The following is a 461373-nucleotide window of genomic DNA, read 5'->3' on the forward strand; positions in this document are numbered from 1 at the left end:
AAAATCAACATCGAGTAAAGACCCTTGAGCACCTTCTGCCAACACAGACTTTCCTTGTGTCAGCATCTCATTTAGCAGGTATTCCGTATTTCTGATCTGCAAACCAGCCATCACTTCGACGTACTTCCAGAATTCTTCTTCCGCATCGGTCAAATCATACTCAAAACCATACTGCTCGAGAATTCGGATATGTCTCTCCCTGATTTTCTCATATCTGGCCTTAAAGTCTTTTTCGAGCAAATCTCCAACTCGTAATCCCACTCTGGCCATCTTATCCTGGTAAGTCGGGCCAATGCCTCGAAGTGTCGATCCAATTTTCGATTTCCCTTTGGCTTTTTCATAAGCCTGATCGAGTAATCTATGTGTTGGTAAAATAACCTGAGCTTTAGTGGATAGAATCAATTGATTCTGAATATCGATATTGAATGGCTCCAGTTTTTCAAGCTCTTTACCAAATGTGATTGGATCCAAAACCACTCCGTTTCCGACCACATTCAGAATTTGCTCATGAAAAATTCCAGATGGAATTTGATGAAGTACATGTTTGTGCCCGTCAAACTCTAAGGTATGTCCCGCATTCGGACCTCCCTGGAATCGTGCGACTACTTCATACTTTGGTGCCAAGTAGTCCACCACTTTCCCTTTTCCTTCGTCACCCCACTGGAGGCCTAGAAGGATATCAACAGCGCTCATTTATGATTATTGATTGACGATCTTGGTAATGACCTCTTCTTCTGAATCCGCAATATTGAAGATTGCCTGAAGCTTCGTGATGATCAATAGTTTCTTTACGTGCTCAGACGGATTGATCAAATAGAGTTCTCCACCTTTGTTTCGGAACTTTGTCAGTATGGTAATTAACACACCGATCCCACTTGAATTGATGTACCTCACGTCAGTAATATTAACCAGACAAAATCTTGCCTGGTCTTTGCCAAGTACATCATTGACTATCTCTACCAATTCGGGGCCTTTATTTTCTCCGATCAGGTCGCCTGAAAACTCCAACCTGAATATGTTGTCTTTTATCGTATGTGTGTAATTCATTTGATATTAGGTGGCTATCAATAAGTTCCAATTCACTGCTCGAATTATTGTCAGTGATCTTGATTCTTGCTCAAAGTTAAGGTTTAATAAGATATGCCACTAGCCTTTTGTCCTTTTGGCTCATTGGCTTTTTGTCTTGTTCGCAAATTGGCTATTTAGCGAGCAACAATACTTTGTCCGAATGATTCAGATCAGTTTCCTGATAATAGGGATTGATACTTATCCTCATCGTTAAGCACTTCAACCGCAGCCAGTATATCTCTGTCTTTTTCGAAGGTTGACTCGATAATTCCTTTCTGCAATTCGTATCTACCAGCAATTTCCTGCTCAATCAAGGTCCTAATCTCGCTTTGGAATGTCATCAGATCCTGCTCTTTGTTATGAAGGGTGGCATTTTGCAACTCTTCTATCTGGCTTTTAATTTCATCAAAGTATTTCTCTTCTTTTGCTGTCTTGACCAATGCATCAATTGTACGTTCGACCTTGGTTGTGTAGTCATAATCTTTGCCTTTTAACCAAGTTACAAATCCATTGTATTCTTCATCGGTTAAGCGATATACTTTGGCCTCAAATGGGTCTTCTAGCTTTCCGTGTACAAATTCCGTGACAAAATTGAAAATATGGTCTTTGCGTAGCAGACTGTAAGTGATTGGCGCATATTTGGTGCGGTCAACGGAAATATCCGGATCCAACCCTCCTCCATCAAAAACTAATCGCCCACTTTTCGTTTTGAACTCAACCTTTAAGGAATCAGGCAACTTTCCAACACTTCCATCTGGATTTCTATGACTGTAATCTATCGCCTGGATACAACGACCGCTAGGAATGTAATACTTTGCTGTGGTCACCTTTAGCTGAGAATTGTAAGCCAGTGGTCTGGTTTGCTGAACCAAGCCTTTCCCGAAAGTGCGTCGACCAATCAGCACTCCCCGGTCATAATCCTGAATAACACCTGCAACAATTTCGGAAGCTGACGCTGATCCATTATCCGTAAGTACGGCCACAGGGATTTCGGTATCAATCGGATTATTAAGTGACCTGTAAGTTTTAGTCCAGGCATCTAGTTTTCCTTTGGTACTTACCACTTCAACACCTCTCGGAACAAATACATTTGAAACGTTAATCGCCTCTTCCAACAACCCACCAGGGTTTCCTCGTAGGTCGAGGATCACTTTTTTCGCCCCCGCAGATTTTAGTTCTTTTAAAGCGTTTGCTACTTCTGCCCCTGCTTTTGTGGTAAAGTCCGTTAGTCGAATGTAGGCAATATCTTCATTGACCATTCCCGAAAATGGAACGTTATTAACAGTGATCTTTTCTCTTTTTAGCTCTACTTCAAAAGTTTCTGGTTGCTTGTATCTTTTGATGGTGAGTTTGATCCCTGAGCTTGACTGCCCTTTCAAGAGCTTTGAAATTTGGTCAGAGGGTTTATCCGCTAAATCAACGTCATTTATTTTCAGGATCTGGTCTCCAATTTTCAATCCTGCACGGTGTGCAGCATAACCTTCATACGGAAGTACTATGGTATTGACTCCATCCTTTTTATCTACCACTGCTCCAATCCCACCGTATTCACCAGTTGTCACTGTAAGGTAATCTTCTATGTCATCCTCTCCTATGTAAGTGGTATATGGGTCTAAATTGGATAACATGGCCTCAATCCCTGTCTTCATTAAAGTGTTGGGATTAACCTCATCAACGTAGTAGGCATTGACCTCTTTGAATAGGGTAGCGAAGATGTCGAGGTTTTTGACAATCTGGAAATAGCGATCATTGGAAGGGTTTGCAAAGGCTAAAGTGATAGTTGCTACCACTGTTAGTATAATGACGTATTTCGCTCCTCTTTTCATAATATCAATTCTTCACCTTAAGACAATCTCTGTTCTAAACGTTGCATCAAGGTAATTAGTTTTTCCTGAATTTCGTGAAAGGAAAGTGTATCAGCACTCAGAAAAAGAAAGGCAAGGTGAATGTGTTGTTTGTCTGACGCCAGTTTGTGTTTGTTCTGACGGTAAGCCTCCCTGATGCGCCTTTTGAGCAGATTCCTGGCAACCGCCTTTTTATGATGCTTTTTCGGAACTACTACTAAAACCTTGTTCTCGCCAGGTTCGTCATGAATGACGTATTTCAATAAAATCGGCTTAACGAAAAAAGAGGAACTCTTCTTGAAAAGCTCCTCTATCTCTTTTTTGCTCTTAAGCCTTTCTTTGGCTTTGAGCGAATAATTTGGCCGGACCTCAGAAGTCATGGCCTACATGTATTATCGTTTGTGCTTGCTTTCGCTGGACACACTTAATTTCTTTCTGCCTTTTGATCTTCTTCTGGCAAGTACCCCTCTACCACCGACAGATTCCATTCTTGATCTGAAACCATGTTTGTTCTTTCTTTTTCTATTTGAGGGTTGAAATGTTCTTTTCATTTCTTGCTTGTTTTAAAAACGGAGGGCAAAGATAGAATTTTCTTTATTAATTTCAATTTATGTGGCAGGAATATGTACTAAAATATTAGCATCCCTCTCCTAGCCCCTTCCTGGAGGGAAATTTGCAGTCCATTTTCTATCTATTAAATAAAATATCCCTCAGTCTTCAACCACCCCCCATTGACAAAGGGGGACTTTTGTGTCCGGTTCGGGAGGTTTCGATTAGTGTAGGTTCTTAAGCACTTCCTGGGTTTGAGCTAATTCTAGTCTCGGGCCGAATTGGGAAACTACTTTGGAAGATGCCATGCTTGCGAGTTTTCCAGCTTGGGCAAAGCTGTGACCTTGCGTGATCGCGTAGAGGAAAGCTCCTGAGAACATGTCACCTGCTCCAGTGGTATCTACTGCTTCAACTGGATAAGGCTCAATGTCGATGTAGGTATCTCCATCCCAAATGATGGCTCCGTTTTCACCTTGTGTAATCGCAAAGAATTTCGCCACTTTCTTTAATTCTTCTCGTGCTTCTTTGATGTCTTCTTTACCGGTGAACAAAGAAGCTTCTTCCTCATTGCAGAAAAGCAGATCGAAACCATCTTCCATCAATTCTTTCATTTGATCTCCAAAGTACTTCACCATCGCAGGATCGGAGAAAGTAATGCTGGTTTTTACCCCATTGGCTTTTGCCAATTCTTTGGCTTCTCTCATCGCTACTCGTCCTGTATCGGAGGAAATCAAGTAACCTTCGATGAACAAGTACTCCGATTGAGCAAGTGCTTCTTGATTGATCTCACTCACAGAAATGTCTGTGGTAATGCCCAGGTAGGTATTCATTGTCCGGTTGGCATCCGGCGTGATCATCACAAGGCACTTACCGGTTGTGCCTGCTTCCAACGCTTCAAATTTCAAGTTGGACTCAATTCCATTCTGTTTAAGATCCTCGATAAAAAATGCACCATCTTCATCGTTGGCTACTTTGCAGGAATAGAACCCCTTGCCTCCGAACTGTGCCATGGAAACGATAGAATTAGCTGCAGAACCTCCGGCCTGCTTCTTGGTGATGTGATCACCCATCGCTTCACGAAGGACACGTTGCCGGTCTTCATCAACTAAGGTCATCAATCCTTTTTCTACCTCTTGCGTCCGTAGAAATTCATCATCTATCTGAATTTCATAGTCGATTACTGCATTGCCAATGGCGTATACATCGAATTTGCTCATGTGAATTCTATTTTTAAGCTGCTTAAATGCTCTATTCCCGAATCGGCGGCAAAGATGTGAAAGAAATGGCTTTCGACAAGTCAAAGTTTCGACAAGTTCAACTTGACAATTCTTTGAAGCTAAAAGGTGTTAGAAAATTCCCTACCCTTTCGGGCAAGTCTTTAAAAAGATGGGATGACAATGAAGTTGTCAACTTATTTTCGAACACAAAATCCCCACCCTTCCTTGCGGCGGGCTTTCAGGCACCACTTTATAAAGAGGGATTTGGGAAAAGTTATCAAACTCACTTTAGACCAACACACCCCTGACCCCCGCTTCCACGGATGGTCTCCAGAGGGGAATTACAGTTCTTTAACCCGGTCGGGGTAATCAGTGATGATGCCATCTACTCCCCAAGTGATGAGTTCTTTCATTTCTTCTACCTCGTTGATAGTCCAGGGGATTACTTTGATCCCAGCCTCATGCAGTTCCTCCACTATTTCTTTTGTGAGGAATTTGTAATAACAGCTGTATACTTCTGGTTTGAATCCAAGTGTCTCAACATTTTCCTGCCAGGTGAGTTCATTTTCGATCAACTGAGATAAGCGAACATTCGGATACTGTTTTCGGAAGTATTGTAAAATCCGAAAATCAAATGACTGGATTGTGATACGATCCCACGCTATCCCTGAATTTTGATCAATTAAATCATAAACGAGATCAGAAAATTCCGCCGGCTCCGGTTGATACAGGTTGTCATTTTCTTCCAGACTTTTTAATTCTATGTTGTAATTCTGCTGAGGCAGGTTATTGAGTCGGGTATATTGTTCAATGCGCCTGAACACATCATTCAACAATGGCTTGACGACTTTGACTTTTCCCTGAGAAGGAAACCTCGGATGCATCAAGCTACCGCAATCATACTGCAGCACCTCCTCATAATTCATTTCATAGATATTGAGCATTTTAGCTTCTTCTTCCGATATCATGCTACGGTTTTCATCCAAACAGATTTCAGAAGAAAAGAAAGGCTCGTGGCTAACAACAATCTGTTTGTCCTTGGTCACACAAAGGTCCATTTCCAGGGTATTTACTCCCAAATCGACGGCATGCAGGAATCCTCGAATGGAATTTTCGGGAAGCAATCCCCGGGCGCCCCTGTGCCCCTGAATGTCAATCGATGATAAATCCATATTTTCTTGCTTGTTGCTGGCACTTTGACAACCTATCAATAAAATGATAAGCAGAAAGCCACTCCATATTTGCTTCATGGGTGCGATATCTATTAGCTTAAGAACTTGATCCGCGTAAAAATATAGTCCAATGGCTCTTCATTGATCACCATTCGGTAGAAATCTGATTCTCCGAGCCGTTCAGGAGCGTATCCGGTCTGTTTGAGGTACTTTTTGGATAATTTCTTGTCAAACCAATGGACGAGTCGTATTTGCTTGTCATCGATCTCCAGACAAGTCATGCCGCGCTTCCCTATTACTGTTCCGGAATTGAAAAGACATGGGATATGGAAAATATCATGATAGATCATGTTCAGCACATTAAGACCTTCATTTTCCTTGTGATACTTTTTCAACTCGTTCTTATAGGCAATGATGCTTTCTTCGATAGAAGCTCGGTCTCCTTTCTTCTCGGTGTGTTCCCGGCATAATTGATCAATCTTATATTTCATCCTATCCATCTTATCCATCGATTCAAAAAGGGGTCGATGTGTATGCCCTATGACGGATATGATATTTCGTTTGGAAGAATAGTGATAAAGCTTTTTCTCAATCTTGAATTGCTTGACGGAAGAATGTGAGACGCTATAATTCTTTATTCCCAGAGGGTTTGCAAAATATTTTAGCGTAAAACCTACCAGTTCATTGTGCTGCTGATATTTCTTCGAAGCCTGATGCCCATGAAACAGGAAAATGTCATCTTCCCGATGGCCTAAACGATACCCTTCGTGGATTTTCAAGCCATGGGGCTGTTCTTCGAGTGTTGCCAGCTCCAAATCGTGATTCCCTATCGTTTTAACAAGCCGATCTGTTTTTGCAAATTCAGCGAAGAGCTCGTAAACGTGTGTCCAATGCCTTACGATCTTTTTTAAGGGGTATCTCTGTAATTCTTCAACATCTCCGTTCAGAAAGAGCTTATAATTTTTATCAAAGTAATGATCCTGAAGGGCGCTGACGAATAACTCGGAATTGGTTCTGAAATCATCGGTAGAACCTCCATCTCCCATATGAAGGTCGCTAAAGATGACCCACCTTTTTTCTGAATCAAGTGGTTCTCGAGGGGAATCCTTGAATAGTTGATCCAGGTTTTTGTAAACGATCTTGTTGGTGATCTTCACGGCACTCAAAAATCAACTTAAAATTGTTATTTCAAAAGGGGGTAACAATTTGATAAAGTGAGGTGGGTATTGATTTAATGTATAAATGCTATTTAGGGATATTAGATGCTGCAGAAATTCTTAAAAGTAATCCCCCGGTCTTCGACCACCCCCTTTTAAGGGGGACTTGGAATCTATACCCAAACATTAGCGTCCGTAAACAAGAAAAGAATACTTATGCTACTAAGAATGCAGCGCCGAAAACTCCTGCGGAATCGCCGAGGGTGGGTTTCAGGAAAACGGTATCTAGTCTTGAGTTGAAGAGGTATTTTTTGACTTCTTCTACACCTTCGGTGTAAAGCAAGTCGATATTACCTACTCCGCCTCCAAGGATAATAACATCCGGATCCAGAATGTTGATTACGTTGGCAATTCCTTTTCCGAAGAAATGAATCAATCTATTGATCAGCATGGATGCTTGTTCATCTCCTCCGGCCAAATGTGCCTTGTACAGGTCTTTTAATTTCCTGTCCTGACCGGTTTGTGCTTTGAAATATTGCTCGAGGTTCCGTCCTGAGATGACTTTTTCGACACAACCTACCCGACCGCAATAGCAATCACCCCCTGACTCATCGAGGAAGTTATGGCCCCATTCTCCGGCAATTCCTTGCCGGCCATTGAGCACTTGCCCATTGACAACAATACCTCCGCCGACACCAGACCCCATGATTACTCCAAAACATACCTCGGCTTCTGGCATGTGTTCTTTTACGGAACCCATTCTTGCTTCTGCCAGTGCAAAACAGTTTGCATCGTTGGCCATTTTAACTGGTACGCCAAGTTTGCTCTCCAAATCGACATTGAAAGGCTTGCCATTTAAAGCGGTCGTATTGCTATTCTTCATGGTTTTGGTGATCGGGTCTAAAGCCCCAGGTGTTCCAAACCCAATCTTTTCAGGTTTAAATCCAGACTCCTCAGTCATATTATCGATTAGCAATTTGATACGATTAAGTATGTGCTCATATCCATGATGTGCTTCCGTATCTAATCGCGTCCTGAGAAGTACTTCGGGATCATTTTTATCTTTTAAAATGACCCCTTCGATCTTAGTCCCTCCCAGGTCAATTCCCCAAATCGCCATATCAATTGGTTTTCTTGATTTTGTACATGATCCCTTCCCAGGGTTGTAATACGATGATCCCGCTATCTACTTCATTGGATTGTCGATAGTTTGATACGATCCGGATCAATTCTGCCTTTGCGATTTCCTGCTCCAATGCAAAGGATTGATCCTGAGAAGAGAAATTTAATACGATGAGCATGTGATACTCCTCATCCTGACGGTAATAGGCAAAAATGGACGGGTCTTCTTCATTGATGATCTTGAAATCTCCATATACCAACACCGGGTAGGTCTTACGAATCGTGATCATTTTACGATAGAAATGAAGCACTGATCGTGGATTCATCTCCTGACTTTTCGCATTGACGGACTCGTAATTGGGATTCACCTTGATCCAGGGTTCTCCTGAAGAAAATCCCGCATTTGCGCTGTTATCCCATTGTACTGGTGTTCTGGCATTATCACGACCTTGCCAATGGATGGCTTTCATCAATTCATCCAAGTCACCAGCATTCTCTTCTGTTTCTTTCCAAACGTTAAGCGTCTCAACATCACGATAATCATCGATGGTATCAAAGGCTACGTTGGTCATCCCAAACTCATCTCCCTGATAGATATAGGGTGTTCCTCGCATGCTCAGGAGCATCAAGGCAAGCAATTTTGAAGCTTCCTCCCAATATTCCTTGTCATTGGCGAATCGCGACACAATCCTCGGAAAGTCATGATTTCCCAGAAAAATACTATTCCAACCGGAAGTGCCAAGTTTTTTATCCCAATCGCCGAACACCTTTTTGAAATGAATAAAATCTACAGGCACTGTGTCGAATTTACCTTGCGGACCATGATCAATGAACATGTGGTCGAAATGGAAGATCATGTTCAATTCCTCTCGATCATCCCCAACATAATTCAGGCCATTTTCTAATGTAATTCCTGGTCCTTCGCCGACGGTCATCACATCGTTCGGTGCCAGTACCTGCTGATTCATTTCCTTCAAAAACTCATGAATGCGAGGACCATTTGCATAAACTTCTGCGATGGTCTCATTGAATTCTGTGTGTGGCGTATCCTCGTAATTCCTCTTAGAAATCAATGAGATCACATCCAATCGAAATCCATCCACTCCTTTTTCCAGCCAAAAATTCATTTGATCAAAAATCTCAGAACGAACTTTCGGGTTTTCCCAATTTAAATCGGGTTGTTTTGTCGTGAATAGGTGCAGGTAATATTCATCTGTTTTTTCATCGTATTGCCAGGCTTTTCCACCGAAGAAAGACATCCAATTGTTTGGCTCAGACTCATCTTTTCCTGGCTTCCAAATGTAATAATCACGTTTAGGATTGTCTTTTGATGACCTGGATTCTTCAAACCAAGCATGTTCATCTGAGGTGTGATTCGCCACTACATCCATGATCAATTTCATTCCCCGATCATGCACTCCTTTAAGCAGGTTGTCAAAATCATCCATGGTCCCGAATTCAGGGTGAATAGCTCGATAGTTACTGATATCGTAACCGTTATCATCATTCGGCGATTCATAAACCGGACACAACCAAATGATGTCCACGCCGAGGCTCTTGATGTAGTCTAATTGTGATATGACCCCTGGAATATCTCCTATTCCATCGCCATTGCTGTCTTTAAAGCTCCTGGGGTATACTTGATAAATTATGCTCTCTTTCCACCAAGTTTTCTTCATCATCGATTTTATACTCTTGTGGGTTTTTACTCTTTTCTAATTGTTGTTCTGAGATCCAGTGGAATTGATAGGGTTTCAATCGGATCTGATCATAAGGTGTTCCTACTTTGTCACCGGTCATTTGATCTTTGATGCCTGAACCAACATCTATTCCCTGTTCTTTAAGGATATCAAGAGGAATCCATTCTTCATGATCGTTGAGATTGAAGATACATACCACTTTCCCTTCGGAATTGTACCGGATAAACCCTAATACATGTTGATTTCCGAAATCTATCAAGTAGGTATTATTCTGATCCCGGAACTGTGAAATCTGTTTTCGCACCTGAATCATGTGCTGAATATCCAGATAAATCCTCCCTTCTACGGAATGATTGTTACTTCTATTAGATGCTTTCTCCCAATTCATTTTCGGACGATGCATCCATCGATTATCAGCTACTTTAGCAGGGTCGAGTTCATAGGTGTAATCATTCAATAGTCCTAATTCATCACCCATGTACAACATTGGTATTCCACCGTAGGACAGGACGATGGCATGTAGCATCAGAATCCTACTAATTGCCAGGTCCACTAAATGATCGTCTCCTTGCTCCAATGCCTTTTCCAGCCCCGCTAAGGAAGCCAGACTTCCCGAGATTCTTGCATCCCCCTTCTCGGGATCTTCCATGAACCTTCGGCCTCGGGCAAAAGACCAATCGATGCTACCGGTAAGGAAGTTGATGATAAAATGACGATGGCCATGGGCATCGTATCCGGCCCATCTGGCATGTTCGTCTTCATAGCCCAATCCGATATCATCATGACACCTCAGGTAAGTGATCCAGGAGGTTCCAAATGGCTTTTGAGGCACATTTTGAATGGAAACTGAGGTCAGGCGATTGTTTTTGGTCGCAACGCTTTCCCACAACAAGGTCATGAGGGTTGCATTGTAGGCCAAATCACATTCGTTCGTTACCGTATCGGTTTCACCAAAATATTTGATGATCTCTTGCGGTGCAACAATGGCTTCTGCGAGAAAAATGGTCCCCGGACAAGTTATCTGCATACAGGCTTTGAAGGTCCTGATGATCTGGTGCGCTTCGTCAAGGTTTTGGGATGTCGTTCCTAACTTCTTCCACATGAAGGCTAATGCATCTAAACGCAGTACATCGGCGCCTTCGTTGGACAGGTACAGCAGGTTGCTGAGCATCTCGACAAAAACCTGTGGATTGGTATAATTCAAATCCCACTGATAGGTATTGAAAACGGACATGACCCACTGATCAACTTCCGGGATGAACGTGAAATTCCCCGGCGAAGAATCCGGAAATACTTCGGGCATGCTCTGCTCGTACTGATCCGGCCAGTAACGGTCCTTAAAAAAGTAATAGTAATCCTGATACTTCGGATCACCCTGCTTCGCCTTTATTGCCCATTCGTGCTCGTCGGATGTGTGATTGATCACGATATCGAGCATTAGGTAAATCCCGCGCTTGCGGAATGCTTTACTGACTTTTCTAAAGTCAGCCTTTGTCCCGAATTTGGAATCAATCTGGCGGTAATCCGAAACCGCATAACCACCATCATTATGATCCTTAGGCACTTTTAATACAGGCATCAGGTGAATAAAATTCACGCCGAGTTCTTCGAAATAATCAATCTTCTCGATGAGTCCTTTCAAATCATCATTGAAAAGGTCTACATAAAGCATCATGCCCACGATCTTTTCACTCAGGAACCAACCGGGGTTTTGCTCTCTTAAGCAATCTGTTTGTTTGCGTTCCACTGATCGTTGCTGATGAAAACTGATCAGTGTTTCGGTGATTTGCTGTAGTATTTGAGGTAAGTCTTCACGATCACCATACAAAGCCCTGAGGTGGTTGCGCACTACGGAAAAGTTCGCAAATAGTCTCGCTTTGAACTGGTCGTCGGATACCTCCTCTTTTTTAAGGATTTCCTGTAATAATATGTGCGCCTTAGGATCGTACACTATTGAAATTCACTAGAAATTTTAATGGCGTGATCTAACGAATCACTTTCTTCTTTAAGCCTATCTGTACTCCACGCAAAGAATTGAGACATCACTTGCTGTACGCCTGCTCTGGTTCGATTTATAGAGCCGATGTTGAAATAAAGTCTTCCGGTTCGTCTTTCGTAGAAATCGAGTAAGGTAAATGTGGATTCACTTTCCAGACAGAAATTCAATTCCGATAAAACCAGATTTGTCTCGGGATCATGCTCACTTTGCATGGAACGAATGATCTCTGAAGTTTGACGGCCATAATTACTTACCAGGTATTCGGCATAAGTCTCCAAAGAAGGATCTTTCTTAGCCAGTTCTTCAGCAACCTTCTTCTGGTATTTGTTTACGTCTTTCGTTCCTGCAAAAACGCCACCGACCAATACCGCATTTTCGGTCTGGCAAGGCTTCAAGTCTTCACCATGTTCGACTTTCAACTTTTCTGCCAGTCGATCGAGAATACGCTCAGCCATCTTACGATAACCCGTGAGTTTGCCTCCTGCAATAGATAGCAATCCCGTTTCCGATTCGAAAATCTCGTCTTTTCGCGACAGCTCTGAAGCCGACTTGCCTTCCTCCTCAATCAAAGGACGCAATCCCGCCCAGGTAGATTCTATGTCTTCTACTTTTAGGTCAACTGATGGAAAAATATGATTGACACCATCAACGAGATATTGCACATCTTCAAGGTCTGCTCGTACATCATCCAGATCTCCATGATAATCGGTATCAGTAGTACCTATATAAGTCGTCCGATCTCTCGGAACAGCGAAAATCATACGCCCATCAGGCACATCGAAATAAAGCGAATGCTTTACAGGAAACCGCTCTCGTGGCACCACTATATGTACTCCTTTTGTCGGATGCAGGTATTTCCCCTCGAGAGATTGATTTTTCTTTCGAAGCTGATCAACCCATGGACCTGCGGCACTGATGGTATAGCGGGCCTTTAGCTGATGCTCTTCTCCGGTTAAATGATCTTTCCAAGAAAGGCCGGAGATTTTATTCTCGGTGTAAATGAATTCAGTGGCCTCCGCGTAATTGATCACATCTGCTCCGAATTGAACCGCCGTTTTCATGATCTCCATGGTCAGCCTAGCATCGTCCGTTCTGTATTCTGCGTAAATACCCCCTCCTTCTAATAAATCTTCTCTTAAGGCAGGCTCGAGTTCCAGGGTCTCTTCTTTGGACAACATCTTGCGTTGGTCCTCTTTCTCCACACCTGCTAACACGTCATAGACCATCAAACCAAATGAAGTGAGCATTTTGCCAAATGAGCCATCCTTGATCAGGGGAAGGACCATTTTTTCATTTTTCACTAAATGAGGCGCAAGGTTATGAACGACTGCTCTCTCACGTCCTACTTCACGTACCAAAGCAATCTCAAATTGCTTGAGATAGCGCAATCCTCCGTGAATCAGTTTCGTGGATTTGCTACTTGTCCCTGAAGCAAAATCTTTTTTCTCCACTAACACGGTCTTCAAACCACGTGTAGCAGCATCAAGGGCAATCCCAGCCCCTGTTATTCCTCCGCCTATTACCACCAGGTCATAAGCTTCCTCGCTAATTTTATCAACTAGCTTTGATCGATTTCCGGATGCTAGTAAGTTCATCAGTCCTTGGCCCAGCTAAAGGTTCTTTCAACGGCTTTGTTCCAGGTCTTATAAAGCTTCTCTTTGTCTTCGCCTGACATTTTAGGCTGGAAAAGTTTTTCAGTTTTCCGCACTTTCTTCAGATCTCCAGGCTCCCAAACGCCTGCTTTTAATCCTGCCAGATAAGCTGCCCCCAGTGCCGTTGATTCCGTAATTTGAGGACGGTCCACCGTCAAGCCCAGAATATCGGACTGGAATTGCATCAGATAATCGTTGGCAGTAGCACCTCCATCAACATTTAGACTATTGATCTTGATCCCTGAATCTTTTTCCATAGCATCCAGCACATCGCGCGTCTGGAACGCGATGGATTCCAGTGCCGCTTTGATCAGGTGATTTTTTCCTGTATCCCGGGTAAGTCCAAATACGGCTCCTCTTGAAAACTGATCCCAATAAGGTGCTCCCAATCCAGCAAAAGCAGGTACGAGCACCACTTCATGACCGTCCACCTTGCTCGCATAATATTCAGAGTCAGAGGCACTATCAATCATCTTCATGGCATCTCGCAACCATTGAATCGCCGCTCCGGCAATGAAGATGCTCCCTTCTAGTGCATACGCCGGGGAACCGTCCAAACTACAGGCCATGGTTGTCAAAAGCCCACTGTTTGATGGAGTAGGTTCCGTTCCCATGTACATCAACATGAAGCAGCCTGTTCCGTATGTGTTTTTAGCATCTCCTGATTCCACACAAGCCTGTCCAAACAAAGCAGCTTGCTGGTCTCCAGCTACACCCTGAATCGGAACCTCAACTCCGTCCAAAGTAAAGGAACCAAAATCAGAACTGGAGCCCTGAACGGTTGGCAACATGGAACCTGGTACGCCCAAGATTTCCAATAACTCATCGTCCCATTTCAGGTCACGAATGTTGTACATCAAGGTTCTTGATGCATTCGAATAGTCGGTGACATGACTGGCTCCTTTGGTCATCTTCCAGATCAACCAGGTATCGATAGTCCCGAATCTCAATTTGCCCGCTTCCGCTAATTCCTTCGCTCCCTTTACATTCGCTAACATCCAATTGACCTTGGTGCCCGAGAAGTAAGAATCAATGACTAAGCCCGTTTTTTCCCGCACTGAATCGGAGAGGCCTTTTTCTTTTAAAGACTCGCAAAAGTCCGAAGTTCGTTTGTCCTGCCAGACAATGGCATTGTGTATGGGCTCTCCTGTTTCTGCATGCCAAACGACCGCCGTTTCCCGCTGATTGGTGATCCCAATGCTTGCAATTTCAGATGCATTTACACCCGTATCTTTTAGCACTCCCTTGAGCACTTCCAATTGTGTGGACCAAATTTCTTCTGCGTCGTGTTCTACCCAGCCAGATTGGGGGAAAATCTGGGTAAACTCTTTTTGTCGAACTCCTTCAATTTCTCCTTTGGAATTGAACAGGATGGCACGAGAACTAGTAGTTCCCTGATCGATTGCCAGTACGTACTTTTTACTCATATTAACTCATCAATGTTGTTAAAGAACCTCTCGAAACGGATTAGGATTTTGCCCTTCTTCGAGATCGCCAATACTTTAAAAATCACTATACCTCGACGGTGAATACCTTCAAAGTGGCGATGATATTAGTAAGAAAAATCCAATTAGACACTACAATCAACAGCGGTCTAATTGAATTGCCAAATCCAAACGTTTGTATTTGAAAATTGGAAATTTAAATCCGTTGCGGAACTGAAAATCTTCAGATTACGGTAAAAATATTAAACCCTTTTTAGATTAGTAGCATACTATAGCACAGTATTGAAATATTAATATTTCGGGTCGTCAGAAAGCAAGCCCAAAACTACCCCGTTGGTCCAGCCAAAGCCATCCTGATTGGGGTATTCGCCACCACCTGCTAAAAGTGTGGTATCGGCCACATTGTACTTCTCCATCATCTTTCCGGTATTGCGGAATACCTTTTCGTTGATGCGAAGCCATCTGGAACTGATGTCATCGGCGAGTGTTTGTTCATTATAGTGTTCCAATCCTCTGACGGTCAGCCATTGCAGCGGTGCCCATCCGTTGGGGGCATCCCATTGCTGTCCGGAGGCTATAGGAGTAGTGGCAATACCGCCATCGTACAGAAGCTGCTCTTTGATGGTTTTAGCCTGTGCTGCGGCTAACTCTTCCTTTGCTGCTTTGAAATAGAGAGGGGTAACAGCCGCTGCGGTTACTCTCCCGGTATGGACAGTGGATTCTTTTTCGGTCCAAATGACATCTTCGTAGGATTGATCTGTTTCATTCCAGAAAAACTGATTGATGGACTTCCTCCTCACCTCGTACTTTTTCTGATAGTGCTGTGATTTGGCAATGTCTCCTTCTGCTTCATACATGACACTCAGGGCAATTTCCATCGCATACACCAGACAATTGAGGTCAACAGGCAATAGATCAGTCGTTCGGATGGTTGAAAATTCTTCGCCTTCAAACCAACGGCTGCTGAAGTCCCAACCAGACTCTGCCGCAGCTCTCAGGTTTCGATACAACTTCCCTCGCTCGGCTTCAGGGAGTTCCTCAGCCAATTCTATGTCTTCTCGATAAGACTCTGGTCTAGGGGTATCGAAATTGTCCCAATACCTGTTTAGGATAAATCCCTGATACAAAATCACTCGTTTACCTTCCGGGTTATTGGGCGTGAGGTTCTCAGCTCCATCCATCCAGAAGTCATATTCCGCCTGTACCGCCGGCAAATATTTCAAGGCTTGCTCTACGGACGTATGCTGAATGTACGTATTGACCATCGACGAGAAATAGGGTGGTTGGCTTCTGCCCATATAATAGGATCGGTTACCATTTGGAATGAAACCGATGGTATCGATCAGGAAGGCGAAATTATCGAGCATTGACTCCATTAGGTCAATTCGTCCGGAAGCCCCAAGTCCTACCATGGTAAAGTAGCTGTCCCAATAGTATACTTCGCGGAACCTACCCCCAGGAACCACGTAATTCTTCGGCAAAGGGATTAAGGTCGTATAGTCTGGTTGTTCTTCGGTTGATCGGGTCAGATAGTCCCAGTGTGAGGCCAGGTGATCTTTTATGGGTTTATCGGTATCAATTTCTCCCGAGGTTGGATTGGCGGGCATGTTGAAATTCTTTTCAACGAAAGTCTTCAGGTCAAAGCCTGACACATCTTTCTCCACATTGTAAGCAGCCAAAATGGTCGCCGGATCTGACTTGGGAGTACAGTCAACGAATGTTTTGCTGTCCGGGAAAATATGAGCCATCTGCACATCGTGGAAAAGCTCTCCCAGGTCTTCCCAGGGCTGATAGAAGGTCTTTTCAACGGAATTTGAGGCTTTTTCTTCTGTTGGAGAACAGGCACTGAAAATAAAAACAGCTACTAGAATTCCGAGAAACTTCTTCATGGGTTGGGTTTTTAGATGACTTATGGGATTAAAGTTAAATCCCCAGGCCTACGGCCACCCCCTTAGAAAGGGGACTAGCCACCGTAACTTAAATTTATTTTACTATTCGAATCATCATTGATTAGATGCTTCGGTTGATTTTCTTGTTTGGAGTTTAGCCACCACATGCTTTCCTACTTCTTCTCCCTGGGTTACGCCATTATCAATGGCCATCATGTAGTGGATGCCACCATAAAGCCTGCTGATTGCCGCTTCTTCTGAAGCATGTAGAAATGAATCAAACTTTCTTTCTGTTAGTCCATATTCTACTTCCGTCGTATCATTGAATGCAAAGCCATCACCATAATAATCCGTAAGCGTGATCGCAGCTGCCCGAGATATGACGCTATGCCCGCTGGTGTATTCCGGGAATGGTGGTGTTTGTAACAACGGTAACCAATCTTCATCCAGGTACTGGTTGATGACCGTCTCGGGACGCACCACAATGCTGCGCCATTTCTCATCCCAACAGCTGATAAAGCCATCGAAAAGTGCAACGGAAGTTCTTGCGTAAACTTCTATGGTCTCGTCGAAGCTGTTCTGCGCCTGTCGCGTTGCGATAGCAACAATGCCCATCCAGTGGCCACCTGGAGTGATCTTTTTGGTTGCAAACATGGCGTGTCCGCGGTGATGGGACACATAAGGATTACAATCCCAGAACTCCGCGATTTCTTTTTGATCCTTGTCGAGGTTTTTTCCTACCTCGTACACTTCAATTAACTGTCGATAAAACTCCGTTCCTTCTTCCAGACTGAACGCTTCCGGATCGATGGGTTCAAACTGCTCGGCTGAATCGATGACCATGGGTCTGATCTCTCTCCAGTGTGGCTCAATGCCTTCCATATAATCCGGAGGTGTTGGTTTCCATTTGGCATCCACGTCCTGGATCGTATACTTCGGAAAAGTCCGTGTCTGCTTGTACATGTCTTTATCTGCCCAGGTCAGGATGTGATTGGCTACGGTCTCCCCATATGCAAGCGAGTTTTCTTTCAAACTTGAAGGTAAACCATGGTCCGAGAGCCTTTGATAAAGTCGTTCGCGATACTCATCAATCTTGGCTTCAGAAAAAATCAATGCTTTTCCAACTTGTAGAAAAGCGTGTAAGCTTGCCAGATTTAGATCAATTTCTCCAGTAGGTGCAGGCGCCTCGGTGAAATCTGTCAATTGGCCACCCATTGATACATATTTGTTAGGGTCCAGGTATCGGATCACTTCGTAAGCTGCAATATTGGGGTACACATAAACCCTTGAGGCGACCGGAGGTGAGAAAATATCGTAGACAATAACATCTGTCAGTTTCTTCATGGAGGCCTGATAGGTCTCCGGATCTGTCAAAATTTGTTTGTATGATTCATCCTTTTCGCAACTGAAAGAAAAAACAGCAATCGCCAATATCAATAAAGCCTTCTTCATCTTAGGTCTTCTTAAAAAATCTTCAACCAAACACAAAGATGAGGGATTGTGGGGAATTTAAAAGTCGAATCCAGCCTACGACAATAAGAATACAGCGGTAAATTGGGAATCTTACGCTTGCAAACGTTACCAACCTCTACTGAACTACTTTCCGCTTCTATCAGGAATTGGCGATTATTTTGATTTAATCATTTTGGCCAATCGAGAATTGTGTAACTGACTTATCGGTAATTCTTTTAAATCATTCCTAAAAGTCTCTTCATCGATGACGAAGATTAACGCCACTGAACGATTTTCAGCATTTTTTTCACGCATGACCTCACCTCTCAGAATTGAAATGTTCGCTTTTAATCCCTGGTCATCTCTTTCGAAAGTATCCGTGAAAAACTGCTGTAAATACCGAGCACGCATATCGGGTAGATCCGAATTATAGAAATAGAGATCTTCGACCACCGTGCCTCCCGGAAGCTCCCTTAACATATGTATTTTCTCCACATATTGATCCAAAAAGTCATCATTGGTTTGCTCAAATGCATTGAGAGGTTCATAAATTGAAAAGTCCTGAAAAACGTCCAGATCCAAATTGAGGCAGTTGTATGTTGAGAATCTTCCTTCAAAGGATCTCCTGTTTGCCTCTCCTTTTAAAATCAAATGAAACCCTCTACCATTCCAGGTCATTTCATTTAAGGCGCTTATTACTTCTGCTAATATTGAAATGCTTTGTTGCAGCGCGTCTCGATTTTGTTTCTCACAAACTTCGAAATGACCTGGGGCAAATTCAATCAGGTCCCCATCATTGAACTGAATCATAAATTGTTTTGAACTGATATGTCCCTGATGATGCTGATCTTCGAAATTCAGTTCTAGAAATCGGATTCCACGGTCTTTGATCGGCGACTGGTTTTCAAATATCGTGTTGGTCATCTGTACTATTGAGTCCTTCGCACTCAAGCACTTAAGAAAGTCGTAATATCTCGATCGGTTCAAGACATTGTTTACTTCTTTACCGATATCAAATATTTTGAAATCCTCAATATATCGGGAAGTCAACAAATTGTATCGGGCAATATCCGACCGTTTGATCTCTTCAAGTGTCAAAAGTTTTTCTTGCAAGTCGTATACCACGTTACAAGAGTTTTCATCCTCCGGCAGATACCCCGGACTTTGAGCTACCATTGACCTTAGTAAAACATAGTCCAGCAGAACCAATGCCTGGCAGCTATTTTTTTCCAGTTTGAATTCATTTGATACTGGGGAGTTGATATCCAGATATTCCAAAACCGCCTCAAAATCTGCGACCTCTGAATTTTGTGCTTCACGAAAAATGCGGACAAGTTCATCGACATTATCATCTATTCTTTGATAAGAATGGGGGCCCTCAAAAAAGTGCGATGACCTTAAATGGCTGTGCAATGCTTTCATCGTCGCCAAATCCTGCTGTAACTGGCCGTAGACAACCGTCGACAGACAAGCCATGATGATCACGAGATAACTTTTGATTTTAAGCATTTCCTAAACTTGTTTTTACAAATCTAATATTAATCACATTCCGCCATACATCACGATCAATCAATGATTTGTTGTTTAAAAATTATTGCTCATTGCATCGTCAACTATTTTCCAATTCTCTTGCAAACGTTGCCAATTAAGGAACGGTGCAATTCTTTTAAATTGGAGGTCATTCTTCGTTGTAACCCCATCATCACAGATGAAATTACTCGGTATAGATTTGGGAAGTTCCTCCATCAAAGTCGCGGTTGTTGATAGCGAATCCGGTAAGTGCCTTGGTAATGAACAATATCCTAAAACAGAAATGGCGATCCAATCGCCTCAACCAGGTTGGGCCGAGCAAGACCCTGAAAATTGGTGGCAAGTATTGAAGGATGCATTGCTATTGTTGAAAAAGCGTGTGGACCTATCCGATATTGGGGCCATTGGCATCGCTTATCAGATGCATGGTTTAGTAGCGATAGATGCAGATCAGCATCTGGTTCGGCCTTCTATCATCTGGTGTGATTCTCGTGCAGTAAACCAGGGAGATGCGGCCTTTGCCAAAATCGGGTCGAACAAAGCATTAAGTACACTACTTAATTCACCTGGTAATTTCACAGCTTCCAAACTGGGCTGGGTGAAGCATCACGAGCCTGAAAAGTTCGAGCAGATCAAACACATCATGCTACCAGGTGACTATCTGGCAATGAAGCTTTCGGGAGCAGTGCAAACTACGGCCTCAGGACTATCTGAAGGTATCTTCTGGGATTTCCAGTCACGCTCTTTATCAGAGGATGTTATAGACAGTTTTGGATTCGAAGCCGCGCTTATTCCTGAACTGGTTCCGAATATAGGAATCCAATGTCAGGTATCTTCGTCTGCTGCGGATGAGCTTGGAATTCCCGCGGGAATTCCTATTGCTTATCGTGCCGGTGATCAGCCCAATAATGCACTTTCCCTCAATGTGTTTGAACCCGGAGAAGTAGCTACTACTGCCGGAACTTCTGCTGTCATTTATGCAGTGGATGATCAAAACCGATTCGACCCCACCCAGCGTGTAAATTCTTTCTTACATGTAATTGATACTCTGGAAAATCCCAGAAACGGGGTATTGCTTTGCGTGAATGGATGTGGCATTTTATATAGCTGGCTGAGACAAGTATTAAGTACCTCCGCTCCATTGATGGGTTACGATCAGATGAATCAGGAAGCTGCCAAGGCTTCCATTGGATCGGAAGGCCTGCAATTTTTCCCATTCGGCAATGGTGCAGAACGATTATTGGGAAATCAGAATGTGTTTGCCCATTTGCATCAATTAGATCTAAATCGACACGACCGGCCGCATCTAATTCGAGCAGCTCAGGAAGGCATTGTATTCGCGATGAACTACGGATTAGAAGTTTTTCAGGAAATGGGAATTGATGTCATGGTGATGAAGGCAGGCATGGCCAATCTTTTCCAAAGTGACCTTTTCCAATCAGTTTTTGTGAATACAACTGGGGTACCACTACAATTGTTGGAAACAGACGGTGCCGAAGGGGCAGCTCGGGCTGCAGGCGTGGGTATTGGTAATTGGAGCCGAAAAGAAGCGTTCGACAACCTCAAAGAAATTAAAACCATTGAACCCAATGCGGTAGATCAGTCGGCTTACACTGATGCTTACCAAGATTGGAAAAATAATTTAGCTCACTTCATTAAACACTAACCACACTTTAGTCATGGCAATCATCGGAGCACAAGAATTTTTCCCCGGAATCGGAGATATTCCGTTTGAGGGACCAGGATCAGATAATCCTTTTGCTTATCAATATTACAACTCGGAGCAAGAGGTTCTGGGAAAGAAAATGAAGGATCACTTCAAATTTGCCATCGCTTACTGGCACTCCTTCTGCAACACGGGTGGCGATCCCTTTGGTCCAGGGACCATTGAATTTCCATGGGACAAAAAGTCCGATGCGGTAGCGCGAGCCAAAGACAAAATGGATGCTGCCTTTGAGTTTATTTCGAAGCTTGGCCTGGAATACTTTTGCTTTCACGATGTGGATCTGGTGGATGAAGGCCCCACATTGAAGGAATTTGAGCAACGTCTCGATGCCATTGTGAATTATGGCATTGAAAAGAAAAAGGGGAATAACATTAAGGTACTCTGGGGAACTGCCAATTTATTCAGCAATCCACGCTACATGAATGGCGCTTCCACCAATCCTGATTTCAACACACTGGCTTACGCAGGTGCCCAACTGAAAAATGCGATCGATGCTACCATTGCCCTTGGTGGTGAGAATTATGTGTTTTGGGGTGGTCGTGAGGGCTACATGAGCTTACTGAATACGGACATGAAGCGTGAGTTGGATCATATGGGCCAATTTCTGACCATGGCCCGGGACTATGCACGGGGACAAGGATTCAATGGCACATTCTTTATCGAACCAAAACCAGCTGAACCTAGCAAGCACCAATATGATTTTGACAGTGCCACCGTGGTTGGATTCCTTAATCAATACGGATTACAGGATGACTTTAAGATCAACATCGAAGTGAATCATGCAACACTTGCCGGTCATACCTTCCAACACGAGTTGCAAGTAGCCGCCAATGCGAACATGCTGGGCAGCATTGATGCGAATCGTGGTGACTATCAAAATGGCTGGGATACGGATCAGTTTCCGATCAACTTAACAGAATTGGTGGAAAGCATGCTGGTCATTGTTAAATCCGATGGATTGCAGGGAGGTGGCGTCAACTTCGATGCGAAACGTCGAAGGAATTCCACAGACCTGGAGGACTTATTCCATGCTCATATTGGTGGTATCGATGCGTTTGCAAGAGCACTACTGATCACTGAGAAATTACTTAACGATACAGATTATGATGCTCGAGTAAAAGGGCGATATGCTTCTTATGATACGGGGCTGGGCAAAGCTTATGAAGAGGGGAATCTCTCATTGTCAGACCTACATGCTTTCGCTCATGAAAATGGCGAGCCCGCACAGATCAGCGGCAAACAGGAGTATTTAGAGAATCTGATTAACCGGTGTATTTAGGGTATCGACAGGTTCAATCTTACATTCGACAGGCTCAGGGACAATTCTATACCATTAAGCTAAGGTCACTCCCCGGGGAGTCTTTGCTCGAAAAGGTATGTTCATTACGATTTTCAAAGATTCCATAAATGGAATGACTTCTGTACATTAAAATTTCGGCCTTAGCTCTCTGGCTTTGGGGGACACCTGGCCAGCCGTACCTAGTCAACCTGACATTCGTCATGCCTGTGTTCATATAAGCCGGCTTTACCTAGCATTGAGGACTGAAAAGTACTGATTCTAAGATTAAACCGCCATCTAACTATCTAGATCGAAAAAAGGCACCCTCGGGTGCCTTTTTTAATATTCCATTCTACAGAGAACTTGACAATTAAGCAGACAAAGAATCCCCCTCTTGCTGCCTCCTGATCGCTAAATCATCTCTGGTATTCTTTTGTACTGCCACTGCTCCGAAAGTTGCCAGGATAAAGGCAAAAGCATAAAATCCCTTCTCGCTTGGGAGCATATCTGCATTCCATAGTCCAATCACCAATAAGATGATGGAGAGGATCGTTGAAAACCAGGAGAGACCATAATACAGATCAGTGACCTGTAACCCCTCTAACCTGTCTCGAACACTTTTTTGCACTGATATCACAGAAAAAAGTCCGAACATGAGAATAGCGAAGTAATAACCCTTTTCACTGAGTGCGATCTCGGCGCGCCAGAGGCCTACCAAATACCCAATCATTCCTACCAACAAGGCGACCCAGGAGGCCGCAATAAACGCGTTTGAAGTTTTTTGAATCATTGCCATTTCATTTAGAAGTGAAAATTCGATGGATCAAACGAGGGTTAGTGGTCTGCAGGTTTGTACATTCGTGTACAGAACAAATCGAAATTCATGGAAAAAACAGTAGATAACCGGCTCAAATGGATAAAAACGGGTTATCAACTATTCGGGGAAATTGGCCTTGAGGCGCTCAATGTTGAAAAGCTATCAAATCTGATGGGGCTTAATAGGTCCAGCTTTTATCATTATTTCAAGGACTTAATGGGCTATGAGGAAGCACTTTTCTCGTACCATGATACCCGATATCAATCGATCGCACAAGTGATCAAGGATTACCAACAATTTGAACAGCTTTTCAATAAGGAGGTATTTGAACATAAAGATGCGCTGGCTTTCCAGCGTCAATTGTTGATCAATCAATCGGTGAAAAGGTACAAGGAATGTTCTGAAGCAGTTCGTCACCATACTGAAGAAAAGACCTTCGCTTTGTGGACTGCTGCTAACAGTAATGCTGAGACTAGTGAAAAACAGTGGGCCATGTTCAAAGCCATGCGTGATTTCTATTTTGTCCATCATGGACAATCCAACGGATTAGATAATCCTAAAGAATTCATGTTGCTTTTGAACCAGTATGTCAACCAACAACTTGGGAGTTAGTCCCAATATCAATAAACGCCAAAGCACTTAAACAAAAAAGCTGCCCCTTTCGAGACAGCTTCTTTTTCAATTCAATCAGAATGATTGATTATTTCTTGGTGTCGACGGTCATGTCTTCAACTACATCACCTTTAGCGTCGAGCTCAACCATGTCGTAACCTAGTTTTCTAAGCTTTTCACGGTTGCTGGCGCCATCTCCTACCACCAAAATATAGAACTGGTCATCGTCCAGGTATTTCTTGGCAAGATCGTTGATCTCTTCCTTGGTAATGGTGTTGATGATCTTAGTTTGCTCATCTACATAAGAACGATCCAGGTCATAATGTACGATCCTTCTCAGGAAGCTCGCCTTTTGACCAGGAGTTTCATAGCTTCTGGCATCACGCTGACCAATGGACTTTCTCATGAAAGCCAATTCATCATCGGTTATACCTCGCTCCCTGTATTCGCTGATCTCTTTCATGAATTCTACCACAGAGCTATCCGTCGCTGTTCCCAGCACACCTGCCAGCGCAGTAAACGATCCCTCATCCTCAGAAGAAGAAAAGAAGCCTCTTGCCCCGTAGGTCCAGCCTTTGTCTTCTCTTAGGTTCAGGTTAATTCTACTATTAAATGCTCCACCTAATGGATAATTCATCAAGAAGGACTTAAAATATTCGCCGGTAGCATCGTATTCCATTCCTGTCATGTAGCCAATTCTGATCTGAGACTGAGGTGCATCTACTTTGTCCACCAGGTACAATTTGGTCTTATCCGCAGGCTTCGCTTTTGGCATTTCCGGAATTTTTACATTCTTATTCTCCCAGTTTTTCAAAAACGCTAACTCGGGAAGGACCTCATCTCGATCAACATCACCTACGATCACTAGTTCGCCCAGATTCGGCGAATAGTAACTCGCGTAAAAAGCTTTCACATCATCCAGCGTAATGTTTTTCACGGTTCCTTCTATCCCTCCTGCTGGTGAGGAGAAGATGTGATTATCGCCGTACAATAACTTGTTGTACACCTGCGACGCAATGGATCCCGGATCTTTTTGACTCGCAATGATGCTTTCCATTTGCTGCTTGATCACTCGATCAAAATCGGCTTGGGCAAATCCGGGACGCAATAGTTTTTCTTCCACCAGCTCCATGGTACGTGCCAGGTTTTTCTTCAAGGTGTTGACACTGACCGTGGTAGAGCTACGTCCTCCTGAAATATTGATAGAACTTCCGATCTTACGAAGCTCTTCCTGCATCTCTTCCGCCGTGTAGTTCTCGGTAGATTCGTTGAGTAATCCAGCTGTAATTTGCGCCAGGCCACTTTTTGAAGGGTCATTCGCGTCGAACTTATGTCCTCCATTCAGGGTCAATCGAACGGCCACCGTAGGGATCTCATCACTTTTTGTTCCAATGACTTTGATGCCATTGTCAAATTCTGTTTCCCAGAATTCAGGCACCTTTACCAAAGGACTGGCACCTGGTGTTGGCTGCTTGCTTCGATCGAAAGATTCATTGGTGGGCTTGTTGTAAGTAAGTCCGGTATAATCTGTTGTAGGAAATGGATTGTTTCCACTTGTTGGCTTCTCAAAATTATCTTCTGCCACAGGAGCAGTTTCTTCATTCGGTAAGTAGCTCAGGATCACCCCATTTTTTCCATAGATGTATTTATTGAACACTCTCATTACATCTTCGGCGGTGATGTCCAGGTAACGCTGCAAATCAGTGTTGATCATATTCGGGTTTTCAAACATGTACTGATATCGGGCCAATCTTGAAAGTTTACCGCTCACACTGGCCAGGCCATTGATTACACTAGATTCTCTACTGGCTTTGAACTTTTCCAGGTCTGCTTGAGAAACTCCATTTTCTGCAAATTCATCCAGAATGTTTCTCATCTCTTCTGCAAACTGAGTCAGTGTTTGTCCCGGGTATGGCAAAACAAACATGGTAAACTCACCGGACAGCTCTGAGGTAGGGTGGAATACTGAAGCCTGAATCGCTTTTTGTGTCAATACAAACTTCTTGAAAAAGTAAGAGCTTTGGCCCACACCTAATATCTCGGAAAGGCAATCTAATGCCGCTTCATCCGGGTGCATCGCGGGAACAGAAGGATAAGTGAACATGACCGCCGGGAATCGAATGTTCCGATCGATATGTGAAATGTATCGGTCTTCCCCTACGGAAACCAGGTCAAGCTCCATTTTCTCTACCTCTGGTCCAGCAGGAATAGAGCCAAAATATTTCTCAACCAGTTTGATCACCTCTTGCGGGTTAACATCTCCACCTACGGAAACAGCAGCATTATTTGGGCCATACCAACGCATGAAGAAATTCTTCAGGTCATCCAGATTTGCACTATCCAAATCTTTCAACAAACCAATCGTTAACCAGGAATATGGGTGTCCATAAGGATATAGGGCTTCCATGGTTTTTTCACTCCACAGTCCGTAAGGTCTGTTGAGGTAGTTCTGTCCTTTCTCGTTTTTTACGGTGGCTCTTTGAACTTCGAATTTTTCAGGAGTTACGGCATCCAGGAGAAAGCCCATGCGATCTGCTTCCAACCAAAGCATGGTTTCCAGCTGATTACTTGGTACCGTCTCAAAGTAATTAGTCCTGTCGCGATTGGTCGTTCCATTTAGCGTCCCTCCGGATTCTGTGACAATTTTGAAATGTTCTTCGTCGGCCACATTGTCCGAACCCTGGAACATCATGTGCTCAAAGAAGTGAGCAAAACCCGATCTTTGAAGTTCTTCTCTGGCCGAACCAACATGGTAAGTAACATCTACATGAACCAGTGGGTCAGAGTGATCTTCATGAATGATCAGCGTAAGGCCATTGTCCAGTTGATATTTTTCATAGGGAATCACAAGATCGTCCCCAGTCTTCTCGACCTTCTCGATCAGTTTGGTTTGCCCGTGAAGCATCAATACAGATATCAATGCTGTACAGCAGGCGATCAATTTTCTCATTTTGTTTTAGGATTTGTTTCCTCAATGTTACGGAGAAAATCCTACTTGAGATGTCTCAGATCAAACTATCCGTCGTTCTGTCTGAAAAAGTGAAAGACTCTGTAAACCAGTGGACCTAATTTGGACAACTGTTAGCGGGAAAAGGATATTTAAAGCAGTGTAATATGATACGAACATTTACTTTAAAGAGGATGTCTCCTCGAAAGTCGTCTTTCCCCAAGGTAATTTCGAAATGGGGATTGCACCACAACCCTGGGTAAATTCCTATCACACCTTCAATTCCCGGGTCTTTCCGGACAGTTCCTCGACGATAGACTGGACCCTCCGGATGTTTTCGTGATTGGCTTCTATGGATTGCACAACCGATTCGGAGGTAGCATTCACCTGCTGTGCACCGGCCGCTGTTTCTTCCGAGATCACAATTACTTGCTCCGTTGCTACGATTACTTCTTTGATGTCATCATTCTGTTGCTGAGTAGACATCACAATCTTGTTAGATAATGTCTTGGTACCTTGATAGGATTCCACAATTTCCTGAAAGCTATCCGTTGCATTATGGGTGGTCTGCTCCCCTTCTTCGACCACCTGAGTGATGTCTTCAATCAATTTTGAAGTGGTATTTGCGGAACTCTGGATGTTGCTAACAAGGTCTTCAATCTCTTTGGATGATTGCTTGGATTGCTCCGCTAACAACCTGATTTGTGAAGCAATAATGGCAAACCCGCGACCCGCCTCTCCGGCCTGAGCCGCCTCAATGGCTGCGTTTAACGCCAAAAGGTTAGTTTGTGCAGCGATCTCCTGAATGATGGTAATGATTGCATTGATCTGACGAGATTGATCTTTCAGTTCTTTGATCACATCATTTCCAACCTGGAACTGACTCAGTATCCTGGACATGTTTCCACTGATCTCCTGAACCAGCTGCAATCCATGTTCACTCTGGTCTGCTCCTGTGTTGGACATGTCCTCAATGGATTTGGCCAACGTATGCATGTCCTCTGAAGATTGCATGATGTTCTCGATCAATGAAAAGGCATGATTGACTTGTTCAACCTGTCTGGACGCGCCAGTTTGTATTTCGGAAATGGAAGTTCGAATCCCTTCCACTTCTTCGCCCATGTTTTGACTGTGATTCGTACTCTCCTGAGCAATGCTTTGAATGGCCTCGGATTTCACCATGAGTTCGGACAAATGTCCTGAGATCCTTGCCAAGGCATCATTCAAATTCAGGCTTATGCGAAACCAATCCCCTTTTACGTCTGCATCAAACCTTGTAGATAGATTGCCTTGTGACATCTGCTCCGTTACATGATTGATCTCATTGAAAGGGACTAACAAGGATTCCAACAAATTATTGGTCGACTCTTGCAAAACCTTATAATCCTCGGACTTGGTATCCATGTTCATGCGCTGGTTGTAATCTCCCGATTCCAGGATCTGATTGATCAGCTGTTGCATTTGGTTGATGGCTCCGGTGAGGTTTCGCTGCTCTACCTGCAAATTTTTGGCATTTTCATCTGCCAGATACTTCTGCCTGGTCAATTCATCTTGCTTGGATACAATGTCATTTTCATAGCTGATATTGATATAAACCAGCAAATAGAGTTCGAACAAAATAAGTATCGTAACCGTCAGTAAGATCGTCTTGAAGGATTTCAAACTCGTATCTTCGTAGGGCATGTCATAAATCGGCAGTCCCAGGATGTCCTGGATCGGCTCAAAGAATACGAAACAGAAAAAGATGGTGATCACCACCATGTTGAATAGCCACTTTTCTCGTCGAAAATCAAAAATAATGGTAGCTCCAACAATGATCGGCAAAAAATACAGGCGCGCATTCTGAACTCGAATAATCCCCTTATCTACCTCATTGGCAATGGCTTCCAGATTGAAGATATAAAACGAAATGATCAGAAATCCTACTGATCCCAAAAGCAAAGTAACCCTCCCTGCTTGATGGCTAATAAAGCGATTGAGTAAAAGCGATATGATCGGTATAGGAAGAAAATACAAGCCTTCACCCGCAGCCCCTTTTAAACCAACAGACGACTGATAGAGTGTCTGTAAAGAAATCAGGGTAAATATGAAAAGGCTCAAGCCATTGGTGAATATCAGCCTGCTTTTAACAATATTGGGCATGGCTGGGTCGACACCAGCCTCTAAAAGATTTTTCCTAAACCAATTCATTCAATGAGATTCTGATTGGAAGTTAAGACTTTCATAACTATCACTCCAAAATCATTGTTCGGAAAAATGACATTTAATGTGTCAGATGGGAATTCTTTAGGTTGTTTTGGATTTAACCCAGGAAAATCAAACTAACTCGGCATGTGTACGCAGCACTTGTGGGATCACTAATTGGGACTCGTCATTGGTAATGATCGTTTGAGCAATTGCTGCTTTTTGCTCTTCGGAAAGTTGTCTTTCAATGATGGCTTGTACATCCTTTGCGTTGCGGTGTGGATCTCGCTTTAATACTCGCTGTGTTCTGATGTCCACGGGTGCCGAAACCAATATAAGGTAGTCCAGGGATTTGTATGAGCCTGTTTCCACCAACAATGCTGCTTCTTTCAAAACGTAACTAAAGGATTGTTCCTGGGCCCAATTTGCAAAATCTTCTGCTACAGCCGGATGGACTACCGCATTCAATTGTTCTAAGCGTTTAGGCTGATGGAATGCAATCTTGCCGATATGTTCGCGATTAAGTACTCCCTGATCATAACTCTCTGCCCCAAACAGTTCAATTACTTGCTCTCTGATCGCCTCATGTTCGTTCATGAGTCTTTTTGCTCTGCTATCTGCATCATAGACAGGAGCACCCAATGTTTGGAATATCCGACTCACGATGCTCTTTCCCGCACCGATACCTCCGGTTATACCTACGGTCTTCAATTGGGTTGGGGATAAACGACCCGAATGGTGTCAGGCATCATGTCTATCTCGATAGCCTCTTCCGGGAAATAGATCATGATTGGAAAAATGCTAGAATCACTTTCATCCAACAGGTTGAAATCCACAGTGATGCCAAAATCGGAAGCTTCATAATCCCTACTTTGTGAACGGGGAACAGTGAAATTCACCTCAATCTGATCAATGTTGGGCAAGGCCGAAGAATCTTCCGGAAAGTTGAGTATATCAAAAGGAACTGCCACCGATAAACGGTCGAAGCGCTCTACCTCGAAAAGTACCTGGACCTCCTCTGGTATGGCTTCAATGACATCTTCATCGGCAAGTGGGATCTCAATGTTTTCATCGAAATCATCATCGATATTGGATTCGGTAATCCTGACAATAAAAGGACTTTCCAGGCTATCGATAAAACTCTTCGGACCAATAAATTCAACTGAGTCTAGTGAAGTGGTCAATGGGGAGATGATCCGATAATCATCTCGCATCTGTATTGCCGATGAATCGATCTGAACAGCTACTTTCTTGGACAGTTTTTCCTCTATGTGCAAATAGAGTGTATCTGTCATCAGGTAGTTCACCTGAAGTTCACTCAGTTGATCCCGGACCACCGGAAGTAAAGAAGATCTGGAATAAAACCGGATCAGTGTCGGATTGTCGAGTTCAATGGTGAGTGGGGTGGGATTGAATAGGATGAACGTCCTTCTGAGCAGGTTCCAACCTCCACCGGACACATCTACTTTGATGGATTCTGGCAAGGGTTGCATGATCACGACATTTTCCCGTTCGAAATTGAACTTGAGGGGATAGATCAATCGTGTGGTGTACTCTTTGTTGAGTTCATTAAAAAACCAAAAGGTAGTGGCTCCTAACAATGAGAGCAACACTACCTTCCAGCTATTGAGACTATTAAAAAACCCCTTTCCTGCCATTTATCGCATTTGCATCAAGATTTTGCGTCGTAGCGTTTAGAAGCATCCAATGAAATGGAGGATTTCTCCACCACCAGCTTATTGCCTCGATCTACGTCCAAGGTCACGGTGGACTCATCCACGGAAGCCACCTTACCATGAATACCTCCCATGGTCACGACTTTGTCGCCTTTGTTGATCGCTTCAATGAACTTCTTGGATTCTTTTTGCTTCTTCTGCTGAGGACGAATGAAAAACAGATAGAATACTGCTACCATTCCTCCCAGCATGATAAACTGGCCATAATTGCCACCAATTCCTGCTTGCATTAATAGGGTTTGAATCATCTTATGAAATTAAGACGGCTGGTCTCCTTTGATCACGTTCGCTTTGATTTTCAAGCGGCTGATCTTAGGATACGTGTTTGCCGTAATCGTTACAGTTTTATTCTGGATACCAGGTTTTTTGCGGCTGTTGAACTGCACTTTGATCTCGCCAGTACCTCCTACCGGGATAGGCTCTCTTGGCCACTGTGGCACAGTACATCCACAAGAAGCAGTTGCACTAGAGATGATCAAAGGCGCGTCGCCATTGTTTGCAAATGTAAATACATGATCTACGATATCGCCTTCGTTGATGGTTCCGAAATCGTGATCTACTTCGGTGAACTCAAAAGAAGGCAGTGGTCCGTCAGGCTTCACCTCTGGTTGAGCAGGAGCGGTGGTATTTCCAGGAGTAAAAGGAGCTGTTTTTGCAGTTCCGTTCTTTGCTTCCAGCTCGGCTACTTTGCCTTCTAGTTTGGCAATTCGAGCTTCAGTTTCTTTGTTTGAGCAGCTTGCCACAAGTGCCCCTACAAAAAGGATTAACAATGCTTTTTTCATTCGAATATTATTTGATTAAATCGTGCCTTTCCGTGGCCTACTAATTCTTACAACCGTAAAACTATCGAAAAGTTAGTCTCTAACTTTTACTGAAATCCTAATGATGTGTTAAATCCGACAAATCAGATCAGCTTTTCTTGATCTGATCCATCAATCCATTCACATCATCCAGTAATTTTTCGGCCTTTTCTTTGGCACCACTGATGATCTTTTCGCCTTCGGCTTTGGCCTCACTTTGTACTTTGGTCTTGCCTTCCAGTAATTCTTCCAAGATCTCTTCAGACTTTTTCTTGTATTTGTCCAGCAAGAAAGAAAGCTTGTCTCTTGTGTGCGAACCCTTCTCAGGCGCATATAGCAATCCCAGGATACCACCGGCGATTAGGCCAATAAGAAAGGTTAAAAATGAAGTTCCTGATCCTCTGCTCATGATAAAATGTGTCTTTACTTATTGTCAATTAGTCCTCGCCCGCTCTTCTTTATCGTTCCATCCGAAGTTAGCTCGTTTGCCAAAACATCCAAAATACCATTTATAAATTGTTTGCTTTTGGGCGTGCTGTATTGCTTGGAGATTTCAATGAATTCATTGATTGTCACTTTCACCGGAATGCTTGGGAAATTGATCATTTCCGTCAGGGCCAGTTTCAATATCATCTTATCCAGCGTCGCTACTCGAGACATGTCCCAGTTTTTGGTTTTCCCGGCCAACAATGCTTCAAAGTCATGCTCCTTCTTGATGGTCTCATCAAACAGGATCCGGAAGTATTTGAAATCATCTGTTTCGTTCAAGCTCAGAGATTTCAATTCGAAAGATTCTTCCAGATTCGGCTCAAAGCTCTGCACCGTTTTTGTCACCATACTCCGTACGATAGACTTATTTTCACTCCAATGAAGATCCTGGGCGGCCATGAACTCGTCAATCACCTCTTCTTTGAAGATCAACTGCTTGGTCAGCAGTTTGGCCGCAGTGATGTGCTCTTCCTCAGAAGGTTCTTTTAATGCCTGGTAATCCAGAAACGCTTCGTTTTTGCTCCAGATATCTTTGTACCAACCACGCAAGTCATTCCTTTCTGCGTCCCAGCTGATCTTTTTGTCGATCGTTTCCTTCAGCAGTGGCTGGAATGTGCTCAACGCTTTGACCAACGGGTTGTTGATGTAGTGATAACCAAAGCCACCCTCCTGATTCGTTAGACTTTTGGCTTTGCGATCCTTCTCCTGGGTCTCAATGAAAGCCACTTCTGAAGGCACCAACAACAACTTTAGGTAGAGGTGATAAATGTTCTGGATCTCCTCTTCCATTCGCTTGCGACCAGCACGATGCTCATCGACGATGCGCTGGTCCAAAATACGCATGTGGTCTTTGACCAGGGCTGCCGTCTCTTCATCTTCGATGGCAGGATCCAGTCCTTTGAGCGTATCAAAGAAATGCTTCTTGGCAATTCTTTGCTGCTGCTCATGATGCTTTTTATCCAGCGAATCGTGGATCGCCGGATCCCACTTGAAATGGTCTGCCAGCTCCTCGGCCGCAATTTCGCGTAGCGATTCGATGGCTAAATGGTAGCCATACAATGCTTGCATTGCTTTGACCCTAAGAATCCGCCTGTTCAGCATCTTAATTTATTACCTGGTTGATTGATGAATGATTTAGTAAGCAAGTTTTACTTTTCCGATTTGCTCAATTCTTTTCAAGGCCAAATCTAATGCGGCTTTGTGAGTAGTCACGTCATTTTTTTCAGCGTACTCGATAACTTCAAGGCAAACGTCATAGATTCTCTCGGTCTGAGACATGACCCGCTCAAGGTTGTGATTGCCCTGCATTTCGTAATATACATTGGTGATCCCCCCACTATTGATCAGAAAATCAGGAGCGTAAAGGATGCCTTGTTCTTTGAGTTGATTTCCGTGACGGACTTCATCATCCAACTGATTATTCGCACCACCAGCCACGATGGTACAGTTCAATTTCCCGATGGTATCGTCATTTAGGGTAGCCCCCAATGCGCAAGGTGCATAAATGTCCATTTCGGTGGTGTAAACCTGATCAGGATCTACGACGGTCACCTGATGGTTTTTGGTCACTGCAGCAAGCTTGTCTTCAAAAATATCGCTCACCATCACCTGAGCACCTTCTTTATTCAGATATTCGATCAAATAGGTCCCGACATGCCCGGCACCTTGCACCATTACTTTCTTTCCTTCCAGGCTATCTGAGCCATAAACTTTTTTGGCAGATGCTTTCATTCCCATGTACACACCAAAAGCAGTCACCGGACTTGGATCACCTGAGCCACCCATGCTCACAGGAATACCTGCGACATACTGGGTTTCCATACGGACGTATTCCATATCACGTGTGCCCATGTTCACGTCTTCGGCCGTCCAGTATCTACCACCAATGCTATCTACAAATCTTCCGAAGCGACGCATGAATGCTTCGTTTTTTAGTTTTCGTGCATCTCCAATGATCACCGCTTTTCCTCCTCCAATGTTCAATCCGGCGATCGCATTTTTGAATGTCATCCCCCGAGATAAGCGAAGTACGTCTTTTACAGCTTCCTCCTCTGAGGTGTAATTCCACATGCGAGTCCCTCCCATGCCTGGACCGAGTACCGTATTGTGTAAGGCAATAATCGCCTTTAGGCCTGTTGCTTCATCATTGCAAAATACCAACTGTTCGTGTTCCATGTCGCTCATCTGCTCGAACACTGAAGGGGTATCAGTTTGGTGTTTGGTTTCGATCATTTCGAAAGAATTTAGAGTTATGCAATTTACCTTTGAATCAATTCTCCTGTGGAGGTGTTTATATTCGTGGGTTAATCTGAAAATGACGCCAAAATTAGCTGTTTTTAAAGAAATAAACATTTGATGGACTAATGTTGTCTTCCTTATGTGCTGTCTTTGGAACGCATCAAAAAAATATTTGACCACAAAGAATTTCGGGCTTTAAAACGAACCGAAAATAATATTCTGTGAAAGATCTTTCTGTCCTAAATAAGTACCTGCTCAAATACAAGTTTCATCTTTTGTTGGGCACCCTGTTTATTATCATTTCAAATTTCTTTTCGATCATTCCAGCCTGGGCAGTTCGGCATGCTTTTGACTTGTTAGAAAATAGTTTCGACATCTATGCTTTGTTTAATGGCAGTGAGCTACAAGGAGAAACCTACAGCCTTTTCGCTGCTAGTATTCTGATCCTGGGTGTACTGATTTTGATTTCGGCCCTATTGAAAGGAATCTTTATGTTTTTCATGCGCCAGACCATCATTGTGATGTCGCGCCACATCGAATATGATCAAAAGAATGAGATCTATCAGCACTACCAAACCCTGCCGCTGAGCTTTTACAGAAAGAACAACACCGGAGACCTCATGGCCCGGATCTCAGAGGATGTGAGCAAAGTACGGATGTACATCGGGCCGGCAATCATGTACGGCATCAACCTATTTACACTTTTCCTGATGGTGATCCCGTTCATGATCTCAATCAATCCGACTTTGACTGCCTATTCGCTGTTGCCGTTGCCACTGTTGTCCATCAGCATCTATTTCGTCAACAACATCATCAACAAGCGATCCGAGGAAATCCAACGCAGTTTGTCCAACCTGTCTACTTTTGTTCAAGAAGCATTTTCTGGCATTCGGGTGATCAAAGCTTATGTTCGTGAAGACAACATTGCCGGAGATTTTGAAACGGAGAGTGATGATTACAAAACCAAATCCTTGCGACTGGCTTTTGTCAATGCCTTGTTTTTACCTTTGATCATGGGGTTGATCGGCTTAAGTGTGATCCTTACGGTATACATCGGTGGGGTTGAAGTTTTCAAAGGCCAGATCACGACAGGAAATATTGCCGAATTCATCATCTACGTAAACATGCTGACCTGGCCGGTGACTTCTCTGGGATGGATTACCAGTATCATTCAGCGGGCAGCTGCTTCTCAGAAAAGGATCAATGAGTTTTTAGATACCAAAAACGACATCATTTCTCAGAAAGACCTTGAGAAGGAACTTGAGGGGCATTTAGTTTTCGATCAAGTCAGTTTTACCTATCCTGATTCGGGTATAGAGGCCCTTAAGGAAGTGTCTTTCGAAGTGTTTCCCGGGGAATCTTTGGCCATCGTTGGTACGACAGGTTCGGGAAAAAGCACCATTGCCAACCTGATCTGCCGCATGTATGATATTGATGAAGGAAACATTGCAGTAGATGAAAACAACATCAAAGATTACAACTTGTCCAGCCTGCGCAGCCAGATCGGATTTGTTCCACAGGATGTCTTCCTTTTCTCCGAGACCATTCGTAACAACATTGCATTTGGTAAACCAGACATGAGCGAATCCGATATTATTCAGGCAGCAAAGGATGCAGACCTGTTAGAAAATATAGAGCGATTCCCAGAAGGATTCGATACCAAGGTAGGTGAGCGTGGTATTACCTTATCCGGTGGTCAAAAACAGCGTGTCTCAATTGCTCGTGCGATCTCACGATCACCGCGCATTCTTATCCTGGATGATGCACTTTCTGCAGTAGACACTAAAACGGAGAACACCATCCTCAATTCCATGGCCAAGATCATGAAGGGAAGGACGTCCGTTGTAATCTCTCACCGGGTTTCTTCGGCCAAGTTAGCCGACAAGATCATCGTACTGCACGAAGGAAAAGTTGTGGAGCAGGGGACCAATGAAAGCCTGCTGGCAGCAAATGGTGTATTTAAGGAATTGTACGATAAACAGATGAAGGCCGACGAAGCACCGATAGCTTAGCACAAAAACACAAAAGAAATTATCGCTACTGCTTTTGAATGGTCGCGTTTTCGGAATCAATCACATAAACGTGTTTTTTTGATGAGCTGTAATCCATGATTGTATATTCTGTAATGGTTTCAGATACTTTCACCAGGTCATCAACGGTTAGATCGATGTAGCAGTTGTCAAACTCTGCTTGTGATTCATTTAGCAGAGCAAATGATTCATCAAAAACCAATGCCAGCTTTCCCGAAGTAGTAGCTCCACCACATCTACCCATATAGTTCAAGTTGGCATGATAGTTATAATGAAGCAGGATGTTTTTACCTCCATTGGCAATCGCCTCTATTTCGTAGTTTGTTCTGCCGGGCAAGGACAAATTTGACAAGTCAAAAAATTTACCATTGGGCAGCTTCAGGAATTGAACGGTCTTGAGGATTTCGCTACTTGAGCTGTTGAGCGATACCCAAAACTCCTTATCGTTATTCTTCCATTTCCCTTGAAGTCTGTACTCCTCAAAATCGAGATGAAACCTTTCCGTAATCACAGGTATGTTTTCGGCAAAAGACTCCAGTTCATAAATGTGATTGTCCAGATACTGAGTGCCTTCTTCTCTTTCATAGACCAGATTTTCTATTCCCTTCAAAAAATTGACATCTTCAGAAGCAAATAAATGTAATTGACCTCCAGTCCATATTCCCGCTAAGGGAATTGGAATTTCTACTTTATCATATTTGTACCAACCACCGACGGCATGTACATACCCTAAATTGTCCGAGTGACCTGCAACTTTCAGGTAGACGGTAATTGGATATTCATCATTAATATGTCCATGCAGGATCCTTTCATCTGAAGTAATAGCAATGACCTCATGGCTTTGACCAAACGAAGCAAATGATACGAGCAAGAACAGCAGAAAGTATAATTTCATCCTGTAAATTTTAACATCCTCTGGTATAGTACCAAATATTCAGATTGCCTTCTTCATCAATTACTTTGATCCATCCTTCTAGCTCATACTCCTCAATCACCTCTCCTTCACATCTTTCCTTATTCAACTTGATGACCTTGACCTGACTCCATTGACCTTGATGTACCCCCGTTAAACTGATTTCATGTAAGAAGGTAAGTGTCTCCAGTTTTTCATGTGAAGCCGAAGGGCCGCTTCTTAAATTGAGTGGATGCTCAATATAAAACCCTAGTACTTTCCCGGACATTTCAGCCATGAACTCCTGATAGCACAAACTCCTAAAACCTAACTTTTCAAGGTCTTCTTGTGATGCCCAAATAGAAGCCTGGTCTGGAAGTATTTTTATGTATCCATCCTGATACTGGTGGAAACTGATTGCCATCACCTCATATCCTACTTCTTTCAAGTCCCCCCAGAAATCTAGCTCCGTTGTGTCATTTTTCAGGTTGATGAAGACCAAAGTATACGGATCTTCATTTCCTGAGGAGTCCAGTCCTTTGCGCTGAAGCTGACCTACTTTCGAACCGTTTGGTCGATCATACAACGGAAGCTGTCCGGTCTTAGGAAAATAGACACAACAATCGTTCCCTTTGGAGCTTTTTTCCGGGTAAATAATTCCATACTGACCAAATTGTGCCTGCAGTACAATGGCAAAACAAGTGAACGAGGTTAATAGGATGAATCTCAACATGCTGAAAGTATTTTTCTACAATGATCAATGATAAACACTGAAATACATCATCTCGTAAGTGATGGAGAATAATTACCCTATCGGTGCTATCTCCTCGATCTTAGGGCTTTCTTCGTTAGAAGGATTATCCTTGGTATTCGTTGTATTATCAGGATTATTTCGTCCGTTCCGCCTGCCTGTATCTTCCATGAGGTACTGGTTGATTTCAGACCGTAGCTCTTTTGCCGTAAGGTTCTCCATGAAACTGCCTTGTTTGACAATAGAGATCTGACCGGTCTCCTCAGAAACGACGATGAGCAGGGTGTCGGTAATTTCAGACATGCCAATCGCTGCACGGTGCCTCAAACCAAATTGTGCCGGAATATCATCTCGTTCTGTAACCGGCAGAATACAACGTGCCGCCACGATTTTATTTCTATAGATGATCACTGCACCATCGTGAAGAGGACTGAATTTATTGAAAATGGAGAGCAGTAAACGTTTTGAGATCACGGCTTCCATCCGATCTCCGGAATCGGCGTAGAATTTCAGTTCAGAATTTCGGGAAAGCACAATCAATGCTCCGGTTTCACTGCCGCTAAGCACCTTGGCGGCATCTACAATAGAAGTCACATCAGACCTTATGGCGCGCTTATCCGGGGACCAGATCCCTTTGATGTTTTTCACCAATTGCCCATCATCCAGGGCCGTCGTTCTGCCCACTAATAGCAGGAATTTTCGAATCTCCTGCTGAAAAAGGATGATCACCGCCAAAACTCCCACACCCATGAATTGTCCAAGAATGGTGGTTACCAGCTCCATGCCAGCGGCATCTACTACCAGAAACAGCAGGTACAAAAAGATAAAACCGAGGAATACCCGAATGGCTAAGCTTCCGCGAATGAGTTTATAGGCCTGGGACAACAGGATGGTCACCAAGGTCACATCAATGATGTCAACGATGGTTATTTCCAGAAATCCTAATTTAAATCCCAGTATCACTCTTTTATCCTCCGCGTTAATTCCACAACCTCCTTAGCTTCCTTCACGTCATGGACCCTCAGGATGGATGCCCCATTCAAAATAGCTACTGTATTCAGTACTGAAGTACCATTGAGCGACTCTTCTGCGGTAATACCCAATGTCCGGTGGATCATGGATTTTCTGGAAACACCTACAAGTAGTGGTTTCTCGAGATTCTTAAAATACGCTAAAGATCGCAGCAATTGAAAGTTTTGGTCAATATTTTTAGCAAAGCCAAACCCAGGATCAATAATCACGTCCTTCACGTGGTATTTATAAGCCCTTTCCAGCATTTCGCCGAAATAAGACATCATCTCAGTAAGTAAATCGTCATATTCCGCTAAATGTTTCATGGTTTGCGGAGAACCTTTCATATGCATCCCGATAAATGGCACCTGCAAATCCCCAGCCACGGGAATGATTTCCGTATCCAGGCGCCCTCCTGAAATATCATTGATCATATGCGCCCCTGCCTCGATGGCTTCTCGCGCGACTCCCGATCGAAAGGTATCAATAGAAACAATGGCTTGCGGAAAGGCGTTGGTCACGGCTTTGATGGGTTCCAACACCCGTTGAAGTTCTTCTTTTTCGGGAATATCAACAGCACCCGGTCTTGAAGAATAACCTCCAATATCTAAAAAAGTGGCCCCTGCACTGATATGCGTTTCGGCCCTGGTCAAAATGCTTTCCATTTCTTGTACGCGACTTCCTGCATAGAAGGAATCTGGCGTTACATTGAGAATTCCCATAAGCCTGGGAATCCTGAAATCAAACAATTGTCCCTGAATATTGATTGAATCCACCTTTTACAAGTACTCTATAAGCGATGATATAGCTCTCGTTGCTATTGTCCGCAAAAGTCGTGTATTTTGGGCTAATAATTAGCTCTTCAGTCAAAGAGAACACATGAGAATTTTACAAGAATTAGCAAGATTCATGGTCGGCGGATTATTCATCTTCTCCGGCGCCATCAAAGTCAATGATCCCATCGGTACCGCGATTAAACTCGAAGAATATTTTGAGGTCTTCGCCTACGACATTGCCCCTTTCTTTGAAATTTTTGTTCCTGCCGCACTTTTCTTATCTGTGTTTCTCAGTGTGCTGGAAATTGTTCTGGGGATTGCGCTATTGATCGGATACCGGGTCAATCTCACCTCCTGGGTACTGCTTTTGATGATCGTGTTTTTCACCTTCCTCACCTTCTATTCTGCCTATTTCAATAAGGTGACTGACTGTGGGTGTTTTGGTGACGCCATCAAATTGACACCCTGGCAATCCTTTTACAAAGACATCATTTTACTTGTTCTGATCGTTTTCATCTTCCGATTCAGGAAAAAGATCCCCGCATTTCTTTCAGAAAAAGTGGGTATGATCACCGTAGCCGCATCTACCCTCATCTTTGTTGTCGTAGCAATCACTGCCATACGGCATCTACCTTTCATTGATTTCCGTACTTACGCCATCGGGAATAACATTCCAGAATTGATGCTGCCAAGCGGAGAACTGGAATATGCCTACATCATGGAAAAGGACGGCAAAGAGTATTCTTTCCCCACCTATCCTACGGATAAGTCATATAAGTTCATTTCACTGGATGTCCTGAATCCTGAAGTTCAACCCAAGATCACAGACTTGTCGGTTTGGAATGATGATGGTGAGTACACCGAAGAGTTGCTTTCTGGACAAAAGCTGGTCGCCATCATGTACAATACCGATAAAACGGATATCGACAATCTGGAAGACATGAAGACACTATTTCTATCTGTGAAAGGAGTGGAAACCTGGATACTTACTGCTTCTGGCCCAGAACAATTTGAAAGTTTCCGGCATGAGCATCAAATTGCTACCCCTTATTTCTTCGCAGACGCGACGGTGCTGAAAACGATCGTACGGTCCAATCCTGGCTTTATCCTATTGAATAATGGCATTGTGTTGGGAAAATGGCATCACAATGACACGCCTTCTGCCAGTGAGATCCATCGAATCATCCGCTAATGGACAGAAAGATCTTCCTGATAGGCATGCCTGGTGCGGGAAAAACAACATTAGGACGGTTGCTAGCCGATGCTTTGGAGTGGCGAGTGACCGATGTAGATCATGAATTGGAACGGATCGAAGGAAAATCTGTAACAGAAATCTTCAAGGAAGAAGGCGAAACCTATTTCCGATCTGCAGAACGAAATGTCTTACATTCTTTAGCACAAACACCCGGTGATCTGATCGTCGCCACAGGTGGAGGAGCACCTTGCTTTCATGGCAACATGAAATTCATGAACACCTTTGGGACCACCATCTTTCTTGATCCCCCGATGGATGTGCTTCTAAAAAGAATCGAACAAGAAGATCAAAGGCCATTATTTCACAATACATCAATCCGAGAAAAACTTGAACAGATGTATGCAGACCGCATCCTGTACTATCATCAAGCTAAGCTGAGGATCAAAATAGACAACCCGAATATCCGGGAGGTGATTAAGGAGTTGGGGTTGGGTGAAGGGAATCCTTAATCACACATGAAATAGTGTTCTGCAAACCTGCAGAATACAGAAACACGCGTGAAACAGCGTTCTACAAGGTTGCAGAAGCCAGAAACACAGGTGCGAGAGCATTTCTAATAAAACACTCTAGACTTAGCAAGGCGAAGACTTAATCCAAGCTCAACTATATGGTCTCAGCGAGACGCTTGGACCAGGTGAGGGAGTGGTTGGCCCCATTCAATTTAAGCGCTTTGCAACATTTGATCTGATGACATCTCTTCAATGATGGCATTCAATTCCTGATTGGCTCGGACGACTTCTCCAATGACGATGATGGCCGGGGAAGAAAGCCCAAGCCGCTCCACTTCATGTTGTATGGTGTCGATGGTGCCTACACCCATTTTTTGTTTTGAAGTCGTTCCGTGTTGAATGATAGCGATGGGTAAACTCCCTCTTTCTAATGATTGATAAGTTTCAATGATGCGTCCTAGCTTCTTCATACCCATCAAAATCACGATGGTCGCACTGGACCTGGCGGCCAAGGCTACATCTCCGGAGAGTTCCAGACTCTTAGTAGTCCCGGTAATTACCCAGAAGCTTTCGCTGTAACCTCTTTTGGTAATTGGGATATCAATGGCTGCAGGCACTGCGACACAGCTACTGATCCCGGGAACCATCTCGGTTTCCATCCCATGGACCTGGGCGTGATCCATTTCTTCATGACCTCTACCAAACACAAATGGATCTCCGCCTTTCAACCGAACGATTGCTTCATGCTTTTGACCATACGCCACGATCATCTCATTGATGTATACCTGCTGATGCGTATGCATCCCAGCTCGCTTGCCTACGTAGACTTTGATACAGTCTTCTTGACAATACTCCAACAACTCTTCCGACGCTAGCGCATCATACAAGACCACATCTGCCTTTTTAAGGGCCTTAATGGCTTTTACAGTAATTAGGTCCGGATCACCAGGTCCTGCTCCTACTAAGGTCAATTTCGACATGACTACTTAATTTATTTTTCAAAAGTACGTAATAGATATGCATACTTAAAATAATAATTACGTATTTTTACGTAAATTTTACTGAAATGAAGCGGATAATCGTTGTTGGAAATGGCATGGTAAGCCATAAGTTCTGTCTGAAACTACGTACAATCGCAGGTTCGGACACTTATGAAGTGGTGATTTATGGTGAAGAGACCTGGCCCGCTTATGATCGGGTTCATTTAAGTGAGTATTTCACCGAACAATCCGTGGACAAACTTCTCATGGCTCCTTCGGATTGGTATCAAGATCAAAACATCACTTTAAAAACTGGGCAACTGATCATTTCGATAGACCCACAACAGCGTACCGTCCTGACCCACGAAGGGAAAACGGATCACTATGATTATCTCGTTCTGGCGACAGGATCGCGTCCGTTTGTTCCGAAGATTGATGGGGTGGAAAAGCGAGGCGTATTCGTCTATCGCACCATTGAAGACCTGGATCAAATCATTTCCTATGCAAAAAACATTAAACGCGGGGCCGTTCTTGGCGGAGGGCTGTTAGGCCTTGAAGCGGCTAAAGCTTTACTGGACCTTAACCTGGATGCTCAAGTCATTGAGTTCGCTCCTCGACTGATGCCCAGACAGTTAGACGAAGCAGGCTCCAATACGCTGAAAAGCGAAATCGAATCCCTCGGAATTGAAATCCTACTCAATAAAAACACTTCCAAAGTAGCCGGAACGGACCAAATGGCCGGGTTGGAGTTTGCGGATGGATCTCAACTTGATACCGAAATGTTGGTGATCTCCTGCGGAATCATTTCAAGAGATGAACTAGCCGAATCAGCCGGTTTAGAAAAGGGAGCTCGGGGGGGCTTCAAAGTGAATGAGTACCTGCAAACCAATGATCCAAATATCTATGCTGTCGGTGAAGCGGCAGCATTCAACGATATGATCTACGGTCTGGTAGCTCCAGGTTATGATATGGCAGAGATCGCCGCTAATCACATTACCGATCAGGCCTCCAAAACCTTCACAGGGGCAGACATGTCGACGAAGTTGAAATTGATCGGAGTAGAAGTTGGGAGTTTTGGAGATGCCTTGGGCGATACACCTGGAAGCATTCCAATTTCATTTGAGGATAAGAACTCTGGCATATACAAACGCATCAATATTTCCAGCGATAAAAAACATTTGCTAGGAGGAATTCTTGTAGGTGACACTTCCGATTATGGCATGTTACTGCAAATCACTCAAAACAGTATGGCGATTCCTCCGAATCCTGAAGACCTGATCTTAGGGACCCGAGGTGGGCAAGCCAATGGGAATACCATTCTGGACCTACCAGATACTGCACAAATCTGCTCCTGCGAGAATGTAAGCAAAGGAGATCTTGTTGATGCCATCAAATCACAGAACATTACGGACCTCAAAGAGCTCAGGAACTGTACAGGTGCTGGAACTGGTTGCGGTGCATGCTCGCCGATGGTAGGAGATATTTTCAGCGCGCAACTTAAGGAAATGGGGCAAACCGTTCGCAAGACATTGTGCCCGCATTTCGACTATACGCGACAAGAACTTTATAGCCTCATCAAAGTCAAAGGAATTAAAACCTACAACGAATTACTTGACCAATATGGTGAAGGCGATGGCTGTGAAACTTGTAAACCTGCAGTTGCTTCCCTACTCGCAAGTATTTGGAATGATAAAATTCTGAAACAAGAAACCATTCAGGACACCAATGATCGTTTTTTGGCAAACATTCAAAAAGGAGGAAGTTACTCTGTAGTTCCGCGTGTACCAGGTGGTGAGATCACGCCAGAAAAATTGATAGCGATAGGAACCGTAGCCAAAAAGTATGATCTGTACACAAAAATTACCGGCGGCCAGCGCATCGATATGTTTGGGGCACGTTTGAATGATTTGCCCAAAATCTGGCGAGAACTGATAGATGCCGGATTTGAAAGTGGGCATGCGTACGGTAAATCATTGAGAACAGTAAAAAGCTGTGTTGGTTCTACCTGGTGTCGATACGGATTGCATGATTCTGTCTCCTACGCCATTGAAATTGAAGATCGTTACAAAGGCATTCGTTCTCCACACAAATTGAAAGGCGGTGTTTCCGGATGTAGACGTGAATGTGCTGAAGCACAGGCCAAAGATTTCGGACTGATTGCTACTGAATTAGGATACAATCTCTATGTGTGTGGTAATGGCGGAGCCAATCCTCAGCATGCCAAATTACTCGCCGGAGATATCGATGAGAAAACGGCCATCAAGTACCTGGATCGTTTCCTGATGTTTTATATCCAAACTGCCGAACCTCTGAACAGAACTGCGGTTTGGTTGAATAAACTGGATGGTGGGATCGACTATTTAAGAGAAGTAGTCGTCGAAGATTCATTAGGCATTGGGGAAGATCTGGAAAAGGACATGCAAGCATTGATTGCTGCCTATCACTGCGAATGGAAAGAAGCCATCAACGATGAAAAGATGATGAAAAGATTCAGCCACTTCGCCAATTCAGATGATTATGATCCTACTCAGCAGTTTTCGTCCATGCGCGAGATGAAAAAACCCGCAGGCTGGGAATCCATTTCAAAATAAGCCAACAACATGACAGAATTAACTACCTATAAAACCACCACGCCAGCGGAAGTTTCTAAATGGATTGCTACCCTTCCGGCAGATGAATTTCCTGAGAATGGAGGATTGAATGTGAAAGTTGAAGACCTTCAGATCGCAATATTCAATTTTACGCGTCGAAATGAGTGGTTCGCAACCCAAAATCTGTGCCCTCACAAGCAGCAAATGATCCTCTCACGTGGTATGATTGGTTCCGATGGAGATGAACCGAAAGTAGCCTGCCCTTTCCATAAGAAGACCTTTTCGTTAAAAACCGGAGAAAACCTCAACGGAGATGAATGCCCAATCGCTACGTATCCTGTTAAAGTAGAAGGAGGTACGGTATACGTAGGCATTGCCTAAAAACTACGTAGACACCAGATGGTTTATGTAATTTAGCGGCTCGAAAACATGAGAAAACCTCAGTTCAAGCGGCTCGAATACCTCTATTACGTAGCATTAGGGTGTATCGCTCTAAGTATTATCGTCAGCCAGTTCTTTATTCAAACGAGTATTGACCGACAGCAAGATGATGCGCGCGTGATCAATGTGGCCGGCCGGCAACGGATGTTGAGTCAGAAAATCAGCAAACTGGCCTTGAAGCTACAGCAAGAACACCCGCAGAAGGCCCAAAGTCAACAAGAGCTTGAAGAAGCCCTGAACTTATGGATCCAATCTCATGAAGGACTGCTAAATGGTGATAGTACCCTTGGCTTAGAAGGGCAAAATTCATTGGCCATCCTTTCCATGTTCGATGTGATCGAATCGCCCTTCCGGATCATGTCATCAAGCGCTTCTGTCCTGCTAGACTCCCAGGCTAGCGATTCAGTAAAAGCCCTGGCCTGTCAGGAGATTCTTGCTCACGAAGCTTCTTTTTTGAAGGGCATGAATGAAATCGTGTTTCGCTACGACAGTGAAGCACAAGCTAAGGTGAACGAATTGAAACAGAAAGAATACATCCTGTTTTTCATTTCGATCTTAATCATCAGCTTCGAGCTGGCTTTTGTTTTTCGACCCATAGCCAGAAACGTTCAAAAAACAGTAGTAGACCTCCAAAAGTCGGAAGAGGCTTCCAAACAGATGACTGCAGAACTGACTGACCTCTATGAAGAATTAGGCAAGAGTTATCAAGATCTGGAAGCGGTTAATTTCGAACCGGAATCTCCTTCCGTTTATGCGAAGATGGACTTTCAGGGCAATTTTAGTTTTCATAGTGCTTTGTTCCTGAAATTGATGGAATATGAAGCGGAACCGGCCTCAAACATCACAGAAATTCTGCAAAACAGCGGTTATGATCCCGTATTCATCAATGGCTTATTGGAATTACTATCCCAGAAGAAAAACTGGATCGGTGAATTGAAGTTGATCAATGAAGCCGGTGATTTCTGTTGGCTGGAAACCTTTCTGGTACCCGTTCCAGCAACCAACGAGATCAAAATGGTGGCCCGTGACCTGACCGAAAACAAAGAGGCCAAAATGCGGTCTCGGGAAATCAACAGAGAACGCATCGAAAAGTCCGTCAAAGAACACCAATTTCGTTCTTCATTGATTTTGCAAGGTCAGGAAGAAGAGCGCAAAAGAATTTCGCAGGAACTGCACGATGGCGTGGGTCAAATGATGTCGGCATTGAAAATGATGCTGGAATCGATCCTACCCACTTCCAGTCCCATGAAAAATCGCCTGAAAGACGCGAAGGGTTTAACGAAAAGCATCATCCAGGAAGTACGGCGTGTAAGCTTCAACCTCACTCCAAGTAGTCTCGATGATTTCGGACTGGTGCCGGCGGTTAGAAAATTTTGTGAAGAAATCAATGGTGTCACTGACTCGGAAATTACTTTCACCAATGAGACACGCTTTATCAATCGACTGGAGAGCTCCATTGAAACCAACTTGTACCGCATCGTACAGGAAGCGGTCAATAATGCCATCAAATACGCTCGTGCCAAGGAAATCAACGTGATTTTTCATCATAATTTGAATAGCTTACAAATTGCGATAGAAGATAATGGTCGTGGATTTGATGTCAATTCATTGGAGCAAAGCGGCCACTTCGAAAAAGCAGGTCACGGTATTTTTAATATGAAAGAAAGAACCGCTTATGTAGGTGGCAATTTTCAATTGGTAACCGAACCTGAAAAAGGAACAAAAATTTATATCACCCTAGCCCTAAATAGCAATGATTAATGTAGCCCTGGCAGATGATCATGAAATTGTAAGATCCGGAATCAAAACGGTCATAGAAGATGATCCGGATATTGCTGTGATCTGGGAAGCAGAAAATGGCAAAGAAACCCTCGAAAAGCTTGAAAATACGACACCTGATGTCCTTGTCCTTGATATTAGGATGCCTATTATGTCGGGTCTGGATGTCGCGCAACATCTCATGGGACAACAAAAAGACTTCCGCATCCTTATGCTTACAATGCATAATGACTCAGAATATATTCTCAAGTCTCTGCAATATCAGGCAGATGGGTATCTATTGAAAGACACGAGCAAAACGGAACTAAACAAAGCCATCAAAGTAGTGCACGGAGGGCACAAATATTTCAGTGGTGACATTTCTGACACCATCATTAATTCATTCGTGGCAAATCCCTCCGAACCCGTCACCGTTCCCACCAAATCCGAGCCCTCTCGAACATCAATAGAGGATTTTAACCTGACCAAAAGGGAAAAGCAAATCCTGGACCTCATCACCAAAGGCTTTCACAACAAAGACATTGCTGAAAACCTGGGCAAAAGCATCCGTACCGTAGAAACACATCGATTCAACATCATGAAAAAAATGAATGTAAACAATGTGACAGATCTACTGAATAAGGTGAAGTGATGTGTAACCCTCAATCGCTTTATCTCATTTCCTCACCTGGCAAAGATTTATGGATAAGAAATACACTTCAATTGAAGATCAAGTTAACTACGGATTAGACGCTATCGACCCGAACGATGAGGTAAGCATCAAGACCAGGGACTTGATAGAGATATTTAAGGTCTTTGGCGAACTGAATCGATTCTTCCATCAACCCTTGCACTATGAACAACTATCAGATGTCCTAGCATTCATGGGAAACAAAGATCGAGGTGGGTATCATTTAATTCATAAGATGTATTTCGAACTGATTAGAAAGTATATTCCTAAAGAGATTGATGAGAAATTCGGAGATGAAGATGATCCCTTTTGCAACCCCAACCTTCCATACTACTACCTGAATCACGCTGACAAAGAAATCGCAGACGGAACAGAGAACATCCAATCGAAAAGTGATTTCATTGAATTTCTTAAGCATTTCAGAATAAACACCGAAGACTGGGAGAACTGCAATTTGGATGACTTCCTTGAAGCACTTCAGGCCTACGCGGAAGACTTGAACGGCTACTATACAAATTTGGACTTCAAACGAACACCCGATGAAGCTTCCTGGAGAGTCCTTGCTCAACTTCTGAAAGGCGCATCTATCTACGAATAAGTAAGATGTAACAAGTCTACTATCACGGCTTCAACACATCTGAACTTGAAAACGTGGATACGACAAAAAACCTGAACTCAGGTTGATAGAGCTCCCCTAGTCGGGTAACCCAACCCAAAGGCCGGGATTACCCTTTTCTTTATTACTAAAACTCAAACGAAGGTCCAATATGATAGCCCTCGTATTTCTTTCCCGCAGCTTTGGGAAAAGGCGTAGCACACAGTTTTTCTGCACTTAGTGTCAAATCAAACATGATCCCAATGGTTAGTTTCAGCTGATCGGGATTTCCATTAAAAGTGACGTGCAGTCCGTTCAGCAAGGAAGCATATGAGGCATTGAACTCATCGACCTTCTTCCTTTCAAAACTTCCTGCAGGCAACATATGCGCTTTGGTATCCGGAAAAATGGGCCATACATTCTCAGGGTTAAAAGGAATGTCGGGACCTCTGAAAGCATAGCCATACTTGGCATCCTTGTCTGGCACCAGTCTTTTACCGCGGTACAACTCTTCAAACTTGTAGTAGTGCGCGATCTCGCCTTCAAAATCTACAGGTTTTTTCTCCGTCCCTTCACCTTGCTCAATGATGATATTAATCGCATTGATGGCATCCTGTTTGGTCAGAATGGGAAATAAAAGCTCCGAGGGGAAGAAACTAGAAATTACCTGATTATTCGGGCTGCCGGGCAATTTGTTAGGGGCTATTTCTTTGATCTTATTAGCGATCGCATCATAATATTCACCTATTGTTTTGAATTCATCTTCCGAGGCCTTCAATTTCGCACCTTCCAGCTTCAAAGGCTCTTCCGGTTCCTCAATTTCCATGAACACATCTTTCACCTGATCTTTCGAATATTTTGCCAGCGTGACCACCAAACTTCCTCCAATGCCCATTGGTAAATGTCCCGGATATTCGGGTACGAATTTTGGCTTATTGATAGCTGGACTACCGCCGATGGCATTCATAATATTGGCAGCAATGGTCATGTGCATCATTTCCTCAATCACAATGGAGTGAATGATCTCCCAGATCTCACGTTCGGCATTTGACTTTAAGGAAAACATCGCCGTGAGATAAGGAGGAATAGTTGCGTGTTCCAGCTCTATGGCATTTTGCACGTAGGGCTGCAGTTCCTCAAGGGTCTTTACCTGATTGATCCCCTGGACATGTTTAGCATCTAATTTGATCATGGTGCATTAAAATTTTAGGTTTTCAATCGCGTCGGCCACAATGATTTCGGCTTTTTTCGCCAGCACTGCCAACTTCAAGTTTTTCTGTTTTTCAGTTATTTCCTGACCGGCTGGTGCAGGGCTTTTAGCCACATGTTTTTTACCGGAGGCTGGCGAAGCAGCTACACCTTCTGTACCAATGATTGGATTTTCCAGCCATTTCAAAATAGTTTCCTTCTTTGCTGCTGATAGATCTCTGGTCACAGGCATGTACATGGAATCCGTGAGTTCTAATCCAAAAGCAAAATGCAACAACTCTTTGCGAGCAATTACCGCTTCCGGGTCACCCAGGTTTGCGATGAACTTACTCATGATCGGATACAGGTTGCCATACTGGATCATAATTTCAGCAATATCACTCCAAATCGGCTCATCAGGCACCTTAAAATAGTCGTACAAATGAATGGTGATGTATTCGTTGTTGAATGGCCCAATTGCAGGGTCTTCTCCTACCCCTCTAAGGGCATATTCAATCCAATAGATCTGGCCATCGATGTAGCCACGCGGATTATGAATGGCGTTGCCAGTTATGGGTAATATCCCGGAACCATTCGTGATCTCAATCGAAGCACTAAAACTCAGACCATCTACCGGATAATTGTTCCCTGGCACTTCTGATATCGGGCTATTCGGGCCTTTGGGAGTAACAGGCGTCGGCGGTTGCAGGTTAAGATCAACCGTACCTGCTGCTAATGGATTACCCCATTGATAGGCATAAAAATTGACACTAACTTGCTCATCGGTATCCAACCGAAGCACAAAATTATCCGCACGAACATTGTATCCTCCGATGGATTCTCTGGCCACCAATGCGTAATTCCCATTGTCTAATTCGGAAAGTAATACGACTTGATTACTGGCAAGCACTTGGGCTGTAGCCGCATCGATGTTCTTGAATTCAACAATACCTCCAGTTTGCGGAAGCCATTCCGCTCCGTTGGTATAATCAAGCTCCCCGATCGCATGGTAATTGGACGCAAAATCTTTCTTTTTAATAATTACCCTTGAAGCATTGACAGAATTGGTGAGGCTTTGTGTGGTTACCGCCACCAATAATTTCAGGTTGAGATTTACTTTACCTGTCGCATTAACGATAGGAAAGCTACTGCCAAAGTCCATCGTAAGACTGCTGGCTGCTGCATCAAATTGAAAGTTTGTATTACTAAAGTATGTTTGAAATCCTGTCGCAGATTTATTATGGGTACCATATAGCCTCCTGGCTGGGGCAAAGGTCTCGGGCTCACCTTCAAACCACGGACCAATGGCTCCTAACAAAAAACCGAGGGTATACCTGGGCTGGAGTTCCTCCGTAACCTTCCCTTTCTCGTCATATTGGTATCGGTTATAGAAATAACCAAAAGCATTGAGATTCAGGCTCAGTTTGTTTCCTTGCGTCGTATTTCTCAGTTCCTTGAAGAATCGATAATCGTTCGCTTTTTCCCCCCATTGAATATTGAAAAGCGTAGTGGTCCAGGAACCTCCAAGTGCCTGCCCGTTTTCAGTTTTTGCATCATTGGTCTGGCGCATCTGCAGGTCACGGAAAGAAACTGTCGTCAATTCGCCATCGAGGATCAGTTCATTGTCACTGGTGGTGATCCGTAGATGCACTGCCCAAAGCGCTGATACCCCCTGCTGTTGCGGGTCAAGATCGACCATTTTACCGGTAGTTCGACCTTCCGCTCCCTGGATCAATTGTCCGATCAACGGACTTTCCTTGGCTGAAATGGCTTCGGAACCATCCGCATAGGTCAATTTCTGAATGGTACAGTTTTGAAAATCAAATACGGCACCACCTTCAGGGTTCCACCAACCGTTGGCTGCACCTTGCCCCCATTCCTGGAAATTTGGCTCGAACGTAGCATTATTGTAATGGGCTGGGTCATTGTTTACCGTGGATACGTCGGACAAGAAGTCACCCGAAAACACCAGCCTCGGCGTATTTAAGTAGGACATACGAATTAAGAAAAGGTTAAAAATCTATGCTGATCATGAAGTCCGGGGAGACCCATTGATCTTGTTATTTGTAACTTAATTGCAATTCCTGATTTTAACAACCAACTATCGGAGATTTAACTGTTAGTTCAAACAAGCGTATGGCTGCTCTTCTAAGTAAGCCATAACTACGTATTTCCGTAATTCGACCACTTTTCTACCCACAGTCTCAAAAATCACCTCCTCGGTTCTTTCAACGAAATCAGGCTTCTTCCATGAATTCAGCAAATTCCTGACCTGGTTCACTACTTATTTTGAAAGTATTGTATTTCTACGTATTATTACGTATATATTTACGTATTTAGACTTATTCATACGTACTTTTGAATCATCTAATCTAAGTACAGAGTAAGTACTAGTCATATGAAAAAAGCAATTCCCTTAATAGCCTTCATGGTTATTCTCTCTGCGTTGACAGTCAATGCACAGTTTTCATTAACGGGAGAAATACGTCCCAGAACAGAACTCTACGACGGAAACAATACGTTATTAGCTCAGCCAGACAATGAGCCTGGTGTGGCCACACAACAACGAACCAGACTTTACTTTACTTATAAAGACACCACCGGGTTAAAGATCGTTTTCTCTCCTCAGGTGGTCACCTTCTGGGGACAGGATCCTCAATTCCTGGATCTTCTGGGGGATAATGCTCCAAACGGCGAAGCTGAAGGTATTTTTTCTGTGTTTGAAGCATACGCTGAATATGCGGCCTCTGACTGGTATACCCTTAAGGTAGGACGTCAAGCGATCAGTTACGGTGATCAACGTTGGTTCGGTGCACTTGGGTGGGCGGCCACAGGAAGAGCACACAATGCCTTTGTAAATAAGCTAACATTTGGAAAAACGAAGTTGGATATTGGTGTAGCTCTGAACCAGACAAAACACACCAACGATACTGAAACAGCTGCCATTGGCGCCATTAGAGCTGGCTACAAGAGCCTTCAATACCTATGGGCAACAATTCCTACCAGTAGCAAATTCAAAATCCAGGCCATGGTAACGAATGAAGTGCTGGTGAATAATTTAACCACCACAGAAGTTGGCTATGGAAACCGCACCACTTTTGGAATCCTACCTTCATTCACTTCGGGAGATATTGCCATCAATGCTTCCGGATATTGGCAAAATGGCCTTGGGGCAAATACCGGAGCTTCCTTATATGCCATAGACATCACCTACAAAGGCGCAGGTATTCCGATCACCTTAGGAGCTGATATTGTCTCTTCTGATGACCCTGATACGGACGATAAAAACGAAGCCTGGGCACAGCCATTTGGTACCAACCACAAATTCTATGGTTTCATGGATTTCTTCTACGTAGGACCCGGTGAAGCCGTAGGTCTCAATGACTTCTACGCAAAAGCAGTATTCAAAACTGGCAGCAAGTCAAAATTGATCTTCATGCCTCATATCCTAACCACCAATAAAGACCGCCTAAATCTTGACGGAGAATTAGAAGGTGGATCATACGGAACTGAGCTTGACTTTATCTACGACCTCAATGTGAGCAAGGGCTTCAATTTCAAATTGGGCTACTCTGTTCTTTCTGCAACAGATCTTCTCAAAGCATACAAAGGTGGCTCAGCTGCCGGCGATGCAGAATCTTTCAACCAGTGGGCATGGATGCAACTCACTTTCAAACCAAAATTCCTTTAAGCACTAGCAAAAAATTATTAAGATGAAAAAGCAAAAATTACTAACCTTTTTCGTGTGGATGATGATGGTCGTCATCTGCGTGATCAGTGGCTGTAGCGGTGAATCTTCTACCTCAAGTACGGCATCAGAGGAAACAGCAGAACCCTCACTGGACATTGAAAAACCACAGCTTACTTTCGGCTTCATCAAGTTGACGGATATGGCTCCTTTGGCCATTGCCAAAGAGCTAGGCTACTTCGAAGAAGAAGGGCTTTATGTAACGATTGAAGCACAAGCCAATTGGAAAAATGTATTGGATCGTGTGATTGACGGACAGTTGGATGGCTCTCACATGCTGGCGGGGCAGCCTATTGCAGCTCAGGCGGGATTCGGCCGACAAGCTTCCTTACAGACGCCTTTCTCTATGGACCTGAACGGAAACGGCATCACCGTATCTAACGAAGTATGGTCCATGATGAAGCCTAATGTAACGAAAGATGCCAACGGAAAGCCGGTTCACCCGATCAAAGCAGATGCTATCAAGCCTGTAGTTGAGTCATACAAAGCAGATGGTAAGCCATTCAAAATGGGCATGGTCTTTCCGGTATCTACACACAACTACGAAATCCGATACTGGCTGGCTGCTGCTGGCATTCATCCTGGGATGTATACCGCAGATAACATCCAGGGACAGGTGGATGCAGACGTATTGCTTTCTGTAACACCTCCACCACAGATGCCTGCGACTTTGGAAGCAGGAACAATTTACGGCTACTGCGTGGGTGAGCCATGGAATCAGCAGGCGGTTTTCAAAGGCATTGGCGTGCCTGTCACAACGAACTACGACGTTTGGAAGAACAATCCTGAGAAAGTATTTGTGATGACCAAACAGTTCATGGACGAGAACCCTAATACCGCCATTGCAGTCACTAAAGCTTTGATCAGAGCTGGAAAATGGCTGGACAATCCTGCTAACCGACCTGAAGCAGTAGGCATACTTTCCATGCCTGATTACGTAGGAGCAGACTCTGCAGTAATCGCGAATTCCATGACGGGAACTTTCGAGTTTGAGAAAGGTGACAAGCGAGAAATGCCTGATTTCAACGTATTCTACAAATACAATGCCACCTATCCATTCTATTCTGATGCCATTTGGTTCCTGACACAAATGAGAAGATGGGGACAGATCCCAGAAGCCAAGCCTGCATCCTGGTACCACGAAACTGCCAAGAATGTTTACCGACCTGATATCTGGAAACAAGCCGCTGAATTGCTGGTCGCCGAAGGTAAAATTCCTGCTTCGGACATCCCGGATACGGACGGCTATAAGCCAGCTACATCAGAATTCATCGATGGCAATGCTTTCGACGCAAAAGACCCTATCGCTTACATCAACAGCTTCAAGATCGGCAACAAAGATGTCGAAGCCACTGCTGGCATGTAGTGACAGGAAATAAACGCAAGTAATTGAAATCAAGGAGAGGTGGCACGTCCACCTTCTCTTGATTCCTTTAGAACCAAAGACTTTACACCCAAACCGCTTTAATTATGCTAAATATTTTAAAAACTACAGGGCTTAGTGTAGCTGCCATAGCTGCATTTCTACTGATCTGGACAGCAAGTTCACAGGCACTTTACAATAAAGCGGTCGATACGACGATTGAAAAGATCAGAACCACCCAATCTGAAGAAGCCGCACTCGAAACCCGAAAGCGCATTGAATCTGGAGATCCCAGCAGCCAGCCTAACAGCTTGCCCTCTCCGATATTTGTTTGGAAGACTGCTCAGCTCTTGGTAAAAGACGCAGCTCAGGTGAATCATGACAAAAGGGCCTTTCGAAAGAAAATGGCCAAAACCAATGCCAAACTAGAAGCTCAGGGCAAAAAACCTATCGTCTACACAGGCCGTCCCTCCTTCCTCGACCAGATATTTACCAGCTTAGAAAACATCCTCTGGGGTGTACTACTGGCCATGAGCATTTCGATCCCAATCGGAATCCTGACTGGTCTTAGCAAAAACTTTAAAATCGCCACGAACTGGTTCGTACAGATATTCAAGCCGATCTCACCGGTAGTTTGGTTCCTGCTCGTACAGATGATCGTCAACACGATCATGACTGATCCGGATGCCAACAATGCCTTTGTGATCACATTCATCAGTGTTGGACTCTGCGCCATGTGGGCAACACTGGTCAATACTTCGGTGGGGGTTTCTTCTGTTGATGAAAACTACCTGAACGTAGCGAAGGTGCTACGATTGAGCGTGGGTAAAAAGATCATGAAAGTGGTCCTTCCCGCAGCCGTCCCACTGATTTTTACTGGGCTAAGAATTACGGTATCTGTTTCCTGGATGGTATTGATCGCTGTAGAGTGGCTGAGCCAAAGTCCCGGACTCGGAGGATTCGTTCGTGAAGAATTCCAAAACGGATCCAGCAGCTCCAACGCAAAAATCATGGTCGCCATGTTCGTAATCGGGATCATCGGATTCCTGCTGGATAAACTCATGGCCACCATCCAGGGCATGGTAAGCTTTGAAGACAGACAAAAAGCATCGCCGATGATGATCGTTCGCAACCTATTTGTCAAAAACAAACAAGCAGCATAATCATGGCATTCCTGGAAATAAAAAACGTCAGTAAGTCTTACGGCTCAGGTAGCGAAAAGACAGAAGTACTGAAAAATATTAATCTATCCGTCGAAGAAGGGGAATTCATCTGCATCATCGGGTTTTCCGGCATGGGAAAAACCACGCTCATCAATTTGATTGAAGGCTTGATCTTTCCAGATGAAGGTGAAGTGCTATTGGAAGGGAAACCCATCACGGGCCCAGGCCCCGATCGCAGCATTGTTTTCCAAAACTACTCGCTGCTTCCCTGGCTGAATGTGAAGGAAAATGTGGGCATGGCTATCAAGGAGGTATTTCCCAAATGGACCAGGAAAAAGGTACAAGAGCACACGGAAGATTATGTAGAGAAAGTGAACCTGACTCCTGCGCTTGAGAAAAGGCCTGCAGAATTATCAGGGGGTATGCGGCAACGAGTATCTGTGGCTCGGGCACTTTCACTGGCACCAACTGTCATGTTACTGGATGAGCCATTAAGTGCCCTGGATGCTTTAACCAGAAGCAATCTTCAGGACGAGATCACCCAAATCTGGGGTGAAGACAAAAAAACCGTGGTAATGATCACCAACAGCGTGGATGAAGGGCTGATTTTGGCAGACCGGATCATTCCATTGACGATTGGGCCTGGGGCTACTTTGGGACCGGAGTTCAAAGTGAGCATCCCACGACCAAGGGATAAAAATTCACTCGATCAGAACCTTGAATATAAGAAACTGAGGACAGAAATCACGAAATACATGATCGAAATGAATGAGGAAATGAAGAGCAAATCCAATGCTGGAGCTTATGCCCTTCCTGACCTCAAGCCTAAATCCTTGAAACCTAAAAAAGTCGCTTAACCCAATAAATAGCTAAAAAATGGAAACTATAGTAGAAATAGCTGCCCCTGTTGATGTAATAGTAAAAGAAGAAGTGCAGGATGTAGCGACTGAAAAGCCGGTCATGCTGGACATTGTCAATCTGGCCAAAGTCTATCCTACTCCCAAAGGTCCCTATGTGGTTTTGGAAGGGCTTGACCTGAAAATCAGAGAAAGTGAATTCATCTGCATCATCGGGCATTCCGGATGTGGGAAATCCACGTTGCTGAGCATGATTGCCGGGCTTAATGAAATCTCCGATGGCACCATCACCTTGAATGGTAGTGAGATCGTTGGTCCCGGACCGGATCGAGGGGTCGTTTTTCAGGCACCCAGCTTATTTCCCTGGATGAGTACATTGGATAATGTTCTCCTCGGTGTAAAACAGGTTTTTCCTCATGGAAGTAAACAAGAACAGATCGACATTGCCAAGTATTATCTTGCCCGTGTAGGCCTGGAAGATGCTTTCCATAAAAAGGCTGCAGACCTTTCTCAAGGCATGCAACAGCGGGTTGGTATCGCCAGGGCTTTTGCCTTGAAGCCAAAGATCTTATTACTGGACGAGCCTTTTGGCATGTTAGATTCCCTCACCAAGAATGAATTGCAGCAGGTACTGATCGATGTGGTCCAACAAGAGCAGATCACTGCCATTATGGTCACGCACGATGTGGATGAGGCCATTTTCCTGGCGGATCGTGTGGTGATGATGACCAGCGGACCCTACGCTAAAATTGGCAAGGACCAGCCAATTGGTTTCCATCGCCCAAGAAACAAGGTAGAGGTGATGGAGGATCCCAACTATTACAAAGAACGAGATGTACTGATTGACTTTTTGAATCACTAGTTCATTCTAATCTACAAACAGGATATCCATAAGCATCATGTAACAATCACTTTTAACAGACCAAGCTATGAGAACCTTAACTTCAAAATACATTACCGTACTCGCCATTTTGACGATAGCCATCATGGCGAGTCAGCTATTCATGCAAAAAACGATCAATGACAGTAAAACGGACGCCCGGATCATCAACATTTCCGGAAGGCAAAGAATGCTGAGTCAAAAGATCACCAAAGCTTCCCTCAAACTGTCCTCTGCCCAAGATGTCAAAGAGTTTGAAAGCGCCAAATCTGAACTCACCAAGGCACTACAATTATGGTCCAGTAGTCACGAGAAATTGCAGTCCGGAAATGCCGAGCTAGATGTTAGTCAATTCAATGAATCAGTTCAACTTCGACGACTTTTTGCAGCCATCGAACCTCATTTTGATACCATTAGATTGGCAGCAATGTATCTGATCAACAGCGAATATGACCTTCAAACAGATGCAGCGACCCTTACAACCATTCAATCCAATCTGGACCAGATCACCGAAAATGAAGCTCCGTTCCTTGATTTAATGAATCAAATCACGTTTGAATACGATCGATTGGCTTCCAACAAGATCAGTTTCCTCTCTAAAATCGAATATGGATTACTGGGAATTACACTCTTGTTGATTGTGATCGAGGTGCTACTGGTATTTCTACCCATGTTCAAGTCATCCAAGGTGAAAGATCAAAAAATTGATGAGTTGAATTCTATACTGGACGAGGAAAAATCCTTTGCCACAGGACAGATCGATCAGGCCAATAAAATGATCCATAACCTTCGAAAAATCGCTAGAAAACTAAAGCTGGAACTGGATCAAAATCAGAAAAACCATGCACTCAGTGCAGGGGAACAATTGAAATTGTACCTGGATCTTAAAGAACAGAACACCCGATTAAAAGAAAATAATGACTTATTGAAAATGCAGTTCCGGGAGTTTTCAGGTAAGCATCTATCTAATAATTAAATCATTTGTGGAGGTACGAAATCGGCTAAAGAAAAATTCATATAAAACCACCTGTTCGTATTGCGGGGTTGGATGTGGCATTGTTGTTTCGAAAGATCGAAATGATCGTTTACACATTGAGGGGGACGAAGATCATCCGGTGAACCGGGGCATGCTTTGCTCGAAGGGAATGAACCTCCATTATACGGTCATGGACCAAAGTGATCGGCTGACACATCCAAAAATGCGATGGAGTCGCAATCATCCCATGCAGGAAGTCCCCTGGGACGCAGCGTTTAATCGAATGGCTGCCGTTTTCAAGACGTTCATTCAGCAACACGGGCCAGATAGTGTAGGTCTTTATGTTTCCGGGCAGTGCCTCACTGAAGAATACTACCTCGCCAACAAATTGGTGAAGGGATTTCTTGGAACGAATAACATTGACACCAACAGTAGACTTTGCATGAGCTCGGCTGTGGTGGCCTATAAAGAAACACTGGGTGACGATGCAGTTCCAATTAGCTACGAAGACATTGAGTTATCAGATTGCTTGTTCATTGCCGGAGCGAACCCTGCCTGGTGCCATCCTATATTGTTTCGCCGCATAGAAACGCACAAACAAACCCGACCAGACACCAAAATCATTGTGGTAGATCCAAGGGTGACAGAAAGTGCGGCCATGGCGGATCTGCACTTACAGGTTCATCCCGGGACAGATCAATACCTTTTTTATGCTATCGCTCGCTTCCTCATTGAGCAGGGCATGATCGACCAAAAATTCATTGAGGAGCATACGGATGGTTTTGATGCATTCGCCAAAGAGGTCAAAAAGAAAACGTTGAAGGAATACTCTTCCATCTGCAAGGTTCCTATCGACGATATCGTTACGGCCGCGCGATGGATCGGCAAATCCAAAGGCTTTCTCACCTTATGGGCCATGGGGCTTAACCAAAGCACATCAGGTGTCAATCAGAATCTGGCATTGATCAACCTGAACTTGATCACAGGAAAAATCGGAAAACCTGGAAATGGACCTTTTTCTCTCACTGGACAGCCCAATGCCATGGGAGGCCGGGAAGTGGGAGGTCTGGCCAACCTTTTAGCTGCTCACAAAAACCTCAATAATCCTGAGCATCGTCAAGAAGTCGCTGATTTCTGGGGGGTAAATGAAATCCAACCAAAACCCGGCCTGACCGCTACAGAAATGTTTGAGTCACTGAAGTCGGGAAAAATGAAAGCGATCTGGATCATTTGCACCAATCCCTCGGTCAGTATGCCTAATGCACGACTCGTAGATGAGGCCTTGAAAACCGCCAGCTTTGTGGTGGTTCAGGACATTTCAAAAAACAGCGATACGGTCCAATATGCTGACCTGATCTTGCCGGCAGCTTCCTGGCTGGAAAAGGAAGGTACTATGACTAATTCCGAACGGCGAATCACGTACTTGCCCAAAGTCGTAGATGCACCAGGGGTCGCGCTTCCGGATGCAGAGATCATCATGCGATTTGCAAGGAAAATGGGCTATCATGGCTTTGATTTTCCGAATACAGAATCCATTTATAACGAACATACAGCCCTCACGAAAGGCACACCGATCGACATTTCGGGGCTCACCTACGATAAACTGAAAGCCGCCCGATCCATTCAATGGCCTGTGCCCACAGCTGATCATCGAGGGACTCCCCGATTGTTTGAAGACGGACAATTCCTCACGCCAACCGGAAAAGCCAACATCCTTACCAATGGCCCCAGTAATCAGCATGAATCAACTAATGAGGAATTTCCTTTGATCCTGACCACTGGCAGGGTTCGGGATCAATGGCACACCATGACCAAAACCGGGAAGGTGGCCAAGCTCAGAAAACACATCGGTAAACCGCAGTTGGAGATCCATCCTTCAGATGCAGAATGTCGAGGGATCAAAGATTCAGACCCAGTGATCATCACAAGCGCTCGCGGTGAGGTGCAAGTCACAGCGAAACTGACCGATCGCATCAAAAAAGGGGTGGTTTTTCTGCCCATGCACTGGGGCAAAACCCTACAAAATGACCGGACACGTGCCAATAATCTGACCAACGATCAATACGATCCCAAGTCGAAGCAACCTGGCTACAAGTTCACCGCGGTACAGGTAAAGCCATTGAAAATTCCTAAAAGAAAGATCATTGTCGTCGGTGCGGGAGCGGCTTCTTTTCGATTTGTCAATACTTATCGTGACCACATTCGTGAAGATGAAATTCATGTCTTCTCCAAAGAAGCGTGGCCTTATTATAATCGGGTGTTGCTGCCAGATTATGTGAATGAAACCAAGGCCTGGGATGACCTGCTCAAATTCACCGAAGAAGAAATTGATGGATTGGACTTGCAGCTTTATCCCAGTAATCCTATTACCAGAGTCAATCGGGAAGCTAAAACCGTAATTGACCATGAGGGCACCACCCATCATTATGACGTACTGATTTTAGCCACTGGTAGCCGTGCATTTGTCCCGCCCAATTCCAACATTGAATTGCCGCAGGTATTTACCATGCGCGATCGGCAAAATGCGGATGACCTGAAAAAATCAATATCCCGAGATAGCCATGTATTGGTGATTGGTGGAGGACTCCTTGGATTGGAATTAGCAGCCGCTTTGGCTGAAATCGAGATCCCCACGACGATTGTACAGCTTGGATCCCGCTTGATGGAGCGTCAACTCGATCCGGTAGCTAGCGCCATGTTGAGAGAATATGTGGAAGAATTAGGCATTCGCATCTATACCAATGATCAAGTGATGGACATTCAGGAAGCGCAGGACCAAACGTTAACGGTCAGTTTGAAAAGTGGCAATCATGTCGAGGTAAATGCGGTGGTCTATGCCATTGGAACCCGACCAAATATTGAATTGGCGACTGAATCAGGACTGGATTGTGGACGTGGGGTGGTTGTGAATGAATACCTGCAAACCTCCGACCCGGATGTCTTTGCTTTAGGAGAAATTGCAGAGTATGACAAGAAACTTTGTGGTATTACCGCCGCTGCAGAACAACAAGCAGATACTTGTGCCAAGTTTTTATTAGGAGACCTTTCCAGCTACTATCAAGGCACCCAACCCATGAATATCCTGAAGTTTCCAAGTCTAGACTTGTGCTCAGTGGGCATTGCCGAAATCCCTCCCAATAGCCAGCATTATCATGAAATTACCTTCCTGGACCGGGAAGCCCTGTACTATAAGAAATGCATCATTCACAATGATAAGCTGGTCGGGACCATTCTGATGGGTGATAAATCCGAATTCGCAGAATTCAAGGAGATGATCGACAATGGGACAGAGTTATCCGAAAAAAGATTGAAACTGCTGCGATCCGGGAAACCCACCACGCCTTCCAAAGGGAAGCTGGTTTGCTCCTGTAACAATGTGGGTGTGGGCAACCTGACTGACGCGATCCATGCCGGGAATGAAGACTTGAACTCCGTCTGTGAAACCACTGGCGCAGGGCTTGGTTGTGGCAGCTGCAAGTCGGAGGTCAAGCGGATCATCGAACAAACTTTAGTCGCTGACCTATCTTAAAATTATTAGATTATGGGCAAAAAAAAGGAGGTGAAAGAGCTGGTCAGGGTTTTTGTGAAAGGGGGCATCATTTCTCCAGGAGATTTCCTGAAGGTTTTGATTGTGGCCGAAAAACTCGGTGCCGAATACATTCATTTCGGATCTCGGCAAGACATTTTATTGCCGGTGAAAGAACAGGATCAGGTATCTCTGGAGCAAACTTTCCAATCCATTCGAACCGAATACGAGATCAACACCTTCAATTACCAGAACATCTCCAGTTCCTATGTTTCACAGGACATATTGCCTTCGAAAGCATGGTTGGTTTCTCACATTTACCACTACGTTCTAGACAGCTTCGACTACCGGCCTCAATTACGGATCAATGTGGTAGACTCTTCTCAAAGTCTGGTTCCACTGTTCACCGGTCAAATCAATTTTGTCGCTTCTAATCAGGAGAATTTTTGGTATGTCTATCTGAGATTCAGGAACATTGAAGAAACGCCCTGGCAAATGCCCTTGCTCGTGTACACTGAGGACCTGGTCAAAGTGGCACAAACGGTAGAAAAACATTACCTGGATGGGTCGGTCGACAATTATCAGGACCTATTTCGACACGTTTCGGAAACGACCCAGATGAATACGCAGCCCGTAACGGAAGACCTGGTGTTACCCGAAACGCATTTTCCATATTACGAAGGAATGAACCGACTAAGGGACGATAAAAACTGGTTGGGTCTGTACTGGAGAAGTAATGAATATCGCATTTCTACTTTACAGGCCATCATGAAGCGGTGCATTGATACAGAGGTCGGAAAAGTCTCGCTTACACCGTGGAAGTCCTTCATCATTAAAGGCATCTCGGACAAAGACTTGATCGGATGGGAAAAACTGATGGGGAAATTCGGGATGAACCTACGCCATTCTGCCCTGGAGCTCAACTGGCATTTACCCGCTTTAGACCGGGAGGCACTCGAACTCAAATTTTATCTGGTTCGCGAATTGGACAAGCAGGACATCAGCACCTACGGATTGACCTTCACCATCAAGACCTCCGATGATATCACGTTATTTACGTCGATCGTTATAGAAAAGCATACGATTTCACCAGAAACAACTACCTACAACATCCTTTACAGCAAGAATTTCAATGCCAATGAGATCGAATATCGGACCTATGCGGCTGATGTTCCAAAGAGTGTGTTGACCTCTTTGATTGTGGAATTGAGTCAGATGTATTTCGATAATTTGGACGACAGTTCACCTGAGTCTCACAAGGTCAAGCAAATCAATGATCAGATCAGCGATCGCGTGTATCAGTGTTCCCATTGCCTGACACTCTATGATCCAACTTATGGCGATCCAAAAGCAAATATTTTATCCGGCACGCTATTCGGGGACTTACATAAAGATTATTGCTGCCCTACTTGCGGAGCGGATAAGAGTGCGTTTGCGTTGTTGAGATAGAAGCACTTTTTCGAAGGTCTCAATGTGCTTACTGCTCGGTGAACTTCGAACTTAGTTTCTTCAAAGAATGACTCTGAGTAGCTTAGAAAAAAGCTATTTCAGCTTGTTAATTTCTGACTTGTCTTTCAAGAAAATCTGTATCGTTTCCATACTATTCAAACCAAAATTACTCAAGCCAATATCCTTCCTCATTTCAAGAATTAATTTGTCAACACTTTGAAAAAGCTTCTTTCCATCTGATGGATATCCAGCTGCTATCTTCTCATATTCAATATGAGCTTTAATAACATTTGAAGAAGCCCTCAAGAGTAGATCTCTTCTATACTCTACCATGAAATCAATAAGATTTTGTTCGGTCGGCACTATAGTTGAAGTCAACTCATTACTTCCGGCTATTACCTCTACTAACTTTTTAATAAACTTATTGTATAACTCAATTTTAGACTCTCTGTGTGCCTCTTCAAGCTCACGAGTCTTAATTCTATTTTGAGAATAGATGGCCACAGATACTCCTACTAATATAGTAGCCGCTGCTGTGACTATCGCGGCTCCAAGCTTCGAGTCAGCTGTTTGTAGAAAAGTTAATAGTTCCTTCCCTCCAAGCCAAAGTAACCAAGCAAATCCTACTATTATGATCATAGCAAGAATCATTGAGAAAATTTGTTTCATTAATTCAATTTATCGTGGTTTAAATAATAGTCAATGCCATTAGCACTTCCTCAATCACCCTCAATGACTAATTTTATGATTTCGTTCATTGATGGAATTTAATATTAAATATATCTCAATAATATTAAAACCACTTTCTGCAAAGCTTCCTTATCAAGAATCCCAGAGCTATCAAGCTGGTAATTATTTCTGAGTATATTTTATTTAACCAACCTCAAATAAAAAAGTCCAGGCGAACACCTGGACTTGTATCAATTAACCCTTTTAGGATTTTATAATCTCTTTTAGAAAGTAAACCCGAAGGTCACCAATGCACTAGTAGTACTTTGTTCTACAGTCGCCACCGGTGTGTTCTCAGCAGTAAAGTAAGGGCTAAACAACGCGTCACTTCTGCTGTTAACAATCGCCAGGTCTACGAAATACCCGGAGCTGCGATATCCTAAGCCAACCGAGATGTTCTGAATACTTCTGTCAAAATCAGAGTCCTTGAAAGGGTCTGCCTGATATCCATAGCCACCACGGACACGCATTTGATCGAAGCGCAACTCTGCGCCTAATCGGTAATTGACCACCGCATCATACAAAGCAAGGATCTCCTGATTATCGGCTCTTTCCTGAAAATCATTGGTTCGGATCTCAGCATTCGAGTAATCTACAAACTCAACATCTGCGGATAAGAAACCTTGCTTGCCGAGGAAAACCGTCGCTCCTACGTTCAATTTCGAAGGGGTACGCAAATTATAATTCGAAGTGAAAATGTCACTCTGCTCAGAGATTAATCCTAATTGGATAGTATCATCTGGCAACTGGTAGGAATAGAACTCATTCCACAGTGTTGTAAAATCAAACGAATTCTCCTCTTCCAATGCGTAGTAAGTGGGAGAGGTATAATTCACACCCAGGGTCACAAAGTCGACAGGCCGTGCAATCAATCCTACGGACAAATTAACGCCTGCTCCGGTCACATTCAATTGATCCTCAATCGTGATACTGTTCAGGATATCATCCGGGTCCCCATTCTCAAAGGTGAATCCATCCTCTGAATAAGTTCTGGTTCTTCGAAAATCAACGGTAGCAATGCCCAGTCCTGCTCCAAAATAGAGCTTATCCATGTAGTTACCTCCCCAGGCAATATTGATCTGGTTTTGTCCGCCTCGCGTTCGGATGCTTTCTGTTTGACGTGGCAAGGAGCCATAGAAACTACCCACCAAAGACGTATATCCGTCGTAAGCAGGATCATCTTCTACCAGCGTCACCAGTCCATTATCAAAGACGCCAAATCCATCCGTTCTATCAATCAGAAAATGATTGTAGGCCACCGACTCGAATCCTCCCAGTCCTCCAGGATCGGAAATTCCTGCATTTTCCACGAAAGAATCTACAATGGAGTTATTGGGATTGATACCCTGGTATTCTACTTCATTTTGGAAGTTGTTGGTCCGATTAAAAGTAATCGCAAATGATCCTCCTCGAAACTTGTTCTCTGAAGTATTAGGTCTTCCATAGTTGATCACCACACCTAAATGTGCAAAATTGAAATTATTGCGAAATGAGGAAGTGTTATCATCCAGGTAAGAAGCATCCGCATTGTGAAAATTTAAACTGGGGGTAAACTCGAAGGTGCTTCGATTGTAGAAGCCCAATCCCGCAGGATTAGAACTTGCTGAACTTTGATCTCCTCCAAGAGAAACCTGTGCTCCCCCGAGGCCCTGAATCCTGGCCGTGCCTCCAAAAGTCGTTCTACTGAAGAGTAAAGCGTCATTGTAATAACCAAAGGGACCCTGGGCCGTGGCCGTACTCACAAGACATACCATGAGCAGGCCAAATATATTTAGCTTCAAATTTTTGAACATTTCTTTTTGAGTTTTGTGTACGACTACTAGTTTCCTGAATGACTAGTTTCTTCCGCCTCTTCCTCCTGAACTTCTGCTGCCACCACTGCTGCGGCTTCCTCCACTACTTCTGCTCCCGCCACTACTTCTTGATCCACCGGAGTAAGAAGAAGATCTTGAACTTCCGCTACTTCTGCTTGGAGAAATAGAGCGGCTACTTGATCTGCTGCTTGAGCCTGAGCTGTAAGACTTAGAAGAAGAACGGCTGCTAGAACCTGAGCTATACGATCTTGATCTGCTCGATCTGCTTGAGCTACCAGAAGAATAAGAACGATTAGAGCTACCAGAGCTTGGTCGAGTGCTATAGCTTCTGGATGATTGACTACCAGATCTACGGTTCGTGTTCGCGTAGTTTCTTGATCTGGACGTACTAGAGCTAGAGTAACTTCTTCCTGACGAAACCGCACTTCTTGAAGGCTGCGTTCTTCTTACCGTGCTTGAGCTACGATTACTTCTTGAAGTATTGACCTCTGCACTTCTGGCGTCTCTGGACCTTGCCACAGAGCTGCTTCTTGATCGATTAGACGAAGCGTAAGATCGGCTTGAACGTCCGGAATTGTAATCTTCTACCCTTCTCGGAGAGTATCTTGAGCTGGATCGGGCCGTCGTAGCACTTCTGGCTCGACTTCCACTTGACCTGGTAGCACTGCTTCTGTATCTTGTTCCACTGGTACTTCTGGCTACACGACCATTGCTTGCTGCACGACCATTCGCACTTGAAGCAACGCTTCCTCTGCTCCCTCTGGTCACCACGCTTCTGCTTCCTGCGGCACGGCTACCTCTCACTTGGCTGGCAAGAGACCCACCTCGGCTATTTCTGGCACCAACTACCACATTTCTTCTACCGGCAGCACGTCGCTCACCGACTACCACTACCCTGTTATAGGCTCCCGTGTAATATCCGTTGTAATATCCTGCCAGATAAGCATTGCCACGAGGAGCAAAGCCATATCCGAATCCTGGAGGACAGAAGAATGGATCATAGAAGCCTCCACCCCATCGGTTCCATCCATTGCCCCAGCCAAATCCAACATTCCAGCCTCTGTTCCAACCCCAGCCGACATTCCAGCCAAAGCCAGCATTCCAACCCCAGAAGGGATCGTTCCAACCCCAGAACGGATCATTCCAGCCAAAACCAGTATTCCAACCCCAGCCATTGTTCCAGCCCCATGGGTCATTGAACCGTGGATCGAATCGATAGGCAGAGCTACCGTAGTAATTATTGATTACCGTGGGCGTAGATGTGGGTACATCGTCAGGATAATATTCGATTACCTCGTCACCTTCATATCCATATTCCGGATTGATGGTGTCTGCCTCGGCATCTGCCTGATATCGAGCGATGTATTCCGGATTTACCCGGGTTGCCGAATAGTTATCGTCGTAGGTATCATTTCGAAAAGACTGATACGTCGTTCTTGATTCGGAGTTTGCATCGCTGACACCACTGAACCCTGGCTTCTTTTCAGCCAGTTTCAGGCTTTCTTTCTCTCTATCCTTGGAGGTATAGTAAAGATCATCGTATTCCTGAGCTGTCAATCCCTGCAGACCCACGATAAGTGTAAAAATCACTAACAAAAACGGGGTAAAAATCTTCGTCGCTTTCATGATACTACAATTTTAAGCATTTAAAACCATTAAATCGAGTTCCTGCCCAAGCATGATCGGCTTTATATTTGCGCCGCTTGCTCGATTTGATTAGAGTTATGCAATTACTATACCAAAAAAGAAAAATCTGAAAATGGGCAAAGGAATTCCGTCAAGATCGGAAGATTATTCGCTGTGGTACAACGAATTGGTCAAAAAAGCAGGGTTAGCAGAAAATTCACCCGTACGTGGTTGTATGGTGATCAAACCCTATGGATTTGCCATTTGGGAGAAAATGCAGCAAACGCTGGACCAAATGTTCAAGGATACAGGGCACTCAAATGCCTATTTCCCTTTGTTCATCCCAAAATCCCATCTCAGTCGCGAGGCTGACCATGTGGAAGGTTTTGCCAAAGAATGTGCAGTAGTCACCCACTATCGTTTGAAAACCAATGAAGAAGGAACGGGTGTAGAAGTAGATCCTGAGGCAAAATTGGAAGAAGAGTTGATCGTTCGACCTACGTCGGAAACGGTGATCTGGGATTCTTATAAGAACTGGATCCAGTCCTACAGAGATCTTCCATTGTTGTTGAACCAATGGGCCAATGTGGTCCGCTGGGAAATGCGAACACGCCTTTTTTTGAGAACTGCGGAATTCTTGTGGCAGGAAGGGCACACGGCTCATGCCACAAAACAGGAAGCTCAGGATGAGACGGTGCAAATGCTGAACGTATACGCGGAATTCGTGGAAAAATTCATGGGTGTTCCTGTCATCAAAGGGGTTAAAACCGAAAGTGAGCGTTTTGCAGGTGCAGAAGATACTTATTGTATTGAGGCCATGATGCAGGATGGCAAAGCCCTTCAGGCTGGAACGAGCCACTTCCTGGGTCAAAATTTTGCAAAAGCTTTTGATGTGAAGTTCGCTACCAAAGAAGGGAAAGAGGAATATGTATGGGGAAGCTCATGGGGTGTGAGTACCCGACTAATGGGTGCATTGATCATGGCGCATTCAGATGACGAGGGATTGGTATTGCCTCCGAATCTGGCTCCCATTCAAGTAGTGATCGTTCCTATCTATAAAGGTGAAGAGCAGCTTCAGAACATCAGAAATGTCGTCGATCCATTGGCGAAAGAACTAAAGTCACTGGGTGTTTCCGTAAAATTCGATGATCGGGACACGCACAAGCCAGGTTGGAAATTCGCTGAATATGAATTGAAAGGTGTACCTGTTAGAATTGCCATGGGTAATCGGGACCTGGAAAACGGAACGGTAGAAATTGCCCGAAGAGACACCAAAGAAAAGCAAACCATCGCTTTAGATGATTGTATCAGCCACATTCAAAACTTGCTAACAGAAATGCAGGAGAATGTCTATCAAAAAGCACTTACCTTCCAACAAGAAAACACGCATGAAGTAGATACTTATGAGGAATTCAAAGAGGTTTTGGAAAAAGAGGGTGGATTCATCTACGCTCATTGGGATGGTACAGCAGAAACGGAAGAAAAAGTAAAGGAGGAAACCAAGGCGACCATTCGCTGTATTCCTTTGGATCGTGAAATGACTCCTGGCACTTGCATGGTGACCGGGAAACCTTCGAAAGGAAAGGTATTGTTTGCTAAGGCTTATTAATCAAACGTAACATAATATTGCAGTCATAAAATTTAATCGTCATTCCTGCGCATGCAGGAATCTCAAGCTCATTTAGTACTTCTATGATTGAGATTCCCGCCTACGCGGGAATGACGGTAATGTATTATTGTAGGGGGATCATAACAGTAATTCGAGGAATCAGTTTGCGATTCTCAGAATCAAATCAAAAGCCCCGATTTATCCGTTACATCATAGAGCAGCTAAAAATGCCTTCGAAATTGTATCTTGCTTTTTTTAATTGACAATGTTGATATGGAACTTGTAACTGTCTTAGGGTTTATCCTTTTCGGCCTGATATTGATCATCGTTGAAGTGATCTTCGTACCAGGGACCACTTTCGTGGGAATTGCGGGATTCATTTTTGCTGGTTACGGCATCTATCTCAGCTTTGATTATTATGGGAATAGTGCTGGTTTTACCACACTCGGCTTATCCTTTATCATTGGTGTAGGTATCATGGTCTACGCCTTCAAGTACAAAGCCTGGGAAAGATTTGCTTCGAAAGGAACGATGAAAGGGACAGTCAATGATGAAAAAACCTTTGAACTTCATGTCGGAGACGAAGGGCTCACTATTTCTTCTCTGAAACCAATCGGTAAAGCCTCTTTCAATGACGAAGAACTGGAAGTTCGGTCTTTGGGAGAGTTCATCGAAGAACGGCAGGCGATTAAGATCATTGAAATCGACAACCAGAAGATCGTCGTTTCGAAAATCTAACTTGATACCTGTTTGATCGTACTATTCAATAATCGAAGTGAAGCGTCCGAAACCTTCCTTTTTCAATCCCCCACAAGACCCCCGCTTCCGCGGACGGCTTTAGAAGTTGGATTAGTGGCGTTTCGAAGCTTCACTATTTTAAATCCAAATCCTTAATTCCTACTTAAACCCTGTCAAATTGCATTTGACTTTACCAATAAATTATCTGATCTTCACCTTCTAACAATTTGCGTTTATAACTATGGCTAATTTCACTGTGATCATTCTGGTTTTCGCCGGAATCATCGGTTTTTTCATATTCCTTTATTTCGTTCCGGTTAATCTCTGGATCACGGCAATATTTTCGGGTGTTCGTGTAGGTTTGGCAGAATTGGTATTCATGCGAATTCGTAAGGTACCGCCTTCTATCATTGTCAACTCACTGATCACTGCAACCAAAGCAGGCCTGACCATATCGGAGGATGGATCAGAAGCGAGGCGGACCCTCAAGAGTTCGGACCTGGAAACCCACTACATGGCAGGGGGTAATGTTCCTCAGGTCATCAAGGCACTTATATCCGCAGATAAAGCCAACATCAACCTTTCTTTCCGTCAAGCTACAGCCATTGACCTGGCCGGAAGAGATGTATTTGAAGCAGTTCAGATTTCGGTGAATCCGAAAGTGATCAATACGCCATCCGTAGCTGCAGTTGCCGCTGATGGTATCCAGTTGGTCGCTAAAGCACGGGTAACCATTAGGGCCAACATCCAACAATTGGTCGGGGGAGCTGGGGAAGACACCATACTTGCTCGGGTCGGCGAAGGTATTGTGACCTCTGTGGGTTCTGCAGCCACTCACAAAGAAGTACTGGAGAATCCTGATAAAATCTCGAAACTGGTACTACAAAGAGGACTGGACGCTGGTACTGCGTTTGAAATCCTGTCAATCGATATTGCTGACGTAGACGTAGGGGCCAACATTGGCGCGAAACTTCAAACGGATCAGGCCTCCGCTGACTTGAAAGTAGCGGAAGCAAAAGCAGAAGAGCGACGAGCTATGGCGGTTGCAGAAGAGCAAGAAATGGTAGCAAAAGCGCAAGAAGCTCGTGCACAAGTGATCCTTGCGGAAGCAGAGGTTCCTAAAGCACTGGCAGATGCATTCAGATCCGGCAACCTTGGCGTGATGGATTACTACAAATTCCAGAACATCCAGGCGGATACGGAAATGAGAGAATCTATTGCCGGAACGGACAGTAAGAAAAAGAAAGACTAAGTCTTATTTAGAACATACAATAGAAGGCGATCCGAAGGGTCGCCTTTTTTGATGGCTGTCATTTAAGACAATCCATCTATTTTAGCGGAAATTTTTAGGAATCTTATGAAGTTACTGGAAGGAAAAAATGCATTAGTGACCGGAGCATCCAAAGGGATCGGACGGGCCGTGGCTTTGAAATTAGCGGAACACGGAGCTAATGTAGCCTTTACTTATTTGTCAAGTGTAGAAAAAGGAGAGGCACTGGTAAAAGAGTTGGAAGCTTTCGGCGTGAAAGCGGTGGGCTATCGATCTGATGCCTCAGATTTCACTGCGGCTCAAGAATTGATCGATGGCATGGTGAAAGAATTTGGCTCACTGGATGTATTGATCAACAATGCTGGGATCACCCGGGACAACCTGCTCATGAGAATGTCTGAAGAAAGCTGGGACGAAATCATGAATGTGAATTTAAAGTCTTGCTTCAATACCGTAAAAGCAGCTTCCAGAACTTTGATGAAACAACGATCCGGTTCAATCATCAACATGTCTTCTGTCGTGGGTGTGAAAGGAAACGCCGGCCAGGCCAATTATGCGGCTTCAAAAGGTGGGATCAATGCTTTCTCAAAATCTGTCGCTTTGGAATTCGGATCACGAGGTATTCGTTGTAATGCGATCGCTCCAGGATTCATTGAAACCGAGATGACTGAAACCCTGGATGAAAAAGTGGTCCAAGGCTGGAGAGATGCCATTCCTTTGAAAAGAGGAGGTCATCCCAATGATATCGCAGACTGCTGTGTCTTCCTGGCATCAGACATGTCTACTTATATCACCGGACAAGTGATCGAAGTAAATGGTGGGATGAACACCTGATCAGGTAACTATCTGACCGATCATCCGAAGAATTCAAATTTTGATCCGGGAAAATAAAACTGAAACGAAAGTGAGCCGTTTTACCATCATTGGTATGTAGCAAAACGGCTCCTTTACCTTTATATGGGGAATTCTTTTATTGTATTTGAACAGGCAAGTGGGTGGATCGCCCTGGGAGTGGTTATTGCGCTTGTATTGGCTATTGTCCCCTATTTCCGTGTCAGCTATCCCTGGTCAAAATCTATGTCCGTTTTCCTTGGTACCCTTAGGTTCCTTGGTATATTCCTCCTTTTCCTTTTATTGCTCAATCCTCTGCTTCGGCAACTGAAAAACAGAACGGAAGAACCAATCGTTGCTGTGCTTTACGATCATTCGGAATCCGTCAAAATGATGACCGACTCTGTGACATTGCAAGGGCTACGGACCGATCTTGAAGCACTCGGAACTTCGTTGCAAGGACAAAATATTAATGTTGATTTCTGGAATCTGAATCAACAATTGGCTTCTGCGGCAGAGCTTCAATCAAGCGTAGCTTCCACTTCCAACCTTTCAGGCGCGCTGAACGAATTAACTGAAACATATCAAGGCATCAATCTGGCAGCAGTGGTCATGGTGTCTGATGGTATCTATAATCGCGGCGTATCCCCTACCTACTATCAATTCTCCAAACCCGTCTTTAGCCTCGGACTTGGAGATACGATCCCTGTAAAAGATATATCAATCAAATCCATTAAATCCAATACCGTGGCTTATCAGGGCAATCAATTCCCGGTGGAAGTCATCGTAGAGCAAGAAGGATTTGAAAATCAAGAAAAAACCATCACGATCCGTAAAAACGGCAAAGCTTTACAGACCAAAAACTTTACCAATGAAGCACGTTTAGATTTCTTATTGGATGCAGATCAGGCAGGCTTAGCCAGATATTCTGTAGCCGTAACTCCATTGGAAGAAGAGACGTCCATCGCTAATAATTCTAGTGATTTCTATGTAGATGTAATCGAAGGCAAGGAACGCATCTTGATACTAACTGCTGCACCGCATCCGGATATCGCCGCTATCAGAAGGGCCCTGGATCAATCAGAAAATTTTGAGACGGAACTTTTCATCCCCGGACTGTCGAAACAAGAACCCAGTGGCGAATACGATGTGATCATCGAACATGGCGCCTTCAGCCGCAATTTCCCCAAAATCATCATAGAAGGCAATCCTTCTCGCTGGTACATCCTCAACAAAAGTTCACAATTGGATGTCGCACAAGAGGCCACTGGCTGGTCCATCGAAGCGCAGAGAGCACAACGAGATAATGTAAGAGCAGCTTTCAATCCGGTATTTTCTTCATTCGAACTGGATCAGGATGAAATAGATATCTTTTCTAGATTCACACCGATTTCTGTTCCTTTTGGCGAATACAGTGCAATCGGACCTGTCCAGACCTTGATCTATCAGCAAATTGGCAGCGTCATCACCAGTCGTCCTTTGTTGGCAGTTCAAAATGATGGCGCCAATAAATCGGCCGTATTGATGGGACCTGGCATCTGGCAATGGCGCATGCTGGAAAATACCGAAAATGGCACCAGTGAACATTTTGATGAGATCATCAACAAGCTGATCCAATTCCTTAGCGTAAAAGCGGACAAAAGAAAATTCCGTTACCAACCGACACGAAGCTCTTTTGATGAAAACGTCAATGTGCAGTTTCAGGCAGAGCTTTACAATGACATCTATGAGCGTGTCTACGGACAGAAAATTGACATCAGTCTGATTGACGAGTCTGGGAACTCCCAGCCATTTGAATACTATCCCAGCGAAGAAGATGGCGGCCTAAACATTGGTCCACTTCCTGTGGGTGTTTATCGTTTTGAAGCCCGATCCTCTTTTAACGGTAAGAATTATTCAGCCAGAGGTGAATTTTCGGTTAAGCAGATCAATCTGGAAAGCATTGAATTGACGGCTGATCACCAATTACTGCAAGAGATCTCTAAAAACACAGGTGGCAACTACTATCATGTCAATCAAAAAGAAGAGTTATTCAGTCAGCTAAGAAGCCTGGATCCTCCTGGCATTATCCGTACCTCTGAAAATTTCTTCCCGCTCATCGAAAGCATTTGGCTGCTTGTTTTTGCAGTGCTCTTTTTCACCACTGAGTGGATGTTGAGGAAATTTCTCGGTTCATATTAGCAGATTTCATCTTGTCCTTGATGAGACTTCATGTGTAAGTCTCTCACACAACGAGGCCTTGCTGTAGCTTTATCTAAAAATTAATTGCAACACATGAGCAGCATCCAGGCCCTGACCACCTTATACGAAAGAGACATTGATCGCCTTAAAAATGAAATAGCTTCCTACCAGCAAGAAACCAATCTCTGGCGAAAGGAAGGCACCATTGCCAATTCAGCCGGTAATCTATGCCTTCATCTCATTGGCAACCTCAAACACTTCATTGGTCTTCATATAGGCCAAGTGCCTTATGAAAGAGACCGTGATGGTGAGTTTTCAAATACGGATATTCCCCGAGATGATATGATCGCTGAAATTGAAGGCACCAAAGCAATTGTATCCAAAGCCCTAAACACTTTATCAGACCATGATCTTAACAAGGACTACCCGATCGAGTTTGGCGGCAACACACCAACAATCGCCTATATCCTGATTGCAATGCAATCTCATTTAGGGTATCACCTGGGACAGATCAATTATCATCGGAGGCTGTTGGACTTGTAGAGAACATGAATTCCCACCATTACTCCGAGATCGATAAGTATGTCTGTTTAAAGTTCCGGGACTGACATTTCTATCAGAATCAGCGACTGTGCCTTAAGGATTCCCGCTGTTTTGTAGTTTATTCATTGAACAAAGGTGTGTAGAGATGAGAGCAATGATCAAGTGGCTGGTGATTCTGTTAAGTTTTTGGATGCTGTCCTGTAGCAGCGGTGGAAGCGAAGATCCGGTTCCTATTAATGATCCCGGCCCAAGACCTACCACTACTTTCGAATGGACCATCCCACCGAATCAGGTATTTGACGGAGGAGTGGGAAGAGATGGTATTCCTTCCATTGATCAACCTCGCTTTGCCGTTGCTCGAGACATTGCAGATGTACCTGACTGGGAATTTGTTGTCGTGGTAAAAAGTGGGGATGAAATCAAAGCCTATCCGCACAATATTCTCAACTGGCATGAGATCGTGAATGATCGGATTGATGGTACCAATTTCGCTTTGACCTATTGCCCATTGACGGGTACTGCTATTGGATGGGAACGTGGATCCAGTACTTTCGGGGTTTCCGGCCTGTTATACAACAGTAACTTAATCCCTTACGATCGCATTTCTGGCAGCTACTGGAGTCAAATGCTCAACGAAAGTGTGCGAGGCGTACGTGCGGAAGAAAAAATTGAGCGCATTGCTGTGACTGAGTTGCGTTGGCAAAACTTCAAAGCAGCGTACCCTGATGCTCAAGTGCTCACCAGAAATACCGGCTTTGATCGAGACTATGACAGCTATCCTTACGGGGCTTACCGCGGATCGGCTGATCTACTATTTCCAATCTCCAGAAGAGACGATCGACTCTTTGAGAAGGAAAGGGTGCTTGGCGTTCAAATAAATGACATCAATCGAGTATATGACTTCAGTTCTTTCGAGGAACACTCTTTTGTCTACGATCAGTTCGATGCGGAAGAAATTGTGGTATTCGGTAACCGGGAAATGGGATTTATGGTTTCCTATCTCCTTCCACCCTTACGAGGAGAGGTTATTCAATTTACTGAAGTGGAAGATCCAACTTTACAGCACTTCCTGACGGACCAGTTTGGCAATCAATGGAATGTCTTCGGAGAAGTTGTAGCAGGGCCGAATGCAGGGGTGCAACTCACTGCTACACCCTCTTACATGGGATTTTTCTTTGCATGGGCCACATTTAACCCAACGTTGGAGATTTTTTAACGCGCAGAGGACAGTAACTGAACTTCCGGATTCAGCACGTGATTAAGCTCTTTATCAAAGTAAAGGACATGGTTTTCCTTCTTAACTCTGACTCGCGCTGAGTAGAAAAAGTCTGAGACCTTTGGCCCATCATACACATCCGTTTTCATGAATTCATCAATCTTAAATTTCTCGAATTGCTCGGTTAGAAATCCCGTTACCAAATCAGGCACTTCTTTCTCCGAATATTTAGTCCGAGCTTTTACCCTTCTCCCATTGGTCTTATAAGTGACCGCCAGGTTTCGGCCTTCAAACTGAAAATCCACAAACAAGCGTTCTTCACCATTCTTTTCCAACTTGGTCCATTGGTTTTCCTCCGCACCAGGATAGAAATTGTAATGCCAGGATAAAAAGGTAAATGGAAGGTCGTCTTCAGAAATAGTTTGGGCCTGAATTGTTGCAGTAGCAAATACTGTAAGAAACAAAAACGCTGAGATATTCTTCTTCATAATAGCTAGAGACAAATAGAGACTTCTTTAAAAGTAGCTCTAGCCATTGAAAATATTTCAAAGCAACGAAGTGAAAAGGGATATTTATGAATAGAATTGAAATATCACCGATAAACGATCAAGGGATTCTATTCCTTCCCTTTTGGTTGTCGGTATTTCTGGAAGGGTATGGCAAGCAGATTACTCAATCGTGTATTTTCTTCTGAAGCCATATGAGTATCTATACCATATTTCAAAGAAGATGTGTCATCAACGTAAGCATACGTTCCGAAAATACGGTCCCAGATGGAAAAGATATTCCCGTAATTGGTATCGGTCAATGGCTGCTCATAGTGATGATGCACCTTATGCATATTCGGAGTAACGAATAATAATGAAAGTGCCTTGTCTAATTTACCCGGCATGTTGATATTGGCATGGGTCAGGTGAGCAAACAGCACTGAAAGGGATTGATACAACATGATAATCCCCATTGGAGCACCAACGATCATCACCGCCATGATGGTGAACCCGATTCGAAAAACGGTTTCTCCGGGATGATGTCTTAGTCCTGTCGTGACATCCACGGTAGTATCACTGTGATGCACCACATGAAATTTCCACATCCACTTGACTTTATGCTCTACAAAATGGATCAGATAAGCACCGATGCAATCCAACAACAGCACGCCAACAACAATCTGTGCCCAAAGGGGTAAGTCCACGATGTACAATAAACCAATCTTATTGGATGCCACAAAATCAGAGGCAGTGAGCAATACACCCGCAAGTCCAAAACCAATAATTGCTGTCGTGAGGGTAAAAAAGAGATTGAGGCCTCCATGTCGGAATTTCCGATAATGAAAGGAAAACAGAGGAAGTATACCTTCTACAGCCCAAAAGATGACAATCCCTCCTATCAACAAACCTGCTCGAAACCAAGTGGGGACATGTTCGAAAAACTCAATCAACGCTTCCATATACTCTTTTTTCCTTTTGCCAATTTACAAACAAATCGGAGAGTGTATAGGTCTTGAGCTGCATCACCAGGCAGATTAGGGGAGTGATTCAGGCTAAGCTATTGTCAAAAAAAGATATTACTATAAAAATAGTTGTATAATTATAACTATAGTAATAGTTTTGAGGCGATGAAAGAATTGACTAAAGCAGAAGAGCAACTAATGAAGTACCTCTGGAAACTGGAACGCGCTTTTTTAAAAGATATCGTTGAGCAATATCCAGAGCCCAGACCCGCTTACACCACCATCTCTACGGTGGTCAATGTGCTGGTTAGGAAAAAGATGGTAAACTTCAAGACCTACGGAAAGTCCCGAGAATACTTTCCGCTACTGAGCCGACAACAATACCTTTCTAATTCCTATAAAGGGTTATTAAGTGGCTTTTTTGAAGGGTCTACGAAACAATTTGCCTCCTTTTTTACAAGCGATCAGGACCTGTCTCTTTCAGAATTGGAAGACATTCGGAAAATGATCGATGAAGAAATCAAAAAACAAAAAGAGCAGTCGTAACAGATGGAATGGTTCAGCTATCTGCTGAAAGTCATGGCATGCCAGGCATGTTTTCTTTTGGTCTATCAAGTATTGCTAAAACCTGCAGGAATGCACCGATGGAGTCGTATTTACCTGGGGGTTGTGATCCTTCTGTCTTTCATGATACCCCTATTGCATGTTCAAATTCAAACGGAAAATCCCTTGCCTATGTCTGTATTGGAAGAGGAATTTGTGATCCCGTTCGAACAGGCCTTTATAGGGGACAATCAATCACCAAATCCAGTCCAATCCGACCGGACCTGGGGTACTGTTCTTCTGTATGTAGCAATCGGTATTTATCTCCTGATCGCCACATTTCTATTGGTCAAATATTTTGTGAACCTCAAGGTCATTATTACTCAAATAAAAAAGCTCCCATATGATAAACTAAAAGGCATAAAATTCTACGAAACAGACGGACTTGGTCCATATTCATTTTTCGAATCGGTCTTTATTCCCAGGGATATAAAGTCCTCGCAAGGATATGCCCAAGTCGTCGAACACGAGCTTGCCCATGCCAGGCATTGGCACAGTCTCGATCGAATTATTATTGATTTCATCGTTGCTCTTCTGTGGTTCAATCCTTTCATCTATTGGTATAGAAATGCCTTGAAAGCAGTCCACGAATTCCAGGCAGATGAACAAGTGTTAAAGCGATTCCCTGACAAGATTGCTTATCAGGAGATCCTGTACCTACAATTGTTCAAGCCTGTGGTCGGATTAGCCAGTCATTTCAATGCCACCTTAATCAAAAAAAGAATTGTTATGATGAATCGAAAAAAAATAAATCTCTACCGTTGGTTACCTGTGCTTTCAATTCCTGCGATCTTATGCTTGTCGCTGGCTTTCTCACTGAAAGAAGTACATGAGCCCGTAGAATTAGCATTACAGCATCACCTCAATCTAGGGCCGGACACACATTTGAGTCCCCAAATTGAACTCCCCCAAAAGGAGGATATTCCTGACATATCACCGATCAAGGCTTCTGATCTGACAAGAATGTCTTCCGCTTTTGGTATGCGAAAAGACCCGCGAACAAAGGTGCGGAAACACCATAGAGGGGTAGATTTCTCCGCACCGATAGGAACCGATGTATATGCTACGGCAGATGGCGTCATAAAGACCGCACAATCAAGGAAAGGAGGCTATGGGATCATGGTTGAAATCACCCATGGAGATGAGGGCGAGTATACGACTCGTTATGCACACATGGACTCCTATCAGGTAGAAGTAGGTCAAGAGGTAAAGAAAGGCGAAATTATTGGTAAAGTAGGCAATAGCGGCCTGTCGTACGGCCCTCATTTACACTATGAGGTCCACGTTGACGGCAAACCTGTAGACCCTCAAAAATATATCACTGAAAAATAGAATTAATCAAGTAGAATGGTGACCCGGGTCATTGATTCGGGTTATTGTTTTTTATCTAGTCCTCTCATCCCACCAAAAGGATTCCTCATGCAGTATTAATCGCACGATATCTTCGATGAAAATGACCTCATGAGAGAATTCTCGTAGTTTTTTGATCTCAAGTGAATGGGTAACTCTTTCAATCTTTGTCCCGACCCCTTTTTCAAGTAAGAGTCTTTGCACCGATTCCAATTGTACCCGATGGCCACCGAACCAATGCAGACTATCGGATAAAGCTTTCGCCTCGCCTAATGGAATGCCAAGTAGGTTCTTTAGATGAATGATCCCCTTTGGAGGGTTGGCATCAAACCTTATGATCCAAACTTTAGTAGGATCTAAAGCATCGAGGTACATTTCTTCCCAGGTATTCGGATCTATCTGGGAATTCAGGGCTTTCACTTCCTTCGTTTCACGATAGATGGCCCAATACCCAAGTCCTGTACCATAATCCCGATACGTTCTTGGTTTTACCATCCAAAAGTGTGATCGCTCCGACAACTCCACGATAAAATCAGCATCCGGACGATCTGTTTCGTGAAGTGCTTCCTTTAGTATTTGTAAGGCTTCCTCCTGATCCAGCATAATCACAAGTTACGGCAGCTATTGATCACTTGAAATACTCCGCGTAGGTCTCTTTGATAGTAGCAATCAGATTCGTTGCTCTTTCATCATCTGCGTAAGCCAGGTCTTCGATCATGTCTACAATTGGTGAAATGTATCCAGAATACAGCGGATGGGTGCCCATGGCGAATGTATAGAGCAATTCGTAACCTTCATCGTACCCACAAAGAGCGAGAAAATAAGCGCCATCATAAGCTTCAAGCTCTTCATCGCTACTGGTAAACTGCAACAAGTAGTCCTTATCAAATGATTTAATTCCGGCCTTGATCAGGTATTCGATACTACCTAGAGGATATTGACAATTGATCGCATAGTCTACTATGATTTGCTCATCATATCGGCTGACCAGCTTCCTGAGCTCCGGATAAAACGAACCATCCATATCCGCGGCACCATCCATGTTGAGCATTGCGTGCTCCATGCGCTCAAATTCCTGCGCAAAACTTGCGAGCTGCTGTTCTTGATCATTCATAAGATGCTCAAAGAAAGCGCACTTTATACAGCTCTCAACAAAATGTTAGGGTTAAATCAATCCAAAGGTCTCTCTTTAGCCAGGAACAAGCCTTCAAAAATCAATACGTCGCTGTGTACTTCGGTGACCTCACCAGTCTGTGCATCTCTTACTCCTCTGGAATAGGTAATGTCTACCGAAATACGCCAGACACCACCAACCTCCTCACCAGAAATAGATCCGTCGGTAATTTCGAAGACGTCACTGGGCGCACAAAAACAGAACACATTGAAGGCTGTTGGCGAATTACTAAGATCTTCCCCTTCCAAAAGAAAGCTATCTCCCTCAGGCGAGACCTGAAAGAAGAACTGATCGCTGTATTCATCATCTGCAATTTGGGGATTGCCATCTCGTTCGAAAAACCGCTCAAAGACCAGGTCATTGCCTCCGACGATATAGGGATAGCTATTGCTTAGCAGAGCGTCCTGATAAAAATTGTATTCGGTAAGGTCAACCGAAGGAATTTCAGTTTCATCCGTACATGAAACGGTAATGATAGCTGTAATGACCAATAGTAATAGTGTTCTCATCGGATACGATTTTACGCAATCCAATCAAGAGTGATGCCAAAGAAGGGTAGATTGATGGAATTATTAGGGTATTTTAACGTATCCTGATAGCGGTCGATATCACAAGGCCTACTCAATTGAACAGCGTTGACCAAGCGCGAAAAAGAGATACCGGACATTTTTCGATTTCCTTCGGATTATAAATCGAAAAATTCCCTAACCGGGCGTCCGGCATGACGCGCTTGAAGAGAACTCACTCTACTTATAATCCTCCCGTGCGGGGGTGAAAACATCAATCACTTTGCAATCGGTAAGGGCTTTTCCCTCGTGTGGGACACTGCTGGTAATGGCAAATGTCTGGCCAGCGGTCATCACCCGGGTTTCTCCTCCTATGGTCATTTCCAACTCGCCCTCGATCATGTTGACCACTTGCTCATGCACATGATCGTGCAATGGCAGTATACTTCCTTCCTTGATCTCCCAATGGGCAATTGTCATTGTGGCTGTGTGAACAAATTTTCCTGCAAATCCGGGAAGTAGTTCCTTTCCCTCAATCTCATTTAAGTCTAGAAATCCCATGTTTTTTTACTATTTGATATACTTAGCTCCCTTCCCACTCCGACAGAGGGCGGGTGAAATCTCACCCTTCAAGGGTCTCCCTTCTAGAACCTCAGGATGACTTTCGAAGATTAAGGCTGCTTATAAAGTGCTTTTCCGGTTTCGTAATACTTATCTCCTTCTACCCAGAATGGACGGGCATCGCGATCAGCGATAAGCCTTCCTGCATAGACATATGACTTAAAGAACTTCACTAAATAGTCATAATCCAGCGTTTCAGGATTGTCTGTTTGCTGGTGATAGTATTTACCTATTTCTTCATCAAAAGCCGTGAATCCCATACTGAACGTTGGGGCCGGAACGCCTTTCTTCGCAAAATTGACATTGTCGGAGCGATCAAAAAGTCCTTGCTCAGGAGCAGGATCATCCACGGCTTTCAAACCATAGGCATCGCATGCTTTAATGATCTCCTGATCCGCAGTAGTTCTCGGCAAACCAATGATGGTCGCTAATGAAGTATCATTGTATCCACCATTGTCACTATTGAAACAATATACGACCTGGTCCAGTGGAATGATCGGATTGTCCGCGGCATACTGACTGCCGAGCAGGCCAATCTCTTCCGCGGTGAACAGCACAAAAAGTGAAGATCTTTTGGTCGGGTATTTCGCCAAATTTTCAGCCATTGCCAATACGGTCACACTACCCACGGCATTGTCACGCGAACCGTTATAGATCGAATCTCCTTCATCATTGGGTGCACCCACTCCTACATGATCATAATGTGCAGAGTACATCATGTATTCTTCCTTCAAATCCGGGTCCGTTCCAGGCACGATCCCTACCACATTTTTGGAATTAAATCGCTGTACTTTCATGCCATCCACTTTGATGGAAACAGTCGCTTTCTTTTGATCGAAAGTAGCCGCTCGTTCGTTGTTGGAATCATTCACCCAAAGGTGCAATACACCATCTCCTCCTTTATCCAAGACAGTGCGTTCCCCATGCAGGTACCGAACCAGCAGACTCCAAGGTACTTTCGTGGAATTGTAGAGTTCGATCAGGCCTGTGGCCCCATAGGTAGTTACTCGTTTCTTTTTCTCAGCAGACAGACGTGTCCAGCTTCGAGGATCCTGCTCGCCTTTGGAGCCACATAATGCCACGACGATCTTTCCTTCCACTTGCTTCTTTTTAAAATCCTCTTCGGTTCCATAGCCCACGTAGACCATGTCTTGATCCCAGGAGCCATTGGAGCCATCTAGCAGGAGCACATCATCTCCAACCGCCAACGTCAAATCTCCGGTGGTTACGACTCCCTGATTTGGCGGCGTTACTTTTTTAAAGGGGACATCCTGAAAATAACTACCATTAACTGGCTCCACGCCATATTCTCTAAATCTGGATGCGATGTATTCGGCGGCAATGTCTAGCTCCGGGGAACCAGTATCACGACCTCTCAATGCATCCGAAGCCAAAAAGTAAATATGACTTTTGATTTTACCCTCAGTGACAGTCTCGTCTACTTCGGCTATTTGGGCATAGCTCGTTAACACGGCCAACAAAAGGGCCTTGAGTAAGAATATTCGGTTTCGCATAGTGTTCAGTAAATAAGTCCAACAAGTTAACCAACACCAGGGAGATGGCTCCATAAATTTAGACGAACGGACATCACACATGCTTCTAAAATTCAAATAGGCAGCCCTTATGTATGCCTTTCAAACTGTTGTCTTCAGTTGTCATAAGAGTCCCTTTTGAATTATTCGATTTGTTCTATGTCAGATACTCGCGCTATTTTACAACCCAATTTGGTCCCAAAATCGAACCTATGAGAATTTCAATCCTTGCACTGAGTTTCCTCTTTCTTGCCGCCAATACACCCCAAATGGTCGATCGTGACTTGATCAGGGCAGACGTTGACTATCTGATTTCTCTTTATAAAAACATCCATCAGAATCCGGAATTATCTCTTCAAGAGAAAAACACTTCTGCCCTATTGGCGAAGGAATTGAGATCGGTGGGATTTGAAGTCACAGAAAATTTCGGAGGGTATGGCATTGTGGGTATCTTAAAAAACGGTGATGGGCCTCAAATCTTATATCGTACAGACATGGACGCACTCCCCATGTGGGAAAAGACAGACCTGGATTATATGAGCAAGGTAGAGGTGCCTTATCAGGGAGGGAAAGTAGGCACGATGCACTCCTGTGGGCATGACATGCACATGGCTACCTGGATAGGGACAGCAAGGGCCATGGCTGCAATGAAAGATCAATGGAGTGGAACTCTGATGATGATTGGACAGCCAGCTGAAGAAATCGGTATGGGGGCGAAAATGATGTTGGACGAAGGACTCTACCAAAAATTTGGGGTACCAGACTTTGGGATAGGATTACACAGCAGCCCTACGATCCCTGCGGGCGCAATTGGGGTCGGTGATGGACATACCATGGCCAATACAGAATCTATAGACATCCAAGTATATGGTGTAGGTGCACACGGTGCTTCTCCTCATATGTCTATTGATCCGGTCGTAACCGCGAGTATGATTGTAATGGATCTGCAAACCATTGTCAGTCGTAACCTGAAACCAATCGATGATGCCGTTGTTACCGTTGGTGCGATCAAAGGCGGAACGAAACATAATATCATTTCCGATGAAGTGAGTTTGCAGCTTACGGTAAGGACTTTTAAACCTGAAGTACGAGAACTGGTCCACCGACGCATTAAAGAAATTTCCCGGGGTGTAGGAATTGCCGCAGGATTACCCGAGGATAAGTTGCCTGAGGTGATCATCCCTGAAGTATACACGCCCGCCAATTATAACAACCCGGAATTGGCTGCTAAAATCCGATCTTCTGCAGCAAAAGTTATTGGAAAGTCGAATGTAGAAATTTCAGAACCTCAAATGGTAGGTGAAGATTTCGCTCGATATGGATCTACTGAGGAAAAAGTACCGACTGTATTATTTTGGTTAGGTACTGTACCGGATGCAAGGATGAAATCAGGGGACCTTCCCGGATTGCATTCGCCTTTTTACTTTCCGGAACCAGCCAAATCGCTGGAGACCGGCGTATCTGTGATGAGTCAGTCGCTGGTGGATCTTTTTAATGGATAAATAAACCAATTACATATGTCAGAACAACTTTATCCGGGTGTCTTTCTCAGAGTGAAAGCACTGGTCATCGATTCTATCATGCTGGTACTCATGATGGGTGCCGTTACTTTTTTGTTTTCTAAATTGGAAAGTGTTCCTGAGACCTTTAGAATCGTTGCATTTGTAGTCATTTTCGTTTTGTACGATCCCTTATTGACCAGCCTGGCGGGGGGAACCGTAGGGCATAAAGCCAATGGCATACGTGTAAAACGTGCTTCAAATCACGATAAGAATATCTTGTTGCCCATGGCAATACTCAGGTTCCTAATCAAGGCATTTCTTGGGATTATTTCCTTGGTGACCCTGTCCTTCAATGATGAAAGGAGAGGCATCCATGATCTTGCCTCAGGATCTGTAGTGCTGTACGATCAACAGCCGACTGCTTAGAACTCAAATGAACAAGAGGTCTCACTGGCATTTAATCTACCAAAGCGAGAGTCTGGCCAGTTGACTTTGATGATATTGGATTGGCCGGGAAACATCTCCATGAAATGCTTGTCTTCTACTTGCATTGATTTCCACTCTTCTTCCATGCTAAAGCCGAAACTGATCCAATAGCTCTCTCCTTCATCGGAAGCTGTATGGAATTGGAATGGAATTTCTTTTTCATTGATCACCAGTGTCAGTTTTTCGCTGAAATACTGATTAATCTCCTTTTGGTATTTACTGCAATAATGAACTACTGATGAATCGGGGACGATACCGGCATGACTTCTTATGGCATCTCTCAAGTCATCTGAAAAAACTTTGACACGAATCTGACTGGCTTCAATCTCCACCACAGAAATGTATACTGCATGGTTATCCTCCGAAGGATTGACAAGCACCAACAATAACGACAAGTAAGAAAAAAATAGCATGTTCTGAGTTTCGTTTTGGTGCTGGCAATTTACATGTTAATGCATTGTCATGCAATGATCATATTAAGGACGATCAGAGAATTTTGTTGGAGCGCTCACTGTTCCTGAGGCATTGACTGATCGTACTTCCAACGTAGCCAGCTCCTTTTCACTCAATTTTCCATGAAATTGGTTCCCGTGAACCCTCGATTGCAAGGCTCCACTGACAAACACATCATAACCAATCACCCAACTTCCATCATTCGAAGCTTTGGAATGATCCCATGATACAGTCATATGATCTACTTTTTTTTCAGCTTTGAAGTTAGCCGGAGCGATGGGTGCTTGCGTGACTGGTTCAGGTGTATCAGCCAGCATTAGGGCTTCAATTTCTTCTGCAATCAATTCCTTATCTCTATTTTTCTGGATGTAACCCTGCACCCCTCCTGCTTGCTCACTCCAGGCACAAACCCCTTTTTCCGATAGTGATATCTTACCATTTTTGACCGCTACATAATTGTTGGCTTCTCCTCGAATAGCATAGTGCAAGGCACACTGGTCGTTGCTATGGCGGCTGATGTCTTCCGCACCTCCTCGAAATTGAAAATGGAATTCATAGCTTTTCCGAATGATGTGATCTTCCGCAAGTCCTTTGAGCCCTTGCCCGGTTATGACATTGCCATATTCAGCATTATAATAATCTCCACAGCCCACTTCCCAACCTGAAGCAATAAATGGTGCCTGACAATTTTCAATAACGTACCTGCACATGGCATTTCGTTCTTCTTTCACGCAGGACCAATCAGTATAACTGCACAGTTCCTCTGCTCCTCCCCAATTGGTACGATCCAGTCCTTTTCCATCAATGAAATTACCTCCCATGGTTACAACTTCCGCTACTTTCTCTTTGACCAACTCTTTACCTGTAAGGGTGCTGTTTCGATCTGGACCGGATTGTAGTAAGCCATAGAAATTGTGCATGGTCCCGATGATCACGACCGTGATGCTTTTTTCTTTGGCCGCTGCTAATATCTCTCTGTAAAGAGACACACCATCCCTGGCCTCCTCCCAGGATTTAACTGGTGCCGGGTAATTTTTCGCGACCAATCCATCGTAAGTATCTCCAGGTGCGTCGATTTTTTCAGCATAACCTTTATAGTCCCCGACTGGGATAGCCCCTCTATTGAAGAAATGGTTAATGGCACTGATGGCGATCGGAGATTCCTTGTGATTGGTCGAATTGATGACCGCCAGGATGTAGCATTCGCCCTGATTGGCCATGGCATGTAACATGGCCATGCACCCGGCATCATCCGGATCGTAAGAAGGGTCGGTATCCAAAATCACTTTTTTCTGGGCATGGCTCAGCAACACAACCAAAACAAAGGAACAGGATAAAAAAAGTCGAATGAGCTCTTTCATAAAGAAAGGAATAAGCGGAAAAAAAGGTCCCTGAGCCTGATGACAGGTAAAAAGCCAGGATTGATTAAAAATCGTGAATTTCAAGCAGATATAAAAGTTGACTAAGATTCGGTTGTGATGTGTAGCACATGACCTAAACGCCATCTATCACATCCATCACCTGTACAACAAGTTGCACCTTGTCATGTGAATCAATACCACTATCTTCATCAACACATATACTACTTACTAGAATAAACTCGCTCAACACATGCGAAAAATCCTCCTAACCTCTGCCTTCAGCTTGTTGGCCTTGCTCACCATCGCACAAGATTATTTCTATGGTGGTAAGGGTCCATTCGATTCTAATATTCCATCACCGGAAGCTTTTCTTGGCTATCCTATTGGTGAGCACCATACTCGACATGATCGGATTGTCGCATATTTTGAAAAATTGGCCGAGCTTTCCCCGAAAGCCACGATCCATCAATATGGCATGACGCATGAGTATCGGCCATTGGTGATCCTGACCATCACTTCCGAAGCCAATCACAACAACCTTGAAGAACTAAAGCAAAAGCATCTGGACGTAGTGAATACGAATACAACTGTTGATGACTTTTCAGACATTCCGGCTTTCATAAACCTCGGCTACAATGTGCACGGAAATGAGCCTTCTAGCTCAGAAGCAGCGATGCTAACCGCCTATACACTTCTGGCTTCTCAGAGTGATGAAGTGAAGCAATTCCTGGATCAGGGCGTGATTATGATCGACCCAACAATCAATCCGGATGGCAGAGACCGCCACACGCACTGGGCCAACATGCACAAAGGCACACCAATGGTGGCAGACCCCAATGATGTAGAGCACAATGAATCCTGGCCAAGAGGAAGAACCAATCACTACTGGTTCGACCTAAACCGTGACTGGTGGTTGGCCATCAATCCTGAGAGCCGCGGGAAACTCAACTGGTATCATCAATGGTATCCCAATGTAGTGACTGACTTTCATGAAATGGGCACCAACAGCACGTACTTTTTCGAGCCGATGAAGGACAATGCGAGTAAGAATCCCATCATGCCAAAAGAGAACTACACCACCCTAAATGATCTCTTCGCCAAATACTATCAGGAAGACCTCAACAAGATTGGATCATTCTATTTCACCAAAGAAGTATTTGACGGCACCTACCCGGGTTATGGATCTTCCTATCCAGACTTACAAGGCGGATTGGCCTTGCTGTTCGAGCAAGCCAGCTCACGTGGACACAAGCAAAACACACCGACAGGTGAGATCACTTTTGCCTTTACGATCAGGAACCAGTATACCTCTTCAATGGCGACTGTTCGCGCCTCTGTCGAGAACAAAGACCTTCTTCATGATTACCAGCAGAGGTTCTTTAAGTCTGCCTTAAGCAATGCCAGAAGCTCCAGAACAAAGTCATATGTATTTACCGGAGGTGAAGATGCTGGCCGAACCAAAGCTTTCATCGATAAGCTATTGATCCATCGGGTTAAAGTCTACAAAACAAACAGTGATATTACTTCCGCCAGCAAATCCTTCAAACAAGGGCAGTCTTACATTGTACCAACCAACCAACCACAATACCGGATGGTACAAAGTGCTTTTGAAACGTATAAGGAGTTCAAAGACAGTGTGTACTACGACGCTTCGGCCTGGTCTATAGCCAACTTTTACAACATGACTTATGCGGCCATGACTACCGCCTCACTAGGTGAAGAAGTCACCAACAATACCATCTGGGATACCGTATCGGACTTCCCAAAATCCGACTATGCTTATCTTATTCCGTGGAAAGATTACAATGCGATGCCATTGCTCAATGATTTGCAGCAGCAAAAGATTGTGACCTTTTCAGGGTTTAAACCCTTTTCCATCAATACACATGATGGCAATCGCACTTTTGATTATGGCACCCTGATGATCCCTGTAAGTAAACAAAATGCTACCAGCGAAGATTTACACCGTAACCTCATCAATCTTGCCAATAAACACGGCGTTCAAATCTATGCTACTGACGGAGGCTACTCCTCTACCGGAATTGACTTGGGTAGCCGACACTTCCGACCTCTAAGACAGCCTAAGCCCCTGATGCTGATTGGCGATGGCATTTACTCCTATGAGGCTGGGGAAGTTTGGCACCTGCTCGATCAACGCATGGGCATGCCAATCACCAAAGTCCGTATGAACCGATTTGGCAGTATCAATTGGGACAACTACAATACGCTGGTATTAACCTCGGGATCTTACTCTCAATTGGATTCAGTAGATATTCAAAATATCAAAAACTGGATCAGTAAGGGGAATACATTGATCACCTTTCGAACGGCGACTCAATGGGCAATCAACAAAGGACTCGTGAATGAAAAATTGATCAAGGAAGAAAAGAAAGACAAGAATGGCGAAGTGAAAAGAATGCCTTACATCGATGCACCCGAAAACCGCGGAAAGAATTCCGTCGGTGGTGCCATCTTTGAAGTAAACCTGGATCTTACACATCCAGTTGCCTTTGGGTACAGCAAGGAAAATATCCCTGTATACAGAAACAGTACCGTATGGTTAGCACCAAGTAAAAATCCGTATGCCACAGTGGCAAAGTACACAACGAATCCTCATATCGATGGATTCGTCACCAAGAAAAACCTGGATCAATTCGTGAAACCGGGCGCTTCTATCGTGGTTAGCAACATTGGTGGCGGAAGAGCCATTCTGTTTGCCGAAAATCCTAACTTCAGAGGTTCATGGTATGGTACTAACAAGCTCTTCATGAATGCCATGTTCCTGGGTAATCATATCAGTGTTCCAAGGGAATAAATTACATTGGAAATTACAGCAATCTAAAAATTGGATCTTGAGCACATCTGAGTGAGAGATATTTTGAAGGCCAGTGGCCTGAATAATAAACAAAAAAAAGCGCACCATTCAAGATGCGCTTTTTTCATTGTTGTGGAGTTCGTTTTTTACTTCATGACCAATTTTAATTGATCGGCATATTCACCATTCAATCGGATGGAGATGTGATAGATACCTGGTTTGTAATCTTCCAGGTATAGGATTTTCAGGTTGTCAGGACCGCAGAAGGTGGAAGCAAAGAAGGAGACTTCCTTACCAGCCAGGTCATAGACGGTGAAGTCTACCTGATCCGTAGGACTCAATTGGTCCGGGAGCAAGACACGAATGATCTGATCATCAACTGGGTTGGGGTAAACCCGATACTGACTTCTCAAGGCTTGTATGGCAAGGATCGTTTCTTCACCTTCATTTTCCACGACGATGAACTGACCCATCATGCCGCCATCCTCATGGGGCAGTATGTGGCAGTGGTACATATACGGTACTTCCGGGTCAGCAAAATCTTCGAATTTGGTGATGAAACGAATGGTTTGTCCGCCTTCTACAAGCACAACATCCTTGAGTCCTTGCTCATTAGCTGGAGGTGCCTGACCGTCTTTGTCAAGTATATAGAACTGCACATCGTGGATGTGAAATGGATGTGCAATGTTGGTTGAATTGGTGATGGTCCAAATCTCAATATCATCGAGATAGACCGTTTCGCTAAAATTGTTCTCATCAAAGAGGTCATCATTAAGGGTAAAGGGATTGCCCATTCCACCACCATCCATAGAGATCGTTCGGGTGTTATTGGCCTCACTTTCGTCCCAGATGTCGTGGGTAGCCAATTGGGTGCTGATTTCAGTAATAGGATTGGCTGTCGCTGAGCTGACCCGGAACTCCATGAAGGTATGATCTTCACCATCTAGCTCACTGCCGGCGGGACTGCCGGGCCCAGGGCCTCCACCGGATCCTGGGATTCCCTGTCCTAGTTCAGAGGCGTAAGTCACCATTCTGGGAACAACATTTGTATCTCCCGAAAAATCCACAACGATCTCTGCTCGTTCTCCCGAGGCTAATCGCAACCGGTTCGTCGTAACCGGACTTGACAAGAGACCTCCATCAGATCCGATCTGCTGGAATTCCCGATCATCTTCAAAACCTAAATTGAGTACGCGCTCATTAGACCCATTGAGTACCCGAAACCTCACGATTTGTGCTGGGACTTCCAGATATGGATCGAGTGTGCCATTGACCATGATCAGGTTATCATCACTACCCATTACAACCAATTGGTTGTCGTCATCAAATTCTTTTCCCTGAATGATCAGGGGAAAATCATCCACGCCATATGTCCTGGGTAAGTCCAATGCGGCTTCGGCCTCAGATTTAATGATGATCATTCCTGCTGCACCTTTGGTAACGTGAAAGTTGGTGCGCTCATGTAAGTGAGGATGGTACCAGAAGGTAGTTGCCCTATCCAAAACCGTAAATGTGGGATTCCAGGTCGTTCCCGGGTCGATGATGGTGTGGGGTCCGCCATCATCTTCTGGTGAAACGTGCATGCCGTGCCAATGGACTGTGGTGGATTCATTTAATTCATTGTGTACTTCAATGTTCAGGTCATCTCCCTGATTGAAGATCAAGGTCGGTCCAAGAAAATCGCCATTAAAACCGATGGTTTCCGTGGCGGTCCCGTCATAATACTGACGAGTACTTGCGGCGATGGTCAATTCGAAATCAGTCCCTTCCAAGGTTGGTGGAATGATCAATTCATTGGTGAATTGACCGAAGACATGGATTGGGAGCAAAAGTAGAAGTAAAATTACCCGGGTCATAGGCTGTTAGTTCGATTGGTGTAGAGCGATTACGAACGAAGTTGTAAAATGGTGGCCTTTGACCTATAAAAAATAGAGGACAAAAAAGGTCGCAGTGGATTACCACAACCTTCCTGCCCTTTTTATTTTGTGAAATTATTTTAGAGCAAAGTTATACTCAATAGCACTGTTGTTGATCGTCAGTGTATTTCCATAAGGAATACCATTTGCACTAGCACCAGCGGTACTTTGACTAATGATGTTGAAGTCATATTCCTCTTGATGAGATCGAAAACGAATTTTAGGGCTCAAATTGGGTAACGCTGGAATGGTAAATTCCTTGGTTTTAAGAGCTGTCGGCCAGCCATCAGCTTCAAAAATCACATAAAATAGCATGTCTAATGAATTGTTGTTTTCATCTTTTAAAAGCCAGTCTACTTCAAACTCCTTGTTTCGATCTCTTCTCTTTAGTCGCATATACCTTCTGCCTCGATAGCGATTACAATTGTCCGATGCATAAATGTGATCTCCGCAAAATTCATCAATACCAGAACCATCGACAGGTGATTCAAGTGCAGCAGCCGGAACTTTATATATCTTCAAACTGATCTCGGATCTCCCAGGCCAAGCCTCCTTTAAGTCTTTGATCTTAATTTTGTTTAGCACCAGGTTTTGAGAGACAATCGATCCTCCGCCAGTGTTTCCCCCGCCAGTATTACCTCCTCCGGATTGGTCGCAATCCACAAATTCATCCAAAGCGTTTTGCTCACCAGTGGTATTACCACAATAGTCTAGTTCAATGACCATCAAGCTAGCATTCGATACCAGGTCTGGGGTCATTTCAGTAGTTAAAGGAACCATTTGAACTTCAAGGCCATTGTTAATCAACTCATATCCGGTAAACTTTTCTCCATTTTCATCCGCATCTTCCACCGCGACATAAAGCTGACCACCTTTTGTTCCTCGTTCATCAGGCTCAGGTTCAATCATAAATACCGTAGGATTCCAAACTTCACCTTCAACCCCCTTGAATGCGTCGAGAGAGGACAACAATTCGTCATATTGTTCAGCGTCTTCTGATACCCTGGCATTCGCGCGTTTCTGGTCCAGTAAATCCTCTATTAAATATGGTTTAGGTGTTTCAAACACGGATACCTTTTCCATACTAGAAATGATCTCTTTCTTGCTGCCAAGCCACTTTGCCAATTTTGTCAGATGGTGCCTTTTGTAAGCCAATTTTTGTTCCAGGGTCGCCTCTCCAATTTCAAACTTAGATAACAGAGAAATGTCCTCTATTTCCTGATCTATCATCTCCTCCTGACTGAAAGAGCAGGCAACAAGGAGAGTGAGTGAAATGCCAATTAATAAATACTTCATCATGTTAATTTTAATAAGGATGCCGTTCCTTGATTTCAGTCGTTTTCACGGCGTTCTTTAGATTTTTATAAGATCAAAATTATCCTATGACATCACCCTAAAACATCCCATGATTATGTGATTTTGTACTTAAAATGAGCAGTAGTTGATTTTAAAAAAAATTGTTAAATAGCTTTATTCACAAGTCGTGGAGCTATTTAACAGATAAGGGGCTGCCTTTCGACTGCCCCTTTATGATGAATACTATCGTGATGTTAAACGTTTTATTTACATCAGTATACCATTCGTCTAATAGCAATCTCCATAACTTAATAAGCTCTCCTCATAGAAAGTTGGCCTGCCTGCAAAACCATTAGGTGGAGTAAGTGTGACATTCCCTCCAAGTTCTTCAAACTCATCTTTAATATATTGTAGGAGTCTTTCTTCCATAACCGCATGTGAGGCCGTGCAGCCATTGGATTCATACCAAAGTTGAAAACTCTGAAAGGCTTCATGTAAAGAAGCAGCAGATTGTGTTCTTGTAAAGCCCGAATTATGATTATAGTTTCCATTTATTGGCAATTGGAAATACAATACTTGTCGCATGATGCCGTATTCCATTCCAACACACTCCCCATTGGCTACAAAGAATAGGTCTCTTACCCCAGAAACTGCCGCGGTTTGCCAGAAGGCTCCACCGACACGATAGTAATTAAAACTTTCGCAGCTTGGCCAGTAAAATACCCCGTCTTCACCATCGTTGATTCCTACGTCACCATTCCCTGGGCAATCTGGTTCTGATTCCGATCTACCCCAGGTGACACTACCGCTCTGACCGTCAGAACAAGACCAGCTTATTCCAAAAACTTCATCGGTTTCGCCATTGGACCAAGCCAGAATATTGCAATCGGCTTCGTCATCATCACCAGTTGAGGTAGTGTCATCTGTGTTTTCAAACTCTCCTCCGCCACTGCCCGTGTCCCCGTGGCTACTTCCACTATTTCCATCTGTATAGCCACCGCCACCGGTAGTTCCTGACCCTCCCTGGCTTCCGTCTTCACCTGAATTGCCATCACTTTGACCATCTCCCTCGCCATCATCACTATTGCTGTATTCTGCACATGGATCTGGTTCTACGTCTGTTTCGGAACGTCCGAATTTGGCAGAAATAGCATCAAGATAACTCTGAAAACTATCCATTGTGTATTCCGAAATCTTGCCTTTCATCTTACTAAAATCTCCAGTTCCATTTGCATAAACTTCTTCCATATTGTCAATGGTGTATTTAATGACAAATGGCTCAGTTTCCTGATTCTTTTCGTTTATTCCTACCACTAAATTGTACAACACGTTTGTCGGTTGGCCTGGCAATGAGAACTTGATAGAATACTTCGTTTGGTTTGTTTGATTCACTACTTTCACTATACTGGACTCATCTATCATCATGAGCTCTTGAGAATCATCTCTCCCGGATGCTGTTATGGCGTGAAGGTCCTGGATATTGTGTGATAAGTCGCCTGGCAGTTCATTAAACGTTATTTTTTCTGTTGATCGTTCCACTCGATCAAAACCTTGATTCAGGGTAAGTATGTCTTCATTCGTCTCGCATTGACTGAAGAACAATAAAATCCCAAGACATAGCATCTTGAGTCCATAAAGTTTATTTGGTTTTCTCATCTTTAAATTGATAATGATTACACATGAATAAAAACGGTATTTGAGTCTTTTTACTAAGGTTTTTTAGACGTGCTACCTTTATCAAAACTATGCTTTGAATAGACCCCAAACCATCCCATGATCATGTGATTTTAACAACCGAAAACAGACTGAATAGCAGCTAGCTCATTGTAATCATGAAACCCTACTTCTTAATACGAAAATAAGCCTCACTGAAATGATCAATGAGGCTTATAGGTTCAGCTAAGCTGATTCTTATGGAACAAAATTTGAGTCAGTACAAGGCTTTAATTATCGGGAGCCATTTGCGACTGTTTTAGAGAGGATACTTCTTCTTTCAATGACTTAATTTGCTTGTCTTGTTCAATCAAATACAAAGTAAGTTCTTCTATTTTCTGTAGAAGCTTTGCGCTCATGTCTCCCACTGCAATACCATTTTTTTCAACTGTAGCTGCAGATGGAATATGCTCAAGATGACCATGTTGAGAAATATATTTTTCTACATCTGTCAAATCTGTGAGCACATATTCCGCTTCAAAAACAAAGTCAGGCCATGGATTAGATTCAACCAACATTTCCTTGCTTCGAACTACGCCATTCACTTCAAGTTTCTCCTTCGGGTCAATTATTCCTATGCCTACATTTCCTTCTGCAGGAAATATGTTTTGAACACCTTTATTGTGAGGGATGTCTTCATCAACGACTTCATCAATTTGACCAAATGCCATGGAAGTCAGAAATAGTATAATCACTACGCACAGAGAGCTTCTTGAATTATTCATAATACTTGTTTAGTGTTTTAAAATGGTTTTATGGTAGGATACCCCTCTCGCTGATTGGATGTGGATGAAGTAAATTCCTGATTTCAGTGATGAAGTAGAAAATGAAAACTCTTTGGTTGAAGGAAAGACCTCCTGCCTCAATGTCTTACCGTCAGTGTTGATCAAATCGTATCCTATGACTTTCATGTCATCCGGCGCAATAATTTGAAGCACATCAACAACAGGATTGGGATAAAGCTTCAGCTGATTGTTTTTGTCTTCTTTAGACATACCAATATCATATACCACTTGACTTCTAGATCCTGTATTTCCATTTCCTCCGGTAGTCGTTCTGTGTTTATGTCTATAAGAGAGGAATTCATGAATATCATTCGTAACTGGTAGGATTCGTACTTTGCTAAAGCCCGCTTCAATCCGGATCCGGTCTGCATGGAGTTCGCCGGTGAAAATGGTTCCTTCATGACCCTCATCCATGGTTGACGTAATCAGGATTTCATCGGCACAATGTTCCACCAGGTGATGTGAATCATTTCTTCCATGAATGGTATTCCCGCATTGATAGTTAATATGATCCGGATCTTGTGCGACTGAACTTAAATAAATGAATAACTGCCCGATAACAACAAATAAAGACTTACGCATATGGCCACTCACTTTCATTTTTCAAAAGTAGTGGTTGCAGCTTTGTGATAATATCCCACGATTGTGGGATATTTGATAAGCCTAGCCAGTGTGATGAAGAGTTTTGGACCCTGTTGGGGAAGTAGCATCGTTATGCTAATCATCTTTTTGATTGGCACAAGACCTGCCAGTGCACAACTAATGCAGGAAGAAGGAACAGTGCCTAACGCTTACCATAAGCTCCGTTATACTTCTTTTGCAGCAGCGCAAAATGTCGCTACAAAATCACTGCTGTTTGCCCGTCAACAATCCGATAGTTTAAGCCTACTAAAATCCTATATCGATTTCATCGATTTCTTGTACTTGACAAGAGAAAATCAAGCAGCCCGTGATACGCTGGCCAGGTGTTTACCGATTGCCGCTCAAGTTGGTGACCCTTCTCTATTGGCTCAACTTTATAATTATCAGGGAGGGTTGGAAATGAGAGCATCCAACTATAATAAAGCATTGCAGCATTTTGAAGCGGCGCTTATTCAGGTCGAGGCATCAGATAATTATGAAGTGATCGGCTTGATCAAAAATAATTTGGTACGGCTGTATCTCAATCTGGATGATCGGAATCATGCCGTAGCCATGGTTGAGGAGAATTTAAAGGGCGCGTTACTATATCAGGATACCTTGACCATTGCAAATGCCTATAACATCAAGGGAATTCTTTTTGGCACCAGGAATTTTGATAGCGCTTTGGTGTCTTATGAAAAGGCGTTGTTGCTTACTGAAAAAAGTAAAAATGAATACCTGGAAAGCATTGTCACCTCCAACATAGGTTATTTATACTTGATCAAAGACCTTCCGAACCGATCATTTCCTTACCTGCTTCAGTCCAAAAAGCTCAGCGAACAAATTGGGGATAATGCCTCTCTATTCCACATTTACACCTCTCTGGGAATCTATTATGATTACAAAGACAACTATAAGAAATCCATCGAGCAATTCCGAATAGCATTGGATGAATACGGGCAGTATGTAGATATCGGTCAGATAAATGAGACGCTTTGGGAAATATCTGGCGTGTATGAACATGTCGGATACTTCGAGGAAGCAAATGAGGCCTTGAACCTGTACATAGCACAATACGACAGCATTGCTTCAACAGACAAGAAAAAGGAGTTTGAAAAAATACGTACAGAGTTTGATGTAAAGAGTAAAGACGATCAAATCTTGATCCTGGAGCAGGAAAATGAGCTGGAGACGAGCCGACGAAATGTCCTTATTACCAGTGTGGCTGGTTTGGTCATTTTATTGATTGTGTCAGGGTTTTTCTACCGTCATCGGTTAAAGTCTGAGAAGATCATTCAACAACACAACGCCAAAGTATTCGAAATGGAGAAAAACCAATTGATACAAGATCAGGAATTGAAGAAGATCCAGGGCATCATTGAAGGGAAAGAAAAGGAACAAAACCGCATTTCCCAGGAGCTTCATGATGGCATCATAGGCAAACTGATTGGCGTCAGACACCTGCTGGAAGGGAGTATGGATGCTTCTGATTCAGCAGTCAGTAAGGTCTACAATCACTTAACAGACGTATCGGCTGAACTGAGAGGCATCTCACACCAATTGAGTGTTCACCATATTAGGAACCAACCTTTTACAGCTTTGTTGGATGAGTTAAGAGAACAATATGAAATCCCTCAATTGGCGATGGAGATTTCCGTATTTCCGGAGCGCGCTTTAGATGCAATCCACTTTGAGCAAAAGCATGCCCTATACCGGATTTTACAAGAAGCTTTCAACAATATTGAGAAACATGCCAATGCTTCCGAAGTGAGTGTCGCTTTTACCAGACACGAGTCCTATTTATCGATCATGATCGAAGATGATGGCGTTGGTTTTAAGGTTGAAAAAAGTGAATCAGGCATTGGCCTGGCCAATATTCAGGAAAGAGTACGAACAATGAGTGGCAGCATAACCATTAACTCCAGCCCTGGCAAGGGTACCATAATTGAAGTTGAATTACCCATGAACTAAGTTGAATATGGAAACTACACCCATCCGAATTCTCTTAGTCGACGATCATGTCTTATTTACCCAGGGTCTTGCTTCTGCCCTCGGGTTAGATGAAAGTTTTGAGGTAGTCAACACTTTTTCAGATGCCCGTAGTGCGTTGGGTTTTATCTCACAAAATCCACCGGAGCTGATCGTCACGGACATTTCAATGCCGGATATGAACGGGTTGCTCTTTATCGACAAAGTCCATGCTTCCTATCCGGAGATCAAAATATTGATCATCAGTATGTTTGAGCCTTTTGATATCATGAAGAAGGCGCACGGCTACCTGAATAAGGATGCGACGGTTCAGGAAGTATCGCATGTGATCAAGGAAATTGTGTTGCATCAGAAGAAGTGCTTCCCGCCCAAATCCAATGAACTTAAGACCAGTGAACTGGCCGCTCATGGGCTCACCAAGAGAGAGCAACAAGTGGTTACACTTATTGCCGGAGAATACACGGTAGATCAAATCGCCGAAAAGTTATTCATCAGTCGTACAACCGTGGAATCTCACAAAAAGAACATTTTCCTAAAGCTCAAAGTAACCACCAATGCAGGTTTGGTTAGGAAGTCGATTCAGTTGGGGTATTTGTAGGCTCCAACCACCGTATTTGAAGAGTTTGAAGTAATTTGATCTTTCAGGAAATCGAGTCCAATGTGTTCTTTCTATGAAAAATAGCCTTTTGATCGTTGGATTTATTCTAATACTTATCGAGGTTATCACTGATCTTGAGGTAATCAGTATTTACGGCATATTCCCTCTTTGTCTTGGAATTGTCATGATTTTCATTCTACTATTTCTTGAAAGAAAACAGTTGGCTAGCTATTACGGTCAATCAAAAAAGAAAACAGATGATCATGATAGCATCATGTTATTGGCGACCAATATTAGGCCATTGGTTTCACTTTTTCTTTCTGGGATTATTATTGTTGTAATGGGGTTTAGTGCTTTTTTTAGGCATAGTGACTCGTTTTCAAAAGTCACAGAAGAACTAGAAAATAAGTACGATGATTACAACTTGGGATTTATTGTGACTGGGTCAACATTTAGAAGTGCTAAGAAAGGTAGTCCAAGCACGGCAAATTTCAACTTTTCAATTTTCACAAAAGATGATGGTAACCATCAGGTTGACGCGAAATTGATCAAACATGAAACAAAATGGGAATTACTTGAATTAACCTTTGAGCGCTAAAAAGGAATTGGAACACTTCCAGAGGTTAAGTGTTCCATTTGTTTTCTACTCATACTTCAACGTATTCGCTGGATTAAGCTTCGCGGTTTTAAACGTGTGAAAGCTCACCGTCAAAAAGGCAATCACTAATACAACCAACGTTGCTACAAAAAAGGACAGCAGGTTCACTGAGATATGATACGGGTAATTTTCCAGCCATTGATTAAGGAAATACCAGCTCAGTGGCCACGCGATCAGGTTAGCAATGCCAATCAGGATCAGGAAGTCCTTGAACATCAACTGGACGATACCTGAGGTGCTGGAGCCCAGTACTTTTCGGATACCAATTTCTTTCGTCTTCTGAACAGCTGTGTAGGAGGACAAGCCAAATAGACCCAGACATCCAATAAAAATCGCCAGGACCGCAAAGACTAAAAACAGGTTGCGGAAGCTCTGGTCGGCCTCATAGTAGCTGTTGAAGTATTCATCCAGGAAGAAATACTCGAAAGGATTGCCACGGAAACTTCGATTCCATTGTTCTTCTACTACAGCGATCGTGTTATCAAGATTGCCAGTTGCTACTTTGACCATCACATATTCGTGATTGACATTCTGTAAGAAAAAGGCCATAGGCTGCATGGATTCATGCAATGACTCGTTATGGATATTATTGATCACCCCGATGACCTGAGGCTTCCAATTGAATTGGTCTATGGAAATAAACTCACCAATAATTTCCTCAGGCGTGTATCCCAATGCCCTGGCGCCATATTCATTAATGATGATTGCCGTATCCGCATCATTGGCAAAATCCCGGGAGAAGTTCCGACCATGAAACAGCTCAATTTCCATGAGATCCATGAATTCATAGTCCATGCTGCTGACGGCAAATGAAGTGGCCAAAGAAGCATCCTGATTGAGGTTGCGCAGCTGCGTTTTGAAGCGCAATTTCTTTCCTGGCAGCATACCAGATCCTGCCACGCCAACCACCGCTGACTGGTTATTCAGCGCGTCTCTGAAAGACATATAATCATTGCGTGCCTGGGTGAATGACGTATCCCTTTTCGATGGACGTTCGACCACCATGATCTGTTCTGTAGAATACCCCAGATCCTGATTTTGCATGTAAGACATCTGCTCATAAACCATGAGCGTTCCAATGATCAAGGTAACAGAAGTGGCGAACTGGAAAACCACCAGCGCCCTTCGCAGCATGATCCCTTCGCTTTTACCTTTAAATTTCCCTTTCAGTACCTCAACAGGCTTAAAAGAAGAAAGCACCAATGCAGGATAGAAGCCAGTTGCTATAGAGCCAATGAACCAGAATGCCGCGCTACTCATCCAAAACCAGGACTGTTCCCAAATCTGATAAGAAGTGGGTGTGCCACCGACAGCATTGAAAAAGGGTGTGGCGATGATCAGTAATGCAAATCCAATCAAAATTGAGAACAAGAAAATGATCGAAGATTCAATGAGGAAGTGAAGAACGAGCTGTCCTTTCTGAGAGCCAACCACTTTTCGTAAACCGACTTCCTTGGCTCTTTCTACAGATTTGGCCGTACTTAGATTGACATAATTGATACAGGCAATCACGATGATGAACCAGGCAATTAATGACAAATACTTTACCGCTTCACCGTTTCCGTTGATTTCGGCTTCATCTGTGAGTCTTGAAGTCAAATGAATGTCTTTGACTGGTTGCAGTAGCAGGACATCTCTGCCATTTTGATCAGCTAGCTCTGGTTTGAATTTGCTGACTACTTCCGGGAATTTTTGTTCCAATTGTCTGGGATCGGTGCCTGGACGTAGTTGGACATAAGTATAATAATCCTTACGCCCCCACCCCGTTTTGTAACGCTGAATGGCGCCATCAAAGCGACCATAGATCGTAGGGAAGGAGATGAGTACATCGAACTTCAAGTGTGTATTGGTAGGTGCATCTTTGAATACTCCGGTTACCCGGCAAGGTTCATCATTAAAATCATCATCTTCCAGTCTTAGGATCTTTCCCATCGGATCTTCTTCACCAAAATATTTCTTTGCCATCGTTTCAGAAATAGCGATGGTAAAAGGCTCTTCTAATGCTGATGTAGGATCACCTTGCACCATTTCATAGGAGAACATATCCAAAATGGAGGCGTCTGCATACAAGAACTTTCTTTGCTTCAGCACGACGGGACCATTCGGGCCTTGCTCCCAGGTGATGATCACATTGTTTTTGGAACCCATGTTGTAGAACCTTCCGAATTCCAGTACCTCCGGGTATTCATCTTTCAATGCAGCCCCCGCTCCCGCATAGTTTTCGGAGCTTTTATAAACCAGTTCTCCATTGCGGTACACATCCAGCTGAACGCGATAGATGTCGTCGCCATTCGCCATGAAATTTTCATAGCTTCTTTCATAATTGACATAGTGGGTGATCAGCCAGAATGCGACCAGGCCGATGGAGAGCCCTAGCACATTGAGTGCGGTGAAAAAGCGTTGCTTTAGTAAATGCCTAAGCGAGGTGAGCAGGTAGTTTTTGACCATGATTGCATTAGATAGTTAGTGACCTTGATAGGGTATACTCTTGTTTTCCGAAGAAGTTACATGTTGATGATTCAAGTCTTCAAAACTATTTTCTTGTAATCTCCCTTCACCCTCTTTGAACAGAGGGATTGACTGTGTTATGAAGGTTTGAGGATCATGAGGGATAATTATGGAAGCTTTCTTACGAGCGGTTTTCAGGGACAAGCTCCAATCACTATCTTCGATTTCTAACCTTTACTTTATGAAGCACCTTTCAGCTCTCACTTTTTTGACATTACTGCTTTGTTCAAGCTTGCTGGCGCAAGACCTCAATGAATTGTTGAGTCCAGTAAAATATCGAAACATTGGCCCCTTTCGTGGCGGCCGTTCTGTCTGCGCTACCGGTGTGGTTGGCGACCAGTTGACGTATTACATGGGGACCACTGGTGGTGGCCTTTGGAAAACAGATGATGCCGGTCAGATCTGGGAGAACATTTCCGATGGCTTTTTCAAAACAGGGTCAGTAGGAGCCATTGCCGTTTCTGAAAGCGATCCTAATGTGGTCTACTGTGGCATGGGCGAGCATGCACCCAGAGGAGTAATGACTTCCTACGGTGATGGCGTTTACAAATCAACGGATGCAGGAAAAACCTGGAAACAGATTGGACTCACCGGAACGCAACACATTGCACGGATTGTGATCCATCCTAAGAACCCTGATATCCTTTGGGTTGCGGCGCAAGGACCTTTGCATGGCAATGGCGAGGATCGTGGTATCTATAAATCTACAGATGGAGGCGTCTCCTGGAAAAAAGTATTGTATGTGAACGACATGACGGGTTGCGCTGAACTGTCAATTGATTATAGCAACCCTGATGTGCTTTATGCGGCCATGTGGGAACACCAAAGAAAGCCCTGGATTGTGATCAGTGGCGGAGCAGGCAGTGGGTTGTACAAAAGCACTGATGGCGGAGAAACCTGGAATAAGATCCATAAAGGATTGCCGGAAGAAAAAGGAAAGATGGCCATTGCCGTTTCCAGATCCAATCCGGAGAAAGTATATGCGTTGATAGAAAGCGATTCGCAACAAGAAAAAGGAGGTTTATTTGTTTCTAATAATGCTGGTAAAAGCTGGTCTAAAGTCAGTGGTGACCACCGGCTGATCCAACGCGCATGGTATTACATCGAGTTGTTCATTGATCCAAAAGATGATCAGACCGTTTATGTTTTGAGCGCCCCTGCTTTGCGCTCTATTGATGGAGGCAAGAGTTGGGAACGCATCACCGGGACCCACGGCGACTTCCATGACCTTTGGATTAATCCTGACAATCCACGAAACATGGTAATTGCTAATGATGGCGGAGCAGCCATTTCATTCAATTACGGATCAACCTGGTCACGACAGGACAACATGCCAACGGCGCAGTATTATCGCGTGAGTGCGGACAACATGTTCCCTTACCGAATCTATGCAGGTCAGCAAGACAATACTTCTCTCCGAATCGAGAATACTGCCCTGGGAAGATATTCCATCACGCGCGAAAACTGGACTTACTCAGCGGGTGGAGAAAGTGCTTTCCTGGCTTATGACCCTGATGACCCAAGATATGTCCTGGGAGGAAGTTATTTAGGAACGATTAATGTCCTGGATCAGGAGGCTAAAGCCGGAACCAACATCATGGCTGCTCCGATCCAATATTTGGGGCGAGCAGCTTCAGACATGAAGTACCGCTTCAATTGGAATGCACCTATCATTCGTTCGCAGCACGAGGAAAATACTTTTTACCACGGTTCTCAGTTCCTGCTACGAACGAGAGACATGGGCCAGACCTGGGAAGAAGCTTCTCCGGATCTGACAAAAAATGATAAGTCCCGGCAGATCAAAGGCGGAGGCCCTTACACCGTAGAGGCCGTTGGTGCAGAGAATTATGGCACCCTTGCTTATGTGATCGAGTCGCCACATGAAGCTGGCGTGATCTGGACGGGTAGTGATGACGGTTTGGTTCAGTTGACACGGGACAATGGCGAAACGTGGACCAACGTGACACCAAAGGGACTGGAGGATTGCCTGGTAAATGCCATAGATGTCTCTCCACATGATCCGGCAACTGCCTATGTCGCCACAACCCGTTACAAATTCAACGACCATACACCGGCCATGTACAAGACCACCAATTACGGAAAGTCCTGGACCAATATTTCTACTGGTATTCCTTATGGTGCTTTCACCCGCGTGGTAAGAGAAGATGATGTAAAACAGGGCTTGTTGTATGCCGGAACAGAATTAGGTTTGTATGTATCCTTCAACGACGGAAAACAATGGCAGCCCTTGCAATTGAATTTGCCAGTGACGCCAATTACGGACCTGCTCGTTAAAGAAGGTGATTTAGTAGTTGCGACTTCCGGTCGTTCTTTTTGGATCCTGGATGATCTTAGCTTGATCAGGCAGTTCGATGCTTCCAGCAAAGCCACTAAGCTCTTCACTCCTCAAGATGCGATATTGGCCAATTGGGGTAGCCCGATGGATGGCAATCGATCTGATGGAACAGACAGATTTGAAGGGATCAATCCTGCAAGTGGGGTCGTGTTTTATTACCAACTGGGTGAAGTAGCTGAAGAAGAGGAAGTCACTTTGACCATCAATGACAATGCTGGAAATGAGGTTCGCGTCCTCAGTTCTAAGTCTGATCCTGATTATCGACGATATGCCGGAGGCCCTCCTTCTGAGCCTACCATTGGAGCAAGGAAAGGGATGAACCGATTTGTCTGGGACATGCGATATGCGAATATGCCAGGAGTACCTACTGCTTACATTGAAGGGAGCTATCGTCGACATAGGGTGATTCCTGGGACATATTCTGCTACCCTAAAGGCTGGGGCTGTAGAGCAGAAAGTGACGTTCAAAGTACTGGAGCATCCACTGTATGATGTTTCTGAGGCTACTTATCAGGAGTATCATGAGTCGATGAGCGAGATGGAGGACAACCTCACGGCGATGCACAACATGATCAATGACCTGAAAAAGAAACAAGATCAGATTGCTGCGGTAGTAGCAGATTTAGGAGCAGATAAAAAAGCGTTAAAGGACGAGGGGCAGGCATTGATCGATCAGTTAAAGGCCTGGGATGAGGACATGGTTCAAAGGAAGTCCAAGGCGTATGATGACGTAGAGAACTATGAAAATAAATTCACTGCGAACTATATTTTTCTGATCAACCAAACCGCAAGCGCGATCCCGAGAGTGACACAGGCGTCCAAGGATCGAAGAGCGGAATTGGAGCAGATCTGGGCACCCTTGAAAGAACGAGGAGAGAAACTCCAAAATGAATCTGTTCCTGCTTATAATCAAGCACTTTGGAAGGCTGGGATTGGTGCCATCAAGTGATCAGGTGACCTGACGATTGTTTCAAAAAGGCAATTGACCTTTTCAAAATGAAACAGTCCTTAATAGATGGAAATTTACTAAGTGGCTCTTAATGAGCCACTTGCATTATGGCACGTCGCTTGGTAAAGCATATTCAAATTTTTTGGCACTATGCTTCGATACCTTTTCAAATTCACAATTAGGGGACTGATTCGCAACCGGACTTTTACAGCGATCAATATCATTGGCCTGTCTCTTGGACTTACGGCATTCATGCTGATCCATAACTATACCGCTTTTGAGAAAAGCTACGAAGCACATGTTCCAGATCATGAAAATATCTATCGGGTAACGCGACTTTACGAAAGTGATAATTCCGCTCAATATGCAAACAACTTTGCGGCATTGGGTCCGGACGTGACACTGGAATTGCCACAAGTGGAAAATCATGCGCGCCTGATCCTTACTGATAAGATCTATTCCAATTTCGCGCTTTCTTATTTTGGAAAAGGCGTCAATGCCATCACGTTTAACCACGACAAAGCCTTTTTTGCTGATCAGGGAGTAATTGATCTTTTCCTGCATGATTGGATTAGCGGTGATCGGGCCAATGCCCTCAATGCGCCCAATCAGGTGGTACTTTCCAGGTCAGAAGCAGCTAAATATTTTGGGGAGGGAGAAGCGATTGGTAAGACACTGAAACTCAATGGGGGTCAAAGCCTGAAGGTAAGTGGGGTTTTTGAGGACCAGCCTCAGAACTCACATTTGAACCTCAAAGTGCTGTGTTCCATGAAAAGCCTGCCTGAAAACTGGAACCTGGACCATGAATGGGGTTGGGGTAATTTCCATACCTACCTCAAGGTTTCCAATACCCAGGGATTGGCGGAAAGCATCCATGAGATAGCAAGTAGACACTTGCAGCAAGGTGAGGGCTTGCCTTCACATTTTCCATTGCAGCCATTGGCCAGTATCCATTTGGAATCTGAAGCACTGCACGAAATCCAGTCCAATGGCAGCGCCCAATCGGTTCGATTCCTGGACATCATAGCGTGGGTCATTCTTTTTATCGCAACCATCAATTTTATCAACCTTTTCACTGCGCGTTCTATTGAACGAATTAAAGAAGTAAGCCTGAAAAAAGTCATCGGTTCTTCACAGCTTCAAATGCTGGCGCAGTTCATGATGGAAGTTTTGGTGGTCAGTGTCATTGCTTGTACGGTTGCCTTTACTGCCACACAATTTCTGGTGCACCCACTACACAATTTATTGGGCATTAAGTTCTCCGCTGATTGGACCATGCAGTTGATCAATGCAGGCTTATTCATTCTTTTGCTGTCAGCAGTCGCCTTTTATCCTTCGCTATGGCTGTCTAGAAAAGGTTCTTTTGGCATGGTACGCAAAGTTGCTTCTCCCGTTCGAGGCATTAGTGTGAGACACGTTCTTGTTACCACGCAATTTGCTTTGACTTCTTTATTGCTTATAGGAACCTCGATCATATATGATCAGAAACAATACATGATCGAAAAGCCCAGTGGTTTCAACAAGGATCAAATGTTGGTGGTGAGCTTGCCTTCTACAATCACAGACAACAGGGAGTATGAATCTGCCAGGTTCATCAATGTGTTGGATCAGGATACACGATTTGGGACCATAGGCAGGGTGGCACATCTGCCGGGGTACGAAGTGACTCGAATGCGTTGGATCTATCGGCAGGGTCAGCCAGCCAATGACGGGACGTATCCAAAAGTCATTGCGGCAGACGAAGGCTTCTTCAAAAGCCTAAACCACCAACTACTGGCAGGTAGATTCTTTAGCAAAGATTTTGTAGAGGACTCTTCGATCGTGCTCAATGAGAAGGCCATTACTGACTTAGGTTTTCAAAGCCCTGAAGAGGCAGTGGGAACGAATATATTCTATGAAAACCGGTTGCACAAAGTGATTGGTGTGGTGGCCAATTATCACCAGCAGTCGTTGAAATCTGATTTCAATCCCATTGTATTTCTACCCATGCCGTGGTTGTTTCAGTATTATACGGTGCCTCTGAAAGGGGGTCAGCTGGAAGAAAGTATCAACGTGGCCAGACAACAATATGCGGAGTTGTATCCCAACGATCACTTTGAATTTTTCTTCCTGGATACCTATTTCAATCTGCAATATCAGCAGGACATTCGGTTTGGTCAGATCACAGCCATATTCTCAGGCCTGGCGATTTTCATTGCATTATTTGGGCTTTCCGGTCTAACCTTATTTGCGGTAGATCAACGCATCAAAGAGATCAGTGTTCGTAAGGTATTGGGTGCCAGCTTTCAACAGTTGCTTTGGCTCTTCAACTCCTCATTTACCAAACTGATCCTGATCGCTTTTGTCTTAAGTGCTCCGTTGGCCTATTACCTGATGAACGACTGGCTGACGACTTATTCGTATCGGATCAGCTTGCAGTGGACACACTTTATGATTCCGCTATCCATGGTTTTGGGGTTAGCGTTGGCGATTACTGCAGCAGTGGTGGTCCGTTTTGCCAATGTGAACCCAGCGGAAACTTTGCGTAACGACTAAGTTTTCAATTCAACTAAAAAGAATCACAAAATGCTAAATTTCCTATTCAAAGTAAGTTGGAGAGGGCTTCGTCGTAATTGGCTTTTTTCAGCCATCAATGTGATTGGCTTGTCGCTCGGAATGATGGCTTTCATGTTGATCATGGCCTATGTAAAGTATGAAAACAGCTACGATAAACATGTGCCTGATTTTGAGTCGATTTATCGAATCATCCAGATAGCTGGTGAGGAACGGCCAAGACCTTTTGCGATCACTGACCCTGCTTTAGGCCCTGCTGTTAACCAGGCACTACCAGAAGTGAGCAAGTTTGGGAGATTGATTCCGACGGATAAACTACTCTCAAATTATTCGCTTTCCTATTTTCAAGAGGGGAATTCCACCATCACTTTCAACTACAATGATGCTTATTTCGCAGATCCAGGTATTGTGGAATTGTTTCTTCATGATTGGGTTGCCGGGGATCGTGATGAAGCATTAATCGGACCCAATGAGATCATTTTAGCTGCATCAGAAGCCAGGAGGTTTTTTGGAGCGTCAAATCCTATTGGTAAAATACTGATGAGAAATGGCAAAGAGCAGCTGACTGTTGTGGGTGTTTTCCAAGATACACCCAATAACACGCACTTATCCTTGAAAGTGTTGGTCTCTATGAAGACCCTCCCGGAACGTTTGAACCTGAATCAGGATTGGGACTGGCGTAACTATATGACTTACATCAAGAGCGATACCGATATTGGGTTACAAGAAAAGATAGAACAGATCGTTCACGAGCAAAAAGGTCGGGAAATGACCATGCCACTTCAACGCCTTGCAGACATCCACTTGGAATCGAAGGCCGAGATGGACATCAGTACTAATGGTAATGGCGATTCTATTCGATTTCTTGAAATGATCGCCTGGGTGATCATCCTCATCGCGGCCATCAATTTCTTTAATTTTTTTACGGCAAGGGCGATAGATAGGATCAAGGAAGTGAGCTTGAAAAAAGTGATTGGTTCCAATTATTGGCAAATGGTTGCTCAATTTCAGATCGAGGTTTTTTTAGTGAGTCTGGTAGCTTGTATGTTGGCTGCGACATGTGTCCAATTGATTTCTCCTCTTTTTATGGAGGTACTTGATGTCACATTCATTTACTCATGGAAAACTCAGTTAGTACAAAGCTTATCTTTCATTGGAGCCATGCTTTTATTCAGCTTTTATCCAGCATTTTGGCTCTCAAAAAGGGGTTCATTGGACATGCTTCGAAGGGTTAGCTCCCGTTTGGGCGGTGTATGGATCCGAAAAATATTGGTGATTTTGCAGTTTGCATTCACCACTATTTTACTGATTGGAACTATCGTAATCGACGATCAAAAATCATTCATGATTTCGAAACCAAAAGGCTTTGATAAAGATCAATTACTGGCCATAAAGTTTCCCGCTATTATGAAAGGAAATCGGGAACAGGTATCAGATCGTTTTATTGCTGCACTCAAGAACTACCCGGAGTTTGGAGAAGTAGGCCGAGCCGCACATCTACCGGGTTATGAAGTTACACGTGGAAGAGTCGTCACTCGAGTGGATTCTGTAAGAGATTGGAGTGGACCCAGGGTGATTGGAGCGGATGAAGGTTACTTTACTTCCTTGAATCATCAGTTATTGGCCGGCCGACTATTTGATGACGCATTTAACGATGATCGATCCATCATCTTGAACGAAAAGGCCATTCAAGATCTGGAATTCCATCATATCGAAAAAGCGATCGGCACCACAGTCATGTTTGAAGAAAAGCAATATCAACTAATTGGTATCGTATCAAATTATCATCAAACATCCTTAAGGACTCCTTATCCGGCAGTCGCTTTTGTTAAGCACCCTTGGCTTTATCAATACTTCACTATCAAAATCCAGGGATGGGCTTTGGAAGAGAGTGTCACCCTGGCACGTACGCTATACAGCGAGTTGTATCCAGATGATTATTTTGAGTATTTCTTTCTGGACGAGTACTTCAATGAACAATTTATAGAGGACATCAAATTCGGAAAGATTACAACCCTTTTCTCCGGTTTGGCCATTTTCATTGCCCTTTTTGGTTTATCAGGGCTTACCTTATTTGCTGCCAATCAACGGATCAAAGAAATCAGTGTCCGAAAGGTACTTGGTGCCGGATTTCGGCATCTATTGTGGCTTTTCAATTCCTCTTTTTCAAAATTGATTCTGATTGCATTTGTGGTGAGTGCGCCACTTGCGTATTACCTCATGAGCGACTGGCTGACGAATTTCTCCTATCAAATCAGCTTACATTGGGGACATTTCCTGGTTCCGTTGATCATGGTTTTGGCCATGGCATTGGTCATCACAGCAGCAATTGTGGTACGCATTGCTCAAGTAAACCCGGCCGAGACTTTGAGAAGTGAATGACTTCAATAGGTTAGAATTGAAAGGATAAAGCCGATTTAAGAAAGAATGGAGACCCTGGTGTGTAGTGTAATTCTTCCACTGCATTAGGTTCATCCCGAAGCCTGGAATTCGTCGCGAATTGTGCTTCGTTCCAATCAACATTGAACAGGTTCTGAATCTCAATACTTACCCCAATCCCTTTGGTTTCATAGCGACATTTGGCGGAGGTGATCCCATAACCCAACGCGGTGATGGAATTATCCTCAATTGCTGGTCGATCGGACATTCCGGAATAGGTAACTCCAAATTGGAAGCCTGAACGATGATGATAGTCCAGCGCGAAGGTTCCGCTCCATCTGGGTGCAAGCGGTACATGATTACTTCCACCTTCAAGATCGGAGAATCGGGAGTGAGCAAAATTGATATCTGCATGAAGAAATAGCCCAGCGTAAGGCTCCACCTTCACTCCTAGTTCGAGACCTTTTCGGATACTTCTACCAGAAGGCTCGACAATGCCTTCGTCACCGACATAGACCAATTCTTGGTGTAAGAAGAGGTGGTAACCGACCAAATTGAAGTATACATTTTCCACAGGCTGCCAATTGAATTCCAGGTCCGTGCCATAAGCTGCAGGAAGTGTTTTGAGCGAGTCTGATTGCGTAACCACCCTGGCATCATTGCTATGAAAACCTCGAGCGAGTTTTAATCTGATTTGTAGGTCGTCTGATAGGCTTCTACTGATAGAAATCTTGGGGCTTAAGAAGCCCTGAGTGGCTGTGCTGATTGTCCCGGACAATTGATCTTGATAGGAAAATTTCAGGAAATCATATCTGATCCCAGCCATGAGATGCCATGTCTTGAATTGTGCTTCGATACCAGCCAGTCCATGCATATTGTCCTCTTCTATAGAACCGAATTGCCTTCTTTCAAGGTTTTCTGTTCGATTTCGGGTCTGAGTCAGCTCACTTTCAGCAACTCGATCACTTCGATTTCCCAGGCCTGCATTCCATATGATCAGGTTGCCTAAGAGGTTAAAATCAGACTCATATCTCGTTAACCCCTGCCAGATAGTTCGACTTTCGGCTTGCCGGATTTGGTCTCCATTGATGGGATCATTGAGAAAAAATGTGAAGTTGGAGTACAGCTCAAAATCATATCTAATCCAGTCCAATTGCGAATAAAATGATCCTTTCGAAAGGGCAGATTTGAAGTCAGTAGATAAACTCATCCGACTGGTAGTACCTCCTTCGGTATCATCAACAGCTCCGAATCGTGAAAGCCTTCCATTGCGTACCAGACGATCGGGAATTTGTCCTGAAGCAGTCCATGAGTTACTGAATCCCATCATCTTAAATCCCAACCATTGATTGGAACGCAATCGCCATTGCTCTTTCAACAGCAGGTTGTATTTTCTTAACCCTTGCGGACTATCAAAGGGACCTTCTGTGAAGTGGGCTTCTGCTGCTATATAGGATTGATGACGCTTGTTATTTAACAGATTAATCGACCCAAAGAGCCGACGCGTACCGAACTGACCCCAAGCCGCCTGAACCTGATTTTCCATGCGCGTTTTCGTTTGAAAGCTGACGTTTCCTGCCACATTGAAATTTCCCTGATCAGGATCGTAGGGTCCTTTTTCAAAATGGAGGTGTTGGACAGTTTCGGGGATCAAAAAATGTAAATCAGCATACCCCTGACCGTGCGCATGAGAGACCATATTGACGGGCATGCCATCTACATGAATGGCAATATCTGTTCCATGATCTAAATCAAAACCTCGAAGAAAAAGTTGCTCTGCTTTTCCTCCACCCGCGTGTTGACCAATAAAAAGCCCAGGTACGAGTTTGAGCAGCTCTTGAGAAGAGTTGAGGACTTTGGTTTCTAATGCCGCCTGAATCATTTGAAAAGAAGGGTCATAGCCTGGAGTAACGACGATGTTTTCAAATGAAACCACTTTCTCCTTCAGCACGAAGGTCACTTCGTCTTGTGAATTCCTAACCAACAAGGTGTCTGTAAAAAAAGCAACATGTGATACAATCAGTGTATCTTTTTGCGATAGTTGATTGAATCGGAAAAAGCCGGTTTCATCTGTGCGGGTGATATGATCCGAGTGGGAAGCCAGGACGTGTGCGCCAAAAACTGGCTGGCGGCTGGCATCCAGCACTTGTCCGGAAACCTGGGCATTTGCAAAACAAAGAGGTAACAAGCTTAGTACCGCGATAAGTGCGAAACCGCAAAATCGAAATTCCATATGATCTGGCGACTAATTGAAACGGGAGAAGAAATTTTAGTAGGGACTGGTATGGTAAGCCATGTTAACGATGGAGTCTGGAACCATCCATGCACTTACCAACCATTTCCAGTGTCCCCTAACCACTATTTATCAAGTATTTACAGATGTGACCACCTCCCATGTGAACGCCAAGGGAGACTATTCCAAACTATCGATTGAATTATGAAAAGAATTGTTGTAAATACTTTCATGTCTGGATATACGACTAATATCACTACCAGAGATTTATGAGTTGGAATAATTATTTGTTGTCCTTAATTTGAACCGATTGACTTGTTCGCCAAGCTTTGTTGAAACGTCACCCAAAGTGATAAATCGTTGGTTAAATTCTGTCATTCCTGCGCTTAGCTCAGCGGCAGAAGCAGCCACCTGATCGGTTCCTGTAGCGGTTTCTTCTGCGATGACCACCACCCCCTCGATCGCATCGGCGACTGATCTCATGAATGCTAGTTGTGATTGCGTATTCGATTGAATGACTTCCGAATGCTTCAAAGATTCCTGTGAAAGTTCCGCCATTTCCTTGAAGGTTCCAGAAGCCTGGAAAACGGCAGTTGCACTCTGGTTGCCAATGTATTCAATGGACCGAATATGCTTCATGGCGTTTTCTGTATCATCCATCGTTGATGTGATGAGCCCTTCGATCTCTGAGGCGGAAGCTTTCGCATGAGCGGCTAACTGACGAATTTGATTGGCAACTACAGAGAACCCTCGGCCTGAGTCACCTGCTTTTGCCGCCTCAATAGAAGCGTTCAAGGACAGCAGATTGGTTTGCTGAGAAATGTTTTGAATCATAAGGACGATCCCGGATATTTTCCTTGATCGGTCATAAAATGAGTCCAGTACGGCTACGGCATTTTTTGCCTCCTTCAGCAAATGATTCATCGCATCAACGGCATCTTCCATGTTCTCGATCCCATCGTTACCCTTTTTTACTCCCGTTTCTACCATGCGAAAGATCTCCTGACTTTGATGACTGATTTCTTCTGATAGACCCATCACTCGATCGGCCAATTGCGAAGATTGATCAATCTGTTCCAATTGTTGACTGGCTCCTTCACTCATCTGACCAATGGTGATAGCGATCTCATTGGTGCTCTGGGTCATTTCCCGATTGCTTGTGATCAGGGTATTGGTATGCGAATTCAGCTTCAATGAAACTGACTGAATTTCTTCCAACAAGCGATTCAATTGTGTGATTGCTGAATTCAGGTTCAGGGCTAGATTTCCCATCTCTCCTTTGCCAGGCGCCATGAAATGACCTGTAAGATCCCCGTCAGCTAGCGAATTGATGACACGATTTACTTCTTTGACCGGAGCGATCAATGAGGCCAGCAGATTATTGACTGAATCTGTGAGTTCATGCCAGATACCAGCACTTTGATCGTTCTTCAATTTCAATTCAAAAACTCCTTCTTCTGCTGCTGATCTGACCACCTTGTTCGTCTCCAGGATCACATTGGATAAACTTTGATTCATTTCAATCAGAGAATTGCCAAGCAGATCTTCAGGCCCTAAAGGGGTGTAATTGGAGGAAAGATCGCCTTGTTGGATTTTGGAGGCAAAGGATGAAGTGCGACTAACGGCCTGACCATACGCCTTCAATGCCAATTGAATCTGGCCGATTTCATCCTTACGTCGGGAGAGGTCTCTTTCGGATACAGCTGTGACTTCTCCTTCGGCAAGTTTTGCCAGGTCTGAGGTAATGTCCAATAGTGGTATTCTAACCACGCGGTAAATATGCCAGTAAGCGAGTCCGAAACAGGCCAAGGTCATGGGTAATCCCCACATAAAAACATGCTCAATGCCCATACCGCCGATGATGAAACAACTGATAGAAATTTCGACATCTACGGTGACGAAAGTGAACGCAATCCGAAAAATGATGCTATTTCCGAATAGCCGCTTGAGAATGATATAGAAAATGGGGTAAAGACCTAAAATAAGGCCTATAAAGTAGTAGTCTTCCGAATCCATGGAACGAATGGAATATGGCAGGTTAGCAGATAGGGTTTAACAGTCTTATATACGAATGCCTGGTTGATTTTAGATCACCTGATATTTGAAAAATTTAGTGTTTGTCCTAATAGGACATAGTCATGAGATGGTCAGCTTTCAAATAATCCTGGATTGAATCAATGCTCGTATATCAAAGTGGTTATAATAACTCGTGAATGATCTATCTATGGTACAATATTGCTCTGGGCCGATATTTTTTCGGTGCAAAAACTAATTTTCTGCAGGCCCAGACGAATTACGGTTCTCAGCAACTACTGGTACTGGATAAATTTACTTCGGAAGGAGACTCACTAGCGGCAAAAATCACGGATCGATTAAATAGTCGGGTGATTCCTTGCAGCAGGGAATGAGGCTAGACAGGTTAAGAAAGCATGTGCATAAATTAGCCCAATAATTCATGCAATATGATCTCGCTCTTGAATGGCTTGGTGAAATATCGGCAAATGAGTTGTTCCTCCAGGGCCTTTTCAATTTCCGGTGATTTCTGGAAACCAGATAAAAGATAAAATTTAATACCGGAGAATTGTTTCTTGGCTCTTTTTACGAATTCCAGTCCATCCATTTTAGGCATGCGCATATCCGAAATAACGGTTTTGATTTCTTCATTTTCTTTCAATATTTCCAATGCTTCATTACCACCGATGGCCGTATAGATTTCAAACTCCGAACTGAAGGTAGCTTGAAAGAGAAATAGGTTGATGTCTTCATCATCAACATACAAAAGCTTCATGGTTTTTATTGTGTCTAATTAGGTACTTGGTTGTGTGAAGGGAAAGATAGATTCACACGAGTTCCTCCGGTATGAACAGAAGAAAAATGTATGGATCCACCATGATCGGTTACAAGTTGATAGACGATAGAAAGCCCCAACCCTGTTCCTTTTCCTGGTTCTTTGGTCGTAAAGAAGGGGTCGAAGATCTTTTTGAGATCTTGATCGGGTATCCCTACACCATCATCTTCAATATTTACTCGTATGACATTGTAGGCATCTGTGAAGCCCTCGATTCGTATGGTTCCTTTAGTATCAATGGCCTGTATGGCATTCAAAATTAAGTTGAGAAAGACCTGATGCAATCCGCCTTCATTACCTAACAGGAACAGTGGCTCCTTTTCCACATCTAAAATGACTTTGACTCGCCCTTTGGTCTCATGCTTCAATATCAGCAGACAGTTGTCAATGATGTGTTGAACCTGGCAAACCTCACGACGCTGATCATTTTTTCTGCTGAAATGATTCAAACTGGTCACAATGCCGGACACGCGTTCCACGCCTAATTGCATGTGTTCAATCACTTGCTTAACCAGCATTTCTTGTTCCTGATCCTTGTAGATCAAGACATTTTTGAGGCTGTAGATGCCAGCCTGAATAAAATTAAGGGGATTGTTGATCTCATGTGCTACTCCAGCTGTCAACAATCCAATAGAGGCCATCTTATCGGCATGTGCTAATTCACGCTGGGTGGTTCGGAGTTCAATGAGCGTATCTTCTAATTCATTTTGTTTTTCTAATAGGGCGTCATTCTTAAACGCTAACTCCTGATTGATGGATATAAGGGCCTGCGTCCGTTCATGTACGAGGTATTCGAGCTTTTCGCTGTAGCGTTCTAATTCGGTTTCTGCTTTCTTTCGTTTTGAAATATCCGTCCCAAACCCAAGAAAATAATCTGTCCCGTCCTCCACGTACTTGCGGGTAGTGAATAAAAATGGCATTTGTTCACCTGATTTTGTTACCAGATTTGCTTCCAGCATTGTGTCCCCATTTTTTGACAAATTCTGGATGGTCTCAAGTATTTTGGGGTGATCATTTTCAGCGAAGAACTTCAGGACATTCATCTCATAGAGTTCAACAGCGGAATATTCGAGGAAGAATTCCGTATTTTGGTTCCACTTGATGAGTACAGGCACCGACTCCATTTTGTAGATGTAAAATATGCCAGGAAAGGATTCCAACAAGCGTAAATTCATGGATCGTTGCTGCGAGATGATCGTTTGCGCATTTTTGATCTCATTCATGTATCGCATGGCCAGCAAGCGCATGAGGTCACCTTTCTTTTCAACTTGCCTGGCTGGTTTTTTGGTCTGTTCCCGAAGTAATTGTTCCAGCATGGCCTTTTCCTCTTTCTTGCGACTGCTGACATCCCGCATGGTAGCGACGCGTATCGGTTTGCCATCCCACTTGGTTTCGTAGGCTTCAACTAAAATGGGGATTTTTTTACCCCCTTTTCTTAATCCTAATACCTCGTAAGGTTCGGCGCCTGATTGAGCAATATTTTTCACGACAATATCGCGGTGTTCCGGAGCGACGAGGAATAAAACGTCTTTCCCGATCAACTCATCACGATCATACCCGAAGAGGCGCTCCATGGCTACATTGACATCTACGCAGACCCCTGCCTTATGGATCAGCACACCCTCAACGGATAAATTGACCAATTTGTAATACCGGTCAAGTTTGGCTTCAATTTGCTCTTTTTCTGATAGTGTCGATGGCATGGTTGTCGGTGAGAATGACTTAAGGAATCTGGTTGGATAGCTGGTCGATTCGCTTGAAGATTGCCGGGCCTAGTTCGAAGCGAGCTTCGGAGGCCTCCGCCAACAGCCCTTTGGCTTTTCCAATATCCTTGGTCTTTAAATAGATCTCACTACCGTGATATTGGATGAGAGGTTCCGTGGTTTTCTTGAACAGGTGGTTTTCATAAATCATCTTCGCACTGTCAAACTTGCCCGCTTGATACAGACTCCAACTCAGTCCATCGTAGGCCTCCAAGGTTGGGCGATTTTCGACTTCTTTTCGGGCCATTTGGCATGCTTTGAGATGATTGCCAAGGTGTTCTCCTTCTATCTCGATCAGTTTTGGACCATACCATAATTGATACTTCGGCTGTCGGGCAATGTCGTAGAAATCCTTGATCCTTCGATGATACCTTTGATCTCCCTGATCTTTATATAGTTGCGCCAATTCCCATAGCAGATCGGGTGTTGATTTTACATTTAAAGTTGAAAGAATCCGTTCGTAAAGTACCTGATTATTGTCATGGGAATAGGCAATCCAGGCGATGTTCAGCCAGGCATACTCCTGAGAAGGATCTAATTGGAGCGCTAACATAAACTGCTTATAGGCTGACGCAATAGCTCCACTATGCGTTAGATATTCTCCGTAAATCGTTTTAGTCCAGGCTTTTAAGGTAGGGTTGGTGCTTTTCATGGCCATGCTATCCGCTTTTGCCATCAATTCAAGGGTGCGGTCCAGACGTCCGAGATAATCGAATAACTTGGCTTGTCTGATGATCACATCAAAACCATGATTGGATTTAGAAATTTGCACTAATAACCTTTGGGCGTCTTCGTATTTTCCAAGTTCCATCAGCACGTCAAAAAACTGCAATTGAAACCCCAGGTTACGAGGTTGTTCATTTAGACGTTCAACGCAAAGCCTTTCAGCATCCTGGAAGCGATGCAATTTGATGAGGTTGGCGATTTGATCCTGGTAAATGTTGTTCGTCTTCCAGCCATTTCTCAAACCGATGGCTTGTTTTAAGTATTGATTACTGGAGTCTATGTCTTCTATGTCTCCCTTTAACCGGAATCGTTCGTCAAGAGCGGATGATATTTTTTCGGCGTAGAGAAAGCCGCTTGGGTTTTGAGCCAATTTAGACTTCCAAAACTTCAAGTCTTTTTCAATAATGGCCAATTCTTCTGATATGTGAGTAGGATACTCTTCAAGAAGAGTAGTGATCTGGGTAGGCTTTACGACCAACTCATCTGTGATTCCGTTGCAATTAAACAGTGTTCCCGCGATGAACGCATAAATTAAAAATTTCATATCAATGCAATGAAGGAAAGGACAAGCCCGAATGGACCTGCCCTTTCAATTGAAAAAACCAAAAATCAACCTAGTGTGGTGTTGCCAGATAAGGGAATGTATTCAGGAATTCCTTATCGTTTGCTTGAACATTGTCACTGATCAAGCCTGGCACGAGTTCATTGCCGGTATTTCCATCGCCAAAAAACGCCAGAATCAAAGTGACATCAATAACGTCATCTTGCAGCCGTCTTCCATTCAACACATTATTAAAAAGCTCAATATTGCCCAGGTCAGAAGGCCCATAAGTAGAAGAAGCTTCTTTATTACAATTCAATACATCCACAGAAAGGACTGAAGCGGTGGTTTCATTGTCCAACCCTAATACATTGGTGTATGCTGCAGCGTCTAAACCGATGTAGGTTTGAAGGGTATTAAGAATTCCCTTAAAATGTTCGGCATTTGCAGATCCTTCAGAAGGGACCAACTTATTGTATGCATCTTTATCTTCATCGCTGAAGAAGTTGAAGACGGTATTGATACCGGGACGACCCATGATGTCTTCCTGAGCATAAGACACGTTGCTAATGACTACCGCAAGTTCATCGGTGCTGTTCACTCCACCTGTTGTAACAGTCAGCAAAACGTCATATGTGCCCACTTCTGTGGCTCGGAAAGATGCAGTCGCCATCGTAGCATCATTAACATTAACAGATGCACCGCTAGGAGACGTCACTTCCCACTGATAAGATAGTGTGGTTCCTTCCGTTCCACTGCCATCTAGCATGATCAATGATTCAATCGTACCTGTAAGGTCCGAGCCGGCGTTGGCTTCAATTTGAATTGTATCGTTATCATCTTTACAACTGAATGCAACGATACATACCAAAACAGCAAAAAATATTTGTCTGAATTTCATAATAGGTCTTTTATTTTAAATGCTTTTGTTGGATGTTAACCAGGTGTTGAATTTCGTGACTGAGCTACCTCCAATTAGGTCTTTTGGTAATTCGATAACAAATGACAGAACATTGGTTCCTGCAAATGCATCCTGACCAGGATTGTCAAATGCAGTTGGTGGGTTTTCAGCACCGCCAACTCCCTGTACAATAGCTACGAACTTAAAAAAGTCCATGAAAAAGGAATCATCTCTTGGTCCTGCAAACAGTTTCATACCATTAGCTGAAGAAACAATCGCAGTTTCACCGTAGGGAGTGACATCTCCTTCCACCCGCATCGTCGTACTTACCACAGAAGAGTTGTTTCCTGTAGATGTAGGAGCGACTGGACCTAAAGCGATTACTTTATCATCTCTGAACAATACTTGAATCACCAAGTCTTCAACATTGTCTTCGTTCGTGTCAATGTTGATTTCATACATTACGTTCTCATCGAAACTAGCGTCAGCAGTAGCCTCAGGCCCCAGGAATCCATTTACGTTCCCAACAAAAACATAATTATCTTCATCGCTGGGACTCTGGAATGCGTAAAAATCGGTAATATCTACACTGGCACTACCCGTGGTAAGTGACCCCACAGCAGGTGCATCGATGTGGTCTGCAGCCATCACATAGATACCTACTGATAGCGCAAACAATCCCATTAACCCTAAAAATTTTTTCATAGTTTACTCTTAAAATTTAAATACAGCAGCAGATACGAGAATGGTAGTGCCTACAGATTTATGGTGATTAAAATTTTGTTTCAATAACTCCTCCAGACACAATTATTTTATCTAATGTTGGCTTCCTGCTCCCCCCAATGGGTTCTATGGTAATCGCGTATTGTCCCGTTCCGGTATATCTGGTTAAAGAAGACATGGCCCCTGTACTTTGAAGAGGAATCACACCGGAATTCATGGTTTGGCCCTGAACAATACTCCAGAGTTGATATTGTTGATTTTCTGGGGGGCTCGGCAAATACGAGGTACACACCAATAGCTCGTTTTGTCCGGTATAAACCCAGGCATATTGTTGTTCATCATTTGCAGTGACAAGCCTTGTCCTTTGGATGGCCAAGTTGTTGGCCTGTTTCAGCTGTCTGGCCAACTCTTCATTTTGAGATCGTAGTTGAGTGAGTTCGAAATTGGTCCCACGAGCTATTTCATTCAAATCAGATCGAGTGTTGAGATACAAGCTAAGTACGAGCGCCAGGAAAAGGAACATCATTGCGGCCGAAGCATAGGCCAGTAGCTGAGGACGGGGGATTGAGGGCTTCTTGGACAAACGTGCCCCCCCACTAATCACTTTAGCCTGGATTAATGGCCCCAGTCCTACAGGAGGTTTAACCCCATAGCTGAAGGACAAATGCTTCAACGTTTGCTCAATTCTTTGAATTTCACGTTTGACCCGAGGATGTATCTGTGCCATACGAAATACTTCTTCGGCCTGGTCTTCAGGCAACAAGCCCATGGCATATTCCTCGAGAATGCCGGACTTGATATAATCATCTAAATTGAGCATCAATAATATCTACGGTGGTTGATCAGCCATTGGATTTAAAGGATACCATAAAGTTTTCTTAACTTGATAAGCCCGCCTCGGATCCGAGATTTGACCGTACCCAATGGGATGGCAAACTCTTTGGAAATATCTTCGCTGGTAAATCCCTGAAAGTACATCAAGTCCAAAACCATGGATTGCGTTTCCGGGAGCTGATTGAGTATGTCATTGGTGAATAAGTGCATCTCTTCTCCGCCCAGTCGATTGTCCATCTGTTCATCTTCTTGTTCGAAAGTACTGGTGACAGACCTTTTGAAATATTCTGAGGATCTCATCCGGTCTATGGTCAGGTTTCGAGCAATGTTGAACATCCAGGTGTACAGCGCTCCTTTCTTTGGATCATATCGATGAATATTCATCCAGATCTTCATAAAGGTATCTTGTAAGATCTCTTCAGCTAAAAGCCGATCTCCGATCACTTTATAGATGGACCCAAAGAGGGCTTTCGAATAATCTGAGTATAAATTGGCAAAGGCATCCGTATCACCTTCCGCAATTGAACCTAACAGGTCTGCATCTCTATCTCTTTTCGTGGCAGCGATTGGCATAAGTATTCTTTTTTGGCATCCTTATTGAATACTTTGTGCCAAGGAGGGGATTTAGTTGAAATACATGATCTAACTACCTCATATTCAGTTATTTAATTTCTATAATTACGTTTATGATAACGGCCATTCATTTTTGACATATCAATAATTTTTGACATATCAAAAACGATTATGGAAGCATCCCATGCTTTTTTAACCTGGAGTAAAGCGTATTCTGATTGACCTCAAGCAGTTTGGCAGCCCCATCTGGGCCACTGATTTTACCATGTGTCATTTCAAGAATTTCCTTCAGGTAATCCTTCTCCATTTGTTCCAATGATTTCACTTGCCTCGAAGGGATCATTTTCGATTTAGGTAACCATGCGCCCGCATCAATCACTTTTCCAGTTGATAGGATGACTGCTCGCTCCATGATATTTTCTAATTCACGCACATTACCTGGCCATGTATATTGCTGCAAGGCTTCCATGGCTTTTTTAGAAATGCGATCAATCTCCTTTCCTGATTTGCGCGAGTATTTGTCGATGAAATATCGGACTAACGGGGGTATATCTTCTGGTCGATCCCTAAGTGCGATGGTTGGCAAGGGAAAAACATTGATCCGATAGTAGAGGTCTTCCCGAAATTTCCCTTCTGCCACTTCCTCTTCCAGGTTCTTGTTAGTCGCAGCAATGATCCGGACATCCACCTTGACGGTGGTTGTTCCACCTACACGTTCGAATTCACGTTCCTGGAGGACACGTAGCAATTTCACTTGTATCGAAGGGGGTAATTCTCCTATTTCATCCAGAAATAATGTTCCTCCGTTGGCGAGTTCGAAACGACCCATTTTTTGTTGTAAAGCACCGGTAAAAGATCCTTTTTCATGACCAAACAGCTCGCTTTCGATCAAACTTTCCGGCAATGAGGCACAATTCACTTTGATCATCGCTCTTGATCGTCGATTGCTCAGGTTATGGATTGCACGGGCCATGAGTTCTTTACCTGTACCGGATTCACCTGTAATCAGCACAGTCGCATCTGTTTCGCTTACTTGCCTGGCCTGCAACAGGACTTCCTGCAGTTGCGGGTTTTCGGTAATGATGTTAGCGACATCAAAATCTATTTTGACCTCTTTTCTCAGATAAATGTTTTCTTGCTGCAATTGATCCCGGAGTTGTCTTACTTCTTCCAGTGATTCCAGGATCTCTTTTTCACGCTTTTTTCGTTCAGTGATGTCTCGAACAATGGAAACCCGATATTCCTGACCTTCGAAATTGAAAACATTATTGGTGATTTCAACCGGGACCATTTCTCCATTTTTTCGCCGGTGTTCTGTTTCAAACGTGAAAGTCCCTTTTTCCTTGGTGATTTTCCAGTACTCTTTTGATTTCTGTTCGTTAAAATCAGGATTGATATCCTTGCCGGAAAGACCAGCTAATTCATCAATTTCATAGCCCAACATATTAGCTGCTCCAGGATTGGCCTGAATGAATTTTGCGTTTGCATCGATCCAATAGATGCCATCCGAAACGCTTTTTAAAGTAAAATCGGCAAATCGAAATTGTTGTTGCTTTTCGCGCCGATCCGTAATATCCATCACGGTCCCGAACAAATGTGTCAACTCTCCAGTCGAATCATAGTGAGGCTTCCCAATGGCATTTACATACTTGTATTTTCCAAGCTTGGTCTTGATACGACAATCCACCACATATTCCTTACCCGTAGCTATGGCCTGATTGATAATGGACTCAATTTCTTCTTTTTCTTCGGGTGTCGCATGATCAAATACTTTGTCCAGTGTAGGAACGTCACTTTGAAGATCCATGTCATAAATATTGTACACTTCTTCAGACCACCAGACTTGATTGGCTTTAATGTCATATTCCCAAATACCCAGACTGGATAGCGAAATTGCTCTGCTTAGCCGCTTTAGCTTGCCTTCCGCAGAATCGTCCTCATTTTCGGAATCAATTTTTGACACCCTCTTATCAATTTTAACCAATTGATTGTCAAGATAATGAGGAGTCAAAGACTTAGCGAAATAAATATTCAAAAATACCAGTGATGATCTCGCTCGCACCGATGTATATGCCTACGCCATACGTGATATGGTGAACGGTCAAGTGACGGATCACGAAAGGGAGTCCGCTCACATTGATAAATGAAAAAGAACAAGCGGTGACGAATCCTCCAAGAACCATGAATATTAAATTGTCGGTGAGAATCAACGTCAGCAACCCTGCGAAGAGGCTGCAAAAGCTGATCACAATGACTGTACCCAATGGCTTGGAACTGACATATTTTGCAATGGCGAATCCAATAAATGCAGAGATCCCTAACAATCCAAATGATATGTACTGCCCCCAATTTCCCAATTCAGGATGACGCTTTTCCATAATTTCAGGGACAAATTCAATCAGAAATGCCTTGGCCATGCCAAGGACTAGTCCAATGACCAGAATGGCCAGGTAAGACAAATAGGTTTGTCTTTTCCCGTCATGCGTAGCCAAAAGCTCTTGTTTCCTTTGAAGGACTTCATCAGAAGAAACGATATGAAATACAATCCCCGCTCCGGCGATAAGGACCCCACCTACTACGAAGGTTAAAGTATCGCCGAAAAACGAGACTAAGCCGACGATAACAGGTTCCAGCGCATACAGCAATTCGGTGATCAGGAACAAAAAGCCCATGACGATGGGTAGTTTTTGGGCAGGTGCGAATGCCTCAATCATTGAATTGGCTGGGCTGATGAATAAATTCATCGATATCAACCAAAGCACGATCATAAAAGGTAACAGCGTTTTGATGTCCATCAGGTGGTGGGTGCTGATCAACGTGGCCACGACCATGAAAATCATCGCCGTAGCTCCCACCCCAATCGTGAAGACAATCAAGTATTTTCCATTTCTTCTCAGGACATAATCAGAAAGCCATCCGGCAAATGGAGGTATAATCACAAGAATGATCGCTTTGGAAATCACCAGAAAATCCAAGAGGTGTGTGATCTCCATTTTTTCCATCAGGACTGGTTGGTACTCGTGATAGGCAATCCAGCTAATGACTACTGCGGCATTTAATAGCGCAAGACTATATACCTCACGCCATTTCAAAATATCGGTTTTGGGTAGAAGTGTATCAATGGAACTATTCATCGCCATCTTTTTCAGGCATTTACGAGATCATGGTAGCAAAAAGATTAGATCTGATGTTTGTACCATTCACCCGCCATGAATATCGCCATCTGCACGATATTGAGTTTGGTCCTGTGCGCCACGGTGATTGCTCAACAAAAAGAAATCGATAGTATCAAGCAGGTACTTCCTGCGTAGGGGTCGTTAGATCAGACCCTATACTGGCATGACCTATAACTTAAGCGGGCTTTTGAATAAATGATATCAGGGTCTGATAATACTTAAGCTTGAGGCTTAACCATAAGTCACGAGTCCAACTGACGGTTTTTCGTTGTTTTTCAAACACACCAAAATATCTCCTGAAATATAATTTCAAAGCAATGTGCTTCAATAAAGGTAAGGTGGCCTGACCATTAGAATTCAGCTTTAAGGATCGCTGATGCAGCACATTGACATTTAGCTCGAGACTGATTTTCTTGTCAAATTTGCCCTGATCCTTGAGCATCACTTTGATTTCTTCTACGCAAGACTGGGCCTCTTTGACGTGTATTAAACATTCCTCCAGAGACGTCAACCCTGCATCCAATTGAGTAACTAATCGGCACTTGAATTTCGTACAGACGTGAGGTTTATCCGGCGTGTTGTAAATGCTACATTTGTTCCCGATATGGTGAACGCATGGAAGCCTGAAAGCCTGAGCGTCATTGTGAATCAATTCATCAGCTGTTATTTCAAACGACTCAGCCTCTCGGGAGATAACAGAGAAGATGGCCCCATTACAACAAAGTCCGCAACTTAGGCACAAAGTTACTTGTTGAGAATCTACGCCCATCTTCTTTGAGAGATCTTCATGAATAAAGCGCTTCTCTGTAATCCTTGAGTTTCTGGAATTTAGATAAGCACTTCTTGGAGTTTAATTGCGCTTTGATATGATCAGGTGGGCGTTGCGATTAAAACAATCCTTTTACCCAGCTGCAAACATCATCCCACCAGGTTGGATCACTGGTGACTTCTTCAGTACCTGCCACTGATGAAGACTTGGCTGATATCCTTACATCTCCACCGACACTTGCTCCGATCAGGAAACAAACTAATACAATAAATCCGACTAATTTTTTCATGCTAATTGTTACTTTAATTAATAAAAATAAAGAAAATAACATCTACATGAATGAAACCTCTGGGAATTTAAATACCGATTTCCTCAAGCTCATTGGAATTATTACGATGGTAATTGACCACTTTGGAAAGGTATTTTATGAGGATAACATTTGGTTTCAATTGATCGGCAGAATTACCTTTCCCATATTCGCTTACTGCCTGGTCATTGGATTTTTAAGGACCAAAGATTTATCAAGATACTTTTTGCGTCTTTTTACTTTTTCAGTGATTTCACAGCCGATATATACATGGTTATTTGGGTATCCCTGGTCCGATCTGAACATATTCTTTACCCTAATTTTAGGGCTGTTTTCAATTCATGGAATTCGAAGTAAACAATGGGTCTTAGTTGCCATCGCCCATCTTGTGCCCATATTTCTTAAAATAGATTACGGTGTTGCAGGCATTGTATTGATTGACTTGATCTATGTCTTTAGAAAATCAAGAACATGGTCCATTATATGGCTTATTGTGCTCTTTGTTTCGCAACTATTCATCAATATAACTGAGATTTTACAGCATCTTATGCTCCATCAGGAACTCGTCATTGAGCCTAACCCCAGTCTCAATGTGTTTGGATTACTAAGTATCCCGTTATTGTACATACACATCAACTTAAGAATCACCGTAAAACGATCTGTTTTTTATGTCTTCTATCCACTTCATCTTTTTGTACTGCTCATCATGAAAAACTTATACAATCTACTTAGCTAAAGATTTTGCAGATCAGACTCACATCACCAGTAACAGTCAGTTATTTTTAAGGATGTAAAAAGGTCCCACATGAAAAAGTATCAACTTGTTCTTCTTGTTTTAGTCGTGATCTTTTTTGACGCGATAAGTCAAAGTCCATTTCAAAAAGCTGCTAATCTGACGGGTCAGGAGTTTGTAGATTATGTTAATGAAAATTATTATCAACTCTATAGCACCAACTTTGATAGTGCCATCCTATTAACCCATGAGGCCAAAAGTATCAGCCTGGAAAATGGATGGGTTGAAAAAGCGGCTTACGCTAGTTTGTATAATGGCGTGATCAATTTCTTGAGAGGTGATTATGAAAAAGCAATCTCTTCGTATCAATACGCTGAGAAAACATTCGATTCTTTAAACAACACCAGTGGACTGGCCAGAACGCATAATGAAATGGCGGTTTATTTCCATAAAAATGGGCAGTTGGAAAAGGCAATAGCACTGTTGGCATCCAGTGAAAAAGAAGCTGAAGATTCCGATGACCTTGAAGCGTTAGGAACTAGTTTGGGAAATAGAGCTGCTTTTCTAACTCGCCAAGGGAAGTATGAGGAAGCTTATCCAGTTTTCAAACGAGTGTTTGATATTCGAGTAAAACAAAATGATAGCGTTGGTCTCGGATATGTTTATCTGGACCTGGCAGAATATCAGCTTCACAAAGGCAACCTCCCCGAAGCCATCCGACTGGTTGAAGAATCCACAAAAATCAGAGAGGCTATTGGAGATCGAAATGGCGTAGCAATCAATACGGTGATCAAAGGAGAAAACTATTTTCAAACGGGCAACTATAAGCAAGCCATTCCATACTTTGAGCAAACGATCGAACTCGCCAGTGAAATCGGGTATACGGACTTGATTCGATTCAGCTATGACATGTTACAGCAGTCTCATATAAAACTCAAGAATTACGAAAAAGCCTACGAGAGCCTTTCAAAAAACCGGGTTTTTAGCGACAGTATTTTCAATGTGGAAAGAAGCAAAGCTTTACTGGAAATGGAAACAAAATACGAAACAGAAAAGAAGGAAAAGCAAATTGCACAACAAGAGGTCGTTTTAACTTCCCAAGAAGCAGCGTTACTTCAAAATCGAATTTTATTCATTGCTTCAGTTTTTGCACTAGGCCTCCTGCTGATCATTTTATTGCTTTGGCAGAATAAAACACGCAAAAAGCAACAATTGACCCTCCAAAAGGAAAAGCTCAAATCAAGGGAAGCCGAAATAAACGCAACCATTTCCTCTCAGGAAAAAGAACGGTCTCGATACGCCCGGGACCTGCATGACGGATTCGGCCAAATGATTTCCATATTAAACATGAATCTGGCTAATCTGAAAAGTGGCGCCAAACCAGACGAACGGCAACAAGTATTTGAAGCCTCCGAGAAAATCATCGAAGATATGTACGGTGAATTAAAAAATATTTGCTTTGACCTGATGCCTCAGACCTTAATCAGAGGTGGATTGGCAAGTGCGTTGGAAGAATTTATCCAACGTGTCAATTCATCTTCAGAAGCACTTCATGTAGAACTAAATGTTTTTGGGCTCGAAGAACGAATCTCAGAGATCCAGGAGATTTCACTCTTCCGTATATCGCAGGAGTGGATCAACAACATTTTGAAATACTCAGATGCAAAAAAGATCACGCTGCAAATCACTAAAGATGAGGAAGAAATCACCTTAATGATTGAAGATGATGGAAAAGGGTTCAACAAAAACTTGCTCCTTTCCGGAAAAGGAAATGGCTGGAAAAATCTCAACACACGAACCAATTTGATCCAAGGACACCTGGAACTTGAAACACAACCTGAGCGTCGTGGAAATACTTTGATTGTGAATGCTCCTGCTGAGGTCAGCAGAGATAATGTATTAAACCTCTCGACTAATTTTTCTTAAATCCGTAGGGACAATGAAGGCAGCCGTTTTTGCAACAATAGCCTCTTTTCTTATGATAGGACGCATTAAACACCATTAAGCCCTGCTCATTGAAATAATAGTCTGAGGGCTCTAGTTTGATCTCTTCTTTTTTCGCACGCTTGTTCATCGACTTCTCCGGCTAATCCTGCTAACTTTGCGGTTTGCTTTCAAATTAATAGCGGGCAAAGATCTTATTTAGTTCCTAAAAAAGAAGATATTATGTCAACTTCAACATTGACCAGCCAGGACCTCATCGCTTTGGAGGAAAAGCATGGAGCACACAACTATCATCCCCTTCCGGTTGTGTTGTCCAGAGGTGAAGGCGTTTACGTTTGGGACGTAGAAGGAAAACAGTATTATGACTTCCTTTCTGCTTATAGTGCCGTCAATCAGGGGCATTGTCATCCAAAGATCGTTTCTGCACTGACCAATCAGGCGGAGACACTAGCCTTGACATCACGGGCCTTTCACAGTGATGTGCTGGGGCAATATGAGCAGTTTATGACCGAATATTTTGGGTTTGACAAAGTATTGCCGATGAACACCGGTGCGGAAGGTGTGGAAACTGCCATCAAACTTTGCCGTAAGTGGGCTTACGAAAAGAAAGGAATTGAAGAGAACGAAGCACAGATCATCGTCTTTGAAGGTAATTTCCATGGTCGAACGACGACCATTATTTCCTTCTCCAACGACGAAGATGCTCGAAAGAATTTCGGCCCTTACACAGAAGGTTTCATCAAAGTGCCTTATAATGATCTGGAAGCATTGGATGAGGCGTTGCATGAAAATAATATTGCTGGTGTGCTGGTTGAGCCCATTCAGGGAGAGGCCGGTGTAAACGTTCCGGATCCGGATTTCATTCCTGGAATCAAAGCACTTTGTGAGAAGCATGAGGCTTTGTTCATTGCAGATGAGATCCAGACGGGTATTGCGAGAACGGGAAGTTTGTTACGTATTTGTGGCGATTGTAACTGCCAAAACAAATGCGAGCGCGGTGAAACTTACACCAAGCCTGACATGCTGATTCTTGGCAAGGCGCTATCCGGCGGAATCTATCCCGTATCAGCTGTGTTGGCAGACAATGAAGTGATGGACGTCATCAAGCCCGGTCAGCACGGTTCTACCTATGGAGGAAATCCACTGGGAAGTAAGGTGGCCATGGCGGCATTAGAAGTGGTGGATGATGAAAACCTGACACAGAATGCACGAAACCTAGGTGAGTTGTTCCGTGATCGCATGAACCTGCTGATCGAAAAGACCGATTTGGTTTCAAAAGTGCGAGGTAGAGGATTGCTCAATGCGATCATCATCAACGATTCACCAGAGAGTTCTACCGCCTGGGACATCTGTGTTGCTTTGAAGGAAAATGGCTTATTGGCCAAGCCTACGCACGGTAATATCATCAGATTCGCACCTCCTTTGGTCATGACCGAAGAGCAATTGCACGAGTGTTGCGACATCATCGAGAAAACCATTTTGAATTTCGCGAAGTAATTCGTGGACGAATCAGATAGAATAGATAAACTGGAGTTGCTGCTGGACGATGTTCAGGGGCAACTCTTCAATCTCCAATCGGACATGAAATATATGTCCACGGAAAACACCGCACTAAAGGACTTCCTTGGCAACCTCTATTATAGCTGCAAGGAGCTGGAAGAAACTGAAATCCAGGCCGAAGACCTGATCAAAAACCTGAGACAAAACATCGAGGTTTTTGCCAAAGATCATAAGATTAGGTTGTAGTTGCTCGTTCCCATTCTGCTTTTCTAGCGTAGAAATACCTGTTTTTACTTAACCTGTTGAAAGCAGGAACAAAACATCAATTAAAAAACAACTTGTGAACTCGAGGAAGAGGCTGATTTTATAAAGTTAGCGCAAGGCTTTGCCTCGTGTCTGACGTCTTTTGTCAAAGTCTCCTTAGTCCATCAACAAAACAATTATATGAGTAGGAAATACAAGTTTCATAATAAACAAGGTCTATACTTCGTGAGTATTGCTGCGGTCTACTGGATAGATGTTTTCATAAGAGATCAATACTTTCACACTGTTGTAGAGAGCTTAGGCTTGTGTCGAAAAAACAAAGAGCTGGAATTGTACGCGTGGTGCATCATGCCGAGTCACATCCATATGGTGTTTAAATCCAAAAATGAAGATCCTGGTGGTCTATTCAGAGATTTCAAAACTTTTACTTCTAAAGAGATGCAGAGAGCCATTTAGCAAAACAATAAGGACAGTAGAAAAGAATGGATGCTAAGGATGATGGCACAAGCCAGAAAACTGAATAGCAATGTTCAAAATGGACAGTTCTGGCAACAACACAATCATCCTATAGAACTATGGAGTCCGCATATAATTGATCAAAAGATCAATTATATGCATATGAATCCTGTTGTAGCAGGTTTTGTCTTGGAGCCAGAGTATTGGAAGTACAGTAGTGCCATTGATTATTCCGGAGGAAAAGGCCTACTGGAATTAGACATTATTTGAGATACAAATGGCACGAGCTATAAGCTCGCACCAACGATTGTAATTTTCGGTTACCCGCTAGGGTTAAAAAACGAAATAAGTCACTGAGAACTGAAAAGTTCGGTTTTGGTTTTTTGGCTCTCTTGAAGTGAAAATAGGATCACTCGTTGACCCGGTTCTTTGAGTAATGGCCTCAAATAAGCTGGTAAAGCCATGAATATATCATATTCCCAGCGTCAGGTTCTCATATAAGCGATATTCAACGCCGCCAGTCAAACCAAAATCTATACGATTGACAATATTTACAGATTCCCATAATTCAAGCATGTCTACGTCAGTGTCAGAGGAAATTAAACTTGCCTTTGCCGAGATCAGGTAACTAATTTCCGGACCTAATAGGAGGCCAATTTTAGATACCGGACGAAATTCCACTAATAGCGGTAGCGAAACATAATTCAGATGTGTATTGGACTCATCCAGAAAATGAATAAATGCAAAAGCCTCGTTAAAGTTTCCGAGTTGATTAATGCCAGCATTATAATACCCTTTGTTGTTCCAGGAAATCTCGGGTGAGAAAAAGAAACGATCCATCACTTTAAATTTCCCCTGCACGCCCAGATGATAACCGAATCGGTATTCATTTCCACTCTCACCTATGTCGTTGATTTTATAAATATTATTGACATAATTCAATCCGCCGCGAATACCGATTTGAAAGCTAGATTGCGCTGAAAGAACACTGACATTCAGTGCCAAAATCAAGAATATTATGCCTTTCATATTTGTTGCTTTGTATCAAATCTAACCGATTTTCTAAAGAAAGTCTATTCAAACACAGCCTGCAGCTCAGCCTTTCTTTGATTGTATTTATTACTCAATGCAAAGAGAGTAGCCCTGGGAAGATTTGTATCAGCCAATTTTGCTAATCCTTCTTCAGCATAAGTAAGTACCCCCAGATCCAGTGCTAACTCTACATACCTTACTTGATAGATCAAAGAGTTTTCATGGACATTGGAAGCATCAATTACCGCTTGATAAGCTGCCAATGTATCTGTCTGAACCAGGTAATTGACAAAATTGATGGTCTTAATTTCATCGAAAGCATTTTTGGGGTCTTCCGAAGCAACAGGAAGTTCGGCATTAAAATATGATAGAGCCATGGCCCCTCTCTCCTTCATGGCTGAAGCTAATAATGGTTCAAATGCTTCATAATAGCTTTGGTAGCCTTCTGTGTTCTGAGCGGCAAATAATTCATGTTCTATTTTCAGCCACAAGTTCTCCACGAATTCTGGTTTGATGTTCAAATCTTTAAGGTGTCCAACCAGTGCTTCTGCTGAGAAATCTTGCCATCGGTAATACAAGTAATTGAAAGTGATCGTTGCTGTGGATTCCAAAACTTCCTGCATTTGATCAAAGTAAGGTTGTAGGGTTGGATCATCAGCTATCAGTTGCTCCCACTGGGCTTTAGCTAGCGTCCAATTTCCCATTTCCGTCAAAGCAATGGCAGCGTTGAACGCACCAGAAGAAGATCCTGAAGCGGCTGCCTGTTCGAAATACGTAAAAGCCAGGTCCAGAAAGCCTTGCTCGAGCAACAACATGCCGATCAGATTTTGTAACTCTGCTTTTCGAAAGGCGGAAATTGAGAATTCCATTTCTCTTGCCCGCATATAGGCACCGCTGATGTCCCCGGTCAGGTAGCGGTTAAAAAGGTCTGCGAATTTGAGGTTTTCCTGTAGTTCACCATTGTAAGTCGCACTGATGGCCGTCTGATAATAGGCTGGATCAATGTGAATATTTCCTAAATAGGAGGCATTATTCAACAGGACGAAGTGATGGAGGTTCGCACTTGATTGAAGGTCGGTTGTATCAAAAGTCAGTGATCGCATTAGCCCATTGGCCAGTTGATAACCAATCATATTGGCTTTAACGGGCAGATTTGCCGAAGAGTAGCTTTCAAAATCTGACTCAGGATTGGGCGAATTGGCGGATGCCAGTAGTCTCCATCGGTTTACTTCCGTTGCCATGTTCCAGTCGCCGGTACTCGGAGCTGCCGTCAACAATTGATTTGCTTCATCTATTCGACCATTGGTGACGAGCAAATTTGCCAGGTTATTATTGACTTCTCCTTTGGTCCCAAAATCCAGTTCACTGGTCCGCAGGTAGCTAATGGCTTTTGGCAAGCTGCTTTCTTTCACATTGACCGAAGCATTGACATAGGCTTGTGGCGTTGGATATCGTTGGGTAGCCCGATCAAAGCGATAGACTGCCCCTTCCGTATTACCCAAAAGCATGGCAGCCAACCCCAATTGATAATTGGAATAGTGGTTATTGTAGGCATAGACGCCACCTTGCTCGTAGTAGCGATCGGCCAATGCATCATTGTTAAGCAAGCGTTCATAGTCCCCCAGGTAATTGTACCGAGCTCCCTGGATCAGACGCATAGGTTCTTTATTGGCAAGGAAAAAGAATGCAGCAATAGCAATGAATCCTACCAGCTTGGCTGTAGCATACGGGAAATTTCGCTCACGGTATACGATGCGATAGACAGCATGTCCGCCGATCAAGGCATCGATGAAATTCATGATGATATAAAGGAAAAATAAAGCGCCAAGACCAAGATGGGCGTAGGTGATCAGGTAATGAAAGGACTCATAGGCTGCATCATTACCATCGATAAAGGAGGTGCTCAAGAAGCCAAAACCAGTCAATCCAAATCCTATCAGAAAATGTCGGATATCCAGGCTGATGCTGAGGTTTTCTTCCAGAAACTCTTGCTTGAATTTTAGGGTCCAGAGTGAAACCGCCACACTGACGGGTAGCAGGAAATAAGGATTTAAGAACGCGAGGGTATTGGCATAAATGCCTGCCTTTTTGAGGAAATATAAGGTGACAAATCCCAGGTAAATGATACTGACAAGGATGAAATGGCGTTCATTTCCCTTGCCCCTTGCTTGTGTCACTGCATAAAGGATCAAAAAGATGATCTCTTCTGCTACGAAGGCCACGAAAAAGAACGTAACGACGGAAAACCCTGCGACAGAATTGGCTTTGAGATATTCGATGGCAAATTCAGCCTGACTATTTAATAGAAGTCCCAGGACCAAGAACAATCCTATGAATGCGACCAGGCGAAGCAAGAACCTTGTCTCTTTGAAAAAGGTATGAAAGGCATATCCAGGCCCCACGCAGAGCAGGATGGAGAGACCTAGCAGGACTTTAGAATTGGCTGGAAGGCCAAATAATTCCAGGACTCCAAAGTCTAGTGTCCACAAAAATAGAATGAGTAAACCATTGGAAACCAGGAACCAAAATTGCTTTAGGTAGGTAAAGCAAGCCAACAGATAGGCAATTCCTAACCAGGAAAGTAGAAAAGTCCAGTTGCCAATGGGACTCTTAATGACCTCACTTCCTTCAAAATTTTCTTCCAGGGTATATCGAACGCCTTTTAGCTCAAAATTGAAGAGACCTTTCTGAAAAGTGTCGGCCACAAAGTCATCGATCTGTGCGGAACTGGTCAGGTCCCAGCTGAGAAAATGCTGATGCCGGGTAATGTAAAAAAAACAATAACCGACAAGCATCGCTACCAATAAGGCAGTGAATCCTTTTCTGATCTTTTCCTCCCAGGGTTGGATCATTTTTTTTGATCAAGAACTTTAGGTACTAGAAAATGATGGCCGTCGTGTCCTGGCGCGTTCTTCAAACCCGCGTCTTTCGACAATTCACGCTTCGCTTTATCGGGACGCATTGCATTTTTCTCGAAAGACATTTGGGTCAATGGCGCTACTCCTTCCGTATCGACTTCTTTCAGTTTTTCAACCCAGGTCAGGATCTCTTCCATATCTTGAAGCATCTCCTTCTCCATGGATGGATCCACCCCCAGACGTGCCAGGTGAGCTACTTTTTTTAAGGTCTCCTTGTCGATATTCATTTGGTCGGCAAAACAGCTTTGCAATATTAACGTGACTTCCGGTCATATATTCCATCAAATTAATGTGGATAGCTACCTGTAAATCAAAGTTTTTCAGATTTTTTTTCAACAGACTGTAATATTCCATGTGGAAGTGATACTAATTTCCTGAAATTTGAAAGCAACCTTAAATCATCATCGCTTTGGATTTACTTGAAATACAAAATGTAAGCAAGGCTTATAGCGGGCATGTTGCGCTCCGGGATATAAGTCTAGGCATACCAGAAAAATCCGTCTTTGGCCTGTTAGGGCCAAACGGCGCAGGCAAAACAACACTGATTAGGATCATTACACAGATCATTAGCAGTGACTCGGGAAGCATTAAGCTCCGAGGGCAGGAAATTACTCCGGCTGACGTAAGAAAGATTGGCTACCTCCCTGAAGAAAGAGGTCTTTACAAAAAGATGAAGGTCGGGGATCAGTTGCTGTTCCTTGCTGGATTGAAAGGCTTGTCAAAAGCAGAAGCCAAAAAACAAATCAAGTTTTGGTTTGGAAAACTGAATATTGATGGCTGGTGGAACAAGAAAGTGGAAGACCTCTCGAAAGGAATGAGTCAAAAGATCCAGTTCATTGCGACGGTACTTCATCAGCCGGACCTGATCATCCTGGATGAACCGTTTTCGGGTTTTGACCCTGTCAATGCAAACCTGATCAAAGAAAACATCCTGGAATTGCGTGATCGTGGTGCGACCATCATTTTCTCTACGCACCGAATGGAGTCGGTAGAAGAACTCTGTGATACGGTGGCCATGATCAATCACTCGAAAAAGATCCTCGATGGGTCTAACGAGGAGATCAAAGAAAGTTATCGAAACAATACGTTTCAAGTGGCACACACGAAATCATTAACAGCTCTGCCAGCAGGGTTTGAACTGCTGAGTACTGACAGTAACAACGGGTCTTTGGTCCATTCTGAGATTCAGATCCCACAAGCCAGTTCACCCAACGATTTATTACAAGCATTGCTTCCAATGACTGAAATACATTCATTCACAGAAAAAATTCCAAGCATGAACGACATCTTCATTATGAAAGTACAGGAAGGAGGGAATCATGAGTAACACGCGATTCATCTTCGAAAGAGAGTACATGGAGCGAGTTAAGAAGAAATCGTTCCTGTTGGCGACCATACTTACGCCATTGATTTTTCCGGCCTTCATTGGGATCGTTGTTTTCCTTACCAAGTTGGACGACACTGGTGAGCGAAAGATCGAAATTGTAGATGAAAGCGGTCTGTTTGCGGATGGCTTTAACATCACGGAATATGAAATAAACATGAGCGATCGTTCCATCGAGGAAGCCAAAGAAGCATTAAATGATGGCGAGTATTACGGGGTTTTGCACATTCCCAAACTCGATCTGGATAATCCAGAAGGCATTGGGTTTTACTCCAAGACCAATCCGGGATTTAACTTCATTGGTAAGTTCAGAGGACCGATCAGAGATCGTCTGGAAGACCTGAAAATGGAAGAACTTAACATTGACAAAGCGATCATAGAACAAATCAAGACGTCTGTTTCTATTGCCACTTTTAATGTAACTGACACAGGAGAATCCAAGGAGTCTGATACGAAAGTAGCCTCGGTTCTGGGTTACATCATGGCCTTTTTGACCTACATGTTTGTCTTTGTATATGGTAGTTTCATCATGCAGAGCGTGTTGAATGAAAAGACCAGTAAGATCGTTGAGATCATTGTGTCCTCTGTAAAGCCAACGCAATTGATGTTAGGTAAAGTTTTGGCTAATGGAGCAGTGGCGCTTACTCAGTTTGCGATATGGATCACACTTGTATTTGTGATCACGACTGCACTTTCCAGCATTTTCGGTTATGATCCACAAACTGCGCAGCAAGGCATGATGCAGGAGCAAATGGAGATGGCAAAAACAATGGCCGATGATGCAGGTGTTGAGCAACCTGACATGCCTGACATGGTGAAGGAAATGTTCGACGTTATTTATAGCCTGCCTGTCGCTCAGATAATAGGCATGTTCTTGTTCTATTTCCTGGGCGGGTTCTTGTTGTATGGTGCATTATTCGCGGCAGTTGGATCTGCTGTCGACAGTATTCAGGAAGCACAACAATTCATGCTTCCGGTTTCCCTTCCGATCATACTGAGTATCATGCTTGTGAGTGTCGTCTTACAAAACCCCGATGGTGGTGCAGCAGTGACGCTCTCTATGATCCCATTCACCAGTCCGATTTTGATGATGACCCGTGTGCCTTTTGGAGTGCCTGGATGGCAGATTGCCATTTCAATGATCTTGCTGGTAGGCGGTTTCTTATTCACGCTATGGTTGGCAGGACGAATCTATCGCGTAGGAATCCTGACCAGTGGAAGCAAAGTGACTTATAAGACCCTGGCCAAGTGGTTCTTGATGAAGAATTATTGATTTGTTAAGCTCAAAATAGAAGGAAGAGGGATGGCGAAGGCTATCCCTTTTTTTGTATCAATCTGAATTTCCGGGGAGAAGTTTCATTTTTCAATGATCCAAAAATGATTACGTTATTAGGTCTCCCTACCTCTAATAAAGTGATTTCTTGGTTCTGGAATTCCTGCCTAAGGGACAGTGAACCATGTTAACCTGAGTTTCTAAAACACGTCATTCTCGAAAAAAGGACTCAACACTTCTCCAAAGAGAGCATTTTGTCCCGGCCGGGGAGCGCCGGGATTCTCCTCAGCGCGTTTAAGATATTCTCCGGACTGGGTGTCTGATATTTTCTGTTCTCCTAGGAATTTTTAGCCAGAAAATTCTGGAATGATCGATCCACGCAGGACGCGCAGACGCGCTGAAAGACGTGTTTTGGAATCGAAATCATGCTATTAGGTGGTTTTTATAGCAGAGTGGCATTACACGTCAAACCCAAATTTTAACCTTTAGAGGATAATTTGCAGAAAATACGCTTGACTCTTTTTAATTCTTTTGGGAGTAAATTCTGAAGGCCTTCTTATAAGTCGTAGATGCATTGGGACTGGCGCTACCTTCCGGTCCGAATAAGTCTTTGCCTAATGAATAAGGATGGTTAGTTGATTGGGTTTTTTAATCGTTTTCATGAGCTAAATATACTAAAAGTATTTGCCTCCAAAATTACAATAGAACCACCCGCACACTATCTGCTTTAACGCGTAGTTTGAGCCACTGCTCAATCTTTTTCAAGTCCCCCTTTTTAGGTCGTTTGGTAAAGCCTGCCATGGCGATACAGACGGTATCTACCCTTGCACTGGACAGACGCTTGCAAATGGCATTGCTCATGGCAAAATCGGTAAGACTCTCGTAATGGATTTGCAGTTCTTCTGTGATTTCCTCGACGGGATAAGCTGCCAATTGATATTTCACTAGTTCGTTTTCCAGAAACTCGATCTGCTGGTCTTTCGACTGAATGACTTCCTGATTTTGTCTGTAAAGGTCTTCCACAATGTCCAGCTTGATCTGGTCAGACATGATCTCAAACTTTTTGTCATTGGCACCAGGGTCAATATATCCTTGATGGATCACCAGGTCGCTACCTTCCAATTTAAACACAGGAAGCTGTTTTTTTAAGTTCTCAATTTGGTCTTGATCCAATGGTTTTCCATAAAGGGTCACCTCGATTTTGGCCTCATTGGGATGGTAATTAAAATCCTGAAGGATCACTTCCGTGTCATCAAAATCAAAAGCAGTTGAGATATAGTAGCGGGCATTTTGCTCAAACAAAGTTCTTTGTACGAGGTGATAGGCCAGGTACACGCTTGGAATGATCGTGATGATGACAAAAAAGCTGATGTAGCGTTTTACACGGACCTCCATTCCTGGGTCTTCGAACTTTTTCCGTGGATATTTCAGGAACCTGACGATCAGGAAAGTAGCGACGGTGATGAAAACACTGTTGATGAAAAAGAGATAAAAGGCACCAACAAAATACACCAGGTTCCAATTGGCTAACCCATAACCAGCCGTGCACAAAGGTGGCATCAGTGCCGTGGCGATGGCCACTCCCGGGATGGCATTAGATTTTTCTTTACGTGATCCCACGACAATGCCTGCCAAACCTCCGAAAAACGCAATCAGTACGTCCCATAAAGTAGGATAGGTTCGTGCCAATAACTCAGATTGCGCTTCATGCAACGGAGTGATCCAAAAATATAGAGCAGAAGTCAATACACTGATGGCGACGGCAATGCCCAGATTACGAAGGGCCTTTTTGATCAGGTCAAAATCATTGATACCAGCTCCAAGCCCAATCCCCATGATTGGACCCATCAAAGGAGAAATCAACATCGCACCGATCACTACCGGCGTGGAATTGACATTCAGGCCAATGGAGGCAATAAAGATCGCGAAGATCAGGATCCAAAGGTTGGTCCCTTTGAATTCTACTCCTTTTGAAATCTCCTTGATGGTCGTAGACTCTCGTTCTTTATCTTCATGGAGGTCAAATAACTCCTTGAAGAAGGAGATCAGTGATTTTGTTGGATTACTTCGCCTGGCCACGGTTCAACTCTCTTTGGGTAAGTAATTTCTTTTGATAGCTCCTTTGAACTCAATATAGCGCAGATCATCAATCTTAAAATATTTTCAACCATAGGGCTAATGGTTGGTTGTTTCGGAACGCTCAATTAAAACATATCTTTCGAATTTGACAACTTTACCAACCTTAACACAAGATGTTTGGAGTTCTTGCGTTGCCAAGGAGACCAACGAAAAACAGATGAAGGATTTTCATTTTGACAGGCAGACCTTGAGTGATCTGGAGCTTTTTAAGGATCAAAGAGACCGCTCTCCTTCCATTTTTAGCCTGTTCAATCAAGCATTGACCCCAGGTGGAAGTACCCAGCTCATGGAACTGATGATGGCCCCGACTTCCGATATTCATCTGCTCAGGAAAAGAACAAATCTCTTTGAATATTTGATGCAAAAAAACATCAAACTTGAGTTACGATCACATCAGGTGGAAGCAGTCGACAGGTACCTGGAGCTTAATGTATCCCTCTTGAAATCGAACTTGCTGGATCGTATTTATAAAACGGTAACTGAATGGCACAACCCGACCAATGAGTATTATTTGATTTATACGGGCATCAGGCAATTGTTGCTTGTATTGGAAGAAGTACATGAGCAATTAGATTTCACTGATGAGGAATTGCCAATTCTACTAAAGGAAGAAACTAATACTATTCGAGAATTATATCCGGTCATTCTGAAGGCATTGCCCAAAAAGAGGTCACAGTCGCAGCTGACTGGAAAAATGGATAAGTTTTGTCGCAAGACCCATAAACTGGAATTGCTGCGCCTAACTCGAGAGGTCAACCGGCTGGATGCGTATATTGGAATTGCACAAGCGGCTAAAATTCACAGTTTTCCATTGCCAAAATATTTGGAGGGGAACACGCCTGAAATATCATTCAACAAACTGAAGCATCCGCTATTAACAGAAGCCAAACCGTATGACTTCACGCTAGGTGAACCGCATAACATGTGCTTTTTGACCGGGCCTAACATGGCAGGTAAATCTACCTTTTTGAAAGCCCTGGGAATAGGTGTTTACCTTGGGCATCTAGGCTTCCCGGTCCCTGCCGGATCCGCAGAAATGACGGTTTTTCGAGGGATGAGCACCACGATCAATTTACCGGATAATTTAGGCTTGGGACACAGCCACTACTATGCGGAGGTAAACCGGGTAAGAGAAGTCACCGAATTGCTTCAGCAGCACCAACCTTTGTTTGTCGTTTTTGATGAGCTGTTTCGCGGTACGAATGTCTCGGACGCCAGAGAAGCTTCCACCGAAATCATTGGTGCATTTTCGCAACTTAAGAACAGCGCTTTTTTAGTGTCCACTCATATCGTCGAAGTAGCAGAAGACCTGAAAGACACACTTGCTATCTCGTTCAATTATATGGACCTCAAATGGATTGATGGAAAACCTCAATATAGCTATCAAATACAGTCAGGCGTATCTACGGAAAGACTGGGGATGTACATTCTGGAAGACGCTGGAGTCCTGGGAAATTTGCGGCAACTGCTGAATTGATCTTCAACTCAACTCAATAGAATTTTACTGAAATGTGGACATAGGCAAGGTTATTGCTGATCGGATTGGCGAATTACTAACCTGAACCCTTGCCGAATTCATGAAGGCCATTTTTAAGCTGCTTGCCATTTCCATTTTTTTATTGACCACTGGTGGATGCACAGAACTCATTACACTGGATACACCTCGCACTGATAGACATCTCGCTGTAGAAGGCTTTATCAATAATTTAGATGAGGGAAGCTGGGTTCGTTTGTCGACCACTACCCCTGGACTAGAGGGCATTGGAAGCAATCTGCTTGGCATCAATGCGAATGTGAGTCTTATACATGATGATCAGGTTTTTCTATATGAAGAAGTCTCACCGGGCAGCTATTTCTTAGCTCCTGAAGGTTTTCAGGGACAAGTTGGTGAAACCTATCGCCTGCGCATTGTTACTGCGAACAATGATACCTATGAATCTGAGGAAGTTACCATTCCTGCAGCAGTTCCAATTGCTAGTACCAGAGCGGAATTAGTGGTAATGGTTTTGGAGATAGAAGGCATTGAAACAACGCAATACTTCCATGATGTCTACGCTGAATTTGTGAACAGTGAAAAGGATCAATTCATCAAAATTGAGAACCAAGGAATGGCTGAGGTCTTTGTGGATTATGAGGTGACACGATGCGGCTTAAATTTGGATTTGCCTAGAGGTCCGGCTGCCGGACTAAGCTGCTGGTCTTTGCGTGATCCGATTTCCAGTGAAATTAAACTAACAACCAACATTGGCCTCAATCGATCCGAAAACTATGACGTAGTGGGGATCAGGGTTCCCTTCCAATTCCAGGCGAGGTACGTGACCACCCTTACGGCGCACAATATGTCTGTGGGCTCTTTCAATTACTGGGAAAATGTAAGACAACAATTGAATAACGTCGGAGGGCCGTTTGATCCTCCAATCCAGCCACTGCCAGGGAATCTCACGAATACCGAGGATTCAGGTGATATCGTTTTGGGATATTTCCATGCTTATGGAACGTCAGTAGCTAAGACGTGTTTTGACCGGTCAGATGTCCCGGAAACGGCTGATATTCCCATCATTGGACCCCCATGCTTAATCACCTGTGAGGAGTGGTGGGCGCCTGCCACGTTTGATGATCCTGTGGGATTGGAGTTGTGTGAGTAGATTCCATCCAATGAAGAAATCTGGAAAGATCGTAACAGAGATACCCTGACCGGGCGTCCGGTCTTTGTTGACTTCCTTCGGAATTTACGCCAACAAAAACCCTAGCCGGGCGCCCAACATGACGATCTTAAATTAGGCTTACTTCAACACCCCCAGCTCTTTACCTACTTCTGTAAATGCTGCAATGGCTTTGTCCAGATGTTCCTGCTCATGTACGGCAGAGAGCTGTACCCTGATTCTGGCTTGTCCTTTTGGAACAACCGGATAATAGAAGCCAATCACGTAGATACCTCGTTCCAATAACTTGGCAGCCATGTCTTGCGACAATACTGCATCGTAGAGCATGATCGGAACGATAGCACTGTCTCCAGGTTTGATGTCAAACCCGGCATTCGTCATTTGCTCCCGGAAATATTTGGTATTCGACTCCAGCTTATCTCTTAGTTCGGTCGTTTCAGATAGCATGTCCAGCACGGCAATAGAAGCCCCCGTGATAGAAGGAGCCAGCGTGTTGGAGAACAAGTAAGGTCTTGATCTCTGTCTCAGGATATCTATGATCTCTTTTTTACCGGAAGTAAATCCACCACTGGCCCCGCCCAGTGCCTTGCCGAGCGTTCCAGTGATGATGTCTACTTTGTCCATCACACCACGGTATTCGTGCACACCTCGACCGGTTTTACCTATGAATCCGGTGCTGTGACACTCATCTGTCATCACGACGGCATCGTACTTTTCAGCTAATTCGCAGATCTTGTCCAATTGCGCGATGGTACCATCCATGGAGAATACTCCATCAGTTACAATCACTTTTACTTTGGCAGAAGTCGCTTCCTGAAGCTTGGCCTCCAGATCAGCCATGTCATTGTGGGTGTAGCGCAGGCGTTGTGCTTTGCAAAGCCGAACGCCATCAATGATCGAAGCGTGATTGAGTGAATCGGAAATGATTGCATCTTCCGGTCCGAGCAATGGTTCAAAAACGCCTCCATTAGCATCAAAAGCCGCAGCATAAAGGATGGTGTCTTCCGTACCCAGAAATTCAGATATCTTCTGCTCCAATGTTTTGTGCAGGTCTTGCGTGCCACAGATGAAACGTACAGATGACATTCCGAATCCATGTGAATCGATTGCTGCCTTTGCCGCTTCAACCACCTTGGGGTGGGAAGACAGTCCCAGGTAGTTATTTGCACAGAAATTGATCACTTCGCTACCATCCTGCAACTTGATCACAGCATCTTGCGGTGACGTGATGATGCGCTCGGTTTTGTATAATCCGGCAGCTTTGATGTCAGCAATCTCCTGATCCAATTTTTGTTTCAGTGAATCGTACATTGGGGTTATTTTTTGGGTTTAGGTAAAATCTTTGGTTTCATTTGAGGTTTTCTCTCAGCTTTAACCGCTTCTTCTTTCAAAGGAAATCTTCTTCTCAACGGGTTGATCAGGAACAATTTCTGAGCTGTGAAGCTTTCCGGATGCATTTGACCAAAAATGGTCTGCCATTCCTCAAATTGAGCCGCTTCAGCCTTTTTGAATCGGGTCGCATCGATCTTCTTGCCGCTTAGGTATTCCTCAAATGTCATTGGAGCGCAAAATTATGGGTTTCCAAATTCTGAGCATGCAAAACGATAGTGATTTACAACTCCAATTCTTTCATTGGATCCCAGAAAACTTCCTTAAAACGCTGGATTTTGTCTTCCTTGATCTCAATACCTTCTGCCTGAAGGGTATTTTCCATTTCCATTGGATCACTGAAGTAGTGCTTGCCCGTAAGTAACCCAATTCGATTGACTACCCGATGGGCGGGAATTCCTTGTCCTTTAGGCGTTTGGTTCATGGCCCACCCAACCATTCTGGCGCTGGATTTTAATCCCAAATAAGCAGCAATTGCACCGTAGGTCGTTACACGCCCGGAAGGCACAAGTTTTACCACCTCGTAGACGTCCTCAAAAAATGTAGCTGGAAGTTTTCTTTCTCTCATTATTCATCCAATAATTCAACGGTACAATCCTTCATGATATAATATAAGTGCAATGGATCATTTACATTTAAGTGCAGGGTTCCCTTTACCTTAACCCGCTGATCCTTCAAGGACAAGGACTTGTTGGTATATACTTCAACCACTGTTTCAGGACCCGCATTCCCACAGAAAAAGCAGGATTGATAAGGAAACCGCGAAAGCACAAAATAATCGGAAGATCCAACGTCATTCAGTGGGATGACAAAACCTTGTAATTCGATTTCAGATTTGTCCCGACCTTTCAAAACTTCGCTGAATTCAGGCTTTTCTACCTCTTGCTCTAAAAAGTCGTCATAGACGCGCACAACTTCCACATCGCTCAATAGTTCCCAGCCTTCCAGATTGTGATCTGCAGGTATTGAGAGTATAAACAGCAAAAGGAAGTTAGAAATCAATTTCATTAACAAAATTTCTGATGCTTCAGATCGTTTCTTTTGTAAAGAAACCCAACTAAAGCGTCAATTATCCGTGTAACCGACAAACCGGTTTGGATTCTTTAAAGTTCACTAGTTTTAAACCGACTTTCACCAACTGATACAAGTTCTGAGCATGAGCAAAATAATAGAAACAACCGAAATCTCTCGAAGGTATGTCATGGGTAGCGAAACCATAAATGCCCTGGAATCCATTTCGATCGGTATTGACAAAGGAGAATACGTTGCTTTTATGGGACCATCGGGATCAGGAAAGTCTACGCTGATGAACATCATTGGTTGTTTAGATACCCCTACTTCCGGGACTTACATTCTGAATAATAATGACGTCAGTGATCTCACAGAGAATGAACTGGCTGAGATTCGTAATAAAGAAATTGGTTTCGTATTCCAGACATTTAATCTGCTGCCAAGAGCTACCTCTTTAGAAAATGTAGCCTTGCCTTTGGTGTATGCCGGACTCAGCAAGTCTGATCGTGAAGAAAAGGCAATGATGGCCCTCGAAGGGGTGGGATTGGGTGAACGATACAAGCATAAACCAAATGAACTCTCCGGGGGACAAAGACAAAGGGTGGCCATTGCCAGGGCCCTAGTGAATGACCCCAGTATCATTCTGGCAGATGAGCCGACGGGTAACCTCGATTCCAAGACCTCCTACAGTATAATGGACCTTTTCCGTGAATTACATGAAAAAGGAAATACCATTATCATGGTAACACACGAGGAGGACATTGCCGAATATTCGCACCGAATTGTACGCCTGAGAGATGGACTCGTAGAAACCGATCAAATCAACGAAAATGTGCGGCAAACCATTCCGGTTGCATGAGTTCAAAAATCTACACCAAGACCGGAGACGGAGGTAAAACCTCTTTACTCGGCGGTAAAAAAGTAGCAAAATCTGACCTCCGTATTGACGCATACGGCAATGTAGATGAGCTCAATTCTTTCATAGGGTACCTACGTGATCATGAAGCGGTAGAAGCTCGCATTGGTAATCAGTTCTATTGGGTGCAGGAGCATCTGTTTTCCATTGGTTCCTTGCTCGCGACCGAATCAGATTTTTCCGGTTTCGAGTTGCCGGGTATTACCCAGGCTGAGATTTCCCAATTGGAGGCATGGATTGACAAATACACCGAAGAATTACCGCCACTTAAAAATTTCATTTTGCCCGGTGGACATCAAGTCGTCTCTTTGTGCCACATTTGCAGAACAGTTTGTCGCAGGACTGAACGAAGTATCGAAAAACTCAGCCAGGAAGAAGCCCTGGATGAGCTGATTTTACCTTTTATCAATCGACTTTCGGATTATTTCTTCATCATGGCGCGCAAACTGGGAAAAGATTTGGACGCACCCGAGATTCCCTGGGTGCCAAGAACTTAAAGAAATTTTGGAGCTATGATCGACACCCTGGACATTCAAATAAATCGCACCAGCAATACTCGTATTCACGATGTTGACATGGTCAACCCTGCATTTGGGAAAGTATACAGTGATCACATGTTCATGGCGGACTTCTACAATGGAGACTGGCAGGACCTGAGAATTGTTCCCTATGGTGATCTTCAGATCAGCCCTGCCAATACGACACTACACTATGCTTCCACCATTTTCGAAGGATTAAAAGCGCATCGTACAGCATCCGGGAAAGTACAGCTATTCCGTCCTCGGGATAATGCGCGACGAATGATGGAAAGTGCTGTGAGAATGTGCATGCCTCAGGTTCCTGAAGAGCTTTTTATGCAAGGCTTGAATGAACTGTTGAAACTGGATGATCAATGGGTACCAAATGCCCCTGGAACTTCATTATATGTACGCCCTTTCCAGTTGGCGATGGATCCGTACGTAGGTATTCGACCTTCTGACACGTACTCTTTTATGATCATCACCGGACCTGTTGGAGCCTATTACTCTGAGCCGGTACGGGTGAAAATCGAAACAGAATTTACCAGAGCAGCTGCCGGTGGAACAGGCTTTGCCAAAACCGGAGGTAATTACGCTGCGGCACTCTACCCTGCGAAACTAGCGCAGGAACAAGGCTATCACCAGCTTATCTGGACAGATGCCAAAACGCACGAATACGTTGAGGAGTCCGGAACGATGAACCTGATGTTCGTGATCAATGATACCCTGGTGACTGCTCCTACCGGAGATACGATCCTGAGGGGGATCACCAGAGATAGTATCCTTCAATTGGCACGAGATCATGGCATGAATGTGGAAGAGCGTCCAATCAAGGTCAAAGAAGTTGTAGAGAGCATTGAAAATGGCAGTATGCAAGAAGCGTTTGGCGCGGGAACCGCAGCTACCGTAGCTCAAATCAAAACCATTGGTTTCGAAGGTACTGATTACGATTTACCCGATGTGGCCACCAGAAAATACTCTAATCAGTTCTTGAAAGATTTAAATGACATCAAATCGAGTGTCAAAGAAGACAAGCACGGCTGGATCTACGAAGTTCAGTAAACATGGCTGAGCTGAAGACCACTCCTAATGCCGGAGATGTCGAAGCGTTTCTTTCCTCAGTTGAAGACGAAACCAAGCGAGATGATTGCTATGCCATCCTGAAAATGATGGAAGAGATCACCGGTGAACCTCCGAAAATGTGGGGTGGTACTATCGTGGGTTTTGGTAGCTACAATTACAAATATGAATCTGGCAGGACAGGCACCTGGTTCTTGACCGGCTTTTCTCCCAGAAAGCAAAACCTTACCATGTACCTCATGCCTGGTGCAGAATCATTAGAAGATCTTTTCAAAGGTCTGGGTAAATACAAAATAGGCAAAGGCTGTTTGTATGTCAAAAAGCTTGAGCAGATCGATCAGGATGTCTTGAGAAAGCTGATCCAGGGATCGGTAGACAAGCTGAAGGAGATGTACAAAGAGTATAATTGAGTGTCCGCTTACATTTTTTGTATCCCATGTTTGAGTCTCCTCAAACGTGCTATTTTGAAGTTTGTAAAGACACAAACTTTGGCTTAGTTATCAACTTTAGCGTCATTCCTGCCGTTCCCGGATGGGACTCTGTTCAGGAATCTCAAACTTGATCGTGCTAAATAACGTTGAGATTCCGGCATCGCCGGTGGCCGACGGTCCGCCGCCGCGGTGCCATCGGAATAACGGTTTTCATCTTAAGGCTAAAGTTGATGGCTTTTGATTATGAAATTCCTAATTAATAAAGTTTAATCGAAGGTCAATCACAAAATCGTCTCTGACCTTCTTTCCATCAACACGACATCTTTCCACTCACCATCGAGTTTCCCGAGCTTCTCGCGGGTACCAACCATTCTAAAACCTCCTTTTTCATGGAGCCGGATACTGGCTACATTATCCACGAAAATGCCCGCCTGTAAAGTCCAGATATTGTTTTGTTCTCCAAATTCAATCAGTTGATCCAATAACATCTTACCGATTCCTTTTCCAGCGGAACTGGCACTCACATAAACGGAAACTTCACCCACACCACCATAAGCACAGCGATCAGAAACCGGACTCAACGCCGACCACCCGATGACCTCTTCATTATCCGTAGCCACAAATATGGATTGTTCAATTTTCCCATTGAACCAGTACGTGCCCGTATCAGGTACACTGCATGAAGATTCGAAGGTGGCCAGCTTTGTATTGATGCCTTCGATGTAGATGCGTTTGATGGCTTCCCAGTCATTGGGCTGGGCAGATCTCAAGGTCAAAGTAGCGGTCATGATTGCATGGATTTTTCTCATTAAAGTTACGAAGTTCAGGTTCGATTTACCTCTCGTAAAAGAGAAATTTGTCTATTGATTTGGCCATGAAATCGCAGTGATAATTCCCGCAAACGTTTGTTATTCAGCACCTTTCAAAATTTAATTTCCGAGGTGGCGATTTACAATTCTGTTGCACTATTTTCGAGCACTTCTAAAAAATAAGTAGCAACAAATGTCGATATATAGCAAGTGGCATCACCCATATAAACCCAAGACTGAGTACAAAAAGCGAGTCGCTTATTTCAGTATGGAATTCGCGGTAGATCAAGTCTTGAAAACTTACTCAGGAGGCCTTGGTTTCCTTGCCGGTTCTCATATGCGAAGTGCTTTTGAGCAAAAGCAAAACATGATTGGTATCGGAATGCTTTGGAAGTATGGTTACTATGATCAAACAAGAGGAAGTGATCAGTCTTTGGAAGTGAAATTCACCGAGAAGCACTACAACTTCCTGGAAGATACTGGCATTACAGTGAGCATCACAATCATGGGAAATCCTCATGTTTTGGTGAAGGCTTATGTGTTGAAACCTGAGGTATTTGGTACCATCCCGATGTATTTCCTTAGTACTGATGTGGAAGGAAATGACCACTTGTCACGAACCATCACAGACCGACTGTATGATGCCAATGAATTGACCCGAATTTCGCAGAGCATTGTATTGGGTATTGGAGGAGCGAAAGTGGTGGAGGCACTTGGTGGCTCTGATATCTATCACCTGAACGAAGGCCACGGACTGCCTGCTTTTTATTACCTGAAAGATCGAGGTGTGAAGTCCGATAGTTTTGTCTTCACGACACACACACCTGAAAAAGCCGGAAATGAGGAGCGAGATGGTAGTTTCCTGAATCAAATGGGCTTTTTCGGTAGAGAACTTTCTCCTTCAGAGCTGAATGAATTGACCCTGGACAATGGCTTGTTGAGCTATACCGTCGCTGCGCTGCGATTGTCCAAGATTTCCAATGCGGTATCTAAACTTCATGGCGAAGTGTCCAAGGACATGTGGAAAGACTTTTCAGGGATCAGTGATATCATTCCAATCACCAATGCACAGAACCAGTATTTCTGGCAGGATGAAACCATTCTGAAAACCTGGGACAAAGGCGATGCCAAGAATTATCAAAAGCGCAAGCGTGTATTGAAGCACGAGTTGTTCAGAGAGGTCGCCAATCAGACGGGTAAGATCTTTGACGAAGATGTATTGACCATCGTTTGGGCAAGAAGATTTGCTGGATACAAAAGAGCAGACTTGTTGCTTTATGACCTGGATCGCTTACAAAACTTACTGGATGATTCCGAAAGACCGATTCAAATCATTTGGGCGGGTAAACCATATCCGTTTGATTATGCGGCTATCGAGACGTTCAATCGCCTGGTAAGATTTACAAAAGGTCAGCACAATGCAGCGATACTTGTTGGATACGAAATGGAACTTTCCAGAAAGTTGAAGACAGGTTCTGATGTGTGGTTGAACAACCCTCGGGTAACGCGTGAAGCTTCCGGTACCAGTGGCATGACGGCCGCCATGAATGGTTCAGTCAATGTATCTACGTTCGATGGATGGATTCCTGAATTCGCGAAAGATGATGAAAACTGCTATGTGCTACCCGTGGTAGATCACAATGAGCCAGTAGAAGTCCAGGACGAGCAGGATGCGAAGAACTTGTACGACATTCTCGAAAACAAAGTAATCCCGACTTACTATACTGATAAAGACAAATGGCAAGACATTGTCTTCAAAGGCATTGATGGCGTGGTTCCTGAGTTTGCCTCTCGCAGAATGGCTAAGGACTACTACGAGTTGATGTATAATATTTGATGGTTTGACTCGCAATTGAGTTAAAACACGTTTTGCTAAAATAGCAGTCACCGGTCCCAGGGCTTGTCCCGGGGCCTTGCTATCAAGCAAGGTGAATTTCGCCTCTGTAAGATCCCTGACAGGTTTGTGCCGGAGGCACTTATGTATTCCTCCTTCCTTTCTAATCCAGATTGATTCTGTTTCTCCATCTGAATGGTCTGGTTTTCGTCTTTTTTACAATGCCAGCGCGAAACTAGTATCGTCCTTTGCCTTGAAACTGATACAACAATTCAATGCTTCGCCAGTCATTGTTCATTATCCTCTTGTCCCTCATGATTTGGGGATGTAAAGATGATTTAGATGTTGAGGAACCCGTGGAACCTGCTGTATCCTGGCTGGAAGACGAGCGGTTTCTATTCGAAACCAAAGTGCAATTCAATACCCATGCCGATGGTGAGCGCATTCATTTCATGGGTAGAGACCATTTCTCAACGATTGAGCTGGCGGCGGATGATACAACAGAAGTCATACAACATGCTTTTCACTGGCTCAATTACAATCAACATGGTCGGATGCCGATCACGGATGAACTGTTCATTACTGCCAGTCAAAACATCGTCCGCATCGCAAGTACATTAAATCCGGTTTTGCAAGGTGCCAGTCAGTACATCAATCTCGCGGAACTAGATCCCGATTTTGCGTTCATTGAAACACCTTCCTTTTGGATGAGTGAAGCGATTGCTGTTAATGAGGAAAATGTATGTTTGATCCCTTACCACTATCGATTAACTGACAATATTGGTGGTATAAGGGTACTCAAGGTGAAAGTGGCCCTGAATGAATTCATGACCATTGCGGAGACAGAAATCATCACTATTTCAGATTCAGGTTTTCCAATACGGTCAATTTATGCTTTTGGCAATGATTTTTTGATCACCGATGATCGCAATGTGTTTTTTCTGGATCAGAATAATCAGATTACAGTGGCTGCGGAATTCCCTGTGAGCAACCTTTTCCAGATCAATGGGCAGTGGTTTGGCATTCGGGGCGAAAAACTTTACAGGACAGTGGATGGTCGGGCCTGGACTGAAGCGGGTACGATCAATCCAGATCTGGGCCTGGTCAGCTATGATCAGCTGGTAGGAAAAACCATAGGGGTGTTCAACAGTCAAATTTTCCTTTTTGAACTTGAAGGAGATCAGCTTCAAATCTCTGAGTTGAACAACGATGGCTTATTTGGTCATGAGATCACTTCCGTGGATGTCTTCAATGGCAAGGTCTATGCGGCAACGCTTTCCGGAGTTTTTGTGAAGGATCTTGAGCATTTCTGGGAAGAACGGGTCCAGGAAGAAGGTTAGGCCAGGAAAAAGATGCTTTTGGCAATGATTCTGGATTTAACTTTGCGTTACGAAACGTGTTAGAAGATAAGGACACGTAAAACCTTCAAATCAAAAGCCTGGGATGATCATAGATGCGATTTTTGTTGGGTTGGCTTTTTATTTCACATTCCCCCTGTTGACAGGATATGGGGCCTATCAGTACGGCCGGTCATTTAAACTCTGGTTCCTGATCGGATGTTTCTTGCCAATCATCTCCTACATGATACTGGTAGTGCTCATTTACTGGGACGAAAAAACAACCCCACAGCACCGACTGAACAGAAGAGAGCGATTGGAATCTGAAGAAATGGTGGAAGAACTGAAAGAAGAATTGTCCAATCCTCCTGTGCATAAAAAGCCTTACGGTTCGGATCTTCCATCTAGTTGGATCTCTTGATCCAAACTCAGAGGTTAATGGAATTGCGGTATCTTTAATGGTACCAACAAATACCTGACCTCTTAATGAAAACCCACAAAATTATATTTTACGTATCCACGGGATTATTTACCCTCTTGATGCTGTTCTCGGCTGGGAATTATTTCTTCAATAATGCTGCGATTGTCGGAGCGTTCTCTTCTTTGGGTTATCCTACCTATCTGATTTACCCATTGGGAGTTGCTAAGCTACTTGGACTTGCAGCTATATGGTTTTCACCGAATGATACCCTGAGGGAATGGGCTTATGCTGGCTTCCTGTTCAATGTGACCCTGGCCTTTTTTGCGCATCTAATGGTAGGAGATGGTGACCAAATGGGAGCTGCGGTGGCATTCGTCTTTTGGCTGATCTCTTACATTTATCGTAAAAAAGCTTTCGTATAAAATAACGCAGCATGGCAAGAATCAATCCCTCTCTCCCGTTGTTGGGTAGGTGGGATTTTTATTTTTCAGGCTCCGCAAATCTGACCGATACATTATTTTCGTTGCTACCGTGAAAAAGAAAGGAGACGCAAAGCCAATCGACATCTATTCCAATAAATCGTACTTCCGGTGGGGGGTATTGATCATATCGGTGATCATCGGTTTATCGAGTATCCTTTATACCAGTTCGCTGGTAAGCCGGATCAAAGAAAGAGAGATCAATCAGATCGCGCTTTATGCCAAAACTATCGAGTACATGGCACAAAGTGATCAGGGGCAGGATTACTTCTTTTTATTGGATGATGTCATCAATTCCAATAAGACCATTCCCGTGATTCTGACAGATGGGAACCGGAATCCGATGACCTATGTCAACATCGACAAAGCGGATCGAATGGAGGATCCGAACAAGCGGAATGCTTATTTGCGAAATCTGTTGCGGGAAATGCGTGAAGATCACTTTCCGATCAAAGTCACCCTTCGAGATGGTCGCGGCAATCTGTATGGCATCCAGTACATCTATTATCAAAACTCACGACAGCTTACCCAATTAAAGTACTATCCGTTTGTTCAGCTATCGATCATCATCATTTTTGTAGGCATCACATTTGCAATCTTCAACTATTCCCAAAGTGCCGAGCAAAATCGGGTCTGGGTAGGTTTAGCTAAGGAAACGGCCCATCAGTTGGGAACACCATTATCCTCGCTATTGGCCTGGATGGAATACCTGAAGAGTTCTTATCCGGATGATACTAACATGGAGGAGATGGACAAGGACATTGCACGCCTTGAAATGATCACCGCGCGGTTCAGTAGTATCGGTAGTGTCCCCAATCTTGAAGGAGAAAATGTATATGATATTGTTGATAGTGCCCTGGCTTACCTGAAGAAACGCCTAAGTACCAAAATCAACATTTCGCTCACGGTATTCCCCAACCGTCAGGTGACTGCCCAACTCAACAAAGACCTGTTCCAGTGGGTAATGGAAAACTTATGCAAAAATGCCGTGGATGCCATGGATGGCCGTGGAGACATAACAGTCAGTATCATGCGGGTCAATGATGGAATGGTGGCCATTGATGTGAAGGATACTGGAAAAGGGATTGCAAAAAACCGGGTGGCAAAAATATTTCAGCCCGGATATACGACTAAAAAAAGGGGCTGGGGGCTAGGCCTGACCCTGGTAAAACGGATCATAGAAAATTACCATGAAGGTAAAATTTTTGTGAAAAGAACCGAGCAAAATCGTGGTACCACTTTTCGAATCTTGTTGAATGGCTAATGACAATGGTGTAAACTGGGAACATGCGCGATTGGCGCAATTGTACGTTGGTGCGATCAGTGGAGATGGTTTCTTCAAAAATGACCAACTGGCCACGATCGACGAGAAGCTTTCCGAAGTGCTGTGCATGTTTTTTCTGAAGCCGTTCAAATTGCAGAACTTTTACACCTTCTCGCATGAACTTGATGTAGAATACAATGGTGCCTTTGCTTCTTGTCGCAAGGTATTCGAAGCAGCTGATGAAGGTACGCTACTTGAAGAGGCGCAAAACTTGCTAAAGTTACTATATGCCGTTTCAGAAAATGAAAACATCAAAGAAGGGGAATTCTATGTAGCTTCTTTCGATTCTATCGCGCTGAAAGAAGGGGATGTCAATGCATTGGGCATCTTCAAATCAGAAGATCGGGATCCCTTTATTCGAATCTATCAGGAAGAAAACTCGCTTGGCGTCTCCTCCGATGAAGGCATCAGCCTGCACAATGTCAACAAGGGCGCATTGATCCTGAATGATCCTGAGCAAAAAACCTACAGTGTACTGATCTTCGACAAGAGCAATAAGATCACGCCGGCCAGATTTTGGATTGATCAGTTTCTTAATCTTGCTCCTATTGAAGACGAATTCTATCAGACCAAGAATTTCATGCACTTGTGCAAGGATTTTGTCTTGAAAGACAGGAACGAATTAGACCGTGCCGATCAGGTAGACCTGTTGAATCGCTCCGTAGATTACTTCAAAGATCGAGAGCAGTTTAATCAGGAAGAGTTTGAGGAAGAGGTGCTCCAGGAACCCGACACGAAACAGGCATTTCTCGATTTTCAGGAAACTTATAAAGAGGAAAACCAGCTGGAAAATCTACAGCCCGAGTTTGAGATCAGTAAGCCCGCCTATAAGGCTGCCAAGCGACATATTCGGTCGGTGATCAAACTTGATAAGAATTTTCACGTCTATGTTCATGGAAAACGTGAGCTGATAGAACGTGGCTTTGATGATATGCGCGGACAGAACTATTATAAACTTTTCTTTGATTCGGAGAGTTAAATCTGCGAAATTTCAGGAGTCTATTTTTTTGAGACCTGCCCCTAATGCTGAATAACAAAAAGAGTATTTATTGGATATGCCAGATCATGGCATGGAGCTTTTACGGTGTATTAGAGGTTTTCCTTTACTCCACGGCCGAGAAGTTGGATGCAGCCAAAGTGATCGGCGAGTTATTTATCGTAGGGTTTTATATCCTTTCCTCGCACGCATTGCGGGAGATTATACTGAGAACAGGTCTGATCAAATATCGATGGTTCGTGGTGATCCCCAGGGTACTCCTCTTTATTACTTTCATGGCGATCATCAATTATTTCTTCCTGATGGCCATTTCGTATTCCATAGGAGACCTGAATCTTTCCAGAGAGCTCAATTTGGTTTCTTTGACCCTCAATTCTTCCATATCCGTCATATTATATTTTGTATGGACGATGGCTTATTTGTCCTTCCTGTACATCGAGCGATTCAATAAATCGCTGCAATACCAGGCGGCTGCCCGGGAGACAGAATTAAACAACCTGAAAGCACAATTAAATCCGCATTTTATCTTCAATGCACTGAACAGTATACGGGCATTGGTAGACGAAGATCCGGCTAAATCCAAGAACGCCATTACCCAGTTGTCGCACATCCTCAGAAAGTCGCTGAGTATGGATCATAAAAAATTAGTACCGTTCGAGGACGAAATGAATACGGTCATGGATTATTTGCAACTCGAATCCATCCGATACGAAGAAAGACTAAATACCAAAATCAACCTTGATCCGCAATCCAATCGATTTCAAATCCCTCCATTGATGATGCAGACTTTAGTAGAGAATGGCATCAAGCATGGAATTTCCACCTTAAAAGAGGGAGGTGTGATTGATATTCGAACTTCTGTGAATGACGAACGGCTAAAGATTGAAATTCGAAATAGTGGACAATTTTCGAACGGAGGTTTGCGTCTTGATGTTGGTTATGGGTTATTAAGCACCAAAAAAAGACTGTCTTTGATCTACGGAGATGAGGCTTCATTCAGGATCAGTAATGAAGATCAAAGCATGGTACTTACGACCATAGAGTTGCCAGAAGGTCAAGGTAGTCTGGCCCCATTGTGATGAAAAAATGTTAAGTTAACCTTTATGAAGGCACTGATAATAGATGACGAGCGGCTGGCCCGCAAAGAATTGATCAAACTTCTTGATGAATACAAAGAGATTGAAATCATCGGAGAAGCGGTCAATGCCGACGATGGCATCGAAAAAATAAAAGAGTTGAACCCCGAACTCATCTTCCTCGATGTTCAAATGCCTGGTAAAACGGGCTTTGAGATGCTGGAAGAGCTGGAAACCGTTCCCAAGGTAGTCTTTACTACTGCCCACGATGAATTTGCGTTGAAGGCATTCGATGTAAATGCACTGGATTATTTATTGAAGCCTGTCCAACCGGATCGCCTGACCGAAAGCATCAATAAGCTTACGAAAGAGGAAGCCAAAGAAACACCAGAAGTAGCCAGTACTTCTGAGAAAAGACTTGGTGGCGATGATCAGGTTTTTGTAAAAGACGGAGATCGCTGTTGGTTTGTTCGTCTATCAGACATCAGGCTGTTTGAATCCGATGGCAACTACATCAAAGTATATTTCAGCACCTTCAAGCCCATGATCCACAAGTCACTGAATGCTTTGGATGAAAAGCTGGATGAGCGGAATTTCTTCAGAGCCAGTCGAAAGCACATCATTAACCTTTCCTGGGTAGAAACCATTGAGACCTGGTTCAACGGTGGTTTGCTCGTGCAATTGAAAGGTGGTGAGAAAGTAGAAGTAAGTCGCCGACAAGCGGCCCGTTTCAAAGAGAAAATGAGCCTTTAATCAAGGCCAAAAAAAGAGCTCAACCTACTGGTTGAGCTCTTTAATATACTAATCAAGCTGTGTTTATAGATCTGCCGCGTCGAAGACTACTTCGAACACTACCCTCCGGTTCTTAGCCCGGCCTGCTGCAGTTTCATTGTCGGCTACTGGTTGCGTCTCCCCAAAACCATATGCTTTCAGGCGTTCGGCCGCAACTCCTTTATCCGTTAGGTATTTCATCGTTGATTTAGCGCGATTATCAGACAAAACCTGATTCGCATCATCACCACCCTGGCTATCGGTATGCCCTTCAATTTTCAAGAAGAACGCATCATTGTTCTTCATGATCTCTACCACATTATCCAAAATAGAGAAGGACTCAGGCTTGATAACAGCCTTAGCTGTTTCGAACTGGATCCCTTGAAGCGCTTGTTCAAAAACTTGAAGAATGTCCTCTGCAATTTCGGGACAACCACTGTTTTCAGGAATGCCTGGTTCATCAATGCACTTATCTTTTGGATCTTCTACACCATCACCATCCTGATCTGCATAGATGGTGAAAGTTACCCGGTCATCAGGTTGCTCGGTATCAAAGATTTTATAAGCATTCACATTATCGAATGATTCGGTAGAACCAGCTGAAGCGAAGGTGAGTCGGGAAGGGTCAATACCGGCATTTTGAAAGAATAGTTCGATGGTTTGAAGACGATCCACAGATAAACTTTTATCCTTATCGGCATCCCCCGAATTAGCTACGTGCGTGACAATCGAAAATTTAATTTCGGGATATTCATTCAGGTAAGCCACCATTCTTTCTAGTTCTTCAAGTCCCATGTCAGTCAACACTGATCCATCAAACCGGACGTCATGAGAAATGAGTGTATTACCCACTTCAATTGGGACCAAATAGAGATCGGCTTTTACCTCACGCTTGTCGCTGTATTCCACCGTCAAATACTGCGATGTGGTCATGTAATTAGCTTGTTCAACCAGTAATCTGAAAGTCCTTGGAAACTCCAGAATAGACCTTCTGTAAATGTGCTTGTCATTGTCGGTAGTAAAAGTCTTAGGCTCCAGTTTACCATCAATTTCCGTGATGTTCACTTCGGCGGTGATGGCCGCTTTGGTCAGCTCATTCATGGTGATCCCGGATACAATCACACCGGGTGTAGGGTTCAGTTCCAATGGAATGAGTGCTCGAAAGATGTCTCTTGAATTGGCATTACTTTCTACATCCGAAACGAAGTAAGCCCAATCCCCACGTGCAGGGATCGTGTAATAGGCTTCAAACCCTTCAGTATTCACATTTTCACCCAGGTTCTTGGCTTCTGACCAATTGGTCCAGGTGTCATCGAGGCGTTCACTATAGAAGATGTCTGCATCCCCATAGCTATCATGCCCGTACGAGGCAAAGAATAGGATCTTATTGTCGGAAGATAAAAAGGGAGAGAACTCCGCCGCTTCCGTATTAACTCCACTACCGATGTTTACAGGCTCCGTCCAATTGAAGTCGTCGATTTTGGTACTTACATAAATGTCCTGGTCGCCGTAGGTGTCACGGCTTTCTATCGCCAAAAACAGATGTTCACCAGTAGAGGAAATGAAGTAATCGACATAATCACTAAAGTTCCTGAATTTCTTAATGTTGATGGCTTTAGGTGTGCTCCAGCTCTCTCCTTCTTTCATGGAAATGGATGCCCCTTTGTCATAACTATCGCCATCAAAAACATTGATCACTAAGGCGGTATCTGCTGTTTTCGATAAGGCAGAAATGCCATTAGGGTGCTGATTATTTAATGGAGAGCCCATATTGATTGGGGTTGTCCAACCCTGATTCGCATCCCTTGGAGAATAATAAATATCCTGAATGTCCCCTCGGCCTCCGGTATTGTCCGGATGATTCTGTCGGGTAAGGAACAAGGTACGGTTATCATATGAAATGATGGGTTTGGTCTCCGTAAACTCCGTGTTGATATTATCGGGGAGTCGTTCCCGTTTGAGGTAATCATCTTGTGCTAATAACGACGAGTATGAAATGAGGCACAGGAGCAATGCAAGCCCTATCTGTTGATTGATCTTCTTCATCTAAGAGGTGTTGGTTGGATACGAAGACAAATTAGTATCTTGATTTGAATTGTGTTCTTTTTTTTTCGACGAATGGATAGGAAGTCAAGAGGAAATGAATCAGATACTAGACTTCAAGGGGTATTCTTTCTATATTCATTAAAAAAAGAAGATGAAAAAAATCAGTAAGCACAATCAGCAACGCATCAAAGGAGGTACCGTCTGGGCTTCAGCCGCTAACCTTTCTAAATCATGAATAAACTAAGTAAACAGCAACAGGTCCGTATAAAAGCAGGTACTGCCTGGAATTCGGCAGGAAGTATTACCAGATAAAATCAAAAGAAGATGAAAAAACTAAATAAATCGCAGCAGCAAATGGTGAAAGCCGGAGGAGATCTAGCTGTAGCGGCACTTGATGCCAATCCTTATGGATGAAGGCCACAGGAATATAAAGTAGCGTACCCGGGAAAACCATTTACGCTACTGCTTACTGCAAAGGACTGTAGCTCTTCCACGCGTCTAAGACCCGATTCTGTCTTTCGTTCAAGATGCCCTAACGGAACATCTCGAATAGCAGGCGAGTGGGTATGGATACAACCGCGCGAGTATTTGAGCATTTCGTGTTAGGTTTCCCAGTCTAAAATCCTATAAAATATACCTCACTCGAATGAGCCGAGCGAGTGTTTGAGATTTTGCAACCTCATCCAATTGCTCATCATCAAAGCACTGACTGGTGTAGGGTTTCTTTTAATCTAGTTAGTGATTTTTCATCGTATGGAATGTTCGACTTGCTCTAATCTTATGCTTAACCTGACGGCTATGGCTACAAACGAGCGCTATTGGGGGTAAATAGCTACCAAAATTCAATCCAATAAATGACAACTCCTCGTCCTTCGCTAATTGCCAATCCTCTTGAAAAACCGTGATCCCAAAAATTTGAGCACGGTCTATTGATTAAATTCCTTGAAGGTACAAAGCTACCTTCCTCAGCATCTACAATATATAGGTCAAAATCAGAACTTAAAAAAGCACCGTCAATGCCAAGCTGCTCTCGTTCCAAAGCAAATAATGAAACAGGCACTTCAAATTCTGAACATTCCATTCGATAAGTGCCTGATTTGTCACCTTGACAAATAAAACAGCACTCGTCGTGATTCAATACCTTTTCATGCCCGTCTAAAGATTTTTTTAGCTCCGCTAACTCATTTGAAGAAAGTGAATATGTAGCTCTGTAATAAGCACCAGTATGCAAAAAGTCTTCAGGAATGAAAAGCTCATCTTGGATATATGGAAAAGTAGCAACGTCAAACATTGGACGACCCTTAGGAAAGTGTAACCTTAATAATGAATCAAATTTTTGATGCCCGGTAACGGGTAATTGCTTTAAATCAGTATCACAAGAATAAAAAGCTCCAAAGGCTAAGAAAATTATTATCAACCAATAATATCTCATATTAATTTCTTGTTCTAAACATTTTTGCGCGATCTGCCCCGCCCGGTCTGTAGCCATAATTTGCCCCATTTTTTGGGTATCGTCCCCAACCTTTATGAATTGTTACATGCGGAACTGTTAAATTCCCACCTCCTGCAGGGTCTCCAATAATCCAATTATCTCCAAAAGCAGTTCTAGAGTTTTTATAAATATCTAGAAGTGTTTTGAATCCATTTTTTGCATTTTCTCCATAAGAGTGGGAAATAAAAGCTTTTGTCACCAGTCCACCCTGAAGATCTATTGCTTTAATATCCTTGGAAATTATCGGCTCATAACCTTTTGGTACATAAAGCATTGCTTCCCAAACACTGGTTGTATGATCTTGAGATCTTCCAGGAGAATAGTGATGAGTCCAGGTGCTCTTAAATTCAAGAATTGGAGCAAGCATATAACCTTTTTGAGACATCATTGTCATAGATCTATCTAAACTAAAAAAGCTCATTCCAGAAACTTGTTGCGGATCTTGTTCTGCGAATTTGAAATTAGATCCGACTTGTTCAATAAATGATGGAAGGCCAAAATAGAGTGGATCTGCACTTAAAAATTGATATGACGATGCATTGGCAACATACTTGTCATGAGAAACCCATTTTATTTTACCTGTATTTAGATCAGTAACCCAATCATCAGGAGAAAAAGCACCATCTGGGTCTATCCTGCTAATTGGATTATTTCCCATTGATAGATAGGGCGAAGCAAACTGTCTTGCCGGATCAACAATTAACCATCTGCCTATTTTACTGTCATAGAACCTAGCTTCAAAATAATTCAACCCCGTTTCTTCGTCGAACTCTGCGAAATCTCCCTGATACCCAAACCTTCCGGGTGTACCATTAGCGATGATATTCCCGTTGACATCTCGCTCCGCTGGCTTCATCAGCGAACCAAAAGGATAATAATCAGTGGCATATATTTGATCCCTGGTTACACGACTTATGAGGTTTCTTACATTGCCCAAATGATCTTTTATTTCATATTGCGATTCACTTGAAGCTTTGAAGTAAGTACCCAGCCTACTGGAACCATAAATGGGCAGTTCTTTTAGCTCATACTCCGTTGCCTTATCATAAATTGCCATCAGCTGTCCTGAGGCATCTCTTACATAGATTGTCTCATTATTGAATTCATGATCTACTGATCGAATTCTAAACCCACGATCATCGTACTCATAAGAAATCTTCAGTTGATTATTCTCATCGAGGATTTCTACCACTTTACCCGTTACATCGTAAACAGGTTTCATGGTTGAACCATCCTGATTTACCTGTTCGGTCATCTGTCCTATCGCATCATAAGTGTACGATGCGTAGTTGTTGACATGCTGCAACTGATTTTTACCTGAGTAATACTGATACTGCCCACTAACCCCATCAAATCCAGATTGAGCATTTCCATCAACATCCTTTCTTAATAGGGTTTGTATGTTCCCATGGGGATCATAGGCCAGATTGTCCACTCTATAAGCTTGACTGCTACTATTGAAAGATGCTGGATCATCGAAAACTGCTTGCTTCAAATAGTATCGGTTGTCATACGCATATTGGTATTCACCGGTCTCGGCAACTCCTGAAGTATTCACATTTTTCCAAATCACCCCGGCTATGTTACCATTGTAGGTTGGATTTTCAGGCGTGCTGGATGGTACAACCGTATTCCGTAAGTAATCTCCACTGAAGTATTCGTAGCGTTGCGCAAAGGCATCTTCCAAGAAGTCCGTTTCATCAGTCAGGTCATCAGGATCATTAATCGATTTAAGTTGTCCAGCAATATTGTAGATGTAATCAATTCCTTGGAGGTTTTCAGCTAACTCTACTCGCTTTAGGGGGCCATGAAGATAGTATTCGTATTTGGCTTGTAAGGCAGTACTATTGCGACCATCTACTTCCGACTCTGTTTCTGACGCATAAGTTTTCAATAGCCGGTTATCTGCGTCATAGTCATACGCATGATAGAAGGCATCTGTTTTTCCAGCCTGATATTTCACTTTGGTTACGTTACCGAGGAAATCGTATTCATACTGAATTTTCTTAGGCGCACCTAGTAAATACTTATACCAGGTATTCATCTCGATCACCCGACCCTGTTCATCATAACTATACCAGGTTTTCGTATTTGTACCTTCCGTATAGGAAACTGCGCCAACAACGAACTCCTGATCGATATTGAATTCTGCAGATTGTGGGTTAGTGGCAGTTCCGTCTAATTTGAGGAGTAAGTTACCCTGTGCGGAGGCATCATGGGTAAATCCGATAGCTAGTTTGATAGCACTTCGTGCTGTAACTAAGTGTGTCCCTGAATTCACAGGAGTAGCTATGACTTTTTCAGAGCCAAAAGTTTCTATGGCCGTTGGATCTGCATCTGGCATATCATAATGTGTCCTTATCCAGTCCTTCCTATCCGAGGGCGCGGTAATAAATCCTCCCTCGTAACCTGTAGTTTCTAACGCAGAAATTAAGGTAGAAGAACTAAATTCATGTGTGGTGCCTACATATTCACCGGACTCAATAGGTCTTCCTAATGCATCATAGTTCGTGTAAGAAAATGTTCCTTTTTCTCTTTGCAGGGCGTTTTCTGAAAATCGGATGCTGCCATCACGTCGGTAAATGTATTTTGTAATTCCGGCATCTGGCTCCTTCATCTCCAATAAACGACCTTGAAAATCATAGGTGTGATAAGTCGCAAAAGGAATTTCTGCTACATACGCCGCATCGATAGAGGCCACACTTCTGGAAAGAATGTCTTGAACCCCCATAGGCGGAACACTGACAATTATCCTTCCAAGATCATCGTAAAAGTTAAAGGAGGCATTAAAGAGGTCATATTCGTAGCTCAAATCACCTGCTGATAATCGATAGAAGCCCTTTTCGACAGAAGAGATGTTTGTAACCGGTACATCAGAGATCATTTCTACTAACCCACCATCAAATTCAGGTATCGTCAAAACTGTTTCTGATTGTGGCACATGAAAATCCAACTCAGTCAAATTGCTAGTGGCCTCATCAAAGACGAATTCAAGGTCCCACTTCACTCCATTATCTTCAGCAGTAAGATTCGCATAAGCCGTCACCAAAGTGTTATCATTCATATCGGTAAAGGCAACCGATTCATTTCCATTGGCATCTCTTACCACTGTCTTAATCACCTCCCCCTGAAGACTAGTAGAGGAATAAAGTAACAAGGCGTCCCTTACTGCCAGGTAATGACCATCCAATTCTGAAGTCACTGGAAACTTACGTGAATATATCTTCATTGAAGGATTAGCAAATTCTAATGGTCCTTCTGTCGTTTTTATATCACCGGTACCATCCTCATAATATTCTGTAGTTAGAAACGGAGAAGTGGTGATATCTACTTTTGGCTCCCAATTGTTAGCATCACTGTAATACCACTTAAGACTACCAGGAGAGGTAGGATTGGTAAGGAATTCATTGTCATATCCAAAGGTTGTAGCTCCGGTAGGTGCCCCTAATGATTGTGTACTAGGCCGGTTATAGTCATCATATAGAGTTGCTGTAACCAGCATATTATCTTCCGTAAACAACCTACTCTGGGATTGAACCGGTAGACCAGTGAGGTCATAATAAGTCCTGGATTCGGCTACTTTACTCCCGGGTTTGTATGAAATTGATTGAGTCCAATTGTATCCGGACACTTCGGTCAGGATTACATTCAACGGAGTTCTGTATTCACTCACGCAACCTCCCGAGCCTTCAGCTTCTACGGTCAAAGACTGGCTTGAAGCAACACTTGAAATCGTAAAGCTTGCTCCAGAACCAAGCAAAATTTCATGTTGATCATGCCAATTATAGGTCAAACCAGGATCTGGACTTAATACTTCGAACGTAATGCTTTCCCCAATGTCAGCAATTTTTGTTGCATCCAACACCTGCACAACCCCGGGTGTCACCTCAAATGCCACATCAACATCTGCTGCAATACCCCATACACCATCACTGTGATAGGCTCTTAGGAAATGATTACCGCTATTTACAAATATTCGAGGGTTATCCGAATTAGACATGCTTTGTCCATTGGCACTGGTTTGCCAATAAAAGGTGACATTCGTTTCATTCCCGTCATGGGAAACATTGGCTTCATCACACACACTATTCTGGGTAATCGTTGGAATTGAAAGATCATAAAGGTTTACTTGTTTCGTACCTAATATGTAATACTCTGATGTAGGAATTCCACTTATATAACGGGTGATGTCGTATCCATAGCTTATCGTGGCGGAACCACTTCCAGCAGTCCATGTAACATCCAGCGAAGTTGGGCTTTGAACTGTGGTACCACCGGAAGAGAGCGTCCAATAGCCACTGGTATTGGTAAGGTTTGTGGAGAAAGTCGTAGTGGTTCCTCTTACCTCTTTTCCATCGCCACCTGAAATAAGTGCCGTTTCTGAGCAATTACTTATCAAATCTGGCGAGGTGTCATCACAATCTGTATTATTGGCAACATATCCGGATGGCTGAGAACAAGCTTGCACTGTGTTGTTCGGATCCCCTTTGGAGTCGCCATCCAGGTCAAAATACCAGGTATCCGATTGTTCGATGGTTATTGTAGTCGATCGGATCGGACCCCAAACATTATCCGCATGTTTGCCTCTTACATAATAAGTACCATCGATGGTGGCCGTCAATGGATTAGAAGTATTGTTGTAGGAACTGGAGCCGGGAAGTCTCCAATAGTAAGTCACGTTCGACTGAGTTCCATTGTGGGTTAAGGTACTTTCGTCACAGCCATCAGTTACAGAAATCGTGGGTTTTGTGATGTTGTAAACCGTCACTGCGATCTCTCCTATTGCCAAAAATCGTAGCGTTCCTTGTTGTGCCCCCGGTGTATCATCAGAAATATCAAAACCATATCTTAGGAAATAGGTGCCGCTGGTAGCTGTCCAGTTGACTGTGGCTGAATTATTGTTTTGGCTTGTAATTGTTCCTCCTCCGCTCACTTCCCATTTGCCATTAGTCACGGTAGAAGTTGCGTCATACGTCTTGGATAAAGTTCTTGCGACTTTATCACTTCCCGTTATCCCGGACGTATAGTTGCAAAAAGTGGTCAATGTAGTACTTGTATCATCACAATCGCTACCATTTTCAGAATTTGTTGACCAATTAGCTCCAGGGCTAGAACACTGAACTCTGGTTTCAGAATAATATCCATCACCATCGGCATCCTTATACCAGGTCGGAGGGTCATTGGTGGTCACTGTCGCAGATCTTGCAGGTCCCCAAACCCCATCCGAATGATATCCTTTCACATAATAAGTGCCCTCGGTAGATACTGTTCGAGGATTGGTAGTAACATTATAGGCCGAAGATCCAGGTGATCTCCAATAATAGGTAACATTGGACTGATTACCATTGTGTGAAATTGTGCTTTGGTCACATCCAACCTCAACGGATATTGTAGGTTTCGTGATATTGTAAACAGTAACTGCAATTTCTCCTACGGTCAGAAATCTCAAAGTTCCCGGCTGGGCACCTGGTGTATTATCCGAAATATCAAACCCATATCTCAGGAAATAAGTACCACTGGTTGCCGTCCAATTGACTGTGGCGGAATTATTGTTTTGACTGGTAATCGTTCCACCTCCGCTCACTTCCCATTTACCATTAGTAACGGGTGTAGATGCGTCGTAAGAATAGGATAAGGATCGGGCTACTTTGTTCGTCCCGGTTACTCCTGAAGCATAATTACAAAGCGTAGTTAAACTGGAACTGGAATCGTCGCAATCACTGCCACTACCAGAACTTGTAGACCATTTTGAACCCGGACTCGTACATTGGACCCGAGTCTCAGAATAATAGCCATCGCCATCATTATCCTTATACCAGGTCGGAGGGTCATTGGTGGTCACTGTCGCAGATCTTGCGGGTCCCCAAACCCCATCCGAATGATATCCTTTCACATAATAAGTGCCCTCGGTAGATACTGTTCGAGGATTGGTAGTAACATTATAGGCCGAAGATCCAGGTGATCTCCAATAATAGGTAACATTGGACTGACTGCCATTGTGTGAAATTGTGCTTTGGCTACATCCAACCTCAACGGATATTGTAGGTTTAGTGATATTGTAAACAGTAACTGCAATTTCTCCTATGGTCAGAAATCTCAACGTTCCCGGCTGGGCACCTGGTGTATTATCCGAAATATCAAACCCATATCTCAGGAAGTAAGTACCACTGGTTGCCGTCCAATTGACTGTGGCAGAGTTATTATTTTGACTTGTAATCGTTCCTCCTCCACTTACTTCCCATTTACCATTGGTAACGGGTGTAGATGCGTTGTAAGTATACGATAAGGTTCGGGCTACTTTGTTCGTCCCGGTTACTCCTGAAGCATAATTACATAGCGTAGTTAAACTGGAACTGGTATCGTCGCAATCGCTTCCACTACCAGAACTTGTCGACCATTTTGAACCTGGACTCGTACATTGGACCCGGGTCTGAGAATAATAGCCATCGCCATCACCATCCTTATACCAGGTTGGAGGGCTATCTATGGTAATGGTAGTAGTTCTGATGTTTCCCCAAATTCCATCACTGTGGTAACCTCTCACATAATAGATCCCGGCTGTGCTTACCGTCAATGGATTTGTTGAATCATCATAATTCGAGGACCCAGGCTTCTTCCAGTAAAACGTCACATTGGATTGGCTACCATTGTGGGTCAAGGTAGTCTGACCGCAGCTATTAGCAACTGAGACAGTTGGAACGTTTATATTATATACCGTCACCGTCCAGGTATTGATGGCAAGGGTTGGCTCCTCTCCTGGTAGAGGAAAGGGATTCGGGTTAGGTATTCCATAACTTAGCGTGTAAGTGCCCGTCTGTGACCAATATACACTTACGCTTGAGGTAGTTGCTCCTGAAAGCGTTCCTCCTCCTGTAATAGACCATGAGCCATTCGCATAAGTCTGTGAAGGCGTATAGTTGTGGCTACTGGCCTTCAATACTTTAAGCGGTCCTGTTTGGCCCATTGCCGCGAGTGGGAGTATTCCAAACGCGATAATGACAAATAAGATTTTCACTACCTGAAATCTCCTGACTTCATGTAATGAGTTAGTCAATCTCAATTTCATAATTCCTTAGTTGTTTGATCTGGCGTAATTAATGATTGTTTCGGAGACTTTTACCGGTCCGTGTTTAAACGTTTCACGTGTTATACTTTTTAGGCGCCCCACAGCATCGTACTCATAATACATGTAGAGATTGTTCTGATCTAACACATGAGACAATTCCCCCCATTCATTGTAGACATAAGCTGTCATAACTGCATCGACCGGATGCACTCGGAAATCATCAATGTATTTGACATTACCTCCCACGGCAACCACATCAATGTCAGTATTTAAGAGATTATTCGTGCCATCATCTACATCGAAAACGGCCTCATGTAAATACCAACCGTTACTGCTTCCCAAGGGCTCCGTACTTACACTCAAACTTGTACCAGCTACTTCAATCTGGAATTCTACACCACCTTGAGCGGTGCACCAAACCAGTGCGCGGTAGGTTCGGCCACTGCGCAATTGGTCGTTGTAATTGAATGCTACTCCAGATGTAGCCTTGACGGACCAGAGACCTGTATGCGTTTTCTCATCATCTCCGGAGCCGAAATCATCTAAACCATCAGATCCAAATAAATGAACCCTTTCTCCAACCGGTTGAGTCACTCCTCCTCCGTAGTTATTAGGCCCAACTCCTTCATCATCGCCATCCTCAGCTCCAGAAAAAGCAAATTCGGAATAGGCAGCATTCGCCGCCGTTGCATAGACTCGCGCTTGCGAAAGGTCCATTTTTGTCGCGGCGAAGTTTCCATTGATGTCCTGAGCTTCCAAGGCATGGGAGTAGATATCATACAATGTTATCTCGTTGTTTTTTTGCCAATCTAAAGAGGCACTTAACTCCGAAACATCTGATATCTCCGAAAATGTTGTTAACGCATAAGAGCCATCTTTCTGAACTAAAGTGGGATCAGAATTACCTGTAAACGTATAAGTCGACAAATGCTTCCATACACGACTGTCTGGATCGATGGAAGATGAAACTTCCTCATTTCCTTTCATCACCGGATGTTGATCACTCCAAGTTTGAAAAGATGCCCCCTTTAATCCTATTGCATTGTCCTTGACACTTGTTGCAGGATTGAATGTTGATGGATCAAAGCTATCGGACATCAAATAAGTATAGCTAGCACCTTCTTGTGTCAGCATATTATTTCCCCCATTGACTGAAGGGCCCATATCCTCATAAAAATGATATGCAGGTACTGTTTTAGTTACTGTTTGGTTTCCATACTGATCTTCAAGCATGAGATGATCCACTTCTCCAGAAAATAAATCGAACCCGAGATTTGTCGTCACAGATTCGATACCTGTTCGATAGTCCTTCTTGATTTGTTCTCGGACAATCACTGGATATTCTTCCTTTTTGCTGAATACTCGGTAGTGACCACCCTGGTCTCCATATGCTATTCTGTACTCTGAAAAAAGCTCCTGGATTACTCCCTGATTTCGGTAATTTTGACTTAATGTAGTTCGGTAATTCGCATTCTTCTCTTTCCAATCCGCCCCTGTTTCAAGGTCATATTGGAAAATTGTTGAAGTTTCTGTTAACAACTTATCGTTAACATCGTAGGTCTTAACACCTCTCAAACTACCTGCTCTAGCAGAATAATCTCTGATCGTTATTGGTTTTATCTTATCAACATTAACATCAACTGTCTCATTTAAAAACCCGTCGGGATCATTCTCACAAAGTGTCTGTAAAGTGCTACAGGGAATAGGAAGTGATTGATCACAAGAATATTCGTTATCCGTCAAGCAAGCATTTTCAATATCCGCACAACTACAGTATATACTCACTGAAACCGTTTCCGCATTTTCCTCAATCTTCTCTCGTTCTACAAAACCTTCTTCGAATACTTGAAAATCATATTCTACTTTCCCTGAAACCTGATTATCATCCACGAATTCACGTACGGTGACAAGGTCGTATAAAACTGCTGGAGCAGGAACTTCTCGAGAAATCTGCAGCAGTTCCGAGAGGGTTTTATTGACATATTTCTCAAACATTTTCTTTTTAGGTAATACCCATGGATAAAGAGGATGTGGGTCAAACTCTATTACATAATGGGCTACATCCTGACCATATGGCTCATAAGAGGTTGCACCAGAGGTACTGGCAGAAGCAGACGAGTAATCATATTCCGTTGTGTTGATTCTTCCATTAGTAGGGTTAAGCAGATTCACGGAGGTGACTTTTATGCCTCCGCCCCAAGTTCCTTGCCCATTTGGGGGAATTGAAATTGTACCAACTGCAAAACGTTCATTATCCCAAGTGCTGTACGCAGTATGATTATTTACAAAAGTCAAGTCTGAAGCTTGCAAATAATGACCATCTTCCTCAGATCTATAGAGGCAATGATTGCCCTCATGTATTTCCAGGTAATATTGATCTGTTTCGCTGTTTTGTTGATAAAAAGGGATACAACCACGTTCACCTTCCTCTCTTTTTCTGCCTGCCGGATCGGGAATATCAGATATCGTTAGGTATTTGGAGGAATTATTATCAACAATTGATTCAATGGTCGCTGTTTGCTGTGAGTTTTCGTAGTATTTGATAATATCACCATTATTTAAGTGGTATTCATACTCCCATTGATATAAAAACTCTATTTCACTACCAACCGTATATAAAGAATTTAAATCGGGGTAAGACTCAGGAATTACAATCTTGTTTTCAACGTAATCATAATCTTCTACTGAGACTAAGTGGTGCTTATAAAGAACTGGTGACTGATATTTATCAGACTCATATTCAAAATTTATCTCCGCACCTAAACTTGTTAATACTCCTCTTAGGCTCCAAACATCTGTAGAACGTGCAGAAAGATCACTTACCTTCCTTGCCAAGTTTTCATTCTCATTGCATAAGTCGCTATCAAAGTCAGATTTGTAATACCCCCAGATATCAAAAGCCTCTCTGTCATAGGGAGGGTTCTTTGTTTTTTCAAACGATATTGTTTGTTCAGTAATGGCCAGATTATCTCCGGCAATGTTTCGTAAAAACCAAAAACCATCGGCACTATAATCCACGACAAAGTAAGAACCCGATGTTGTTTTGAGGAGATCACCTGGCTGAATATCTTGGGCATTTTCGACCATTATTGCCTGGTCACCTGCTACGCTCCAGGCTTGTCCCACGACCGGACCGTTCTGCAAGTCATAGCTAAATTCAATAGGGGGAGTTACAGAGCGACCTTCTTTCCCTTGGAGTTCAAGGCTATTCAATGTAAGTTTCCCCAATTTGGTATGTTGAAGAGATAAATTTGGGGGCGAGTTGTAAATCTCCCCTATGGCATCAAAACTATTGATAACCCCTGCTAGTCCTACATTGTCTTGCAAAGAATAATCATAGCCGAAATCGATGACCCTTAACGATGAATTAGTTAAATAATCACGTAAAGTACTTCCGCCATATGTTTCATCTAAATCTGAAGCATCAATCACATTTTCACCAAAATGAATTTTATCACTTTGCGCTGCACATGGCTCAGTATCAAATTCAAATACATAGGGAGCCCCAGTTCCCATGTTTTCAATACCGGATACATGATAATCCTTATCCAGAAGGTAAATGTTATCAAGCTTTAAACTAGCAACAGAGTAATCATAGACGTCAATATCATCTGGGTCATAGTATTCATCACCACAATTTGTCGTGTGTGTTCGATCAACTCCAAACCCACCTTCAGCAGGATTAATTACGCTCTTAGCATCTGCTCTGATGGATTTTTCAAAAATGGCAACGTGGGATGAAGACTCAATTGAGTTGAGATAATACATCTCTTTGGTACCATGGGAATAGGTCTCATATTCACTCTCGATATCCGAATGCATTCCAATAGAAGGATTTCTCCAATGGTAACTATCTGTCCATAGCCCATAATCAAACTTGATCCAATAGCCCCAATCTTCATCATCTAAAAATCCGTTACTTGCTCCAGAGACACCACCTCTATCCACAAAATCAGGTCCAGTAATTCCTGTTAGCAACCAGGTGTATGCATAGGCTTCATTATGATGATATTCCGTGAAAATCTCTCCCGCTGCATTTTTAGGCTTGTCTTTTAGCTGGTTTAATGAATACTCACCATATGCATATACAGGTAGGCTGTAGTGGTAGGTAACACCTGATTCATTCGTTACTTTAAAACCTCCTACCTGATCGCTAAGATCTGTATTGTATCTAGTAAGACGATTAGCATCAATCAGATTATCCGTCAAGATCAACCCATTATTCAGCGCTGTTCCATCTATTATATTTTGGTTAGTGTAGTGTTCTACACTTTTTGACCCAGCTAATTTTTCATTATAAAAACCACCGGAGGGTTTTTCGGAATGACCATCAATTGAATAGTCCTGAAGGGTCATTCGAATGTTTTCGTCATATGTATTATATGCCGAAAAGTCATTAATAAATCTAAAATTGGCCGTAGGTAAAGCCCTACCCTTTTTTAAGAATTTCAGCGTATAATTATCTCCATTTTTAACATTTTGTCTGAATAGATTTCCTGGCTCAAGAATATGTGGACGCATACTCCCACTAATACCCTGTCCCGTTACATTGTATTGGTCATAAGCCGGAAAACTGCCTCCTCGTGATTTTTCTGGTTCTTGTTCTATATAATCCTTTTCAATTTCTACAAGTGAATAGGAATCAAATGACAAATCGTCATAATCGGCTTCAAATCTGGACCCTGCAAATTGGGAATGTAGGGTACCTACGACATTCACATCTGATTCTTCATCTATAAAATATCGATTGAATCGATAGCCAAGTGTTAACCAGGTAGAAAGACTGGGATCCAGTGGAATTGGTATTGAAAATCCATGGCTATTAGTAGTCCAGTTATTCGCACGTCCATTTTGTTGAGAAGCAGAAATACCTGCAACACTTACAGAAGGTTTAAGCCCCTTACTACCAATTGAAGCTCCTATTAAAGAATAAGATCCACCATCTTGCCCCAAACTACTCACACCCCCGGAAAAAGATACCGATTTGAAATTCGTCGAAACTCCCAGGCTGCCAGTCAGGTTCGAGCTTTCTGCTGAAGATTTACCGATTCTTAATCCGGCGTTTGCAGAAGTTGATCCATTACCATATCCATCATGACCCATAGTCAATCCGACACTCACGGGGCCTGGTATGGGTAAACCGAAACCGAGACTCTGCCCCACACCCAGTCCTTGATAAGTATCCTGTGAGACAGACACACCAAAATTTATTCCTGGAATTCCGATTCCAACTGAGTAAACATTTGTTGTCCCTCCCGTATGGTAATCACGCCGGGTCCTTACTGCTTCTTTCTGGTCATCTGGATAACCATTGACTGTCCGCGAAATGGAACCCGGATTTAGCGTCCAGCCTAATCCTACCCAAGATGCTTCTTCATTAGGTTGAATTCCTGCATGATTAGAAAGTGATAAGGGATACCCGCCGGCTGGTCCTGGAATTTCCAATAAAGGAATATTATAGACCATGTCTCCGGTCAACAGGTTAACAAGATCCGTTGTATCTACCGGCTCAAAACTCGTATACTCAGGTGCTGTCGGACCGGACGTCAACGCAAAGGAAGCCAACGGGTATACCATTGACGTAATGAAATTAACCACCAGGAAAGCCGTTATCACTTTGGAATAACGGCGAAGAATGGTGATGATAGAAGAGTTGTTTCGTTTTACCATCGGAGTTCTGTTAGTTTGGGTGTGGATAAAATATCTTTAGTTGTGAATTCAAATCGCTGAAGTCCGGTATTGAATCCGAATTCCTCTAGTTGAAATGCGAAGGATTCTGCCCCTTCTATTTTTTCTTTATCAAATACGAATAGTAGTGTACTGCTTTTACTGATTCCGAAATTCCGATTGTAGATGTAATCAATCACTGGAATGGTGTCTTGTTTTGATGTGACGAGCTGAGTATAGGCCCCCATGTTGAAGGAAAGTGTTTGCAACTTACCGCTGAAATCTGCCTGACCTGCAGATGCGCCGTATAGGATGTCCCGATCTCCAGCAGTTAAATCCAACAAGAAATAAACATGGTCTTTGTATTTCTTCTCCAGAAGTATTCGTTTGTTTAGATCCTTGTCTTGACCTAATTCCTGATAAATCAGGAATTCTGTCGGACGATATATCACACTCAATCCAATCGGTCCAACTGCTTTTTCCTTCTTTAAACCATGAGAAGTATCTTGAATATATGCATTCAATTCTCGCTCATTAAGAAATTCAGGCGTACATCCCACCAATACAATAAGGACTATTATAAAGCACGATGCTTTAAGTTGTTTTTTAGCCATGATGTCTTTTATTGCGCGTTAACGCTCCAATTATTTTGTATTCAATATACCAATCACGTCATTGGTGATATCCATATATTCTTTTGCATATACGATGTTTCCATTACCGGAAGCACCAAGCACCATATCATAACCCTGCTGCTCAGCATACTCATTGATCAATCCATTGACCTCTGCCAACACTTTCTGAGTCATCTGTAAATCTTCTTGCTGAGATTGTTGCTGAATTGCCTGCTGATAATCAACCAGTTGTTTCCTTTTGGTCTCAATCAATTGCTTAGAAAGTTCCGCTTCTTTCGCTGTTAATTGGGCTTTCGATCCTTCGAAATCATCCACAGCTCGTTTGAATTCAGCGGTCAAGGTATCGATATTGGCCTGCCATTGTAAGGTCTTTTGCTGAAAAGCTTCGCGAGCGAACTTCATACCGTTGTAATTTTCAATCAAACGATTAGAATCCACAAAAGCTATTTTTGATCGAGTAGCGTGGGAATAGGCAATCCAACCGACGACTATAGCGATCACCATAAAATTCAAAACCTTAATCTGCAGAAGAGATTTGTTGTTGCTCATGATTTAGAATGTTTTGCTTTAAGTTGTTAGTTATTTCAAGATCAATATTAATTGACTTCATTCTTCTTTCAAAATTTTATTTCCATTAACAGCTCTTTGTTGCATTCATTACCAGATTCTGCAAAAACTAGCGATAAATCTTCGACCTCAACCCCTGATTTCCGTTCATTTATTGGAACGATTCAACATCCTGAGCGACCTTTGTCATCAGCAAAATCGCACACTTCAAAACCTGCTGTCTATGGAAGACATGATCTTATACGATCGCTTGCAATTTGCCTTCACCATCACATTCCATTACCTGTTTCCTCAACTGACCATGGGGTTGTCTTTATTGATCCTGATCATGAAGTCAATCGCATTGAAAAGAGATGATCATAAGTATCATCAAGCGGCGAGGTTCTGGATCAAGATCTTTGCCATCAACTTTGTGATGGGCGTGGTGACCGGTATACCAATGGAGTTTCAATTTGGGACCAACTGGGCAAAATTCTCGGAACTGACCGGTAGTGTGGTAGGTCAGACGCTGGCCATGGAAGGTATGTTTTCTTTCTTCCTGGAAAGTGCTTTCATTGGTCTGATGCTCTTTGGAGAAAAGAAAATCCCCCAATGGCTTCATTGGACTGCTTGCTTCTGCGTATTCCTGGGTTCCTGGCTTAGTGGATTCTTCATCATCGCGACACATGCCTGGATGCAAAATCCGGTGGGCTATATCATTGATGAAAGTGGTAAGGTCATGTTGACCAGCTTTTCGGCGCTGTTTAAAAATCCATGGTTGTACTGGGAATATGCACACAATATGATCGCCTCTCTGGTCACTTCTTCCTTTGTAGTAGCGGGAATCGGAGCGTTTTATCTTTTGATGAAGAAACATGAGGAATTCGGAAAGTTATTCCTGAAAATTGGAGTGATCAGCGGGCTTATCGCTTCCTTTTTAGTGGCCTTCCCCACCGGTGATCAGCAAGCCAAGAATGTCGCCAATTTCCAGCCTTCGACGCTGGCTGCTATGGAAGGGCTTTTTGAATCGGAAGAAGGGGCAGGCATCGTACTGATTGGGCAACCCAACATGGAAATGAAGCGGATCGACAATCCAATTCATATTCCCTATGTGTTGAGCTTGATCACCTATACGCGTTTTCAGGCTGAGGTCAAGGGCATGAATGAATACCCGGAGAAAGAACTGCCAACCAACATTCCATTGCTTTACTATTCCTTTCATGTGATGGTTGGGCTAGGCACACTTTTCATCGGACTGATGGCAGCGGCGGCCTTCTTTTTGTATCGCAAAAAATTATTTGAAATGCGCTGGTTGTTATGGCTCATCATGGCATTCCTACCTCTTCCATACATTGCCAACACGGCAGGTTGGATGACCGCTGAATTGGGTCGTCAACCCTATCTGGTTTATAAGATACTACGAACTGCCGAAGGCGCTTCACCTACGGTTTCTGCAGGAAATACCTTGTTTACTTTTCTTGGCTTTATCGGACTTTACTTTTTACTTGGGCTACTATTCTTATTGCTTGTAGGAAGAATTATCAACCTCGGACCGGCACCTGTTTCTCAACCTAAATCACAAAACGATGGAGACCACCTGGCTTAGTATTTTGACCTTCATGTTCGTCATGTACGCCATCCTGGATGGTTTTGATTTTGGCGCTGGGATTCTGGCTTTGTTCATTGCGCGTGATGAAAAAGAAGGCATGCTCATCCGACGCAGTATTGGGCCATTTTGGGATGGCAATGAAGTATGGCTGGTCGCCGGTGGTGCATTGATGTTTATGGCCTTCCCTACCTTGTATGCTTCTTTTTTCAGCGGATTCTATTTACCACTGATGCTCGTATTATGGTTGATCATGGGCCGGGCAATCAGTCTTGAACTGAGGAATCAAATCGATCACCCGATGTGGAAGTCGTTTTGGGATCGTTTATTCGGACTATCCAGCTTATTGCTTGCATTGATCTTTGGTATTGCCTTTGGGAATATACTTAGAGGCGTCAATCTGGGAGGAGTAACTGATGGCACATCCGTTTACGAAGCACATTACTTCTTCGCTCCATTCTGGACAACCTTCTTCCCGGGAGAAGACGTAGGCGTCATCGATATTTTTACTTTGCTCGTAGGACTGATCGCGACCTTGACATTTGCATTGCATGGTGGCAATTGGGTACTACTCAAAATTGAAGACAATTACCTGTCTGACCGGATCAAGAAAGCCAATGTGATCCTATCAGTCGCAGTGCTGGCGTTGATGGTCATCTCTTTCAACCTGATCCCGGATATTCAACCCAGAATTGCGAACCGCCTGACGGAAAAATGGCCGCTCTTGTTCATTCCATTGGTAAGTTTGGTGGCTCTGATCGCCAATACGCAATTCCAAAAAAAGGACAAAACTTTTGCTGCCTTCATTTGTAGCAGCCTTTTCATTGGTGGGATGTTCGTCACGGCAATAGCAGGACTATTTCCATCGCTGCTTCCCAGCACGAATAACATCAATCCTGATATCACGATTTATTCCGCTTCTACTTCCGAGTATGGCATGAATGTAGCCATTGTCTGGTGGGTCCTTGGCATCGTTCTGATCACCGGATACACGGTAATGATCCACTGGATCTATCGGGGCAAACTAGCGAAAGGGACAGAAACGTACACGCACTTTCACTAATCTCAGCGAGTTAGTTCATAAATGTAAGATGGCGTTTTAGGGTCATCTTCAAAAAATGATCCCCCTTTCCCTCGGCTGATTGCGATCTGATCGATCCAGGAAATGCCCCAATCTCCAAATCGAGTGATTCGTTCTTGATAGATTGGATCTTTCAAGGCCTCTTCCTGAGAAATGAAGGTATAACCCCCTGCTCGATACATCGCTATGAGTTCATCCAGATACTCCGCATTGAGGGCATTGGCATGCAACAACAAGATGTGGTTCACTGGACGATCAAATAATTTCATGGCCTGACGATCAAAATAGACGGCTTTCTCTTTCATGTACTGAACATAATCTGTGCCGATTCTGACCATGAGTGTTTCATCTCTTTTTTTCATGGCCCGACTGTAGGCAAAAGCGAAGAGATATTCCTCATTGTCCATAGTCACCGGAGCTTGTTTATAACCATGGTGTTCAAGGAAGATTTTCAGAGAATCAGCATGCCCTTCTCGCAATCCCATCCTTAAGTAAGGGTGTCTGAAAAACTTCAATTCTTTGTCATATGCTTTGACCAAGTGGCGAGTGATTTTTTCCCCTCCAAGGACATCCTCGGTAAACTCCTCAAAAGTGGTCCGATGATAATTTTTGTGACTAAACGTGTGATTTCCGACATCAAGACCATTCGCCAACCAGTGACGTAGCAATTTCACTTGAAAGGAATCCAGGACACCTTCCTTGTATAGCTTCCCTTCATTGATGTAGCCAATGGCCGGAACACCTTCGGAAGTCAGGGTCTTCACCAAACCATCCATGATTTTCCATTGATCATCAGCACTCCGAAAACTGTATGGCACCGTCGGAAGGTCATCAATAGAAATGCAAATCTTTTTCGATTGAGACATTGCCAAAAAGCTCACGATAAGCATTAAAAAATATAAAGCCTTTCTCATCAGTTACTTGGCTCTATAGTTTTCGATGATGGCAGCATCCACCCAGTAAATGTCCCTATTGCTGGAAAAGAACAAGTATTTACCATCGTAGGTAACAAACGGACAAAACTGGTGTCCCAGATCATTTATCGGTTCACCCATATTTACCGGGTTGGTCCATTCTCCATTGTTTTGAAAGGTGATGTACAAATCTCCGCGTCCCAGACCTGCTGGGTTTTCGCCAGAAAAGATCACATATGATTCATCAGGTGCTACAAAGACATCTCCTTCATAGTACTCGGAATTGAAAGGCATTTTCCGGGCTTTTTGAAATTTTCCATTCTTGAATTCCGATTTATAAATATCAAAATCGTTACCTCTATCAGAAGGTGCGGCTTTGTTAGAGGCGAAATACATGGCACCGGATTCCGTAAAGGAGATGTAATATTCATTACTCTTTTCCGTATTGATCATTGGACCAGCATTGATCGGACTTGACCAGGATTCACCAGCTCGTTCAACATACCAAATGTCATAGTCGCCAGGATTGTCTGTTTCCGTCTGTGTGGAAATAAAATAGAGCTTGTCTTCGTCTACGGAGAGCATTGGGTCATTGTAACCAAAGGCCTCATGGGCGAGGATCACCTCAGGCTCGGTCCATTTGCCATTCAACAAACGCATGTATTTCGTCTCCCCTCTTCCATTGACACTCACTGAATAGAAAAACTCTTCTCCATCGCGTGAAAAAGTAGAACCAAATTCATATTCCAGGGGCAAGGAAATTAAACCAGGAGCAAACTTTTCGGGAGTTTTCCCGGGTGGTTTCTGACCCAGGTATTTTTGATCGGATTGGGCCTGAATCGCCACAAAAAACAACATACAAATGGCAGTGGTGAGGTATCTGAAAGTCATCTTGTCCATCTTTTGATTTAAAGATAACATACCTCCGCACCTTAAAGAAGGTTACTTATCCTCATTTTCTAAGATTGACTTCAGCTCATGCTCTGGGTAAAACGAAGCTCGTTCTACATAAAGATGAAGTTCATCTGTTTCCGAGGCCGGATACAAAGATTGCTCGTGAACAAAATGTTTCCCTGGACCAAATAAGGGCGGATAAACAACCATAAGTTCAGAACCGATTTTTCGGCCTTCACGGCGGAATTCAGCAATGACAACCACTCCAGTATAGTATGTGCTTTTAGCTTTATTAGAGAGTTTGAAACTAGTGGAAGTAAAGTCATCATTGACATCAATTTCAGAAATCAAAATCGATTGAACAGGATTCTCGTTTCCCATGACTTGATCTGTTGATTCTGTGCAGGCATAGACCCAAAAGGTTAACGCCAGTAGCGCTAAATTTCTAAATAATACCATGATACGTTTTTACCCAAGAACGCTCGGCAAAACCAATCTTACATGGATCAGGTCCCAAAAAATGTTAATTGCATCAAAAGGAGGCGCCCGTAAGACGTCTTTTATCATCATTGTAACAAAACAGGATCATTTTCGTCAACCCAAGACAATACCTCTTTTGGTCAGCGTCGATCCTTCCGGTATTTTAGACGATTAATTTAGAAATGCTTCAGCCCAGGAATATGCAAATCAGAATAGCAGTCCTCTCTTTACTGTCTTTCATCCTCATGTTTAGTCTGTTGACGCTGTATTATCATGAAAAGGAACGAAGAGCCATCAAAGAGGACCTGATTGAGCTGTCCAATTCCAAATACGGCTTGTTCAATGTGGATGAATGGAAAGACATTCTTACTGATGTGCTTTCCAAAAAAGTGGAGGAAATTGATTTCTCTGGTGACAACAAGGAGGTGATGAAAAAAGAGATCGAAGGCTTCCTGCATGAGGCCATCGATGCGATGGAAAAACAGTACGCCCCAAAGAAGCCGAAAGGGTTACTAGGCATGCTTCAAAGCTCGGCACTATCCGCATTCAACGTGTTCGGACAGGTACGAGACCGGGTACCGGAATTTGCTGATGAGATCCTTAAATTTTTAGAACGACCTGAAAATCGGGAAAACCTGCAAGGTTACATTCGTGACGTGATTGACAAATATGTTGAAGATACGTTCAATCAGGTAGATTATTCTCGTAGAGATGCCATCCTGGCCAAATATGATCATACCGAGGTTGATGCAGCCAAAGCTGAATTGACCATCTTTTTGGAAGCCAATCAAGAAGTTTCTGCACCCTATAAAGGCTTGCTTTACTTTCTGGTCGCAGCCATGGCCTTCTACATGCTCTACTACAAACAAGTTTCAAAAGTGGAGATCATGATTGCGCTGGGCACAAGTGTATTTCTATTGGTTGCAGGGGTCCTGCTTCCCATGATCGATATCGACGCACGCATCTCATCCTTCGACTTTATCATGCTTGGAGAAACCATTTCTTTCAATGATCAGGTGCTCTATTTCAAAAGCAAAAGCATACTGGAGGTGGTCCGATTAATGATCACTCAAGGCAAGGCAGACATTGTAGCGGTTGGAATTCTGGTATTGGCCTTCAGTGTGCTATTCCCGCTGACCAAAGTGATTTGCTCATTCCTGATGCTGAATGTTAAAAAGCTGCAAACCAATGCCGTTGTAAAGTTCTTCGTTTTCAAGTCCGGAAAGTGGTCCATGGCCGATGTGATGGTGGTCGCCATCTTCATGTCTTATATTGGCTTTGCCAGCATCCTCACCGATCAGTTAAAGCAACTGGAAGGATCAGGAACTTTCAACATGTTGACAACCAATGATTCTACCTTAAACACTGGCTTCTTTCTGTTCACCGCTTTTGTGATAATGAGTCTGGTATTGTCACAAGCAATACAACGGAGGGTGGAGGTTTGATCATGTTATCCATGTAAAGGATTATTATGTTGTAAGTATTCGGCAAAATCCTAAATCATAAAGAAAAGTGCGATTATTGAATCTGTCTGAAGATTTTTCCTGAATCTTAAATTTACCCCAACCCTAAAGGGGGAAATAGAAACCATCCCTTCAGGGAATTCAAGGGTGATTTTTGTAGTTTTTTTATCATTCTGAAAAATCTTCCAATCACTAGTAATTTTATGTAAAGAATTTCCCATTTTCTATACACATACGATTAACGATCAATGACCTCAATTAGCTGGAACTGCAGGGTCTGATTTGCGTAATTATTAACTGTCATTTTCACAAATCCATAATCCTCATGGAACCAGAAGTTATGGAAGGATGTCCCATAAGGAGCTGTAGCAATACTGCTCACCTCCCATGCAGTCATTACTCCAAAAGGAATTTCAACGTGCTCGTGAGCAAGTACTTCGTACCGATGATTGACGGTTGAATGGCCCCATACTCCCCAGCCTTCACCAATGTTCAATGAACCTCCCCAGATCTTGCCTATTGACAAAGGAAAAGTGACCTCCGGAAAGGGTGCCACTTCTGTAAAGTCATATTGATTACTCCGGAATGGATGTATCCAGAACCGATCTTCATTCTCTATGATTCCAGTAGTGGTTTTTTTAGTCCAATAGGACAAATCAGGATTTAGACTATAGGATTGCAGCCTACCAATATCCTCAGTCTCATATTGATATTGAATCACTATCTCATCTTGCCTATCCGGTTGATATTCCCATCCTCTCCCGGAAACATCAACCTGAATCAATTCATCAGAAAGCAGATTATACTCATGATCCCAATAACGAGCTTTATAAATGAATGTCCGGCACGGTTTGAATATCAGCCGCCGATTACTGTTGGGAATATCAGGGGTTTCAACGCAAGGCACCTCTTCAAACGTCGCCTTTTCGTCCTGGCAAGACAAAAGCATCATACTCATAAGAAAGATCCAATTGATTTTCATAAGGCAATGAAAATAAAAATTCAATGGTAGTGAAACCTTTTTCACTAAACAGTGTTTAGTAAGTGTAAAATGTTTAGTAAGTGGGTATAACCGAACGAAAAGAACGAGAAAAACTGGAGCTCAAAGAGAAGATCATTGCTGCGGCAACGGAACTCTTCCTGGAGCAAGGTTTCGAACGTGCCAGCATTCGGATGATCGCCGACAAGATTGAATACAGCCCTGCGACCATATACCTGCATTTCAAGGACAAGAATGAATTGTTCGCGACGATCAGTGAACGAGCCTTTTCTTTGTTTTTCGAATACTTTTCGGCGGTAACATCCATTGAAAATCCCATGAAGCGATTAAAAGAACTGGGTAAACAATACTTAAAATTTGCTTCAGAGCATCCAGGATATTACGATTTGATGTTTGTAAACCGCGCTCCGATGGAACATGAAGACCAACAATGGTCTGGCGAAAGAAGTCATGACATCCTGATCAATACGGTACAGCATTGTATGGATCAAGGTCACTTTAAGGGGCATGATTTACATCCTCTGTCACTGGCGATTTGGTCCGCTGTTCATGGCCTTGCCTCACTTAAACTTAGAAAAAGGCTCAGCATGTATGAAGGGGAAAATGTAGACCTGCTATTGGAAAAAGCATTGGGCTCATTGAACGGAATGTTAGACCCGGATTAAAAAATTTTGACAATCACTAAACACTGTTAAGTAAAATATAGATGTACAGTAATCAGCATTCAACTTCACGATTCACAGGGCTTCAAACACGATTGAAGGGGAAGATTTTAGGCTTCACCCAGGTTGTGCTTTCGAACAAAGCCCCCTACTCGTTTGATTTACTAATCAAGAAACTTAATTCCTGACCGAAATGAACGTTCTCAAATGCTTCGGGCTCATGATCTTCTGGCTGACTTCTTCAGTCGCAGAGGCACAATCCGTATTGGACCAATACATTGCCGAAGGACTCCAAAATAATCAGCAGCTATTACAAGAATCGCTGGCGGTAACCTCCAGTCAATTGGCTCTTTCTGAATCCAAAGGTTTGTTCCTGCCCACAGTGAACTTACAATCAGATTATACGCTGGCGGACGGTGGCCGAACCATCAATTTCCCTATTGGGGATCTGCTCAATCCAGTTTACAGCACGCTCAACCAAATGACGGGAACGGACCAATTCCCAACCATTGAAAATGTGAATGAGCAGTTCTTTCCCAACAACTTTCACGACACAAAGATCCGGGTGATACAACCACTGTTCAACTCGGACATTTATTACAATCAGAAGGCGCAACAGCAGCTGCTTAAAGCTTCCGAAGCGAAAAAAGCCGCCTATGAAGAGGAGTTGAAAAAGGAAATCAAGGTGGCTTATTACAACTACTGGCAAGCAGTTGAGGCAGTTCGTATCTACGAATCCAATCAGGAACTACTGGAAGCACTGGTTGATTTCAACCAAAAGCGGCACCGTGAAGATCAGGTGACCCTCGATGAAATCTATAGAGCACAATTTGAATTAGCACAACTGCAAGCAGACCTATCCGCAGCACAAGCTGATGAAGCAATTGCCAAAGCCTATTTCAATTTTCTATTGAACAAAGATCATGATGCGGCCATTGAAGAAGATCCTGCTTTGACTATCGGCTCCTTGATCTCCTCAGACAACCTGGTTTCTTATGAAGATGCTTTGCAAAGACGTCAGGAATTGAATCAAATTCAGTTTGCACAAGAAGCACAATTTCAGGCCATTCGATTGGCACAAGGCACCCGACTACCTCAGGTCAACGCGGTTTTTGATATGGGATATCAGGGAGAAGATTATCGCTTCGGTTCTGAAGAAAATTACTGGTTGCTCAACCTTGGCTTCTCCTGGAGCATTTTCAAAGGCTTTCGTGCTAAACGTCAGGTCGAGCAGGCCAAAGTATCCCTGGACATCATCGAAAGCCAGGAACAACAACTCCGCCGACAAATTGCGCTGGAAGTGACCCGTGCGAACAGTACTTTGGTCGCTGCCAAGAAACAATACCAATCGCAGGAACTCGCGCAAAAAAGTGCGGATAAAAGCTTCGACATCATGTCCAGCAAATACCGGGAATCACAAGCCTTACTGGTCCAATACCTGGATGCCAGATCAGTAGCACTCACTTCCCGATTGCAGCTCAACTTATCAAAATATCGATTACTGGCTAGCAAAGCCCAATTAGACCGGGCATTGGCCTATTAAAACCTGGTCAAGACCTTCAATTTCATCCATATGAAAAAGTTATTTATCCTTTCCTTCGTCATCTTGCTTGCAGCCTGTAAGCAGGATTATGTGAAGAATCCAAAAGTCATACCGACCACCAAAAAAGCGAAGGTGGTCCAATTAAAGCAAAGTACAGATCCGCTTCCGGTATTTGCTTCCGGTAAAATCAAATCGCTGGAAAGCATCAAACTGTCTTTCAAAACCGGAGGGATCATCAATTCACTTCGGGTTCGCGAAGGCCAGTACGTCAAAAAAGGCCAGGTCATCGCAACGCTGGACTTATCTGAAATCGATGCACAAGTCCGACAGGCACAAGCCAATGTCGACAAACTGGAACGCGACCTGGGAAGGTTCCGTCGATTGTATGCGGATTCTGCCGCAACACTGCAAAGTGTCCAGGACATTGAAACGGGGTTGGACGTAGCTCAATCACAATTGAAGATTGCCGCTTTCAATCAGTCATACAGTAAAATCATTGCTCCCGTGGCTGGAGTGGTACAGCAAAAGATGGCGGAAGAGGGCGAATTGGTCAATCCGGGGCAACCTATCTTCACCATCGCCTCCCAGCAAGCAGGCATGAGCCTCACCGTGAGTCTGGCCGATCGTGATGTAGTGAAATTAAACTTAGGAGATCGAGCTACCCTGGCCATTGATGCCTATCAAGGCATGGAAGCAGAGGCCAGAGTAACTGAAATTGCTGCCGAAGGACATCCCAGAACTGGAACCTTTGAAGTCGAATTGACGGTTGAAAATTTCCCTTATGAATTGAAGAGTGGATTCTTTTCTAAGGCCACTATTTATCCTTCCGTTCAGCAAGCCTATTACAAAATTCCTATGCATGCAATCATCGAAGGCCTGGAAGAACAGGTAGCGATCTTCGTTCCAAAAGGTCAGACAACACAACGCATGCTGGTTACTCCGGATTACATTGGAGAAGACTATTTTACGACGGCCGTTTCAGCTTTCCCGCAAGCCACACCAAGTATCCTGACTGAAGGCGCTTCCTTCCTTCGAGAGGGTGAAGCTTTCGAAACACTCGACTAATCGCTGACCTAAGAATTAATTAACATGAAATTACCAGGATTAGCACTTAAGAATTACCAGTTCGTGATCATCGTGATCATGCTGGGGACCTTTCTAGGTATTTCCTCCCTGCGCACCATGCCCAGAAGTGAAGACCCGAATCCTTCTTTCCCTTTCTTCAACATTGCAGCCATATATCCTGGGACCAGCCCAGAAGACATGGAAGAACTGATTGCCGACCCACTGGAAGAAGTTCTCGATCAAATCGATGACATTACAAAGATTGAAACGGCCATCGAAGAGGGAGTCGTTGTGATCTCCATGGAAGGAGAATTCGGCATGGATGTCGAAGAAAAGCTTGATGAAATTGTGCGTGAAGTAAAAAGTGTCGAGCCAGATCTTCCAGACTTGTTTTCGCTTGACGTAACGAAATATGAGCCAAACACAAGGGTGAAAATTCAGGAACTTGCCATGGGTTCTCCCGAACGAAGCTTTGCCGAATTGGTGAATTGGGCGGAAGACCTGGAGCGTGAAATTGAGAAAGTAAAAGGCGTAGATGATGTAGAAACCCTGGCGTATCCAGATGAGATCATCAAAGTAACCCTGGATTTTCAGCGGCTTTCCGCTTTCAATATTTCTCTGGATCAGCTATTGCAGATATTGCAAACGGAAAATCTGAATATTCCTGCCGGTGATGTGGCTGCAGGTCAAAGATCCTTCAGCATTCAATCATCTGGTAGCTTCAAAAGCCTGGATCAAATCCGCGAAACGGTGATCGCTACTACTTCTGATCACCTGGTCCATCTTGGAGATGTAGCGGAAGTGAAATTTGATAATGCAGAAGACAATTGGATTGCCAAATACGAAGGGCGTCGGGCCATATTATTGACGGTTACCCAAAAATCAGGGAACAACCTCGTACAGGTAGGAGAAAACATCAATAGCACAATTGCTGCCTTCCAAACAAAATTACCTGAGGACGTTTTCCTCGAAACAGTCTTTGAACAAGCACCTGCCGTGCAAGGGCGGATCAATGAGTTTTTTGGCAACCTCCTGCAAGGAGTATTACTCGTCGGCCTGGTCATCTTGATTTTCCTTGGGTTCCGTCCATCGGTGATCATCATGACAGTGATTCCCCTGGCAATCATCATGGCCATAGGAATGTTAGACTTGTCAGGTTATGCTCTGCAACAAATTTCCATCGCCGCATTAGTTCTGGCTTTAGGGTTACTGGTAGACAATGGCATCGTAGTAGTTGAAAACATCCAACGATATCTTCAGATGGGGCATTCACTAAAGGATGCCGCCATCAAGGGGACCGGCGAAGTGGGATGGGCAGTGGTCAGTTCCACTGCCACTACTTTATTGGCTTTCTATCCATTGGCGTTGATGGAAAGTGGTCCTGGAGAGTTCCTGAGAACCTTGCCCCTCACCGTGATCTTTGCACTGATAGTTTCCCTTATCCTGGCTCTTACGCTTACACCACTGATGGGTGGAAAATTGCTTCGACAAAAGCAAGCAGAGAAAGGTTCGTGGTTCAAACGACAGCTTGATCTATTCATTGCCAAGGCGTACATGCCGTTGCTCAGAGCTTCTCTGAAACGAGGCTGGTTGGTTGTATTAATCGGCTTTCTAAGTCTTGTAGGTGCTATCATGTTGTTCCCAAGTGTAGGGGTAAGCTTTTTCCCGAATGCGGATAAACCGATGCTCCTAATCGAAGTAGATGCTCCTCGCGGAAGCAGTCTCGACCGTACGGCGAAGGGTGTCGGCTATGTGGAAAGTATCCTGGACACCACGGAGTTTGTCAGCAAGTATGTATCCAATACCGGGCATGGCAATCCCATGATCTACTACAACCGACCCAATGAGCGTTTCAAGAAATATCATGGACAGATCCTGGTCAATTTTGAGTCCTGGGATCCGGTGCAATTTTATCCAACCCTGGAAAATTTCAGACTAGCTTTCTCACAATATCCAGATTGTCGGATCACGTTCGCCGAATTGAAAAATGGCCCTCCTTTCGAAGCGCCGGTAGAGATCCGCATCATTGGAGATGACCTGGATGTGCTACGAACACTGTCTTTCGAAGTAGAGGAAATCATTGAGAATACACCCGGAACACTGGACATTGATAATCCTCTGAGTGTCAATAAAACGGATATCAAAATTGCCATCAATCGCGATAAAGCTGGTCTGGCTGCTGTATCCTTAGCATCCATTGATCGGGCTGCACGTGTTGGGGTAGATGGACTGACCATCGATGAGATTTCTATGAATAATGAAGAGTATGACCTACGAGTCCAAACCGGAGAGGCAGAAGCCAATTTGAGTAGCCTCAATAAGTTGTATCTGTCCAATCAATTTGGAGATCAGCTACCGATCCGACAAGTGGCCAATGTGGAGTTTACTCCGGCAATTTCTGAAATTTTACACTTCAATACCGACCGAAGTACGTCGGTTACTGCCAATGTGAAAGTAGCTGAGCAGGTGACGCAGATCACTGAGTCCATCATAGAAGAGTTAGAAAAAATGGAATTCCCGGAAGGATATTCCTACTACGTCGGTGGTGAGTATGAAGGCCAGCAAGATTCCTTTGGGGACCTGGGTACCTTATTGATCATTGCCATGATAGGAATTTTCGCGGTACTGGTATTGCAATTCCGCTCCTTCCAGCAACCGATGATTGTTTTTGCTGCGGTTCCTTTGGCCATCACGGGATCATTCGTTGCACTTTTTTTAACCGGCTGGTCCTTCTCCTTCTTTGCTTTCGTAGGGTTCATTAGCCTGGTGGGCATTGTTGTGAACAACTCGATCATCCTGGTAGATTTTGCCAATCAGCAAATACGGTCCGGTGTAGAGAAACTGGAAGCGATCAATATCGCCTGTCAGACCCGATTCACGCCGATCCTACTTACAACAACTACCACAATTTTGGGACTGGCTCCATTAACATTCTCGTCCTCAGGACTTTGGTCACCTTTGGGCTGGACCATCATCGGTGGCATGATCTCCTCGACTTTGTTGACCTTGTTGGTAATCCCAGTACTCTACAAGTGGTTTACAAATCCAATAAGGGTGATGGCGCAGGGGTAGCATCAAGTTTTGAACGATTCATTGAGATCCCCTCTTGGGACCTTATGCTGAATTGTGGGTTGGGATGAATTGACACGCTCATTCCAACCACCCCATTCCACAATGGTCAACTACCCTATCTCTCTATGCCTAACTACCCTATTCCTCTATGCCTAACTGGTTTATTCCTTTGTGCAGTAGACTTCACCATCTCACGCACTAACATAACTTAGGCCAGCAGGATGATGCGAATGGAGCGGTCTTACTTATTTAAAGCCTTATCCAATTCTATATCTATTGCCTCTCCTAAAAGTTGCGGTTAGCATTATTGACCATCACCGGAAGCATGATCTCCTCCACTTGATTAACCCTATTGGTGATCCTGGTACTTTATAAGTTGTTTTACGAATCCAAAAGGGTAATGGCTCAGGGATAGAATCAAGTATTGAACGATAACTTGAAATCCCCTCTTGAGAGGGGAAAAATAGTGGTCCATTTCACAGTTGTGATGAGTGCAATACCCAATTCCAACTAACTTAGTACCATGAGACTCTTACTTTCCTTCCTGCTTAGCACCTTCATTTTCATCAGTGCTTCCGCACAAAAACCTACTTTCCAGGGTCAGGCACCGGCGGAGGTTGTTCCTACAGACTCCAAACCGACCATCAAACAATGGAAAGGTACCTGGGAATTTGATGAGGGGCAGGTCTTATTCAGCAATGATTTTGATGGGGCACGATTAAATGGTGTTACCCAATCTGGGGAAGATCATTACACGATTTTGATCTCAGCAGAAAATATTCCGATCAATCCCAGCCCCTGGTATGCCTTCAAAGTCTGGTCCAAAACGCCTAAGACCATCAAGGTACTGTTCACGTACCAAAACTCCAGAAGCCGCTACTATCCGAAAATCAGTAAAGATGCGAATGCCCTGAATTGGGCGCCGCTGGACACGGCAAGATATGAACCGATCAACATGGGAGAAGGTGCTTTCGGAATGGGTGCGCAACCTGAGCAAATCCGGATCACACTGGACATTGATGAAAATCCAACCTGGATTGCGGCGCAGGAACTGACCACCTCAGGTCATGTGAAATCATGGATTGATGGCATTTGTCTGCATAAAGAGGCGAGCCAGGAAATCCTCGGAAAATCCAAAGAAGGAAGAGACATGCATGTGATGTCCATCGGAAAAGGTAAATCGGATAAGAGCCTTATGATCATTTCCCGGCAGCATCCACCCGAAGTGACTGGCTATCTGGCCATGAAATCATTTGTAGAAACCTTGATGGCCGATACACCAACAGCTAAAAAATTCCGGAAAAAATTCAACACGTATGTAGTACCCTTAATGAATCCTGATGGCGTGGACAATGGCCACTGGCGACATAACATGGGCGGTATTGACCTGAACCGTGACTGGTACAACTTCAATCAACCGGAAACGACGAACGTCAAAAACTTTCTTGACAAAAAATCGGATGCAGGTGATGAGTTTGTTTTTGGGATAGACTTCCATTCCACCTGGGACGACATCTACTATACGGTAGATTCCAGCTTTACGGACAACAAAGGAGGGATCATGTATGAATGGTTACTCCAGGTAGAAGCAGACCTACCTAATTACACCGCGAACATCAAACCATCGCAACGGATGGATCCTACGTTAGTTTCCAGAAATTTCTTCTTTAGAAACCATGATATGCCAGCACTGGTATTCGAACTGGGAGATAATACGGATAGAACTTTCCTGAATAGAAAAGGGGAGGTGGCAGCTATTAGGCTCATGGAGCTTTTGCTCCGAGATGAGTAAAGAGGATAAAATGTCTAACAGGGACTGGTTGAGACCCTTAAAAAAAATGGTTGATCCTAGAATTAGAATGTGCGGAATCGTCTTTCGCGCATGTGGAAGTATCTCCACAGGCTTTCGCCAAATTCGAATGCTACATCTCTAACCATGGACTCTATGTTGATCTTTTTCATATTCAATCTCATAACTTGGTTCTTCAAAGTACGACATAATGCCATTCCCGGAATTACAAATTGCGCTGAGCAGGAAGGATCAAAGATGAACGGGAATCTTACGAAATGAAAGAAACGGTAAATCTTAGAATTCAATAGCCGGCGCTTGTACGACCCGAGGAAGAGCACGATACAACTTTCAACAGACCCTGGTCAAAGGTCTCCTATCAAGATACGACAGCTATTGCACAATCCCAAGCGTTCACGGCGCATACACCCTCAAAAAATACAAGATTTGGTACTATTCTAAGAAGAGATTGTGAGTATCAGTCACGAAGTTCAATCCGTCCACAGGCAATTTTAGAATTGCCATCGTGATCATGCGCAGTAAGAATGAAGCACTCCGGACCAAAGTCTTCCCCACGCTCGTGGATCACCAACACCTTATTCAGTATGTCAGAATCCAGGCCAGTGTTCAGTGTCCAAAGGTCTGTACTTAACCTCAAATACCCGCGCCCCTGACTGTCTGTTGTAATGTTACCGATATCTCCGGCATATGATTTTCTCCAGGCAACACCAAGACTCTCTTCCGCACAAAAGCTCTTGGATGAATTTTGATTCCAATGTGCTCCCGGGTCTTCACAAGAACCATTGTGTAAATGAATCGCATGAGAGGTATTGGCCGTAAATCCATCCAATTCAATGGTCAGGGTGACCACATTACCTTCCGTAGCAGCACTTACCTGACCTTTATTCACAGAGGTCGTGATGTATTGATCATCTCCCAGTGCTTCAAGCGCATTCAGTTCACCTCCGGCTATTTCTCTTTCCACTGGACGATCGGCAGGATCAGGACAACCCATGAGGAACAAAACAAGAAACGCAAAAGGCCAAACGCTTTTCATATGCTTAAAATTAACACCATGCGGATTAAAACGCACGCGGTATGTTCTCTTTACCATACAACTTGACAAAAGGTTTCCCCCATTTGTTGACGAAAAGATGGACGGTATTAAATAGCCATGTCAAATTGAGCCAGTCGAAGTTGACCATTTCGACTTATCTTGTCGGTTGATCCAGACCTATTCGTGAAAGTTGTTTTAACCATTTGTTGTGTGCTCCTCTGTTTGGACGGCCTTGGCCAGGTCAAGGAAAAACCAGAAAAAAATGGCACCTGGATCGCGCTACCGGCAGTCAATTATTCACCGGAAAATGGACTAGGGTTTGGCGGCGCAACATTTCGTGTTTTCAAATTCAATCGAAAAGACACCATTTCAAGGTCTTCACAAATTGGGGGATTAGGCCTCTACACCACAAAAAATCAGGCCATCTTCTCGACCCGATATCAGTTTTTCACTTACGCAGAAAAGTTTTCTTTCTCAGGCCAGGTCCGATATGTAAAGTTCCCGGAGCTGTATTATGGTGTTGGACAAGACACCCCTAATTCCAATGAAGAACGGGTCTCTTATCAGTTTTTTAGATTTACCCAGCGTGTATTAAAGCAAGTCGTTCCGGGGCTATTCACCGGTGCCGAAATCCGATACTTTCATCGGTATGACCTGGACCTGACTGAAGGAGGGCTGCTCGAAACCACACAGGTGGCTGGCTACAATGGATCCAAAGTAGCCGGAATGGGACCGGTCTTTGTCCTAGACAAGCGCGACAACATCAACAATTGCTTTCGAGGGTATTACCTGCTGTTTTCCGCCTTTTTCCATGGCAAAGTGCTGGGTGGACAATTTCAATACACTAATTATCGCATCGACTTTCGGGATTATTTTCGCCCTTTCAAATCTCGAGACGATATTATCGCCTTTCAGTTTCTGGGCAATTTCATAGAAGGGACCGCCCCTTTTCGACAACTCTCTTTATTCGGTGGGAACTCCATCATGCGCGGATACTACTTTGGCCGATTCCGGGATCAGCATCTTTTGGCTGCGCAGGTCGAATATCGCATGCCGCTTTTTTGGAAAATTGGAGCAGCCGGATTCATCGGATATGGCAATGTACTCAACCGGCTGGACGAATTCCGCCTACAGGACCTCAAGCCTTCCTTTGGCGGGGGACTAAGGCTCAAGGTAGACGATAAGGAACGCCTCAATCTGCGCATCGACATGGGATTTGGAGAGGATACTTCCGGCTTCTATATTAGCGTGGCTGAAGCATTTTAGAATTAGCCAAGACAATGAAAAAGGCATTTTTATATGGCCTGTTTTTATCCTTCGGTTTATTTACTCTCGGGAGCGGAATTAGAGACGAAAACAATGTCTTGTCCGAGCAAGAAACAGCCGAATTGGAACTATTGTGCAGAGAAATATATGACAAGTACAAACTTGAGATCTATGTCTACCTGATCACTGAGGATAATAAACCAAGATACGTTCCAGCATCTGGAAGGGATACCTATTTGTACGCCTATCTTGACCTTTCAAAGCATGTCGTTCGTCTGGAGATGAGAAAAATTCCGAATGATCTTCAGGTGCTTCATCAACAAGTATTTTTTCAATGGATTGAGACCTATCTACGCGAAAACAGAAGTATCTACAAGGGATTGAAACAGACGTTAGTAGAAATCGAAAAAGCCTATTCCAGGAAAAAACTAATCAGAGATCAAGCGCTCGAACAAGCAACTATTGAAGCCGATGAATTCACCCGAAAAACAAGAATTCTGGTCAATTTTTTTGAAGCACTTTTCATCGTTTTTGTACTATTATTTACTCTTAAAGGATTTCGTTCGGGCAATCAATATGAAATAGTCGAGTATTATGGATTATCCCGATTAACTCCACTGGTCAAAGTTGGGGGAGGTATGGCATTCTTTATGCTGGCTTCTTTTTGGTTGGCGTGGGTAGTGCCTTATGAAGAACTCGCCATTGTCCTGGTTGGCCTTGCCTTCACCGCCTATCCATTGATGGTTGGACTTGGACTCCTGATCAAGATTCCCGAAGACATTCACACCATATCTAATCTTAAAAATCAAGACACCTCCTTATCGTTGGGTCAAACTGCTTTTCTAGGCCATCGGCGAACCCCAACAGAGTATTTGATGGAGTTCTCCTTTTACGAAGCAGTTTTCAATCGATCCATTGCTCTGTTGATATCTTCCTATGAACACATGCACAGAGAGGTGGTTGAATTTCACATTCAAAAAGGGGAACCCAAAAGTAAAATTGGACCTGATGCAGCCATATTTCTGGAAAAATCATCAACAGAGCCGAAGAAACTATCTACCTATCTCAAAGAAGTCTACAAAACCACTGGCCGTTTCAAAGCCTACCGGAAAGATGTACTGATCAAACCCTTGGTGGCTGCTGGATATATCAATAAGTGGGGTTGGGTGTTCAACGTTTTTATACTAACCGAGAAGGGCCAAACCTTCCAAAAGAAAATCAAGGAGAGGATCGCTCAACAAGAGAAGCTCATCAACCATGGATTAAATCGACCGGAAAACTTAGACAAGGTGCTTCTGAAATTGAATAAATATTGCCTACTGGTGATGGATTTTGAAAAACGTCTCACAGAACTTCATAATATGGTGGTGGAAACGGGACTGACCCAATTCGCCATGCAACAGCCAACGGGTATTTTATTTGATTATAGACTTTCCTTAAGAGCATTCAATTCTCAATTGAAAGCAGCCTATTTCTATCGATTGCCCTGGTCATGGAATGATCACGATGCCAATGAGGGTTACTAGTTCAAGCAATTTGATAGTATTGAACCGTACAAGTATATTCGTACCAAAACCAAACGACCTCAAAAAACAATTAAATGCAAAACCTACTTAGTATTCTGATCTTACTCTTCTTGCCCTTTGGATCGAGAAGCCAAAATGTTTCTGATCTGGACGGTATCCTATCTGAACAGGAGATCAAAAAATTGGAAGTCCGATGTTCGAAAATTCAAAGTGAACATGACATTATCCTGCAGTTGTATTTCTATAGCAATGCTTCGGATGAACCACAAAGTCCCAATGCCAACCAAAGTAGAACACCGCGGGTATTTGTGTCCATCAATCGTACGGACAATACTGTTGTAGTAAAAACGACCAGGCTCAATGATCCGCAAACCCGGCTTTTCGAAAATGTCTTTTTCCAATTCCTCAATGTTCCTTTGAAAGAAGGTGCTTCGATATTTCCAACGGTCGTAACAACATTGGATCAAGTCGAAAAGGAACTTTACCGAAGACACGATGCCCTGGAACAACGAAGAATTGAAGATGAACAATACGACAGTTTTGACCCCAGAGCGGTATTCCTCCTTTGGACATTTTTCTGGATCTTAGTCGTATTTGGTGTCTATTTTTTGATCAGATTGGCACGAATCAAAAACAAGCACGAGGCACGTTCCTTTTACGGAATTTCCAGATTGCCCATGTGGCTTACGATCGTATTGGGATTAGTCGTACTTATTGGAGGAAGTTACTTCATTATGGATTTCGTTGCCTATGGCGCAGGGTTTGCGAGATTCTTATTCTGGCTCGCATTTTTACCTATCCTGATCTTCCTCACCTTTTTGATCACGGTAATCATGGACTTACGTCACCTGGGTGAACATGATAGCGAGGAAGCCAACCTTACGTTGGGACAAATGCTTTGGTTAATTCGCCCTTCAGCCAATACCGAGCATTTGATGGAAGCCACTTTTTATGAACTCGTCATTCAAAACAAAATCAATCTGGAAACCGAATCAGAAGAAATACACCATCGACTGGTAAATGAATATTATGTGTCTCCTGGAGGGAACTTTGAACCGAAGCAAAACTTTCGAAAGGATGAAGCTTCCTTTTTTGAAGAATTATTGCAGGAAAAGGAGCAACTAGAGCCCTACTTGCATCGAATTTACAATTTGTACGGCAATTTTCTTACTTATCGAAAAGATGGAGTTCTCAGACAACTTTTCAGGTCGGGGCTACTCAGCAAAGTAGGTTATTTGCTGAATGCTCCGATGTTGACAGCCAAAGGAAAAGCATTGAAAGAGCAACTGTCAAAAGCTGAGCAAGAGCAAGCTCAACTCATTGCTTTAGGAATTCAATTCCCGGATGAGATTGGGACTATTTTGCCAAAGCTTACTCCTCAGGTTTTGTTGATCGAAGATTTTGAAAGACAGCTTACGCATTTTTACAATGCGCTTGTAGACATGGGCTTTTTAGATCAAGCATTGACTTTACCTATTGGCTTCTTATTCCATCCGGATTTTTCGTTAAGAACTTTCAACCTAAAACTTCGATCTGCTTATGCTTCTATGGTCGTGAGAGAAGGGTCCGATGACGATGGTGATTGAGAGATGACCTCTTTTTTGCCCTTGCCTTCCAAAATGAATAGGTCGGCGGTCCTTTCAGGGTGGGTATCCATGTCATCAGCAAGAATCATCTGCTTATTTGAGTAATTTCAACTTGAATAAAACCCGACGTTCGTATGTCCCACCCCTACTTCAGCGTCCTCATTACTTTTTTGGGGATTTTTTGGCTTCAATCCTGTCAGGCTCCTGAGCAGTCAATAGTTGATGCTCCCAATATCATCCCAGCTCCGGATTCCATGACCCTTTCTGGTGGACAACTAGCCAGCAATCAGACATTTAATATCGTAGCAAAATCAGAAGGAGAATTAGCCACAGCAGCGCTTCTGCAGGAACAACTTTGGCTGACCAACCAGGTCGCAGCGATTAACACCACCTACTCGGCAAAGGAAATTGAAATCCAACTTCAATTGTCTGAAGAGGCGAACCTCGAAAAAGAAGCCTATGAATTGGTCATCGATAATGCTGGAATCAAGATCAATGCTTCGGCAGCGCCCGGATTATTTTATGGTTCACAAAGTTTGCTTCAGATCCTTTCATCAAAAGGGGATGCTTTACCACAATTGAAAATCACGGATGCTCCAAGGTTTGGTTACCGAGGCATGCATTTGGATGTCGGCCGCCACATGTTTCCGGTGGCATTCATCAAGAAATACATCGACATGATGTCACACTTCAAATTCAACAGGTTCCATTGGCACCTGACCGAAGATCAAGGTTGGCGCATTGAGATCAAACAATATCCCGAATTACAGAACATAGGTGCTTTCCGTAAGGAAACGGCCATCGGTTATGCGACTACTGCCACCCGGGACCAGGTCACCTACGATGGTGTCCCTTACGGTGGCTTCTACACCCAGGAAGACGTAAAAGAAATTGTGGCTTATGCGCAGGAAAGGCACATCATGGTCATACCAGAGATTGAATTACCTGGACATGCCAGTGCTGCATTGGCCGCCTATCCGCATCTTGGATGCACCGGAGGGCCTTATCATACCGCCACTACCTGGGGAGTGTTTCAGGACATCTATTGTGTAGGTCAAGAATCTACTTTTGAGTTTTTGGAGAATGTTTTTGATGAAGTATTGCCACTATTCCCGGGGCCATATGTACATATCGGAGGAGATGAAGCGCCAAAGTCCCGATGGGAAAATTGCCCGCATGCGCAGCAACGTATGAAGGAGGAAGGTTTGGCCAATGAAAGCGAGCTACAAAGCTACTTTGTGCAACGCATCGAAAAATTCCTTAACAGCCGCGGAAAATCGATCATTGGTTGGGATGAAATCCTGGAAGGGGGCCTGGCTCCCAATGCCATTGTCATGAGCTGGCGGGGTGAAGAAGGGGGAATTGAAGCGGCAAAAGAGAACCATCAGGTCATCATGACTCCCGGGGAATGGTGCTATTTCGATTATTATCAGGCAGACATGGAAGCCGAGCCCTTGGCCATCAAGCGAATCACGGCTGTCGAAAAAGTATATAGTTATGAGCCGGTTCCACCATCATTATCAGAGGAAGAACAACATTTAGTACTCGGTGCGCAGTGTAACCTATGGTCCCAATACATCACCTCATCTGATCACGCCGAATACATGGTGTACCCAAGGGCTTTAGCCATGTCGGAAGTACTCTGGTCTCCTAAAGGAAATCGGGATTACGAAAAATTTGTAAAACGCGCCAGCAGCATCCGACCTTTGATGGATGCCTGGGAAATCAATTATGCCACCCATATTTTTGATCAAAAGCAAGACTAACCTATACTTAAACTGACCATGACCTTTCTACCTATCATACTGGGAATCATCGCGCTGATCCTGCTGGTGACAGTCGTTAAACTGGATGCCTTCATCTCCTTCATGCTCGTCTGTTTGTTTGTCGGACTCATGGGCGGCTTATCCGTTACTGATACTATTTCAGCCATTCAAAGTGGTATTGGGAAAACACTTGGTTCACTGGTGATGGTCCTGGGATTTGGGGCCATGCTCGGCAAACTAGTCGCTGAAAGTGGCGCGGCAAATAACATTACCAATAGCCTGGTTGAGAAGTTCGGTCGCAAAAACATCCAAATCGCCCTGATTGTTACTGGCTTTATTGTGGGCATTCCTATGTTTTACACCGTCGGGTTTGTGATTCTTGTTCCTTTGGTCATAGCCATCGCCGCCAATACGGGCTTACCCTTGCTGTATGTAGGACTTCCCATGCTGGCCTCCCTATCTGTAACCCATGGTTTCCTGCCTCCACACCCGGCCCCAACAGCCATTGCAGAAATGTACTCAGCAGATATAGGATTGACGCTGATCTACGGGATCATCGCGGGCATTCCTGCCATTTTCGCCGCCAAATTCTTTTTGCGTGGCACCATGCAGCGCATCAAACCAGTTCCACTCGAAGAATATGTGGTTGAAACCAATAACGAATACAAAGTTCCTTCTCTTGCCACCAGCCTGGTGATTGCTTTATTGCCTGTGGTCCTCATAGGCGGAGCATCCCTATTAAAATCGGTAACTGGTCCCAATGTTATCCTTGAAGCACTTGGCAATCCCGCCCTGGCCATGCTGTTGGCTGTATTGAGTGCCATCTATTTCCTGGGAGTGAAAACCGGTAGAGACATCAAAGCAGTCATGAAAGTCATTTCGTCTGCTGTTTCGGGAGTGGCAGGTGTGCTCCTCATCATCGCTGGCGCTGGCGCTTTCAAAGAGATCATGATCGCTACCGAGGTTAGCTATGCTATTGGCAATCTCATGGGAAGCATGGGCATGAACCCTTTATTGATGGCCTGGCTGATCGCCGCAGTGATTCGCGTGAGTGTTGGTTCTGCCACGGTTTCTGCTTTAACTGCCGCAGGCATCATGGTCCCCACCGCAGCAGCAGGGGTCGTTTCACCAGAACTATTGGTATTGGCAACTGGTGCCGGGAGCATTACCTTCTCTCACATCAATGATGGCGGCTTCTGGCTCTACAAAGAATATTTCAACGTCAGCATCAAGGAAACGCTGCTTTCCTGGACGCTCATGGAAACCACTGTTTCTATCGTTGGCTTGATCACCGTTTTGATACTTGACTTTTTCGTATAATGAACCCAATTGAAGAAAACCTACAAAGGCTAGGCCTTGAACTTCCACCAGCTCCTCCCCCAGCAGGCGTGTATAAACCTGCGATTGTCATCGACAACATGCTCTATGTTTCCGGACAAGGACCCGTCAAAAATGATGGCAGCCTGATCATCGGAAGAGTAGGTGATGACATGGTTCTGGATCAAGGATATGATGCGGCCAAACAAGTCGGGCTTACCATGCTGTCTACCATCAAAAGCCAACTTGGTGGTTTCGACAGCATCCACCGCATCGTAAAAACACTGGGCATGGTCAATTGCACACCGGATTTTCCGAATCACCCGAAAGTGATCAACGGCTTCAGCGAACTCATGGGAGAGCTTTTAGGAAGTGACCTGGGCATTGGTGCGCGAAGTGCCGTAGGCATGATGCTTCCGGAAGGTATTGCTGTAGAAATAGAAGCGATCTTCCAACTGAAGTAATATGGCCGAGTGGTTCGAGTTTGAAAAGCATGAGGAGATCATGTCTCCGGCGATGATCGTTTACCCCGAACGAATCCAACGAAATATTGACCGGATGATCGAAATAGCAGGGAATCCCGATCGATTGCGACCCCATGTGAAAACTCATAAGTGTCCGGATATTATTCGGCTACAGCTTCAAAAAGCCATCTACAAACACAAATGTGCCACGCTTTCGGAAGCGTTCATGTTGGGTACTGTCGGCGCAAAGGACGTATTGATCGCCTATCCATTGATAGGACCTGCCATCGATCAGTTCCATACACTGAAGAGTTATTTCCCTGAAACGAAATATTCCATTTTAGTAGATCATGTTGATCAGTTGCAGCCCTGGATGGCCTTAGAACGGGAATTTGATGTATTTATTGACCTGAATGTAGGGATGGATCGTACAGGCTGTGACCCACGTGAAGCTCCTGAGATTTTGACTTTGATCAATGATAGTCTACTGAATTTCCGAGGCTGGCATGCCTATGATGGTCAAATTCACGATCACGAACTGAAATCCAGAAAAAGATCAGTTGAAAAGGCTTTTCAACCCGTATTAGATTTGGTCAATCAGACCGACACTCAAGCGAAAGAACTTATCTGTGGCGGCAGCATAACCCTCCCTATTCACGCCGTTCACAAAAACCGACAACTTTCACCAGGAACTACTTTACTTTGGGACATTGGCTATGGCAGGAATTTTCCGGACCTCCCATTTGAAATCGCAGCTCAATTGATGGCCCGCGTGGTTAGCCTGCCAGATGATAATAAAATTTGCATTGACCTGGGCTACAAAGCCATTGCCTCAGAAATGAAGGTACCAGTCGCAAAGTTTCCTCAGATTCCTGATGCCGTCATTGAAATGCATAGTGAAGAACACATGGTGATCTCTACTTCTGAGGCCCAAAAATGGAACATCGGTGATGTAGTTTTTGCCATGCCCTACCACATCTGCCCGTCAATGGCGCTTCATGATAAAGCCATGGCCGTGGAAAAGGGACGCTATAAGGAGTTTTGGCCGATACCAGCTCGTGACCGATTTTATTTAGTATTTTAATGAAACAACAACCACTAATTTTTGACGCTCACCTTGACCTTTCCATGAACGCCCTGGAGTGGAATCGCGATCTGCGCTGGACCGTTCAGGAAATTCGTGAATCGGAAAAAGGCATGACTGACAAACCCGATCGGGAAAAAGGCACCGTGACCTTGCCCAGTCTGCGGGAAGGGAACATTGGCATGGTGATCGGTACCCAAATTGCGCGATATACCAAAAGAAGCAATACGCTTCCTGGAGCAAGCTGGAACTCACCTGAACAAGCCTGGGCCCAAACACAAGGACAAAATGCCTGGTATGAAACCATGATCGAGGCTGGTCATTTCAAGTTGATCACCGATAAAACCAGCCTGGAAGAACACCTAAAGCAGTGGGAAAGTGATCCTGCCTCCTCTCCTATTGGATTGATCAGAAGCCTGGAAGGTGCAGATTCTATTGTGTCTTTCAAGCACCTGGAAAAATCCTATGAAAGTGGACTGAGGCTTATCGGTCCCGCACATTACGGACCAGGGACTTATGCACAAGGTACAGACGCCACTGGTGGGATCGGGCAAAAAGGAAAGGACTTATTGAAGGAAATGGATCGCCTGAACATCATCCTGGACGCCACTCATTTGTGTGATGAAAGCTTTTGGGAATCACTGGACCATTTTCAAGGACCGGTTATTGCCAGTCACAACAATTGTCGGGTATTGGTTCCGCACCACCGGCAATTCTCGGATGAACAGTTGACCACTCTTATCAACCGTGGAGCCGTAATTGGTGCAGCCATGGATGCCTGGATGTTGACGCCTAATTGGATTCGTGGCAAGTCTACGCCGCAAGACGAAAATGTCAACCTGAACAGTGTGGTGGATCACATTGATCATGTGTGCCAATTGGCAGGCAATTCCTTGCATGCGGGTATTGGTTCTGATCTGGATGGTGCGTTTGGTACCGAACAAAGTCCTGCAGATCTGGACACCATTGCGGACTTGCAGAAAATTCCTGACCTATTAAAACAGCGTGGATACCATGATCAGGACATCTTAAATATCTGCTCGGACAACTGGATCAATTTTTTACGTGAAGCTTGGAGTTAGCTTAAACGATGAATGCATGTGAAAAGAAAGATGCTCGAACCAATCTTGACTTGAAACTTCTTTCGAAATGCTTTTAGATTATATGATCAGATTAATCTAGTTTCATTGAAATTTGATATCTGAAAATTATAAAGGTCTTTGATGACTGACATACCTGATCATTATTTCTCTTCACCTGGAGTTTCAAAAGAATTTCAATTTTTGCTCCGTTTAATTTCAAACGCCAAACATGAAAGTTCGATTGACATCAACATAGACAAGTTTATTAGGATGTTGAGGTATCACTCAACACTTTTGGTTGTGAGCAAATGTTGGGGAACACATTTGGATGAAAAAATAACAGCGGCCATGAAAGGTCATCTCATACAACAGACGATGTTTCAACTTAAAATGGTTAAGTCTTTCGTTGAAATCGTCAAAACGTTCAATCAGCAAAACCTTTCAGTTTTACCCTTAAAAGGCCCTTCATTAGCCGATGAACTATTGGGCGATCCGGTCATCAGGGAATCTCAGGATATAGACCTTCTCGTTAGGCCTGAGGATGCAGAGTCGGCAATCAGGTTGCTCGAATCGTTGGGGTACACTTGCGAGAATGATATCTCTGAATTCTCCAAACCACAATGGAATGCGTTTATCAAAGTAGTTTCGGATCTTGTCTTTTGGAATAAGGAATATCCGTTTCGAATTGAATTGCATTGGAAGATGTTTGCTATTGAGGAACTGATGCCCTACTCAACCAATGAAATCTTTCAACAATCAGAAAAAGTGGCTTTCAAAAATTGCACCTATTTAAGACCTAGTACCGAGATTTATTTGGTCTATCTGTGTTTACATGGAACGAAACACCAATGGTATCGACTCAAATGGATACTGGATGTGCATTTTTGGCTTAAAAAATATCATCAGCACATCGACGGTAAAAAATTCCTGCAACTCCTGGTTGAAAATGGTGTGGAAAAATCTGTCTCAGAAGGACTTTTTCTATCCCGCAAATTATTTGGATCACCACTGCCAACAGGTTGGGGTGAAGAGATGATCGAGGAACTGAAATTATCAAAAGTATTGGAAAAGAGAGTGCAGGAACTTGATACAGATGCCCCGGCAGCACCAAAATTTTATTTCAGAACACATAAACTAATGGCTTTGAAAAGAGGGGTAAGGCATAAATTAACCTGTTTAGTTCATTTAAAACATTATGCCAGAGATTGGCAGCTGGTCCAATTGCCGGCCTACCTGTTTTTCATGTATCCCATATTAAGACCTTGGTTCTTCATGTATCGGAAAATTCGAAAAGCAAAAGCTTAGTTTCAAACAGAATTCACGAATAAACTACTTTTATACGACGCTATTCAGAAATCTGTGTTGTGCGAGAAACCATAAACTCATACCTTTTTGCTTTACGAATTGTTTGGGAAAGTGCGCCAAAGTGGACTGCCTACTCCATAGTGATCATTTTGTTGCAAGGTGTACTCCCCATTTTATCACTGCTTGTTTTTAAGCATGTGATCGACATGGTAACAACAGGTCAGGCCTCCTTTAATGAAGTATTAATGCCACTCATTGGTATGGGCCTGATACAACTCGCTATTGCTACAATAAGCAGTTTATCACAGCTTTTAAGTGAAATGCAGCAACAAAAGGTCCGAGATCGAATGGCGTATATCGTTCAAAACAAGGCATTAAATCTGGACCTTTCATACTACGAAAACCCCGATTATCATAACACATATTACAAGGCACAACAGGAAGGTTTTACGAGGCCTGTACAAGTAGTACGTGGCATCATGAACCTGTTGAATAATATGGTGTCTTTGGTCTTCATCGCCGGATTACTTGGAACCATGGAATCCTGGGCTGCGGTGTTGATGGTAACGATTTCTCTTCCAAATGCCTACGTAAAATACAAGTTCTCCAATAAGTCCTTTTTATGGAGAAAGAATAGAATTCCGATTGAGCGGGAGTCACATTATTTGAATCGTCTACTAACACTTACGGAGTACGTTAAAGAAATGAAGTTACTCCGGGTTGGGAGTGTCATTCAAAGCAAATTCCGAATCATTCGAGAAAATCTTTACGATGAAAAGAAGAAGCTTAGCGTTCAACTATCCATCAATACTTTTCTGGCAAAATCCGTTGAAGTAGGAGTCGAATTTGGAATTTATGCCCTGGTAATCTATCGGTCTATCAATGGGACGATCACGATTGGAGAACTAGTCATCTTCTTTCAGGCCTTTCAAAGAGGTAAGAACAATATGACAGGTATGTTTTCAGCCGTTGTAGTACTTCATGAAAGTCGGCTTTTTCTTTCATTCATTCAGCAGTTTTTGCAATTAGAAAGCAAAATCACTGAACCGGCGATTCCAAAAAAATTGCCCTCAGTAATCCAGGAAATTTCATTCGAGTCCGTAAGTTTTCAATATCCGCAAAGTCCCAGAGAAGCATTAACCGACTTGTCTACAACTTTCCGCCCAGGACTCACGGCTATTGTGGGAGAGAATGGCTCCGGCAAATCCACTTTGGTGAAATTGCTATGTCGACTGTATGATCCGAGTGACGGAAAAATCATGATCGACGATCAGCCGCTGACAGATTTCAGACCGAAGGAGTATCAGGAAAGAATCAGCATTGTTTTTCAGGATTTTGCCAGGTATGAGTTTTCTTTTCTGGAAAATATAGAACTAGGTTCTGAAGGAAAAACAGATAGAGATCTGGAACAAGTGTCAAAAATTTCCGGCTTGGCTGAAGTCATCAATCGTTATGACAAGGGACTGGACCAACGATTAGGAAAGCAATTTGATCAAGGTACAGAATTGAGCATCGGCCAGTGGCAGAAAGTAGCATTAACTCGTGCATTTTACAATGATGCTGAGATCATTATTCTAGATGAGCCTACGAGCGCCATAGATCCTTTAGCTGAAAAAAAGATATTTGAATATTTACAGGTACTTGCCCGCACAAAAATCGTGATTCTGGTAACCCACAGACTTTACAATTTGAAACAGGCAAATCAAATCCTCGTCATGCGTCAGGGAGAGCTCATCGAATCAGGTAGCCATAAGGAGTTAATGCAACAAAAAGGGCCATATCACCAAATGTTTAAGAATCAGGAAACTTGAACATGAAGATCCCAACGCTAAGAACACTCCATCGCTATTTTCAGTCCTCCTGGGAGGTAAAGATGTTGGCCATTAAAGTTTGGATAGCTCTTGGATCAGGTAGGGCTCGAGTGTGTTTCACTTCATTTAAATCCATAGCAGAAAAAATGGGCGAATCACAAAAAGAAACTCCTACTGAAAGTTGGCAGGATCCAGTGTACCTAAGTCAGCTGAATAAAGTGATAAACTCCATGAGCAGATTTACACCCTGGAAAAGTAACTGCTTTGCACAAGCCCTTGCCGCGAACCAACTACTCAAGAAAAAAGAAATTCCTCATACCATCTATTTCGGAGTAATGCATAGCAAAGACGGGAAACTCAAAGCGCATGCCTGGCTCAGAGCAGGTGATAAAATAGTTACCGGATCTTACGGTCATCAAGCTTATACTGTAACTGGTATTTTTGGATATTTAGGCAAATAGGAAAGGACATGAATCCTTTATTCTCATTAGAAATTTCTGGTACTTTGCCTCATTATAGTGATGTAAGAGGAATAGATGTTCAAATACATTTGAAGCCGCTTATGCGTGTGTTTCATGTATTTGAAGCACTATTTTTACTCAAAAGCATACATTAGTTGAAATGATTGATACATTTTCAATATCTGGCTTCTTTGTTTTTAAGATACATGGTGAAAGTTTTTACACGAGGTAATCTATGAAGTTATCGACCAGTAAACCGATCAGCATAAATCTAATATTCATACTTTCTGTTGCACTGGCTTTTTGGCTTGGTTCCAGATATCCACAGCTCAATGAAAAGGCGATGATGGGCGGAGATATGCCCGTCATGGGAATTAGTTTCGATATCAAACAAGAGGTAGTTGAAGAAGATCCTTTTTTATTAAAAGTCTTCTATCACACGATCAATTGGATCGACACCAATAAGAAGGGGATGATGTTTGGTCTTCTATTTGGAGCCGCTTTGATGACGTTATTCAACCTCCTGCAGGATAGCATACCATTAAATAGATGGTATAGCTCGTTTATTGGCTTATTGATAGGGGCGCCATTGGGTGTTTGTGTGAATTGTGCTGCACCAATCGCAAAAGGGATGCGTGATGGAGGTAGCAGAGAAGAGACAGCCCTGGCAACCATGATCTCCTCACCTACCATGAACTTCATTGTATTGGCGATGTTGTTCTCTTTGCTTCCGAATTATATGGCTTGGGTCAAAATAAGTACAACGCTTCTCTTTGCCTTGTTCGGGATTCCAATACTGACGAAGCTCTTCCCAAGTAAACCAAGTCTTTCGCAAATCGGTGATTTTCAGGCCCAGGGGAATAATTCTGGTTATCAGGTAACTTTTGTTGCTCAGGAAAACCCTTCCTGGTTGACCGCATTTGGCTGGTTCTTAAAAAACTACTCCCGGGCATTCTGGTATCTCATTAAAACAGCTGTTCCATTGATGCTCTTAGCTGGTTTGTTAGGAAATATTCTCATCAGTATCGTACCTTTTGAGGAGATCATTGATTGGGTAAAAGTGGATGGAGGCTCTGGTATGCGTGTTATATTGATAATGATTGGCCTTGGGTTAATAGGTGCATTCTTACCCGTTCCAATGACTTTTGATGTAATCATTGTCGTGATTTTACACGCGGCTGGATTGCCGGCCAAGTATCTTATGGTGCTATTATTTACACTCGGAAGTGTTAGCATCTACTCTTACCTCATTACGCGACAGACTTTTTCTAAAGCACTTTCTTTAGCACTTTTCCTGTGTATGGTAGGACTAGGATTGTTCAATGGTGTTGTGGGACACTTCATAGAAAAATTTTACATAAAAACGTATCAGCGAGATATAATGAAGAGTCTACTGGTTGAACGTCATGATCCAGTTGTTTTTCAACATATTCCTGACCTAAAAGTGACAGAACAACAGAATCCATTGTCAAACAAGCAAGCAATAAACTTTCAACAAATAACTGAAAATGCATCTTACCGAGTAGAGAGTACTCCCTATCTATTGAACAGGAAAGGGTCTAATGATGGAGGCAACAAGCCGTTTGAAAATATCTCTGCTTTAGACTTGGGCATAGATTTGCCATATTCCTTTTCTGCTCAGCAAATATTCGAGCCAATGGCAAGAGGAGGGAGTATTGCTTCTGATGATGTGAATCTTGATGGTTGGGAGGACTTGTTGGTGGTTTCATCTTTTCGACTCAATTTGTTTCTAAATGGGGGTAGTAAAACTTTCTATCCCCAATCCCTGGACTTGCCTGATACCTTGCGCATCAATAATGCTGTACTCACAGATTTGAATGAAGACGGGTGGGTAGATATACTTTTCAGCACTTATTATCAAGGGATCTATGCCATTCACAATCAGCAAGGCGATTTTTTTGCAACAGAATTAATCAAGCTTATTGATTTACCTCTTGGTGTTGTTGATGCATTTGGCATCGGAGACCTCAATGCCGACAATAGATTGGACATTGTATTGGGTATTTCTGCATATGGAGGGAATTTTAGGTCAGATGCTGAAATTCTTAGCGCCCAAAACCTGATTTTGATGAATAATGGTCCTGGTGGCTATCAAACCAAATACCTGGAGGGGACATCCGGGGAAACCTTATCTGTGTTGATCGCGGACTTGAATCAGGACCGTTTGCAAGATGTCATACTAGGGAATGATTTTTATGTTCCCGATTATACGTATTTAGGAGGTCAGGAATCAGATACGCTTCAACATACGCAATTCAAGCATTTAGAAGCTCAGACGAGAACTACCATGTCGATCAGTATTGCAGATATCGATAATGACCTTAATTATGAATTGTTTGAGGTCCAGTCCGGATTTATACGAAATATTAAAAACATCGAGACTGTATTGGCCGAATCTCCGGGAATTCCCGACGAACAATTGTCTTTGATGAACGATATTTTGTCGAGGAAACAACAAATACGAACTGCCTACCTTAAGCGTGATTTTTTTGAGTGTGATGGTGACGATGATTGGGATTGTATCTATTCGGTAATACTGAGGAATGCCATGTTTTTAAGAGATAGCGCACAGGATTACACAGGTTTGATGGCGTTGATTCCTGAAGATTGGTGGGCTTTCCATAAGATATTTCCAGAAGTGTCTCTTCATCAAAATAATGTCAGAGTGTTTGACGAAAAATCAGAAGAAGAACATCCCAATACAGTATTTGAATTTCCCGTATTACTTCAGGACAATGGCAATGGAATTAAAAAAGATGTCACAGAAAAGTATGAGATCAAAGACAGTGGGTGGGCATGGAATGCAAAATTTGCGGATCTTGATAATGATCAATGGCAAGATCTATTAATTGCAAATGGATTTCTAGCAATTCGATCCTTCGATAGCAACATCTTCTATAGAAATTTGAATGGCGAAAAATTTGAGGATGCGACTGAAGCTTTTCAATTAGGGAATTCACTGCCTATTGGCGCATATGCTTACTTTGATTATGATCATGATGGAGACCTGGACATATTCATGTTACCGCAAATTGGTCCTTTATTGGTTTATGAAAATCAAAATTTAGAAAAGAACCATTCTATCATGATCGAATTAGTAGACGGAACGAACCCGAACCAATATGCAATTGGGGCAGAGGTCATTATCAAATATGGAAGAGATCAACAACAATCGAGACAGATTCTGAAAAGCGGAGGATTTAAATCCATCGACCCAAGAATCCTGCACTTTGGATTAGGAAAGATTGATCGAGTTTCGGAAGTAATTGTCAATTTGCCTTCAGGTAAGACAGTTGTTTTGAATGAAGAATTTCAGTCTAACCACAGATATCAAATATTCATCAAAGAGCAGAACTAAAATCGCAGTAGATCACACGTACATATGTAGTGAAAGACAATTGATAGCTTCAAGAAACAATGACCCAACCCTTTTCAGTAGATTCAGAAAGAAATTTCGTTACATCTTTTAAGCAAACATCATAATCAACATCATATTGAGAGCAAAGTGATTGACACAATTCTTGCACAGCGATTGGTTTGGAGATAGATTCCCAAATCACACTAGCGATTTCATCAAGGCTGATGTAATAGTTAGTTTCCGTATCCATGATGATGACCTCTTCCGCTATCGAAGAGAAGATTATTTGTTCATTCCGAACGACCTTGTTGGTTTCAAGCACGGATTTAATTCATTTGGAATGATTTAGAAAAGGATTTATTAACAACGAACAAATCACCGGTCACAGTGAGCCACTGTATAAGGATTTCCGTAAATTATTCAATAGAGCTAGTCGTAAAATACACCTACGACAATCTCAAATCAGATCGAGGCAATAAGACTGATACCTAAATAAAAATGAATAAAAGAAAGATACGATTATGAACCACTCCCAAAACCATCACTGACGGTGGCATTCGGTCCATAAGTTTCTTTGATGGACAATTTGGATTTAATATCAGGAGTATTCCACTTTTTGCGATCTCTGGTGACGCTAGAGATAGAAGTATTTTGTCTAGACATAACAGCTTTTTTGTAAAAATATAATCATTTCATGGTTCTCCCAAATATTCTTTTTCCATCAAAATCAAACTTATATTTAATAATTAATGGTAAGATGTGTTTGTAATTGTTTTGCTTCAATAATAAAGATTACCGACTTCTAAGCTTGAATGTGGTAATGCAATAAATTTCGAACCTCTTTGAAGTTGAATCTGGAAAACTGGTCGTGTTTTTAATCAAAAAAGTGTTTCATGAACATTGCAGCCGAGAAGCCTAAAGTTACGGAGTAATCATTGTTTTTTTCTACTCTGTTTTGTTGATACAAATCGCGAACAAGCTCCATTTGATTTAGAGAATTAATCAACACTTCATAGTCGATGAATCGATTCGTTAGCTCATTTTGACAACTTTCTAATTTACTCTTGATCAAGGCCTTGTTTTTAACCAACCTTCTGCTAAAATCCGGAGCAAAGATGCCTTTACTATGACGCCATTGTATTTTTTCAGGTAGTAATCCCTCCATAGCATACCTGATAAATCCTCTTTTCACACCATAGGGAGCCAATTGTGAAACAGGTAAGGCCATCATAAATTCCATGACTCGGATATCAATCAGCGGATTGACATAAGTTATATTGTGATAAGAGGATCTCGTTTCCATATCAGGAAAGACCGTCGGCCAAAACTGATTGTTGATGATTTCTGCGATATTGGCATGTATATTGACAGATGGATCGGAATAATAATAGTCATGGGTTTTTACCCTGTATTTTGTATGTTGCAACCATGAGGGGTGAACGGTATCAGGACGTTTGACATTATAATTTTTGGGTCGAATCTTGCGCCTGATAGATAGAGGTACCTGAGGGATTATTGCTTTATGCATGAAGTGTTTGATAACCGAATGGTTCTTCAGGTTTGCATAATAACGAAAAAGCTCAGCCCACGCTCCGGTGCGCAGTAGATGAGCTTCCAGGCCATTCCCGGAATAGGAAACCACCGCATCTCCCAGAACTCCCGTTAACATTAAGCGTACATTACTATTTTGACTTTTTAACGATCGATAAAAAGCTTCATCAATGTAATAAGCCCAGTAACTAGGTGTGTATGCTTTGCCTATTGCCTGCTCGTATTCCGGATAAGCTTCGTACTGTTCCTTATTAAAAACATAGTCGATTAAGATGTTCTCCTCTTGATCCAAAACCGCTTCAATATAAGGTCGTTCATCATCTTCCAAAAAATCTCCTTCAGTGGGCATCACCGATGAAGTTGCATATAGTAATTTTTGCTCCTTGGCCAGTTGTTGTGCGGCTATTACAGCCACGGAAGAAGAGTCGAGCCCCCCACTTAGTGCAATACCCACATCAAAATCAGTTGCCATTCGGCATGCAATGGCTTCTCCCAAAATTGTCTGGAAGTGTTCAGCATATTCCTCGAAATGTTTGTAACGTATTTCTTTTTGCCTGTCTAATTTCCAATATTTTGAGGTGCTAGTCGATTTATGGTCTTTGAGGAGGTAATGGCCACCGAATAATTGATAAACGTTTTTGAAAAAAGTTTCAGCCACCACATCTTCCTCTGTATTGATCCCTAATAGATGATAAATCATCCGTTCTTCGTTGAATAATTTCTCAACATCCGGATGCTCAACGATAGCTTTTATTTCAGATGCGAAAATGAAAGAGTCTTGAGTTTGATAATAAAACAGTGCTTTCATGCCAGTCTGATCTCTTATAGCATACAACCGTCTTCGATGCTGATCCCAGATAACACATGAAAAGTCCCCGATGAGGTGCTGAGCACATGATAGATCCCATTTCATGAATGCTTTAGCGATGAGAAGCGCATCTTGCATCAGCATCAATTCTTCCCGATTAATACCAAGCTTTCCGGCCAACTCTGATCTGTTATCCAGTCTGATATCACCCACTATTATATGATTTTGATACCGTAGGGGTTGCCGACAAAGCTGATCATTCCTAAAGGTCTTATTCAGGAGGAAACCCAATATCAATCCCTCATCTTCGTGTATTTGATGGGCATCTTCGCCGCGGTGTTTTAGATGCTTTTGGAAAGAGGATTTTATTTCTGGTGAGATAGGTTTCCTATCCCAGTTCACGTGTCCGTAAATCGCACTCATGAGGTGATCTGGGTTTGCTTGACTACCCGGTCGACTAATTCATCTAAAAGATTTAAATCTTTCGGCCTTTGTAAATGATAAATCGGTACCGCTTCAATTAATTTGGAGCAATATTCAAAATGCGCTTTTTCCAGTCCCAGAATTTTTACAGCATGATGTCTATAAGTGTGCTTAAGTAAAGCCTGTAGTTTATCCATGGTTGTCTTGGATCGTATTTGAATTCCTTTCAATTGGTCATTGAAGTCAATTTCAAAAATGGCTTTTATAGGGAATGAATTTTGTGTCACTTTTTTTGTCAATGGCACTTTGTATTTCGCACGTTCGTTACTCACAATCTCCAGCTCTTTAGTTGGTATATTAAAGTATGCTGTTGATTCTTCCCACAATTTCACTTGAGGAAAAGCATAGCTCACCCATGCTTGTTCTTTCTGCAGTTCAATGAGGCAAACATCATCTGAGATGATTGGAAAACCAGCTCGCATCATCAGTGTGGCCGTAGTAGATTTCCCAACTCCCGAATGTCCCATGAATAAAATAGCACCTTCATCAGTTGATATGGCACTTGCATGTATGGGGAATTGTGATTTGTTCAATAATAAAAAGGAAAGGACTGTACCTAACAAATGAGTCTTCATTTCCTGCAAAGAACTACCTTCTACCATCTTAACATATATCCGTTGACTATCTTGATGGATCATACTATCAAATAACCCCTGGAACGTTAATTGGATTTGACCCTGAGCACCGATCCGATAATCAAGATCCCGGTAATATTTACCTTCTTTGATCACCTCTTTGATTTCAGGTAGCTGTTTCACCATTGTTACCGTGACATGTGCCGATGTGTCCTGAGTTTGCTCCAGTTCATTTAGCTCAAAAGATGAAGCGATAATCAAGTTGTGCAATTGATAATAGAACATGCTGAAAACTATGCCAAATATTCGGGTATGTAGATACCTGAATATAATTTTAATCAGCTACTAAACAATTTAATGTGAAGGTTCTATCACAGAATCGACACAAATCCTAAAATCAAAGAATTCAATTTTTTCATAAAAATTAGAATATTATTTGGTTTTGTGAAATCATTGCTAGATACTTGCAACAACAAAAGAAAAACGAATTGAAAGAGTACAGACACATATCAGAAAGCGGCATCCCGGCACTAGTAGGGTTTAACCGTGATTTATGTAGGTACTTGGCCTGGTTTAGTTGAATTTACTAACTGTAGATAGATGAAACCCAGGTCAAAAGCCTGGGTTTTTTGTTTTCAATGAATTTGGACAAAATGAACATAAGACCAAATAATATTTTGTTGATGGAATTTTCAGCGCAGGATAGCTATGCCCTCGCCGGAAAGGAATTTTATTGGAAACACAAGGAATGACTGTGGTCAATCGCTAACGCATTGAAGCCCCGTTCATTCCCATGGACGGGGCTTTTTTATTTCACTGTATTAGTGATCGTTTTTTTGAATTTCGACTTGTGCAGTTGGCGCAAAACCAGGTTCGACCCCTGGCAAGTTGACGATGCGCTTCGATTTACTGAAGTGCATACCCGGCAGGAAGGGCAGAACGGGTGCTTCCTCTGAGATTGGAGAGTGGTTAGAGACCACAAGCCAGGTTCCGTTTGCCTGGTGATGTTTGGCAAAGCTCCTTTCGAGATGGGTAAAGGCTGGTTTTATAACCAAAACAAAACAACTATCGACCTAAACCTAGCCTTTTGGGAAGGGCATGAACGAATCGCTCATGATCTGCCCGGTGCACAGCCACCGGGCAGGCACCTTCCAAAGTGAAAAAACTGATCGAGGAGACGCCTTGATCGATATAAGATTTGACATGGTCTCAAAGGGCCCCCAGAACTGTCAGGTTGAGCCTGTCGAAACCTCATGCAAGGTTTGAAAATATATTTCGACACAGCTCAATATGACATTTATTGGATAAATGACCTTGAGACAATGATAGAATCAATATATGTCTGTAGCTCAACTGGTAGAGCACCATACTTTTAATATGGGACGTGTAGGTTCGACTCCTTCCAGGCATACGACTTATTTCTCTCTCTAGCACAAAAGGAAGTGCTGCGGTAAAAGTCTTTTTGAACGTAACCGTGTACTGTCTGGATGAAGTCGTCAATGCTTTGCGCATTGATGAATAGAATTTGCAGAAGCACCGAGAAACCTCTCAAATGAAGTTCAGTAGGGAAGCGCATTTAGAGCCAGACTAGCCCAGTACCATAGGGAGTCTCAGTTCGAATCTGAGGAGAGAGACGATTTATTCGGAAGTGAAGGCAACATGTGTGTTTCTGTATGGCACAATAGTGTCCGGCCAGTAGGTTGGGATATGCTGACAGATCCGAAGAATAGGTCGCCATACGTTGTGGATTGGGGGTTCGAGTCCTCCTCGATTAAAGATCGGTAGTCTAATGGTAAGACAACAACACATGCGCAGGTTCGAATCCTGCTTCTCACTTGAAACGGGGAATAGCTCAGTTGGCTAGAGCACCACTTTGTTAACGTGGGTTAGAAGTCACCCAATCTTCTTTAAAAATGGGTCTTTTGTCACAAAAGCTGGGCCTTTCACGACCTGAAGTTCCGGATTTCGATCCGGAATGGGGAAGCGTCAGATAGGCCGGGCATGGAGGATACCGTAAAGCTCAATTTTCAGGCTTTGCTATTCGACGATCCATGGAGCATCTGGATTTTAACCTGGATGAAAGTGGTGATTTCTATCGCAAACTTTGAAAAAGTAAGCCTTACTCAATCGATGCTTCGCCCATCCAATGCGGTGGTGATTCGCCTTGCTTTTTAGTATAGCACTTTAGTGATCTTTTAAATAAAACAGAAATGATAAGAGTCAGAATCAATGTCGGAAAAGTGGGTCTCGTCTTCAGAAGAGGAGATTACCATCGCGTGATCACTGAAGGGGTACATTGGGTGGCTCTCTTCGATCAAGTAGTGATTTACGATCGTAGCATGCCCTTCCAGCCTAAAGCGGATGGAAAAGCCAATTACGAACTGAACATTCTATTGCGAGATGCGCAATTGAAGCAGGAATTGGCAGTAGCTGAGGTGCGAGATAACGAAATCACACTCATGTACGAAGATGGTCTATTCACCAAAGTATTACCTCCAGGTCAGTATGCTTACTGGAAAGGTGTCAAGGAATACTCATTCCAGCACGTCGATTTGAGCAAAATTGACATCACCGAACCAATTGACGTGAGCATTCTCAACAGGTATGAATTAACTCCATACGTCCGAAGATTTGTCGTGGAGCCTTACGAGCGTGGGGTCTTGTACGTGGATGGACGTTTCGAGAAAATGCTTGCAGGGGGTATTTACTACTTCTGGAAGAATGCACAAAAGGTCAATGTAGATACGGTGGACATGAGACAAACCCAGGCTGAGGTACTGGGGCAGGAGATCCTTACCAAGGATAAAGCGGCTATCCGTGTCAACTTCCTGGGAAACTACCAGGTGGAAGATGTGGAAAAAGCCCTGGTGGAGAACAAAAACTTCACCCTTCAGCTGTACACTGCTATGCAAATTGCACTACGTGAATTTGCTGGCACCTTCACCCTGGACGAGTTGCTGGGGAAAAAGGAACAGCTGGGTGTGTTTGTTCGAGATGCCATCAAGGACAAGGCAGCTGACCTTGGTGTGAAGATCATCGATTGCGGTGTGAAGGACATTGTGCTACCCGGAGACATGAAAGAGATCATGAACCAGGTGCTGATGGCCGAGAAACAAGCGCAAGCTAACGTCATCATGAGGCGTGAAGAAACAGCTTCTACCAGAAGCTTGCTCAACACCGCCAAATTGATGGAGGAGAACGAGATGTTGTTCAAACTGAAAGAGATGGAGTATGTTGAGAAAATCGCAGAGAAAGTCGGTGAGATCACCGTTGCTGGAAACGGCCAGATGATCGACCAGCTTAGGGAGATTTTCATCAACAGGTAGACTGACAAGTTTAATTGAAATCAAAAGGAGTTAGGCTTAACAACCCACCTCCAACTCCTCCCAGGAGGAGAGAAAAGGTGTCCTTTTGATCTCAGAACTTAAGAAGATGGTTGGTCTACCCATCTCTCTTTCCATGAGAAATCATGACACCCACAGAAGTAGACTTTATAACAAAAACCATAGAAACCGAGGAAAAATCATTCGGCTATCAAAAAGATCAATATGCCTTTGACTTGCTCTCACTATACACAGAGAACGGAAAAGATGTAAATGCTATCAGAAATTCCCGATTCGGACATTTGCTCGAAAAGCCAATGGTGAAAGAAGTGATGGCCTCCAGAGGGTCAAAAAAGCTGAATGAATTGTTTTGTAACCAGCAATGGAAGCAGCAAAAACAGTTCAATTACACCATCGACACCTGGGGCAAATACACGAAACACCGCAATGATGATTGGTACCAAACCTCACGGTCAGGCATCAATCTGGTGCTGCAATTGAATTTCGATTTCGAGCATAACACGAAGTATTTTCAATACCTCAATCCGAACAAGGATTACCACCCTTTCGTCTGGAATTGTCATCCCGTCAAAAAAGGAGGCGGATTCACGATGGCCTGGGCCAGATTGGATGTAGACCTGGATACTGGTGAGGCGCTAATTGAGGAAATACAAACCGATTGGCTACGAGAAGCGAGAGACGATGCAGAAGAAGCCAGAAACATCATCCGTAAGGATAAGCATAAGCAGAACTGGCTGAAAAATAAAAGTTGGAGAAGCATGCTTACTTATTACGAAGAGCATCTGATGGAGTACATAAAACTCTGGGATGAAGCGGTATTGGATGCAAGTCTGATGTTTCTGATCAAGGAACTAGGCTGCCGATCGATCTATTATCACACGTTCGAAACAGGCTGTCAGTTGAAAGGCTTGGGTCAAGCTTATTCCAGGCCTCCGAGATCGCTTTACACCAGGCTTCCAAAGAAGTTTGGTTTTCGGGAAACCGATGAAGCTCCGACGTTACTGAAAAAGGAGAAACTATTGAAAAAACGCCTGAGGGACCGATCTCTCAGGTGGTATGAGATGAATTTATAATGGGATTGCAGGTGATAAGGCCTGCTCCCTTAACTTTATTACCATGTCAGCGAACAAAATTACCGGCAAGCAATTGCGCAACATCGGATTCCCGGAAGGGCGGATCATCGCGGTGGCCATGTCTGTGATGGGTGAATATTACAAAGGGAAAAGCAAGGTATTCAAGATGTCTTTGCTCAGGAAAGTAGTAGAATCACCGGCCATGTACATCAAGCATGAAACGTTAGGGCCGATTGCAAAAGGCCTTTTGATCCGAGTGGAAGGCCAAAAAGAGCAACAAATGCGCAGCAAGAGGACCCCCTATGCGATATACGGAATGGAGGGTATTGAGCCTGGTGCCATCAATCAAATGGAAATTGCCATGAAATTGCCGGTAGCCGAAGCAGGTGCCTTGATGCCGGATGCACACCAGGGTTATGGCTTACCAATTGGTGGCGTATTGGCCACAAAAAATGCCGTGATCCCTTATGGAGTGGGTGTCGATATTGGCTGCAGAATGTGCATGACACTTTACGATATCCCAGCCGTTTTCGAAAGGACGCATACGGATCGCATGAAAAAGATGCTAATCGATAATGCGCGATTTGGCAATGCTTCATTCGACCGACCGATGGACCATGAGGTACTGCATCGATCACTTTTCGGTGAGATCAACATCCTGAAAGGACTGAAAGATCGTGCACATAAGCAGATTGGCTCTTCAGGAGGTGGCAACCACTTCGTAGAATTCGGGGTGGCCGAGATTATGGATGAAAACAATGAGTGGGACCTTCCTGTCGGCAAGTACTTATCTGTGTTAACCCATTCTGGCTCACGAGGACTAGGTGCCAATATTGCTCGTCACTACACCAAGTTGGCGATGGATACCTGCACACTACCTTCCGAAGCCAAGCACCTGGCTTGGCTGAATCTGGATCAGGAAAACGGACAAGAATACTGGGCCGCCATGAATTTGGCCGGGGATTATGCTTCGGCATGTCATCACCACATCCATGAGCGGATGGCCAAATCCCTGGGAGATCGACCGCTGGCAATGATCGAAAACCACCACAACTTCGCCTGGAAAGAACAGGACGAAGCGGGTAATGAGCTCATTGTACACCGAAAGGGGGCTACTCCTGCAGGAAAAGGCGTACTTGGCATCATTCCCGGATCAATGACCTCACCGGGGTTCATTGTGCGAGGAAAAGGAGAAATGGCAGCCATCAATTCTGCTTCACACGGAGCAGGACGGGTCATGTCTCGACGAAAGGCCAAGGAAACTTTGTCTAAAATGGAAGTGGATCAACACTTAAAAGCAGCCGGGATCGAATTGATCGGCTCTGGTTTGGATGAAGCACCGATGGTGTACAAAAACATCCATGAAGTGATGGCCCGGCAAGAAAGCCTGGTTGAAGTAGTTGGCTCTTTCACACCGAAAGTCGTACGTATGTGTGGCGACCAGAGGTTCGGAGAAGTAGATTAATAAGATGCGGTCGTCTAAAATTTGGCGACCGCATTGATTTGTTCTCCTTAGGTCAACTATTTTTGTTAAGGATTAGAGGAGGTAATGAGATACAATTCAACAAAGTCAATCGGCATTTATTTTCTTTCAGCTTTTGTTTTGCTATTACTGCTGGGTTGGAAATCCCAAACCCTTTCTTTGTTTGGCCAGACCGAAAGAAGAGGCCCATTCCTCGATGGGAAATTTCCTCGTTTCGCACCTGTTCCCTGGAAATTCCAACAAATCGGATTCATTCCGGTGGATAATGATTTTTTTACTCGAGTAGAAAGAATTCCCAGGACTTCCCGCTTCGTAGGTCTTACCAAAAATGGGAAGGTGCTATCCTTTGAAGAAAGTCCTATGGGTTCGGATGTCAAGGAGCTACTTGACCTTAGTTCGCAACTTTCTATCCAACATGAGGCCGGCTTGATGGGCATCACTTTTCACCCGGAGTTTAACGACATTTCAAGCTCCCATTACCGCGAACTCTTTCTTTATTACACCTACGTATACACCGAAGAATTGCCCATCTATGATCGATTGTCTCGTTTCAAAATGAGTGACAATCTGGAGAACATTCTTCTGGATTCAGAGGAGATCCTCATCCAGCAAATAGACAGAGATCATAACCACAATGCCGGAGACCTGTTTTTTGACAATGACGGCTATTTGTACCTGGCTGTAGGGGACGAAGGCAAATGGGATAACTTTTACGGCAATGCCCAAAAAACCAATGAAGGCCTATTCTCCGGTTTGTTGCGGATCGATCCGGATATGGATGCTTCCCGGTCCCACGCCATCAGACGATTCCCGATCAAAGATCATATTCCTGAAGGTTTCCCGGATAACATCAACGAAAACTACCTGATCCCAAATGACAATCCATGGGTTGATGCATCTGCGAATAATTTGGAAGAATTTTATGCCATTGGACTGAGAAATCCCTGGGCTACGTATTATGATTCTTCTACGGATGAGATCTGGGTAGCAGATGTCGGAGATGGAAGGGTGGAAGAGATCAATCTCATCGAAAAAGGGGCCAATGGCCAATGGGCTTATCAGGAAGGCCTGCTGTCAAATCCACTTCACGCAAAACCTGCTGAAATCACCGGAATTGAAACACCTCCCATATTTACTTATGATCATGAACAGGGAAATGCGGTAATTGGCGGTCTGGTTTACTATGGTGAAAAGTATCCCGAACTGGGTGGCAACTATCTGTTTGCCGATTGGGAAAGTGGCAATGTCTGGGCCCTTGAAAGAACTACGGAAGTACAAGTCACACTACTCAACCGAGGACCTCAGCGGATCATTGACTTTTTCGTCACAACTGATGGCTCTATTTGTGTCATCCTGATGAGTGGACAGATCCTAGAGTTACAAAAAAATGAAATCACTGAAATCATTCCATCAAGACTTACCGAGCTTGACGTATTTGAGGACTTAGCTGCATTGACTGCTGCCAATGGTATATTCCCCTATGAAATCAATTCGCCATTGTGGTCAGATGGAGCTATAAAACGCCGGTGGATCGCTTTACCACAAAACAGAACCATTGCTTTTCAAGATGAAGATCCCTGGAATTTCCCAAAGGGCACGGTTTTCATCAAGCACTTCGAACAAGCCATCCACATGGATTCTACCAAAAACCTGGAAACACGCTTTTTTGTCATTGATGACGAAAGGCAGGGATATGGACTTACCTATCGCTGGAATGAAGACGATTCAGATGCTTTTTTGATTGGGATCGATGAAGAGGTCTCAGATACCTTGATGGTGCAAGATGTCCTCGGAGAACAGGAATGGGTCTGGAACTATCCCACAAGATCCCAATGTATGCGTTGCCACAACCCTTCTGCGGATTTTGTATTGGGGGTAAAAACCGGTCAATTGAACCGAGAAGTGATGCATGAAGGAGAGGCCTGGAATCAACTGGAACTCTGGCAAGCTTCAGGCTTATTTGATCAGGACCTTGCGGCCGATACATTATTAAAAATGTACGCCATCAACGATGCATCCGCATCACTGGAAGATCGAGTACGTTCCTATCTGGATGCAAATTGCAGTCACTGCCACGATGGGCGCCCGGGTGTCACGCAATTTGATGCTCGTTTTACGACTCCCTTAACGGATGCCCAGATCATCGATGGTGAAGTATTCAGCTCCAATTCGATAGACGGCAATAAGATCATTGCACCTGGAAATGAAAGACGATCCGAAATGCTCATTCGAGACGAAAGCCTGAGCGACAATCAAATGCCGCCGATCGCTCGCGAAGTATTAGATACTACTTATTTGAATACGCTAAAAGATTGGATCAATGAACTGAGTGTGTTGTCCAATCATCCTTCACTAGTCGAAAATATCGTCACGGTATATCCCAACCCCATTACTACAGAATCTTTTATCATGCAGTCCAGGGCTGCGATCAATTCCATGGCTTTGGTGGACCTCAATGGCAGGACCATTCCTGTCAGTTTTACTCAGGAATACGCCGAAAACAGAATGCGGGTCTTCCTCAAAGATGAAACCATGGAAGGCATTTTCCTCTTGATCGTCGATACCGCCGAAGGTCAGGAAACGAAAAGGCTGATGGTGTCCAGGTAATCAATTCAGGGCCTGAAAGAAGATAAACGCAGATAGCAAACCTTCATTAAGGTTTTATAATTGAAACTATTCTTGATGAAGAAGCCTGACTATTTCGCAAGCTACTTTATAGAAAATGGTAAGGCCTATTGAATAGAATCAGTGGCTACGCTATCGATCGCTACCTCATCAGGTTTCGAGGCACTCAATGAATTAAAACTAGCCTGAATGAAGGGCATAAATTTCGAAGTTCTAAGATCAGAGTTATCCAAAATTTCTTTCAATTTCTCTACTTGTTTGACCGGATCTTCTTCCGTCAAGGCCAGTCTTCCAAATTTAGCCACGGCCACATCTACAGCGTCTTTAGACAGCTTATTTCCTTTTACCCATCCTGTGCTAATCCATGTGCCTTCTTTTCTTTTTCCCGTTACTTCTACCCATTCACTTTGGGTGTTGGTAATAGCAACTATATCCATTTGTGAAAATTCATCCTCTGTTACTGTCAACAAGTCAGGACGTCTATAGATGGTATTGCTCTCCAGAAAAACAGCTACTTCACCATCGGGAATGATGAAATCTTTTCGCGACCAACCTTCCGTTCCATCTGTTAGTTTGATCTTCGAGTAGGTTTTTTTGGCGTCCTGAGCATCTGGCGCATCTTCTCCCAGATATTCCAACACCTCACCCTTACTGATACTCGTTAGCCATTTGCCTTTTGCATCTGCAGTAGCTCGTACGGACACTTCATCCCAAATACACACGGCTTTTGTAGCAATAACTTCTGGTTCTGTTGGCTCAGGTGATGTCGTTTCAGCCACATCAGCACCGGACTGTTCGGAGCCAGAACCGCATGCAAACATGAAGATAGAAATAGAAGCGACAACCAGGTATTTTGTAAGATTCATTTGTTTTGATGGTTAGATTTCTCCGCTATTCTAACCATTAATCTTCAAAATTCCTCATAAGTCTTCCGCTATCTCCTGCGAATATCACTATCTCCAAGAATGAGTCCTCTTTCCAGATAAGCGCCACCATGATATTGAATATCAGCATCTCCGAAGGCAACTACCTTGATCACATCTTTCGCATTGAATGAAAATTCTCCATCCCCGAAACTGGTGGTTTTCGTGAAATCTGCCTCATAATCGCGGGCTTTCACTTCATTATCTCCAAAACTCAGGTATTTCTGTTTGATGGATTTTCCACCATCGATCTCCAGGCGATTATCACCATACATGGATGCTTTGAAAAAGTCTGCCTCTACACCCATCAATAATACCTGATTGTCACCGTATGCTTTCAATTTGAATCGTTTCCCCTTCAATGAACTCTCACAGACGACCCTTTGATCCCCCCGGACTGACAATTTCTTTAACGTCTTATAAGTAACATAAGCCGTGATGTCTGCATGTTTATAAGCTTCGAGGCTCATGCCATTTTCCCGAATATTCCTGGGAGTAAGTCGAGATCCTTCCAGATAGATTCTGAGTGTGTTACCGTCAACATCCACGTGAATATCATTTTCATCTACTCTCCGGCTAGTGATCTCAACCTTTTCTTCCGGACCTTCTTGCAGGACTACATTGATGTATGGGCTCACAATCAATTTATTGAATGGTATAACCGGAAAATCCTTCTTGTCTTGCGCTGAAGTCACCGTAACCAAACAAATAACGAAGCAAAGAGTAAGCGTTGAGTTGATCAATTTCATAATTCTGAAGTTTAGAGACCTGGCCTCCATTTCCAGGAGGCCAAATCATTTTTTGAGTAATGACCTGACTATAAGATGCAGGAATTCTCAAAAGGTTGCCCATCGATGAAAAAATTCTAAATAATTACGAGTCTATTTTTTCTGTCGTGTCTCCGACATTAATCCTCCACCCCACCAAATTGGCCAAATTCGAGAGTTATTTGGCATTTAAGGTTCACTTCAATATTCTACTGTTTCATCCTATAAATTCTCGAAATACTCCAAATAGTTGCTTTCAATGATAGTTCCAGACGCTGCTTGCCTCGATAGTTTAGCAATTCTATGAACCGGAAAAGAGTGTTCACTGCACCAAACGAATTTTAATTATAACACTGCACAAGCCATGTCCATTAGCCACATTAGATCCATTGCCCCGAGACAGGCAGAAGGAGAGGTAAAAGAAATTTACCAACAGTTGAAAACAGAGATGGGAGATGTTGTTGAACCCATTTCTCTGCACGCCATAATACCAGATTTGCTGAAGGGCATCTGGGGAATTCTCCGGGAAACAGTCATCATTGAAGATGCAACGAGCAGAAAGATCAAAGAAGCAGTCGGAGCAGCAGTATCTGCCAGCAACGAATGCCCTTACTGTGTTGATGCCCACACGATCATGATTATAGGCTTAAAGGACAAATTGGTAGCAGATGCGATCGTCAAGAAGGACCTGGACCTGATCAAGGATGATGAAGTAAGAAAAATCGTCAATTGGGCCTTCAACACCAGAAACTTCAAATCAATGACGGTGAACAATCCGCCTTTCGATTCCAAACAGGCAGCTGAAATCATTGGAACTGCAGTCTTTTTCCATTACCTCAACAGGCTAGTAACTATCTTCCTGGGACCTACCATTTTACCACTGAACATTAATTTCTTCAAGGGCATTATGAAATCCATGGCTGCGAAGATGTTTTCAGGAGTACTTAATTCCGAGAAAAAAGAAGGAGAACACAAAGGGAATTATTCAAACATCAAAGGATTGTATTGGGCATCTGGAAATCCTCGAGTCGAATATGTCTTCACCTACTTCTTTCATGTAGTATCGGAATTGGCCGAAGAGCACATTCCTGAAGAAGTCCGGAGCTTCATGAAAGATCAGATCATTGATTGGGATGGATCTGACATGGAAAATACCAGAGATCTTGACACGGTGGTATCTGTGGTTTCTCCTAAGAATCAGCCACTGGCCCGAATGCTGTATTTGACAGCTTTCTCTCCTCATAGAATTCAGGATTACCATTTCAAAGAATTCCACATGTTCTATAAAGGGAAAGATGAACAAATCCTTGCCTCCTTGAGTTGGGCTAGCTTATTGACTTCCATCAGAATTGGTGACCGGCTAGGGGTAAAATTTAAATACGAACAAAAGACAACATCTAAGAAAGCTGCAGTGTAAATACCTACTGAAGCAAATTACTCAGGGGGTAAAGCTCCCTGATCTTATTATAAGAAAATTGAATTTACTGACAGGTTTAGATCATTAATTAATCATAAAACTTGATTATTTTGAGGAGAAAAGAAGGTGTTTCGATTCGATCACCTTTTTTAATTATTTCTGAGCCGGCCTGGAATCTAATTGCACAAGAAACCCTTGTGCATGTCACTTGTCAAGAATAAAAGAATCGTGACATGCAAGAACCCATTGATGATGGCTTACCAATCGGCCTGGTATATATCAGGGAAGGCAATTTGTCTTACTTCAATGTGCAATTCCAGCAATTGACCGGTATAGTACCGTCCAGTGATTCACCATTATTCGAAAGTTTAATTCATCCCGATAGCCTCGCTCATTATCAAAGCACACTCAAGCATACTCCAGACCGGTTTGACATTCCTATCAAAATGGCAAACACGGAGAAATGGATACGACTGAGTCACAAACACAACGAATCCTTCCCTCCCGGACTTAAACTATACCTTTCAGAAGATGTAACTGAAAGTCAACTGAAGGATCTTCTGATCAAGAGCATCACGGAGGAATTCACCGAGAATGATCGTTCGATTTTTTCAACCATTGTCTTAAAGATCAGTGATCTGCTCAATGTGAAATATGCCCTGATTGGCATCGCAGATGATTCCATGCACAAGATCACAACACGGGCTTTGTGTCACAATCATGAAATCCTGGAAAATTTCAGCTATGAGATTGAAGGCATGCCTTGTGGAGAAGTCCTGACGCAAGGTGTGTTCTGCCTCTCTGACGAAATAAGCCTGAAAAATAACATTAACAACAGCGCATTTGGGCCAGATATCGAATCTTATATTGGTATAGGCCTCACGAATGATCAAGGTGAGACCATCGGACATTTTTGTCTGATTGACAATAAGCCTATTGAAAGTATGGAGCTTGTCCAGTCGCTGTTAGAACTATTTGCTTCACGACTTTCCCTTGAACTGCAAAAGGAATCACAACAAAAGGAGATCGAGTCTAGTCTTGAGAAATATCAAAGCCTATTCGAATATAGTGTTGAAGCAAAGTTTGTGTATGACAGCATTCAGAACAAGTACCTGACGGTAAATCAGGCGGCCATCAATTTATTCGGTTACTCCAAAGAGGAATTCCAATCACTGACTCCTTTTGATCTAAAACCTGCCCAGGTATTTAATGAATCAGTGGATGAAAATATAAACAGGTCAATTGAACATGTCATAAATCATGGCTTTTTACGAGAAGAAAGCCTGAATATGAAATCAGACGGTACCGTTTTTGAGACAGAAATCACCGTTTCATTATTGAATCAGGAAAAAAAGCATTTCCTCATTTCTTTCCTGGATATCAGCGACCGCAAAAAAGCAGAAAGAGGAGTGATCAGGAGCAAAGAAAGATTCAGGAACCTTTTCCAGTTTGCCTATGAGGCCAAATTCGTATTGGATACCAGCAATAATCGTATTCTGGACGCGAATATCGCGGCCTGTACATTGTTCGGATACAATAAGTCTCAATTGCTTGAACTTACCCCTTTTGATTTGATCCCTCCGGATATGGATAAAGCAGATTTAGCACATTCCATTTCAAGGGCACTAGAAGTAATTTCCGGAGAAGGAAATTTCACCATTGGAGAAACACAACGCTTGAAATCAGATGGTACTGTTTTCGATGCAGAAGTAGCCCTTTCGTCCCTGGAGCACGACAGCAAAAAGATACTGGTATCTGTCAGAGACATTTCTGCTCGTAAACAGGTAGAACGACAGCTTACCAAATATCGGGATCATCTGGAGGACCTGGTCCAGTCAAGAACCTCTGAGATCAAATCTCTGAATTTAGAATTGCAAGGTACCAATTCAGAATTGGAACAATCAATTGCCAGGCTTTCTGTTCAAAAGAAGGAATTAGAAAATACGCTGGAGGAACTAAGAAGAACACAAAATCAGGTAATTCAGGCGGAAAAAACCGCCGCATTAGGCGTTTTCACGATGGGCGTAGCACATGAAATGAACAATTCCCTGAACCTGATCCATGGTGCTAAAAATGTCATCAATCTCGAATTGAATCATCTCAATAATATTCCACAAGATGTAGCCGATGAGATTGGAAAAGCCCTTGAATGGATTGAAGAAGGTTCGGATCGAGCGACCAATATCGTAAAAGGCCTTTCAGCTTATGCACAGCAAGGGGCGGATGTCCGAAGATCTACCACCATTGATGAAATCCTAAAAAGTGCTATATCAATTTTCAATGGCAGGCTGGATAATGAAATGGAAATCCATTCTACCTACGATGCCAATTTTCCATTGGAAGTTTATGCCGATCGACTCCATAAAGTGTTTATTAATTTATTGGACAATGCCATATATTTTACTCAACACCGAAAAAAAGCAGACTTGCCTAAAACCATCGAAGTGAAGAGTGAAATCAATCAAGTCACTAAAAATGTCCTGGTTTCTTTTCACAATTACGGGGATAAAATAGATCAACAAATCATCGGAAAGATTTTCGACCCACTCTTTTCGACCAAGGAGATTGGAGAAGGTGCTGGCCTGGGACTAACGGTTGCTTATTCTTTTGTTAGTCAACACAATGGATCAATTGAAGCTCATAACCAGAATGATGGGGTGAAAATGGTTATTTCTATTCCTCTCGAAATTCAGTTTCATGATAGTCTGCAGATCCAGAAAGAAACCTAACACCTTAAGATACTGCTAATTTTATAAGCATATGCTGAAACTTTTGTCTCTTAATTTCGTAGAACATATTAATTGCTTTCTTGAAAAAGCGTCCCTAACATCCTCTTAGCGGGAAAAATGCAAAGCGATATAATTTGCGGATTTTGCAAAATGACTAATTTAGCGGCACGCTAAAGTATCGTCGAAACAACGATTTACTACAAGAAACAATTAGACCAACATCTAATTACTTAAACAGACCAACTCATGCTTGAACTTTTTGAATTTTCAATCACTGGGATCAATGTCATTCCAACAGTACTTCTGATTTTTGTAATCATCTATTGGCTTATTGTGATCATAGGCGTCATTGATGTTGATACGGTAGATGTTGATCTGGATGTAGATGCCGACGTAGATGTTGAGATTGAATTAGAGGGCATGGCATCTGTGTTGTCCTTTTTTAACATCGGGCACATGCCCTTGATGATATTTATATCCTTCTTTTCCTTACCACTGTGGGTATCATCCATTCTGGTTAATGACTTTTTCGGAATAGAGAGCTTTCTACCAGGATTGATCACATTTATTCCATTATTCATTGGAAGCCTTTTTGCAGCAAAATTCCTGACTATACCTATTGCTAAATTTTATAGAAAGCTCCGGCAAGAAACAGAAGCGGTAGAACACATTGTAGGGCAACTATGCATCGCAAAATTGCCGATCTCTGAAGATCGCACGAGCCAGGCCGAAATCAAAGTGGGTGGAACTTCTGTGTTGATCAATGCCAAAACAAGAAATGGAGCCACTATAGCCAAAGGTGAGCAGGGATTAGTCATAGAACACAATGAAGCCGAGAAATTCTACTATGTAGAGCCATATGCTTGATATTGAGAAGCTACCGACAACTTAAAGACTAAAAAACACACAACTTCAAAATTCTAATAAACCAAACATCTAAATACTACGCTTATGACAGGACCAATCTTTTATGTATTACTGGTAGTTGGAGTCATTATTTTTATTGGCTTTATCTCCGCGATCATCAAAATGTGGCGAAAGGCGCTACAAGGCCAGGCTTTGGTTCGCACAGGAATGGGAGGCACAAAGGTGCACTTCTCCGGAATCATGGTAGTGCCAGTGATTCACAAAATGGAAGTGATGGATATTACCCTCAAAACCATCGTGATTTCCAGAACAGGCAAAGAGGGATTGATCTGTAAAGACAACATGCGAGCAGACATCAAAGTCACGTTCTTCATCAGGGTTAATCAAACCATCGAAGATGTAAAACAAGTCGCGCAATCCATTGGTAGTGCTCGAGCTTCCCATCAGGAATCATTAGAACAATTATTTGATGCCAAATTCTCCGAAGCATTAAAAACCGTCGGTAAGCGCCTGGATTTTGTGGATCTTTACAACAGTAGAGATGACTTTAAGCAAGCGATTATTGAAACGATCGGCACTGACCTGAATGGCTACATTCTTGACGATTGTGCCATTGATTACCTAGAGCAAACGCCTATTTCAGACCTGGACGAGCGCAACATCCTTGATGCAGAAGGTATCAAAAAGATCATCAAACTGACGGCTGACCAGAAAATGGAAGCCAACTACATCGAACGAGAAAAGGAGAAAACACTGACGAAGCAAGATGTAGAAGCCAAAGAAACTGTGCTTGAACTGGAACGCCAGCAGGCGGAAGCAGAAGCGAAACAAAAACGAGAGATCGAGGTAGTTCAAGCCAGAGAAGAAGCGGAAACTTTGAAAATTCAGGAAGAAGAAAAACTTAAAGCAGAACGCGCTCGAATAGCTACAGAAGAAGAAATCCAGGTAGCGGAAGAAAATAAACTTCGTGAGGTACTGGTCGCCGCGAAGAATAAAGAGCGTACCAATGCCGTAGAAACTGAAAAAGTAGATCGGGCCCGGCAACTGGAGCTTACTGAGAAGGAACGAATCGTAGAAATCGCTCAGATCGAAAAAGAAAAGGCGGTCGAAGAAGAACGCAAAAACATTCAGGATGTCATTCGTGAGCGTGTTTCTATCGAAAAGACAGTGGTCGAAGAGAAGGAGCGCATGAAGGACATTGAAGCCAATGCAGAAGCCGAACGAACCAAGAAAGTAGCCATTACCCTGGCGGAGAAAGACGCAGAAGAAGCACTGGTTCGTCAGATCAAAGATGCAGAAGCGAAAAAAGAAGCCTCTGAGCACCTGGCTAAGCAAGCCTTGATTGATGCTCAAGCAGAAGAAAGTGCCGCCATCCACCGGGCACAAGCCATCAAAACCCTATCGGAAGCACAAGCAGCTGAAGCTGCAGCCATCGGTCTTTCTGAAGCACAAGTGATGGAAGCCAAAGCCGCCGCAAAAGAGAAGGAAGGTGAAGCGCAAGCATCGGTCATCGAATCTCAAGCCGAAGCAGAGGCCAAAAGCATCAAACAAAGAGGAATTGCGCAAGCGGAAGCGGAAGAAGAACTCGGTCAGGTGAAAGCCAAGATCAGCCTGGAACAAGGACAATCCGAAGCCAAGGTCATTTCACTGAAAGCTGATGCGGAAGAGAAGAAAGGCCTGGCTGAAGCCAACGTGCTCAAGGAAAAACTGATGGCCGACGCTGAAGGCATCAAAGAGAAAGCCAAAGCCATGCAAGTGCTGGATGAAGTCGGACGTGCTCATGAAGAGTTCAAGCTCAAATTAGAAACCGATCGTCAAATCGAACTAGCCAAAGTCAACATCCAGAAGGAGATTGCCACGTCTCAAGCTACAGTAATTGCTGAAGCATTAAAAGCAGCCAACATCGATATTGTAGGTGGAGAAACCATGTTCTTCGATCAGATCGTTGGATCCATCACCAAAGGTAAGTCCATTGACAAATTGATGAGCAACAGCGAAACACTAACGCAAGTGAAAGATACATTTTTCAATTCCGGGAGTGGACAAAATTTCAAAGAGAAACTCAAAGGTTTTATTAGCCAATTTGGAGTAAGCGCGAATGATATTAAAGAGTTGAGTATTTCAGCATTACTGCTTCGTCTGGCCAACGAGTCTGGAAGTGAAGAGGACAAAGGTGTGATCAAACACCTTGGAACCATCGCAGAAGCACTGGGTGTCAGTGATCAAAAAGCCAGCACACTGGGTCTTTAATAAATATCTGCTGTCTTTACCTATCTGAGATGGGTAAAGGCAGCTTTACTAACGCTACTGAGAAAATAACCCTTTTCCAGGGCGTCATTCAATCTTACAAAACACTATTGAAAAAAGACGAAGAGACCTATGGCGGATGAAAACCCACAAAATGCATTGGAAGGTGGTACTTACGAGTTGCTTCGAAATCGCATCCTGAACAAAACTAAAGCACTTAAAACTACCTTATCCAACCTTAACGAAGAGCGGAAACGTGTCTTTGGTACCATAGAGACCAAGGTACTCGCCACCGATCGCATCACTACCGCTAACAATTGCATCCCCTGGGACATGCATGCCATCGGGAACAACTTTCTGTTTGGCTACAATGTGATGGTCGGGTTGCGCAGCGAACTGAAGCCGACTGACGTATTTGCTTACTTTGAATTCCGAGACGATCAAACCTTTCACGAACTACCCCTCGAAAGCCTGTTGAAGGACCAGATTTTTCTCGATGACTTCCAGAAGCTCTACAAATATTATAAACACACCCAATTCCTGCGATTTGCCATCGACGGCCCATTCATGCACATGGTTTTTAGAATTGGGCAAGACGTCAATGACATCAAAACCTTTAAATGGGAACTGAAAAATTCGGAACTGGTCTACGTTGATAATCGCAGTGATCACGAATACAAATTCCCGGCACAACATGAATTCCAATGGAACCGGACACGAAGAGAAGATTTCCGGGAAGGTGAACATCCACATATTTCCATCAAGGATCGGGTATTTGTAGAAACTGTGGGCGGTGATCTCACCGTCAAAATTGAAGACAATACCCAGGACGGAGAAGGCATTTATAGCGAAGATGTAGCCAACAAGCAACAGACACTGGCGGATGGAGAATTCCACTTTTCCGAAATCGGGAGCCTAATCCTGATCAAAGCAAAACCTTATCAGGAAGAAGAGCGCTACCTGGTGTTCAATGAAAAACTGAAAGAAGTAAAACGAATAGACGCGATCAGTTCCTCTTGTATTTTGCTCCCAGATGATCATGGTTTGATCTTTAGTAATGGCTATTACTTACAATCTGGGGAATACAAACAGTTCGATTACGACGTACAGGACATGCTGTTCGAACGCAAAATCACTTCCCTTAATGGAGAAGATTTTTTGTACGTATTCTACAATCGACCACAGGGAATCTTCCTCTTACTCAGTTATAATATCATTGCCCAAAAGGTAGAAAACCCCATCATCTGCCACGGGTTTACCATTTTTGAAAATGGCGAAATGTGCATTTTCCGTGCGGATGAAGAACCCAAGAAACACCATACGATCCAGATTTGGCAGACTCCTTTTACTGGTCCCAATTTCCAGGCTGCCGAAAAAACCGATTCCTTCCTTCAAAAGATCGGAAATAAAGATGTGGTTCGGGCCATGGCCGAATGTCAGGACATCATCAACCTGATCAACAAAGAAGAGATTTACACCGATCTGTACATCGATGTAATCAAAAAAGCTACGGACGTCATCGACTCCTATCACTGGCTGGCAAAAGAAGAGCAATACAATCTTGCCAAGCCGCTAGCGGACATCCGACAGGTAGCAGAATCTGCGGTAGATGAGTATGAAAAAGTCCGGAAGATCAAGGAAAACTCCCTGAAGAGGGTGACGGAACTTGCAAAGAAACAATCCGACGTACTCAAAAAATCTAAAGCCTCTTTCGGCAATATCATTCATTATGTTGATTTGTTGACAGAAGTGAGAGAAGTCCGTGGTGAAATTATAAGTGCGAAAGACCTTCGTTACGTTGATGTGGCCAAACTGGAGACCTTTGATGAAGAATTAGCACAATCATCGGACAACATTTCCCAGTCTTGCGTTCGTTTTCTTATGCAGGATCATTCATTGGCTCCTTTCATTGAAAAAGTCGACGACTTTGAAAAGAAGATCGAGAAAATCAGCAAGGTTATTGAAGCCGACAAACTGAAATCAGCAGGTGAGCAAGTTGCCTCAGAGCTAGACCTATTGATCGATACGGTAAGTAACCTTAAGATCAGTGATACCACACAAACTACTCGGATCATTGAATTGATCTCTGATCTCTACAGCTCTTATAATCAGGTAAAAGCCAAACTAGTCAATAAGCGTAAATCACTCCTTTCCACAGAAGGGAAAGCGGAGTTTTCTGCCACCATTAAGTTATTGGAGCAATCGGTCACCAATTATCTCGACATCTGTGATACTCCAGAAAAATGTGAAGAGTATCTCACCAAGCTGATTGTACAGATTGAGGAACTAGAAGGCAAATTCTCAGAATTCGATGAATTTCTGGAGGTGATCAGCGCTAAACGAGAGGAAATTTACAATGCCTTTGAAGCAAGAAAACTGTATCTCACAGAACAGCGAAACAAGAAGGCGAATCAACTGTTTCAGGCTGCCGAGCGTGTTTTAGGAGCCATTCGAAACAAGTCGGGTACCTTAAAGAGTAAAGACGAAATCAACGCCTACTTTGCCGCTGACCTGATGGTCGAAAAAGTACGAAGTATCTCGAAACAACTGGTGGAAAGCGGAGATACAGTAAAATCTGATGACTTGCTGAGCCAGCTTAAAACCATCAGAGAAGAAATTCAACGCAAACTTCGTGACCAACAAGACTTGTTCACGGATGGTGGCAATGTGATCAATATGGGCAACCATAAGTTCTTCACCAACAACCTGGCGTTGGATCTGAGCTTGGTAGTGAAACAACAAGTACCCCACTATCATTTGGTCGGTACCGACTTTTTTGAAGCCATTGCGCATCCTCAACTATTGAGTCTTGGCCACTTCTGGGATCAAACATTGATCTCTGAAAACGAATCAGTCTATCGCTCAGAATACCTGGCTTTCCTGATTTTCCAGGGCTTGGAAGGAACAACAAGCCTGGAAGACCTAGAAGAGTACGATCTTCCCACCTACACGAATTTGGATGACGAAGCCAAAACGGAATTAATTCAGCGTGTCATGACGTCTCGTTATGATGAGGGGTATGTCAAAGGCATCCACGAATACGACACAAAACTCATATTAGATGTACTCGCAGAAAGATCCAATGCAGCAGGCACCTTAAAATACAGCAGTCAAGCCCGAGCATTGGCCAAATTCTACTGGCAAGCGCTCGTACCAGAAAAGGAGCAGAAATCACTTCTGGACCAAATCAAATCAGCGGGAATCATTTTATCCGTATTCCCTGGTTCCAGAGAATTTGAGGGATTAATCGGAGATGTCAAATACGGAATGAGTACCAGTGGACTTCCCGATGATGTCCCGGAAAATATCACTTCTGAAGCTTCCAGGTATTTGTTCGATGAGCTTTCAACAAAAGATCATTTTCTCATTAGTACCGCTGCTGACCAGTGCTTCATGGCTTTTCAAAAGTCTTTGAAGAGTAAAAAAGCAGAAACAAAATTCAAGCAATCCCTAAGTGGACTTAAAAACAATCCTTTGTTGGGCTTACGAATGGCCAGCCATTGGGTACACGCCTTCATGACAGAAGAAGGCTCCTTCTCTTATGAACTTCTCTATGAGGTAGCCAATCTGGCATTATTTCAGGACCATAACTCCTCTTATGTCAGCAACGTTTCATTGGCCGCCTCTCTTGAAGGGTTCAAAGGAAGTCATTCCATAATCAATGAAGGGAAATATGAATTCCATTTGAATGAATTTCGTCAACGACTAAGTGATTATAATCGTGAAATAGCACCGAAATTCTCAGAGTTACAACGCTTGAAAAAAGACCTGACCATGAACTATCGCAGTGAATTAAAACTGGAAAGTTTTAAACCCAGGGTCCTGTCTTCTTTTGTGAGAAATAAGTTGATCGATCAGGTTTATTTCCCTTTGATCGGTGCTAACCTGGCTAAACAGATCGGAACTGCAGGCGAAGGAAAAAGAACGGACCTGATGGGATTGTTACTGTTGGTCTCCCCTCCGGGATATGGCAAAACCACTTTGATGGAATACATCGCCAGCCGTTTGGGTGTGATTTTCATGAAGATCAATGGGCCTGCCATCGGACACGAAGTGACCTCAGTAGATCCAGCCGATGCTCCGAATGCTGCCTCTGCGGAAGAACTCCAAAAACTGAACTTGTCTTTTGAAATGGGCAATAATGTGATGATCTACCTTGACGACATCCAGCATTGCAATCCGGAGTTCCTTCAAAAATTCATCTCCATGTGCGATGCACAACGAAAAATTGAAGGGGTTTATAAAGGAAAAACAAAAACCTACGACTTCCGGGGCAAGAAAGTTTGTGTGGTTATGGCCGGAAACCCATACACAGAAAGTGGTGAGAAATTTCAGATTCCTGACATGCTCTCTAATCGGGCGGACGTCTACAATCTGGGTGATGTAATTGGGGATACGGAAGAAGTATTCAAATTGAGTTACATCGAAAACTCACTGACCTCCAATCCGATTTTGAGCAAACTGGCGGCAAGAAGCCTTGACGATGTTCATTCCCTGATCAAAATGACGGAAACAGGAACCAGTGAAGGTCTGAAATTTGAAGTGAATCATACGGCAGAAGAACTGCAGGAATATGCCGCGGTTCTCAAGCACATGATGAAAGTAAGAGATGTAGTTTTAAAGGTGAACTTACTCTACATCGAATCTGCTGCCATGGCCGATGAATACCGAACGGAGCCACCATTCAAGCTTCAGGGCTCGTACCGGGACATGAACAAAATCGTGGAAAAGTTACTCCCCATGATGAATGAAGATGAATTAGAAACTGTGATCCAATCCCATTATGAAAATGAAGCACAAACACTGACTTCCAACGCTGAAGCCAATTTGCTGCGGTTCAATTTACTCACCGGCATCATGACGGATGGGGAGCAAGAAAGATGGCAACTCATTTTGGAACGGTTCGCCACGCGTCAGAAACAGAAGGGTTACGGCCAAAACGCACAATTAGCTGAAGGGTTGGAGAACATCGCCGATAGCTTAAAAGCAATTGAAGATCAGATCAAATCGGTGAAACAGGTAAGTGTGCGAAAAACTTCAGGAAGCAGGAAGAAAGCGGAGTAGGATACTTCATAAAACTCCGCTTCAAAAAATTGTCTAAGTCCATCATTTTTTGCTAGGGGAATATCATTGTCAATTGGCTAGCTTGAAGATGATTGGGATCGTTCGATAAACCCGGACATTACGTCCTCGCTGCTTCCCGGGCTCCCAGTTGGGTACTGTAGTCAAAACGCGAATGGCTTCTTCATCACAACTACTACCAATTCCCTTTAAGACTTTGAAATTGGTGAGCCCCCCATCCTTCTCAATCACAAACTGTACAAATACCTTTCCCTCTACCCTGTTCTTCAGTGCATCTTTGGGGTAATCCAGATTTTCAGCTAGAAAGCGATAGAATGCGGCATATCCTCCAATTGGCTCTGGCAATGTTTCTACGATATCAAAGATTTCGTCCACTTTTTCCTCTTCTATTTCCACCTCTTCAAAAACAACTTCCTCCACAACCATGTTTTCGGTCATTTCCACATCAATTTCTACCTTCAAGTCTTCGATTACCTCCGTGTCGTTGGCTACTTCTGTGATGACCTGTGGAATGTTTTGCGTGGGTGGCGGTGGCGGAGGTGGTTGTTCCGTAAGCGGAATTTCAGCCATCATTTCAATATCATTCTCGCCTCCGTCCATGACAATCATTGGAGTATCATCCTGCACTTTGTGCTCAAAAGCAAGTATGATTAAAAACAAACTCAAGCTCAATCCCACAAAAAAGTAAAGCAGTTTCTCTCGCTTTTCTTTCTGTGCTTTTTGAGTTTTGATCTCGAGTAAATCCTGATAAGCTGTTTTGTCAGCGATTTTCTGTTTTCGATGAAGTGCTATCGGACGATCTACCAGCAGATGCTCCATAGCACCCACTGCTTTTTTCTCTAATACTTCCATGACTTCCTGGGTTTTGGTTGAAATCAGGAACAGTCTTGCTAAGTGGCAATCCCTGATTTATGATGGACCCAAGGTATGGTAGTTTTTTACTGAGAGAAATGAGATTTAATGGCTGAAATAGTGACTTACGTCAGCCATCAATCCTTAAGAAAATAAAGACAGTTGCTTATACTGAGAAGCTCTCGCCACAACCGCAAGTTCGGGAGGCATTAGGGTTGACAAACTGGAAGCCTTTGCCATTGAGACCATCGGAGAAATCTAAAGTAGTACCTAAAAGGTACAGCAGGCTTTTCTTGTCAACGATCACTTTGACGCCATTGTCCTCAAATACATCATCTGAATCGTTGATCTTATCATCAAACTCCAGGTCATACATCAAACCAGAACAACCACCACCTTTGACCGCTACACGTACGTTGTGCTGTGCGCTATGTCCTTCTTCCTTTCTCAGGACCATCAACTGGTCTTTTGCTTTTTCAGTGACACTAATCATATGCTGTTCTCCTTAATGATGAATAAAGTTAATTGATTCGATGAAGGAAAAGTTTCCCCATTTTTGCAAAGTTAATCACAAAAGCGAAAAATGATAAAAGTCGAACATATCGGAATTGCTGTAAAAAACCTTGCTGAGGTAAACGATCTGTATGCCAAACTCTTTGACCGGGCACATTATAAGCAGGAAGAAGTAGCCTCTGAAGGAGTCAGCACATCATTTTTTCAAATGGGTGAGACCAAGATTGAGTTTTTGGAATCCACTGCTGAAGACGGCCCTATTTCCAAATACATCAACAAAAAAGGAGAAGGCATTCACCACATCGCTTTTGAAGTAGCAGACATTGAAAAAGAAATGGCGCGATTGCAAGAAGAGGGTTTTCAGTTGATCAACGAAGCTCCAAAAAAAGGAGCTGATAATAAACTAGTAGCCTTTATTCATCCCAAATCCACTAACGGCGTATTGGTAGAACTTTGCCAGGAGATCAAATAACATGGAAGAAAAACGTACAGAAATTGGAGAATTGGGTGAATTCGGACTGATCGATCGATTGAGTTCAAAATTCACCCCTGAAAACGACCAAACGGTCAAAGGAATTGGGGACGATGCAGCAGTCATTTCTTCCTCCGAAGGGCAGCTGACTTTGCTTTCTTCTGACATGTTACTGGAAGGCATTCACTTTGACCTGGCTTACATGCCGCTTCAACACCTTGGCTACAAAGCCATTGCAGTGAATGTATCTGACATTGCATCCATGAATGGTATTCCTAAACAAGTCACGGTAAATCTCGGGTTAAGTAATCGCTTCTCGGTGGAGGCCATCGAAATGATCTACAAGGGCATCAAAAGTGCCTGTGAAGAATATAAGGTAGACCTGGTTGGTGGAGATACGACGGCTTCCCGAACTGGATTGGTGATCTCTGTCTCGGTTTTAGGTGAAACCAATGCAGAAAAAATCACTTATCGCAATACTGCGGCCAAGTCAGACATTGTATGTGTAAGCGGTGATCTGGGTGCTGCTTATATTGGATTACAGGTGCTCGAACGAGAAAAACAAGAATACCTGGCTAATCCCGACATGCAGCCACAGATTGAAAAGTATGACCATGTGGTAGGCAGGCAGTTGCGACCCAAAGCACGCATGGACATCATTCATGAATTGGCGGAGCTGAACATTGTCCCCACTTCCATGATTGATATTTCTGATGGATTGGTATCGGAACTTTTCCATCTCTGTAAACAGTCTGATCTGGGCGTTTCAATTTACGAAGACAAACTCCCCATTGGCGAACAGACCTTTTCCACCGCGGCAGAATTTTCCATCGACCCCAATACTTGTGCTTTGAATGGCGGAGAAGATTATGAGCTACTTTTCACCCTAAAGCAAGAGGATTTTGAGAAGATCAAAAATCATGAGGACATTCACACCATTGGTTACATGCATGAAAAGGAAAAAGGCAAAGTAATGGTGACCAGAAGCCAAAATGTAATGGAACTCCAGGCACAGGGGTGGGTGCATTTTTAATCATGCTAACATGGTATGCAAACTGATATTTTGATATCACTTAAAATAACCACGTATCTGCACCTATTCGTTTTTGGGTTTTAAATTTTTGGCGTTTAAGTGCTTGCAAGGGAATATCAAGATTGTTCTTGCGAGCAATGCTAGAAGCGCTACTCAACTTCAGATAAATAAGAATCCTTATCGATGGCTCTCCAGAGCCAGTGCAGCTCACTTATCACAAAGCAATTCTCAGCCAAATCCTAAGAACTTCAAACGTAAGATTAATAGCTACTGATGGTCAGCAGTCATTGATAAGTACGGTAGTGGCAATGGCAAAAGCCATTCAGCCTTGTTCAGATGTTTTGCCCTACTAATGAAGAATTGAAAAAATGAGCTTAAAAAACAAAGCCCGCACTTGGCGGGCAATGACTCAATTCAACCTAAATAGATCTTCAACAATGTCTTAAAAAGGGGCCACACCTTATGATGATGCAGCCCCTGGGCGGTGTGTTATTATAAGCGGTAGTCCGAAGACCCCAATCGATCGTGATACGTAGCAACCGCATCACTCTTTTTCTCCAACTGCTCGTCGATCATGACGAATAATTTTTGCTCCATTCTTTCCTCAGTGATTGGTTCAGCAAGGTAAGCGGCAGCGCCTAATATCTTCGCGTCTCTTCTTCGGAGGGCACTAAAAGCCTGGTCGTAGACCACTATTGGTACCTGAAGAGATAACGATGCACAATACATCGCCAATTCGTCATAAAGCGGGCGCTCCATTCCGGCGCAACAAATAATCAAAGTAGGCATCTCAAAACCTTTGCTGCTTCTGAATTTCAAGCCAGCAACAGCTTCTTCTTGATTTTCATACTGGGTTACCTGAGCGTCTAGCGCTTCCAGGGCCTCATTGAATGGAGAGAACCCGATGGTTGCGATTTCTACTTTAAATGGATTCATTTCGGTCTATAGTCTTAGCTGATTCGAAGGTAGTTGGATCACACCCTATCATAGCCATGAAATAGATGACCGGAACGCATTTATCGATTATTGGAAAAATGAGTCGATTATTGGAAACCAACAACCCACTAGTCTGCTATTCCTCACTAACTTTCCTGATATGAATAACCGCGCCATTTGTCATCAGGCTTTGAAGCTAGACAAAGAAGGAGACTGGCAGGGTGCCCACGATCTGGTCGATCAACTCGGTGGTCAGGACGCTGCATGGGTACACGCTTACCTACACCGAAAAGAAGGTGATCAGTGGAATGCTGATTATTGGTACCGACGAGCAGGTCAATCCAGTTTTAGTGGTTCCTTGGATGAAGAATGGGAACAACTTTGGGAGTTGTTCTCTGATTAAGCTTTAAACAAATCCGAACTCAAATACCGATCTCCCCGATCACATACAATCGAAACGATGGTCGCGGGCGCTTTGAGAGATTGTGCCAATTGCACTACCGCATGCTGAACGCCCCCGCTACTCATACCGGCAAAAACGCCAGTTTCTGCCGCTAATCGACGTGTCATTTCTATGGCCTGATCCCGATTCACATACAAGATCTCATCCACTCTGCTCGCATCAAAGATCGCAGGCAGAAACTCCGGGGACCATTTTCTGATGCCAGGAATTTGGGATCCTTCCTCTGGCTGCACACCCACGATCCGAATATCAGCATTCTGTTCTTTCAGGAACATGGAATTTCCCATGATCGTACCTGTCGTACCCATACTGGCCACAAAGTGTGTAATTCCGCCTTCCGTATCGCGCCAGATCTCAGGTCCGGTCGTTTTATAATGGGCCAGGTAATTATCGGGATTGGCAAATTGATTGAGTGAAAAATAGCCTTCTTCAGCGACCATTTGATCCGCTACGGTTCGGGAATATTCAATGGTACCTTCTGCTTTGGTCAGGATCACTTTCGCACCATAAGCCCGCATGGTATCAATTCGTTCCTGCGTGGAATTCTCAGGCATGATCAACGTAATGTCCAGGTTGAAGGATGAAGCTACCATGGCCAGCGCGATCCCGGTATTACCACTGGTGGCTTCCACCAATTTGGAATCTGGCTTGATGTCTCCACGAACCAAAGCTTCATTGATCATATTGAAAGCCGGCCGATCTTTGACACTACCACCGGGGTTATTCCCTTCCAATTTACCATAGACGGTTACATGGTCCGGGATCTCCGGAAGATTGATCTTCACCAGAGGGGTGTTACCGATGAGTTGTCCGATGTTTCCAGCAAGTGCCGAATTTGATTTTTCCATTACAATGTTTTTATGAATTGGTGGTCAGATGTATGATAAACTCTTGAGTTCGGCAATACACTTTCCGTTATCCAGACACTTCCTCCGATGATGCTATTTTCTCCAATTTCTGTTTCACCACCAAGGATCGTAGCACCTGCATAGATCACTACCTGATCTTTGATGGTAGGATGACGTTTGATCGACGCCATGTTTTTATTTACACTTAAAGCGCCTAAGGTCACCCCTTGATAGATTTTGACATGATCGCCGATGACCGTAGTTTCACCGATCACAACACCCGTTCCATGATCGATGCAGAAATAACGGCCTATCTGAGCCTTTGGATGAATGTCTATTCCCGTCTTTGAATGTGCATATTCGGTAAATATCCTGGGTAGATAGGGCACATCAATGTGTGTCATGATATGGGCAATACGGTAAATCGCAATGGCCAGAAATCCAGGATAAGTCCGTATAACTTCTCTCAGGTCATTGGCTGCAGGATCGCCCTCTAATATCGCCTGAGCGTCTTCCAGACATAGGTCATAGACGGATTCCAGATCTTTGAAAAAGTATTCGCAAATACTCAATACCTGTTGACTCTCACAAGCACGAGTTTTTTCCAGCAATTGCTCAAATGCCCGCTTGATCTCAGAGTATTCCAGTTCAAGTTCCTCTACTTTTGTCAGTCGAATGTTGTTGAGTTCCGGAAACAGAAACTGCAGCAACCGAACTAAAAAGGAATCAATTTCCTCCGATCCAGGCAGGGCTTTCGGCCGATCATGAGAGGCCGCGATTTTCTTTAAGAAGTTCGAATCCATAGAGGCTATTGTCCAACGTGTTCTTACAACGGTAATTATAAATCAGGAGTTCTAATAAATCTATCATTTGCATGATCGTTCGGATAAAAACACGGAGAATAAATAATTAACCGGTGATTAACACTTTTTAACAATCCATACTACTTGAAAATACCATGTGTCAACTTTATAATTGCGCTCGGTTGATCATTGAGGGTTAACCGATTGATTTACAGCATAATCCTAACAGATCTAACATGTCTATCGTTGTAGAAGGCCTCACCAAAAAGTACGGTGAACAAAAAGCAGTCAACGACATTTCATTTGAGATCAAAACCGGCGAGGTAGTCGGTTTTTTGGGGCCAAATGGTGCCGGGAAGAGCACCACCATGAAAATGATCACCTGTTTCATGGCGCCCACCGATGGGGACATCCGTCTCGATGAATTGTCGATCCACGCAGATCAGGAAGCCATCAAAAAGAAAATCGGATACTTACCTGAAAATAATCCACTATATGTGGACATGTCCATTATTGATTATCTCCGTTTCAGTGCCGAAATCCAGGGTGTCGCCAAATCAGCTATCCCCGGAAGAATTGGAGAAATGATTGAGAAATGTGGACTGGATCGTGAAAAGCATAAAAACATCAATGAGCTTTCCAAAGGATATCGGCAACGTGTCGGACTGGCACAAGCCATGATCCACGACCCGGAAGTATTGATCCTGGATGAGCCTACGACAGGATTAGACCCTAACCAAATCGTAGAGATCCGTAAGTTGATCAAGGAGTTGGGCAAACAAAAGACCGTAATCCTTAGCTCACATATCCTTTCAGAAGTTGAAGCTACTTGCGACCGTATCCTGATCATTAACCGGGGCCGAATTGTTGCTGATGGAACTTCTGATACGTTAAGACAACAAGCTCAGGGGCAAGAACTCCTGACGATCCAGATCGAAGGAGAAGGAGACATTGCCAGGGCCTTGTTGGGATTGGCATCCGTGGAGAAAGCCAGTGCCATTGAAGGCCGGCCAGGCTTCTTTTCGGTACAAAGCAAACCTGAGCTCAGCTCCAGAAAAGCCATTTTTGACCTGTGTGTTACACAAAAATGGTATCTCACTGAAATGACCGGGATCGAGACCCGATTGGAAGACGTATTCAGGGACCTAACGAATTAACGCGATGCAAAAAACTTGGATAATTACTAAAAGAGAATTGTCATCCTTTTTCGATTCTTTGATCGCATATGTGATGATTGTATTGTTCCTCGGCCTAAGTGGCATCTTCACCTGGCTCGTAACCACCAACATATTTGTGGGAAACCAGGCGAGTCTAGGTACTTTCTTTGGAGTGGCCTTTTGGTCCTTGTTCTTCTTTATACCGGCCATTACCATGCGGATGATCGCGGAAGAGAACCGGGCAGGCACGATCGAATTGTTGATCACCAAGGCCGTTTCTGACGGCCAGATTGTCATGGGGAAATTCCTGGCCTGTTTGATCCTGGTCATCATCGCCCTGGCATGTACCTTACCTTATTACATCACGATCAGTCAGCTGGGCAATATTGATGACGGTAGTGTGATTGGCGGATACCTGGGACTTATCTTGTTGTCTGCTTCCTATATCAGCATCGGTCTTTTCGCAAGCAGCCTGACCCAAAATCAGATTGTTTCCTTTTTGTTGGCATTATTGATTTCGGTGTTCTTTCACTTTTTGTTTGATGCCATCAGTGCTTCATTCTCGGGAGTAGCTGGAGAAATATTCAATTACCTGAGTATAAGGGCACATTACGATTCGATGAGTCGTGGCGTGATCGACAGCCGGGATATCATCTTCTTTGGCTCAATCATTTCGCTGGGGCTTCTACTGGCGCAGACCATGCTCTCTAAAAGAAACTGGCAATCCTAAATCGTCAAATGATGAAGAAAACAACCATAATAACTCAGCTATTGATAGTGGTCGCCATCATCGTTGTGGCGAACCTGATCTCAAGGAACATGTACTTCCGTATTGATTTCACAGAAGATCAGCGATATACCTTAAGTAAAGCAACCAGAGATATTTTAAAAGACCTGGATGAAGTGATTACTGTTAAGGCATACTTCACTGAAAACCTTCCCGCTCAATTGGCATTTGTACAAAATGATTTGCGTGATCAACTGGTCGAGTACGAAGATCTCGCTGGCGGCAATCTGATCTTTGAATTCATCAACCCAAGTGAAAGTGATGAACTGAAACAGGAAGCCATTCAAAGTGGTGTAGCGCCTTTGTCGATCAATGTCGTAGAAAATGATCAACAACAGCAGATCCAGGCTTTTCTGGGAGTTGTGCTAAAAAGCGGCGATAATACCGAGGCCATTCCGGTGGTTCAGCCCAATGGTGGTATTGAATATGACCTTACCATGGCCATTAAGAAACTCGCCATTCAGGACAAACCAAAGATCGGCATGATTTCAGGTTATGGATCACCGGGTTTGAGCGCTTTTCCTCAACTCGTGGAACAACTTTCTGTGCTGTATGATGTGGAAGAGTTCAGTATCGCCGATACCTTTAGCATTCCTACCTTTTATCGCGGATTGATCTGGGTAGCCCCAAAAGACACCATTGCCCCCATTGAATTCTCTAAGCTGGATCAGTACCTGAATCAGGGTGGAAAGCTTTTCCTTTCTTATTCCAGTGTCGCTGGTGATTTGCAACAAGGTGCTTTGCAGCCAGCCCCGAATATTGGCATCAAAAACTGGGTCGCTGGCAAAGGACTGATCTTCGGCAATGATTTCGTCATTGACCAGAATTGTCTTCCGGTTACGGTCCAACAACGTCAAGGTTTCCTAACCATCAACAGCCAGGTCAGTGTTCCCTTATTGCCTCGGGTCTCCAACTTTGAAGATCATCCGATCACTGAAGGACTGGAACAAGTCTTATTGCCTTTTGTCAATGCTTTTACGATCAACAATTCTGATACCACGCTGCGGATCAACCCGCTGGCATTTACGTCAGCAAAATCCGGAACGCTACCCGCTCCAGGCTATCTGGACATCCAGCGAAAATGGACAGAAGCTGATTTTCCAATGCAAGAACAAATCCTGGCTTCTTCCATTGAAGGAATTGGGGCTGGCAATGGCGCTATGGTTGTGATCGGCAATGGCGATTTCATCATCAATGGGGAAGGCCAGCAAGCACAACGCGTCAATCCCGATAATTTGAACTTTGCCAGTAATGCGATTGACTGGTTGGCTGATGACACGGGTTTGATCTCCCTACGTACCAAAGCGATTACGTCAAGGACCCTGGATAAAGTGGAAGATGGAACCAAAAACCTCCTCAAGTATGGGAATGTTTTTGCTCCTATCCTACTGATCCTGATCTATGCAGGTATTCGAAAGCAGATCAGAAACCGAAGAAAACAAAAATGGGCGCAAGGAAACTTCGCCTGATTTTAAACACTACTAAAAAATTGAATTGCTCTTATAAAGACATAAGCTTCTGAATAAATCCCCCTTAACAAGGGGGCGGCCCGCGTTAGGGTGCCCAACGGGCGGGGGATTTTAACAACTTAAGAAAAACCTGATCTTTATAAGGTAGGCTAAACTATAAAAGCAATGAAAAACAATACCGTTAAACTTCTTGGCCTATTGGCCGTGCTGGTGGTGGTTTATCTGATCATGACATTTACCGGAGATAAATCCCGAAGTAAGTCTTTCCGAACTGAACTGGTATCCATAGATACGGCCAGCGTGACCAGGGTTGTCATCGAATCACCTACGGAATCCACTGAAGTAACCAAAGATGGTGAAGGTTGGCAAGTGGCACTTCCTGATGGCTCCATGAAATCTGCCGTAGCTTCCGCGGTAAGCAACTTACTGACTTCTCTGGAAGGCATCAAACCAACTCGGATCGTGGCGCGAACAGAGAACAAATGGAAAGATTACTCTGTAGATAGCACAGGCACTCGCGTGAAGATCTATGAAGGGAATAAAAACACATTGGACCTGATCATCGGGCGTTTTGGTGTGGAAAATCAACGACAATTTTACACGCATGTACGACTTGCAGAAGAAAATGATGTCTACATCGCCAATGACTTCATGGGCATCAGCATCGCAAAATCAGCGAATGATTTTCGGAATGGAAGTTTATTGCGGTTGAAGCAAGATTCCTTGACACAAATTTCATTCAACTACCCTGATTCTGCTTTTTCTTTATACAAGAATGATGCGCGATGGAGTACCAATGCATTTGAAGCAGATTCAGCCAATGTCGCGAGCTATTTGCAGGGATTGAGTTTTGTGAGTAGTAAAAACTTCGCCGATGGTGCCGGATTGAGTACACCCGATTTAAATGTGACTTTTAGCTTCAGCAACCAACCTGAGATTCAAATTTCGGCTTATCAACAAGACGGCAATTGGATACTACAATCATCGGAGAATACTGATGAGTACTTCACTGATGCAGCAGTCTTTGAAAAGATCTTCAAAGGAGCAGCAGTACTTTAAAGATCAGCCTGATACAAAAAATAAACCCCAACCGAATCGGCTGGGGTTTTCAATTAAAAGTCTTTTGTGCTTACAGATTAGCAACCAGGTTCACAGACAAATCGAATTCATCATAGATGACTTTGTCCCCCAGGTTGTCAAAGAAGCTATCTGATCCATAACGAACGTTGAATTTGGCACGATCGATTTTCATGTCAGCAGTAGCAGAGATGGTCCCATTTTTCACATCCACATTCGCCATGAAAGAGATTTCTTGAGCAATGTTTTTGATCACCATGGTTCCAGTGATTTTGTGCTGATCTCCTTGTGGAGCAACATTAGTAATCACGAAAGAAGCAGTTGTAAATTCTTCAACAGCGAAAAAATCAGGTGACTTCAAGTGGCCTTCCAATTTCCCTTTGTATTCTCCTTGTAGGTCAGTTACAGCGATAGAAGTCATGTTTAAAGTGAATGAACCACCGGTCAACGTTTCGCCATCAGTAGTCAATGTTCCGCTCTGGATGTTAACAGTACCAGCGTGCTCTCCACCTACTTTATAGGCTTTCCAGGTTACTTTACTGTCCGCAACACTTACATTATAGGTCTCTTCTGCATTTGGAACTGCAACTAGCAAACCCAAAGCAACGATCAAAGTCTTAATCATGTTATTTGTATTAAATGTATGTACATATAATTTACGTACATGCAGAACGGCCTACTACCTCAAAAGGTTTCGCAGAAACAAAAAATTATGGAAAAATTTTTGGAGAGGAGATTTAGAAACGAACCGGGTAGACCATCTTCACGTCTACGGGTTGTCCTTCTTCTGTACCTGCGGTCCACTTACCCGGGCAATTGCTAACGATCTCCTTGGCTTTCTCGTCGTAAGCTTCAGAAAATCCCTTGACCACTTTCACATCAGATACGGCACCGTCAGCTTTCACAACAAACGAGACAAATACATTAGCCTTTTCGCCGGGAGCCCACTTTTCAATCTCTTCATTCACAAACTCATCGAATGCGGCCATCCCTTGCTCATAGGCAGGCATGGTCTCTGCCACTGAATATATACCGTCTTCCGGAATATACTTTGCTTCGCAGCAAATCAGCAGAATAAAGAAGAGACTTAAGTTTCTCATGGTGGATAAAAGTAATAAGATCACCAATAAATAACAAAGAAGTGACGCTCAGCGAGCATTAGAATTACTTTTGCGGGAAAAGATAGGAAATGCAGATCATTGATAAAACGGTAGTGGCTTCTGATGTAGTAGGGGAATCATTTGTGTGTGACCTGAACAAGTGCAAAGGAGCTTGCTGTGTCGAGGGAGACCTGGGTGCTCCACTAGAGGAAGATGAACTTGAAAAAATCGATGAAGTGGTTCCCCTGGTGAAACCTTATTTAAATAAGGAAGCCATTGAAGTACTGGATACCCAAGGTGGATTTGAATTGGATGAGGAAGGAGATTTTTCAACAACCACTATTAATAATAAGGAATGCGCCTTTGCCTTTTATGATGAGCAAAAAATCCTGAAGTGCAGCATCGAACAGGCGTGGAAAGATGGCAAAACTGACTTCCAAAAACCAATCTCTTGCCACTTGTACCCGATACGCATCAAAAACCTGGGAGAATATGAGGCCATCAATTATGATCGTTGGCACATTTGCTCACCCGCTTGTGATCTCGGTGCTGAACTAAAAGTTCCGGTCTACAAATTCCTAAAAGACCCATTGATCAGAAAGTACGGAGAAGAGTGGTACGAAAAGCTGGAAGCACAGATCAAGGAAGGGAGTGTGGATACGGATGAAGCATAATCTTCAGATTTGTTAACGAACACAGTAATGGGAAAAATCGTCGACAGATTACTTCGAACTTGCTCTTTTCCTGCTATTGGCGATGTAAACGCCGAGGATAATAAAGGCCATGCCTAAGTAGTGCAGCAACAACAATTGCTCTCCATCCAATAAGCCCCAGATCACCGCAACAATAGGAATGATGTAGGTTACCGATGAAGTGAAAAGTGGATTGGTCAGTTTGACAATGTGATTGAAAATAACCATGGCGAGAGCTGTACCAAACACGCCTAATATCAATATGTAGGAAGTGGCCAACCACGCCCCATCGACATGCTGGAGTTTGTACGCAAAATCCGTCATACCAAAAAGGTAAATCGAAGCAACAGGCCCCACCATCAGCATGGATACACTCGTGATTACAATAGCTTTCTGTCCCGAAAGGTGTTCTTTGGTCACATTCAGGTTGGTCCCATACAACACCGTAGCCAATACAATGAAAAACGCGTAGAAGTTGATGTTTTCAATACTACCACCAGACCCTGCGATGATCAAAAGCACCGAACCCACAAATCCGGCGACTACACCAAAAAAAGCATTTCGACCTTGCGTCCTTTTATAAACGAAAACAGAAATAATGATGGTGAACAGAGGTGTCAAAGCATTCAGAATACCTACTACGGCACTATCAAGTCTCGTTTGCGCGAAAGCAAAGAGGAACGACGGGATCAAACTTCCGGCAAGCCCTACTATGAGCAGATATTTCCATTCGTGTCGCTGTACCTTTTTAAGGTTGCCAATACCCACCACTGCCAGAAAGACAAAGGCAGAAACAATCCTCAATGCGCCCACTTCACGTGAGTCAAGTACGGTTAACCCTTTCTTGATCAGAATGAATGATGAACCCCATATGAGGGCAAGCAGGATCAATAACCCCAATGCCAAGTACCGCGAATTTTTCATGGATCAGGCAAGCACCGGTGAAGCCAGCTTGTAAGAAATTTCGTCCAGGATTTCCAACAGTTCCTGATGGGAATCAGACTCAACTAATCGAGTTCGGAAAGGTTTGAAATGTGAAATGCCGCGGAAATAATTGGTATAATGGCGACGCATCTCGAAAATGCCTTTTCGCTCCCCTTTCCATTGTACTGAAAAATCCAGGTGTTGTTTGGTAACCCTAACACGTTCTTCAAGATCAGGCTCAATCAGTTTTTCTCCGGTAGCCATGTAATGTTTGATCTCATTAAAGATCCAGGGATAACCAATGGAAGCGCGACCAATCATGATCCCATCAACACCATACTTATTCTTGTACTCGACTGCCTTTTCGGGAGAATCGATATCGCCATTCCCGAAAATAGGAATATGGATCTCTGGCATTTCTTTTACTTCCCTGATATGAGACCAATCGGCCTCCCCTTTGTACATCTGCTTGCGTGTACGTCCGTGTATACTCAACGCCTGGATACCTACATCTTGCAGCCTTTGTGCCACTTCCTTGATCTTGATCGTGTTTTCATCCCATCCCAGACGGGTTTTTACGGTCACAGGCTTATTCACCCGCTTGACGATCTCTTCCGTCATTTTCTGCATCTTCGGCAGATCTAGCAGAATGCCTGCACCCGCTCCTTTGCAAGCCACTTTCTTCACCGGACATCCGTAGTTGATATCTACGATCTCTGGATTGGCTGCTTCAGCAATGGCTGCCGCTTCTCGCATAGATTCAATTTTGTCACCGAAGATCTGTATGCCTATCGGACGCTCATAGTCGTAAATGTCCAGTTTTTGCACACTCTTATCAGCATGTCTGATCAGTCCCTCAGACGAGATAAACTCAGTAAACATCAGGTCCGCACCCTTTTCTTTGCATACTGCCCGGAAGGGAGGATCACTCACATCTTCCATTGGCGCGAGCAACAATGGAAATTCGCCCAGTTCTATGTTTCCTATTTTTACCAATTGAATCCTTATTTTCGCTGTAAAGTTAGCTCAAAATGCAAAATGATCTAGGTAATGCCGCCGACCTAAAGTTCATGCCCTGGCTTCAGCTGGTCGTGCTTACTGCCTATACCCTGGTTGGACTGTTCGGATTCATGCTCATTTCTTATGCATTGATCCTGCCCTTCTTTGGTTTTGATCTTGAGGCATGGCAGGAAGCACTGACCTATCCCTCCGAATCTCCGGAAAGCCGATTACCGCTACTCATTTCACAAGGCATTACGTCGCTAGGCGCCTTTTTTATCATGCCGCTCATTTTCATGCGAAAGTTCCTGAAGTATTCGCTGAGTGACTTTTTTTCCACCCCCTCACCCATTTGGCAACCATTAGTCATGACCATCATCATCACCTTCAGTTTCATGGTGGTCAACAGCATCGTGGTGGAATGGAATCAGGACTTGCAGCTCCCTGAATTTCTGTCCTGGTTTGAATCTCAGGCCAAAAGCAAAGAAGCACAGCTCCAGCAAATGACGGAATACCTGACCAACTTTTCAGGTTTCATGCAGTTTCTGGTTGGCCTTATCGTCATTGCACTGATTCCGGCCATTGGTGAGGAGTTCCTCTTTCGGGGACTACTGCAAAACATGTTCGCCAAAGGGTTTGGCAATCACCATGTCGCTATCTGGCTGACTGCTCTGCTTTTCGGAGCTTTCCATTTTCAATTTTACGGAGTATTCCCGAGGATGCTTCTGGGAGTGCTGTTCGGATACCTTTATTATTGGTCGGGACATCTTTCTCTGGCGATGATTGGCCATTTCATCAACAATGCTTTTACGTTGGTCACCTTATACCTTTATAGTGTAGGTGTCATCAACCAGGACATTACCGGTACGCCGGAATTACCACCGACGGCACTGTTAGCTTTGTTCGCATTAATTTGCGGTGCTTTATTAATCGTATTTAGACTTTATTTCAAGGAGGAGCCTGCAACAGCAGATGAGTGACTGGCAAAAAGTATACGAAGATAGTCTGGCCTACCGAGCGGAGATCGTGAAGGCGGTACTCGAAGATCGTGAAATGAATCCCGTGATCATGGATAAAAAAGACTCTGCCTATCAACTGGGACACTTTGAAATATACGTACCGCCTGAGCATACCCTGCAGGCGATCAGGATCATAAAAGAAGAGATCAAGTTTTGAGCAAATTCACCGACCTTGCCCCACGTCTGATTGCAGCCATTCTTGGCGCCGCTTTGATCATAACCGCACTTGTGCTGGGACCGTGGTTCTATTTCGCAATTTTTCTAGGCATCAGCTTCATGACCCTTTGGGAATTCTACCGTTTGCTAAGGAGCCAACAGTATATCCCCCTCCGTAAATTAGGTGTGGTCGTTGGAACCATCCTCTTTAGCCTTACTTTTCTCGTAGAAGCCAGATTGGCCGGACCTAAGTTCTATTTTCTACTTTTCCCGTTGGCCTCGCTGATCTTCTTATTTAAACTATATAAGAAAGAAGACACAACACCTTTTCTAAACATTGGTTTCTATTACCTGGGTTTGGTTTACGTAACACTCCCTTTCGCCTTATTGAACCACGCTGTGTACATTTCAGGATCCTACAGTTATGAAGTAGTGGTAGGCTTATTGTTGATCATCTGGGCCTCTGACACAGGTGCTTATTTTGCAGGAAGTATGTTCGGAAAGACCAAACTGTTTGAACGTATCTCTCCCAAAAAGTCTTGGGAAGGTAGCATTGGGGGAGCACTGTTATCCGCTGCTATGGCTTTTGGTATTTCTTTTTTCTTCATGGATCTGGCCCTGTGGCAATGGTTCGTCATTGCCCTGATCATTGTGATTGTAGGCACTTATGGAGATCTGGTAGAGTCACTCTTTAAGAGAACAATGGAAATCAAAGATTCCGGAAAAGCGATCCCCGGTCATGGTGGATTTTTAGACCGGTTTGACAGCCTGTTACTTTCCATGCCTTTTGTGGTGGCCTTCCTTGAATTCACACAATAAGAATTTATTTAATTGACAAGTCTCTTTTTACGGAGACTTATCCGTAATTTTGCCCGGCAAATAATAAGAGCGATTATTTGCCATGACATCCCCCGATTCCAAATTTCAACAAGAAGCCCTCACTTACGATGACGTGCTTCTCATCCCAGGATACTCAGAAGTTCTGCCCCGAGATACGGAAACAGACACCTACATCACCAGAAACATTAAGTTGAACATTCCGCTGGTTTCCGCGGCAATGGACACGGTGACCGAAGCAAGTCTGGCGATCTCCATGGCCCTTGAAGGGGGTATAGGTATCATTCACAAAAACATGACCATCGCTGATCAGGCAGCACAGGTACGTAAAGTGAAGCGATCACAAAGCGGAATGATCCTCGATCCCATCACCTTACCGGTAAACAGCACCGTGCGTGATGCGGAAATGATCATGAGTGAGAACAAAATCGGGGGTATTCCCGTCGTGGACTCCAACAGGAAACTCATTGGGATCGTCACTAATCGGGACCTCCGGTTTGAAAAGCAGTTGGGAAGAGCTGTCAGTGAGATCATGACCAAGGATAACATTGTCACGGGAACCAATGAAATTGGTTTGGCCGAGGCTGAAGAGATCCTTCAGGAACACAAGATCGAAAAACTCCCCATCGTTGATGCAACGGGAACATTGACGGGACTGATCACTTATAAGGATATTCTCAAAAACAAAGACCGACCCAACGCCTGTAAAGATGAATATGGTCGTTTGCGTGTAGGTGCTGCGGTAGGGGTAACGCCTGATATCTCAGACCGGATCGCAGCGTTGATCAAAGCGGGCGTGGATCTGGTAAGCATCGATACCGCACACGGACACTCGAAAGGAGTGATCGAAACCGCGAAAAGAATCAAGCAAGAATTTCCAGACATAGATCTCATCGTAGGTAATGTGGCCACAGGAGCAGCGGCCAAAGCCCTGGTAGATGCCGGAGCAGATGCCATCAAAGTAGGTGTTGGCCCAGGTAGCATCTGTACTACCAGGATCATCGCGGGTGTTGGTGTTCCTCAGCTTACCGCAGTATACGAATCTGCAAGAGCCATTGCTGGATCAGGAGTCCCTGTAATCGCAGATGGAGGTATCCGATTTTCTGGCGATGTGGTAAAAGCCATCGCCGGAGGAGCCAATACGGTCATGATCGGTTCACTATTGGCTGGAACTGAAGAAGCGCCAGGAGAAGTGATCCTTTACGAAGGACGTAAGTTCAAGTCTTACCGGGGAATGGGCTCAGTAGAAGCCATGGAAGAAGGCTCGAAAGATCGTTACTTCCAGGATGCCGAGGATGACATTAAAAAGTTGGTCCCCGAAGGTATTGTGGGCCGAGTCCCTTATAAAGGACTGGTCGGTGAGGTACTTTATCAATTGGTCGGAGGCCTAAAGGCAGGTATGGGATACTGTGGAGCGGGCAGTATTGCCGACCTACAGAAAGCATCATTCTCTAAGATCACCAATGCCGGATCGGTGGAAAGTCATCCGCACGATATCCATATCACCCGGGAAGCGCCGAATTACAGTAGAAAGTAATTTATATGGATCCCCTTTTGATGAAAATGAGAGGGGATTCTACTTTGGCTTTGTTAAAAAAGTCTAAAGCTTAGGCACTACACCTCATTATCGGCGGGAAAGCGTAAATTTGCCGTCGTTTAAGATGTCTCAGAAGCTCAAAATAAGGATTACTTTTTTCGTTGGACTTGTCTCCTGGCTCCTGTTCACCTTCTTTGATATCTATGCCATTCTACTGCAACGCTATAAGATGCAGGAAGATCTGGCCACTTCTTTGCCCCAGGCATTTCTGACCTTATTCATTCTGGCAACTCTCTTCTATTACCGATATAAGGTCACTAAAGCTGAAAGTGTCAACTTCATCGATCTGCTCTGGAAAGTATTCGTCACAGGGCTGGTCACCACCTTGATCTCGCTAACGATACAGGGATTTTTTATTCTTTTCAAAGGCAGCAGCATTGCCAGCAATGCGATCACCATCAACTTTTTCTACCACGTCTATAGTGGTGCCGTAATTATCTATCTGATTTCGACTTTTGTCGTCTGGAAAAGATTGATCCTCTATCAGAAGTCGAAAAACTTAATTCAACTCTGGAATTTCTTTGAATATGGCCTGTATGGAGCCCTTATCTTTGACTTTTTCGGATACGGCTTCTCTACCACCAACTTCACAGTTGCACTCGTATTTTTAACTGGGTTCTCGGTCATTCTGTCCCTGAACCTCAAGTGGATCGCTTATCTGAATTTCAAACAGAAGTGGAAGAGCATCCTTTTCATCTTGTTGTCCGGCATTTATTTGTATCATTTTCGGGACAACCTGCTGTATTTCTCTGAACTGAAGGTGCTGGTCATAGACCTGATGGATCGGGTGTTTATCGTGGCCATTCTGATCTTTATTTTCCTGTATGCACTGATCGCAGTACTGGTTACTTTGTTCAACCTGCCCACCTCCTCCGTATTTGAGCGCAAGTTGAAAGAAGCGGTGGACTTCCAGAAACTGAGTCAATCCATTCCCGCCGGACAAAGTGAATTACAGACTTACGAAATTCTATTGGACAGCTCCATGAGTGCCGTTTTTGCAGATGCTGCATGGCTGGAAGTAAATAACGGAGATTCACAATTTTACCTGCGGAATGTCAACAAGGAGCAGGTTGCGGAACTGAAGAGCCAAATCAAATCAGAGTCAGTCGAAAAAATCGTCAATTTCCGTTCGGAAGACATCAATCTGGGCCACCAAAAGATCATAGGGGGCATCAAAGGCTATCAATACCGCTCAATTCTGGCTTTACCTATTTTCTTGCAAAATGAACAGGCCGGCTGTCTGGTCCTGTTACAGGAAGTATCCGATGCCTTCAATCGTGAGATGGTGGAGATCATCCGAACTTTCGTAAGCCAGGCAAGTATTTCTCTGGAAAATGCCTTGCTGATCAAGGATGCCATTGAAAATGAGCGTTACAAGGAGCAACTGAACATTGCGAAGAATGTCCAGAAAAGTCTCCTGCCACAGAAATTGGACATCAACCCACAATTAGAGGTTGCTACTTACTCCATGGCGGCCGATGAAGTGGGGGGTGACTATTATGACCTGGTGAAATTCAGTGAGACCAGATTTGGGCTGATCATCGGCGATGTTTCCGGAAAAGGTACTTCTGCAGCCTTTAACATGGCCCAGGTAAAAGGGATCTTTCACAGCCTGGCCCAATTTAACCTACCACCTGATGAATTGATCCGAAAGGCAAACCTCGCGGTTGGCAAGTGCCTGGAAAGATCTTCTTTCATCACCGCCAGTTATTTCGTCATAGAAAGTGATACGCGCAAGGTTCAATATGTACGAGCAGGGCATTGTCCTACGTTATTGTACTGCAACGAGGACAAAAGTGCCAGGTTTCTTTCCTCAAAAGGGATGGGAATGGGAATCCTAAGAAACTCTGAGTACGATAAATACGTTCATTCAAATGATCTTACCCTACAGTCTGGAGACATATTGGTGCTTCATACTGACGGTATCACCGAAGCGACAAACAGGGATGGAGAACAATTTGGTGAAGAGAGATTGCAACAATCTCTGATGCAACACGTTGGGAAAAATCCAGCCGAAATCAAAGAAGGAATTATTACTGATCTGTACAGTTTCTCAGAAGAGAAGAGACTGGACGATGATTATACATTAGTCATAGTGAAGTTTGAATAATGGTTGAAATAATAGAAAACGAAGAAGGAGATATTTTTGAATTAGAGGTCATTGGCGAAGTGGATGCCAGTTCTTCTATCAATCTGGACAATGCATTGGTGAAGGCCATGGAGTCTGATAAAAGTATCCTGATCAATCTGCAGCAACTGCAGTACATCTCTTCGGCGGGTTTGGGGGTTTTCATCTCTTATCTGGAGGAGCTGAAAACGAAGCAAACCAAATTAGTGTTTTACGGGCTTACAGAAACGGTGAGTCAGGTTTTTGAGATCCTGGGATTGCATGAACTGTTTGAAATTTGTGATTCGAAAGAGTCAGCAACGGCAAAGTTGAATGAAGCATAGGATAATTATCCCTTGTGAAAAAGAAAAACTAGAATCTGTGCGGGTTTTTGTACAGGGTCATCTGGATACGTATGGCCTGTCGGAAATCGAATCGCACAAGATCGTGCTGGCTATCGACGAGGTTTGTGCCAATATGATCATCCATTCCAATAATTGTGACCCGAACGAATCGCTGGAACTGGAAATGGTGTTTAAGAAGAATCAGAACATCATTTTTGTGATCCGCGACAAAGGGGAGAGCTTCGACATCAATGCTTATAAAGAACCATCCATGCAGGAAATCATCTCCTCTAAAAGGAAGGGTGGGCTCGGGCTCATGTTAGTGAAAAGAATTATGGATAAAATTGAATTCACTACCGAAAACAATTACAATATTTGCAGGCTTACCAAAAAGCTCTAGTTCGTTGAAAGTCCCGATTACTGCCATTCTTATCGCTTTATTAGCAACCAGTTGCGAATATTTTCAGCAAAAGGTTGAAACGGAGAAGGTCATAATCGCCCAGGCCAATGATGCGATCTTGTATCTCGATGACCTCAATGGCATTACACCAATTGGACTGGGTGAGGAAGACAGCACCAAGCTGGTAGAAACATACGTACAGAATTGGGTCAAGAAGCAAGTATTGATTTCCAGGGCGATTCAGGAAACGCAATTTGATCAGGAAGAAATTGACCGCAAAGTGCTCGATTATCGGTACTCACTGATCATTCACGAATTTGAAAAAAATTATGTCCAGTCCAATCTGAATCCGGACATCACAGACAGTGAGATAGAGGCGTACTATCAGGAAAAATCAGATAATTTTTTACTGAAACAGAACATCCTGAGGTGCCTGTTCGCCAAAGTCCCGAAAGGTTCTCCAGGTATCGAAAATTTCAGGAGAAATATCCGTGGATATCCCAATGCCAGCCTGGACGATATCAAAAGCTATTGTTTCCAATATGCCAACAGTGCATTTACGGATGAGGACATTTGGATCAATTTTAACGAGGTAGCTACCGCTAGTCCCTTAAAAGAAGTTAAAAATCAAGTTCAGTTTTTGCAATCCAGTACTTATAATGAAACTTCGGACGATGAATTCATTTATTTTCTGAGAATTCTTGAATATAAGATCTCAGATGAGATGTCTCCGTTAGAATTTATTAGGGATGATATTGAGAGTATTCTCGTCAATAAACGAAAAATCGAACTGAAAAGGGAATTGGAAGAAGCCATTTATGAAGAAGCTAAAAAGAATGAGTCCTTTAAAATATATTCTCGCTAGTTGTCTACTACTGGGTGCCTTCATGAGTTCGGCACAAGATGAAGGTGTGGTGATCGACAAGATCATTGCCAAAGTGGATAACTACATCATTCTGAAATCGGAACTTGAAAAATCATACCTCGACTACCTCTCCCGCGGAGAGTTCAATCAGGGTAATGCCCGTTGTAAATTGCTGGAAAACCTGGTGGTGAACAAAATGATGGTTGCAAAGGCGGAGATTGACTCAGTAATCGTGGAGGATGTAGAAGTTCAGGACAACCTAAGTCGTAGATTAGACTACATGGTTTCGCAAATCGGTAGTATCGAGGAAATAGAAAATTTCTATGGCAAATCCATTACTCAGATCGAGGCGGAGCTTTTTGAGAGTGTGAAAGAACAACTGGTGATCCAGAAAATGCAAGGAGAGCTAACTTCCAGCATGAAAGTGTCTCCTGCTGAGGTACGGAAGTTCTTTAAGAATATTCCCAGAGATTCACTGCCTTATTTCTCGACGGAAGTGACCGTAGGTCAGATTGTCAAAAAACCAGAAGCCGGACCTAAGCAGCAAGAAAAAGTACGCAACACCTTAATAGAGATCAAAGGCCAGTTGCTCAAAGGAGGATCATTTGCCGAGCTTGCCCGATTATACTCGGAGGATCCCGGATCTGCGGCAAACGGTGGTGAACTTCCCTTCTACAAACGAGGCGATCTGGCTCCTGAGTATGAAGCTACAGCCATGACCCTTCAAAAAGGAGAAGTTTCCCTTCCTGTAAAAACACAATTTGGCTATCACCTGATAGAACTACAGGAAAAACGCGGTAACACCTTCAAATCACGACATATCTTAATGATCCCTAAACCTTCTGGCGAAGACATGCTCGATGCAGAGCGATTCCTGGACAGTTTGCGTACTGTGATCGTAGCTGACAGTATTGCATTCGATGAAGCGGCTAAGGAGTACTCCGATGATCAGCTCACCTCTTCCAGTGGTGGATATTTCCTGGCGGATGATGGCGCAACTAAAGTATCGGTGGAACAGCTGGATCCCAATATTTTCTTCACAATAGACACCATGGCGCTTGGAAGCATCACCAAGCCTTTAAAGTTTCAGGAGCGTGACGGCACTTATTCTTACCGTATCCTTTATTATAAAGAGAAAGTCCGGCCGCACCAGGCCAACCTCCAGGACGATTACCAAAAGATCGCAACAGCAGCGCTCAATGAAAAACGAGCCCGTAAACTGGCAAAATGGTTTGATGAAGCACGAGGAGATGTTTTCATCAGCATCGATCAGGAATACGATTACTGCGACCTTGTAAATTAAGATTTCACATGAGTAAAGATGTAGAAGCAGCGGATGGGCTGTACAAGGCTTTCAATGACTTAAAGGCCGAAATTTCTAAAGTGATCATCGGACAGGAAGAAGTGGTTCAAAGCCTCGTCACCTGTATCTTTTGTAACGGACATGGTCTCTTAGTAGGCGTCCCCGGACTTGCAAAGACTTTATTGGTACACACACTTGCAGATTCCCTTTCACTCAATTTTAGCAGGATCCAGTTCACTCCGGACTTAATGCCATCTGATATCCTGGGAGCAGAAACCCTCGATAAGGAAAGGAATTTCAAGTTTGTGAAAGGACCAATTTTCGCTAACATTATTCTTGCAGATGAGATCAACAGAACGCCTCCTAAAACCCAGTCTGCCTTGCTGGAAGCCATGCAGGAGCGCTCTGTAACAGTCGCTGGACAGCAATACAAACTGGATCAACCCTTTTTCGTGCTGGCCACACAAAATCCAATCGAGCAGGAAGGAACCTATCCGCTACCTGAAGCACAGCTGGACCGATTCATGATGATGATCAAGCTGGACTATCCTGATTATGCTTCAGAGTTAGAAATTGTGAAGCAAACTACCTCTAATGACACCAAAGAAGTTTCTTCGGTAATCTCCGCAGAAGAAATCCTTAAGCATCAAGAGCTTATCAGAAAGGTTCCTGTGGCGGATAATGTCTTTGAATATGCAGTATCATTGACGCATAAGACACGTCCAGGCTCAGAATTGGCACCCGATATTACTAAAAACTTCCTTGAATGGGGGGCTGGACCCAGGGCAAGTCAATTCCTGATCCTAGGTGCGAAATGTAACGCCATCCTTAGCGGAAAGTATTCTCCTGACATTGAAGACATCAAGGCGGTAGCGAAGCAAATCTTGCGACACAGAATTGTAAGAAACTTCAAAGCAGAAGCAGAAGGCCTAACTGAAGAAAACATCATCGAAGAGCTGTTGTAAGTTTACTTTGCTCTAACCATGAAAGTGAGTTACTTCGACACGCCTGTCTGCCGACAAGACAAGCTCAGTATGACCCACTTTCATTGACACTGAGGCGCTTATGTTCACACTCAGGCCCTCGAATTTACGCTGAGACTCTGGAGTATACGCTGAGGCGCTCGAAGCGTAGCTTAATGGAACTGACGTAAGAACCTCACGTCATTCTCCGAGAAGAGGCGGATATCATCGATCTGATACTTGAGCATGGTGATCCTTTCGATACCCATACCAAAGGCAAATCCACTGTAAACATCCGGGTCAATACCACAGCTTTCTAAGACATTCGGATCAACCATTCCAGAGCCACCGATCTCTACCCAACCAGTGTGTTTGCAGATTTTACAACCTGTTCCTTTACATATGAAACAACTGATATCGATCTCCGCACTAGGTTCCGTAAAGGGGAAATAAGAAGGTCGGAATCGAATTTGGGTATCCTTACCGAATAATTCTCTGGAGAAATGGTAAAGCGTTTGTTTCAAATCTTTGAAACTCACTTTCTTATCGACGTAGAGTCCTTCCACCTGATGGAAGAAGCAATGAGCTCTTGCTGAGATGGCCTCATTTCGATACACCCGACCCGGCATGATCGCCCTTATCGGAGGCTTTTGATTTTCCATCATTCGGATCTGCACGTTTGACGTATGCGTCCTCAACAGCGTATCAGGATTTCTCTCAATGAAATAGGTATCCTGCATTTCACGCGCCGGGTGATTTTCCGGGAAATTTAGCGCCGTAAAGTTGTGCCAATCGTCCTCAATCTCAGGACCATCAGCGACATTGAATCCTTGTCGTTCGAAAATTTGAATGATGCGGTTTTTCACCAGGTTCAACGGGTGAAGGCTACCTGTTTGAAAAGGTGGCGGCGGTAAAAACACATCTACCTGGCCTTCCGTATCTGCATCCGATTGTGCATTTACGCCATTGACCAACTCCTGGAATTTATCCTTCGCCAGGTTCTTAAGTTCGTTCAATGCCTCACCAAATTGTTTTTTCTGATCTCCAGGCACAGATTTGAATTCACCGAAAAGTTCTGACAAAGCCCCTCTTCGACTGATAAACTTCAAACGGAACTTTTCTAATTCCTCTTGATTTTTAGCCGCAGCTTCAACTAGCTCTTTCTTAAGTGCCTCTACTTTTTCAAACATGCCGCAAAAATAGTTGGGATTCTAAACTTGTGGATACTTAAGGCGAAACGAAAGGTGAAAACCCTTCATATCTTTTTCCGAGCATTCAATTAGGCAGACTTACTGATCGTGAATTGCTCCCCGCTTAGTTGTCTTTCTTTTCTCTTCAGGCGTTTAGCAATGACATAATCAAGGACACTTCCGAGAACAGTCACAGTCGCCAATTGTAGAATGATCAAAATATTGTTACCCAGGGGCTGCAGCAACCATGACATGGCAGACATGAAGATGCTGAATATCAATAAAATAGTAGTCGCCTGACCATGATTCAACCCAAAATTCAATAAAATATGATGTACATGATTTCTGTCCGGTTGAAAGGGTGACTTTCCTTGCAAGATACGTTTGAAAAAGACTCTGAGCGTATCGTAGATAGGCAAAATAAACAGACCGATAGCCATCGCGACAGAAGCATCAAATCTGGCCCATGTCGCCACTTCATTAACCTGAATAAACTTGATCAATGTAGTGGATAAGGTAAAGCCCAGTACCATTGAACCCGTATCCCCCATGAATATTTTGGAGGGATACCAGTTAAAATACATGAATGCCAAAATTGCACTCGCCATGGAAATGGACAACAATGAGAAAGCGTTGATCCCATTATAATTGAACCATACTCCTAAAAAAGTAAATACCATGATCGCAGTTCCTCCAGCCAGGCCATCAATGCCATCGATCAGATTAAAAGCATTGGTCAAAATAACAATAAGCAGTGCAGAGATTAGCTTACCAATGATGGGCGAAATGGTTTGAATGCCTAAAAACCCGTAAAAGCTAGAAATGTAGATACCCAAAAAATGGACTACCAGAAAGGCCGCTAAACACTGAACAACCAGCTTCTGCCTGGCATTCAATGAAGATATGTCGTCTCTGATTCCGAGAATGAATGTGATGATAATTCCTGCCAGCAGAAATTTAATATCAGCCAAATCACTGAATGGCATCACGATCAACAAAGACAACAATGCTGAAAATACGAAAGGTATTCCTCCAAGTGAAGGGGTACTTACTTTATGGATCTTTCTCCTATCGGGGATATCCAGTAAATCGATGGAATTGAGCACATTTATTACGACAGGAAGCGTAATAAAGGTCAAAGTAAATGAAATACAAGCGGCGACTAAAAAATCCATTAGTTAGGACGAGTGACTATGGATTTTCAAAAATATTGATTATTCTAGATGAAATATAATTTTATCGATGAAAATAAGATAATAATGGATTTTTGGGTTGAGCAATCGATTACGACCACTAATAGGCATTCTCACTTCCCTTGATGAAACCGAAAATAGTGAGGAAAATGATCTTCAGATCTAACAACAATGACCAATTCTTAACATAGAATCGATCCAACCGAACCCGACTGTTCATGGCATTGAAGTCCGTTTCACCTCGATATCCTTTTGCTTGTGCCAAACCTGTAATACCAGGCTTAACTGCATGGCGCTGCCAGAATTTCTCAATCGAAGGCTGATATTCTTCATTCAATTTAATGGGATGAGGACGAGGGCCGACAACTGACATGTCTCCGAGAAAGACGTTGATGAACTGAGGTAATTCATCGATGCTTGTTTTGCGGAGGAAACGCCCTATTTTAGTAATTCTGCTATCATTTTTTGTAGCTTGTTTATGATCAGCCTCGGTATTTAAGATCATGGTCCTGAACTTAAGGCAATCGAAAGTTCGGTTATTCTTACCATGTCTTCGCTGCCTGAAAAAGATTGGGCCTGAGCTTTCTAATCGTATCAGCAGTGCAATAACCGGAAATAACCAGCTACAAATCAAGAGTAAGGTAATGCCAGAAAAAACGATATCAAAAGCTCGTTTAATAAACTGATTCATCGAATTGTCCAGGGGAATGGCATTAACATTCAATACAGGGATGATGCCATAACGCTGGAGGGTAAGATTGTCCAGTTCCATTTTGCTGAACTGCGAAATGATCTTAACCTTCACCAGATTACTGTCAGCTACATTGACGAGGTGTTGCAATTTTTGCTGGCTAAGCACATTTAGATTGCAGAACAGAATATCAAGCGGATTTTCCTGAATGTATCTTTCCACTTCATCTACGGTCCCGACATGTTTAGGTGTGGACTTTGGATCCTCATCAAAGATGCCAACCAAGTTATAGCCTAAACCTGGATTAGATTTGATGAAACGAATCATTCGTTCTGCCAGCCCTTCGTAGCCCACCATTGCCACATGACGAACGTTATAACCTCTTTTCCTATAGAATCGGATCAGATAAAACCATACGATCCTCCAAATAACCGCGGAAGAAGAAAAGAAGAAAAATGTAAGGAAGATCAACTGTCTCGAGTAAGCAGGGTTGACTACAAACCATAGGGTAAGTACTACTGAAACATTGATGACTAAGGAGGTCAGAATTTTGTTCACCTGATCGGCCAGTCGATGATCGCGATTCAGGTTATGTAAATTACTTGAATAGAAAATAAGGATCCAGATCAAATTCAGGGCTACCTGCAACTGAACGTGCTCCTCCGAACCATACAGATGCATACCAAACTTGATGAAGCTTGCCAGGGTATAGCTCAGATTTAATGTAAGCAAATCTGCTATGATAAAAATGAGCGGAAAATATCTGGAGTATCTACGGCGGATCATTCTGGCTTTTCAGCTGATTTCCAAAATAAAGTCATTTGAGATTTACAACCTTTCACAAAATTCTAGTTTCTTCTATAGAAACGCGATCTTTGCAAATAGTTGTAAGAAAATACAAAAAAGGTGAAGTTTTTGAGAAAAATTGTAGCGTTACTATTGACTATTTTATTGATTAATGGATGCAGGGAAGAGGTGGTTTCAGATATTATTGTGTACGGAAATGATTTTGAATCGGAAAACTCCAATGGCATTTCAAATTACCTCAGAGAAGAATTTAATGGATCAAATGTCCTAGGAAGTTTTCATGCCAGTGGTTTTGACCTTTCTTTAAATACCCTACCTGAACACACTTTTTTATTGGTAAAATTTGACCTGCTCATTCACGATGCATGGGACGGAAATAAAGTTGGCGTAGATGGTCCGGATTTTTGGACCTTGCAATTAAAAGATGATCTGAGGGAGACAAAAGTAACAGACTATGAATTTCGGACAACTTTTTCCACCAGTCCCTGCGGAACGGTACATTGCGTTTTTCAATCTTATCCCAATCAATACCCCTTTTCGAATTTACCGGATTTCCAACGTGATGGATCAACAAATGGCAGGTGTTTCGAAGTTAGAAATCCCGAATCCACTTCAATTTATAAAATCGAAAGGTACATACCCCATGAAAGTGCAACCGCTTTTCTTTCCATTTTTGATGAAGGGAAACAAGACAATATAGATACTCCTAGTTGTGATGAAAGCTGGTCCATCGATAACCTTTTGATCAGAGCCATTAATCGATAAGAAATTACTAATATTTAGTATGTACCAAACCTTATTCAATAAGTCCAAACTTCTACTTATCCTTATAGGCATTGTATGTAATGTATTGCCTACTGTGGCCCAAACACTTTCTCTTGGCTATCCTGCAGTACAAGACATACTTCGTCGGGAACAACTAACAGGGTCATTCAATCCTAATATCTCTTTCACAAACTTCCCTTTGGAAATCAGTTCACTGACAGGGACTTCTTTTGCAGACTCTTTGAAAAAACTTACTTACACGCCAATAAGTGTCGCTGGTTTTGATGTAAGTGTCCTAAGTCCATACACCAAACTTGAATTCCAATCGCATCATCCATATCCTTATAACAATGGCATTATTCTACCGGCGAAGGGATTTAGTAATGTGACGTCAATAGGTGTCGCTGTAAGGCACAAATTTCTTTCCATACAGTTAAGGCCAGAATTTTATTCAGCTCAAAACAAAGCATATGATGGCTTCCCAGAGTCTCATTTTGATGTGATCTGGGGCAGAAGATATCAGTTTTGGAACAGGATCGACAAACCCGAACAACACGGAATCGGAAACCGACAAATATTTGATTGGGGACAATCTCATGCAATGATCACTTTTGATTCCTACGTCGGAATTGGAATTTCTAACGAGAACCTTTGGTGGGGTCCAGGAAAACGCAATACGCTGTTGATGTCCAACAATGCTCGAGGGTTTCAACATCTGGTATTGAAGACCTTACAACCAATCAAAACACCTATCGGACATTTTGAGACCACAATCGTAAGTGGTTTTCTCGAACAATCAGGATTTGCACCTCCGGATACTACAAGGAGTACATTGAGAAATAGTCCATTTTACGTTCCGAAAAGAAGGGGAAAAAGGTACTTGAATGCCATCACTATATCATACCAGCCAAAATGGATCAAAGGACTCACACTTGGCGGCACAAGGAGCTTTCAGATGTATTACGAATTTGCGAAAGAAACCAAATCATATTTTCCGATTCTTTTCAATTTGTTCCGGAAGAATGACGATGATAGGAATGAAAGACAAATCGATCAATATCTTTCATTCAACGGCCGTTGGTATTGGCAAGATGCTTTAGCAGAAATCTACTTCGAATTTGGAAGAAATGATGCGTCATTCAATTTCCGTGATTTCCTTATTTCACCTCAACATTCGCGTGCTTACGTGATTGGATTTTCAAAAATTTTCGAACTGAAGAAAAACGCCATTGAAGTAAATTATGAACATACTGAGTTATCCCAAACCCTTAATTACATCATTCGAAATGCCGGCAGTTGGTATCTTCATGCCAACGTCAAACAGGGGTATACCAATAGAGGAGAAGTATTAGGCGCATCGATAGGACCTGGAAGTGACATGGACCACATCTCTATCTCTTATATCAAAGGTTTCAATAAAGTAGGCATACTCTTCGAACGTCTGGCTAATCAACAAGATTTCTATTATTCAGCCTGGGATGATATCAATGATTTTCGCCGTTTTTGGATCGACTACTCATTTGGTGTAAATGGTTATTGGCAATTTGATAACATCCTCATCGATGGTACTTTCATCTTTACAAGATCATTGAATTATCAGTGGGAAATAGAAGAATTGAACATCGGAATTTTTGACGATGGTCGAGATGTTTCTAACCTCTCTTTTAATCTGAGCATTGGATATTTATTTTAAGATAGGTTCAGAAAATGGTTTATTTCTTAAATAGCAGTCCTTTTGAGGAACCCAAGCGCGTTTCTCAACATATTGTATGAAAATTGGAGAAATTAATTTTTATCGATAAGACCTTCAATAATCTTAAATGTCCTTCACTAAGTTGATTACTAGGACAATTAATTTTACCAAGTGAAACGTACATCTGCCTACATACCCATATTTGCTCTATTCATTTTGCTCTTCTCATGCAATGATGAAAATAATTATGATATTGTTATTTATGAGCACCAATTTGACAATGAAAATCCCAATAGGATCGAAAACTACGTGACTCATGATTTTAATGGATCAGGAGCACTAGGTCCCTTTAATAATGATGGATTCGAACTTGAGTTCAACAATCTTGAAGATCACAAATTTATTGTAGTTCAATTTGACCTTTATATTCACGATGCCTGGGATGGGGAAAGCGTCGGTATTGATGGTCCTGACTTCTGGTTTTTGGAACTTACTGAAGAAAAAGGAAAAGCCAATTTGGGCGACTTTATTTTCCAAACCACTTTTTCAACAAGTCCTTGTCTACCTAATTTCTGTCGACCCCAATCTTACCCCAATAGTTATCCATTTTCAGTTGATCCCGACACTGGAGTTGATGATCATTCGAATGGAAGATGTTTCAAAAGCGATGCAGAAGATGGAACTTCCATATACCATATTGAAAAATACATCTCACATAGAGCTAGAAATGCACACTTGTCAGTATATGACAGCCTCGTCCAACTCAATGTCGACCCTCCAAGCTGTGATGAAAGCTGGTCTATTGACAATTTATTAATCCGACTAATTAATTTCTGATTTTCATGATGCTCCAGAAGCAGAACATTTTTCGTAGAATATTATTCATCAAAAGGGTAATAGTTACTCTTGGAATAATTTCAATATGTTTCGATGATGCACTTTCTCAAATATTGCCTGTAGGATACCCAGCCGTAAATGACATACTCAGAAGAAAACAAGTCATGGGGGAATATACCGAAAAGACTTCCTTCACAAATTTTCCAATAGAATATCCGGCCCTTAAGAGTTCAATGGCCGATACTTCCTATAAAATGGTTTACACACCTTTGAAGGTAGCTGGGGTTTCATTCAACCTCCAGAGTCCAACTACATGGTTCGAATTCCACTCCAATCATCCATATCCTTTGAGCAATGGGATCATTTTACCGGCAAAAGGCCTAAGCAATGTAACTTCTTTGGGTCTATCTATACGTCATCGTTTTTTCTCTATTCAACTAAGGCCGGAAATTTATCAGGCGCAAAACTTAACATATGATGGATTTCCTGACACTCACTTCCCTGTGATATGGAGAAGGAGATACAGATTCTGGAATTTGATTGACAATCCTGAACAACACGGAGTAGGTGAAAAAAAGGAAATTACTACAGGCCAGTCTCATGCCATGTTTACTTATAACGATTTTGTGGGTGCTGGTATTTCAAGCGAAAATCTGTGGTGGGGCCCCGGTAAGAGAAACTCATTGTTAATGACGAACAATGCCAGAGGATTTAGCCACCTATTTTTGAAAACATTAAAGCCCATCAAGACTCCAATCGGACACTTTGAAGCGAATGCAGTAGTTGGTTTGTTGAATAACTCAGGATACACCCCACCGGACACTGCTCGTACTTTCCTGATTGATATTCCATTATATGTGGCCAAAGAAGACGATAAAAGGTATTTCAACGCAATAACCTTTTCTTATCAACCAAAATGGATCAAAGGCCTTACTATAGGCGCATCAAGATCATTCCAGTTGTACTACAGCTTTGCAAAAGAGACTAAATCTTACTTCCCGGTGTTATTTAATCTTTTTCGGAAAAACGATGATGGAAGAGAAGAACAAAACTTTGACCAACTTATCTCAGGATATGCAAGATGGTTTTGGACCGAGGGGAAGACCGAAATCTACTTCGAATTTGGTAGGAATGATGCCGCTTTTAATTTAAGAGATGTATTGAATCACCCGCAGCATTCCCGGGCTTACATTTTCGGAATTTCAAAAATATTCCCAATTAAAGATGATTTCCTTGAGATCAATTATGAACATACAGAGTTGTCTCAAACAGCTGGCTACCTTGTTAGAGACGCTCGCAGTTGGTACTTACATAAAAATATCCGTCATGGATATACGAATCGAGGAGAAGTAATAGGTGCCCCAATCGGGCCAGGAAGCGATATGGATCACATGACAATTTCCTACATCCGAGGTAACAACAAAGTAGGAGTTGTCTTTGAGAGATTGAGCCATCAACTGGACTTTTATCACGCAGCTTGGGATGATATAGATGATTTTAGAAGATTTTGGAACGATTATACCTTCGGAATTCAGGGGTACTGGCAATTCAATAATTTGATCTTAGACGGCAATATTTTATTGATAAGGTCTTTAAACTATCAATGGGAAATTGAAGAACTGAATATTGGAAGATTTGCGGATGGCCGAGAAGAAACGAATCTTTCTTTTACAATCAAAGCCGCATATCTATTTTGATTGACTCCATATGAGTCGAACAGGGATGCTCAAAAATTCAGTAAAAATCAATTATTTCTATGATGTCATTTATAAGCTTTCAAATGTTTTATTTCCTTTAGTCACTTTTCCCTATATCTCACGGATTCTCGCTCCGGAAGGAGTAGGAACCGTTCAGTTTGGAATATCACTGGCCCAATCATTTGCAGTGATCTCAGCCCTTGGGATTCCCGTATATGGGATCAAGGAAGTGGCGAAATGTCAGCATGACAAACAGAAGCTTTCACTTCTGTTCACTGAGCTCATATCTCTTCATGCGGTCATGGTGGTGCTGTTATCTATCATCTACCTGGCAGCAACATTCTACTTTCCTGACCTATATGCCATCAAAGAAGTGCTGCTTATCTGTAGCCTTATTGTTTTTTCCAGCCTCTTCAACATCGACTGGTTTTATAGTGGGCTGGAAAAGTTCAAGTTCATCGCTTTGCGATCCTTGTCTGTTAAAGTAGTCAGCATCGCACTTATATTCCTACTGGTCAAAACCAGAGAAGACATAGCGATGTATGCCTGGATTCTTACGTTTGGCTTTGTTGGCAATTACTTGCTAAATCTGGTTGGGCTTGAAAAAAAGGTAAGGCTGATCACAGAATTAAAAATACTGAATGTCAAAAAGCACCTCCAACACCTTTTCTTCATCTTCGGTACCATACTCATCGCCAGTCTTTATTCTTATAGCGATAGTGCGATCCTGGGATTGCTCTCCACCAAATATGAAGTAGGCATTTACGTCGTGGCGGTCAAGCTGTCGAAGATCAGCATTCCCATCATCATTGCCATGAGCACCGTTATGATCCCACAAGTCTCCGTACTCATTGAGCAAAAGAAATCCGATGAACTCAATCAGGCATTTCGAGATGGTTTCGGATTCGTGATTTTAATGGCCATTCCCATCTGCTTCGGGCTGTTTGCCTTACGTGAAGAGTTTATCTTAATCTTTTCCGGAGAAGAATTTTTATCGTCGGTGGAAGTGCTCGCCTACCTGACCCCATTGCCTCTGTTTATTGGATTCGGTTACTTTTTTGCCTTTCTGGTTTTGATCCCGCTCGACCGCAATCCACAAGTTTTCATTGCAGCCATTATTGGTCTCGTATCATTCCTAGCCATTAACCTGCTCCTTACCCCAAATTATGGGGCGAAAGGGACGGCCATTGCTACCTTCATCACTGAAGGCCTGGTAACCGTGATCTATGTCGCTTTCACACCAAATTATATTGTAAAGAAACTCCCGTGGAAAAGGGTGGCTTATTCGTCTTTGATCTGTTTTACGTTTTTTCCCATTGTACAGGGCCTTCGATTGATCAACGATCACTTGTTTTTCGTTACGCTAACAGCTGTCCCTATCTGTGCACTGGTCTATTTTTCTTGCCAACTTTTCATCTTCAAAGATGGCAGCATTAGAAAACTACTCCAATCGAAACGAACCAATCATGAGTGAGATTACAGTAGTTATGGCGACGTACAACGGAGAACAGTACCTCAAGGAGCAAATTCAAAGTATCCTGGACCAATCCATGCCTCCGGTAAGCATTTTAATCTTTGATGATGGATCAAACGATGAATCGGAGCAGATTGCCGACTCCTTTGATAGTGATTTGATCCATTTTCATGTCAATGAAAAAAATAAAGGGGTGACCAAAAATTTTATTGATGGCATACTTGCCACCAAAACACCCTACATAGCATTGGCCGATCAGGACGATATCTGGGAACCTCAAAAGCTGGAGAAAACCTATCATGAACTGATCAATATCCAGAAAGCAGATAAGCCTGCAGTCGTTTTTTCGGACTTATGTGTCATTGACCAAAACAATCAAACCGTATCTTCTTCGTTTTGGGCAGAGATTGGCATCGGCAATTATGAATTTTGCCTGGACACTTTGTTGTTCGGCAACTTTATGACAGGCTGCACGCTGCTCATGAACCACCAAATCAAGTCCTATCTTGAGAGAATCCAGCATGATACGGATATCCATGATGCATGGATCGCATTGATTGCCTATACCTTCGGAAATGCAAGTGGTTTAAGAGAACCATTGGTTAGGTACCGTCAACATCAAAGCAATCTTACCTTTTCGACAGGCACCGAAAAACGCGACTTCAAATTCAAACTATTGAAACACCTGGAATATCTACAACATCCTGAACGCTATTTACATGAGCGAACTACGTTGATAGCAGCATTTTTAGATTCTTTTAAAGCTGACATCCCAGAGAGCCTACATGGGAAATTCCAATCATTTTTGAAGCTAAAGAACCGAGGATACCTTACTCAAAAGCTCGCCATGCGCAAAACATTTGCACCTTATTGGCGTTGACCGGTCAATTCCTCAAAGACCTTCAGGTAAGCGGCTGCCACGTTATCCCATTGATATTTAGGAGTGACACCCGCTTTTGAGTCCTTTTTTAGTTCTTTCATTTTGTCCTCATTGTTCTCGGCAAAATCAACGATCTGTTGTACAGATTGGCCGGACTTCTCAAAATACAATCCGAATTTGCCTTCCTGCAGCATTTCCTGATTGAATCGAGTGTTCAGTGCCAGAATCGCGCTACCATAGGCCAGGGCTTTGATCATGGTGGGATTGGTGCCTCCGTATTCATGCCCATGAAAGTAGCCGTAGGCCTGGTGATAGAGTTCCGCCAATTCATTTGGATCGGTCACATATCCTGTAAAAACCAGTCGATCATCCTGACTTGCCAGTGCTTTGATGCTGGTCGCGTACTCATCTTTGTAAGGCACATCACCAACTATCACCAATTTTCTTTTAGCCTGAGACTTCATGAATCCATCTACAATGATGTCCGCATTGTTGTCCGGAATGAGTCGACCAACAATCAGGTAATAGCCTGCAGGTTCCAAACCCCACTTTTGGATTAATGCAGCGTCTGTAGACTGTCGAATATTAGCACCATAAGCAATAACTGTGGAATCTTTCTTGAAAATCTCCAGGTAGATTTTACGCATTTCCTCAGAATCGTTGATCAGCCGATCGTACCATTTAGTAGCAAACCCTGATGCCCAGAAAAAGTACTTTGAACCAAGTCCTTTCCATTTGGGACGTTGCCACTCCAGCCCATCTAGATTGATCGCTGTTTTCTTCCTGAACAACCTGGCTAGCATACCAAAGGGGCCATTGGCAGGATTGACGGCCAATATCACATCCACATCCGATAAACAGCAATGCAGCATAGAAAGGAAGGAATGACTCAATTGGCTCAAGATCTTTTGCTCAATGGCGGGTACGTAAACAAGCTTTACCCCATTAACCGTTTTTGGTCTTGATTTGAACAAGGATCGATGACAATATACCCGCACTTCTACGCCCATGTGCACCAATCGCTCGGCGAGTTCCTTGACCAGCGTCTCATAGCCACTGTAGACATACGGATATCCACGCGAACCAATTATCGCAACCTTCATTGTTCAATTAATTGAATGTTCATGTTTTAGCCCCAAAAGCCTTTATTTTTGTGCCCGAAAATAGGGCATCTGAAATGATCAACTTCGACTTTCTAGAGCAAAATAAACTCGAACTTCGCGAAAAATATTTACTCGCCAAGCCTTTTCCGTATCTGGTGATCGATGATTTCTGTGACAGGGAATTATTGGAGAAAGCTTATGCCAGTATTCCCGAGTTGGAAAACAAAAGCCGCGACTATGTTTTTGCCAACAACAAGTTCGAGAAATCGAACTACAAAGAAATTGGCCCGGAGTTCCTCACCTTGCAGGAGGAACTACGTTCAGATCGCATGAATGATTTCCTGAGTTTTGTGACCAATGAAACCATTTTTGTAGATCCGAAAAACTTTGGCGGTGGCTTGCATCAAGGGAAGAAAAATAGCTTTCTGGACATGCACCTGGATTTCAATTACCACCCACTCAACAAAAAGTGGTACCGCAACCTCAATCTGCTGCTCTATCTCAACAAGGACTGGAAATCAGCATACGGTGGTCATTTGAAATTACGTGATTTGAGGTCTGAAGAGTGCGCCGAACTGGAAGTCCCGTTTAACCGCATGATCATCCAACAAACCAGAGGTTTTACCCTGCATGGATACGACATGACCAGTTTCCCGGAAGGCAACTACCGTACCTCAATTGCAACGTATGCTTACACGCAACATGCCATGAACATTGAAGCCCCTCGCACAACGGACTGGTTCCCTAAGGAGGATGCAAGCTCCACTAAGAAATTTATGGCGAAGCATTACAATACGGCGGTACAACTGAAAAATAAATTCTTGGGGAGTAGAACGGCGAAGAATCAGTAATTGGCAGATTTGAAATTGGATCTCTTATCCGATCAATTCTTCCACTAAACCCACTACTCCTTTATTGTAATTTTCTTCCGTAAAAAGGGTTTTAACGCGAGAACTACCTGCAGACCCAAATTGTTTTCTGAGTGCTTCCGAATCTATCAAATGCTGGATTTTTGATGCTGCTTGTTTCGCATCATCCCAAGGAATAAGGTAGCCCGTTTCTTCATCCAGGATCATCTCCCTTGCTCCACCATGATTGGTACCCACCACGGGCTTTTCGAGTACCATTGCCTCCAATAACGTCGTGGGAAATGGATCTGGTTGGATTGAAGGTAGGACGAAAATATCGATCTGATCAAAAAACTTTCGAGGGTCATCTACAAAACCAAGATCTACGACATGTTCATTGATGCCTAGTCGATCCTTCTGTTGCTTGATGTCGTCATATAAATACTCATACCCCGGAAATGCGTCTCCTGCCATATAGAATGTCAAATGCTTGTTCTTTTTGAGTAATTCCGCCGCAATATCCAGAAAGTAGTCTTGACCTTTCCAAAAGTGTACCCGACCGATCATGCCGATATGTAGGTTTTCCTTTTGCTCAGTCCTTTTGAGCTCAATTGAACTGTTCAAAGTGGCACCATCAACTCCATTGTAGATCACCTGAATATTTGCATTTGGCGCATACTTAGCCCAGTGATTGGCTACTTCCTTGGAAGCTACCATCACTGTATCGCTATATTTCGACAGTAAAAACGCGGTGAATTTTACTAAGAAAACGGGCTTTAGCGTAATCTCAAGAACGTGCCAAACATGAGGTTTACGAGTCAAAAACTGCACCAGCGCACATACGATAGCGCCACTGGATTGCGTAAAGAGTAGGTCTACTTCTTTCTGCTTTACCAATCTCGCCATCTTGATTCCCGCTTGCAACATGACAACAGCCCTGTTGATCACCCCTGGAATAGAAAAGTACTTTCTTCTCAAAATACCCAAGCGAATAAAATAAACTTCGATACCTGCTTCCTTCAAGACTGTAACCATCGGGCCATCACTAGATAAAACCACATACGGTTGATAACCCTGCTCCTTCAGGTGTAATGCCGTTTTTAAAAAAATTTTCCCCGATCCATACAGATCCGAGGAGCTATGCGTCATTAACAGCTTCTTCATTTACGTCAATTCATTCCCTTGATAACTCCCATAAAAGCGCTTATCCACCATTATCCCGGATCTTAGGGCATTTTTTCACTAATCAACTGATCTATTGCCATACAAAATTTATGTCGACTGAAATCGCTACTTCGCCTTAAGCTTGCTTCACCTAATCGCTGATAAAGTGTTTTATCTTCCAAAGACAGGAGATGTTCCGTCAAGTTTTGTGGGTCATCAAAACGAAAAACAAGACCATTCCCCCCCAGTACTTCTTTGGAAGCGCCCATGTCAGAGACAATTACTGGAATTCCATTTCTCATGGCCTCCACAATGGGTATTCCAAAACCCTCATCATAAGAAGGAAAAACAAAGGCAAAGGCATCTCGATAAAGCTTGCCCATCTCTTCAGTTGCAACAAATCCCAACTGCTCAACCCACTCGCTCAAGCCCATTTGCTCAATCATTTCCGTTATCGTATGCCAATCATCCATGTCCGCTGCGGGAGCACGACCTCCGGCAAGAAACAGTTTGGCCTTAGGCTGATCCGATGCTTCCTCCAAATACTTCGCATAAGCCTTGATCAAAACAGGTAGGTTTTTACGTTTGTCATAATACCCCACATGTAGAAAATATTTCAGTTTCTCTTGAGTCGGATCAAGGGCTTCATCTGTGAAATGACCCATATGTGGGCTCTGATAAACAATCGCAATTGTGGCTGAAGGGAATAGTAACTTTCGAAGTTTCTCTTTAGTATAATTTGAAGTTGCGATGACCACTGTATCTTTTTTGACACCCTGCTCAGCTAATGTTGTAAAATATTTCCTCCAAATCGGATTATAATGTGATTTAAGCTCCCAAAAAAAGACATCATGAAAAACAACGAAACCTTTGAATTTTGGCCAAACCGGAAGCACATAATCCAGGGACAGTACTCCTTTACTACCTGTGGTCAATACCAGGATGGGTAGAATGAACAATTTCCACATCAGAAACGACAGATGGAAAAACCCTTTCGCGAATACATTGGATCTTCGGGCAAAAAAACCATTTTTCTTGAAAAACTGATATCCGGGGATGATGTATTGATGTTCACTATCTTCAAACTCCTGCAGGCCATCGCAAAGCTCAATACAATAGGTCCTGATGCCCGTTTCGGCACTCGTCAATACAAACGTATCTACCAGTATTCTCAATGTTCCAGTATTATGATGTGCATGGGAAATCCTTCAATCATCGCAAACTGAATTTTTTTATTGCGCCCAGATGATCAATCGGTCCTTGCATATTTAAGCTTAGCCCGTCTTTTACACCCGCAATGGTGGCCGAAAACTTTCTGAATCTTCGCCGCAATAAGAAATAAACGAGATAGCCAGAAAACTTACCGACATGGAACAAAAAGATGGTCGGAAAAAATAACAGTGAAGCGTAGCGCCTCAATATGAATATGTTGTTGCGTACGTAGAAATAATGAACGAATGGCTTTAAGAAGCCCTCTTTATTGCCTTGTTCGTTTCTTCCGGCCACTCCTGCATCATGAAAAATAACCGATGCTGGTTCATAGTACAGGGAATTCTTACTGTCTTCCTTCAAGCGAAAAGACCAATCCACATCATCATATCCATAGAAAAAGCTTTCGTCCTGGCCTCCGACCCTTTTGACGATCTCTGAACGGGTCAAAATGCAGCAACCAGTGATCCAGTCTACTTGTTTCGGAACATCATACCTGGGATGATCCTGCTTTTCAGCACCCAGGGATACCGGTAAACAAAGCCATTTTCTGAACATCCCACCTGCATTCCAGATCAGTTTACGATCATGATTGTACATCATTTTGGGTTGCACAGCCCCAACTTCCGGATGCTCATCCAGGACTTTCAGCAGCGGCTCCAGAAAATTGGATTGGACTTCTGTATCGTTGTTGAGCAACATGATGAATTCATAGCCTTCCTTTAATGCGTACTCAATTCCGACATTGTTGCCCCCAGTAAATCCAAGGTTCTCCTGATTTCGAAGGAAAATTACCTCAGGGTTTTCTTTTTCAAGTTGATCCACCGAACCATCACTCGAATGATTATCGATCACAATCACTTGAAACAAACCTTGTGTACACTGCTTCAAAGACTGCAAACACGTGTGGGTGTAGGTATAGCTATTCCAGTTCAATACCAGAATTGCGATTCGTGGCAAATCCTTCCCCTCAGTATCAATTGGTTGTTGTTTTGTCGAACTGCTATCCATTTGTTTGAGCTGTTAGTTGATTGTCGTAAATGGTTATGCTTCGACCAACCATCCACCAGGAAATAAGGGCAATGAAAAGGTATATTTCAGCATTCGAGGTAAATAATGGCAACAATAGTCCGAATTTCACGCATGTAGCACAAAAAGGAATGATTTTATCTATCGGATTTTTAGCTCTCCGGTAGGCTTTCGCTGACATGCGGATGGCATATGCCAGGATCATGATGTATAGCAGCATCCCTATCACTCCCAATTGTACCCCATAAATAAGGTATTGATTCTCACCGCCTACCTGTAATTCTCCTTCCACTCCGGACGCATTTCCACTCATAGCAAGTCCAATGCCAAATGGGTTTTCTATGATGCTTTCTACTGCCGCCGCCCAATCGAGCAAATGTCCTAAACTGGAAGAATTTGCAAACGTCAGTGTATCAATCACAAAATACCTGGTTTCATCCGGGGCAAAATAGATGATGTATCCGGTAATCGCGATTACTCCTGCTATGCCTACATAAATCAACCAATAATATCGTAACAGGATCGCGATGTAGCTCAACATAAAGACAAATGACAACATCGAGGCTCGTGAATAAGCAAGCCAAATACTGATCACCGCCATCACTGCCGAAATCGCATAGATCAACTTATTACTTCGGATAATTGAAGTCCGGTACATCATCATGGATGCAGTAAAAAGCAGGAGGCAAGTAGCTGAAAACTCTAAGGGATCGGCAAATATGGAACCGAATCTTTTTTTACCGCCTTGTGCCTCAAAAGTCCACGACAATCCATAATGGCCGGTGGGTTCACGATCGTAGATGTGCGAATTGAATTGGGACATATTGATCACACTATGCAGATGTGTGTTAAAGCCTTTTTCTAATATGGCGACAAAACATGCAATGGCTCCCATGCATAAGAGGAGCTGGAGCCCTTTTATCAAAAGTGAATCGGATATTCTTACATTTCTACCCATAAAATACATGAGCCCCATCAGAAACATATTTTTGAAATAGGTGGCTTTATTGAAAAAAGTAGCCTCACCGATGGGTAGCAACACAAATAGAAATGCTAGCGAAATGAAAACCAGGAACAGCTTATCAAGCGTGGTTATCCTGAAATTCAGATGGAATATGTTTTTTCGGGTAACAATGAAAGTGGCCAATCCCATGATCAGCACAAGTTCCTTGGAGTATTGTAATACTTTGACCAAAATCACCGATCCCGTTTGTTGGTAAGAAAAGATGAGCGCGTTTTTGTAGATAGGCAGGTATAGTAATATAAAGAGCAGACAATAAATCTGATTTCCTGTGATCAACGTTCTTTCCAGGCAATAAACCAATAAGCCCATCAACAGGACTATCAGCGGAAGGAATAGAACAAAAGACATAGGAGACTAGGCTTCTTCGCTCATGATAAGCTCATAGATCCGCCTGAAGGCGAACAAGCCTACCATTAAAAACCCTCCAAGAAATCCTCCTTTGATGAGGATCACTAATTTTCTGGATTTATCATGATCCAATGGCAAGATCGGACGATCCAAAATTTGGATCAATGGGGTATTCTTTTGATGGGTGATCTTGGCAATGGCCAGCTGCTTCATTACTTCCTCATAAACCGCCGATGCGATTTGGAGATCTACCTGTAGCTTGCGATTATCCAGGACAGTGGAAGACTTTAGGGGGTTTGCATAAGGTGTGTTCTGATTAGATAGGGTGAACAACTTCAAAGCCTCATCCAAAATCCCTTTCACGCTATCAGCCTGATGCTGCAAAATCATAAGATCTTCGAGTGATTTTCTTGTCTTGGTCTCGAGATAAAACTTGTTGACATTTCTGACCAGTTCTTCATTGAATGTTTTTGCCCATTTCTCATCTTTATCCTCCACCAGCACTTTCATGATACTGAGCTTCCGGCTCATCTTTTCGGCAAGCAATTGCTTCTTGCGAAAATCATCTACCACAATCATCAACAGACTGTCATGCTTCACGGTCATCTCAGCCTCGGGCACTTCAAAACTGAAATCAGTAAGCTCTTCATCAGACCGCCAATATTCTAGTAGTTCTTTATTATTGGCATAGTGCGTGATCAGTCGCTGATGCTCGCCATGTAGATCTACCTCTTTCAGAAAGGTTTTTTTCAACATGCGATAGGACCCATACAACTGTAGAATGTTCTCCGCACTAAACAATTCATTTTCCGAACCAGACAAACTTCCCAGATTGATTCCCACGACGGACGCAAGTGAAGAAACAGACCCTGCTCCACCTTTTACATCTAGTACAAAGGTGGTCTGTGCCGTGTATTTCCTGGGCCGTATCAGCTGATAGGATACGTAAAGCGTGGTAATGATCATAGAACCGATCACGATGGGCTTCCATTTGGAAAAAAGGTATTGGATAAACCTTCCTAATCGCAAGAGCGCTTCCCTGATGGAAATCCCTTGCTCCTGATATTCCTGATTACTTTCCGATGCCATGATTGTTATTGAACAATTTGGGTAATAAGTAAAGCAATTGTCGCCAGACCACTGGTAATTCCGATGAACTCGCTTGGTTTGATCGGCACCTTCAATGGCTTCACAGGCACAATGACCTCAGCTCCCGGTTCAGGAACCGGATACTGTCGAAAAAACATGAACCCCCGCGTCCTTGATACTTCTCCGTTGGCGTAAACCACATAAGTCCTTTTCTTCAGGGCCCGTGTGCCAAAACCTCCCGCTTTCCCTATATAATATTTAAGCCCTTTGCCATCGACAAAGCGAACCGTATTCGGGTACAATACCCTGCCTCGTAGACGAAGGGTCGTTAATTCTTTGGGAATATTAATGATGTCTCCTTCTTCCAACACCAAGTCTGCAGAAGAGCCGGGCTTTAAAAGGATGGCATCCATATTGAGCGCAATTGATTCTACCTCCTCAATCTCTATACCCTCTAGAAAGGGATTATTTTTCGCCAATTGCTTGAGTCGTTCTTGTTTGGCCCGTGTGGTAAGTTCCACGTTCTCATCCTGAACAAAATCATCGTAGATGAAATCAAGTTCTGAATCGGCACTTTCATCTCCTCCTTTGACGTAGAATTCAGTTTTTCGAAGTAGTGTCGCACCTTCCAAATAGGCCAACTTGCGCTTGCCTCCGGCACGTTGTATAAGACTCGAAACCCTTTCCCCTTCAGAAGCAAGGACATAAGTTCCTGGGAAATTAACCTCCCCAAAAATCTGAACTGATTTTTCACGGAAAAAATTAGGGTTCCGACGAACAATCACATGGTCGAAAGGCATCAGTTCAATCTCATTGTCTGAAATATTAAGGGCCGAATCAATACCCACTGTAAAGATCTTCGACAAATTGTCCACAGACTGTCGTGCTGGTCTACGTGCAATCTCAATGGTACCAGTCGATGCACTTTCCCGAAAGCCACTTGCCAAAAAGACCAAATCATTCAACGTCATTTGATCTGAGTACGGATGTACTCCCGGTTGCTTCACTTCACCTGAAATCCTTACAAACTTTTCGGTATCGAGATTGTGAATAGACAATACGGTGATCTCATCTTCACGCTCTAAAGGAATATCCTCAATCGCTCCCGACATTACTCCACCAAGGTCTATCGAGATCAAATCGTATTTCAAGTTCTCTCTCTGGCGGCGCAGGGTGGCACGTCCCAAAAAAGCATCTCCGGTCAATCCTTCTGCTCTCTCCACCAAGGATTTCAAAGTAAGTCCTTCGCTAATGGCGTAATTCCCTGGACGATAAACAGACCCGTTGATAGTAACCCGGTTTTCGTATCTGTTCAGTACCTCACCTATCTCGTACTCATCCCCGGCTTTGACTTCAAACAATTTGAATTGTTCAATGAGGATGTCGGACACCAACTTTTCTTTAGCGCCATTCCGAGTGACGCTGATTCTTTCTTTGTAAGCATAGGCATTAAATCCACCAGTGTATTTCAATAGGTCATCAAAAGTCTCACCATCCTTCATTTCATAGATTCCAGGGCGCTTGACCGCTCCATTGATGGTTACACGGTTGATGTGAGGCCCTACGATGATCACATCATCATTGTCAAGCCGAACGTTGTTATCTGTCAAACCATTGAGCAAAAAGTCATAATAATCGAGAGTGGCAATCAGCTTGTTTTTTCTCAGTACCTTGACCTCTCTCAAGGTTCCTTCTACCGTTGGTCCGCCTGCTGCATAGATTGCATTGTAGACGGTAGATAGCCCACTTATCGTATAGGATCCCGGCTTTTTCAAGGCCCCAACCAGGTTTACATTGATGGTACGAACCTGTGCCAATGACAATTGAACAAAAGTCTTAGGGTCAGCAGCTACCAGGTCCTTATATACAGTACCCAGGCTTACTTTCACCCGGTCCTGTGCTTTCCTCATTGTCAGACCTGAAAGGTAAACAGGTCCTACATTACGCAACATTACAAAACCAGAAGAATTAATGATCTCTGCATAGCTCTTTTCGGACTCGCCATAAACATTGATCACGATGTAGTCCGTAGGACCCAATACATAATCTGAGGGAGGCGCCGTGTTTTCTATGCTGGCAAAAAATAGCTCATTTCCTGCACTGCTAAATAGGTCATATCCAAAATATGGAAGGCCTTCGTCTATGGGTTCATTCGTAGCAGGCGGTGGATCGTTTTCTTGGATAGGTGTTTCTCTGACGACATCAATTTTCTGTTTGTCCAGGTCGGCTATCCTTTCACTTAGTTTTAGGACCTCCGACTCAGAAACGCCTCTGGATCTTGCCAGCAAATAAAGATCTTGCTCAGTGTAACCTGCTTCACGAGCCTTGAAGAGGAGCTGCTTGATTTGGACATCTGATAGTGCATCAACATCCAAAGCGAAAACATCCGCATCAATCTGCGCATATGCAGGGGTCATTAAGCATGTGATCATGCAAAAGAGACCAAACAAAAATCCTGTTGATCTGTACATAAATTTCATTTTCTTTTCTGAAGACACTCCTTTTGTGTACTTAGTTGAATGGCGAAAGGTTTGCTGACCAAAGAAATAGATTTTGCTAATTATTGTTTAGTCGAGAGAACTGAACCTTGAACCATTGCTCTTGAATTCGGGGATCAGTGACTTCAATTGCCTGATCATATCAATCTCACCACCATTATCAAAAGACTCTTTAATGGAAAGCAACATGTAATTGACATATTCATGGTCATTTTCCTGTACTTCTGCCACCATGATCTTAGGGTGATGCGTAGGCTTCGTATTCTCCTTGGTCGACAGTAATTCTTCGTAGAGCTTTTCTCCCGGGCGTAATCCTGTGAATATGATCTCAATGTCCTTCCCTGGCTCAAGGCCGGCCAATGCCAGCATTTTGTATGCCAGATCAATGATCTTCACGGAACCACCCATATCGAATACAAATATCTCTCCACCTTGGGCGATAGAACCAGCTTCTAATACCAATGAACATGCTTCGGGGATCGTCATGAAATAACGAGTAATTTCCGGGTGTGTCACGGTGATCGGACCTCCTTTGGCAATCTGCTTGCTAAACAGAGGAATCACCGAGCCATTGGATCCTAAGACATTTCCAAAACGGGTAGTGATAAAATCCGTTTTTGAAATATGCGTATACGACTGGATGTACATTTCTGCCGCTCTTTTTGTCGCTCCCATGATATTGGTTGGGTTCACGGCTTTATCCGTACTCACAAAAACAAACTTGCTAACACCAAATTCTACTGACAGATCGGCGAGAATTTTAGTCCCGAAGATATTGGTATTGATAGCCTCAAAAGGATGATCTTCCATCAAAGGCACATGCTTGTATGCTGCTGCATGGAATACAATATCAATCTTATTCGATACGAAAATTCGCTCTAGTGACTTTTTGTTAGTGATATTACAAACAATACTCTCAACAAATTTCAAGTGGCCATTTCCCGAATGCAGGTCATGCACAAGGTCATACAAGCCACTCTCAGCTTGATCCAACAAGAGCAAAATTTTGGGTTTGCAAGCTTGGAGTTGCCTCACCAATTCTGCTCCTATAGAGCCCGCAGCACCAGTAACAAGCACTACTTTGCCGGCATATTCTTTTTTCGCATTCTCAGAGAAATAGTTGATTGATGCTCGCCCCAATACCTTCTCAAGAATTCCGGGAACGACTTCTTCTTCCTGTTTATATTCCTCGAAGTTTAGCGGATTCATTTCAATCTGAGTATAAGGATGGATTACTCGAACGGATAATCAACTCATTTATTGACCTTTTGAAAAAATCACTGTATTTACAGTATCTAAAATGATACGAATATCAAGGAATAGTGACCGATATTTGATATAATAGAGGTCATATTCTAGCTTTCTGTAGCTATCTTCCAGGTTCTCCCCATACTTATATTTGACCTGAGCCCAACCGGTGATGCCTGGCTTGATCATGTGGCGTAAGTCATAAACAGGCATTTCTTTTTTAAGTTGTTCTACAAATACTTTTCTTTCTGGCCGAGGACCGATCAAACTCATATCTCCTTTAAGAACAGTCCAAAATTGAGGCAGTTCGTCAAATCTAAACTTTCTCAATATTTTACCAAAAGGAGTTACCCGAGCATCATTTTTTGTCGCCATAATCGCTCCGGATTTCTTCTCAGCATCAACCACCATAGAGCGTAATTTCAATATCGGAATCTCTTCTCCACCTTTTCCAACACGAAGCTGTTCAAAAAAAAGTGGGCCAGGATTAAAAAAGATATTTAAAATGGCAATGAATGGAAGTACAATTAAGAGAAAAAGTAAGCCAAATAAAGCTGAGAAGATATCAATAAGCCGATGTGTGCCCTTATAAACCAGATTGTAATTGGTTCGGGTAAATGGAAAGAAACGATAAAGGTTATTTCCTAGTCTTCTGATAGGTATGGCAAGGTTCACTGACTCGTAAAACCGTAAATAACCGTAAACTTCTATGCCTATTACGGAACAATATTCTGTGATCCTGGAAACGTAATTGGGCATATTCTTGTACTCATTGTATGCCAGAATTACAATATTCAACCTAGAAGCTTTTAGGTTATCAAGAATTGTCCTGAAATCTTCAATCTCTTTGTTATCATCATAAATCTCTTCATGCAGTATTTTGTACCCGTGCGAATCGAAATCAAATGTCTCCTTCAAAAAGTCAATACACTCCGATTCTCCAAGGATCATAGCGTTGGTATGGAGTACAGGCTGATGAATTACTTTGATATAAAAAAGACGCCAGCTCGTGACCAAAAGAGGAAGGGAAAGAACGAGAAATATGGCTTTTAAATCATTCTGAGGAACGCGTGGAACAATAGATGAAGACAGGAAGAGAACTGTGTATACCAGGATGGATACAAACAAGATCAAATCCAACCGATCTATAGAGCTGGCGATTTTCAAGTCATAAGTTTTGAATACGGCATTCAAAAGTGAGCTTAAACCAAGAAAAATCCCCGTAGTAATGTAAAACTGAGTATCAATTTCTTTCCCAATAAGAAAATAATAGAGGTAAATCCCTGCTACTCCGATAATGTGGTCGATCAGAAATAAGAAAATCTTTCTCTCCGAAATGGAAAAATGGAAGTTGATTGACTCTGAGAATCTTGCCATGAGCCCGCAAAATTAAGCAATTAACTATTTTATAAAAAGCTTGAGCCCAGCAAGTAAATCAGCAAATAAACAGTTGAATGATAAGCTCTTAGCTTTTGTTTTTTAAGCTTAAACTAGGATGCTTAATATTTTCACATATTGTAGTAAACATCACTTTAAAAGCCAGTAAACAGTATTGCTGAACAGAATCCTGCCAAGCAAAAATTAACCTCATCATATGACCTATGAAAATAGACTTTAGCTTTCTGAAACCTTTATGACTTCCTCAAGATACTGTGCTGACAAAATGTTTTTATCAAAATGACTTTTCGCCACTGTTCGGGCGCGGTTGCGCAACTCCATATCAAGATCCGAATCGTGGTATTCGATCAAAAGATCAGCCAACTCCTCCGGCTTATTGGGATCCAGAGTAAACCCCAGTTGGTGCTCTTCCAGAAAGTCTTTTATCCAACCATTTGTGTTTTGAATTACAGGGACTCCAGCCGCAAGTGATTCAAAGAGCTTATTCGGAGATGAGGTATCCAACACAGGTAATCCCTTTAAAGGGATTAGAGAGAATTTTGCATTTAGTACGTACTGAACAAGATTCTTTTTAGGCATTAAACTTTTAAATATCAGATTACCTACCTCATTTTCCTTGGCAAGTTCGACCAACTCTTCACGCTGTTGCCCATCTCCTATCAGTACGATTTTAACATCCTCCCTACCTCGATCCTTCAGGACTTTGGCAGTATTGTATAGCCAATATGAATTATTAACCTCGCCAATATTTCCAGTATAGATGGAATAGGAACGTGAAGCAAATTCAATATTGGAATCATCCGCTTTCTCTGGATCAAAGAGGTCGAGGTTAGCTGTATTAGTTATCGAAATTACGTTTTTATGCCCATGTTTATTCTTTATATAGTCGCGCATTCCTGGGGAAAGTGCCACAATAAGCGAAGAAGAATTATAGCAAAACTTTTCCATTGCTCTGGTTAGAGCGATTATGGTTTTATTTTTCAAAATCCCTAACTCGATGGCGCCATCAGGCCAAAGGTCCCTGGCCTCAAAGATTAATTTCTTTCCACGTAACCACCTTGCGAGCAGACCTGGGATTCCTACAGTTATGGGGCCAGAAGAAGCAATAACAATATCAGCCTTTAAGGTAACAGCATAAAAACAAGAGAAGAATGCATAGGTTAAGAATCCAAGAACTCTCTTTAAAACACTGTCCTTATTACTGGTCCTGACATTAATAATTTTGACTTTGATCCCATCAAAATATTGGGTTTCCAATAGCTTCTCAGCTTCCAGATCAGATTTCGCAAACACACTCGATACTACCGTCACCTCATGGCCTTCTTCCACCCAATTCTTTGCAAATTCATAAACCCTTGTACCCCAGGAACCATTAGGGGTAGAAAAATACTGATAGAAATATAGGATTTTCATTAGTTCAAGCGCCGCAAGGTCTCAACAATTCTATTTGCAGCCTTCCCATCCCACAATTCAGGGATCTTGCCTGTTTTCCATCTACCAGATAACAGGGTCTCCATTGCAGGAGGAATATTTTTCGGATCAGTACCGATCAATTCATTTGTGCCAATATCAATGGTCTCCGGCCTTTCCGTATTGTCTCTTAAAGTCAAACATGGGACACCCATTACAGTGGTCTCTTCAGTAATCCCACCTGAATCAGTAATTACGGCAAGGGCATGCTTTACCAAATAATTGAACTCCAGGTAAGACATGGGTTCTACTAGTTTCAGTCTTGCATCATCAATCCCCAGGTTTTTGAATATTTTAGCCGTTCTTGGGTGTATAGGAAAAACAATTGGATGCGAACCGGAATTCAATAAAATAGCATTCATGAACTCCTTGAGTTTTTCCTCCTCATCAACATTCGCAGGACGATGCATGGTCATCACAAAGTATTGACCTTTCTCAAGACTGGCATTGCGCCAAACTTCAGGCATTGCTAGGCGATCCATATTGGCCTCAAGGGTATCAATCATGGTATTACCTACAAAAAAAATCTGCTCTCCGCTGATCCCGGATTTCCTGAGGTTTTCATTAGCTGTTTCCGAAGTTGTAAAAAAGTAATCAGTGATGCTATCTGTAACCATACGATTGATTTCTTCGGGCATGGTTATATCAAAAGATCTAATGCCCGCTTCTACATGAGCAACTTTGATGTTCAGCTTTTTTGCAGCGATTGAGCAAGCCATGGTTGAAGTTACATCGCCAACAACCAGGGTTAAATCGCAAGGATTTTCTAGCAGCAGGGCTTCGTATCTGGTCATGATTTTGGCCGTTTGTTCGGCTTGGGTTCCGGAACCAGATTCAAGATTAACATCAGGCATAGGGATATTTAGTTGTTCAAAAAAGTCACCTGACATTTTCTTATCATAATGCTGTCCTGTATGCACCAGACGGTACTTTAAATTACTATCTCCTACTCGATTAATTTCATGAATGATTGGAGCAATCTTCATGAAATTTGGTCTGGCACCCGCGATGATATCAACTAACATGGAATTATCTCTAAGTTTAAGGAATCTTGAAACTTGATTTCTAGTTTTTGCGCCCCTATGAGGTTATCAAAGCCTTTAGCCATATGATAATTTTTCATTTGGTTTTTTGTTGTATCAATTAAAACCCCAAGAAGCTATTAACTCTGACATTACTATCTAATTCTTTCAAAAGTAGGCACATACGAAAGGCAAAAATATGGATATCCTAAAAAAATCTCCTGCAAACTCTCCTTCTGTCTTGGCAAAATTGACTGCAGGGCTTTCTAAACATTCCACGGTTAGCTTTTTTTATACAGGTCCAATACCAAACCTCTTATAGATTCCCATTTGAATGCCTCAATTGCTTTGAATTGTAGAGTGACCATTGCCGCTCGACCTTTTTCAGACCACCGATATTCATGTATGCCCAAAATCTCCTGCCGGAGGTCCTCGGAATTATCATTAGTAGGCGAAAAAGGTACTATTAGTGGGCTTTCTTCACTGCTTACATCCAAAAAATCTCTAAACTCATTGATGGAATGTTCATATCCAATGACTGGGACTCCATGAATCAATGCTTCAATATATACAATCCCAAAAGACTCACTCATGCTGGGTACAACCAAAACTGACCCGTCAGACAATTGATTATAAATTTGTTCCTTATCGAGCTGTCCTTGAAATTTAATATTTCTTCTGTTCTGTGCTGCCTGCTGAACCTTGCTTCTAAGTTCGGAACCGTCCCCACATATTATCAAGTTCATGTCCGTGTCAATTATCGCATCGATTACGAGATTGACGCGTTTCCTAGACACAAGCCCTCCGATATAGCAGACATTTTTATTGAACTCAGGTGTATTGATGGATTCAGGGACATATATACCATTGTAAATATGTCTGCCGTCTTTTTCAGGAGGCAAGTCCAATCCTAGTTTTAGGCCTTTCTCCCGGTCGACCGCCGAAACATGAATGACATGATCCATTCCATTTACTACATGATTGAGATGGTTAATGAACCTTCTTTTAACATGTACTTTAGGATCATACATATGATAACTATGGATGGTCAATATCTTCTTAGCCTTACACTTTTGCCCTACAAAACATAATGCAAACGCACCATGTAATCCATGTATATGAATGACGTCATACTTGCTTAAATCAACTGATGCCACTCGAAAGGCATAGTAAAAAAATTTCAACACCCCCAAGTAGCCGTTATGGATAAACCTGGACTTCAATAGAGCCCCTGGAAAGGAGATAAGAAACTTAAAAAGATTGCCAAATGTCAGATCAAAGCCGTAAAACGTACTACTTTCATTGTCAACACTACTGGATTGCTCTAGTCCGGTAACAAGCACATCGACTTGATTCGTAGGTTCTTTTTTTAACTCGTCATAGAGTTCGGTGATATGACTGGAAATCCCACCGAAGTTTTTGGACTTTCTACTTGTAATAAATGGGCCAACTAATAATATCTTCAAAACATTCTTAATTACTATGGAGGCGAAGGGAAGAGAAATTCAACTTGCGTCCTGCGAAAATCAATATCCCCAGGAAAAACCAACTAACATTCCAAACGAAATCCACGAATCCGCCGACAATGGGTACATTCATCATAAAATATACCATCAGAGCAACGGAAAGGTAGTTGCCTGGCTTTCTGATTATCCAGTTGTGGATTAAACCCACTATAAACCCGACGAAAAATGGACTGATCATTAAGCCAAACTGGCCAAAGTTGGCATAAGCTTCTCCAACGAATAAAGTATTCATCACACCCGCAGTACCTGCATCAACTCCATCCTCATACCTTAGCTCCATGATCGCTCTGGCGGACCGCTGATGTTCTAAACCAAAAGAAGAAACGATCCAGTTGGGGAAACTCGCGCCATTTAAGAAAGCAATCTGTTCTGGGAAATATAGGAAAGTGAGAAATAAACCCATTGTGGGAACAAAAACTATTCTACCTATTAATCCAGCGGTAAGTGATAGATGGACTTCTCCTGATACCAAAAAGTACATAACCATAACCCCTAAAAATGATATCAAACCAATTTTAAGGGATTGAATAACTCCTATTTTTTTACCAGTAATGATGTAGTAGTTCAGCACCAGTGCAATTAAATAAAAGACAAGTGGTGCTTTCTCTCCATTAAAGCCTTCTGAATAAATACCCCATGATATGCTAATTATCGTCAAAAAGAGGTAGTTAAAGTTATTTCGATTCCTTAAATAGATATTGAAGAAAACGAAAGAGCACAAGACTGAAAGCACATGGAATAACAGGTTCTTGATATATGGCACACCTGTAAATTCAAATTTTGAGGTGAATCTAGCCCTTAAAAGATCCTCTTCACTGGCCCCTGTCAACATTTTGAAAAAAGGCACTTCAGGCACATAGAGTGTAGTGTATAACCCGGAAGCGATGGAAATCACCAGGCAAAATATCCAAAATTTATAGTTGTAACTTTTTACAGAATTCTGTTTTTCACTGTAAAAGTTATCAAGTCGTTCCTTTGGACTCTTCTTAAATAGAATCGAAGCGATTTTCACCCCAATGGGTAAGGTCAATAAGACATACGATACGGCATAAAATACCTGAAGTGTCAATAAGGTGGTTTTATTATTAATAAAGTATACATCGGCTCCTATAACGATCATAGTTACTCCGACGTAACATACAAACATCAACCAGAAGTAATAAATAAAGCTTACAATAGACAGCTTATTGAAAGACATACTTCCACAAGACCACTTAAAAAGAAAGAAGCTGAGAATAGGTACGATTACCGATAATATGTAGAACCAGGTCACGAAATTGAATTTATTTCATAAAAGTTTCTAAATATTTGAATCGTTCTGTCCAGCTAACGTGTTTTTTATTTTCATAAATCCATTGCTGTCGTTCACTGATATCCTGAACATCTAGCTCTTGAAATAATTCGATAGCCCCGGAGATATCATCTACAACCCAACCAAACTTATTTTCTGAGACAAACTGTTCGGCTGAACCTCCGCTATAAATAACAAGTGGTAAATGATACGAAATACTTTCTATGTATTTGTAAGGAAAAGCATGTTTATAATAACCCTCAGTTAGGCGAAGGTCAAGAAATACATCATGACTATCATAAAGATCTTCAAGATCCGGTCCACTCTTATGTACGATTGTTACCTGGTCAAAACTATACTCTTGAAATGTATCTTTCACCTCTACCCATTCATACTCTCTACAACATACGGTGAGTTTTAACTTTGGTGATGAATTAACTAATTGTAAGGCAAATTCCAGGTTATAAAAAGGAGGCAACACTCCTCCAACATAAAGCAGGCTGATGCAATCATCTGCTCGCTCTTTTTTTGTGAAAGGTTTGGAAAGCGTTGATTCCTGTAACCCAGGGTGAAAAGGAATTAAGCTCAATCTTTTCTTTTTGTTTGGAGGTAAATATTCTCCTATGCTTTGCGTTGGCAACAAAATATGGTCAACGTACTTTGCAATAAAGCTCCATTCTATCTTATGAAACGTATTTTTTAGAACACCTTTCCAACCTCTTATTTCAAATCCCGGAAACCTCCAGTATAGATCTCTATAAAACATAAAGAAAGTGACGTTGTACCTTTTTAGCATTACAAACAACCACATATCAGACAACCAAAACAGGGAGCCCTTTCTAATTTCATGGAGGAAAAAAGGCATATTGAAGGATTCTATGTAGATGTAATCAGGCCTAAACCCATTGCGCAATTCACGTATTAAGTTAAGATTCGCCTGGTATCTCTCTCTTGCGTTCCCATGGATAAAACGGTCATGCTCATTTTTCCTGCCTTTTAGAAAATTGAATACTTCAAGTGGTCTCTTGGCACTTGCAATATTCTGGTCTTCAGATAATGATCGCGGGAAATAGTAAATCATCTATCTTTTTTTTTGAAAAGCCATATCATCAAGAAGAATGCAAAAACAAAGCTAATCCCCCGATGGAAAGAAATCATTTTAATAAGAAGATCAATATCCGCTTCAATGAATTTGGCAACAACAGCAACGATAATCAACACAGAAACAAAAAAGATTTGAAAAATTACCTCTTTCTTCTCCTCTCCTAGTGTTCGAAAAACACTGATCAATGTGTTTACTATATAACTTACTGCATACCCAAAAATAAGAACACGTGATATCCAGACGACATCACTCCACTTTTCATCAAGCAGCAGATCCACAGCATACGGCACCAACAAATAGGCTATCCCAAACATGAATACCGCCAAAACCATTTGAATCTTTAAGTAATTAAAGAAAAATTGTTTGACTTTACGAATAACGGGATTTCCGTCCGAATCAAACCCTTGTCTTCTGAAAATATCAGATACAGATTTGGATATAGTCGTTTCAGGTATCATCACAACGCGCTTGGCCAGTGTGAATTGACCTAAGACATTGTTTCCAAAGAGTCCTGCAACAATAAAATCCGCCGACCTAACAGCAAGTACGTTCAGGAACTTAGATGGCAGAATATACTTGGGATAATTCCTATAGTTCCATGCAACTTCTTTTAATGAAGGTAAGCGTATTGCTTCTTTGACCTCCTGAATATCAGAAAGAAGAATTTTAATGAAACAAATGAAGACAAACGTAAATGACAGCAGTTTGGCGAGTACAAGAATCTCGAAGCTTGCATCGAACCAACCCAACAACACCGCAAGTATATTGTAGGTGATGACAGGTACAAATGTCACCATTGACATCCACATTATTTTTGTGAATCGGTTAAAGTATAAAAAGACACTTTTCTCCAGGAGATTCAAGATAGTGCTGACCCACAAAACCAAAAATGTAATTATTGCTGATCCATTGATGGTAAAAAAGAAGTCTATTACTTCGAAATGTTGTAGTAAGTAAAAGCTTCCAAGAAGAGGAATGGATCCAAGGAAAGTAAGCAAGAAACTCAGAATAAGTAGCTTCTTGGCTTCACCCATCCGCTTAGAAACGATAATGGCAAGATCATACTTTAATGAACCGATCTCCGATAAAATGATAGAAGTAGAGTTGAAAAGCGCAATCGCCCCTATTGTTTTGGGATCATAAAGATTCGCTATCACCGGAAGGAAAAGTATCGGCACTACCTGAGCCAGTGTCTTAAAGGAGATAAGCGGCAATAGCTTCTCCTTCAAAAAGGTTATATAAAGTATTTTCCCTTGACTCATTAGATGGGAATAACTTCATCAATTAAAAACAACCTTGTTATTAGCATCTCAGCATTAGTAACCTAGCTTCTCTGCAATGGATCCAAGAATCTTGACTTTTCCTTTATCCAGATTTTTAACTTGCTCCTTACTTCGATTCATATTAGCTGCAGATCGAGAGACAAGGTTGGACTCATTCACATTGATCGAAACTCCAAGATATTCAGTAAGCCGCTGGTTGATCGCTTCAGCATCGTTTACGATATCTTCCATCTTGATGATTAAGCCTTCAGTTTCGCTATCTAAAAATTTTGTGAAAAGGGAAATAATCTGATCCGCATTGACATTCAAGTCATGGCTACCCCATTCTTTTGACGCGTAACTAGAGATGATATCAAAGGGATTACGCACCAAGGTAATGAACTTGGAACCTGGCAAAACAGCCTTCAACCCTTGATGATATAAGAAATTGTAAGGCGTATGTTCTACGTTATACGGTGCCTCATACTCTCTTGTCAGCTTATCCCACATCGAACGGAAAGCCTCATCAAACTCTTTGTGTGAAAGAGTCGGGCATTGATAGAAATTGGGGAATAGCTTACGTACTGAGCTTACCTTTTTAGCATAAAGAAGACGCAAAAGGTAATTACTATTACCAATCCACATTCGCTTTTCTGGAATTACTCTAAGTTCCTTTAGAAAACCATCAAGGATTTTGATGTTCTCCGTTTTAGGCAAAGTATTCAGTCGTGTTCGATGGTAAGCATATAAATTGAATTGCAGGAATTTTTTGTAGAAAGTCACGAATCTGGATATCGCATCATGTGACCAATAAGGGTCCCAATCATCAGTTAGTCGTTTTCTAAGGTCTAACACCCCGTGTGGATCCGTGAAAAACCTTAGCTCATATTCAAATCTATCCAGGCCATTGGCTTCGAGAATCCTGGATAGAAGAGTAGTTCCTGACCTTCCTGTACCTCCTATGAAAATTGTATTTCCGTTCATTCAGAATAAATTACTTATCCTTTGAACTGAGATAAACTATCTACTATATATGCTATCTCTGCGTCCGTTATTTCAGGATAAATAGGTAAGGAGAGCTCTGTTTCCTGAAGGTCATGAGCATTGGGGAAATCGCTCTGTTGGAATCCAAATCGATTGTACGCCTTCATAAAAGGCATGGCTTTGGGGTAGTGGATTTGAGTAGGCACTCCCTTATTTTTCAAAAACTCTTTCAATTCATCCCTCTTGGGGGATTTGATTCCATAAACATGGAAACTATGCTTACTATTTGGTCGTACTTTAGGGACAGTGATATCCTCAACCGAAGCTAGTAACTCAGTATACTTCTTTGCGACTCTGATCCTCGCATCAGTCCACTCTATAAGCCTGGGAAGCTTAACGTTGAGAATTGCAGCCTGTAGCGTGTCCATTCGAGAGTTAATCCCTTCTATTTCATGTTGGTGCTTAACCAAAGATCCATGATTTGCGAATTTCTTACATTCTTCAGCTAATTGGTCATCATTAGTCACCATGCATCCCGCATCACCATAGGCTCCTAAATTTTTACCGGGGTAGAAACTGAATGTGGCGATATCTCCCCACAACCCTGCTACTTTCCCGTCCACCGCTGACAAATGACTCTGAGCACAATCCTCCAAAACCTTAATTCCATGCTTTTTGGCTATCTGCATAATAGCCGGCATATCACACATTTGACCGTATAAATGTACGGGTATGATTGCTTTGGTCGCCGAGGTGATCTTCGCTTCAATCTTTGTGACATCAATGGTGTTGAATTCATCAATGTCCACAAAAACTGGTGTGGCTCCCGTCTGAGTAATTGACTCTGATGTGGATATCCAAGAACTGGCCGTAGTGATCACTTCATCTCCAGGACCTATACCCATCATTCGCATGCTGATGTATAAGGCGTCAGTTCCATTGGCACATGGAATGCAATGCTTTACTCCTACAACTTCTTGAAAATTGTTTTTGAATTCCTCAAGGATAGGCCCTCCTATGAAAGAAGTGTTTTCAAGAATAGATTGAATTGCCTCATCTACCTCTTCCTTAATGCTGTAGTATTGCGCTTTTAGATCAACAAACTTTATCTCCATTACTTCAATTTTCTTGCCGGATTTCCCACATAAACTCCGGGCTCATCAATGTCTTTAGTCACCACGGCCCCTGCACCAATTACTACATTGTCACAAATAGAAATAGGTAGAATCGTCGCATTAGAACCGATAGAGACGTTCGACCCGATATGGGTTTCTTTCCAAAGGGATTGATCACCACCTGCTGGTCCTCCTTTTGAAAAAAGGTCATTGATGAACATCACACCGTGTCCTATAAAGCAGTTTGCTCCAATGTTGACTAGTTCACAAATAAATGTGTGTGACTGTACTTTGGTTCCTGCACCTATCTTCACGCCTTTCTGAATTTCTACAAAAGGGCCCACGAAGCATTTCTCACCAATTTCACACTCGTAGAGGTTGACTGGCTTAACAACGGTTACGCTCTCGCCAAACGCAACGTCTCTTATAGAAGCTTCATAAATTTTCGGATCATTCATTTCTCATTGAACGATATATACTGTCTATAATTTCAACGGTCTTTAGCCCTTCGAAAGAGTTTGTGTTGATCACAGCTCCTTTTTGCATTACATCTACCAGATTCTCATATACTTTGTCATGATTAGACATAGAACCTTGGTAAGTACCATAGTTGTTCGCCTTATTGCCCTCAGGCAAGTTTTCTATTTTTTGGCCTTCCAGGTTTTGATACTCAAGTTCATTGAGGTATTGTCCACCAATCTTGATGGTGCCTTTTTCACCGAATATTGTTAGAGAACCCTCCATGTTCTTTCCGTAACTATTCACAGTATAGTTGATCGAACCTAATGCTCCGTTATGAAACTTGAGAATGACCACTCCAGTATCCTCAAACTCGATAATATCTTTATGTTGGAAATTTTCAGAAAATGCCTGAACAGTTCGGACATCTCCTACTAACCAATACAACAAATCTATAAAATGACTGAATTGCGTATAAAGTGTACCACCATCCAGCTCATTTGTTCCTTTCCAGGAGTTTTCGTAATAGGCAGGGTTTCGATTCCAAAAGCAACTCAAATGGACATTTTGTACTTTGCCAAGTTGACCACTTTCGATCAATTCTTTCACCGCATGGACTGGAGGGTTAAATCGATTTTGCTTGATTGCAAAAAGTCTTTGATTGCTAGATTCAGCGGCTTTAATCATCTCTCCACAATCATGAACATTGATGGCCATTGGCTTTTCACACAATACATTTACACCAGCTTTGAGTGACTTAATACTATGCACAGCGTGCAGTCCATTGGGAGTACAGATCGCTACTATGTCCAGTTGATCTGCTTCTTGCTTAAGCATTTCATCCAAATCATAGTAGGCCTTCGCTTCATATTCCTCTGCCAGCTTATCTGCCTTTTCCGGAACATTATCACACACCGCGTGCAAAATACCATTGTTCTTTACATGAGATGCATGTCTTTGAGCTATTCTTCCGCAACCTACAATACCAAATTTCAAGCTACTCCTCATTATTCACTAATTTCATTGATTTGTGTATTCGTTCGTACGCTATCACGTAAGGAACTGCGTACATTCCCTATCAGGGCCATTACAATTACATAAGCCACACCTAATATCAATCCAAGTATAGCGGATAGGATAACAATGGTACTCCTACGAGGAGCGGTTCTCTCATAGGGTACATTTACTGCCTGAACTTCAGAAAAAACCGGTGTATTTTGTTTTACTTGAATTTTGGCCTGTTCCAACTGTTTACCAAGTTCAATGTAAATATTCGATGCAAAATCATATTCGGATTCTAAAACCCTTAGGCGATTTTCAACGAAAGAAGAAGAAATATCCTTGTTCTTATCTTTAAACTCTGCCAGCTTTGTCTGAACTTTTTCAAACTCAATTTTCTTCTCCTGAAATTGATTAGTAACAAAGGTTAGTTGTTCCTTCGCTTTGCTAATCCTAAAATCAATGATCTGTTCTTGCAAAAGGTTTTTTGCGTGATTAGTCATTTGTGCTGACATCAAAGCTGCTGGCATTGTAAAACTGATTCCTACTACCTGCTCTTGCTTATCCCAGTTTACTGATAATTGGTCCGAAATCCTTTTTAGGTGCTCAAATTGTGTTTTGTTCAATTGAATGAATCCATGCTCCGTCTCAACCACATCCTTACCCTTTCCAACGACTAACTCTCTTAATGTTGATTTGATAAAATCAGTGGAGTAGTATTTAATCGCTTCAAGCAAGGATCGTCTATAGACATTTTCGTAATAATCTGCATAAGTCAAGTCTCCCTTTTCAGGAACTGTAATGACTACATCAAGCAGATCGAGTCTAAAATCGACAGAACTCGCGATTTTAGAATAGAGCGCTGGTGGGATTTCAGATGAACTTCCGCCCATTGAAAGGTTGATCCCCGCAAGAGACGCTAAACCTCCTAAATTCGAAGGATTAATGCCATCGGAAGACTGAGGTATAAAAACGCCGGAAGACTTCCACTGTATAGGGGAAAAAATCGCAACGAACAACCCAAAAAAAAGAACAATTATATTGACGATGATGATCTTCTTTCTTTTATCCAAGATCAACTTCAGCAATTCCAGTAGGTCAATTTCACTAGGTTTTTCTGTAGCGTTGATATCTGACATAAGATCTTAAAATAATTAGATTTTATCAATCGTGCTATAATCTTCCATCTACCTTATCCTTAGACAAGGTTGACTTCACATCGTAGATTACAGGATCACCTGAAATCGCATCTATAAACTCATCATCAAATTCATCATGAGATACGGCTAAAATCAAACCATCGTAATTGGTCTTATTCAGATGTGCTTTCTTGGATAAAGTGACTCCATACTCTTCTTGAACCTCACTGGCCTCAGCCCATGGATCATATACATCTACCTTAATATTAAAATCCTCCAATTCACGAATGATATCAATCACTCTGGAATTTCTAATATCTGGGCAGTTCTCTTTAAATGAGATACCAAGAACTAGCACAGATGCATCTACTACTTTTTTGCCTTTCTGTAAAAGTAATTTCACTAGCGACTTGGCCACAAATGGACCAATGGAATTATTCAATCTCCTACCTGCCAGCAAAATTTGAGGATGGTATCCTACTGCCTCTGCTTTTTGTGCTAAATAATAAGGATCTACACCTATACAGTGACCACCAACAAGACCAGGCTTAAAGGGTAAGAAATTCCATTTCGTGCCTGCCGCTTCCAAAACATCTGAGGTATCTATACCCATTCGATCAAAGATCATTGCCAGTTCATTGATAAAGGCAATATTGATGTCTCTTTGTGAATTCTCAATGACTTTAGCAGCCTCAGCAACTTTGATAGAGCTTGCTTTAAAAGTCCCTGCAGTAATAATGGTTCCATAAAGCTTGTCAACCCTATCAGCCACCTCCTCATTAGAGCCAGAAGTCACCTTCAAAATCTTAGTGACGGTATGCTCTTTGTCACCTGGATTAATCCGTTCTGGTGAATAACCACAAAAGAAATCAACGTTATATTCGAGGCCTGAAACCTGCTCCAATACGGGGACACAATCATCTTCTGTGGCTCCTGGGTATACCGTAGATTCGAAGATTACAATATCTCCTTTTTTTAAGACAGATCCAACCGATTTAGATGCCGAAATCAGGGGATCAATATTCGGCCTATTGTATTGATCGATAGGTGTAGGAACTGTTACTACATATATATTGCAATCAGCAATGTCCTGCATATTGGTCGTCAAATACAACCCATTCTGCTGTCTATCTTCGACCAAAACTTTTTGTAAGAGGTCATCCTCAATTTCCAGGGTTTGGTCATGCCCTTTTTTTAATTCCCTAACCCGTGTATCATTGATATCGAAACCTACGGTGCGGTATTTTTCAGCAAAAGCGACTGCTAAAGGCAATCCTACATATCCAAGTCCAATTATTGCGATATTATCTTCCATTAAATTACGATTCGGAGTTAAGGTCTAATTTGTCAAGTTGTTAATCAGGACTGCAATGGTTCCGATGCCAGTAGCCATAGTAATGATTTCTCCAGGACTCAACTTTCTTCGAAATGGTTTTGTCGGAATAACCAGCTCAGAACCCGGTTTTATCTCCGGAAAATTCTTAAACCACAAGAATCGTCCGGTTTTCCGAGCCGAACCATTTGCATAGATCACATAAGCCTTCCCTTTTCTTGCTCGATCTGAGAATCCTCCTGAAGAACTAACGAAATATTTGAAAGATGCCCCTTCTTCATATCGGATCGTACTCGGATATAATACTTCACCTCGCACTCGGATTGTTTGCAGTTCTCTTGGAATGCTGAGTACATCGCCCTCTTTCAAAATCAAATCATAGACTCCTCCAGGTTCGGATAAAATATTTTGCAATTCGATACCAATGGACTCTTGCATTTTGAATCCATCACCTATTGATTCAATTAAAGTATCTTTCTCTAATACCTTTGCGAGATCTTCTCGTCGAATTTTTGAAGCAACTGATGTTTCATCAGAAACACCACCTTCTCCTTTATCCACGTAATATTCAGTTCGCCTGATTAGTGTTGCACCAGATACATATGCAAAAGAAGTCATACCTCCAGCCCTTTCCAGCACATCTGATATTCGTTCATTTCGCTTTCTAAGTGCGTATTTACCAGGATAAGTCACTTCTCCTTCAATCTCCACAATGGTTTGTTTTTCATAAACAGGTGAACGCCTGATCACAACCAGATCAAAAGGCTGAAGCTCAAAAGAGGCGTCTTCATCATCCAGCAATAAGTTCTCGTCGATGGCAAAATTGAAAATCTCGGAAACATCATTGGACTTATCGACCTGTGAATCAGAAATTCGCCGAGCTACTTCTACAAATGATTTTGCTGCTGACTCTTCAAAACCGCCAGCGAGATATATCAAATCCTCGACACTCATACCAGCAGTGAAAGGGTATTGGCCCGGCTCACGAACTTCACCTTGTATGCTCAAAGTATATGCTTCTCTGAGATCAAAAATGGATTGTAGCTTTATCAAATCCTCTTCTTGCAAATCAAGGTTGAAGTTTCCGGCCAATAGTTCTTTCGGAGAAAAAGCAATAGATTTCAGCTCAAAGTTTTCCAACTCACGAAGAATGATACCTCTTTCCAGGTATGCGTCTCCTCTGAACCCTCCAGCCAGCTCTATCGCTTCGGACAATTTCATTCCTTCCTTGATCTCGAATTCGCCGGGGTGATTGACCGCTCCTTCTACTCGGAATCTCTTTTGGAAACTACCTTGAATTTCACCAACATCCACCATATCGCCTGACTTGATCTCAAAAGCCGAGAAATCGTTCGACTCTACAGTTTTCACCGTACGAATGTTCTCGAGGTTTCTACGAATAGAGATAGATCTTTGATAAGCTTTTTCATTCATCCCTCCGGCATATCTGATTACGTCCGACAGGAATTCACCGGGCTTAGTTTCATAGATAGCAGGTCGTTTCACCGCTCCATCAACGGTCACCCTGTTACCATAAGGAGGTACTAGTAATACATCTTGATCTTGAAGGTTGATGCCGCTGCCAGTCCCATCAAGCAATAGGTCATACAAGTCTACCTCTTTGAACAACTTTCCACCTCTCATGACCTTGATATCACGAAAACTACCGTTTTCCGTTGGACCTCCTGCTAGCTGCATTACATTGAGGACGCTCCCAAAAGATGAGACTGGAAAAGCTCCGGGATTCACAACCTCACCAACAACATTAACCGTAATCGTTCTGATCTGTCCGAGACTAACCTGGGCATATGAGCTTTCACCCAAAGTGCTGTAAATGGATTTTAACCTTTGTTTAATCCGTCGATCTGCTCTGTCCAGGGTATATCCATTGATATATACCGGGCCTATGTTGGGAATAAAAACACTTCCTTGTGGGCTAACATCCAACACAAAAGATTGCTCGGACGAACCCCAAACATCTATGATGAGTTGATCGCCAGGCCCTAAGAGGTAATCCGGACTTGGGGCAATGTTCAAGCTAGGTTCAAAGCCATTAAAACTTCTTTTGAAAAATTCTAATCCAAAAACCTGCAATTCATCAACCGCCGTAGTATCCTCCAGGAGGATGTCAGCGAATGGATCAAATGACTCTATCGGATCATTGTTCCTCGAGAATGTCCCCGGCTCGTTCTTCCTCAAGCGGTCAATTGCATCATCGTCAGTACCCTTAGATGTCGAAACCGAATTGATGCGCCTTCGAAGTTTGACAATATCCCCTTCTGACATCCCTCTGGCTCTTGCCAATATCTCTAGTTGTGCTTCAGAATAGCCGCTATCTTCGATTCGTGAGATCAGGCTTTCGATTTGAGCATCAGAAAGATCATCAACATTTATCTTTGAAAGATCAGGTATTTGCTGCCCATGAACTGAAAAGCAAAACATACTGGCAACCACCAATATGAAAGCCATTTTCAAATACCTGAAACTTTTATTCATCACTACTTTTAAAAATCAGAGCGCAAATTTAGTCGAAAGATATTTATTAGTACAGGAAATCATTACCCATTAAAGCATGATCAAAATGACATCCTGCTTAAAGAAGCTTACTGAAAATTGAAATCAATAACTTTCATTGCATAACGTAATTTCTCAGCAATTCTTGCTGCATCAAGCCAGGGTACCTTGAGCCATAGTCGAAAACTAACGTGTCCCTTTTACTAGAAAATGAGGATTGAGCAAATCTTCTTTATTATAAACCACCGACTGATTCGTGTTTTTTTGAAGGACTTTACCTCCTGCTTCTTCCACAATTATTTGAGCAGCAGCAGTATCCCATTCCATTGTTGGCGCAAATCTAGGGTAGATATCAGCTTCACCTTCTGCAACCATTAACAACTTCAATGAACTTCCTTTTGAAACGATCTCGGGATCCTTCAGGGACCCCATGAAAGCTTCTGTGTCTTCATTTAAGTGGCTTCTGGAAGCTACAACTTTTAAGCCGACTGATGAGATGTCTTTATTACTCACCTGGATTTTCTCTCCATTCTTGAACGCACCCATGCTCCATACCGCATGGTAAATATCTCCGGTGGCAGGTACCTGGACGACTCCTAAAACCGGTTGATCTTTTTTGATCAAAGCGATATTGACAGTAAACTCTCCATTTCTTTTGATGAACTCTTTGGTTCCATCAATGGGGTCCACCATCCAGAAGTACGGCCAATCAGAGCGCTCAGCATACGAAATAGCCTTTCCTTCCTCACTCAAAACGGGCAGCCCAAGCGGTTCAAGTATCTCACAAATCACTTTGTGAGAAGCTTTGTCAGCCTTGGTCAGCGGGGATTGATCATCCTTTAATGAGACATCAAAATCATCGCTATTATAGATCTCTAGTATCTTGACTGCCGCTTCCTCCGCGGCCTTCTTCGCTAGGTCAAGAAATGTATTTATATCTACCATGATCAAATAATCATTCCGGCAGCAACCGTTTCATTGGTACCTTCATCTACCAATATCACGCTTCCTGTATGTCGATTGACTTTGTAAGCGTCGGCCAAAACAGGTTTTGTGCTTCTCAGTGAGACCCTACAAATGTCATTCATCGTGATCTCCTTATCATCCTCGTCTCGATGTAAGGTATTGATGTTAAGCTTATAGCGAATCTCTTTGACCATTGCCTTCATATCACAACTGGTGTGACGTAGCAGATATTTGGCGCGAGGCCTTGGTCCTTTTTGGTTCAGCCAGCAGAGCATGACCTCAATGTCCTGTTCCATTCGAGGCTTGTTATTGGACCGCACGATCATATCTCCCCGGCCTACATCGATATCGTCTTCCAATGTCATGGTCACGGACATAGGAGCAAATGCTTCTTCTAAAGGGCCATTAAAGGTATCAATGGATTTGATCTTGGAAGTAAATCCAGACGGCAACACTTCTACTTGATCTCCAGGTTTAAATACTCCACCAGCAATTCGTCCTGCGTACCCACGATAATCATGGTATTCATCGTTTTTAGGGCGAATGACTGTTTGAACAGGAAAGCGACAATCGATGTGATTTTGATCGCTTCCTACATGAATGTTCTCCAGTGTGTATAGCAATGTTGATCCTTCGTACCAGCTCATCGCCTCACTTCTATTCACCACATTGTCACCATTCAGAGCACTTATGGGAATGAACCGAACATCCTTCACATCCAGCTTCGAAGCAAAATTCTCGAAATCTGCTTTGATCTTTTCAAAGGCCTCTTCCTTGTAGTCGACAAGGTCCATTTTATTGATACAAACGATCACATGGGGGATTTGAAGCAATGAGGCAATGATAGAATGCCTGCAGGTTTGATCAACCACACCATTTCTCGCATCGATTAGGATAAGAGCAACATTTGCGGTAGATGCACCAGTCACCATATTTCGGGTGTACTGAATGTGACCCGGGGTGTCGGCGATGATGAATTTTCTTTTGGGTGTGGCAAAGTATCGGTAAGCCACATCGATGGTAATCCCCTGCTCTCGCTCATCTTTCAAACCATCCGTCAACAAAGCCAGATCGGTATGACTCAAGCCTTTGCGCTCACTACTCACTTTTACCTGATCTAACTGGTCTTCAAAGATTGACTTGGAATCATACAACAATCTCCCTATCAAAGTGCTTTTTCCATCATCTACGCTTCCAGCTGTCGTAAAGCGTAGCAATTCCATATCTAAGTATCCTGACATGATTTTATTCAGTGATAATTTTAAAAGTAGCCTTCTTTTTTACGATCCTCCATAGCAGTTTCCGAACGCTTGTCGTCTTCCCGATTTCCACGCTCCGTTTGCCTGGCCGATGCAACTTCTTCGATGATCTTCTCCAGGTCATCTGCATCAGACTCTACGCCACCGGTGATAGTAATGTCACCCAGCGTTCTGAATCGGATGTGACGAATTTCAGGGGTTTCGTTCTCCGCAATCTGGATATACTCGGATACGGGTAAGAAAGTATTGTTCCGATAGATAACTTCCCGATCATGAGCAAAATACAATGAAGGGATTTGAATATTTTCCTGATGGATGTATTGCCAAACGTCCATTTCTGTCCAGTTACTCAGAGGGAAAACCCGGAAATGCTCTCCTTCATGATGTTTTCCATTGAAGATATTCCAAAGCTCTGGTCGCTGGTGTTTTGGATCCCACTGCCCAAACTCATCCCTATGGGAGAAGAATCTTTCCTTGGCACGTGCCTTCTCTTCATCTCTTCGTGCACCTCCGATACAAGCATCAAACTTGTTGTCCTCGATTGTTTCAAGTAAGGTTACCGTTTGAATGGCATTCCTGTTGGCATGTTTCCCTTTCTCTTCAACCGCAGACCCCTGATCAATGGAAGATTGAACGGATCCTACAATCAGTTTAGCACCAAGTTCTTCAACCAGATCATCCCTGAATTTAATGGTTTCAGGAAAGTTGTGTCCAGTATCGATGTGAACCAACGGAAATGGGATCTTGGCAGGAGAAAATGCTTTTCTCGCCAAATGTGTTACAACAATGGAGTCCTTTCCGCCGGAAAATAGAATCGCCGGATTTTCAAATTGAGAAAATACCTCGCGTAGAACAAAAATGGATTCTGATTCCAGTTCTGCCAAATGCGTTAGGCTGTAGCTTTTCATGCTTGACTAAATATTTGTGGCTGAATGCTCTGGTTTAACTGGACAAGACATGTTTCCAGTGTCTGCTCAGCTGTATTTACTTTAATATTTGGATTTTTGGGTGCTTCGAACGGTGAATCGATCCCCGTGAAATTCTTGATCAATCCCGCACGTGCTTTTGCATAAAGTCCTTTTACATCTCTTTGTTCGCAAACTTCGAGGGGGCATTCCACAAAGACTTCTATGAAATTTTCGGCACCGACGAGGTTCTTAACCGCTTCACGATCTTCCTCAAAGGGTGAGATGAATGCAGTAAGCACTACGGTACCCGAATCTACGAAAAGTTTTGAAACTTCTGCGATACGGCGAATATTCTCTTTTCTATGACTATCGGAAAAGTCCAGATCATTGTTAAGTCCAGAACGGATATTATCCCCATCCAGGATATAAGTATGCGCTCCTTTGTTAAATAAATCAACCTCCAGTTCGCTGGCCAATGTAGACTTACCCGAGCCTGATAGACCTGTAAACCAGATCAATTTAGGTTGGTACTTATAAGCTACAATCCGATCAGCCTGATCTATTTTATGCTTATGTGGAATGATGTTTTCTCGAAAGTCCAAGAGACAAAATTTCTTTAAAAACGCGAATTTACTGAATCCTTCTTAAGGAATCGTTTTACTTTAAAAATGACTTCAATTTTTCCTCAGGAAGATTGAACATTCTTTGGACGGATATCGTCCAATTTAAGATGCTACGATTTCTTGTTGTATTCCGGATAGGGTTAGCGACGAATAAAATAGTTGCGACATGGACAGATTCTACAAAAAATCCTATCCATACTACAACGTATGTTAACCCATTACTTTTTTCTTAAAATACTCCAGTGTAGGTACCAATCCTTCTGATCTGGTGAACTGAGGTTCCCAATTCAAAACCTCTCTTGCTCGACTGATATTGGGCTTCCTTTGCTTCGGATCGTCTTTGGGTAGTGGTTGGTAAATGATCTTCGAAGAACTTCCCGTAATCCTGAGGATCTCCTGGCCAAATTCTTTAATGGTTATTTCTTCCGGATTCCCAATATTCACTGGTTGCACATAGTTGCTGTGTAACAATCGGTAAATCCCTTCGATCAGGTCATCCACATATGTGAACGATCTAGTTTGTGAACCATCACCAAAAGCAGTCAGGTCTTCTCCGTTCAAGGCCTGGGAAATAAAGGCAGGAAGTACCCTGCCGTCATCTAATCTCATTCGAGGCCCGAATGTGTTGAATATTCGCACGATCCGGGTTTCGAGACCATGGAAGGTATGATAAGCCATGGTCAACGCTTCCTGAAATCTTTTTGCTTCATCATAGACACCACGCGGACCTACAGGATTCACATTTCCCCAGTAATCTTCCGTTTGTGGGTGGATCAAAGGGTCACCATACACCTCAGATGTTGAGGCAATTAAAACCCTGGCTCCTTTGTCCTTCGCCAAACCTAAACAGTTCAAAGTACCCAATGACCCCACTTTCATGGTTTGTATAGGCATCTTTAGGTAGTCAATAGGACTTGCAGGAGAGGCAAAATGAAGGATGTAGTCAAGATTTCCAGGCACATGCACAAATTTCGAAACATCGTGGTGATGAAACTCGAAATGTTCGTTGGAAAACAAATGCTCTATGTTCTCAATATTTCCTGTGATCAAGTTGTCCATTGCAATCACACGACAACCTTCAGCTAAGAAACGATCACATAAATGACTTCCCAGGAAACCAGCCCCTCCAGTAACGAGAACCTTCTTCATTATTTGACTTGTTCTCTTCCTACACTAACGTAATTGAACCCAAGTGCTTCCATTTGCTCCAGTGAATACAGATTTCTTCCGTCAAAGATAACTTTGTTACCCATTACTTGTGCCAACTTATCAAATTCAGGAGTTCTGAAAATCGGCCATTCGGTCATGATCATCAAAGCGTCGGCTCCGTCAACAGCGTCGTACTCATCTTTGGCAAAATAAATAGTATCACCCAGTTGCCTTTTGACATTGCTCATTGCTTCTGGGTCATAAGTCCGAACAATTGCTCCCTGATCCAATAGCGTTTGGATATTTTCCAAAGAAGGCGCTTCACGGATATCATCCGTGTAAGGTTTGAAAGCCAATCCCCATACGGCAATGGTTTTACCTTTGATATCGCCTCCGAAATGTGATAGTAATTGTGGGATCAATTTTTGTTTTTGAACCGCATTTACATCCATTACAGATTTCAGAATCTTGAAATCGTATTCTGCATCAGAAGCAGACTTGGCCAATGCCTGAACGTCTTTCGGGAAGCAGCTACCACCATAACCAATACCTGGGAAAAGGAAGCGTTTTCCGATCCTGGCATCCGTACCAACACCACGACGCACCATGTCAACATCCGCTCCAAGGAGTTCACATAGATTAGCTATCTCATTCATGAAACTGATTTTCGTTGCCAGAAAAGAGTTAGCCGCGTATTTGGTCAACTCAGCAGATTTCACATCCATGAAAATGATTGGATTGCCTTGTCTTACGAATGGCTCATAAAGCTTTTGCATCACTTCCTTGGCTTGCTCAGACTCTACACCAAGAACCACTCTATCGGGCTTCATGAAATCTTCTACCGCGACACCTTCTCTCAAGAATTCAGGGTTTGATACGACATCAAAATCCACTTTTGCATTAGGCGAAATAGCAGCTTTCACCTTTTCCCCGGTTCCTACAGGTACTGTGCTTTTGTCTACTACTACGGTATATTCTTCCAGAATTGGTCCAAGATCTTGCGCTACTTTCAGTACATATTGCAAATCTGCAGAGCCATCCTCACCAGGAGGTGTTGGCAACGCCAGAAAGATAATCTTAGCACCTTTGATGCCTTCTTTGAGGTCAGTGGTAAAATCTAATCTACCTTGTCTCAGATTTCTCTCAAAAATAGGCTCTAAACCAGGCTCGTATATTGTAACTGTCCCACCCTGAAGCTTCTTTACTTTTTCCTGATCGATATCTACACAAGTGACATGATTCCCTGTTTCCGCAAAACAAGTACCGGTCACAAGACCAACGTAGCCCGTTCCTACTACTGCGATTTTCATTGGTTATGTATTGTAATTTTATTATTTACTGTATTTCTATCTTGTCAAAATTCATCTCCGCCTCCCCTAATCGAGGATGCTTTAAATCTTTGCCGGATATAATATTTTCATCTCCTTTCCAATCAATCCCTAATGCCGGATCGTTGTAGGAAATTCCTTTTTCAAATTCAGGCGCATAATAATTATCAACTCCATAATAAAATAAGGTATCATCAGATACTACCTTATACCCGTGAGCAAACCCTCTGGGAACGAGCATATTGATGTTTGGGTTGTCGAGAATGAAAGAAAAGCTCTGACCAAAAGTAGACGAGCCTCTTCTTAAATCTACTACTACATCCAATACAGCGCCCTGGATAACACCTACTAACTTTGCCTGTGCATACGGATCCAGCTGATAATGCAATCCTCGAAGAACATTTTTCTGAGACTTGGCAAAATTGATCTGTTTTACTTCAAAATCCACTCCCGTCTCTTTTAGGAATTGTTTCTTATTAAATGACTCCAGAAAAAACCCACGGTCATCGTCAAAAATCTTATTCCTAATAATCAGGCAACCTTCCAGTGAAGTCTTTTCTATGACCATTTCACCATATTTTCCAAATATTGACCATATCCGCTCTTGTTCAAATTGGCGGCAATTTTCAATACTTGTTCTTCGTCAATGAATCCCATTTTGTAAGCAACTTCCTCAATGCAACCGATCTTCAATGACTGACGTGCTTCAATTGCGTGCACAAAATTACCCGCTTCTAGCAAGGAATTAAATGTACCCGTATCCAGCCATGCTGTACCACGGTCCAAAATTGCCACTTTTAGCTTGCCTGCAAGCAAATAACTACGATTGACATCTGTAATTTCCAATTCTCCTCGTGGGCTTGGTTTAATATTTTTTGCAATTTCAGTCACCTGATTATCATAAAAGTACAGTCCAGGTACTGCAAAATTGGATTTGGGAGCGGCTGGTTTTTCTTCCAGCGAGATGACATTGTTTTGGTCATCAAACTCAACCACACCGTACCTTTCAGGATCGTGAACATGATAAGCGAAGATGTAGGCACCATCAGGATCGGTACAAGCTTGTAGTTTCTTGCTTAAACCTGAAGCATAGAAAATATTGTCCCCAAGAATAAGCGTTACGGAATCTGAACCAATAAAATCCTCTCCTATGATAAAGGCTTGCGCAAGCCCTTCTGGTTTTTCCTGAACCGCATAGGAAAATGAACAACCTAAATCCAACCCGTCTCCCAATAGATCCCGAAATACAGGCAAATCTCTTGGCGTAGAAATGATCAGGATCTCTCTAATACCCGACAACATTAACGTGGAAAGCGGGTAGTAAATCATGGGCTTATCGTAAACAGGTAACAACTGTTTACTCGTAACCTTGGTCAAAGGATGTAGTCTTGTTCCTGATCCACCAGCTAGGATGATCCCTTTCATGACTATTGGTAAGTTTGTGAATAGTATTGTTGATATGCGCCGGAAGTAACAGCCGTCATCCAGTCTTCATTGTCGAGATACCAGTTGATCGTATGAACAATGCCCTGTTCAAATTGAAGAGACGGTTCCCAACCTAATTCTTCCTTAATCTTAGAAGCATCAATGGCATATCTCAGATCATGTCCCGCCCGGTCTGTCACGAAAGTGATCAATGCTTCTGATGTTCCTGCTGCTCGTCCCAATCGTTCATCCATTGCTTTACATATCACTTTCACAAGATCAATATTCTTCCACTCGTTGAATCCGCCGATATTATATGTCTCACCGGTTTTCCCCTCATGAAAGACCTTATCTATCGCCGAGGCATGATCCTCCACGTAAAGCCAATCTCTGATATTTTCGCCTTTTCCATAGACGGGAATTGGCTTATTATTCAATATATTATTGATCACTAATGGGATTAATTTCTCCGGAAATTGATTCGGACCGTAATTATTGGAGCAATTAGTAACCACCACAGGCAAATTGTAAGTGTTGGCATAAGCCCGGACAAAATGGTCAGATGAAGCTTTGGATGCGGAATAAGGCGATTGCGGATCATAGCTAGTATCCTCCAAAAAGAATCCTTCATTGCTCAATGATCCAAAGACTTCATCTGTAGAAATATGATAGAACAGGTGATCGTTACCGGACCAATGATTTTTGGCGGCATTCAGCAAATTCATCGTACCTAAAACATTGGTTTTTACAAAGGCAAGTGGATCAGTAATGGATCTATCTACATGGGACTCAGCCGCCAGGTGAATGATTTTCTGAGGCAGATAAGTCTGAAACACCTCTTCAACATCCGCCTCAGACACGATATCTCCTTTGAAGAAAGAATAGTTTGATTCCTTATCAATATCCGACAGGTTAGCCAGGTTGCCCGCATATGTTAATGCATCCATGTTGACGATGTGATAGTCCTTATACGCCTTGACAAATCTGCGAACGACGTGAGAACCTATAAAGCCCGCTCCTCCTGTAATCAGTATGTTCATATTTTGTAATAAGACCTGTACCAGTCTACGAAATTTTGGACACCTTGCTTTAGAGGCGTTCGTGGTTTAAATCCTGTAACTTCCTCCAAAGAAGATACATCGGCAAAAGTAGCAGGAACATCTCCAAGTTGCATCGGTTTAAAGGAAATCACCGCCTTTTTACCGATAGACTGCTCTATCGCTTCGATAAAACTCATCAATTGGACAGAAGACGTTCCGCCAATATTGTATAATCGGTAAGGAGCAAAGCTTGTCGACGGGTCCGGTTCGTCAGAATTCCAATCCGGATTCGGAGTGGCAGGATTAATCATCAATCGATAAATACCCTCTACGATATCGTCAATGTAGGTAAAGTCCCTTTGCATCTTACCATTATTGAATACTTCTATCGGTTCATCGTTGAGGATGGCCTTTGTAAATAAGAATAATGCCATGTCAGGGCGACCCCACGGACCATAAACCGTAAAAAAACGAAGACCACTCACCGACAAGCCAAAGTTGGAGGCATAAGAATGCGCCATAAGTTCATTCGATTTCTTAGTGGCCGCATATAAAGAGATCGGATGATCCACGTTTTGATTGACTGAAAAAGGCATCATCGTATTTGCTCCGTAGACGCTACTGGAAGAAGCATATAACAGGTGTTTGATGCCATAATGCCGACAACCTTCCAGAATATTGGCGAATCCGATGATATTGGCATTGATGTAGGCATGAGGGTTTTCCAAAGAATACCGTACTCCAGCCTGCGCAGCAAGGTTCACGACATAATTGAAGGAATTGGCTTCAAATACACGATTAATCGCCGGTTGGTCCGCTATGTTGACTTGCCTGAAAGAAAAATTCGGGTCACCTTGAATCAATGAGAGGCGTGCCTGTTTCAAGGTCACATCGTAGTAATCATTGACACTGTCAACTCCTACCACTGCATAACCTTCTTTTATCAGTTTCCTACACAAATGGAATCCGATAAATCCTGCTGCCCCGGTAACCAAAACCGAATCTTTCTGTTTCATGATGCAATGCTAGCACTACTCCTGCTATTAACAAAAACAACGCAGTAGTTAACAATCAAATCCCCCGTGATTAATTTTGCGGAGTGACTCAAATTTGGAAGTTGATCCTGAAAGATTTGCAAATGGATTTTCGGAATAAATATCCATTTCTATCTATTCCACTTTATCTGGCAGCGATCATTTATATCTCTTATTTGTCTTTTCAGGGCCTGATCAACAATTCCAATTGGAATGCGCTGTTCTGGATGATCCTACTATTTACAATGGTCACTGCCATCGGACGATCCTTCCTTCAGGAACAAGATCGCTCTATGTATTATTATTTTTTGGTGAACCCTCAAATACTAATCACGGCTAAGTTGATCTATCAGTTATTGTACACCAGCGTGCTGTGTTTGCTTGCTTTTCTATTGATGCAGATCTACTTCCCCAGAGAAATTCCGGACCTGGGATTATTTATTTTTAACCTGGTGCTGGCCACCATCGGGCTCTCGAGTGCGTTTACTATGGTGTCATCGATTGCTTCTGGAGCGAGCAACCAGGGAAACCTGATGGCGGTTATGGGTTTCCCAGCAGCCATACCGATTCTGGTGTTATCAGTGACTAATTCAAGAAAAATATTGATGGGAGCAAGTCTTTCTGATATAAAGGGAAATGTGACCACATTGGTCTCTGTCGATGTTGTTATCATTGCGCTTGTATTTCTATTGTTCCCTTACAGCTGGAAAAAGTGATATGGAAAAACTCTCGAAGTTGACTTGGTGGAAATGGCTGACGATGGGAATCCTCGTATATGTGATCATCGGTGCCTTTCTGTTTGATGTACCCAGACTTCCCATTTTGAATGAAGGAATCAGGAACTTACACTTTCACGTCCCGATGTGGTTTGGAATGACCCTGATGTTCTTGACCAGTGTGATCTATGCCATAAAATATCTGCGGACCAACGATTTGAAATACGATGTGTACAGCTCCGAACTCGCCACCGTAGGGCTGTTTTTCGGAGTTATCGGAATTACTACTGGTATGGTTTGGGCTCGATTTACCTGGGGAGAATTTTGGAGCAGTGATCCACAACAAAATGCTTCAGCCATCGGGTTGCTACTTTATTTCGCATTATTCATCTTAAGGGGATCCGTACAGGATGATCAGCAAAAAGCAAGACTCGGTGCGGTATTTAACATATTCGCCTTTAGCATTTTGGTCCCGTTACTATTCATCCTGCCAAGACTGACGAGCAGTTTACACCCCAGCAGTGGTGGAAATCCAGGCTTTAATTCATACGACCTGGACAGTAAACTGCGTCTGGTATTCTATCCGGCAGTAATTGGTTGGACTTTTCTGGGCTTTTGGATCGCATCATTAAGAATTCGGCTTACAAATCTTTCACTTCATGAACAAGTTTAAATCATTCCTGTTTACCCTCATGCTGATCATGACGGGATATGGTCTTGCTGCCCAACCTGTAGAAATGGCAGATAAATTTCGGGGAGAGGGCAAGATATATGTAGTGGTAATGATCGCATTACTTCTACTTATCAGCATCTTTTTTTATTTGTTCCGTATAGATAAGAAACTGAAGAAATTGGAGGAGAACAAAAATTCTGAGCAATGAAAAAGTCACATATTTTAGGCATTGTTGTTATCGCCGTAGCCATAAGCGTCATTGTTTCTACGGCTGGAGATGCAAGTAACTATGTATCGTTTGGTGAAGCTAAATCTTTATCCGATTCCGGAGCGGACAAAAAAATACATGTCGTTGGTACCTTGAAAAAAGATCAGGCTGGCGAGATTGTAGGAATTGAAACCAGTCCTGACCAAATGGCTTTTAAGTTCATGATGGTGGATGAGAACAATTTCTCGCAGAAAGTGATTTTTGCCGAACCCATGCCGACAGACTTCACCAAGTCTGAGCAAGTAGTGGTCGTCGGTGCGTACAACGGAGACATCTTCGTTGCTGACAAGATTTTGCTCAAATGCCCTTCCAAATACCAGGAAGAAGAGATAAAGGCTTGATATAAATGGTCCACTATTTCATTGGCAATCTCGGTCACTTATTCGTGATCGTTGCTTTTGTCGCCTCATTACTCGCTACGATATCGTACATCCGCGGTGTTCAGGATGATTCCATGAAGCAATTTGGCTCCATTTTGTTTTATGTGCATACGGGAGCTGTCATCGGTATTGTGGTCACACTGTTCCTAATCATCAATCAGCACTATTTCGAGTATCATTACGCCTGGAGCCACACCTCCAAGTTCTTGCCCATCTACTATCAGGTCTCCAGTTTCTGGAACGGACAGGAAGGATCATTCTTACTCTGGATGTTTTGGACAGCCATATTAGGAGTGGTATTGATCCGAACCAACAAAGAATGGAGAGCTCCTGTGATGATCTTTGTTTCATTGACGCAGGTATTTCTTACTTCCATGATCATGGGAGTCGTTTTTCTGGACCTCAAACTCGGTAGCTCGCCTTTTTTACTGCTTCGTGATGTGATCCGGGATCCCGTTTTTGCGATGAATCCCGAATTTGTACCGGAAGACGGCAATGGCTTGAACCCCTTGCTTCAAAACTATTGGATGGTCATCCACCCTCCTACTTTGTTCCTCGGATTTGCCAGTACCGTTGTTCCGTTTGCTTATTGTCTCGGTGGTTTGTGGACAGGAAATTTTAAAGAATGGATCCGCCCGGCATTACCCTGGGCTCAGTTTTCTGCACTGGTACTTGGAGTAGGTATTCTCATGGGTGCTTACTGGGCTTATGAAACCCTGAACTTCGGTGGCTACTGGAACTGGGATCCGGTGGAAAATGCCATCTACGTGCCCTGGCTTACGCTCGTTGCTGCGATCCACACGATGATCGCTTACAAGAAAAACGAATCAGCGCTGAAAGCTTCCATCCTCATGGTGATTGCGACATTTGTCCTGATCCTTTATTCAACCTTTTTAACTCGTAGTGGCATTTTAGGAGAAACCTCTGTGCATTCATTCACAGATCTGGGACTTCAGGGACAATTGCTACTTTACCTGTTTGCATTCCTTATTTTGTCAATTGTTCTCTGCGTAAAAATTTGGAAACGGATACCTGCTACTGAAGAAGAGACATCCATGTACAGCCGGGAATTCTGGATTTTCATGGGGGCCACAGTACTGTGTCTGATGGCTTTTCAGGTGATAGTGCCTACTTCCATTCCTGTATACAATGATGTGGCCAGTTGGTTCGGAATAGAGTTGAATCTTGCACCACCAGTAGATCAAGTGGCCTACTATACGAAATACCAAATGTGGTTCTCCATTTTCATTGCGCTGCTTTCCGGTACCGGACAATTTTTCTGGTGGAAGAAAATGGATCGTTCAGCATTTGTGAATGAGATCAAAAGCCCATTGCTGATCACTATGGTGCTATCCACCATCATCTTCTTGATTGCCAAAGTGTACGAGCCTTTCTATTTGATCTTATTGGTCTGCTCGGTATATTCCATCGTGGCCAATGGAAAAATCTTATTAGGTCTCAAACGAACCAATTTGAAATTAGCTGGTGGCTCCGTAACACACATTGGCATCGCCATGATGCTCATCGGTATTTTATTCTCTTCAGGATATTCAAAGATCATTTCCAAGAACAATACCGGGCTACTTTGGAGCAACGAATTACCTGATGAAGTCAATCAGGATAACCTGCTGTTATTTCTCAACGAACCTCGACAAATGGGAGACTACTCTCTGACTTATCGGGGGTTGCGAAAGAAAACCAGAGAGCATGGATTTGTAGACATTGACTACCTCGTGAATACCAACCATCCGCTGAAAGTACAGGTCATTGATCCTTTCATTTCTATCGAGGGAGACAGCATTGCACGTGGAGACACGTTGAACCTGATCAATGGAGAGAACAGCTATTTTGAGGTAGTGTATCAAAAAGCGGATGGCAAAGTGTTTACCTTGTTCCCTCGGGTACAGCAAAACAAAAAAATGGGTACGGTGTATTCGCCAGACATCAATCGTACCTCAACAGCAGATCTGTATACGCACGTGCGTGTCTACCCCGACCCAGAACAAGAACTGACCTGGAGCAAAACGGATACGGTCGAATTGCAGATGGGGCAGACCTTCTTTGTGAATGATTATGCCGCTCAGTTTACCGGAATAGAGCCCATGAAATCAATCGCAGGTTTCGACATTGCACCGGGGGATCTGGCGGTAAAGGCATTCCTGGAAATACAGGGAGAGTTTGAAACATATAGAGCAGAACCCATATACTTGATTCAGAACCGGATGGCAGGTAGAATCCCGGATGTGATCAATGACATTGCATCAAAGTTCACGATCCTTTCCATCAACCCGACAACCAATACTTTTTCATTCGCATTGAATACCACACAGAAAGATTGGATCATTATGGAGGCTGTAGAAAAACCATGGATCAACATTCTTTGGATCGGCACCTTCCTGATGGTATTTGGGTTTGTCATAGCTATCATGCGGCGGTATTCGGAATTCATGAAAATGCGGGACAAAGGCGTTGAATAGCTACAAGACGGTCAGCATCATCGGTAGTGGCAATTTGGCTTTCCACCTTTCGAAAGCCATTATCAATTCCACTACCTACAAGCTCCAGGGGATTTTTGGAAGAACCGAAGCGCGTGTCAAACGCCTGGCAGATCAGGTCGGTTGTGAATTTGACATGCTCGATGAGCCGTACCAGTTTGCCTCGGATCTGGTCATTCTATGTGTGAGTGATGATGCCATCAAAGAAGTACTGGATGTCAATCAATTTCCTGAAGAAACACTTGTGATCCACATTGCCGGATCAGTGCCCCTTAGTATTTTCGAAGCACATGATGTACAAAATGGAGGTGTCTTTTATCCTCTGCAGACATTCTCAAAAACGCGGGAAATTGATTTTAGCGACGTTCCGATTTTCATAGAAGCACAACAACTCGAATCCTTACAAGAGCTTCAGGCCCTCGCATTTGACATTGGCGGCACCTATCGGGAACTGGATTCTGATAAAAGGCTCCAACTACATCTAGCCGCCGTATTTGCCTCCAATTTCACCAACAGCCTGATGGTCGGAGCTGAGTCACTTCTGAAGGATATAGGTCTGGAATTCCGGGTATTATACCCGCTACTAATAGAAGTGGTTGAAAAAAGCGCACGCATTGGACCTGTCGCCGCACAAACAGGTCCTGCAAAAAGATCGGATCTTGAAACCTTGAAAAAACATGAGGAATCTCTAAAAAATGAAGAAATGCGGCAACTTTATCGCCTCATGTCCGATTTAATTCGTAGGCAGAGCAATGAATAGTTAAGTGAAAGCAGTTCAAAAAACGGTCTTTGGCTTTCTCAAAGCCAGTCGTATCCCTAACCTTCTGATCATCGGGGGTACTCAGATGGCCACTGCCTTCTTTCTATTGCAACAAAATATCCTTGACATTCGATTCCTCCTACTGGTGGTCAGTACTATCATGATCGCTGCTGCCGGATATATCATCAATGATTATTACGATCAGAAAATCGACATGGTCAATCGCCCTCAAAGGGTCGTTGTGGGTGTGGAGTTGAGCAGAAGGCCTGCCATACTGGCGCACGGATCGGTCAGTATTCTAGGCATTTTACTGGGCTTTTGGGTAGATCCTCTGGTCGGGTTATTGCACGTTTTTTCATCCTCACTACTTTGGTACTATTCCAACTACCTCCGAAGATTACCCCTCATCGGTAACGTTTCTATTTCCTTACTTAGCGGTCTGTCCATTATGATCGTACTCGTGTTCTTTAAGAGTGCCCATAAAATTGCTTTTATCTACGCTTTGTTCGCTTTCCTCATGGTACTCATCAGAGAAGTATTAAAAGATATTGAAGATGTGAAAGGAGATGAAGCTTTTGGCGTTCAGACTGTCCCCGTGATCTGGGGCATCCGAGGAGCGAAGTTTCTGATCTATCTGGTGGTTATTTCCGGCAGTGCCTTGTTAGTCTATCTGTTGATTACCTATCAAAATGTCATCCTAAGGTTCTACTTTCTGGGATTAACGCCCCTATTCATTTGGTTCATTTATATGTTGATCCGCGCCGATACAAGGAAGCAGTTTCGTCGATTACATTTATTTTGCGACACCATTGTATTCTCTGGTTTACTTAGTTTACTGTTTCATTGATCTACATGCATAAAATCGCTGTTTTCGCATCGGGTAGTGGTACCAATGCCCAAAACCTGGCTGACTATTTTTCAGATAACCACCAAATTGAAATTGCGAAAATCTACTCCAATCGGGCTAGTGCATTTGTCCACGAAAGGGCGAAAAGGATGGGAATTCCAAGCACCACATTTACACGAGAGGAATTTAAATCCGATGCGTTTGTTCGTCAATTGAAAGAAGAGGGTATTAATTGCATCGTACTGGCAGGTTTTCTTTGGCTCATTCCAGCATCATTAATTAAAGGGTTCGATCAAAAGATCATCAACATCCACCCTTCTTTGTTACCGGCATTCGGTGGCAAGGGCATGTATGGCGGTCATGTCCACGAAGCCGTAGTTGCGAGTGGAGCTACCGAGTCCGGCATTACTATTCATTTGGTCAATGAAAAATATGATGAAGGCAAAGTTCTTTTTCAGGCCAAAACAGCCGTAACAAGTATCGATGACCCAGACTCACTGGCTGGTCGCATCCATGAATTGGAATATGAACACTTCCCAAAAGTGATTGAAAAATATCTACTGGAAGGCAATTTGTAAGCCAGGTAATCAGCAACCCATTAAATTGCATTCACAGAAATCAAGCGTATGGCAAACCTGAAGCAGCAAAAGATCTTTTATCTATCACTGATCATCGTGTTATTGGTGACCTTGGGGTTTACCAGCTACTATTTGCTGGGAGGTTTTAAGCCCAGAGAAGTCGTAAAAGTCGGCCCGCAAAAAAGAAATATCGTCGGTAAATCATTCAAGGGTTTCTATAAGCATCCTGATCTCGAACAGATATGGATTGAAAATCGGGAACTCCTGGAATCGGGAGATGTTCCCGGAACTTTTGCCGTGATTACCTATCAGAATAGCTCACTGGACAATGATGAAGTCCAGCAGTTTATCGGAATAGCCATTGATGGAGGCATGGCAGAAATCCCCGTGGGTTTTGAAGTGAAGGAACTGAAAATGGAACAACGACTTATGATCCCCTTGCTCATGCATCCGCTGGTAAGACCTTCTCCAAGAACCATCGAGGGATTGTTCAATGATTTCGCCCAAAAAGAAGGTCATGAACTCGGAGACTTTACCCTCGAATTGCATTTCGAAGACAACAGCATGATCGTGGAGATCCCGATTATCGATTAGCTTCCTGAAACCTTTCTACTCGTAGGGCTACATTCTCACGGATATTCATATAGAATAAGTTGTAGTCGACCACATGGTATCTTTTCCAGTTCATCAGGAAATTGCCAAAAAACTTCGGCTTGCTGATCCACAATATCCCCTGATGATTTTGCGCATCATTCAACTCTGAGTGGATCTTCCTATAATTCCTTAGTACGCCACCCTGGTTTTTAGATGCCGGCGCATAGGTTTCGTCCACTTTCCAATTGAGGGGATTGACATTTAAGGCATTGTGATAGGTGGTTCGAAAACTTGCTGGATAATAGTCTTTCGCATAGGTATTCCAGGTAACCCAACACCCTGTATCGTCCGCATTCGCACAAGGTGAAATTTTGTCAAACAGATCCCACTGCAAGGGCATCCCAATAATATAGGCAGCTATCAATTGCTCCTGGAGAGGTTTGTTTTCTATATAATCCTTAATCAATCGTGCAGCATGCAGCGTGCCCTGACTATGTGAAGCGATGATCAAATTCCTCCCCTGATTCCAATTTTCCAAATAATGTTCAAATGCCTTTTTCACATCCTCATAAGCATGGTCCAGCGCTTTTTGCTTCAGAATAAGGTCTTTCGTCAAAAACACGTTGTAGTGCGCCTGGCGATACCTGGGTGCATAGACCCTGGCAGATCCATTGAATACTGATGCCTGATTTTTGATGGTCGACTCATCTATTCTCTTATTGAGCTTTTGGTCATTGAGGTCTGCGTTCCACGGGTTTTCAGGTGCCTGCTTACCTGTGTAAATGGTAGGATGCACAAAAAACACATCAACTCGCGCGTCAGCCTGACCATCCTTGAGCTCACCCGCCTTCCCCGGCACAAGATCCGCCGCATCTTGCTGATCTGGGTGTCCGGCCCACATGGCCAAATCAGTATAATCCGGAGCAGTTGGCAGTTTCTTCAGATCTTCAATCCCGTATTTATCAACCTTCTTCTGGGCCCCGGCAATCAGCGAACAACTAAAAAAGAGTAAAAGGAGAGGTAGTTTCTTCATGTTTGGAAATGATGTGACAAGATGTAGAATCTTGGCTAATTATCTCGTCATCAACGCGACATGAATTAAAAACGTCATGACCGGAGATTGTTTTAGTTTTATGAAAAAAAGTGCGTCATGAAACGAAACCCGACCTATCTCATTGCAATTTGCCTGATGCTATTATCGGCCTGTAGTACACCGAAATCCGAAGAGCAGCAATCAACAGCAGAAGCTACCACGCCAGCAGTAGAAGTGCCGAAAGGGGAAATCACCTACTCGGCGGATACCATCGACATGAAAGGCTATTTTGCCACAAATGCGGCAGCTGGTGCTAAAGTTCCAGGGATTCTCGTCATCCACGAATGGTGGGGTCACAATGATTACGCACGAAAAAGAGCAGATATGCTCGCGGACCTTGGGTATGTCGCACTGGCCATCGATATGTATGGAGACGGCAAAGTCGCTGAACATCCTCAAGATGCCGGAAAGTTCTCTGGCATGGTCTTCCAAAACCTGGATCAATCAAGGGCAAAATTCGAAGCTGCATTGAAAACATTACAGGATCATCCCAATGTGGATCCTGATAAAATTGCGGCTATCGGCTATTGTTTCGGAGGTGCCGTAGCGATCAACATGGCCAATGCTGGATATGACCTGGATGCAGTCGCAGCATTTCACAGCAGTTTAGGAATGGCATTTCAACCCAATGCCGAAACCTTAAAGGCAAAAATTTTGGTTTGCAATGGCGCGGATGACCCATTCATTTCAGAAGAATCCATTGTCGCTTTCAAACAAGCTTATGAAAGCTTTGGTACAGACATGAAATACGTCTCCTATCCAGGGGCTGTGCATAGCTTTACTAGCAAAGAAGCAGATGCCAACGGAGAAAAGTTCAATTTACCTCTTGCATATAATGAGGAAGCAGATGCAGCTTCGTGGAAAGAAATGCAAGAATTATTTGCATCGGTATTCTGATCAATCAACGATTCTTTTAAACCGCTCACCGAAAAGGCTAGTGGAAACATGGATTCGATTGTATTTTGCAGATAATTTTTTAAATTATTTTGAGAATATTAAGTTTTGAGCATGATCCGGGTTTTTACTATCCTTTTCTTATTCATGGTCAGTCTGCCTGCGTTGGCACAGCAGCCTGATAATTATTCGGATTATTCCTATCTCTGGGAAAACTCCAAAGAAGCCCTCAAAGCCAAAAAGAAGGCTGAAAAACAACGCCTCAAAGAGCTCAAGAAACTCCAGAAATCAGGTAGTATTCCAACAGATGTCACACCTGCTGACACCACACAAAACCCCGCAGAAAACCTGAATGTATCTGCGGATAGCACTACCGTACCTCAGGACTCTTTGCAGCAAGAAAGTGTTACCCTCTCCGACAGCCTACAAACGCAACCTAAGGATAGTTTACAAACCCAACCCACTGACAGCTTCCAACAAGAAGCACTCTCGGAAACGGAAATTGCCACAGATTCGTTGGAGCAATCTACTACTCCCGAAAAGGTAGATGGTCAGTCCAAAGGCGAACCACAAGAACCGGTGATAGAGACCCCAATAGAAGAAAAAGCGCCTGAAGTTGAAGATCTGGAACCGGCGGTTGAAGAAACAACAGAAGGTATCCCGCTAGAAGAAGAAACGATAGTTGAAGATCCTTCGGCCGAGGAAGAAACACCAATTAAGCCAAAAGAAAAGAAGAAAGTAGCGCCCATGGGCGACTTCAGGAGTGGTCTGCCCAATAGTTCGCCCAGTCAGGTAAATGCGGGATTGACCTTCACCCAAATTGACGGTCAAAACTATGTAGGAATGATCCTCAATCCGGAATTCTCAATCGGGAAAGTCGGTGTGGGACTCAATGTACCAATCCTGTACGGTCTGGATGATCAGAAGGTACGAACAGATATTTTTGAAGATGGTGTAGGTGCTGCTCGACTCATTACTTATTTAAGATATGGCGTCCAAAAACGAGATCCGGTTTACTTCCGTGTGGGCCAATTGGATGGCATCAGCATTGGATTTGGTGGCCTGGTGAACAACTACACCAACAGTACCAGTCTTGAGAAACGAAAATTGGGCTTACACCTGGATTTCAATTGGCGTGGACTGGGAGGAATAGAGGCCATGTACTCTGATTTTGATCCCGCTTCTCAAAACTTATTGGTGATCCGACCTTATGCCCGGCCACTGGCCACTACTGGCATTCCAATCATTAGGACCTTTGAAATTGGTGCCACATTTGCAAGTGACAAAGATCAAACAAGTATTGCATCTACAGATAGCACGTCTACATCATATGCATTGACAGAAGATGGAATCAGTGCCTTTGGCATTGATGCAGGATTTACGGTCTGGAAAATTCCATTCATTCAGGTCGATGCTTTTTTTACCTACTCTAAGCTCAGTCTTTTAAAAGGTGGCTTGTCAGATTCCCTCTCGGTATTAGCCCAAACCGATGACAGGCTTATTTTGAGAAACTATGCTGATGGCAGTGGTTGGAGTTATGGAATGAATTTCCGACTCAATTTTATTGCCGACCTGTTCCATACGGATATTCGAATCGAGCGTTTGAGTTATTCACAGCATTTTATCCCTCAGTTTTTCGACTTTAATTATGAATTGAATAAAGATACCCGGATATTCTCAACCGTCGGGGCAGAAAAAAAATCAGGAATTTATGGTAGCCTAACCGGACATATCTTACAGAAAGTCCGATTAGGCGGAAGCTTGCTCATTCCCGACAATGTCAGTGAAACAGCACCAGCAGTGATCCAACTGAATGCGACCGTGGACCGACTGGCCAACAAGTTTTCTATTCATGCTTTGTACCTTAAAGGAGGCCTGGCCGATCTGAGCGATGCCTTCAAACTCGATGAGCGATCCATTGCGAAAGTTCGATTTGCCTATCACATGAACAATTGGCTGGTAGTTGGTACCGATTACTATTGGGCCTTTACCCCAACCGCAGATGGTTCCATAGAAGCTACCGAGTATGTTTCTCCTTACATTGGAGTTTCGATACAGTTTTAAACTTCGATAAGCTTGATTTATAACAGAATGTTATTCTTTCACGAATCTGAAAAATCTTGTTTGCTGGGTACCTACTATTCTCAGAAAATAGGCTGCGGCTTTTAGTTTAGAAACATCTACCTCTGGAGATCCTAATTGTGCTTGGCTAAACTTCTTTTTCATGACGAGTCTACCCTTCAAATCATAAATCTCAAGGGCTTGATAGGGAATCAAACCGAACATCTCCATGCCAACCAGATTGAGCGAAACTGGTAATTGACTATTCTCCGCCGCAATATCCCAGTTCGTAAATGCTTCAAGGACTTGTGGGTTAGGTTCACCCATATATTGAGATTCCCATACAGGGGGCCTTCTTTAAAAAAGTCGACATTTTTAGTCCAGGGATCGTCCAATGATCTTCTGATAAAAGTTTTGGGCTCATTGGTTTTATTACCGGAAAGTTTGAGTTCAACCGATCCTCCCTTCAGTTTTCCATTTTCTTCGTATCCCAGAAAAGTCAAATAAGCGTACAAAGGCGCTTTCGCGGGACAGGTAATGTCATGTGCTAGTAAGCTCACGCTTTGTTGCTTTATTTCTTCTTGTGTAATTAATAGGTGAAGCGGCTTGGCATGAAGCATTTTTTCTTCCTCACCTGCCGTAAAATACAATTCACAAACCAAGGGTAATTCATTGGACGTTTCCGTGATTTTGAAATGAATCGCTTCAATGAATCCTTTTTTAGCCGATTCACCCATCTCAATTCTAAACTTCTGTGAATAGTCCTCACGAAAGGCGGTGTACATCTGAGACCAAAAAGCTGATCTTTTGAATCCCATTTCTTTCTTTCGTGATAGTCGGCTGGCAGTGGCGGTCACCGTATTTAGTTCGATCAATTGTTCCTGAAGTACGATTTCCTGGTCACTGCTAATCCGGACAACAGGAAGTTCGCGCCTTTCGTAACCAATCGAGCTAAACACCAGTGTATCTGAAGCATTTTGAGTCAGTTGGAATGTCCCATCTCGATTCGAATAAGTTCCAATAGTCGTGCCTTTGTACCATACATGTACGAACGGAATAGAGGCCCCTGATCCATCCTTAATTGCACCCGCTACTTCCTGGGCTTGAATGTTGAAAAAACCGAATAAACCAACGGCAAGAAATAAGATTCTTGAAAGGCGTTTCATAGTTGTTAAGCGCTAATATGGCTCAAAGAAAAAAGGATTTTCAGAAAAACCAGCGTTCAATTACCACACGTGGATCTTTCCTTCACCATCGATCATGATCTTGTCTTTGTTCACAGGTACCACGACTTTGAAGGATTTATCCACGACTCCTAGAAGAAAAGATTTTTTGTGTTTCACGATAGCATAGCCTGCGGTAAATGGACTGATCAAGTAATTTTTCACAGGCCCATGAGTTCCAAGGTGATCCCCTCCGGAGGAGAAAAAGGAACTCAGTTCTTCGTAATGATCCCCGCGATCAAGTAAGGCAGGTGAAACCACTTCATTACCCAACAGGTCCATATAGCCTACACGATCTCCAATCCTGATTTCTGCCCATTCTTTGTCGTTCTTGTTAAAAGCTGAGATCTGATCGTATTTTGGTGCAATCACTTCTTTTCCGGTTTTGTCAATGAAGCCATAGCGCCCGTCTTTCTCCACCATGGCCCAGTACCGATGCTTCCCGCCAAAAGATTCGATGCGGTGATATTTCGTAGGTGTCACTTCCTTCCCTGTACGATCGATGAACCCTACCAGTCCATTTTTTTCCACCCTCGCCAGGTGGCGGGTATACCTGCCAAAGGATGCAATTTGTGTGTATTCCGGGGTAACTACTTCAGTCCCGGTTTTGTCAATGTAACCATAGAGGCCATTTCGCTGTACTTTGGCCCAACTCACGCCTGACTGATCGAAATGGAATATCCGATCATATCTCAAAGGAACCACCTCCTCGCCCGTCGCGTCGATGAACCCATACAATCCATTTCGGGAGACCAGGGCCCAATTCAGGCCATATTGTCCGTAGGAACCGATCTGATCATATTGCACGGGTACCATCAATTTCCCTGTTCGGTCAATGAAACCCAACAAGCCGTTTTTCTCTACCATGGCCCAGTTTTTCCGCTTATTCCCAAAAGCATGGATTCGCTCAAATTCAGGCTCGACCAACACCTTTCCCAGCCGGTCGATGAACCCATAGAGATCATCCTTGATGACCAGGGCTAAGGACCGGCCGTGACTATCGAAATGATAGATGCGGTCGTATTGTGGAGCAACTACTACCTGACCAGTCCGATCAATGAATCCTCGCTTGTCGTCCTGGATCACCAGCGCCCATTGGTCATTGCCATAACTGCCGAAATTGCCGATGTAATCAAATGTTTGTTTTGTCGTGTCTTGCTGGGCACTTAGTGTAAAGCTGTTCAGGCAAAGAGCGATCAATACCCAGCACCGGAGGAAAAGTAAGTTTTGCATGCCTTATAGACACGCTGGATTGGAAGGGGTTTCCCGGAAATGAGAATATGGCAGGAAATAATTATCAATTACAAAAAAGCCCCGCTAACTAAGATCGTCGTACCATAATTTCTCGGTTTAAGTTCCGAAAGAAACCGAAAAATATCCGGTATCTCTTTTGACGATCTTTCCCAATTATTAATCCTGTTGAAGCTGAATTACTTTTCGTATAATGTCCATTTCGACAGGCTCAATGTGACTTTGACGTGACCAAAAATAAAATCCCGGCTGGAGGCCGGGATTTAGATGTATTATTTGAACATAAGTATTGACTACTCACCCAAAAACGGATAACGATAATCCGTAGGAGGAACGAATGTTTCTTTGATCGTTCTTGCACTGGTCCAACGTAACAAGTTCATCATCGCACCTGCTTTGTCATTGGTTCCAGAACCTCGGGCCCCTCCAAATGGCTGTTGTCCTACTACTGCACCCGTAGGCTTGTCATTGATGTAGAAGTTACCAGCTGCATTGCTCAATGCCTTTGTAGCATATTCTGCTGCGTATCGGTCCTGAGAGAAAATAGAACCTGTCAATGCATATGGAGAGGTATCATCTACCACTTTCAGGATCTCTTCGAATTGATCTGGCTCATACACATGGATGGTCAATACCGGCCCAAAGATCTCTTCACACATGGTTCGGTATTTTGCGTCTTTCGCTACGATTACGGTTGGGTTCACGAAGTAACCTTTGCTACCATCGTAATCTCCACCAGCGATGATTTCTACATTTGGATCATTTTTCGCCTGATCGATGTATCCAGTGATTTTTTTGAAGGCACGCTCATCAATGACCGCATTCACGAAGTTCGAGAAGTCCTCCGTTCCACCAACTTTGAAGGAAGCAATGTCTGCTACCAGGTATTTCTTCACATCTTCCCAGATGTTGCCAGGAATGTATGCACGAGAAGCCGCGCTACATTTTTGCCCCTGGTACTCGAAAGCACCACGGGCCAATCCAGTTGCTACTTCTTTGGCTTTTGCTGAAGGATGCGCTACTACGAAATCTTTTCCGCCAGTTTCTCCAACGATCCTTGGATAGGATTTGTACGCATCGATGTTGGTTCCGATGGTTTTCCACAGGTGTTTGAATACAGCTGTACTTCCTGTAAAGTGCAGGCCTCCAAAATCAGCGTGATTGAAGATCACATCACCTGCGACCGGGCCATCAACCAATACCAGATTAATCACACCATCAGGAAGACCTGCTTCCTTGAAAACTTCCATGATCACCTGAGCAGAATACACCTGGGTGTATGCAGGCTTCCAAACCACGGTGTTGCCCATCAAGGCAGGAGCTGCAGATAGGTTACCAGCAATCGCCGTAAAGTTGAAGGGAGTAATGGCGAAAACGAATCCTTCAAGTGGGCGGTATTCCAATCGATTCCAGATGCCAGGTGCAGACTCAGGCTGGATGGCGTAAAGCTCCTGCATGAAATGCACGTTGAACCTCAAAAAGTCGATGAATTCACAAGCGGCATCAATCTCTGCCTGGAACGCATTTTTCGATTGAGTCAACATGGTCGCTGCGTTGATCCTTGCTCTATATGGGCCAGCAATCAAATCAGCGGCTTTCAGGAAAATACTGGCGCGGTGCTCCCAGCCCAGGTTTGCCCAGGCTTCTTTGGCATCCATTGCCGCATCTACTGCCTTTTGCACGTGAGAAGCATCTCCTTCGCTAAAGTGCCCTAAGGTATGCTGATGATCGTGAGGGGGGCTCATTCGGACTTTGGTATCCGTGTGGATCTCCTCGCCACCAATGTACATGGGCACGTTGATTTCCTGCGCACGAGCATCTTTCAATGCTTGTTCCAGTGCTGCTTTTTCCGGAGAGCCAGGGGCATAGCTCAATACCGGTTCGTTTGTCGGTGAAGGTACCTTGTAGATTCCTTTGGGCATATCAATGTTGAGGTTTAATGATTTGCAATTTTCAGGCTGCAAAATTAGTCAATTGACTTAGCAACAACAGGATTTTCAGAGATGTTCCATGATTGGCTTTTTGGGAGAGCAATATATCTGAGGAGTCCCTTAACTGAATGCAATAAAATTTAATTGTGGTACCAAAATGGCCTCCTTGAGAACTATTGAGGCAAGACGTATCGTCGATCTTCCCCACTTTTCCATCGAGCGTGGTTCTAGCAACTAAAATAGGTGCACTTGATGGTGTCCTCACTATCAAGAAATGAGTACTGCTTATGTTTTTCGTCGGTGAGACACCAATGAAGGCGATAGCTTCAAAGTATCAAGCAATGCCCTTTTTGGTGTTTTCACCAAAAAGTCAAAGAATGCAAATTATCCATCGGTGATAACACCGACAGAGGCTAGAAAGGCCTTTCAAAAAAGACTGCCATCTTTTTTGAAAAGATCACTATGTTTTTCGAAATGAACGAGACGTTTTTGAAAAAGATCACGACGTTTTTCTGAACTGACCTATGCCCTTGATCGCGCCCTCACCGTCAAGAAAAAGGACTACTTATGTTTTTCGTTGGTGAGACACCAACGAAGGCGAAGGAGATTCCACTACGATTATACTGTAATACGCGGAAAAATAAGCTACGCTATCAGGTAATCCTGGAGTGACGACTTCATGTTAAAGCTCTTCCATCACCTGAGCGATCTCTTCCAGGTGCTTCACTTTCCAGCAATTCTCCGGCGCTTCCTCTTCCTCCTTCGTGTACCAGATCGTTTTCCACCCCAAGGTCAAAGCACCTCCGATATCTGTAGCTCGGTTATCACCGATCATCACAACATGCGCTGCTTGTGCACGTGCTTCTGTCAGGGCCGTATTAAAGATTTCCGCACTGGGCTTCCGGGCCTTCGCAGATTCCGATGTAACCATGATCTCAAAATATTTATCCAGGCCCGTTTTTGCCATCTTGATTGCTTGTGTATCGGAAAAGCCATTAGTAATGATCCCCATCTGATAAACAGGCTTCAAGTGCTCCATGATCTCATATGTGCCCGGCATCACAGCAGTCTTGTGCGGACAAACTTCCATGAATTGATCGGACATTTGTTCTGCCATTTTTTTATCGTCCAGGCCAACGTCAGAAATCACCTGGTAAAATCGCCGTTCCCGGATATCATCCCGGCCGATTTTTCCATGGTTATAGAGGTGCCACAATTTTTCGTTGTGGACCAGATAGGTCTGAAAGAATTCCTCCGCCGAGGAGAAACCTCGATCCAATCGGAAGTCATCGTAAATTTCGAAAAGCGTCTCGCGCGCATTGGTATCATAATCCCAAAGGGTATGATCCAGGTCGAAGAAAATAGTTTTTACAGGCATTAAGAACGATAATCTTTAGAAGCTATTTTGTTAATGGACAACTCTCGATTGGCCTTCATGGTTTGATGCAATTCCAGGTCTTTTTGGAGCACTACATCCTTATGCAGAAACTCAAAAATTCGGGCCACCAGGTCGGAAACTTCCTCCTTGATACTATACAAGACCCATTGATCTTTCTTTCGAGCATTCAGCAAACCGGAATTCTTAAGATAGGTAATGTGCCTTGACGTTTTCGTCTGGGTGAAATCAAGCATCAATTCAAGATCGGAGATACTCAACTCTCCGGCATTGTACAGCAGGTGCAAAATCCGAACCCTGGCTTCATCAGAGAAGGCTTTGAAAATCTGCGCACCAAGTGTAAGGCTGAAGTTCTTGAGTCTCATTTTAATGAATGACAAAGTAAAGATAAGCACGTCACGACCGAGGTACATTTAGGAATTTAATTCGCCAATTTTCAACCAATAAGGACCGTTTAAGGTTTTTTAAGAAATATATGCGAGCCGATTGCATTATTTTTGATCTACTTCGCGTAGAAAATCGTAGAGTAATAAAAGATAGTCGAGAATTGTCATTCCGAAAATTCATATTGATCCCATTCCTTCTCATGGGGTTCCTGGCATTGGCTCAGGAAGAACAACGGCCTAATGTGGTCCAGTTGACGGGTGTCGTTTTTGGAATGGACAGTACCGAGGTTATTCCTGGTGTTCACGTTTACACCCCACTTGGAGGGCGTGGAACGACCACCAATGTATATGGATTTTTCTCTCTGCCAGTATTAGAAGGCGACAGCCTGGTATTTAGTTCCGTGGGTTACAAGCGAGCCTCGTACGTGGTTCCGGAACACCGCGAAGACAATAGCATCAGGGTCATCGTGACACTCGAAGAAGACATCACCTATCTGGATGAACTAGAAGTATTCCCTTATCCTTCAGAAGCCGTTTTCAAAGCAGCAGTGCTGGCAGTGGAGTTACCTGATCAGCGTGATTATGACAACCTTCAGCGCTTGCTCAACAGCGATGTGTTGCGAGAAGCCTATTGGGAATTACCCGCAAGTGCCAACATGAACCACCGGTTTTTCATGCAACAGCAACAGCAAGCCATTGCCAATCGCTTCCAACCTGTAGCCAATCCCTTGCTGAATCCATTCGCATGGCGTGATTTCATCCGATCGCTCAAAAAGAAAAAGAAGTAGATCCTACCTCTTAATGGAATACTTGTAGTTTCTAAAGTGTTTTGAAACAATGAACGATTACCTACAGGAAACTTATTATTTCGATTATTCCGACGAAGGCATTCAATCACTGGTCCAGGACCTGAAAGAACTGCCCATCCATGAGAAAATTGGCAAGCTTTTTCTTAAGGTAAGAGATCAGTGGCGATACAATCCTTTTGTCATTTACATGAGTAAGGAGAAATACAAAGCAAGTTTCATCGCCTCCAACCCAGAAGGACATTGCATTGATAAGTCCAGTTTGTTCATCGCAGGACTCAGGGCTTTGGGAATTCCAGCCAGATTGAGGCTGGCCAAAGTCATCAATCATATCGCGGCCGAAGGACTAACTGCTAAATTGGGAACCCATTACATCGCTCCTCATGGCATTGCAGAAGTACATGTCGATGGAAAGTGGCTAAAAGCCTCAACTGCCTTCAACAAAACCCTTTGCGACAAATACAATGTGGACGCCCTGTATTTTGATGGCTCAGAAGATTCCATGCTGCAACCCTACAATCGCGACGATCTGCAATACATGGAATACGTAGAGGATTACGGCCACTTTACTGATGTGCCTTACGACTTCATCGTGGAAACCTTCAATAACCAATATCCGGACATCAATATAGAAGTCTCTGATCAGGGAAGGATTTTGTTTTAGACAAGCACATTTCTAGTGCCTCATTGTGCTTAGGAATTTCTGTGTTTCGTAGAAATCAATTGCATGTGCTCTCCAAACAGGCTCTACAGCCAAAATGTAGATACAGAGTACGTTGAGGCTCTCGCCTGCCTACCGGCAAGGTAGGAAACGGATGTCACCCCTCCCAATCAGCCGCTACCTTCTGCACTTTGTTCCATACCCGGAACGTATTCTTATAGCATATCTTGGCAATGTCTTTTTTCGAGTAACCTCTTTCCAGCAATTCACGGATCAAATTAGGGAAAGTCGATACATCCTTAAGGCCTGTAGGTAAGCTATCACCTACACCATCATAATCCGAACCAAATCCCACATGATCAATACCCACCAGGCTTACCACATGGTCAATGTGATCTGCTACTTTTTCGACATCCTCAAACTGCTTGTTGGCCTTCATGTACGATTCCGCATATTCCTGATACGCTTCATCGTCTTGTGACAATCCTTTCTCTGCCCGGTAATTCACAAGATGTTCACGGATTTCCGAGATATTGTCTTGATATTCTTTTGATAAGAAACTTGAGCCAAAATTGATGTGGATCACCCCATCGTTCTCACCAAGCAACTTGATCATATCATCGTCCATGTTACGCTCAAAACCTGGAGTAAATTTCCTTGCTGACGAGTGTGATGCGATCACAGGTGCTTTCACGATTTTCATCACATCATAAAATGCTTTATCCGATACGTGAGAGATATCTACCAGCATGCCAAGCCGATTCATCTCTTTTACCACTTCCTCTCCAAAGGGACTTAGGCCATCCCATTTATCGTCCGATTCGTCATAAGAAGAATCACAGATCTGGTTATCAGTAGCGTGGGTAAGGGTGACGTACCGGATTCCACGATTGAAGAAATATTCAACATTGGCCAGGTCATCTTCTATTGGTGCGCCATTTTCCATGCCCATGGGCAAGGAGATCAAACCTTTTTTGAAGTTTGCTTCTATGTCCTGCGGCGAATTAGCCAAGGCAAAGAGTTCCGGGAACTCATCCGGTAGCTGGCTTACCATATCAATCAAGGAATCCGCAAAAGCTTTGGCTCCACCAGTTTGTTGATAGCGTGAAGGAATATAAATGGACATGAACGGCGCATCCAGCCCTCCTCTTTTGGCCTTGGGATGGTCGAAATTGCCGGTAGTTTCAACAGAAACATCTTCAATTTCCTTTTTGACCATGAATCCTTTGACCACCATGCGGAAAGGCAAGTCGACATGTCCATCAACAATGATATTTTTCTTGGCGAGGGCTTCCGCCTGAACCGCTAATTTGTCGTTTTGAGCTTGTGCAACAAAGCAAATGGCAAGGCATGCCACTGCTAGTAAAGATCGATACATAAAAAACCAGGTTAATTGCTAATTCCAAAATCTCCGTTTTCTACGGAACATCTCGAAATTCCTGGCAAACAAAATCATTTTCATCTGCTTTCGGGAGATTTTTTACAACAGCGGCAGCAAATGGAGTCAATAATTGAACATAAGAGGTCGTAACCACTTACCCCGTAACAAATTCAATTTCTATCTCACCATTCGATTCCAACACTTTGTCACGAACTGCTTTTGCAAATCTTATGACAGCATGAGACCAACCTATACACGTGTCTACCTGTTCATCCATTTTAGGGTGATATCTCATCATCCATTGTTCGATGGATTCATACGTCGAAAGAAAATTTTCACATAGGCTATTCGCCTTCTGAAGTTGCTCATCCAATGATTGGGCAAAAGCGATATCCTCAGGATGATCATCCGGCGAGGTTTTCCACTCAGCTTCGTACCCCTGAGGGTATAAATCCCGCAACACTTTTATCCAGGCCAGGACATGGCAATAGGCCTGATGGCATGTCTTCTGATCGATTTTTTTCAAAAACACATAAGAACCACCACCCAGGATCTCTTCAAAGGACAATTCCTCTCCTGTCTCTAAATACTGACCTGGATATAGTTCATCTAAATCGCACTCACATTCTTCCAGCGCTCGGTAGGATCGGTCACCTATTTCAATCCCGTCAAGCTTTACGGCTTCCGAGGATTGTTCCGCCTTCCAGCAAGCCGTGATGAAACGTTTGATACCCATATATCAAACTTATAAAGAAGGGCTCTTTTGACGGAGATTGATCCACATAAATTACTTAATTCAGATTTCCTTTTAATCCCTTTCGCTGCGCTTCATTCCTCTAAAGGGTAAGGTCGAAAATCAAAATGAGCTCCTTCCAGAGATAGGGCAAAACCAATTGATTTTCTAATCTTTAAAGTAGAAATTACCTAGTAATTTTGTTCAATGGGAAGTGAATCTGTGGCGAACTATTTAGAAGGATTAAATCCTCCTCAATACGAAGGAGTGGTAAACACCGAAGGTCCATGCATGATCATCGCTGGTGCTGGTTCGGGCAAAACGAGGGTACTCACCTATAGAATTGCGCATTTGATCCGGGAGCATAAAGTAGATCCATTTTCCATCATGGCACTGACCTTTACCAACAAGGCGGCCAAAGAAATGCAACACCGGATCGGTACGGTAGTGGGTACGGATGCCCGCAATCTTTGGATGGGTACTTTTCACTCCGTATTCTCCAGATTGCTGCGAGCGGAAGCCCATAGATTGGGCTATCAGAGCAACTTCACCATTTATGATACCGACGACTCGAAAACACTGATCAAACAGATCGTCAAAGAGTTTGCGCTAGATGACAAGTTGTACAAACCCAACGTGGTTTATAACCGTATCTCAGGCGCGAAAAACCGATTGGTTTCCTGGCAGGAGTATACTCAGAATCCGATCTACTATGAGGATGACCTGGCCAACATGCGTCCGGAAATGGGGCGGATCTACAAGGCTTATGTCATGCGCTGCTTCAAGGCCGGCGCGATGGATTTTGATGATCTGCTGTTCAACACCAACGTACTCTTTCAGGAACATCCGGAAGCATTGAATACCTATCAGCAGCGCTTCAAATACTTCCTGATCGACGAGTTTCAGGACACCAATATTTCACAGTACATGATCGCACGCCGATTAGCAGCGGTACGACAAAATATTTGTGTAGTGGGTGATGATGCACAAAGTATCTATGCCTTCCGTGGTGCTGACATCCAGAACATCCTGAATTTCGAACGGGACTATCCTGACTTGAGAACCATTAAGCTGGAGCAAAATTACCGGTCTACCCAGACCATCGTGAAGGCTGCCAATTCGGTCATCCATAAGAACAGTGCGCAGCTGAAGAAAGAGGTTTGGACCTCTAACGAAGAGGGCGAGCTCATCGAACTGATCAAGGCGACTTCTGATAACGAAGAAGGGAAGTTGGTGGCCAGTGCGATTTTCGAAACGAAGATGCAAAGTCAGGCACCTAACAATGACTTTGTGGTCCTGTACCGCACCAACAGCCAGTCTAGAGCCATTGAGGAAGCCCTACGCAGAAACAACCTGAAATACCGCGTGGTAGGTGGGCTGTCTTTCTATCAGCGTAAAGAGATCAAAGACATCCTGGCATATCTGCGTTTCATGATCAATGCCAATGATGAACAAGCGATGCGCAGGGTCATCAACCTTCCTAAACGAGGGATTGGTCCAGGCACCGTAGAAAAACTTATTGTAGCGGCTAATGACCATGATATGCCCTTGTGGGATGTCATGGAAAACGCCACCAAATTCATCGGTGGCCGTGGCGGGCAGCAAGTACAGGACTTTACCGTGCTGATCAAAAGCTTTAGATTGACTGCTGAGAAAAAGGATGCCTACGATACCGCAGCATTGGTCGCGAAGAATTCGGGAATCTTACGTGATTTGTATGAAGACAAGACCGTAGAAGGACTCAGTCGGTACGAAAACGTTCAGGAACTCCTGAATGCGATCAAAGAATTTACTGACGATCCATCAAGAGAAGATACTTCTATCAGTGCGTTCCTTCAGGATGTAGCCTTGCTGACGGATGAAGATCGTAACAAAAGCACTGAGGATGCCGTCACGCTAATGACCATCCACATGGCCAAAGGGCTAGAGTTCAATTATACGTTCATCGTTGGGTTAGAGGAAGAGCTGTTTCCTTCTCAAATGATGTTGCAAAGCCGGGCTGACCTGGAAGAAGAGCGAAGATTATTCTACGTAGCTATTACCAGGGCGAAGCAAAAATTATTCCTGAGTTATGCCCTGAACCGCTATCGTTTTGGTCGTCTTAAAAACTGTGAACCGAGCCGGTTCCTTGAAGAGATCAGCCCTGAGTTCATCAAAGTCAATCGTAAATTCTCCAACTCGGATCCGATTTCACCTTCTATGAATTATGTCACGAAAAATTTCGTGAGCAACATGAAGCGGCAGAACACCGATAAGCGATTTGCAAATGCGGTGCATCACAAGCCGAGTTCGGACTTCAAAGCCAGCGATACCTCCAAGCTCGCTGTGGGCATGAAGGTCGAGCATCCGAAGTTCGGATTTGGGGTAGTGGCCCTGATCGATGAGCAGGGTTCTAACCGAAAAGCCAAGGTCAACTTTGATCAGGCAGGTGAGAAAACGTTGCTGCTTTCTTTTGCCAAGTTGCGGATTTTGGAGTAAGCCTATACTTCGACAAGGCCAGTGTGACAGGCTCATTCCAACGAGCTCAATTTGAAAGGCTCACTTTGGCAAGCTAAGTTTGGTAAGCCCAGATTGAAAGATCTTCTATTCCTCCTCCTTTGAACCCGCGTACAATTTGTACTGCTGGAATTTACATTCCAACGCACCATTGAATAGTGGGATTTTCCTTGAAGGGGCCAATCGGATGCTTTTGAGTGCCTGGATGTTCGAGCTGAGTACCCAGGCTTCAAATCCCTGATAGTTCTGCTTAAACAAATCACTCATCTGTTTGTAGAAGTCGATCATATCCCCTTCTCCGATCCGTTCGCCATAAGGTGGGTTAGTGATCAGCATGCCAGAATCCCATAAGGGTTTATGATTTTCAAAAGCGACTTCTCGAACCTTCACCTGAGTTCGCAAATCCAGGCTTCTCAAAGAAGACTTGGCCATGGCCACAGCCCTGGGATCAATATCTCCGCCACTGATGTCCAGTGGTGATTTCCGCACCTTCGCATCGGATTCATTTTTGACCCGATTCCAGATCGTCGGATTGAAATCCTGCCAGTTACGGAAACCAAAATTTCGCCTTAAAATCTGCGGAGGAATATTACAAGCCTTCATGGCTGCTTCAATCAGGAGTGTTCCGGTTCCACACATCGGATCAACCAGGGGCTTGGATTTGTCCCAGCCTGCTAATTGGAGCATCCCTGCGGCCAGCACTTCATTCAAAGGGGCCGCATGACCTCTTCCCCGATAGCCTCGCTGATTTAAGGACTCTCCCGAGCTGTCCATGGAAATCGTAAACCGATCTTTCCACCCATGCAGATCAAACTGCACATCCGGACTCTTAGGGTCAACCGATGGCCTTCTGCCCGTCTTATCCCGGAACTGATCCGCAATCGCATCCTTCATGACAAGCGTCGCAAATTTCGAATGCTTGAAGAAATCAGAGAAGACACTGTTATCGATTGCAAAGGTCTGATGTGTATTAAGTACATCGGACCAGTCGAATGTTCTCACCTGTTCATAAAGCTCCTTCTCACTTTTCGCATGGAAAGTATGGATCGGAATCAATATCCTAAGTGCCGTTCTCAGATTGTAATTGGCTGTGTATAAAAAAGGTAAATTCCCTTCACAAGCCACCGCCCTTTTGATCGGTTTGATGTTTTCCGCGCCTAATTCCTTCAATTCTTCCGCGAGGATATCCTCCAGGCCAAATAGGGTTTTTACAAGTAGCTTCAAGGTATTTCGGTCTTTTTGTTTAAAACAAAAGAAGCCGCCCTTTGAGGCGGCCCTTTGATAGTTTATGTACTTACTCGTTCTTAAAAGAACTTGTAACGCTCATCTACGATATCCGCAAAATCAATCGCTACATCGTAGATATTTTGATCAATTACAGGTGCTTCTCTTCGCTTGAATGACCTTCTGTTGTTCAAAACAGATAATTGATAAGCATCATAGTTATCCAAATCAGCGGCCATGTTCTTATCGCTCAAAGAAACGATCATCACACCATTATCCACTTTGAATGGAGCTGTTTGCTCACCAGATTCCAATGCGAACGCCAATCCTACTGCATTCGGTGCATAGCCCACATTAGCAATGGATGTGCTGCTCAGGTTGATATCAGCAGAGTTCACACGAGCATCGTCTCCATATTGCTCTTGTAATTCTTCCAAAGAGCTTCCACTTAGTGAAGCGAGCTTAGCAATAAGCTGATTCGCTTTCTTCTGATCTCTTACCTTCTTAGTGATCTCATTTCGAACATCATCCAGGTTAGCAGTTCCTTTTTCCTGTGTGCTGGTCGCTATAGCGATGATGTATTTATCGTCCGTCTCAAATACTTCAGATACATCACCATCATCGGCTTTGTTGTACAACCAGAAGATCACGTTTCTAGCTTCGTTGATGCTGCCTAGACGCTGATCATTTTGACCAATTTTAGTCGCTTTCTGGATCTCGTAACCTTTATCAGTCGCATTTGTAACAAAATCATCCAGGTTTTTGCTCTCCAATGCAAACTGATCTGCATTTCGATAAATGGAATTTTGTGTTTCGTCACTTACGAAAAGCTCACGTTCGATTTTCGCCACTTTGAAAGACTCATTGGTCTTAGGCTCAGTGACCTTGATGATGTGAAAACCAAAGCTTGTTTCCACCAGCGATGGTAATAATCCTGTGCCTCTGAAGTTGAAACATGCATCTTTGAATTCCTGAACAAAGCTGGAATTCTCTCCAAACCAACCCAGATCCCCACCTCGCGTTCGGGTACCGTCTGTTCCGTGAACTCTGGCCATTTCTTCGAAATTAGTTCCGTTTTTGATGTCTCTTAGGATTTGATTTCCTTGTCTTCTCGCCTCGGCTTTTGCTTCATCGGACTCATCAGTCCATTTGAACAAAATGTGGCTTACCTTCACGAATTCCTCATCACCCGCTACTTTATCCGACAACTTGTAGATGGTATAGGTGTTACCTGAAACGATAGGCTCAGTCACATCACCAACCTCGGCACCTTGCATCTCCGGAGGAAGAGTACCAGCATTGTATGTATTGTAAGGAGCGAATCCTTCAGAGTTGATCGAAGCGAACAAAGAATCATTTTCGCTGGTCAGTAATTCTTCTCTCAGGTCGTTTACTTCCTGACGAACCACTGCACTATCTTCTGCGGAAGGCTTAACTTCAAACACGATGTAGTCTATGTTCTTGCTTTCTTCTGACTGGTACTCATCCGCATGACTATCCAGGTAATCCTGCAATTCGCTTTCAGTTACATCAACAGATGAATCTGCTACGGAAAAGAATGGAACGTAGAGGAAGTCAATCGAAGCAGTGGAATTATTGGTTACATAGTTCCCCTTTGACTCGTACTTATTCGCATAAGTTGTTTTCGCCAACAAATTCTCGTACTTGGTCAACTCTCGGGAAGGACGAAGACTCGCTTCGAAGTTTTTCCAGGGACGCTGATTTTCTACAGGAGCAGAACTGATCTGCTGCAAGAACGTCATCAATTGTTCTTTGTTGAACAAACCAGTCTGAGGGTCTGAGAAATTTCTCTGTACGTCTGGGTGAATGTTTTTACCCTGAACCATTTCGATCATCTCATCATCAGTCACTTCGATCCCTAGTTGATCGAATTGAGGACCGAATACTTTTTTGATGATCAGTTCCTGCCAGGCTTGCTGTCGTATTTGATCGATTGCCTGCGCATTGGGGTTGGTTCCGAATTGGATAAGGTAGTTGTAAGAAAGTCTTTCAACTTCGGCCTGAAATTCTTCATAAGATACTTCGGAGGAGGCCATTTCTCCGATTTCTGTGGAGGCACCGCCTAGCAACACTGAATTTGATTGCAGCAAATCAGTCAAGATGAAAGCTCCCATCGAAAATGCGATGAAGACAATCACGATCTTGCCCATGCGGTTCCTTAAAGTATTAATCAACGCCATTTGTCCGTTCTTGAAAAATTTTTAAGACGGCAAAAATAAGGAGTCGGGGGCAAACGCCCATGACTTTATCAAAAGATAAAGGGCTAATTATCAACTACTTTGAATTTTCTTCCAGATCGATCAGGGATAATCGTACATGATCGATGCGATTATCCTGCACAGAAACGATCACAAACTCGAAATTCTCATGCGTAATCACCTCGTTGAGGTCGGGAATGTCCTCGTAAACATGCAGGATCAACCCTCCTAACGTGTCAAATTCACCTTCTGGAAGATCGAGAGCATAAGTCTCATTCAGGTAATCGATCTCGTGACGGGCACTTAGCAGGTATTCTGTATCGGAAATCTTGTTTTCCAGCAATTCTTCATCATCATGTTCATCGCGGATCTCTCCAAAAATTTCTTCGATGACATCTTCCATGCTGACAATCCCGGAAGTCCCCCCAAACTCATCGACCACCAGAGCCAGGCTTTTGTGCTCATTGATGAATTGTACCAATAGTTCATTTGCCGGAGTGGTTTCTGGCACAATAATGATCGATGTGAGGATTTTTTTAATGGTGGAAGGTTTCTTAAAGAGCTCAAGTGAGTGACAGTAGCCAATTACGTCATCAATGGATTCTTTGTACACCACAATCTTAGAATGTCCACTTTCAATAAACGCCTGTTTCAGTTCTTGAATGTCGTCATCAATATCTACCGCTATGATCTCTGTCCTGGGGATCATACACTCCCGGACCTTTACCTCTTTGAATTCCAAGGCATTGTTGAAGATCTTGGTGTCGATCTCATGCTCCTCTTCAGGAGTCGATATGATATTTGTTCTGATGTAGTTATTGAGATCTGTGATGCCATAAACGGGTTTATCCTCAGAATATTCCAATTTGAATATCTGAGTGATGATGATTTTGGAAATCTGCACCACAGGCCAAACAACAATCCAAAGCAACAAATAGATCAGTCCCATGGGAATGGCAAGCAAACGCAACATGAAACTAGGGTTGAGCATGAATAAACTCTTAGGAAGAAACTCTGCCGTTATTAAAACCAAAATGGTAGAGATGATCGCATAGAGAGGTATTGACAAGAGTAGCGGCTCTAACGGGAAGTGGGTTTTAAGCAAAATGTTCGCCAAGCCTCCATACGCAACCAAAGCGATATTATTGCCCACCAATGTAGTGGCCAGAAAGTGTGCACGATTGCGATGAAAAATGCCAAGAATCCATCCTACTCTTCCTCCTTTTTGATGGATCAACTCAAGAGTGATCTTGTCGGAAGAAACAAAAGCTATTTCCATCCCGGAGAAAAAAGCAGAGAAAAACAGGCAAATTAATATCCCTTCCCAAATCATAGGCGTGAAGAAAAAATAGCTTCCACGTATCTAATATAGTTACAAAGGGTCATCGCTTCTTTTTTGATGGCTTCTTTTTTGATTTCTTTCGGGCTTTTTCTTCTTCCTCCTCCTTAAGTTTCCTGCGTCCCTTCTTGAACGCATAGGCAAAAAGTAATCCCAGCGAGAACACAAAAATTCCATAGGCCTCAGATATGGAATAGATCAGCGCCTGGTGCGTACCGATCACAAAAAAACCCCATGCCATAAAAAAGAAAATACTTTCGGATCCTTTCATTAACAGTTATTGTGGGTCATCCTCAATGGTCAGGGTACCTGAAGGCTCGTGTATGGTGTAGCTATCAAAGTTTTGGTCAGCCGTCAATCCATTCCCTGTATGGATCTCTCCATCCGAAACGATGGTTACAAACTTCTCGGTGTAGAAAATCTCTTTGTTGGGATCCCAAAACAATTCCTCGGTATTGAGTTCATCTTTGGTATCGAAGTTCTGTACTACCACATTCCCGATGCCACGATAGATATCTTCCTCACTGCTGTACTCAGCCACATCGGAACGAAAAGTCGATTGCTTTGTTTTTCCATCCTTGCGGTAAATCTCAAGATTCAACCCTTCAGGCCAATTTTCATCTCCACTTTTAAAGGTGATCTTTTTGGCCGAACGGATACGGATCACCGCCTTTCCGGAATCAGTCATCATGGTATTTTCATCCACAATGACCCGAATAGGCCCTTCGTACGACTCAGCTTGCTTCAGGTCCTTGGTCTCACAGGCTACCATCGCAACTAGTACGCAGAGCATAAAAAAACGGCCACAGGAATATCCTATGGCCGCAATGCTTTTTATAGAGAGCAAATTAGTTTGCAGGTCTTCTTTCAATTGTCACGTCTGTATTGATCCAACATCCCACAGTGACTTGCTTACCTTCTTCATAGTTTTCATTGAAGATCTCCTCAATGGAAGGGAATTGTGCCTGAGCAGCTTCCATCAATTTGGCTTCACCTGCTCTTTTAAATTCATTGTAAGCAGCGATGTAAACCGCTCTGTCCTGCACTTTGCTTTGTCCCCCTTTACACTCTTCGAAACTCTTCATGTAAAGCGTACCGATCAAACGATTGGCTTCTTTCTTAGAAGGATCGAAAGCCAATGCTCTTCTCGCGCTGCTTCGTGCATCAATCTTGCGATCCTGCACATTGTAGATTTTCGCCATATCGATATGAACGTCTGCTTTCTTGATGTTATCATCTGTCAGATCAATCGCTTTATTGAAGTATTCGAATGCCTGAGCATAATCTTCATTGGCAGTCGCTTTCTTAGCGATGAAGAGACATACACCATAATCAGGCTCACTTTCGTTGATGATGGTCGCTGATTTGATTGCCAGCGGGCTATCTGTACACTTATTGTTGAGCAGCAATTGGAAAATTTTCTTGGCCCACTTCACATCACCGGTAGCCTCCAGCTTAGGTCCGAGTACCGTTTCAACGAATTCACAATTCACTTCTACAGTAGCAGTAAGCAGTTTATCTACCTGATCCTGATACTTGTCGTAACGAGCTTTTTTATCATCCGAAACTTTTGCTCTTTGAGCAGCTAAATGGTCGGAAATGATAGAATAAATCTCAATTACTTTCTCATCACTTACATCTCCTTTTGCAAATCGGAATTTGTAGACCACATTCATGTAAGCAACGAGATTACCAGCGTTGGTCTTTTCACCGTTCATGTCCACAGCTTTAGTGAACAGCTCGTACAGGTAAGGATATTTTTCTTTGGTCTTATTGTAAAATTTGTAGGCGAAAATGGCTTTTCGATTGGTTACGAAGGCCTCTTTCTGGAAATACTCAACGCGCTGATCGAATATCTCCAATCCTCTTTGTACATATTCTTCTTTCTTGGTAGCATCTGCTTCTTTGGAAGCAAGATTGCTGTAGATTTTTTCCCCTTGCTGATAGATAGATACATGAAGATCGGGTGTATTCTCATACAACCACTCCAGAGGAACGATCGCTTCCTCAAATTTTCCTGCCTTAAACAGGTCAGTATAAAGGGCATTTTGCTCCTTCGCTTTATCAACGTCCTGACCCCAGTTCCATCCGGGTTGAGCTTGGGCAAAGAACACCGCTGTAGCTAGTACGGCGAAGACAAAACCTTTTTTGATGTTTTTCATATCGATTGCTTTTCTCAACGACTTGCAATAAGTGCAAGTCACAAATATAACCATTGCTTTCTTTAAATTCTCCTAGTCATAGCGCCTCTTAATGAACCATCGGTCATTTATCGTCGCTCCGAGAACAATTTGGAAGTAATTTTCTCTCACCAGATCATTGTCCGTCGTTCCTCGCCAACCAAGTTTGAAGGCGGAATCGATGGTAGATACGGCATTGATGGGAAATGTCGCACCAAAAGTAAAGCCTATATCGTTGAGATCTGTATCATTGACGATATAGGGAAGTTCTTTGTAAGTAAAACCCGCTCGATAAAAGATCCGATTCCAGTAACTTCTAACGTTGACATAATCCGGAACAAATTCTGCTCCAACAGCTATCTTCAAATCATCCCTGAAATTCGGATTAGAGCTATATTCTCCGCCAGACCCTCTGGTAATATCAGCACCAATGGTCCATTTATTTAAGATTTGATAAGAAATACCCAACCCAATTACCGTCGGCAATTCAAATGTTTCACTTTGGTCTACCCTGATTTCCTGACGCTGAATCAAAGTTCCCGCTGTTTCACGTGTGAAAAGTTCATCGCGTGTTCCGTCTAACGTAGTAGACAAGTCATAGGTCAGTCCAAAGTTCACAGCTCGAGTTTCCGAGATCTGCACCCGGTAAAATCCTCCAAACTGAAAAGCAAAGTCCTGATAGGCTATTTCGTTATTGTAATTAATCGTAAACGGAGAATTGTCTCCTTCAACGATACTTTGAAGCCGATTTCGGACCGATCCGAAAACAAAACTGCTTTTAAGACCTATGGAGAAATTCTTGGTTATTGCAACTCCATTAGTCCAATCCAGTCGACTTAAACCTCCTTCTCCGGCAAAGGCGTTGATCGATTCGAGATCAGTACCGTCAATGGTCTGTCTGGAGAAAAAATCATAATTCACTGTGCTGTAAGGCAATACGGCTACGGCAGAAGTCCACTTACCCGAAATGACCGGAAAAGAAATGTTCAGGAATCTTAGACCCGCTGTACCATCAGATTGGGTGTTATTCTGTGTCGTAAAACTTCTAATATCCCCCTGAAAACCCACCTGAAAAGCGGTTAGCGTATTGAACACTGCCAACGCGGGGTTTACATTATTGATGTGCCAGAACGTCGGTGTGGAAATACCAATCTCACCCATCCCCAGGTTTTGAGGCATGCCTGAGAACGAAAGCTCACCAAGCCCATTGCTGCTGTAGGGTGACACCACCGTCTGCGCATTTGCCGCCACACTCCATACAAACAGTAAAAATATTAGGATATTAATCCGCCTCATGATCATCTAAAATTCTATGCAATCCCACCAGTACGATTTCAGGGCGCACAAAGATGGGTGGTTTTATAAAGGATTCAAAGCTGGATGCACTTCCACCGGTTACAATAACGCGCGAGAGGTCAAATTCTTTTTTGAATTGGTCAATAAAACCATTGATTTCCATGGCCATTCCCTCTCTTGCACCCAGATACATGCATTCACGGGTGCTTTTACCCGGAAAGTTGGTGCTGGAAAATTGATCCATGGAAATGTCCGGTAAACGTCCCGTCATTTCGTGCATCGAGCGCATACGCATATTGTAACCTGGAGAAATGATTCCTCCATGGAAAGTTCCCTGATGATCAATGATATCGTAAGTGTTACAGGTTCCAAGGTCCATGATGAGTACACGCTCGCCCGGAAATTCGGTGTAACCTCCAACAGCTGCTGCTAACCGATCCATACCCAGGGTTTCAGGCGTATCATAATTGAGTTGAATAGGCAAAGTTGTTTGGCGATCAAGAAACAGGGGTCTTTTTTTTGCAGGCAGCGTCTCAAAAATATCAGATGTCATGACAACTGAACTGACAATCGCTGGAGATTCACTGGAACCGATCAATTCGACCAGAGATTCTGCACTCTCTACATAAAAGATATCCACAAGTTTCGAACCATGAAATCGCCCTCCTTTGATCCGGGTGTTACCCACATCGAAAACTAACTTTTCCTCCATTTTCATCCGATCTTCAAAAGTAAGTCATGCCTCGTCATAGAGTAGCTCAATCGAATGAATTCGCATCGGAACCTGCTGATTTTTAGGGATTTTTAACAAGCCTGGAAGAATCATCGCTCTTATTTGCAAAAAGTGAAAGCATCCTGAAACGCTGTTAACATCGTTTTGCTTGCGTTAGGCCAATTGACCGTTAGCCGATGGTAAATCAACTAGTGTTTTAACAGCTCGCTGAACTCAGACTATTTTTATATCTTTCTAAGGAATTTGCTTTTCTAGGCTCTAAGTGTAATTTAGTGAGGTAGAAAGAGCTGCGACTGACCAATATGACCCTTAATTACCGCATTGTCTTTGTATTTCTGGTGATGTTGATCGGATTTTCCGCTCAATCTTTCCCTGTGGAAGAATTGAGTCCTGGGGAAGCCGTGGAGCTTGTAGCCAGCAGCGATTCCGGATCTTCCGAACATCATGGGCCTGCGGCATGGAGTGTCTTCCCTTTCGTTTTGCTGCTCTTGATGATCGCCACAGGTCCGCTTTTTTACGAACACTTCTGGCATAAGAACTATCCAATAGTTGCGTTGGTTCTGGCAGCAATCGTAATAGGGTACTATTTATTTGGTTTACATAATTCACATAGCCCTATTCATGCCCTGGCGGAATATGTTCAGTTCATTGCATTGCTTTCCGGATTGTACATTGCCTCAGGTGGGATCATGATTATCGTCGACAAAAAGGCAGCACCAGGTACGAACGTCATCTTGTTGGCCATCGGGGCTGTAATCGCAAATATCATCGGAACGACAGGGGCTTCAATGTTACTGATCCGTCCATTTATCCGATTGAATAAAAATCGGATCAAAGCCTATCACATCATCTTTTTCATCTTTTTAGTGAGTAATATCGGCGGTTGCCTCACTCCCATCGGAGATCCTCCGCTGTTTCTAGGGTTCTTAAAAGGTGTTCCATTTTTCTGGACCTTAAGTCACAATGTGGTGCCCTGGGCATTCGCAGTGGTGGTCTTGTTGGTGCTTTTCTTCCTGTACGACAAAAGAAACAAGTCCGATTATAGTTTCGGCGAAGATGTATCGGAACCCACCAACAAAGTGGCCATTCGTGGTACAAGAAATTTCTGGTGGTTGTCCGTGGTAGTTGGCTCTGTTTTCCTCGACCCCAATGTTTTTGAGTGGGTGCCAGGAATTGAATACGATGGCGTGAAATTCTCTTTTATTAGAGAGATCATCATGTTTACCAGTGCTTTCTTAGCTTATAAGTTTGCTGACAAACAGGCTTTGAGTGGCAATGATTTCAATTTTGAGCCAATACGAGAAGTAGCCTTTATCTTCATTGGCATATTTGGCACCATGATGCCCGCTCTGGAATTGGTAAGCAATTATGCCCAATCTCCTGAAGGAGCAGCGCTGATCTCTCACAATACCCTTTACTGGGGAACAGGACTACTTTCAGGGTTCCTGGACAATGCACCAACTTATATTAACTTCCTAACGGCAGCTATGGCTTCCACAGGAGCAAGCATTACGGTACTGCCAGAAGTGGTCGAATACGCCTCCGGAGGATTTCCAAATTCTATCCTGAATCTGCAAGCCATATCAGTGGCAGCAGTTTTCTTTGGCGCCATGACCTACATTGGCAACGGCCCTAACTTCATGGTCAAGTCAATTGCAGAGCAAGTTGGTATTAAAATGCCTTCTTTCTTCGGTTACATCATTCGGTTTTCTATCCCGATCTTATTACCGATCTTCTTGCTCGTTTGGTTGATCTTCTTTGCATTTGCCTGATTAGACAATCACATCAACAGAAGTACAAGCCATTTCTTTGTTAACACACTAAGCAGAGATGATTGAGCAATTTGCATAGCGGCAAAACGCCATTCCTCCGTACTAGAGATCCTGTTAAAAATCAAATAAGCTTTCGTTCAACAATTTCAGGGACTGCTTCTTGTATTGCGTATCTACCAGTACAGAAACGTTATTTTTTGATCCACCGAAGGAAATCATCCGAATGGGAACCTCACTCAAAGAATTGAATATCCTGGCACCGGTACCCTTGCTCTCAGCAATGAGATCTCCCACCACACAGATGATCGTTTGATCCGTATCTACTTCTACTAAACCAAAGGGTTTGATCTCTTCCACGATTTGGGACAAATGGGTATCGTCATCGATCGTCAATGAAACCGCAATTTCCGAGGTGGTGATCATATCAATGGAAGTCTTGTGTGTTTCAAAAACCTCGAATACTTTTCTCAGGAAACCATAGGCCATGATCATCCGGGTGGACTTGATCTTGATGGCCGTGATATTGCTCTTGGCTGCAATGGCTTTAACTCCCTGTGGATCTTTGTGAGAATTAATGAGTGTGCCTTCCGCGTCTGGTTCCATCGTGTTCTTTATTCTCACGGGCACATCGTGCTGGTGCGCAGGAATGATACAGGTCGGATGCAGGATCTTGGCACCGAAATAGGCCAGCTCCCCTGCTTCATCAAATGATAGTCTGGAAATGGGCCTGGTCTTATCAACCACCCGAGGGTCGTTGTTGTGCATCCCATCGATATCCGTCCAGATCTGGACCTCCTCAGCCTGCAAAGCGGCCCCTATCAAGGTAGCCGAATAATCACTCCCTCCTCGCTTTAGGTTATCTGTTCCACCTTCGGCATTGCGACAGATGAATCCTTGTGTCACGAAAGTAGTGACTCCTTCATATTGTTCTAACTGGGCGGCAAGCCTCGGCTTGATCACCTCCATGTCGGGATCATTGGCTTCATTCAAATACATGAAATCTACCGCGGACAACAATTTCATGCTAACCCCTTGTTCTTCTAAATAAAGGGAGAACAGATTGGTGGAGATCAACTCACCAAATACCACCGTGATCTTTTCAATTTGTGGCCTGAAAGGTTGATCCAGTAATCGATCCAGCTCTGCAAAGTATTTGTCTACTACCGTATTCGCGCGTTCCCTCAGGGCCGTTTTTTCAAGCAGTTCATCAATCAGCGGACCGTACTTAAGTCGAAGGGTTTTGGATTTCTCAAGTGCCGTATCCTTTTCCCCTCCCTGATGTAGCGCACTTATTTCTACGAGTGCATTCGTGGTACCAGAAACTGCACTTAGGACCACTACCTTAGGCCCCTCTGTAGCAGTAACCAACGCTGCTACACCTTTCATACGTGATGCGGAACCCACACTGGTACCGCCAAACTTCAGAACTTTCATTGCTTATTAAGTGATTTAGGAAGTGCCGGGGTAAGCACAGGATTGCTTATCGATGGGTTGTTTTATATGGCCAACATTTTCACCGCTGTGATTGCAGCTTCATCTCCTTTGTTACCATGACGACCGCCAGAACGCTCCAAGGCTTGTTTTTTATCATTGGTGGTCAATACCCCAAATATGACCGGCTTGTCATACTTCAAACCCACATTCGTAATACCATTGGCTACAGCATCACAAATAAAATCGAAATGCGGGGTTTCTCCTTTGATCACAACACCAATGCAGATTACCGCATCTATGTCTTCTTTTTGAGCCACCTTCTGAGCGCCCAGGCTCAATTCAAAACTTCCAGGCACGTTTACGCGCACGATATTGTCTTTGGACACCCCCACACCTTTCAGGGTTTGGATCGCACCGGCATATAGGGCTTCTGTGATTTCTTCATTCCATTCGGATACCACGATGCCATATCGGAATTGACCGGCCTCGGTAGTCCCTGTGGAAGAAAAGTCGCTTAGGTTTTTTTCTGAACTTGCCATAAACAAAAAAGGGACAAGGCTTTTCAACCTTATCCCGTAAATATTTTAAATATTAAGGTTGAATCTACTCTACGGCTAGGCCCTTAAGCCTTGCGCTGTGTTTGAGTGCTTCTTGCTCCATACGTGATTTCGCAAAATCATTTAGAATTCGATCATACGCGGCTGCGGCTGCAGTTACGTCTCCACTTTCTTCCAAAGCAATCGCCAACTTTTGTAGATAGACGGGTGTGAATTCCTTATTCGGTTTATATCCTGCAGCATCATTGTAGGCACCGATGGCTTTATCAAAGTCATCCAACTCCATATAAGCGTCACCGATCAATGAGTAAGCACGGGCCTGCAACAAGTAATCATCGCTGCTAAAGTCTTCCAGGCTACGGATTGCATTTTCCCACTGGCCTAATTTCAAATAAGATGCTCCAGCATAGAAAGAAGCGAGGTTCGCCGCTTTTGTACCACTGTAGCGGTTGATGATATCCAGAAAACCGTAGTTGTTTCCGTCTCCGTTCAATCCTCTACCCAGGCTATCCTGCTCGAAATAATAAATGGCCTGAAACATCTCTCGTTGTGCTTCAGCATTCTTGTTACCCTGCTGAAATCGGAAGAATGTCAATCCACCTACGATCAATATCGCCAGACCCAGAACTCCAAATAACAGGTTCTGATTCTTCTTACTATTGAAAAATTCTTCTGCTTTACCAGCCAGTGCATCTGGGTTTTCCAACAAGTCTACCCCAGAACTATTCTCTTCTTTTTTGGTCTTCGCCATCTTACCGATCCAAATTTTGCGGACGCAAAGATAAAATAATTATTGATTTCAGTTTAATCTGTGATGTAAGGATAATTATCATCCACATAAACATCCTTATAAGCCTCCGATGCATCAGGGAATGGAGATTGCTCAGCAAAGTCCACAGCTTCTTTCACCTGAACCTTGATTTTAGCATCAATCTCCTTCAAATCTTCTTCCGTGGCAATCTTTTTCTTAAGGATGGTTGCTTTAACCTGCTCGATAGGATCCTGATTTTTGTAGGATTCTACCTCTTCCTTGGTTCTGTACTTTGCAGGATCAGACATGGAGTGTCCCTTGTAACGATAGGTTCTGAATTCAAGTAAAGTTGGGCCATCACCTTTTCGAGCGCGATCCGCCGCTTCTGCCACCGCAAGGTGAATCGCTTCTACGTTCATGCCATCTACCGGCTGCGAAGGCATTTCGTAAGCATCGGCCAATCGGTACAACTCGGTTACGTTAGAAGTACGCTGGACGGAAGTTCCCATCGCATAGCCATTGTTTTCGATCACGAAAATGGTAGGGATTTTCAAGGTCATCGCCATGTTCAGCGCTTCGTGGAAAGCACCTTGTCTCACAGCTCCGTCTCCCATGTAGCAAATAGAAACTTTACCTGTGTTGAGGTACATTTCCGCAAAACCAAGACCTGCTCCCAAAGGAATTTGTCCACCGACGATCCCGTGACCTCCGGCAAATCCTCTTTCCTTATCAAACATGTGCATGGATCCACCTTTACCTTTGGATACACCAGTGGCTTTACCGAATAGCTCTGCCATGATGGCTCCTGGATTGGTCCCTAATGCCAATGGATGGGCATGGTCCCGATAGGCAGTGATGTATTTATCTCCTTCCTCCAATGCAGATACGGCACCGGCGGCACATGCCTCCTGACCGATGTACAAATGACAAAAACCTTTGATCTTTTGCTGTCCATACAGCTGACCGGCTTTTTCTTCAAACTTCCGCATCAACATCATGGATTCATACCATGTCATGTATGTCTCATTGGAAAACTCCACTTTTTTCTTTTTGGAGGTCGCTGCTTTTGCCTTTGTAGCCATGCGCTTTTCTATTTCTTTTTACTAATGATATTAGATTTGTCGAGCCAGATTTGTGGCGGGCGATGCGAAATTAGCCCAAAATGACTGCCTCTCAAAATTATAGATATCCCGGTGGTGAATGACGCTCCGACGGAGCAACCGTAAAGCATGCGAATAAGCAAATTAAGGCTGGAACAGTTCAAGAACTACGAACACGAAACTTTCGAGTTTCACGACAGGTTCAATTGTCTGGCTGGCTTAAATGGCGCAGGGAAAACTAATGTACTTGATGCATTGCATTACCTGGCCTTTACCAAAAGTGCTTTTCTCGGCACCGATGGGCAAAATATCCTCCACGATCATCATTATTTCGCCATTCAGGGATGGTTTGAAGGCCTGGACGATCCTTTCGATGTGATCTGTTATCAGGAGCAACGAAAGAAAAAGCTGATCAAAGTGAATAAAGCAGAACCGGAGCGGATCAGTGAACATATCGGACGGATCCCCATGGTACTGACAACTCCCTATGACACATCCATCCTACGGGAAGGCAGTGAGGTACGCAGAAAATTTATGGACGGCACTTTATCGCAGTTCGACCACAAGTTTCTTGGACAATTGTTGAACTATCAGCGGTTACTCAAACAGCGGAATGCTACTTTGAAGCAAAGCGACCAAATGACTGAAAGTTCACTGCAAACATTGCTGGATGTGTACGATGCGGAGATGATTCCTTTGTCTATTGCCATTGCAACCCGCAGACAAGATCTGGTGCAGCAGTTTGAACCTTTTTTCGCAGAAAGCTATCAGGTCATCGGTACCGAACATGAAGCCACCAAAGTCCATTACCTCTCTCAGGTGCTTGAGGAAGGTTTTGAATCAAAGTATCGTGCTAATCGTAAAAAGGACATCATCATGCAACGCACGCTTCTGGGTTGCCACCGTGATGATGTGGATTTCCTGCTCAATGACCACTCGGTTAAAAAGATTGGTTCTCAGGGACAGCAAAAAACGTTCATCGTGGCATTGCGGCTTGCACAGTATGACTTTATCCATGCACAGCGATCAGATAAACCCATCTTAATGATGGACGACATCTTCGATAAACTGGACAGTCAGCGGATCATTCGACTTTTGGATTTACTCCATGACGAAGAAAGATTTGGACAGGTGATCCTGACCGATGCACACCCGGACCAAATTAAAAATCAATTTTCAGACCATTCCAAGGTGAATTTTTTTGAAATTAGCCACGGAAAACAAGTCTCCTAATGTCCCAAGACTCTACACAAAGTTTCAAACAAGCCTTTGGTCAGTACCTCAAGAAAAATGAGAAACTGGAACAGCAGTTCAATGAAAAGAAACTGATCCACTCCTGGAATGAGATCATGGGAGAGCCCATCGCCAACCGTACCACCAATATTTTCATCAAAGACGGGGTGTTGGTGGTGAAGCTCAGTTCCGCCCCATTGAAGCAAGAGTTGAACATGGCCAAGGAGAAGGTACTTGAGCTTTTTGAGAAAAAGTTAGGCTCTCAGGTTGTGAAGGAAGTACGGTTTATTTGAAAAAAGGCTTTTCGGCAATTAGGCACAGCATTCTATTACCAATCAAGAGTAGAGTTGTCAGATTGAGCTTGTCGAAATCGACAACTAATTCCTAATCCCTCTCAAAGAATTTCCGAGATTATTGCTATTTCCAGCGGGTGGAGAGTTGAATTGTTTTCTGGGTTTGAATTTCCGTACCGGAACAGGTTTATCACGCAATTTGATCGTCCAGTAAAAGGCATAATGGAATCCTAAAACCAAACCCCGCTTTTCACGGCCATCGTTGAACACGCGACCATAGCCTGGCATCTCAAATGGTAAGATGGCTCCATCTTCTTTCACGGAGTTGGCAAATTTTAACCGAAAGCCATACCCCATGAACAACTGACGCCAGACCCTCACTTTCATCCCCATAAGGACTTCAAACCAGCTAGCTGTCACGCCAGTCTCCTTTTCATTGATGTCCCGTGTTCCGAAATCGTCAGTGAAAGTTGTATTGAATTCGTGTTGAAAATTCGCCGAGGCGTATCGCAGACCGAACGTGATCACATTTTTACTCTGATCGTACCGGATCATATTGGCATCCACACCGACTCTGTAGTAGAATCCACTATTACTATAGCCTGGCGTCGATTGACTGGATTCTTCATATCCAAACTCGGAGACGAGAAAAAGATCCTTGAAATCTATCTCGATACTGCCTTCCTGTGAAAATCGACCTGGGGAAAACAACGAAATACCAGGGCGAGAAATGTCATATCCGATCCGAACGAAAGAGGGCTTCCAAGGTGTAGGATCTACTGCGGCCGTGTCCTGTGGAATGTTCTGTCCGAAGGAAAACATGCAAGTGATCAACAACAATATGCTAGAAATATACTTCAATGTTGTCGGGAATTCGTCGGTCCAGAAAATCGTTGTTGATGGCCACAGAGTCAAAATTGTGTGTAATGACCTTTATGCTAAAGTAATGGAGTGAAGCGTCACAATCCTCGCCGTAGACATTGGCTTGCGTACGGTATTGAATCTCCATGAAGTAGTCCGTTGAGTCCGTGAAGAACTCGTAACGTATATCATTAGCAGCAGCTGCAAGTGGCACAGGGATCAAGGTAAAGGATGTATCTGCGTCATAATATATCGTAGTTACCAGGTCGTTTTTGACAGAATCGAAACTGAAGGTAGAAGCCGAATCATGATTGAAGCTGATGTAAACCTGTGTGGAGTTGGGGTCCAATTGGCAGTCCTCAATAGGCGTACAGGCCCATGCCAAAAGCAGTGCAATCCATAAAAAAGAGCTTGATATGTATGCAGATATATTCACTAATTCCTTAACAAAGTGCGCAAAGGTAAGTCAAGCTTTTTGTTGACGCCATGAATAGTTGTAATCACGCTTTCACAACGCTGTTTATTCTTAAAAATGATGAATGAGTTGTTAATAATTGTTAGAAATAATTTGCCAAGGTCACTCCCGTTAGGGAGTCTATGATCTCCAACGTAGAAAGCTTAATCAAAGCATAGATTCCCCTATAGGAATGACTTCTTTAATTAAAAAAATCCTTGGCTTAAATAAGCCTGAATTTTCATAAACTAGAAAAACAACTTCAATGCCGCCAGTCCAATACTGACCAGAATAAAAATCCGATAGGCCTTTTCCGGGATGCGCTTCACGATACTGAATCCAATAAAAACACCAAGGACAATTGCCGGAAACAGCAATAAATTGAAGGAAAAAGACTCCATCGAGATGGTTTCCCAAACGCCAATATGAAAAGGAACTTTGAAAACATTGACCAGTAGAAAAAACCATGCTGATGTACCAATGAAGCTGTTTTTAGGTAGATTCCGGGACAAGAAATAAATGGACATGACGGGTCCGGCTGCATTTCCGATCATCGTGGTAAATCCTCCCAGAAAGCCCATCAAATGGGTCATCCACATACTTTCTGTAAGGTCAGTAGCAGATTTCTTTCGAAAGATCATGATCAGCATACTCCCAAGAATCACAATGGATAATAATTGCTGAAATTGACCTTCACTGACCCATTCACCTACAGCCAGGGCAGTAAGTACACCAATGATCGTACTGGGTGCCAGTCGAAGGATGTACTTCATTTCCGCATGTCGATGATAATAGATCACACCGAAGATGTCGCCCATGATCAACATAGGAAGCAAAAATCCGGTTGAAGCTTTAGCTCCCAATACTGATGCCATGATCGGGACAATGAGCATTCCCAATCCACTCAAGCCTGTTTTGGCCATCCCTACGCACATGGCACAGAAAGCCAGCCAAAGCCAATCGCTTTGTGTCAGGTTGTATTCGGCAAGGAAGTCGAGGGTCAAGGTAGTGTCGGTTGGTAAGGGGCTAAACTACTTTAATCCTGTTGAATATCTGGTTCCTGACTGGTATGCAAGACATTCAAAATTTCAATAGTTGTTTCATTCAATTGATAAATAATGCGAGAACTCCACCTAAAAAATCTCCGAATGTTCTGGGTTATTTGGATAGAATTCATCTAACTGAAATCTTTCAGGAAAATTAGCAAGACGCTTTACCTCTCGAATGATCTCAGATTTTACAGCTTTTGCTGCTGTTGGAGAATCTATTTTAATGTAGCCGTGATGATGCTTTAAGAAGTTTTTGGCTTTATCTGACCAGAGAATTTTTCGTTTCTTCACCAATTTTCAGATTCCTTCTCCAAATCCTCCATCATAGTGAATTGTCCTTTTTTAAGTTGTTCTCTAGACTCATCAATTTCCTTTACATAGTCATCAAGTTTCATTGGTTAGAAAGGTCCCTTTGAACCGCGAATCAAGTTGTATATCGTAGCTAATTTTTCCTGATCCTGAATGGAATCAATTGCTTGATGAAGCTGTAACTGTAATTCAGCAAAACTCATAAAACTTGCTTTTTCCTCAAGTTAAAGAATTATTGACTGTGAAATGGAAAATCCAACATCTGAAAGGAGGTAATCGATTTCAAAATATTAAGCATCTCTCTTGAAGTGATTGACTTAATTTCTAAAAAAGAATCAACCCCTCAAACCAACGGTCTTATTAAAAACGAGGTTGCCTTCGGTGGTGTCTTCATCTACCCGGAAATAGCCGATGCGCTCAAACTGTACGACGGACCCGACTTCAGCTGTACCCAAGGAACCTTCTACCATCGCTTTGTTATTGATGACCAATGATTCTTCATTGAGGTGGTTCATGAAATCATCTTCAATGTCTCCAAGGTTTTCGGTTTTGAAGAGGCGATCGTACAAACGGATTTCGGCATTCAGGCCATGCTCGGCAGATACCCAACCTAACGTCCCCTTTACCTTCTTACCGCTGGTATCCTGACCACTTCTGGTCTCCGGATCATACTCCGCATAAATTTCCTCGATCTCACCAGCATCGTTTTTCTTGAATCCGGTACACTTGATGATGTACGCATATTTCAGCCTTACTTCCCGATCAGGGCCCAAACGATACCATTTCTTGGGGCTTGGAGGATCTTCTTTAAAGTCTCCGCGATCGATATAGATCTCTCTCCCGAACATCATCGGACGTGTTCCGGCAGCTTCGTCTTCCGGGTTGTTGATAGCAGTCAGTTCTTCGGTTTTACCTTCTTCCCAGTTGGTAATGATCAGCTTGACAGGATTCAAAATACCAAAAGCGCGATTTGCTTTTTTATTAAGGTCTTCTCTTACCGCATGTTCCAATAAGGCGATATCATTCAGACCATCTCGTCTGGCAACGCCAACCGTATGGATGAATTTCTTGACGGCCTCTGCTGTATATCCTCTTCTTCTGATTCCTGAGATGGTAGGCATTCTCGGATCATCCCAGCCACTCACTTTACCTTCTTCGATCAACCTTCTCAAGTTCCGTTTACTGACAATCGTATAGCTCAGGTTGAGACGGGCAAATTCGGTTTGCTCTGAAGGAAATATTTCAAGGTTTTCGATTAACCAGTTATAGAGTGGTCGGTGCTCCTCAAACTCCAGCGTACACAAGGAATGTGTGACTTTTTCCATACTGTCCGACTGCCCATGAGCAAAGTCATAAGTAGGATAAATGACCCACTCGTCACCTGTCCGATGATGCTCCATGTGTTTGATCCGATAAAGAATAGGATCACGCATGTGCATATTTGGAGACGCCAGATCAATTTTGGCTCGCAGGACCATTGCTCCTTCGGGATGCATGCCCAGCTTCATTTCTTCAAACTTCGCCAGGCTCTCTTCTACCGGTCGATTGCGGAAAGGGCTTTCTTTTCCTGGCTGCGTAGGTGTCCCTTTCAGCTCATTGAATTCTTCCGCAGACAATTCATCGACATAAGCTTTGCCTGATTTGATCAAGATCTTGGCAAACGCGTATAAATGATTGAAATAATCAGAAGCATAAAGCTCACGGTCCCATTGGAATCCTAACCACTTTACATCGTCTTTGATCGCCTCGACGTATTCTGTATCCTCTTTTTCAGGGTTAGTGTCATCAAAACGCAAGTTGCATTTACCATTGAAGCGTTCTGCCAGTCCAAAATTCAGGACAATGGACTTGGCATGGCCAATGTGCAGGTACCCGTTAGGTTCTGGGGGAAAACGGGTTTGAATGGATTGATGCTTGCCACTTTTAAGGTCTGCTTCAATCATTTGCTCAATAAAATTGAGAGATTCTTTATTCCCGGATTCCATATTGCTCATTTTCAAATAAAGTGGGCAAAATTATAACGGATCGATGTTAAAACCCCTGCATGCAGGAAGAGTAACATGATTTTTTATTGATCGATAGTAATTCTTATTAAAATCGCTGCAATACCTGCATTCGTTGCGCATCCAGCTTAACTAGAATGAAGAGTAAAATGGTAAAGGACCAGAGACTGGAACCTCCATAACTGAGAAAGGGAAGTGGTATTCCGGCCACGGGAAACAAGCCGATGGTCATTGCGATATTCACAGTCATGTGAAAGAAAATGATACAAGCCACTCCATAGCCATAAATCCTGGCAAACCCACCTTTTTGGCGGTCGGCGATGGCCAGGATTCGCATGAGCAGCAGGCCGAACATCACCAATATAAAGGTGGTCCCAAACCAGCCTTGTTCCTCACCTATGGTACAAAAAATAAAGTCTGTGGATTGTGCCGGCACAAAGTCAAATTTGGTTTGCGTTCCTTTCAGAAAGCCTTTACCCGTGACTCCTCCGGACCCAATGGCAATTTTGGATTGGGTCGTATTCCAGCCCACGCCCAGCGGATCAAGGTCAGGATTGACCAGTAATTGAACCCGTCGCTGCTGGTGTGGCTTGAGCACCTCATTCAACACAAAGTCTACACTAAACACAGTTCCTACGAAAATGACAGCAACTCCTACGATCAGGAAAACCCGTCGGATGTTCCTTACAAAAAAAGCGATACCCAACAATGCAAGGACCGTGATGGCAATTAATAATGCGGTTTTTGCAACCAGCAATGTCAACAAAAAAATGATGATGAACAATACCGGAGCAACCAAGAACCAGTAAGACATGCCTTCGCGATAAAGCACCAAAACCAGGCTTCCAAAAACCATGGCTGTACCCGCATCACCCTGCAATACAATCAACGCCGCCGGAAACAAGAAGATTGCTGCCGCTTTGATCAGATTAGGCAATTGCTTTAGGTTCGGGGCTGTGGACAGGAATTTGGCTAATGCCAGAATACTGGCAAACTTGGCAAATTCTGAAGGTTGCAACCTAAAACTTCCTATCTCAAACCACGACCGGGATCCCGCTACCTCACGACCAAAAAACAGCACCAATAATAACAATGCAATGATCCCCCCATAAATCACCCAGGAAAACGTCTCAAACAATTTTCCATCCAACAGGAATATTCCGGCGATCAACACGATGGAGGTCAGTATCCAAATGAACTGCTTTCCCGCATTTTGTTGGAGGTTAAAAATACTTCCACTGGTTGATGCATCATAATCGGCTGCATAGATACTGAACCACCCTCCGATGACCAGAACGGCATACAGCGCCAAGGTCAGCCAATCAATCCTCCGTTGAAGCTTTTCTCCCCGCATCAGAAAATGAATTCTCCTTTTAAAATAAAATCTTCCAACCAGGGTCGGGTTATTTCTCCACGCACATGCTTTTCAATCAGTAAGCTGGCAGTTCCTGCAGCAGCTCTTCCTCCCTGCCCTGCATTTTCGACGTACACGGCAATTGCGATTTGAGGATTTTCTTTAGGTGCAAAGCCCATGAAACCTGAGTGATCCTCACCAGCGTTTTGAACGGTACTCGTCTTACCACATATGGCAATGTCTGAGATAAATGCCCTAATACCAGAACCAGCCTGTATCACACGCTCCATCCCGGTAATGACTGGCTCGTAATGTTGTGCTTCGATCCCTAGTTCATTTCGCTCGGCTACAACAAGAGAATCAGCACCAATTTTTTTAATAAAGTGTGGGGTATAATAATAGCCACGATTCGCCAAAATCGCTCCAAGATTAGCCATTTGAATGGGTGTCACCAACAACTCGCCCTGACCGATACTTAAGGAATAGATATTGGAAAACTTCCAGCGATTTCTCCCATAAATACGATCGTAAACATCAATATTGGGAACTGAACCTGATACCTCTCCTGGTAAATCCAGTCCCAACCGCACTCCCAAACCAAACTTCTTCACATATTCACCCCAACTCTCAAGTCCTATTCTTGAATCAATGAAAGCACTTTCATGCTCCCCACGTTGAATTAAACGTCGAAATACTTTGTAGAAGTAATTGTTGGAGGAGAATTGAATGGCCTTTGGTATGTCATAATAACCTGTTGGTGCCAAATCTCCGATCAGTGTATTGTCTGAATAAATCTGTTCTTTGGGATAGGTTGCTTTTTCTTGCAAAGCAATAAGCGACTGAACGGTCTTGAACATCGACCCTGGAGGATACATCGCTTGCACAGGCCGATTGAATAATGGATTTAGAGAATCCTGTTTAATGCTCACGAAATTCTTAGAAAAATCCCGGCCTGTCAACAGGGAAGGGTCGTAATTAGGACTGGAAACAAATGCTAGTATTTCTCCAGAGGAAGGTTCAATGGCTACGACACTTCCAACCTTTCCTGCCATCAAATATTCTGCATATTGTTGTAGCTCCAGATCAATGGTAATTTCCAGGTCCTGCCCAGGCTCCGGAATCGTATCGAATTGTCCTTCACTGAAATCTCCTTCTACGATACCTCGTACATTGACCATCTTATAACTGACACCACGCTTACCACGCAAGACATGCTCATATTCCCTTTCCAATCCTGATATGCCTATGTAATCACCACCACGATAGTAATCAGCGGTATCTGCCGCTAACCTGGCGGCACTGATTTCACCAACGTATCCTAGTGTATTTCCAAGCGTCTGGATGGCGTAGGCACGATTGATTCTGGTTTCAATACTCAATCCTTTAATCGAACTGAGTTCATCCTGAATCTGCGCAAATTGTTCAGGTGGAATCTCTTCCTCAAACGGGGAAGGCTTGGAATAAGAAAAATCTACACACTTCTCATACTGACTCTTAAATTCTCCTTCCTCCAGGCCTAGCATTTGAATTACTTTGAGGGAGTCTTTCTTATCGAAATCCCTCGGAACCATAATCAAATTATAGATGGGTGCATTGTAAGCGATCAGTTCACCATTTCTATCGTGAATCAGGCCTCTATACGGATATTCAATCCGTTTTTGCATGATGTTATTTTGTGCGGCCAGTTTGTATTCCTCATTCCCTACTTGAATCGAAAACAACCTAACGACCAGAATCAAAATGATTAAAATGATTATGCCCCGAATAGCCAGCCCTCGTTCATTCATAGCCTTCTGGTTTTGGAGGATAATAAGGCGTTACTTGAAAGAAATATGATACCCGTTAACAAAGCACTTAGTACAGCACGCTTCAATAACAGTCCAAATGCACTAAAGGAACCATGCTCGATCAAGAATACCTGAAAGTGATGGATAAATATCAGCGGCAAAGCATAGATGGTCATGGATCGCAACCCAAAATTGTGGATACTCACCCGAGCATCTTCTTCCGGGGCCCCAACAACCATTGTCAGCCAGGGCTTTTGAAGTACGGCCAATAAAAGACAGGCTGACGCATGAATTCCCGGCGTATTGGAAAAAATATCTACTAATAATCCTGTTCCAAAAGCAATAAACAGCACCGATAATCGGCCCATAGCTAACGGAAGTACCAGCAAGAAGCTGATGTAAAAAAACGTGAACGCTGCATTGAACAAAACAAACCGGTGGAGCACGGGTAGTTGTAAAACCACGTACACCAGAAAATAAATGACTTGTTCTCTACCAATCCCCCTCATAACTCCTCCAATATGATGGATTCAATGCTGTCTTTTTCTGCAATCGTCTGATTGATGATCACATGGGCATAATTGAGGGAAGAAAAATCCACACTCAATCGCGCAGTAGCGTTGTAAAATGGCGATTCCTGTGTCAGTTCAAGGCTTTCAATCACCCCTACTAAAACCCCGGGAGGAAACACACCATTGTAGCTAGATGTCTCGATGGTATCCCCCTCGAAAATCGGAATGTGCCTCGGAATGTCTTTTACATTGATCATCAGCGGATCATTGGTCTCCCACTGTACGCGGCACAAAGTACCCGTTCGCTTGACCTGGCTACTGATCATTACTTTAGGATTGAGGATAGATACTACCGTTGTAAAGTTTTTTGAAACTGACTTTACTCGTCCAACCACTCCTTGTTCACCAACGACTCCCATGCCCTGTTTCACACCTTCATTGGTACCCAGGGCCAGTGTCAGGAAGTTCGCGCTGCGCTGGTAAGTCTTGTTGACCACTTTGGCAGGCACAACTTCGAAATTGGAAGCAATCATCGGTGGAATGGTCTTTTCATAATTGAGATCCGCCAACAAACGCCTCAATTGTGCATTTTCCTGAGCCAGCTGATTATTGATATCATCCAGCTGAAAATAATTAGTACTATTCTCAGAGAATTGATTCACCGAGCCACTTAGAAAGTTACTCGTGTTGAAAAAAGAAGCGCTGTAAAATCGATTGGTAGAGATTATCATCAAGAGGCAGAGCACCTGCAACAGAAAAAAGACTGCTGCTACTCTGTACTTGATCAAAAAGTTGAAAAGACTGTTCATTTAAGTCATCAACACGGCTTTAAAGTCTGCAACGCTTTTCAGGGCACTTCCCGTACCGCGTACTACGGCTCTCAATGGATCTTCGGCAATGTGGATAGGCAACTTGGTTTTCAAGGCCAATCGTTTGTCTAATCCACGGAGCAATGCTCCTCCACCTGTCAGGTAAATACCGTTATCGTAAATATCTGCAGACAATTCCGGTGGTGAGATTTCAAGTGCTTTCAGTACTGCTTCTTCGATCTTGGAAACCGACTTGTCAATGGCAAAGGCAATCTCAGAATAAGAGATCTTGATCACTTTCGGAATTCCCGTCATCAGGTCACGTCCTCTGATCTCAAAATCATCCGGTGCTTCATCCAATTCGGTCATTGCTGAACCGACTTCAATTTTCACTCTTTCTGCAGTACGCTCACCGATCAGCAGGTTGTGTTGTCGGCGCATGTAGTCCAGAATGTCTTTATTGAAAGAATCTCCTGCCACTCGAATCGATTGGTCACAAACAATCCCGGATAAAGCAATCACGGCAATCTCTGTGGTTCCCCCTCCGATATCCACAATCATGGAACCGATGGGTTGGTCAATATTAATTCCAATTCCGATCGCCGCAGCGATGGGCTCGTGAATCATGTAGACTTCCTTCGCCCCAGCGTGTTCCGCTGAGTCACGAACCGCCCGTTTTTCCACTTCCGTAATCCCAGAAGGAATACAGATCACCATTCGATGTGAAGCTGGGAACATTCTTTTACTTGTTCCATCGATCATTTTGATCAGTCCCCTGATCATATGCTCTGCAGCATGGAAATCCGCAATTACACCATCTTTCAATGGGCGAATGGTCTTGATGTTTTCATGCGTTTTTTCATGCATTTGCATCGCCTGTCTACCAATCGCCAGAACCTTATTGGTGTTCTTATCTATCGCAATGATTGACGGCTCATCAACCACTACCTTATCCTTTTGGATGATCAGGGTGTTGGCCGTACCCAGATCTATTGCTATATCACTTGAGAAAAAGTCGAAAAGCGCCATAAAATGCCGTCAAAATTTGATGCCGAAGTTAATAATTTGTTTTTAAAACCCGGCCAGTCAGCCAAGCCTCATTCTGATCAAAAATGATCTATTTTAATGTTTAAAGTGTCGATGGCCTGTGAAGACCATGGCTAAGCCATTTTCATCGCAGTAATCAATCGACAATTGATCTTTAATTGAACCACCTGGCTGGATCACTGCCTGAATACCTGCTTTGTGAGCGATCTCCACACAATCCGGGAACGGGAAGAAAGCATCTGAAGCCATTACCGCACCTTTCAGGTCGAATCCGAACTTCCCAGCCTTCTCTATGGCTTGTTCCAGGGCATCTACTCTTGAAGTTTGCCCAACACCACTTGCCAGCAACTGTCCACCCTTCGCCAATACGATGGTATTGGATTTGGTGTGCTTACAGACCTTGGAAGCAAAAAGCAAGTCAGCTACCTCATCAGCAGTTGGCGTCACTTTGGTCACCTCTTTGAGATCAGCTGTTTCATCCGACTTCCAGTCATGCTGCTGAACGATCACTCCATTGAGCAACGTACGATGCTGTACCTGAGGTGTCCATTGCTGTTTTTGGATCAACAGAATTCGATTCTTTTTCTGCTTCAAAACTTCCAATGCCTCCTCCGAGAAACTGGGTGCAATGGCAATTTCGAAAAACAAGGAATGCATTTCTTCTGCACATTCTTTGTCGATTTCCTGATTCGTGATCAACACTCCACCGAAGGCAGAGGTCGTATCCGCCGCAAAAGCTCTTTGATACGCTTCTTTTACGGTGTTACCTAAAGCAATCCCACAAGCATTGTTATGCTTTAAAATTCCAAAAGCAGTTTCCTGACCAAATTCGGTGATCAGCTGAACCGCAGCCTCAATATCTACGAGGTTATTGTAGGAAATCTCTTTGCCATGCAGTTTGTCAAAGAAAGCATCGAGATCGCCATAGAAAGCGCCTTGCTGATGAGGGTTCTCCCCATATCGCAATTGCTTCTTGCCCTGAACACTGGTTTTGAATGCTGGAACTTCTTCATCGGCATTCATATAGCCAAAAATGGCCGAATCGTAATGTGAAGACACCTCAAAGGCATGAGCAGCGAATCGTTTACGGTCCGTCAGGGAGGTTTCACCATTCTCATCCTGCAGCAGCTCCAGCAGATCTCCATATTGGTTTCTGGAACTTACGATCAAGACGTCTTTAAAATTCTTGGCCGCAGCGCGGATCAAGGAAATTCCTCCGATATCAATTTTCTCGATGATGGCTTGTTCATCTGCTCCTGAAGCGACTGTTTCTTCAAAAGGATACAGATCGACAATCACCAAATCGATGGATGGAATTTCGAATTTTTTCTTTTCTGTTAGGTCCGCTTCATTGTCCCTGCGATGAAGGATACCTCCAAATACTTTTGGGTGCAGGGTTTTTACCCGGCCTCCAAAAATGCTCGGGTACTCCGTGACATCTTCTACAGCGGTGACTTCCACACCTTGCTGCTGGATGAAATCCTGGGTCCCTCCGGTAGATAAAATACTGACGCCCAGCTCATTCAACCTGGAAATGATGGGTTCCAGGTTATCCTTATGATAAACTGAAATGAGGGCGGTTTTTATTTTCTTCTGACTCATGCTGCCAATAAAGGCGCAAAAGTACCACAATTGATGTATTCAAAAGAGGTCGCCCGACTTTTTAAGAAGTTCAGTTTAGTGAACCGGAAACTCCTCTTAAAATTGGAGGTGTAACGTCAACGTTTTCGCAGCAGCCAAAGCCCAATAAAAGTGAACAATCCATTGAACAGCAAGATTTCAAATCCGATGGTATAACCACCAAACCAATTGGCTGAATTGCTCTGCAAAACATAGGAAAGCAATGGTGACAGCACACATACTAATGGGATCATTCCATCGCGGACTTGTGTTTTCGTGAAAATGCCAAACGAGAATAATCCCAGGAGCGGGCCGTAAGTATATCCAGCAACTGTAAACACGGCACTGATCACACTTCGATCATTGATTGCATTAAAAACGATCACCACCAAAAACAGTAATACGGAAAAGCCGAAATGAACAGCAATTCGAGTCTTTTGCTGCTCGCCGAAATTTTTGGGTTCAAATCCCAGAAAGTCAACGCAGAAGGAAGTGGTTAAGGCAGTTAAGGCAGAATCTGCGCTAGAATAAGCGGCTGCAGTAATACCTAATAGGAATAAAATTGCCCCAGCCAGCGGAAAATGTTGAATGGCGATCACTGGAAATAAATTATCCGTTCGGTCAGGCAATGGGATGCTTTGAAAATCAGCATACTGATACAGCATTACACCCAAAACCAGAAACAGTACTTTGACAATCACCAAAACTCCTGTGAACCAGAATACATTTTTTTGAGCATCCTTCAGCGAGCGACAAGTAAGGTTTTTCTGCATCATGTCCTGGTCCAGTCCTGTCATGACAATGGCAATAAATGCCCCGGAAATGAATTGCTTGAAGAAATTGGTGCCCGGCTTCCATCGCCAGTCAAAGGCAGTGCTTCGCGGATCGGACTGAATGGAAGAAATAAGATCCCCGAAAGAAAAGCCCATTTCACTTTTGATCAGATAAATACTGAACCCAACCGAAAAAAGCATGAAAAAGGTCTGTAGTGTATCTGTCCAAACGATGGTTTTGATACCACCTTTCCAGGTATAGACCCAGATCAATAAAATGGCTGACGCTACTGCCACCCAGAAGGGTAAACCAAATGCATCGAAAAAGGCGATTTGCAATACACCAGCCACCAGGAATAATCTAAACGACGCTCCGATGACCCGGCTAATCAAAAAGAAAAAGGCACCGGTTTTGTGTGCTCGCTCTCCAAATCGGGTCAGTAAATATTGATAGATGGAAACCAGATTGTGTTTATAATACAGCGGCAACAGCACCAGGGCAATGACAGAATAGCCCAGGATATACCCCAATACCATCTGGAAATAGTGGAAATTGGAATTGCCTACTTCACCAGGAACGGAGATAAAAGTGACTCCCGACAAAGTGGCCCCAATCATCCCAAAGGCCACAAGGTACCAGGGAGAAGATCGATTGGCAGTGTAAAATGTTTCGGAAGTTGCTGATCTTGAAGTCCACCAAGAGATAAGAATCAGGACTAAAAAGTAGCCACCAACGACCAGTGCAACTAAAAATGGAGTCATACTTTCCGGTATTTGGCTCTAAAATAATTAGTTCAAGTAACTTTGCAGGAAATCACGGTACAATGCGATTTGAATTTGATGTTGAGGAAGAGATAGAGATCAAGGAAGTTGTTGACGATGAGAAACAGCGAGATCTCATCGTGTACAATGATGATTTCAATACATTCGAGCATGTCATTGAGACATTGATTAAAGTATGCAAGCACGATCCACAGCAGGCCGAACAGTGCACCTACCTTATTCATTTTAAAGGCAAGTGTGCTGTGAAGCGTGGAACCTACGAAGAATTGAAGCCTAAGCGAGAAGCAATTTCCGATGCAGGCATTAAAGCGGCTATTGTATAATCGTTTATGGACTACCCGTCCAAAGTCGTAGAAAAAGCAGTAGAAGAAATTGCCAAATTACCTGGCATTGGCAGGAAAACTGCGCTTCGATTGGCCCTGCACCTCCTGAAACAAGACGAAGGATTTACCAGCTCTCTCAGCACCGCATTGACAGATCTTCGGGAAAATATCAAGTATTGCAGCACTTGTCATATCATCGCCGATACGACCGATTGCACCTGCAACAACGTCGCCACCGATCGTTCGGTCATTTGTGTGGTGGAAGATACACCTGATGTGATGGCAGTAAAAAACACGGGACAGTACAATGGCATGTTCCATGTCCTTGGAGGTCGTATTTCTCCGATGGACGGGATTGGTCCTGAAGAGATCCGGATCGAATCACTGATCAGACGCATTACCAGTGGTGACGATGATGTGAAAGAAGTGATCCTTGCATTGAGCAGTACCATGGAAGGCGATACGACTGCTTTTTACATCACCAAAAAACTCAACGAGCTGACAGATATTAAGGTGACTACCATTGCACGGGGAATCCCTGTCGGTGGAGAATTGGAATATGCGGATGAGTTGACTTTGGGCCGAAGTATCGCCTCCAGAACCTTGTTTTCTAGCTAATCTCGCTTTTTGGGTCTTGAAAAAATGGTGTAGAACAACATCAAGCCCATACCACACAACATTACCAGAAAATACCAATTGGTTTTACCGGTACCAAAGGTGGTCCAGATATGCCATGAGGTGAGAATCATCAGGATGATTCCCAGAAATATCCCCAATTGCTTCCTTTGTTGTGGGTTCATGTAGCTAAAATACGGGTAGTTCTTAAAATCTCAGTAAGAAATGACTGTTTCCATAGTAAACAGATCTCCAAAATAAGTTGATCTTATTTCCAAATTATTGTGTTGGTAGAAGAGCGATTTTTTACAATTCCAGCGGAAATAATCCTGGATCAGGACTTTATAATCCTGCCTCATCCTCGAAATGTGAAAGTGAAATCAGCTAAACAGCTCACAGAAACTCATATTTCTTTAAATAATACAATGTCATCTAAATATATTACGATTTCTGCCAAAAATTGAATTGGCAGTTCTGTTAAGCTTAATGGCAGTTTTGTAAAATGAACCTACCCCACCTTTGTATCATAAGGTTGCTGGTAGAGCAGCGAAGAAATTCCAACTCAGAGTTAAGATGCTGAGTTGCTGGTGTTTGAATCACCGTTTTGTTATGCCTTTTTTAAAAGTTATTTAACAGTAGCGCAATGTGCTGTTAAAAATTATTAAGTTATTGCATGATGCTAAAATGACGTTTAGCATGTAAATTGCACGAAGATTTCTGCGCACGCAGAATTTGTCTATGCTGGTTGTATGCCCTGAAGCTTCGTGCTTCAGGGTTTTTTATTTTGTGGTCAGTCAGTCTGTCAAACCAAAAACCGGCCCCTCAGTTATACCAACAAACATTCTACGCATTTTCGAAGATCTACAAAAGTCCTGTTTCACGAAAAATACGTCTAACAGCACCTATCACGGATCAATTTAAAAACTGCTTGCTCAGGTACATACCCACAATGATCCAAAGCCCTTAAGTTAATCAGTTATAAAGTTGACCTACTTACGGATTAATTAATGAAACGATCTGGAGATCGATTTTATCAGTTTTACGAATGACTATTGATTAATCATCTAACGCATCTTTGACATCATTGTATTGATTCAATAGCTCTTTATAGCGATCATAGGCATCCTTTCCGGGCATGAAATCAGCACTTCCTGAGACCGTGCCATAGAGATAGCTGATCTGATCGATCAGTTTTGGCTTCATGTAAGTGCCTTTGGCAGTTTCCAGTATCTCCTTGATTTCCTTTAGGCGCGCCTTTTTATCTCCATCCAGATCATTGGATTTCATTCTTTTAGATACCTCCTGACTTGCACGACGAGCATCACCCAATAAAGCAGCTATTTGAAGGGCAAAGGACTCATGCGCCGCAATATCCGATTCTGAAATGCCTGCTTCTGCAGATCGGGGATCAGCAGACAGGATAAAAGACTGTTCTAATTCCGTATCTCCTACGGTAAGCTTTACCTTATAATTACCTGGCTTGGCTCTTGGTCCCGATCGATATCTTCGGTTGGCATTATTGTGCCAAGGGCCCGCGTTGGTCATGTCCCAATTGAATCGGTGGAAACCCGCTCCTGTTGCCAATTTCTCCTCAGAAACGTAGATGACCTCACTCAAACGCATATTTTCCACTTCTTCTTTATCCAGCGACTTCCCACTGACAATGGTCTTAATTACCTCGTTTGCCTCATTAATGATATCTAACCTCAATGGAGTGGTCAGACTATCCGGCAGATAGTAATCAAGATTAACAGCCGGACGAGGATAAGCCCCTGTTCGCATTTTCGGGAACTTATAGCGATAAGTATCTCTTGGCTTAAACAAATAAGCTGAAGCAGCTACCGTTTCATAGTTGCTATCGTGAAGGCTACTTAGGTTGTCCAGCACATAAAAACCACGTCCCATGGTTGAAATGGCCAGGTCCTTTCGGAAAACTTTGATATCCGTGATCGGAGTGACAGGTAAATTTTGTTGGAACGGCTTCCAGTTAGCTCCATCATCCATAGAAATGAACATCCCGAATTCAGTTCCGGCATAAAGCACCCCCTCTCTATCCGGATCCTCACGCACTACACGAGTTGGGTAATCCGCAGGAATACCATTCGTACCATTGGTAAGCAACGTCCATGATTTACCATAATCTGCGGTTTTCCAGATGTATGGCTTCCAGTCACCAAGTTGATAGCGCAATACGGCGATGTAAGCTTTTTCTGCTCGATGTGGAGAAGGCTCCACAGCATCAACACGACCGCCTTCTGGCAAACGCTTCGGAGTAACTTTTTGCCAGTTATCACCACCGTCTCTGGTCACATGGACCGGGCCGTCATTGGCTCCGACCCAAATCACACCTTCCTGAACCGGAGACTCACGGATCGCATAGATGGTACTGTAAAATTCCTCACCCGTGATATCTCTGGTGATTGGTGACCCTGAAATCACTTGCTTGTCAGGATCAAAAGCCGTCAAATCCGGAGAAATGGTCTCCCAGGTTTTGCCATCATCGGTGGTTTTGTGCACAAACTGAGAGGTATGGTACACCACATCCGGATTGTGCGGAGACACATGAATGGGTGATACTCGTTGAAATCTGTATTTCAATTCATTGGGGTTCTGGCCATACATGTTGGCAGCACCCACATCATAATTTCTTTCCGTCCCTGTTCGCTTATCAAACACATCAAAGCGCCCTTTACAGTTCGCATAAACAATGTTGTGATTTCCAGGCTTAGGAACTGCGGGCCCAGTCTCGCAGCCGCCTGTATTGATGATCCATCCGGTTTCAGGTGCTTGTATGGCTCCTGGAGCACGGCTAGGAACCGCAACCGTGGTAGAATTATCTTGCTGGCCTCCATATAACCAGTAAGGATATTGATCGTCTACCTCGACTTGATAGAGTTCTGCCGTAGGCTGATTGAACTGAGTAGTCCAGGTTTCGCCTCCGTTAAAGGTAACATTAGCTCCACCGTCATTGGCCTGAATGAATAGGTCAGGATTTTCTGGATTGATCCACATGTCGTGGTTATCTCCGTGTGGCGGTCGCATGCGCTTCCATTCTTTGCCACCATCTGTAGACTTGAAATAGCCCGTTGCCATGACATAAAGCACATCCGGGTTTTTGGGGTCGACTTCTACATTTGTATAGTAGAAAGGACGTGTCCTGATGCCTCGATCATTAGAAACTTGCTTGAATGATTTGCCTTGATTTTCAGACTTGTACATTCCACCTTCCTCGCCAGGTGCCTCCACCAAGGCATACAATATTTTGGAGTCGGCTGCACTTACACCCAGATCAATCTTGCCGACCAGGCCTTCAGGTAGACCTTTGGTGATCTTTTCCCAGGTATCTCCGCCATCCAGCGATTTATAAATCCCACCTTCTTGTTGTGTACCGCCACTGATGATGGTCCAGGGTTTACGTTCCGCTTTCCAGGCTGTAGCAAAGATCACATTCGGATTTCCAGGCAAGAATTCAATATCGGAGAAACCTACTCTATCTGAAATGAAAAGCACTTTTTCCCAGGTTTTTCCACCGTCTTTTGTTCGAAAAACACCTCTTTCAGGATTCGGAGCAAACGCATTTCCTATCGCCGCTACAAATACGGTATTGTTATCTGAAGGATGTATCTCCACGGCTCCAATATGCCCCGTGTTTTTCAATCCAATGAATTCCCAGGACTCGCCTGCATCCACAGATTTGTACATGCCTTTACCCGTGATCACATTGCTTCGCAGACCATCGGAACCAGTGCCGACATAAACGATATTCGGGTCTTTCTGATCCACCGCAATGTCACCAATGGAAGGGGTAGCAAAAAATCCGTCCGAGACATTCTTCCAGGAAAGGCCATAATCTGTGGTCTTCCAGACACCACCACCTGTAGCCCCTTGATAGAATGTGCCTGGCTCAGCGACGGTACCACCCACAGCGGTAACGCGTCCACCTCTCAGAGGACCGACGGATCGGTATTGGAATATAGAAAAGTCTTGAGCGATAACAATTCCTGTCAACAGGAACGCAGTTAGGTAGGTCGAAATGCGAATCATGGGTCTATGTTAGTGAATAATCACCAAAACCCGGCCAGGAATGCTTTTAAAGGAAAATAGTCGCTCTAAATGTACCCTTAGCCTTGCTGAAGATCACTATGAATATTTATCACAGTACCTCCTGAACTTGAAAAACTATTCCACCTGTCGAATCTGCATTGATCAGATACATCAGGTTATTGTCAAAGTAATAATGAGAAATGCGATCGCCCACCCAGAACACGGCTCCTATATTGCGCGTATAAGCCGCACCATTTGCTTGCCCTTCGGCCTGGAATCCACCCCAACCCACATATTCCATGGTTTGACTGTCTCTATTCAGGTCACTGAAAAAATTCACATAGCTATTTCCGCCAATGGTGCCAGCAATTACAAAATCACCTTCTGTATTAAGCTGGCCCACAGATCTATATGCCGCTGGAAAATCCATGTACCCACAAGGAGGGTGATAGATGATATCTCCCTCAAACACATACAAGATATCCCATTTGTGATTGTCAAGGTTATAGGTGCCTGGTATTACTTCATATTCAATCTCGCAGTACGCTGGCTGAACATCATTGATGAAAATACAAGGACAGTCTGTTGACTCAGTAAATGTCACTTCATAGACATCCAGGGGGGTTCTGGGAATTGGCAATTCATAACGCTCGCAGACCTTCGCGTCATTCCATCGATCTAATGAATCAATGTTGTTTCCTGTGAAGTAAACTTTAGTAAAGTAACTGAATTCGTCCTCGGATGGAAGACATTTCAAGTCATTGTCATCGGCACAGTTTGCCAGCAAAAGTGCGATACAAATTAGCTGTAATGACTTTTGGATATGCTCCTTCACCTACGTTGTTTTATTGCGTAGTTAAATTTACTACTTCCTGAAGATACAATACCGTACTTCATCCACGATCATGTTATTCTTCTGCACTGATGATTTGAGGATCGCTTCCTGGAGATAGCCTGCTTTTTCCAATACCCTCATAGATCCTTTGTTGAATTCAAAAACGCCTGCATATACCTTAAGGAGCCCTAAGGTTTCAAAAGCATAGGTTGTTGCTAGATTAACGGCCTGTGTGGCAATGCCTTTACCCCAATATGCTTCACCAATCCAATAGCCGATCTCGCAAGTATGTGCATACACATCCTGTTGTGGTTCGAGCCCCACTATTCCAGCAAACCTTCCCTCAAATTCTATGGCAAAGGTGATCTGCGGATCTTCTGAGACCTTACTGCTGATAAAGAATTCTGCATCCTTTTCTGAATAAGGATGGGGGAAATAATCCCTTACATTATCCCAAACATTCCGGTTGTTGGCCAACTTGGCCAGTTCAGAGGTATCAGCCCGCCTTAATCTTCTTAAATGGACTTCAACCATTGCAATAAAAAAATTGGAGAGAGAAATAATTATTGATTCTTCGAAACATCATGCTTGTCGGGCAGATCCCGTGTTAAGTCACACCTTGTAAGCAAGAGCACGGCTCTTGTTGATTTCGACAGGCTCAATCTGACAAGACCCCTATTCTTAAAGCAATTCATTGGCCAGATTAGCCAGATCTGATCGCTCCCCTTTCTCCAGTGTCACGTGTGCGAAAATAGGCTGATCCTGAATCCGATCAATCAAATAAGACAACCCATTGGATTGTGAATCCAGATACGGTGTATCGATCTGATAAATATCTCCAGTAAATATGATCTTGGTGTTTTCTCCTGCTCGGGTAATGATCGTTTTAATCTCATGAGGCGTAAGGTTCTGTGCCTCATCCACAATGAAGAAAATATTGGACAAACTACGTCCACGGATGTACGCCAATGGCGTGATCACCAGCTTCTCCTGATTAACCATGTCCGTGATCCGCTTATGCTCTTTGTCACTATCCGGAAATTGATTTTGAATGAACTTCAGGTTATCCCAAAGCGGCTCCATGTAAGGATTAAGCTTGGACTTGATGTCACCAGGCAAGTAACCTATGTCTTTATTGCTTAATGGAACGATCGGCCGTGCCAGGTAGATCTGTTTGAAATTTCGTCGTTGCTCCAAAGCCGAAGCCAGGGCAATCAAGGTTTTCCCTGTTCCTGCCACCCCATTGATGCTAACTAACCGGACCTCAGGATTCAACATGGCATCGATGGCAAAAGTCTGTTCTGCATTCTTAGGCTTGATGCCATAAACAGAAACCTTATCTACTTTATCGACTGTTTTCTCGGTTGCATTGTATTTAGCCAAAACGGAGTTCTTATCACTTCTGAGGATATAAAACTCGTTGGCAATCCCTTTTTTACGTCCGAAGATCTTCTTCTTATCAATGCTATTTTCTTTGAATAGCTGATCGATGTGCTCACTCTCTATGTCTGTGATCTCCGTCTTGCCCGTGTGCAGGGTACTGACATTTTTGATCTTGCCCGTTTCATAGTCCTCTGCCTGCAAGTCCAGGGATTTGGCTTTCAAGCGCAGATTGATGTCTTTAGAAACGAGAATGACTTGTCGCTTGGTCCCCAATTCATCTTTTAGTGCCAGTGCGGCATTTAAGATCCGATGGTCATTTTTAGCGTCATTGAATACTTTCCTGGCATCAACCGAACTATTGGACTCCATCAATACTTTGAACTTCCCTTTTGTCTTCCCATTCAATGGAATCCAATCCTGAAGCATTTGGCCTTCCGCCAACTTGTCTAAAAGCCTTGTAAATTCCCGTGCCTCAAAATTCTTGGTATCGTTTCCCTTTTTAAACTGATCTAGCTCTTCCAGTACTGTGATCGGAATTCCGATATCATGTTCAGCAAAGTTGAGAATGGAGTCATGGGAGTAAAGGATGACGGAAGTATCTAATACAAAGATTTTCTTCTCTTTTCGGGCTCGCGGCATATAGACTTTAGTGTAAGTTATTGACTAACCCTGCCTTGCCAACTTAAAAATTACGTCTTTCCAAACTCCATCGACAGGTTGATTCGACAGGTTAAAAATTGACACAAAATTTGTCACATCATACCCGTGACAAGGTAGGGTCATGTGGTTTATCAATATTATGACTTTTTAGTCGAATTGTTCCTATGTGTAGGACGAATTATTCAGCGAAAACATACCAATCTTCCTGCTCACGAGGAATGATCCGAATGACATGATTCATGGCCAACCGAATCACCACATCCGACGCCTGTTTGGTGGTGAGCTTGGTGACCTCACAAAACTCTGGTAAAGTGATGTGATCATGATTTCCCAGATAGTTGAGTAAGGCCTTTTCATGAATCCCATATTCAAAACTGGTTTCGGAGTTCTTACTTTCCTGTTTAAGTAGTTGCCGAACCTCACGACTTGCCTGAACCGAACGATCCTCTACTCGAACAAAGGCTTTGCCAAATCGATGACGTTTTTCCAGAAAAGCGAAATGTGGTTTGATAGCACTCGGAGGAATCTCATAATGAAGCACACTTCGACCATCTTTCAACTGAATCCTCTCCAACGTAAATTCGACCTTGGGCCGGCAAAGCTCTTCAATGGCTTTGGTCATGACGAATTCTTCTTCATCTGGAAACTTCAAACCCGGAATATTGCCATTATCGTCCACACCCACCAAAAGATGTCCTCCGTCAGAATTGGCAAAAGCTACTACCTCACGAATCACTTTCTCCGGGTGATTGATCTTCCTTTTGAATTCAACCGTCTGAGACTCCCCTCCCCATACAAGTCTTTTGAGTTCGCCCAACTCCATAACAATCCGGTAAACCGATGACGCAACAAATCTAAAACGGGCACTTGGTTTTGATCGTGCCCTGGATCAATCTCACCCTGACGAAAATACCTTCACTAAGAATTTTATCAGGGCAACCGCCAAGGCGGTTAAACGAAATCCTCGTCATCATCAGGATCGGGCATGGTGAACATGCTGCTCAGCAGATCCTTGAATTGCATGCCTTTTTCGAGGGTATGCTTGCTCAACTGACTGTATTCGGCTAATCCGTATAAAGCAAACTCCATCATGAAATATCGGAAAGCCTCATGCTTACTTTGGATATAGCGATCCACCAATGCTCCAAGACCAGGTACGGCATTTAGTTCCTTTTCGTATTCTTTCTGACTGTATTCAAACAGCAAGTCCACCATGTTGCCCTTGCCGAACCAGTTGGTGATCTCTTCGTACGGATTCTTCAGTTTCTGCTTTCTGATTTCCTCAGGATCCGGGAAATAGTCCACAAATTGGGTTCGAATGGCTTTGCCAATCAGATTGTTCGCCACAATTCCGGGTCCTTCTTGTTCACCTTCGTATACCAACTCCACTTTTCCAGTAATCGCCGGTGCCACATTAAGTAGGTCAGAAACACGCACAAAAACTTTGCTTTCGCCATGTACAAGACTCCTTCTTTCCGCCCCACTGATCAGGTTTTCGTAGGCAGAGATCGTCAAACGGGCTGATACGCCACTCTTGGCATCTACATATTCACTGTCTCGGGCTTCAAAAGCGATTTGCTCAATCAGGTCCTTCGACAACTCGAATACGTCAACCGATTCTTTCTGCTCAGGCTCAAGATTGGCTTCCTGCTCGGTAATCCTTCTTCCGATCTCAATCGATTTAGGGTAATGCGTGATGATCTGGCTATCAATCCGATCTTTCAAAGGTGTTACAATGCTTCCGCGGTTGGTATAGTCTTCTGGGTTGGCTGTGAATACAAATTGAACATCCAATGGCAATCTCAACTTGAACCCACGAATCTGGATATCGCCTTCCTGAAGGATATTGAACAATGCCACCTGAATCCTTGCTTGAAGGTCAGGAAGCTCATTGATCACAAATATTGCCCGATGTGATCTTGGGATCAACCCGTAATGGATCACGCGTTCATCCGAATAAGGCAACTTTAAGCTCGCTGCTTTGATCGGATCCACATCACCAATGAGGTCTGCAATTGTCACGTCGGGTGTCGCTAGTTTTTCGGTATATCTTTCGTCTTGATGTACCCAGGCGATTGGCGTTTCATCTCCTTTTTCGGCAATCAGGTCGATAGCATACCTGGACAAGGGTTGAAAAGGATCATCATTCAAATCCGAAGCTGCAACAATCGGAATGTAGATGTCTAGCAATTTTGTCAAGGTCCTGGCAATTCGCGTCTTGGCCTGACCTCTCAATCCAAGGAAATTGATGTTGTGTTTGGCCAAAATGGCTCGCTCAATGTCCGGAATTACGGTATCCTCATATCCCCAAATCCCTTCAAAGACATTCACTCCTGATTTAAGGTTTTTGATAAGGTTGTTCCTTAATTCCTCTTTGATGGATTGTGGTTCATATCCGGTGGCTTTCAATGCACCGAGCGTAGTGATCTCCTTCAACTGTTCAGCTGGGATCTGCTGATATTGCATATTTCTCTTAGGATTATAAGTTCTTTCTTCTGTTTCTGCGGTAATCTTCAAATATGAGATCACCCAGCCCTTTGAGGCTGCTATAGTAGGCATTGCCGTTGTTTACTTGCGTAAACTCCTGGACAAACTCCTTCAAATAAGGGTCAGACGCGATCATGAACGTAGTGATTGGAATCTTCAATCGTCGGCATTGTGCCGCCAGATTCAACGTCTTGTTCAGGATCTTAGGGTCTAGCCCAAAGCTATTTTTGTAATATTTGATCCCCTGTTTAAGGCAAGTGGGCTTACCATCGGTGATCATAAAGATCTGTTTGTTCTTGTTTTTTCTTCGGCGAAGCAAATCCATGGCCAATTCCAATCCAGCAACCGTATTGGTATGATAAGGCCCTACTTGCAAGTATGGCAGGTCCTTGATCTCAATCTGCCAGGCATCATTGCCAAAGACAATTACATCCAGGGTGTCTTTAGGATACTTTTTCTTCACCAGTTCCGCTAAGGCCATGGCCACTTTCTTCGCAGGTGTGATTCTATCCTCTCCGTAAAGGATCATGGAGTGGCTGATGTCGATCATCAGCACCGTGGATGTCTGTGTTTTGAATTCACGTTCCCGTATCTCCAGATCATTCTCTGTCAACATAAAGTTGCCAAACCCATGATTGATCTGGGCGTTTTTAATGCTCTCCGTCAATTCAATCTGTTCTGGAGAATCCCCAAATTGGAATTCTCTGAAATCCGTGGACAGTTCATCGCCTCTACCTGCGAGATCGGATCGGTGATTGCCACGTCCAGACTTCTTTAACTTTCCAAAAATCTCTTCGAGAGCGCTCTTTCGGATTTCCTGTTCGCTTTTGGCAGTGATCTTGAAAGATCCTTTTTCGTTATCATCGGTAACATATCCTTTTGACTTCAAATCATCGATGAAATCACCAATGCCATATTCACTGTTTGAAATATTGTATTGCTTGTCGAGGTTCGTCAGCCAACTCAGGGCTTCACTCACATCACCAGAAGTGATGACCATCAACTGCAGAAAAATATTTAATAAATTATCGAAGGTAGACTGCTCCTTACTCTTCTCGGGAATAAATTCCGTAAATCGATAACCAATCATGCTTTTACCTTGATTGTATTGCTAAAACTTTTTTTAACTCAGGGTCCTTCAATAGACAAACCCATCATGGGTAAATTAGTTCAGCAAAGGCACTAACCCAACAATAAGATTATCTTTAACCTGACCTTGATATAAATTCTTGTGCTAAGAACTTTCACCTCCTTATTCAACGGATATTTGATTCGATCCTCTCAAATATTTTATTGAATAATTCGGGTTTAATTATTTTTGGAATATGCCTGGCCGAAGACCCATTTTTGCTACACTCGTCTCTGGCTCGTACTATGCGTTAAGAGACTTCCTTTACAGACGAACCATAGAGCCGAAAGCTCCAGAGGTACGGAAGACAAAAGAGACGAAAACCCCGACTATGCAGGAAGAGAAAAAGCCCTGGTAATTACTTACTTTTTGGGTAATGTCCTGAACAGGAAATCCCAGAAAGGAGAAGAAACACCAAATGCGTTTTCAGGATCCTTGTAGTGATGAATTCCGTGATGCACCCAAAGAACTTTCAAGAAATTCTTAGGTGGTTGATACGCATGGATCGCGTAATGAATAGACGTATACAACAAATAGCCTACGAAAAAACCAGGAATAAATCCATACACATAGGTGCCCAGCATTAAACGGAATACGCCGAAGAAGAAGCCAATCAATAAGATCATTGGCAGTGGAGGCATAGAAATCCTGTCTTTATCTTTTGGGAACTCGTGGTGTGCTCCATGAACAAGCCTTGCAAACTTTTCTCTGCCTGGCGTAGTAGGACTGATATGGAATAAGAATCGATGCATGACATACTCCACGAGTGTGAAGGAAACCAGACCGATCAAGAATAACCACACAATGTTACTTGAATTGGTATATCCTGCATGCAAGCCATAATAGATAATGGCAGCTGGCAAGACCGTAAATATGACGATTGTGATGGAAATATGAGTTCTGGTCAATATTTCCAAAACAGGATTTTGGAATAACTTTTTGCTTCCCGTGTTAGAAGGTTTTGCTTTAGGTTCCATACTTAAGTTCGAATGAAAAGCGGTTCTAAGCTAGTTTAACCGCGAAATTAAATACTACTAACGGATACTTGAGTTCTTAATTGAGTTTTTTCGTAAAGAGTTTCATAGAGTGGAAGAATTTTATCCACTTCGAAATCTTTAGCACGAGCAAGTGCTCCTTCCTTGAACTTCTGTAAGTTTCTATCGTCCAGGATATGGATGGCATTTTTGGCCATGTCCTCGGTATCACCGATTTCACTCACAAAGCCAGATTGTCCATTGATGTTCAGTTCGGGTAATCCTCCCGCATTCGACGAGATGATCGGCACTTCACATGACATGGCTTCCAATGCAGCCAAACCAAAACTTTCTTTCTCTGAAGGCATAATGAAGAGATCACTTACAGAAAGCACTTCTTCTACAGCTTCCAGTTTCCCTAAAAATCGGATGTCTTCACAATGACCAAGCTCTCTGCAGAGCTCCTCCATACTAGAACGTTCAGGCCCATCACCAACCAACAAAAGCTTGGCCGGCACTACACTTCTGACTTTTCCAAAAACTGCAATCACATCCTCTACTCGCTTTACTTTACGAAAATTCGAGGTATGCACCAGCAATTTTTCACCATTGGGGCAAATGGCTGTTTTGAAATGATCTTTTTTCTGCTTCTTGAAACGACTCAAGTCAATAAAATTAGGGATGACCTGAATATCATTCGTTACTTCAAAATGTTCGTAGGTATCTTTTTTTAAGTCCTCGGACACTGCCGTAACGGCATCTGAAGCGTTGATCGAAAAAGTAACAACCGGCTCGTAAGTCTTGTCCTTGCCTACGAGCGTAATGTCAGTCCCGTGCAAGGTCGTGATCACCGGAATCTCTATCCCTTTTGTTTTCAGGATCTGCTTAGCCATGAATGCAGCAGAAGCATGTGGAATGGCATAATGTACATGAAGTACATCCAGTTTTTCATACTGAACTACTTCTACCATTTTGCTGGCCAATGCTAGTTCATAAGGTGCATACTCAAACAGGGGATAATTTTTCGTTGAAACCTCGTGGTAAAACAAGTTCTCATTGAAAAAATCCAGGCGTGTAGGCTGTGAATAAGTAATGAAATGCACCTGATGACCCTCTTTGGCCAAGGACTTTCCAAGCTCAGTAGCAACGACACCACTTCCACCGTAGGTTGGATAACAAACTATGCCGATTTTCATAATCGTAATTCTTAAACGCCTTGTCCAAAAAAAATGTTCGCGGAATTTTAATTATTCTTCAACAAGCGATCGATACACGACATCCTGAATACGATTGCGAATGTCTCTGGTGATCAATCGGCGGTTTTCTGCTTCGGGATAAATTCTGTTGGAAACGAAGGTAAATACCAGATCATTGGCAGGATCAGCCCAAACCATTGTCCCCGTAAACCCTGTGTGGCCAAAGCTTGCTTCACTTACTTGTGCCGATACATTGCCTACAGATTCTGAAAGCTTATCCCAACCAAGCGCTCTTCTGTTCCCTTTGAAGTACCGTTGATTGAAGCGATTGATCGTAGCGGGTTGCAAATATTGGCGACCACCATAATAGCCGTCATTGAGCACCATGTGCATCAGGATCGCTAACTCTTTCGATGAAGAAAACAAACCGGCATGTCCGGCCACTCCTCCGCTGATTGCCGCATTCCGATCGTGTACGGTACCCCAGACGAGTTCATCCCGATAATATTTATCAAATTCGGTTGGTGCGATCTCAAAAATCTCAAAGCCCTTCTCCAGCGGGTTGAAAACTGTGTAATGGAGTCCCATCGGATAATAGAAGTTTTCAAATAAGTACCGCTCCATCGACATTCGGGTCACAGATTCTACTACCTGTTGCAAAATCATGAAGCCAAGATCGCTGTATCGGTACTCTCCTTTTTTGTCTAGTAAAGGTGATTGAATCAGCCAGCTTCGAATCGAGTCCATCATGACCGGATGGATAGGATAACCGTAAGAACGGCGATCATCCTCTTCATCCTGTGCGGTATAATAACTAAATGGCTCCAAAAAGTCTCCCTTCAAGGTCCGCTTCCACATTGGCTCATAAGATCGTAAACCACTCTGATGCGACAACAATTGTTTCAAGGTGATATGTCCTTTGTTGGAATTCACATATTGCGGCAGGTAAACGCCGATCGAATCATCGAGGTTGATCATTGCTTTCTCTTCCAGACTCATGACGCACAATAGTGTTCCCAGGACCTTAGTTACCGACGCCACGTCGTAAATGATGTTCTTATGTACGGCAATCAAACTATCATAAGTCAAATAGCCGAAAGACTTGTCATAAACGATAGAACCTCCTTTGAGTACGGTGACCTGACAACCTGGTGCCGCATGCTCAATGATCATTTCTTGTGCCAGCTGTTGAATAAGTGCCAATGAATCCGAAGACATCCCTTCCCATTCAGGAGCAGCAAATCTTAATTTTCCGAATGAAGGAATGATCTGAGATGGCAAATGCGCGAAAGGCGTAGCCACGCCTGAATTCCTTCCGAGCACACCAATTGCCCCAAATAACATCTGGGGAATCAATTCGTCATACAATGGCAAGCTTTCTTCGAAGTAGAGAAACTCATCTGCGTCAACGAATGTGGGAGTTTTTGAGGAAACCAAAGCAATGATCTTGTGGTCTTCCTGATATTGCTCAATGAACGGCATAAACGCTTCTGCGCTCGTCCTTGCATCCACAATAATGGTTTGCCCATACTTTGGAGGTTGACTAATGATATCTCTTACCTCGAAATATTTGGTCAACTCAGATGTTAATGGTCCGTGTGGGTTGTTGGTCAACAAAGCAATTTCCCGGGTCTGTATCGGAAGTACACTTTTTTCTGCCGAAAGATGTACTACTGCATTCTGGTAAATGGCCGTGATCAGCTTGGTAGGAATTATAACATGATCAGGACGCTCACGACTAGCGATCAACGTCGAAAGCGCCATTGGATTTTTCTGAACCTTACGCAATGATTTAGCAAGCCTGGGAAGCTCCTCTGGTTTGATGAGAGCAATGCCATCCTGTTCCAGGATCAGTCGAAGTTGTTTCTTCCCTACTTTCTCCAGGGTTTGCAATCTGTCTTCACTCAGGAAAAAGGAGCTATCAATCCTTATCAATTTTCGGAGCACATCCACCTGTGGGTCTGTGAATTTTGTCAGGTCCGGCAAAAGCACATAATCGGCTCCTGCCCTGGACAAAAGCTGAATGTACTTTTCGAGGTATTGCCTTAATATTTGATGGTCCGTAATGGTGGCCAGCGTTGCTAGGCCCGGCAAATTATAAGTCGGCAGGTCTAATTGATCGCCCAACCTGATCGCCACAATGAAATCTTTCTGGTTCACATCCTTCAACTGATTGAGTCCATTGCTGTTCAATACAATACCTTTGTATTCAGAAGGGATTCGTCTGACCAAAGAAGTATCGCTCGTCGCATCCAGCCAAATTCTGCTGGAAGCATCGCTGAGGTATGAAGTCGGGTTGCCCGCCAGGAAAATATCCTCGAGTTTTGCACCGTTTGCCGACGCAAATAGGAATACCGAAATACAAAAGAAGAGGAATTTTGGAAAGCTCATAGGTACGCGCCACTGCGCGATCTGTTTTCTATCTCTTACTGGTTGAGTAACGACTGCATTTTGAAAAAACACAAATCTCTGTGCCGAAATATCATTAAATTCGACATAACACGAAAACTTTGCGCCTAAAAAACAGTAAAAATAGAAGTAAGCAACAACAATTCATGCCATGAGACTGCCTTCACTCATCAGACTTCCAAGAAATAAGCAATTTCACATCGAGCCCAGACATTACGATCCGATCAAGGAAGAATTGGAGGAAAGGACCTCCCGGATCCGGAATGAATTGAGAAGTGGCTCGGATGATTACCGTCCCGGAAACATCTCATTTTCCAAAAGATCGGCACCTATGCCGAGTACCAATGTCCTTCAACTAGCTATTGCTGCAATCTTGTCACTGCTAGTTGTTGGATGGCTTTACTGGGGCAATGATGTTGCTTATATATTCGTCATAGGTATCCCCATCTATTTCTTTTTTCGCTTTAGGAAGTTTAAGCGCCGCTGATCTGAATGGAGGACATAGTCAGATTACTACCAGAAAGTATTGCTAATCAAATTGCCGCTGGAGAAGTTGTTCAGCGCCCCGCCTCTGTTGTCAAAGAATTATTAGAAAATAGTATTGATGCCGAGGCAACTGAGATTTCCCTGATTTTAAGAGAATCGGGCAAGTCATTGATCCGGGTATTGGACAATGGAGTTGGCATGAGTACTTCCGATGCACGCATGAGTTTTGAACGACATGCTACATCGAAGATCCGGCGATCAGAAGATTTGTTTTCTATTCGTACCATGGGTTTTCGCGGTGAAGCATTGGCTTCCATTGCTGCGGTGGCACAAGTCGAGTTGAAGACACGTAAGCGCGGAGCTGAATTAGGTACTGAAATCGTTATCCATGGCTCAGAAATCAAGAAGAATGAGCCGGTTTTTACCAATGAGGGGACTTCTCTCTGTGTGAAAAATCTATTTTATAATGTTCCGGCGCGGAGGAATTTTCTCAAGTCCAATCCCGTAGAACTTCGCCATATCCTAGACGAATTCAATCGGGTGGCACTGGCCAATCCTGGTATCAGCTTCAACATGTACCATAATGACAAAGAGGTGCATCAGCTGGAACCTGGGAAATTAAGTAAGCGCATTGTGCAATTATTTGGCAAGAATTATCAGAATCAATTGATCCCTTGTCAGGAGGATACGTCTGACCTACAGATTCGAGGTTATGTAGGCAAACCGGAATTTGCTAAGAAAACACGAGGTGATCAGTTCTTTTTCGTGAATCATCGTTTCATCAAGAATAATTACCTGAATCACGCAGTTAATACTGCATTCGAAAGTTTGTTGCCGGAAGGATTTCATCCTTTTTATGTCCTGTTTCTGGAAATGGACACGGCCAATGTCGATATCAATGTACATCCGACTAAAACGGAGGTAAAGTTTCAGGATGACCGCTTGTTGTATGGGATCATTCAATCGGCAGTAAGACAAGCACTCTCTCAGTTTAATGTAGCTCCGAGTCTGGATTTCAGTGCAGATGTTAATTTTAATTATGCCACTACTAATCTGGATCGGTCAGCAACACAAATAACCCCTAAGGACCGGGATTACAGCAATTTTAAATCGATCGATACCGGAGCCAGCAACAAAAGCATTGAAAACTGGCAAGACTTGTATCAGGTCGCCAAACAGGAAGACCTGGCTGTGCTGAGAAAAGCAGAACAGGAATGGCCTCAAGCCGAGATCGTTACCCTGAAAAGTGATCTGAGTACAGGTCGACTCGAACTGGAATCGAGTGAGAAATGGAACCAATCCTTACAGCTACATGGTCAGTACCTCATCCGGCAAGTAAAGTCGGGCATGGTCATCATTGATCAATGTGCAGCTCATGAACGGATTCTTTACGAAAAATATTTATCGGAGCTGAAAGGAAACAAAGGCGCATCTCAATCGTGTTTATTCCCACAGCAAGTTGATTTAAGTCCCTCTGATTTTGCTTTGATCAAAGAATTATCGGAAGAAATCAGGGCTTTAGGGTTTGATATTGATGAATTCGGGCAAAGTAGTCTGGTCATCAATGGAGTCCCGGCTGATCTGTCGGGGCAAAATGAAAAGGAAGTATTGGAAGGATTGTTAGAACAGTTCAAGCAGAACAAAGAAGAATTGCAGCTCGAGCATCATGAGAACCTGGCAAGATCTCTTGCTGTGCGAACTTCTATGCGGAAAGGAAAAATCCTGAACCAAAAGGAGACCGATGAGCTGATCGACCGACTTTTCGCGTGCGAACAGCCCAACTATACACCTAATGGAAATTCAATTTTCGTAGTTTTGGGATTGGACAGGATCTCAAGCTTTTTTAAGGAATAGCGCATGTTTAGAATCACACCGATGGTCAAGAATTTGTTGATCATCAATATAGGAATAGCATTACTCCAAAGCATTACAGGAATATCTCTTGATCATTTCTTTGCTTTAAGGGTAGTATTTTCGGATTATTTCCAGCCTTATCAGATTTTTACTTACATGTGGTTGCATGGTGGGTTTCGGCACATCTTCGGCAACATGCTAATTCTGTTTTTTGCTGGTCCGATGCTGGAAAATGTCTGGGGTTCAAAGCGTTTTCTGATTTTCTATTTGGCTTGCGGTATCGGTGGGGGTGTCCTTTTTGGAACGGCAGACTTTATTGAAAAAGGTCAAATTGTAGATCAACGAGATGAATTTTATGCAGATCCAAATCCTGAGAAATTCAGAATTTTTGTACTTGATTATGCCAATGCGGCTAACCAGCAGTTGGATCGGTTTTCAGATGATTACTTTGAAAACCCCGATGATCAGTCACTACAAAATCAAGCGAGAATCTTTGTAGATCAAGTATCATCAGCTTACATCAATGTACCTATGGTCGGTGCTTCAGGCGCTATTTATGGTATATTAATGGCCTTACTGCTACTATTCCCCAATTCTCTGGTTTACATTTATTTCCTATTTCCGATAAAAGTAAAGTATGTCGTTTCGGCATTGATCATATATGAGGTTTGGGCCGAACTCAACCGGGTTCCCGGAGATAATATTGCGCACCTTGCTCACTTAGGTGGTGCAGCGATCGCATACATTTTGATAAGATACTGGAGCTCCCAGAGTAATCGATTTTATTAACCCATGACAAATAGCATTCTCGACGATTTTAAAAACGCCTGGAACAAGCCAAATAACTCTCCGGCCCAGCTGATCATAATCAATGTCATTGTCTACTTGTTTCTGGCAATTTTATTGGTCTTTTCCCGGTTGGGTGGAGCACAGGGCTTTTTTGAGGTAGTATATAATCAGTTCTCTATTCCGCCGATTCTGACTGACTTCCTGATGCGTCCGTGGACGCTCTTCACCTACGGGTTCGCACATAGTCTTGGAGGAATTTTCCACATCCTGTTCAATATGCTGATTTTTTACTGGTTTTCAAGATTGATCCTCGAATATCTGGGCAATCAAAAAGTGATCAGTATCTACGTAATGGGTGTACTTGCAGGAGGATTGGCTTATCTCTTCGTGTATAATGTGATTCCTTTCTATGTTGAATCTGCTCCCAGCGTAAAAGGCATGGTAGGTGCATCTGCAGCCGTTTATGCGGTTACTGTGGCTGCTGCCACTCTGTCGCCGAACTACACTTTTTACTTGTTGTTTCTAGGTCCTGTCAAAATCAAATACATCGCAGCAGTAACCATTTTCCTTTCCTTCCTTGGATCGGTTGGTACGAATGCTGGCGGAAATATTGCTCACCTCGGAGGTGCTTTTATTGGCTATTTGTATGTGAAGCAATTGCAAAATGGCAATGATATTGGTGGATGGGTGATCCGATTCACGGACTTTATTCAGAGTTTCTTCAAGAAACCTTCCAACATCAAAGTGACGCACCGTAGCGAAAAAGCGAAAACAGTCAAAAGCCGTCCGGTCAGAAAATCTGCTGCTAAAAGTTCAGGAGAAGCCAGTCAAGAGCAAATAGATGCGATTCTGGACAAGATCTCACAATCTGGTTACGAGAGTCTTTCGAAGGAAGAAAAGCAGCAATTGTTTAATGCGAGTAAGAAGTAGTTTCCTCGACGTTCTCTCCGAGTAACACTGAGGGGCATGAGATTTCGACAGGCTCAATCTGACATGAACATCAAGGTGACCTCAAATTTTTCAGGAAGCTTTTGATTTATTGGCTAGCTGGCCGCAAGCGGCATCAATGTCTTTCCCCCGGCTTCTTCGGACATTCACAATCAATCCTTTGTTTCTCAGAAAGTCTGCAAACTGATCAATCTTATCTCCTTTGGCGTTCAGGAAGTCTGCTTCCGAAATCGGATTGTATTCAATGATGTTGATCTTAGATGGAATTTGCTTTGCAAACTGCCATAGTTCCCGGGCATCACTGATTTCATCATTGAAATTATTGAATACGATGTACTCAAACGTGATCTTATTTCCAGTGGTACGATAGAAAGTCAACAAGGCATCTTTTAGCGCTTCCAGTGTATTGGACTCATTGATCGGCATGATCTGATTGCGCTTATGATCATTGGCTGCATGTAGCGACAAAGCCAGATTAAACTTCACCTGATCTTGCGCCAATTTGGTAATCATCTTGGCAATACCTGCTGTTGAAACAGTGATCCGCTTCGGAGACATGTTGAGTCCATCCTCCGCTGTAATTCGATCAATACCCTGAAGCATATTCTTATAGTTCAACAGAGGCTCGCCCATTCCCATGAACACGATGTTGGAAAGCGGCTGATCATAATTGGTTTTGGCTTGCTGATCAATCGCCACCACCTGATCATAAATCTCTCCAGGATCAAGGTTTCTCTTCCGGTCCATGTACCCGGTTGCGCAAAACTTACAGGAAAGTGAGCAACCCACCTGTGAAGATACGCAAGCCGTCATCCGATCATCTGCTGGTATTAAGACTCCCTCAATCAACTCTTCATCGTGCAATTTGAAGGCAGACTTGATCGTACCATCTGAGGACAATTGAGAATTGGCAACTTCCAATCCATTGATCACAAAGTCTTCTTTCAGTTTTTCTCGGAAACCCTTCGACAGGTTAGACATATCATCAAAAGAATGGGCAGATTTCACCCACAGCCATTCCCAGATCTGTTTGGCTCTAAAAGCTTTTTCTCCAACTGACAAAACATATTCCGTAATGGAGGGTAACGAAAGCAGACGTATGTCCTTACTCATAGGTGCAAAGTTAGTAGTAAAGTACCGCTGAAAAGATCTTAACCTTTGTAATCCACGGCATTAGTTAACTTTAGCCGCATTCATGAAGTTCATCAGCCAAATCATCAATCGCTTCAATGACCTCATTGGCCAGACCATTTCCTGGATGGCTCTGATACTGGTCTTACTAATTGTCGTCGATGTTTTTTTAAGGTATGTATTCCAGTTTTCCAGCCCTGCGGTCTTTGAATTGGAATGGCATCTTTTTGCCGCGCTGTTCTTGCTCGGTGCCGGATGGACTTTTAAAAACGATCAGCATGTTCGTGTCGATCTGTTTTATCAAAAATTTTCAGAGAAGGGAAAAGCTGTGGTTAACCTGCTTGGAACACTTATTCTGCTATTACCTTTTTGTGTTGTCGGTTTCATTGAAAGCCTTGAATTCGCTCTCAATTCGCTGAACATTGGCGAAACGAGTCCCGACCCCGGAGGCCTTCCTGCCCGATATATCATTAAAAGCTGCATTCCAATCAGTTTTCTATTACTTGGCTTGCAAGGCATCTCCACCTTACTCACCTCCACCCTGACCCTAACCCAGAAGTAATGCTAGAGTACCTTCCTATACTACTGTTTGCGGTCATTTTTCTGTCGATGTTATTCGGTTATCCGGTGGCTTTCACTTTAGGTGGCATTTCTATTTTGGCCGGACTTTGGATCTTTGACATTCAGTTTTTCTATCTGCTAGCGCTCCGAGTTTACGGTATCATGAACAATTTCGTATTGTTGGCGGTCCCGCTATTCGTATTTATGGGCATGATGCTGGAGAAATCCGGACTTGCCGAACGGCTGCTGGAAACCATGAGTTTGATATTCGGTCGCTTCAGAGGCGGTCTGGCTATAGCTGTCATTCTGGTGGGAGGTTTGTTAGCTGCCTCCACAGGAATTGTTGGAGCAACCGTAGTAACCATGGGATTGATCAGCCTGCCCACGATGCTAAAAAAAGGCTATGGAAAAGGCATTGCAACGGGAGTCATTGCTTCCTCTGGAACCTTAGGCCAAATCATTCCTCCTTCGGTGGTATTGGTCCTCTTAGGTAGCGTATTGAATGTCTCGGTTGGAGACCTCTTTCTTGCAGCAGTCATACCAGGCGTTTCTCTTGTTTTCATATACATCTTCTATGTGTTGGTCTACGCCAAAGTAAGACCGCAGGAAGTCCCCATCGTGCCTGCCGAAGAATTGGCTGCTTTTAGAAAACAAGGCCTCAACTTCGAAATGGTAAAGACATTTTTGTTTCCGTTTCTTCTGGTCCTGGCCGTGCTGGGTTCCATTTTCGCGGGCATCGCCTCTCCAACGGAAGCAGCGGGCGTAGGAGCTTTTGGAGCCATCATTCTCACACTGATCAACAAGAAACTCAATATTAAAATCCTAAAAGAGGTAAGCCAGGAAACGACCAAAATCACCTCAATGGTGTTCATGATCCTGGTTGGAGCGACAGCTTTCTCTTTGGTCTTCCGTGGATTGGAAGGAGACCGCTATTTTCTTTCCATCATCGAGAGCTCCAACTTTTCATCCTCGCAGTTCCTATTAGTGGTCATGTTGCTGGTCTTCGTCGCTGGATTTTTCATTGACTTTATCGAAATCATCTTCATTATCGTGCCTATTGTAGCTCCGGTTTTCGTTGCTTTAGGTGTAGATCTGGTTTGGATCGGTATCTTATTAGCCATTAATCTTCAAACGTCATTCCTTACCCCACCTTTTGGATTCGCTTTATTCTACCTAAAAGGGTTAGCACCACCAGAAGTCAAAACCACGGACATCTATAAAGGCATCATCCCTTTTGTGATTATCCAACTTATTTTCCTTTTCATACTGATCCAATTCCCCCAGGTGACTGCTATTTTCTGACCTTGATTCCCGGTCAAAAAAATATATTGGGCTCCAACATATAACTAGCTCCGATACAAACATTACTACCTAACTTGAGAGAGGTCGTTAGTCAATATTGTAGGCACTAAGGCCAATTCACCTAATCAATGACCATGAAGCATCTTAAACTATTGATCCTGCTGGTAATGATTTGTCATCTGTCCATTGCTCAAGAAGTACAGGGAGAAATCGAACAGCTGCGAAACCAGGTTGCCAATCTACGACACAGTTTTGACATTGTCCGAAAACAACTAGACGATGTACTTTGGTACGATAAGGTTGGAGATGTAGCATATATCGATAAAGTATACCTAACTGGGCCTCCCAAAGCAGATCGTGTTGAAAAGAATAAAACGAGGCAAGGCTATGGGAATCCATTTCGTTTCCAGTCCTATGTTTTTATACCAAAAGGAATAGATCCGTCAAAAAAGTACCCACTATTGGTACTCCCTCACGGAGGTGTTCATAGCAACTTCAACACGTACTACACACACATCATCCGTGAATTGATGGCGCAACAATACATTGTCGTGGCTGCAGAATACCGTGGTAGCACCGGCTATGGTCGCGGGTTCTATCAGTCCATTGATTATGGTGGACTAGAAGTCGAGGATGTCTATGCTTCAAGGAATTATATGGTCGAAAACTATGACATTGTAGATGAAAGTAGGATCGGCATCTTCGGATGGAGCCATGGTGGTCTTATCACACTGATGAACATCTTCGATCATCCGAAAGACTATAAAGTGGCTTATGCTGGTGTTCCAGTTAGTGATTTGATTGCGAGGATGGGTTATAAGACGCAAGGCTACCGCGATTTGTATTCTGTGGATTATCACATCGGAAAGTCCGCTTATGCAGATGTGGAAGAATACAAAAAACGCTCACCAGCATGGCAAGCACACAAATTAGAAACACCACTCCTTATTCATACCAATACAAATGATGCGGACGTAAATGTGTTGGAAGTCGAACATTTGATCAAGTCACTAAAAGCAGAAGGCAAAAAATTCGAGTATGAAATCTATCAAGATATTCCCGGAGGTCATTCCTTCGATCGAATTGACTCCAAAAAAGCCCAGGAAGTCCGTTTGAAGATCTACAAATTCCTCGGAGGCTACCTTAACCCACCTAAAAAATTTAACTCTGTTAAAGATCTGCGGAAAGCCGCTTATCGCTTTTGAATAAAGTAACCTGACAAATACCGAGAGAAAAGAAGTCATTTAGGCAAATTGACAGAAAATGTCAATAGTTTTATTGTCATGTTTGGCGAGAAGATAAAGGCGTATCGAGAGCAACAAGGACTAAAACTCAAAGAGCTTGCTGCCAAAACCCTTATAGACCAAACCCTACTAAGCCGTTTTGAGAAAGGTTCCCGATTACCTACAGATCAGCAACTCACCGCGCTGGCCAGCGGGCTCAACACAGATCCACAAGAATTACGTGTACACTGGTTGGCGGAGAAAATTGTGAAAGTTGTTCAATATGAACCCATCGCTATCGAAGCGATGATGGTAGCCGAAGAAAGAGTTGAATATTTGTCGAGCAAAGCCGTTTTGGAATTTCCCAAAATTTCACCTCGTATTCAAAGCAAATTGATTCAAATTGATGAGTTAAAAGCAAAGTGGCAAAGCAAGCATCCACTGGGACCTTCTCATTTGAAACGCCTTCGTGAATACTTCGATATTCAATACACTTTTGAAAGCAATCGAATCGAAGGAAATACCCTTTCACTCAGAGAGACAGACTTAATCATCAATAAAGGATTGACGATCGGTGACAAATCCATGCAGGAACATCTGGAGGCCGTAAATCATGCAGAAGCCATCGATTATGTAGCGGATTTGGTGCTGGCTAAACTTAATTTGAATAAAAGGAATATCCTTGATATCCATCGGCTGATCCTAAAAGGAATTGATACTGAGAATGCTGGGGTTTACCGAAAGGTACCCGTTCGAATATCCGGAAGTACCAATGAATTGCCGCAGCCACACCGACTGGAACCCATGATGCTTGACTATTTCCAATTCTATCAATTCCATCGTAAAAGGCTACACCCTGTGATCATGGCAGCGGAGATGCACGAGCGCCTGGTAAGCATTCATCCATTTATTGATGGAAATGGAAGAACTGCCAGGTTGGTGATGAACTTAATCCTTATGCGGCATGGTTATACCAGAGCTAATATTAAGGGTTCAACAGAAAGCAGGGCCAGGTATTACGAAGCATTAGATGCCGTGCAAAGCGACGCCAACCATGAATATTTATATGAACTGGTAGTCGATGAATGCATTGAATCACTTCGAGAGCACCTTGAATTGACATAAAGAAATAAAAGATAATATTTCAATAAGATGAAAGAACTAACTGTTAAAGAACTGAAACAATTGATCGACGATGGGGCAGATTTCCAATTGGTCGATGTGCGAGAGCCCAATGAATTTGAGTTCGCGAATATCAATGGGGAATTGATCCCTATGGGTTCTGTTCCTGAAAATGTCGACAAGTTCTCAAAAGACAAACAAGTGATTGTGCAATGCCGAAGTGGTAAGCGAAGTGCGGACGTGATCCGATTCCTGGAGCAGAATCATGGATATGACAACCTGTACAATCTGGTAGGTGGTATCCTCGCATGGTCAGATGAGATTGATTCGACGGTGCCGAAGTATTGAGAATGTAAGAACAAAAAATTATAAAAGAGATACCGGTATTCTTTAGCCTTTTTTAAAATTAAGACTAAAGAAACCGGTATGACGTACTCCTTCTTATAAATCTCCCAACAAAGTCTCCACTGCTTTTTGTAATTGTGGATCCTCTTTTTTGGCTTTATATGCTGGTGGGTTTTCTAATTCAATGTGTGGTACGGCAGGGCCATGCTCCATGTTTTCCCCGGTTGCTTTCACATACCAGGCACGGAAAGGCATTCTTACAAATGAGCCATCAATCAATCCCATTCCCCCAGTAGAAATCACTGCACCGAAAGTCGCTTTTCCTACTAATTTTCCAATACCCAAGTGCTTGTATGCATGGGAGAAAATCTCCGCATTAGAATAGCTACTCTCGTTGCACAAAGCCACGGAAGGCTTAGTCCAGCTTGCTAAGGGTAATCTTTCAGAGAAAGGATAGGTCTCTGCAAAATTCTTATTTTCCGCTTGCAGGTCTTTAGCAGCTCCCCTTGGAACCGTATACGCATGTTGCTCCACATTGAGAACCGCCATTAAGTAGTCGGTGGTCCAGCCTCCACCATTGTAACGTACATCGATCACAATGCCTTCTTTGCCCTGACCTGCAGCTGTTAGCTCACGCTCAAAACGCTCAAAACTGGTCCAATTCATGCCTCGAATATGCAAATAGCCCAGTCGGCCATTAGAATATTGATCAGTCAGTCTTCTTCTTTCCTCTACCCAATCATCATACAATTCGGAATTCAAAGAACGGACTGGCCAAATGACTACATCTTCCACCTTCTTGTTTCGATCAACCTCAAGCAGTACCGGATTGTCTGAAGACGCTTTCAACAATTCATAAACATTGGTACTTGCTGTAACAGGTTCCTGATTGATGGTCTGGATCACATCACCAACATTGAGTTTACTCTCCTCTTTATCGGCTGGGCTTCCTGACAATACACGGGTTACTTCAAATCCTTTTTTGACGTTCTTTCCCTCGATCCCGAGCTGTCCGGTTCTTTCACGTTGCGTTTCCTTCAACTCATTGTTACTTCTGAGGCCCATATGACTGGAATTGAGCTGGCCTAACAAGTTGTTGTAGAAATATCCGAAATCTTCAGTAGTGCTGGCTTTCAAAGCCACAGGTTTATATTTCTTTTTCAAGGCTTCCCAATCCTGTCCATGGAAATTAGGATCATAAAAACCTGCATTTAAACCTCTCCAGGCCTCTTCGAAAATTTGTTCCCGCTCCGCAACGTGATCAATTGATATCTTACTAGAAACCGTCAAGTTGCTCGCCTTATCGTCCTTGGTTTTCATAGTAACTACCTTGCCTCCGGTGGTCAGAAACAGCACTGATTCTTGCTTCTCGTCTAATCGTATTCTCCGTGGAGATTTTCCTCCTCCGTAGACTTCCTTCTTTTTCGTACCATCCCACTTGATCTTATACAGATTCCGCTCTACCGAAGCATTGGTACGGCCACTCCCATTGAGTGAATAGTAAATCCAGTTGCCAGACTTATCAAAGACCATATCACCTTCATTGCCGGAATAAGCCGTGACTTGCTCCAATCTTTGATAAATCTTTGGATCGATCTCGATGACTACTTCAGATTCTTCATCCTTCTTTTTGTCATCCGACCCTTCTTTCTCTTCACGTTTCCAGTTTTCACGCGCCTTCTCCCAGTCCGACTTTTTCAACCAGGCAAACCAAACGTCCTGGTCACCATTGTTACGAGAAGAAATGAAGCCCAATTTCGAGCCATCAGGACTCCAGACAGGATTCCCGTCACCTTTAGGGTGCATGCTCACATTGATCGGCTCTTCTGAATCGTCAGCTTTGTGAATGTAGATCTCCTGATTGAAGTACAGGTCTGACAAACCATAGGCAAGCCACTTGCTATCGGGTGACCATGCGACACCATTTGGTGTGGCCCAGCCTTCTACTAACGTTTTCTTATTGGATAGCTTTCCTTCTTCAGAAATATCAGCCACGATCAGTTTGCCTCGACCTTGTCTGTAAGCAAGCTTTGATTTATCGGGTGACAATATTGGAGCAAATTCTTCTTCAGAAGTTTTGTCTATTTGTTTTACAGTTCTCCTAAACGTTTTGAAAAGGTCTTTTTCCTCTTCATCCGAAGACTCAGCCATGAACAAATCGTACTGTCCATTGCGATCTGAAGTGAAAATAAGCTTTTCATCATTTAGCCATTTCACAGACCGATCATTTGCAGGATTATTCGTGATTCGGACGCTGCGGCTATCTTCCTTATCGTTTCTTGTTAAAAAGATTTCACCTCGATGTACATAAGCCATGTATTTGCCATTTGGGGAAATCGCAAACTCAGATACACGATTGGAGATGGTTTTATCAGAAACCTGATCATATCTGGCATCAGATGCTACCTGAATGGAAATGCTTTGGGTTTGTCCTGAACTCAGATCATATGCAGCTACTTGATCCATGGCTTGATAAATCACCTTCTGAGCTGTGGTGCTCAAGCTGATTGAATTGATACCATTATCAGATAATTGTGTTAGCTGACTGATTTCACCTGATAGGTTGGCACGGTGTACATTATAGCGTCCTGATCGAGCAGAAAGGAACAACAATTCATTGTCATTCAGCCATAATGGGCTGAAGTCATTCCCATCGAAAGTCGTCAGTTGCTGATAAGAATCTGCATTTCGGTCCCAAACCCATACATCACGGTTGGCAGGTCCACGGTAGGCTTCCCGGGCAATCCTACAAGTTCCTCTCACAAAAGCGACTTTACTTCCATCGGGAGACACCACCGCATCAAAACCCATGGCATCCATATATCTCGTGGGTGTTCCACCACTTGCCGAAACTTCATAAATTTCCCTGGATCGTTCGACCTGAGCATAAATTCTCCGGGTGCCGAACAAGGCATTGCCATTTTCCTGTATGCTCATCAGGTCGTCATTGCCGCTGTGAAAGGTTAACCGTGTAGGAATACCGCCTCCGGCACTCATCAAGAAAATGTCGTTGTTCCCGAAACGGTCACTCTGGAAATAGATCTGATTCCCATCATTCGACCATCTTGGGTTTCCATCATAGCCTTCATGGATCGTAAGGCGACTGGCCCTACCTCCATTTACGCCTACGGTCCAAAGATCTCCTTGATAGGAAAAAGCAATCAATTGTCCATCGGGGCTGATGGACGGTTGCATGATTAATGGCTGGGCCATTAACTGTCCAGAAAGCACAAACAGGGTCAATAGCCCGATCATCATTTTTACGTTTTTCATTGAATTAATTCGTAATTGGTTCTTGTTTTAGTCGTTCAAATAGGATCTTAGATCGGTCAATAAGTCAGCATTCGCTTTTCTGTAGCTCTTGGCTCTTTCAACCAAAAAGCGCTGAACACCGCGGTAATCGTACAATCTTTTCAAATTGGTGGGCTGTTGCAGAATCTCCCTCACTTTTTGGTAATCAAGTTGTAAGTCTTCAATCGTCGTAGTATTCATATCAATTGCAGGGTCCGTTACAATGAGGTGCACACTTGATTGTTGTCGTTTATACTCAAATTCTCGATATTCAATCACGAATTCCTGAGTAAAATCGAAATACCTCATCAGGCTCAGTTTTAGCCGTCCATCCCGAACATTAGGCATCAAGCCTAGCTGATTCATGGATTTAAAGGCGCTGTTGTGCACTACCCCAAAGTAAAATCCCTTACTACGGTTATAATAAAATTCGAGTGAATCATCAGATCCTCCTTCGAGTACGTTTTCAATCGTCCTGGTCAGGTTTAGGGCCAGTTGGTTAGAATTTTGTTCATGCAATTGAAACTCAACCGAGTCTTGCCTTAGGTCACGCATGACATTTTCCAACGCTTGCATGGTAGCGCGATTAGACTTTCTGGTTTCGTTCCAGTTGTTCAGTACGTAAGCGCCCAGAATACCCAAAGTAATCACCAAAATTTCCAGCAAATATTCTGGCCATTTCTCGGCAAAAGTCTTGAATAAGCGCTTCATTAGATCAATTCAAATATTCGAAGAATACCTTTTCACTGACATCCATCCAGCTACCAACATTTTCCTTAAAAGCAGAAAATGCTTCGTAAACCTTTCTACTCTTGGGGTCTTTCTCACAGAGATCTGCAATGACCTCATCCGTATTTTTCTTGAGCACTTCAAGTACTTCTTTTGGGAATACTTTTAGGGTCACTCCTTCCTCCTGTAGCTTGGCTAAATATTCTCCATTTCGGGCATCAAACTCTGCCATCATCCAACGGCTCAATCTGATACATGCTGTTCTCAATATTTCCTGTAAATCTTCAGGCAATGCCTTAAACTTGGGTTTATTGATCATCATTTCCAGTACCGGACCGGGTTCGTGCCAACCTGGATAATAGTAGTATTTTGCGACCTTGTGGAAGCCCATTTTATAGTCGTGTAGCGGGCCTATCCATTCTGTCGCATCAATGACTCCTCTTTCGAGGTTGGTATAAATCTCCCCTCCAGAAACCAGTAATGGAGTACCGCCAGATTTGGCCAGTACCTTTCCTCCAAGGCCAGGTATTCTCATTTTCAAGCCCTTCAAGTCATCGATGGTTTGGATTTCCTTGTTGAACCAACCACCCATTTGAACACCGGTATTCCCACAAAGGATCGGAAGCAAATCGAAGGGATCGTATAATTCTTCCCATAATTCCTGACCGCCACCGGATAAGATCCAGGACCCCATTTGTTGGGCATTCATCCCGAAGGGTACTGCCGCAAAGAACTGAGCTGCTGGCAATTTTCCTGCCCAATAATACGCTGCTCCGTGGTTCATTTCCACCGCACCATTACTCACTGCGTCAAACCCTTCCAGAGCTGGGATCAATTCTCCCCCTCCGTAAACCGTAATGTCCAGACGACCTCCCGACATTATACGAACCCACTCTGCCATCATCTGGCAGCCTTCACCGACCACCGGAAAATTCGGTGGCCAGGTAGTGGTCATTTTCCAGCGGTAGGTTTTATTGAAATTGATGTTGGGAACGTCCAAAGTTTCCTTTTTCTCTGGCGCACATGCAGCAAGACCAGTAAGGCCTGCAACTGAACCTAAGCCCAGGTCTTTGACAAACTTTCTTCGATTAGATTGATCCGACATGTGGTTGAGTTAAAGCGGGCAATTTATTCGTTAAGGGTGTAAACATGATCATTAATTGCTTTGAACGGCAATTAAGCATTCTTGGTCAATCAAATATACCAATTGCGATCAACAGCATACTTGAGCATTCCTATCATTCAGATCAGACATCCACTGCCATTATGTCTTAATTTCTTCGCTCCTAACAAAAAATAAAGACAATATGTCTTGTTTTTACATAAAATTCACCTTGGAACACGTTTTGATCATTGGCCAATCAAATACTAAAAGCGATGAATTTTAACCATTACACCATAAAGTCACAGGAGGCCTTGCAAAAGGCAACGGAAATTGCTGCCGGTAATGGACAACAAGTCATTGAAACGGGGCACATCCTGCAGGCGATCCTGCAATCCGATGAAAACCTGATTGCTTTTATTTTCAAAAAGACCGGAGCAACGAAAGCCACAATGGACACAAAACTCGCGGAGATTGTTTCCAACTTTCCAAAAGTTTCAGGAGGGCAGCCATTCTTATCCAATCAGGCACATGCCGCACTTCAGAAAGCTGAACAATACCTGAAGGAATTCGGAGATGAGTTTGTGGCTGTTGAGCATATTTTCCTCGGCCTGTTGGCAGGAGCAGATCAAATCGCTCAGTTATTGAAGGATGCCGGATTTGAAGAAAAAATATTGATCCAGGCCATAAAGGAATTGCGAGGTGGAGATACAGTCACAGATCAAAATGCAGAATCGAAATATCGTTCGCTGGAGCGATATTCAAAGAATTTAAATGAACTGGCCAAGGTGGGGAAAATTGACCCGGTCATAGGCCGTGATGAGGAGATCAGGAGAGTGCTACAGATCCTGGCCCGCCGGACAAAGAATAACCCTATGCTGCTTGGGGAACCCGGAGTGGGCAAGACGGCCATCGTAGAAGGAATGGCCCAACGGATCGTGGACGGAGATGTACCTGAAAACCTCAAGACCAAGACGATTATTTCACTCGACATGGGATTGTTGGTCGCCGGAGCCAAATTCAAAGGCGAATTTGAAGAACGCCTCAAATCGGTGATCAAAGAGGTAACGGAGAGCGAGGGTGAGATAATCTTATTTATAGATGAGATTCACACGTTGATCGGGGCAGGTAGCGGAGGTGATGGCGCCATGGATGCGGCTAACCTGCTAAAACCTGCCCTGGCACGAGGTGAACTACATGCCATTGGTGCAACAACACTCAATGAGTATCAGAAGTACATTGAAAAAGACAAAGCACTTGAGCGTCGTTTTCAGTCAGTGACCATCGATGAACCTGGCGTACAAGACGCAATTTCGATCTTGCGAGGGATCAAGGATAAATATGAGATCCACCACGGAGTACAGATCAAGGATGATGCGGTAATTTCAGCAGTAGAGCTATCCAACAGATATATCGCCGATCGTTTCCTGCCGGATAAGGCAATTGACCTGATGGATGAGGCGGCTTCCAAGTTGAGGATTGAAATTGATTCTTTACCGGAAGAACTGGACGAACTGAATCGAAAGATCATGCAGCTGGAGATCGAGCGGGAAGCCATCCGACGAGAGAAGGATAAAACGAAAGAAGCCGAACTAAGCAAAGAGATTGCGGAATTTGAAAGCTCGCGCAGTGAATTGAAAGCCAAGTGGGAAAATGAGAAAAGCGTGATCCAGGGGCTTCGTCAGGAAAAAGAAAATATCGAGGCATATAAGCTGGAAGCGGAGCAGTTAGAAAAAGCCGGCGATTTCGGCCGCGTAGCGGAGATTCGGTATGGTAAGATTGTAGATGCCGAGAAAAAACTCGAGGATTTCAAAAAGCAACTGGACGAGATCCAGGGATCAGATTCATTGCTGAAAGAAGTGGTCGATAGCGAGGATATCGCGGAAGTCGTGGCGAAGTGGACAGGAGTACCTGTTTCCAAAATGTTGCAAAGTGATCGTGAGAAACTCCTGCAATTGGAGGATGAACTTGGCAAACGTGTCGCCGGACAAAAAGAGGCAATCGTAGCAGTTTCGGATGCGGTACGCAGAAGTCGTGCTGGATTACATGATCCTAAACGACCGATTGGATCCTTTATCTTCCTGGGCACAACTGGTGTAGGAAAAACGGAGTTGGCCAAGGCCCTGGCAGATTACCTCTTCAATGATGAGAATGCCATGGTTCGTATTGATATGTCCGAGTATCAGGAAAGACATGCTGTCAGCCGATTAATTGGAGCGCCTCCTGGTTATGTCGGTTATGATGAGGGCGGACAATTAACCGAAGCAGTTCGAAGAAAGCCTTACAGTGTTATTTTGTTGGATGAGATTGAGAAGGCACATCCGGACGTTTTCAATATCCTGTTGCAGGTACTGGATGATGGTCGCCTGACGGATAATAAGGGACGTCTGGCCAATTTCAAGAATACGATCATCATCATGACCACCAATATCGGTTCGCACGTGATCCAGGAGAACTTCAATAAGATGGAGGATTGGAACAAGGACGAAGTGGTTGAGGATACTAAAAATGCCGTATTCGATCTGTTGAAACAGTCAGTAAGGCCCGAGTTTCTGAACCGGATCGATGAAACGATCATGTTCCAACCTTTGAGTACGGAAGATCTTTTGAAAATTGTGGGCATCCAATTCAAATTGATCCAGAAACGTTTGGCTGAAAATGGCATCAAGATCGAAGCAGATGACAAGGCATTGGCACATATTGGCAAGGCAGGCTTTGATCCGCAGTTTGGAGCTCGTCCCTTGAAAAGGCTGCTCCAACGGGAAATTCTAAATGAGTTGTCCAAGGAGATACTGGCTGGAAAAATTGCCAAGGATTCTTTGATCGGGATCACGTTGAATGATGATCAGCTGATCGAGTTCATTAATTTGGATGAGGTAGAACTTTCAACTGATTCGTCTGATAGTTAACCCTTCGACAAGCCCGCGGGCTCAGGGTGACTTGCGAGAAGATCAGGATGACAAAAGTAAGCCCAGGTTGGAAAGCCTGGGTTTTTATTTTTCAATCATAATATTCATAAGTATAGAACTCTTCAAAAAACTGGTCAGTACCGTAAAGTCCAGTCTGCCGTCCGGTCACCAGACCATTCTCATCGTAGAAGTACTTGGTTTCAGCAGTCTCGCCATCGTGTCGTTTTCCAGTTACTAGCCTCAATGCGTTTTCCTCATATTCATAGGTGAATTCATACTGACTTTCATACCAATAGGCTCCATCTGTCTCCTGTATCAAAGGAGTACGAGGGTAGCCTGCAAGGCTGTAACTTGTGAATTCGAACCGATTTAAAATTTGATCTATGTACGGATACTTCTTGTGTAGGTTCCCGCTTTCAGAAATGCTATCTACAAATAGCAGCACTTCTTTGGGACCAAATTTTTTGAATAGGACCAATTCATCACTTTCATAGATCAATTCATACGTGTTTATCTCCAATGGAGGGAATTGTCTTAGTTTATCGAGAAATCTCGTAGCAATTGGGCCCGTTTTCATCATGGATTCGCTTTCTTCTTTCGTGGGCATTCGCGTCTTCACACTATCAATCATATTGATCAGCTTCCCCTCTGCAGAAAAGAGAAAATACGTATTTATTTCGGTCTAATATTTATCAAATTGATTGAGGTCCTGATTGTCAGACTTCACCAGTCGAACGATCCTGCCCTCTGTATCAAAATAGGTATTAGAATAATGATAGCCATTAGACCCTAGTACCTGGCAATGTTTCACCTTATTTGCTTTGTAAATACTGTCTGGTTGAAATGCGTCTCGATCCTGCGCCGAAAGAATCTGAGCGAAGATGATAGGTATGAATAAAAAGTAATTTTTGAGGTTCTTTCTCATAGCTTGGTTTAAGTGGAAAATCTATCGTACGAGAATCAACGTAGGATCGTCTGAAACAATATGGAATTCCTTCAGTAATTTCATGTTTTCAGGCAATTCCTAAGGAAGCATCACATTTCCTTAACTGAAAAGTAAAAATTTAGGAGCATCCATTTCTCAGTGACATAGGGCTGTCACTACTGCTGATTTCTTTGTTGAAAATTCAATAAAAGATGGAAACACAAGTAATGACCATGACTACTGAAGAAATCGCAGAAAAGCTCGTTAGCCTGTCAAGAGAAGGAAAATTTGAGCAAATTCATCAGGAACTTTTTTCGCCTGAGATTATCAGCGTAGAGCCCACCAAAGAAGGTGGCTGGGAAGTTGAAAAAGGATTTGACGGACTGAAAAAGAAAGCCGAACAGTGGCATGGTATGGTGGAAGAAATGATCGGTGGAGAAATCTCCGATCCTATTGTTGCTGGCAATCACTTTAGCTGTACCTGGAAGACCAAAGTCCGATTTAAAGGAGCGCCTGAAGCGGTTGCTATGGATGAGGTAGCGGTTTATGAAGTGAAAAATGGCAAGGTTGTACTAGAGCAGTTCTTTTATACGCCTTTTTGATTGAAAAGGCCATGATTCGGCAGGAGCGGAAATAATATCGGGCGCTTGGCTGGAGCCAAGCGCCTGGTTTCTTAAATCCCCCGGCCTCGTCCGGCAGGCGGGCTTTCAGGCACCCCCTTTGACTAAAGTGGGATTTATTGCTAATACTTATTTTGAAACTCCTCCCAATTCTCCACAATCTCATTGACGACTGTGCTGCCTACCAGATAGGCAGAATTGAGAGATGGGATATAGGCGGTGTAACCTTGATTGCTGAGTTTTTCGCCACTGAGGCTTTCAGCAGCTGTGATACTGGGATATTGCATGGTGTAATTGCTGGCAGTTCGTAAGACCATCACGCGATCCAGGTTTACCTTTCCTGCATTTGACAGGAAGGTTAAAGATTGTAAAGTGCCTGTATCTTCCATGGCGGAAGTCACAAAATTGGCCTGGCCTTCACTCCAGTAATTCACCCAATCATTTGCCCATTGCGTCAACTTTTCGCCATGCCAGTAAGTCATTGCCGCGAGTTGAGCTCCTTTCATCACGAACGGAGGTTTTTGCGCATTAGGATAGCCTTTATACAGCGCCCTAAAGTTTTGAATGACTTCATTATCTCCCAGGTCCAGACCCCTGGTCAACTCATAAGCCCAATCGGTCAATTCTGGGTTGAGGTGATAGATCGCTCCTTCATTATTCGCAGGTACAGGTTGTTCATAGGGTTCAGCTAATCGCAAAGGTATGTAGCCTGTCGGCCAATCTTCCGGCACTTCTCTAGCGTCAATTTCATGAGAAAGATCTCCATCAATCAACCATTCAGCCCAGGCCGCAGAACCAACCGAAGCATCATTCGGGTCGACCCCTGAAATGCCCGCGACCAGCCAATAGGCTTCCGTCAAATCAAATCTTGAATCACTTCCTAAAGCCATGATGGATGCGGCACTTTTTGCCGTTCCGATTCCTGTAACCATTCCTAATACTCCTTTTTTAGCATTGTATCTCAGGTTTCGATATCCCGATGGAAAGGGTAGTGTTTCTGCGAGTGGAAATCGCTCTACCCAGAACTGAAATTCGCCAGGATTATCCCCTTCATCTTCTCCTTGTTCGAACATAGTCACGACTACTACCTTGATTTTGATAGGAGCCGGCGCTCCCTTAGGCTGTGAACAGGCAGTAATGAGGATAATAGGAATAAAAAAGGTTAGTATTTTCTTCATGATTTTGGTGTTAACACACCTCCCTGCCCCTCTCAAGAGGGGAGTATAAGGCTTAATATTTTAATGCTTCTACCATCGATTAAACTGACCCACTCAAGTGGAATTAATCTAATATTCTATTTCCTTCTTCGATAAATGTATCCCACTGCTTTTGCCAATGAGTGAAGGCTACTTTCTTTTCTTCTTCAGACAAGGCACTGTAGGTTAATGCATTCATGGATAATTTCTTAAGGGCTTTTAGGTCCATTTCCCAGGCCAGGAAAATGGTCCAGTAATCATAGCTCAGTCCATTGTAATTAAATATGCCAGGATCATCCGAGTTGATAGAAATCTGAACGCCATTTTTCAGCATGTAGCTAGCTGGATGCAATCTTAAATCATCGATGTAACCCAGGATCTGATTGCTCAATGGACTTACTTCAATACAAATATCCGCTGACTTGATGTCATTGATCAATGCTGGGAAATGCATAAGATTGAACCCATGTCCAATTCTCTTACTTCTCAGCAGATAAGCATCATAGAGGTTTTGCACACTTGCCCAGTCACTCTCCCCATCGTGCAAGTACAAAGGCATGTCCACTCCATAAACTTGCTCCAACGAATCCATCTTCTCCCAGTTCTCCAGAAAGTGGAGCGTCGAATTGCCATCATCTTCATTGGCCACCAGGTCAAAGCCCCGAATGAGGTCTGGGTATTTCTTTCGAAGCTCGTACGCATTCACCAGCTCCTTGAAAACATCCTCTTTCTTCATGAACCGTAAATGTGTATAAATGAATTTCATGGAGAACTCAGGGTGAACGGCCTTCACTTCATCGATCAACTCCTGAAGCAGAGATGCCATCGCATCGGCATCATAAAAACCTGATCCCTTACTATGCTCCAGGTCATAAAGTCCTCCAAAAAAGATCATCCGAATTTCCGTATGTTGTACACCATCCGCCAATAGCGTATCTACCGCAGACCGTAGGTAATCTTTGAATAGTGGCTGATAATGAAAGAAGCCATTGATTCTGTTAAATACATTTTCAAACTCAGCCCAGATATCGGTTGAGTCACTCACAGTCTCCTGATCCAGAATCAACAATTCCAACAATTCTTGTCTGTTGGACGCCTTAGCCAACACCTCACTTGCTGGTAAAAACCCTTCCTTAACAGCAGTCTCTTTATAAAAATGCAGTTGACCTTTGATGTGATTTGGATGTTTCGGGCCCCAATAAATGTAGCAATCTGGTTCTTGTTGTGCACGATTGATCAACCACCGAAAATCAATTCCAGCTGAACTATGTAAGTGCTGGATACCTCCTTTCGGCATCTTTCGAAAGAGTTGAAAAAGGGTCGTTTCTTCAATGTGTTCTTTTGACTTGAAAAAGGGTTCTGACGGTGGAAAAAATGAAGTTTTTAAATAATCAGCCGTCATCTCCTTCCGAAGGGTAACCAGCTTTTCATCAAGTGCTTTCTCTTGTGCATTCAAGACGATATCTGCGTCGAAGCGAAGCGATTCATTCTCTTTGATTAGCTCCGACCTTTGATGCAAGTAATTTGGCTTTTCTTCCGTCTTTTTCGAACAAGCGCACACCCAAACGGTGAGCAGCAATATGAAACAACTATTTTTCATGGGTTGGACCTAAACCACGGCGAACTTGATAATGAAAAGGAGCGCAATGATGATCAAAATCGGATTCAATTCCCGCGCCTTGCCTGTAAAAAGACAAATGATTGTGTAGAATATAAGACCAGCTCCTATGCCGCTGGCAATGCTATAGGTCAGCGGGATCAAGACAATGGTCAGGAAGGCTGGGATCGCTTCTTTCATGTCCTCCAGATTGATCTTCTTGATAGAGCCCATCATAAACACGCCTACCATGATCAGGGCAGGTGCCGTCGCACTGGTAGGAATGACGCCTGCGAGAGGTGCCAGAAAGATGCAACTCAAAAACAAGAGCGCTACAATTACCGCAGTAAGCCCGGTTTTACCTCCTGCAGCTATCCCGGAACCACTTTCAATGTACGTAGTGGTAGTCGCTGTTCCCAATAAGGCTCCTGAAGTAGTGGCAATGGCATCCGCTAATAGTGCCTGTTTCATGCGTGGCAATTTCCCTTCTTTGTTCAAAAACCCTCCTTTCTCTGCGGTACCGTAAAGTGTTCCCAGGGTATCAAAAAAATCAACCATGGTAAAGGCCAACAGAATCGTGACAAATTCCAGGATGATTGAAAAGGTGGAAGCTCCACCCCCAGTCTTAAGTGCTGCTCCAAAATCCAGCTGAAAAAAAGTTGGTTTCAAAGAAAGATCTGTGGCAGCTAGTTTCTCCGGTAATTGTGTGATCCCAAATATTAAGCTTAGAACTGTTATGACGATTATGCTAATTAAAATGGCTCCGTTCATATTTCGGGATACCAAAACGGACATCAGCACCAGTCCAACAATTGACAACAACACCTCGGGTGAACTCACATCCCCCAACTGAATGATCTGAGGAGGTGCATTGTTGACACTATTGATCATCGCCTGTGGATCAAATACATCTGTGGACAGGATGATATCGATGATCGGCCCCTGATTGAAGGTAATGATGCCAGCATTATTTAAGCCAATCAAAGTAATGAATAAGCCAATACCCACTGGAATGGCCTGCAATACACATTTTGGAAAACTATTGAGAATGCCTGACCGAATACCAGTTAATGTCAAAAGGATGAAAATGACACCCGATATGAATACAATGGCTAAACCTCCCTGCCAGGTATATCCGGCTTGAAATACCACTGTATAAACGAAAAAAGCATTCAAACCCATACCTGGGGCTTGTGCAAACGGATAATTGGACAGCAGCCCTGAGAGCAGCGAACCAATAGCTCCGGCCAGACAGGTGGCGATCAACGCGCTTTCAAAGTCCATTCCAGTCTTGGACAGTACTGCCGGATTGACGAAAATGATGTATGCCAATGTTGAAAATGTCGTCAGCCCTGCAATGGTTTCCTGCCTGAGTGTTGTTTGATTAGCGGTTAGGTGGAAGAGTCGGTTAAGCATAGAGATGCTAAAACTAGCCAGAACTTTTCGAATTCCACAACTTCAATTAATTCTTGTTGAAAATATGATAACAAACGAAGGAAAATTTTACATGCTATCATAAATCACTGATTTACCCTATGTTTGTCTCCACAGCTTTAAATACACACTAGCATTCTTATTCATCATGGAATTTCTATCGAAGATACTCCCCTATATACCCTTGATTGCGACTTTAGTGATCGCCTATCTGGGAACCAACAAAGTTTGGAAACGAAAACATGAAAAACCGGTCGCCCAGAGTATTTCCCTGGTGGCAAGAGCGATTAGTATTGTGACTAATCTGACATTCATGATCCAATCCTTCTCAACTATTTTTATTGCCATCAACTTTGGCATCTGGTTAATTGTAGAAATCATTCTTGTACTAATTGGTTCTGGCCTTTGGGTAGCCGGAGAACAAAAGAAGTCTTTCTGGCAACGCATCAAAGAGGCTTTGAAACTGGAGAGTGAAGAAGCGGGAGATCTGGCCAAATCATTATTTCGACCTTCCAATGCCGATAATGTCCTGACCATCCTAGGAAGGCTTGCCCTGGTTGATAATCAGCTGGATCAAAAAGAGAAAGAGATCCTGCAATCTTTTGCGGACGACTGGAAAGTAAACTTTGATCCCAATAAAATAAGTCATTTGGAAGAGTCTGATCAATTTTCATCCTTTGATCGATTACGAAAAGATGTAGAAGAGTATTTGACCTTGTCTCCTCCTGACCAGCAGGTTTCTCAGCTTGCTGATATCATGCAATCTCTGATCAAAATCGATGGCGACGTTTCTAAGGAAGAAGAACTGATTGTTGAAGAATTATTGGGCTTGATCAACGGCTACCTGGATAAGCACGAAGAAGACAACCGTTTCTACATTGCGATCGTCCCACAGGATACCGAACAGGAAACTGCTATCAAAGCGTTAATCAGCGATACAGAAAGAAAAAAGGTAGCTGGTGGCCTGGCTTATGTGAATGGCCCTTATTTCTCACGTAAATACTCAGAAATACTGAGCGAGCAATACCATCAATTGAACTGTCTTGCAGTAGTTGTGGCTGCGGATCAGGTGAAAGAGGCTGCGTAGAATTTCGTTTGAAATCCCCCACCTTTCAGGCACCTCCTTTGAAAAGGTGGACTAATTAAATCGCATCCAAAACCTTGGAAGTGAACTTGCAGACTCGGCGACCCACCTTCTTTGATTTCCAGAAATAAAAATGTGAGGCAATGTTCCAGAAGGTAAAAATATTACCAACGTTGCACTGTACATCTGTTACTCTGCCATCAGCATAATGTTGATTGATGAAAGTAACTGGATAACCGAGCGGATCATTTTTATCATAAATATTGATCCATTTACTCAATGGCTTCCAGGCGATCGGCAAATTAGCATCCGGAAACTGGATAGGCCGGAGGTCATCGATGGGCACTGACGCTCCGAAAATCGCCAGGTTGCTTCCGAATGTGAAGAGACCGACCACAGTTTCCATTCTTTCAAAAGCGGTCTGACCTAATGGGTCAGGGACTCCCGGGTTTTTGATCGAAAATTGTTGCCTGTCCCAGATGTGATCATTGATCACTTTCGTGCCAAATGAAGAAGCCAGAATGATCAAGGGCGCGTCAGGAACTAACTCGTTTTGCAGAAGCCGTATATCGCTGGTAACTATTTGGTGTATTTCCTCATAAGCTGTACTTGACTCATTAGGTCGACCACCGTAGTTGATCAAATCACTGGTATTACTCAATAGAAATTTTCGTAAAAACATGCTCCTGACTTTCAAACTACTGCCTTCCAATCTGCTGATCAGCGTTTGTTGTTCCGTTTCCAGGGGTTCGTACCAATTGATAAATCTCCAGGCGATTTCATTTTCAGGAGCTTTTCCTTCTTTACGAAGTTGCTTGAAAAGGCGCTCGATGAACATTTCCTGATCATCAAAACCCGGAGAACCTGATCCTCGGATCATAAGTATCCCTAATTTCTTTGCCATAGCGATATACCGTTTTCACTAAAGTATGAAAAATAATAACGCAAGACCAGTCAAATTTCCATAAACAGTAGCTAACTCCTACAATGACTATTGACGCTGATAAACTGCGGAAAATACCAATTCCTTGTGAAAGGTTCTCCTTGAAATCATTTCATAGCCGCTACGAAGCACCGCGTTTTCAATATCACCTAGTTTTCTACTTTCCAAGTTGGAAAAGATGCGGAAAAATACATGCATCACCAGAAGCATCATTTGATGATAAGGTCTGCCGGTATCCTGAAAGTCTGTGATGATCAATGTACCTCCTTCAGCAGTCAAAGCAGCAATTTTTTCAACCACCAGACTGAGGTTCTTTGATGTAAATACATCCAGAAAAAACGGGCAAATTACCAAGTCAAACTGCTGGTTGATTTTCCAATCTAAGAAATCGACGTTAACGAATTCTACACTGTCCATAGCAGACTTTTTCGAAGCACGGTCAAGCATCTTACCTGACTTTTCTACATACACGACACGGCACTCTTTTAGGTGTGGTAATATCTTACCAGTTCCCCCACCTAATATCAAGACTTTCGAATTGGAAGGAATATCATCCAAAAATTGAATGCTTGCCTTATGTAACGTTTGCCCAAAAACCAATTGTGCCAGTTGATCATATACAGGGGCAAGGAAATTGAAATTATTCAAAGCAGTAGAAAAAGAGCTGCCATCAGAAAGATAGCATCACCAAAAATGCGGAAACGCTCTCTATTAGCAAAGAAATGAGGGAAAGCATACATGACGGCATACGTCAATCCTCCTATCGCCATGAATACTTCGATGGCGATCGGCAACTTTACCAAAAGCAATGAAGTCCAAAGAACCAATAAAACCAAACTGGTAATCATTGCACAAGTTCTTGTTCCCAGCTGAGTAGCGATCGAATGGAAACCCTCGGCATTGTCTTCCTCTATTTCAAAAACAGAAAAAGTCAACAGGTTTACCAGCGCAAGCAAGAAAATTTGCAGGGTTATGATCCAGAGTGTCTGATCTCCGGCTAGGGTCAACGGCACCAACATGATACCTAGGGCATAATTCACTGCCACACAAACTTCTTTCAGCCATTGCTTACCTAACCATTGTGAAGCGATTAAATAAATGCCACATGCAATTGAGAGCGTCAAGCCCCTTGTGATGATTATAATTCTTAAACCTGGGGGGTAAAGCTCGGTCAACGCATAAACACCGATGATGACACATAGGACCATCAATAGGATCAATAGCAAATTGTACTGATGATGGAATTTTCTCCTTTCAGTAATGGGCTTTTTTCTTCTGATGTCCCACCAATGATCGAAAAGGTAGATGAACCAAACGGCCGCAAAAAGTGCAGGGTAGACTGGGCTCGGAATGACAACTTTCAGCTCACTGGCCACCAGACCTAAAACACAAATGGCTCCCGTCGGTATTCCCAACGAGAGCCATCTGATATATTGTATGAACTTGATCACCTGGCTGCCCAGGTAATGTTAGCTTCCTTGACTTAGTGCCTCTGCACCACCAACAATTTCCAGGATCTCCTTGGTAATCGCTGCTTGTCGTGTTCGGTTGTAAGTCAGCTTCAATTCTTTCAAAAGCTCACCTGCGTTATCCGTTGCCTGATCCATGGCCGTCATTCGTGCACCATGCTCAGAAGCATTGGACTCCAACACGGCCTTATAGAACTGCACTTTTAAAGAATTCGGAATGATCTCTTCGAAGATCACTTCTTTTGAAGGCTCAAAAAGATAATCCACCACTGGCTTCAGTTTCTTTTTCTCTCCTTCTTTCGCAGGTTTCGCTTCTACCTTTTCTACTTCCGGTTCAGGAGGCAAAATCGGCAGCAATTGCTCACTTCTCAGAATCTGAGTTGCCACGTTTTTGAACTCATTGAAGATAAGGATGACACGATCATACTTTTCACCCAAAAAGCCATCCATGGCATGCTGTGCCGCCTCACGAGCATTCTCGAAAGACAGGTCTCCAAAAAGGCCGTGGTAATCTCCAACTACCTTGAACTTGCGTTTGGTAAAGTAATCGTGAGATCGCTTTCCAATAGGCATTACGTGAATGTTCCCTGAACGCTCCAAGTAGCTGTATTTCTCGCTAATGATTGAACGAGTGTACTTGAACACATTACTGTTGAACGCGCCGCATAGTCCCCGATCAGAAGTCACTACTACGAACAATACATTGTTGACTGATCTTTCCTCTCCATATGGATTAGGAATATCGTCGTTTTCGGAAGCCTTAGAAACATTTTGAATGATCGTCGACAATCGCTGAGAGTAAGGTCGCATCTGTAGGATACGATCCTGTGCTCTCCTCAATTTTGCAGCCGCTACCATTTTCATGGCTTTGGTGATCTGCTGTGTCGAGGTTACAGATTGAATTCTTCCTTTTACTTCCTTAAGATTCGCCATTCCGCGTAAGCCTTATCAGTTATATCGAGAAGCCAAGTCTTTGGCGATCTCTTCTAATTTTCCGTATGCATCTCCGAACTTCTTTTTGTCTTTCAACATTTCCAAAGTCTCAGGATGCTGAGTAGTCAAAGTAGAGATAAATTCATTTTCGAATTCTTTCACTTTGTTCTCAGGTACTTTATCCAGGAATCCTTTTGTAGACACGTAGATGATTGCTACTTGTTGCTCTACTGGAGATGGAGAGTATTGAGGCTGCTTCAGGATTTCCTGGTTTCTTCTACCCCTATCGATGGTACGCTGCGTCGCTGCATCCAGGTCAGAACCGAACTTGGCAAAAGCTTCCAATTCGCGGAATTGTGCCTGATCCAGTTTCAAAGTACCAGCTACTTTCTTCATGGATTTGATCTGCGCGCTACCTCCTACACGTGATACAGAGATACCTACGTTGATCGCTGGTCGGATACCTGAGTTAAACAAGTTCGTTTCCAGGAAGATCTGACCATCCGTAATGGAGATCACGTTTGTAGGAATATAAGCAGATACGTCACCCGCTTGTGTTTCAATGATCGGAAGGGCTGTCAATGATCCTCCACCTTTCACTTTGTCTTTCAGGCTTTCAGGAAGGTCATTCATCTGTGCAGCGATCTCATCATTGTTGATCACTTTCGCAGCACGCTCCAACAAACGCGAGTGCAAGTAGAATACGTCACCAGGGTAAGCCTCACGTCCCGGAGGTCTTCTTAGCAGAAGAGATACCTCACGGTAAGAAACCGCCTGCTTAGACAAGTCATCATATACTACCAAAGCAGGACGTCCTGTATCTCGGAAGTACTCTCCGATAGCAGCTCCGGTAAATGGAGCAAAGAATTGCATTGGAGCAGGATCTGAAGCGGAAGCGGCAACAATTACCGTGTAAGGAAGAGCTCCGGCTTTCTCAAGCGTAGAAACAATACCCGCAACCGTACTTGCCTTCTGTCCTACAGCAACGTAGATACAGTATACAGGCTCGCCTCTGTCGTAAAATTCTTTTTGGTTGATGATGGTATCAATCGCCACGGCAGTTTTACCTGTCTGACGGTCACCAATGATCAGCTCTCTTTGACCTCTTCCTACAGGGATCATGGAGTCAATCGCTTTGATACCTGTTTGCAACGGCTCAGATACTGGCTCCCGGTAGATTACGCCCGGGGCTTTTCTTTCGATAGGCATTTCATAAAGTTCGCCTTCGAAATCACCTTTACCATCGATAGGGTTAGCCAGGGTATCAACCACACGGCCGCACATGCCATCACCTACTTTCACCGAACCAATTCGGCCAGTTCTTTTCACACTGTCCCCCTCTTTTACATCGCTGGAATCACCCAGTAGTACAGCTCCTACATTGTCCTCTTCGAGGTTCAGTACCAATGCATTCAATCCGTTTTCGAACTCAAGAAGTTCTCCAGCTTGTGCTTTTGAAAGTCCGTAAATACGAGCAACACCATCACCTACTTGCAGCACTGTTCCTACTTCTTCGAGTTCTGCTTCTGTTTTGTGGCCTGAGAGTTGCTCCCTCAATATTGCTGATACTTCGTCAGGTCTAACTTCTGCCATAATTCTGTGTATTTATCGCCGGGGGCTTTTAATTTTTTTCGTTGCTAAATTTCAATTTCAAGGATCTGAGTTGTCCACTCACGCTATCGTCCAGTTTTCGGTCGCCCATCTGAATGGTATAGCCACCAATCAGTGAAGGATCTACTTTTTCTTTCAATAAAGGCTCCTTGCCGGAGATGTCTTTCACCATTTTCTCGAAAGACTTTCTCAAAGAAGCATCCAATGCAAAAGGAGTTGTAACTACTGCTTCCTGGATTCCTTTATGCTCATTATAGAGTCTTATGAATTCCTCTGCAATTTCACCGAGAAGATTTTCTCTGTTCTTCTTTGCGACGGTCTGGAAAAAGCGATCGGTCAAAGGCTCAATCTTTCCTTTGAACAAATTTGCCAGGATGCTGGCTTTCTTCAGATGAGGTATGATTGGGCTGGCTAGCATCAACTGGAAATCCCGGCTTCCTTCATACAGGGCCAAAAATCCTTTGATGTCTGCACTCACCTTATCTAGAATGGACTGCTCCTCAGCAAGTTCCAATAAAGGAGTGGCATACCTGACCGCTATTCTTTTGGATGACATTAGCTATCAGTTCGTTTTTACTTCAGACAAGAATTTTGTCACCAACGCTTGTTGTGATTTGTCGTCAGAAAGGTTCTCTCTGAGGACTTTTTCAGCAATTTCAAGTGAAAGTGTAGATACAAGGCTCTTCACCTCAGCTAGTGCATTTTTCTTTTCAGAGTCGATGCTTGCTTTGGCATCTGTGATCATCTTTTCAGCGATCGCAGCTGTTTCGTTCTTCGCATCTTCTTTGATCTGGTTGGCTACTTCATTCGCCTTTTTCAAGATCTCATCTCGCTCAATTCTAGCTTCTTTGAGCAAGTACTCATTGTCTGCTTTGATTTGAGCCATTTCATTCTTTGCCTTCTCAGCCGCTTCCAAAGCATCTGAAATGGTAAGCTCTCTGGCTTTCAGCGCTCCGGCAACTGGTTTCCAAACGAAAGCCGCCAGAATGATGAAGACAAGTGTAAATACAACTATTTGCCAGAATAAAAGTCCAATGTCGGGGGTTAAAAGATCCATAAGTTTTTTTTCAGATCGTTGACAAGATTAAAGGAGGTTGAGACCTAATGTCTACAATCCTCCTTTTTTCATTTAAGCTACTGGATTCAGTGAGATCAAGAAACACACAACCACACCAAACAGCGCAATTACCTCGATAAGTGCAGCGATGATAAGCATAGCAGTCTGTACTCTACCTGCAGCTTCTGGCTGACGAGCCATTGCTTCCATGGCAGAACCACCGATTTTACCGATACCTAGTCCAGCGCCTATTGCTACCAAACCTGCACCGATACCTGCACCCATCACGGCAAGTCCAGCACTCATAATTAAAGAAATCAACATGATCTATAAAATTGAATAATTGAACAATTCTTAATTAATGATGGTCATCTACTGCCATTCCAATGTACATCGATGAGAACATCGTGAATACATAGGCCTGGATGGTAGCAACCAATATTTCTATAAAAGTGATGATCGTCACCACTAGTGTACTTCCAATCCCTACTGCGTAAGAGTGGAAGATAAATGTCAAACTCATTAAACTCAGGATCACGATGTGTCCCGCTGTGATCGCCACAAAAAGTCGCACCATCAGGGAGATCGGCTTGGTGAACATACCGATGATCTCAACAGGAACAATGATCGGCTTCAATGCCATCGGTACACCCGGCGTATTGAAGATGTGTCCCCAGTAATGCTTGTTCCCACTTAGGTTAGTCAGCAAGAATGTTCCTACTGCCAGAACCATGGTTACCGCAATGTTTCCGGTCATATTTGCTGCGCCTGGTAAAAGCCCCAACAGGTTACCAAACCAGATGAAGAAAAACAGGGTCAACATATACGGTAGGTATCGTTCGTACTTTTTCTCACCAATGTTTGGCTTTACAATCTCATCTCTTACGAAAATGATGATCGGCTCAAAAAACGACTGAATGCCTTTTGGAGCTTTGCCTTCATTCTTTTTATACCCTCTTGCTACTGCAAAAAAGAGCAATAACATGATGGCTGCATCAATGAATATGAACAATACATTCTTGGTGATCGAAAAATCGATTGGGTGTGAACCGTCTTGGGCAGTAATGTGGCCGTGATCCATCACATAGCCATTATAAGGCACAGGATTGTGATGATCATCGAAGAAATTAGAAGAAGAGAAAACGTCCAGGCTTCCATGGTTATACAGGATCACGGGAAGGTGAACTTCGATACCATGTGCGATTTCCCAAACATGGGAATCCTTAATATGGTGATCAATCATTTCACCGGGATTGAAGCCTTCTTCTGAATCACCGCTTGCTGCCCAGGTATTGCCAGAAACGGCAAAAAGGAGAACAAGCACTAAAAGGTTGGTTTTCAACAGCTTAAAAGAATCTTTTAATAGGATTTTTTTCATTTCTCTTTGTTCCCCTGGGAATTCGGCCGCAAGTTAGCCAATACAATACTCAATTCAAATACCATGTATAACAAATAGACCACCATGAATTGGATGATCAACGGCCGTAAATCTTCAACCTTGAGCAGAATCAAGATCAATAGATAGAAAATGGCCGTAAGAAACCTCAAAGACACTGCCCCGATGGCATAAAGTGGCAGTCTGGGACGATCCTTTTCAGCTAAAGAAAGCAGCCATGAGATCAGTAAGGACTGTAAAAAAAAGAAGAGCACCATGTAAGGAAAATGGCTGTGCAATTCGATCAGTCCAAATCCATTCCAGAAATAGACTGCTACCAAAACCAATGAGATTCCAAGAGAGGTGAAAAGGTACTTCTTCACGGGTTCAATTTTTTAAAGAGATAGTAGATCGTTCCAGCAACACTGAATAAAACTGCCACAATGATGACCCATGGGATTTTATTCGCTAAATATTGATCGAGCTTGTAGCCGCCCCAAATGACCACTACATTGAATATGACCACCTCGAATGCCACTGAAGAAAGCCTTCGTGGATCGAAATCAGGATCAGCTTTGGGCCTGGAGGAGGGTGGCTTGTTCTTTTTTTCCAATTTTGATCTCTCTGGACTTCACACCCATCTTACAACCTCCGTTGAACAGTGCACCTGACTCCACGATCAATTTATCGGTAACAATGTCACCATCTATCACGGCTGTAGCTTTCAGGATCAATACATCCGTCACTTCGACGGTACCGGTTACGTGGCCTTCCACTTCAGCATTCTGCGCCACTACATTGCCTTCAACAACGGAAGACTGGCCAAAGACGGCCTTGGATTTGGTCTTCAGATCACCGACTAATTTTCCATCAATTCTTAAGTCTCCAAAGGTTTCGATGTTCCCTTGAATGACGGTGCCCTTCCCAATCATATTGGTGGACTTACTTAGCTCTTGTGTGTCCTTCTGTTCCTGCTTATTGAACATGAATTAATGAGTTTGCTGTCTAACTTAAAAGGAGAAGTAGTTTTCAGGATCGAGTGCATTGCCCCTGTGCCAAAGCTCAAAATGTAAATGAGGACCTGTAGTCAGCTCCCCGGTGTTGCCAACAATTGCAATAATCTCGCCTCCAGCGACAAAGCTACCAACGTTTTTCAATAATTCCGAATTGTGTTTGTACACTGAAATGAGGTTACCTCGGTTGTGTTGTATGCCCATTACGTATCCGTTATCTAGCGTCCAGGTAGAAAAAATGACAATCCCTTCAGCCACACTTTTCACGACTTCATTCTCCATGGCCGCGATATCTATCCCATAATGCCCATCTTTCGGACGAAAGCCGTCCACCTTGATCCCTTCAATGGGTGAGAAGAGATAGACATCAGAAAGTTCATTGCTTTCGTAAGAGGTGAACTGCAATATGTCCAGGTCTGTCTCGCCATATTCTGCTCTGAATTGTGAATCAACCTCTTGCAATGCGGGCTCGATCAATAATTGCGGGTCAGCATTGACTGATGCACTTCGGTCCGATAATGCAGCATAGATGCTGTCTTGTCCCTCAAAGATCAATCTCAAATTTTCGATATACCTGCCCTTAGCCTCTGTCTCATGTTGCAAAGAATCCAACCTTAAGGTCAGTTCCATCAACTGCCGGTTGGCAATCATTTGTGCATGTCGAGGGTCCAACCAGGCTTCCAGCACCTGCGAAACCAGATAAATGGATAGCAACAGGGAAATCAAAAATAAGCTCGCGATCAAAAGGATCACACGGGCATAGTTGAAACTGATCGTTCGCTTTTCCTGGAAGTTTTCCTCATCCCGGATGATCAACAAGTACCTGTTGGTCAGCCAACCTGACAATGTGCGCTTAGTCCCCAATCCTAAATTATTTTTTGAGCTTGCAAATATATCCAACCCAAATTTGCGATCCTTATAATTTCACAGACTGCAAGTAAACTACTCCCCTTATTAGCGGTAAGCGATGCGACCTAAATCACCTGAATTACGCTTATTTCATCTCTGAAAGTCAATTATTTTGACCGGGCCAAAGTAATTATCGTATGGAATAATCTGGGTTGATTCCACACTGTTTATTTTTACGACATATTATCATGTCCGAAATTTCGTTGTATAGGCACACAGACCAATTTCTCGTGAAAAGCTACCTAACTCTATTGTTGTTGGCGGTGCTCGTTCCAGCCTATGCCCAGGGTCCCATCCGCGCGACCTATAATAACGTAACAGCTCGCTATAATGCCTATTTCTATGCGAAACAGCGTATTTTGGAAGTAGAGACGGCACTTGCCGAAAACTATCAATGGAACTACAACCGGACGTTACCGATTTACCCGCAATACGACACTATATTTTCCCAATCACAGGAAACTGCCCTAGAGGATTGTATCAAAAAAGCTTCCATCAGCATTCAGCGGCATCCAGAATCCCGTTGGGAATTTGATTCTTATAATCTGGTGGGGAAAGCCCGGCTCTATGGATCTGAATTTGCCGAGGCGGTAAGGGTATTTAAATACGTCAACGTCAAAAGCGATAACAAGAACGAAAGACATGCTGCCCTGGTCGAATTGCTTAGGACATTCGTTGAAGCACAGGAGTTTTACAACGCTGAAGGTGTTTCTGACTTTTTGAACAAGGAGAAACTCAATGGCGAGAACTTAAGAAAGCTTTATTTGAACCGGGCTTATCTCTATCAGAAAAGAAAAGACAATGATAAAACCGTCGCCAATCTGGTTCTGGCAGAAGCCTTGATGCCAAATGGAAAGGAAAGAGGTCGGATCAATTTCATCATAGGTCAAATCTATCAGGAGCTTGGATTTGATGCTGAAGCGTATCGGTACTACAAAAACACACTCAAATCAGGGCCAGAGTACGAATTGGCCTTTTACACCAAGCTGAATATGGCCCAGGTGACTGAGCTCAACCGGAACAGTGAGCGCAGAAAGGTTGAAAAGTATTTCAAGAAGCTGTTGAGAGATCCTAAAAACCTGGAATACAAGGACAAGATCTACTACGAAATGGGGGCTTTCGAGTTGAAGCAGGGGAACCTCAACGAGGCCATCAAAAACTACAAATCTTCGGTGGCAAGTAGCATCAACAACAATCGTCAGAAATCCTATTCTTACTGGCAGTTGAGCAAGATCTACTATGACAGTCTGGCCAACTATGAGCAGGCAAAACTCTATTACGACTCCACCGTCGCTACAATGCCTCAAGACGAAGAGGCCTATGCATCCATCGCCGAACGGCAAAAAATCCTGGAAGAGTTCGTCAAACACATCAGCACCATCCGAGTCAATGATAGCTTGTTAACGCTTTCTGAAATGAACAGCGACGAATTAGACCTGATGCTGGATGAGATCATTGCCAAGGAGATTGACCGACAGAGTGAGGAGAAGAAACGACGTAAAAAAGAAGAACGAAGACAACAAACTCGAACCAATAATTTCAATGACCCGTCGGAAGCCGGGACCATCAGCACGAAAACTGAAGGGGTTTGGTATTTCTACAATAATACATCGGTTAGCAGGGGTCGCTCGGAATTTATCCGCAAATGGGGTCAACGCACATTAGAAGACAACTGGAGAAGGCGCAACAAAATCCCTGCAGAGAATGAAATAGCCTCTGCAGAACAGGCCATTGAAACCGGAGAGAGCGAGGATAGTAAAGAGAAAGAAGTAGCAGAAATTGATCCTGAAGCCATGAAAGAAAAGTTCATGTCAGGAATTCCTTTTAAACCAGAAGAAAAAGTCAAATTGCTCGGAGAGATCGAAGAGGCATATTACCAGGCAGGGAACATATATAACTTTCAGCTGGTAGAAAAAGAAAACGCTGTTGAAACGTTTGAAAAGCTGATCACGCGTTTTGATACGACTACATACAAACCAGAGGTACTTTACCAATTGTACTTACTCTATAAACCTCTGGATTCTACCAAATCATCAGATCGCGCCAACCAACTGCTTAGAGAGTTTCCGGAATCAATCTATGCAAAATTGATCTTCAACCCAAGATACAGAGAAGAGAACCTGGCCAAGAATCAGGCGGTGCAAAGGGCTTATGCATCTGCCTATGATCTGTTCTACGAAGGTGATCACAAGACTTCCATTTCAATTATTGATAGCACCCTTCAGGCCTATGAAGAAAGTGACTACCACGACAATTTGATTCTACTCAAAATTCTGAATATTGGTCGAACTGAAAACATCTATCAATATCAGTTCGAACTCAACAAATTCATCGTAGACCATCCGGACAGTGACATTGGCGACTATGCCCAGGAATTGGCAAAAGCGGCGGAAGATCATCAAATCAATCTATTCAGTAGTTCGAAAGGTAAGTATATCAAAAGCTTTGACCAGAGTCACTACTTCATCTTTGTTTACTCAAACCCCGAGTTATCCGAGACTTTACCGGATGAAATTCAGCAAATTATAACGGATCAGAACATGAAACTGACCAGCGCAAATCTGGTTCTCGATGAAAAATATTCGATGGTTTTGGTTAATGAGCTTCCTGGGAAATCCTCTGGCAAGGCCTTCCTTAAGATATTCAGTGAGAAATCTAACTTGAGGGAAAAATATAAGGACGAGATCTTCTATGAATTGGTCATCACCAAAGACAATTTCAATATTCTTTACGAGTCCAAAGACTTGAAGTCTTACCTGAATTTCTTTGATAAAAACTATCAATAATGGCACTAACGAAACGTACTAAGAGAACCATTTTTGTCATTTGGGCTTTGTTTATCCTGTTCTTTGGAGGAATAGCAACGACATTCCTGATGGTTCAAAACGATGCCTTTGGTTTATTTGGCGGCCTGCCTAGTTTGGAAGCGCTGGAGAAGCCAGATCCTGACCTCTCTTCTGAATTATTTAGTGCAGATGGCGTTTCTTTAGGTAAATATTTTCGAACCAACCGTACTCCTGTCACCTATGACGAGCTTTCCTCAGAGCTCATCAACACGTTGATGGTAACGGAAGATGTTCGCTTCAAAGAACATTCGGGTATTGATCTAATCTCCTTGTTGCGTGCCGCTTCCGGGGTATTAACAGGCCAATTTAAAGGTGGTGGAAGTACTTTGACCATGCAGTTGGCAGAAAACCTTTACAAAACCTCTACTGCCAACAGAGGGTCTCTTTACAGTATTCGAGTAGCAGGATCTGTTGTTACGAAATTGAAAGAATACATCATCGCTGTAAAACTGGAACAGGCGTACACGAAGGAAGAAATTCTGGCGATGTACCTTAATACGGTACCGTTTGGCTCCAACTCCTTCGGCATCAAAGTAGCAGCAAAGACATTCTTCAATAAGTTGCCATCACAACTCTCTTACAAGGAAGCTGCGGTATTGGTCGGTTCCATCAATGCACCTACGCGTTACAATCCTGTTTACAATCCGGACAATGCCAAGGCCAAACGTACAGAGGTACTTTACAATCTTTATCGATACAACATTATTGACCGAAACACCTTTGATAGTTTAGATGCTGAACCATTTGGATTGAGTTATAAGGTGGATAACCAAAATGAGGGATTAGCTACCTATTTCCGGTCCGTCATCAGGAATTTCCTTTTATCATGGACCAAAGAAAATGGTTATGACCTTTATGATGACGGACTCAAGATCTACACAACCCTAGATAGTCGTTTGCAGGCCTATGCGGAAGCAGCCATGGAACAATCCATGGATACTTTACAAGCCTATTTCATCGAACACCTGGAAGGAGACATGCCCTGGATAGATCAGGATGGTGAAGTGATAGAAGACTTTATCCAGGGTCAATTGGAACGATACTCCCCGCATTATAAACGCCTGGCCAAAAAATACGGTGATCAACAGGATTCCATTGATTTCTACATCCATGAGAAGCGGAAAATGCGGGTCTTCAGCTGGGACGGTGAAATAGACACTCTGTTCAGTACGTATGATTCCATGTACTATTACAAGCACTTCCTTCAGGCTGGATTCATGGCCATGGAACCCAAAACCGGACATATCAAAGCGTGGGTAGGTGGCATCAATCATAAATTCTTCAAATACGACCATGTACAGCGTGGGAAAAGACAACCGGGATCCACCTTCAAACCCATCGTCTACACTGCTGCCATTGACAATGGCTACTCTCCATGTTATCCTGTAGTAGATGCTGCCGTAACCTTCTCATTGCCCGGTCAGGATCCACCAACCTGGACACCAGACAATGCCAATAACATTTTCACCGGTGAAAAAATGACCGTTCGGCGCGCCATGGCCGCCTCCGTGAATAGTGCCACCGCCTTTATCATGAAAAACATAGGCCCGGAAACGGTTGTGCGATACGCAAGGTACTTAGGTATTGAAAGTCCATTGGCTCCGGTTCCGGTATTGTGTCTAGGTGCTGCAGGTGAAGTCTCATTATATGAAATGCTTGGCGCTTATAGCACATTCGCAAACAAAGGGAATTACACGAAGCCATTTTACATTTCAAGGATTGAAGACCAGAATGGCAATGTGCTACAGCAATTCGTACCAGAGCCCAAGGAAGCCCTTAACGAGGAAACAGCTTATCTGATGCTACACATGCTCAAGGGAGCTGTAGAAGAAGAAGGGGGCAGTGCTCGTGCATTGGATTGGCGAATAACCTACGAAAATGACTTTGGCGCCAAAACCGGAACCACACAAAATGCCTCTGATGGCTGGTTCATTGGCGTGACACATGACCTGGTAGCTGGTGCCTGGGTCGGTGGAGATAACCGCAGTATTCACTTTAAACACTGGGCTCAGGGTCAGGGAGCGAGAACAGCCCGACCTATTTATGAAAAATTCATGTTGCAGGTATATGAGGACAAATCACTGCCTTACGAAAAAGGAGTATTTGAAAAACCACTGCAACCTCTTTCTGTTGAATTGGATTGCAGCCTGTATGAAAACGATGCAGCATCAGATTCACTTGCTCTACCTGCTGTGAATGCGGATGAATTTTAGTGAGTAAATGAACACTCAGAAACTAGAAAGGACGCAATATAACCTACTTCCTGACGATCCTGGCGTCTACCGATTCTTCGATGAAGAAGGAATTATTTACGTTGGCAAAGCCAAGAATCTCAAGAAGCGCGTATCCAGCTATTTTACAAAAAACGATCACAATCGTAAGACCTATCGCTTAGTTCAGGAAATCCATTATATCCAGGTAACAGTAGTTAACTCTGAGTTTGACGCCTTACTCCTGGAGAATAGTCTGATTAAAGAAAATCAGCCGAAATACAATATCCTGCTTAAGGATGACAAAAGCTTTCCTAGCATTTGCATAACTAACGAACGATTTCCCAGGATCTATTCTACCCGTCGAATAGATCGCAGCAAAGGCCAGTATTTTGGTCCTTATACCAGTGTGAAGGCCATGAACAATGTTTTGGACCTGATCCGCAAGCTATATAAGATTCGTACTTGCAATTTCAATCTGTCCGAAACCAATATTGCTAAAGGGAAATTCAAAGTTTGTCTGGAGTACCATATTGGTAATTGTTTGGGGCCATGCGAAGGCCTACAGCAAGAACACGAATACATGGTTGAGATTGCTCAGGCTAAAGAAATTCTGAAAGGCAACATCAGCCCTATCCGGAAATCGTTTCTTGGCCAGATGCAGGAAGCTGCTACTGAACTCAATTTTGAATTGGCTCAATCCTTTAAGGTCAAGTTGGAATATTTAGAGAAGTTCCAGGTCAAATCGCTCATTGTCCAACAGAAATTTACTAATCTGGATGTCTTCACCATCCTCCATGATGAACCCAAATCTTACATCAATTACATGATGATCGAAGAGGGTACTATCAAAATCTCTGAGACAGTAGAAGTCAAAAACAATCTTAATAACTCACCTGAAGACATTTTACAGTATTCTATGCTGGCACTTCGTGACAAATATCAAAGCTCGAATAAAGAAGTGCTTACCAATATAGAATTAGAAGACTGGCCGGAAGTCAGTATGATCGTTCCAAAAATTGGTGACAAGAAAAAGCTGATTGATCTTTCTCTGAAGAATGCTTTTATGTCCAAACGGGAAAAGCAGGCACAAGCAGAAAACATCAAAAACAAGCCTAATCATGCGTTGATTGAGCTCAAGAAAGAATTGCAGCTTACGGAGATGCCCTACCACATCGAATGTTTTGATAACTCAAACATTCAGGGAACACATCCCGTAGCTTCCATGGTCTGCTTCAAAAATGGCAAGCCTTCTAAAAAAGATTATCGAAAATTCAACATTAAAACGGTTGTAGGACCGGACGATTTTTCATCGATGTATGAGATCGTCACGCGTCGATATTCTAAACTTCTAAATGAAGGACTACCTTTCCCAAAACTGGTGGTGATTGACGGTGGAAAAGGTCAATTGGGTGCTGCTGTAAAGGCCTTGAAAGACCTGGGTGTTTATGGAGAAATCCCTATTTGTGGTATTGCGAAAAGGCTGGAAGAAATCTATGTACCCAACGATCCCATTCCTTTACACATTAGTAAGAAATCCGAAGCATTAAAGTTATTGCAACATGCCAGAGACGAGGCGCACCGATTTGCGATTACCTTCCACCGCCAGAAACGTTCTAAGACAAGCTTAAAGTCGGAATTAGATGAAATCAAAGGTATAGGCCAAAACACCCGTGAATTGTTATTTAGGGAATTTGGCAGTGTGGAGAAAATGAAAAAAGCGGATTTCGAGCAATTGAGCGCTGCCGTAGGTCCCAGCAAAGCACAACTCTTGAAATCCGCTTTTAAGAAGTAAAAACTTCTTAGTATTCTTTTATGCACCGAACACTATTTCGGTGATAGTTTCCAATGGTCCCGTGAAACACGTCAGGAGTATCTTCGATAGTAATCAAACCAGCAGTATTGGAAGATCGGTTTTCCGAATCCCAATAGTTACCACTTCGTCCTACGTTATTGTAGACTTCTCCCGGGTCTCCAAATCCACCTAACTTCAGATTCATTCCACTTTCCCCTCCTTCTCTTAATGCCGGAGAAGCGTTATCCATACCACCAAACTTTGATGCTAAAAAGGACCAGTCCTTGATAGTAGGTAATCTCCACCCTTCAGGGCAAGCTTCCAAAGCAGCATCAAACGTATAGAGACGGCCATAAACTTCACAATACGCAGGCTCATTCGAATAGCAAAAGGAAGATTCCGTTTCATAATTCAAATTCTCAATCATCCACGTACGTTTTACAGATACTCCACCAACAAGTGGGATATCATAGGTGACGATTTTGTAAGTTTTCCCGTCTCTGCTGTCAGTAAGGGTAGATTCCTCCTGAGCCAATACGCAGAAGGAACACAAGACAAAAAGTAAAGCAAATATTGATTTCACGGCAAATCAGTTGATTTCAAAAAGGAGTTTAAAAATTAGTACTCCCAAAGTTCCGACTCATACTCCATCAGCTCGTATTCATATTGCTGTTGGATAATCATCGCATTCATTGGATCTTGCTGTATCAGGTCGCCATATTGCTGACGAATGTCAATGTCTTCAGCGTTGGAAATTTTCGTAATCGGTGCTGAAAACAGCCTTAATTCGAAAGCGTCCGCAAAATTCAAATGACTAGCCTGATTCTGTACATTGTACCAAATGGCTTTATCAGCGTAGTGCGTTTTGAAAAGCTCTACAATATCTTCATATCTAAAGTGTCCTGCTAGCTTTTCGAATCCGCCTGGGTTCCAGTCAGTACCAGCACTTGCAGGTAGATATAAACTCACAGTTTGGATATAATTATACATTCGAGAGCGATTCCTGTCGAACACTACTTCTTCCTTTAAATAAAGTATAGAAAAGAATTCCGGTGGAATATCATCTCTTTTAGGGCCATCATCTACAGTTTCAGTTTCCTCAGCAGACGAATCGTCGAAAGTGCTGAAACCATCACCACCACTGATGAATGGATTCTCGTCTCTTTCAACAGAAATGTTCGAAGTAAACTGGATGTCAGGCATAAAATTGATGCAAGAGTCTGATCCGTATGGTCTTAGCAATCCTTCATCTACAGCCTGAATCAACAGTCTCGAAATCTCACCATTTTTAGAGTTGAATGGCTTATTCTGCTTTTCCTGCAGGTTCATTCTTCTCCATACCGTCTTCTTAAAAAGACTGTAACTCTGAGGAACATCCGGCTTGATTAAAGGCACACTTTGGGGCGCCTCTTGCGCGACTACTAACACGGGAGCCACGATCAAGCACATTAAAATAACACTAACAAATTTTTTCATACCTATCCTATTACACCAAAGATCACTTCAAAGGAATACTGATAAAGGATGCAGATTTGCTAATCGGAAAATCCTCTACTTCTCCTCTGAAATTCTTTCTTTGTACTTTTTTGATTTCGATGACCAATTGATCACCTTTTCGAGCTTGCGCGGCAATTTGTCTCAAATCAATTCTACCGCCACCTCTGACGACTTTTCTTCCAATACCGCCACTCACCAAAGTAACTTCGGCTTGAGCAACCTGAAACTGCGCGTCATCTGGCAAAAATTCTGCAAAACTTTTATCAGCCACTGCTCTTAAAAACAGTCTTTGCGTTTTTGCACTAATTCCTTGTTTCAGATCTACTTCTCCTCTATCCGTTCCAGAAACTAAATTCGGTGCAGGTATTCCACGTACACCAAACTCTCTGCTACCGATAGGGTTCCCGCCACTTGCAACACTTAAAGTAACTTTTCCTAATCTTTTAGGAATAACTGTGACTTGCCCTTTCTCCGCACCAGCAATATGATCTCCCCCAGTCACGCTAAATTTTGGATTGTAAGCATTACCCAGGGCCTGAACTTTTACATTCAACTTATTTCCACAATTCAGGTAAAGCGCATTCACAGACTGAGACTGAATATCAATTACTGGCTTGATCACGAAGTACTCGATATCAGTTTCGAATTTTTGATCTTCACCGTAGATGATCTCTGCCTTAAACGTCTTTCTGGCAATTCCTTCACTGTTATACTGTCCAGGAGTTGCTGTGAATGATACTTGTCCCTGACCATCATCACTTACCTGGATGGCTGTTCCATTGTATTTCATTTCAGGCTTAGCACCAGATGCAGAAGCCGCTACAAACATTTTTGCCTCATATTTAGTACCTGCCGCAACATACTTGGATTCAGGATTTACCATTGGAACGATATTATCGAAACTCAAATCTCCTAAACCTACACGGCTAACCAGGAAATCAAGCGCCGCGGTTTCCATGTTGAGCATTTGCGCCTGGAACTCACTCACAGTTGCAAGACCTGCAGGAGTAGGTGAAGATTCGAACGCCAATTGCGAGAACCCTTTTCCTTCCTGATTCGGATCATTTTTGTAAACTTCATCTTCGCTTGCATCAAGCGTGATGTAGTTATATCTGGCAAGCTGCTCAGGCGTAGCTCCGTTTTTCTTCAACAAGTCCTTGATGTAGTCAACCTGATCATCTAGTAACTTCTCGAAACGCTCACCATGGCCTTTTCCATTTTCTTCGATTGGCATCATGTAGTTACCAACCTTATCATAGTCAGTTTTACCTGCCAAATGGATTCGGTCACCATCGTGGCCTTCCAGATATCCACCAGTGATCTCAATGAAAGCTTCCTTGTATGCCTCCATGGAATCAAATAGCACCTGAGATTGCTTGCGCAGTTCATGAGCTGCTTCAAGAACAACAACATCTTTCTCACGGTTGCCTTTGTCGGTAACATTGGCGGTCATTTGTTTGATGGTCGTCTCGATACGCTCCTTTGTTTCACCATTGGCTCTTTCAAGAGACTCATTGATGAAAATAAACTTTTCAATTACTGTGGTACTGACGTTCAGGGCCAACAGAGCTGTTAGCACCAGGTACATCATACCAATCATTTTCTGACGTGGGGTTTCCTTTCCTCCTGCCATAACTTATTTGGAAGTTAGATTTTTATAAAGTCTTAACCTTTCATCGCGGTAAGCATGTTACCGTACACTTTGTTGAGTGATGCGACGTTGGTAGTCAACTTGTTCAATTCTTTTTGGAATTCCGCAGTTTCTTTCCCAGTCTCTGCCATTCCCTCCAATGCAGTTGTCAGGTTAGAATAGAACTTGCTTAGTGCTTTGGTATGATTCTGTGAATCTTTCAATTCCATTTCATACAGGGCATTCAAAGCGCCAAGGCTCTTAGTTACATTCTGAACTTGACCATGATATTCTTTAGCATCTTTAGTCGCGTCTGCCATAGCAGTCATAGCAGTCATTGTAGATGCGTAAGATTTATTCATTTCCGAAAGTGATTTGGAAGCAGACTTCACATTACCAGCGTATTCGTTGGTTGCTACAGCCGCGTCACTCAAATTCGACATTTTCTTTGCCGAATCTGCCAGATTCTTCATTCCGTCACCCAGACTCTTGATCAAATCAGGACCAACTTTTGCGTCTGCAAGCATTTTATCCATTTGAGCTGAAGCACCGGTATTTACTGGAGCAGCTACTGCTTTTCTTTTAGACGGGCCATCATAATCATCAGCAAGCTCAGGATAAACCTTCGCCCAATCTGGCTCCTTATGCTTAGGCTCAAATGCACTAAGAAGGAAAATAACCGCCTCTGTCGTCAATCCTATTCCAAGCATTTCACCAGCACCAGGCAAGTGAAGGATTTTGAACATCGCTCCAACAATTACAATTGCGGCACCGATGCCATAAACCTTAGGCATAATTGTGGAAAACAGAAGCTCTGTAAATCCGCCTTTTCTACCACTCATTATTATCGTATTTAGGTTAGTAAATTATTCCAAGTAAAAATTAAAATTCAGTTCCAGCAGATCGACCAAGGTAAGTCATCGCACATCGGAAACCGAGAGAAGCTCTCGTAGTATCCTTATGTTCGAAAGTCCTGGTACCTGTCTCAAGGAAGTAAGCAATGTCCTTCCATGAACCGCCTCGAACTACCTTATTGTCCACAGTCTCGTCATTGTAAGTAGGGTTCATATCCCATACCAAAGGAACTGAAGCCGGGTTGTAAGCATCCTCACACCACTCAGCTACGTTTCCGGACATGTCGTACAGACCATAGTCATTTGCAAAAAATGTTCCTACAGGAGAAGTGTAAGCAAAACCATCATCGAAGTAGTTTCCACGACCAGGCTTGAAGTTTGCTAGCAAACAACCTCGTGCGTTTCTCACGTAGGGGTTACCCCAGGGATATTTGGCCATATCCCGACCACCTCTTGATGCATATTCCCATTCTGCTTCTGAAGGCAATCTGAAATTAGGCATAACAGGAAGTCCGACTTCTTGTCTCCAGTTATTCAGATATTTAGTTCTCCAGGTACAGAAATACTTTGCAGCATTCCAGTCTACACCTACTACCGGATAATCATCAAATGCTGGATGAGACCAGTAATAAGATACTAAAGGATCTCCCATGTGATGGGTAAAATCTCTTCTCCAAACCGTAGTATCAGGCATCAAGTCAGCAATAGAAAAACCAGCAGGAAGATCCACTTCCGACCCTTCGGAAAGGTCTTCAGTGAATTGCCGATACTCATTATTGGTTATTTCCGTCGCATCCATGAAGAATGCGGAAATAGTGACTTGTTTGTTGAAATTGATTTGGGTCGCAGCTACGTCCTCATCAGCTTGTCCCATATGGAAAGTTCCTGAGGGTACGGATACCATACCGAATGGACGGGTCATCTCCCAACCCTGTCGATCAGCGGCACCTAGCAATTCTCCATTGTCTGATCTACCGCCGCCGCCGCCGATGCCGAAGAGGCCACAGCTTTGGAGAAAAATAGACGCACAGACAATGCTTAAAGTAGATAACTTATAAACACGCATAATACTCATAACACCTTATTGACTCGCAAGTATGTAAAATAAACAAACTTTAACAAAAATTATTGTGCCTTAAAGAGCTTAAATATATAATCTTAATCTCTATGGGCGCAAATTTAACTGATAATTAATCGGCTGGATCGGTATTTGAAAAACGTCAATGGGAGAATCTAGGCGTTTTGATTGCCTTCCGTCCACCAAAGATAAAATTCGGTAAATTGTACTTTATCATAAATTCATGGGATGTAGGCTGCTTTGCCTCCTGTTCATCCAGCACATAATCCAAGGCATATCCAACCTTCAATTCGTTGTTCGAAAGAAAGCTGTAACCCACCATAAAAATAACAGACTCGTCTCTTCTATACGAGAGACCTCCCCAGGCCAGGTTCTTGTATTCCGCTAAAACACTGAGGTCGAATGTAAACGTATTGAGGTCGTATCTCACCAGAGTAGATGGACGAACGACCAGATCTGAATTGATTTGGAAATCGAATCCAGCCATGGCGTTGACCGTACGTGCCAACTCATTCTCTAAACTATCCAATCCAAAATCGAAACTAGGCTCTAAAAGATTGGTTGCAGAAACGCCAACAAAGAATTTTTTATAGGAGTTGTAAAAAATCCCGGCGGCCAGATTGGGATTGAGCTGCGTTTCCTTACTTCCTACATTGAGTACATCTGTAGGATCCACAAATCGTAACTCATCAAAATTTTGTGTCTGGGAGAAAAAACCAGGCATGATACCAATATCCAGTGTACCTCTTTTCAGATTGAGCTGATATGACAATGGAATTTGGATCTGTAAATTATTGACTGGTCCAAGGTTATCATTCAAAACATGCAGGCCTACTCCAGACAGGTAGTTGGATTTTACCGGAGCCACCAAGGACAGGAGTTGTGTGTTGGGCGCTCCACCAGACCCATCAAATGAAGACGTATAGCCTACCCATTGCGACCTCATTTGAAAAGTCACGCTCGCGACAGGTTCTACACCTAATGCGGCCGGATTGTAATACGACCGATTGAACATATAATGACTGAAAAAGGGATCGTTCTGAGCTCTTACGATCAGGGACAGGGTTAGGAAACCTAAAAGGAACAAGTATCTCATCTTCTCCTATTACATTTTAGAAGGCTATAACCATTACCCGAAAACGACACTAAAAGTTTCAGCTCAAGCCATTTGCTTTCTTGATGTAGACCTCCAGTGCTCCGGTCATGGAAGGCGCGTTAGGCAATGGAGCCTCTATATCAAGAATCAAGCCAGCGTCTCTTACTGCCCGGGCCGTAGTTGGTCCAAATGCAGCGATTCGGGTATTATTCTGCTTAAAATCAGGGAAATTATCAAACAATGAACTGATCCCTGAAGGGCTAAAAAAGGCGATGATATCATAATTAACATCCGCAAGATCAGAAAGGTCACTTGCTACTGTCTTGTAAATGATCGCCTCATTATAATTATAACCACTGGACTTCAGAAAGTTCGGGATATCATCCTTACGAATGTTTGAACAAGGGAACAAGTACTTCTCATTCTTATGCTTCTTCAACACTTCGATCAGATCAGCAGCCGTTCTGACGCCTGTGAAAATCTTTCTCTTCCGGATAACAATATATTTCTGCAGGTAGTTAGCGGTTTGCTCTGAAATACAGAAATATTTCATGTCTGTTGGTATCTCTACCTTGCTTTCAGTAGCCAGGCGGAAAAAATGGTCTACCGCGTTTCTACTCGTTAATATCACAGCCGAGTGATCAAGAATATTGATCTTCTGCTTACGGAATTCCCTGATCTCCACCGGATCGATTTGAATGAACGGGCGAAAATCAATTTTTATATTATATTTCTCTGCCAGTGGGAAATATGGTGATTTTTCACTGGAAGGTTCAGGTTGTGATACTAATATGCTCTGTACGGTCTTTAATCTTTCTTTATTCGCAAAAAGAACGTCTTCACTCATGCCTATTCCTTGTTTTCTTTTTCCTCAATTCAACAGCCAACTGGCCAGAACGAAAGTCGGGAGTATTTCGGTAGCGCAAAGGTAGGAAATAATATGAAGATTTCGATTTGAGAGTGACCTAGGAAATCTAATAAATAACCAAATCAAAAATAAAAGGCTGATAATGATGCAAAATACTGAGCCAAATAATGGACTTTGGAAATGGTAATCGAAAAACCAAAAAGCGCACCACTCTACCAGCAACATCAACAAAAGCAGGGAATTGAGAAAAAACAGATACTCGCGTAACTGTGCCCCGTCAAAGCGATAAAACCTGAAAAGTCGGGCGATGGTCCGGATCACCAATATTTTTAAGCCCATGAACAAAAGGAGAAAGCTGGAATGCTTCAAAAAGAGCATAGAGGCCTGATTAAAATCTTCGCGATAAAAACTGGAGACCTGTTGAAAACTAATGAGCAATGCCGCAAGTACAATCAATAAAATATGCGGAAGTGTTAAGGTCGCTGTGGCGTCCGCCTCAAGTTTGTTACTCCAAAACCTGGCCGTGACTAATTGTCGAAAAGTTGGTTCATGCAGGGATTTTAGGACAGCCCCAAAAAACAGCAATAAAACAAAGAATGATAACCAGATACCGTCTTGTAATCGGCCTTCTCGTTTTACGGGCAACTGATATCGTGCCTCCACGGACTCTTCCACTTGCAATAATGTAGCCTGGATACTTTGAAAATTTGGAGAGGACAGGGTGAAGTACAACGTGTCACTTCGGAAAAATGACTTCAGATCCTGCAGGTTATAAACGTGACAACTGTCTATTCTGCTTTGATACAATCGGCTATTGACCCAAATATCCACCTCATCACCACATACTGACAACAATTGTTCATCTACGCTTTCAGAAAGCAGAAAAAAGCCCCCGACTGTGATGTCATCATTACTAAAGGCCTGCACCAAATTACTGTCTTCATAACGGAGCCAGGCACTGGATAAGTCCTGCACCAATAAGGTATCCTGCTGTGCCCAGACGACCCATGACAATAGACAGATGAACGTGCAGATGAGTGTTCTGATCATTAGAATCTGATGGAGTAGCCAAAATGGATCTTGGTGTTTCTAAAATCTATAGGTGATGCTTTGCTACTTCCGAGTGCAAAAATAAGACGAAAGTTACCATTGTTAGTATCCAAAGCTATTCCACCGCCGAAAGCATTTAAGAAAATGGCTTCCTTAAAACTGGAATCAAATTGATCAATAGCAGCCACATCATAAAATGCCAGTAAATAAGATTGTTGCGCGACGTATTGTCGATATTCGAATTGCCACTTGAACAGGCCTGAAACAAAAAAATCATTCTCATTGAAGCCACGAAGGCTCCTCAATCCACCAACCCGATAAAATTCATTTCTAACCAATTGATTTCCTTGTAGCAGGACGATCTCAAATTTTGAATACACCGCTCCTTGTTTAAAGACTGGTAGCTGAAACTGCGACATGAAATCCACTTGTACATTAGTGGTTCGAAATTGAAGGGTATCGTAAATGGCTTCAGGGAACAGCGTGTTTCTCCTGAATTTTTTATCCGCTACCCCTACGGAAAAATCGAGCCCAAAAGTACGTCCATAGGCAGCTACTTCTCGGATATTACCCCATCGAAGAAAAGGTCGGTATTCGGTCAATCGGTAATCCAGGCCATTAGAAATATCAGGTTCACTTGCCTGTATATCACTTGCGGAAGTTTGTAGACGCAAACCAACCTGTAAGGAAGAAGCAATGGGAACCTGCAAATCGAGCCCGAACCTGCGCTTGATAAAGAGGCTGTCTTGTCGAAGTATGGACAGGTTGAAAGCCACAGAAACACGGGAGCCTAACAAAAAAGGATGCCCATATCTCAGATCGAGGCTTTGTGATTCCGGAGAGAATCGGTTCCAGTCCAGAAACAAGGACTTTCCTGATTGAAACAAATTGTTGAGGTCTAATTTCAGATAGCCCGTTACTGTAGAACCTCCTTCTGCTTTTGGAAGGAATCCGAAAATTCCTTCTACCTGATCACTTTTTATGGATTTGGTTTTGAGGTAAACAATGGCCTTACCATTAGAGAATCCCACATCCGGAGGCTCGGAAAGTTTCACCAATGACTGGACGTTCAATCGCTGGGTGATGGATTCATACTTCCTTTCCTGATAGAGGTCGCCTGGTTTAAAGCCCAGCAAGGCATGCACATAGCGAACACTGACCTTGTCAGTTCCCGAAAGTGACAAGGTGTCAAAAACAATCTTTGGGCCGGTAAGCAGACGTGGAATGGCCACTACTTCTGCTCCGTCTATAGCTAAGGAGTCAAAAGCAACTGTCGCAAAGGGATAGCCTTCATTTCCTAATTTGGCCAAATAGGGTTCAAATGATTGAGTCGTCCATGGTTCTGGAAACTGCCACTGGTAGGCACTGCCTTTATATAGCGTCAGTGAGAGTGTGTCCTGAATCGTACGGGTTGTGTCAAATGTCGCAAAGGGATAGCCATCCTTGATGTATTGTAATAGTATCTCCCGGATGACATGTTCAGAATTCCTGTTATTCGGAAAGTACCCGGGATCACCTGAACCGGTGGCCACTTCAATTACTTGTTGTGCCTGTGAGGGAATCAACACAATGAAAGACGCCATCAGCCAAAGCAGAAAGCAAACAGCCGTATGTTTGCAAAAAAACCTCATTGGCAGGCATTTATTTTCACGTCCCTTTCTGTAAACAGGCTTGTCACTATTGTGATTTCCATTTTAGTACAAACTTAAAGCCTATGGAAGCCATGGTATGGGCCATGGATCACGAATTGCGTTTGCGGAAAGACTTTTTGGGCACAAAACAGATTGAGACAATCTACTTTGGAGGGGGTACCCCTTCCATGATCCCTGCTACTTTGCTTCAACAGCTTTTGGATCGGGTTCACGAATTGTTTGAAGTGTCTGCTGATGTTGAAATCACCCTTGAAGCCAATCCTGATGACATCAATAAGGAGATCTTAGCCGCATGGCGCACTTCAGGAGTCAATCGGTTGAGCATTGGGATACAAACTTTTGATGACGATCGGTTGAAGTTTTTGAACCGTGCACATGATAGTCGGGAAGCCATTCGATCTGTAGAACTGGCCAAGCAACATGGATTTGGCAACCTGACTTGCGACTTGATCTATGCCATTCCCCCAAATAGCATGGAAAAATGGGAAAGAGACCTGGACATCATGCTGGAGTTGGACATCCCACACCTTTCTTTATATGGGCTCACCGTGGAATCAGAAACGGTATTTGGGAAATGGAAATCTGCTGGGAAACTCAAGGAAGTTACCGAATCGGCCAACGCCGACCAATACGCTCATGCCATCAATACTTTGTCACAAGCCGGTTACGAGCATTATGAAGTGTCCAATTTTTGCCTTCCAGGTAGATATTCCAGACACAACAGTGCTTATTGGTTGCAAAAACCCTATCTGGGTATAGGTCCCGGTGCGCATTCATACGATGGCCACACCCGGTCATTTGCCATCAGAAACAACACTTCATATATACGCTCCTTAGAAAAAAAGGAATTACCGTTGGAAGCCGAGGACCTTAGTCCCACACAACAAGCCAATGAGTACATGCTTACTCGGATCAGAACTGGCTTCGGAATCAATCCAAAAGAAATTTCAACACTTGCCGGCGTAGATTTTTTAGAGAAATTCGGATCTCAATTAAAATCCTGGATCAATACAGGATTGATGGAAGCACAGGGGGATATTTTTCGCTTGACTTCCCTTGGTATGATGAATGCCGATGAAATCACCTTAAAATTGTTTCTTGATGAACCCTGAAACGCATAATTTTAAAGATCAGCACCAGATGTAGATGGAAACAGAAAAGAAGAAAGCGCTCATCTTACTCAAATCACTCATCTTCCATTACCATGGCCTTGACCATGACGAAAAGGAATTGCTCGATGAAAGTGTGAGAAAATTAGATGCCGAAGACGAGTTGGACTGGGCCCTGGACTTCATTGCCCGGGACTATCTGTCTGCTTTTGATCGGGCACGGGAATTTCTGCATAAGGCGTTCATCAAAATGGAGGAGTCCGAGCGTCTGGAGCACCTGCTCGATGTTTGGGAAGATAACCATAAGAAAGGCTATGTGACCGAAATGGAAACCACAGCCATGATCAACCTGGCCAAAGACTGGTCCATTGACAAGGCATTTTTAGGAGAAGTGAATCATTGATGCTTAGTCAAAAACCACCGTCTTGTTATCGAGACACAATACCTTCCTGTTGATATGGGCCCAAATGGCCCGAGAAAGCACAATTTTTTCAAGGTCTTGCCCTTTGCGAATTAAATCCGCGACTGAATCCTTATGCGAGATCTTGACAACATCTTGTTCAATAATTGGTCCCGCATCCAGATCTTCCGTCACATAATGACTGGTCGCTCCAATGATCTTCACCCCTCTTTCAAATGCCTGATGATAAGGCTTGGCACCGGGAAAAGCAGGCAGGAATGAATGGTGGATGTTAATGATTTGATTAGGATATTTCTTAATAAAATCAGCAGATAAAATCTGCATGTACCTGGCCAATACGACAAAGTCTACCTCATATTGATCAAACAGCGTTTTTTGCTGTTCCTCCACTTCTTCCTTATTCGATCGATTGACCTCAAAATGATGAAAGGGTATGCCAAATTGTTGAGCAATATGTTCGGAAGACCGGTGATTGCTGATGATACAAGAAATCTCAAATTCCCAATCGGGGGATATTTGTCGGCTCAAGATATCGTAAAGACAATGCGTGCTTTTTGAAACCATCAAAGCCATTTTCGGTACCTGATCAGAAAAATGCAACTTCCAGGTCATTTGGTATTTCGAGCCAATGGATTCTTCGAACGCTCGACCGATGGCTTCCCTTGGGATCAAAAACCCTTCAAGTTCCCAACAAATTCGACAGAAAAACATTTCATTATGTGCATCGACGTGTTCGTCCAAATCCACAATGTTTCCAGCATTCTGCCCAATGAATTGCGTAATGACAGTGATCAGTCCGATCTTATCGGGACAGTGGATGAGTAAAATAGCTTGATCAGAGTTGTTAGCAGACATGTTTTTGATCGTTACAACTCATTTCTGGGTGCAGCGAAATTAGTCTACCTGTCTATTTCGACCTTATAAACTGAAGATTTCTTTGAAGCCCAGCAAACTTTGTTCGCTTCACTGCTGATTTTTTAAAGACCTTGCGAAAGGTCTCTTCGGTGAGTTCCATCCAATCTTGCTCTTGAAAACCTTCCCACCCCTGTGGTTGAAAAGCTGGCTCGGCATTAGGTTTTGAGAAGCGATTCCAGGGACAAACATCCTGACAGATGTCGCATCCAAACGCCCATCCTTCCATTTTTCCCTTGAATGCTTCAGGAATAGATTCCTTTAATTCAATTGTGAGATAGGAAATGCACTTGCTTCCATCAACCACATATGGCTCGGGAATTGCATCAGTGGGACAGGCATCTATGCATCGGGAACAAGTACCACAATAGTCTTTCATCGGTCCATCAGGCACTAGTTCCAAATCAATAATTAGTTCCGCTAAGAAGAAAAAACTTCCCATCTCACGATTGAGCAATAAGGTGTTTTTCCCCACCCAACCTAAGCCAGCTTTAGCTGCCCAGGCTCGCTCATGAACTGGCGCCGAATCCACAAAAGCCCGACCGGAGATCGCTCCAATTTGCTCCTGTAGCTTGTCTAAAAAGTCGTGGAGCTTTTGTTTGATTACATGATGGTAATCCTGGCCATACGCGTACTTGGCAATCTTGGGCCCGTTGGACTCGTGTATCTTGTCCGGATAATAATTATAGATCAATGAAACCACAGATTTAGCTCCGGGTACCAGCCTGGTTGGATCAAGGCGCTTTTCGAAATGGTTTTCCAGATAGCCCATCTGACCTTGATAACCTCTTTTGAGCCAGGTTTCGAGTTTTGAGGCCTCTTCTTCTAAAAAGGCCGCTTTTGAGATACCACAAAAATCAAATTGGAGGTCTTTGGCAATGGATTTGACTAAAGCGGTGTGCTTGTCAATGTTCAAAACAACGTGCCCATTTTTTGCGGGGGAATCTCACCCAAATGCTGATAGGCCAATTCGGTCGCCTGACGTCCACGAGCAGTTCTCTTGATGAAGCCTTCCATGATCAAGAACGGCTCATAAACTTCCTCGATGGTTTCCGCTTCTTCACCACAAGCGGTAGCAATGGTAGAAAGCCCTACCGGTCCCCCTTTGAATTTCGTGATGATGGTGGCAAGGATACGATTATCCATTTCATCCAAGCCATGATCGTCTACATCCAGGGCATTCAACGCCATTTTTGCAATGTCGAGCGTGATAGACCCATCTCCTTTTACCTGAGCAAAATCCCGGGTTCTTCTAAGAAGGTTGTTTGCTATCCTTGGGGTACCTCGGCTTCGTCTGGCTATTTCGTATGCGGCTTCTTCATCGATGGCTGCCCCCAAAATATCTGCGGATCTGCCCACTATACGCGTCAAGAGCTTCGCATCGTAGTATTCCAACCGGGCGTTGATCCCGAATCGTGCTCTTAGAGGAGCAGTTAATAATCCGGAGCGAGTAGTAGCTCCTATTAATGTGAATGGATTCAATCCAATTTGCACCGTACGGGCATTTGGACCGGAATCAAGCATGATGTCGATCTTGTAATCTTCCATCGCTGAATACAGGTATTCTTCCACGATGGGATTCAATCGGTGGATCTCATCAATGAACAGCACATCGTGATCTTCCAGATTGGTAAGCAAGCCAGCTAATTCTCCAGGTTTATCCAGCACTGGCCCACTGGTGATCTTGATATTTGAGCCTAATTCATTGGCAATGATGTGAGAGAGGGTAGTTTTTCCCAGGCCAGGAGGGCCGTGCAATAGTACATGATCGAGGGGTTCACCACGCATTTTTGCCGCCCCTACAAAGATTTTGAGGTTGTCAACCACCTTTTGCTGCCCACTAAAGTCTTCGAAACTAAGCGGCCGCAGTGCTTTCTCAAACTCTTTCTCCGATGATGACAAGTCGTCACCTTCACCCGTTAAATAATCTTCTCTCATTGCTGAAAAACAAATATAGAGGGATTGGATTTTAGAATATGTCGATGACGTAATATTGCGTAAATTTTCGGGACATGCCTTCACGCGCCATCCGGGTCATCGGAGTTCTGCTTTTTGCCATTGCATTTGTCTATTTCATACGGCTGTCGAATTCGGACGAGCCAACCCAACAGGAATTTACCGGCCAAACCATGGGCACCATTCCGTACACGGTAAAGGTGATTTCCAAAGAGTCCCTTCCTATCAGCTATGGCATTGATTCTGTGCTGAAAGCATTTAACCAATCTTTGTCCACCTATATCCCGGATTCGGAAATCTCCACATTTAACCGACTGGACTCGTTGGTTTATGAAAGCGAGATGTTTTATCCCGTTTTGGAAAAAAGCAGGGAAATTCATGAGGCTACTGCAGGGGCTTTTGATCCAACAGTGGGGCCTTTGGTCAACATATGGGGATTTGGCCCTGATAAATCAATCGATGTTCCGGATTCAACGCAGATCGATTCTTTGCTGCGATTGACAGGATTTGATCGAATTTTGTTCAACACCTCTTTCGTCGCCAAGCAACCTGGCATGTACCTGGATTTTAGCGCCATTGCAAAAGGCTATGCCATTGACCTGGTTGCTGAGTTTGTAGAGGCAAAAGGAGTCACCAATTACCTGGTGGAAATTGGAGGTGAATTACGAGCCAGGGGCAAAAACCTTAAAAACGAAAGCTGGTCGATCGGGATTGATGATCCCCTGGTAGCCAAGAATGAGCGAAAAATCCTTTCCATTTTGGAATTGAATAATTTATCTCTTGCAACGTCAGGAAATTATCGGAATTACTACGAAAAAGACGGAGTAGTATATGCTCACATCATTGATCCCCGCACTGGCTACAATCGAACACATAATTTGTTGAGTGCGTCGGTATTTTCGTCAGACTGTATGACTGCAGATGCTTACGCCACCGGATTCATGGTAATGGGACTGAAAGCATCCATCAAAGTGGTAGAGCAGGACCCTGGGTTAGAGGCATTATTGCTTTTTCAGGAAAATGGCGAAATTAAAAGTTACGTTTCCCCGGGGTTAAAGCCCGCCATCAAAGTCCTCAATTCGAGTAATTGGGAACAATAATTTGGAATTCAGGATTATTCAAAAGCTTTGATCTTAATCGCGACCATATTATTAGTAACAACCCTCATCGGAGGCCTGCTGGCATATGTAGTAAAGTTTCAGTCTTCCAACCTGAAGCTTCCGTTGGTCTTTGCTGGCTCTTTCTTATTTGCGGTTACGATCATTCACATTTTACCTGAAGTTTTCGTTACCAGTGATGCTCCCATGCAGATCGGCATTTTCGTTTTGCTCGGATTCTTTCTGCAGCAATTTCTAGAAAGCTTTACAGCTGGTGTCGAGCATGGGCATTTTCATGAAGATCAGATCACGACGGTTCGATCCAGATACAGTCTAATGATCGCTTTGGTGATTCATTCATTGCTGGAAGGTGCCTTACTGACTCATGAATCTCCTTTTCATGATCAGCATGAATCCTATTCCCTGATCCTGGGAATTGTGTTTCACAAAATGCCAGCAGCATTTGCCCTAATGGCGGTCATGCGAACTTCTCGAAAAATGGCCACAAAGGATATTCTGATCTTATTGCTGTTCAGTCTGGCCAGCCCGATCGGACTCATCTTTTCCAATTACATCTTAACCATCTCCGAAGACAATTTAATCGTCTTGTTTGCGCTGGTAAGTGGCAGTTTCCTGCATATCTCTACTACTATTTTCGTAGAAACAAGCCCCAATCATAGTCTGGGCTGGAAAAGAACCATAGTCAGCATACTAGGTGCCGCAATGGCGATTCTAGTGGAATTTTTTAGTTAGTCTGCTCGGTCCAAAAAGATCAATCCAACTGCCCGAAAACATCTCTCAGAATCTGAGAAATACGAGCGCCAGCATTGTTTCGGATGTTTCCTTCCTCTTGTTCCACTCTCAGGAATAAGCCATCCAGGCCTCTTTGTGTAGCGAACTCCGAAAGGTCCGTAACCTCCATTACTTGCAAATTGGCCAATTCTCCCAACGTGGATGATGTCAATATACCTGTGGGAATACTAGTGGAAAGAATATCGTTGTAGTCAGTAATGAAATTATTGTACAGCTGATCTACAGAAACATCATTGACCTGAACTACATCAATGGCACTTTGTATTTGTGGTTCGTAGGTGCTGAACAAAGCCTGAAAGGTATTGTCTCTCAGGAAGGTGGTTGCCGCATTGTCCACACCACCAAACAAAATGTTGTTCGCGTCGCTGAAGGTAATTCCGGTTATCGCATCTGCGAAAATGGGAAAAGCTTCAGTGGCTGCACTCTCTGCAGCGCGATTAATCCCTAAGATCAATTCATCCTCAATGCTTTGCAAGCTCTTGATGCCAAGTGCTTCACTTCCGGAAGAATAAAGCTGTTCACCGGTTATCGTCCCAACCAGCACATTGATCTCCAGGGCTTTGAAGGCGTCTATGTTCGTCTGAACTTCTTCAGGCAAAAGGATCTTGTAAAGTGCGTTTCCAAAATAACCATCAGTAGCACTCAATTCATCCGAGGCAAAGCGTGCCCCTACATTTAATGCTTCCTTCAATCCGGCTACAATATCAGGACCGGAATCACCGTCTCCTTCCAGGAGTTCACATGAGGAGAATGAAACAAAAATAAGTGCAAGCAGAATCCAATTTCTCATAACCTTAATATTCATCACCGTTATTCAACGCAAAATAAGAAAGCCTCGTGCATTCCTGAGGCTTTTAAGGCTGTTGTTTTCGTTAATTATCCGTTTTAACCAGTTCAACTGGCTTTCACCAGGTGGTTCCTTTAAGGTCCCGTGTGGCTTTCATGACATCCCGTCGACTGACCTGTCCTTTCAGCTTCCCATTTTCAACCACCGGAAATCTTCTGAAATTGGAAGACAAGAACATATTGGCCACCTCGGCAACATCTTTATCTATGTCTACGGTAGCTACTTCTCTGGACATGTAGTCTTTTACGGTACTTTTTTGGTTGGGGTGATTATGATAAGCCCGGTCAACAATGATCTTCAGGCAATCTTTTTCGGAAAGGATACCAATGAGTTCTCCTTTCTCACTCAATACCGGTGCTCCGGAAATTCTTTTGTCCAGCATCACATCAATTGCTTCTACAATAGGTTGATCTGCACCGAAGGTAATCACATTTTTTGCCATGTACTTGGCAATAGAATCGTAGGTTTGTTCCTTAACGGAAGTATCTTCTGCTTTTCCTTTAAAATTCATTTACTTCTTCTTTAAAATAGGTTTTTAAAAAAATTGGAGGCGGGGCCAACAAGCGATCAGCAAAATCTTTTTCGCCTTTGAAAGCCTTTCAATATATTTATTTTTCGGCGCTTTTGCAACTTTCTGCTCTTGTTATAGATTATAAAACCAGGTAAGAATGCATTCAATGCATTTTTTTACAAGAGGTCGGGGAAGACGAAACCTTGTGTAAATCAGTGCGTTCCAGTATCTTTGCCCACTTTTCCCAGAAAAAGGGTGCGTTTTCTGGAAATTTCCGGCCCATGAATGCAATTTTCCCGCTCAGGAACTTGTTTAGAAGAAGTTAGGAATAGTAAAAAGAAATTTGTAATATAAACCTTGTATAAAGGAACAGTGATATAGCGTATGCGACAGCTTAAGATTACCCAATCCATAACCAACCGTCGAGAGAGCCACACCCTGGAGAAGTATTTCACCGAGGTGAGTAACGTTCCCATGATCACGCCCGACGAGGAAGTGGAATTGGCGAAAAGAATTAGAGAGGGCGACGAGCTCGCCTTAGAGAAGTTGGTAAAAGCAAACTTGAGGTTTGTGGTTTCTGTAGCGAAGCAATATCAAAATAGAAGCCTTCCACTGAACGACCTGATCAATGAAGGGAACCTCGGATTGATCAAAGCGGCCAAGAAATTTGATGAGACAAAAGGATTTAAATTCATCTCATATGCCGTATGGTGGATTCGTCAATCGATCATGCAAGCGCTTGCTGAGCAGTCAAGGATCGTAAGGCTTCCAATGAACAAGTCTGGTGCGATCAACCAGATCAGAAGAGCTTATGCAGAATTGGAACAACAATTTGAGCGTGAGCCTACTGAAGAAGAATTGGCTGAAATCCTCGACATGAAGCCTAATGAAGTCAGAAACACTCTGGGTGCGGAAGTGAAGCAAATGTCTATGGACGCTCCTTTCGGTGAGGATGAGTCTGGTTCATTGCTTGACGTATTGGAGAACGAAACCACGGGTCCTACTGATGCGAGCCTTGTATTCAACGATTCTTTGAAAGTTGAGACCATGAGAGCGCTTTCTACGCTTACAGCAAGAGAAAGAGAAGTGATCATGATGAGCTTCGGGATCGGACACGACAACCCATACACCCTGGAAGAGATCGGTGATGCCATGGGCTTGACGCGTGAAAGAGTTCGTCAGATCAGAGAAAAAGCACTTCAGAAGTTAAGAGAGCCTGGCAAAAACAGAAGACTGAAAGAATTCTGCGCCAGTTGATTTCAACTCTTTGAAATAAATAATAGAACCCCGCAGTGATGTGGGGTTTTTTTATTGCTTTTTCGTTAATACCTGAGTGTTCTATTGAACAAGATTATACAAGTAACGAATCAGCACCTCCACATTACTGTAAGCAGAAAATTCGTAAGGTCTGGCTCCATCATCCAGTTCCATTTGATTTCTCCCCTTCAGCCAATCGCAATGTGCTAACCCTTTCTCTTTTACATGATCTAGCACCTTGAAAAGATTAGAGGCTTTTTCATAATCAGGTATGTAACCTTTCTTTTTGATGTAAGAGATGATTTCGCCACAGGAAGAAAACTCGCGTGTTGTTTTTTCAAAGTGGAGCAAAATGAAGAACTCAAAGCAAGGACTCGTGAACGCTATCCTAATCTCAGGCTTATTCGTTCTTGCCATCTCAAAAGCATCGGGAATACTTGCATGCTGATCTTTGTCAAAAACTACCCAAACGAAATCATAGTCGTTGCAATCTCGCTTTGCAACTTTCATCAAATCCTTAGCCTTTTTGATGAGTCCAACCGGAGAGTTGTTCTCAGGTTTATAAATGGCAACATCAATGGCAGCGAACTTCCTGCGATGTGTTTTCTGCGTGACAAGCCCCTTGAAATACTTTTCTTCCGTTTGGCCTTCACACAAAATTAAGCCTCGCTTATTGTAGCTCTGAATGCGTATTTTACGCTTGCCACGACCTCTGGCCACTAAAACTCAAAGTCTAACTCGTACTCATTGATGGATGGGGTAGCGCCAAATCGGCCAGACATGTACCACTTTTCATATGGAGTATTTGCACGAACTCCTGGTATATCAGATAGAGCATAATAATGACTATCCCCTTCTTGCTCTTTCTCCGCAAACCACACCTGATCTCTCCGGAATAAATCCGGATCTAATAAAGACACATCGTGAGTTGCAAAAATTAATTGTGCGTTGTTTGGATTGGTTTTCTTGCTATGGAAGAGTTTGATAAGAGCTCTTGTTAGTTTGGGGTGAAGGCTTTTGTCTAGTTCATCGATAATTAGGACAGCACCAACAATCATTGATAACATTGCTATACCCCCAACAATTAGCAGCTTTTTGGTTCCTGTAGATTCATCTTCAAGAGAAAATTCGATTTCACCAGATTCTTCATTATTATCAAATGTATTCCTGACTGTTTTGATTTGGTATTTGTACTTATCACTTAAATACTCCCTCTCCTCTAATGGCATGTTATCAGGCAACGAGGAATCATCAAAATCTTGTTGTCGAACATATATTCTTTCTATTCCCGTATCAGCGACTTTCATCAATTTGTTAATATTAACTTTTGCCACTGGATTGTCCACATTCATTATAATCCTAGTAATTCTCTTGTCTAATTCTGTATCATGTGCAGATACAGTTACTAACTTCTCTGCAAAAAAATTGTGTGGAATCTTTAGTTGTTCATTTTTTTCTGTTCCAACCTTAGAGAGAAATAGCTGATTAGGATATAAAAAATCTTCAATTTCCTTTTTGCGACCTGTTAGATATTCACCATATGAGATTTTTTGATTTTTAATCCTACTGTATAGTGTTGCAGGTTTTGATTTGGGATAAAAAACAAGCTTTTCATATTCAATCGCACTTTTACCGTAGCCTACAGAATAAATATATCTAATCTCATTCTCAGCGAGAAAGTCTATGTAAAACTCCACAGGTTCATCATTCGCCTTTGCACTTAATTTGAAAGGATCGTAAAACTTGATCTCTTGTCCTTCCTTGAAGGAAGCCGAATTAGTTACTAGAAGGTCAAAAGCATTAAGGGCTTTCAATAAATTACTTTTACCCGAGGCATTCCTTCCATACACAATCGATGACGCCAAGAAATTAAAACCAGTTTTTTCAGTCACAACATCATCATGCTCCTTCACTTTATTCTCAGCCAACATCGAGAAGCTCTGCCAATCTTTAATTGAACGGAAGTTCTTTACTTTGAATTCCAGTAACATTTTCCTGATTTAAGATGGAAATTGCAAATAATTTACAAAAAGTCCATGAATATAGGAAATGACAGGTGTTAGAAAGGGATAATTCCCTTAAATCATCATTATCAGCTTGTACTTAAAGAGACGATTTTGGAGGATTTCCCTTCAACTTCGATGCAGTGTTTTTTTATTCGCAAAAAAGAAGGTGTTTTTTTGAAATCCTTCTAACAATTCCCACTTGTGCAGGCTGGTCTTTTCACTAATTTTGCGTGAATTTTTTATCAAACGAAAAATGGAGGAATTAACATCAAATCGAATCAAAAGCATCCCTGAATCTGCTACCATCGCTATGGCTGCCAAAGCCCGCGAGATGAAGGAAAAGGGAACTGATGTGATCAGCTTGAGCCTGGGGGAACCAGATTTTAAGACACCCGATCATATTTTGGAAGGCGCTAAACAGGCGATTGATGATAAGAAGTACTTTGCGTACCCTCCGGTACCTGGTTACCTCGATCTGAGGCAAGCCATTTCCAAAAAATTCAAAGAGGATAATGGACTTGATTATGCTCCTGACCAAATTGTGGTTTCAAATGGCGCCAAGCAATCCATCGCCAACGTGTTCATGGCCTTGCTCGATCCGGGAGATGAGGTCATCGTATTTGCTCCTTACTGGGTGAGCTATACTGCCCTGATCCAACTGGCCGAAGGTAAGTCTGTATTCGTAGATGGTGGTATTGAAAATGATTTCAAAGCCACCGCCGAGCAATTAAAAGTGGCTATTACAGATAAAACCAAAGCGGTTATTTTCTCTTCTCCTTGTAATCCTACAGGATCAGTATTTACCAAAGAAGAGCTGACCGCCATTGCAGAAGTACTTCAGGAATTCCCAAACATCGTAGTGATCTCCGACGAGATTTACGAGATGATCAACTTTACTGGGAAACATGCCAGCATTGGCGCCCTTCCTGGTATGCAGGAACGCACCGTAACCGTGAATGGCTTTTCGAAAGGTTATGCCATGACTGGCTGGCGTGTCGGCTACATTGGCGCACCAAAATGGCTTGCAAAGGCTGCCAATAAAATGCAGGGCCAGATCACTTCCGGCAACAGCTCCATTGCACAGAGGGCCGCATTAGCAGGACTCAATGCCCCTAAAACGGCTTCTGAAGAAATGGCAGCAGCTTACAAAGAAAGAAGAGAGCTGGTTTATAACCTGCTCAAAGAAATCCCGGGAATTGAAGTGAATTACCCACAAGGTGCCTTCTACTTCTTCCCTGACGTGAAAGCCTATTTCGGTAAAGGCAACATCAAGAATGCTTCGGACTTCTGCATGTACTTACTAGAAGAGGCCCATGTGTCTTTGGTAACAGGAGAAGCTTTCGGAGCGCCGGATTGTGTACGCCTGTCTTATGCTGCTTCCGTAGAAGACCTGAAGAGTGCCATCGCAAGGATCAAAGACGCCCTGGCAAAGCTTCCTTGAGCGGACTGGAGAGGTGAACCAATGGTATCGGTTCAAAAAGCAAGGCCAGTTGGCTTAAATCCACTGGCCACTCAATTATTTCTCTAACTTCAAAATCCATTTTTTTGAAACCGAGAAATAATGAAACGAATTGTCCCATTGTTATTGATCATTGGCCTGATCGTCGGCCTGTTTGCTTTCCAATCCATGAGTACCCCAATAGAGAAAAGTACTGACCAAAAAGTCGACAGCTTACTCGCATTGATGACCCTGGAAGAAAAGGTTGGTCAGCTCAATATGTACAATGGCACCTGGGAGTTTACCGGTCCTGTACCTGCCGATGCCAACAGTCAGGACAAGGCGGAAATGATCAAAAGGGGACGGGTTGGCGCCATGCTGAATGTCCTCACAGCGGAAGGCACCTACGAGGCACAAAAACTAGCGGTCGAAAATTCCAGACTGGGTATTCCTCTATTGTTCGGATATGACGTCATTCATGGCTACAAAACCATGTTCCCCATTCCCCTGGGGCAGGCTGCCAGTTGGGACGAAAATGTGGGTCAAAAGGCTTCCAGAGTAGCTGCTGAAGAAATGTCATCCACAGGGTTACATTGGGCATTTGGTCCGATGATCGATGTGGCCAGGGATGCTCGTTGGGGACGCATCATGGAATGCGCTGGTGAAGATCCGTTGTTGAATGCTTATTTTGCCAAAGCCTGGATAGAAGGATTGCAAGGGAACGATCTATCAGAACTGAATACTGTCGCCGCTTGCGCCAAGCACTTTGCTGCTTATGGTTTTGTAGAAGCGGGTCTCGATTATTTTTCGGTAGATATCAGTGACCAAACCATGTATAACGTGGCGCTCCCTCCTTTCAAAGCGGCCGTAGAATCTGGCGTTTCTTCCGTCATGAATGCCTTCCAGGACATCAATGGAATTCCAGCCACTGCGCATGAATACCTGATGAGAGGAACATTGAAAGGTGTTTGGGGTTTTGAAGGATTGGTCCTTTCAGACTGGGCTTCTATCAATGAGTTGATCCCTCATGGCTATGCCAAAGACCGTGAAGCGGCCGCAAAGTTAGCCTTCGAAGCGGGTTGTGACATGGACATGGAAGCAAAGGTCTATGAGGAAGAACTGGCGCAATTAATTGAAAAGGGAAGTGTAGATATAGCGCTATTAGATGATGCCGTGAAGCGCATTCTGAAATTGAAATTCGAGTTAGGATTGTTCGATGACCCTTATCGATACTCGAACAAAGAAAGAGAGCAAACTTCACTGCTGACGAAGGAAAATTTAGTGGCTGCACGTGAAGTAGGCAGCGCATCCATTGTATTGTTAAAGAACGACAAAAACCTTTTGCCTCTGCCCAAAAAGGGTAAATCCATCGCAGTGATCGGTCAATTAGGCCAGAGTAAAGATGTAGTCCTGGGAAGCTGGAGAGCACAGGCTGTCCGTAATTCTGGTGTCTCTATTCTGGAAGGTGTTCAAAATGCAGTAGACAATACCGATCAGGTAAATTACGCGCAGGGCTACACCTTGACAAAAGGTGATCGGGCCTTCATTTATGAGCTGGATATTGTTGAAGGTGATCGTTCCAAATTTCCTGAGGCGGTGCAACTGGCGCGTGAAAGTGATGTAGTCGTCCTGGCGATGGGTGAAGATTGCTATCAATCAGGCGAAGGCAGAAGTCAGGTAGACATTACTTTGAAAGGCAATCAGGAAGAACTTTTTGAAGAAATTCTTAAGGTCAACAAAAATGTGGTCGTTGTACTGATGAATGGAAGACCGCTGGCTATTCCGGGAATTGAAGAAAAAGCACCTGCCATTCTGGAAACTTGGTTCCTTGGGTCTGAGATGGGCAATTCCGTAGCCGATGTACTCTTTGGGGATGTGAATCCTTCAGGAAAACTGCCTGTGTCTTTTCCTCATCATGTAGGTCAAGAGCCATTTTACTACAACAAGAAAAACAGTGGACGGCCTGTTCCCAATGATTTTGATGCGGGTATGGTATTCTGGGGGCATTATACCGATGGACCTAAAGAAGCAGTTTTCCCATTTGGCCATGGCCTGAGCTATTCAACTTTTAAGTACAAAAACCTGGAAGTAGCATCAAAAACTGGCGAAGCCAATGTCAGCATTCAGGTGAAAAATACCTCATCAACGGATGGCGTAGAAACAGTACAGGTTTACATATGGGACCGTTTTGCAACTGAAACACAACCCATCAAGCGATTGGTAGATTTCGAAAAGGTCATGGTGAAGGCAGGAGAAACTGTCGACGTTCAATTCACATTGAATGAAGAAGATCTGGGATTTTATCACAGAGACTACCAGTTTTACGCAGAAGATGGTGAATTTCGAGTCATGGTTGGTTCAAGTTCAGAGGACTTTCTGGCCAAAGACGTAACAATCGAATTCTAAAATGAAATCACATGGATGACAAGCACGGTTTACTTGAGTTATTTGAAGCTTTCAAGCAACTTAAGGTGCTCGTCGTTGGTGATGTAATGATAGATGCTTACATCTACGGTGATGTAAACCGGATCTCTCCTGAAGCCCCCATACCCGTTTTAGATGTCACTCATAAAAAGAACTGTCTGGGTGGTGCCGCCAATGTGGCTTTGAACATTGAGTCTTTAGGCGCGACTGCACATTTATTTGCTGTTGCAGGCAAAGACAGTCATTGTGAAACACTCCTTCGTCTATTAGAAGAAAATGGTCTCTGGTCCGAAGGGCTTTGTCACAGCTCGAACCGCAGAACTACGGTCAAAAGCAGGATCATCAGCAACGCACAACACCTGCTACGCTTCGATGAGGAGGACAAACACGCACTCAATGAATCAGAGGAACAGGCACTACTTGACCGCATCAAAGCGCACATAAGTGATTATGATGCCGTGGTTTTTGAGGATTATGACAAAGGATGTCTCAACCAACGCGTCATTGAAGAAGTAATTGGTCTTGCCACGCGGCATGGAATTCCTACTCTGGTAGATCCTAAGAAAGACAACTTCATGGATTACATCGGTGTGACTTTGTTCAAGCCCAATTTGAAGGAACTCAGTGAAGGACTTAAGCGAAAAGTTCTACCCGAGCATATTGAAGAAGCAACATCGGAATTGATGACTCGACTAAAATTCCAGCAAGCGCTGGTTACCCTTTCGCAACATGGAGTATTCTACAAAAATGCTGAGGACCAAGGAACCATTCCAGCCCATGTCCGAAACATCGCCAATGTCTCAGGCGCAGGAGATACCGTAATAGCGGTAGCAGCCCTGTGTTTGGCGGCAGGAGCTTCAACCAAAGAAATCGCGCAACTAGCAAATCTGGCAGGCGGAATTGTCTGTGAATCACCTGGGATTGTTCCTATTGATCGAGACAGGTTGATAGCTGAGATAGAGCAGAATTTGTAAGTTCGCCCTCCACTGAGCGGCTGTATACAAGATAAGAAACCAGTTTTTAGCAGAAAGTTTACAGCTTCCTTATTCGCTATCATTGATTTGACGATATTAGAATTCGTTAATACCATAGATTCAATCAACTAAAATGCAAAGTGTCACAATCTGGCAAAAACTAATCATTTATTTCAGCACGCCTCCGCATATGATTGGTGAAGGTATGTCAGTCATAGGAATTGTGGCTCCATTTTTAGCTTACCCTAAAACAGAAGGCCTATTGGCCCTAATATTGTTAGCAATTGGCGGATTTTTCGTGAACAGAAAAGTAAGAATGGTTAAAAATGGAAGTTACATTTTGAGGTATGGAATGAAGACTGAAGCTGAAATCACTCGCATCTCTAACACGAACCTCGAACACAATAACCGAACAGTCAAGGAGTATATTTTCCAATACGTAGCAAATGGAAGGACGCACCACTACGAATACCGTTCCGCCTTTAGAAGATATCTTAAAGAGGGAGATAGCATGGCAATCTTTTACTTAGAAGATGATCCAAAAATGGCGTTCATTCCCAGACTTTATAATCTTCGAATAAAATAACCCTTACGTAGCCAGATCGAAACGGCTTTTCTGGTACTTGATTCTAAAAATTTCTTCTCCTAGCTCGTATACTCCTTCACCGTATCAATAAAGCACTTCACCTTGTCTTTATCGGTATCCGGATACACCCCATGACCCAGGTTAGCGATATGTGAATGACCTTTGAAACGATCCAGCATTTTTTTAGTCTCTGCCTTCACCTGGTCATAAGTTCCATACAAGGCGCATGGGTCCAAATTTCCCTGAAGGGTCTTATCCGGAAAATGTTGCCGGGCTTTCTCCACACTCATGTTCCAATCTAGTCCAATGGTACGGCAAGGCACGTCTTTCATGGCTCCAAGGGCAAAATAGGCACCTTTAGCAAATACGGTGATGGGCACTTCTGGAATCGCTTCTACGATCTTTTTAATGAAATGCAGTGAAAATTTTTCATAATGACTGGCGGGTAAAATTCCTGCCCAGGAATCAAAGATCTGGAGCATGTCCGCGCCTGCTTGCACCTGTCTTTTCAAATAGGCAATAGTAGACTCGGTGATCTTATCCAGCAGTTTTACTGCCAAATCTGGCTGGAGATATAAATACTTTCTGGCCTCCGAAAAGGTTTTGCTACCTGACCCCTCAATCATATATGCCAGAATGGTCCATGGTGCTCCTGCAAAACCAATCAAAGGCACCCGACCATTGAGCTCCTGTTTGGTCAGTTTGATGGCGTCATAAACGTACTGTAACTCATCTCCTTCGACGAGATGTAAGTCCTCAATATCTTGAGCTGTTTTTACGGTTTTAGGGAAAAATGGCCCCTTCTTTTCGACCATTTCATAGGTCAATCCCATGGCTTCAGGGATCACCAGGATATCAGAAAAAATAATGGCCGCATCCACACCTAAGATATCTACCGGCTGGATCGTAACTTCCATCGCTTTTTCAGGGGTCTCCACTAATTCTTTGAATCCACTCAGCCCTGCTCTCACTTCACGGTACTCCGGCAGAATTCTGCCAGCCTGACGCATCAACCATACTGGCGTTCGCTCTGTCTTTTCGCCTCTTGCCGCTCTAAGGATCAGGTCATTTTTTAATTCCATCGCGCAAAGATAAGCGAGGAGTCCATCTCAAATCACTAATTTTGTCGATACCCCAAAAGTGATAAACCGATGAGCTTTTTATTCGAAAGTTTTGAGGACTGGCGCAACTTATGTAAGGAGAAAAATTACCCCCTTTTTCAGCCGGTCCTGGAGTATGAAATGACCCAACGTGAGCGCACGGAGGAAGAAATATGGTCTGGTTTGGCTACTGCGTATCAGGTCATGAAGGAAGCTGTGCAAACGGGACTGTCAGAAGAGATGCAGTCCTACTCCGGCATGATTGAAAATGGTGCGAAGAAAGTTTATCGACATCCGGTCACAGTCCTGTCCAAAGAATTCCAAACATTGATCTCCAGGGCACTTGCTGCCAAAGAAGTCAATTCATGCATGGGGCGGGTTGTTGCAGCACCCACTGCAGGTGCTTCAGGTATTTTACCAGGCACCATGGTCACGCTTCAGGAAATTCACGGGTTAGAGGACCAAAAAATTTTAGAAGGGCTACTCATAGGAGCAGGTGTGGCACTCATTTTGGAAAAACGTGCCTCAATTGCAGGGGCGGTTGGTGGATGCCAGGCGGAAACAGGTTCAGCAGCAGCAATGGCCGCCGCCGCAATCGTCTACTGTCTGGGAGGCACCAATAATCAGGCACTGAATGCCGTCGCAATTACGATACAATGCATGCTCGGATTGGTCTGTGATCCGGTCGCTGGTCTGGTGGAAGTACCCTGCGTCGTTCGAAATGCCAGCGCCGCAGCCATTGCCAATTCCTCCGCTCAAATTGCGCTGGCAGATGTGAGTTCGGTCATCCCGGTAGATGAGTGCGTGGAAGCCATGGCAGAGATAGGTCAGAGCATGGAAACCAAATACAAGGAAACTGCTCTGGGCGGTCTGGCCGCTACGCCTACCGGAAAAGCCATTTCAAAAAAGGTCCTGATTCAGGACATAGAAATGCTAGACGAAGAAGTCTGAGATCAGCTCTTTTCCAAATCGCAGGAAAAAGGACATAAAGATGGAATAGAGGGCACCGAAAATCCACAGCCACCGGATATAAGGCCGCGTATCTTCACTGAAGGTATTGGCAATGATCGCACCAGGAATCGGCATCAGAATCAGCGGTACCAGGAACGCTACTCCTGCTAAACCGTATTTTTTCCAGACCCGAACAAACGTTCTGTTTTTCCTGGTGAATATTTTCTGATCTTTTTTCACGAACCACTTCTTATAGTAGTACCGAATTTTGTCACCAAACAGCCGAACCAGATAGGCAGGTGTAACCATTCCCGCTGTATTGAGGATCACCGTTTCAGGAATACTCAACCCGTAGGTAACCCCTAATGCAGGCCCAAATATGAATTTTAGGGTGCTGAGGATGTAGACTGAAAAATATTGAAGAATGATTTCCAAAACCAGTTTATTGCCTATCTCAATTAATACGTTATCAAACGAAAAAGTGGTATGTTTTCCCGTCAGAATTTTGAATGCGCAAACTTAAAAATGACTTTCAATTGAAAGCATTAATTTGGCGTTGAAATATGGACCTGGAGCTACTTAATCGTCTTACCTCTATACATTCTCCATCGGGTGAAGAGTTCCGCATGAAGGAATTTTTGGTGGATTATGTTAGAAAAAACCAATCGAAATGGAAATGTAAGCCCATCATTCTCGAAGAACCTCGTTTTGGTGACGGATTTATATTGGTCTTTGGAGAACCAAAAACAGTCGTACTCGCCCATATGGATACGATCGGTTTCATGGTTCGCTATGGCAATCAATTGATCCCGATTGGTGGACCACAGGCGGAGACAGGTTATCGCTTAAACGGAACGGATTCATTGGGGCCTGTCACCTGCCAGCTACAAGTTGATAAAGAACATAACCTGTTCCATGATTTCCCCCGCGCCATCGAAAGAGGGACCAGTTTGGCCTTCAGTGATCCGGTGCAGGTTGACAAGAACGAAATCCAAGGTCCATATCTCGACAATCGTCTTGGACTCTACACTGCCATGAAGGTGGCGGAGACTTTAGAAAATGGAGCGCTGGCTTTTTCTTGTTTCGAAGAAATCGGTGGAGGCAATGTTCCGGCACTGCTAGACGCTTTGGTCGAAAAATATCCTGTTCGGCAAGCACTCATCTCAGACATTACCTGGGTCACCGAAGGAGTGAAAGCCGGTGAGGGCGTAGCCATCTCGATCAGGGATGAAAACATTCCCCGTCGAGCTTTTGTCAACCGCATCATTAAATTGGCTGAACAAAGTGGTATCAATTACCAATTGGAAGTTGAAGGGGGCGGCTCAAGCGATGGTGCACAAGTCCGTCACTCCAGGCATGGCCTCGACTGGTGTTTTATTGGTGCCCCGGAAAACAACGTGCATTCACCAAAAGAGTGCGTCCAAGTGGCCGACCTGGAAGCCATGGTTGCCCTTTATTCTTATCTACTTCAGGCTTTATAGCGTTACGAATAAAGCAGTGACAAAGTCTTCTCAAGTAAATTTTTTTCAAACACACGATTCTTTTTTTCAGTTGTCTTACTACCTGGCGAGTAAGCATTTAGATCAAAACCATTAATGGTAACATCATCTGATATCGCGTTTTATAATGATATTGAACTGGGTATTCTTACCCTGGAGGAGGACGTTATTGTCCACTCCAATCGTGCTTTTCAGGGGATTATCGGCAAATCCGACATTGAGCTTCATGGAGAACAAGTGGAAAATGTCGTGCATGATGAGAGTCTTGGGCCGTTCCAAAATTTCATGCAATCCGGTTACTCCGAAGGGTCTATATCCATCAAACTTAATTCTTCTAATGCATCACTCCGATGGGTACGGGTTTCCAAAAAACAAGTAGGCGGTGAATCGTTGTTGCTTTTTGAAAACATTACCCAGGAAATGGTCCGGGAACTGATCTTTAGCCGGCTGGCGGAAGGGTTCATTGAAGAAGAGACACAATCCATATTCGCAAGTGTGGTATTGACCCTGACCCATGTGCTCAATGTGAAATACAGTTTTGTCGGCATTTTTAATCGACCATTAGAACAAGTTGATGTAAAGGCACTGAGCAAACACAGCAAAATTCAAAAGCAATTTTCCTATCCGCTGGAAGGTACGCCTTGTCTGGATGTGCTGCACAAGGGGCATTTGACTGTCCAAAGGGGAATACAGGAGGTGTATCCTGATGATCAGGATCTGAAAGTCTGGAATGTGGACGGGTACATTGGAGTAGCGCTGAAAAACAGTCAACAGGAGTCCATCGGCCATTTGGCCATCATGGATACTAAACCAGTTGAAAATCCGGCCTTCCTGCTGGGCATACTGAAGATCTACGCGTCGCGATTGGGTGTAGAGTTAGAAAAAGTCCTCAGTGAACAAGAATTGGTGGTCAGCGAAACCAAATACCGCAACCTCTTCGAGAATGCGTTTGAGGCGAAAATGATCTACGATGACCACAAAAAACACTATCTGCAAGGCAATAAAGCAGCGATCGCATTATTTGGGTATCCTCGCGAGTTTTTCGTTGGATTGGACCCTATGGCGCTAAAACCCGAAGCGTTCCGAACTCCGGAATACAACAAACGTCTTCGACACATGGTGGCACAGGCCCTTGAAGGCGAAATGCTCATCGAAGAAACAGTCAACAAAAAAGCAGACGGATCAGAGTTTCACTCTGAAATTGGCATCTCATTGTTAGACCGTGAAAAGCGTCATTTTCTTGTTTCGATCAGAGATGTCTCTCCCAGGAAAAAGGTGGAACAAGAATTGATCGATCATAAAGATAAATTGGAAGAGTTGGTACGGGAACGTACCAACGAAATCAAAACCCTCAATGAAGAATTACTCAAGGCCAATACATTCCTCGAAAATTCAAATGTGGACCTGACCACTCAGAAAGAGAAATTGCAATCAGCCCTGGAACGGCTGAAATTGACCCAAAATCAGTTGATCCAATCTGAAAAAATGGCTTCACTTGGAATCCTGACCTCCGGAATGGCGCATGAGTTGAATAATTCAATGAATACGATCATGGGTGGGATCAGCCAGGCTTACATGGAGTTGGAAGAACTTGCAAGTATACCGGCCGCTACCCTGGAACGAATTGACGGAGCCTTTCATTGGGTGCAGGAAGGGATCAGCAGGACCTCAAAAATCGTCAAAGGATTGGCGTCTTATGGTTATCATGAGCATACCCAAAAGGAAACGAAGCCTATCGATCAAGTCATTCAGGGGGCTATTGCACGGATCGAACCAAGCCTGGAAGATCTGGATGTCATTTTTGAAACAGACCTGCAAGCGGCCATCGAGCTGAAAATGCAATCCGGTCAATTGATCAAGGCACTGGTCCATGTGCTGGAAAATGCCATTTATTTCTCTCTCCAAACAGAAAACGAATCCGTAAATAGCAAAGTCAAGGTAACTTCTACCTTAGACAAGAAAGACGACCAAGTTGTGATAAACGTATTCAATACTGGTAAGTCCATCGAAGAAGACCATTTTAGTCGCATCTATGTGCCTTTTTTCTCGACCAAACCAGTCGGTGAAGGAACAGGACTTGGCCTATCAGTGGCTTATTCTTTTATTGAGCAACATAGCGGAATGATGAGTCACGAAAATGTAGCGGGTGGCGTGCTCTGCACTATCCGCTTACCCATGTAACGGGATTGTAAGACTCAATTGTGCGGAACTCAGAAGCCTCTAAATAATTCTTGCTCCTTTTGTAAGGTTTCGAAATTCTTTGCTACTAATCCAGCAAACATCAAAATCAAGATGAAAATGAAAAGGTTCATGATAGGCATGCTTCTCCTCATCTGCGGGTGGAGCATTCAGGCACAAACGAACAGCAAATCACTTCTATGGAAAATAGAGAGGAATGACATACAGACTTCCTACCTGTATGGAACAATCCATCTCATCCCACAGGGAGCCTTTGAAATCAACGAAAAAGTAACCGAAGTATTTAATACCGCAGAGCAGATCGTGCTGGAAATCGATATGGATGACCCGAAGATGCAGATGAAAATGATGCAAAATGCCATGATGAAGGACGAAACCACCCTGGATCAGCTTTTCTCAGAGGAAGATTATAGAGCTGTGAGCAATGCATTGAAAGAAACAATGGGTGTTGGATTAGAAGCCGTCAATAAAATGAAACCATTTGTGATCTCTTCCATGTTGATCACCAATCTGATTGAAGGCACTCCTGCGAGTTTTGAAATGTCCTTCGTTCAGATGGCCAAAGCGAAGGAGTTGGAAATCCTTGGGCTGGAAACCATCGAATATCAAATGTCTATTTTTGATAAGATCCCTTATCAGGAACAGGCCAAAGATGTCGTGGATATGGTTCGAAACGAAGAAGCATCACGAGAAGAGTTTGCGGCCATGGTCAAAGCCTATCGGGAAGAAGATATTGATGGGCTATATGAGATCATTGAATCCTATGCCGATACAACAACTGAGATGGAAGAACTGCTCGTTAAGCGCAATCAGAATTGGATTCCGGCAATCGGCGAATTGACTAAGGAAAAAGTCTCATTCATCGGTGTTGGTGCTGGCCACCTTGGTGGAGAGCAAGGTGTGATTAACCTGCTGAAAGAAGCTGGGTATACGGTTACTCCGATGAAATAGAAACTCGTTACCACGAATTTTGAAAGTAAGCCCTTCAAAGGTTTACTTTCATAGTTGAATTATATTTATCAACCCTTTACTTGCAGCTGCTCACTCAGATAGGCAATACCTTCTTCGAAACTTCGAGGATCGTATCCTAATTGCTCTCGGGCTTTGTCAAGAATAAACCCCGTTTTTGGAGGTCTGGAGGCTGGTTGTTTGAAGATGCTTCCATCTGTCTCCATCATGGTAGCCGTATCCAATTCGAAAAATTCAGCGGTCTTTAAAGCCATTTCATAAGGAGTGAGCAAATCTTTCCCTGAAATATTGAATACGCCCTGGGCCTTCTTATCGACAATCAGCGCGCAACCGATCGCCAGGTCTTCCGCAAGTGTAGGGGTTCTCCACTGATCATTTACCACTTTGATCTCTTTCCTTTCTTCGAGGCTCTTTTTTACCCAAAGAATGATATTCGAGCGACTCATGTCACGAACAATGCCATAAACCAAAATTGTTCGTGCAATGGCCCATTCAATGTTGCTATTTACCAACAGCTGCTCCGATGCCAGCTTACTCTCCCCATAGTAACTCAATGGATTTGGTGTTGCGTCTTCCTCATAGGGCCCCGCTTCACCGTCGAAAATGAAATCCGTTGACAAGTGTAACAGAAATGAATTGTACTGGGCACAAACTTCCATCAGGTACTTCACAGCAGTGACATTTTGTAACCAACAGGCTTCCCGGTCCTCTTCACATTGATCAACCTGGGTCATCGCTGCACAGTTGATGACAGCATCTGGTTGGAATCGACCAAAAACATCATTGATATCCTCCTGTGAGGTGATGTCCATCGTGCAGTAAGTGTGGCTGGATCCACCATTTCTATCTGCCCCTCTCCCAGTTGCGATCAGTTCAATGCCTTCTCTGTTCGCATACAGCTCCACGAGTTTTTGTCCTAACAAGCCATTCGAACCGGTTACCAATACTTTCTTCACACTGTTTTGATTAAGCTATCATTTTTCTACGGGCGGATATACATATCCATAACGCTTGGTGATCTCTTTGGTCTTTAGGTTCACCACTTCCATCGTGATGTAAACATCCTCGGCAGGCTTGCTACCATTCACCTTCACCGCAGCCACCTTATCAATGATATCAAGTCCTTCTACCACGCGACCATACACCGTGTAGGCACCATCTAAATGTGGAGCACCACCCAATTTCTCATAATCTTCCAGCACATCCTCAGGAATATCTTTCCAGATTTTGATGTCAAATTTTTCCTCGCACAGATCAATTAGAGAAAAAGCCAGGTCATTTGCCGCTTCGTTTTTTCCCTGCTGGTAGAGGTTTTGAAATTTTTGACGAATGGTGTCGTATTCAGCGCTGCTCAACAACTGGCTGATCCCTCGTTGCATATTGGCAGGATCTACTTCAAGATCCCTTCTTTTAACTTCACGTCCCTGCACGATGTAAAACTGACAGGAAGAAGATTTGCGTTCAGGATTGACATTATCTCCTGTTCTAGCAGCAGCCAACGCACCCTTGGTATGATAGAATCCCCGGTCCAGCTCAGCCGGCACATTATCCAGATCTGTTGCTGTACTTCCCTGCTTTTTTGTCACATCACCACCCTGGATCATGAAATCCTCAATGACCCGGTGCCAAATCGTCGAATCATAGGCACCCGATTTTGCGAGTCTCAAAAAGTTGGCTTTGTGCAAAGGTGTTTCTTCATAAAGAAGGACCGTCATGTCACCAAATGGCGTGTGAATAATGACCAGATCATCTTTCTTTTTAGGCTTGGGCTTGCCATCAGCATCGGCACTCAGATGGGCACCCGTCACTAAAAACAACACCAAAAATCCGATCGCCAATTTTCCTAACCTGTTCATGATCTCCTATTCTTTATCCCTTATTTGTATTGATATCCGTACTTTTCTGTGATTTCTGCTTTGGTCACGGTTTCCACCGAAACAGACAAAGTGATGTCCTCAACTGGCGTATCTGTAGGAGGACCAACTGTATTTACAGCAGCAATTTTATCAATCACATCAAATCCTTCCAAAACCTGACCAAATACCGTGTATTGTCCGTCCAGGCCTGGTGTGCCACTGGTTCCTTTATACGCGGCATCAGCATCGGGAGGTAACGGCTTGTAAAGGTCAATACCGAACTCTTCTTCTACAAGTTCTCTGTTCTCCAACGCCAACTGATTCATCCCACGATTGTCTCTTTTAGCTGCCAATTCCTGAAATTCGGCAAGCAGATCTCCAAATTCTGGACGACCCAAAAGCTCTGACATCTTATTATTGAGGGTAAATTGATCGCAGGTCAGTTCCTCGTAAGGACTGCCTTGTACCACATAGAACTGGCAACTACTTGACATTTTCTTTGGATTGATCTGATCTCCCTGACGGGCTGCGGCAATCGCTCCTTTCTTGTGAAAAAATCCAGGTATAATCTCTGCAGGAATTTTTCCATCAGCAGGCTCTTGTTCTTCTGTTCCCCGGTAGATATCTCCTCCCTGGATCATGAATCCTTCAATGACCCGGTGCCAAATGTTACCATCATATTTTCCCGCTTTCGCCAATTCGATGAAATTCTTCTTGTGAAGTGGCGTCTCATCAAAAAGAATGGCTTTCATGTCACCCTCTGGTGTGCTGATCGTGATCAGATAGTCTTCACTCTCATTGGGTGCTTCGTTGTTGCTACAACTGATTGACATCAACATGACTCCCATCATCAGGGAAAGTCCAATCAATTTTTGCTTCATATTTTCCATTTTTATTCCGTCAAATATCATAAACTATCTTTTATCTCGCGGAGAATTTGATCTCCACCCGCTGCTAATACTTCTTCTGCTAAAGCAACACCCAACTTTTCAGGATCGTTGCCTGATTGTTGAAGATCTATCTTTTGTTGTCCATCCAGACTGATGATCCCTCCGGACATTTGGATAGCTCCTGCTTCGTGTCGGGCCAGGCCAAATACCGGAATACTACAGCCACCATCAAGTCTTCTCAAGTAACTGCGTTCCGCACGTAAAATTTGTTCGGTAGACTCGTGATTCAGGGTATCTCTAACAAATGCAATTTTATCCGCTGCCAAATTTTGGTTTACCTCGATGGCAACGCTTCCTTGTCCTACCGCTGGTGTGAACTTGTCTAATGGCAAATGCTGTTGGATCATATCGTGGTAGCCCATGCGGTGCACGCCGGCATACGCCAAAATCAAAGCATCGCAAGCGCCATCCCGCATCTTCTGGATTCGAGTCTGTAAATTTCCTCGCATATCAACGATCTTGATGTGCGGATAGTAATGCCGCAAGGTCGCCACACGTCGTGTAGAAGAAGTCCCTACGACAAGACCTTCCTTATCCAGGTTGACTGATTGGTCACTGATCAGCACGTCATTGGCTTGCTCTCGCTCTGAAAATGCAATGATTTGAAATCCCTCAGGCAATGACGATTGCATGTCTTTAGCGCTGTGCACAGCAATGTCTATTTCGCCATTGGCAAGTTTTTCTTCCAATTCCTCTGTAAATACCCCTTTGGAACCGATCTTAGAAATGGAGACGTCTAATTTCTTATCACCCTTGGTTTCCATAGTCACCAATTCGACAGAGGCACCGGCTGATCTTAGCTGATCCGCTACAAACTCCGCTTGCCAGAGGGCTAACTTACTTTTTCGGGTTCCTATGCTGATCTTCATTACTTTTTCCTTAGCAATTGACTGATTTGCAATGACAGGTTCAGATGTGTGACCCGTGGATTGGCATTTCGTGTGAGGTGATAGATCTCATCATTGATCAACCTGTAGATCCCTTCGAGTGACTCAAATGAAACTGCCCCACTGAATTTCTTGATAAACTCTGACTCTTGACCCATACTGGCGGTCAGCTCCATGGTATCGCTCTTCGCCAACAATGACTCCCGTATCAGGTTCAGCCAAAAGCTCATTTTGCCTTGTTGTCTGGATTTTCCGACCTGAGAAAACTCCTCACTGAGTTTTACCATAGATGTATAATCACCACGCAAGCAATCACGCATCCATTGCTGGAACTCTTCGTGTTCCAATTCATCTGCATGATCTAATAATTTCTTCGCCTTGAGGATGCTTCCTTCAGCAACTCTTACTGCTTGTCGGGCTTCCGTTTCAGAAGCGCCTTGCTGGGTCAGGTGATGAACCATGTCATCATCACTGAATGGCGCCACCTTCACCAATTGCGTCCGCGAGGTGATGGTTGAAATGATCTGCTCGATAGCGTAACCCACCAACAGGTAAATGGTCTTCGCTGGTGGTTCTTCCAGTACTTTTAGCAGTGCATTGGCTGCGGAGCCATTCATCATCTCCGGGTACCAGATCAGGATGATTTTGAATTGCCCTTCAAATGCCTTCATGCTGACCGTTTTGATGACCTCACGCGAATCATCCTTACCGATCTGAAGCTGTTTATTATCCATTTCGGCCATCTGCGCCCAGGCTTCCAGGTTACTGTAGGGCTGATCAGCCAGGAAGATTCGCCATTGTTTAAGTTGGGCCGCCGCCTTGGCTGGATCGGATTTTACGGATGCTCTGGGGTAGAAGTAATGCACATCCGGGTGAATGGATTTACCGCTTTTTACGCAAGCCGGACAAACACCACAAGAATCGGTTTCAGTTCTGTTTTCACAGAGGATATACGAAGCAAAGGCCCGTGCCAATGGCAAAGCAGCCCCACCTTCATTCCCGTGAAAGAGTTGGGCATGTGCCATGTGGTTTCGAGTCACCGATGCTCGAAGGGTTTCTTTCAATTCATCATGTCCGGGGATATCGGAAAATTGCATCCTCTATGGTTATCAATTACGGCCTCATATGAGCAGTTTGGTCAAAGATATGGGTCATCATGGCTTTGTCCACATCTGTTAGTGTTTTTTCCCTTCTTGCCATCACTCGTTCCATCGTCTCTAGTGCTTTATCCAGTCTGTAGGGAATGGTCTTGGCGGCTCCACCCCAGGAAAATGAAGGAATGATATTTCTTGGGAAGCCTGCGCCAAATATGTTGGCAGAAATACCGATGGTTGTTCCTGTATTAAACATGGTATTGATCGCGCTTTTGGAATGATCTCCCATGATCAGTCCACAAAACTGCAGTCCGGTATCGATGAACCTGCGTTGAGCGTAATCCCACATTTTCACGTTCTCATAATTGTTTTTGAGATTGGAGTTATTGGTATCCGCTCCCAAATTGCACCATTCCCCGATCACCGACGATCCCAAATAACCATCATGGCCTTTATTGGAATAGCCTTGCATCACGCAATAGGAGGCTTCCCCGCCAATTTTACAGTATGGTCCCAAGGTCACCCCGCCTCGAAGCTTGGCCCCCATATTTACGACGCTATGGTCTCCTAACGCAAATGGTCCACGGATCATCGCTCCTTCCTGGATCTCTGCATTATTCCCGATGTAAATAGGCCCTGTCTCCGAATTGAGGGTAGCTGCTCTAATAGAAGCACCTGCTTCGATGTAGATCTCTGATCCGTAAGTGATGGTATGTGGATCACTGATCGTACCACTGGCTGAGCGGTCCAGCAATTGAAAATCTGCCGTGATCGCCACTCCATTATGCTGAAAAATATCCCAGCTTCTACGAATCACGGACACTTTCCCGCCGTATGAAACCGAATTAAGTGTTTCAAAATTTAGGTCTGACGGATCAAACGAAGCTCCAACTCGAGCAGCAATGATCAGGTTTTCCTGAACTAGCTTTTCTCCGATTGATAAAGCATTGATGGCATGGATCAATTCACCATCGGGAAGCACGTTGCTTCGAATTAATAATTCAAAATCACGGGAAACAGGATATTTACCTTGCTGATACGCAACTACCAGAGCATCTACGGATTGGTTGAGATGCTTTTCCCATTTTTCCTTAATGGTAAAAATCCCAATTCTAATGTCCGAAATGCTTTTGAGGTACGTTACCGGAAGCAGGTTTTGATGATCCTCAGGATGATCGAATAAGGTGATTTGCATGGCCGCAAAAATAAAAAGTCCTCTACGCGAGTAGAAGACTTTCCTTATAAGTTAATGAGAAGTAATACTTACTTCTTTTTGTATTTTCTGTTGAATTTCTCAACCCGACCAGCAGTATCCAAGAAGATTTTCTTACCGGTGTAGAATGGGTGTGAAGCAGAGCTTACTTCGACTTTAACCAGGGGATATTCATTTCCGTCCTCCCACTTGATGGTCTCCTTAGAGTTCATCGTAGACTTAGTCAGGAATTTGAAGTCACTAGTAGTGTCCAGGAAAACTACTTCTTTGTATTCTGGGTGAATATCTTTTTTCATCTCTATCAAATTTAGCTTCTGGCTTTTCTGTGTTTACCAGACCCCTCGTAAAAAAGGACTGCAAATGTAGAATAATTATATGGTATGAGAAAACATCAATGTGAAATAAATTAATATTCGGTGCCTTTCACCCATAAACTTCCTTACTTTCACATCAAATATGCACGTTCAAAGCCTCAACGAAGCTTCTGCATGACAAATCTAAGAAAACTTATAGCTCTGTTTTGCCTCTTTCAAGTGGCGCTTGCCCATGGTCAAAAAACGGACATTCCTCTGGGGTCCATGCAATACGACCTGCTGGATAAATTCGAGGTGCTCTCAGGTGAACTGAAATTCAGTACGGTCAAGCCATTCGAAAGGCGACTACCTCCCTCAGCTCAAGGAACCCATTCCTTCAATGAGGATTATTTACGACTGGAGAATCGCGAACTGCACGCCGACACCTTATTGGGGAGGTCTCAGAAACCCAAACCCAGAAGGTTCTTCCAATATGAATCAGATTTTGTCAGTGTCCGAACACCGAATTTTGACTTTCACCTGAATCCTCAACTTCACTTTGCGTTCGGGCGAGACCCGGAGGTTTCTAGTAACCTGTTCATCAATACCAGAGGCGTTGAATTAAGAGGCAGCATCGACCAAAAGGTCTCTTTCTACACGATGTTGCAGGAAAACCAAATGCGCCTACCTGCTTATGTGCAAGCTGTTCAGGACACAGTAGGGCTCATCCCATATGAAGGCTTTTGGAAGAGTTTCAATGACGATGGTTACGACTTTTTACGAGCAGAGGGCTACGTGAATTTTGGACTGACCAAACACATGAATGCCCAGTTTGGCTTTGGACGTCACTTTATAGGCAATGGCGAAAGGTCTTTGATCTTGTCTGATTTTAGCAACAGGTATCCCTACCTGCGACTCTCAACGGAGGTTTGGAAGTTCAAATACACCAACTTATTTGCTGAGTTGATCGCCGATGTGTTCTTCTTCGACGGTGGTACGCTTGGCAGCCGCGACTATCCCAAAAAATACTTATCACTGCATCACCTGGACTTTGCAGTCAATGACAATCTGCATATCGGCTTGTTCGAAACGGTCATCAATGGTCAGCCAGATTCACTGGGTGGCGGAGGTCTGGAAGTACAATACCTGAATCCTATCATCTTTTATGGCGCCCTGGAACAACAGGATGGTAGTGCCAATAATGTCATTGTAGGAATGGATTTCAGCTGGAACATCCGAAAAACCGCGCAACTCTATGGGCAATTTGTATTGGATGAACTGGTGATCAGTGAACTCAGGGCTGGCAATGGCTGGTGGGGCAACAAATATGGCTTCCAATTTGGTCTGAAGTACTTCAACTTATTCGCAGATGGACTGGATGGACAGTTGGAGTTTAATCAAGCCCGACCCTTCACCTATGGCCACGACGGTCCATTTACAAACTATTCTCACTATCGGCAGCCGTTGGGGCACCCGCTTGGCGCGAATTTCAGAGAATTGATCACCAAACTTAAATACCAACCCATTGATCGGTTGTTCCTGGAATCTACTCTGTTGTTAGCCGATTATGGTTCCGGCCCGGTCAATGGGTTTAGTATCGGCAGAAATCCACTGATCAATACTAATAATCGCGAAAGTGACTTTGGGCATGAAATCGGGCAGGGCATCGCTTCTACACTTGTATTAGGCACCTTTACGGCCTCTTACATGTGGAAACACAATCTTTTTCTGGATCTACAATTGGTTTACAGGAATGAAACCACCGATGGCAGACCAGACAATCAATCCACTATTTTCTCAACGGGTGTTCGTTGGAATTTACCTCTAAGACAATACCGGTTTTAAATGCGGACTTTCCTCAGAGTAATCCAATACGGACGCCCTTTTGACCGGCGTATTCCACTCTACCTGCTGGCAACGCTAGGCAATACGATCTTTAGTGTCGTGAATATTTCGGTTTTGATCCCGATCATTCAATTGTTATTTGATGAGGAAGCTTCGCCGGTCACCACATTGCCCAGTTTTGCCTTTTCCATTGGCTATTTTCAGGACTTATTTTACTTTTATTTCAATCAATTGATTCTGGAGTCTGGTAAAATACAGGCATTGTATTTTGTCTGTGCCGTTCTAGTTGCTTCCTTTTTCTTTTCCAACTTTTTTGGCATTTCCGCCGCCTTGCTACAGGCCAAAGTGCGCATACGTTTGATCTCTAACCTTAGAAAAGATGTCTTCGAGCGCGTTTCCCGCTTTGACATCAGCTACTTCACGGCTTACCGAAAAGGAGATGTCATATCCAGGGTGACAGTAGATATGCAACAAGTAGAGTCTGCGGTCATTAACTTATTCAAAGTGTTTCTGAAAGAGCCCTTGATGATCATCGCATACTTCGTTGCCTTGCTCACCATCTCTCCGAAACTGACTTTGTACACGCTCGCAATCATCCCACTATCGGGTGTGGCCATTTCCTATCTAACGAAGAAACTGCGAAAAAGAGCGCGTCTTTCGCAAGATGCACTCGGTGGACTTTCTTCCATTCTAGATGAAGTATTATCCGGTATTCGTATCGTCAAAGCCTTTGCGGCAAGGAACTATGTCGTTGATCGATTCAATGATACGGTCGATCACTATGCAAAGCACACCTATAAATTGACGGTTCGACAAAGTTTTGCCCGACCCGTCTCCGAGTTTCTAGGTGTGAGTTTCATGTCATTGATTATAATCATCGGTGGCACCATGGTATTAAATGAAGCAGACCCGTTACCCGCCTCATCCTTCATTGGCTTTCTGGTGGTATTCTCACAGATCATTACCCCCGCCAAATCCATTTCCAATGCTATCAGTGGTATCCAACGCGGATTGGTCTCTGCAGAAAGGGTCTTCGAGTTAACGGACTCAACTACTAAGATCCACAATAAGCCGGATGCTATTCAGGTACAACACTTAGCGCAAGGGTTTTCCTTCAAAAAGGTATCCTTTTCTTATGAGGATTCTATGGTATTGCATCAATTGAATTTTGAAATCAACAAGGGAAAAGTAGTGGCCCTGGTGGGTCCATCTGGTGGAGGAAAGTCCACCATTGCCGATCTGGTGCCTCGATTCTACGATCCTATAGATGGCGAAATCCTGCTTGATGGCATGAATCTAAAGGACTATAACCTGGACTCACTTCGCGGGATGATGGGAATTGTGTCACAGGAATCTATCTTATTCAACGATACCATCAGGAACAACATCGCTTTTGGAAAACCGGATGCATCACTGGAAAAGGTGATCAAAGTTGCCCAACTGGCCAATGCGCATGGGTTCATTGAAGAAATGGAAGCTGGCTACGACACCAATATCGGGGAACGTGGAGAAAAGCTGTCGGGAGGTCAGAAGCAACGCATCAGCATCGCCAGGGCATTATTAAAGAATCCACCTTTTTTGATCCTGGATGAAGCGACCTCCGCTTTGGACTCAGCATCTGAACGACTGGTGCAAGATGCGCTATTCAATCTAATGAAGGATCGAACGACCTTAGTGATTGCTCATCGCCTGAGCACGATCCAAAGCGCTGATACGATATTAGTGATCAACGAAGGCCGTATTGCCCAGATGGGATCGCATGAAGAGTTAGTGAGTCAGGAGGGACTCTACAAAAAATTGATAGAAATGCAATCCTTTTGAGTGATCTAAACAAGCATTAAGCCGCCAAAAGTCGTATACTTGTTGAACAATTGGGCGGAGACCGGCTGAATCAATGAAAACCTTCAAGCTCATATTTTATCCGATTTATATCCTCGTCACCCTTGCTGTGATTTGGATATCTGCTGATATGTTCCATGCATTGGAGATATTCCAATCCTTGGGCTGGTTCAAATATTTTTCGGAATTACCGAGCCTGGGCAGAAATCTATTGATCATTTTATCAGCTTTACTGGTTATTGAATTGGTCATCGAAAATCTCCACCTGAAGGCAAGTAAAAGAAAACTAAAACTCGCGCAAGAGGAAAACAAGGACTTACAAAACAGACTGTACGAAAAAGCCCAGGAAGAATTAACTAAAGGTGGGTTTACTGAGCTGGAAATTGACGATCGTGACTAATTTGTAACTCACGGACGAACTACAACATGGAGAATATTTCACTGATTACACGCGAACTGCTGGAATCCAAGAAAGTATTGGATCTATTTCTGAGTGATGATGACAACATGATCAAGATCGATGAGGTTGCTCAAACGATCATCTCAGCACTTAATTCCGGTGGAAAAGTTATTGCCTGTGGCAATGGTGGTTCTCACTGCGACGCCATGCATTTTGCAGAAGAACTCACCGGTAGATTTCGTGGTGATCGGCGCTCTTTTCCTGCGATTGCGATTTCGGATCCGAGTCATATCACCTGTGTAGGCAATGATTATGGCTTTGAAGAAATATTTGCGCGATATGTACAGGGCATAGGCACAGAAAAAGATGTACTCCTCGGATTGAGTACCAGCGGAAATTCTCCGAACATGGTCCGTGCTTTTGAAGAAGCCAGTGCCAGGGGAATGAAAACCGTCG

The 461373-nt window shown here is 43.4% G+C and carries 392 protein-coding genes and 1 tRNA gene (2 of these 393 cut by a window edge); 167 read left to right on the forward strand and 226 right to left on the reverse strand.

Annotated elements, in window-relative coordinates:
- The 16 genes from R8G66_26570 to R8G66_26645 all read right to left on the reverse strand — a co-directional run.
- Nucleotides 1-693, reverse strand: partial view of an adenylosuccinate synthase gene (locus R8G66_26570; GenBank protein MDW3195963.1) — the 5' portion only. 576 nt of this gene lie to the left of the window's left edge; the window shows 693 of its 1269 coding nt (coding positions 1-693); the start codon lies at nt 691-693; the stop codon falls past the left edge of the window.
- Between the two features lie 6 nt (nt 694-699).
- Nucleotides 700-1047, reverse strand: coding sequence for an STAS domain-containing protein (locus tag R8G66_26575; protein MDW3195964.1), 348 nt, complete (start codon nt 1045-1047; stop codon nt 700-702).
- 191 nt (nt 1048-1238) lie between these two features.
- Complete coding sequence (locus R8G66_26580) at nt 1239-2894, reverse strand: S41 family peptidase (protein ID MDW3195965.1); 1656 nt, start codon at nt 2892-2894, stop codon at nt 1239-1241.
- 17 nt (nt 2895-2911) lie between these two features.
- Nucleotides 2912-3292 carry a ribonuclease P protein component gene (gene rnpA / locus R8G66_26585; GenBank protein ID MDW3195966.1) on the reverse strand — a complete coding sequence of 127 codons (381 nt, stop codon included), beginning with the start codon at nt 3290-3292 and terminating at the stop codon, nt 2912-2914.
- A 12-nt stretch (nt 3293-3304) separates the two neighbouring features.
- Nucleotides 3305-3463, reverse strand: coding sequence for a 50S ribosomal protein L34 (gene rpmH, locus R8G66_26590; protein ID MDW3195967.1), 159 nt, complete (start codon nt 3461-3463; stop codon nt 3305-3307).
- Between the two features lie 222 nt (nt 3464-3685).
- Entirely contained in the window at nt 3686-4678 is a 993-nt protein-coding gene (locus tag R8G66_26595) for an adenosine kinase (protein ID MDW3195968.1), read from the reverse strand.
- A 341-nt stretch (nt 4679-5019) separates the two neighbouring features.
- Nucleotides 5020-5928, reverse strand: coding sequence for a glycerophosphodiester phosphodiesterase family protein (locus R8G66_26600; GenBank protein ID MDW3195969.1), 909 nt, complete (start codon nt 5926-5928; stop codon nt 5020-5022).
- Nucleotides 5929-5942: 14 nt separating this feature from the next.
- Entirely contained in the window at nt 5943-7007 is a 1065-nt protein-coding gene (locus R8G66_26605) for a hypothetical protein (protein ID MDW3195970.1), read from the reverse strand.
- Nucleotides 7008-7221: 214 nt separating this feature from the next.
- Nucleotides 7222-8127 (reverse strand): ROK family protein, encoded by a 906-nt coding sequence (locus R8G66_26610; protein MDW3195971.1) that lies wholly within the window; start codon nt 8125-8127, stop codon nt 7222-7224.
- Nucleotide 8128: 1 nt separating this feature from the next.
- Complete coding sequence (locus R8G66_26615; GenBank protein MDW3195972.1) at nt 8129-9811, reverse strand: alpha-glucosidase; 1683 nt, start codon at nt 9809-9811, stop codon at nt 8129-8131.
- A complete protein-coding gene (locus R8G66_26620) occupies nt 9750-11780 on the reverse strand; it encodes an alpha-amylase family protein (GenBank protein ID MDW3195973.1) in 2031 nt (676 codons plus the stop codon). Before R8G66_26620 ends, R8G66_26615 begins: the two co-directional genes overlap by 62 nt.
- A complete protein-coding gene (locus R8G66_26625) occupies nt 11780-13423 on the reverse strand; it encodes a glycerol-3-phosphate dehydrogenase/oxidase (protein MDW3195974.1) in 1644 nt (547 codons plus the stop codon). The genes R8G66_26620 and R8G66_26625 overlap by 1 nt, the downstream gene beginning before the upstream one ends.
- Nucleotides 13423-14907: a glycerol kinase GlpK gene (gene glpK, locus R8G66_26630; GenBank protein MDW3195975.1), complete on the reverse strand. Its 1485-nt coding sequence runs from the start codon at nt 14905-14907 to the stop codon at nt 13423-13425. Before glpK ends, R8G66_26625 begins: the two co-directional genes overlap by 1 nt.
- Nucleotides 14908-15215: 308 nt before the next feature.
- Nucleotides 15216-16814 carry an alpha,alpha-trehalase TreA gene (gene treA / locus R8G66_26635; protein ID MDW3195976.1) on the reverse strand — a complete coding sequence of 533 codons (1599 nt, stop codon included), beginning with the start codon at nt 16812-16814 and terminating at the stop codon, nt 15216-15218.
- A gap of 114 nt (nt 16815-16928) precedes the next feature.
- Nucleotides 16929-18266 (reverse strand): vanadium-dependent haloperoxidase, encoded by a 1338-nt coding sequence (locus tag R8G66_26640; GenBank protein MDW3195977.1) that lies wholly within the window; start codon nt 18264-18266, stop codon nt 16929-16931.
- A gap of 174 nt (nt 18267-18440) precedes the next feature.
- Nucleotides 18441-19775, reverse strand: a complete 1335-nt coding sequence (locus R8G66_26645) for a hypothetical protein (protein MDW3195978.1) — start codon at nt 19773-19775, stop codon at nt 18441-18443.
- 199 nt (nt 19776-19974) lie between these two features.
- On the opposite strand from R8G66_26645, the gene R8G66_26650 reads away from it, so the two are divergent.
- A complete protein-coding gene (locus tag R8G66_26650) occupies nt 19975-21462 on the forward strand; it encodes an FGGY family carbohydrate kinase (protein MDW3195979.1) in 1488 nt (495 codons plus the stop codon).
- Between the two features lie 13 nt (nt 21463-21475).
- The gene (gene xylA / locus R8G66_26655; protein MDW3195980.1) at nt 21476-22801 is read left to right on the forward strand and encodes a xylose isomerase; all 1326 of its coding nucleotides are present in this window, start codon (nt 21476-21478) and stop codon (nt 22799-22801) included.
- Nucleotides 22802-23171: 370 nt separating this feature from the next.
- Here the strand turns inward: xylA and yiaA are convergent, their stop codons facing one another.
- Nucleotides 23172-23591 carry an inner membrane protein YiaA gene (yiaA, locus tag R8G66_26660; GenBank protein ID MDW3195981.1) on the reverse strand — a complete coding sequence of 140 codons (420 nt, stop codon included), beginning with the start codon at nt 23589-23591 and terminating at the stop codon, nt 23172-23174.
- Nucleotides 23592-23684: 93 nt separating this feature from the next.
- Here yiaA and R8G66_26665 point away from each other — a divergent pair, with 93 nt between their 5' ends.
- Nucleotides 23685-24230: a TetR/AcrR family transcriptional regulator gene (locus tag R8G66_26665; GenBank protein MDW3195982.1), complete on the forward strand. Its 546-nt coding sequence runs from the start codon at nt 23685-23687 to the stop codon at nt 24228-24230.
- An 88-nt stretch (nt 24231-24318) separates the two neighbouring features.
- Here R8G66_26665 and R8G66_26670 read toward each other — a convergent pair whose 3' ends face one another.
- The 9 genes from R8G66_26670 to R8G66_26710 all read right to left on the reverse strand — a co-directional run bounded on the left by R8G66_26670 (nt 24319) and on the right by R8G66_26710 (nt 34618).
- A complete protein-coding gene (locus R8G66_26670) occupies nt 24319-27180 on the reverse strand; it encodes a pitrilysin family protein (protein ID MDW3195983.1) in 2862 nt (953 codons plus the stop codon).
- Between the two features lie 267 nt (nt 27181-27447).
- Complete coding sequence (locus R8G66_26675; GenBank protein MDW3195984.1) at nt 27448-29367, reverse strand: methyl-accepting chemotaxis protein; 1920 nt, start codon at nt 29365-29367, stop codon at nt 27448-27450.
- A gap of 126 nt (nt 29368-29493) precedes the next feature.
- Entirely contained in the window at nt 29494-30072 is a 579-nt protein-coding gene (coaE, locus tag R8G66_26680; protein MDW3195985.1) for a dephospho-CoA kinase, read from the reverse strand.
- Nucleotides 30069-31019 carry a hypothetical protein gene (locus tag R8G66_26685; protein MDW3195986.1) on the reverse strand — a complete coding sequence of 317 codons (951 nt, stop codon included), beginning with the start codon at nt 31017-31019 and terminating at the stop codon, nt 30069-30071. The genes coaE and R8G66_26685 overlap by 4 nt, the downstream gene beginning before the upstream one ends.
- A 14-nt stretch (nt 31020-31033) precedes the next feature.
- Entirely contained in the window at nt 31034-31345 is a 312-nt protein-coding gene (gene yajC, locus R8G66_26690; GenBank protein ID MDW3195987.1) for a preprotein translocase subunit YajC, read from the reverse strand.
- Between the two features lie 9 nt (nt 31346-31354).
- Entirely contained in the window at nt 31355-31879 is a 525-nt protein-coding gene (locus tag R8G66_26695; protein MDW3195988.1) for a DUF1573 domain-containing protein, read from the reverse strand.
- 127 nt (nt 31880-32006) lie between these two features.
- A complete protein-coding gene (locus R8G66_26700) occupies nt 32007-32306 on the reverse strand; it encodes a YtxH domain-containing protein (GenBank protein MDW3195989.1) in 300 nt (99 codons plus the stop codon).
- Nucleotides 32307-32320: 14 nt separating this feature from the next.
- Nucleotides 32321-33454, reverse strand: a complete 1134-nt coding sequence (nusB, locus tag R8G66_26705) for a transcription antitermination factor NusB (GenBank protein MDW3195990.1) — start codon at nt 33452-33454, stop codon at nt 32321-32323.
- A gap of 66 nt (nt 33455-33520) precedes the next feature.
- A complete protein-coding gene (locus tag R8G66_26710; protein ID MDW3195991.1) occupies nt 33521-34618 on the reverse strand; it encodes a Glu/Leu/Phe/Val dehydrogenase in 1098 nt (365 codons plus the stop codon).
- Between the two features lie 227 nt (nt 34619-34845).
- On the opposite strand from R8G66_26710, the gene R8G66_26715 reads away from it, so the two are divergent.
- On the forward strand, nt 34846-36636 hold the full coding sequence (locus R8G66_26715) for an ABC transporter ATP-binding protein (protein MDW3195992.1): 1791 nt from the start codon (nt 34846-34848) through the stop codon (nt 36634-36636).
- Between the two features lie 25 nt (nt 36637-36661).
- On the opposite strand, the gene R8G66_26720 is transcribed toward R8G66_26715, so the two are convergent.
- The 4 genes from R8G66_26720 to folP form a co-directional block, all read right to left on the reverse strand.
- The gene (locus tag R8G66_26720; GenBank protein MDW3195993.1) at nt 36662-37549 is read right to left on the reverse strand and encodes a hypothetical protein; all 888 of its coding nucleotides are present in this window, start codon (nt 37547-37549) and stop codon (nt 36662-36664) included.
- 10 nt (nt 37550-37559) lie between these two features.
- Nucleotides 37560-38279: an SH3 domain-containing protein gene (locus tag R8G66_26725; protein ID MDW3195994.1), complete on the reverse strand. Its 720-nt coding sequence runs from the start codon at nt 38277-38279 to the stop codon at nt 37560-37562.
- A gap of 72 nt (nt 38280-38351) precedes the next feature.
- Nucleotides 38352-39260: a diadenylate cyclase CdaA gene (cdaA, locus tag R8G66_26730; GenBank protein MDW3195995.1), complete on the reverse strand. Its 909-nt coding sequence runs from the start codon at nt 39258-39260 to the stop codon at nt 38352-38354.
- Nucleotides 39257-40084: a dihydropteroate synthase gene (gene folP / locus R8G66_26735; protein ID MDW3195996.1), complete on the reverse strand. Its 828-nt coding sequence runs from the start codon at nt 40082-40084 to the stop codon at nt 39257-39259. Before folP ends, cdaA begins: the two co-directional genes overlap by 4 nt.
- 103 nt (nt 40085-40187) lie before the next feature.
- On the opposite strand from folP, the gene R8G66_26740 reads away from it, so the two are divergent.
- Both R8G66_26740 and R8G66_26745 read left to right on the forward strand, forming a co-directional pair.
- Nucleotides 40188-41276, forward strand: a complete 1089-nt coding sequence (locus R8G66_26740; GenBank protein MDW3195997.1) for a DoxX family protein — start codon at nt 40188-40190, stop codon at nt 41274-41276.
- Nucleotides 41276-41788, forward strand: coding sequence for a shikimate kinase (locus R8G66_26745; GenBank protein MDW3195998.1), 513 nt, complete (start codon nt 41276-41278; stop codon nt 41786-41788). Before R8G66_26740 ends, R8G66_26745 begins: the two co-directional genes overlap by 1 nt.
- 212 nt (nt 41789-42000) lie before the next feature.
- Here R8G66_26745 and cobA read toward each other — a convergent pair whose 3' ends face one another.
- Nucleotides 42001-42768: a uroporphyrinogen-III C-methyltransferase gene (gene cobA / locus R8G66_26750; GenBank protein ID MDW3195999.1), complete on the reverse strand. Its 768-nt coding sequence runs from the start codon at nt 42766-42768 to the stop codon at nt 42001-42003.
- An 86-nt stretch (nt 42769-42854) separates the two neighbouring features.
- Here cobA and nirB point away from each other — a divergent pair, with 86 nt between their 5' ends.
- Genes nirB through R8G66_26775 form a run of 5 tightly spaced genes read left to right on the forward strand, consistent with a single transcriptional unit; the run spans nt 42855 to nt 48847 of the window.
- Nucleotides 42855-45359, forward strand: coding sequence for a nitrite reductase large subunit NirB (gene nirB, locus R8G66_26755; GenBank protein MDW3196000.1), 2505 nt, complete (start codon nt 42855-42857; stop codon nt 45357-45359).
- A gap of 9 nt (nt 45360-45368) precedes the next feature.
- Entirely contained in the window at nt 45369-45740 is a 372-nt protein-coding gene (nirD, locus tag R8G66_26760) for a nitrite reductase small subunit NirD (GenBank protein ID MDW3196001.1), read from the forward strand.
- A 48-nt stretch (nt 45741-45788) separates the two neighbouring features.
- Nucleotides 45789-47561 carry a histidine kinase gene (locus tag R8G66_26765; GenBank protein MDW3196002.1) on the forward strand — a complete coding sequence of 591 codons (1773 nt, stop codon included), beginning with the start codon at nt 45789-45791 and terminating at the stop codon, nt 47559-47561.
- Nucleotides 47554-48210 carry a response regulator transcription factor gene (locus R8G66_26770; protein ID MDW3196003.1) on the forward strand — a complete coding sequence of 219 codons (657 nt, stop codon included), beginning with the start codon at nt 47554-47556 and terminating at the stop codon, nt 48208-48210. Before R8G66_26765 ends, R8G66_26770 begins: the two co-directional genes overlap by 8 nt.
- A 49-nt stretch (nt 48211-48259) precedes the next feature.
- A complete protein-coding gene (locus R8G66_26775; GenBank protein MDW3196004.1) occupies nt 48260-48847 on the forward strand; it encodes a hypothetical protein in 588 nt (195 codons plus the stop codon).
- Nucleotides 48848-48992: 145 nt separating this feature from the next.
- Here the strand turns inward: R8G66_26775 and R8G66_26780 are convergent, their stop codons facing one another.
- Both R8G66_26780 and R8G66_26785 read right to left on the reverse strand, forming a co-directional pair.
- Complete coding sequence (locus R8G66_26780; GenBank protein MDW3196005.1) at nt 48993-50036, reverse strand: ferritin-like protein; 1044 nt, start codon at nt 50034-50036, stop codon at nt 48993-48995.
- A 6-nt stretch (nt 50037-50042) separates the two neighbouring features.
- Nucleotides 50043-52028 carry a hypothetical protein gene (locus tag R8G66_26785; protein MDW3196006.1) on the reverse strand — a complete coding sequence of 662 codons (1986 nt, stop codon included), beginning with the start codon at nt 52026-52028 and terminating at the stop codon, nt 50043-50045.
- A gap of 402 nt (nt 52029-52430) precedes the next feature.
- On the opposite strand from R8G66_26785, the gene R8G66_26790 reads away from it, so the two are divergent.
- The 8 genes from R8G66_26790 (at nt 52431) to R8G66_26825 (ending at nt 63994) form a co-directional block, all read left to right on the forward strand.
- Entirely contained in the window at nt 52431-53723 is a 1293-nt protein-coding gene (locus R8G66_26790; protein MDW3196007.1) for a hypothetical protein, read from the forward strand.
- 22 nt (nt 53724-53745) lie between these two features.
- Nucleotides 53746-55146, forward strand: a complete 1401-nt coding sequence (locus tag R8G66_26795) for a CmpA/NrtA family ABC transporter substrate-binding protein (GenBank protein ID MDW3196008.1) — start codon at nt 53746-53748, stop codon at nt 55144-55146.
- 104 nt (nt 55147-55250) lie between these two features.
- On the forward strand, nt 55251-56306 hold the full coding sequence (locus R8G66_26800) for an ABC transporter permease subunit (protein ID MDW3196009.1): 1056 nt from the start codon (nt 55251-55253) through the stop codon (nt 56304-56306).
- 2 nt (nt 56307-56308) lie between these two features.
- On the forward strand, nt 56309-57163 hold the full coding sequence (locus tag R8G66_26805; protein MDW3196010.1) for an ABC transporter ATP-binding protein: 855 nt from the start codon (nt 56309-56311) through the stop codon (nt 57161-57163).
- A gap of 19 nt (nt 57164-57182) precedes the next feature.
- Nucleotides 57183-58025: an ABC transporter ATP-binding protein gene (locus tag R8G66_26810; GenBank protein ID MDW3196011.1), complete on the forward strand. Its 843-nt coding sequence runs from the start codon at nt 57183-57185 to the stop codon at nt 58023-58025.
- A gap of 67 nt (nt 58026-58092) precedes the next feature.
- Nucleotides 58093-59019 carry a type IV pili methyl-accepting chemotaxis transducer N-terminal domain-containing protein gene (locus tag R8G66_26815; protein MDW3196012.1) on the forward strand — a complete coding sequence of 309 codons (927 nt, stop codon included), beginning with the start codon at nt 58093-58095 and terminating at the stop codon, nt 59017-59019.
- A gap of 7 nt (nt 59020-59026) precedes the next feature.
- Nucleotides 59027-62548 (forward strand): molybdopterin-dependent oxidoreductase, encoded by a 3522-nt coding sequence (locus R8G66_26820; GenBank protein MDW3196013.1) that lies wholly within the window; start codon nt 59027-59029, stop codon nt 62546-62548.
- Nucleotides 62549-62560: 12 nt separating this feature from the next.
- Nucleotides 62561-63994, forward strand: a complete 1434-nt coding sequence (locus R8G66_26825) for a rubredoxin domain-containing protein (GenBank protein ID MDW3196014.1) — start codon at nt 62561-62563, stop codon at nt 63992-63994.
- Nucleotides 63995-64087: 93 nt separating this feature from the next.
- On the opposite strand, the gene R8G66_26830 is transcribed toward R8G66_26825, so the two are convergent.
- The 3 genes from R8G66_26830 to R8G66_26840 form a co-directional block, all read right to left on the reverse strand.
- Nucleotides 64088-64663 (reverse strand): hypothetical protein, encoded by a 576-nt coding sequence (locus R8G66_26830; protein MDW3196015.1) that lies wholly within the window; start codon nt 64661-64663, stop codon nt 64088-64090.
- Between the two features lie 284 nt (nt 64664-64947).
- Nucleotides 64948-66516 carry a hypothetical protein gene (locus tag R8G66_26835; protein ID MDW3196016.1) on the reverse strand — a complete coding sequence of 523 codons (1569 nt, stop codon included), beginning with the start codon at nt 66514-66516 and terminating at the stop codon, nt 64948-64950.
- Nucleotides 66517-66558: 42 nt separating this feature from the next.
- Nucleotides 66559-68163, reverse strand: a complete 1605-nt coding sequence (locus R8G66_26840; protein ID MDW3196017.1) for a hypothetical protein — start codon at nt 68161-68163, stop codon at nt 66559-66561.
- 133 nt (nt 68164-68296) lie between these two features.
- Between R8G66_26840 and proS the strand changes: the two genes are divergently transcribed.
- From proS to R8G66_26875, 7 genes are all read left to right on the forward strand, one after another.
- Complete coding sequence (gene proS / locus R8G66_26845; GenBank protein MDW3196018.1) at nt 68297-69772, forward strand: proline--tRNA ligase; 1476 nt, start codon at nt 68297-68299, stop codon at nt 69770-69772.
- A 273-nt stretch (nt 69773-70045) separates the two neighbouring features.
- Nucleotides 70046-70510, forward strand: a complete 465-nt coding sequence (locus R8G66_26850) for an NfeD family protein (GenBank protein ID MDW3196019.1) — start codon at nt 70046-70048, stop codon at nt 70508-70510.
- Nucleotides 70511-70751: 241 nt separating this feature from the next.
- Nucleotides 70752-71762: a flotillin-like protein FloA gene (floA, locus tag R8G66_26855; GenBank protein MDW3196020.1), complete on the forward strand. Its 1011-nt coding sequence runs from the start codon at nt 70752-70754 to the stop codon at nt 71760-71762.
- A 105-nt stretch (nt 71763-71867) separates the two neighbouring features.
- Nucleotides 71868-72614, forward strand: a complete 747-nt coding sequence (fabG, locus tag R8G66_26860) for a 3-oxoacyl-[acyl-carrier-protein] reductase (GenBank protein ID MDW3196021.1) — start codon at nt 71868-71870, stop codon at nt 72612-72614.
- A 123-nt stretch (nt 72615-72737) separates the two neighbouring features.
- The gene (locus R8G66_26865) at nt 72738-74792 is read left to right on the forward strand and encodes a hypothetical protein (protein MDW3196022.1); all 2055 of its coding nucleotides are present in this window, start codon (nt 72738-72740) and stop codon (nt 74790-74792) included.
- Nucleotides 74793-74885: 93 nt separating this feature from the next.
- A complete protein-coding gene (locus tag R8G66_26870) occupies nt 74886-75335 on the forward strand; it encodes a DUF1572 family protein (GenBank protein ID MDW3196023.1) in 450 nt (149 codons plus the stop codon).
- Between the two features lie 145 nt (nt 75336-75480).
- Entirely contained in the window at nt 75481-76551 is a 1071-nt protein-coding gene (locus R8G66_26875; GenBank protein ID MDW3196024.1) for a DUF3179 domain-containing protein, read from the forward strand.
- On the opposite strand, the gene R8G66_26880 is transcribed toward R8G66_26875, so the two are convergent.
- Together R8G66_26880 and R8G66_26885 are read right to left on the reverse strand one after the other, a co-directional pair.
- The gene (locus R8G66_26880) at nt 76548-77039 is read right to left on the reverse strand and encodes a hypothetical protein (protein MDW3196025.1); all 492 of its coding nucleotides are present in this window, start codon (nt 77037-77039) and stop codon (nt 76548-76550) included. The two genes, R8G66_26875 and R8G66_26880, sit on opposite strands and share 4 nt — an antisense overlap.
- Nucleotides 77040-77167: 128 nt before the next feature.
- A complete protein-coding gene (locus R8G66_26885; protein ID MDW3196026.1) occupies nt 77168-77998 on the reverse strand; it encodes a sterol desaturase family protein in 831 nt (276 codons plus the stop codon).
- A 168-nt stretch (nt 77999-78166) separates the two neighbouring features.
- Here R8G66_26885 and R8G66_26890 point away from each other — a divergent pair, with 168 nt between their 5' ends.
- Entirely contained in the window at nt 78167-78547 is a 381-nt protein-coding gene (locus tag R8G66_26890; protein ID MDW3196027.1) for a BlaI/MecI/CopY family transcriptional regulator, read from the forward strand.
- 3 nt (nt 78548-78550) lie between these two features.
- Nucleotides 78551-79936: a M23/M56 family metallopeptidase gene (locus R8G66_26895; protein MDW3196028.1), complete on the forward strand. Its 1386-nt coding sequence runs from the start codon at nt 78551-78553 to the stop codon at nt 79934-79936.
- 51 nt (nt 79937-79987) lie between these two features.
- Here the strand turns inward: R8G66_26895 and R8G66_26900 are convergent, their stop codons facing one another.
- The 5 genes from R8G66_26900 to R8G66_26920 form a co-directional block, all read right to left on the reverse strand.
- Complete coding sequence (locus R8G66_26900; GenBank protein ID MDW3196029.1) at nt 79988-80557, reverse strand: hypothetical protein; 570 nt, start codon at nt 80555-80557, stop codon at nt 79988-79990.
- A gap of 25 nt (nt 80558-80582) precedes the next feature.
- On the reverse strand, nt 80583-81068 hold the full coding sequence (locus tag R8G66_26905; protein ID MDW3196030.1) for a hypothetical protein: 486 nt from the start codon (nt 81066-81068) through the stop codon (nt 80583-80585).
- 56 nt (nt 81069-81124) lie between these two features.
- A complete protein-coding gene (locus R8G66_26910) occupies nt 81125-81637 on the reverse strand; it encodes a hypothetical protein (GenBank protein MDW3196031.1) in 513 nt (170 codons plus the stop codon).
- 237 nt (nt 81638-81874) lie between these two features.
- On the reverse strand, nt 81875-82195 hold the full coding sequence (locus R8G66_26915; protein ID MDW3196032.1) for a cupin domain-containing protein: 321 nt from the start codon (nt 82193-82195) through the stop codon (nt 81875-81877).
- Nucleotides 82196-82305: 110 nt separating this feature from the next.
- Entirely contained in the window at nt 82306-83769 is a 1464-nt protein-coding gene (locus R8G66_26920; protein MDW3196033.1) for a M28 family peptidase, read from the reverse strand.
- 230 nt (nt 83770-83999) lie between these two features.
- On the opposite strand from R8G66_26920, the gene R8G66_26925 reads away from it, so the two are divergent.
- A complete protein-coding gene (locus R8G66_26925; GenBank protein MDW3196034.1) occupies nt 84000-85289 on the forward strand; it encodes an amidohydrolase in 1290 nt (429 codons plus the stop codon).
- A 15-nt stretch (nt 85290-85304) separates the two neighbouring features.
- On the forward strand, nt 85305-85715 hold the full coding sequence (locus R8G66_26930; GenBank protein ID MDW3196035.1) for an RDD family protein: 411 nt from the start codon (nt 85305-85307) through the stop codon (nt 85713-85715).
- On the opposite strand, the gene R8G66_26935 is transcribed toward R8G66_26930, so the two are convergent.
- A complete protein-coding gene (locus R8G66_26935; protein MDW3196036.1) occupies nt 85712-86188 on the reverse strand; it encodes a DUF6702 family protein in 477 nt (158 codons plus the stop codon). The genes R8G66_26930 and R8G66_26935 overlap by 4 nt on opposite strands.
- A gap of 63 nt (nt 86189-86251) precedes the next feature.
- Nucleotides 86252-87589, reverse strand: a complete 1338-nt coding sequence (locus tag R8G66_26940) for a nucleoside hydrolase (GenBank protein MDW3196037.1) — start codon at nt 87587-87589, stop codon at nt 86252-86254.
- A 250-nt stretch (nt 87590-87839) separates the two neighbouring features.
- Here R8G66_26940 and R8G66_26945 point away from each other — a divergent pair, with 250 nt between their 5' ends.
- On the forward strand, nt 87840-90404 hold the full coding sequence (locus R8G66_26945) for a M14 family zinc carboxypeptidase (GenBank protein ID MDW3196038.1): 2565 nt from the start codon (nt 87840-87842) through the stop codon (nt 90402-90404).
- Nucleotides 90405-90550: 146 nt separating this feature from the next.
- Here R8G66_26945 and R8G66_26950 read toward each other — a convergent pair whose 3' ends face one another.
- The 5 genes from R8G66_26950 to R8G66_26970 all read right to left on the reverse strand — a co-directional run bounded on the left by R8G66_26950 (nt 90551) and on the right by R8G66_26970 (nt 96696).
- Nucleotides 90551-92260 (reverse strand): multicopper oxidase domain-containing protein, encoded by a 1710-nt coding sequence (locus R8G66_26950; GenBank protein ID MDW3196039.1) that lies wholly within the window; start codon nt 92258-92260, stop codon nt 90551-90553.
- A 135-nt stretch (nt 92261-92395) separates the two neighbouring features.
- The gene (locus tag R8G66_26955; GenBank protein ID MDW3196040.1) at nt 92396-93619 is read right to left on the reverse strand and encodes a hypothetical protein; all 1224 of its coding nucleotides are present in this window, start codon (nt 93617-93619) and stop codon (nt 92396-92398) included.
- Between the two features lie 285 nt (nt 93620-93904).
- Nucleotides 93905-95272, reverse strand: a complete 1368-nt coding sequence (locus tag R8G66_26960; GenBank protein ID MDW3196041.1) for a hypothetical protein — start codon at nt 95270-95272, stop codon at nt 93905-93907.
- A gap of 287 nt (nt 95273-95559) precedes the next feature.
- Nucleotides 95560-96000 carry a hypothetical protein gene (locus tag R8G66_26965; GenBank protein ID MDW3196042.1) on the reverse strand — a complete coding sequence of 147 codons (441 nt, stop codon included), beginning with the start codon at nt 95998-96000 and terminating at the stop codon, nt 95560-95562.
- 63 nt (nt 96001-96063) lie between these two features.
- On the reverse strand, nt 96064-96696 hold the full coding sequence (locus R8G66_26970; protein ID MDW3196043.1) for a T9SS type A sorting domain-containing protein: 633 nt from the start codon (nt 96694-96696) through the stop codon (nt 96064-96066).
- 132 nt (nt 96697-96828) lie between these two features.
- Between R8G66_26970 and R8G66_26975 the strand changes: the two genes are divergently transcribed.
- From R8G66_26975 to R8G66_26985, 3 genes are all read left to right on the forward strand, one after another.
- On the forward strand, nt 96829-98706 hold the full coding sequence (locus R8G66_26975) for an ATP-binding protein (protein MDW3196044.1): 1878 nt from the start codon (nt 96829-96831) through the stop codon (nt 98704-98706).
- Between the two features lie 7 nt (nt 98707-98713).
- Nucleotides 98714-99322 (forward strand): response regulator transcription factor, encoded by a 609-nt coding sequence (locus tag R8G66_26980; GenBank protein MDW3196045.1) that lies wholly within the window; start codon nt 98714-98716, stop codon nt 99320-99322.
- Between the two features lie 73 nt (nt 99323-99395).
- On the forward strand, nt 99396-99920 hold the full coding sequence (locus tag R8G66_26985; protein ID MDW3196046.1) for a hypothetical protein: 525 nt from the start codon (nt 99396-99398) through the stop codon (nt 99918-99920).
- Nucleotides 99921-99965: 45 nt separating this feature from the next.
- Here R8G66_26985 and R8G66_26990 read toward each other — a convergent pair whose 3' ends face one another.
- On the reverse strand, nt 99966-102428 hold the full coding sequence (locus tag R8G66_26990) for an ABC transporter permease (protein MDW3196047.1): 2463 nt from the start codon (nt 102426-102428) through the stop codon (nt 99966-99968).
- A gap of 241 nt (nt 102429-102669) precedes the next feature.
- Here R8G66_26990 and R8G66_26995 point away from each other — a divergent pair, with 241 nt between their 5' ends.
- The 3 genes from R8G66_26995 to R8G66_27005 all read left to right on the forward strand — a co-directional run bounded on the left by R8G66_26995 (nt 102670) and on the right by R8G66_27005 (nt 110727).
- On the forward strand, nt 102670-105792 hold the full coding sequence (locus tag R8G66_26995; GenBank protein MDW3196048.1) for a glycosyl hydrolase: 3123 nt from the start codon (nt 102670-102672) through the stop codon (nt 105790-105792).
- Nucleotides 105793-105942: 150 nt separating this feature from the next.
- The gene (locus R8G66_27000) at nt 105943-108327 is read left to right on the forward strand and encodes an FtsX-like permease family protein (protein ID MDW3196049.1); all 2385 of its coding nucleotides are present in this window, start codon (nt 105943-105945) and stop codon (nt 108325-108327) included.
- A gap of 30 nt (nt 108328-108357) precedes the next feature.
- Complete coding sequence (locus R8G66_27005; GenBank protein ID MDW3196050.1) at nt 108358-110727, forward strand: ABC transporter permease; 2370 nt, start codon at nt 108358-108360, stop codon at nt 110725-110727.
- Nucleotides 110728-110737: 10 nt separating this feature from the next.
- On the opposite strand, the gene R8G66_27010 is transcribed toward R8G66_27005, so the two are convergent.
- The gene (locus tag R8G66_27010; GenBank protein MDW3196051.1) at nt 110738-112957 is read right to left on the reverse strand and encodes a carboxypeptidase-like regulatory domain-containing protein; all 2220 of its coding nucleotides are present in this window, start codon (nt 112955-112957) and stop codon (nt 110738-110740) included.
- Between the two features lie 267 nt (nt 112958-113224).
- Nucleotides 113225-114973 (reverse strand): methyl-accepting chemotaxis protein, encoded by a 1749-nt coding sequence (locus R8G66_27015; protein ID MDW3196052.1) that lies wholly within the window; start codon nt 114971-114973, stop codon nt 113225-113227.
- Nucleotides 114974-115170: 197 nt separating this feature from the next.
- Here R8G66_27015 and R8G66_27020 point away from each other — a divergent pair, with 197 nt between their 5' ends.
- A complete protein-coding gene (locus R8G66_27020; GenBank protein ID MDW3196053.1) occupies nt 115171-115365 on the forward strand; it encodes a hypothetical protein in 195 nt (64 codons plus the stop codon).
- A gap of 32 nt (nt 115366-115397) precedes the next feature.
- Here R8G66_27020 and R8G66_27025 read toward each other — a convergent pair whose 3' ends face one another.
- The 11 genes from R8G66_27025 to R8G66_27075 all read right to left on the reverse strand — a co-directional run bounded on the left by R8G66_27025 (nt 115398) and on the right by R8G66_27075 (nt 126100).
- Nucleotides 115398-115745, reverse strand: coding sequence for a response regulator (locus R8G66_27025; protein MDW3196054.1), 348 nt, complete (start codon nt 115743-115745; stop codon nt 115398-115400).
- A 14-nt stretch (nt 115746-115759) separates the two neighbouring features.
- Complete coding sequence (locus R8G66_27030) at nt 115760-117508, reverse strand: PAS domain S-box protein (protein ID MDW3196055.1); 1749 nt, start codon at nt 117506-117508, stop codon at nt 115760-115762.
- Between the two features lie 19 nt (nt 117509-117527).
- Nucleotides 117528-118838, reverse strand: a complete 1311-nt coding sequence (locus R8G66_27035) for a hypothetical protein (protein ID MDW3196056.1) — start codon at nt 118836-118838, stop codon at nt 117528-117530.
- A 70-nt stretch (nt 118839-118908) separates the two neighbouring features.
- Complete coding sequence (locus tag R8G66_27040; GenBank protein ID MDW3196057.1) at nt 118909-119736, reverse strand: DUF4331 family protein; 828 nt, start codon at nt 119734-119736, stop codon at nt 118909-118911.
- A 15-nt stretch (nt 119737-119751) separates the two neighbouring features.
- Nucleotides 119752-120441: a DUF4331 family protein gene (locus tag R8G66_27045; protein ID MDW3196058.1), complete on the reverse strand. Its 690-nt coding sequence runs from the start codon at nt 120439-120441 to the stop codon at nt 119752-119754.
- Nucleotides 120442-120508: 67 nt separating this feature from the next.
- A complete protein-coding gene (locus tag R8G66_27050; protein ID MDW3196059.1) occupies nt 120509-121279 on the reverse strand; it encodes an anti-sigma factor in 771 nt (256 codons plus the stop codon).
- Nucleotides 121280-121314: 35 nt separating this feature from the next.
- Nucleotides 121315-121866 (reverse strand): sigma-70 family RNA polymerase sigma factor, encoded by a 552-nt coding sequence (locus R8G66_27055; GenBank protein ID MDW3196060.1) that lies wholly within the window; start codon nt 121864-121866, stop codon nt 121315-121317.
- Between the two features lie 169 nt (nt 121867-122035).
- On the reverse strand, nt 122036-123829 hold the full coding sequence (locus R8G66_27060) for a sigma 54-interacting transcriptional regulator (protein ID MDW3196061.1): 1794 nt from the start codon (nt 123827-123829) through the stop codon (nt 122036-122038).
- A gap of 52 nt (nt 123830-123881) precedes the next feature.
- Nucleotides 123882-125000 carry a hypothetical protein gene (locus tag R8G66_27065; GenBank protein ID MDW3196062.1) on the reverse strand — a complete coding sequence of 373 codons (1119 nt, stop codon included), beginning with the start codon at nt 124998-125000 and terminating at the stop codon, nt 123882-123884.
- Nucleotides 125001-125217: 217 nt separating this feature from the next.
- A complete protein-coding gene (locus tag R8G66_27070; GenBank protein MDW3196063.1) occupies nt 125218-125811 on the reverse strand; it encodes a hypothetical protein in 594 nt (197 codons plus the stop codon).
- Between the two features lie 118 nt (nt 125812-125929).
- Nucleotides 125930-126100 carry a hypothetical protein gene (locus R8G66_27075; GenBank protein MDW3196064.1) on the reverse strand — a complete coding sequence of 57 codons (171 nt, stop codon included), beginning with the start codon at nt 126098-126100 and terminating at the stop codon, nt 125930-125932.
- 46 nt (nt 126101-126146) lie between these two features.
- Between R8G66_27075 and R8G66_27080 the strand changes: the two genes are divergently transcribed.
- Nucleotides 126147-126854 carry a TraX family protein gene (locus R8G66_27080; protein ID MDW3196065.1) on the forward strand — a complete coding sequence of 236 codons (708 nt, stop codon included), beginning with the start codon at nt 126147-126149 and terminating at the stop codon, nt 126852-126854.
- A 69-nt stretch (nt 126855-126923) separates the two neighbouring features.
- A complete protein-coding gene (locus R8G66_27085; protein ID MDW3196066.1) occupies nt 126924-128777 on the forward strand; it encodes a tetratricopeptide repeat protein in 1854 nt (617 codons plus the stop codon).
- On the opposite strand, the gene R8G66_27090 is transcribed toward R8G66_27085, so the two are convergent.
- Entirely contained in the window at nt 128764-128925 is a 162-nt protein-coding gene (locus tag R8G66_27090; protein ID MDW3196067.1) for a DUF5522 domain-containing protein, read from the reverse strand. The two genes, R8G66_27085 and R8G66_27090, sit on opposite strands and share 14 nt — an antisense overlap.
- Nucleotides 128926-129017: 92 nt before the next feature.
- Between R8G66_27090 and rocD the strand changes: the two genes are divergently transcribed.
- From rocD to R8G66_27110, 4 genes are all read left to right on the forward strand, one after another.
- Entirely contained in the window at nt 129018-130292 is a 1275-nt protein-coding gene (rocD, locus tag R8G66_27095; protein MDW3196068.1) for an ornithine--oxo-acid transaminase, read from the forward strand.
- Nucleotides 130293-130295: 3 nt separating this feature from the next.
- Nucleotides 130296-130541, forward strand: a complete 246-nt coding sequence (locus R8G66_27100; GenBank protein MDW3196069.1) for a hypothetical protein — start codon at nt 130296-130298, stop codon at nt 130539-130541.
- Nucleotides 130542-130739: 198 nt separating this feature from the next.
- Nucleotides 130740-131015 carry a transposase gene (locus R8G66_27105; protein MDW3196070.1) on the forward strand — a complete coding sequence of 92 codons (276 nt, stop codon included), beginning with the start codon at nt 130740-130742 and terminating at the stop codon, nt 131013-131015.
- Nucleotides 131016-131054: 39 nt separating this feature from the next.
- Complete coding sequence (locus R8G66_27110; GenBank protein MDW3196071.1) at nt 131055-131285, forward strand: hypothetical protein; 231 nt, start codon at nt 131055-131057, stop codon at nt 131283-131285.
- Between the two features lie 201 nt (nt 131286-131486).
- Here R8G66_27110 and R8G66_27115 read toward each other — a convergent pair whose 3' ends face one another.
- Genes R8G66_27115 through gatC form a run of 3 tightly spaced genes read right to left on the reverse strand, consistent with a single transcriptional unit; the run spans nt 131487 to nt 135192 of the window.
- Entirely contained in the window at nt 131487-132044 is a 558-nt protein-coding gene (locus R8G66_27115) for a porin family protein (GenBank protein ID MDW3196072.1), read from the reverse strand.
- A 44-nt stretch (nt 132045-132088) separates the two neighbouring features.
- Nucleotides 132089-134899, reverse strand: a complete 2811-nt coding sequence (locus R8G66_27120) for a hypothetical protein (protein ID MDW3196073.1) — start codon at nt 134897-134899, stop codon at nt 132089-132091.
- The gene (gene gatC / locus R8G66_27125) at nt 134896-135192 is read right to left on the reverse strand and encodes an Asp-tRNA(Asn)/Glu-tRNA(Gln) amidotransferase subunit GatC (protein MDW3196074.1); all 297 of its coding nucleotides are present in this window, start codon (nt 135190-135192) and stop codon (nt 134896-134898) included. The genes R8G66_27120 and gatC overlap by 4 nt, the downstream gene beginning before the upstream one ends.
- Nucleotides 135193-135374: 182 nt before the next feature.
- On the opposite strand from gatC, the gene R8G66_27130 reads away from it, so the two are divergent.
- Both R8G66_27130 and R8G66_27135 read left to right on the forward strand, forming a co-directional pair.
- Nucleotides 135375-136292 (forward strand): ATP-binding cassette domain-containing protein, encoded by a 918-nt coding sequence (locus R8G66_27130; GenBank protein MDW3196075.1) that lies wholly within the window; start codon nt 135375-135377, stop codon nt 136290-136292.
- Nucleotides 136285-137622, forward strand: coding sequence for an ABC transporter permease (locus R8G66_27135; protein ID MDW3196076.1), 1338 nt, complete (start codon nt 136285-136287; stop codon nt 137620-137622). Before R8G66_27130 ends, R8G66_27135 begins: the two co-directional genes overlap by 8 nt.
- A 696-nt stretch (nt 137623-138318) precedes the next feature.
- Here the strand turns inward: R8G66_27135 and R8G66_27140 are convergent.
- Nucleotides 138319-139701, reverse strand: coding sequence for a DUF389 domain-containing protein (locus R8G66_27140; protein MDW3196077.1), 1383 nt, complete (start codon nt 139699-139701; stop codon nt 138319-138321).
- A 217-nt stretch (nt 139702-139918) separates the two neighbouring features.
- On the opposite strand from R8G66_27140, the gene R8G66_27145 reads away from it, so the two are divergent.
- Nucleotides 139919-141238, forward strand: a complete 1320-nt coding sequence (locus R8G66_27145; GenBank protein MDW3196078.1) for a hypothetical protein — start codon at nt 139919-139921, stop codon at nt 141236-141238.
- Nucleotides 141239-141338: 100 nt separating this feature from the next.
- A complete protein-coding gene (locus R8G66_27150; GenBank protein ID MDW3196079.1) occupies nt 141339-142406 on the forward strand; it encodes a DUF4249 domain-containing protein in 1068 nt (355 codons plus the stop codon).
- Between the two features lie 138 nt (nt 142407-142544).
- On the opposite strand, the gene kbl is transcribed toward R8G66_27150, so the two are convergent.
- From kbl to R8G66_27170, 4 genes are read right to left on the reverse strand one after another with little or no spacing between them, the layout of a single operon-like run.
- Nucleotides 142545-143735, reverse strand: coding sequence for a glycine C-acetyltransferase (gene kbl, locus R8G66_27155; GenBank protein ID MDW3196080.1), 1191 nt, complete (start codon nt 143733-143735; stop codon nt 142545-142547).
- A gap of 5 nt (nt 143736-143740) precedes the next feature.
- Nucleotides 143741-143983: a hypothetical protein gene (locus tag R8G66_27160; protein MDW3196081.1), complete on the reverse strand. Its 243-nt coding sequence runs from the start codon at nt 143981-143983 to the stop codon at nt 143741-143743.
- Between the two features lie 53 nt (nt 143984-144036).
- The gene (locus R8G66_27165) at nt 144037-144381 is read right to left on the reverse strand and encodes an MGMT family protein (protein ID MDW3196082.1); all 345 of its coding nucleotides are present in this window, start codon (nt 144379-144381) and stop codon (nt 144037-144039) included.
- Nucleotides 144381-144821 carry a hypothetical protein gene (locus R8G66_27170; protein ID MDW3196083.1) on the reverse strand — a complete coding sequence of 147 codons (441 nt, stop codon included), beginning with the start codon at nt 144819-144821 and terminating at the stop codon, nt 144381-144383. The genes R8G66_27165 and R8G66_27170 overlap by 1 nt, the downstream gene beginning before the upstream one ends.
- Nucleotides 144822-144969: 148 nt before the next feature.
- Between R8G66_27170 and R8G66_27175 the strand changes: the two genes are divergently transcribed.
- Genes R8G66_27175 through R8G66_27190 form a run of 4 tightly spaced genes read left to right on the forward strand, consistent with a single transcriptional unit; the run spans nt 144970 to nt 147748 of the window.
- Nucleotides 144970-145683 (forward strand): ABC transporter ATP-binding protein, encoded by a 714-nt coding sequence (locus R8G66_27175; GenBank protein ID MDW3196084.1) that lies wholly within the window; start codon nt 144970-144972, stop codon nt 145681-145683.
- Nucleotides 145680-146237, forward strand: a complete 558-nt coding sequence (locus R8G66_27180; protein MDW3196085.1) for a cob(I)yrinic acid a,c-diamide adenosyltransferase — start codon at nt 145680-145682, stop codon at nt 146235-146237. Before R8G66_27175 ends, R8G66_27180 begins: the two co-directional genes overlap by 4 nt.
- A gap of 15 nt (nt 146238-146252) precedes the next feature.
- Nucleotides 146253-147320, forward strand: coding sequence for a branched-chain amino acid aminotransferase (locus R8G66_27185; protein ID MDW3196086.1), 1068 nt, complete (start codon nt 146253-146255; stop codon nt 147318-147320).
- A 2-nt stretch (nt 147321-147322) separates the two neighbouring features.
- Nucleotides 147323-147748 (forward strand): DUF1801 domain-containing protein, encoded by a 426-nt coding sequence (locus R8G66_27190; GenBank protein MDW3196087.1) that lies wholly within the window; start codon nt 147323-147325, stop codon nt 147746-147748.
- Nucleotides 147749-148050: 302 nt separating this feature from the next.
- Here R8G66_27190 and R8G66_27195 read toward each other — a convergent pair whose 3' ends face one another.
- Entirely contained in the window at nt 148051-148578 is a 528-nt protein-coding gene (locus tag R8G66_27195; GenBank protein MDW3196088.1) for an N-acetyltransferase family protein, read from the reverse strand.
- 193 nt (nt 148579-148771) lie between these two features.
- Between R8G66_27195 and glgP the strand changes: the two genes are divergently transcribed.
- The 8 genes from glgP to R8G66_27235 all read left to right on the forward strand — a co-directional run bounded on the left by glgP (nt 148772) and on the right by R8G66_27235 (nt 156799).
- Nucleotides 148772-150415, forward strand: coding sequence for an alpha-glucan family phosphorylase (glgP, locus tag R8G66_27200; protein ID MDW3196089.1), 1644 nt, complete (start codon nt 148772-148774; stop codon nt 150413-150415).
- A 272-nt stretch (nt 150416-150687) separates the two neighbouring features.
- Nucleotides 150688-151752 carry a hypothetical protein gene (locus tag R8G66_27205; protein ID MDW3196090.1) on the forward strand — a complete coding sequence of 355 codons (1065 nt, stop codon included), beginning with the start codon at nt 150688-150690 and terminating at the stop codon, nt 151750-151752.
- 103 nt (nt 151753-151855) lie between these two features.
- Complete coding sequence (locus R8G66_27210; protein ID MDW3196091.1) at nt 151856-152170, forward strand: hypothetical protein; 315 nt, start codon at nt 151856-151858, stop codon at nt 152168-152170.
- Between the two features lie 65 nt (nt 152171-152235).
- Nucleotides 152236-152592 (forward strand): DoxX family protein, encoded by a 357-nt coding sequence (locus R8G66_27215; GenBank protein MDW3196092.1) that lies wholly within the window; start codon nt 152236-152238, stop codon nt 152590-152592.
- 109 nt (nt 152593-152701) lie between these two features.
- On the forward strand, nt 152702-153913 hold the full coding sequence (locus R8G66_27220; protein MDW3196093.1) for a HAMP domain-containing sensor histidine kinase: 1212 nt from the start codon (nt 152702-152704) through the stop codon (nt 153911-153913).
- The gene (locus R8G66_27225) at nt 153906-154952 is read left to right on the forward strand and encodes a nucleoid-associated protein (GenBank protein MDW3196094.1); all 1047 of its coding nucleotides are present in this window, start codon (nt 153906-153908) and stop codon (nt 154950-154952) included. The genes R8G66_27220 and R8G66_27225 overlap by 8 nt, the downstream gene beginning before the upstream one ends.
- 44 nt (nt 154953-154996) lie before the next feature.
- Complete coding sequence (locus tag R8G66_27230) at nt 154997-156049, forward strand: histidine kinase (GenBank protein ID MDW3196095.1); 1053 nt, start codon at nt 154997-154999, stop codon at nt 156047-156049.
- Between the two features lie 24 nt (nt 156050-156073).
- Nucleotides 156074-156799 (forward strand): LytTR family transcriptional regulator DNA-binding domain-containing protein, encoded by a 726-nt coding sequence (locus tag R8G66_27235; protein ID MDW3196096.1) that lies wholly within the window; start codon nt 156074-156076, stop codon nt 156797-156799.
- 63 nt (nt 156800-156862) lie between these two features.
- On the opposite strand, the gene R8G66_27240 is transcribed toward R8G66_27235, so the two are convergent.
- The 6 genes from R8G66_27240 to R8G66_27265 all read right to left on the reverse strand — a co-directional run bounded on the left by R8G66_27240 (nt 156863) and on the right by R8G66_27265 (nt 174272).
- Nucleotides 156863-158863 (reverse strand): OmpA family protein, encoded by a 2001-nt coding sequence (locus tag R8G66_27240; protein MDW3196097.1) that lies wholly within the window; start codon nt 158861-158863, stop codon nt 156863-156865.
- Between the two features lie 832 nt (nt 158864-159695).
- A complete protein-coding gene (locus R8G66_27245; protein ID MDW3196098.1) occupies nt 159696-160352 on the reverse strand; it encodes a hypothetical protein in 657 nt (218 codons plus the stop codon).
- Entirely contained in the window at nt 160297-167421 is a 7125-nt protein-coding gene (locus R8G66_27250) for an RHS repeat-associated core domain-containing protein (GenBank protein MDW3196099.1), read from the reverse strand. The genes R8G66_27245 and R8G66_27250 overlap by 56 nt, the downstream gene beginning before the upstream one ends.
- 6 nt (nt 167422-167427) lie before the next feature.
- Nucleotides 167428-173091, reverse strand: coding sequence for a hypothetical protein (locus R8G66_27255; protein ID MDW3196100.1), 5664 nt, complete (start codon nt 173089-173091; stop codon nt 167428-167430).
- Nucleotides 173085-173702: a hypothetical protein gene (locus R8G66_27260; GenBank protein ID MDW3196101.1), complete on the reverse strand. Its 618-nt coding sequence runs from the start codon at nt 173700-173702 to the stop codon at nt 173085-173087. The genes R8G66_27255 and R8G66_27260 overlap by 7 nt, the downstream gene beginning before the upstream one ends.
- A 30-nt stretch (nt 173703-173732) precedes the next feature.
- On the reverse strand, nt 173733-174272 hold the full coding sequence (locus tag R8G66_27265; GenBank protein ID MDW3196102.1) for an OmpH family outer membrane protein: 540 nt from the start codon (nt 174270-174272) through the stop codon (nt 173733-173735).
- Nucleotides 174273-174513: 241 nt separating this feature from the next.
- Here R8G66_27265 and R8G66_27270 point away from each other — a divergent pair, with 241 nt between their 5' ends.
- Together R8G66_27270 and cydB are read left to right on the forward strand one after the other, a co-directional pair.
- Nucleotides 174514-175875: a cytochrome ubiquinol oxidase subunit I gene (locus tag R8G66_27270; GenBank protein MDW3196103.1), complete on the forward strand. Its 1362-nt coding sequence runs from the start codon at nt 174514-174516 to the stop codon at nt 175873-175875.
- The gene (gene cydB / locus R8G66_27275) at nt 175856-176938 is read left to right on the forward strand and encodes a cytochrome d ubiquinol oxidase subunit II (GenBank protein MDW3196104.1); all 1083 of its coding nucleotides are present in this window, start codon (nt 175856-175858) and stop codon (nt 176936-176938) included. The genes R8G66_27270 and cydB overlap by 20 nt, the downstream gene beginning before the upstream one ends.
- A 2-nt stretch (nt 176939-176940) precedes the next feature.
- Here the strand turns inward: cydB and R8G66_27280 are convergent, their stop codons facing one another.
- Genes R8G66_27280 through R8G66_27290 form a run of 3 tightly spaced genes read right to left on the reverse strand, consistent with a single transcriptional unit; the run spans nt 176941 to nt 179223 of the window.
- Entirely contained in the window at nt 176941-177822 is an 882-nt protein-coding gene (locus R8G66_27280; protein MDW3196105.1) for a polysaccharide deacetylase family protein, read from the reverse strand.
- Nucleotides 177823-177873: 51 nt separating this feature from the next.
- Complete coding sequence (locus R8G66_27285; protein MDW3196106.1) at nt 177874-178761, reverse strand: hypothetical protein; 888 nt, start codon at nt 178759-178761, stop codon at nt 177874-177876.
- Nucleotides 178762-178812: 51 nt separating this feature from the next.
- Entirely contained in the window at nt 178813-179223 is a 411-nt protein-coding gene (locus R8G66_27290; GenBank protein ID MDW3196107.1) for a hypothetical protein, read from the reverse strand.
- A 221-nt stretch (nt 179224-179444) separates the two neighbouring features.
- Here R8G66_27290 and R8G66_27295 point away from each other — a divergent pair, with 221 nt between their 5' ends.
- On the forward strand, nt 179445-180689 hold the full coding sequence (locus tag R8G66_27295) for a paraquat-inducible protein A (GenBank protein ID MDW3196108.1): 1245 nt from the start codon (nt 179445-179447) through the stop codon (nt 180687-180689).
- A gap of 256 nt (nt 180690-180945) precedes the next feature.
- On the opposite strand, the gene R8G66_27300 is transcribed toward R8G66_27295, so the two are convergent.
- Nucleotides 180946-181689 carry a hypothetical protein gene (locus tag R8G66_27300; protein MDW3196109.1) on the reverse strand — a complete coding sequence of 248 codons (744 nt, stop codon included), beginning with the start codon at nt 181687-181689 and terminating at the stop codon, nt 180946-180948.
- Between the two features lie 80 nt (nt 181690-181769).
- Between R8G66_27300 and R8G66_27305 the strand changes: the two genes are divergently transcribed.
- The 5 genes from R8G66_27305 to R8G66_27325 all read left to right on the forward strand — a co-directional run bounded on the left by R8G66_27305 (nt 181770) and on the right by R8G66_27325 (nt 189841).
- Complete coding sequence (locus R8G66_27305) at nt 181770-182372, forward strand: TetR/AcrR family transcriptional regulator (protein ID MDW3196110.1); 603 nt, start codon at nt 181770-181772, stop codon at nt 182370-182372.
- 190 nt (nt 182373-182562) lie between these two features.
- Nucleotides 182563-183912: a TolC family protein gene (locus R8G66_27310; GenBank protein ID MDW3196111.1), complete on the forward strand. Its 1350-nt coding sequence runs from the start codon at nt 182563-182565 to the stop codon at nt 183910-183912.
- 30 nt (nt 183913-183942) lie between these two features.
- Entirely contained in the window at nt 183943-184977 is a 1035-nt protein-coding gene (locus tag R8G66_27315; GenBank protein MDW3196112.1) for an efflux RND transporter periplasmic adaptor subunit, read from the forward strand.
- 24 nt (nt 184978-185001) lie between these two features.
- Nucleotides 185002-188049 (forward strand): efflux RND transporter permease subunit, encoded by a 3048-nt coding sequence (locus R8G66_27320; protein MDW3196113.1) that lies wholly within the window; start codon nt 185002-185004, stop codon nt 188047-188049.
- A gap of 523 nt (nt 188050-188572) precedes the next feature.
- Nucleotides 188573-189841: a M14 family metallopeptidase gene (locus tag R8G66_27325; protein ID MDW3196114.1), complete on the forward strand. Its 1269-nt coding sequence runs from the start codon at nt 188573-188575 to the stop codon at nt 189839-189841.
- Between the two features lie 475 nt (nt 189842-190316).
- Here R8G66_27325 and R8G66_27330 read toward each other — a convergent pair whose 3' ends face one another.
- Nucleotides 190317-190895: a superoxide dismutase family protein gene (locus tag R8G66_27330; GenBank protein MDW3196115.1), complete on the reverse strand. Its 579-nt coding sequence runs from the start codon at nt 190893-190895 to the stop codon at nt 190317-190319.
- Between the two features lie 183 nt (nt 190896-191078).
- Here R8G66_27330 and R8G66_27335 point away from each other — a divergent pair, with 183 nt between their 5' ends.
- From R8G66_27335 to R8G66_27390, 12 genes are all read left to right on the forward strand, one after another.
- Complete coding sequence (locus R8G66_27335; GenBank protein ID MDW3196116.1) at nt 191079-192161, forward strand: BamA/TamA family outer membrane protein; 1083 nt, start codon at nt 191079-191081, stop codon at nt 192159-192161.
- Between the two features lie 14 nt (nt 192162-192175).
- On the forward strand, nt 192176-193687 hold the full coding sequence (locus tag R8G66_27340; protein ID MDW3196117.1) for a hypothetical protein: 1512 nt from the start codon (nt 192176-192178) through the stop codon (nt 193685-193687).
- A 74-nt stretch (nt 193688-193761) separates the two neighbouring features.
- A complete protein-coding gene (locus R8G66_27345; GenBank protein ID MDW3196118.1) occupies nt 193762-195273 on the forward strand; it encodes a hypothetical protein in 1512 nt (503 codons plus the stop codon).
- A gap of 134 nt (nt 195274-195407) precedes the next feature.
- Nucleotides 195408-197039 carry a beta-N-acetylhexosaminidase gene (locus tag R8G66_27350; protein MDW3196119.1) on the forward strand — a complete coding sequence of 544 codons (1632 nt, stop codon included), beginning with the start codon at nt 195408-195410 and terminating at the stop codon, nt 197037-197039.
- 18 nt (nt 197040-197057) lie between these two features.
- Nucleotides 197058-198359 carry a gluconate:H+ symporter gene (locus R8G66_27355; protein MDW3196120.1) on the forward strand — a complete coding sequence of 434 codons (1302 nt, stop codon included), beginning with the start codon at nt 197058-197060 and terminating at the stop codon, nt 198357-198359.
- Entirely contained in the window at nt 198359-198820 is a 462-nt protein-coding gene (locus R8G66_27360) for a RidA family protein (protein ID MDW3196121.1), read from the forward strand. Before R8G66_27355 ends, R8G66_27360 begins: the two co-directional genes overlap by 1 nt.
- A gap of 1 nt (nt 198821) precedes the next feature.
- Nucleotides 198822-199904, forward strand: a complete 1083-nt coding sequence (locus R8G66_27365; protein ID MDW3196122.1) for a D-TA family PLP-dependent enzyme — start codon at nt 198822-198824, stop codon at nt 199902-199904.
- A complete protein-coding gene (locus tag R8G66_27370; GenBank protein MDW3196123.1) occupies nt 199904-200986 on the forward strand; it encodes a membrane dipeptidase in 1083 nt (360 codons plus the stop codon). Before R8G66_27365 ends, R8G66_27370 begins: the two co-directional genes overlap by 1 nt.
- 141 nt (nt 200987-201127) lie before the next feature.
- Nucleotides 201128-202291 (forward strand): nucleotidyltransferase family protein, encoded by a 1164-nt coding sequence (locus tag R8G66_27375; protein MDW3196124.1) that lies wholly within the window; start codon nt 201128-201130, stop codon nt 202289-202291.
- 59 nt (nt 202292-202350) lie between these two features.
- On the forward strand, nt 202351-204102 hold the full coding sequence (locus tag R8G66_27380; GenBank protein MDW3196125.1) for an ABC transporter ATP-binding protein: 1752 nt from the start codon (nt 202351-202353) through the stop codon (nt 204100-204102).
- Between the two features lie 2 nt (nt 204103-204104).
- On the forward strand, nt 204105-204563 hold the full coding sequence (locus R8G66_27385) for a lasso peptide biosynthesis B2 protein (protein ID MDW3196126.1): 459 nt from the start codon (nt 204105-204107) through the stop codon (nt 204561-204563).
- A 235-nt stretch (nt 204564-204798) separates the two neighbouring features.
- The gene (locus R8G66_27390; GenBank protein ID MDW3196127.1) at nt 204799-207942 is read left to right on the forward strand and encodes an FG-GAP-like repeat-containing protein; all 3144 of its coding nucleotides are present in this window, start codon (nt 204799-204801) and stop codon (nt 207940-207942) included.
- 49 nt (nt 207943-207991) lie between these two features.
- Here the strand turns inward: R8G66_27390 and R8G66_27395 are convergent, their stop codons facing one another.
- The 4 genes from R8G66_27395 to R8G66_27410 all read right to left on the reverse strand — a co-directional run bounded on the left by R8G66_27395 (nt 207992) and on the right by R8G66_27410 (nt 211644).
- Complete coding sequence (locus R8G66_27395; protein MDW3196128.1) at nt 207992-208264, reverse strand: PqqD family protein; 273 nt, start codon at nt 208262-208264, stop codon at nt 207992-207994.
- Between the two features lie 197 nt (nt 208265-208461).
- Nucleotides 208462-208605 (reverse strand): hypothetical protein, encoded by a 144-nt coding sequence (locus tag R8G66_27400; GenBank protein MDW3196129.1) that lies wholly within the window; start codon nt 208603-208605, stop codon nt 208462-208464.
- Nucleotides 208606-208816: 211 nt separating this feature from the next.
- Nucleotides 208817-210724: an asparagine synthase-related protein gene (locus tag R8G66_27405; protein MDW3196130.1), complete on the reverse strand. Its 1908-nt coding sequence runs from the start codon at nt 210722-210724 to the stop codon at nt 208817-208819.
- Nucleotides 210721-211644: a hypothetical protein gene (locus R8G66_27410; GenBank protein MDW3196131.1), complete on the reverse strand. Its 924-nt coding sequence runs from the start codon at nt 211642-211644 to the stop codon at nt 210721-210723. The genes R8G66_27405 and R8G66_27410 overlap by 4 nt, the downstream gene beginning before the upstream one ends.
- Before the next feature lie 1053 nt (nt 211645-212697).
- Between R8G66_27410 and R8G66_27415 the strand changes: the two genes are divergently transcribed.
- The 6 genes from R8G66_27415 (at nt 212698) to R8G66_27440 (ending at nt 219866) form a co-directional block, all read left to right on the forward strand.
- Nucleotides 212698-212770, forward strand: a tRNA-Lys gene (locus tag R8G66_27415).
- A gap of 590 nt (nt 212771-213360) precedes the next feature.
- Nucleotides 213361-213534, forward strand: a complete 174-nt coding sequence (locus R8G66_27420) for a hypothetical protein (GenBank protein MDW3196132.1) — start codon at nt 213361-213363, stop codon at nt 213532-213534.
- A 35-nt stretch (nt 213535-213569) separates the two neighbouring features.
- Nucleotides 213570-214685, forward strand: coding sequence for a slipin family protein (locus R8G66_27425; GenBank protein MDW3196133.1), 1116 nt, complete (start codon nt 213570-213572; stop codon nt 214683-214685).
- A 143-nt stretch (nt 214686-214828) separates the two neighbouring features.
- Nucleotides 214829-215776 carry a hypothetical protein gene (locus tag R8G66_27430; protein ID MDW3196134.1) on the forward strand — a complete coding sequence of 316 codons (948 nt, stop codon included), beginning with the start codon at nt 214829-214831 and terminating at the stop codon, nt 215774-215776.
- Nucleotides 215777-215819: 43 nt separating this feature from the next.
- Nucleotides 215820-217241, forward strand: a complete 1422-nt coding sequence (locus R8G66_27435) for an RtcB family protein (protein ID MDW3196135.1) — start codon at nt 215820-215822, stop codon at nt 217239-217241.
- An 84-nt stretch (nt 217242-217325) separates the two neighbouring features.
- Nucleotides 217326-219866 (forward strand): PQQ-dependent sugar dehydrogenase, encoded by a 2541-nt coding sequence (locus R8G66_27440; protein ID MDW3196136.1) that lies wholly within the window; start codon nt 217326-217328, stop codon nt 219864-219866.
- A gap of 125 nt (nt 219867-219991) precedes the next feature.
- On the opposite strand, the gene R8G66_27445 is transcribed toward R8G66_27440, so the two are convergent.
- The 3 genes from R8G66_27445 to R8G66_27455 all read right to left on the reverse strand — a co-directional run bounded on the left by R8G66_27445 (nt 219992) and on the right by R8G66_27455 (nt 221659).
- A complete protein-coding gene (locus R8G66_27445; GenBank protein MDW3196137.1) occupies nt 219992-220750 on the reverse strand; it encodes an SH3 domain-containing protein in 759 nt (252 codons plus the stop codon).
- A 68-nt stretch (nt 220751-220818) separates the two neighbouring features.
- On the reverse strand, nt 220819-221445 hold the full coding sequence (locus R8G66_27450) for a DUF2807 domain-containing protein (GenBank protein ID MDW3196138.1): 627 nt from the start codon (nt 221443-221445) through the stop codon (nt 220819-220821).
- Nucleotides 221446-221452: 7 nt separating this feature from the next.
- A complete protein-coding gene (locus tag R8G66_27455; GenBank protein ID MDW3196139.1) occupies nt 221453-221659 on the reverse strand; it encodes a hypothetical protein in 207 nt (68 codons plus the stop codon).
- A 279-nt stretch (nt 221660-221938) separates the two neighbouring features.
- Here R8G66_27455 and R8G66_27460 point away from each other — a divergent pair, with 279 nt between their 5' ends.
- The 5 genes from R8G66_27460 (at nt 221939) to R8G66_27480 (ending at nt 233898) form a co-directional block, all read left to right on the forward strand.
- Nucleotides 221939-222991: a hypothetical protein gene (locus R8G66_27460; GenBank protein ID MDW3196140.1), complete on the forward strand. Its 1053-nt coding sequence runs from the start codon at nt 221939-221941 to the stop codon at nt 222989-222991.
- A 233-nt stretch (nt 222992-223224) separates the two neighbouring features.
- Complete coding sequence (locus R8G66_27465) at nt 223225-225720, forward strand: PAS domain S-box protein (GenBank protein ID MDW3196141.1); 2496 nt, start codon at nt 223225-223227, stop codon at nt 225718-225720.
- Between the two features lie 246 nt (nt 225721-225966).
- Complete coding sequence (locus R8G66_27470; GenBank protein MDW3196142.1) at nt 225967-226587, forward strand: DUF1449 family protein; 621 nt, start codon at nt 225967-225969, stop codon at nt 226585-226587.
- Between the two features lie 84 nt (nt 226588-226671).
- On the forward strand, nt 226672-228837 hold the full coding sequence (locus R8G66_27475; protein MDW3196143.1) for a flotillin family protein: 2166 nt from the start codon (nt 226672-226674) through the stop codon (nt 228835-228837).
- A 129-nt stretch (nt 228838-228966) separates the two neighbouring features.
- On the forward strand, nt 228967-233898 hold the full coding sequence (locus R8G66_27480) for a DNA repair ATPase (protein ID MDW3196144.1): 4932 nt from the start codon (nt 228967-228969) through the stop codon (nt 233896-233898).
- A 69-nt stretch (nt 233899-233967) separates the two neighbouring features.
- Here the strand turns inward: R8G66_27480 and R8G66_27485 are convergent, their stop codons facing one another.
- Together R8G66_27485 and R8G66_27490 are read right to left on the reverse strand one after the other, a co-directional pair.
- Nucleotides 233968-234768, reverse strand: coding sequence for an energy transducer TonB (locus tag R8G66_27485; GenBank protein ID MDW3196145.1), 801 nt, complete (start codon nt 234766-234768; stop codon nt 233968-233970).
- A gap of 166 nt (nt 234769-234934) precedes the next feature.
- Nucleotides 234935-235261 carry an iron-sulfur cluster assembly accessory protein gene (locus R8G66_27490; protein MDW3196146.1) on the reverse strand — a complete coding sequence of 109 codons (327 nt, stop codon included), beginning with the start codon at nt 235259-235261 and terminating at the stop codon, nt 234935-234937.
- Nucleotides 235262-235351: 90 nt separating this feature from the next.
- Between R8G66_27490 and mce the strand changes: the two genes are divergently transcribed.
- Both mce and thiL read left to right on the forward strand, forming a co-directional pair.
- The gene (gene mce, locus R8G66_27495; protein MDW3196147.1) at nt 235352-235753 is read left to right on the forward strand and encodes a methylmalonyl-CoA epimerase; all 402 of its coding nucleotides are present in this window, start codon (nt 235352-235354) and stop codon (nt 235751-235753) included.
- A 1-nt stretch (nt 235754) separates the two neighbouring features.
- Complete coding sequence (gene thiL / locus R8G66_27500; GenBank protein ID MDW3196148.1) at nt 235755-236786, forward strand: thiamine-phosphate kinase; 1032 nt, start codon at nt 235755-235757, stop codon at nt 236784-236786.
- 492 nt (nt 236787-237278) lie between these two features.
- Here thiL and R8G66_27505 read toward each other — a convergent pair whose 3' ends face one another.
- Complete coding sequence (locus R8G66_27505; protein MDW3196149.1) at nt 237279-237722, reverse strand: hypothetical protein; 444 nt, start codon at nt 237720-237722, stop codon at nt 237279-237281.
- 160 nt (nt 237723-237882) lie between these two features.
- Between R8G66_27505 and R8G66_27510 the strand changes: the two genes are divergently transcribed.
- Entirely contained in the window at nt 237883-238125 is a 243-nt protein-coding gene (locus tag R8G66_27510) for a hypothetical protein (protein ID MDW3196150.1), read from the forward strand.
- Here R8G66_27510 and cysM read toward each other — a convergent pair.
- On the reverse strand, nt 238122-239033 hold the full coding sequence (cysM, locus tag R8G66_27515; protein ID MDW3196151.1) for a cysteine synthase CysM: 912 nt from the start codon (nt 239031-239033) through the stop codon (nt 238122-238124). The genes R8G66_27510 and cysM overlap by 4 nt on opposite strands.
- A complete protein-coding gene (locus tag R8G66_27520) occupies nt 239033-239836 on the reverse strand; it encodes a serine O-acetyltransferase (protein ID MDW3196152.1) in 804 nt (267 codons plus the stop codon). Before R8G66_27520 ends, cysM begins: the two co-directional genes overlap by 1 nt.
- Before the next feature lie 236 nt (nt 239837-240072).
- On the opposite strand from R8G66_27520, the gene R8G66_27525 reads away from it, so the two are divergent.
- The 4 genes from R8G66_27525 to R8G66_27540 all read left to right on the forward strand — a co-directional run bounded on the left by R8G66_27525 (nt 240073) and on the right by R8G66_27540 (nt 244308).
- The gene (locus tag R8G66_27525) at nt 240073-240993 is read left to right on the forward strand and encodes an ATP-binding cassette domain-containing protein (protein ID MDW3196153.1); all 921 of its coding nucleotides are present in this window, start codon (nt 240073-240075) and stop codon (nt 240991-240993) included.
- Nucleotides 240994-240997: 4 nt separating this feature from the next.
- On the forward strand, nt 240998-241723 hold the full coding sequence (locus R8G66_27530; GenBank protein MDW3196154.1) for an ABC transporter permease subunit: 726 nt from the start codon (nt 240998-241000) through the stop codon (nt 241721-241723).
- Between the two features lie 8 nt (nt 241724-241731).
- On the forward strand, nt 241732-243249 hold the full coding sequence (locus tag R8G66_27535) for a Gldg family protein (protein MDW3196155.1): 1518 nt from the start codon (nt 241732-241734) through the stop codon (nt 243247-243249).
- 165 nt (nt 243250-243414) lie between these two features.
- Nucleotides 243415-244308: a DUF4340 domain-containing protein gene (locus R8G66_27540; GenBank protein ID MDW3196156.1), complete on the forward strand. Its 894-nt coding sequence runs from the start codon at nt 243415-243417 to the stop codon at nt 244306-244308.
- Between the two features lie 70 nt (nt 244309-244378).
- Here R8G66_27540 and R8G66_27545 read toward each other — a convergent pair whose 3' ends face one another.
- Both R8G66_27545 and R8G66_27550 read right to left on the reverse strand, forming a co-directional pair.
- The gene (locus tag R8G66_27545; GenBank protein ID MDW3196157.1) at nt 244379-244951 is read right to left on the reverse strand and encodes a YceI family protein; all 573 of its coding nucleotides are present in this window, start codon (nt 244949-244951) and stop codon (nt 244379-244381) included.
- A gap of 112 nt (nt 244952-245063) precedes the next feature.
- Nucleotides 245064-245426 carry an energy transducer TonB gene (locus tag R8G66_27550; protein MDW3196158.1) on the reverse strand — a complete coding sequence of 121 codons (363 nt, stop codon included), beginning with the start codon at nt 245424-245426 and terminating at the stop codon, nt 245064-245066.
- Between the two features lie 89 nt (nt 245427-245515).
- Here R8G66_27550 and R8G66_27555 point away from each other — a divergent pair, with 89 nt between their 5' ends.
- Nucleotides 245516-246100, forward strand: a complete 585-nt coding sequence (locus R8G66_27555; protein MDW3196159.1) for a DUF3109 family protein — start codon at nt 245516-245518, stop codon at nt 246098-246100.
- Nucleotides 246101-246148: 48 nt separating this feature from the next.
- Here the strand turns inward: R8G66_27555 and R8G66_27560 are convergent, their stop codons facing one another.
- Both R8G66_27560 and dusB read right to left on the reverse strand, forming a co-directional pair.
- A complete protein-coding gene (locus R8G66_27560; protein ID MDW3196160.1) occupies nt 246149-247042 on the reverse strand; it encodes a DMT family transporter in 894 nt (297 codons plus the stop codon).
- A 3-nt stretch (nt 247043-247045) separates the two neighbouring features.
- Nucleotides 247046-248038 (reverse strand): tRNA dihydrouridine synthase DusB, encoded by a 993-nt coding sequence (dusB, locus tag R8G66_27565; GenBank protein ID MDW3196161.1) that lies wholly within the window; start codon nt 248036-248038, stop codon nt 247046-247048.
- Nucleotides 248039-248073: 35 nt separating this feature from the next.
- Between dusB and R8G66_27570 the strand changes: the two genes are divergently transcribed.
- The 10 genes from R8G66_27570 to R8G66_27615 all read left to right on the forward strand — a co-directional run bounded on the left by R8G66_27570 (nt 248074) and on the right by R8G66_27615 (nt 257634).
- Nucleotides 248074-249021: a CPBP family intramembrane glutamic endopeptidase gene (locus tag R8G66_27570; protein MDW3196162.1), complete on the forward strand. Its 948-nt coding sequence runs from the start codon at nt 248074-248076 to the stop codon at nt 249019-249021.
- Nucleotides 249014-249217, forward strand: coding sequence for a DUF2007 domain-containing protein (locus R8G66_27575; protein MDW3196163.1), 204 nt, complete (start codon nt 249014-249016; stop codon nt 249215-249217). The genes R8G66_27570 and R8G66_27575 overlap by 8 nt, the downstream gene beginning before the upstream one ends.
- Nucleotides 249214-250035: a phosphatidate cytidylyltransferase gene (locus R8G66_27580; protein MDW3196164.1), complete on the forward strand. Its 822-nt coding sequence runs from the start codon at nt 249214-249216 to the stop codon at nt 250033-250035. The genes R8G66_27575 and R8G66_27580 overlap by 4 nt, the downstream gene beginning before the upstream one ends.
- Before the next feature lie 82 nt (nt 250036-250117).
- The gene (gene guaB / locus R8G66_27585; protein MDW3196165.1) at nt 250118-251590 is read left to right on the forward strand and encodes an IMP dehydrogenase; all 1473 of its coding nucleotides are present in this window, start codon (nt 250118-250120) and stop codon (nt 251588-251590) included.
- Between the two features lie 124 nt (nt 251591-251714).
- Complete coding sequence (locus R8G66_27590; GenBank protein ID MDW3196166.1) at nt 251715-253760, forward strand: GAF domain-containing SpoIIE family protein phosphatase; 2046 nt, start codon at nt 251715-251717, stop codon at nt 253758-253760.
- Nucleotides 253760-254101, forward strand: a complete 342-nt coding sequence (locus tag R8G66_27595) for an STAS domain-containing protein (GenBank protein ID MDW3196167.1) — start codon at nt 253760-253762, stop codon at nt 254099-254101. The genes R8G66_27590 and R8G66_27595 overlap by 1 nt, the downstream gene beginning before the upstream one ends.
- Nucleotides 254091-254501: an ATP-binding protein gene (locus R8G66_27600; GenBank protein MDW3196168.1), complete on the forward strand. Its 411-nt coding sequence runs from the start codon at nt 254091-254093 to the stop codon at nt 254499-254501. Before R8G66_27595 ends, R8G66_27600 begins: the two co-directional genes overlap by 11 nt.
- 4 nt (nt 254502-254505) lie before the next feature.
- Nucleotides 254506-255366, forward strand: a complete 861-nt coding sequence (locus tag R8G66_27605; GenBank protein MDW3196169.1) for a peptidyl-prolyl cis-trans isomerase — start codon at nt 254506-254508, stop codon at nt 255364-255366.
- Between the two features lie 22 nt (nt 255367-255388).
- On the forward strand, nt 255389-256669 hold the full coding sequence (locus tag R8G66_27610; GenBank protein ID MDW3196170.1) for a peptidylprolyl isomerase: 1281 nt from the start codon (nt 255389-255391) through the stop codon (nt 256667-256669).
- A gap of 8 nt (nt 256670-256677) precedes the next feature.
- The gene (locus R8G66_27615) at nt 256678-257634 is read left to right on the forward strand and encodes an AAA family ATPase (protein ID MDW3196171.1); all 957 of its coding nucleotides are present in this window, start codon (nt 256678-256680) and stop codon (nt 257632-257634) included.
- Nucleotides 257635-257804: 170 nt separating this feature from the next.
- On the opposite strand, the gene pheS is transcribed toward R8G66_27615, so the two are convergent.
- From pheS to R8G66_27630, 3 genes are all read right to left on the reverse strand, one after another.
- Nucleotides 257805-258821: a phenylalanine--tRNA ligase subunit alpha gene (gene pheS, locus R8G66_27620; GenBank protein ID MDW3196172.1), complete on the reverse strand. Its 1017-nt coding sequence runs from the start codon at nt 258819-258821 to the stop codon at nt 257805-257807.
- 89 nt (nt 258822-258910) lie between these two features.
- The gene (locus R8G66_27625; GenBank protein ID MDW3196173.1) at nt 258911-259996 is read right to left on the reverse strand and encodes an MraY family glycosyltransferase; all 1086 of its coding nucleotides are present in this window, start codon (nt 259994-259996) and stop codon (nt 258911-258913) included.
- Nucleotides 259997-260114: 118 nt separating this feature from the next.
- Entirely contained in the window at nt 260115-261437 is a 1323-nt protein-coding gene (locus R8G66_27630; GenBank protein MDW3196174.1) for an undecaprenyl-phosphate glucose phosphotransferase, read from the reverse strand.
- A 183-nt stretch (nt 261438-261620) separates the two neighbouring features.
- Here R8G66_27630 and R8G66_27635 point away from each other — a divergent pair, with 183 nt between their 5' ends.
- The 6 genes from R8G66_27635 (at nt 261621) to R8G66_27660 (ending at nt 268858) form a co-directional block, all read left to right on the forward strand.
- On the forward strand, nt 261621-262277 hold the full coding sequence (locus R8G66_27635) for a hypothetical protein (protein MDW3196175.1): 657 nt from the start codon (nt 261621-261623) through the stop codon (nt 262275-262277).
- A gap of 19 nt (nt 262278-262296) precedes the next feature.
- Nucleotides 262297-263970 carry a capsule assembly Wzi family protein gene (locus R8G66_27640; protein ID MDW3196176.1) on the forward strand — a complete coding sequence of 558 codons (1674 nt, stop codon included), beginning with the start codon at nt 262297-262299 and terminating at the stop codon, nt 263968-263970.
- 171 nt (nt 263971-264141) lie between these two features.
- On the forward strand, nt 264142-264807 hold the full coding sequence (locus R8G66_27645; protein ID MDW3196177.1) for a hypothetical protein: 666 nt from the start codon (nt 264142-264144) through the stop codon (nt 264805-264807).
- 5 nt (nt 264808-264812) lie between these two features.
- Nucleotides 264813-266504, forward strand: a complete 1692-nt coding sequence (locus tag R8G66_27650; protein MDW3196178.1) for a capsule assembly Wzi family protein — start codon at nt 264813-264815, stop codon at nt 266502-266504.
- Between the two features lie 10 nt (nt 266505-266514).
- On the forward strand, nt 266515-267978 hold the full coding sequence (locus tag R8G66_27655; protein MDW3196179.1) for a flippase: 1464 nt from the start codon (nt 266515-266517) through the stop codon (nt 267976-267978).
- Nucleotides 267971-268858: a glycosyltransferase family 2 protein gene (locus R8G66_27660; protein ID MDW3196180.1), complete on the forward strand. Its 888-nt coding sequence runs from the start codon at nt 267971-267973 to the stop codon at nt 268856-268858. Before R8G66_27655 ends, R8G66_27660 begins: the two co-directional genes overlap by 8 nt.
- Here R8G66_27660 and R8G66_27665 read toward each other — a convergent pair.
- Nucleotides 268846-269961, reverse strand: coding sequence for a DUF1972 domain-containing protein (locus tag R8G66_27665; protein MDW3196181.1), 1116 nt, complete (start codon nt 269959-269961; stop codon nt 268846-268848). The genes R8G66_27660 and R8G66_27665 overlap by 13 nt on opposite strands.
- Nucleotides 269962-270035: 74 nt before the next feature.
- Here R8G66_27665 and R8G66_27670 point away from each other — a divergent pair, with 74 nt between their 5' ends.
- Entirely contained in the window at nt 270036-270812 is a 777-nt protein-coding gene (locus tag R8G66_27670) for a 2OG-Fe(II) oxygenase (GenBank protein ID MDW3196182.1), read from the forward strand.
- Nucleotides 270813-270836: 24 nt separating this feature from the next.
- Here R8G66_27670 and R8G66_27675 read toward each other — a convergent pair whose 3' ends face one another.
- The 31 genes from R8G66_27675 to R8G66_27825 form a co-directional block, all read right to left on the reverse strand.
- Nucleotides 270837-271973, reverse strand: coding sequence for a glycosyltransferase family 4 protein (locus R8G66_27675; GenBank protein MDW3196183.1), 1137 nt, complete (start codon nt 271971-271973; stop codon nt 270837-270839).
- Nucleotides 271974-272035: 62 nt separating this feature from the next.
- Nucleotides 272036-273148, reverse strand: coding sequence for a glycosyltransferase family 1 protein (locus R8G66_27680; protein MDW3196184.1), 1113 nt, complete (start codon nt 273146-273148; stop codon nt 272036-272038).
- A gap of 37 nt (nt 273149-273185) precedes the next feature.
- Entirely contained in the window at nt 273186-274193 is a 1008-nt protein-coding gene (locus R8G66_27685; GenBank protein MDW3196185.1) for a glycosyltransferase family 2 protein, read from the reverse strand.
- Nucleotides 274186-275583: an O-antigen ligase family protein gene (locus R8G66_27690; GenBank protein ID MDW3196186.1), complete on the reverse strand. Its 1398-nt coding sequence runs from the start codon at nt 275581-275583 to the stop codon at nt 274186-274188. Before R8G66_27690 ends, R8G66_27685 begins: the two co-directional genes overlap by 8 nt.
- 6 nt (nt 275584-275589) lie before the next feature.
- A complete protein-coding gene (locus R8G66_27695; protein MDW3196187.1) occupies nt 275590-276672 on the reverse strand; it encodes an exopolysaccharide biosynthesis protein in 1083 nt (360 codons plus the stop codon).
- A 5-nt stretch (nt 276673-276677) separates the two neighbouring features.
- Nucleotides 276678-279089: an SLBB domain-containing protein gene (locus R8G66_27700; GenBank protein ID MDW3196188.1), complete on the reverse strand. Its 2412-nt coding sequence runs from the start codon at nt 279087-279089 to the stop codon at nt 276678-276680.
- 150 nt (nt 279090-279239) lie between these two features.
- Nucleotides 279240-280379: a polysaccharide biosynthesis protein gene (locus R8G66_27705; GenBank protein ID MDW3196189.1), complete on the reverse strand. Its 1140-nt coding sequence runs from the start codon at nt 280377-280379 to the stop codon at nt 279240-279242.
- Nucleotides 280380-280427: 48 nt separating this feature from the next.
- Nucleotides 280428-281795, reverse strand: coding sequence for an exopolysaccharide biosynthesis polyprenyl glycosylphosphotransferase (locus R8G66_27710; GenBank protein ID MDW3196190.1), 1368 nt, complete (start codon nt 281793-281795; stop codon nt 280428-280430).
- A gap of 237 nt (nt 281796-282032) precedes the next feature.
- Complete coding sequence (locus R8G66_27715; protein ID MDW3196191.1) at nt 282033-283229, reverse strand: glycosyltransferase family 4 protein; 1197 nt, start codon at nt 283227-283229, stop codon at nt 282033-282035.
- A complete protein-coding gene (gene wecB / locus R8G66_27720) occupies nt 283229-284311 on the reverse strand; it encodes a UDP-N-acetylglucosamine 2-epimerase (non-hydrolyzing) (GenBank protein ID MDW3196192.1) in 1083 nt (360 codons plus the stop codon). The genes R8G66_27715 and wecB overlap by 1 nt, the downstream gene beginning before the upstream one ends.
- A gap of 278 nt (nt 284312-284589) precedes the next feature.
- On the reverse strand, nt 284590-285774 hold the full coding sequence (locus R8G66_27725) for a glycosyltransferase family 4 protein (protein MDW3196193.1): 1185 nt from the start codon (nt 285772-285774) through the stop codon (nt 284590-284592).
- A 7-nt stretch (nt 285775-285781) separates the two neighbouring features.
- Nucleotides 285782-287107, reverse strand: a complete 1326-nt coding sequence (locus tag R8G66_27730) for an O-antigen polymerase (protein MDW3196194.1) — start codon at nt 287105-287107, stop codon at nt 285782-285784.
- 10 nt (nt 287108-287117) lie between these two features.
- On the reverse strand, nt 287118-288206 hold the full coding sequence (locus tag R8G66_27735) for a hypothetical protein (GenBank protein MDW3196195.1): 1089 nt from the start codon (nt 288204-288206) through the stop codon (nt 287118-287120).
- A complete protein-coding gene (locus R8G66_27740; GenBank protein ID MDW3196196.1) occupies nt 288203-289264 on the reverse strand; it encodes an oligosaccharide flippase family protein in 1062 nt (353 codons plus the stop codon). The genes R8G66_27735 and R8G66_27740 overlap by 4 nt, the downstream gene beginning before the upstream one ends.
- Before the next feature lie 282 nt (nt 289265-289546).
- Nucleotides 289547-290476 carry a sulfotransferase gene (locus R8G66_27745; protein ID MDW3196197.1) on the reverse strand — a complete coding sequence of 310 codons (930 nt, stop codon included), beginning with the start codon at nt 290474-290476 and terminating at the stop codon, nt 289547-289549.
- A gap of 14 nt (nt 290477-290490) precedes the next feature.
- A complete protein-coding gene (locus R8G66_27750) occupies nt 290491-291591 on the reverse strand; it encodes a DegT/DnrJ/EryC1/StrS family aminotransferase (protein ID MDW3196198.1) in 1101 nt (366 codons plus the stop codon).
- Nucleotides 291591-292049: an acyltransferase gene (locus tag R8G66_27755; GenBank protein MDW3196199.1), complete on the reverse strand. Its 459-nt coding sequence runs from the start codon at nt 292047-292049 to the stop codon at nt 291591-291593. Before R8G66_27755 ends, R8G66_27750 begins: the two co-directional genes overlap by 1 nt.
- The gene (locus R8G66_27760; protein ID MDW3196200.1) at nt 292042-293058 is read right to left on the reverse strand and encodes a Gfo/Idh/MocA family oxidoreductase; all 1017 of its coding nucleotides are present in this window, start codon (nt 293056-293058) and stop codon (nt 292042-292044) included. The genes R8G66_27755 and R8G66_27760 overlap by 8 nt, the downstream gene beginning before the upstream one ends.
- Nucleotides 293058-294188 (reverse strand): Wzz/FepE/Etk N-terminal domain-containing protein, encoded by a 1131-nt coding sequence (locus R8G66_27765; GenBank protein ID MDW3196201.1) that lies wholly within the window; start codon nt 294186-294188, stop codon nt 293058-293060. The genes R8G66_27760 and R8G66_27765 overlap by 1 nt, the downstream gene beginning before the upstream one ends.
- A gap of 34 nt (nt 294189-294222) precedes the next feature.
- Complete coding sequence (locus R8G66_27770) at nt 294223-295503, reverse strand: nucleotide sugar dehydrogenase (GenBank protein MDW3196202.1); 1281 nt, start codon at nt 295501-295503, stop codon at nt 294223-294225.
- A 24-nt stretch (nt 295504-295527) separates the two neighbouring features.
- Entirely contained in the window at nt 295528-298017 is a 2490-nt protein-coding gene (locus tag R8G66_27775; GenBank protein ID MDW3196203.1) for an SLBB domain-containing protein, read from the reverse strand.
- A gap of 204 nt (nt 298018-298221) precedes the next feature.
- Nucleotides 298222-298980, reverse strand: coding sequence for a 3'(2'),5'-bisphosphate nucleotidase CysQ (gene cysQ, locus R8G66_27780; protein ID MDW3196204.1), 759 nt, complete (start codon nt 298978-298980; stop codon nt 298222-298224).
- A 2-nt stretch (nt 298981-298982) separates the two neighbouring features.
- Nucleotides 298983-300242, reverse strand: a complete 1260-nt coding sequence (locus tag R8G66_27785; GenBank protein ID MDW3196205.1) for a GTP-binding protein — start codon at nt 300240-300242, stop codon at nt 298983-298985.
- A gap of 20 nt (nt 300243-300262) precedes the next feature.
- Nucleotides 300263-301168 (reverse strand): sulfate adenylyltransferase subunit CysD, encoded by a 906-nt coding sequence (gene cysD / locus R8G66_27790; protein ID MDW3196206.1) that lies wholly within the window; start codon nt 301166-301168, stop codon nt 300263-300265.
- Nucleotides 301165-301770: an adenylyl-sulfate kinase gene (gene cysC / locus R8G66_27795; protein ID MDW3196207.1), complete on the reverse strand. Its 606-nt coding sequence runs from the start codon at nt 301768-301770 to the stop codon at nt 301165-301167. The genes cysD and cysC overlap by 4 nt, the downstream gene beginning before the upstream one ends.
- Nucleotides 301771-302001: 231 nt before the next feature.
- Nucleotides 302002-302940 (reverse strand): UDP-glucuronic acid decarboxylase family protein, encoded by a 939-nt coding sequence (locus R8G66_27800; protein MDW3196208.1) that lies wholly within the window; start codon nt 302938-302940, stop codon nt 302002-302004.
- Complete coding sequence (locus tag R8G66_27805) at nt 302940-304250, reverse strand: UDP-glucose/GDP-mannose dehydrogenase family protein (protein ID MDW3196209.1); 1311 nt, start codon at nt 304248-304250, stop codon at nt 302940-302942. Before R8G66_27805 ends, R8G66_27800 begins: the two co-directional genes overlap by 1 nt.
- Before the next feature lie 25 nt (nt 304251-304275).
- Nucleotides 304276-304836 (reverse strand): dTDP-4-dehydrorhamnose 3,5-epimerase, encoded by a 561-nt coding sequence (rfbC, locus tag R8G66_27810; protein ID MDW3196210.1) that lies wholly within the window; start codon nt 304834-304836, stop codon nt 304276-304278.
- Nucleotides 304827-305693 (reverse strand): glucose-1-phosphate thymidylyltransferase RfbA, encoded by an 867-nt coding sequence (rfbA, locus tag R8G66_27815; protein MDW3196211.1) that lies wholly within the window; start codon nt 305691-305693, stop codon nt 304827-304829. Before rfbA ends, rfbC begins: the two co-directional genes overlap by 10 nt.
- A 2-nt stretch (nt 305694-305695) precedes the next feature.
- Nucleotides 305696-306733 (reverse strand): dTDP-glucose 4,6-dehydratase, encoded by a 1038-nt coding sequence (gene rfbB, locus R8G66_27820; protein MDW3196212.1) that lies wholly within the window; start codon nt 306731-306733, stop codon nt 305696-305698.
- Nucleotides 306730-307749 (reverse strand): NAD-dependent epimerase, encoded by a 1020-nt coding sequence (locus R8G66_27825; protein ID MDW3196213.1) that lies wholly within the window; start codon nt 307747-307749, stop codon nt 306730-306732. The genes rfbB and R8G66_27825 overlap by 4 nt, the downstream gene beginning before the upstream one ends.
- A gap of 83 nt (nt 307750-307832) precedes the next feature.
- Between R8G66_27825 and R8G66_27830 the strand changes: the two genes are divergently transcribed.
- From R8G66_27830 to R8G66_27870, 9 genes are read left to right on the forward strand one after another with little or no spacing between them, the layout of a single operon-like run.
- Nucleotides 307833-308483: a heme exporter protein CcmB gene (locus R8G66_27830; GenBank protein ID MDW3196214.1), complete on the forward strand. Its 651-nt coding sequence runs from the start codon at nt 307833-307835 to the stop codon at nt 308481-308483.
- Entirely contained in the window at nt 308428-309156 is a 729-nt protein-coding gene (ccsA, locus tag R8G66_27835) for a cytochrome c biogenesis protein CcsA (GenBank protein ID MDW3196215.1), read from the forward strand. Before R8G66_27830 ends, ccsA (R8G66_27835) begins: the two co-directional genes overlap by 56 nt.
- Nucleotides 309143-309364: a CcmD family protein gene (locus tag R8G66_27840; GenBank protein ID MDW3196216.1), complete on the forward strand. Its 222-nt coding sequence runs from the start codon at nt 309143-309145 to the stop codon at nt 309362-309364. Before ccsA (R8G66_27835) ends, R8G66_27840 begins: the two co-directional genes overlap by 14 nt.
- On the forward strand, nt 309361-309765 hold the full coding sequence (locus R8G66_27845) for a cytochrome c maturation protein CcmE (protein ID MDW3196217.1): 405 nt from the start codon (nt 309361-309363) through the stop codon (nt 309763-309765). The genes R8G66_27840 and R8G66_27845 overlap by 4 nt, the downstream gene beginning before the upstream one ends.
- A 5-nt stretch (nt 309766-309770) precedes the next feature.
- Nucleotides 309771-312281: a cytochrome c biogenesis protein CcsA gene (gene ccsA / locus R8G66_27850; GenBank protein MDW3196218.1), complete on the forward strand. Its 2511-nt coding sequence runs from the start codon at nt 309771-309773 to the stop codon at nt 312279-312281.
- Complete coding sequence (locus tag R8G66_27855) at nt 312274-313059, forward strand: DUF2520 domain-containing protein (GenBank protein ID MDW3196219.1); 786 nt, start codon at nt 312274-312276, stop codon at nt 313057-313059. The genes ccsA (R8G66_27850) and R8G66_27855 overlap by 8 nt, the downstream gene beginning before the upstream one ends.
- Before the next feature lie 4 nt (nt 313060-313063).
- Nucleotides 313064-313906: a geranylgeranylglycerol-phosphate geranylgeranyltransferase gene (locus tag R8G66_27860; GenBank protein MDW3196220.1), complete on the forward strand. Its 843-nt coding sequence runs from the start codon at nt 313064-313066 to the stop codon at nt 313904-313906.
- Between the two features lie 5 nt (nt 313907-313911).
- The gene (locus R8G66_27865; protein ID MDW3196221.1) at nt 313912-314484 is read left to right on the forward strand and encodes a phosphoribosylglycinamide formyltransferase; all 573 of its coding nucleotides are present in this window, start codon (nt 313912-313914) and stop codon (nt 314482-314484) included.
- A 48-nt stretch (nt 314485-314532) separates the two neighbouring features.
- Nucleotides 314533-315078: a hypothetical protein gene (locus tag R8G66_27870; GenBank protein ID MDW3196222.1), complete on the forward strand. Its 546-nt coding sequence runs from the start codon at nt 314533-314535 to the stop codon at nt 315076-315078.
- On the opposite strand, the gene R8G66_27875 is transcribed toward R8G66_27870, so the two are convergent.
- Nucleotides 315068-316111 carry a DUF3089 domain-containing protein gene (locus tag R8G66_27875; GenBank protein ID MDW3196223.1) on the reverse strand — a complete coding sequence of 348 codons (1044 nt, stop codon included), beginning with the start codon at nt 316109-316111 and terminating at the stop codon, nt 315068-315070. The two genes, R8G66_27870 and R8G66_27875, sit on opposite strands and share 11 nt — an antisense overlap.
- Nucleotides 316112-316228: 117 nt before the next feature.
- Between R8G66_27875 and R8G66_27880 the strand changes: the two genes are divergently transcribed.
- Both R8G66_27880 and R8G66_27885 read left to right on the forward strand, forming a co-directional pair.
- Complete coding sequence (locus R8G66_27880; GenBank protein MDW3196224.1) at nt 316229-317068, forward strand: dienelactone hydrolase family protein; 840 nt, start codon at nt 316229-316231, stop codon at nt 317066-317068.
- 111 nt (nt 317069-317179) lie between these two features.
- Nucleotides 317180-319129, forward strand: coding sequence for a hypothetical protein (locus R8G66_27885; protein ID MDW3196225.1), 1950 nt, complete (start codon nt 317180-317182; stop codon nt 319127-319129).
- 209 nt (nt 319130-319338) lie between these two features.
- Here R8G66_27885 and R8G66_27890 read toward each other — a convergent pair whose 3' ends face one another.
- From R8G66_27890 to R8G66_27910, 5 genes are all read right to left on the reverse strand, one after another.
- The gene (locus R8G66_27890) at nt 319339-320292 is read right to left on the reverse strand and encodes a carboxypeptidase-like regulatory domain-containing protein (protein MDW3196226.1); all 954 of its coding nucleotides are present in this window, start codon (nt 320290-320292) and stop codon (nt 319339-319341) included.
- A 60-nt stretch (nt 320293-320352) separates the two neighbouring features.
- Nucleotides 320353-321582, reverse strand: a complete 1230-nt coding sequence (locus tag R8G66_27895) for a WG repeat-containing protein (GenBank protein MDW3196227.1) — start codon at nt 321580-321582, stop codon at nt 320353-320355.
- A 311-nt stretch (nt 321583-321893) separates the two neighbouring features.
- The gene (gene pruA, locus R8G66_27900) at nt 321894-323522 is read right to left on the reverse strand and encodes an L-glutamate gamma-semialdehyde dehydrogenase (GenBank protein MDW3196228.1); all 1629 of its coding nucleotides are present in this window, start codon (nt 323520-323522) and stop codon (nt 321894-321896) included.
- 691 nt (nt 323523-324213) lie between these two features.
- A complete protein-coding gene (locus R8G66_27905; protein MDW3196229.1) occupies nt 324214-324909 on the reverse strand; it encodes a YjjG family noncanonical pyrimidine nucleotidase in 696 nt (231 codons plus the stop codon).
- Entirely contained in the window at nt 324909-325292 is a 384-nt protein-coding gene (locus R8G66_27910) for a metalloregulator ArsR/SmtB family transcription factor (GenBank protein ID MDW3196230.1), read from the reverse strand. Before R8G66_27910 ends, R8G66_27905 begins: the two co-directional genes overlap by 1 nt.
- A 182-nt stretch (nt 325293-325474) precedes the next feature.
- Between R8G66_27910 and R8G66_27915 the strand changes: the two genes are divergently transcribed.
- Together R8G66_27915 and R8G66_27920 are read left to right on the forward strand one after the other, a co-directional pair.
- Nucleotides 325475-326101 carry a carboxypeptidase-like regulatory domain-containing protein gene (locus R8G66_27915; GenBank protein ID MDW3196231.1) on the forward strand — a complete coding sequence of 209 codons (627 nt, stop codon included), beginning with the start codon at nt 325475-325477 and terminating at the stop codon, nt 326099-326101.
- A 49-nt stretch (nt 326102-326150) separates the two neighbouring features.
- The gene (locus R8G66_27920) at nt 326151-326783 is read left to right on the forward strand and encodes a transglutaminase family protein (GenBank protein ID MDW3196232.1); all 633 of its coding nucleotides are present in this window, start codon (nt 326151-326153) and stop codon (nt 326781-326783) included.
- 154 nt (nt 326784-326937) lie between these two features.
- On the opposite strand, the gene R8G66_27925 is transcribed toward R8G66_27920, so the two are convergent.
- On the reverse strand, nt 326938-328158 hold the full coding sequence (locus tag R8G66_27925) for a dipeptidase (GenBank protein ID MDW3196233.1): 1221 nt from the start codon (nt 328156-328158) through the stop codon (nt 326938-326940).
- A 157-nt stretch (nt 328159-328315) separates the two neighbouring features.
- Entirely contained in the window at nt 328316-328897 is a 582-nt protein-coding gene (locus R8G66_27930; protein ID MDW3196234.1) for a hypothetical protein, read from the reverse strand.
- 204 nt (nt 328898-329101) lie between these two features.
- Between R8G66_27930 and R8G66_27935 the strand changes: the two genes are divergently transcribed.
- Complete coding sequence (locus tag R8G66_27935) at nt 329102-331372, forward strand: 3'-5' exonuclease (protein MDW3196235.1); 2271 nt, start codon at nt 329102-329104, stop codon at nt 331370-331372.
- Between the two features lie 105 nt (nt 331373-331477).
- On the opposite strand, the gene R8G66_27940 is transcribed toward R8G66_27935, so the two are convergent.
- From R8G66_27940 to R8G66_27975, 8 genes are all read right to left on the reverse strand, one after another.
- Nucleotides 331478-332614 (reverse strand): THUMP domain-containing protein, encoded by a 1137-nt coding sequence (locus tag R8G66_27940; GenBank protein MDW3196236.1) that lies wholly within the window; start codon nt 332612-332614, stop codon nt 331478-331480.
- Nucleotides 332615-332694: 80 nt separating this feature from the next.
- Nucleotides 332695-334815: a peptidylprolyl isomerase gene (locus R8G66_27945; protein MDW3196237.1), complete on the reverse strand. Its 2121-nt coding sequence runs from the start codon at nt 334813-334815 to the stop codon at nt 332695-332697.
- Nucleotides 334816-334909: 94 nt separating this feature from the next.
- Nucleotides 334910-336166, reverse strand: coding sequence for a hemolysin family protein (locus R8G66_27950; GenBank protein MDW3196238.1), 1257 nt, complete (start codon nt 336164-336166; stop codon nt 334910-334912).
- A 49-nt stretch (nt 336167-336215) separates the two neighbouring features.
- Complete coding sequence (locus R8G66_27955; GenBank protein ID MDW3196239.1) at nt 336216-336443, reverse strand: hypothetical protein; 228 nt, start codon at nt 336441-336443, stop codon at nt 336216-336218.
- A gap of 6 nt (nt 336444-336449) precedes the next feature.
- Nucleotides 336450-336965: an LPS export ABC transporter periplasmic protein LptC gene (lptC, locus tag R8G66_27960; protein MDW3196240.1), complete on the reverse strand. Its 516-nt coding sequence runs from the start codon at nt 336963-336965 to the stop codon at nt 336450-336452.
- Nucleotides 336966-337020: 55 nt separating this feature from the next.
- Nucleotides 337021-338334, reverse strand: coding sequence for a hypothetical protein (locus tag R8G66_27965; GenBank protein MDW3196241.1), 1314 nt, complete (start codon nt 338332-338334; stop codon nt 337021-337023).
- A 72-nt stretch (nt 338335-338406) separates the two neighbouring features.
- Nucleotides 338407-339648, reverse strand: a complete 1242-nt coding sequence (locus tag R8G66_27970) for a hypothetical protein (protein ID MDW3196242.1) — start codon at nt 339646-339648, stop codon at nt 338407-338409.
- A complete protein-coding gene (locus tag R8G66_27975) occupies nt 339635-340360 on the reverse strand; it encodes a type III pantothenate kinase (protein MDW3196243.1) in 726 nt (241 codons plus the stop codon). Before R8G66_27975 ends, R8G66_27970 begins: the two co-directional genes overlap by 14 nt.
- A gap of 323 nt (nt 340361-340683) precedes the next feature.
- Between R8G66_27975 and R8G66_27980 the strand changes: the two genes are divergently transcribed.
- Nucleotides 340684-342153 carry a sodium:proton antiporter gene (locus R8G66_27980; GenBank protein ID MDW3196244.1) on the forward strand — a complete coding sequence of 490 codons (1470 nt, stop codon included), beginning with the start codon at nt 340684-340686 and terminating at the stop codon, nt 342151-342153.
- Between the two features lie 114 nt (nt 342154-342267).
- On the opposite strand, the gene R8G66_27985 is transcribed toward R8G66_27980, so the two are convergent.
- The 4 genes from R8G66_27985 to pdhA all read right to left on the reverse strand — a co-directional run bounded on the left by R8G66_27985 (nt 342268) and on the right by pdhA (nt 345977).
- Nucleotides 342268-343587, reverse strand: a complete 1320-nt coding sequence (locus tag R8G66_27985; GenBank protein ID MDW3196245.1) for an aspartate kinase — start codon at nt 343585-343587, stop codon at nt 342268-342270.
- A gap of 62 nt (nt 343588-343649) precedes the next feature.
- On the reverse strand, nt 343650-344126 hold the full coding sequence (gene ribH / locus R8G66_27990) for a 6,7-dimethyl-8-ribityllumazine synthase (GenBank protein MDW3196246.1): 477 nt from the start codon (nt 344124-344126) through the stop codon (nt 343650-343652).
- Between the two features lie 64 nt (nt 344127-344190).
- A complete protein-coding gene (locus R8G66_27995) occupies nt 344191-344895 on the reverse strand; it encodes a tetratricopeptide repeat protein (GenBank protein MDW3196247.1) in 705 nt (234 codons plus the stop codon).
- A gap of 53 nt (nt 344896-344948) precedes the next feature.
- Nucleotides 344949-345977, reverse strand: coding sequence for a pyruvate dehydrogenase (acetyl-transferring) E1 component subunit alpha (pdhA, locus tag R8G66_28000; protein ID MDW3196248.1), 1029 nt, complete (start codon nt 345975-345977; stop codon nt 344949-344951).
- Between the two features lie 147 nt (nt 345978-346124).
- On the opposite strand from pdhA, the gene R8G66_28005 reads away from it, so the two are divergent.
- Both R8G66_28005 and R8G66_28010 read left to right on the forward strand, forming a co-directional pair.
- Nucleotides 346125-347228, forward strand: coding sequence for a DNA replication/repair protein RecF (locus R8G66_28005; GenBank protein MDW3196249.1), 1104 nt, complete (start codon nt 346125-346127; stop codon nt 347226-347228).
- Nucleotides 347228-347521 carry a DUF721 domain-containing protein gene (locus R8G66_28010; protein MDW3196250.1) on the forward strand — a complete coding sequence of 98 codons (294 nt, stop codon included), beginning with the start codon at nt 347228-347230 and terminating at the stop codon, nt 347519-347521. Before R8G66_28005 ends, R8G66_28010 begins: the two co-directional genes overlap by 1 nt.
- Before the next feature lie 84 nt (nt 347522-347605).
- On the opposite strand, the gene R8G66_28015 is transcribed toward R8G66_28010, so the two are convergent.
- The 12 genes from R8G66_28015 to R8G66_28070 form a co-directional block, all read right to left on the reverse strand.
- Nucleotides 347606-348382, reverse strand: a complete 777-nt coding sequence (locus tag R8G66_28015) for a DUF6048 family protein (protein ID MDW3196251.1) — start codon at nt 348380-348382, stop codon at nt 347606-347608.
- Nucleotides 348366-348731 (reverse strand): hypothetical protein, encoded by a 366-nt coding sequence (locus R8G66_28020; protein ID MDW3196252.1) that lies wholly within the window; start codon nt 348729-348731, stop codon nt 348366-348368. The genes R8G66_28015 and R8G66_28020 overlap by 17 nt, the downstream gene beginning before the upstream one ends.
- A 353-nt stretch (nt 348732-349084) precedes the next feature.
- Nucleotides 349085-349840 carry a sulfite exporter TauE/SafE family protein gene (locus tag R8G66_28025; protein ID MDW3196253.1) on the reverse strand — a complete coding sequence of 252 codons (756 nt, stop codon included), beginning with the start codon at nt 349838-349840 and terminating at the stop codon, nt 349085-349087.
- A 129-nt stretch (nt 349841-349969) separates the two neighbouring features.
- Nucleotides 349970-350176 (reverse strand): type II toxin-antitoxin system RelE/ParE family toxin, encoded by a 207-nt coding sequence (locus R8G66_28030; GenBank protein ID MDW3196254.1) that lies wholly within the window; start codon nt 350174-350176, stop codon nt 349970-349972.
- 353 nt (nt 350177-350529) lie between these two features.
- Complete coding sequence (locus R8G66_28035; protein MDW3196255.1) at nt 350530-352188, reverse strand: glutamine--tRNA ligase/YqeY domain fusion protein; 1659 nt, start codon at nt 352186-352188, stop codon at nt 350530-350532.
- A 97-nt stretch (nt 352189-352285) separates the two neighbouring features.
- Entirely contained in the window at nt 352286-353551 is a 1266-nt protein-coding gene (gene rodA, locus R8G66_28040; protein ID MDW3196256.1) for a rod shape-determining protein RodA, read from the reverse strand.
- Nucleotides 353551-355338, reverse strand: coding sequence for a penicillin-binding transpeptidase domain-containing protein (locus R8G66_28045; protein ID MDW3196257.1), 1788 nt, complete (start codon nt 355336-355338; stop codon nt 353551-353553). The genes rodA and R8G66_28045 overlap by 1 nt, the downstream gene beginning before the upstream one ends.
- Entirely contained in the window at nt 355335-355847 is a 513-nt protein-coding gene (locus tag R8G66_28050; protein ID MDW3196258.1) for a hypothetical protein, read from the reverse strand. Before R8G66_28050 ends, R8G66_28045 begins: the two co-directional genes overlap by 4 nt.
- Nucleotides 355844-356659 carry a rod shape-determining protein MreC gene (mreC, locus tag R8G66_28055; protein ID MDW3196259.1) on the reverse strand — a complete coding sequence of 272 codons (816 nt, stop codon included), beginning with the start codon at nt 356657-356659 and terminating at the stop codon, nt 355844-355846. Before mreC ends, R8G66_28050 begins: the two co-directional genes overlap by 4 nt.
- A complete protein-coding gene (locus tag R8G66_28060; protein MDW3196260.1) occupies nt 356660-357688 on the reverse strand; it encodes a rod shape-determining protein in 1029 nt (342 codons plus the stop codon). It abuts the gene before it with no gap.
- A 93-nt stretch (nt 357689-357781) separates the two neighbouring features.
- Nucleotides 357782-359308, reverse strand: coding sequence for a bifunctional phosphoribosylaminoimidazolecarboxamide formyltransferase/IMP cyclohydrolase (gene purH / locus R8G66_28065; protein MDW3196261.1), 1527 nt, complete (start codon nt 359306-359308; stop codon nt 357782-357784).
- A 116-nt stretch (nt 359309-359424) separates the two neighbouring features.
- Nucleotides 359425-360861: a sodium:solute symporter gene (locus tag R8G66_28070; GenBank protein ID MDW3196262.1), complete on the reverse strand. Its 1437-nt coding sequence runs from the start codon at nt 360859-360861 to the stop codon at nt 359425-359427.
- A 62-nt stretch (nt 360862-360923) separates the two neighbouring features.
- Here R8G66_28070 and R8G66_28075 point away from each other — a divergent pair, with 62 nt between their 5' ends.
- Complete coding sequence (locus R8G66_28075; GenBank protein MDW3196263.1) at nt 360924-361205, forward strand: ATP-dependent Clp protease adaptor ClpS; 282 nt, start codon at nt 360924-360926, stop codon at nt 361203-361205.
- Nucleotides 361206-361211: 6 nt separating this feature from the next.
- The gene (gene recR, locus R8G66_28080) at nt 361212-361823 is read left to right on the forward strand and encodes a recombination mediator RecR (GenBank protein MDW3196264.1); all 612 of its coding nucleotides are present in this window, start codon (nt 361212-361214) and stop codon (nt 361821-361823) included.
- On the opposite strand, the gene R8G66_28085 is transcribed toward recR, so the two are convergent.
- From R8G66_28085 to R8G66_28135, 11 genes are all read right to left on the reverse strand, one after another.
- The gene (locus tag R8G66_28085; GenBank protein MDW3196265.1) at nt 361820-362005 is read right to left on the reverse strand and encodes a hypothetical protein; all 186 of its coding nucleotides are present in this window, start codon (nt 362003-362005) and stop codon (nt 361820-361822) included. The genes recR and R8G66_28085 overlap by 4 nt on opposite strands.
- An 871-nt stretch (nt 362006-362876) precedes the next feature.
- The gene (locus R8G66_28090; protein ID MDW3196266.1) at nt 362877-365864 is read right to left on the reverse strand and encodes a hypothetical protein; all 2988 of its coding nucleotides are present in this window, start codon (nt 365862-365864) and stop codon (nt 362877-362879) included.
- A 109-nt stretch (nt 365865-365973) separates the two neighbouring features.
- On the reverse strand, nt 365974-366699 hold the full coding sequence (locus tag R8G66_28095) for a hypothetical protein (protein ID MDW3196267.1): 726 nt from the start codon (nt 366697-366699) through the stop codon (nt 365974-365976).
- Between the two features lie 30 nt (nt 366700-366729).
- On the reverse strand, nt 366730-367233 hold the full coding sequence (locus tag R8G66_28100) for a GNAT family protein (GenBank protein ID MDW3196268.1): 504 nt from the start codon (nt 367231-367233) through the stop codon (nt 366730-366732).
- 147 nt (nt 367234-367380) lie between these two features.
- Complete coding sequence (locus R8G66_28105) at nt 367381-368721, reverse strand: PhoH family protein (protein ID MDW3196269.1); 1341 nt, start codon at nt 368719-368721, stop codon at nt 367381-367383.
- A gap of 199 nt (nt 368722-368920) precedes the next feature.
- Complete coding sequence (locus tag R8G66_28110) at nt 368921-369565, reverse strand: ATP-binding protein (protein MDW3196270.1); 645 nt, start codon at nt 369563-369565, stop codon at nt 368921-368923.
- A gap of 128 nt (nt 369566-369693) precedes the next feature.
- Nucleotides 369694-371208 (reverse strand): magnesium chelatase, encoded by a 1515-nt coding sequence (locus R8G66_28115; protein ID MDW3196271.1) that lies wholly within the window; start codon nt 371206-371208, stop codon nt 369694-369696.
- 13 nt (nt 371209-371221) lie between these two features.
- Complete coding sequence (locus tag R8G66_28120; protein ID MDW3196272.1) at nt 371222-372319, reverse strand: VWA domain-containing protein; 1098 nt, start codon at nt 372317-372319, stop codon at nt 371222-371224.
- A gap of 401 nt (nt 372320-372720) precedes the next feature.
- A complete protein-coding gene (locus tag R8G66_28125; GenBank protein MDW3196273.1) occupies nt 372721-373335 on the reverse strand; it encodes a sterol desaturase family protein in 615 nt (204 codons plus the stop codon).
- Nucleotides 373336-373382: 47 nt separating this feature from the next.
- The gene (bshA, locus tag R8G66_28130; protein ID MDW3196274.1) at nt 373383-374528 is read right to left on the reverse strand and encodes an N-acetyl-alpha-D-glucosaminyl L-malate synthase BshA; all 1146 of its coding nucleotides are present in this window, start codon (nt 374526-374528) and stop codon (nt 373383-373385) included.
- Between the two features lie 51 nt (nt 374529-374579).
- Nucleotides 374580-376919, reverse strand: a complete 2340-nt coding sequence (locus R8G66_28135) for a serine hydrolase (protein ID MDW3196275.1) — start codon at nt 376917-376919, stop codon at nt 374580-374582.
- Between the two features lie 169 nt (nt 376920-377088).
- On the opposite strand from R8G66_28135, the gene R8G66_28140 reads away from it, so the two are divergent.
- Genes R8G66_28140 through R8G66_28155 form a run of 4 tightly spaced genes read left to right on the forward strand, consistent with a single transcriptional unit; the run spans nt 377089 to nt 380996 of the window.
- Complete coding sequence (locus R8G66_28140; protein ID MDW3196276.1) at nt 377089-377424, forward strand: hypothetical protein; 336 nt, start codon at nt 377089-377091, stop codon at nt 377422-377424.
- A 5-nt stretch (nt 377425-377429) separates the two neighbouring features.
- Nucleotides 377430-379277, forward strand: a complete 1848-nt coding sequence (gene mutL / locus R8G66_28145; protein ID MDW3196277.1) for a DNA mismatch repair endonuclease MutL — start codon at nt 377430-377432, stop codon at nt 379275-379277.
- 3 nt (nt 379278-379280) lie between these two features.
- A complete protein-coding gene (locus R8G66_28150; protein MDW3196278.1) occupies nt 379281-380066 on the forward strand; it encodes a rhomboid family intramembrane serine protease in 786 nt (261 codons plus the stop codon).
- A gap of 3 nt (nt 380067-380069) precedes the next feature.
- Entirely contained in the window at nt 380070-380996 is a 927-nt protein-coding gene (locus tag R8G66_28155) for a rhomboid family intramembrane serine protease (protein MDW3196279.1), read from the forward strand.
- Nucleotides 380997-381086: 90 nt separating this feature from the next.
- Here the strand turns inward: R8G66_28155 and rlmN are convergent, their stop codons facing one another.
- Nucleotides 381087-382127 carry a 23S rRNA (adenine(2503)-C(2))-methyltransferase RlmN gene (rlmN, locus tag R8G66_28160; protein MDW3196280.1) on the reverse strand — a complete coding sequence of 347 codons (1041 nt, stop codon included), beginning with the start codon at nt 382125-382127 and terminating at the stop codon, nt 381087-381089.
- Between the two features lie 82 nt (nt 382128-382209).
- On the opposite strand from rlmN, the gene R8G66_28165 reads away from it, so the two are divergent.
- The 5 genes from R8G66_28165 to R8G66_28185 all read left to right on the forward strand — a co-directional run bounded on the left by R8G66_28165 (nt 382210) and on the right by R8G66_28185 (nt 386701).
- Nucleotides 382210-382707, forward strand: coding sequence for a TRAP transporter small permease subunit (locus tag R8G66_28165; GenBank protein MDW3196281.1), 498 nt, complete (start codon nt 382210-382212; stop codon nt 382705-382707).
- Nucleotides 382707-384008, forward strand: coding sequence for a TRAP transporter large permease subunit (locus R8G66_28170; GenBank protein MDW3196282.1), 1302 nt, complete (start codon nt 382707-382709; stop codon nt 384006-384008). The genes R8G66_28165 and R8G66_28170 overlap by 1 nt, the downstream gene beginning before the upstream one ends.
- 134 nt (nt 384009-384142) lie before the next feature.
- Nucleotides 384143-385213: a prolyl oligopeptidase family serine peptidase gene (locus tag R8G66_28175; protein MDW3196283.1), complete on the forward strand. Its 1071-nt coding sequence runs from the start codon at nt 384143-384145 to the stop codon at nt 385211-385213.
- A 78-nt stretch (nt 385214-385291) separates the two neighbouring features.
- Complete coding sequence (locus R8G66_28180) at nt 385292-386356, forward strand: Fic family protein (protein ID MDW3196284.1); 1065 nt, start codon at nt 385292-385294, stop codon at nt 386354-386356.
- A 27-nt stretch (nt 386357-386383) separates the two neighbouring features.
- Entirely contained in the window at nt 386384-386701 is a 318-nt protein-coding gene (locus R8G66_28185; GenBank protein MDW3196285.1) for a rhodanese-like domain-containing protein, read from the forward strand.
- A gap of 93 nt (nt 386702-386794) precedes the next feature.
- Here the strand turns inward: R8G66_28185 and R8G66_28190 are convergent, their stop codons facing one another.
- Genes R8G66_28190 through R8G66_28200 form a run of 3 tightly spaced genes read right to left on the reverse strand, consistent with a single transcriptional unit; the run spans nt 386795 to nt 391823 of the window.
- Nucleotides 386795-389971, reverse strand: a complete 3177-nt coding sequence (locus R8G66_28190) for a S41 family peptidase (GenBank protein MDW3196286.1) — start codon at nt 389969-389971, stop codon at nt 386795-386797.
- Between the two features lie 27 nt (nt 389972-389998).
- A complete protein-coding gene (locus R8G66_28195; protein ID MDW3196287.1) occupies nt 389999-390700 on the reverse strand; it encodes a DUF6090 family protein in 702 nt (233 codons plus the stop codon).
- Between the two features lie 4 nt (nt 390701-390704).
- On the reverse strand, nt 390705-391823 hold the full coding sequence (locus R8G66_28200) for a TRAP transporter substrate-binding protein (GenBank protein MDW3196288.1): 1119 nt from the start codon (nt 391821-391823) through the stop codon (nt 390705-390707).
- Nucleotides 391824-392095: 272 nt separating this feature from the next.
- Between R8G66_28200 and clpB the strand changes: the two genes are divergently transcribed.
- Nucleotides 392096-394729: an ATP-dependent chaperone ClpB gene (gene clpB, locus R8G66_28205; protein MDW3196289.1), complete on the forward strand. Its 2634-nt coding sequence runs from the start codon at nt 392096-392098 to the stop codon at nt 394727-394729.
- Nucleotides 394730-394820: 91 nt separating this feature from the next.
- Here the strand turns inward: clpB and R8G66_28210 are convergent, their stop codons facing one another.
- Both R8G66_28210 and R8G66_28215 read right to left on the reverse strand, forming a co-directional pair.
- A complete protein-coding gene (locus R8G66_28210; protein MDW3196290.1) occupies nt 394821-395360 on the reverse strand; it encodes a hypothetical protein in 540 nt (179 codons plus the stop codon).
- Nucleotides 395361-395411: 51 nt separating this feature from the next.
- On the reverse strand, nt 395412-395654 hold the full coding sequence (locus R8G66_28215; protein MDW3196291.1) for a hypothetical protein: 243 nt from the start codon (nt 395652-395654) through the stop codon (nt 395412-395414).
- Between the two features lie 212 nt (nt 395655-395866).
- Here R8G66_28215 and R8G66_28220 point away from each other — a divergent pair, with 212 nt between their 5' ends.
- On the forward strand, nt 395867-396256 hold the full coding sequence (locus tag R8G66_28220) for a nuclear transport factor 2 family protein (protein ID MDW3196292.1): 390 nt from the start codon (nt 395867-395869) through the stop codon (nt 396254-396256).
- Nucleotides 396257-396396: 140 nt separating this feature from the next.
- On the opposite strand, the gene R8G66_28225 is transcribed toward R8G66_28220, so the two are convergent.
- The 3 genes from R8G66_28225 to R8G66_28235 all read right to left on the reverse strand — a co-directional run bounded on the left by R8G66_28225 (nt 396397) and on the right by R8G66_28235 (nt 400483).
- On the reverse strand, nt 396397-397452 hold the full coding sequence (locus R8G66_28225) for a purine nucleoside permease (protein MDW3196293.1): 1056 nt from the start codon (nt 397450-397452) through the stop codon (nt 396397-396399).
- Nucleotides 397453-397555: 103 nt separating this feature from the next.
- Entirely contained in the window at nt 397556-399070 is a 1515-nt protein-coding gene (locus R8G66_28230; protein ID MDW3196294.1) for a hypothetical protein, read from the reverse strand.
- Between the two features lie 9 nt (nt 399071-399079).
- Nucleotides 399080-400483, reverse strand: a complete 1404-nt coding sequence (locus R8G66_28235) for an NCS2 family permease (GenBank protein MDW3196295.1) — start codon at nt 400481-400483, stop codon at nt 399080-399082.
- Nucleotides 400484-400649: 166 nt separating this feature from the next.
- On the opposite strand from R8G66_28235, the gene R8G66_28240 reads away from it, so the two are divergent.
- Entirely contained in the window at nt 400650-401588 is a 939-nt protein-coding gene (locus R8G66_28240; GenBank protein ID MDW3196296.1) for a hypothetical protein, read from the forward strand.
- Between the two features lie 55 nt (nt 401589-401643).
- Here the strand turns inward: R8G66_28240 and R8G66_28245 are convergent, their stop codons facing one another.
- The 13 genes from R8G66_28245 to R8G66_28305 form a co-directional block, all read right to left on the reverse strand.
- Complete coding sequence (locus R8G66_28245) at nt 401644-402489, reverse strand: hypothetical protein (GenBank protein MDW3196297.1); 846 nt, start codon at nt 402487-402489, stop codon at nt 401644-401646.
- A gap of 87 nt (nt 402490-402576) precedes the next feature.
- A complete protein-coding gene (locus tag R8G66_28250) occupies nt 402577-403086 on the reverse strand; it encodes a class I SAM-dependent methyltransferase (GenBank protein ID MDW3196298.1) in 510 nt (169 codons plus the stop codon).
- Nucleotides 403087-403172: 86 nt separating this feature from the next.
- Entirely contained in the window at nt 403173-403979 is an 807-nt protein-coding gene (locus R8G66_28255; protein ID MDW3196299.1) for a hypothetical protein, read from the reverse strand.
- 18 nt (nt 403980-403997) lie between these two features.
- Nucleotides 403998-404930, reverse strand: a complete 933-nt coding sequence (atpG, locus tag R8G66_28260; GenBank protein MDW3196300.1) for an ATP synthase F1 subunit gamma — start codon at nt 404928-404930, stop codon at nt 403998-404000.
- 15 nt (nt 404931-404945) lie between these two features.
- Complete coding sequence (gene atpA / locus R8G66_28265) at nt 404946-406523, reverse strand: F0F1 ATP synthase subunit alpha (GenBank protein ID MDW3196301.1); 1578 nt, start codon at nt 406521-406523, stop codon at nt 404946-404948.
- 28 nt (nt 406524-406551) lie between these two features.
- Nucleotides 406552-407097: an ATP synthase F1 subunit delta gene (atpH, locus tag R8G66_28270; protein ID MDW3196302.1), complete on the reverse strand. Its 546-nt coding sequence runs from the start codon at nt 407095-407097 to the stop codon at nt 406552-406554.
- A gap of 6 nt (nt 407098-407103) precedes the next feature.
- On the reverse strand, nt 407104-407598 hold the full coding sequence (gene atpF, locus R8G66_28275) for a F0F1 ATP synthase subunit B (GenBank protein ID MDW3196303.1): 495 nt from the start codon (nt 407596-407598) through the stop codon (nt 407104-407106).
- Nucleotides 407599-407670: 72 nt separating this feature from the next.
- Nucleotides 407671-407922 (reverse strand): ATP synthase F0 subunit C, encoded by a 252-nt coding sequence (gene atpE / locus R8G66_28280; GenBank protein ID MDW3196304.1) that lies wholly within the window; start codon nt 407920-407922, stop codon nt 407671-407673.
- A gap of 34 nt (nt 407923-407956) precedes the next feature.
- Nucleotides 407957-408976, reverse strand: coding sequence for a F0F1 ATP synthase subunit A (gene atpB, locus R8G66_28285; protein MDW3196305.1), 1020 nt, complete (start codon nt 408974-408976; stop codon nt 407957-407959).
- A complete protein-coding gene (locus R8G66_28290) occupies nt 408973-409356 on the reverse strand; it encodes a hypothetical protein (GenBank protein MDW3196306.1) in 384 nt (127 codons plus the stop codon). Before R8G66_28290 ends, atpB begins: the two co-directional genes overlap by 4 nt.
- Nucleotides 409353-409586, reverse strand: coding sequence for an AtpZ/AtpI family protein (locus tag R8G66_28295; GenBank protein MDW3196307.1), 234 nt, complete (start codon nt 409584-409586; stop codon nt 409353-409355). The genes R8G66_28290 and R8G66_28295 overlap by 4 nt, the downstream gene beginning before the upstream one ends.
- Nucleotides 409543-409959, reverse strand: a complete 417-nt coding sequence (locus R8G66_28300; protein ID MDW3196308.1) for a polymer-forming cytoskeletal protein — start codon at nt 409957-409959, stop codon at nt 409543-409545. Before R8G66_28300 ends, R8G66_28295 begins: the two co-directional genes overlap by 44 nt.
- A gap of 24 nt (nt 409960-409983) precedes the next feature.
- A complete protein-coding gene (locus tag R8G66_28305; protein ID MDW3196309.1) occupies nt 409984-410850 on the reverse strand; it encodes a M23 family metallopeptidase in 867 nt (288 codons plus the stop codon).
- Between the two features lie 275 nt (nt 410851-411125).
- On the opposite strand from R8G66_28305, the gene R8G66_28310 reads away from it, so the two are divergent.
- From R8G66_28310 to uvrC, 3 genes are read left to right on the forward strand one after another with little or no spacing between them, the layout of a single operon-like run.
- Nucleotides 411126-413681 (forward strand): hypothetical protein, encoded by a 2556-nt coding sequence (locus tag R8G66_28310; GenBank protein ID MDW3196310.1) that lies wholly within the window; start codon nt 411126-411128, stop codon nt 413679-413681.
- Nucleotides 413681-415954: a transglycosylase domain-containing protein gene (locus R8G66_28315; protein ID MDW3196311.1), complete on the forward strand. Its 2274-nt coding sequence runs from the start codon at nt 413681-413683 to the stop codon at nt 415952-415954. The genes R8G66_28310 and R8G66_28315 overlap by 1 nt, the downstream gene beginning before the upstream one ends.
- 7 nt (nt 415955-415961) lie before the next feature.
- Nucleotides 415962-417746, forward strand: coding sequence for an excinuclease ABC subunit UvrC (uvrC, locus tag R8G66_28320; protein MDW3196312.1), 1785 nt, complete (start codon nt 415962-415964; stop codon nt 417744-417746).
- Nucleotides 417747-417753: 7 nt separating this feature from the next.
- On the opposite strand, the gene R8G66_28325 is transcribed toward uvrC, so the two are convergent.
- From R8G66_28325 to R8G66_28365, 9 genes are all read right to left on the reverse strand, one after another.
- Entirely contained in the window at nt 417754-418329 is a 576-nt protein-coding gene (locus R8G66_28325; protein MDW3196313.1) for an FISUMP domain-containing protein, read from the reverse strand.
- A gap of 35 nt (nt 418330-418364) precedes the next feature.
- Complete coding sequence (gene gldN, locus R8G66_28330; protein ID MDW3196314.1) at nt 418365-419222, reverse strand: gliding motility protein GldN; 858 nt, start codon at nt 419220-419222, stop codon at nt 418365-418367.
- Between the two features lie 22 nt (nt 419223-419244).
- A complete protein-coding gene (gldM, locus tag R8G66_28335) occupies nt 419245-420876 on the reverse strand; it encodes a gliding motility protein GldM (GenBank protein ID MDW3196315.1) in 1632 nt (543 codons plus the stop codon).
- Nucleotides 420877-420908: 32 nt separating this feature from the next.
- Nucleotides 420909-421715 carry a gliding motility protein GldL gene (gene gldL / locus R8G66_28340; GenBank protein ID MDW3196316.1) on the reverse strand — a complete coding sequence of 269 codons (807 nt, stop codon included), beginning with the start codon at nt 421713-421715 and terminating at the stop codon, nt 420909-420911.
- A 40-nt stretch (nt 421716-421755) separates the two neighbouring features.
- Nucleotides 421756-422802 carry an SUMF1/EgtB/PvdO family nonheme iron enzyme gene (locus R8G66_28345; GenBank protein MDW3196317.1) on the reverse strand — a complete coding sequence of 349 codons (1047 nt, stop codon included), beginning with the start codon at nt 422800-422802 and terminating at the stop codon, nt 421756-421758.
- A 145-nt stretch (nt 422803-422947) separates the two neighbouring features.
- The gene (locus R8G66_28350) at nt 422948-423901 is read right to left on the reverse strand and encodes a type IX secretion system membrane protein PorP/SprF (protein ID MDW3196318.1); all 954 of its coding nucleotides are present in this window, start codon (nt 423899-423901) and stop codon (nt 422948-422950) included.
- 58 nt (nt 423902-423959) lie between these two features.
- Entirely contained in the window at nt 423960-424748 is a 789-nt protein-coding gene (locus R8G66_28355) for a uroporphyrinogen-III synthase (GenBank protein MDW3196319.1), read from the reverse strand.
- A 24-nt stretch (nt 424749-424772) separates the two neighbouring features.
- Nucleotides 424773-425819: a DUF4271 domain-containing protein gene (locus R8G66_28360; GenBank protein ID MDW3196320.1), complete on the reverse strand. Its 1047-nt coding sequence runs from the start codon at nt 425817-425819 to the stop codon at nt 424773-424775.
- On the reverse strand, nt 425819-427450 hold the full coding sequence (locus R8G66_28365; GenBank protein MDW3196321.1) for a hypothetical protein: 1632 nt from the start codon (nt 427448-427450) through the stop codon (nt 425819-425821). The genes R8G66_28360 and R8G66_28365 overlap by 1 nt, the downstream gene beginning before the upstream one ends.
- Between R8G66_28365 and hemW the strand changes: the two genes are divergently transcribed.
- Together hemW and R8G66_28375 are read left to right on the forward strand one after the other, a co-directional pair.
- Nucleotides 427450-428583: a radical SAM family heme chaperone HemW gene (hemW, locus tag R8G66_28370; GenBank protein ID MDW3196322.1), complete on the forward strand. Its 1134-nt coding sequence runs from the start codon at nt 427450-427452 to the stop codon at nt 428581-428583. The genes R8G66_28365 and hemW overlap by 1 nt on opposite strands.
- A gap of 34 nt (nt 428584-428617) precedes the next feature.
- Entirely contained in the window at nt 428618-428983 is a 366-nt protein-coding gene (locus R8G66_28375; GenBank protein MDW3196323.1) for a hypothetical protein, read from the forward strand.
- A gap of 3 nt (nt 428984-428986) precedes the next feature.
- Here R8G66_28375 and purU read toward each other — a convergent pair whose 3' ends face one another.
- The 3 genes from purU to ruvB are packed head-to-tail and all read right to left on the reverse strand — an operon-like array spanning nt 428987 to nt 431851.
- A complete protein-coding gene (gene purU / locus R8G66_28380; protein ID MDW3196324.1) occupies nt 428987-429856 on the reverse strand; it encodes a formyltetrahydrofolate deformylase in 870 nt (289 codons plus the stop codon).
- Between the two features lie 52 nt (nt 429857-429908).
- On the reverse strand, nt 429909-430829 hold the full coding sequence (gene queG, locus R8G66_28385; protein MDW3196325.1) for a tRNA epoxyqueuosine(34) reductase QueG: 921 nt from the start codon (nt 430827-430829) through the stop codon (nt 429909-429911).
- The gene (gene ruvB, locus R8G66_28390; protein MDW3196326.1) at nt 430826-431851 is read right to left on the reverse strand and encodes a Holliday junction branch migration DNA helicase RuvB; all 1026 of its coding nucleotides are present in this window, start codon (nt 431849-431851) and stop codon (nt 430826-430828) included. Before ruvB ends, queG begins: the two co-directional genes overlap by 4 nt.
- A 74-nt stretch (nt 431852-431925) precedes the next feature.
- On the opposite strand from ruvB, the gene R8G66_28395 reads away from it, so the two are divergent.
- Nucleotides 431926-432969 carry an FAD:protein FMN transferase gene (locus R8G66_28395; protein MDW3196327.1) on the forward strand — a complete coding sequence of 348 codons (1044 nt, stop codon included), beginning with the start codon at nt 431926-431928 and terminating at the stop codon, nt 432967-432969.
- A 27-nt stretch (nt 432970-432996) separates the two neighbouring features.
- Nucleotides 432997-433719, forward strand: coding sequence for a ZIP family metal transporter (locus R8G66_28400; protein MDW3196328.1), 723 nt, complete (start codon nt 432997-432999; stop codon nt 433717-433719).
- A gap of 19 nt (nt 433720-433738) precedes the next feature.
- On the opposite strand, the gene R8G66_28405 is transcribed toward R8G66_28400, so the two are convergent.
- Both R8G66_28405 and R8G66_28410 read right to left on the reverse strand, forming a co-directional pair.
- On the reverse strand, nt 433739-434569 hold the full coding sequence (locus R8G66_28405) for a DUF4197 domain-containing protein (GenBank protein MDW3196329.1): 831 nt from the start codon (nt 434567-434569) through the stop codon (nt 433739-433741).
- Nucleotides 434570-434684: 115 nt separating this feature from the next.
- Entirely contained in the window at nt 434685-435137 is a 453-nt protein-coding gene (locus tag R8G66_28410) for a CBS domain-containing protein (GenBank protein MDW3196330.1), read from the reverse strand.
- Between the two features lie 384 nt (nt 435138-435521).
- Here R8G66_28410 and R8G66_28415 point away from each other — a divergent pair, with 384 nt between their 5' ends.
- Nucleotides 435522-436394, forward strand: coding sequence for an RNA polymerase sigma factor RpoD/SigA (locus R8G66_28415; GenBank protein ID MDW3196331.1), 873 nt, complete (start codon nt 435522-435524; stop codon nt 436392-436394).
- Nucleotides 436395-436475: 81 nt separating this feature from the next.
- Here the strand turns inward: R8G66_28415 and R8G66_28420 are convergent, their stop codons facing one another.
- Entirely contained in the window at nt 436476-437051 is a 576-nt protein-coding gene (locus R8G66_28420; GenBank protein ID MDW3196332.1) for an RloB family protein, read from the reverse strand.
- Between the two features lie 62 nt (nt 437052-437113).
- Nucleotides 437114-438385 carry an ATP-binding protein gene (locus R8G66_28425; GenBank protein ID MDW3196333.1) on the reverse strand — a complete coding sequence of 424 codons (1272 nt, stop codon included), beginning with the start codon at nt 438383-438385 and terminating at the stop codon, nt 437114-437116.
- A gap of 268 nt (nt 438386-438653) precedes the next feature.
- Between R8G66_28425 and R8G66_28430 the strand changes: the two genes are divergently transcribed.
- The 4 genes from R8G66_28430 (at nt 438654) to R8G66_28445 (ending at nt 443822) form a co-directional block, all read left to right on the forward strand.
- Nucleotides 438654-439841: a pyridoxal phosphate-dependent aminotransferase gene (locus R8G66_28430; protein ID MDW3196334.1), complete on the forward strand. Its 1188-nt coding sequence runs from the start codon at nt 438654-438656 to the stop codon at nt 439839-439841.
- A 120-nt stretch (nt 439842-439961) separates the two neighbouring features.
- Nucleotides 439962-442244 carry a beta-glucosidase BglX gene (gene bglX, locus R8G66_28435; GenBank protein MDW3196335.1) on the forward strand — a complete coding sequence of 761 codons (2283 nt, stop codon included), beginning with the start codon at nt 439962-439964 and terminating at the stop codon, nt 442242-442244.
- A gap of 11 nt (nt 442245-442255) precedes the next feature.
- Nucleotides 442256-443236, forward strand: coding sequence for a bifunctional ADP-heptose synthase (locus tag R8G66_28440; protein MDW3196336.1), 981 nt, complete (start codon nt 442256-442258; stop codon nt 443234-443236).
- A 205-nt stretch (nt 443237-443441) separates the two neighbouring features.
- Nucleotides 443442-443822: a hypothetical protein gene (locus tag R8G66_28445; protein MDW3196337.1), complete on the forward strand. Its 381-nt coding sequence runs from the start codon at nt 443442-443444 to the stop codon at nt 443820-443822.
- Nucleotides 443823-443881: 59 nt separating this feature from the next.
- Here the strand turns inward: R8G66_28445 and hemE are convergent, their stop codons facing one another.
- The gene (gene hemE, locus R8G66_28450; GenBank protein ID MDW3196338.1) at nt 443882-444904 is read right to left on the reverse strand and encodes a uroporphyrinogen decarboxylase; all 1023 of its coding nucleotides are present in this window, start codon (nt 444902-444904) and stop codon (nt 443882-443884) included.
- A gap of 69 nt (nt 444905-444973) precedes the next feature.
- Between hemE and sdaAA the strand changes: the two genes are divergently transcribed.
- A complete protein-coding gene (gene sdaAA, locus R8G66_28455; protein ID MDW3196339.1) occupies nt 444974-445873 on the forward strand; it encodes an L-serine ammonia-lyase, iron-sulfur-dependent, subunit alpha in 900 nt (299 codons plus the stop codon).
- On the opposite strand, the gene R8G66_28460 is transcribed toward sdaAA, so the two are convergent.
- Nucleotides 445856-446308 (reverse strand): hypothetical protein, encoded by a 453-nt coding sequence (locus R8G66_28460; protein MDW3196340.1) that lies wholly within the window; start codon nt 446306-446308, stop codon nt 445856-445858. The genes sdaAA and R8G66_28460 overlap by 18 nt on opposite strands.
- A gap of 128 nt (nt 446309-446436) precedes the next feature.
- Between R8G66_28460 and R8G66_28465 the strand changes: the two genes are divergently transcribed.
- From R8G66_28465 to R8G66_28475, 3 genes are all read left to right on the forward strand, one after another.
- Nucleotides 446437-447354: a M20/M25/M40 family metallo-hydrolase gene (locus tag R8G66_28465; GenBank protein ID MDW3196341.1), complete on the forward strand. Its 918-nt coding sequence runs from the start codon at nt 446437-446439 to the stop codon at nt 447352-447354.
- 114 nt (nt 447355-447468) lie between these two features.
- Nucleotides 447469-449553: a PAS domain S-box protein gene (locus R8G66_28470; GenBank protein ID MDW3196342.1), complete on the forward strand. Its 2085-nt coding sequence runs from the start codon at nt 447469-447471 to the stop codon at nt 449551-449553.
- A 117-nt stretch (nt 449554-449670) separates the two neighbouring features.
- On the forward strand, nt 449671-450522 hold the full coding sequence (locus tag R8G66_28475) for a TraB/GumN family protein (protein MDW3196343.1): 852 nt from the start codon (nt 449671-449673) through the stop codon (nt 450520-450522).
- Nucleotides 450523-450590: 68 nt separating this feature from the next.
- On the opposite strand, the gene R8G66_28480 is transcribed toward R8G66_28475, so the two are convergent.
- From R8G66_28480 to R8G66_28510, 7 genes are all read right to left on the reverse strand, one after another.
- Nucleotides 450591-451496, reverse strand: a complete 906-nt coding sequence (locus R8G66_28480; GenBank protein MDW3196344.1) for an SDR family oxidoreductase — start codon at nt 451494-451496, stop codon at nt 450591-450593.
- 18 nt (nt 451497-451514) lie between these two features.
- Nucleotides 451515-452396, reverse strand: a complete 882-nt coding sequence (locus R8G66_28485; GenBank protein MDW3196345.1) for a peptidylprolyl isomerase — start codon at nt 452394-452396, stop codon at nt 451515-451517.
- Nucleotides 452397-452416: 20 nt separating this feature from the next.
- Nucleotides 452417-453277, reverse strand: coding sequence for a peptidylprolyl isomerase (locus R8G66_28490; GenBank protein ID MDW3196346.1), 861 nt, complete (start codon nt 453275-453277; stop codon nt 452417-452419).
- A gap of 26 nt (nt 453278-453303) precedes the next feature.
- Nucleotides 453304-454215 (reverse strand): hydroxymethylbilane synthase, encoded by a 912-nt coding sequence (gene hemC / locus R8G66_28495; GenBank protein MDW3196347.1) that lies wholly within the window; start codon nt 454213-454215, stop codon nt 453304-453306.
- Entirely contained in the window at nt 454215-455330 is a 1116-nt protein-coding gene (locus R8G66_28500) for a DNA polymerase III subunit delta (protein ID MDW3196348.1), read from the reverse strand. Before R8G66_28500 ends, hemC begins: the two co-directional genes overlap by 1 nt.
- 16 nt (nt 455331-455346) lie before the next feature.
- Nucleotides 455347-456522 (reverse strand): putative sugar nucleotidyl transferase, encoded by a 1176-nt coding sequence (locus R8G66_28505; GenBank protein ID MDW3196349.1) that lies wholly within the window; start codon nt 456520-456522, stop codon nt 455347-455349.
- Between the two features lie 68 nt (nt 456523-456590).
- Nucleotides 456591-456836, reverse strand: a complete 246-nt coding sequence (locus R8G66_28510; protein ID MDW3196350.1) for a type B 50S ribosomal protein L31 — start codon at nt 456834-456836, stop codon at nt 456591-456593.
- 192 nt (nt 456837-457028) lie between these two features.
- On the opposite strand from R8G66_28510, the gene R8G66_28515 reads away from it, so the two are divergent.
- The 4 genes from R8G66_28515 to lpcA all read left to right on the forward strand — a co-directional run.
- A complete protein-coding gene (locus tag R8G66_28515; protein MDW3196351.1) occupies nt 457029-458678 on the forward strand; it encodes a hypothetical protein in 1650 nt (549 codons plus the stop codon).
- The gene (locus R8G66_28520; GenBank protein MDW3196352.1) at nt 458679-460499 is read left to right on the forward strand and encodes an ABC transporter ATP-binding protein; all 1821 of its coding nucleotides are present in this window, start codon (nt 458679-458681) and stop codon (nt 460497-460499) included.
- A gap of 73 nt (nt 460500-460572) precedes the next feature.
- The gene (locus R8G66_28525; protein ID MDW3196353.1) at nt 460573-460917 is read left to right on the forward strand and encodes a hypothetical protein; all 345 of its coding nucleotides are present in this window, start codon (nt 460573-460575) and stop codon (nt 460915-460917) included.
- 26 nt (nt 460918-460943) lie between these two features.
- A protein-coding gene (lpcA, locus tag R8G66_28530; protein MDW3196354.1) for a D-sedoheptulose 7-phosphate isomerase crosses the window boundary here: on the forward strand, nt 460944-461373 show its 5' portion. Its footprint extends 149 nt past the window's final position; only the first 430 of its 579 coding nucleotides appear in the window; it begins with the start codon at nt 460944-460946; its stop codon lies beyond the right edge, outside the window.

The sequence above is a fragment of the Cytophagales bacterium genome, assembly GCA_033344775.1.
Classification (GTDB): Bacteria; Bacteroidota; Bacteroidia; order Cytophagales; family Cyclobacteriaceae; genus JAWPMT01.

What these genes read in the sequence shown, in the direction of transcription:
- R8G66_26575 (MDW3195964.1), bottom strand. Translation starts at nt 1,047, where the DNA reads ATGAATTACACACATACGATAAAAGACAACATATTCAGGTTGGAGTTT.
- R8G66_26580 (MDW3195965.1), bottom strand. Translation starts at nt 2,894, where the DNA reads ATGAAAAGAGGAGCGAAATACGTCATTATACTAACAGTGGTAGCAACT.
- rnpA (MDW3195966.1), bottom strand. Translation starts at nt 3,292, where the DNA reads ATGACTTCTGAGGTCCGGCCAAATTATTCGCTCAAAGCCAAAGAAAGG.
- rpmH (MDW3195967.1), bottom strand. Translation starts at nt 3,463, where the DNA reads ATGAAAAGAACATTTCAACCCTCAAATAGAAAAAGAAAGAACAAACAT.
- R8G66_26595 (MDW3195968.1), bottom strand. Translation starts at nt 4,678, where the DNA reads ATGAGCAAATTCGATGTATACGCCATTGGCAATGCAGTAATCGACTAT.
- R8G66_26600 (MDW3195969.1), bottom strand. Translation starts at nt 5,928, where the DNA reads ATGAAGCAAATATGGAGTGGCTTTCTGCTTATCATTTTATTGATAGGT.
- R8G66_26610 (MDW3195971.1), bottom strand. Translation starts at nt 8,127, where the DNA reads ATGGCGATTTGGGGAATTGACCTGGGAGGGACTAAGATCGAAGGGGTC.
- R8G66_26615 (MDW3195972.1), bottom strand. Translation starts at nt 9,811, where the DNA reads ATGATGAAGAAAACTTGGTGGAAAGAGAGCATAATTTATCAAGTATAC.
- R8G66_26625 (MDW3195974.1), bottom strand. Translation starts at nt 13,423, where the DNA reads ATGAACTTACTAGCATCCGGAAATCGATCAAAGCTAGTTGATAAAATT.
- glpK (MDW3195975.1), bottom strand. Translation starts at nt 14,907, where the DNA reads ATGAGTAAAAAGTACGTACTGGCAATCGATCAGGGAACTACTAGTTCT.
- treA (MDW3195976.1), bottom strand. Translation starts at nt 16,814, where the DNA reads ATGAAGAAGTTTCTCGGAATTCTAGTAGCTGTTTTTATTTTCAGTGCC.
- R8G66_26640 (MDW3195977.1), bottom strand. Translation starts at nt 18,266, where the DNA reads ATGAAGAAGGCTTTATTGATATTGGCGATTGCTGTTTTTTCTTTCAGT.
- R8G66_26645 (MDW3195978.1), bottom strand. Translation starts at nt 19,775, where the DNA reads ATGCTTAAAATCAAAAGTTATCTCGTGATCATCATGGCTTGTCTGTCG.
- R8G66_26650 (MDW3195979.1), top strand. Translation starts at nt 19,975, where the DNA reads ATGAAATTACTCGGTATAGATTTGGGAAGTTCCTCCATCAAAGTCGCG.
- xylA (MDW3195980.1), top strand. Translation starts at nt 21,476, where the DNA reads ATGGCAATCATCGGAGCACAAGAATTTTTCCCCGGAATCGGAGATATT.
- yiaA (MDW3195981.1), bottom strand. Translation starts at nt 23,591, where the DNA reads ATGATTCAAAAAACTTCAAACGCGTTTATTGCGGCCTCCTGGGTCGCC.
- R8G66_26665 (MDW3195982.1), top strand. Translation starts at nt 23,685, where the DNA reads ATGGAAAAAACAGTAGATAACCGGCTCAAATGGATAAAAACGGGTTAT.
- R8G66_26670 (MDW3195983.1), bottom strand. Translation starts at nt 27,180, where the DNA reads ATGAGAAAATTGATCGCCTGCTGTACAGCATTGATATCTGTATTGATG.
- R8G66_26675 (MDW3195984.1), bottom strand. Translation starts at nt 29,367, where the DNA reads ATGAATTGGTTTAGGAAAAATCTTTTAGAGGCTGGTGTCGACCCAGCC.
- R8G66_26685 (MDW3195986.1), bottom strand. Translation starts at nt 31,019, where the DNA reads ATGGCAGGAAAGGGGTTTTTTAATAGTCTCAATAGCTGGAAGGTAGTG.
- yajC (MDW3195987.1), bottom strand. Translation starts at nt 31,345, where the DNA reads ATGATTCAAACCCTATTAATGCAAGCAGGAATTGGTGGCAATTATGGC.
- R8G66_26695 (MDW3195988.1), bottom strand. Translation starts at nt 31,879, where the DNA reads ATGAAAAAAGCATTGTTAATCCTTTTTGTAGGGGCACTTGTGGCAAGC.
- R8G66_26700 (MDW3195989.1), bottom strand. Translation starts at nt 32,306, where the DNA reads ATGAGCAGAGGATCAGGAACTTCATTTTTAACCTTTCTTATTGGCCTA.
- nusB (MDW3195990.1), bottom strand. Translation starts at nt 33,454, where the DNA reads ATGCAAGCATTGTATGGCTACCATTTAGCCATCGAATCGCTACGCGAA.
- R8G66_26710 (MDW3195991.1), bottom strand. Translation starts at nt 34,618, where the DNA reads ATGATCGAAACCAAACACCAAACTGATACCCCTTCAGTGTTCGAGCAG.
- R8G66_26720 (MDW3195993.1), bottom strand. Translation starts at nt 37,549, where the DNA reads ATGAAATTATACTTTCTGCTGTTCTTGCTCGTATCATTTGCTTCGTTT.
- R8G66_26725 (MDW3195994.1), bottom strand. Translation starts at nt 38,279, where the DNA reads ATGTTGAGATTCATCCTATTAACCTCGTTCACTTGTTTTGCCATTGTA.
- R8G66_26740 (MDW3195997.1), top strand. Translation starts at nt 40,188, where the DNA reads ATGAGAATTTTACAAGAATTAGCAAGATTCATGGTCGGCGGATTATTC.
- R8G66_26745 (MDW3195998.1), top strand. Translation starts at nt 41,276, where the DNA reads ATGGACAGAAAGATCTTCCTGATAGGCATGCCTGGTGCGGGAAAAACA.
- cobA (MDW3195999.1), bottom strand. Translation starts at nt 42,768, where the DNA reads ATGTCGAAATTGACCTTAGTAGGAGCAGGACCTGGTGATCCGGACCTA.
- nirB (MDW3196000.1), top strand. Translation starts at nt 42,855, where the DNA reads ATGAAGCGGATAATCGTTGTTGGAAATGGCATGGTAAGCCATAAGTTC.
- nirD (MDW3196001.1), top strand. Translation starts at nt 45,369, where the DNA reads ATGACAGAATTAACTACCTATAAAACCACCACGCCAGCGGAAGTTTCT.
- R8G66_26765 (MDW3196002.1), top strand. Translation starts at nt 45,789, where the DNA reads ATGAGAAAACCTCAGTTCAAGCGGCTCGAATACCTCTATTACGTAGCA.
- R8G66_26770 (MDW3196003.1), top strand. Translation starts at nt 47,554, where the DNA reads ATGATTAATGTAGCCCTGGCAGATGATCATGAAATTGTAAGATCCGGA.
- R8G66_26775 (MDW3196004.1), top strand. Translation starts at nt 48,260, where the DNA reads ATGGATAAGAAATACACTTCAATTGAAGATCAAGTTAACTACGGATTA.
- R8G66_26780 (MDW3196005.1), bottom strand. Translation starts at nt 50,036, where the DNA reads ATGATCAAATTAGATGCTAAACATGTCCAGGGGATCAATCAGGTAAAG.
- R8G66_26785 (MDW3196006.1), bottom strand. Translation starts at nt 52,028, where the DNA reads ATGTCCTACTTAAATACGCCGAGGCTGGTGTTTTCGGGTGACTTCTTG.
- R8G66_26790 (MDW3196007.1), top strand. Translation starts at nt 52,431, where the DNA reads ATGAAAAAAGCAATTCCCTTAATAGCCTTCATGGTTATTCTCTCTGCG.
- R8G66_26795 (MDW3196008.1), top strand. Translation starts at nt 53,746, where the DNA reads ATGAAAAAGCAAAAATTACTAACCTTTTTCGTGTGGATGATGATGGTC.
- R8G66_26800 (MDW3196009.1), top strand. Translation starts at nt 55,251, where the DNA reads ATGCTAAATATTTTAAAAACTACAGGGCTTAGTGTAGCTGCCATAGCT.
- R8G66_26805 (MDW3196010.1), top strand. Translation starts at nt 56,309, where the DNA reads ATGGCATTCCTGGAAATAAAAAACGTCAGTAAGTCTTACGGCTCAGGT.
- R8G66_26810 (MDW3196011.1), top strand. Translation starts at nt 57,183, where the DNA reads ATGGAAACTATAGTAGAAATAGCTGCCCCTGTTGATGTAATAGTAAAA.
- R8G66_26815 (MDW3196012.1), top strand. Translation starts at nt 58,093, where the DNA reads ATGAGAACCTTAACTTCAAAATACATTACCGTACTCGCCATTTTGACG.
- R8G66_26825 (MDW3196014.1), top strand. Translation starts at nt 62,561, where the DNA reads ATGGGCAAAAAAAAGGAGGTGAAAGAGCTGGTCAGGGTTTTTGTGAAA.
- R8G66_26830 (MDW3196015.1), bottom strand. Translation starts at nt 64,663, where the DNA reads ATGAAACAAATTTTCTCAATGATTCTTGCTATGATCATAATAGTAGGA.
- R8G66_26835 (MDW3196016.1), bottom strand. Translation starts at nt 66,516, where the DNA reads ATGTTCAAAAATTTGAAGCTAAATATATTTGGCCTGCTCATGGTATGT.
- R8G66_26840 (MDW3196017.1), bottom strand. Translation starts at nt 68,163, where the DNA reads ATGAAAGCGACGAAGATTTTTACCCCGTTTTTGTTAGTGATTTTTACA.
- proS (MDW3196018.1), top strand. Translation starts at nt 68,297, where the DNA reads ATGGGCAAAGGAATTCCGTCAAGATCGGAAGATTATTCGCTGTGGTAC.
- R8G66_26850 (MDW3196019.1), top strand. Translation starts at nt 70,046, where the DNA reads ATGGAACTTGTAACTGTCTTAGGGTTTATCCTTTTCGGCCTGATATTG.
- floA (MDW3196020.1), top strand. Translation starts at nt 70,752, where the DNA reads ATGGCTAATTTCACTGTGATCATTCTGGTTTTCGCCGGAATCATCGGT.
- fabG (MDW3196021.1), top strand. Translation starts at nt 71,868, where the DNA reads ATGAAGTTACTGGAAGGAAAAAATGCATTAGTGACCGGAGCATCCAAA.
- R8G66_26865 (MDW3196022.1), top strand. Translation starts at nt 72,738, where the DNA reads ATGGGGAATTCTTTTATTGTATTTGAACAGGCAAGTGGGTGGATCGCC.
- R8G66_26870 (MDW3196023.1), top strand. Translation starts at nt 74,886, where the DNA reads ATGAGCAGCATCCAGGCCCTGACCACCTTATACGAAAGAGACATTGAT.
- R8G66_26875 (MDW3196024.1), top strand. Translation starts at nt 75,481, where the DNA reads ATGAGAGCAATGATCAAGTGGCTGGTGATTCTGTTAAGTTTTTGGATG.
- R8G66_26880 (MDW3196025.1), bottom strand. Translation starts at nt 77,039, where the DNA reads ATGAAGAAGAATATCTCAGCGTTTTTGTTTCTTACAGTATTTGCTACT.
- R8G66_26885 (MDW3196026.1), bottom strand. Translation starts at nt 77,998, where the DNA reads ATGGAAGCGTTGATTGAGTTTTTCGAACATGTCCCCACTTGGTTTCGA.
- R8G66_26890 (MDW3196027.1), top strand. Translation starts at nt 78,167, where the DNA reads ATGAAAGAATTGACTAAAGCAGAAGAGCAACTAATGAAGTACCTCTGG.
- R8G66_26895 (MDW3196028.1), top strand. Translation starts at nt 78,551, where the DNA reads ATGGAATGGTTCAGCTATCTGCTGAAAGTCATGGCATGCCAGGCATGT.
- R8G66_26900 (MDW3196029.1), bottom strand. Translation starts at nt 80,557, where the DNA reads ATGCTGGATCAGGAGGAAGCCTTACAAATACTAAAGGAAGCACTTCAC.
- R8G66_26905 (MDW3196030.1), bottom strand. Translation starts at nt 81,068, where the DNA reads ATGAATGATCAAGAACAGCAGCTCGCAAGTTTTGCGCAGGAATTTGAG.
- R8G66_26910 (MDW3196031.1), bottom strand. Translation starts at nt 81,637, where the DNA reads ATGAGAACACTATTACTATTGGTCATTACAGCTATCATTACCGTTTCA.
- R8G66_26915 (MDW3196032.1), bottom strand. Translation starts at nt 82,195, where the DNA reads ATGGGATTTCTAGACTTAAATGAGATTGAGGGAAAGGAACTACTTCCC.
- R8G66_26920 (MDW3196033.1), bottom strand. Translation starts at nt 83,769, where the DNA reads ATGCGAAACCGAATATTCTTACTCAAGGCCCTTTTGTTGGCCGTGTTA.
- R8G66_26925 (MDW3196034.1), top strand. Translation starts at nt 84,000, where the DNA reads ATGAGAATTTCAATCCTTGCACTGAGTTTCCTCTTTCTTGCCGCCAAT.
- R8G66_26930 (MDW3196035.1), top strand. Translation starts at nt 85,305, where the DNA reads ATGTCAGAACAACTTTATCCGGGTGTCTTTCTCAGAGTGAAAGCACTG.
- R8G66_26935 (MDW3196036.1), bottom strand. Translation starts at nt 86,188, where the DNA reads ATGCTATTTTTTTCTTACTTGTCGTTATTGTTGGTGCTTGTCAATCCT.
- R8G66_26940 (MDW3196037.1), bottom strand. Translation starts at nt 87,589, where the DNA reads ATGAAAGAGCTCATTCGACTTTTTTTATCCTGTTCCTTTGTTTTGGTT.
- R8G66_26945 (MDW3196038.1), top strand. Translation starts at nt 87,840, where the DNA reads ATGCGAAAAATCCTCCTAACCTCTGCCTTCAGCTTGTTGGCCTTGCTC.
- R8G66_26950 (MDW3196039.1), bottom strand. Translation starts at nt 92,260, where the DNA reads ATGACCCGGGTAATTTTACTTCTACTTTTGCTCCCAATCCATGTCTTC.
- R8G66_26955 (MDW3196040.1), bottom strand. Translation starts at nt 93,619, where the DNA reads ATGATGAAGTATTTATTAATTGGCATTTCACTCACTCTCCTTGTTGCC.
- R8G66_26960 (MDW3196041.1), bottom strand. Translation starts at nt 95,272, where the DNA reads ATGAGAAAACCAAATAAACTTTATGGACTCAAGATGCTATGTCTTGGG.
- R8G66_26965 (MDW3196042.1), bottom strand. Translation starts at nt 96,000, where the DNA reads ATGGCATTTGGTCAAATTGATGAAGTCGTTGATGAAGACATCCCTCAC.
- R8G66_26970 (MDW3196043.1), bottom strand. Translation starts at nt 96,696, where the DNA reads ATGCGTAAGTCTTTATTTGTTGTTATCGGGCAGTTATTCATTTATTTA.
- R8G66_26975 (MDW3196044.1), top strand. Translation starts at nt 96,829, where the DNA reads ATGCTAATCATCTTTTTGATTGGCACAAGACCTGCCAGTGCACAACTA.
- R8G66_26980 (MDW3196045.1), top strand. Translation starts at nt 98,714, where the DNA reads ATGGAAACTACACCCATCCGAATTCTCTTAGTCGACGATCATGTCTTA.
- R8G66_26985 (MDW3196046.1), top strand. Translation starts at nt 99,396, where the DNA reads ATGAAAAATAGCCTTTTGATCGTTGGATTTATTCTAATACTTATCGAG.
- R8G66_26990 (MDW3196047.1), bottom strand. Translation starts at nt 102,428, where the DNA reads ATGGTCAAAAACTACCTGCTCACCTCGCTTAGGCATTTACTAAAGCAA.
- R8G66_26995 (MDW3196048.1), top strand. Translation starts at nt 102,670, where the DNA reads ATGAAGCACCTTTCAGCTCTCACTTTTTTGACATTACTGCTTTGTTCA.
- R8G66_27000 (MDW3196049.1), top strand. Translation starts at nt 105,943, where the DNA reads ATGCTTCGATACCTTTTCAAATTCACAATTAGGGGACTGATTCGCAAC.
- R8G66_27005 (MDW3196050.1), top strand. Translation starts at nt 108,358, where the DNA reads ATGCTAAATTTCCTATTCAAAGTAAGTTGGAGAGGGCTTCGTCGTAAT.
- R8G66_27010 (MDW3196051.1), bottom strand. Translation starts at nt 112,957, where the DNA reads ATGGAATTTCGATTTTGCGGTTTCGCACTTATCGCGGTACTAAGCTTG.
- R8G66_27015 (MDW3196052.1), bottom strand. Translation starts at nt 114,973, where the DNA reads ATGGATTCGGAAGACTACTACTTTATAGGCCTTATTTTAGGTCTTTAC.
- R8G66_27020 (MDW3196053.1), top strand. Translation starts at nt 115,171, where the DNA reads ATGATCTATCTATGGTACAATATTGCTCTGGGCCGATATTTTTTCGGT.
- R8G66_27025 (MDW3196054.1), bottom strand. Translation starts at nt 115,745, where the DNA reads ATGAAGCTTTTGTATGTTGATGATGAAGACATCAACCTATTTCTCTTT.
- R8G66_27030 (MDW3196055.1), bottom strand. Translation starts at nt 117,508, where the DNA reads ATGCCATCGACACTATCAGAAAAAGAGCAAATTGAAGCCAAACTTGAC.
- R8G66_27035 (MDW3196056.1), bottom strand. Translation starts at nt 118,838, where the DNA reads ATGAAATTTTTAATTTATGCGTTCATCGCGGGAACACTGTTTAATTGC.
- R8G66_27040 (MDW3196057.1), bottom strand. Translation starts at nt 119,736, where the DNA reads ATGAAATTCAGACAAATATTTTTTGCTGTTTTGGTATGTATCGTTGCA.
- R8G66_27045 (MDW3196058.1), bottom strand. Translation starts at nt 120,441, where the DNA reads ATGAAAAAATTTTTAGGGTTAATGGGATTGTTTGCGCTATCAGTAGGT.
- R8G66_27050 (MDW3196059.1), bottom strand. Translation starts at nt 121,279, where the DNA reads ATGCTCAATTTAGATGATTATATCAAGTCCGGCATTCTCGAGGAATAT.
- R8G66_27055 (MDW3196060.1), bottom strand. Translation starts at nt 121,866, where the DNA reads ATGCCAATCGCTGCCACGAAAAGAGATAGAGATGCAGACCTGTTAGGT.
- R8G66_27065 (MDW3196062.1), bottom strand. Translation starts at nt 125,000, where the DNA reads ATGAATAGTTCCATTGATACACTTCTACCCAAAACCGATATTTTGAAA.
- R8G66_27070 (MDW3196063.1), bottom strand. Translation starts at nt 125,811, where the DNA reads ATGGGCGTAGATTCTCAACAAGTAACTTTGTGCCTAAGTTGCGGACTT.
- R8G66_27075 (MDW3196064.1), bottom strand. Translation starts at nt 126,100, where the DNA reads ATGAAAAAATTAGTCGGATTTATTGTATTAGTTTGTTTCCTGATCGGA.
- R8G66_27080 (MDW3196065.1), top strand. Translation starts at nt 126,147, where the DNA reads ATGAATGAAACCTCTGGGAATTTAAATACCGATTTCCTCAAGCTCATT.
- R8G66_27085 (MDW3196066.1), top strand. Translation starts at nt 126,924, where the DNA reads ATGAAAAAGTATCAACTTGTTCTTCTTGTTTTAGTCGTGATCTTTTTT.
- R8G66_27090 (MDW3196067.1), bottom strand. Translation starts at nt 128,925, where the DNA reads ATGAACAAGCGTGCGAAAAAAGAAGAGATCAAACTAGAGCCCTCAGAC.
- rocD (MDW3196068.1), top strand. Translation starts at nt 129,018, where the DNA reads ATGTCAACTTCAACATTGACCAGCCAGGACCTCATCGCTTTGGAGGAA.
- R8G66_27105 (MDW3196070.1), top strand. Translation starts at nt 130,740, where the DNA reads ATGAGTAGGAAATACAAGTTTCATAATAAACAAGGTCTATACTTCGTG.
- R8G66_27110 (MDW3196071.1), top strand. Translation starts at nt 131,055, where the DNA reads ATGATGGCACAAGCCAGAAAACTGAATAGCAATGTTCAAAATGGACAG.
- R8G66_27115 (MDW3196072.1), bottom strand. Translation starts at nt 132,044, where the DNA reads ATGAAAGGCATAATATTCTTGATTTTGGCACTGAATGTCAGTGTTCTT.
- R8G66_27120 (MDW3196073.1), bottom strand. Translation starts at nt 134,899, where the DNA reads ATGATCCAACCCTGGGAGGAAAAGATCAGAAAAGGATTCACTGCCTTA.
- gatC (MDW3196074.1), bottom strand. Translation starts at nt 135,192, where the DNA reads ATGAATATCGACAAGGAGACCTTAAAAAAAGTAGCTCACCTGGCACGT.
- R8G66_27135 (MDW3196076.1), top strand. Translation starts at nt 136,285, where the DNA reads ATGAGTAACACGCGATTCATCTTCGAAAGAGAGTACATGGAGCGAGTT.
- R8G66_27145 (MDW3196078.1), top strand. Translation starts at nt 139,919, where the DNA reads ATGAAGGATTTTCATTTTGACAGGCAGACCTTGAGTGATCTGGAGCTT.
- R8G66_27150 (MDW3196079.1), top strand. Translation starts at nt 141,339, where the DNA reads ATGAAGGCCATTTTTAAGCTGCTTGCCATTTCCATTTTTTTATTGACC.
- kbl (MDW3196080.1), bottom strand. Translation starts at nt 143,735, where the DNA reads ATGTACGATTCACTGAAACAAAAATTGGATCAGGAGATTGCTGACATC.
- R8G66_27160 (MDW3196081.1), bottom strand. Translation starts at nt 143,983, where the DNA reads ATGACATTTGAGGAATACCTAAGCGGCAAGAAGATCGATGCGACCCGA.
- R8G66_27165 (MDW3196082.1), bottom strand. Translation starts at nt 144,381, where the DNA reads ATGAGAGAAAGAAAACTTCCAGCTACATTTTTTGAGGACGTCTACGAG.
- R8G66_27170 (MDW3196083.1), bottom strand. Translation starts at nt 144,821, where the DNA reads ATGAAATTGATTTCTAACTTCCTTTTGCTGTTTATACTCTCAATACCT.
- R8G66_27175 (MDW3196084.1), top strand. Translation starts at nt 144,970, where the DNA reads ATGAGCAAAATAATAGAAACAACCGAAATCTCTCGAAGGTATGTCATG.
- R8G66_27180 (MDW3196085.1), top strand. Translation starts at nt 145,680, where the DNA reads ATGAGTTCAAAAATCTACACCAAGACCGGAGACGGAGGTAAAACCTCT.
- R8G66_27185 (MDW3196086.1), top strand. Translation starts at nt 146,253, where the DNA reads ATGATCGACACCCTGGACATTCAAATAAATCGCACCAGCAATACTCGT.
- R8G66_27190 (MDW3196087.1), top strand. Translation starts at nt 147,323, where the DNA reads ATGGCTGAGCTGAAGACCACTCCTAATGCCGGAGATGTCGAAGCGTTT.
- R8G66_27195 (MDW3196088.1), bottom strand. Translation starts at nt 148,578, where the DNA reads ATGAGAAAAATCCATGCAATCATGACCGCTACTTTGACCTTGAGATCT.
- glgP (MDW3196089.1), top strand. Translation starts at nt 148,772, where the DNA reads ATGTCGATATATAGCAAGTGGCATCACCCATATAAACCCAAGACTGAG.
- R8G66_27205 (MDW3196090.1), top strand. Translation starts at nt 150,688, where the DNA reads ATGCTTCGCCAGTCATTGTTCATTATCCTCTTGTCCCTCATGATTTGG.
- R8G66_27210 (MDW3196091.1), top strand. Translation starts at nt 151,856, where the DNA reads ATGATCATAGATGCGATTTTTGTTGGGTTGGCTTTTTATTTCACATTC.
- R8G66_27215 (MDW3196092.1), top strand. Translation starts at nt 152,236, where the DNA reads ATGAAAACCCACAAAATTATATTTTACGTATCCACGGGATTATTTACC.
- R8G66_27225 (MDW3196094.1), top strand. Translation starts at nt 153,906, where the DNA reads ATGGCTAATGACAATGGTGTAAACTGGGAACATGCGCGATTGGCGCAA.
- R8G66_27230 (MDW3196095.1), top strand. Translation starts at nt 154,997, where the DNA reads ATGCTGAATAACAAAAAGAGTATTTATTGGATATGCCAGATCATGGCA.
- R8G66_27235 (MDW3196096.1), top strand. Translation starts at nt 156,074, where the DNA reads ATGAAGGCACTGATAATAGATGACGAGCGGCTGGCCCGCAAAGAATTG.
- R8G66_27240 (MDW3196097.1), bottom strand. Translation starts at nt 158,863, where the DNA reads ATGAAGAAGATCAATCAACAGATAGGGCTTGCATTGCTCCTGTGCCTC.
- R8G66_27245 (MDW3196098.1), bottom strand. Translation starts at nt 160,352, where the DNA reads ATGGCTACAGACCGGGCGGGGCAGATCGCGCAAAAATGTTTAGAACAA.
- R8G66_27250 (MDW3196099.1), bottom strand. Translation starts at nt 167,421, where the DNA reads ATGAAATTGAGATTGACTAACTCATTACATGAAGTCAGGAGATTTCAG.
- R8G66_27255 (MDW3196100.1), bottom strand. Translation starts at nt 173,091, where the DNA reads ATGGTAAAACGAAACAACTCTTCTATCATCACCATTCTTCGCCGTTAT.
- R8G66_27260 (MDW3196101.1), bottom strand. Translation starts at nt 173,702, where the DNA reads ATGGCTAAAAAACAACTTAAAGCATCGTGCTTTATAATAGTCCTTATT.
- R8G66_27265 (MDW3196102.1), bottom strand. Translation starts at nt 174,272, where the DNA reads ATGAGCAACAACAAATCTCTTCTGCAGATTAAGGTTTTGAATTTTATG.
- R8G66_27270 (MDW3196103.1), top strand. Translation starts at nt 174,514, where the DNA reads ATGGAAGACATGATCTTATACGATCGCTTGCAATTTGCCTTCACCATC.
- cydB (MDW3196104.1), top strand. Translation starts at nt 175,856, where the DNA reads ATGGAGACCACCTGGCTTAGTATTTTGACCTTCATGTTCGTCATGTAC.
- R8G66_27280 (MDW3196105.1), bottom strand. Translation starts at nt 177,822, where the DNA reads ATGTCTCAATCGAAAAAGATTTGCATTTCTATTGATGACCTTCCGACG.
- R8G66_27285 (MDW3196106.1), bottom strand. Translation starts at nt 178,761, where the DNA reads ATGACTTTCAGATACCTCACCACTGCCATTTGTATGTTGTTTTTTGTG.
- R8G66_27290 (MDW3196107.1), bottom strand. Translation starts at nt 179,223, where the DNA reads ATGGTATTATTTAGAAATTTAGCGCTACTGGCGTTAACCTTTTGGGTC.
- R8G66_27295 (MDW3196108.1), top strand. Translation starts at nt 179,445, where the DNA reads ATGCAAATCAGAATAGCAGTCCTCTCTTTACTGTCTTTCATCCTCATG.
- R8G66_27300 (MDW3196109.1), bottom strand. Translation starts at nt 181,689, where the DNA reads ATGAAAATCAATTGGATCTTTCTTATGAGTATGATGCTTTTGTCTTGC.
- R8G66_27310 (MDW3196111.1), top strand. Translation starts at nt 182,563, where the DNA reads ATGAACGTTCTCAAATGCTTCGGGCTCATGATCTTCTGGCTGACTTCT.
- R8G66_27315 (MDW3196112.1), top strand. Translation starts at nt 183,943, where the DNA reads ATGAAAAAGTTATTTATCCTTTCCTTCGTCATCTTGCTTGCAGCCTGT.
- R8G66_27320 (MDW3196113.1), top strand. Translation starts at nt 185,002, where the DNA reads ATGAAATTACCAGGATTAGCACTTAAGAATTACCAGTTCGTGATCATC.
- R8G66_27325 (MDW3196114.1), top strand. Translation starts at nt 188,573, where the DNA reads ATGAGACTCTTACTTTCCTTCCTGCTTAGCACCTTCATTTTCATCAGT.
- R8G66_27330 (MDW3196115.1), bottom strand. Translation starts at nt 190,895, where the DNA reads ATGAAAAGCGTTTGGCCTTTTGCGTTTCTTGTTTTGTTCCTCATGGGT.
- R8G66_27340 (MDW3196117.1), top strand. Translation starts at nt 192,176, where the DNA reads ATGAAAAAGGCATTTTTATATGGCCTGTTTTTATCCTTCGGTTTATTT.
- R8G66_27345 (MDW3196118.1), top strand. Translation starts at nt 193,762, where the DNA reads ATGCAAAACCTACTTAGTATTCTGATCTTACTCTTCTTGCCCTTTGGA.
- R8G66_27350 (MDW3196119.1), top strand. Translation starts at nt 195,408, where the DNA reads ATGTCCCACCCCTACTTCAGCGTCCTCATTACTTTTTTGGGGATTTTT.
- R8G66_27355 (MDW3196120.1), top strand. Translation starts at nt 197,058, where the DNA reads ATGACCTTTCTACCTATCATACTGGGAATCATCGCGCTGATCCTGCTG.
- R8G66_27360 (MDW3196121.1), top strand. Translation starts at nt 198,359, where the DNA reads ATGAACCCAATTGAAGAAAACCTACAAAGGCTAGGCCTTGAACTTCCA.
- R8G66_27365 (MDW3196122.1), top strand. Translation starts at nt 198,822, where the DNA reads ATGGCCGAGTGGTTCGAGTTTGAAAAGCATGAGGAGATCATGTCTCCG.
- R8G66_27370 (MDW3196123.1), top strand. Translation starts at nt 199,904, where the DNA reads ATGAAACAACAACCACTAATTTTTGACGCTCACCTTGACCTTTCCATG.
- R8G66_27375 (MDW3196124.1), top strand. Translation starts at nt 201,128, where the DNA reads ATGACTGACATACCTGATCATTATTTCTCTTCACCTGGAGTTTCAAAA.
- R8G66_27385 (MDW3196126.1), top strand. Translation starts at nt 204,105, where the DNA reads ATGAAGATCCCAACGCTAAGAACACTCCATCGCTATTTTCAGTCCTCC.
- R8G66_27390 (MDW3196127.1), top strand. Translation starts at nt 204,799, where the DNA reads ATGAAGTTATCGACCAGTAAACCGATCAGCATAAATCTAATATTCATA.
- R8G66_27400 (MDW3196129.1), bottom strand. Translation starts at nt 208,605, where the DNA reads ATGTCTAGACAAAATACTTCTATCTCTAGCGTCACCAGAGATCGCAAA.
- R8G66_27405 (MDW3196130.1), bottom strand. Translation starts at nt 210,724, where the DNA reads ATGAGTGCGATTTACGGACACGTGAACTGGGATAGGAAACCTATCTCA.
- R8G66_27410 (MDW3196131.1), bottom strand. Translation starts at nt 211,644, where the DNA reads ATGTTCTATTATCAATTGCACAACTTGATTATCGCTTCATCTTTTGAG.
- R8G66_27420 (MDW3196132.1), top strand. Translation starts at nt 213,361, where the DNA reads ATGGAGGATACCGTAAAGCTCAATTTTCAGGCTTTGCTATTCGACGAT.
- R8G66_27425 (MDW3196133.1), top strand. Translation starts at nt 213,570, where the DNA reads ATGATAAGAGTCAGAATCAATGTCGGAAAAGTGGGTCTCGTCTTCAGA.
- R8G66_27430 (MDW3196134.1), top strand. Translation starts at nt 214,829, where the DNA reads ATGACACCCACAGAAGTAGACTTTATAACAAAAACCATAGAAACCGAG.
- R8G66_27435 (MDW3196135.1), top strand. Translation starts at nt 215,820, where the DNA reads ATGTCAGCGAACAAAATTACCGGCAAGCAATTGCGCAACATCGGATTC.
- R8G66_27440 (MDW3196136.1), top strand. Translation starts at nt 217,326, where the DNA reads ATGAGATACAATTCAACAAAGTCAATCGGCATTTATTTTCTTTCAGCT.
- R8G66_27445 (MDW3196137.1), bottom strand. Translation starts at nt 220,750, where the DNA reads ATGAATCTTACAAAATACCTGGTTGTCGCTTCTATTTCTATCTTCATG.
- R8G66_27455 (MDW3196139.1), bottom strand. Translation starts at nt 221,659, where the DNA reads ATGGGCAACCTTTTGAGAATTCCTGCATCTTATAGTCAGGTCATTACT.
- R8G66_27460 (MDW3196140.1), top strand. Translation starts at nt 221,939, where the DNA reads ATGTCCATTAGCCACATTAGATCCATTGCCCCGAGACAGGCAGAAGGA.
- R8G66_27465 (MDW3196141.1), top strand. Translation starts at nt 223,225, where the DNA reads ATGCAAGAACCCATTGATGATGGCTTACCAATCGGCCTGGTATATATC.
- R8G66_27470 (MDW3196142.1), top strand. Translation starts at nt 225,967, where the DNA reads ATGCTTGAACTTTTTGAATTTTCAATCACTGGGATCAATGTCATTCCA.
- R8G66_27475 (MDW3196143.1), top strand. Translation starts at nt 226,672, where the DNA reads ATGACAGGACCAATCTTTTATGTATTACTGGTAGTTGGAGTCATTATT.
- R8G66_27480 (MDW3196144.1), top strand. Translation starts at nt 228,967, where the DNA reads ATGGCGGATGAAAACCCACAAAATGCATTGGAAGGTGGTACTTACGAG.
- R8G66_27485 (MDW3196145.1), bottom strand. Translation starts at nt 234,768, where the DNA reads ATGGAAGTATTAGAGAAAAAAGCAGTGGGTGCTATGGAGCATCTGCTG.
- R8G66_27490 (MDW3196146.1), bottom strand. Translation starts at nt 235,261, where the DNA reads ATGATTAGTGTCACTGAAAAAGCAAAAGACCAGTTGATGGTCCTGAGA.
- mce (MDW3196147.1), top strand. Translation starts at nt 235,352, where the DNA reads ATGATAAAAGTCGAACATATCGGAATTGCTGTAAAAAACCTTGCTGAG.
- thiL (MDW3196148.1), top strand. Translation starts at nt 235,755, where the DNA reads ATGGAAGAAAAACGTACAGAAATTGGAGAATTGGGTGAATTCGGACTG.
- R8G66_27505 (MDW3196149.1), bottom strand. Translation starts at nt 237,722, where the DNA reads ATGAATCCATTTAAAGTAGAAATCGCAACCATCGGGTTCTCTCCATTC.
- R8G66_27510 (MDW3196150.1), top strand. Translation starts at nt 237,883, where the DNA reads ATGAATAACCGCGCCATTTGTCATCAGGCTTTGAAGCTAGACAAAGAA.
- cysM (MDW3196151.1), bottom strand. Translation starts at nt 239,033, where the DNA reads ATGGAAAAATCAAATTCGGCACTTGCTGGAAACATCGGACAACTCATC.
- R8G66_27520 (MDW3196152.1), bottom strand. Translation starts at nt 239,836, where the DNA reads ATGGATTCGAACTTCTTAAAGAAAATCGCGGCCTCTCATGATCGGCCG.
- R8G66_27525 (MDW3196153.1), top strand. Translation starts at nt 240,073, where the DNA reads ATGTCTATCGTTGTAGAAGGCCTCACCAAAAAGTACGGTGAACAAAAA.
- R8G66_27530 (MDW3196154.1), top strand. Translation starts at nt 240,998, where the DNA reads ATGCAAAAAACTTGGATAATTACTAAAAGAGAATTGTCATCCTTTTTC.
- R8G66_27535 (MDW3196155.1), top strand. Translation starts at nt 241,732, where the DNA reads ATGATGAAGAAAACAACCATAATAACTCAGCTATTGATAGTGGTCGCC.
- R8G66_27540 (MDW3196156.1), top strand. Translation starts at nt 243,415, where the DNA reads ATGAAAAACAATACCGTTAAACTTCTTGGCCTATTGGCCGTGCTGGTG.
- R8G66_27545 (MDW3196157.1), bottom strand. Translation starts at nt 244,951, where the DNA reads ATGATTAAGACTTTGATCGTTGCTTTGGGTTTGCTAGTTGCAGTTCCA.
- R8G66_27550 (MDW3196158.1), bottom strand. Translation starts at nt 245,426, where the DNA reads ATGAGAAACTTAAGTCTCTTCTTTATTCTGCTGATTTGCTGCGAAGCA.
- R8G66_27555 (MDW3196159.1), top strand. Translation starts at nt 245,516, where the DNA reads ATGCAGATCATTGATAAAACGGTAGTGGCTTCTGATGTAGTAGGGGAA.
- R8G66_27560 (MDW3196160.1), bottom strand. Translation starts at nt 247,042, where the DNA reads ATGAAAAATTCGCGGTACTTGGCATTGGGGTTATTGATCCTGCTTGCC.
- R8G66_27570 (MDW3196162.1), top strand. Translation starts at nt 248,074, where the DNA reads ATGCAAAATGATCTAGGTAATGCCGCCGACCTAAAGTTCATGCCCTGG.
- R8G66_27575 (MDW3196163.1), top strand. Translation starts at nt 249,014, where the DNA reads ATGAGTGACTGGCAAAAAGTATACGAAGATAGTCTGGCCTACCGAGCG.
- guaB (MDW3196165.1), top strand. Translation starts at nt 250,118, where the DNA reads ATGACATCCCCCGATTCCAAATTTCAACAAGAAGCCCTCACTTACGAT.
- R8G66_27590 (MDW3196166.1), top strand. Translation starts at nt 251,715, where the DNA reads ATGTCTCAGAAGCTCAAAATAAGGATTACTTTTTTCGTTGGACTTGTC.
- R8G66_27595 (MDW3196167.1), top strand. Translation starts at nt 253,760, where the DNA reads ATGGTTGAAATAATAGAAAACGAAGAAGGAGATATTTTTGAATTAGAG.
- R8G66_27600 (MDW3196168.1), top strand. Translation starts at nt 254,091, where the DNA reads ATGAAGCATAGGATAATTATCCCTTGTGAAAAAGAAAAACTAGAATCT.
- R8G66_27610 (MDW3196170.1), top strand. Translation starts at nt 255,389, where the DNA reads ATGAGTTCGGCACAAGATGAAGGTGTGGTGATCGACAAGATCATTGCC.
- R8G66_27615 (MDW3196171.1), top strand. Translation starts at nt 256,678, where the DNA reads ATGAGTAAAGATGTAGAAGCAGCGGATGGGCTGTACAAGGCTTTCAAT.
- pheS (MDW3196172.1), bottom strand. Translation starts at nt 258,821, where the DNA reads ATGTTTGAAAAAGTAGAGGCACTTAAGAAAGAGCTAGTTGAAGCTGCG.
- R8G66_27625 (MDW3196173.1), bottom strand. Translation starts at nt 259,996, where the DNA reads ATGGATTTTTTAGTCGCCGCTTGTATTTCATTTACTTTGACCTTTATT.
- R8G66_27640 (MDW3196176.1), top strand. Translation starts at nt 262,297, where the DNA reads ATGTACCAAACCTTATTCAATAAGTCCAAACTTCTACTTATCCTTATA.
- R8G66_27650 (MDW3196178.1), top strand. Translation starts at nt 264,813, where the DNA reads ATGATGCTCCAGAAGCAGAACATTTTTCGTAGAATATTATTCATCAAA.
- R8G66_27655 (MDW3196179.1), top strand. Translation starts at nt 266,515, where the DNA reads ATGAGTCGAACAGGGATGCTCAAAAATTCAGTAAAAATCAATTATTTC.
- R8G66_27660 (MDW3196180.1), top strand. Translation starts at nt 267,971, where the DNA reads ATGAGTGAGATTACAGTAGTTATGGCGACGTACAACGGAGAACAGTAC.
- R8G66_27665 (MDW3196181.1), bottom strand. Translation starts at nt 269,961, where the DNA reads ATGAAGGTTGCGATAATTGGTTCGCGTGGATATCCGTATGTCTACAGT.
- R8G66_27670 (MDW3196182.1), top strand. Translation starts at nt 270,036, where the DNA reads ATGATCAACTTCGACTTTCTAGAGCAAAATAAACTCGAACTTCGCGAA.
- R8G66_27675 (MDW3196183.1), bottom strand. Translation starts at nt 271,973, where the DNA reads ATGAAGAAGCTGTTAATGACGCATAGCTCCTCGGATCTGTATGGATCG.
- R8G66_27685 (MDW3196185.1), bottom strand. Translation starts at nt 274,193, where the DNA reads ATGGATAGCAGTTCGACAAAACAACAACCAATTGATACTGAGGGGAAG.
- R8G66_27690 (MDW3196186.1), bottom strand. Translation starts at nt 275,583, where the DNA reads ATGTCTTTTGTTCTATTCCTTCCGCTGATAGTCCTGTTGATGGGCTTA.
- R8G66_27695 (MDW3196187.1), bottom strand. Translation starts at nt 276,672, where the DNA reads ATGGCATCGGAAAGTAATCAGGAATATCAGGAGCAAGGGATTTCCATC.
- R8G66_27700 (MDW3196188.1), bottom strand. Translation starts at nt 279,089, where the DNA reads ATGACCCCTGCATATGCGCAGATTGATGCGGATGTTTTCGCTTTGGAT.
- R8G66_27705 (MDW3196189.1), bottom strand. Translation starts at nt 280,379, where the DNA reads ATGAATCCGCTAAACTTCGAGGAATATAAACAGGAAGAAGAAGTCGTT.
- R8G66_27710 (MDW3196190.1), bottom strand. Translation starts at nt 281,795, where the DNA reads ATGGCAAGATTCTCAGAGTCAATCAACTTCCATTTTTCCATTTCGGAG.
- R8G66_27715 (MDW3196191.1), bottom strand. Translation starts at nt 283,229, where the DNA reads ATGAAAATCCTATATTTCTATCAGTATTTTTCTACCCCTAATGGTTCC.
- wecB (MDW3196192.1), bottom strand. Translation starts at nt 284,311, where the DNA reads ATGTTAGTTGATATCATCGCGGGTGCCAGACCAAATTTCATGAAGATT.
- R8G66_27735 (MDW3196195.1), bottom strand. Translation starts at nt 288,206, where the DNA reads ATGATTTACTATTTCCCGCGATCATTATCTGAAGACCAGAATATTGCA.
- R8G66_27740 (MDW3196196.1), bottom strand. Translation starts at nt 289,264, where the DNA reads ATGGGTGAAGCCAAGAAGCTACTTATTCTGAGTTTCTTGCTTACTTTC.
- R8G66_27745 (MDW3196197.1), bottom strand. Translation starts at nt 290,476, where the DNA reads ATGAACGGAAATACAATTTTCATAGGAGGTACAGGAAGGTCAGGAACT.
- R8G66_27750 (MDW3196198.1), bottom strand. Translation starts at nt 291,591, where the DNA reads ATGGAGATAAAGTTTGTTGATCTAAAAGCGCAATACTACAGCATTAAG.
- R8G66_27755 (MDW3196199.1), bottom strand. Translation starts at nt 292,049, where the DNA reads ATGAATGATCCGAAAATTTATGAAGCTTCTATAAGAGACGTTGCGTTT.
- R8G66_27760 (MDW3196200.1), bottom strand. Translation starts at nt 293,058, where the DNA reads ATGAGGAGTAGCTTGAAATTTGGTATTGTAGGTTGCGGAAGAATAGCT.
- R8G66_27765 (MDW3196201.1), bottom strand. Translation starts at nt 294,188, where the DNA reads ATGTCAGATATCAACGCTACAGAAAAACCTAGTGAAATTGACCTACTG.
- R8G66_27770 (MDW3196202.1), bottom strand. Translation starts at nt 295,503, where the DNA reads ATGGAAGATAATATCGCAATAATTGGACTTGGATATGTAGGATTGCCT.
- R8G66_27775 (MDW3196203.1), bottom strand. Translation starts at nt 298,017, where the DNA reads ATGAATAAAAGTTTCAGGTATTTGAAAATGGCTTTCATATTGGTGGTT.
- cysQ (MDW3196204.1), bottom strand. Translation starts at nt 298,980, where the DNA reads ATGGTAGATATAAATACATTTCTTGACCTAGCGAAGAAGGCCGCGGAG.
- R8G66_27785 (MDW3196205.1), bottom strand. Translation starts at nt 300,242, where the DNA reads ATGTCAGGATACTTAGATATGGAATTGCTACGCTTTACGACAGCTGGA.
- cysD (MDW3196206.1), bottom strand. Translation starts at nt 301,168, where the DNA reads ATGAAAAGCTACAGCCTAACGCATTTGGCAGAACTGGAATCAGAATCC.
- R8G66_27800 (MDW3196208.1), bottom strand. Translation starts at nt 302,940, where the DNA reads ATGAAGAAGGTTCTCGTTACTGGAGGGGCTGGTTTCCTGGGAAGTCAT.
- R8G66_27805 (MDW3196209.1), bottom strand. Translation starts at nt 304,250, where the DNA reads ATGAAAATCGCAGTAGTAGGAACGGGCTACGTTGGTCTTGTGACCGGT.
- rfbC (MDW3196210.1), bottom strand. Translation starts at nt 304,836, where the DNA reads ATGGTCATAGAAAAGACTTCACTGGAAGGTTGCCTGATTATTAGGAAT.
- rfbA (MDW3196211.1), bottom strand. Translation starts at nt 305,693, where the DNA reads ATGAAAGGGATCATCCTAGCTGGTGGATCAGGAACAAGACTACATCCT.
- rfbB (MDW3196212.1), bottom strand. Translation starts at nt 306,733, where the DNA reads ATGAACATACTGATTACAGGAGGAGCGGGCTTTATAGGTTCTCACGTC.
- R8G66_27825 (MDW3196213.1), bottom strand. Translation starts at nt 307,749, where the DNA reads ATGAAACAGAAAGATTCGGTTTTGGTTACCGGGGCAGCAGGATTTATC.
- ccsA (MDW3196215.1), top strand. Translation starts at nt 308,428, where the DNA reads ATGTTGTTATCATTGCGCTTGTATTTCTATTGTTCCCTTACAGCTGGA.
- R8G66_27840 (MDW3196216.1), top strand. Translation starts at nt 309,143, where the DNA reads ATGAACAAGTTTAAATCATTCCTGTTTACCCTCATGCTGATCATGACG.
- R8G66_27845 (MDW3196217.1), top strand. Translation starts at nt 309,361, where the DNA reads ATGAAAAAGTCACATATTTTAGGCATTGTTGTTATCGCCGTAGCCATA.
- ccsA (MDW3196218.1), top strand. Translation starts at nt 309,771, where the DNA reads ATGGTCCACTATTTCATTGGCAATCTCGGTCACTTATTCGTGATCGTT.
- R8G66_27865 (MDW3196221.1), top strand. Translation starts at nt 313,912, where the DNA reads ATGCATAAAATCGCTGTTTTCGCATCGGGTAGTGGTACCAATGCCCAA.
- R8G66_27870 (MDW3196222.1), top strand. Translation starts at nt 314,533, where the DNA reads ATGGCAAACCTGAAGCAGCAAAAGATCTTTTATCTATCACTGATCATC.
- R8G66_27875 (MDW3196223.1), bottom strand. Translation starts at nt 316,111, where the DNA reads ATGAAGAAACTACCTCTCCTTTTACTCTTTTTTAGTTGTTCGCTGATT.
- R8G66_27880 (MDW3196224.1), top strand. Translation starts at nt 316,229, where the DNA reads ATGAAACGAAACCCGACCTATCTCATTGCAATTTGCCTGATGCTATTA.
- R8G66_27885 (MDW3196225.1), top strand. Translation starts at nt 317,180, where the DNA reads ATGATCCGGGTTTTTACTATCCTTTTCTTATTCATGGTCAGTCTGCCT.
- R8G66_27890 (MDW3196226.1), bottom strand. Translation starts at nt 320,292, where the DNA reads ATGAAACGCCTTTCAAGAATCTTATTTCTTGCCGTTGGTTTATTCGGT.
- R8G66_27895 (MDW3196227.1), bottom strand. Translation starts at nt 321,582, where the DNA reads ATGCAAAACTTACTTTTCCTCCGGTGCTGGGTATTGATCGCTCTTTGC.
- pruA (MDW3196228.1), bottom strand. Translation starts at nt 323,522, where the DNA reads ATGCCCAAAGGAATCTACAAGGTACCTTCACCGACAAACGAACCGGTA.
- R8G66_27905 (MDW3196229.1), bottom strand. Translation starts at nt 324,909, where the DNA reads ATGCCTGTAAAAACTATTTTCTTCGACCTGGATCATACCCTTTGGGAT.
- R8G66_27910 (MDW3196230.1), bottom strand. Translation starts at nt 325,292, where the DNA reads ATGAGACTCAAGAACTTCAGCCTTACACTTGGTGCGCAGATTTTCAAA.
- R8G66_27920 (MDW3196232.1), top strand. Translation starts at nt 326,151, where the DNA reads ATGAACGATTACCTACAGGAAACTTATTATTTCGATTATTCCGACGAA.
- R8G66_27925 (MDW3196233.1), bottom strand. Translation starts at nt 328,158, where the DNA reads ATGTATCGATCTTTACTAGCAGTGGCATGCCTTGCCATTTGCTTTGTT.
- R8G66_27930 (MDW3196234.1), bottom strand. Translation starts at nt 328,897, where the DNA reads ATGGGTATCAAACGTTTCATCACGGCTTGCTGGAAGGCGGAACAATCC.
- R8G66_27935 (MDW3196235.1), top strand. Translation starts at nt 329,102, where the DNA reads ATGGGAAGTGAATCTGTGGCGAACTATTTAGAAGGATTAAATCCTCCT.
- R8G66_27945 (MDW3196237.1), bottom strand. Translation starts at nt 334,815, where the DNA reads ATGGCGTTGATTAATACTTTAAGGAACCGCATGGGCAAGATCGTGATT.
- R8G66_27950 (MDW3196238.1), bottom strand. Translation starts at nt 336,166, where the DNA reads ATGATTTGGGAAGGGATATTAATTTGCCTGTTTTTCTCTGCTTTTTTC.
- R8G66_27955 (MDW3196239.1), bottom strand. Translation starts at nt 336,443, where the DNA reads ATGAAAGGATCCGAAAGTATTTTCTTTTTTATGGCATGGGGTTTTTTT.
- lptC (MDW3196240.1), bottom strand. Translation starts at nt 336,965, where the DNA reads ATGCTCTGCGTACTAGTTGCGATGGTAGCCTGTGAGACCAAGGACCTG.
- R8G66_27965 (MDW3196241.1), bottom strand. Translation starts at nt 338,334, where the DNA reads ATGAAAAACATCAAAAAAGGTTTTGTCTTCGCCGTACTAGCTACAGCG.
- R8G66_27970 (MDW3196242.1), bottom strand. Translation starts at nt 339,648, where the DNA reads ATGAGGCGGATTAATATCCTAATATTTTTACTGTTTGTATGGAGTGTG.
- R8G66_27975 (MDW3196243.1), bottom strand. Translation starts at nt 340,360, where the DNA reads ATGGAGGAAAAGTTAGTTTTCGATGTGGGTAACACCCGGATCAAAGGA.
- R8G66_27980 (MDW3196244.1), top strand. Translation starts at nt 340,684, where the DNA reads ATGACCCTTAATTACCGCATTGTCTTTGTATTTCTGGTGATGTTGATC.
- R8G66_27985 (MDW3196245.1), bottom strand. Translation starts at nt 343,587, where the DNA reads ATGAAAGTTCTGAAGTTTGGCGGTACCAGTGTGGGTTCCGCATCACGT.
- ribH (MDW3196246.1), bottom strand. Translation starts at nt 344,126, where the DNA reads ATGGCAAGTTCAGAAAAAAACCTAAGCGACTTTTCTTCCACAGGGACT.
- R8G66_27995 (MDW3196247.1), bottom strand. Translation starts at nt 344,895, where the DNA reads ATGGCGAAGACCAAAAAAGAAGAGAATAGTTCTGGGGTAGACTTGTTG.
- pdhA (MDW3196248.1), bottom strand. Translation starts at nt 345,977, where the DNA reads ATGGCTACAAAGGCAAAAGCAGCGACCTCCAAAAAGAAAAAAGTGGAG.
- R8G66_28005 (MDW3196249.1), top strand. Translation starts at nt 346,125, where the DNA reads ATGCGAATAAGCAAATTAAGGCTGGAACAGTTCAAGAACTACGAACAC.
- R8G66_28010 (MDW3196250.1), top strand. Translation starts at nt 347,228, where the DNA reads ATGTCCCAAGACTCTACACAAAGTTTCAAACAAGCCTTTGGTCAGTAC.
- R8G66_28035 (MDW3196255.1), bottom strand. Translation starts at nt 352,188, where the DNA reads ATGAGCAATATGGAATCCGGGAATAAAGAATCTCTCAATTTTATTGAG.
- rodA (MDW3196256.1), bottom strand. Translation starts at nt 353,551, where the DNA reads ATGCGGGGAGAAAAGCTTCAACGGAGGATTGATTGGCTGACCTTGGCG.
- R8G66_28045 (MDW3196257.1), bottom strand. Translation starts at nt 355,338, where the DNA reads ATGAATGAACGAGGGCTGGCTATTCGGGGCATAATCATTTTAATCATT.
- R8G66_28050 (MDW3196258.1), bottom strand. Translation starts at nt 355,847, where the DNA reads ATGAGGGGGATTGGTAGAGAACAAGTCATTTATTTTCTGGTGTACGTG.
- mreC (MDW3196259.1), bottom strand. Translation starts at nt 356,659, where the DNA reads ATGAACAGTCTTTTCAACTTTTTGATCAAGTACAGAGTAGCAGCAGTC.
- R8G66_28060 (MDW3196260.1), bottom strand. Translation starts at nt 357,688, where the DNA reads ATGGCGCTTTTCGACTTTTTCTCAAGTGATATAGCAATAGATCTGGGT.
- purH (MDW3196261.1), bottom strand. Translation starts at nt 359,308, where the DNA reads ATGAGTCAGAAGAAAATAAAAACCGCCCTCATTTCAGTTTATCATAAG.
- R8G66_28070 (MDW3196262.1), bottom strand. Translation starts at nt 360,861, where the DNA reads ATGACTCCATTTTTAGTTGCACTGGTCGTTGGTGGCTACTTTTTAGTC.
- R8G66_28075 (MDW3196263.1), top strand. Translation starts at nt 360,924, where the DNA reads ATGCGATTTGAATTTGATGTTGAGGAAGAGATAGAGATCAAGGAAGTT.
- recR (MDW3196264.1), top strand. Translation starts at nt 361,212, where the DNA reads ATGGACTACCCGTCCAAAGTCGTAGAAAAAGCAGTAGAAGAAATTGCC.
- R8G66_28085 (MDW3196265.1), bottom strand. Translation starts at nt 362,005, where the DNA reads ATGAACCCACAACAAAGGAAGCAATTGGGGATATTTCTGGGAATCATC.
- R8G66_28090 (MDW3196266.1), bottom strand. Translation starts at nt 365,864, where the DNA reads ATGATTCGCATTTCGACCTACCTAACTGCGTTCCTGTTGACAGGAATT.
- R8G66_28100 (MDW3196268.1), bottom strand. Translation starts at nt 367,233, where the DNA reads ATGGTTGAAGTCCATTTAAGAAGATTAAGGCGGGCTGATACCTCTGAA.
- R8G66_28105 (MDW3196269.1), bottom strand. Translation starts at nt 368,721, where the DNA reads ATGCCGCGAGCCCGAAAAGAGAAGAAAATCTTTGTATTAGATACTTCC.
- R8G66_28110 (MDW3196270.1), bottom strand. Translation starts at nt 369,565, where the DNA reads ATGGAGTTGGGCGAACTCAAAAGACTTGTATGGGGAGGGGAGTCTCAG.
- R8G66_28115 (MDW3196271.1), bottom strand. Translation starts at nt 371,208, where the DNA reads ATGCAATATCAGCAGATCCCAGCTGAACAGTTGAAGGAGATCACTACG.
- R8G66_28120 (MDW3196272.1), bottom strand. Translation starts at nt 372,319, where the DNA reads ATGATTGGTTATCGATTTACGGAATTTATTCCCGAGAAGAGTAAGGAG.
- R8G66_28125 (MDW3196273.1), bottom strand. Translation starts at nt 373,335, where the DNA reads ATGGAACCTAAAGCAAAACCTTCTAACACGGGAAGCAAAAAGTTATTC.
- bshA (MDW3196274.1), bottom strand. Translation starts at nt 374,528, where the DNA reads ATGAAAATCGGCATAGTTTGTTATCCAACCTACGGTGGAAGTGGTGTC.
- R8G66_28135 (MDW3196275.1), bottom strand. Translation starts at nt 376,919, where the DNA reads ATGAGCTTTCCAAAATTCCTCTTCTTTTGTATTTCGGTATTCCTATTT.
- R8G66_28140 (MDW3196276.1), top strand. Translation starts at nt 377,089, where the DNA reads ATGAGACTGCCTTCACTCATCAGACTTCCAAGAAATAAGCAATTTCAC.
- mutL (MDW3196277.1), top strand. Translation starts at nt 377,430, where the DNA reads ATGGAGGACATAGTCAGATTACTACCAGAAAGTATTGCTAATCAAATT.
- R8G66_28150 (MDW3196278.1), top strand. Translation starts at nt 379,281, where the DNA reads ATGTTTAGAATCACACCGATGGTCAAGAATTTGTTGATCATCAATATA.
- R8G66_28155 (MDW3196279.1), top strand. Translation starts at nt 380,070, where the DNA reads ATGACAAATAGCATTCTCGACGATTTTAAAAACGCCTGGAACAAGCCA.
- rlmN (MDW3196280.1), bottom strand. Translation starts at nt 382,127, where the DNA reads ATGAGTAAGGACATACGTCTGCTTTCGTTACCCTCCATTACGGAATAT.
- R8G66_28165 (MDW3196281.1), top strand. Translation starts at nt 382,210, where the DNA reads ATGAAGTTCATCAGCCAAATCATCAATCGCTTCAATGACCTCATTGGC.
- R8G66_28170 (MDW3196282.1), top strand. Translation starts at nt 382,707, where the DNA reads ATGCTAGAGTACCTTCCTATACTACTGTTTGCGGTCATTTTTCTGTCG.
- R8G66_28175 (MDW3196283.1), top strand. Translation starts at nt 384,143, where the DNA reads ATGAAGCATCTTAAACTATTGATCCTGCTGGTAATGATTTGTCATCTG.
- R8G66_28180 (MDW3196284.1), top strand. Translation starts at nt 385,292, where the DNA reads ATGTTTGGCGAGAAGATAAAGGCGTATCGAGAGCAACAAGGACTAAAA.
- R8G66_28185 (MDW3196285.1), top strand. Translation starts at nt 386,384, where the DNA reads ATGAAAGAACTAACTGTTAAAGAACTGAAACAATTGATCGACGATGGG.
- R8G66_28190 (MDW3196286.1), bottom strand. Translation starts at nt 389,971, where the DNA reads ATGAAAAACGTAAAAATGATGATCGGGCTATTGACCCTGTTTGTGCTT.
- R8G66_28195 (MDW3196287.1), bottom strand. Translation starts at nt 390,700, where the DNA reads ATGAAGCGCTTATTCAAGACTTTTGCCGAGAAATGGCCAGAATATTTG.
- R8G66_28200 (MDW3196288.1), bottom strand. Translation starts at nt 391,823, where the DNA reads ATGTCGGATCAATCTAATCGAAGAAAGTTTGTCAAAGACCTGGGCTTA.
- clpB (MDW3196289.1), top strand. Translation starts at nt 392,096, where the DNA reads ATGAATTTTAACCATTACACCATAAAGTCACAGGAGGCCTTGCAAAAG.
- R8G66_28210 (MDW3196290.1), bottom strand. Translation starts at nt 395,360, where the DNA reads ATGATTGATAGTGTGAAGACGCGAATGCCCACGAAAGAAGAAAGCGAA.
- R8G66_28215 (MDW3196291.1), bottom strand. Translation starts at nt 395,654, where the DNA reads ATGAGAAAGAACCTCAAAAATTACTTTTTATTCATACCTATCATCTTC.
- R8G66_28220 (MDW3196292.1), top strand. Translation starts at nt 395,867, where the DNA reads ATGGAAACACAAGTAATGACCATGACTACTGAAGAAATCGCAGAAAAG.
- R8G66_28225 (MDW3196293.1), bottom strand. Translation starts at nt 397,452, where the DNA reads ATGAAGAAAATACTAACCTTTTTTATTCCTATTATCCTCATTACTGCC.
- R8G66_28230 (MDW3196294.1), bottom strand. Translation starts at nt 399,070, where the DNA reads ATGAAAAATAGTTGTTTCATATTGCTGCTCACCGTTTGGGTGTGCGCT.
- R8G66_28235 (MDW3196295.1), bottom strand. Translation starts at nt 400,483, where the DNA reads ATGCTTAACCGACTCTTCCACCTAACCGCTAATCAAACAACACTCAGG.
- R8G66_28240 (MDW3196296.1), top strand. Translation starts at nt 400,650, where the DNA reads ATGGAATTTCTATCGAAGATACTCCCCTATATACCCTTGATTGCGACT.
- R8G66_28245 (MDW3196297.1), bottom strand. Translation starts at nt 402,489, where the DNA reads ATGGCAAAGAAATTAGGGATACTTATGATCCGAGGATCAGGTTCTCCG.
- atpG (MDW3196300.1), bottom strand. Translation starts at nt 404,930, where the DNA reads ATGGCGAATCTTAAGGAAGTAAAAGGAAGAATTCAATCTGTAACCTCG.
- atpA (MDW3196301.1), bottom strand. Translation starts at nt 406,523, where the DNA reads ATGGCAGAAGTTAGACCTGACGAAGTATCAGCAATATTGAGGGAGCAA.
- atpH (MDW3196302.1), bottom strand. Translation starts at nt 407,097, where the DNA reads ATGTCATCCAAAAGAATAGCGGTCAGGTATGCCACTCCTTTATTGGAA.
- atpF (MDW3196303.1), bottom strand. Translation starts at nt 407,598, where the DNA reads ATGGATCTTTTAACCCCCGACATTGGACTTTTATTCTGGCAAATAGTT.
- atpE (MDW3196304.1), bottom strand. Translation starts at nt 407,922, where the DNA reads ATGTTGATTTCTTTAATTATGAGTGCTGGACTTGCCGTGATGGGTGCA.
- atpB (MDW3196305.1), bottom strand. Translation starts at nt 408,976, where the DNA reads ATGAAAAAAATCCTATTAAAAGATTCTTTTAAGCTGTTGAAAACCAAC.
- R8G66_28300 (MDW3196308.1), bottom strand. Translation starts at nt 409,959, where the DNA reads ATGTTCAATAAGCAGGAACAGAAGGACACACAAGAGCTAAGTAAGTCC.
- R8G66_28315 (MDW3196311.1), top strand. Translation starts at nt 413,681, where the DNA reads ATGGCACTAACGAAACGTACTAAGAGAACCATTTTTGTCATTTGGGCT.
- uvrC (MDW3196312.1), top strand. Translation starts at nt 415,962, where the DNA reads ATGAACACTCAGAAACTAGAAAGGACGCAATATAACCTACTTCCTGAC.
- gldN (MDW3196314.1), bottom strand. Translation starts at nt 419,222, where the DNA reads ATGAAAAAATTTGTTAGTGTTATTTTAATGTGCTTGATCGTGGCTCCC.
- gldM (MDW3196315.1), bottom strand. Translation starts at nt 420,876, where the DNA reads ATGGCAGGAGGAAAGGAAACCCCACGTCAGAAAATGATTGGTATGATG.
- gldL (MDW3196316.1), bottom strand. Translation starts at nt 421,715, where the DNA reads ATGAGTGGTAGAAAAGGCGGATTTACAGAGCTTCTGTTTTCCACAATT.
- R8G66_28345 (MDW3196317.1), bottom strand. Translation starts at nt 422,802, where the DNA reads ATGAGTATTATGCGTGTTTATAAGTTATCTACTTTAAGCATTGTCTGT.
- R8G66_28350 (MDW3196318.1), bottom strand. Translation starts at nt 423,901, where the DNA reads ATGAGATACTTGTTCCTTTTAGGTTTCCTAACCCTGTCCCTGATCGTA.
- R8G66_28355 (MDW3196319.1), bottom strand. Translation starts at nt 424,748, where the DNA reads ATGAGTGAAGACGTTCTTTTTGCGAATAAAGAAAGATTAAAGACCGTA.
- R8G66_28360 (MDW3196320.1), bottom strand. Translation starts at nt 425,819, where the DNA reads ATGATCAGAACACTCATCTGCACGTTCATCTGTCTATTGTCATGGGTC.
- R8G66_28365 (MDW3196321.1), bottom strand. Translation starts at nt 427,450, where the DNA reads ATGAGGTTTTTTTGCAAACATACGGCTGTTTGCTTTCTGCTTTGGCTG.
- R8G66_28375 (MDW3196323.1), top strand. Translation starts at nt 428,618, where the DNA reads ATGGAAACAGAAAAGAAGAAAGCGCTCATCTTACTCAAATCACTCATC.
- purU (MDW3196324.1), bottom strand. Translation starts at nt 429,856, where the DNA reads ATGTCTGCTAACAACTCTGATCAAGCTATTTTACTCATCCACTGTCCC.
- ruvB (MDW3196326.1), bottom strand. Translation starts at nt 431,851, where the DNA reads ATGAGAGAAGATTATTTAACGGGTGAAGGTGACGACTTGTCATCATCG.
- R8G66_28395 (MDW3196327.1), top strand. Translation starts at nt 431,926, where the DNA reads ATGCCTTCACGCGCCATCCGGGTCATCGGAGTTCTGCTTTTTGCCATT.
- R8G66_28405 (MDW3196329.1), bottom strand. Translation starts at nt 434,569, where the DNA reads ATGAGAAATTGGATTCTGCTTGCACTTATTTTTGTTTCATTCTCCTCA.
- R8G66_28410 (MDW3196330.1), bottom strand. Translation starts at nt 435,137, where the DNA reads ATGAATTTTAAAGGAAAAGCAGAAGATACTTCCGTTAAGGAACAAACC.
- R8G66_28415 (MDW3196331.1), top strand. Translation starts at nt 435,522, where the DNA reads ATGCGACAGCTTAAGATTACCCAATCCATAACCAACCGTCGAGAGAGC.
- R8G66_28425 (MDW3196333.1), bottom strand. Translation starts at nt 438,385, where the DNA reads ATGTTACTGGAATTCAAAGTAAAGAACTTCCGTTCAATTAAAGATTGG.
- R8G66_28430 (MDW3196334.1), top strand. Translation starts at nt 438,654, where the DNA reads ATGGAGGAATTAACATCAAATCGAATCAAAAGCATCCCTGAATCTGCT.
- bglX (MDW3196335.1), top strand. Translation starts at nt 439,962, where the DNA reads ATGAAACGAATTGTCCCATTGTTATTGATCATTGGCCTGATCGTCGGC.
- R8G66_28440 (MDW3196336.1), top strand. Translation starts at nt 442,256, where the DNA reads ATGGATGACAAGCACGGTTTACTTGAGTTATTTGAAGCTTTCAAGCAA.
- R8G66_28445 (MDW3196337.1), top strand. Translation starts at nt 443,442, where the DNA reads ATGTCAGTCATAGGAATTGTGGCTCCATTTTTAGCTTACCCTAAAACA.
- hemE (MDW3196338.1), bottom strand. Translation starts at nt 444,904, where the DNA reads ATGGAATTAAAAAATGACCTGATCCTTAGAGCGGCAAGAGGCGAAAAG.
- sdaAA (MDW3196339.1), top strand. Translation starts at nt 444,974, where the DNA reads ATGAGCTTTTTATTCGAAAGTTTTGAGGACTGGCGCAACTTATGTAAG.
- R8G66_28465 (MDW3196341.1), top strand. Translation starts at nt 446,437, where the DNA reads ATGGACCTGGAGCTACTTAATCGTCTTACCTCTATACATTCTCCATCG.
- R8G66_28470 (MDW3196342.1), top strand. Translation starts at nt 447,469, where the DNA reads ATGGTAACATCATCTGATATCGCGTTTTATAATGATATTGAACTGGGT.
- R8G66_28475 (MDW3196343.1), top strand. Translation starts at nt 449,671, where the DNA reads ATGAAAAGGTTCATGATAGGCATGCTTCTCCTCATCTGCGGGTGGAGC.
- R8G66_28485 (MDW3196345.1), bottom strand. Translation starts at nt 452,396, where the DNA reads ATGAACAGGTTAGGAAAATTGGCGATCGGATTTTTGGTGTTGTTTTTA.
- R8G66_28490 (MDW3196346.1), bottom strand. Translation starts at nt 453,277, where the DNA reads ATGAAGCAAAAATTGATTGGACTTTCCCTGATGATGGGAGTCATGTTG.
- hemC (MDW3196347.1), bottom strand. Translation starts at nt 454,215, where the DNA reads ATGAAGATCAGCATAGGAACCCGAAAAAGTAAGTTAGCCCTCTGGCAA.
- R8G66_28500 (MDW3196348.1), bottom strand. Translation starts at nt 455,330, where the DNA reads ATGCAATTTTCCGATATCCCCGGACATGATGAATTGAAAGAAACCCTT.
- R8G66_28505 (MDW3196349.1), bottom strand. Translation starts at nt 456,522, where the DNA reads ATGCAAATCACCTTATTCGATCATCCTGAGGATCATCAAAACCTGCTT.
- R8G66_28510 (MDW3196350.1), bottom strand. Translation starts at nt 456,836, where the DNA reads ATGAAAAAAGATATTCACCCAGAATACAAAGAAGTAGTTTTCCTGGAC.
- R8G66_28515 (MDW3196351.1), top strand. Translation starts at nt 457,029, where the DNA reads ATGACAAATCTAAGAAAACTTATAGCTCTGTTTTGCCTCTTTCAAGTG.
- R8G66_28520 (MDW3196352.1), top strand. Translation starts at nt 458,679, where the DNA reads ATGCGGACTTTCCTCAGAGTAATCCAATACGGACGCCCTTTTGACCGG.
- R8G66_28525 (MDW3196353.1), top strand. Translation starts at nt 460,573, where the DNA reads ATGAAAACCTTCAAGCTCATATTTTATCCGATTTATATCCTCGTCACC.